The 455300-nt window shown below is 72.2% G+C and carries 406 protein-coding genes, 11 tRNA genes, 1 other RNA gene, 1 pseudogene and 1 riboswitch (1 of these 420 running past the window's edge); of the genes and pseudogenes, 157 read left to right on the top strand and 262 right to left on the bottom strand.

Annotated elements, in window-relative coordinates; translation table 11 throughout:
- Nucleotides 1-27, bottom strand: the 5' end (the start) of a protein-coding gene (gene purU / locus FHG10_RS09165) for a formyltetrahydrofolate deformylase (RefSeq protein ID WP_152353004.1). 903 nt of this gene lie to the left of the window's left edge; 27 of the gene's 930 nt are visible here — the first part of the coding sequence; it begins with the start codon at nucleotides 25-27; its stop codon lies off the left edge, out of view.
- A 152-nt stretch (nucleotides 28-179) separates the two neighbouring features.
- Here purU and FHG10_RS09160 point away from each other — a divergent pair, with 152 nt between their 5' ends.
- A complete protein-coding gene (locus FHG10_RS09160; RefSeq protein ID WP_227488145.1) occupies nucleotides 180-686 on the top strand; it encodes a universal stress protein in 507 nt (168 codons plus the stop codon).
- 9 nt (nucleotides 687-695) lie between these two features.
- Here FHG10_RS09160 and FHG10_RS09155 read toward each other — a convergent pair whose 3' ends face one another.
- Nucleotides 696-1325, bottom strand: coding sequence for a DUF2249 domain-containing protein (locus FHG10_RS09155; RefSeq protein ID WP_152353002.1), 630 nt, complete (start codon nucleotides 1323-1325; stop codon nucleotides 696-698).
- Nucleotides 1326-1427: 102 nt separating this feature from the next.
- Here FHG10_RS09155 and FHG10_RS17930 point away from each other — a divergent pair, with 102 nt between their 5' ends.
- Entirely contained in the window at nucleotides 1428-1586 is a 159-nt protein-coding gene (locus FHG10_RS17930; RefSeq protein WP_193636247.1) for a hypothetical protein, read from the top strand.
- Nucleotides 1587-1668: 82 nt separating this feature from the next.
- Here FHG10_RS17930 and FHG10_RS09150 read toward each other — a convergent pair.
- Nucleotides 1669-1742: transfer RNA gene (locus FHG10_RS09150), tRNA-Pro, on the bottom strand.
- A 166-nt stretch (nucleotides 1743-1908) separates the two neighbouring features.
- Between FHG10_RS09150 and FHG10_RS09145 the strand changes: the two genes are divergently transcribed.
- The 4 genes from FHG10_RS09145 (at nucleotide 1909) to FHG10_RS09130 (ending at nucleotide 4769) form a co-directional block, all read left to right on the top strand.
- The gene (locus FHG10_RS09145) at nucleotides 1909-2682 is read left to right on the top strand and encodes a class I SAM-dependent methyltransferase (RefSeq protein ID WP_152353001.1); all 774 of its coding nucleotides are present in this window, start codon (nucleotides 1909-1911) and stop codon (nucleotides 2680-2682) included.
- Nucleotides 2683-2862: 180 nt separating this feature from the next.
- A complete protein-coding gene (locus tag FHG10_RS09140; RefSeq protein WP_152353000.1) occupies nucleotides 2863-3306 on the top strand; it encodes an FHA domain-containing protein in 444 nt (147 codons plus the stop codon).
- Nucleotides 3307-3310: 4 nt separating this feature from the next.
- Nucleotides 3311-4006, top strand: a complete 696-nt coding sequence (gene ftsR, locus FHG10_RS09135; RefSeq protein ID WP_152352999.1) for a transcriptional regulator FtsR — start codon at nucleotides 3311-3313, stop codon at nucleotides 4004-4006.
- Between the two features lie 178 nt (nucleotides 4007-4184).
- Nucleotides 4185-4769 (top strand): MerR family transcriptional regulator, encoded by a 585-nt coding sequence (locus FHG10_RS09130; protein ID WP_152352998.1) that lies wholly within the window; start codon nucleotides 4185-4187, stop codon nucleotides 4767-4769.
- Nucleotides 4770-4882: 113 nt separating this feature from the next.
- Here the strand turns inward: FHG10_RS09130 and FHG10_RS09125 are convergent, their stop codons facing one another.
- Nucleotides 4883-5674: a ParA family protein gene (locus FHG10_RS09125; protein ID WP_152352997.1), complete on the bottom strand. Its 792-nt coding sequence runs from the start codon at nucleotides 5672-5674 to the stop codon at nucleotides 4883-4885.
- 132 nt (nucleotides 5675-5806) lie between these two features.
- On the opposite strand from FHG10_RS09125, the gene FHG10_RS09120 reads away from it, so the two are divergent.
- On the top strand, nucleotides 5807-6844 hold the full coding sequence (locus FHG10_RS09120) for a methyltransferase (RefSeq protein ID WP_152352996.1): 1038 nt from the start codon (nucleotides 5807-5809) through the stop codon (nucleotides 6842-6844).
- 41 nt (nucleotides 6845-6885) lie between these two features.
- Here FHG10_RS09120 and FHG10_RS09115 read toward each other — a convergent pair whose 3' ends face one another.
- The 7 genes from FHG10_RS09115 to FHG10_RS09085 form a co-directional block, all read right to left on the bottom strand.
- Nucleotides 6886-7530 carry a TIGR03085 family metal-binding protein gene (locus FHG10_RS09115; RefSeq protein WP_152352995.1) on the bottom strand — a complete coding sequence of 215 codons (645 nt, stop codon included), beginning with the start codon at nucleotides 7528-7530 and terminating at the stop codon, nucleotides 6886-6888.
- A 73-nt stretch (nucleotides 7531-7603) separates the two neighbouring features.
- Nucleotides 7604-8605 (bottom strand): sugar phosphate isomerase/epimerase family protein, encoded by a 1002-nt coding sequence (locus FHG10_RS09110; protein ID WP_152352994.1) that lies wholly within the window; start codon nucleotides 8603-8605, stop codon nucleotides 7604-7606.
- Nucleotides 8606-8705: 100 nt separating this feature from the next.
- A complete protein-coding gene (locus FHG10_RS09105; RefSeq protein WP_152352993.1) occupies nucleotides 8706-9872 on the bottom strand; it encodes a Gfo/Idh/MocA family protein in 1167 nt (388 codons plus the stop codon).
- Between the two features lie 87 nt (nucleotides 9873-9959).
- Nucleotides 9960-11081 carry a Gfo/Idh/MocA family protein gene (locus FHG10_RS09100; protein ID WP_152352992.1) on the bottom strand — a complete coding sequence of 374 codons (1122 nt, stop codon included), beginning with the start codon at nucleotides 11079-11081 and terminating at the stop codon, nucleotides 9960-9962.
- A 122-nt stretch (nucleotides 11082-11203) separates the two neighbouring features.
- Nucleotides 11204-11941: a sugar phosphate isomerase/epimerase family protein gene (locus FHG10_RS09095; RefSeq protein WP_152352991.1), complete on the bottom strand. Its 738-nt coding sequence runs from the start codon at nucleotides 11939-11941 to the stop codon at nucleotides 11204-11206.
- Nucleotides 11942-12056: 115 nt separating this feature from the next.
- Nucleotides 12057-13007: a PAC2 family protein gene (locus FHG10_RS09090; RefSeq protein ID WP_152352990.1), complete on the bottom strand. Its 951-nt coding sequence runs from the start codon at nucleotides 13005-13007 to the stop codon at nucleotides 12057-12059.
- Between the two features lie 120 nt (nucleotides 13008-13127).
- Nucleotides 13128-14387 (bottom strand): MFS transporter, encoded by a 1260-nt coding sequence (locus tag FHG10_RS09085; RefSeq protein ID WP_193636246.1) that lies wholly within the window; start codon nucleotides 14385-14387, stop codon nucleotides 13128-13130.
- 206 nt (nucleotides 14388-14593) lie between these two features.
- Here FHG10_RS09085 and FHG10_RS09080 point away from each other — a divergent pair, with 206 nt between their 5' ends.
- From FHG10_RS09080 to FHG10_RS09030, 11 genes are all read left to right on the top strand, one after another.
- Nucleotides 14594-15604 (top strand): LacI family DNA-binding transcriptional regulator, encoded by a 1011-nt coding sequence (locus FHG10_RS09080; RefSeq protein ID WP_152352988.1) that lies wholly within the window; start codon nucleotides 14594-14596, stop codon nucleotides 15602-15604.
- Nucleotides 15605-15809: 205 nt separating this feature from the next.
- Entirely contained in the window at nucleotides 15810-17630 is a 1821-nt protein-coding gene (locus FHG10_RS09075) for an ABC transporter substrate-binding protein (RefSeq protein ID WP_152352987.1), read from the top strand.
- Between the two features lie 9 nt (nucleotides 17631-17639).
- The gene (locus tag FHG10_RS09070; protein ID WP_152352986.1) at nucleotides 17640-18650 is read left to right on the top strand and encodes an ABC transporter permease; all 1011 of its coding nucleotides are present in this window, start codon (nucleotides 17640-17642) and stop codon (nucleotides 18648-18650) included.
- Nucleotide 18651: 1 nt separating this feature from the next.
- Nucleotides 18652-19689, top strand: a complete 1038-nt coding sequence (locus FHG10_RS09065) for an ABC transporter permease (RefSeq protein ID WP_152352985.1) — start codon at nucleotides 18652-18654, stop codon at nucleotides 19687-19689.
- Nucleotides 19686-20618 carry an ABC transporter ATP-binding protein gene (locus FHG10_RS09060; RefSeq protein WP_152352984.1) on the top strand — a complete coding sequence of 311 codons (933 nt, stop codon included), beginning with the start codon at nucleotides 19686-19688 and terminating at the stop codon, nucleotides 20616-20618. The genes FHG10_RS09065 and FHG10_RS09060 overlap by 4 nt, the downstream gene beginning before the upstream one ends.
- A gap of 5 nt (nucleotides 20619-20623) precedes the next feature.
- Nucleotides 20624-21484 (top strand): ABC transporter ATP-binding protein, encoded by an 861-nt coding sequence (locus tag FHG10_RS09055; RefSeq protein ID WP_227488144.1) that lies wholly within the window; start codon nucleotides 20624-20626, stop codon nucleotides 21482-21484.
- Nucleotides 21485-21513: 29 nt separating this feature from the next.
- Nucleotides 21514-22191, top strand: a complete 678-nt coding sequence (locus tag FHG10_RS09050) for an HAD-IA family hydrolase (protein WP_152352983.1) — start codon at nucleotides 21514-21516, stop codon at nucleotides 22189-22191.
- A 52-nt stretch (nucleotides 22192-22243) separates the two neighbouring features.
- The gene (locus FHG10_RS09045; RefSeq protein WP_152352982.1) at nucleotides 22244-22549 is read left to right on the top strand and encodes a hypothetical protein; all 306 of its coding nucleotides are present in this window, start codon (nucleotides 22244-22246) and stop codon (nucleotides 22547-22549) included.
- Nucleotides 22546-23532 (top strand): GNAT family N-acetyltransferase, encoded by a 987-nt coding sequence (locus FHG10_RS09040; RefSeq protein ID WP_152352981.1) that lies wholly within the window; start codon nucleotides 22546-22548, stop codon nucleotides 23530-23532. The genes FHG10_RS09045 and FHG10_RS09040 overlap by 4 nt, the downstream gene beginning before the upstream one ends.
- Nucleotides 23533-24132 carry a maltokinase N-terminal cap-like domain-containing protein gene (locus FHG10_RS09035; protein WP_152352980.1) on the top strand — a complete coding sequence of 200 codons (600 nt, stop codon included), beginning with the start codon at nucleotides 23533-23535 and terminating at the stop codon, nucleotides 24130-24132. It begins immediately after the preceding gene.
- A gap of 146 nt (nucleotides 24133-24278) precedes the next feature.
- A complete protein-coding gene (locus FHG10_RS09030; protein ID WP_152352979.1) occupies nucleotides 24279-25094 on the top strand; it encodes an endonuclease/exonuclease/phosphatase family protein in 816 nt (271 codons plus the stop codon).
- 64 nt (nucleotides 25095-25158) lie between these two features.
- Here FHG10_RS09030 and FHG10_RS09025 read toward each other — a convergent pair whose 3' ends face one another.
- The 6 genes from FHG10_RS09025 to FHG10_RS09000 all read right to left on the bottom strand — a co-directional run bounded on the left by FHG10_RS09025 (nucleotide 25159) and on the right by FHG10_RS09000 (nucleotide 31665).
- Nucleotides 25159-25992 carry a GH25 family lysozyme gene (locus FHG10_RS09025; RefSeq protein WP_152352978.1) on the bottom strand — a complete coding sequence of 278 codons (834 nt, stop codon included), beginning with the start codon at nucleotides 25990-25992 and terminating at the stop codon, nucleotides 25159-25161.
- Nucleotides 25993-26072: 80 nt separating this feature from the next.
- On the bottom strand, nucleotides 26073-27149 hold the full coding sequence (locus FHG10_RS09020; protein ID WP_152352977.1) for a CPBP family intramembrane glutamic endopeptidase: 1077 nt from the start codon (nucleotides 27147-27149) through the stop codon (nucleotides 26073-26075).
- Nucleotides 27150-27276: 127 nt separating this feature from the next.
- Nucleotides 27277-28659 carry a multidrug effflux MFS transporter gene (locus FHG10_RS09015; protein WP_227488143.1) on the bottom strand — a complete coding sequence of 461 codons (1383 nt, stop codon included), beginning with the start codon at nucleotides 28657-28659 and terminating at the stop codon, nucleotides 27277-27279.
- Between the two features lie 83 nt (nucleotides 28660-28742).
- On the bottom strand, nucleotides 28743-30065 hold the full coding sequence (locus FHG10_RS09010; protein WP_152352975.1) for an MFS transporter: 1323 nt from the start codon (nucleotides 30063-30065) through the stop codon (nucleotides 28743-28745).
- Nucleotides 30062-30838, bottom strand: a complete 777-nt coding sequence (locus tag FHG10_RS09005; RefSeq protein WP_152352974.1) for a queuosine precursor transporter — start codon at nucleotides 30836-30838, stop codon at nucleotides 30062-30064. Before FHG10_RS09005 ends, FHG10_RS09010 begins: the two co-directional genes overlap by 4 nt.
- 35 nt (nucleotides 30839-30873) lie before the next feature.
- The gene (locus FHG10_RS09000; protein ID WP_152352973.1) at nucleotides 30874-31665 is read right to left on the bottom strand and encodes a TetR/AcrR family transcriptional regulator; all 792 of its coding nucleotides are present in this window, start codon (nucleotides 31663-31665) and stop codon (nucleotides 30874-30876) included.
- Nucleotides 31666-31833: 168 nt separating this feature from the next.
- Between FHG10_RS09000 and FHG10_RS08995 the strand changes: the two genes are divergently transcribed.
- Together FHG10_RS08995 and FHG10_RS08990 are read left to right on the top strand one after the other, a co-directional pair.
- A complete protein-coding gene (locus FHG10_RS08995; RefSeq protein WP_152352972.1) occupies nucleotides 31834-34677 on the top strand; it encodes an MMPL family transporter in 2844 nt (947 codons plus the stop codon).
- On the top strand, nucleotides 34674-37421 hold the full coding sequence (locus FHG10_RS08990; RefSeq protein WP_152352971.1) for a YhgE/Pip domain-containing protein: 2748 nt from the start codon (nucleotides 34674-34676) through the stop codon (nucleotides 37419-37421). The genes FHG10_RS08995 and FHG10_RS08990 overlap by 4 nt, the downstream gene beginning before the upstream one ends.
- A 27-nt stretch (nucleotides 37422-37448) precedes the next feature.
- Here FHG10_RS08990 and FHG10_RS08985 read toward each other — a convergent pair whose 3' ends face one another.
- Genes FHG10_RS08985 through FHG10_RS08975 form a run of 3 tightly spaced genes read right to left on the bottom strand, consistent with a single transcriptional unit; the run spans nucleotide 37449 to nucleotide 43828 of the window.
- The gene (locus tag FHG10_RS08985) at nucleotides 37449-41006 is read right to left on the bottom strand and encodes an error-prone DNA polymerase (protein ID WP_152352970.1); all 3558 of its coding nucleotides are present in this window, start codon (nucleotides 41004-41006) and stop codon (nucleotides 37449-37451) included.
- 39 nt (nucleotides 41007-41045) lie between these two features.
- Nucleotides 41046-42827, bottom strand: coding sequence for a DNA polymerase Y family protein (locus FHG10_RS08980; RefSeq protein WP_152352969.1), 1782 nt, complete (start codon nucleotides 42825-42827; stop codon nucleotides 41046-41048).
- Entirely contained in the window at nucleotides 42824-43828 is a 1005-nt protein-coding gene (locus FHG10_RS08975) for a hypothetical protein (protein ID WP_152352968.1), read from the bottom strand. Before FHG10_RS08975 ends, FHG10_RS08980 begins: the two co-directional genes overlap by 4 nt.
- Before the next feature lie 270 nt (nucleotides 43829-44098).
- Between FHG10_RS08975 and FHG10_RS08970 the strand changes: the two genes are divergently transcribed.
- The 4 genes from FHG10_RS08970 (at nucleotide 44099) to FHG10_RS08955 (ending at nucleotide 48618) form a co-directional block, all read left to right on the top strand.
- Entirely contained in the window at nucleotides 44099-45874 is a 1776-nt protein-coding gene (locus FHG10_RS08970) for an HNH endonuclease (RefSeq protein ID WP_193636245.1), read from the top strand.
- Between the two features lie 117 nt (nucleotides 45875-45991).
- Complete coding sequence (locus FHG10_RS08965; protein ID WP_152352966.1) at nucleotides 45992-47023, top strand: NAD(P)-dependent alcohol dehydrogenase; 1032 nt, start codon at nucleotides 45992-45994, stop codon at nucleotides 47021-47023.
- A 93-nt stretch (nucleotides 47024-47116) separates the two neighbouring features.
- Nucleotides 47117-47785: a hypothetical protein gene (locus FHG10_RS08960; RefSeq protein WP_152352965.1), complete on the top strand. Its 669-nt coding sequence runs from the start codon at nucleotides 47117-47119 to the stop codon at nucleotides 47783-47785.
- 68 nt (nucleotides 47786-47853) lie between these two features.
- The gene (locus FHG10_RS08955) at nucleotides 47854-48618 is read left to right on the top strand and encodes a class I SAM-dependent methyltransferase (RefSeq protein WP_227488142.1); all 765 of its coding nucleotides are present in this window, start codon (nucleotides 47854-47856) and stop codon (nucleotides 48616-48618) included.
- A gap of 28 nt (nucleotides 48619-48646) precedes the next feature.
- Here the strand turns inward: FHG10_RS08955 and FHG10_RS08950 are convergent, their stop codons facing one another.
- The gene (locus tag FHG10_RS08950; protein WP_152352964.1) at nucleotides 48647-49549 is read right to left on the bottom strand and encodes a TrmH family RNA methyltransferase; all 903 of its coding nucleotides are present in this window, start codon (nucleotides 49547-49549) and stop codon (nucleotides 48647-48649) included.
- A 1-nt stretch (nucleotide 49550) separates the two neighbouring features.
- Nucleotides 49551-50342 carry an ABC transporter ATP-binding protein gene (locus FHG10_RS08945; protein WP_152352963.1) on the bottom strand — a complete coding sequence of 264 codons (792 nt, stop codon included), beginning with the start codon at nucleotides 50340-50342 and terminating at the stop codon, nucleotides 49551-49553.
- 208 nt (nucleotides 50343-50550) lie between these two features.
- On the opposite strand from FHG10_RS08945, the gene FHG10_RS08940 reads away from it, so the two are divergent.
- The 3 genes from FHG10_RS08940 to FHG10_RS08930 are packed head-to-tail and all read left to right on the top strand — an operon-like array spanning nucleotide 50551 to nucleotide 54324.
- Nucleotides 50551-51945: a cation:dicarboxylate symporter family transporter gene (locus tag FHG10_RS08940; RefSeq protein ID WP_227488141.1), complete on the top strand. Its 1395-nt coding sequence runs from the start codon at nucleotides 50551-50553 to the stop codon at nucleotides 51943-51945.
- Between the two features lie 43 nt (nucleotides 51946-51988).
- The gene (locus tag FHG10_RS08935) at nucleotides 51989-53521 is read left to right on the top strand and encodes an RNB domain-containing ribonuclease (RefSeq protein WP_152352962.1); all 1533 of its coding nucleotides are present in this window, start codon (nucleotides 51989-51991) and stop codon (nucleotides 53519-53521) included.
- Complete coding sequence (locus FHG10_RS08930) at nucleotides 53518-54324, top strand: hypothetical protein (RefSeq protein ID WP_152352961.1); 807 nt, start codon at nucleotides 53518-53520, stop codon at nucleotides 54322-54324. Before FHG10_RS08935 ends, FHG10_RS08930 begins: the two co-directional genes overlap by 4 nt.
- 25 nt (nucleotides 54325-54349) lie before the next feature.
- Here FHG10_RS08930 and glgA read toward each other — a convergent pair whose 3' ends face one another.
- Nucleotides 54350-55552: a glycogen synthase gene (glgA, locus tag FHG10_RS08925; RefSeq protein ID WP_152352960.1), complete on the bottom strand. Its 1203-nt coding sequence runs from the start codon at nucleotides 55550-55552 to the stop codon at nucleotides 54350-54352.
- Nucleotides 55553-55683: 131 nt separating this feature from the next.
- On the opposite strand from glgA, the gene glgC reads away from it, so the two are divergent.
- Both glgC and serB read left to right on the top strand, forming a co-directional pair.
- The gene (gene glgC / locus FHG10_RS08920) at nucleotides 55684-56922 is read left to right on the top strand and encodes a glucose-1-phosphate adenylyltransferase (RefSeq protein ID WP_152352959.1); all 1239 of its coding nucleotides are present in this window, start codon (nucleotides 55684-55686) and stop codon (nucleotides 56920-56922) included.
- Nucleotides 56923-57022: 100 nt separating this feature from the next.
- Complete coding sequence (gene serB, locus FHG10_RS08915) at nucleotides 57023-57721, top strand: phosphoserine phosphatase SerB (protein WP_152353208.1); 699 nt, start codon at nucleotides 57023-57025, stop codon at nucleotides 57719-57721.
- A 13-nt stretch (nucleotides 57722-57734) separates the two neighbouring features.
- Here the strand turns inward: serB and FHG10_RS08910 are convergent, their stop codons facing one another.
- Both FHG10_RS08910 and FHG10_RS08905 read right to left on the bottom strand, forming a co-directional pair.
- Entirely contained in the window at nucleotides 57735-58256 is a 522-nt protein-coding gene (locus tag FHG10_RS08910) for a SixA phosphatase family protein (RefSeq protein ID WP_152352958.1), read from the bottom strand.
- Between the two features lie 79 nt (nucleotides 58257-58335).
- Nucleotides 58336-59061, bottom strand: a complete 726-nt coding sequence (locus tag FHG10_RS08905; protein WP_152352957.1) for a beta-ketoacyl-ACP reductase — start codon at nucleotides 59059-59061, stop codon at nucleotides 58336-58338.
- A 174-nt stretch (nucleotides 59062-59235) separates the two neighbouring features.
- Here FHG10_RS08905 and FHG10_RS08900 point away from each other — a divergent pair, with 174 nt between their 5' ends.
- The 5 genes from FHG10_RS08900 (at nucleotide 59236) to FHG10_RS08880 (ending at nucleotide 63490) form a co-directional block, all read left to right on the top strand.
- Nucleotides 59236-60771 carry a hypothetical protein gene (locus tag FHG10_RS08900; protein ID WP_152352956.1) on the top strand — a complete coding sequence of 512 codons (1536 nt, stop codon included), beginning with the start codon at nucleotides 59236-59238 and terminating at the stop codon, nucleotides 60769-60771.
- 119 nt (nucleotides 60772-60890) lie between these two features.
- Complete coding sequence (locus tag FHG10_RS08895; protein ID WP_193636244.1) at nucleotides 60891-61304, top strand: hypothetical protein; 414 nt, start codon at nucleotides 60891-60893, stop codon at nucleotides 61302-61304.
- Complete coding sequence (locus FHG10_RS08890) at nucleotides 61301-62236, top strand: SURF1 family cytochrome oxidase biogenesis protein (protein WP_152352955.1); 936 nt, start codon at nucleotides 61301-61303, stop codon at nucleotides 62234-62236. Before FHG10_RS08895 ends, FHG10_RS08890 begins: the two co-directional genes overlap by 4 nt.
- Nucleotides 62208-63029 carry a glycerophosphodiester phosphodiesterase family protein gene (locus tag FHG10_RS08885; RefSeq protein WP_152352954.1) on the top strand — a complete coding sequence of 274 codons (822 nt, stop codon included), beginning with the start codon at nucleotides 62208-62210 and terminating at the stop codon, nucleotides 63027-63029. Before FHG10_RS08890 ends, FHG10_RS08885 begins: the two co-directional genes overlap by 29 nt.
- Before the next feature lie 110 nt (nucleotides 63030-63139).
- Entirely contained in the window at nucleotides 63140-63490 is a 351-nt protein-coding gene (locus FHG10_RS08880) for an RNA polymerase-binding protein RbpA (protein ID WP_152352953.1), read from the top strand.
- Nucleotides 63491-63597: 107 nt separating this feature from the next.
- On the opposite strand, the gene FHG10_RS08875 is transcribed toward FHG10_RS08880, so the two are convergent.
- The 9 genes from FHG10_RS08875 to FHG10_RS08835 form a co-directional block, all read right to left on the bottom strand.
- A complete protein-coding gene (locus tag FHG10_RS08875; RefSeq protein WP_152352952.1) occupies nucleotides 63598-64242 on the bottom strand; it encodes an FxsA family protein in 645 nt (214 codons plus the stop codon).
- Between the two features lie 4 nt (nucleotides 64243-64246).
- Entirely contained in the window at nucleotides 64247-65032 is a 786-nt protein-coding gene (locus tag FHG10_RS08870) for a polyprenol monophosphomannose synthase (protein ID WP_152352951.1), read from the bottom strand.
- Nucleotides 65029-66693 (bottom strand): apolipoprotein N-acyltransferase, encoded by a 1665-nt coding sequence (gene lnt / locus FHG10_RS08865; RefSeq protein WP_152352950.1) that lies wholly within the window; start codon nucleotides 66691-66693, stop codon nucleotides 65029-65031. The genes FHG10_RS08870 and lnt overlap by 4 nt, the downstream gene beginning before the upstream one ends.
- On the bottom strand, nucleotides 66693-67460 hold the full coding sequence (locus FHG10_RS08860) for an amidohydrolase family protein (protein ID WP_152352949.1): 768 nt from the start codon (nucleotides 67458-67460) through the stop codon (nucleotides 66693-66695). The genes lnt and FHG10_RS08860 overlap by 1 nt, the downstream gene beginning before the upstream one ends.
- A gap of 85 nt (nucleotides 67461-67545) precedes the next feature.
- Nucleotides 67546-70482: a DEAD/DEAH box helicase gene (locus FHG10_RS08855; RefSeq protein WP_152352948.1), complete on the bottom strand. Its 2937-nt coding sequence runs from the start codon at nucleotides 70480-70482 to the stop codon at nucleotides 67546-67548.
- A complete protein-coding gene (locus tag FHG10_RS08850; protein WP_152352947.1) occupies nucleotides 70482-71432 on the bottom strand; it encodes a diacylglycerol/lipid kinase family protein in 951 nt (316 codons plus the stop codon). Before FHG10_RS08850 ends, FHG10_RS08855 begins: the two co-directional genes overlap by 1 nt.
- A complete protein-coding gene (gene tatC / locus FHG10_RS08845) occupies nucleotides 71429-72379 on the bottom strand; it encodes a twin-arginine translocase subunit TatC (protein WP_227488140.1) in 951 nt (316 codons plus the stop codon). The genes FHG10_RS08850 and tatC overlap by 4 nt, the downstream gene beginning before the upstream one ends.
- A gap of 119 nt (nucleotides 72380-72498) precedes the next feature.
- The gene (gene tatA, locus FHG10_RS08840; protein WP_152352946.1) at nucleotides 72499-72855 is read right to left on the bottom strand and encodes a Sec-independent protein translocase subunit TatA; all 357 of its coding nucleotides are present in this window, start codon (nucleotides 72853-72855) and stop codon (nucleotides 72499-72501) included.
- 133 nt (nucleotides 72856-72988) lie between these two features.
- The gene (locus tag FHG10_RS08835; protein WP_227488139.1) at nucleotides 72989-75010 is read right to left on the bottom strand and encodes a WYL domain-containing transcriptional regulator; all 2022 of its coding nucleotides are present in this window, start codon (nucleotides 75008-75010) and stop codon (nucleotides 72989-72991) included.
- A 37-nt stretch (nucleotides 75011-75047) separates the two neighbouring features.
- On the opposite strand from FHG10_RS08835, the gene FHG10_RS08830 reads away from it, so the two are divergent.
- The gene (locus FHG10_RS08830) at nucleotides 75048-76214 is read left to right on the top strand and encodes a DUF3866 family protein (protein ID WP_152352945.1); all 1167 of its coding nucleotides are present in this window, start codon (nucleotides 75048-75050) and stop codon (nucleotides 76212-76214) included.
- Nucleotides 76215-76242: 28 nt separating this feature from the next.
- Here the strand turns inward: FHG10_RS08830 and FHG10_RS08825 are convergent, their stop codons facing one another.
- The 16 genes from FHG10_RS08825 to FHG10_RS08750 all read right to left on the bottom strand — a co-directional run bounded on the left by FHG10_RS08825 (nucleotide 76243) and on the right by FHG10_RS08750 (nucleotide 93231).
- Complete coding sequence (locus tag FHG10_RS08825; RefSeq protein ID WP_152352944.1) at nucleotides 76243-76701, bottom strand: PH domain-containing protein; 459 nt, start codon at nucleotides 76699-76701, stop codon at nucleotides 76243-76245.
- A gap of 4 nt (nucleotides 76702-76705) precedes the next feature.
- The gene (gene hisG / locus FHG10_RS08820) at nucleotides 76706-77563 is read right to left on the bottom strand and encodes an ATP phosphoribosyltransferase (protein WP_152352943.1); all 858 of its coding nucleotides are present in this window, start codon (nucleotides 77561-77563) and stop codon (nucleotides 76706-76708) included.
- A 70-nt stretch (nucleotides 77564-77633) separates the two neighbouring features.
- The gene (locus tag FHG10_RS08815; RefSeq protein ID WP_152352942.1) at nucleotides 77634-77897 is read right to left on the bottom strand and encodes a phosphoribosyl-ATP diphosphatase; all 264 of its coding nucleotides are present in this window, start codon (nucleotides 77895-77897) and stop codon (nucleotides 77634-77636) included.
- Between the two features lie 66 nt (nucleotides 77898-77963).
- On the bottom strand, nucleotides 77964-78671 hold the full coding sequence (gene pnuC / locus FHG10_RS08810; protein ID WP_152352941.1) for a nicotinamide riboside transporter PnuC: 708 nt from the start codon (nucleotides 78669-78671) through the stop codon (nucleotides 77964-77966).
- An 88-nt stretch (nucleotides 78672-78759) separates the two neighbouring features.
- Nucleotides 78760-78888, bottom strand: a riboswitch (FMN riboswitch).
- A gap of 132 nt (nucleotides 78889-79020) precedes the next feature.
- A complete protein-coding gene (gene rpe / locus FHG10_RS08805; protein ID WP_227488138.1) occupies nucleotides 79021-79698 on the bottom strand; it encodes a ribulose-phosphate 3-epimerase in 678 nt (225 codons plus the stop codon).
- Nucleotides 79695-81338 carry an RsmB/NOP family class I SAM-dependent RNA methyltransferase gene (locus FHG10_RS08800; protein WP_152352940.1) on the bottom strand — a complete coding sequence of 548 codons (1644 nt, stop codon included), beginning with the start codon at nucleotides 81336-81338 and terminating at the stop codon, nucleotides 79695-79697. Before FHG10_RS08800 ends, rpe begins: the two co-directional genes overlap by 4 nt.
- Nucleotides 81335-82327 carry a methionyl-tRNA formyltransferase gene (gene fmt / locus FHG10_RS08795; RefSeq protein WP_152352939.1) on the bottom strand — a complete coding sequence of 331 codons (993 nt, stop codon included), beginning with the start codon at nucleotides 82325-82327 and terminating at the stop codon, nucleotides 81335-81337. The genes FHG10_RS08800 and fmt overlap by 4 nt, the downstream gene beginning before the upstream one ends.
- Nucleotides 82328-82352: 25 nt before the next feature.
- Entirely contained in the window at nucleotides 82353-84467 is a 2115-nt protein-coding gene (locus tag FHG10_RS08790) for a primosomal protein N' family DNA-binding protein (protein ID WP_152352938.1), read from the bottom strand.
- 7 nt (nucleotides 84468-84474) lie between these two features.
- Complete coding sequence (locus FHG10_RS08785) at nucleotides 84475-84855, bottom strand: FKBP-type peptidyl-prolyl cis-trans isomerase (RefSeq protein WP_152352937.1); 381 nt, start codon at nucleotides 84853-84855, stop codon at nucleotides 84475-84477.
- 81 nt (nucleotides 84856-84936) lie between these two features.
- Nucleotides 84937-85899, bottom strand: coding sequence for an FKBP-type peptidyl-prolyl cis-trans isomerase (locus tag FHG10_RS08780; RefSeq protein ID WP_152352936.1), 963 nt, complete (start codon nucleotides 85897-85899; stop codon nucleotides 84937-84939).
- A 127-nt stretch (nucleotides 85900-86026) separates the two neighbouring features.
- Complete coding sequence (gene pafA / locus FHG10_RS08775; RefSeq protein ID WP_152352935.1) at nucleotides 86027-87412, bottom strand: Pup--protein ligase; 1386 nt, start codon at nucleotides 87410-87412, stop codon at nucleotides 86027-86029.
- A gap of 4 nt (nucleotides 87413-87416) precedes the next feature.
- Nucleotides 87417-87605, bottom strand: a complete 189-nt coding sequence (locus FHG10_RS08770) for a ubiquitin-like protein Pup (protein ID WP_152352934.1) — start codon at nucleotides 87603-87605, stop codon at nucleotides 87417-87419.
- Nucleotides 87602-89389 carry a depupylase/deamidase Dop gene (gene dop / locus FHG10_RS08765; protein ID WP_152352933.1) on the bottom strand — a complete coding sequence of 596 codons (1788 nt, stop codon included), beginning with the start codon at nucleotides 89387-89389 and terminating at the stop codon, nucleotides 87602-87604. The genes FHG10_RS08770 and dop overlap by 4 nt, the downstream gene beginning before the upstream one ends.
- A complete protein-coding gene (gene arc, locus FHG10_RS08760; RefSeq protein ID WP_152352932.1) occupies nucleotides 89382-90974 on the bottom strand; it encodes a proteasome ATPase in 1593 nt (530 codons plus the stop codon). Before arc ends, dop begins: the two co-directional genes overlap by 8 nt.
- Nucleotides 90975-90976: 2 nt before the next feature.
- Complete coding sequence (locus tag FHG10_RS08755; protein ID WP_152352931.1) at nucleotides 90977-92083, bottom strand: tRNA (adenine-N1)-methyltransferase; 1107 nt, start codon at nucleotides 92081-92083, stop codon at nucleotides 90977-90979.
- A gap of 17 nt (nucleotides 92084-92100) precedes the next feature.
- Nucleotides 92101-93231, bottom strand: a complete 1131-nt coding sequence (locus tag FHG10_RS08750) for a M50 family metallopeptidase (RefSeq protein WP_152352930.1) — start codon at nucleotides 93229-93231, stop codon at nucleotides 92101-92103.
- Nucleotides 93232-93362: 131 nt separating this feature from the next.
- Here FHG10_RS08750 and FHG10_RS08745 point away from each other — a divergent pair, with 131 nt between their 5' ends.
- On the top strand, nucleotides 93363-94169 hold the full coding sequence (locus tag FHG10_RS08745; protein WP_152352929.1) for a PAC2 family protein: 807 nt from the start codon (nucleotides 93363-93365) through the stop codon (nucleotides 94167-94169).
- Nucleotides 94170-94244: 75 nt separating this feature from the next.
- Here the strand turns inward: FHG10_RS08745 and mshC are convergent, their stop codons facing one another.
- The 3 genes from mshC to FHG10_RS08730 form a co-directional block, all read right to left on the bottom strand.
- Entirely contained in the window at nucleotides 94245-95588 is a 1344-nt protein-coding gene (gene mshC / locus FHG10_RS08740; protein ID WP_152352928.1) for a cysteine--1-D-myo-inosityl 2-amino-2-deoxy-alpha-D-glucopyranoside ligase, read from the bottom strand.
- Nucleotides 95589-95690: 102 nt separating this feature from the next.
- On the bottom strand, nucleotides 95691-96569 hold the full coding sequence (locus FHG10_RS08735; protein WP_152352927.1) for an undecaprenyl-diphosphate phosphatase: 879 nt from the start codon (nucleotides 96567-96569) through the stop codon (nucleotides 95691-95693).
- Nucleotides 96570-96717: 148 nt separating this feature from the next.
- On the bottom strand, nucleotides 96718-97062 hold the full coding sequence (locus FHG10_RS08730) for a DNA primase (RefSeq protein WP_152352926.1): 345 nt from the start codon (nucleotides 97060-97062) through the stop codon (nucleotides 96718-96720).
- A gap of 124 nt (nucleotides 97063-97186) precedes the next feature.
- Between FHG10_RS08730 and FHG10_RS08725 the strand changes: the two genes are divergently transcribed.
- Nucleotides 97187-97480 (top strand): DUF5703 family protein, encoded by a 294-nt coding sequence (locus FHG10_RS08725; RefSeq protein WP_152352925.1) that lies wholly within the window; start codon nucleotides 97187-97189, stop codon nucleotides 97478-97480.
- A gap of 102 nt (nucleotides 97481-97582) precedes the next feature.
- Nucleotides 97583-98083, top strand: a complete 501-nt coding sequence (locus FHG10_RS08720; RefSeq protein ID WP_152352924.1) for a prepilin peptidase — start codon at nucleotides 97583-97585, stop codon at nucleotides 98081-98083.
- Between the two features lie 20 nt (nucleotides 98084-98103).
- Here the strand turns inward: FHG10_RS08720 and FHG10_RS08715 are convergent, their stop codons facing one another.
- Nucleotides 98104-98568 (bottom strand): tRNA (cytidine(34)-2'-O)-methyltransferase, encoded by a 465-nt coding sequence (locus FHG10_RS08715; protein ID WP_152352923.1) that lies wholly within the window; start codon nucleotides 98566-98568, stop codon nucleotides 98104-98106.
- Nucleotides 98569-98765: 197 nt separating this feature from the next.
- Here FHG10_RS08715 and FHG10_RS08710 point away from each other — a divergent pair, with 197 nt between their 5' ends.
- Together FHG10_RS08710 and FHG10_RS08705 are read left to right on the top strand one after the other, a co-directional pair.
- Nucleotides 98766-99245, top strand: a complete 480-nt coding sequence (locus tag FHG10_RS08710; protein WP_152352922.1) for a hypothetical protein — start codon at nucleotides 98766-98768, stop codon at nucleotides 99243-99245.
- Between the two features lie 94 nt (nucleotides 99246-99339).
- Nucleotides 99340-99428, top strand: a tRNA-Leu gene (locus FHG10_RS08705).
- Between the two features lie 90 nt (nucleotides 99429-99518).
- Here FHG10_RS08705 and FHG10_RS08700 read toward each other — a convergent pair.
- The 9 genes from FHG10_RS08700 to FHG10_RS08655 all read right to left on the bottom strand — a co-directional run bounded on the left by FHG10_RS08700 (nucleotide 99519) and on the right by FHG10_RS08655 (nucleotide 109663).
- A complete protein-coding gene (locus FHG10_RS08700; RefSeq protein WP_152352921.1) occupies nucleotides 99519-100394 on the bottom strand; it encodes a shikimate dehydrogenase in 876 nt (291 codons plus the stop codon).
- Entirely contained in the window at nucleotides 100391-101977 is a 1587-nt protein-coding gene (gene mltG / locus FHG10_RS08695; RefSeq protein WP_193636243.1) for an endolytic transglycosylase MltG, read from the bottom strand. The genes FHG10_RS08700 and mltG overlap by 4 nt, the downstream gene beginning before the upstream one ends.
- Complete coding sequence (gene ruvX, locus FHG10_RS08685) at nucleotides 101974-102486, bottom strand: Holliday junction resolvase RuvX (protein WP_152352920.1); 513 nt, start codon at nucleotides 102484-102486, stop codon at nucleotides 101974-101976. The genes mltG and ruvX overlap by 4 nt, the downstream gene beginning before the upstream one ends.
- Nucleotides 102486-105185, bottom strand: a complete 2700-nt coding sequence (gene alaS / locus FHG10_RS08680; RefSeq protein WP_152352919.1) for an alanine--tRNA ligase — start codon at nucleotides 105183-105185, stop codon at nucleotides 102486-102488. The genes ruvX and alaS overlap by 1 nt, the downstream gene beginning before the upstream one ends.
- A gap of 188 nt (nucleotides 105186-105373) precedes the next feature.
- Nucleotides 105374-106000 carry a 30S ribosomal protein S4 gene (rpsD, locus tag FHG10_RS08675; protein WP_152352918.1) on the bottom strand — a complete coding sequence of 209 codons (627 nt, stop codon included), beginning with the start codon at nucleotides 105998-106000 and terminating at the stop codon, nucleotides 105374-105376.
- 131 nt (nucleotides 106001-106131) lie between these two features.
- The gene (locus FHG10_RS08670; protein ID WP_152352917.1) at nucleotides 106132-107508 is read right to left on the bottom strand and encodes a replication-associated recombination protein A; all 1377 of its coding nucleotides are present in this window, start codon (nucleotides 107506-107508) and stop codon (nucleotides 106132-106134) included.
- A gap of 87 nt (nucleotides 107509-107595) precedes the next feature.
- Entirely contained in the window at nucleotides 107596-108693 is a 1098-nt protein-coding gene (locus FHG10_RS08665) for a quinone-dependent dihydroorotate dehydrogenase (protein ID WP_152353203.1), read from the bottom strand.
- A gap of 71 nt (nucleotides 108694-108764) precedes the next feature.
- Complete coding sequence (locus FHG10_RS08660) at nucleotides 108765-109304, bottom strand: hypothetical protein (protein WP_227488137.1); 540 nt, start codon at nucleotides 109302-109304, stop codon at nucleotides 108765-108767.
- A complete protein-coding gene (locus tag FHG10_RS08655; protein WP_152352916.1) occupies nucleotides 109301-109663 on the bottom strand; it encodes a hypothetical protein in 363 nt (120 codons plus the stop codon). Before FHG10_RS08655 ends, FHG10_RS08660 begins: the two co-directional genes overlap by 4 nt.
- A gap of 110 nt (nucleotides 109664-109773) precedes the next feature.
- Here FHG10_RS08655 and FHG10_RS08650 point away from each other — a divergent pair, with 110 nt between their 5' ends.
- From FHG10_RS08650 to sucB, 3 genes are all read left to right on the top strand, one after another.
- Nucleotides 109774-111243 carry a leucyl aminopeptidase gene (locus FHG10_RS08650; RefSeq protein WP_152352915.1) on the top strand — a complete coding sequence of 490 codons (1470 nt, stop codon included), beginning with the start codon at nucleotides 109774-109776 and terminating at the stop codon, nucleotides 111241-111243.
- A 178-nt stretch (nucleotides 111244-111421) separates the two neighbouring features.
- The gene (lpdA, locus tag FHG10_RS08645) at nucleotides 111422-112825 is read left to right on the top strand and encodes a dihydrolipoyl dehydrogenase (protein WP_152352914.1); all 1404 of its coding nucleotides are present in this window, start codon (nucleotides 111422-111424) and stop codon (nucleotides 112823-112825) included.
- Between the two features lie 23 nt (nucleotides 112826-112848).
- Entirely contained in the window at nucleotides 112849-114687 is a 1839-nt protein-coding gene (gene sucB / locus FHG10_RS08640; protein ID WP_152352913.1) for a 2-oxoglutarate dehydrogenase, E2 component, dihydrolipoamide succinyltransferase, read from the top strand.
- A 115-nt stretch (nucleotides 114688-114802) separates the two neighbouring features.
- Here the strand turns inward: sucB and FHG10_RS08635 are convergent, their stop codons facing one another.
- Nucleotides 114803-116308: a hypothetical protein gene (locus FHG10_RS08635; protein ID WP_152352912.1), complete on the bottom strand. Its 1506-nt coding sequence runs from the start codon at nucleotides 116306-116308 to the stop codon at nucleotides 114803-114805.
- A 148-nt stretch (nucleotides 116309-116456) separates the two neighbouring features.
- On the opposite strand from FHG10_RS08635, the gene lipB reads away from it, so the two are divergent.
- The 3 genes from lipB (at nucleotide 116457) to FHG10_RS08620 (ending at nucleotide 118994) form a co-directional block, all read left to right on the top strand.
- Nucleotides 116457-117155, top strand: a complete 699-nt coding sequence (gene lipB, locus FHG10_RS08630; RefSeq protein WP_152352911.1) for a lipoyl(octanoyl) transferase LipB — start codon at nucleotides 116457-116459, stop codon at nucleotides 117153-117155.
- Nucleotides 117156-117216: 61 nt separating this feature from the next.
- A complete protein-coding gene (gene lipA, locus FHG10_RS08625; RefSeq protein WP_152352910.1) occupies nucleotides 117217-118239 on the top strand; it encodes a lipoyl synthase in 1023 nt (340 codons plus the stop codon).
- 20 nt (nucleotides 118240-118259) lie between these two features.
- On the top strand, nucleotides 118260-118994 hold the full coding sequence (locus tag FHG10_RS08620; protein WP_152352909.1) for a DUF4191 domain-containing protein: 735 nt from the start codon (nucleotides 118260-118262) through the stop codon (nucleotides 118992-118994).
- Between the two features lie 446 nt (nucleotides 118995-119440).
- Here FHG10_RS08620 and FHG10_RS08615 read toward each other — a convergent pair whose 3' ends face one another.
- The gene (locus FHG10_RS08615; protein ID WP_152352908.1) at nucleotides 119441-119875 is read right to left on the bottom strand and encodes an RDD family protein; all 435 of its coding nucleotides are present in this window, start codon (nucleotides 119873-119875) and stop codon (nucleotides 119441-119443) included.
- Nucleotides 119876-120190: 315 nt separating this feature from the next.
- Here FHG10_RS08615 and glnA point away from each other — a divergent pair, with 315 nt between their 5' ends.
- From glnA to FHG10_RS08600, 3 genes are all read left to right on the top strand, one after another.
- The gene (gene glnA, locus FHG10_RS08610; RefSeq protein ID WP_152352907.1) at nucleotides 120191-121621 is read left to right on the top strand and encodes a type I glutamate--ammonia ligase; all 1431 of its coding nucleotides are present in this window, start codon (nucleotides 120191-120193) and stop codon (nucleotides 121619-121621) included.
- Nucleotides 121622-121737: 116 nt separating this feature from the next.
- On the top strand, nucleotides 121738-123009 hold the full coding sequence (locus FHG10_RS08605) for a sensor histidine kinase (RefSeq protein WP_193636242.1): 1272 nt from the start codon (nucleotides 121738-121740) through the stop codon (nucleotides 123007-123009).
- Complete coding sequence (locus FHG10_RS08600) at nucleotides 123006-123629, top strand: response regulator (RefSeq protein WP_152352905.1); 624 nt, start codon at nucleotides 123006-123008, stop codon at nucleotides 123627-123629. Before FHG10_RS08605 ends, FHG10_RS08600 begins: the two co-directional genes overlap by 4 nt.
- Before the next feature lie 46 nt (nucleotides 123630-123675).
- Here FHG10_RS08600 and FHG10_RS08595 read toward each other — a convergent pair whose 3' ends face one another.
- The 4 genes from FHG10_RS08595 to FHG10_RS08580 form a co-directional block, all read right to left on the bottom strand.
- Nucleotides 123676-124602 carry a PD-(D/E)XK nuclease family protein gene (locus FHG10_RS08595; RefSeq protein WP_152352904.1) on the bottom strand — a complete coding sequence of 309 codons (927 nt, stop codon included), beginning with the start codon at nucleotides 124600-124602 and terminating at the stop codon, nucleotides 123676-123678.
- Between the two features lie 206 nt (nucleotides 124603-124808).
- Nucleotides 124809-127940 (bottom strand): bifunctional [glutamine synthetase] adenylyltransferase/[glutamine synthetase]-adenylyl-L-tyrosine phosphorylase, encoded by a 3132-nt coding sequence (locus FHG10_RS08590; protein WP_152352903.1) that lies wholly within the window; start codon nucleotides 127938-127940, stop codon nucleotides 124809-124811.
- The gene (locus FHG10_RS08585) at nucleotides 127937-129274 is read right to left on the bottom strand and encodes a glutamine synthetase family protein (protein WP_152352902.1); all 1338 of its coding nucleotides are present in this window, start codon (nucleotides 129272-129274) and stop codon (nucleotides 127937-127939) included. The genes FHG10_RS08590 and FHG10_RS08585 overlap by 4 nt, the downstream gene beginning before the upstream one ends.
- 141 nt (nucleotides 129275-129415) lie before the next feature.
- Entirely contained in the window at nucleotides 129416-130099 is a 684-nt protein-coding gene (locus FHG10_RS08580) for a hypothetical protein (protein WP_152352901.1), read from the bottom strand.
- Nucleotides 130100-130400: 301 nt separating this feature from the next.
- Here FHG10_RS08580 and panB point away from each other — a divergent pair, with 301 nt between their 5' ends.
- A complete protein-coding gene (gene panB / locus FHG10_RS08575) occupies nucleotides 130401-131219 on the top strand; it encodes a 3-methyl-2-oxobutanoate hydroxymethyltransferase (protein ID WP_152353201.1) in 819 nt (272 codons plus the stop codon).
- 33 nt (nucleotides 131220-131252) lie between these two features.
- Here the strand turns inward: panB and FHG10_RS08570 are convergent, their stop codons facing one another.
- Complete coding sequence (locus tag FHG10_RS08570; RefSeq protein WP_152352900.1) at nucleotides 131253-131435, bottom strand: SPOR domain-containing protein; 183 nt, start codon at nucleotides 131433-131435, stop codon at nucleotides 131253-131255.
- 37 nt (nucleotides 131436-131472) lie between these two features.
- Here FHG10_RS08570 and map point away from each other — a divergent pair, with 37 nt between their 5' ends.
- Both map and ppgK read left to right on the top strand, forming a co-directional pair.
- A complete protein-coding gene (map, locus tag FHG10_RS08565; RefSeq protein ID WP_152352899.1) occupies nucleotides 131473-132360 on the top strand; it encodes a type I methionyl aminopeptidase in 888 nt (295 codons plus the stop codon).
- A gap of 136 nt (nucleotides 132361-132496) precedes the next feature.
- Nucleotides 132497-133276 carry a polyphosphate--glucose phosphotransferase gene (gene ppgK / locus FHG10_RS08560; RefSeq protein WP_152352898.1) on the top strand — a complete coding sequence of 260 codons (780 nt, stop codon included), beginning with the start codon at nucleotides 132497-132499 and terminating at the stop codon, nucleotides 133274-133276.
- Nucleotides 133277-133331: 55 nt separating this feature from the next.
- Here ppgK and rnpB read toward each other — a convergent pair.
- An RNA gene (gene rnpB / locus FHG10_RS08555) (RNase P RNA component class A) lies at nucleotides 133332-133709 on the bottom strand.
- Between the two features lie 91 nt (nucleotides 133710-133800).
- Between rnpB and yaaA the strand changes: the two genes are divergently transcribed.
- Nucleotides 133801-134634, top strand: coding sequence for a peroxide stress protein YaaA (gene yaaA, locus FHG10_RS08550; protein WP_193636241.1), 834 nt, complete (start codon nucleotides 133801-133803; stop codon nucleotides 134632-134634).
- 4 nt (nucleotides 134635-134638) lie between these two features.
- Here the strand turns inward: yaaA and FHG10_RS08545 are convergent, their stop codons facing one another.
- The 4 genes from FHG10_RS08545 to FHG10_RS08530 are packed head-to-tail and all read right to left on the bottom strand — an operon-like array spanning nucleotide 134639 to nucleotide 137925.
- Entirely contained in the window at nucleotides 134639-135214 is a 576-nt protein-coding gene (locus tag FHG10_RS08545) for an AAA family ATPase (protein WP_193636240.1), read from the bottom strand.
- Between the two features lie 4 nt (nucleotides 135215-135218).
- Nucleotides 135219-136163: a Nif3-like dinuclear metal center hexameric protein gene (locus tag FHG10_RS08540; protein WP_152352896.1), complete on the bottom strand. Its 945-nt coding sequence runs from the start codon at nucleotides 136161-136163 to the stop codon at nucleotides 135219-135221.
- Nucleotides 136160-136627, bottom strand: coding sequence for a Fe-S cluster assembly sulfur transfer protein SufU (sufU, locus tag FHG10_RS08535; protein ID WP_152352895.1), 468 nt, complete (start codon nucleotides 136625-136627; stop codon nucleotides 136160-136162). The genes FHG10_RS08540 and sufU overlap by 4 nt, the downstream gene beginning before the upstream one ends.
- A gap of 11 nt (nucleotides 136628-136638) precedes the next feature.
- Nucleotides 136639-137925 carry a cysteine desulfurase gene (locus tag FHG10_RS08530; RefSeq protein ID WP_152352894.1) on the bottom strand — a complete coding sequence of 429 codons (1287 nt, stop codon included), beginning with the start codon at nucleotides 137923-137925 and terminating at the stop codon, nucleotides 136639-136641.
- 216 nt (nucleotides 137926-138141) lie between these two features.
- On the opposite strand from FHG10_RS08530, the gene FHG10_RS08525 reads away from it, so the two are divergent.
- The 3 genes from FHG10_RS08525 to FHG10_RS08515 all read left to right on the top strand — a co-directional run bounded on the left by FHG10_RS08525 (nucleotide 138142) and on the right by FHG10_RS08515 (nucleotide 139782).
- Nucleotides 138142-138372 (top strand): hypothetical protein, encoded by a 231-nt coding sequence (locus FHG10_RS08525; RefSeq protein ID WP_152352893.1) that lies wholly within the window; start codon nucleotides 138142-138144, stop codon nucleotides 138370-138372.
- A 7-nt stretch (nucleotides 138373-138379) separates the two neighbouring features.
- Complete coding sequence (locus tag FHG10_RS08520) at nucleotides 138380-139249, top strand: class I SAM-dependent methyltransferase (protein WP_152352892.1); 870 nt, start codon at nucleotides 138380-138382, stop codon at nucleotides 139247-139249.
- Between the two features lie 323 nt (nucleotides 139250-139572).
- Nucleotides 139573-139782: a hypothetical protein gene (locus FHG10_RS08515; RefSeq protein WP_227488136.1), complete on the top strand. Its 210-nt coding sequence runs from the start codon at nucleotides 139573-139575 to the stop codon at nucleotides 139780-139782.
- Nucleotides 139783-139845: 63 nt separating this feature from the next.
- On the opposite strand, the gene FHG10_RS08510 is transcribed toward FHG10_RS08515, so the two are convergent.
- Nucleotides 139846-139919 (bottom strand) — tRNA-Val (locus tag FHG10_RS08510).
- Nucleotides 139920-139991: 72 nt separating this feature from the next.
- Nucleotides 139992-140411: a DUF3052 domain-containing protein gene (locus FHG10_RS08505; protein WP_227488135.1), complete on the bottom strand. Its 420-nt coding sequence runs from the start codon at nucleotides 140409-140411 to the stop codon at nucleotides 139992-139994.
- A 352-nt stretch (nucleotides 140412-140763) separates the two neighbouring features.
- On the opposite strand from FHG10_RS08505, the gene aceE reads away from it, so the two are divergent.
- From aceE to FHG10_RS08475, 6 genes are all read left to right on the top strand, one after another.
- Nucleotides 140764-143511 (top strand): pyruvate dehydrogenase (acetyl-transferring), homodimeric type, encoded by a 2748-nt coding sequence (gene aceE / locus FHG10_RS08500; RefSeq protein ID WP_152352890.1) that lies wholly within the window; start codon nucleotides 140764-140766, stop codon nucleotides 143509-143511.
- Nucleotides 143512-143528: 17 nt separating this feature from the next.
- Nucleotides 143529-144008 carry a GntR family transcriptional regulator gene (locus tag FHG10_RS08495; protein WP_227488134.1) on the top strand — a complete coding sequence of 160 codons (480 nt, stop codon included), beginning with the start codon at nucleotides 143529-143531 and terminating at the stop codon, nucleotides 144006-144008.
- 86 nt (nucleotides 144009-144094) lie between these two features.
- A complete protein-coding gene (locus FHG10_RS08490) occupies nucleotides 144095-145117 on the top strand; it encodes an ACP S-malonyltransferase (RefSeq protein ID WP_152352889.1) in 1023 nt (340 codons plus the stop codon).
- Nucleotide 145118: 1 nt separating this feature from the next.
- The gene (locus tag FHG10_RS08485; RefSeq protein WP_227488133.1) at nucleotides 145119-146120 is read left to right on the top strand and encodes a beta-ketoacyl-ACP synthase III; all 1002 of its coding nucleotides are present in this window, start codon (nucleotides 145119-145121) and stop codon (nucleotides 146118-146120) included.
- A 163-nt stretch (nucleotides 146121-146283) separates the two neighbouring features.
- Complete coding sequence (locus FHG10_RS08480) at nucleotides 146284-146532, top strand: acyl carrier protein (RefSeq protein WP_152352887.1); 249 nt, start codon at nucleotides 146284-146286, stop codon at nucleotides 146530-146532.
- 72 nt (nucleotides 146533-146604) lie between these two features.
- The gene (locus FHG10_RS08475; RefSeq protein ID WP_152352886.1) at nucleotides 146605-147846 is read left to right on the top strand and encodes a beta-ketoacyl-[acyl-carrier-protein] synthase family protein; all 1242 of its coding nucleotides are present in this window, start codon (nucleotides 146605-146607) and stop codon (nucleotides 147844-147846) included.
- Nucleotides 147847-148036: 190 nt separating this feature from the next.
- Here FHG10_RS08475 and FHG10_RS08470 read toward each other — a convergent pair whose 3' ends face one another.
- The 4 genes from FHG10_RS08470 to FHG10_RS08455 form a co-directional block, all read right to left on the bottom strand.
- On the bottom strand, nucleotides 148037-148528 hold the full coding sequence (locus FHG10_RS08470; protein WP_152352885.1) for a DUF3145 domain-containing protein: 492 nt from the start codon (nucleotides 148526-148528) through the stop codon (nucleotides 148037-148039).
- An 87-nt stretch (nucleotides 148529-148615) separates the two neighbouring features.
- On the bottom strand, nucleotides 148616-149119 hold the full coding sequence (gene def / locus FHG10_RS08465) for a peptide deformylase (protein WP_152352884.1): 504 nt from the start codon (nucleotides 149117-149119) through the stop codon (nucleotides 148616-148618).
- A complete protein-coding gene (locus FHG10_RS08460; protein WP_152352883.1) occupies nucleotides 149116-149598 on the bottom strand; it encodes an OsmC family protein in 483 nt (160 codons plus the stop codon). The genes def and FHG10_RS08460 overlap by 4 nt, the downstream gene beginning before the upstream one ends.
- Before the next feature lie 111 nt (nucleotides 149599-149709).
- Nucleotides 149710-149785: transfer RNA gene (locus FHG10_RS08455), tRNA-Asn, on the bottom strand.
- 190 nt (nucleotides 149786-149975) lie between these two features.
- Here FHG10_RS08455 and FHG10_RS08450 point away from each other — a divergent pair.
- Complete coding sequence (locus tag FHG10_RS08450; RefSeq protein WP_193636257.1) at nucleotides 149976-151175, top strand: M20 metallopeptidase family protein; 1200 nt, start codon at nucleotides 149976-149978, stop codon at nucleotides 151173-151175.
- Nucleotides 151176-151206: 31 nt separating this feature from the next.
- Here FHG10_RS08450 and FHG10_RS08445 read toward each other — a convergent pair whose 3' ends face one another.
- Entirely contained in the window at nucleotides 151207-152415 is a 1209-nt protein-coding gene (locus FHG10_RS08445) for a NupC/NupG family nucleoside CNT transporter (protein ID WP_152352882.1), read from the bottom strand.
- A 138-nt stretch (nucleotides 152416-152553) separates the two neighbouring features.
- Here FHG10_RS08445 and FHG10_RS08440 point away from each other — a divergent pair.
- Nucleotides 152554-152627: transfer RNA gene (locus FHG10_RS08440), tRNA-Ile, on the top strand.
- Between the two features lie 90 nt (nucleotides 152628-152717).
- Here FHG10_RS08440 and FHG10_RS08435 read toward each other — a convergent pair.
- The gene (locus FHG10_RS08435; protein WP_152352881.1) at nucleotides 152718-153128 is read right to left on the bottom strand and encodes a winged helix-turn-helix transcriptional regulator; all 411 of its coding nucleotides are present in this window, start codon (nucleotides 153126-153128) and stop codon (nucleotides 152718-152720) included.
- A 234-nt stretch (nucleotides 153129-153362) separates the two neighbouring features.
- On the opposite strand from FHG10_RS08435, the gene FHG10_RS08430 reads away from it, so the two are divergent.
- Complete coding sequence (locus FHG10_RS08430; RefSeq protein WP_152352880.1) at nucleotides 153363-154037, top strand: SDR family NAD(P)-dependent oxidoreductase; 675 nt, start codon at nucleotides 153363-153365, stop codon at nucleotides 154035-154037.
- A gap of 31 nt (nucleotides 154038-154068) precedes the next feature.
- On the opposite strand, the gene FHG10_RS08425 is transcribed toward FHG10_RS08430, so the two are convergent.
- Nucleotides 154069-155073, bottom strand: a complete 1005-nt coding sequence (locus FHG10_RS08425) for a sugar-binding transcriptional regulator (protein WP_193636239.1) — start codon at nucleotides 155071-155073, stop codon at nucleotides 154069-154071.
- A 189-nt stretch (nucleotides 155074-155262) separates the two neighbouring features.
- On the opposite strand from FHG10_RS08425, the gene FHG10_RS08420 reads away from it, so the two are divergent.
- Together FHG10_RS08420 and FHG10_RS08415 are read left to right on the top strand one after the other, a co-directional pair.
- The gene (locus FHG10_RS08420; protein ID WP_227488132.1) at nucleotides 155263-156342 is read left to right on the top strand and encodes a zinc-dependent alcohol dehydrogenase family protein; all 1080 of its coding nucleotides are present in this window, start codon (nucleotides 155263-155265) and stop codon (nucleotides 156340-156342) included.
- Nucleotides 156339-157679 (top strand): MFS transporter, encoded by a 1341-nt coding sequence (locus tag FHG10_RS08415; RefSeq protein ID WP_152352878.1) that lies wholly within the window; start codon nucleotides 156339-156341, stop codon nucleotides 157677-157679. The genes FHG10_RS08420 and FHG10_RS08415 overlap by 4 nt, the downstream gene beginning before the upstream one ends.
- Here FHG10_RS08415 and FHG10_RS08410 read toward each other — a convergent pair.
- Entirely contained in the window at nucleotides 157669-158169 is a 501-nt protein-coding gene (locus tag FHG10_RS08410) for a MerR family transcriptional regulator (protein WP_152352877.1), read from the bottom strand. The genes FHG10_RS08415 and FHG10_RS08410 overlap by 11 nt on opposite strands.
- Nucleotides 158170-158305: 136 nt before the next feature.
- Between FHG10_RS08410 and FHG10_RS08405 the strand changes: the two genes are divergently transcribed.
- Nucleotides 158306-160198, top strand: coding sequence for a S9 family peptidase (locus FHG10_RS08405; RefSeq protein WP_152352876.1), 1893 nt, complete (start codon nucleotides 158306-158308; stop codon nucleotides 160196-160198).
- A 127-nt stretch (nucleotides 160199-160325) separates the two neighbouring features.
- Nucleotides 160326-161705, top strand: coding sequence for a M48 family metallopeptidase (locus FHG10_RS08400; RefSeq protein ID WP_152352875.1), 1380 nt, complete (start codon nucleotides 160326-160328; stop codon nucleotides 161703-161705).
- A gap of 22 nt (nucleotides 161706-161727) precedes the next feature.
- Here the strand turns inward: FHG10_RS08400 and dnaG are convergent, their stop codons facing one another.
- The 4 genes from dnaG to FHG10_RS08380 form a co-directional block, all read right to left on the bottom strand.
- A complete protein-coding gene (dnaG, locus tag FHG10_RS08395; protein WP_152352874.1) occupies nucleotides 161728-163746 on the bottom strand; it encodes a DNA primase in 2019 nt (672 codons plus the stop codon).
- 55 nt (nucleotides 163747-163801) lie between these two features.
- Complete coding sequence (locus FHG10_RS08390; protein WP_227488131.1) at nucleotides 163802-165157, bottom strand: deoxyguanosinetriphosphate triphosphohydrolase; 1356 nt, start codon at nucleotides 165155-165157, stop codon at nucleotides 163802-163804.
- Complete coding sequence (gene dusB, locus FHG10_RS08385) at nucleotides 165154-166371, bottom strand: tRNA dihydrouridine synthase DusB (RefSeq protein WP_152352873.1); 1218 nt, start codon at nucleotides 166369-166371, stop codon at nucleotides 165154-165156. Before dusB ends, FHG10_RS08390 begins: the two co-directional genes overlap by 4 nt.
- 354 nt (nucleotides 166372-166725) lie before the next feature.
- The gene (locus tag FHG10_RS08380) at nucleotides 166726-168117 is read right to left on the bottom strand and encodes a glycine--tRNA ligase (RefSeq protein ID WP_152352872.1); all 1392 of its coding nucleotides are present in this window, start codon (nucleotides 168115-168117) and stop codon (nucleotides 166726-166728) included.
- Nucleotides 168118-168426: 309 nt separating this feature from the next.
- Here FHG10_RS08380 and FHG10_RS08375 point away from each other — a divergent pair, with 309 nt between their 5' ends.
- Genes FHG10_RS08375 through FHG10_RS08360 form a run of 4 tightly spaced genes read left to right on the top strand, consistent with a single transcriptional unit; the run spans nucleotide 168427 to nucleotide 171612 of the window.
- Nucleotides 168427-169491, top strand: a complete 1065-nt coding sequence (locus FHG10_RS08375) for a metal ABC transporter substrate-binding protein (RefSeq protein WP_152352871.1) — start codon at nucleotides 168427-168429, stop codon at nucleotides 169489-169491.
- Nucleotides 169488-170264 (top strand): metal ABC transporter ATP-binding protein, encoded by a 777-nt coding sequence (locus tag FHG10_RS08370; protein ID WP_152352870.1) that lies wholly within the window; start codon nucleotides 169488-169490, stop codon nucleotides 170262-170264. The genes FHG10_RS08375 and FHG10_RS08370 overlap by 4 nt, the downstream gene beginning before the upstream one ends.
- On the top strand, nucleotides 170261-171172 hold the full coding sequence (locus FHG10_RS08365; RefSeq protein ID WP_152352869.1) for a metal ABC transporter permease: 912 nt from the start codon (nucleotides 170261-170263) through the stop codon (nucleotides 171170-171172). The genes FHG10_RS08370 and FHG10_RS08365 overlap by 4 nt, the downstream gene beginning before the upstream one ends.
- Nucleotides 171173-171192: 20 nt before the next feature.
- A complete protein-coding gene (locus FHG10_RS08360) occupies nucleotides 171193-171612 on the top strand; it encodes a Fur family transcriptional regulator (RefSeq protein WP_152352868.1) in 420 nt (139 codons plus the stop codon).
- 446 nt (nucleotides 171613-172058) lie between these two features.
- Here the strand turns inward: FHG10_RS08360 and FHG10_RS08350 are convergent, their stop codons facing one another.
- The 4 genes from FHG10_RS08350 to FHG10_RS08335 form a co-directional block, all read right to left on the bottom strand.
- Nucleotides 172059-172886 carry an isoprenyl transferase gene (locus tag FHG10_RS08350; RefSeq protein WP_264674029.1) on the bottom strand — a complete coding sequence of 276 codons (828 nt, stop codon included), beginning with the start codon at nucleotides 172884-172886 and terminating at the stop codon, nucleotides 172059-172061.
- A 144-nt stretch (nucleotides 172887-173030) separates the two neighbouring features.
- A complete protein-coding gene (gene recO / locus FHG10_RS08345) occupies nucleotides 173031-173762 on the bottom strand; it encodes a DNA repair protein RecO (RefSeq protein WP_152352866.1) in 732 nt (243 codons plus the stop codon).
- A 74-nt stretch (nucleotides 173763-173836) separates the two neighbouring features.
- Entirely contained in the window at nucleotides 173837-174622 is a 786-nt protein-coding gene (locus FHG10_RS08340) for a methyltransferase domain-containing protein (protein WP_152352865.1), read from the bottom strand.
- A gap of 108 nt (nucleotides 174623-174730) precedes the next feature.
- Nucleotides 174731-175651 carry a LysR family transcriptional regulator gene (locus FHG10_RS08335; protein ID WP_152352864.1) on the bottom strand — a complete coding sequence of 307 codons (921 nt, stop codon included), beginning with the start codon at nucleotides 175649-175651 and terminating at the stop codon, nucleotides 174731-174733.
- A 112-nt stretch (nucleotides 175652-175763) separates the two neighbouring features.
- On the opposite strand from FHG10_RS08335, the gene FHG10_RS08325 reads away from it, so the two are divergent.
- Nucleotides 175764-176894, top strand: a complete 1131-nt coding sequence (locus tag FHG10_RS08325; RefSeq protein ID WP_319803205.1) for an EamA family transporter — start codon at nucleotides 175764-175766, stop codon at nucleotides 176892-176894.
- 27 nt (nucleotides 176895-176921) lie between these two features.
- Here the strand turns inward: FHG10_RS08325 and FHG10_RS08320 are convergent, their stop codons facing one another.
- The 7 genes from FHG10_RS08320 to FHG10_RS08290 all read right to left on the bottom strand — a co-directional run bounded on the left by FHG10_RS08320 (nucleotide 176922) and on the right by FHG10_RS08290 (nucleotide 183952).
- Nucleotides 176922-177323, bottom strand: a complete 402-nt coding sequence (locus FHG10_RS08320) for a DUF1801 domain-containing protein (RefSeq protein WP_227488130.1) — start codon at nucleotides 177321-177323, stop codon at nucleotides 176922-176924.
- A gap of 266 nt (nucleotides 177324-177589) precedes the next feature.
- Nucleotides 177590-179299 carry a 2-isopropylmalate synthase gene (leuA, locus tag FHG10_RS08315; RefSeq protein WP_227488165.1) on the bottom strand — a complete coding sequence of 570 codons (1710 nt, stop codon included), beginning with the start codon at nucleotides 179297-179299 and terminating at the stop codon, nucleotides 177590-177592.
- 347 nt (nucleotides 179300-179646) lie between these two features.
- Nucleotides 179647-180621, bottom strand: coding sequence for a GTPase Era (gene era, locus FHG10_RS08310; protein WP_152352862.1), 975 nt, complete (start codon nucleotides 180619-180621; stop codon nucleotides 179647-179649).
- Complete coding sequence (locus tag FHG10_RS08305; RefSeq protein ID WP_227488129.1) at nucleotides 180614-181987, bottom strand: hemolysin family protein; 1374 nt, start codon at nucleotides 181985-181987, stop codon at nucleotides 180614-180616. The genes era and FHG10_RS08305 overlap by 8 nt, the downstream gene beginning before the upstream one ends.
- Nucleotides 181984-182451, bottom strand: coding sequence for an rRNA maturation RNase YbeY (gene ybeY / locus FHG10_RS08300; protein WP_152352861.1), 468 nt, complete (start codon nucleotides 182449-182451; stop codon nucleotides 181984-181986). The genes FHG10_RS08305 and ybeY overlap by 4 nt, the downstream gene beginning before the upstream one ends.
- Nucleotides 182448-183563, bottom strand: coding sequence for a PhoH family protein (locus FHG10_RS08295; protein WP_152352860.1), 1116 nt, complete (start codon nucleotides 183561-183563; stop codon nucleotides 182448-182450). The genes ybeY and FHG10_RS08295 overlap by 4 nt, the downstream gene beginning before the upstream one ends.
- Complete coding sequence (locus FHG10_RS08290) at nucleotides 183560-183952, bottom strand: histidine triad nucleotide-binding protein (RefSeq protein ID WP_152353192.1); 393 nt, start codon at nucleotides 183950-183952, stop codon at nucleotides 183560-183562. Before FHG10_RS08290 ends, FHG10_RS08295 begins: the two co-directional genes overlap by 4 nt.
- A gap of 204 nt (nucleotides 183953-184156) precedes the next feature.
- Here FHG10_RS08290 and FHG10_RS08285 point away from each other — a divergent pair, with 204 nt between their 5' ends.
- On the top strand, nucleotides 184157-184699 hold the full coding sequence (locus FHG10_RS08285; protein ID WP_152352859.1) for an NADPH-dependent FMN reductase: 543 nt from the start codon (nucleotides 184157-184159) through the stop codon (nucleotides 184697-184699).
- A 126-nt stretch (nucleotides 184700-184825) separates the two neighbouring features.
- Here the strand turns inward: FHG10_RS08285 and FHG10_RS08280 are convergent, their stop codons facing one another.
- The 3 genes from FHG10_RS08280 to hrcA all read right to left on the bottom strand — a co-directional run bounded on the left by FHG10_RS08280 (nucleotide 184826) and on the right by hrcA (nucleotide 187888).
- Nucleotides 184826-185626, bottom strand: a complete 801-nt coding sequence (locus FHG10_RS08280; RefSeq protein ID WP_152352858.1) for a 16S rRNA (uracil(1498)-N(3))-methyltransferase — start codon at nucleotides 185624-185626, stop codon at nucleotides 184826-184828.
- Between the two features lie 26 nt (nucleotides 185627-185652).
- Complete coding sequence (gene dnaJ, locus FHG10_RS08275) at nucleotides 185653-186783, bottom strand: molecular chaperone DnaJ (protein WP_152352857.1); 1131 nt, start codon at nucleotides 186781-186783, stop codon at nucleotides 185653-185655.
- Nucleotides 186784-186859: 76 nt separating this feature from the next.
- Entirely contained in the window at nucleotides 186860-187888 is a 1029-nt protein-coding gene (gene hrcA / locus FHG10_RS08270; RefSeq protein ID WP_152352856.1) for a heat-inducible transcriptional repressor HrcA, read from the bottom strand.
- A gap of 82 nt (nucleotides 187889-187970) precedes the next feature.
- On the opposite strand from hrcA, the gene FHG10_RS08265 reads away from it, so the two are divergent.
- The gene (locus FHG10_RS08265) at nucleotides 187971-188861 is read left to right on the top strand and encodes a DUF3097 domain-containing protein (protein ID WP_227488128.1); all 891 of its coding nucleotides are present in this window, start codon (nucleotides 187971-187973) and stop codon (nucleotides 188859-188861) included.
- Between the two features lie 180 nt (nucleotides 188862-189041).
- Nucleotides 189042-190040: a DUF4870 domain-containing protein gene (locus tag FHG10_RS08260; protein WP_152352854.1), complete on the top strand. Its 999-nt coding sequence runs from the start codon at nucleotides 189042-189044 to the stop codon at nucleotides 190038-190040.
- A 118-nt stretch (nucleotides 190041-190158) separates the two neighbouring features.
- Here FHG10_RS08260 and FHG10_RS08255 read toward each other — a convergent pair whose 3' ends face one another.
- The 4 genes from FHG10_RS08255 to lepA all read right to left on the bottom strand — a co-directional run bounded on the left by FHG10_RS08255 (nucleotide 190159) and on the right by lepA (nucleotide 195735).
- A complete protein-coding gene (locus tag FHG10_RS08255) occupies nucleotides 190159-190542 on the bottom strand; it encodes an iron chaperone (protein WP_152352853.1) in 384 nt (127 codons plus the stop codon).
- Nucleotides 190543-190628: 86 nt separating this feature from the next.
- Nucleotides 190629-191825, bottom strand: coding sequence for a radical SAM family heme chaperone HemW (gene hemW / locus FHG10_RS08250; RefSeq protein WP_152352852.1), 1197 nt, complete (start codon nucleotides 191823-191825; stop codon nucleotides 190629-190631).
- A complete protein-coding gene (locus FHG10_RS08245; protein WP_152352851.1) occupies nucleotides 191822-193849 on the bottom strand; it encodes a hypothetical protein in 2028 nt (675 codons plus the stop codon). Before FHG10_RS08245 ends, hemW begins: the two co-directional genes overlap by 4 nt.
- On the bottom strand, nucleotides 193849-195735 hold the full coding sequence (gene lepA / locus FHG10_RS08240) for a translation elongation factor 4 (RefSeq protein WP_152352850.1): 1887 nt from the start codon (nucleotides 195733-195735) through the stop codon (nucleotides 193849-193851). The genes FHG10_RS08245 and lepA overlap by 1 nt, the downstream gene beginning before the upstream one ends.
- A gap of 241 nt (nucleotides 195736-195976) precedes the next feature.
- On the opposite strand from lepA, the gene FHG10_RS08235 reads away from it, so the two are divergent.
- Complete coding sequence (locus tag FHG10_RS08235) at nucleotides 195977-196618, top strand: type II toxin-antitoxin system PemK/MazF family toxin (RefSeq protein WP_152352849.1); 642 nt, start codon at nucleotides 195977-195979, stop codon at nucleotides 196616-196618.
- A 282-nt stretch (nucleotides 196619-196900) separates the two neighbouring features.
- Entirely contained in the window at nucleotides 196901-197167 is a 267-nt protein-coding gene (gene rpsT / locus FHG10_RS08230) for a 30S ribosomal protein S20 (RefSeq protein WP_152352848.1), read from the top strand.
- Nucleotides 197168-197236: 69 nt separating this feature from the next.
- Here rpsT and holA read toward each other — a convergent pair whose 3' ends face one another.
- The 8 genes from holA to FHG10_RS08190 form a co-directional block, all read right to left on the bottom strand.
- Nucleotides 197237-198223 (bottom strand): DNA polymerase III subunit delta, encoded by a 987-nt coding sequence (holA, locus tag FHG10_RS08225; protein ID WP_152352847.1) that lies wholly within the window; start codon nucleotides 198221-198223, stop codon nucleotides 197237-197239.
- Nucleotides 198224-198350: 127 nt separating this feature from the next.
- Nucleotides 198351-200723: a ComEC/Rec2 family competence protein gene (locus FHG10_RS08220; protein ID WP_152352846.1), complete on the bottom strand. Its 2373-nt coding sequence runs from the start codon at nucleotides 200721-200723 to the stop codon at nucleotides 198351-198353.
- Between the two features lie 2 nt (nucleotides 200724-200725).
- A complete protein-coding gene (locus FHG10_RS08215; RefSeq protein ID WP_227488127.1) occupies nucleotides 200726-201772 on the bottom strand; it encodes a ComEA family DNA-binding protein in 1047 nt (348 codons plus the stop codon).
- Nucleotides 201773-201887: 115 nt separating this feature from the next.
- Nucleotides 201888-202589, bottom strand: a complete 702-nt coding sequence (locus FHG10_RS08210; protein ID WP_152352845.1) for a vitamin K epoxide reductase family protein — start codon at nucleotides 202587-202589, stop codon at nucleotides 201888-201890.
- A gap of 10 nt (nucleotides 202590-202599) precedes the next feature.
- Nucleotides 202600-203640, bottom strand: coding sequence for an NAD-dependent epimerase/dehydratase family protein (locus tag FHG10_RS08205; RefSeq protein ID WP_152352844.1), 1041 nt, complete (start codon nucleotides 203638-203640; stop codon nucleotides 202600-202602).
- Entirely contained in the window at nucleotides 203595-206285 is a 2691-nt protein-coding gene (locus FHG10_RS08200; protein ID WP_227488125.1) for an alpha/beta fold hydrolase, read from the bottom strand. Before FHG10_RS08200 ends, FHG10_RS08205 begins: the two co-directional genes overlap by 46 nt.
- Entirely contained in the window at nucleotides 206282-207310 is a 1029-nt protein-coding gene (locus FHG10_RS08195; protein ID WP_227488124.1) for a 3-oxoacyl-ACP synthase III, read from the bottom strand. The genes FHG10_RS08200 and FHG10_RS08195 overlap by 4 nt, the downstream gene beginning before the upstream one ends.
- Before the next feature lie 168 nt (nucleotides 207311-207478).
- The gene (locus FHG10_RS08190; protein ID WP_227488123.1) at nucleotides 207479-208582 is read right to left on the bottom strand and encodes a sugar phosphate isomerase/epimerase family protein; all 1104 of its coding nucleotides are present in this window, start codon (nucleotides 208580-208582) and stop codon (nucleotides 207479-207481) included.
- A 197-nt stretch (nucleotides 208583-208779) separates the two neighbouring features.
- Here FHG10_RS08190 and FHG10_RS08185 point away from each other — a divergent pair, with 197 nt between their 5' ends.
- Nucleotides 208780-210027, top strand: a complete 1248-nt coding sequence (locus tag FHG10_RS08185) for a GNAT family N-acetyltransferase (protein WP_152352842.1) — start codon at nucleotides 208780-208782, stop codon at nucleotides 210025-210027.
- A gap of 53 nt (nucleotides 210028-210080) precedes the next feature.
- On the top strand, nucleotides 210081-210692 hold the full coding sequence (locus FHG10_RS08180; protein ID WP_152352841.1) for a thymidine kinase: 612 nt from the start codon (nucleotides 210081-210083) through the stop codon (nucleotides 210690-210692).
- Nucleotides 210693-210872: 180 nt separating this feature from the next.
- Here FHG10_RS08180 and FHG10_RS08175 read toward each other — a convergent pair whose 3' ends face one another.
- Nucleotides 210873-211316, bottom strand: coding sequence for a hypothetical protein (locus FHG10_RS08175; RefSeq protein ID WP_152352840.1), 444 nt, complete (start codon nucleotides 211314-211316; stop codon nucleotides 210873-210875).
- A 297-nt stretch (nucleotides 211317-211613) separates the two neighbouring features.
- Between FHG10_RS08175 and FHG10_RS08170 the strand changes: the two genes are divergently transcribed.
- A complete protein-coding gene (locus FHG10_RS08170) occupies nucleotides 211614-215069 on the top strand; it encodes a bifunctional proline dehydrogenase/L-glutamate gamma-semialdehyde dehydrogenase (protein ID WP_227488122.1) in 3456 nt (1151 codons plus the stop codon).
- Between the two features lie 191 nt (nucleotides 215070-215260).
- Nucleotides 215261-216559, top strand: coding sequence for an acyltransferase family protein (locus FHG10_RS08165; protein WP_227488121.1), 1299 nt, complete (start codon nucleotides 215261-215263; stop codon nucleotides 216557-216559).
- A 482-nt stretch (nucleotides 216560-217041) separates the two neighbouring features.
- Here FHG10_RS08165 and FHG10_RS08160 read toward each other — a convergent pair whose 3' ends face one another.
- The gene (locus tag FHG10_RS08160; RefSeq protein WP_152352837.1) at nucleotides 217042-218421 is read right to left on the bottom strand and encodes a UTP--glucose-1-phosphate uridylyltransferase; all 1380 of its coding nucleotides are present in this window, start codon (nucleotides 218419-218421) and stop codon (nucleotides 217042-217044) included.
- A 73-nt stretch (nucleotides 218422-218494) separates the two neighbouring features.
- Between FHG10_RS08160 and metG the strand changes: the two genes are divergently transcribed.
- On the top strand, nucleotides 218495-220288 hold the full coding sequence (metG, locus tag FHG10_RS08155; protein ID WP_152352836.1) for a methionine--tRNA ligase: 1794 nt from the start codon (nucleotides 218495-218497) through the stop codon (nucleotides 220286-220288).
- Nucleotides 220289-220300: 12 nt separating this feature from the next.
- Here metG and FHG10_RS08150 read toward each other — a convergent pair whose 3' ends face one another.
- The 3 genes from FHG10_RS08150 to FHG10_RS08140 are packed head-to-tail and all read right to left on the bottom strand — an operon-like array spanning nucleotide 220301 to nucleotide 222721.
- A complete protein-coding gene (locus FHG10_RS08150; RefSeq protein WP_152352835.1) occupies nucleotides 220301-221065 on the bottom strand; it encodes a PIG-L deacetylase family protein in 765 nt (254 codons plus the stop codon).
- Between the two features lie 55 nt (nucleotides 221066-221120).
- Nucleotides 221121-222158, bottom strand: coding sequence for a hypothetical protein (locus tag FHG10_RS08145; protein WP_152352834.1), 1038 nt, complete (start codon nucleotides 222156-222158; stop codon nucleotides 221121-221123).
- The gene (locus FHG10_RS08140) at nucleotides 222155-222721 is read right to left on the bottom strand and encodes a hypothetical protein (RefSeq protein ID WP_152352833.1); all 567 of its coding nucleotides are present in this window, start codon (nucleotides 222719-222721) and stop codon (nucleotides 222155-222157) included. The genes FHG10_RS08145 and FHG10_RS08140 overlap by 4 nt, the downstream gene beginning before the upstream one ends.
- Nucleotides 222722-222839: 118 nt before the next feature.
- Here FHG10_RS08140 and FHG10_RS08135 point away from each other — a divergent pair, with 118 nt between their 5' ends.
- Nucleotides 222840-224324: a phytoene desaturase family protein gene (locus FHG10_RS08135; RefSeq protein WP_152352832.1), complete on the top strand. Its 1485-nt coding sequence runs from the start codon at nucleotides 222840-222842 to the stop codon at nucleotides 224322-224324.
- 267 nt (nucleotides 224325-224591) lie between these two features.
- Here FHG10_RS08135 and FHG10_RS08125 read toward each other — a convergent pair whose 3' ends face one another.
- The 6 genes from FHG10_RS08125 to FHG10_RS08100 all read right to left on the bottom strand — a co-directional run bounded on the left by FHG10_RS08125 (nucleotide 224592) and on the right by FHG10_RS08100 (nucleotide 231316).
- On the bottom strand, nucleotides 224592-225962 hold the full coding sequence (locus FHG10_RS08125) for an O-acetylhomoserine aminocarboxypropyltransferase/cysteine synthase family protein (protein ID WP_152352830.1): 1371 nt from the start codon (nucleotides 225960-225962) through the stop codon (nucleotides 224592-224594).
- Between the two features lie 191 nt (nucleotides 225963-226153).
- Nucleotides 226154-226813 carry a DNA-3-methyladenine glycosylase I gene (locus FHG10_RS08120; RefSeq protein WP_152352829.1) on the bottom strand — a complete coding sequence of 220 codons (660 nt, stop codon included), beginning with the start codon at nucleotides 226811-226813 and terminating at the stop codon, nucleotides 226154-226156.
- An 11-nt stretch (nucleotides 226814-226824) separates the two neighbouring features.
- Nucleotides 226825-227685, bottom strand: coding sequence for a siderophore-interacting protein (locus FHG10_RS08115; protein ID WP_152352828.1), 861 nt, complete (start codon nucleotides 227683-227685; stop codon nucleotides 226825-226827).
- 97 nt (nucleotides 227686-227782) lie between these two features.
- A complete protein-coding gene (locus tag FHG10_RS08110; RefSeq protein ID WP_152352827.1) occupies nucleotides 227783-228919 on the bottom strand; it encodes an FAD-dependent oxidoreductase in 1137 nt (378 codons plus the stop codon).
- Entirely contained in the window at nucleotides 228916-229749 is an 834-nt protein-coding gene (locus FHG10_RS08105; protein ID WP_193636238.1) for an HAD family hydrolase, read from the bottom strand. The genes FHG10_RS08110 and FHG10_RS08105 overlap by 4 nt, the downstream gene beginning before the upstream one ends.
- A 34-nt stretch (nucleotides 229750-229783) precedes the next feature.
- Complete coding sequence (locus FHG10_RS08100) at nucleotides 229784-231316, bottom strand: MDR family MFS transporter (RefSeq protein ID WP_152352825.1); 1533 nt, start codon at nucleotides 231314-231316, stop codon at nucleotides 229784-229786.
- A gap of 370 nt (nucleotides 231317-231686) precedes the next feature.
- Between FHG10_RS08100 and FHG10_RS08095 the strand changes: the two genes are divergently transcribed.
- Nucleotides 231687-232211, top strand: a complete 525-nt coding sequence (locus tag FHG10_RS08095; protein ID WP_152352824.1) for a DUF6314 family protein — start codon at nucleotides 231687-231689, stop codon at nucleotides 232209-232211.
- Between the two features lie 17 nt (nucleotides 232212-232228).
- On the opposite strand, the gene FHG10_RS08090 is transcribed toward FHG10_RS08095, so the two are convergent.
- The 4 genes from FHG10_RS08090 to FHG10_RS08075 all read right to left on the bottom strand — a co-directional run bounded on the left by FHG10_RS08090 (nucleotide 232229) and on the right by FHG10_RS08075 (nucleotide 236591).
- Complete coding sequence (locus FHG10_RS08090) at nucleotides 232229-233956, bottom strand: diflavin oxidoreductase (protein WP_193636237.1); 1728 nt, start codon at nucleotides 233954-233956, stop codon at nucleotides 232229-232231.
- Nucleotides 233957-234207: 251 nt separating this feature from the next.
- Nucleotides 234208-234585, bottom strand: coding sequence for an SHOCT domain-containing protein (locus tag FHG10_RS08085; RefSeq protein WP_227488120.1), 378 nt, complete (start codon nucleotides 234583-234585; stop codon nucleotides 234208-234210).
- 156 nt (nucleotides 234586-234741) lie between these two features.
- Entirely contained in the window at nucleotides 234742-235404 is a 663-nt protein-coding gene (locus tag FHG10_RS08080) for a response regulator transcription factor (protein ID WP_152352822.1), read from the bottom strand.
- Complete coding sequence (locus FHG10_RS08075) at nucleotides 235401-236591, bottom strand: sensor histidine kinase (protein ID WP_152352821.1); 1191 nt, start codon at nucleotides 236589-236591, stop codon at nucleotides 235401-235403. Before FHG10_RS08075 ends, FHG10_RS08080 begins: the two co-directional genes overlap by 4 nt.
- A gap of 297 nt (nucleotides 236592-236888) precedes the next feature.
- Here FHG10_RS08075 and FHG10_RS08070 point away from each other — a divergent pair, with 297 nt between their 5' ends.
- Nucleotides 236889-237917 carry a pyridoxal-phosphate dependent enzyme gene (locus FHG10_RS08070; RefSeq protein WP_152352820.1) on the top strand — a complete coding sequence of 343 codons (1029 nt, stop codon included), beginning with the start codon at nucleotides 236889-236891 and terminating at the stop codon, nucleotides 237915-237917.
- 123 nt (nucleotides 237918-238040) lie between these two features.
- On the opposite strand, the gene FHG10_RS08065 is transcribed toward FHG10_RS08070, so the two are convergent.
- The 7 genes from FHG10_RS08065 to FHG10_RS08035 form a co-directional block, all read right to left on the bottom strand.
- Nucleotides 238041-238113: transfer RNA gene (locus tag FHG10_RS08065), tRNA-Ala, on the bottom strand.
- Nucleotides 238114-238186: 73 nt separating this feature from the next.
- Nucleotides 238187-238822 (bottom strand): histidine phosphatase family protein, encoded by a 636-nt coding sequence (locus FHG10_RS08060; protein WP_152352819.1) that lies wholly within the window; start codon nucleotides 238820-238822, stop codon nucleotides 238187-238189.
- Entirely contained in the window at nucleotides 238819-239193 is a 375-nt protein-coding gene (gene rsfS, locus FHG10_RS08055; RefSeq protein WP_152352818.1) for a ribosome silencing factor, read from the bottom strand. The genes FHG10_RS08060 and rsfS overlap by 4 nt, the downstream gene beginning before the upstream one ends.
- Nucleotides 239190-240245, bottom strand: a complete 1056-nt coding sequence (locus tag FHG10_RS08050; RefSeq protein ID WP_152352817.1) for a hypothetical protein — start codon at nucleotides 240243-240245, stop codon at nucleotides 239190-239192. The genes rsfS and FHG10_RS08050 overlap by 4 nt, the downstream gene beginning before the upstream one ends.
- Nucleotides 240238-240846 carry a nicotinate-nucleotide adenylyltransferase gene (gene nadD / locus FHG10_RS08045; RefSeq protein WP_152352816.1) on the bottom strand — a complete coding sequence of 203 codons (609 nt, stop codon included), beginning with the start codon at nucleotides 240844-240846 and terminating at the stop codon, nucleotides 240238-240240. The genes FHG10_RS08050 and nadD overlap by 8 nt, the downstream gene beginning before the upstream one ends.
- Nucleotides 240847-240849: 3 nt before the next feature.
- The gene (locus FHG10_RS08040; protein WP_152352815.1) at nucleotides 240850-241071 is read right to left on the bottom strand and encodes a hypothetical protein; all 222 of its coding nucleotides are present in this window, start codon (nucleotides 241069-241071) and stop codon (nucleotides 240850-240852) included.
- Nucleotides 241072-241172: 101 nt separating this feature from the next.
- Entirely contained in the window at nucleotides 241173-242561 is a 1389-nt protein-coding gene (locus FHG10_RS08035; protein ID WP_152352814.1) for a glutamate-5-semialdehyde dehydrogenase, read from the bottom strand.
- A 178-nt stretch (nucleotides 242562-242739) separates the two neighbouring features.
- On the opposite strand from FHG10_RS08035, the gene FHG10_RS08030 reads away from it, so the two are divergent.
- A complete protein-coding gene (locus FHG10_RS08030) occupies nucleotides 242740-243114 on the top strand; it encodes a DUF488 domain-containing protein (RefSeq protein ID WP_152352813.1) in 375 nt (124 codons plus the stop codon).
- A gap of 90 nt (nucleotides 243115-243204) precedes the next feature.
- Entirely contained in the window at nucleotides 243205-244278 is a 1074-nt protein-coding gene (locus tag FHG10_RS08025) for a ribokinase (protein WP_152352812.1), read from the top strand.
- A gap of 324 nt (nucleotides 244279-244602) precedes the next feature.
- On the opposite strand, the gene proB is transcribed toward FHG10_RS08025, so the two are convergent.
- The 5 genes from proB to FHG10_RS08000 all read right to left on the bottom strand — a co-directional run bounded on the left by proB (nucleotide 244603) and on the right by FHG10_RS08000 (nucleotide 251624).
- The gene (proB, locus tag FHG10_RS08020) at nucleotides 244603-245790 is read right to left on the bottom strand and encodes a glutamate 5-kinase (RefSeq protein ID WP_152352811.1); all 1188 of its coding nucleotides are present in this window, start codon (nucleotides 245788-245790) and stop codon (nucleotides 244603-244605) included.
- 2 nt (nucleotides 245791-245792) lie between these two features.
- On the bottom strand, nucleotides 245793-247325 hold the full coding sequence (obgE, locus tag FHG10_RS08015) for a GTPase ObgE (protein WP_152352810.1): 1533 nt from the start codon (nucleotides 247323-247325) through the stop codon (nucleotides 245793-245795).
- Between the two features lie 126 nt (nucleotides 247326-247451).
- A complete protein-coding gene (rpmA, locus tag FHG10_RS08010; RefSeq protein ID WP_152352809.1) occupies nucleotides 247452-247706 on the bottom strand; it encodes a 50S ribosomal protein L27 in 255 nt (84 codons plus the stop codon).
- A 39-nt stretch (nucleotides 247707-247745) separates the two neighbouring features.
- Complete coding sequence (rplU, locus tag FHG10_RS08005; RefSeq protein WP_152352808.1) at nucleotides 247746-248054, bottom strand: 50S ribosomal protein L21; 309 nt, start codon at nucleotides 248052-248054, stop codon at nucleotides 247746-247748.
- Between the two features lie 258 nt (nucleotides 248055-248312).
- Nucleotides 248313-251624, bottom strand: a complete 3312-nt coding sequence (locus FHG10_RS08000; protein WP_152352807.1) for an Rne/Rng family ribonuclease — start codon at nucleotides 251622-251624, stop codon at nucleotides 248313-248315.
- A gap of 484 nt (nucleotides 251625-252108) precedes the next feature.
- Here FHG10_RS08000 and FHG10_RS07995 point away from each other — a divergent pair, with 484 nt between their 5' ends.
- From FHG10_RS07995 to FHG10_RS07975, 5 genes are read left to right on the top strand one after another with little or no spacing between them, the layout of a single operon-like run.
- Nucleotides 252109-253665, top strand: a complete 1557-nt coding sequence (locus FHG10_RS07995; RefSeq protein WP_152352806.1) for a cytochrome ubiquinol oxidase subunit I — start codon at nucleotides 252109-252111, stop codon at nucleotides 253663-253665.
- Nucleotides 253666-253680: 15 nt separating this feature from the next.
- Entirely contained in the window at nucleotides 253681-254763 is a 1083-nt protein-coding gene (gene cydB / locus FHG10_RS07990) for a cytochrome d ubiquinol oxidase subunit II (protein WP_152352805.1), read from the top strand.
- An 11-nt stretch (nucleotides 254764-254774) separates the two neighbouring features.
- Nucleotides 254775-256580, top strand: a complete 1806-nt coding sequence (gene cydD, locus FHG10_RS07985; RefSeq protein ID WP_152352804.1) for a thiol reductant ABC exporter subunit CydD — start codon at nucleotides 254775-254777, stop codon at nucleotides 256578-256580.
- Nucleotides 256577-258433, top strand: a complete 1857-nt coding sequence (gene cydC / locus FHG10_RS07980; protein ID WP_152352803.1) for a thiol reductant ABC exporter subunit CydC — start codon at nucleotides 256577-256579, stop codon at nucleotides 258431-258433. The genes cydD and cydC overlap by 4 nt, the downstream gene beginning before the upstream one ends.
- A complete protein-coding gene (locus FHG10_RS07975; RefSeq protein ID WP_152352802.1) occupies nucleotides 258430-259557 on the top strand; it encodes a sensor histidine kinase in 1128 nt (375 codons plus the stop codon). Before cydC ends, FHG10_RS07975 begins: the two co-directional genes overlap by 4 nt.
- Before the next feature lie 48 nt (nucleotides 259558-259605).
- On the opposite strand, the gene FHG10_RS07970 is transcribed toward FHG10_RS07975, so the two are convergent.
- Entirely contained in the window at nucleotides 259606-260220 is a 615-nt protein-coding gene (locus FHG10_RS07970; RefSeq protein ID WP_227488119.1) for a response regulator transcription factor, read from the bottom strand.
- A 133-nt stretch (nucleotides 260221-260353) separates the two neighbouring features.
- On the bottom strand, nucleotides 260354-260680 hold the full coding sequence (locus FHG10_RS07965) for a putative quinol monooxygenase (protein WP_152352801.1): 327 nt from the start codon (nucleotides 260678-260680) through the stop codon (nucleotides 260354-260356).
- Nucleotides 260681-260936: 256 nt separating this feature from the next.
- Between FHG10_RS07965 and FHG10_RS07960 the strand changes: the two genes are divergently transcribed.
- Nucleotides 260937-261461 carry a DUF4396 domain-containing protein gene (locus FHG10_RS07960; RefSeq protein WP_227488118.1) on the top strand — a complete coding sequence of 175 codons (525 nt, stop codon included), beginning with the start codon at nucleotides 260937-260939 and terminating at the stop codon, nucleotides 261459-261461.
- Nucleotides 261462-261525: 64 nt separating this feature from the next.
- On the opposite strand, the gene mutM is transcribed toward FHG10_RS07960, so the two are convergent.
- The 6 genes from mutM to FHG10_RS07930 all read right to left on the bottom strand — a co-directional run bounded on the left by mutM (nucleotide 261526) and on the right by FHG10_RS07930 (nucleotide 266054).
- Nucleotides 261526-262503, bottom strand: coding sequence for a bifunctional DNA-formamidopyrimidine glycosylase/DNA-(apurinic or apyrimidinic site) lyase (mutM, locus tag FHG10_RS07955; protein WP_152352800.1), 978 nt, complete (start codon nucleotides 262501-262503; stop codon nucleotides 261526-261528).
- A 14-nt stretch (nucleotides 262504-262517) separates the two neighbouring features.
- On the bottom strand, nucleotides 262518-263270 hold the full coding sequence (gene rnc / locus FHG10_RS07950; RefSeq protein WP_152352799.1) for a ribonuclease III: 753 nt from the start codon (nucleotides 263268-263270) through the stop codon (nucleotides 262518-262520).
- Nucleotides 263270-263932, bottom strand: a complete 663-nt coding sequence (locus tag FHG10_RS07945) for a YceD family protein (protein ID WP_152352798.1) — start codon at nucleotides 263930-263932, stop codon at nucleotides 263270-263272. The genes rnc and FHG10_RS07945 overlap by 1 nt, the downstream gene beginning before the upstream one ends.
- Before the next feature lie 142 nt (nucleotides 263933-264074).
- Nucleotides 264075-264581 (bottom strand): pantetheine-phosphate adenylyltransferase, encoded by a 507-nt coding sequence (gene coaD, locus FHG10_RS07940; RefSeq protein ID WP_152352797.1) that lies wholly within the window; start codon nucleotides 264579-264581, stop codon nucleotides 264075-264077.
- 9 nt (nucleotides 264582-264590) lie between these two features.
- Nucleotides 264591-265229: a GNAT family N-acetyltransferase gene (locus tag FHG10_RS07935; RefSeq protein WP_152352796.1), complete on the bottom strand. Its 639-nt coding sequence runs from the start codon at nucleotides 265227-265229 to the stop codon at nucleotides 264591-264593.
- Nucleotides 265230-265280: 51 nt separating this feature from the next.
- On the bottom strand, nucleotides 265281-266054 hold the full coding sequence (locus tag FHG10_RS07930; RefSeq protein ID WP_152352795.1) for an SDR family oxidoreductase: 774 nt from the start codon (nucleotides 266052-266054) through the stop codon (nucleotides 265281-265283).
- Between the two features lie 206 nt (nucleotides 266055-266260).
- On the opposite strand from FHG10_RS07930, the gene FHG10_RS07925 reads away from it, so the two are divergent.
- Nucleotides 266261-267097 carry a helix-turn-helix transcriptional regulator gene (locus tag FHG10_RS07925; RefSeq protein ID WP_152353185.1) on the top strand — a complete coding sequence of 279 codons (837 nt, stop codon included), beginning with the start codon at nucleotides 266261-266263 and terminating at the stop codon, nucleotides 267095-267097.
- 18 nt (nucleotides 267098-267115) lie between these two features.
- On the opposite strand, the gene FHG10_RS07920 is transcribed toward FHG10_RS07925, so the two are convergent.
- Together FHG10_RS07920 and FHG10_RS07915 are read right to left on the bottom strand one after the other, a co-directional pair.
- The gene (locus FHG10_RS07920) at nucleotides 267116-268306 is read right to left on the bottom strand and encodes an erythromycin esterase family protein (RefSeq protein ID WP_152352794.1); all 1191 of its coding nucleotides are present in this window, start codon (nucleotides 268304-268306) and stop codon (nucleotides 267116-267118) included.
- Nucleotides 268303-268959, bottom strand: coding sequence for a class I SAM-dependent methyltransferase (locus FHG10_RS07915; RefSeq protein WP_227488117.1), 657 nt, complete (start codon nucleotides 268957-268959; stop codon nucleotides 268303-268305). The genes FHG10_RS07920 and FHG10_RS07915 overlap by 4 nt, the downstream gene beginning before the upstream one ends.
- Before the next feature lie 203 nt (nucleotides 268960-269162).
- Between FHG10_RS07915 and FHG10_RS07910 the strand changes: the two genes are divergently transcribed.
- Nucleotides 269163-269588, top strand: a complete 426-nt coding sequence (locus FHG10_RS07910) for a helix-turn-helix domain-containing protein (RefSeq protein WP_152352793.1) — start codon at nucleotides 269163-269165, stop codon at nucleotides 269586-269588.
- Nucleotides 269589-270010: 422 nt separating this feature from the next.
- Here the strand turns inward: FHG10_RS07910 and FHG10_RS07905 are convergent, their stop codons facing one another.
- Nucleotides 270011-270601: a ClpP family protease gene (locus FHG10_RS07905; RefSeq protein WP_152352792.1), complete on the bottom strand. Its 591-nt coding sequence runs from the start codon at nucleotides 270599-270601 to the stop codon at nucleotides 270011-270013.
- Nucleotides 270598-271329 (bottom strand): ClpP family protease, encoded by a 732-nt coding sequence (locus FHG10_RS07900; RefSeq protein ID WP_152352791.1) that lies wholly within the window; start codon nucleotides 271327-271329, stop codon nucleotides 270598-270600. The genes FHG10_RS07905 and FHG10_RS07900 overlap by 4 nt, the downstream gene beginning before the upstream one ends.
- Before the next feature lie 215 nt (nucleotides 271330-271544).
- On the opposite strand from FHG10_RS07900, the gene FHG10_RS07895 reads away from it, so the two are divergent.
- Genes FHG10_RS07895 through moaA form a run of 3 tightly spaced genes read left to right on the top strand, consistent with a single transcriptional unit; the run spans nucleotide 271545 to nucleotide 273585 of the window.
- Nucleotides 271545-272030 (top strand): MogA/MoaB family molybdenum cofactor biosynthesis protein, encoded by a 486-nt coding sequence (locus tag FHG10_RS07895; RefSeq protein ID WP_152352790.1) that lies wholly within the window; start codon nucleotides 271545-271547, stop codon nucleotides 272028-272030.
- Nucleotides 272027-272470 carry a molybdenum cofactor biosynthesis protein MoaE gene (locus FHG10_RS07890; RefSeq protein WP_152352789.1) on the top strand — a complete coding sequence of 148 codons (444 nt, stop codon included), beginning with the start codon at nucleotides 272027-272029 and terminating at the stop codon, nucleotides 272468-272470. The genes FHG10_RS07895 and FHG10_RS07890 overlap by 4 nt, the downstream gene beginning before the upstream one ends.
- Complete coding sequence (gene moaA / locus FHG10_RS07885; RefSeq protein WP_193636236.1) at nucleotides 272467-273585, top strand: GTP 3',8-cyclase MoaA; 1119 nt, start codon at nucleotides 272467-272469, stop codon at nucleotides 273583-273585. Before FHG10_RS07890 ends, moaA begins: the two co-directional genes overlap by 4 nt.
- A gap of 68 nt (nucleotides 273586-273653) precedes the next feature.
- Here moaA and FHG10_RS07880 read toward each other — a convergent pair whose 3' ends face one another.
- The 3 genes from FHG10_RS07880 to FHG10_RS07870 form a co-directional block, all read right to left on the bottom strand.
- Nucleotides 273654-273923: a DUF6457 domain-containing protein gene (locus tag FHG10_RS07880; RefSeq protein ID WP_193636235.1), complete on the bottom strand. Its 270-nt coding sequence runs from the start codon at nucleotides 273921-273923 to the stop codon at nucleotides 273654-273656.
- 109 nt (nucleotides 273924-274032) lie between these two features.
- Nucleotides 274033-274515 (bottom strand): cyclic pyranopterin monophosphate synthase MoaC, encoded by a 483-nt coding sequence (moaC, locus tag FHG10_RS07875; RefSeq protein WP_152352788.1) that lies wholly within the window; start codon nucleotides 274513-274515, stop codon nucleotides 274033-274035.
- Nucleotides 274512-275756 (bottom strand): molybdopterin molybdotransferase MoeA, encoded by a 1245-nt coding sequence (locus tag FHG10_RS07870; protein ID WP_152352787.1) that lies wholly within the window; start codon nucleotides 275754-275756, stop codon nucleotides 274512-274514. The genes moaC and FHG10_RS07870 overlap by 4 nt, the downstream gene beginning before the upstream one ends.
- Before the next feature lie 264 nt (nucleotides 275757-276020).
- Here FHG10_RS07870 and FHG10_RS07865 point away from each other — a divergent pair, with 264 nt between their 5' ends.
- From FHG10_RS07865 to fdhD, 5 genes are all read left to right on the top strand, one after another.
- Nucleotides 276021-276413, top strand: coding sequence for a TOBE domain-containing protein (locus FHG10_RS07865; protein ID WP_152352786.1), 393 nt, complete (start codon nucleotides 276021-276023; stop codon nucleotides 276411-276413).
- 83 nt (nucleotides 276414-276496) lie between these two features.
- Nucleotides 276497-277300 carry a molybdate ABC transporter substrate-binding protein gene (gene modA, locus FHG10_RS07860; RefSeq protein WP_152352785.1) on the top strand — a complete coding sequence of 268 codons (804 nt, stop codon included), beginning with the start codon at nucleotides 276497-276499 and terminating at the stop codon, nucleotides 277298-277300.
- Nucleotides 277297-278085 (top strand): ABC transporter permease, encoded by a 789-nt coding sequence (locus tag FHG10_RS07855; RefSeq protein ID WP_227488116.1) that lies wholly within the window; start codon nucleotides 277297-277299, stop codon nucleotides 278083-278085. Before modA ends, FHG10_RS07855 begins: the two co-directional genes overlap by 4 nt.
- Complete coding sequence (locus tag FHG10_RS07850; RefSeq protein ID WP_152352784.1) at nucleotides 278082-279269, top strand: sulfate/molybdate ABC transporter ATP-binding protein; 1188 nt, start codon at nucleotides 278082-278084, stop codon at nucleotides 279267-279269. The genes FHG10_RS07855 and FHG10_RS07850 overlap by 4 nt, the downstream gene beginning before the upstream one ends.
- A gap of 48 nt (nucleotides 279270-279317) precedes the next feature.
- On the top strand, nucleotides 279318-280238 hold the full coding sequence (fdhD, locus tag FHG10_RS07845) for a formate dehydrogenase accessory sulfurtransferase FdhD (RefSeq protein ID WP_152352783.1): 921 nt from the start codon (nucleotides 279318-279320) through the stop codon (nucleotides 280236-280238).
- Here the strand turns inward: fdhD and FHG10_RS07840 are convergent.
- Nucleotides 280214-281098, bottom strand: coding sequence for a helix-turn-helix domain-containing protein (locus FHG10_RS07840; protein WP_227488115.1), 885 nt, complete (start codon nucleotides 281096-281098; stop codon nucleotides 280214-280216). The two genes, fdhD and FHG10_RS07840, sit on opposite strands and share 25 nt — an antisense overlap.
- A 48-nt stretch (nucleotides 281099-281146) precedes the next feature.
- Between FHG10_RS07840 and FHG10_RS07835 the strand changes: the two genes are divergently transcribed.
- Nucleotides 281147-281491: a VOC family protein gene (locus FHG10_RS07835; protein WP_227488114.1), complete on the top strand. Its 345-nt coding sequence runs from the start codon at nucleotides 281147-281149 to the stop codon at nucleotides 281489-281491.
- An 83-nt stretch (nucleotides 281492-281574) separates the two neighbouring features.
- Entirely contained in the window at nucleotides 281575-282102 is a 528-nt protein-coding gene (locus FHG10_RS07830; protein WP_152352781.1) for a GNAT family N-acetyltransferase, read from the top strand.
- Between the two features lie 14 nt (nucleotides 282103-282116).
- Here the strand turns inward: FHG10_RS07830 and rsmD are convergent, their stop codons facing one another.
- Together rsmD and FHG10_RS07820 are read right to left on the bottom strand one after the other, a co-directional pair.
- A complete protein-coding gene (gene rsmD / locus FHG10_RS07825; protein ID WP_152352780.1) occupies nucleotides 282117-282695 on the bottom strand; it encodes a 16S rRNA (guanine(966)-N(2))-methyltransferase RsmD in 579 nt (192 codons plus the stop codon).
- 1 nt (nucleotide 282696) lies between these two features.
- Nucleotides 282697-284952 (bottom strand): ATP-dependent DNA helicase RecG, encoded by a 2256-nt coding sequence (locus tag FHG10_RS07820; RefSeq protein ID WP_152352779.1) that lies wholly within the window; start codon nucleotides 284950-284952, stop codon nucleotides 282697-282699.
- Between the two features lie 296 nt (nucleotides 284953-285248).
- Between FHG10_RS07820 and rpmB the strand changes: the two genes are divergently transcribed.
- Both rpmB and FHG10_RS07810 read left to right on the top strand, forming a co-directional pair.
- Entirely contained in the window at nucleotides 285249-285443 is a 195-nt protein-coding gene (gene rpmB / locus FHG10_RS07815; RefSeq protein WP_152352778.1) for a 50S ribosomal protein L28, read from the top strand.
- 129 nt (nucleotides 285444-285572) lie between these two features.
- On the top strand, nucleotides 285573-286283 hold the full coding sequence (locus tag FHG10_RS07810; protein WP_152352777.1) for an HAD family hydrolase: 711 nt from the start codon (nucleotides 285573-285575) through the stop codon (nucleotides 286281-286283).
- A gap of 58 nt (nucleotides 286284-286341) precedes the next feature.
- Here FHG10_RS07810 and FHG10_RS07805 read toward each other — a convergent pair whose 3' ends face one another.
- From FHG10_RS07805 to FHG10_RS07785, 5 genes are read right to left on the bottom strand one after another with little or no spacing between them, the layout of a single operon-like run.
- Nucleotides 286342-287700 (bottom strand): LLM class flavin-dependent oxidoreductase, encoded by a 1359-nt coding sequence (locus FHG10_RS07805; RefSeq protein WP_152352776.1) that lies wholly within the window; start codon nucleotides 287698-287700, stop codon nucleotides 286342-286344.
- On the bottom strand, nucleotides 287697-288758 hold the full coding sequence (locus tag FHG10_RS07800) for an LLM class flavin-dependent oxidoreductase (protein ID WP_193636234.1): 1062 nt from the start codon (nucleotides 288756-288758) through the stop codon (nucleotides 287697-287699). Before FHG10_RS07800 ends, FHG10_RS07805 begins: the two co-directional genes overlap by 4 nt.
- On the bottom strand, nucleotides 288755-289870 hold the full coding sequence (locus tag FHG10_RS07795) for a transporter substrate-binding domain-containing protein (protein WP_227488113.1): 1116 nt from the start codon (nucleotides 289868-289870) through the stop codon (nucleotides 288755-288757). Before FHG10_RS07795 ends, FHG10_RS07800 begins: the two co-directional genes overlap by 4 nt.
- On the bottom strand, nucleotides 289867-290724 hold the full coding sequence (locus FHG10_RS07790) for an amino acid ABC transporter ATP-binding protein (protein ID WP_152352774.1): 858 nt from the start codon (nucleotides 290722-290724) through the stop codon (nucleotides 289867-289869). The genes FHG10_RS07795 and FHG10_RS07790 overlap by 4 nt, the downstream gene beginning before the upstream one ends.
- The gene (locus FHG10_RS07785; RefSeq protein ID WP_227488112.1) at nucleotides 290721-291827 is read right to left on the bottom strand and encodes an amino acid ABC transporter permease; all 1107 of its coding nucleotides are present in this window, start codon (nucleotides 291825-291827) and stop codon (nucleotides 290721-290723) included. The genes FHG10_RS07790 and FHG10_RS07785 overlap by 4 nt, the downstream gene beginning before the upstream one ends.
- 175 nt (nucleotides 291828-292002) lie before the next feature.
- Here FHG10_RS07785 and FHG10_RS07780 point away from each other — a divergent pair, with 175 nt between their 5' ends.
- The gene (locus FHG10_RS07780) at nucleotides 292003-294510 is read left to right on the top strand and encodes an FAD/NAD(P)-binding protein (protein WP_193636233.1); all 2508 of its coding nucleotides are present in this window, start codon (nucleotides 292003-292005) and stop codon (nucleotides 294508-294510) included.
- A 39-nt stretch (nucleotides 294511-294549) separates the two neighbouring features.
- Nucleotides 294550-295323, top strand: a complete 774-nt coding sequence (locus tag FHG10_RS07775; RefSeq protein ID WP_152352772.1) for a Type 1 glutamine amidotransferase-like domain-containing protein — start codon at nucleotides 294550-294552, stop codon at nucleotides 295321-295323.
- 138 nt (nucleotides 295324-295461) lie between these two features.
- Here the strand turns inward: FHG10_RS07775 and FHG10_RS07770 are convergent, their stop codons facing one another.
- Complete coding sequence (locus tag FHG10_RS07770) at nucleotides 295462-296526, bottom strand: NAD(P)-dependent alcohol dehydrogenase (protein ID WP_152352771.1); 1065 nt, start codon at nucleotides 296524-296526, stop codon at nucleotides 295462-295464.
- Between the two features lie 562 nt (nucleotides 296527-297088).
- Here FHG10_RS07770 and FHG10_RS07765 point away from each other — a divergent pair.
- Nucleotides 297089-298996 (top strand): potassium transporter Kup, encoded by a 1908-nt coding sequence (locus FHG10_RS07765; protein ID WP_227488111.1) that lies wholly within the window; start codon nucleotides 297089-297091, stop codon nucleotides 298994-298996.
- A gap of 21 nt (nucleotides 298997-299017) precedes the next feature.
- On the opposite strand, the gene FHG10_RS07760 is transcribed toward FHG10_RS07765, so the two are convergent.
- Together FHG10_RS07760 and thiL are read right to left on the bottom strand one after the other, a co-directional pair.
- Entirely contained in the window at nucleotides 299018-299821 is an 804-nt protein-coding gene (locus tag FHG10_RS07760; protein ID WP_152352770.1) for a siderophore-interacting protein, read from the bottom strand.
- 55 nt (nucleotides 299822-299876) lie between these two features.
- On the bottom strand, nucleotides 299877-300911 hold the full coding sequence (gene thiL / locus FHG10_RS07755) for a thiamine-phosphate kinase (protein ID WP_152352769.1): 1035 nt from the start codon (nucleotides 300909-300911) through the stop codon (nucleotides 299877-299879).
- Between the two features lie 41 nt (nucleotides 300912-300952).
- Between thiL and FHG10_RS07750 the strand changes: the two genes are divergently transcribed.
- Nucleotides 300953-301459, top strand: a complete 507-nt coding sequence (locus FHG10_RS07750) for a DUF3515 family protein (protein ID WP_152352768.1) — start codon at nucleotides 300953-300955, stop codon at nucleotides 301457-301459.
- A 72-nt stretch (nucleotides 301460-301531) separates the two neighbouring features.
- Here FHG10_RS07750 and FHG10_RS07745 read toward each other — a convergent pair whose 3' ends face one another.
- From FHG10_RS07745 to leuC, 6 genes are all read right to left on the bottom strand, one after another.
- A complete protein-coding gene (locus FHG10_RS07745) occupies nucleotides 301532-302647 on the bottom strand; it encodes a D-alanine--D-alanine ligase family protein (protein WP_152352767.1) in 1116 nt (371 codons plus the stop codon).
- A 14-nt stretch (nucleotides 302648-302661) separates the two neighbouring features.
- Nucleotides 302662-303663, bottom strand: coding sequence for an NAD(P)H-dependent glycerol-3-phosphate dehydrogenase (locus FHG10_RS07740; protein ID WP_152352766.1), 1002 nt, complete (start codon nucleotides 303661-303663; stop codon nucleotides 302662-302664).
- Nucleotides 303660-304322: a DUF2867 domain-containing protein gene (locus FHG10_RS07735; protein WP_152352765.1), complete on the bottom strand. Its 663-nt coding sequence runs from the start codon at nucleotides 304320-304322 to the stop codon at nucleotides 303660-303662. The genes FHG10_RS07740 and FHG10_RS07735 overlap by 4 nt, the downstream gene beginning before the upstream one ends.
- A gap of 8 nt (nucleotides 304323-304330) precedes the next feature.
- Entirely contained in the window at nucleotides 304331-305647 is a 1317-nt protein-coding gene (gene murA, locus FHG10_RS07730; RefSeq protein ID WP_152352764.1) for a UDP-N-acetylglucosamine 1-carboxyvinyltransferase, read from the bottom strand.
- A 176-nt stretch (nucleotides 305648-305823) separates the two neighbouring features.
- Nucleotides 305824-306429, bottom strand: a complete 606-nt coding sequence (leuD, locus tag FHG10_RS07725) for a 3-isopropylmalate dehydratase small subunit (RefSeq protein ID WP_152352763.1) — start codon at nucleotides 306427-306429, stop codon at nucleotides 305824-305826.
- Nucleotides 306430-306497: 68 nt separating this feature from the next.
- Nucleotides 306498-307970 carry a 3-isopropylmalate dehydratase large subunit gene (gene leuC, locus FHG10_RS07720; protein WP_227488110.1) on the bottom strand — a complete coding sequence of 491 codons (1473 nt, stop codon included), beginning with the start codon at nucleotides 307968-307970 and terminating at the stop codon, nucleotides 306498-306500.
- Nucleotides 307971-308196: 226 nt separating this feature from the next.
- On the opposite strand from leuC, the gene FHG10_RS07715 reads away from it, so the two are divergent.
- Nucleotides 308197-308931, top strand: a complete 735-nt coding sequence (locus tag FHG10_RS07715) for an IclR family transcriptional regulator (protein WP_152352762.1) — start codon at nucleotides 308197-308199, stop codon at nucleotides 308929-308931.
- Between the two features lie 290 nt (nucleotides 308932-309221).
- Here FHG10_RS07715 and FHG10_RS07710 read toward each other — a convergent pair.
- The 6 genes from FHG10_RS07710 to FHG10_RS07685 form a co-directional block, all read right to left on the bottom strand.
- A tRNA-Glu gene (locus FHG10_RS07710) sits at nucleotides 309222-309297 on the bottom strand.
- Nucleotides 309298-309437: 140 nt separating this feature from the next.
- Nucleotides 309438-309513 (bottom strand) — tRNA-Glu (locus FHG10_RS07705).
- 38 nt (nucleotides 309514-309551) lie between these two features.
- Nucleotides 309552-309623, bottom strand: a tRNA-Gln gene (locus FHG10_RS07700).
- 62 nt (nucleotides 309624-309685) lie between these two features.
- The gene (locus tag FHG10_RS07695; protein WP_193636232.1) at nucleotides 309686-310657 is read right to left on the bottom strand and encodes an HAD family hydrolase; all 972 of its coding nucleotides are present in this window, start codon (nucleotides 310655-310657) and stop codon (nucleotides 309686-309688) included.
- 36 nt (nucleotides 310658-310693) lie between these two features.
- On the bottom strand, nucleotides 310694-312223 hold the full coding sequence (gltX, locus tag FHG10_RS07690) for a glutamate--tRNA ligase (RefSeq protein ID WP_152352760.1): 1530 nt from the start codon (nucleotides 312221-312223) through the stop codon (nucleotides 310694-310696).
- A gap of 114 nt (nucleotides 312224-312337) precedes the next feature.
- Nucleotides 312338-313114: a fumarylacetoacetate hydrolase family protein gene (locus FHG10_RS07685; RefSeq protein WP_152352759.1), complete on the bottom strand. Its 777-nt coding sequence runs from the start codon at nucleotides 313112-313114 to the stop codon at nucleotides 312338-312340.
- Between the two features lie 182 nt (nucleotides 313115-313296).
- On the opposite strand from FHG10_RS07685, the gene FHG10_RS07680 reads away from it, so the two are divergent.
- Nucleotides 313297-314268 (top strand): 3-methyladenine DNA glycosylase, encoded by a 972-nt coding sequence (locus tag FHG10_RS07680; protein WP_406565158.1) that lies wholly within the window; start codon nucleotides 313297-313299, stop codon nucleotides 314266-314268.
- Between the two features lie 145 nt (nucleotides 314269-314413).
- Here the strand turns inward: FHG10_RS07680 and FHG10_RS07675 are convergent, their stop codons facing one another.
- Both FHG10_RS07675 and FHG10_RS07670 read right to left on the bottom strand, forming a co-directional pair.
- Nucleotides 314414-315448: a trypsin-like serine peptidase gene (locus FHG10_RS07675; RefSeq protein WP_152352758.1), complete on the bottom strand. Its 1035-nt coding sequence runs from the start codon at nucleotides 315446-315448 to the stop codon at nucleotides 314414-314416.
- 145 nt (nucleotides 315449-315593) lie between these two features.
- On the bottom strand, nucleotides 315594-315830 hold the full coding sequence (locus tag FHG10_RS07670) for a hypothetical protein (protein ID WP_152352757.1): 237 nt from the start codon (nucleotides 315828-315830) through the stop codon (nucleotides 315594-315596).
- A gap of 190 nt (nucleotides 315831-316020) precedes the next feature.
- On the opposite strand from FHG10_RS07670, the gene FHG10_RS07665 reads away from it, so the two are divergent.
- Entirely contained in the window at nucleotides 316021-318576 is a 2556-nt protein-coding gene (locus FHG10_RS07665) for a DEAD/DEAH box helicase (RefSeq protein WP_152352756.1), read from the top strand.
- Between the two features lie 362 nt (nucleotides 318577-318938).
- On the opposite strand, the gene mobA is transcribed toward FHG10_RS07665, so the two are convergent.
- On the bottom strand, nucleotides 318939-319637 hold the full coding sequence (gene mobA / locus FHG10_RS07660) for a molybdenum cofactor guanylyltransferase (protein WP_152352755.1): 699 nt from the start codon (nucleotides 319635-319637) through the stop codon (nucleotides 318939-318941).
- Nucleotides 319634-320878, bottom strand: coding sequence for a ThiF family adenylyltransferase (locus FHG10_RS07655; protein ID WP_152352754.1), 1245 nt, complete (start codon nucleotides 320876-320878; stop codon nucleotides 319634-319636). The genes mobA and FHG10_RS07655 overlap by 4 nt, the downstream gene beginning before the upstream one ends.
- A 97-nt stretch (nucleotides 320879-320975) precedes the next feature.
- Between FHG10_RS07655 and FHG10_RS07650 the strand changes: the two genes are divergently transcribed.
- Nucleotides 320976-321224, top strand: a complete 249-nt coding sequence (locus tag FHG10_RS07650; RefSeq protein WP_152352753.1) for a MoaD/ThiS family protein — start codon at nucleotides 320976-320978, stop codon at nucleotides 321222-321224.
- A 33-nt stretch (nucleotides 321225-321257) separates the two neighbouring features.
- Here the strand turns inward: FHG10_RS07650 and FHG10_RS07645 are convergent, their stop codons facing one another.
- The 3 genes from FHG10_RS07645 to FHG10_RS07635 are packed head-to-tail and all read right to left on the bottom strand — an operon-like array spanning nucleotide 321258 to nucleotide 323089.
- Nucleotides 321258-321872: a glycine cleavage system protein R gene (locus FHG10_RS07645; RefSeq protein WP_152352752.1), complete on the bottom strand. Its 615-nt coding sequence runs from the start codon at nucleotides 321870-321872 to the stop codon at nucleotides 321258-321260.
- Between the two features lie 32 nt (nucleotides 321873-321904).
- Entirely contained in the window at nucleotides 321905-322294 is a 390-nt protein-coding gene (locus FHG10_RS07640) for a YciI family protein (protein ID WP_152352751.1), read from the bottom strand.
- Nucleotides 322295-322330: 36 nt separating this feature from the next.
- Nucleotides 322331-323089, bottom strand: a complete 759-nt coding sequence (locus tag FHG10_RS07635; RefSeq protein WP_152352750.1) for a class I SAM-dependent methyltransferase — start codon at nucleotides 323087-323089, stop codon at nucleotides 322331-322333.
- A gap of 186 nt (nucleotides 323090-323275) precedes the next feature.
- Here FHG10_RS07635 and FHG10_RS07630 point away from each other — a divergent pair, with 186 nt between their 5' ends.
- From FHG10_RS07630 to FHG10_RS07620, 3 genes are all read left to right on the top strand, one after another.
- Nucleotides 323276-324391, top strand: a complete 1116-nt coding sequence (locus tag FHG10_RS07630) for a CPBP family intramembrane glutamic endopeptidase (protein ID WP_152352749.1) — start codon at nucleotides 323276-323278, stop codon at nucleotides 324389-324391.
- Complete coding sequence (locus FHG10_RS07625) at nucleotides 324388-325035, top strand: hypothetical protein (RefSeq protein ID WP_152352748.1); 648 nt, start codon at nucleotides 324388-324390, stop codon at nucleotides 325033-325035. The genes FHG10_RS07630 and FHG10_RS07625 overlap by 4 nt, the downstream gene beginning before the upstream one ends.
- Nucleotides 325036-325285: 250 nt before the next feature.
- Nucleotides 325286-326953, top strand: a complete 1668-nt coding sequence (locus tag FHG10_RS07620) for a cation:proton antiporter family protein (RefSeq protein WP_152352747.1) — start codon at nucleotides 325286-325288, stop codon at nucleotides 326951-326953.
- 94 nt (nucleotides 326954-327047) lie between these two features.
- On the opposite strand, the gene FHG10_RS07615 is transcribed toward FHG10_RS07620, so the two are convergent.
- The 11 genes from FHG10_RS07615 to FHG10_RS07565 form a co-directional block, all read right to left on the bottom strand.
- Complete coding sequence (locus FHG10_RS07615; protein ID WP_152352746.1) at nucleotides 327048-327944, bottom strand: NAD-dependent epimerase/dehydratase family protein; 897 nt, start codon at nucleotides 327942-327944, stop codon at nucleotides 327048-327050.
- Between the two features lie 34 nt (nucleotides 327945-327978).
- On the bottom strand, nucleotides 327979-329070 hold the full coding sequence (locus FHG10_RS07610) for a branched-chain amino acid aminotransferase (protein ID WP_152352745.1): 1092 nt from the start codon (nucleotides 329068-329070) through the stop codon (nucleotides 327979-327981).
- Between the two features lie 124 nt (nucleotides 329071-329194).
- Complete coding sequence (locus FHG10_RS07605; RefSeq protein WP_152352744.1) at nucleotides 329195-330265, bottom strand: 3-isopropylmalate dehydrogenase; 1071 nt, start codon at nucleotides 330263-330265, stop codon at nucleotides 329195-329197.
- A 76-nt stretch (nucleotides 330266-330341) separates the two neighbouring features.
- Nucleotides 330342-331949, bottom strand: coding sequence for a phosphoglycerate dehydrogenase (serA, locus tag FHG10_RS07600; protein ID WP_152352743.1), 1608 nt, complete (start codon nucleotides 331947-331949; stop codon nucleotides 330342-330344).
- A gap of 398 nt (nucleotides 331950-332347) precedes the next feature.
- Complete coding sequence (locus FHG10_RS07595; protein ID WP_152352742.1) at nucleotides 332348-335038, bottom strand: bifunctional glycosyltransferase/CDP-glycerol:glycerophosphate glycerophosphotransferase; 2691 nt, start codon at nucleotides 335036-335038, stop codon at nucleotides 332348-332350.
- A gap of 69 nt (nucleotides 335039-335107) precedes the next feature.
- The gene (locus tag FHG10_RS07590) at nucleotides 335108-336544 is read right to left on the bottom strand and encodes a Stealth CR1 domain-containing protein (RefSeq protein WP_152352741.1); all 1437 of its coding nucleotides are present in this window, start codon (nucleotides 336542-336544) and stop codon (nucleotides 335108-335110) included.
- Between the two features lie 636 nt (nucleotides 336545-337180).
- Nucleotides 337181-338212, bottom strand: a complete 1032-nt coding sequence (gene ilvC / locus FHG10_RS07585; protein ID WP_152352740.1) for a ketol-acid reductoisomerase — start codon at nucleotides 338210-338212, stop codon at nucleotides 337181-337183.
- A 169-nt stretch (nucleotides 338213-338381) separates the two neighbouring features.
- Complete coding sequence (gene ilvN / locus FHG10_RS07580) at nucleotides 338382-338963, bottom strand: acetolactate synthase small subunit (RefSeq protein WP_152352739.1); 582 nt, start codon at nucleotides 338961-338963, stop codon at nucleotides 338382-338384.
- Between the two features lie 3 nt (nucleotides 338964-338966).
- A complete protein-coding gene (locus FHG10_RS07575; protein ID WP_152352738.1) occupies nucleotides 338967-340724 on the bottom strand; it encodes an acetolactate synthase large subunit in 1758 nt (585 codons plus the stop codon).
- Between the two features lie 261 nt (nucleotides 340725-340985).
- On the bottom strand, nucleotides 340986-341720 hold the full coding sequence (locus FHG10_RS07570; protein WP_152352737.1) for a LuxR C-terminal-related transcriptional regulator: 735 nt from the start codon (nucleotides 341718-341720) through the stop codon (nucleotides 340986-340988).
- The gene (locus FHG10_RS07565; RefSeq protein ID WP_152352736.1) at nucleotides 341717-343060 is read right to left on the bottom strand and encodes an ATP-binding protein; all 1344 of its coding nucleotides are present in this window, start codon (nucleotides 343058-343060) and stop codon (nucleotides 341717-341719) included. The genes FHG10_RS07570 and FHG10_RS07565 overlap by 4 nt, the downstream gene beginning before the upstream one ends.
- Before the next feature lie 134 nt (nucleotides 343061-343194).
- Here FHG10_RS07565 and FHG10_RS07560 point away from each other — a divergent pair, with 134 nt between their 5' ends.
- The gene (locus FHG10_RS07560; RefSeq protein ID WP_193636231.1) at nucleotides 343195-344628 is read left to right on the top strand and encodes a PspC domain-containing protein; all 1434 of its coding nucleotides are present in this window, start codon (nucleotides 343195-343197) and stop codon (nucleotides 344626-344628) included.
- Nucleotides 344625-344927 (top strand): hypothetical protein, encoded by a 303-nt coding sequence (locus tag FHG10_RS07555; protein WP_152352734.1) that lies wholly within the window; start codon nucleotides 344625-344627, stop codon nucleotides 344925-344927. Before FHG10_RS07560 ends, FHG10_RS07555 begins: the two co-directional genes overlap by 4 nt.
- A gap of 33 nt (nucleotides 344928-344960) precedes the next feature.
- Here the strand turns inward: FHG10_RS07555 and ilvD are convergent, their stop codons facing one another.
- Nucleotides 344961-346796 (bottom strand): dihydroxy-acid dehydratase, encoded by a 1836-nt coding sequence (gene ilvD, locus FHG10_RS07550; RefSeq protein WP_152352733.1) that lies wholly within the window; start codon nucleotides 346794-346796, stop codon nucleotides 344961-344963.
- A 78-nt stretch (nucleotides 346797-346874) separates the two neighbouring features.
- On the opposite strand from ilvD, the gene FHG10_RS07545 reads away from it, so the two are divergent.
- Nucleotides 346875-347708 (top strand): helix-turn-helix transcriptional regulator, encoded by an 834-nt coding sequence (locus FHG10_RS07545; RefSeq protein WP_227488108.1) that lies wholly within the window; start codon nucleotides 346875-346877, stop codon nucleotides 347706-347708.
- An 81-nt stretch (nucleotides 347709-347789) separates the two neighbouring features.
- Here the strand turns inward: FHG10_RS07545 and FHG10_RS07540 are convergent, their stop codons facing one another.
- The 11 genes from FHG10_RS07540 to FHG10_RS07490 all read right to left on the bottom strand — a co-directional run bounded on the left by FHG10_RS07540 (nucleotide 347790) and on the right by FHG10_RS07490 (nucleotide 359899).
- The gene (locus FHG10_RS07540; protein WP_152352731.1) at nucleotides 347790-348488 is read right to left on the bottom strand and encodes a hypothetical protein; all 699 of its coding nucleotides are present in this window, start codon (nucleotides 348486-348488) and stop codon (nucleotides 347790-347792) included.
- A 177-nt stretch (nucleotides 348489-348665) separates the two neighbouring features.
- Entirely contained in the window at nucleotides 348666-351125 is a 2460-nt protein-coding gene (locus FHG10_RS07535) for a GNAT family N-acetyltransferase (RefSeq protein ID WP_152352730.1), read from the bottom strand.
- Between the two features lie 17 nt (nucleotides 351126-351142).
- Nucleotides 351143-352543 carry a lysine N(6)-hydroxylase/L-ornithine N(5)-oxygenase family protein gene (locus FHG10_RS07530; protein ID WP_152352729.1) on the bottom strand — a complete coding sequence of 467 codons (1401 nt, stop codon included), beginning with the start codon at nucleotides 352541-352543 and terminating at the stop codon, nucleotides 351143-351145.
- Nucleotides 352540-354090, bottom strand: a complete 1551-nt coding sequence (locus tag FHG10_RS07525; protein WP_152352728.1) for a pyridoxal phosphate-dependent decarboxylase family protein — start codon at nucleotides 354088-354090, stop codon at nucleotides 352540-352542. Before FHG10_RS07525 ends, FHG10_RS07530 begins: the two co-directional genes overlap by 4 nt.
- Nucleotides 354091-354320: 230 nt before the next feature.
- Nucleotides 354321-354854: a mycothiol transferase gene (locus FHG10_RS07520; RefSeq protein ID WP_152352727.1), complete on the bottom strand. Its 534-nt coding sequence runs from the start codon at nucleotides 354852-354854 to the stop codon at nucleotides 354321-354323.
- 100 nt (nucleotides 354855-354954) lie between these two features.
- Nucleotides 354955-355245: a type II toxin-antitoxin system RelE/ParE family toxin gene (locus FHG10_RS07515; RefSeq protein ID WP_152352726.1), complete on the bottom strand. Its 291-nt coding sequence runs from the start codon at nucleotides 355243-355245 to the stop codon at nucleotides 354955-354957.
- Nucleotides 355242-355475, bottom strand: coding sequence for a type II toxin-antitoxin system ParD family antitoxin (locus FHG10_RS07510; RefSeq protein ID WP_152352725.1), 234 nt, complete (start codon nucleotides 355473-355475; stop codon nucleotides 355242-355244). The genes FHG10_RS07515 and FHG10_RS07510 overlap by 4 nt, the downstream gene beginning before the upstream one ends.
- A 144-nt stretch (nucleotides 355476-355619) precedes the next feature.
- The gene (gatB, locus tag FHG10_RS07505) at nucleotides 355620-357131 is read right to left on the bottom strand and encodes an Asp-tRNA(Asn)/Glu-tRNA(Gln) amidotransferase subunit GatB (RefSeq protein ID WP_152352724.1); all 1512 of its coding nucleotides are present in this window, start codon (nucleotides 357129-357131) and stop codon (nucleotides 355620-355622) included.
- Entirely contained in the window at nucleotides 357131-358684 is a 1554-nt protein-coding gene (gatA, locus tag FHG10_RS07500; protein WP_152352723.1) for an Asp-tRNA(Asn)/Glu-tRNA(Gln) amidotransferase subunit GatA, read from the bottom strand. The genes gatB and gatA overlap by 1 nt, the downstream gene beginning before the upstream one ends.
- Nucleotides 358685-358686: 2 nt before the next feature.
- Entirely contained in the window at nucleotides 358687-358983 is a 297-nt protein-coding gene (gene gatC, locus FHG10_RS07495; RefSeq protein ID WP_152352722.1) for an Asp-tRNA(Asn)/Glu-tRNA(Gln) amidotransferase subunit GatC, read from the bottom strand.
- Nucleotides 358984-359050: 67 nt separating this feature from the next.
- The gene (locus FHG10_RS07490; protein WP_152352721.1) at nucleotides 359051-359899 is read right to left on the bottom strand and encodes a GNAT family N-acetyltransferase; all 849 of its coding nucleotides are present in this window, start codon (nucleotides 359897-359899) and stop codon (nucleotides 359051-359053) included.
- A gap of 110 nt (nucleotides 359900-360009) precedes the next feature.
- Between FHG10_RS07490 and FHG10_RS07485 the strand changes: the two genes are divergently transcribed.
- From FHG10_RS07485 to FHG10_RS07465, 5 genes are all read left to right on the top strand, one after another.
- On the top strand, nucleotides 360010-360195 hold the full coding sequence (locus FHG10_RS07485; RefSeq protein WP_152352720.1) for a hypothetical protein: 186 nt from the start codon (nucleotides 360010-360012) through the stop codon (nucleotides 360193-360195).
- Between the two features lie 105 nt (nucleotides 360196-360300).
- On the top strand, nucleotides 360301-362562 hold the full coding sequence (locus FHG10_RS07480; protein ID WP_152352719.1) for a RecQ family ATP-dependent DNA helicase: 2262 nt from the start codon (nucleotides 360301-360303) through the stop codon (nucleotides 362560-362562).
- A 36-nt stretch (nucleotides 362563-362598) separates the two neighbouring features.
- The gene (locus FHG10_RS07475) at nucleotides 362599-362931 is read left to right on the top strand and encodes a hypothetical protein (RefSeq protein ID WP_152352718.1); all 333 of its coding nucleotides are present in this window, start codon (nucleotides 362599-362601) and stop codon (nucleotides 362929-362931) included.
- Nucleotides 362909-363160, top strand: coding sequence for a CopG family transcriptional regulator (locus FHG10_RS07470; protein WP_152352717.1), 252 nt, complete (start codon nucleotides 362909-362911; stop codon nucleotides 363158-363160). Before FHG10_RS07475 ends, FHG10_RS07470 begins: the two co-directional genes overlap by 23 nt.
- Nucleotides 363161-363263: 103 nt before the next feature.
- Nucleotides 363264-363602, top strand: coding sequence for a hypothetical protein (locus tag FHG10_RS07465; RefSeq protein WP_227488107.1), 339 nt, complete (start codon nucleotides 363264-363266; stop codon nucleotides 363600-363602).
- Here FHG10_RS07465 and FHG10_RS07460 read toward each other — a convergent pair.
- Nucleotides 363584-364525 (bottom strand): RCC1 domain-containing protein, encoded by a 942-nt coding sequence (locus FHG10_RS07460; protein ID WP_152352716.1) that lies wholly within the window; start codon nucleotides 364523-364525, stop codon nucleotides 363584-363586. The genes FHG10_RS07465 and FHG10_RS07460 overlap by 19 nt on opposite strands.
- A gap of 4 nt (nucleotides 364526-364529) precedes the next feature.
- Nucleotides 364530-367013: an NAD-dependent DNA ligase LigA gene (gene ligA, locus FHG10_RS07455; RefSeq protein ID WP_152352715.1), complete on the bottom strand. Its 2484-nt coding sequence runs from the start codon at nucleotides 367011-367013 to the stop codon at nucleotides 364530-364532.
- Between the two features lie 145 nt (nucleotides 367014-367158).
- Between ligA and FHG10_RS18220 the strand changes: the two genes are divergently transcribed.
- Nucleotides 367159-367410 carry a GNAT family N-acetyltransferase gene (locus tag FHG10_RS18220; protein ID WP_152352714.1) on the top strand — a complete coding sequence of 84 codons (252 nt, stop codon included), beginning with the start codon at nucleotides 367159-367161 and terminating at the stop codon, nucleotides 367408-367410.
- Between the two features lie 6 nt (nucleotides 367411-367416).
- Nucleotides 367417-367812, top strand: coding sequence for a GNAT family N-acetyltransferase (locus FHG10_RS18215; protein WP_152352713.1), 396 nt, complete (start codon nucleotides 367417-367419; stop codon nucleotides 367810-367812).
- On the opposite strand, the gene FHG10_RS07440 is transcribed toward FHG10_RS18215, so the two are convergent.
- From FHG10_RS07440 to FHG10_RS07430, 3 genes are all read right to left on the bottom strand, one after another.
- Nucleotides 367757-368197, bottom strand: a complete 441-nt coding sequence (locus FHG10_RS07440; RefSeq protein ID WP_152352712.1) for a hypothetical protein — start codon at nucleotides 368195-368197, stop codon at nucleotides 367757-367759. The genes FHG10_RS18215 and FHG10_RS07440 overlap by 56 nt on opposite strands.
- An 11-nt stretch (nucleotides 368198-368208) precedes the next feature.
- Nucleotides 368209-368727 (bottom strand): hypothetical protein, encoded by a 519-nt coding sequence (locus FHG10_RS07435; protein ID WP_152352711.1) that lies wholly within the window; start codon nucleotides 368725-368727, stop codon nucleotides 368209-368211.
- Nucleotides 368728-368843: 116 nt separating this feature from the next.
- The gene (locus FHG10_RS07430; protein WP_152352710.1) at nucleotides 368844-369245 is read right to left on the bottom strand and encodes a hypothetical protein; all 402 of its coding nucleotides are present in this window, start codon (nucleotides 369243-369245) and stop codon (nucleotides 368844-368846) included.
- A gap of 196 nt (nucleotides 369246-369441) precedes the next feature.
- Between FHG10_RS07430 and FHG10_RS07425 the strand changes: the two genes are divergently transcribed.
- Nucleotides 369442-371046, top strand: a complete 1605-nt coding sequence (locus tag FHG10_RS07425) for an HNH endonuclease signature motif containing protein (protein ID WP_152352709.1) — start codon at nucleotides 369442-369444, stop codon at nucleotides 371044-371046.
- Between the two features lie 185 nt (nucleotides 371047-371231).
- On the opposite strand, the gene FHG10_RS07420 is transcribed toward FHG10_RS07425, so the two are convergent.
- A complete protein-coding gene (locus FHG10_RS07420; RefSeq protein ID WP_152352708.1) occupies nucleotides 371232-372152 on the bottom strand; it encodes a LysR family transcriptional regulator in 921 nt (306 codons plus the stop codon).
- 71 nt (nucleotides 372153-372223) lie between these two features.
- Between FHG10_RS07420 and FHG10_RS07415 the strand changes: the two genes are divergently transcribed.
- From FHG10_RS07415 to FHG10_RS07400, 4 genes are all read left to right on the top strand, one after another.
- Nucleotides 372224-373333 carry a YeiH family protein gene (locus FHG10_RS07415; RefSeq protein WP_152352707.1) on the top strand — a complete coding sequence of 370 codons (1110 nt, stop codon included), beginning with the start codon at nucleotides 372224-372226 and terminating at the stop codon, nucleotides 373331-373333.
- A 113-nt stretch (nucleotides 373334-373446) separates the two neighbouring features.
- Nucleotides 373447-374382 (top strand): alpha/beta hydrolase, encoded by a 936-nt coding sequence (locus FHG10_RS07410; protein ID WP_152352706.1) that lies wholly within the window; start codon nucleotides 373447-373449, stop codon nucleotides 374380-374382.
- Entirely contained in the window at nucleotides 374379-375878 is a 1500-nt protein-coding gene (locus tag FHG10_RS07405) for an alcohol acetyltransferase (RefSeq protein WP_152352705.1), read from the top strand. Before FHG10_RS07410 ends, FHG10_RS07405 begins: the two co-directional genes overlap by 4 nt.
- Complete coding sequence (locus FHG10_RS07400) at nucleotides 375875-376540, top strand: DUF6320 domain-containing protein (RefSeq protein WP_152352704.1); 666 nt, start codon at nucleotides 375875-375877, stop codon at nucleotides 376538-376540. Before FHG10_RS07405 ends, FHG10_RS07400 begins: the two co-directional genes overlap by 4 nt.
- 74 nt (nucleotides 376541-376614) lie before the next feature.
- Here FHG10_RS07400 and FHG10_RS07395 read toward each other — a convergent pair whose 3' ends face one another.
- The 9 genes from FHG10_RS07395 to FHG10_RS07355 form a co-directional block, all read right to left on the bottom strand.
- Nucleotides 376615-377760, bottom strand: a complete 1146-nt coding sequence (locus FHG10_RS07395; RefSeq protein ID WP_227488106.1) for a hypothetical protein — start codon at nucleotides 377758-377760, stop codon at nucleotides 376615-376617.
- A gap of 32 nt (nucleotides 377761-377792) precedes the next feature.
- On the bottom strand, nucleotides 377793-378872 hold the full coding sequence (gene mnmA, locus FHG10_RS07390; protein ID WP_152352702.1) for a tRNA 2-thiouridine(34) synthase MnmA: 1080 nt from the start codon (nucleotides 378870-378872) through the stop codon (nucleotides 377793-377795).
- Nucleotides 378873-379003: 131 nt separating this feature from the next.
- Nucleotides 379004-380212: a cysteine desulfurase family protein gene (locus FHG10_RS07385; protein WP_152352701.1), complete on the bottom strand. Its 1209-nt coding sequence runs from the start codon at nucleotides 380210-380212 to the stop codon at nucleotides 379004-379006.
- The gene (locus FHG10_RS07380; RefSeq protein WP_193636230.1) at nucleotides 380190-381254 is read right to left on the bottom strand and encodes a hypothetical protein; all 1065 of its coding nucleotides are present in this window, start codon (nucleotides 381252-381254) and stop codon (nucleotides 380190-380192) included. The genes FHG10_RS07385 and FHG10_RS07380 overlap by 23 nt, the downstream gene beginning before the upstream one ends.
- A complete protein-coding gene (locus FHG10_RS07375) occupies nucleotides 381251-382294 on the bottom strand; it encodes a vWA domain-containing protein (protein ID WP_152352700.1) in 1044 nt (347 codons plus the stop codon). Before FHG10_RS07375 ends, FHG10_RS07380 begins: the two co-directional genes overlap by 4 nt.
- 15 nt (nucleotides 382295-382309) lie before the next feature.
- Nucleotides 382310-383332 carry a vWA domain-containing protein gene (locus FHG10_RS07370; protein WP_152352699.1) on the bottom strand — a complete coding sequence of 341 codons (1023 nt, stop codon included), beginning with the start codon at nucleotides 383330-383332 and terminating at the stop codon, nucleotides 382310-382312.
- Nucleotides 383323-383832, bottom strand: coding sequence for a hypothetical protein (locus FHG10_RS07365; RefSeq protein WP_152352698.1), 510 nt, complete (start codon nucleotides 383830-383832; stop codon nucleotides 383323-383325). The genes FHG10_RS07370 and FHG10_RS07365 overlap by 10 nt, the downstream gene beginning before the upstream one ends.
- Nucleotides 383819-384715, bottom strand: a complete 897-nt coding sequence (locus tag FHG10_RS07360) for a DUF58 domain-containing protein (RefSeq protein WP_152352697.1) — start codon at nucleotides 384713-384715, stop codon at nucleotides 383819-383821. Before FHG10_RS07360 ends, FHG10_RS07365 begins: the two co-directional genes overlap by 14 nt.
- Before the next feature lie 13 nt (nucleotides 384716-384728).
- Entirely contained in the window at nucleotides 384729-385790 is a 1062-nt protein-coding gene (locus tag FHG10_RS07355) for an AAA family ATPase (protein ID WP_227488105.1), read from the bottom strand.
- A 238-nt stretch (nucleotides 385791-386028) separates the two neighbouring features.
- Here FHG10_RS07355 and glgX point away from each other — a divergent pair, with 238 nt between their 5' ends.
- The 3 genes from glgX to glgB all read left to right on the top strand — a co-directional run bounded on the left by glgX (nucleotide 386029) and on the right by glgB (nucleotide 392763).
- Nucleotides 386029-388350 carry a glycogen debranching protein GlgX gene (gene glgX / locus FHG10_RS07350; protein ID WP_152352696.1) on the top strand — a complete coding sequence of 774 codons (2322 nt, stop codon included), beginning with the start codon at nucleotides 386029-386031 and terminating at the stop codon, nucleotides 388348-388350.
- Nucleotides 388351-388423: 73 nt separating this feature from the next.
- Nucleotides 388424-390469, top strand: a complete 2046-nt coding sequence (locus FHG10_RS07345) for an alpha-1,4-glucan--maltose-1-phosphate maltosyltransferase (protein WP_152352695.1) — start codon at nucleotides 388424-388426, stop codon at nucleotides 390467-390469.
- 131 nt (nucleotides 390470-390600) lie between these two features.
- Nucleotides 390601-392763, top strand: coding sequence for a 1,4-alpha-glucan branching protein GlgB (glgB, locus tag FHG10_RS07340; protein WP_406565157.1), 2163 nt, complete (start codon nucleotides 390601-390603; stop codon nucleotides 392761-392763).
- 31 nt (nucleotides 392764-392794) lie between these two features.
- Here the strand turns inward: glgB and FHG10_RS07335 are convergent, their stop codons facing one another.
- The 3 genes from FHG10_RS07335 to FHG10_RS07325 form a co-directional block, all read right to left on the bottom strand.
- Nucleotides 392795-393724 (bottom strand): tetratricopeptide repeat protein, encoded by a 930-nt coding sequence (locus tag FHG10_RS07335; protein WP_152352694.1) that lies wholly within the window; start codon nucleotides 393722-393724, stop codon nucleotides 392795-392797.
- A gap of 154 nt (nucleotides 393725-393878) precedes the next feature.
- Nucleotides 393879-394946, bottom strand: coding sequence for a twin-arginine translocation signal domain-containing protein (locus tag FHG10_RS07330; RefSeq protein ID WP_152352693.1), 1068 nt, complete (start codon nucleotides 394944-394946; stop codon nucleotides 393879-393881).
- Nucleotides 394943-396385 carry a hypothetical protein gene (locus FHG10_RS07325; protein ID WP_193636229.1) on the bottom strand — a complete coding sequence of 481 codons (1443 nt, stop codon included), beginning with the start codon at nucleotides 396383-396385 and terminating at the stop codon, nucleotides 394943-394945. Before FHG10_RS07325 ends, FHG10_RS07330 begins: the two co-directional genes overlap by 4 nt.
- A gap of 207 nt (nucleotides 396386-396592) precedes the next feature.
- Here FHG10_RS07325 and nucS point away from each other — a divergent pair, with 207 nt between their 5' ends.
- Complete coding sequence (gene nucS / locus FHG10_RS07320; RefSeq protein WP_152352692.1) at nucleotides 396593-397315, top strand: endonuclease NucS; 723 nt, start codon at nucleotides 396593-396595, stop codon at nucleotides 397313-397315.
- Nucleotides 397316-397341: 26 nt separating this feature from the next.
- A complete protein-coding gene (locus tag FHG10_RS07315; RefSeq protein ID WP_152352691.1) occupies nucleotides 397342-398595 on the top strand; it encodes an N-acetylglucosamine-6-phosphate deacetylase in 1254 nt (417 codons plus the stop codon).
- Nucleotides 398596-398667: 72 nt separating this feature from the next.
- Here FHG10_RS07315 and FHG10_RS07310 read toward each other — a convergent pair whose 3' ends face one another.
- The 17 genes from FHG10_RS07310 to FHG10_RS07230 form a co-directional block, all read right to left on the bottom strand.
- Entirely contained in the window at nucleotides 398668-399216 is a 549-nt protein-coding gene (locus FHG10_RS07310; RefSeq protein WP_152352690.1) for a DUF2550 family protein, read from the bottom strand.
- A 15-nt stretch (nucleotides 399217-399231) separates the two neighbouring features.
- Nucleotides 399232-399504 (bottom strand): F0F1 ATP synthase subunit epsilon, encoded by a 273-nt coding sequence (locus FHG10_RS07305; RefSeq protein WP_152352689.1) that lies wholly within the window; start codon nucleotides 399502-399504, stop codon nucleotides 399232-399234.
- Complete coding sequence (atpD, locus tag FHG10_RS07300; RefSeq protein ID WP_152352688.1) at nucleotides 399501-400976, bottom strand: F0F1 ATP synthase subunit beta; 1476 nt, start codon at nucleotides 400974-400976, stop codon at nucleotides 399501-399503. The genes FHG10_RS07305 and atpD overlap by 4 nt, the downstream gene beginning before the upstream one ends.
- 49 nt (nucleotides 400977-401025) lie before the next feature.
- Nucleotides 401026-401940, bottom strand: coding sequence for a F0F1 ATP synthase subunit gamma (locus FHG10_RS07295; protein WP_152352687.1), 915 nt, complete (start codon nucleotides 401938-401940; stop codon nucleotides 401026-401028).
- An 85-nt stretch (nucleotides 401941-402025) separates the two neighbouring features.
- The gene (gene atpA / locus FHG10_RS07290; protein WP_152352686.1) at nucleotides 402026-403651 is read right to left on the bottom strand and encodes a F0F1 ATP synthase subunit alpha; all 1626 of its coding nucleotides are present in this window, start codon (nucleotides 403649-403651) and stop codon (nucleotides 402026-402028) included.
- A 111-nt stretch (nucleotides 403652-403762) separates the two neighbouring features.
- Entirely contained in the window at nucleotides 403763-404578 is an 816-nt protein-coding gene (locus FHG10_RS07285; RefSeq protein WP_152352685.1) for a F0F1 ATP synthase subunit delta, read from the bottom strand.
- A 9-nt stretch (nucleotides 404579-404587) separates the two neighbouring features.
- Nucleotides 404588-405136, bottom strand: coding sequence for a F0F1 ATP synthase subunit B (locus FHG10_RS07280; RefSeq protein ID WP_152352684.1), 549 nt, complete (start codon nucleotides 405134-405136; stop codon nucleotides 404588-404590).
- An 11-nt stretch (nucleotides 405137-405147) separates the two neighbouring features.
- Nucleotides 405148-405381 carry an ATP synthase F0 subunit C gene (atpE, locus tag FHG10_RS07275; RefSeq protein WP_152352683.1) on the bottom strand — a complete coding sequence of 78 codons (234 nt, stop codon included), beginning with the start codon at nucleotides 405379-405381 and terminating at the stop codon, nucleotides 405148-405150.
- Between the two features lie 65 nt (nucleotides 405382-405446).
- Nucleotides 405447-406283, bottom strand: a complete 837-nt coding sequence (gene atpB / locus FHG10_RS07270; RefSeq protein WP_152352682.1) for a F0F1 ATP synthase subunit A — start codon at nucleotides 406281-406283, stop codon at nucleotides 405447-405449.
- A 281-nt stretch (nucleotides 406284-406564) separates the two neighbouring features.
- On the bottom strand, nucleotides 406565-407044 hold the full coding sequence (locus tag FHG10_RS07265) for a hypothetical protein (protein WP_152352681.1): 480 nt from the start codon (nucleotides 407042-407044) through the stop codon (nucleotides 406565-406567).
- A gap of 56 nt (nucleotides 407045-407100) precedes the next feature.
- Nucleotides 407101-408234 carry an MraY family glycosyltransferase gene (locus FHG10_RS07260; protein ID WP_152352680.1) on the bottom strand — a complete coding sequence of 378 codons (1134 nt, stop codon included), beginning with the start codon at nucleotides 408232-408234 and terminating at the stop codon, nucleotides 407101-407103.
- Nucleotides 408231-409268 carry an L-threonylcarbamoyladenylate synthase gene (locus FHG10_RS07255; protein ID WP_152352679.1) on the bottom strand — a complete coding sequence of 346 codons (1038 nt, stop codon included), beginning with the start codon at nucleotides 409266-409268 and terminating at the stop codon, nucleotides 408231-408233. Before FHG10_RS07255 ends, FHG10_RS07260 begins: the two co-directional genes overlap by 4 nt.
- A gap of 13 nt (nucleotides 409269-409281) precedes the next feature.
- Nucleotides 409282-410193: a N5-glutamine methyltransferase family protein gene (locus FHG10_RS07250; RefSeq protein WP_152352678.1), complete on the bottom strand. Its 912-nt coding sequence runs from the start codon at nucleotides 410191-410193 to the stop codon at nucleotides 409282-409284.
- Nucleotides 410190-411287 (bottom strand): peptide chain release factor 1, encoded by a 1098-nt coding sequence (locus FHG10_RS07245; RefSeq protein ID WP_406565156.1) that lies wholly within the window; start codon nucleotides 411285-411287, stop codon nucleotides 410190-410192. The genes FHG10_RS07250 and FHG10_RS07245 overlap by 4 nt, the downstream gene beginning before the upstream one ends.
- A 198-nt stretch (nucleotides 411288-411485) precedes the next feature.
- Nucleotides 411486-411698: a 50S ribosomal protein L31 gene (gene rpmE, locus FHG10_RS07240; RefSeq protein WP_152352676.1), complete on the bottom strand. Its 213-nt coding sequence runs from the start codon at nucleotides 411696-411698 to the stop codon at nucleotides 411486-411488.
- A gap of 172 nt (nucleotides 411699-411870) precedes the next feature.
- Nucleotides 411871-412881, bottom strand: a complete 1011-nt coding sequence (locus FHG10_RS07235; protein WP_227488103.1) for a LacI family DNA-binding transcriptional regulator — start codon at nucleotides 412879-412881, stop codon at nucleotides 411871-411873.
- The gene (locus tag FHG10_RS07230; protein ID WP_152352675.1) at nucleotides 412878-414971 is read right to left on the bottom strand and encodes an aldo/keto reductase; all 2094 of its coding nucleotides are present in this window, start codon (nucleotides 414969-414971) and stop codon (nucleotides 412878-412880) included. Before FHG10_RS07230 ends, FHG10_RS07235 begins: the two co-directional genes overlap by 4 nt.
- A 368-nt stretch (nucleotides 414972-415339) precedes the next feature.
- On the opposite strand from FHG10_RS07230, the gene FHG10_RS07225 reads away from it, so the two are divergent.
- From FHG10_RS07225 to FHG10_RS07215, 3 genes are read left to right on the top strand one after another with little or no spacing between them, the layout of a single operon-like run.
- The gene (locus FHG10_RS07225) at nucleotides 415340-416632 is read left to right on the top strand and encodes an ABC transporter substrate-binding protein (RefSeq protein WP_152352674.1); all 1293 of its coding nucleotides are present in this window, start codon (nucleotides 415340-415342) and stop codon (nucleotides 416630-416632) included.
- Entirely contained in the window at nucleotides 416629-417615 is a 987-nt protein-coding gene (locus tag FHG10_RS07220) for a carbohydrate ABC transporter permease (RefSeq protein ID WP_227488102.1), read from the top strand. The genes FHG10_RS07225 and FHG10_RS07220 overlap by 4 nt, the downstream gene beginning before the upstream one ends.
- Entirely contained in the window at nucleotides 417612-418553 is a 942-nt protein-coding gene (locus tag FHG10_RS07215) for a carbohydrate ABC transporter permease (protein ID WP_152352673.1), read from the top strand. Before FHG10_RS07220 ends, FHG10_RS07215 begins: the two co-directional genes overlap by 4 nt.
- A gap of 81 nt (nucleotides 418554-418634) precedes the next feature.
- Here FHG10_RS07215 and rho read toward each other — a convergent pair whose 3' ends face one another.
- From rho to lysA, 5 genes are all read right to left on the bottom strand, one after another.
- On the bottom strand, nucleotides 418635-420746 hold the full coding sequence (gene rho, locus FHG10_RS07210; protein ID WP_152352672.1) for a transcription termination factor Rho: 2112 nt from the start codon (nucleotides 420744-420746) through the stop codon (nucleotides 418635-418637).
- Between the two features lie 269 nt (nucleotides 420747-421015).
- Complete coding sequence (gene thrB / locus FHG10_RS07205; protein ID WP_152352671.1) at nucleotides 421016-421993, bottom strand: homoserine kinase; 978 nt, start codon at nucleotides 421991-421993, stop codon at nucleotides 421016-421018.
- A gap of 10 nt (nucleotides 421994-422003) precedes the next feature.
- Nucleotides 422004-423062: a threonine synthase gene (gene thrC, locus FHG10_RS07200; protein WP_152352670.1), complete on the bottom strand. Its 1059-nt coding sequence runs from the start codon at nucleotides 423060-423062 to the stop codon at nucleotides 422004-422006.
- Between the two features lie 4 nt (nucleotides 423063-423066).
- Nucleotides 423067-424392, bottom strand: a complete 1326-nt coding sequence (locus FHG10_RS07195) for a homoserine dehydrogenase (protein ID WP_152352669.1) — start codon at nucleotides 424390-424392, stop codon at nucleotides 423067-423069.
- Between the two features lie 165 nt (nucleotides 424393-424557).
- Nucleotides 424558-425970, bottom strand: coding sequence for a diaminopimelate decarboxylase (lysA, locus tag FHG10_RS07190; RefSeq protein WP_152352668.1), 1413 nt, complete (start codon nucleotides 425968-425970; stop codon nucleotides 424558-424560).
- A 443-nt stretch (nucleotides 425971-426413) separates the two neighbouring features.
- On the opposite strand from lysA, the gene FHG10_RS07185 reads away from it, so the two are divergent.
- On the top strand, nucleotides 426414-428675 hold the full coding sequence (locus FHG10_RS07185) for a bifunctional alpha,alpha-trehalose-phosphate synthase (UDP-forming)/trehalose-phosphatase (protein ID WP_152352667.1): 2262 nt from the start codon (nucleotides 426414-426416) through the stop codon (nucleotides 428673-428675).
- Between the two features lie 405 nt (nucleotides 428676-429080).
- On the opposite strand, the gene FHG10_RS07180 is transcribed toward FHG10_RS07185, so the two are convergent.
- The 5 genes from FHG10_RS07180 to FHG10_RS07160 all read right to left on the bottom strand — a co-directional run bounded on the left by FHG10_RS07180 (nucleotide 429081) and on the right by FHG10_RS07160 (nucleotide 433891).
- A tRNA-Arg gene (locus FHG10_RS07180) sits at nucleotides 429081-429153 on the bottom strand.
- Nucleotides 429154-429231: 78 nt separating this feature from the next.
- Nucleotides 429232-430296 carry a tRNA (adenosine(37)-N6)-threonylcarbamoyltransferase complex transferase subunit TsaD gene (tsaD, locus tag FHG10_RS07175; protein WP_152352666.1) on the bottom strand — a complete coding sequence of 355 codons (1065 nt, stop codon included), beginning with the start codon at nucleotides 430294-430296 and terminating at the stop codon, nucleotides 429232-429234.
- Nucleotides 430297-430396: 100 nt separating this feature from the next.
- Nucleotides 430397-431182 (bottom strand): M23 family metallopeptidase, encoded by a 786-nt coding sequence (locus FHG10_RS07170; RefSeq protein ID WP_152352665.1) that lies wholly within the window; start codon nucleotides 431180-431182, stop codon nucleotides 430397-430399.
- 292 nt (nucleotides 431183-431474) lie between these two features.
- Complete coding sequence (locus tag FHG10_RS07165; protein ID WP_152352664.1) at nucleotides 431475-432527, bottom strand: hemolysin family protein; 1053 nt, start codon at nucleotides 432525-432527, stop codon at nucleotides 431475-431477.
- Nucleotides 432524-433891, bottom strand: a complete 1368-nt coding sequence (locus tag FHG10_RS07160) for a hemolysin family protein (RefSeq protein ID WP_152352663.1) — start codon at nucleotides 433889-433891, stop codon at nucleotides 432524-432526. The genes FHG10_RS07165 and FHG10_RS07160 overlap by 4 nt, the downstream gene beginning before the upstream one ends.
- Before the next feature lie 192 nt (nucleotides 433892-434083).
- On the opposite strand from FHG10_RS07160, the gene FHG10_RS07155 reads away from it, so the two are divergent.
- The 5 genes from FHG10_RS07155 (at nucleotide 434084) to FHG10_RS18490 (ending at nucleotide 440868) form a co-directional block, all read left to right on the top strand.
- Nucleotides 434084-434878, top strand: coding sequence for a response regulator transcription factor (locus tag FHG10_RS07155; RefSeq protein ID WP_152352662.1), 795 nt, complete (start codon nucleotides 434084-434086; stop codon nucleotides 434876-434878).
- Between the two features lie 47 nt (nucleotides 434879-434925).
- Complete coding sequence (locus FHG10_RS07150) at nucleotides 434926-435954, top strand: HAMP domain-containing sensor histidine kinase (RefSeq protein ID WP_152352661.1); 1029 nt, start codon at nucleotides 434926-434928, stop codon at nucleotides 435952-435954.
- 183 nt (nucleotides 435955-436137) lie between these two features.
- Complete coding sequence (locus tag FHG10_RS07145) at nucleotides 436138-440040, top strand: multifunctional oxoglutarate decarboxylase/oxoglutarate dehydrogenase thiamine pyrophosphate-binding subunit/dihydrolipoyllysine-residue succinyltransferase subunit (protein WP_406565155.1); 3903 nt, start codon at nucleotides 436138-436140, stop codon at nucleotides 440038-440040.
- Between the two features lie 12 nt (nucleotides 440041-440052).
- Nucleotides 440053-440730: a GDSL-type esterase/lipase family protein gene (locus tag FHG10_RS07140; protein ID WP_227488101.1), complete on the top strand. Its 678-nt coding sequence runs from the start codon at nucleotides 440053-440055 to the stop codon at nucleotides 440728-440730.
- Between the two features lie 63 nt (nucleotides 440731-440793).
- Nucleotides 440794-440868, top strand: coding sequence for a 50S ribosomal protein bL37 (locus tag FHG10_RS18490; RefSeq protein ID WP_370645926.1), 75 nt, complete (start codon nucleotides 440794-440796; stop codon nucleotides 440866-440868).
- Nucleotides 440869-441002: 134 nt separating this feature from the next.
- Here the strand turns inward: FHG10_RS18490 and rsrA are convergent, their stop codons facing one another.
- Together rsrA and FHG10_RS07130 are read right to left on the bottom strand one after the other, a co-directional pair.
- Nucleotides 441003-441326 (bottom strand): mycothiol system anti-sigma-R factor, encoded by a 324-nt coding sequence (rsrA, locus tag FHG10_RS07135; protein WP_152352659.1) that lies wholly within the window; start codon nucleotides 441324-441326, stop codon nucleotides 441003-441005.
- Complete coding sequence (locus FHG10_RS07130; RefSeq protein ID WP_406565154.1) at nucleotides 441323-442069, bottom strand: sigma-70 family RNA polymerase sigma factor; 747 nt, start codon at nucleotides 442067-442069, stop codon at nucleotides 441323-441325. The genes rsrA and FHG10_RS07130 overlap by 4 nt, the downstream gene beginning before the upstream one ends.
- A 252-nt stretch (nucleotides 442070-442321) precedes the next feature.
- Between FHG10_RS07130 and FHG10_RS07125 the strand changes: the two genes are divergently transcribed.
- The 6 genes from FHG10_RS07125 (at nucleotide 442322) to FHG10_RS07100 (ending at nucleotide 448353) form a co-directional block, all read left to right on the top strand.
- Nucleotides 442322-442975: a hypothetical protein gene (locus FHG10_RS07125; protein WP_227488100.1), complete on the top strand. Its 654-nt coding sequence runs from the start codon at nucleotides 442322-442324 to the stop codon at nucleotides 442973-442975.
- 3 nt (nucleotides 442976-442978) lie between these two features.
- A complete protein-coding gene (gene aroA / locus FHG10_RS07120; RefSeq protein WP_152352657.1) occupies nucleotides 442979-444301 on the top strand; it encodes a 3-phosphoshikimate 1-carboxyvinyltransferase in 1323 nt (440 codons plus the stop codon).
- Nucleotides 444298-445341, top strand: a complete 1044-nt coding sequence (gene rsgA, locus FHG10_RS07115; protein WP_152352656.1) for a ribosome small subunit-dependent GTPase A — start codon at nucleotides 444298-444300, stop codon at nucleotides 445339-445341. Before aroA ends, rsgA begins: the two co-directional genes overlap by 4 nt.
- Nucleotides 445342-445425: 84 nt before the next feature.
- Nucleotides 445426-446217 (top strand): inositol monophosphatase family protein, encoded by a 792-nt coding sequence (locus tag FHG10_RS07110; protein WP_152352655.1) that lies wholly within the window; start codon nucleotides 445426-445428, stop codon nucleotides 446215-446217.
- 140 nt (nucleotides 446218-446357) lie between these two features.
- Complete coding sequence (locus tag FHG10_RS07105; RefSeq protein WP_152352654.1) at nucleotides 446358-447578, top strand: pyrophosphate--fructose-6-phosphate 1-phosphotransferase; 1221 nt, start codon at nucleotides 446358-446360, stop codon at nucleotides 447576-447578.
- Between the two features lie 16 nt (nucleotides 447579-447594).
- A complete protein-coding gene (locus FHG10_RS07100; protein WP_152352653.1) occupies nucleotides 447595-448353 on the top strand; it encodes a C2 family cysteine protease in 759 nt (252 codons plus the stop codon).
- A gap of 33 nt (nucleotides 448354-448386) precedes the next feature.
- Here the strand turns inward: FHG10_RS07100 and FHG10_RS07095 are convergent, their stop codons facing one another.
- Nucleotides 448387-449028: an SGNH/GDSL hydrolase family protein gene (locus tag FHG10_RS07095; protein ID WP_152352652.1), complete on the bottom strand. Its 642-nt coding sequence runs from the start codon at nucleotides 449026-449028 to the stop codon at nucleotides 448387-448389.
- A gap of 105 nt (nucleotides 449029-449133) precedes the next feature.
- Between FHG10_RS07095 and FHG10_RS07090 the strand changes: the two genes are divergently transcribed.
- Nucleotides 449134-450021: an alpha/beta fold hydrolase gene (locus FHG10_RS07090; RefSeq protein WP_152352651.1), complete on the top strand. Its 888-nt coding sequence runs from the start codon at nucleotides 449134-449136 to the stop codon at nucleotides 450019-450021.
- 160 nt (nucleotides 450022-450181) lie between these two features.
- Here the strand turns inward: FHG10_RS07090 and FHG10_RS07085 are convergent.
- Together FHG10_RS07085 and FHG10_RS07080 are read right to left on the bottom strand one after the other, a co-directional pair.
- Nucleotides 450182-450255 (bottom strand) — tRNA-Met (locus tag FHG10_RS07085).
- A gap of 187 nt (nucleotides 450256-450442) precedes the next feature.
- On the bottom strand, nucleotides 450443-453589 hold the full coding sequence (locus FHG10_RS07080) for a UPF0182 family membrane protein (protein ID WP_227488099.1): 3147 nt from the start codon (nucleotides 453587-453589) through the stop codon (nucleotides 450443-450445).
- 146 nt (nucleotides 453590-453735) lie between these two features.
- On the opposite strand from FHG10_RS07080, the gene FHG10_RS07075 reads away from it, so the two are divergent.
- Nucleotides 453736-454281, top strand: coding sequence for a PPA1309 family protein (locus FHG10_RS07075; protein ID WP_152352649.1), 546 nt, complete (start codon nucleotides 453736-453738; stop codon nucleotides 454279-454281).
- A 25-nt stretch (nucleotides 454282-454306) separates the two neighbouring features.
- On the opposite strand, the gene FHG10_RS07070 is transcribed toward FHG10_RS07075, so the two are convergent.
- Nucleotides 454307-454876: a single-stranded DNA-binding protein gene (locus FHG10_RS07070; protein ID WP_193636228.1), complete on the bottom strand. Its 570-nt coding sequence runs from the start codon at nucleotides 454874-454876 to the stop codon at nucleotides 454307-454309.
- A gap of 328 nt (nucleotides 454877-455204) precedes the next feature.
- Nucleotides 455205-455300, bottom strand: a pseudogene (locus FHG10_RS07065) (Fe-Mn family superoxide dismutase); the annotation flags it as partial.

Below are 455300 nucleotides of genomic sequence, written 5' to 3'. Positions count from 1 at the left end.
GGGCTTCTCGGCGGGGGACTCGGGCATGGGAGGAGTCTAGGGAAGAGCGGGGCCGCCCCGGTGGCTCGGACCGCGGGATGGGCTGGTCGAGGGGCTGGACTTCTCCCCGAGGGCGGAGGACGATCACGGTATCCGTGCACCGCGCGATCGCGCGCGGTCGGGGAGGGAGGCCAGTGATGATGGACGCGACCCCCACCGTCGTGGTGGGTGTGATCCCCGGACAGCACTCCCGGGTCGTCGCCGAGGCGGCGACCTTCGCCGAGCGCTTCGGCGCCGAGCTCGTGTGCGCGAGCGTCGACGCCTCGAGCTACACCCTGGAGAGGCGGCCCGACGGCACCGTCACCGCGCTCCCCGTCGACCCGGACGCCTTCGAGGAGATCGTCGAGGTCTTCGACCCCGCCCTGCACCGGGCGATCGCCGAGACGCTCGCCGACCGCGGCGTGCACTGGTCCACGGTGGCCCTCGCGGGCCCGCCGGCGCAGGAGCTCATGCGCCTCGCCGACCAGCTGGACGCGGCGATGATCGTGGTGGGCACCCGTGAGTCGGGCCTCCGCGCCTCCCTGCGGGAGTTCCTCAGCGGCTCCGTCGCCGTGCACCTCGCCCACCACCAGGAGCGGCCCGTGGTCGTGGTGCCGCTCGCCGCCCACGGCGAGGACCTCACGCTGCCCTGGGAGGACGAGAGCTGATCCCGTCCTTCAGCGCGGGGCGTCGGTGATCTGCAGCGTCGGCCGACGACGGTGCACGGTGAGGTGCCGCAGCCCCTCCGGGCCCGCGGTGAAGGCACGGCGCGAGCGGCGGGGCAGCAGCACCAGCTCGCCCGGCGCGAGCGCGAGCTCGCCGCGCTCCGTGGTGATCGTGCCGCTGCCGGCGAGGACCACGACCAGCACGTCGTGATCGGGTCCGACGTGCTCGCCGATGCCGGCTCCCGCGGGGAGGATCACGAGGTTCGAGTCGAGGTCGCGCGGCTGCACGCCGATCGACCAGGCGGCTCCGCCGGCCGACCCCTCGGGGAGCTCGACCGCGGCGGTGTCCACGAGCACGCGGGGGAGCGCGGTGGAGGCGTGCCGCGAGATCCGCACGCGCCGGTCGCCGTCCTCCGTGCCCTCGTGCTCCCAGCCGAAGCTCCCGGGCTGGTCCCGCTCGAAGTCGTCTCGCAGATGCAGAGGATCGTGGTCGGTGACGAGCACGAACGACTCGCCGACCCCGAGCGCCTCGAAGCGCGCGAAGATCCGTCCGTGACGCTGGGACTTCGGCACCGCGCGCACGTCCAGGATCGCGGGCTGCGGGGTGGGCGTGGAGCGCGGATCGGTCGACGGGGAGGGCACGGGGGACTCCTTCTCCGAGTGGGCGGGTGGCGGTATGACCGCACCCTACGCGCGGCGCAGTACCCTCGAGCCGACGAAGGTCCCGGCGACGAGGGAGGCGCGATGAGGGAGGACGAGCCGGTGCGCATCGAGAGCGGGGAGCCCGCCTGCTGGCTGCAGCGCGTGTGCCAGGACTGCGGGGCGCTCACCGAGCAGCCCGGCGCGACCTGCTGGCGCTGCGGGCGCCGCCTCGAGGCCTCCGAGGACGAGTCCGGGGCGTGATCTGCGGCCTCCCTCGCGAGCCCGAGCGACCCCGGACATGACGAAGCCCCGATGAGAACGCGGTTCTCATCGGGGCTATCGGTCGGGCTGACAGGATTTGAACCTGCGACCCCTTGACCCCCAGTCAAGTGCGCTACCAAGCTGCGCCACAGCCCGGAACCTCCACGGCGGGAGGACCGGGATCGATGCTACCCCGGAAGATGCGTCCAGAGCGAATCCGCGAGCGCGTGACCTGCGGCACCCCGGTCGATGCCTCGCTGCTGCGCGTGTCGCGGGCGTGCATGCGATAGTGAGGCCAGCCCCGTCGGCAGGAGGTCCGAGGATGGATCAGCAGCACAGCGAGCACCCGTCGGCGCCGCGCGAGGAGATCCCCGGCGCGCCCGTGCCCGACCTGCTCGAGCAGAGCCCCGGCCTCGACCTGCCCGAGCTGCCCTGGCGCGTCGCGCAGACCGCGAGCGCGCTCGCCCAGCTCTCCCATCACGTGCTCGCGATCGGGCCGCGCGCCGCGCGCCTCCTCGCCCGCCTGCGGGGCACGCTCGCCGAGGAGGGCGTCGCCGCACTGCCCGTCGGTCCCGCCCACTCCCGGACCCGTGAGCACCTGGGCTCACTGGGTCTGGAGGTCCTCGACCACGATCCGTCGGACCTCGGCGCGACGCTGCCGTTCCCGCCCGAGCGCTTCGACCTGGTCATCGTGCTCGACGCTCCCTACGACCCTCGCGAGGTCCATCGCGTCCTCGCGCCCGAGGGGATGCTGCTCGCCCAGCAGCGGGGTCCCGGCGATCTCGCAGAGCTGGGCTCCGGGGACTCCCCGGACACGCTCGCCGAGCACCTGCGCCGCGTCACCGAGGCGGGGCTCGAGACCGAGCACTCGGACACCTTCCACGGCGAAGGGCGGGTCGAGACGCGCGAGGGTCTGCGTGCCCTGCGCGAGGGGGAGGGCCTCGCACTCCCGCCGACCGGCGACCCCGGGGCCCTGCCGCTGCGGATCACGCTCTCCCGGTACCTGGTCCAGGCGCGTCGACCCAGCCGGCCTGCTCCGGCGCGCACGGACTTCGCCGAGATGCTCGAGGACCCCCTCGACGTCCCCCGCGTCTGACGCGCCCCCGGGTCTGACCGCACGTGATGGCGCGCGTGTCCGCGATGCCCGAGTTCGCGGACCGGGCGCACAACCCGTCTCGGTCAAGTGTTCGTCAAATCTCCACAGCATTGTTCTTGCACCTCCCGGGAGCGCTGATCCACATGGGAGGATGGTGCGACCTAGGGAAGGGGAGCTTCAGTGACCGAGAACGCCGACGGCACCTACGACAGCCTCGACAAGACCTCGACGCTGCACGCCATCCCCACGCAGGATGCGCTCGAGGAGCCGGAGCACGGCCTCAACCAGCAGGACCGTGCGGCGATCGAGAACCTCCCCGACGGCAGCGCCCTGCTGATCGTCCGCAAGGGCCCGAACCTCGGCGCGCGCTTCCTCCTCGACTCGGAGAAGACGGTCGCCGGCCGCCATCCCAACAGCGAGATCTTCCTGGACGACGTCACCGTCTCCCGCAAGCACGCCGCCTTCCTGCAGCAGGGCGCGGACTTCGTGATCCGCGATCTCGGCTCGCTCAACGGCACCTATGTCGGCATGGAGCGCGTGGACGAGGCCGTCCTGCGCAACGGCCAGGAGGTCCAGATCGGCAAGTACCGGCTGACCTTCCACCTCAAGCCCGGGAAGGACTGAACTCGTGGCGGCATCGGCCTCGCGCAGGCCGACCCCGTCCGGCAGTGCGCGCCTGAGCATCGGGCAGGTCCTGGACCTCCTGCAGGAGGAGTTCCCCGACCTCAGCCACTCCAAGCTCCACTACCTCGAGGCGGAGGAGCTGATCTCCCCCGAGCGCACCGCGAGCGGCTACCGCAAGTACTCGCGCGCCGACGTGGACCGGCTGCTGTTCGTCCTGCGGGCCCAGCGCGATCGCTTCTGGCCCCTCAAGGTCATCAAGGAGCACCTGCTCGAGCACGGCGTCGACGACGACGTCACGTCGATCGCCTCGCGCCCCGGGCCCACCTCCCAGATCCAGCCCGTCCGTCTGGACCGGCGCGGCCTCCTGCGCGAGACGCAGGTCGACGAGGAGCTGCTCGAGGAGCTCGAGAGCTACGGCATGCTCGAGGAGGGCCTCGTCTTCTACGGGGCCTCGGAGCTCGAGATCGTCCGCGCCGCCCGCGTCCTCGCCGACGAGGGGCTGCACCCGCGGCACCTCGTGATGGTCCGCACGTCGGTCGAGCGGCAGGCGCACATGCTGCGCTCGGTCGCCCAGCCCCATTCGCGGCCGACGGACGCCGCCGCGCGCGGACAGGCCCAGAGCCTCGCCGAGGAGCTCGGCGAGTCCCTGAACTCCCTGCACAACGCCCTGCTCAGGAAGCAGATCCACCGCGGCGGGTGACTCTGCCGGACCTCCCCCCTCCCGATGGCGCGCCCGCGCGGCCGTGTCCGGATCCTCCGCGCGCGCCCGGATTCGTCGGCGACACGCGCGGGACGGGGAGGACGCCCGCGCGAGGAGACGCTAGGCTGTCAGCGTGCTCTCACCCTTCCCCATAGGAGAGCCGCTACCGGAGGCGAATGTGAACAGCGATCAGCGCGCGGACCGCACGACGCAGTCGACAGTGCCCGCCGAGGACGCGCAGGGCGTGCTCTTCGACGAGCTCGTGGATGCGCCCGGCGAGTTCGGCTACCGCGGCCCCGCAGCCTGCAAGGCCGCCGGCATCACCTACCGCCAGCTCGACTACTGGGCCCGCACCGGCCTCGTCGAGCCCGGCGTGCGCGCCGCGAGCGGCTCGGGCAGCCAGCGCCTCTACGGCTTCCGCGACGTGCTCGTCCTCAAGGTCGTCAAGCGGCTCCTCGACACCGGCGTCTCCCTCCAGCAGATCCGCGTGGCGGTCAGCGCGCTGCGCGAGCGCGGCGTCGAGGACCTCGCCCAGATCACCCTGATGAGCGACGGCGCGTCGGTCTACGAGTGCACGTCCGCGCAGGACGTCTTCGACCTGGTCCAGGGCGGCCAGGGCGTCTTCGGCATCGCCGTGGGGCGCGTGTGGCGCGAGGTCGAGAGCGAGCTCTCGGTGCTGCCGAGCGTCGATCCGGCCGATGACGCCGAGATCGCCCTGCACGACGAGCTCGCCGCGCGCCGGCGCACGCGCCACGCGGGCTGAGCGCTCCACGAGCGGCGCCGCCGCAGCAGACTCGCACGCAGAGGGCGGGCACCCGGGAAGGGTGCCCGCCCTCGTGCGATGCGTGGAGCGGATCGCGCGCCGGGAGGCGCTGCTCAGCTGTCCTGGCGGGAATCCATGACGCGCTTCAGCAGGGCGTCGAAATCCTCGGTGAGCCGCGCGCCGCTCGCGCCGTGGTACTCGTGCAGGGGGACCGCGCCGCCCTGTGCCTGCTGCAGGCCCACGCGCTCCTCGATGATGGGGTCGAGCACGAGGTCTCCGAACAGCTCGCGCAGCTCCGCCAGGCGGTACTGGTGCTCGACGGAGCGCGGGCGATAGCGGTTCACGACGAGGCCCAGCGGCTGCAGGCGCGGCGCGAGATCCCCCTCGCGCATCTCCTGGGCGAGCTTGAGCGCACGGTCGGCCGCGGTGACCGCGAAGAAGCCCGGCTCGCAGACCACGAGCGAGCGGTCGGAGGCGGACAGAGCCATCTGCGTGAGCCCGTTGAGGGAGGGCGGGCAGTCCACGATGACGAGGTCGTAGCGGTGGGTGCGGCGGTCCAGGGCGTCGCGCAGGCGCCGCACCTCCCGGCCCTTGGGGGCGGGGGAGTCGACGAGCACCGAGCGGTGGCTGCCGGGGATGATGTCCAGGTGCGAGGAGGAGTCCTTCGACCACGGGGCCGGGATGATCGCGCGGTCCACGGTCTCGGTGCGCGGCGAGGACAGCACCTCGGCGACGTCGGTGGTGGTGCCCGGCTCGCCGAGCAGGCCCAGGGTCGCGTCCGCCTGCGGGTCCAGGTCGATGACGAGCGCGTTCACCCCCTGATGGAGGGCCGCGGACGCGAGGCCCAGGGTCACGGACGTCTTGCCGACGCCACCCTTGAGGGAACAGACGCTCACAGTGAACACACGGCGAGTCTACCGATCCCGGGCCGCTCGGCCCGCACCGGCGCACCGACGATGTGCCTCGGGTTACCGTGAGTGGCCGCCCGTCACCACGCCGCGCCGCCCACACCGTCTCACCCGCACCAGGAGGGGCCCATGACAGCCGATCGCCCGGACCCCGCAGAGCTGGTCCTCGAGGTCCTCGAGGGGTGCGGACAGTTCGCCCGCAGCGAGGCGGAGAAGGTCGGCTCCGTGGTCTCCGAGGAGCCGACGGAGCTCCGGGTCGCGGTCCCGGATCTGACGGCTGCGATCCCCCTCGCACGATCATGGCGCCGGGTCGTCGCCGCCTCCGCGGTGCTCTCCGTGCCCGCACGGCGACCGCGCGAGCTCCTGGAGACCTCCGCACAGCAGCGCATCGGCGAGCTGATCGAGCAGGTGCGCCGCGCGAAGCCGCGCCAGCGCTTCGGTGCGCTGCGTCTGCGCGCGGCCGGCGCCGACAGCCCCGACATGCGGCGCCTGTCCGCAGCGATCGCCGAGCGCGCAGGGCTCCCCGTCGCGGACGACGGCGACCTCGTGATCCGGGTCCGCCGGGCGCCGACGGCGGGGGAGTGGGAGCTGCTCGTGCGCCTCACCCCGCGACCGCTCTCCACCCGGGCCTGGCGCACGGGCGACTATCCCGGCGCCGTGAACGCGACGATCGCCGCGAGCTGCCTCGACCTGCTCGAGGTCGGCCCTCAGGACGAACTGCTGGACATGACCTGCGGCTCCGGCACGTTCCTCATCGAGCAGCTGCACGGGCCCGTGCCCCGCCGGGCCGTGGGCGTCGACCTCTCCGCGCAGGCGCTCGAGCTCGCGCGCGGTCATCAGCGGGCGGCGAGGCGCCGCGGCCGCATCGACTGGGTGCACGGGGACGTCCTCGAGACGCCCCTCGAGGGCGGCTTCACGCGCCTCGTGACGAACCCGCCCTGGGGCACCCTGCACGGGGAGCACGAGAGCAACGAGCAGCTGCTCGGGGACCTCATGTCACGGGCCGCGGAGCTCGCGGCGCCCCGGGCGCGCCTCGGGATCCTCACCCACGAGATCCGGCGCATGCACGCGGCCCTCGAAGGACGCGCGGACTGGCACCTCGTGGACGAGCACCGGTTCTTCCAGAAGGGACACCATCCCCGACTGTTCCTGCTCGCACGGGGCTGAGCCGCGCGGGCGCGCACGGCCCCGAGGGGCCCGAGCCCGGCTCAGAACCCGCGGTCGCCGCGACGGAGCACGAGCAGTGCCTCGGGGTCGCCCTCGAGGCGCACCCGTGAGACGCGATCGCGGCCGAAGGCCCACAGCGTCAGCTCGGTCGGGTTCCCGTGCACGCGCACGGAACCGATGGGATCCTTCGAGGGCACGCGCGCGCCGCCGAGCGGGGAGACCAGGGTGACGTCGACGTCGGTGCGCACGAGCGGGCGCGCCATGCGCTTCAGGTGCGTCCACAGCTCCTGGTCATGGGCCGCGGAGAGCGCCCGCGGCTCCCACCCGGGACGCGCGCGCAGCAGGTCCTCGTGATGGACGAGGTACTCGACCGTGTTGGCGAGCGAATCGACGAGGCGGAACGGGGAGAAGCGCGGCGGACCGCTGCGCAGCATCTCGACGCGATCGGACCAGGTGCGCTCCTGGAGCCGGCGCAGGGCGGCGTACGAGCGGTCCGCGATCGGGCCGACGGGGAGCTTGGGTCCGATCATGAGGTCCTGGCGCTGCTCGCGCAGGATCAGGTGCTCGAGGAGCGCGGACGCGTCCCACTCGTCGATCACGGTGGGGGCGTCGGGCCCGAAGGACACGAGGTCGTCGGCCAGGGCTGCGCGCTCGTGGCGGGCCAGGGGCTCGGAGTGGGGGGACATGGCGCCATGATAGGCGCGGCGGATCGGCGGACGCCGGGTGCTCCCTGTGTGTCCGCCGATCCCGCGCGGGGCCTCACTCCTGGTTGCTGAAGGCGGCGTCGAAGGCGGCGTCGGAGACCGGGTAGTCCAGTGACTTCAGGTGCTCGATGGCCTCGGCGGCGCCGTGCAGGCGGTCCATGCCCGCGTCCTCCCACTCGACCGAGAGCGGCCCGTCGTAGCCGACCGACCGCAGCGCCCGCAGGCACGCGTCGAAGGGCACGTCTCCGCGCCCGAAGGAGACGAAGTCCCAGCCGCGGCGCGGGTCGCCCCAGGGCAGATGGGAGGACAGCCGGGTGTTGCGCCCGGTGATGCGCACGCGCACGTCCTTGCAGTGCGCGTGGTAGATCCGGTCACCGAAATCGGTGATGAAGGAGACCGGATCGATCTCCTGCCACATCATGTGCGAGGGGTCCCAGTTCAGGCCGAAGGACTCCCTGCGGCCGATCGCCTCGAGGGTGCGCTGCGTGGTCCAGTGGTCGTAGGCGATCTCGGAGGGGTGGACCTCGAGGGCGAAGCGCACACCGCACTCCTCGAAGACGTCGAGGATCGGGTTCCAGCGCTCGGCGAAGTCCTCGTAGCCCTTCTCGATGACGTCCGCGCCGACCGGCGGGAACATCGCCACGTACTTCCAGATGCTCGAGCCGGTGAAGCCCGTCACCGTTCTCGCGCCGAGCGCCCGGGCGAGGCGCGCGGCGTCCTTCATGTCCTCGGCGGCGCGCTGGCGCACGCCCTCGGGCTCGCCGTCGCCCCACACGCGCGAGGGCACGATCCCCTGGTGGCGGAAGTCGATCGGGTCGTCGCAGACCGCCTGTCCCACCAGGTGGTGGGAGATCGTCCAGACCTTCAGGCCGTAGCGGTCGAGGATCTCCCTGCGCTCGGCGATGTACTCCTCGTCGTCCCATCGGGAGGCGTCGAGGTGCTCGCCGGAGATCGCGATCTCCAGGCCGTCGTAGCCCCAGCCCGAGGCGAGTCGCGCGACCTCCTCGAGCGTGAGGTCGACCCACTGGCCGGTGAACAGGGTGTGCGGCTGAGGCATGTCTGATGCTCCTTCGGATCGGACGGTGCGTACTTCGGTGGATGGAGAGGTCGTGCCGCGGGCCGATCATGCTCGACCGAGCGGCATCAGCTGACGGGGTTCAGCCGACGGGCGTGCTCGCCCCGTCGGCCGCGTCGGAGGCGATGACGGCGTCGAGCACGCGCTGCAGGGCGAGGCCCTCGGCGAAGTCGGGGGAGAAGGGTTCGCCGCCGGTGATCGCGACCAGCAGGTCGTGCGCCTGGTTGGTGAAGGCGTTCTCCCAGCCCAGCGCGTGTCCCTGCGGCCACCAGCCCTCGAGGTAGGGGTGCTCGGGCTCGGTGACGAGGATGCGCGTGAAGCCCTGCTCGGCGACGGGGACGGTCCGATCCAGGAACCAGAGCTCGTTGAGCACCTCGAGGTCGAAGCGCAGCGCACCCTCGGTCCCGAAGAGCTCCACGACCAGCTCGTTCTTGCGGCCGGTCGCGAGGCGGCTGGCCTCGATCGAGGCGATCGCCCCGCCCTCGAGCTCGAGGGTCGCCCATGCCGCGTCGTCGACCGTCACCGGTTCGAGGGCTCCGCCCTCCCCGGGCCGCTCGGGGACCGCGGTGGTGAGGCGACCCCGCACCGAGGTCGCGCGCAGCCCGGTGAGGAACTGGATCTGGTCGATCGCGTGGGAGCCGATGTCCCCGAGGGCCCCCGACCCGGCCGTGTCGCGGCGCAGCCGCCAGCTCATCGGGGCGCTCTCGTCCACGAGCCAGTCCTGCAGGTAGCTCGCGCGGGCCTGCAGGATCCTGCCCAGGCGCCCGTCCGCGACGAGTCGGCGCGCCTGTGCGAGAGCGGCCACCCGGCGGTAGGTGTGGCCGAGCGCCGCGACCTGGCCGCGCTGCTGGGCGGCGTCGGCCGCGGCGACCATCCGCTCGGCCTCGGCGGTGTCGTTCGCGATGGGCTTCTCGCAGAGCACGTGCTTGCCCGCCTCGAGCGCGGCGATCGCGATCTCGGCGTGCAGGAAACCGGGCGTGCAGATGTCGACGATGTCGATGTCGTCCCGCGCGATCGCGCGCCGCCAGTCGGTCTCGTGCTCCTCCCAGTCCAGGCGGCGCGCCGCCTCGGAGACCTTCTGCTCGTCGCGCCCCACGATCACCCGGCGGGCGACGGGAGGGCCGTCGAAGGCGGCCCCCAGGGTGCGCCAGGCCTGCGAGTGGGCGCGTCCCATGAACTCGTAGCCGATGAGGGCGATGCCCAGCGGGCGCTCCTCGCCCTCTCGAGGTTGCTGGTCAGGGGTGGTCATGCGTGCTCTCCTCCGCTGATGCTCGTCGTTGCGCTGCCGTGCCCAGCCGTGCCCAGGCGTGCTCTGCAGCGACCTTCCCGGGTCCGCTCAGAGCGTGGACGCGCTCGGGTCGAAGTCGGCGGGCAGCGGGTCGGGGACGACGGTGGTGGAGGCGACGGCGACGGGCTGCGCCGTGGCCACGGCCTCGTCGATCGACACCATCACGTCCAGCACGTGCGCGGCGAGCTCGCCGGTGAGGCGGTGGGGGACGCCCGCGCGGATCGCGCGCGCCATCTCGAGGGTGCCGAGGCCCCGCCCGGTGGCCGGGCCGCTCTCGGCGCGCGGCTGCCAGGTGTCGCCGCCCGCGCCCGCCTCCTCGCGCAGCGAGAGCATGCTCGCGCCGTCGAAGACGTTCGGGTCGGGAGCGGCGATGGTCCCGAGCGAGCCCGTGAGGTCGAGCTCGGCCGGGTAGGCGGCGCCCGAGTCGAAGGTGAGCATGACGGTGGCAGTGGTCCCGTTCTCGAAGGAGAGAAGGGCACTGACCTGCGTGGGGACCTCGACGGGGAAGTCCTGGCCGGCCTTCGGGCCCGAGCCGATGGTGCGGGCGGTGACGGCCTGCGTGCCGACGGCCGTCACCGAGGCGACGGGGCCTTGGGCGAGCACGAGGGAGGTGAGGTAGTAGGGGCCGATGTCGAACAGCGGGCCCGCGCCGAGGGCGAAGAGGAAGGCGGGGTTCGGGTGCCAGGACTCGGGGCCGGGCACCCGGAAGAGCGCGAGGCCGAAGCGGGGCTCGCCGATCGCGCCGTCGGCGATCTGCCGCAGGGTCGACTGGATGCCGGCGCCGAGCACCGTGTCCGGCGCGCCGCCCACGCGCAGCCCCTTCTCCTGCGCGCTCGCGAGCAGTGCGGCGGCGCTCTGCCGGTCGGTGGTCAGGGGCTTCTCGCTCCACACGTGCTTGCCGGCGGCGAGGATCTGCTCGGAGACCTCGAAGTGGGCGGCGGGGATCGTCAGGTTCACGACGATCTCGATCTCCGTATCGTCCAGGACGACGTCGGGTCCGCCGAAGGCGGGGACGCCGAACTCCTCGGCGCGCTGCGCGGCGGCCTCGGGGACGATGTCCCCGATCGCCCGCACGTCCAGGTCGGGGAAGGATCCCAGGTGCTCGAGGTACTGGGCGGAGATGGTGCCCGCTCCGATGATCCCGACTCCGACGCGTCCGTTTCCGCTCATGCTCGTTCTCTCCTCGGTTCTGCCGGCCGGTCGGCCGTGCTGATGGGTGGTAAGGCCTGTGGGTGCTGCGGGTGCTGCGGGTGCTGAAGCTGCTGCGGGCCCTGCGAGGGCTGCGGGCAGGCTCAGCGCCCTTCGTCCAGATGCGCGAGCGAGGCGGCGATGCCCTCGAAGATGTCGCCCGCGTAGTCGTCGAACTCGATGACGCCCAGGTGCCCGGCCTCCTGCGAGGCGGCGATGATCGCGTCGACGTCGATCTCGCCGCCGCCCAGCGGCTGCTGGGCGTCCTTGCGCCCGTCGCGCGGGCCGTCCTTGAGGTGGACGGCGCGCACGCGGTCGCCGAGCGCGGCGAGCAGCGCGACGGGATCCGATCCGCCGACGGCCGCCCAGTACGTGTCGACCTCGAGGACGACGTCCGCGCCGAGCGCCTCGTCGAGGACCTCGAGGCCCGTGCGGCCCGCGAAGACGGGTTCGGCCTCGAAGCCGTGGTTGTGATAGCCGACGGCCACGCCCTCGGAGCGCCCGACCTCGGCGGCGGCGTCGAGCAGCTCGGCCGTGCGCCGGATGTCGGCCTCCTGCGTCCACAGCGCGGGATCGCGGTGCGGCTGGATGACGGTGCCGATGCCGAGCTCGGCCGCGGTCGCGAACAGCGCCCGCTGGTCCTCGGCGCCGAGGACATCGGCGTGCGTCGTGGGCGCGCTGAGGCCCAGGGCTCCGAGATGCTCCCGCAGCATGTCCGCGTGCTCGGCGAGGCCGAAGGGCTCGACACGGGTCAGGCCCAGGTCGCGGAGACGGGCGAGCGTGCCGGCCGGATCGGCGGCGAGGGCCTCGCGCACGCTGTAGAGCTGGACGGAGATCTGCACGGGGGCTCCTTCGACGCGGTGCGGTGACGCGGCAGCAACCGGTTTCCTGTGCGCCGCGTCACCAGCCTACGAGGTCGAGGGCGCGCGCCACAACGGGCGCTCGGCCCGCGGTCCCTCAGGACTCGGGCGCGTCGTGCCCGGCGTCGCCGTCCGCGGGCCCCTCGTCGGTGGCGTCGTCGCCCTCGCCGTCGAGCCGCTGCAGGAACTTCTCGACCTCGGCGGCGATCTCCTCGGCGTCGGGGACGTCGGTGTCGTCCAGCGCTCCCGAGATCCCCATGCGGTCCACGTTCTCCTCGAGGGAGGAGACCATCTCCTGGAGCTGCGGGGAGGCCTCGACCTGCTGGGCGATCGACTCGCGCACGCTCTCGGCCATGGGCTCGAGGGCGCCGGCCGGCAGCAGCGGCCCGCCCTCCTCGCCGACGGCGCGCAGCAGGGAGATCGCGGCATCGGGGTACTCGAGCTCGTGCAGGTACTGGGGGACCTGCACGGCGATCCCGACGACCGTGTGCCCCGCCTCGTGCAGGCGCATCGTCAGCAGCGCCGTGAACGGGGCGCGCAGGCGGAAGGTCGCGGGCACGGGATGCGGGCGGGCGATGTCGGCGCGGTCACCGGCGAAGCGGCTGACCTGCAGGGCGCGGGTATGGGGCACGGGTGCGGGGAAGCTCTGGGCGACCAGGGTGCGCTCGACGCCGAGCTGCTCGACGACGATCCGCAGGGAGGAGGCGACCCGCTCCCACTGGAACGACGGCTCGGGCCCGGTGAGCAGGAAGAACGTCTCGCCACTGGGGTCCGTGACCTCGTGCAGCAGGATCTCCGGCCTCTCGTACTCGGCGAACTCGTCGCGCTCGAGCGTGATCGAGGGGCGGCGGCCCGTGTAGTCGTGGACCTGGTCCATGTCGAGGCGGCCGACCACCCTGTTCTCCAGGGTGTTCAGCAGTTGGTCGTCGACCAGCCGCTGGGCGTGGCCGGCGTCGCCGAAGGCGCCGAGGGTGACCACGAGCGTGCGGCCGCGCAGCGCGCGCGAGTCGACATGGCGTTCGTAGCTGAACAGTGCTGTCGGGTCCATGGTGCGCCTCCTGGTCCTGCCGCTCGGTCGATGCCGACGCGGTCGATGCGGATGTCCGGGTCAACGTCACGGGCGGACCCGGTATTCCGGTCCCGGGGCGCGCAGGGTGTGAGACGGGAGTCATCGGGCCGACGGCGCCTCCTCGCGGCCGCCCACGAGCCTGATCGCGAGCGCGGCGAGCGCCGCGAGCAGTGCGAAGGCCCAGAACGTCAGGCCGTACCCGCTCGCGCCGAGCGCGGCCAGGGCGAGCAGGGGACCGGTGAGGATCGCGCCCGCGCGACGCGAGTTGAGGTAGACGCCCGAGGCGAGGCCGGGCCGGTCGATCGCTTCCTGCATCCACGCGAGTCCGACGCCGGTGAGCGCCGCGATCCCCAGCGCATTGGGGATCTGCAGCGCCACGAGGGCCACGGGCGACGCGAGCAGAGGCACGAGAGCGTAGTAGAGGGAGGCGAGCAGGGCGCCGGATGCCAGGAGGGTGGTCGCCCGGACGGTGCGCGTGAGGCGACCGAGCAGCAGGAGGGCCGGGGCCTCGAGGGCCGCGCAGACGCCGAGCGCGACGCCGGCCCAGACCGTCGGCAGGCGCAGGTGCTCCGTCACGAGCAGGGGCATCGCGGTGACGGATCCGGCGTTCCCCGCCTGCAGGGCGGTGATCGCGAGGACCACGACCACGATCTCGAGGCGCCCGGTGGAGGTGCTCGCCGCGCCGTGCCCGGCCCCGGCCCCGGCCCCGGCACCGGCGTCGATCCCGGCGTCGGCCGCGGCGTCACCGCCCGGCCTGCCGGTCCGCGCGTCATCGGACTGCGTGTCGTCGCTCGCCGTCGGGTCCCTGCGTGCGGACCCGCGCATCACGCTCCGTCGGATCGCGACGCTGAGGGCGAGCGATCCCAGCGCGACGGCGGCGATCAGCAGCAGCACCGCCCGATCGCCGAAGCCCGTCATCACACCCGTCGCGAGCGGCGGACCGGCGACCCATGCCACCGAGAACACGGCACGGGTGCGCACCACCTGCTCGGCGCTCGAGCCCTCGGAGCGCTGCAGCGCGAAGAGCATCCCCGACCACACGCCGGCGGGTCCGGCGAGCACCACGAGCACGATGCCCGCCACGGTGAGGCTCGTGGTCGCGGCGAGGCTGAGCACGGTGGCGAGCGTGAGCGCCGCGCACAGGATCATCGGGCCCGCGTAGTCGCGCCGACGATCCGCCCAGGCGGGGATCACGAGCGCGGCGAGGAAGCCGCTCGCGTTCATGATCGCGAGCACGAGGCCCACCTGCCCGGGGTCCGCGTCGAACAGCGCGGCGAGCAGGAGCGCGATCACGGGGTTCAGCAGGGCGAGCTGCAGTCCGCCGACGAGGGCGGAGGCGGGGATCAGAAGGCGGGGCACTCTCCGAACGATACGGAGTGCCCCGCGCGGAGCGAGTCCCGTCCGACGGGGGCACCGGCGGTGCCCCCGTCGGCGGTGCCCCGATGGCCGGGGCCCCGGTCTCCTGAGGGATCCGCACCCCTTCCCGGCGCGCGAGCGCATACGGTAACCCCCGAGCGGTGCCCCCTCGGCGCCGCGGACGAGGGGACGGGGAGGAGGCGATCTCGATGAGCTCGACGCTGAGCGATGTGGCGCGGGAGGCGGGAGTCTCCAAGGGGACGGCCTCCAAGGCGCTCAACGGCCGGTCGGGGGTATCCGCGGCCACCCGGGAGCGCGTGGTCGCCGCCGCGGAGGATCTGGGGTGGAAGCCGTCGTACGCCGCGCGGGCGCTCTCGCGCTCGGCGACCGGAGTGTTCGGCCTCGCGATCGCGCGCTCGAGTGAGACCGTGGGCGCGGAGAACTTCTTCATGGCCTTCGTCGCCGGGATGGAGGAGGAGCTCTCCCACACCGACCGGGCGCTCCTCATGCAGATCGTGCCCGACGTGGTCGCCGAGGCTGCGCTGCTCGAGCGCTGGGCGGCCGAGCGGCGTGTGGACGGGATCGTGCTCATGGACGCGCGCGTGGACGACCCCCGGATCCCGGTCGTCGCGGCCGCGGGAGTGCCGACCGCCGCGATGGCCTGCGAGGACCTGGGCGCGGGCATCGCCATGCTGCTCGTGGACGAGGAGGAGCGGATGCGCACGATGCTCGAGCACCTCGCCTCCCGTGCCGGGGGAGGCCATGAGCACATCGCCTACATCGCGGGCCCGCCGGAGTTCCTGCACGTGGCCCGGCGCCGTCGCGCCTTCGAGGAGATCTGCACGGCCCGGGGGATAGGGGCGAGCGTGCTCACCTCGGACTATCGGCGCGCATCCGTCGCGCGCTGGGGGCGCGAGATCCTCGCCCTGCACGAGGACGAGGGGTGTCGCGCCGTGATCGTGGACAACGAGCTGCTGGCCGCGCAGCTGCTCGCCCAGCTCCGCGGGGCCGAACTCGCCGTGCCGCGCGATCTCGCGGTCACCGCGCTCGAGGACTCGATCCTGTGCACGGTCACCGATCCGCCGCTCACGGCTCTCGGGAGGGACGTGGGCGAGAACGGCAGGCAGCTGGCGCGCCTGCTCGTGGAGCTCGCCGAGCAGGGCCCGGCGGGCGTCGTCGTCGCGGATCCGGGAGCGGTCGTCGAGCGAGGAAGCAGCTGAGCCGATCGACTGAGCGCCCGTGCGCTCGCAAGCGGCCGAACGCGCAGAGTCGCGCAGGTCACGGAAACCGGTTGCGATCGTTATTAGTTCGTGACCCCGGATTCGGTGCGGTGACCGACGGCACGGCCTAGATTCTGGAGCCATCGGATCAAGGCGGATCCGCGGCTCCAACGGCGGGGCCGATCCTTGAGAGGCCACGGTCACCATGTCCCACCTCGATTCATCCCAGCGCACCCTTTCCGGCTCGACCCGTCGCGGCTTCCTCGCCGCCTCCGGGGCCGCGGGCGGCGCCCTCGCCCTGGCCGCGTGCGGCGGCAAGAGCAGCGGCGGCTCCGGCGGCGGCTCCGACGAGCTCGTGGGGGTCGGCAACAACGGCATGGCCGGCAAGGGCCGCAGCGGCGACGCCGCGGACCAGCTGTTCATCGCCGGCTTCCAGTGGAGCCCGCCCACGAACTTCAACACCTTCGCCGCGGCTCCCGCATGGCCCGCCTCGAACAACGTGGCCCAGTACGTCTACGAGACCCTGCTGCGCTACGACATCGTGTCCGGCGACCTGCTGCCGGGTCTCGCCGCGAAGTACGAGGTCGATGGCACGTCCTCGATCACACTCACCCTCCAGGACGGCATCACCTGGCACGATGGCACCGAGTTCACGGCGGACGATGTCCTGTACACCTTCGAGCTCGGCAAGATCGACGAGAGCCTGGGCGTCGCCTCCTTCTGGGTCGAGGTCGACGAGGTGACCGCCGACGGCAGCACGATCAGCATCGCGATCAACAAGGACCGCAAGAACGTGGGAATGGTGCTGGCGACCCTCGCCCAGCAGTTCGTCGTGCCCAAGGCCGTCTTCGAGAAGGCCGCGAAGGAGACCGGCAACAAGCTCGCCTCCTGGGAGACCAAGGAGTGCATGGGCACGGGTCCGTACACCCTCGAGAAGGCCGACCAGACCCAGATCATCCTCGCGCGCAACGAGAAGTACTGGGGCAAGGACTTCTACGGCGGCCTGCCCGCGCCGACGAAGGTCATCCACCCGATCTTCAAGTCCAACGAGGACGGCAACCTGAAGTTCCAGAACGGCGAGCTCGATGTGATGCAGCAGTTCATCCCGCAGATCTCGAAGATGTGGGACTCCGGCAAGCCCGTGGGCACCTACCTCCAGGAGGAGCCCTACTTCGTGCCCGGGTCGATGCCGATGTTCGTCATCAACACCACCAAGGACGGCCTCAAGGATCCCGAGGTGCGCCGCGCCATGGCCCATGCCGTGGACTACGCCTCCATCGCCGAGACCGCCATGTCGGGCTACTCGGCGGACGTGCTGGCCTCGCTCATCGTCCCCGGCGGCGCCGAGGACCAGTGGCTGGACAAGGACAAGGCGAAGGCCGACGGCTGGAGCTACGACCCGAAGAAGGCCGAGCAGATCCTCACCGATGCCGGCTACGCGAAGGGCTCGGACGGCATCTTCGCCAAGGACGGCGTGAAGCTGGGTCCCTGGAAGCTCATCACCCCGCAGGGATGGACCGACTGGAACGCGGCGCTCGAGATCGTGGCCAAGAGCTTCACGGCCGTCGGCATCTCCGCGGCCACGAACTTCCCGCAGCAGGCGCAGGTGACGACCTCCATCCAGAACGGCGACTTCGATCTCGCCTGCTGGTCCGTGGCGGGCTCGAATCCGGCCACGCCCTGGCAGCGGTTCAGCGACGTGATGAGCAACGTCGAGATGGTCGCGCTCGGGAAGACCGCCTACCGCAACTATGGTCGCTGGGAGAACGACGAGGTCAACGACCTGCTCGAGGCCGCCGCCGCAGCCGCGGACGACGACTCCAAGAAGAAGGCTCTGACGGCCCTCGACGACCTCTTCCGCAAGGAGGTCCCGGCGTTCCCGCTCATGTACCGGCCCGACGAGTTCTTCGAGTTCAACGCGAGCAACTGGTCGAACTGGCCCACCGAGAAGAACGACTACGCCCCGCCGATGTTCCGCGGCGCCGGCAACCAGTGGATCTTCAAGATCCAGAAGATCGGCGGCTGAGGCACCGCCGTGAAGCTCGGACGCTACATCGCGCGCAAGACGATGTGGTACCTGGTCGCGCTGGTGGCAGCAGTGTCCCTGAACTTCCTGCTGCCCCGGCTCGTCCCGGGCAACCCCGTCGACGTCATCGTCTCCAACCTCACCCGCGGCGGCTCCATCACGGGTGATCAGCAGAAGCAGATCTACGACAGCTTCGTCGCCGAGTTCGGTCTGGACCAGCCCCTGTGGCAGCAGTTCCTCACCTACCTCGGCAAGGTGTTCACGGGGGACCTGGGCACGTCCTTCGGCTCGTACCCGACCTCGGTGAACACGCTGATCGGCGACGCCCTGCCCTGGTCGATCGCCGTGCAGCTGCCCGCGATCATCATCGGCTGGCTGCTGGGCAACCTGGTCGGCGCCGTCGCGGCCTTCCGCGGCGGCAACTGGGACCGCAGCGTGTTCACCTCCTCGCTGTTCCTCTCGGCCATGCCCTACTACTGCCTGTCGATCCTGCTGCTCTACGGCCTCGCCGTGGTCGCGGGCGTGTTTCCCGTGGGCGGCGCGTACTCGCTCGGCGAGACGCCCTCGCTCAGTCCGTCCTTCCTCATGGACGCCCTCAGCTACTACTGGCTCCCGTTCCTCTCGCTCGTCGTCGTCTTCATCGGCGGGCAGGCGGTGGGCATGCGCTCGATGGCGATCTACGAGCTGGGCGGGGACTACGTGAACTACGCCCGTGCGATGGGCATCGGCGACAACAAGATCACCCAGTACATCTTCCGCAACGCGATGCTCCCGCAGATCACGGGTCTCGCCCTGTCGATCGGCACGCTCGTGGGCGGCGCCCTGATCACCGAGCTGGTCTTCAACTATCCGGGCGTGGGGACGCTGCTGTTCACGGCGATCTCCAACAACGACTACCCGGTGATCCAGGCGATCACCCTGATCATCACGGTCGCCGTGCTGGTGGCGAACTTCTGCGTCGAGATCGTCTACGGCATCGTCGACCCGCGCATCCGCGCGGCGGCCACAGGGGAGAAGTGACATGTCCGCTCCGAACGCTCCCCTCACCGACGAGAAGGCCGCACCGCGGTCCAACCCGTTCCGCAGCATCAACCTCTCCACCCGGTTCTGGATCGCCCTGGTCCTGGTCGCCTTCGTGGTGGTCCTGGGCATGGCCGGCTGGGTCTACCCGACGGGCCCGGGCGAGAAGGTCGGGTCCCTCTACGACCCGCCCGGCAACGGGCTGCTCTTCGGCACCGACAACTTCGGGCACGACGTGGTCTCCGTGCTCATGGCGGGCACCCGCACCTCGCTGATCATCGGGCTCGTGGCCGGCGTGGTCGCCACCACGATCGGCGTGGCCGTCGGGCTGGTCTCCGGCTTCGTGGGCGGCTGGCTCGAGGAGCTGCTGATGGGCGTCACCAACGTGGTGCTCGCGATCCCTTCGATCATCGTGCTGATCCTGATCTCGATCTCGCTGCCCCAGAGCACCATCTGGTCGCTCGCGATCGTCATCGGCATCACCTCGTGGCCCTGGACGGCGCGCGCTGTGCGCGCGCAGGCCAGCAGCGTCGCGACCCGTGAGCACATCGACGTCGCCCGGCTCTCCGGCTCGCGACTGCCCTCGATCCTGCTGCGGGACGTGCTGCCCTACATCCTGTCGTACACGGTGATGGCCTTCGTGCTGCAGGTCTCCGGCGCGATCCTCGCCGAGGCCGCGCTGTCGATGCTGGGGCTCGGACCTTCCGGTGCGAACTCCCTGGGCACTCAGCTGCACTGGGCGCTGGCCTTCCAGGCCGTCGCGAGCGGCGCCTGGTGGGCGTTCCTGCCGCCGACCATCATCCTCACGCTCGTGTCCTTCGGCTTCCTCCTGCTGCAGGCGAGCCTCGACGAGGTCTTCAACCCGCGCCTGCGACGCGGCAAGCGTCGGCAGATGAAGCAGTCCGCCGCCCGCCGTGCCGAGGACGCCCGTGCGCTCGCCGCCTCGCGCAGCGAGCAGGGCGGGGACGACGCACAGGATCCCGCGAGCGCGGCTGTCCCGGCCGCCGGCCGCGGCGTCCAGGAAGGAGGCGTGGCATGAGCCTCGCCGCACCGGCTCCCCAGACCCCCTCCCGCCGCGAGGGGATGCTCGCCCGCGCCGTCGACGTCACCGCCGTCTACGGAGGCGGCGAGAAGGACTTCACCGCCGTGGACGCCGTCTCCCTCGAGCTGGGGGAGGGGCAGATCCTGGGTCTGGCCGGGGAGTCCGGCTGCGGGAAGACGACTCTCGGCAACTCGCTCGCGATGATCGCGACCCCACCGCTGTACGTCCTCGGCGGGAGGCTCGAGATCGACGGTCAGGACATCGACCTCACCACCGTCCACGGCGCGGCCGACGTCAAGCGCCAGCGGCCCTACCGCGGCGGCACCGTCTCGATGCTCCCGCAGGGCGCGATGAACGCCATCAGCCCGACGGTGCGGATCCGCTCGCTCGTGCACGACGTGATGCGCGCGCACGACCGGTCGGTCACCAAGGACCAGGCGCTCGACCTCGCGCGCGACAGGCTGAAGATGCTCGAGCTGCCCGTGCGGGTGCTCGACTCCTACGCCCATCAGCTCTCCGGCGGCATGAAGCAGCGCGTGATCACCGTGATCTCGACGCTGCTGAACCCGCGCCTGCTGATCGCCGACGAGCCGACCTCCGCACTCGACGTCTCCAGCCAGCGCATGCTCGTGGAGATGCTGCTCGCGATGGTCGAGGAGGGCATCATGTCCGGGGTCGTCTTCGTGACGCACGACCTCCCGGTGCTCTCCCAGGTCTCGGACAGGCTCGCGATCATGAACGCGGGACGGATCGTCGAGACCGGGCCGACGGAGCAGCTCGTCCACGACCCGCAGCACCCCTACACCAAGAAGCTGCTCTCCTCGGTGCTCGACCCGACCGAGGAGACCCGGCAGCGCGGCCAGGCCCGGGCGCGCGGGACGACGCCGTCCGCGGTGCCGGCCCCGACCCCTGAGCGAGAGGAGTGAGCGCCATGGAGCAGATCACGACGGCCGAGGCGACCGGCGACCGGACCGATGACATGTTCAGCCACAGCGTGGTGACGGGGGAGGCGGTGCTCGCCTGCGAGAACGTCACCAAGGAGTTCAGCGTGGCGGGCGGGAAGGTCGTCGCGGTCGACGACGTCTCCCTGCAGTTCCCCGCCGGCAGCGTGCTCGCGGTGGTGGGGGAGTCCGGGTCGGGCAAGTCGACGCTCGCCCGCATGCTGCTGCGGCTGATGCCCGTCACCTCGGGCAGCATCACCTTCCGCGATCAGGACGTCACGCGACTGCACGGTCGTCAGCTGCGCGGGTACTGGCGCGAGGTGCAGGCCGTGTTCCAGGACCCCTTCGCCTCCTTCAACCAGTTCTTCACCGTCGGCTCGCTGCTGCGGCGCAGCCTGCACCTGACGGAGGTCCCCAAGGACGAGGCCGACGACCTCATCGAGCAGTGCCTGGGGTACGTCGACCTCACGCCCGACGAGGCGATGGGGAAGTTCCCGCACCAGCTCTCCGGCGGCCAGCGCCAGCGCGTGATGATCGCCCGCGCGCTGATGATGAAGCCGACGGTGCTGCTGGCCGACGAGGCGACGAGCATGCTGGACGCCACCCTGCGCGTCAACGTCCTGAACGTGCTGCACGACCTCAAGCACGATCTGGGCCTGACGGTCCTGTTCATCACCCACGACATCGGTCAGGCCTGCTACCTCGCGGATCGCGTCGCGGTGATGGAGCACGGCCGGGTGGTCGAGCGCGGCACCACGGAGGAGGTCATCTTCGACCCCCATGGCGACTACACCAAGAGACTGCTCTCGGACGTCCCCGACCTCAAGGGGAGCCTCAAGCGCAGCGCCTGAGCCGACCGCGCGCGTGGGAGCATCGGGGCATGCGGGATCGGGAAGGCGACGGCGACGGCGACGGGGCGAGCATCATCTGGGACCTCGGCGGGACGCTCCTGGACACCTACCCGGACGTGGACCGGGCGCTCGCCCGCGCGGTCTTCGGCGACGACCCGTCGGGCCCCGCGCCGGGGCGGATCGCCGAGGTCGCGCGGCTGACGCGGATCTCGAGCGCCCGCGCGATCGACGAGCTGAGCGCACGCCACGGCGTGCCTCGCCGTGAGCTCCAGGAGGCGTACGACCAGGTGAAAGAGCACTGGCGCGAGCATCCCGCGCCCGCGATGCCCGGTGCCCGTGAGGTCATGGATGCCGTGCGGGAGGGCGGGGGAGCGAACCTGGTGGCCACGCATCGCGACGCGGTCAGCGCACGCATGCTCCTGGACGCGGCGAGGCTCGAGGTCGAGGACCTCGTGTGCGCGCCCGACGGCTTCGCCCGCAAGCCCGACCCGCAGATGCTGCAGGCGCTCGTCGCGCGCCACCGCCTGGATCCCGCACGGGTGCTCGCGGTGGGGGACCGGAGCGCGGACGTCGAGGCCGCCCGCGCCGCCGGCGTCCCCGCCGTCCTCCTCGAGACCCCGGGAATCCATCTGCCGGCGGGCTCCGCCCCGCGGATCACCCGCCTCGCACAGCTGCTCGACGTGTCGCCGCTCACCGCGCGCCGATAGGCTGGGTGAGGCGTCCGCAGCGGGCGTCGACCCGGGGGAGAGGAGTCGCACCGTGGGCGCGATCAAGCCATGGCATCTCATCGTCCTCGTCGTCTTCGTGATCCTGCCCCTGCTGGTGATCGCGGCCGTCGTCGCACTCGTGCTCGTCCTCGTGAGACGTTCCCGCTCCGCCCCGTCGACCCCGCCGCAGGAGCCGTGGTCGCCCCCGCAGCACGGGAGCCGGGCTCCCGAGCGCGATCCCGCATCGGAGGACCCCCGGGCGATCCTCGACCGGCGCCTCGCGCTCGGCGAGATCGGCCCCGAGGAGCACGCGCGGCTCCGGCGGATCCTCGACTCCGAGAACGGAAGGAATCCATGACCGCGACCTCCCGGCCCGCACACCTCACCTGGGACACGCTGCGCCCCGACGACGCCGAGCAGCTGTGCTCGCTGATGAATGACATCGGCGAGGCCGACGACACCGGCGAGATCATCTCCCTCGAGTCGACGCGCGAGTTCCTCGGGACTCCGGGCACGGATCTGGCCCGCGAGTCGATCGCCGTGCGCGAAGGCGACCGACTGGTCGGCTACGGCTGCGTCGACGTCGCGGCGCAGCCCGATCGCGAGGGACGTGCGCGGTGCCGTCTGCCGGGAGGGGTGCATCCTTCCCGCCGGCGCCGGGGGATCGGCGGCCGGATCCTCGATGCCCAGCAGGAGATCGCCGAGCGCCTGGCGGCGTCGGAGCACCCGGGCCGAGCCGGTCACATGCACGTGGGCGGAGGGCTCGAGGGCGCGGACGTGCGCTCGCTGCTGACCGCCCGCGGTTTCGCGCCCGTGCGCTCCTTCCTGGAGATGCTCCGCGAGCTGCCGGGGGAGCAGGTGCCGCCGCCCGCGCCGCCGATCGCGGGCATCGATCTGCGCACTCCCGGTGACGCGGACTCCGAGTCCGTGCACGCCGCGCATGTCGCGGCCTTCGCCGACCACTGGGGATCGGCGCCGTCGTCCCCGGAGCGCTGGGCGCACCTGTGGAGCGCCTCGACCCGTCGCCCCGAGTTCTCCTCGGTCGCGGTGGACGGGTCGGGTCGCGTCCTCGCCTATGTGATGACCGATGTGTGGGAGGACCGCCGCCTCTACATCGCGCTGGTCGGCACTCGGCCCGAGGCCCGCGGGCGCGGGATCGGCACCGCCGTGCTCGCCCGCACCCTGCGCCTCGCCGCGGCGTCGGGGGAGTTCGACGAGGTCCAGCTCGAGGTCGACGGCGAGAGCCTCACCGGAGCGACGCGGCTCTACGAGCGACTCGGCTTCGTGAGGGACAAGCAATTCACTCTGTATAGTAAAGATCTGCAGAAAGAGGCTGTATAGATGGCGATCATCCACAAGGCGCAGCTGGCGCCCACGAAGCCCGAGATCCTGCGCGGTCTGCTCGCCTCGCGCGGCTGGCTCGAAGCGGACGACCTCACGGTCATCGGCGCCTATCGTTTCGATGATCCTGCAGGTCAGGTGGGTATCGAGTGCCATCTGGTGCGCACGGGGGAGACGGTCTACCACCTGCCGCTGACGTATCGCAGCGCGCCGATCGAGCCCGGCCGTGACGGCGCCGACGCCGGTCCCGTCGAGCTCGTGACGACCATGGAGCACTCGGTGCTCGGCACGCGCTTCGTCTACGACGCCCTCGACGACGAGGTGGCGCTGGACGCGTTCTGGCGCGCGCTGTGCGACGAGCAGCAGCAGGCGGAGCTCGATGTCTACGAGGGCGACCAACTCGTCGAGCGTCGCAGCCAGTCCGTCGAGCTGCGGCTCGAGATCGACGCGGGCGCGCACGCGCCGCGCCTCGGGCAGCTCGAGGACGACGGCGCGTCGTTCACGATCGCCCAGAGCATCGGCGGACTCGACGGCGTGGTCCGCCTCGTCGCCGACTGGGGAGAGGACAGCGGGGTGATCGCCGCGTACGACGGCGACTGAGCGGCGGCCCGTCCCGGCTCTTCCGCTCTACTTTACATAACGTGCATTATCGGCGTTGCGCAGAGTGCTCGCCACGTAGGCTTTCCCGCACGCCCGTGCACGGGAACCCACTGCAGAACCCGCTGACCTCGACGAGGAGACTCCGCATGCTGTTCGGCCCGGCCGACCCGAAGCACCTGCATCTGATGTCCTTCAACATCCGCATGGCGTCCGACGAGACGCGTCCGGGCGACAGCGACCACTGGCCGGACCGCGCGCCGCTCCTGGACGCACTGCTGCGCACCGAGCAGCCGACGCTCCTGGGCATCCAGGAAGGGACCTTCCCGCAGCTGCCCGTGATCCGGCGCGCGCTGCCCGGCCACCGGATGGTCGGCTCCGGGCGCGAGGGCGGCAGCGCCGGAGAGCACGCGGCGATCTTCTTCGATGCCGAGCGCCTGCACCTCGAGGCCTGGGACCAGCTCTGGCTCTCGGACACGCCGCGCCTCGTCGGCTCGCGCACCTGGGGCAACCAGGTCACCCGGATCCTCACCTGGGCGCGCTTCCGCGACGCCGTCACAGGAACCGTGTTCGCGCACGTCAACACGCATTTCGACCACGAGGTGGAGCATGCGCGCGTGCGCAGTGCGGGGCTGCTGGCGGGTCTCGTGACGAGCCCCGAGCTCGCCGAGCTGCCGATCCTGGTGACGGGGGACTTCAACTCCCCTGCGCTCTCCCCCGCGTGGCAGGCGCTCGTCGCCCGCGGCCCGCTCGTCGACCTCTGGGAGACCGCAGACCGCCGGATCACGCCCGCGTGGGGGTCCTTCCCCGACTACGGTCCTCCGGTCGAGGGCGCGGAGCGGATCGACTGGATGCTCGCCTCCCCGGACGTCCACGCGGAGAAGATCGGCATCGGCGCAGTCCCCGCCGGACGGCCCGCGCCCTCGGACCATGCTCCCCTGCACGCGCTGATCCGCCTGGGCTGAGCCTCGCGGCCGCCTGGGCGGATCAGGATCGGGCACCCCTCGGGCACCCGGAGCGCGGTTCCGGTCAGATGCCGCGCGGCGCGTAGTCCTTGTCGGAGACGAACGAGGTGAACGCGCTCTCCGTGCCCTGGAAGACGCTCGAGTCGCCCGCGAACGGCGCGGAGTCGGAGAACTGCCACATGTCCCAGTCCCACCAGCGGCCGGGCAGGTTCGTCGGCTTCTTCGAGCTGTAGTACGCGATCTGCATGGGCGTGTGCGCGGGAGCGAAGTCCCCGACGTACTTGTCCCACCAGTTGGCGTTGGTGTAGATCATCGGCCGACGGCCCACGGCGCTCCTGTACGCCGAGATGAAGCCGGCGATCCACGTCTGCAGCTCCTTCTGGCTGAGCCCGAAGTCCGCGGGCACGCCGGAGACGGACTCGAGATCGAGCATGCCGGGCAGCGTCCGACCGTCGGCCGACCAGCCGCCGCCGCCGTTCAGGAAGGCGTCGACCTGCTTCTCCGGACCGCCGGAGTCGGGGCGCGCGAAGTGGTAGGCGCCGCGGATGATCCCGGCCTTCGTCGCCGAGCTGTACTGCTGGCTGAAGGTGCTCGAGTGCCAGGTGTTGCCCTCGGTCGCCTTGATGAAGGCGTAGCGCGAGCCCTTGGACATCTGCGCCTTCCAGTCGACGCTGCCCTGGTAGGTGGAGACGTCCTGGCCGGGGATGCCGGCGGGGATCGAGGCGGCGAGCGCCGGTGCTGTCGCGAGTCCGCCGACGGTCAGCGCGGAGACGCCGACCGCTCCCCCGCGCAGCAGGGCGCGGCGGGAGGCGGGGTGCCGGGAGTCGGAGGTCGGGAGGGGACGGGAGGGGCCTGTGGCGCCGGCGGCACGCGCGTGCCGGGGAAGATAGCGGGTCACGGGGATGCTCCTGAGGTGGGGGAAGTCGCGACTGCGGAGCGAGCCGCGCCCGGTCACCGTAGCGGCCTTGGAGTCCCAGGTCACTCCCCCGGCGCCCGTGTCGCCGGATTCGCCGGAACCTCGGGACCTCGATCCCGGGCCGCCGTCACGCGCTGTTCGGCCGCCCGTTCACGCCGTTCACGCCGCGTGCGACGACGACCGAGCATCGCGAGGACCGCGACCACGAGGAGGTCGAGCCCCAGCATCCCGAGCACCCATGGCCCGCCGGCGCCGCCCGCCGCGGAGCGGTCGATGACGATCCCGCCGTCGCCCACCGTGAGCGCTGCGAAGAGCATGAACACCATGTTGTTGCCCACGTGGAAGGCGATGGAGGCCTCGATGCCTCCCGTGGCGATCGCCAGCAGCGCCCCGCACAGCCCGAAGCCCGTGTAGTAGAGCGCGAGCCAGGGATCGGTGGCGCCGTGGACCAGGCCGAACAGCACGGTCGACAGCGCGGTGCCCAGGATGATCGCCCCCAGCGGGCGATGTCGGATCCAGGAGCCCAGCAGCGGGAGCAGCGTCCCCCGGAACATGATCTCCTCGCCGGCCGCCTGCAGCGGCGTGGTCAGCAGGGTGATGAGCACCAGCGGCAGGGTCGAGGCGCCGACCTGCACGGCGCTCTCGGCGCGCAGGTCGGGGCTCGCGAGCAGGGCGGCGCCCAGGGCGAGGGCGATCACGAGCAGCACGATCACGACGCCGCGCAGCGCCCGCCCCCAGGAGAAGGGCCGCGCGACGGCCAGGGCCGCCCGCCACGGCACGCCCGCGATCCAGCGCAGGGCGAGCAGCGAGACGGGGATCAGCAGCGCGAGGCAGAGGTTCGTCAGCAGCATCAGGGACGGGGACAGTCCGCTCCCCGCCGGCGCCGCCCCGTGCAGGGCCATCGTCGCGATCAGCCAGAGGATGCCGGCGGCGATCTGCGAAGAGAACATGATCGCCATGAGCGCGACCAGAACGGCGATCGGCGCCCACCAGCGCGTGCGGACATGCGCCCCGAACGGCCGATCGTGGAGCACCGACGCCCGGGCTTCTGCATGCGGTGCGGGCGGGGTCGGCCCGACGGGCGGGCCGGGCGTCCGGTCCGTCGAGGGAGGAGTCTGCGGGGCATCGGAGGAGGTCATGGCTCCACCCTTGCGGAGCCCTGCCACTGCGGCATCCGCCTCTCGGCCAGGGGACGTCGGCCGATCGCGACCGGTGCCGGGGCACGGCCGCGACTTTCGTCGCACGGCCCCTGGGCCGAGCGGCGACTCAGCTCGTCTGGCCGCGCCCGCTCCCCCGTCCCGCGATCACGAAGCACGTCACGGAGATCAGCGAGCCGATCACCATGACGACTGCCATCGGCAGGGAGGACTCGGTGCCGCCCAGTCCCACGAGGGGCGCGGCGAGGGAGGCGGCGATCGAGAAGCCCAGCCCCAGCATCGCCGAGCCCGTGCCGGCGACCTCGAGGGCGGCGCGGGAGGCGAGCGCGCCGCCGTTGCCGAAGATCATGCCCTGCGGGGCGACGGTGAGGAAGAACGCGGGGAGCACGATCCATGCGGGCGTGTCGAGGAAGAGGCTGCCGATGAGCAGGGCGAACGACGCGCACACGACCACGCCGAGGCCGATCCGGATCAGAGGGCGCGGATGGATGCTGCGGGTCAGGCGCGCCGAGAGGAAGGACATGGCCATCATCCCCATCGAGTTGATCGCGAAGCTCACCGAGTACGCGGACGAGGAGAAGCCCAGCATGTTCTGCACGACGAAGGAGGAGGCGGACACGTAGGCCATGAGCGCGAACGCCGAGAACGCGTTGACCAGCATGTAGGCGACGAACTGACGTCGCCGCAGCAGCATCGCGCAGTTCCGTGCGAAGGTCCGCAGCCCTCCGCTGTGGCGCCGCGAGACCGGGAGCGACTCCGGGATCAGCAGCAGCGTCCCCACGAGCGAGAGCAGCGACATCGCGGCGATCACCCAGAACACCTCGCGCCACTGCCCGAACAGCAGGATGATCCCGCCCAGCAGCGGCGCGACGATCGGGGCGATGCCGCCCACGCCCTGCATGATGTTCATGACCCGGAACAGCTCCGGCCCGTCGGTGAGGTCGATGAGCACCGCGCGCCCGAGCACCATGCCGAAGCCGCCCCCGAAGCCCTGGAGCACGCGGAAGGCCAGCAGCACGCCGACGTTCGGGGCCAGCGCGCAGACGATCGACGCCGCCAGGCACAGGGAGATGCCGAGGAGCAGGGGGATCCGCCGCCCCACGCGGTCCGAGAGCGGCCCGGCGATGATCTGCCCGCTCGCGGTGCCCAGGAAGAACGCGGTGATCGTCAGCTGCATCCGCGAGGCCGTCGTCCCCAGGTCGCCCGTGACCTCGGGGAAGGCGGGGATGTACATGTCGGTCGCGAGGGGGCCGATGGCGCTCAGCGTGGTCAGCACGAGGATCACGAGCGCGGTCACGCGGCCGCGGCTCCCGGCGAGCTCCTGGGAGCTGGGCAGGTGGGCGAGCTCGCGGTCCGCCGCGTCCTCGAGGACGGGGATGCCGGAGGTGATGGTGGGGACCGCGCCGGTGATGGTCGGCACGTCGCCGGTGAGCGTGGGCAGGCCGCCGGTGGCGGTGCACGTGAATTCGGGGTCGCCGGGGCGCGAGGACACGGAGGGCCTTTCGAGGGGCATGCGGAGACGGGGAGGGGAAGGAGTCTGCGACCGCTCATCCCACGTGGGAGTGTCCGAGAAGCCTAGTCGCGCCGTTCCCCGCGCGCATCCTCCGCGCGGCGCCGTCTCATCGCTCGAGCACCGAGCAGCGCGGCGAGGGCTGCGATCGCCGCGTACAGGCTCCCGAGCCCCGCCGCCGCGAGCCATCCGCTGTGCTCGTAGCCGACGGAGCCCAGCGCCGATCCGGCCGTCGCCCCCACGTAGTAGGCGGTGAGGTAGAGGGCCGACGCGGTCGAGCGGGCCGAGGCCGGGGCGAGACGGGCGACCGTCGCCGAGGCGCTCGAGTGGCCGAGGAAGAAGAGTGCCGTCATCAGGCCGAGGCCGACGACGACCCACAGCAGCTGGGAGGGCAGGGCGATCCAGTAGCCGGCGGCCACCGCGACCGCGGAGAGCAGCAGGGCGGGCACCAGCCCGATCCGGCCGACGATCCCGCCGGCCCGGGCCGAGGTGAGCGTCCCGAGCAGATAGAGCAGGAACACGGCGTTCGCCGCGGCGGGGCCCAGTCCGAGCTCGGGCCCCTGGAGCCGGAAGCCGACGACGGTGTACGCGCTGTTGAACGCCGCCATCAGCGCGGCCCCGATCACGCACGCCGCGAGCACCCCGGGGATCGAGAGCGACTCCCGGGCGGCGCGGAGCGTGCGCGCGACGGCCCGCTCCCCCGTCGCCTGCTCCCCTGCTGCCTGCTCCCCCGTCGCCGGCCGCCCCCGCGACCCGGCCGCCGTCGAGCCCGCGCCCGCCGCCGCCCCGCGGGGACGCAGCAGCGCGACGCCCAGCCCGCACGCGAGGCACAGCACGGCCATCACGCCCATCGCCCAGCGCCAGGACGCGAACTCGGCGACGGCGCCGGGGATCAGACGCGAGCAGAGCCCGCCCACGGTGTTGCCGGCGAGGTAGATGCCGGTCGCGGCGGTGATGGCCTCGGGGGCGATCCTCTCGCCGATCAGGGCGAGCGCGCTCGCCGGCACCAGGGACACGGCGACGCCCTGCAGGAGCCGCGCCGCCACCAGCGACCACAGCGAGGGCATGAGCGCGCAGGCCAGGCCGATCACGCCGGAGAGGACGAGGAACACGAGCATGCGGTGGAACAGCCCGCGGCGCAGGCCGACCGTGCTCAGCGGGATCATCCCGAGCGCCATGCCGAGCGTCGTGGCGGCGACGCTCCAGCCGGTCGCCGCCTCCCCCGCGCCGAAGCCCGCGCCGATCTGCGGCAGCAGGCCCTGCGTGTCGTACATGACGAGGAAGACCGCGAAGCCCGCGAGGAACACGGCGCCCACCACGCGGCGGTAGCCGGGAGATCCCTGCGGATACGGGGCGGACGGGACGGGAGCGGTGGCGGCCGAGGTCATGAGGCGGCTGCCAGCGCCGCCTGGTAGGTCGGGTCCACGCGCTTGAGGAAGCGGATGACCGCGGCGGTGATCGGGATGACCGCGTACTGCACGGCCACCTTGTAGACGAAGCCGAGCACCGTGTACTCGGCCCAGTCGCCCACGCCGGTGATGCCGATCGCGGCGGCCGCGATCGTGCAGAAGAGGATGGTGTCCACGAGCTCGCCGGCGCCGCTCGCGGAGAACAGGCGGCCGATGAGGCCCCGCTCCCCCGCTCGTCGCTTCATGCGGCTCATGATCAGGGAGTTCACGCTCTGCCCGGCGGCGAAGCCCACGAGGCCCGCGAGGACCACGATCCACACCGGGCCGAGGGCCGTCTCGATGGCCTCCTGCTTGGCCAGCCCGTAGTCGTCGGGGAACGGCGGCAGGGCGATGATCACCTGGTAGCAGATCGCGGCGAGGATGTTCACGACGAAGCCCATGATGATCGCGCGCCGCGCCGCGCGCACCCCGTAGAGCTCCGTGATGATGTCGCCGACGATGTACGCCAGGGGGAAGAGGAAGAAGCGGCCGTCGGTGATGATGTCGAAGCCGATGCCCGGGATCGTCCCGAAGAAGACGCCCTTCGCGGCGCCGATCCCCGAGAGGATCACCACCGCGCACATGATCATGGCGAGGATGTCGTAGTGCGAGGAGCCCCGGTCGGCGTAGGCCACGCCGGCCGGGCGTCCAGACCGCTCGGGACGCTGCGGGGTCTGCGCGCTCTCGGCGCGCGGGGTCGGGGCGGTGCTCATGCGGTCCCTCCGGGGGTCGGTGCGGAGCCGACGGATCAGTCGGCCGTCCGGCATTCTCCCCCGTCGGCGGCCCCGGCGCGGACAGCGCCCGCCATGCCCTCCTCGCCCGGCTGCAGGAACGCGCGCAGCGTGCCCAGGATCGTCGTCGAGGCGAGGGCGGAGACGTCCTCGCCCTCGAGCTGCTCGCGTGTGATGAGGTCGATGAACACGCCGATCAGCAGCTGGGCGAGGTCCTCGAAGCCCAGCCCCTCGCGCGGGCCGACGCCAGGGGCGGTCGAGGCGAGGACCCCGGCGACCGTCGAGCGCAGCAGGCGGCGCTGGGAGACCAGCTCGTCGCGATCGGCCTGGGAGCGCAGGGAGTGGGTGACGGCCTCGGTGTGCAGCAGGCACCACTGCCGGCCGAAGGGGCGCATCGCCTCGAACAGGTCGAGCATCAGCGCGGCCTCCTCGGTCCGTGCGCCCTCGTCGGCCCCGTCGCCGGAGACGCCGCCCGGGACCACGGATCCGAGCGGGCCGTGCTCGGCGTGCGCCTCGTCCACGCGCTCGCGCATGATCTGGATCACCTGCTGGGTCGCGAGAGCGAAGGCGGCCCGGAACACCTCGTCCTTGCTCGAGAAGTTCGAGTAGAAGGCCCCGCGCGTGAATCCGGCGGCGCGCACGAGGTCGTCGATCGTCGCCCCGTCCAGGCCCTTCTCCGCGAACACCTGCACGGAGGCGTGCACCAGCCGCGACCGGGTGTTCTCCTTGCGGCGGGTCTCGTCCCCGGCAGGCGCGCTCCCCAGAAGGCTCGGCACGGGGTCGACCACTTCCGGATGTCCAGCTTCCATGGGTAGCATCCTACCGATACATTCGTGTATCGAGCGGACTCTCTGCGCACCTCACGGTCGCGGCCGGTCGGCCCTGCCCATCGACACCGCCCGTCGACACTCCCTGCCGGCCGGATCCGTCGGTCCCGCCCATCCTCTCCCCGCCGCCGAACGTCAGGAGATCCCTCCGTGTCCTCCACCCTGTACCGCCTCGGACGCGCGATGGCCCACGCCCGCTGGAAGGCCGTGGGCGTCTGGGCCCTGCTGCTGGTGGTCCTCGGCGGGCTCGCCGTCGGCCTCGGCGGCTCCTTCTCCAGCCAGTTCGAGATCCCCGGCACGCAGGGACAGGAGGGGCTCGACGAGCTCGCCGACCGCTTCCCGCAGATGAGCGGCACGAGCGGCCAGCTCGTCTTCCTCAGCGAGGACGGGTCGAGCATCGACGGCCACGAGAAGCAGATCGACCGGGTGATGGACAAGGCGGCCGACGTCGACGGGGTCGAGGCGGCCCCCTCCCCCTTCGACGAGAACAGCCCCGGCACCCGCAACGACGACGACACCGCGATCATCGGCACCGTGCAGCTCTCGGGCAGTCCGGGAGGCTTCGCCGACGGCGCCCTGGAGGAGCTCCAGGAGATCTCCGACGACGGGAACTCCGGCGGCCTGCGCGTCGAGCTCGGCGGGCAGATCCTGCAGAGCTCGGACATCCCGATGGGCTCCAGCGAGATCATCGGCCTGCTCGCCGCGCTCATCATCCTCGCGGTGACCTTCCACTCCGTGGTGCCCGCCTTCGTGCCCATCGTGAGCGCCGTGGTGGGCGTCGGGGTCTCGATGCTCGCGGTGATGGCGCTCTCGGCCGGGATGGAGATCCCCTCGGTCACCATCTCGCTCGGCGCGATGCTGGGCCTGGCGGTGGGCATCGACTACGCCCTGTTCATCCTCTCCCGTCACCGCGGGCAGCTGAAACGCGGCATGGACGTCGTCGAATCGATCGGCGAGGCGATCGCGACCTCCGGCAGCGCCGTGATCTTCGCGGGCCTCACCGTGGTCATCGCGCTGGTGGGGCTCTTCGTCACCCGCATCCCCTTCCTCACCATCATGGGCATCGCCGCGGCGGCGACCGTCGCGCTCTCCGTGGTCGTGGCACTCACCCTGCTGCCGGCGATCATGGGCCTGCTGGGCGAGAACCTGCGCCCCCGCCGCGTGCGCCGCCTGATGGCGGAGAACGGCGGCGCGCTGCCGGAGCCCGAGGAGGGTGGGGAGGGTGAGGGCGCGGGCGCGCGCTCCTCCGCGAAGCGCGCCGGCGGCAGCCGTTGGGTCCGCATCGTCACCAAGGTCCCGGCGCTCACGATCATCCTGGTGATCCTCGTGGTCGGCTCCCTCGCGATCCCGATCAAGGATCTGCGCCTGGGCCTGCCGGACCTGGGTACGGAGAAGCCCGATACCCAGGCCCGGCAGACCTACGACCTGGTCGCGGACGAGTTCGGCGCCGGCTACAACGGCCCGCTGCTGGTCACCGCCGACATCATCAACTCCGACGACCCCCTCGGCGTCGTCGACGACCTCGAGAAGCGCATCGGCGACCTGCCGGATGTCGAGGAGATCCAGCTCGCGACCCCGAACGAGGGCGCGGACATGGCCGTGGTCGTCGTGATCCCCGAGGGCTCCCAGACCGACGAGTCGACCTCCGACCTCGTGCGGACCCTGCGCTCCGACTCCTCGACCTGGGAGAAGGACCTGGACATCTCCGACGTCCGCGTCACCGGGCAGACGGCCGTCGCGATCGACATCACCGACCGCCTCTCCGAGGCGCTGCTGCCCTTCGCCGTGTTCGTCGTGGGGCTCTCCCTGATCCTTCTGATGGTCGTCTTCCGCTCGATCTGGGTGCCGATCAAGGCTTCGCTCGGCTACCTGCTGAGCGTCGGCGCGGCCTTCGGCGTGGTCTCGATGGTCTTCGAGTACGGATGGGGCAACGAGGCGCTCGACATCCACGTGGTGGGCCCGGTGATCGCGTTCATGCCGATCATGTGCATGGGCGTCCTGTTCGGTCTCGCCATGGACTACGAGGTCTTCCTCGTCTCCCGCATGCGCGAGGAGTACGTGCGCACGGGCGACGCCCACGGGGCGATCGAGCGGGGCTTCTCCGCGAGCGCACCCGTGGTGATCGCCGCGGCCCTCATCATGTTCTCCGTCTTCGCGTCCTTCGTCCCCGGCGGCGCGTACATGCTGCAGCCGATCGCGGTCGCGCTCGCCGTCGGCGTGCTCGTGGACGCCTTCGTGGTGCGGATGACGCTCGTGCCCGCCGTGCTCGCCCTGCTGGGCCGCTACGCCTGGTGGCTGCCGAAATGGCTGGAGCGCCTGCTGCCCGTGGTCGACACCGAGGGCGAGGGCCTGGGCGCGGTGCTCGAGCACAGGCGATGGACCGAGGAGCACGGCGACATGGCGCTGCGCATGGAGGACACGATCGTCCCGCTCGTCGGCGAGCCCGGTGTGCTCGGCCCGCTCACCGGAGCGGTCGACCCGGGTGCGCTGCTGGTGGCGCGCAGCGCGGACGACGCCGCCCGCGAGACCTTCCTCGACCTCGTCTCCGGGCGCATCGCGCCGACCTCGGGCGTCTTCGCCGTGCACGATCGCCTCTCCCCCGCGGACACCGGCGCGATCCAGGCGCGCGTGCACCGCATCGGCCCCGGCGAGGACGTCGCCGGGCGGATCGCGCAGATCAGCCCGCGCCGCGCCGCGCGGGAGATCGTGGTCATCGATCTCGTCACCGACCTCGCCCACGCGAGCGTGATCACCCAGGGGCGTGCGGTGCGCACGCTCGAGGAGCTCATGCGCCAGGGCATCGCCGTGGTCACGGGATCCCGTGTGGATCTGGGCCTCGAGACCTCCCAGCCCGAGCAGACCGTCGTCGACGCCCTCGAGGATCCCTCCCGGCACGTCGCCCTGCGCGTGCACCGCAGCGCCCCCCGCACCTCCGTCGCCGCCACGCCCTCGCATTCCGATTCCACCTCCGTCGTGGAAGGAGCCCACGCATGAGAACGCTCTCCCGCCACATCCCCTCCCTGATCATCGTCCTGCTGCTGCCCCTGCTGGTCGCCGGCATCGGCATGTGGGCCCTGACCGGCCGCGTGGACAACATCGACCGGGTGCCGGCCGCCGTGGTGAACCTCGACGAGGGCGCCACCATGAAGGTCGACGGCAAGGACCAGGAGGTGCCGCTCGGCCGCACTCTCGCGGGTGCCCTCACCCAGCCCTCGACCGCGAAGGACTCGGATCAGCAGACCGGCTTCGACTGGCAGCTGACCTCGCAGGACGACGCGAAGGACGGGCTGAAGGACGGCTCCTACTCGGCGATCATCGTGATCCCGAAGGACTTCTCGAAGAACCTCGCCTCGATCGGCTCGACGGACGCGGCGAAGGCGCAGGTCCAGGTGCTCACCGACGACTCCTCCGGGATGCTCGACGGTCTCATCGGCAACGCGGTCGCCACGGCCGCCTCGCAGTCGATGGGCAGCCAGTTCACCGAGCAGTACCTCGATCAGCTGTACGTCGGCTTCAACGACATGCACGACAACTTCAAGGACGTGGCCGACAGTTCGGCGGACCTCGCCGACGGCGCCGACCAGCTGGACACCGGCGTGAAGAAGTCCGCCGACGGCACCCACGACCTCGCCGACGGCGCGGGCGACCTCTCGGACGGATCCCAGGAGCTCGCCGACTCCACGCCCGAGCTCGCCCAAGGCGCGCACGGCGTCGCCGACGGCAACAAGAGCCTCGCGACGGGGCTCGGCACCCTGGCCGATGGCACGGACTCCCTGGCGAGCGGCACGAGCGATCTGGCCGACGGCCTCGACGACCTCTCCGACGGTGCCGACGGGCTCGCGGACGGCACCCAGAAGCTCTCCGGCGGCCTTGACGACCTCTCCGACGGCTCGCAGGGCGTGGCCGACGGCGTGGGCGCCCTGAAGACCGGGCTGCGCGGCGACGGCACGACGAAGAATCCCGGCCTGGTGCCCGCCGCCGACGCGATCACCCAGGGCATCGCCGGCGACGGCACGAAGGAGAACCCCGGTCTCGCCGAGGGCGCGAAGCAGCTCGCGGACGGCGCCGAGCAGGTCGGCGACGGCGCGGACACGGCCTGGAACGGGGACGGCACGGAGCAGAACCCCGGGCTGAAGAACGCGGGCGACGGACTGGGCAAGGGATCCCAGGACGTGGCCGACGGCCTCTCGCAGCTCCAGACGGGGCTGAAGGGGGACTCGTCCCAGGGCGCACCGAGCATGGACGATGCGGCGTCGAGCAATCGCGACGCTGTCTGCAAGATGGCAGAGGCTCAGCCGGACGACGAAGATCTCGCGGGCCTCTGCAAGCAGGCGAAGCTGCTCGTCAAGTACTCGGATTCGGTCGACGACGCCCTCGCGGGCGACGGATCGGACGAGAATCCGGGCCTCGTCGCCGGCTCCCAGGGCGTCGCCGACGGCATCGACCAGTACACCTCGGGCGTCTCCCAGGTCTTCGAGGGCGATGGCACCGCGAAGAACCCGGGCCTGGCGGCGGGCGCGAAGCAGGTCGCCGACGGTGCGGACACCTTCAGCACCCAGGTGCCCGATCTCGTCGACGGCCTGCAGGAGTTCGACAAGGGCCTGCACGGCTTCGCCGGCGGCGTCGACGACCTCTCCGACGGCGCGACCAAGGTCGCCGACGGCACGGCGTCGAGCGCCGAGGGCGCGTCGGACCTCTCCGACGGAGCGACGGAGCTCGCCGACGGCACCAGCAAGAGCGCGAAGGGCGCGCATTCCCTCGCGGACGGGGCCTCGGACCTCTCGGACGGCGCGCGCTCGAGCGCGGACGGCGCGGACACCCTCGCGGACGGCTCCTCGAAGCTGGCCGACGGCACCGACCAGCTGGTCACGGGCACCCAGGGCCTCGCTGACGGCGCCTCCGGGCTGGCCGACGGCACCGAGAAGCTCGCCGACGGCAACGACGAGCTCGCCGACGGCGCGGACCAGCTCTCCGACGGCACCGGGAAGCTCTCGGACGGCCTCGCGAAGGGCGCCGACCAGATCCCGAGCTACACCAAGGGCGAGCGCGAGAAGATGTCGACGATGGGCGCCCAGCCGATCTCGACGTTCTCCTCGCGGGCGAACGAGGCCTCGGGCGCGGCCACAGCGACGTTCCCGTTCGTGGCGGCGCTGGCCCTGTGGCTGGGCGCCTTCGGCGCCTTCCTGCTGATGCCCGCGCTCTCCAAGCGCCTGCTGGACGGCGCGGTGCCCATGTGGAAGGTCGTGCTGCGCTCGCTCGTGCCCGGTCTGCTGCTGGCGGTCGTGCAGACCGTCGCGGTGCTCGCGGTGATCACGGCGATCGGCATCTCGCCGGTCTCGCCGCTCGCCGTGGGACTCGTGTGCCTGGCGGGGGCGGTGATGTTCGCGGCCTTCCACCAGGCGCTGCTGGCCCTGCTCGGGGACCGGATCGGCAGGATCCTCTCGATCGTGCTGATGGTGCTGCAGGTGGTGGTGCTCGTGGGCATCTTGCCGCTGCAGACGGCCCCGGAGCTGCTGCAATCGGTCAGCGGGCTGATGCCGATCACGATCGTCAGCCGCGGCCTCGTGCACGCCTCGCTCGGCGGGTCCCTCACCTCGACGACGGCGACGCTGCTCTCGATCGTCGCCTGGTTCGCGGTCTCGGTGCTCGTCACCCTGGTGGCCTCCCGGAACGCGCGCACGGTGAAGCCCGCGAAACCGCCGAAGCACGCGCGCGGCGGCGCCCACGCGGCGGCCTGAGCCCGCCGGTCCCGGGACCTCCCGCCCTCAGTGGAAGTCCCGGGACCTCCCAGCGCCGGCGAGCTCGAGCACCTCGACCCCGTCGGCCACGAGGTTCACCGCCCCGGTGAGGTTCTCGACGATCCCGCGGACCACCACCGAGCGCGAGGTGCGCAGCACCGCCCGGTGCCGTGACCAGAACCCCTTCGAGCAGACCACGTTGAGGATCCCGGTCTCGTCCTCGAGGCTGAGGAAGGTGATGCCGCTGGCCGTCGCGGGCCGCTGGCGGTGCGTGATCACCCCGCCCACGCGGATGCGCGTGGAGTCCTCGGCCTCGCGCGCCCCGCGGATGGACAGCACGCCCGCCTCCTCCATCTCCTCGCGCACGAGCACCATCGGGTGGTCGGCGAGCGTGATGCCCGTGGACCAGGAGTCGGCGGCGGCGAGCTCGGCGTCGCTGAGCCCGGGCAGCATCGGCGCGTCGGCCCCGATGGCCAGGTGCGGCAGCACGTCCGGCGACTCCTGCGCGGCCGCGCCCGCGGCCCACAGGGCCTGCCGGCGCGAGGGCGCGAGGGCGTCGAGCGCCCCGGCGGTCGCGAGCGCCTCGAGCTGACGGGCGCTGAGGCGCACCCGCCGCGCGAGGTCGCTAATGGAGGCGAACGGTCCTTCCTTCTCGCGGGCGGCCACGATCTCCTCGGCCTTCTCCTCCCCGATCCCGCGCACCTGCTCGAGCCCCAGGCGGATCACCGGTCCCTGCTGCGCCGCCTCCCCCGTGACCTGCGGGCGGGCGGCGCGCAGGGCGTCCTTCTCCGGATCCGTCCAGCCCTCCGGGCCCCGGTGCCGCGCGGCCGAGCCGAGCACGTCCTCGTTGCCGGGCAGCGTGTACGCCCGGTGCTCGGGATCGGTCTCGAGCCCGGTCTGCACCTCGGAGACGGTGACGTCGACCCCGCGGGTGAGGACGCCGTGGCGGCGGGCGTCGGCCACGAGCGACTGCGGGGAGTAGAAGCCCATCGGCTGGGAGCGCAGCAGCGCCGCGGTGAACGCGGCCGGGTAGTGGCACTTGAGGTAGGCGCTCGCGTACACGATGTAGGCGAAGGAGTAGGCATGGGACTCGGGGAAGCCGTAGTTGGCGAAGGCGAGCAGCTTGCGCTGGATCGCCTCGGCGTCCTCACCGGTGATCCCGTGGCGGGCCATGCCCTCGAACAGCTGGTCCGAGAGCGCGAGCATCTTCTCCGTGGACCGCTTGGAGCCCATGGCGCGGCGCAGCTGGTCCGCGAGCGCCGGGGTGAAGTCGGCGACGTCGACCGCCATCTGCATGAGCTGCTCCTGGAACAGCGGCACCCCGTAGGTGCGGCCCAGGGACTTCTCGAGCAGCGGATGCAGGTAGGTGGTCTCCTCCTCCCCCGTCCGACGGCGGATGTAGGGGTGCACGGAGCCGCCCTGGATGGGGCCGGGGCGGATCAGGGCGACCTCGACCACGAGGTCGTAGAAGCACTCGGGCCGCAGCCGCGGCAGGGTCGCGATCTGCGCGCGCGACTCGACCTGGAAGACGCCCACGCTGTCCCCGGTGCACAGCATGTCGTAGACCGCCGGGTCCTCCTGCGGGAGGGTGCGCAGGCCGTGGTGCTCCCCGTGGTGCTCGGCCACGAGACGCAGACAGTGGTCGATCGCGGTGAGCATCCCGAGGCCCAGCAGGTCGAACTTCACCAGGCCCGCGTCGGCGCAGTCGTCCTTGTCCCACTGCAGCACGCTGCGGTCCTCCATCGCCGCCCACTGCACGGGGCAGATCTCGATCACGGGGCGGTCGGCGAGCACCATGCCGCCGGAGTGGATGCCCAGGTGGCGCGGGGCGTCGCGCAGGCGGTGGGCGAGCTCGACGACGTCGGCGGGGATGTCGGCGTCCTCGAGGGAGCGGAAGGAGCGCTCGATCCGCTTGGACCAGGCGTCCTGCGTGCCGACGTCGTAGCCGAGCGCCCGCGCCGCATCGCGCACCGCGAGCTTCGCCCGATAGCTGATGACGTTGGCGACCTGGGCGGCGCACTCGCGGCCGTAGCGCTCGTAGACGTGCTGGATGACCTCCTCGCGGCGGTCGGAGGCGATGTCGAGGTCGATGTCCGGCGGTCCGTCCCGCTCGGGCGCGAGGAAGCGCTCGAAGAGCAGGTGATGGCCGACGGGCTCGACGGCCGTGATCCCGAGCGCGTAGCAGACGGCGCTGTTCGCGGCCGACCCCCGGCCCTGGCACAGGATCTCCTCCTTCTCGCAGAAGGCGACGATCTCGCGGACGATGAGGAAGTACCCCGGGAAGTGCAGGTCGGAGATGACCTGCAGCTCCCGGTCGATCTGCGCCCACGCCCCGGGGACCCGCTCCTCGTCGTCCCCGCCGGTGCCGGGGCGCGGACCGTAGCGCTCGCGCCCGCCCTGCTCGACGAGCTCGCGCAGCCAGCTGTCCTCGGTGTGCCCCGCGGGCACGGGGAAGGGCGGCAGGTCGGGGGCGAGCAGCTGCAGGTCCAGCGCGCACTCCTCGGCCATCCGCGCCGCTGCCGCGATCGCGCCGGGATGGCGCGGGAGCAGCTGCGCCATCTCCTCGCCGCTGCGCAGGTGCCCGGGCCGCGAGGGCAGGTGCGGATCGGCCTCGGCGAGGGACGCGCCCGCGCGCAGGGCGGCGTGGACGTCCACGAGGCGCGTGTCCGCGGGGCGGGCGCAGTGCGCGTTCGTGGTCGCCACGAGCGGCAGGGTGAGCTCGTCCAGACCGGTCTCCTCGCGCACGAGGCGCGCGCCCTGGGCGAGGGCGTCGTGGATCTCGTCGTCGAGCTCGTCGCCCCCGACCATGAGCTCGACGGCGACGTTCCCCTGCCCGTACAGCTCGAGCAGCCGGGCGATCTCGCGCTGCGCCGCGCGGGCCGCTCCCTCGCGGTCGCCGTCGGCCACGAGCGGGCGCACCGCCCGCAGCACCGCCCCCTTGCGGCAGCCGGTGAGCACGAGCCAGTGCCCCTCGCGGGCGATCCGGGAGAGCTCGGCGAGGCGGTAGCGGGGCGTGGCCTTCTGCCTGCTGTCCAGGTGGGCGCGCGCGATCGCGGCCGACAGCGCGCGGTAGCCCTGCTCGTCGCGCACCAGGACCAGCAGGTGCTCGCCCTCCGGGTCGGGGATGCCGGTGCGCTCGGGCGAGAGCACGGGGGTGCTGCTCGCATGCTCGCTGCCGGGCTCGCTGCCCAGGGTGAGCTCGGCGCCGAGCACGGTCGCGAGGCCCGCCTCGCGCGCGGCGCGCGAGAAGCGGACCGCGCCGGGCAGGCCGTCGTGGTCGACGAGGGCGAGCGCGCGCAGCCCCAGCCGCGCGGCCTCGGAGACCATGTCCTCGGGGCTCGAGGCGCCGTCGAGGAAGCTGAAGTGCGAGTGCGCGTGCAGCTCGGCATAGGCGATGTCGGTGCCGGGGCGCCCGTCGGACGACGGGGCCGACGGGCCGGATCTCGTCCGGTCGGGCTCCCCCTCCCGCGGCTCCCCCGCCGGCGCATGCTGCGGCGGCAGCGCGCGCTCGGACGGCACGGGGCGGTCCGAGAGCAGAGCCTCGAGATCGTTCCAGGAGGGCGGGCCCAGGAACCAGCGGCTCATCGGGGCTCGTTCCTCATAGATCCCCTCGTCATGGATCCCCTAGTCATGGATCCCCTCCACGCTCCAGGCACCCTCGCGGCTGAGCAGCACGAGGGCGCGGCCGGGCTCGATGACGACGGCGAGGCGGCCGGCGCGCCGACCGTCGGGCCGCCACCAGCGCTCGTCGAGGACCGTCGGCGCCCCGTGGGCGAGCACGCGGTGGGACCTGCCCGCGGCGACGCCGTGGCGCACGAGCGCCTCGATCCCGTCGGCTCCCGCCCGCGGCACCTCGAGGACCGCGGGCGGGGCGCTCAGCAGGGCACGGGCGGTGACCACGACCGCCGCCCCCTGCGCGTCCCGCAGCACCACGGGCGCCGGGCTGCGCAGCACGACCGAGGGCAGCGGGCGCGGCATCGACCCCGGCCACGGCCCGGGCCGCGCCGTCGGCCGCTCGCTGCGCCAGGGCACCAGCGCCACCTGCTCGGCGAGCAGACGGCCCCCGACCTCGACGGGCACGAGCACCGCCTCCTCCCCCGCGAGGCCCTGGGCGCGGGCGAAGGCGCGGCCGGCCCGCTGCGCGGCCTCCCCCGCGCTCCCCCACAGCGCCGGCGCGCCCTCGCCCGCGGGGAGCAGCTGCACGGGCTGGAGGGCGAGCCGCGTGATCTGCCCGGTCTGCTCGCCGCGCAGTCGCGCCCGGGTGATCCAGCCGTCGCACTGCCAGCGGATGCGGTCCACGACGTCGGCCGGGGACAGGGCGCCGTCGTGGCGCCAGGTGCGCTCCATCTCCTCGCCCGAGGCGGTGAGCGCGAGGATCCGCAGGCGCGTGCAGATCAGCCCGCGCGCGACGAGCATGCCGTGCAGCTCCTCGGCCATCGGCCGCGCCGCGAAGGCCGCCTGGTCCACGCGCACGAGCGGCGGGTCCAGGGTGCGCGCGACCTCGAGGGGCTGCGTGGGGTGGTGCGCCTGGGGCGGGGTGGGCTCGCCCCCGCGCGCGAGCAGGTGCAGCTGGGCCACGTCGGGCCCGAAACGTGCGGCGACGGAGGTCGCGGGCAGGTCCGCGAAGTCCCCGAGGGTGCGGATTCCCAGGCGCTCGAGCAGGTCGATGACCTCGGCGAGGTCCACGCGGCGGGTGCGGTCGGCATCGGCCGCGGGCTGGTCGCGGTGCCCCCATCCGGGGCCGACGGGCGCGTCGCGCAGGGCGGCGATCGCATGCGGGCCCAGGTAGTCCCGACTGCGGCCGGGGCGCACGATCCTGCCCGAGCGCGCGGCCAGGAGCGCGGCGAAGGGGCCGTCGGCGATGCCGACGACGGCGTCCCAGCCGGTGAGCTCGGCGACCGCGTCGACGATCGCCTCGGCGAGGGCATCCTCCCCGCCGCGGTGGCGGGCGGGTCCGCGTGCGGACATCAGCAGCACCCCCGGGCGCAGCACGTCCACGCCTGCGGCGACGGTGTCCACGGCGGCCGCGACCAGCTCGAACAGGGCGCTCTCGTGCTCGATGTCGGCCTCGACCACGACGGCCTCGGGACACGCGGCCTGCGCGGCGCGGCGGCGCATCCCGATTCCGACGCCCACCTCGAGGGCGGCGGCATCGGCATGGGAGACCCGGTGGCGTTCCATGACCACGAGGGGAGCCGGCGCCCCCTCCTCCGCGGCCCCGCTCCCCGCCCGGGCGAGCTTCTCGCGTGCGGCGAGGAGCGGCCAGGCGGGGACGACGACGGCCGCGATGCGCGTCGCGGGCGGGGTGCCGCCGTGCTCCGCCTCGTCGCCGTGATCCGTCTCGTCGACCTGATCCTCCTCGCCCGCGGGCAGGACCCCGGGCAGCAGGAGCTCGCTCCCGCTCATCCCGCCCTCCGGATCACGCGCAGCGGGGCGGGAGCGGCCTGGTCGGGCACGACCCGGCCGGGCACGGCCTGATCGGGCACGGCGACCTCGGCGAGGAGCCCGTGGACCTCGGGCAGCACCACGTCCACGGCGCGGCCCTCGGGGATCCCGCGCCCGGCGGCGCTCACCCGCAGGGTGCGCCGGCGCAGACGACCGGTGCCCCGCCCCAGCCCCTCCCAGGACTCGGCCTCGGCGCGCAGGTGCAGGTCCGCGCGGGCGACGGGGGTGGCGGCGAGGACCAGGGTGTCGTGCGCCCGCGCGCGGTCGGTGAGGCTGCGCCACAGGGATGCCGTCAGGCGCAGCCGCGGGCCGAGCGCGAGCACGCCGACCCCGTCCACGAGCGCGGACAGCACCTGCGGCAGCTGCGGCATCTCCTCGACGCCGGTGGCCGGGGCGATCGCGAGGCGCTCGAGATCGAGTCCGGCGTCGCGCGCGGCGCGCAGGCCGAGGTCAGGCATGCCCGCGAGCGCGCACCAGCCGTCCTCCCCCGCCGCCGCGGCGGCCATCGCGAGCATCAGGGAGACCGAGCAGGAGCCGTCGACCGCGACCGTGCTTCCCGCGCGCAGGGATCCGTAGGGAGCGAGCGGGGCGAGCGGCGGGGGCAGGGGCACACGGGCGTGCTCGGCGGTCGTGCGCGCCGGGGAGGCTCCCGCGTCTGCATCGGCCGTCGAGGTCCGACGGGACGCTCCCCCGGGGCCGACGGAGCCGACGATCCCCGTCGGCCCGTCCAGCCGCGACGACGCGCCGGGACCCGACGTCTCCCCGACGGAGAACGCGGTGCGGTCGATCCTCCCTCCGAGGCGCGCGGTGGTGCGCTCGGCGGCGCCGAGCGCGGCGCGGGCGCGGGCGAGCCGCTCCTCCTGAGTGCCTCTTCCCGCCGTCCTCGGCGGCGTCCTCTCCTCGTGCGGCGCCGATGCCTTCCCCTGCGTCGGCGCCTCGTGCATCTGCAGATGCGTGCTCATGCTCCACCTCCTCCTGTCCGGCCGTCATCCAAGATCGAACACGCGTTCGAATTCTACGCCCGCCCCGACGCGCCGGGGCGGGCGCGGTGGTCGCGCGAGCCTCGCGCTGCAGGGTCGTCGAGGAGTCTTGATCACCGGACCGACATCTGAACTGGAGTGATCCCTCTGTCCAGTGACCCATATCACACTAGAACATGCGTTCGAGCACTGGCGCTCGGACGGGTGATGGTGTTGCATAGAGGTATGGACATTTCGGGCACGATGCGGTGCATGCCGATGAGGGACGGCGGGGACGACCCCCGCCGCACCCCTGGTCGTGCCCGTCAGCTCGTGCTGCGCGATGCGCCCACGGAGGCCGAGCACGTGTGCGAGATGGTCGCGGCGGATGCGGCGCCCGGGAACGGGCTGGAGCTCCTCGACATCGCCCACGCGCTGGGAGAGCTCGCGAAGGGTCCGGACGGCCCCTTCGGCGCCGCGGACGCCGACCTCACGGCCTTCGAGCTCTCCGACACCCTCGCCGCCTTCGAGCAGCTGCGCTCAGCCCTCGGCGCGCTCGAGATCCGGGTGACCACGGCCCTGGACGAGCGTCTGCGCGAGGAGGAATCAGCACAGGGCGTCGCCGAGCGCGATCACGGGCGCCGCACCGCCGGGGAGATCCGGATGGCCTCCCGGGTCTCCCCCGCCATCGCCTCCGCGCGCCTGAACTCCGGCAAGCGTCTCGTGCGGGACATGCCGCGCATGTTCGAGGCCCTGGCCGATGGGCGCATCGGGCTCGACGCCGCCCACGCGATCGGGCGCAGCAGCGGCCCGCTCCAGCCGGAGCAGCGGCGTGAGGTAGATCGGATCATCGCCTCGCGTGAGCCTGATCTCGACGGCGCCTCGCCGACTCAGTGGAGCCGGGAGGTCTCGGCCCTCGCCCAGCAGCTCGACCCCCGGGGCGAGGACGGGCGCCACGTGCGGGCGCGCATGCAGCGCGGCGTGACGGTCACGCCGGGGCCGCACGGCATGGGGCACGTCCACGCACACCTCCCGGCGCTCGACTGCGCCGCGATCCAGCGCAAGCTGACCATCGAGGCGCAATCGCTCAAGGCCCAAGGGGACACGCGCGCCCACGGGCAGATCATGGCGGATCTCTTCTCCGACACCCTGCTGGGGCGCGATGAGCACATGGACCCCGTGCATCTGGAGGTCGGCGTCGTCATCACGGAGCGCACTCTGATCGCGCCGGATCACGGCGACCCGGCGATGATCGAGGGCTACGGAGTGGTGCCGCCGCGCGCCGTGCGCGACGAGATCGTCCAGCGGATCCCGCGCGCCGCGCGCGACGCCCCGCAGAGCGCACCCGCAGAGAGCGCACCCACAAAGAGCACACCCGCACAGGACATGCCCGTCACGGCCGACGCGACGCCGGAGGACCGCCGAACGCTCACCGGCGACGACCTGCTGCCGCCGCAGGAGCCCGCGAAGCCCACCGCGCCGGGCCTCTTCGACGAGGAGTCCCGGCTGACGCTCCGGCGTCTGTTCACCCATCCCGCTTCCGGCGAGCTGATCGTCATGGAATCGCGCGCACGCGCGTTCCCCGCCAGGCTCGGGTACCTCGTCCGGCTCCGGGACTTCCGCTGCGCGGGGCCCTACTGCGCGTCCTCGATCCGCCAGATCGACCACATCCAGCCCCACGCGCAGGGCGGTGCGACCAGCGTCGACGACGGGCAGGGTCTGTGCGCCTACTGCAACAGCACCAAGGAGCTCCTCGGGACGGCCGAGAGGGTCGGTGAGGAGACGGATCCGCACCGCGTGCACTGGAGATCGAAGCTCGGACGCACCGCCACGGTGTCCCCGAGCCCGCTGGCAGGGGCGCCACCGGGCGGTCCTGCCGTCGAGGCCGCACCACCCGGCATGACCACACCCGAGGACGACGCGTCCGACGGGGAACCGGCCCTGCTCCCGCCGATCCACCGGATCGAGGACCTGCGCTGGGAGCGCGACCGTCGACGCGCCGCGGGGATCCGCGACGAGGAGCGGCGGCCCGGCGCACGCAGTGCGTGAGCAGCCCGCGCACGGACGCGCGCTCCCGAAGCGCCCGGATCCGCCGCGTGAACGGCCCTGTCGCCATGCCCACCCGCCCCGTAGCCTGGCCGAAACCATTCCGAGGAGGAGCGAGACATGCGCGCACTGGTGCTGCAGGAGAAGGGCCGGATGGGGATCGAGGACGTCCCCTCCCCCGGCGCCCCGGGACCCGGGGAGGTCCGGATCGCGATGCACACGGTCGGGATCTGCGCCTCCGACGTCCACTACTGGACCGAAGGCCGCATCGGTCCCTTCGTCGTCGAGGCGCCGATGATCCTCGGGCATGAGGGCGCGGGCACCGTGACCGAGGTCGGCGCGGGCGTCACCGGCCTGTCCGTCGGCGATCGTGTCGCGATGGAGCCGGGCGTCCCCGACCCCGCCTCGCGGGCGACGCTCGAGGGCCGCTACAACGTCGACCCGGCCGTGCGGTTCTGGGCGACCCCGCCGGTCGACGGCTGCCTCGCCGAGGAGGTCGTCCACCCCGCCGCCTTCACCTACCGCCTGCCCGATGCCCTGAGCTTCGCCGAGGGCGCGCTCATCGAGCCCTTCGCCGTCGGCATGTTCGCCGCGACGAAGGCGCAGATCAGCCCCGGGGACGTCGTCGCCATCATCGGCAGCGGGACGATCGGCATCATGACCGCGCTGGCCGCGCGCGCCGGCGGGGCGAGCCGGGTGTACATCAGCGACGTGCAGAGCGCGAAGCTCGGACTGCTCGACGGCCTCACGGGCATCATCCCGGTCGATGCCACGAAGGAGGACCTCGGCGAGCGGGTGCGCGCGGAGACCTCGGGATGGGGCCCGCAGGTCGTGTTAGAGGCCTCGGGCGCCGCCCCCGCGTACAAGGGACTGTGGACGGTCCCCGCACCGGGCGGGCGCGTGGTGCTCGTAGGCATGCCCGTCGAGCCCGTGGCCTTCGACGTCTCCACGGCGCAGAGCCGCGGGATCTCGATCGAGACGATCTTCCGCTACGCCAACGTCCACCAGAAGGCCATCGATCTCGCCGTGAGCGACGCCGTGGATCTGGGCCGCTTCGTCACCGAGACGTTCGCGTTCGAGGACTCGGAGAAGGCCTTCGAGCGCTTCCTCGAGGGGAGGCCGACGGACGTGAAGCTGCAGATCGCGTTCTGACCGGAATCGCTCCGACCAGCGCCGATCCTTGTGGAGGAACGGTGGTGTGGATGACCGGGAGGGGCGCGGGGAGCGCGAGGCCATGCTTGCCGCATGCTCTATCGACTCGGATTCTGGCTCGGCCCCGCCCCTTCTGATCCCATCGACGCCTGCGCCGCCCTCAACCAGCACATCTTCGCCGCCGATCACGCCTGGGGCGAGACCGGCACGGCGGTGCCGCCGGTGCCTCGGATCGCCGCCTTCGTGCGGGAGGCGCTGCGGCGATATCCCCTCGACGAGGGCGACGAGGGCGACGAGTGCGGTGATGCCGCGGGCGGCGGGCAGGGCATCCCCATCTGGAAGTACACCGACGTCGAGGCGTGCGCCGCGGGCCAGGCATTCCATGCGAACCTCACCGGACTGGGCGCCGAGATCGCACGGGACGACCTCGCGGAGCTCGCCGCATCGCTCGACATCAACGCCTTCGACCTCGTGCAGCACAGGATCCTCCCCGACCGCCGTTCGGGCGCCGCGCCCGGCGAGCAGCACCCGCACCCGGACGTGCTGCCCCCGTTCCTCGCCCGGGAGGAGCGCGACGACGTGGGGACGGGCGGACCCCTCAGAAGCGGGACCGGAGGAGAGGCGCGGGACTTCCTCGCCCTCGAGCGCGCCGCCTACTCCCCTGGTGCTCGTGTGTGCGACGGGCCCGAGCGCGCGCAGGAGGCGCTCGGGCTGCACGGCGTCGAGATCCCCCAGCGCACCGGGGCGAGGCCGTTGTTCTGAATCGACAGGACGCGCGGCACCTGCCGAATCGCCTGGACAGCGCGCTCGACGAGTGCTTGCCTCCTTCGATGGACACCCGCGAAGCCATGGACACCTACGACGAGACCCGGCGCGCATGGGACGCCGCCTCCTACAAGCATGTGCGCGAGTACGAGAGCCTGCTCGTCGAGGCGCGCACGGCACGTCTGCTGCCGTGCGAGGAGCGTCTCCTCAGCGGGGTCGTCGAGCATGCCGAGGTGATCCACCCGCAGAGCGGGCACGGCATCGACGACCACGCGCTGCTGCGCCTCGGCGCCGCCTCGGTGCTGGGCGTCGACTACTCGCCGACAGCGGTGACGGCGGCGCAGCGCCGGGCCGATGAGCTGGGCGTCGCCGCGCGCTACACCGTCGCGGAGCTCCCGGACACGGGCCTCGATCCCGCGTCCGCCGACCTCGTCTACACGGGCAAGGGCGCGCTGATCTGGAACGAGGACCTCGAGGCGTGGGCGACGGAGATGCACCGGCTGCTGCGGCCCGGCGGCCACCTCTTCGTCCACGAGGCGCACCCGCTCGTGCCGCTGTGGACGTGGGACGCCGATGCGCCGCGCGTGAGGGAGGACCGCGGCTATTTCGCGTCCCGCCACGTCAACGACACCTTCCCCGCTCGCGGGGCCACCGAGCATCAGCGCACGCTCGCCGGGACCGTGATGGCGATCGTGCGTGCGGGCTTCGTCCTCGAGCAGCTCGAGGAGCATCCGGAGCCGTTCTGGCGACCCGACGACGCGGAGCCCGCGGCGGCCTGGGACGGTCGCCTCCCCAACAGCTTCAGCCTGCTCGCGCGCCGCGGGAGCTGAACAGCGGGAAGCGGGTCGAACGAGGGCCTCAGCCCGCCCTGACGGCCGCCCGTCGCTGCCAGAACACCACGGCGCTCGCGGCGGCGACGTTGAGGGAGTCGACCGCGCCGCTCATGGGGATGACCACGTGCTCGTCGACCGCCTGCAGGGTGGACGGCTCGAGACCGTGGCCCTCGGCGCCGAGGACGAGCGCGACCTTGCGGCCCGCCCCCAGGTCCACCTCGTCGAGCGCCGTGGCCTGCTCGGTGAGAGCGAGGGCGAGCACGTCGAAGCCGGCGTCGTGCAGCAGGTCCACGCCGTCGTGCGCCGTGTCCTCGCCCGGAGGATGCGGCGCGTGCGGCCAGGCGCCGAGCCGCGTCCACGGCACCTGGAAGACGGTGCCCATCGAGACGCGGAGGGAGCGGCGGTACAGGGGATCCGCGCACCGCGGGGTGACGAGCACGGCGTCGACGTCGAGCGCGGCGGCCGAGCGGAACATGGCGCCCACGTTCGTGTGGTCCACGATGTTCTCGAGCACCGCGACCGTGTGCGCCGTGCGCAGCAGCTCCGCGGCGGTCGGCAGCACGGGCCGCTGCATGGCCGCGAGCGCTCCGCGATGCAGGTGGAACCCCGTGAGGGACTCGAGGAGGGACTCCTCGCCCACGAACACGGGCACCTCGGGGAAGCGCGTGAACAGGGGCGCGAACTGGTCCACCCAGCGGGAGGACATGAGGAAGGAGCGCGGGACGCAGCCGGCGTCCATCGCGCGCTCGATCACGTGGAAGCTCTCCGCCATGAACAGTCCGCGCTCGACCTCCATGCTCGTGCGCAGCCGCACGTCGGTCATGCGCAGGTAGTCGTCGAGCCGCGGGTCCGTGAGCGTCGTGATCGGGACGATCTGCGGGCCGGGGGCCTCAGTGGTCCCGGGGCCCTCCGGTGCCGGTGCTCCCATCTCAGTCCAGCTGCACGGAGCGGGCGCTGAAGCGCTCGCCGTGGCGCTCGACCACCAGCGGCAGCCCGAAGGTGCGCGTGAGGTTCTGCGAGGTGAGGGTCTCGTCGATCGGGCCGGCGGCGACCGCCTTCCCGTCGCGCAGCAGCAGGGCGTGCGTGTACCCGGGCGGGATCTCCTCGACATGATGGGTGACCAGCACGGTCACGGGGGTCGCCGGATCCTTCGCGAGGCGCGCGAGGTTCCGCACGAGCTCCTCGCGGCCGCCCAGGTCCAGACCCGAGGCGGGCTCGTCCAGGAGCAGCAGCTCGGGGTCGGTCATGAGAGCGCGCGCCGAGAGCACGCGCTTGCGCTCCCCCGTGGAGAGGGTGCCGAAGGCGCGGCCCTGGAGGTCGAGGACGCCGAAGGCGTGGAGCAGCATGCGTGCGCGGTCGAGGTCGAGGTCCTCGTACTCCTCGCGCCAGCGGCCGACGACCCCGTAGCCGGCGGTGACCACCACGTCGAGCACCTTCTCGTGCCCGGGGACGGTGTCGGCGAGCTCCTGGCTCGCGAGGCCGATGAGGGGGCGCAGTTCGAAGACGTCGATCCTGCCCAGGCGCTCGGCGAGCAGTTCGACCGTGCCGGAGGTGGGGTGCATGCGGGAGGCGAGCAGGCGGATCATCGTCGACTTGCCGGCCCCGTTGGGGCCCAGCACCACCCAGCGCTCGCCCTCCCCGATGCTGACGGTGAGCCCGTCCAGCAGGTTCCTTCCGCCACGGCGGACGACGACATCGGTGAGTGCAGCTGCCTCGGACATGGCTGAAAGCCTATCGGCTCCGGAGTCGACTCCCGTGCAGCGACCCGACCCGGCCCGCACGCGAGCCCGACCGCCTGCCCGATCTCCGGAGAACCCGCTCGCCCCGGTGAGGGGGACGGTAGGGTGCCCGGGGTCGCGGACGCCGCGTGCGACGCCGATCCCCTCGATCTTCTCCCCTCCCACCCCCTCGACGCGAAGGAGCGCCACCATGGCACATCCCGACCCGGCCGCCGACCCGTCGGCCCCGATGCCGCGCCAGGAGTCGTCGGCTCCGAAGCGCCGACGGATCAGCCCGCACTTCCTCTACATCGCCGTGATCGTCGCGGTGCTCGCGGGCATCGGGTTCGGTCTCGTCGCGCCGGAGACGGCCGCCTCGTTCAAGATCCTCGGCGACCTCTTCGTCTCCCTGATCAAGATGATGATCGCGCCGATCATCTTCTGCACGATCGTGCTGGGGATCGGCTCGGTGCGCAGTGCGGCGACGGTCGGCCGCATCGGCGTCCTCGCCCTCGTCTACTTTCTCGTCATGTCGACGTTCGCCCTCGCGATCGGACTGGTCGTCGGCAACATCCTGCAGCCCGGGCAGGGGCTCACGATCCCCACGGACGGCGACGTCAGCAAGTACGTGAAGGACGCGGAGGAGGCCGGCGGGCTCGCCGATTTCGTCGCCTCGATCATCCCCGAGACCCTCGCGAGCTCCCTCACCGAGGGCTCCGTGCTGCAGGCGCTGCTCGTGGCGCTGCTCGTGGGCTTCGGCGTCCAGGGCGTGGGCGGGCGCACCGCCGAGGTGGCCCTCGAGGCCGTCGAGATCGCGCGACGCGTCATCTTCCGCGTGCTGATGATGATCCTCTGGCTCGCCCCGATCGGTGCGTTCGGGGCGATGTCCGCCGTGGTGGGCTCCTCGGGCGTCGGCGCCGTCTGGGAGCTCGTGAAGCTCATGATCGGCTTCTACATCACGTGCATCATCTTCGTGGTCGGCATCCTCGGCCTGGTGCTGTTCGCCGTGGCGCGCGTGAACGTGTTCTCGCTGCTGAAGTACCTGGTCCAGGAGTTCATCCTCATCGTCGCCACGAGCTCCTCGGAGTCCGCGCTGCCCACGCTGATGGCGAAGATGGAGCACCTGGGCGTGAAGAAGTCGACCGTCGGCATCGTGGTGCCCACCGGCTACTCCTTCAACCTCGACGGCACCGCGATCTACCTGACCATGGCGTCGATCTTCGTGGCCGACGCCATGAAGATGCCGATGACGATCCCCCAGCAGATCGGTCTGCTGGTGTTCATGATCATCGCCTCGAAGGGTGCCGCGGGCGTCTCCGGGGCGGGCCTCGCGACGCTCGCAGGCGGGCTCGCGGCGCACCGGGCGGACCTCGTGCCGGGCGTCGCGGTGATCGTGGGCATCGACCGCTTCATGTCCGAGGCGCGTGCGATCACGAACTTCGCGGGCAACGCGATCGCGACCGTCGTGATCGGCACGCTCACCAGGACGATCGACCGCGAGCGCGTCACCGAGGTGCTCTCGGGCCGGGCCCCCTTCGTCTCGGCCGACGAGATCGAGCTGGAGGACGCCCAGCACGTCGTCGCCGAGGAGGGCGGTCGCTCGTAGACTGGCCGGGCCCGATCCCGGCCCTGCGAAACAGGAGGCCGCCGTGCCCCACCGTCCCGTGTCCCTGCGCGCCCCGAAGGGCTCCGTCGCCGCCTCGGAGATCGCCGCCGCGATCGACGCGCTGCTCGCCGACGCCGCGGCCGACGGCGCGCCGAGCGCCGAGTTCCCCGCCGAGGTGCTCGCGGCCGTCGAGGCGGCGGCCGGCGCCTGGCGCGAGGGCGCCGACGCCCACGAGGACGCGACCGACGTCCCCTTCGTGACGCTCGACCCGGTGACCTCGACCGATCTCGACCAGGCCATGCACCTCGAGCGCACGGAGGACGGCTATCGGGTGCGCTACGCGATCGCCGACGTGCCCCTGTTCGTCCCCCTGGGCTCCGTGCTCGACGCCGAGGCCCGCCGTCGCGGCGAGACCGTCTACCTCCCCGACCGCAGGATCCCCCTGCATCCCACGGCGATCTCCGAGGGCGCGGCCTCGCTGCTGCCGGGCCAGCCGGCCCCCGCGTTCGTGTGGGACCTGCGCCTGGATGGGCGCGGCACGGTCACGGCGACGTCGCTGGGCCGGGCGGTCGTCCGCTCGCGCGAGAAGCTCGCCTACGACGCCGTGCAGGACGGGATCGACGCCGGGGACGGCCACCCGATGATGCTCCTGCTCCAGGAGATCGGCGCCCTGCGCACCCGGAAGGAGGCCGAGCGCGGCGGCGCGAGCCTCAACATCCCCGAGCAGGACGTCGAGGCCGACGGGGACCGCGTGCGCCTGACCTGGCGCAGCATTCTCCCCATCGAGGACGCGAACGCGCAGATCTCGCTCATGACCGGCATGGCCGCGGCCGATCTCATGATCCGCGGGGGCGCAGGCATCCTGCGCACGATGCCGCCCGCCGCCGAGGAGAACGTCGAGCGCTTCCGCCGGCAGGCCACGGCCCTCGGTGTCCCCTGGTCCGAGGACCTCGACTACGGCGCCTTCCTGCGCACCCTGGACTGGCACGATCCCCGCCATCTCGCCCTGCTCAACCAGGCCGCGTCGCTGTTCCGGGGCGCCGCCTACGCGGCCTTCACCCACGCCGATGAGCTCCCGGAGGACGTCGAGCAGGCGGCGCTCGGCGCGCCCTACGCCCACGCGACCGCGCCCCTGCGTCGGCTCGTCGACCGCTTCGTGCTGCTGACCTGCCTGCATCACGCGCGCGGCGAGGACGTGCCGCCCGCGCTCGCGGAGGCGCTCCCCCTGATCCCCGAGATCATGCAGAACACGGGGTCGGTCGCAGGCAGCCTCGAGCGCCGTGCCCTGGACCTCGTCGAGCGCACCGCGCTCGCCGGGCTCGTCGGCGAGACCTTCGAGGGGACGATCATCGACCGTCGCGGGGGCGAGAAGAAGGACGACGCGAAGAGGGACGACGGGGCGTCCCCGGTCCGCGTCGAGGTGCAGCTGCTGGATCCGCCCGTCACGGCCTGGGTCGAGGCCGACGGCGAGCTCGGCGGCGCGCTGCGCGTCCGGCTCGAGGCGGTCGACGTGGCAGGAGCGGGCGCGCGGTTCGTGCCCGTCGGGGCCGGGCCCGACGAGGAGTCCGCGTCATGAGCTCCCTGCCCGAGCACGACGAGACCGGCGCACGCCCCGATCCCGACGCCCTCGCCCTGCCCCGCGCCGCGGCGCTCGTGCTGTGGACCGCCGCCTATCTGCGCGGGGACATCGGCCCCGACGACGCGGCGGTGCTGTCCCAGGGCAGCGGGCACCGGCAGACGACCGGGGGCGGCGAGGACCTCTTCGACTGGATGACGTCTCTGCGCCGCCTGCCGCTCGCGCAGGTCCACCTCGTGCTCCCGGTCGCGGGACGCATCGCGGGGCTCGTCGGCCCGCCCGAGGCCGTCGCCTCCGCTCTCGAGGCCGAGCAGGCGATCGTCGTGAGCGCGGCCGGGATGGCCGACCACACGCTCGTCCCGCTCACCGATGCGCTCGGACCGGACGGCACCAGCGGGACCCTCGTCTCCTGGCGGCGGATTCCCGCGCGCGGCGGCGCCCCCGCACCGGTGCCCAGCAGCGGAGGGGCCCGGGACCAGTTCCTGCGGTCACTGCAGCGCGCGGCCTCGGGCACCGTCGAGCTCGACCTCGTCCCCGAGGAGGCGATCGGGCTGCAGGCGCTGCCGGCGACCTGGACCTCCGTGCCCCTGCCGCGGCACGTCGGCCCCGCGGCGGAGCATCTGCTGACGCTCGCCGCGCGCACCCTGCTGCTGGCCGACCAGGAGCTCGACACCGGATCCGCGCTCACCCGCGGCCTCGGCGAGGAGACCGAGCGCCGCGAGGTGCTGCGCGATCTGCGCGACGGGGCGCGCGAGGCGCTCACCGAGACCGTCGGCCTCGTGATCGCCGACGAGCTCGGCTGACGCGCAGGCCGGTGGGCGCGGCGGGTCAGCTCCGTGCCGCGTGCTCCTGCCGCACCGTCTCGTAGACCTCGAGCGTGCGCTCGGCGATCGCCGTCCAGGAGAAGTGCTCGGCGGCGCGGCGACGCGAGGCCGCACCCATCTGCCGGGCGCGCTCGGGGTCGCCGACCATGCGGGTGAGGGCGCCCGCCAGATCCGCGACGAAGCGCTCGGGGTCGAGCGGGGTCCCGGTGCCGTCCTGCGCCTGCTCGAGGGGCACCAGGTACCCGGTCTCCCCGTCGAGAACGACCTCGGGGATGCCGCCCGTCGCGCTCGCGACCACCGGGATACCGCACGCCATCGCCTCGAGGTTCACGATGCCCAGCGGCTCGTAGATGCTCGGGCACACGAAGGTGGTCGCGTGGCTGAGGATCTGGGTGAGCTCGCCGCGCGGGAGCATCTCCGAGATCAGGTGCACGCCCTCGCGCGTGGACTGCAGCTCGGAGACCAGGGAGTCGACCTCGGCGGCGATCTCCGGGGTGTCGGGAGCGCCCGCGCACAGCACGACCTGGGCCTCCGGCGGCAGCTCCCGCACCGCGCGCAGGAAATAGGGCAGTCCCTTCTGACGGGTGATCCGGCCCACGAACACGATCATCGGGGCGTCGGGGTCGATCCCCCGGGAGGTCAGGGCGTCGGTCGAGGGGTTCGGCTGCCAGGTGTCGATGTCGATCCCGTTGTGCACGACGTGCACCTTCGCGGGATCGACGCTCGGGTAGGAGCGCAGGATGTCGGCGCGCATGCCGGCGGAGACTGCGATGACGCCGGCGGCGCCCTCGTAGGCGGTGCGCTCGACGAAGGAGCTCAGCGCGTAGCCGCCGCCCAGCTGCTCGGCCTTCCACGGGCGCAGCGGCTCCAACGAGTGGGCGCTCAGCACGTGCGGCACGCCGTGGAGCAGGGAGGCGAGGTGCCCCGCGAAGTTCGCGTACCAGGTGTGGGAGTGCACGAGGTCGGTGCCCGCGCAGTCAGCGGCCATGGGCAGGTCCGTGCCCATGGTGCGCAGCGCCGAGTTCGCGCCCTCGAGGCCCGCGGGAGCCTCGTAGGCCGTGGTGTCCGCCTCCTCGCGGGGCGCGCCGAAGCAGCGCACCTGGACCTCGACGTGCTCGCGCAGCACCCGGGTCAGCTCGGCGGCGTGCACGCCCGCTCCCCCGTAGATCTCCGGCGGGTACTCCTTGGTCAACAGGTCGACGCGCATGGGCTCCTCCTGGTCTGCGGGGCGGGGTGGGCTGCGGGGCGTGGTGGTCCGTGGGGCGTGTCGCCCGGGGACGACGGGACGATCTGCGGTCCGGTGTGTGAGTGCCCCCACATGGGCATTATGCTCGGTTCATGTCTACCGTGCTCGCCATCGTTCTTGCCGGGGGCGAGGGCAAGCGGCTGATGCCGCTGACCCTCGATCGTGCGAAGCCGGCCGTCCCGTTCGGGGGCATCTACCGGCTCATCGATTTCGCCCTGTCCAACATCGTCAACTCCGGGTACCTGCGCATCGTCGTGCTCACCCAGTACAAGTCGCATTCGCTCGACAAGCACATCGCCTCGACCTGGCGGATGAGCTCCCTGCTGGGGAACTACGTGGCGCCGGTGCCCGCCCAGCAGCGCATGGGCAAGCACTGGTACCGCGGCAGCGCCGACGCGATCTACCAGTCCCTGAACCTCATCGAGGAGGAGAAGCCGGACTATGTGGTGGTCGTCGGCGCGGACCACGTGTACCGCATGGACTTCTCGCAGATGGTCGATGCCCACATCGCCTCCGGGAAGGCCTGCACCGTTGCCGCGATCCGCCAGCCCCTCGAGGAGTCGGACCAGTTCGGGGTGATCGAGACCGATCCCGCCTCGCCCGAGGTGATCTCCCGCTTCGTCGAGAAGCCGAAGGAGACCGCGGGGCTCGCCGACGACCCCAGCCAGGTCCTGGCCTCCATGGGCAACTACGTCTTCTCGGCCGACGCCCTCGTCGAGGCCGTGACCGAGGACGCGGAGAACCCCGATTCGGCCCATGACATGGGCGGGGACATCGTCCCCTACTTCGTCGACCAGGGCGAGGCGGGGGTCTACGACTTCATCCGCAACGACGTGCCCGGCTCGACCGACCGCGATCGCGACTACTGGCGCGATGTCGGCACGCTCGACGCCTTCTACGAGGCCCACATGGACCTCATCTCGATCCACCCCGTCTTCAACCTCTACAACGAGAAGTGGGCGACCTTCGCGGGCACGCGCAACGTGCCGCCGGCCAAGTTCGTGCACGCCGGGCCGGGCCGCGTGGGCTCGGCCGTCGACTCGATCGTCTCGCCCGGGGTGGTGGTCTCCGGTGCGCAGGTCTCGAACTCGGTGCTCTCCCCCGGGGTGCGCCTGCACTCGTGGTCGAGCGTTTCGGACTCCGTGCTCATGGACGGCGTCTCGGTGGGCAGGCACTGCCAGGTGCACCGGGCGATCATCGACAAGAATGTGGTGATCCCGCCCCGCACGCAGATCGGGCTGGACGCCGAGAAGGACCGCGCCCGCGGCTTCCACGTCACCGAGTCCGGTCTCACCGTGATCGGCAAGGGAGTCGTCATCACCCCGTCGTGATCCCCGGCCGGTCGCGCTGAGCAGCTGTCGGGGAGGCATCGGGCGGCCGACGGGACCGAGTCCGACGAGACCGAGGAGAGCGTTGCACCAGTCCCCCGAGATCCCCGCGACCCCGTCGGCCCCCGCTGACCACGGTCCTGTTCACCACGCCCCCGCGCGGGGGCTGCTGGTCAGCGACGTCGACTCGACCTTCCTCACCCAGGAGGTCATCGAGCTGGTGGCAGAGCATGCGGGCACCCGCGAGCAGGTCGAGGAGGTCACCACGCGCGCGATGCGCGGCGAGATGGACTTCACGCAGTCCCTGCACGCGCGGGTCGCGACGCTCGCGGGGCTCCCCGTGAGCGTGCTCGCCGAGGTGCGCGCCGCGCTCGTGCCCACCCCCGGCGCGCTCGAGCTGGTGGAGCGTGCGCGTGCGGCCGGCGTGGTGACGGCGCTGGTCTCCGGCGGATTCCACGAGGCGATCGACGAGCTCGCCGCGTCGGCCGGGATCGACCACGTGCTCGCGAACCGCTTCGAGATCCGGGACGGCCGCCTCACCGGGCGGGTGAGCGGGCCGATCGTCGACGCGCAGACCAAGCGCCGCACCCTCGAGGAGCTCGCGGCCCGCCACGGCGTCCCGATCGAGCGGACGGTCGCCGTCGGCGACGGCGCGAACGACGCGCCCATGGTGCGCGCCGCCGGCATCGGCATCGCCTTCCGCGGCAAGCCCGCGCTCGTCGAGGTCTCCGACGTGCACCTGGAGGGTGAGAGCCTGCTCGACGTGTGGCCGCACCTCGAGAGGATCCTCGAGCGCGACTGAGGGATCCGGCCCTTCAGCTGCGGACGACGGTGTGCAGCGTGAGGGACTCCTCCCCCAGATCGGACCAGTGCTGGACGCTGCCCGAGAGCACGCAGAGCGCGCCGGTCGGCAGACCGATCCGGGTCTGGGCGACGGAACCGGGGTCGGAGTCCTCCGCGGCCAGGCCGTGCGTGAGCGAGGCCATGGTCGGCTCATGGCCGATGACCATCACCACGTGCTCGGCGTCGTCGGTGGCGCGGACGAGGTCCAGCACCTCCGCGGGTCCCCCCTCGTAGATCTCCGGGAGGAATTCCACGGTGCCGTCGAACCCGGGCATCGAGGCGAGCACGCTCTCCCAGGTCTCCCGCGTGCGGACCGCGTCGGAGACGAGGACGCGCGTGGGCCGCACGCCCTGCGACTCGAGGTACTCGCCGGTCATCCGGGCCTGCGTGCGGCCGCGGTCTGTCAGCTCCCGCTCATGATCCGGATCCTGCGCGCTGTCCGCCTTGCCATGGCGCATGAGCAGGAGCAGGCGACTGTCGGGGTCGGAGGGCATCGGGTCGAGTCACGCCTTCTGTCTGGAGTGTCCGGTGGCAGGGGTCGCAGGTGCGCCGGACGCGCGGTCGCTGCGGGACTCAGTGTCCCATGCCCAGGCCGCCGTCGACAGGCACGACGGCGCCGGAGATGTAGGACGCGTCGTCGCTCGCGAGGAAGGCCGTCACGCGGGCGACCTCGGCGGGCTCGGCGAAGCGACCGGCGGGGATCTGCGAGAGGTAGTTCTTCTGCAGGTCCTCCGGCAGCGAGTCGGTCATGTCGGTCGCGATGTATCCGGGGGCGACGACGTTCGCCGTGATCCCGCGCGAACCGAGCTCGCGCGTGATGGAGCGCGCGATGCCCAGGAGGCCGGCCTTGGACGCCGCGTAGTTCACCTGCCCCGGCGAGCCCAGCTGGGCGACCACGGAGCTGATGAGGACGATGCGGCCCTTCTTCTTGCGCATCATCGACTTGATCACCCGCTTCACGGTGCGGAAGGAGCCCGTGAGGTTCGTGTCGACGACCTTCTCGAAGGACTCGTCGCTCATGCGCAGCAGGAGCTGGTCGTCGGTCATGCCGGCGTTGGCGACGAGCACCTCGATGGGGCCGTGCTCGGCCTCGGCCTGCTTCACCGCGGCGTCGAGCGAGTCGCCGTCGGTGATGTCCGCGGTCACGGTGAGGGTGCCCGCGGGGCCCTCGTGGCCCGAGCGCGAGGTGATCGCCACGCGGTCTCCGCGGCGCACGAACTCCTCGGCGATCGCGCGGCCGATGCCGCGGTTCCCGCCGGTGATGAGGACGCTGCGGGGTTCCGTGCTCTCGAGGGACATGCGTGGTGCTCCTTGCTGTGCGGGATGATGCGGATGCTGTGGGTGACGCGGGGCGCGCGCGAGGGCGGCCGGGGACGGCCGGTGCTCTAGCATACGTAGGGACCAGTGCACGGGGATCCGCCACACGCGGTCCCGGCAGGACGTACAGCATCCCTTCCGGAAGGTTCCTCCCTGATGGCTTACCGCTTCAACCCCCCGCCGAACTGGCCGATCGACGAGGAGGGCTGGACGCCGCCGCCGGGATGGCAGCCCGACCCCGCCTGGGGGCCGGCCCCCGAGGGATGGAACTTCTGGGTCGCCGACGAGGCGCCGCAGGCCCCGACCGAGCAGGCGGGCGAGGATGCGCACGTGCAGCCCGGCCCCGATGACGAGGCGACGCGGGTCGCCGGCGCCGCGTCCGCACAGGACATGTCCTCGGAGCAGGGCGCCGCTGCGGAGCAGGGGGCCGACAGCGGAGCGGGCACCGATCCCGAGGCGACGTCGTCTCCCGAGACCGCCGTGTACACGGGCCCGAGCGACGAGGAGACCTCCGCGGCGCTCGCCGGCTCGGCGCCGTACGAGAGCGCCGAGCCCGAGAACGACGAGGCCGGTCGGGCCGCGGCCGAGGCCGCGCAGGACGAGCGGTCGGACGGCGCGCCCGCCGCGAGCCAGCAGGCTCCTGCTGGTGCTGCTGGTGCTGCTGGTGCTGCTGATCCCGCTGCCGAGGAGCCGGTGTCCGCGTACGGCCAGCAGCCCCCGGCCGCCCCCGCGTACGGGGCTGCCGCCGAGGACGGCGCGGCCTCCCAGCCGGCGCAGGGCTACGGCTCCCAGGACCAGGCGGAACAGGGGTACGGCCAGGGATCGCCCGCGCAGGGATACGGCGCCGGCGACCAGCAGGGTCAGGGATACGGCGCGCAGGTTTACGGCGCCCAGGGCGCACCGGCGTACGACCAGGGCGGGGCGGCCCCGGGCCAGGGGGCCCCGGCCTATGGGCCCTCGTCGGCCGAGGCCTACGGATCGCCCGATCCCGGCCCCGCGAGCGATCCGCAGGCCCAGTGGTCGACGGTGCCGAACGCGGCGGAGCCCGCGAAGAAGGGCGTCATCGCGCGGTTCTGGTGGATCGGCTGCATCGTGCTGCTCGTTCTCGCGATCGTCCTCGTCGTCCTCGGCATCTTCGCGGTCCGCGCGCTCGGAGGCTCGGACGACCCGAGCCCCTCTGCCGGGGCGACCACCAGTCAGGACGCAGCCTCCGAGGATCCCTCGCAGTCCGAGTCCGCGAGCGAGGATGCCGAGCCCACCGTCACCCCGTCCGTGCTTCCCACCGTCGACCCGTCGGCGAAGGAGATCGACGTCGTCGGTCCCGAGGGCAAGGGGAAGGTCCAGGTGTCCATGGAATGGAAGAACGCCGAGGATCTGGACACGCAGTATGAGATCGATGACGCGAAGTACGGCCCCTACCTCGTGGTGACCACGCACCTCGAGGTCACCGAGGGCACGATGGACTGGGCGAACTGGGACTACTCCGTGGAGACCCCGTACGGCGGCACGGTCCAGTCCGACACGAACACCTACGCGCTGAAGAACTCCGGGATCGAGGGCAACAGCCCCTATGAGTTCTCCGAGGGCGACGAGTACTCCATGACGATGCTCTTCGCGGTGAAGCGCGCGGGCGGCAACAAGCTCGTCATGGACTCCGGAAGCGACACCTACAGCTGGGACATCGAGAAGTGACCTCGTCCTTCAATCCGCCACCCCACTGGCCGGAGCCGCCCGAGGACGGCTGGCTCCCGCCGGAGGGGTGGCGCCCCGACCCCGGATGGGGTCGGGTGCCCGCCGGATGGCGGGTCTGGATGGACCGCACGCGGGCAGGAGGCGCCGAGGACGGCCCTCTGCTCCTCTCCGAGGACGTCCCCGCGAGCGGTGCCCGCGTGCGCCGCCGCGTCCCCAGCTATCCCGTGACGGTCATGAACCCCGGGATCTGGTCGGAGAACCAGCTCGAGCACGAGGACTACGGCTTCCCGGAGCCGGCCGAGCGCCGCGCGCGGCCCCGACTGCGCCTGGGCATGACGATCGTGGCGACCGCGGTCGGACTGCTGATCGCCGCCGGCACCGCGGTGCTCTTCGTGCAGCTCATGCACTACGCCAGCGATTCCCTGCCCGCGACGTCGCTGCCCGCGTCGTCCCTGTCCACAGCTTCCCAGCCCGCCGCGCCGGCCGCCCCCACGGCCCCGACGTCCCTCGCCGAGGTCACGACCGCCGCATGAGAACGGCCCTGAAGATCCTGCGTCGCCTCTGCACCCGCGACGCCCTGGGCGCCGTCCTCGGCGTCTTCCTCGCCGCCGCCGTCTGCATCGGCCTCGGCTTCTGGCAGTGGCACCGTTTCGAGGGCAAGCGCGAGAACGCTGACGTCATCGAGACCAACTACAGCGCCGCGCCCGTCGGCCTGGACCAGGTGCTCCCCTCCCCCGGCACGCCGCTGGCGTCCTCCGACCGCTGGAAGCAGGTCGAGCTGACCGGCGAGTACTGCACCGAGCCCGACTGCCTGCTGTGGGTGCGCAACCGTCCGCTCTCGGACTCGGTGGGCTTCTGGCAGCTCGTCCCCTTCACGACCGACCAGGGCACGCTCCTCGTCGTGCGCGGGTGGGTGGACGGCGCCGAGACCTCGTCCACGCCGGCGAGCGAACCGCCCGTGCCCGAGGGCCGCACCACCATCGTGGTGCGCATGCGCGTGGTCGAGCCGACCCTGGAGAACCGGCGGAACCCCCCGGGCCAGGTCCAGACCGTCACCCCCAGTGCGATCGCCCCCGAGCTCCCCGATCTCGGCGGCAGCGTCTACACGGGGGCCTTCGGGGAGCTGGTCTCGGAGGACCCGTCGGTCAGCCCCATGCCCCACGTCCTCGAGGAGCCCGACACGAGCCTCGGCCCCCACCTCTCCTACGCCGTGCAGTGGTGGCTGTTCGCGGCCTTCTTCCCCATCGCCCTGGTGGTGCGCACGCGCCGCCAGATCCTCGACGAGGAGGGTGAGGACGCCGACGACGGCGGCGGCGAGGACGGGACCCGGAGCGGACCGGCGGAGACGACACGGGAGGCCGCGCCCACCGCGCCGCGGGCGGCCTCCGCCGAGCTGCGCAGGGCGCGCCCGCGCACGCAGGACGAGGAGGAAGAGGATGAGCTCCTGGACCACGGACGACGCTGAGCACGGACGGTTCCTGCCCGGGCCGCGGCCCCGCCGCATCGCCCATCGCGGACTCGCGCTCGACGGCGCCGAGAACACGATGCGCGCGTTCTCCGACGCGCTCGGCGCCGGCGCCGACATGCTCGAGACCGACACTCGGGCCACGGCAGACGGGGTCGCCCTCGCCGTGCACGACCCCGACCTCACCCGCATCGCGGGGGACCCCCGGAGCATCGGAGCGCTGCACGAGAGTGACCTCGAGGGCATCCGGGTCGCCGGGCGCGAGCCCCTCGCCCGCCTCGAGGACGTGCTCGGGAGCTTTCCGGACATCCCCGTGAACATCGACGTCAAGGACGAGGCGGCCGTCGGCCCGGCGGTCGCGGCGATCGCCCGCACCGGTGCCGCGGGGCGCGTGTGCGTGACGAGCTTCCGCGGCGCCGTCGCCTCGCGAGCCGTGCGGGCGGTGCGGGAGGCGACCGGCGTGGCACCCGTGCGCAGCCCGTCGCGGGAGGTGATCGCGGGCTTCGTCCTCGCGCGGGCGCTCGAGCTGCCCGACCCCGCGCTGCGCGCGCTGCTGCACCCCTACGGCGCCCTGCAGGTGCCCGTCTCCCAGTCGGTGCTGCGCATCGTCACGCCCGCGAACGTCGCCGCCGCCCATCGCGCCGGCTGCGAGGTGCAGGTGTGGACGATCGACGAGACCGCGCGGATGAGGGACCTCCTGGCGATCGGCGTCGACGGCATCATCACCAATCGCGTCGATCGCCTGAGCGCCCTGCTCGACGGGACGGAGCCGCCCACCGGCGACGTGATGTGACCCACGCCGCGGCCCGGGAATGTTCCGTGCGCACGGAACGTTCTGGTCACTGTCGCGCCGCAGTGCGCGTGCGACCGCCGCCCCCGGAACCGTCAGGAAGGCACCATCGGATGAACAGCCGCAGCCTGCGAGGAACCCGCCTCGGATCCTTCAGCATGGAGACCGACGAGAACGTCCTCGCCGCCCCGCGCCAGGAGGCCGTCTACGACTGCCCCAACGGCCACACGATCATCCTCCCCTTCTCCGTCGAGGCCGATGTCCCGGCGATCTGGGAGTGCCGCTGCGGCAACACCGCCGTCCTGCGCGACCACGAGAAGCCCGAGGCGAAGCCGGGCAAGCCCCAGCGCACCCACTGGGACATGCTCCTCGAGCGCCGCAGCGAGGAGGATCTGCAGGTGCTCCTCGATCAGCGCCTCGACCTCCTGCACGCCGGCAAGCTGCATCAGCGCCGGAACCTCTGAACCACGGGCCGTGCGCCCGGCGGCTGTGCGCCGCATCCATGAGAAGGGCCCCGCGACCGCCATCGACGGCTGCGGGGCTCTTCTCATGGATGCGGCGGTGCGACGCCTCAGTCCTGGGTGATCAGCGGCGGGCCGTCCGGTGACTGTCCGGACGAGGCGCCGCCGGAGGGCTTCTGCGGCGTCACCACGATCTCGCCGTCGATCACGCCTCCCGAGCTGCGCCGGAAGAGGACGCGGTGCGCGGCGTCGCCGCCGCCGGACAGGCCGAGCCCCTCGACCGTGCGGCGCTGGACGGGCGTGAGCAGCAGGATGATCCCGACGATGTCGGTGAGGACGCCCGGGAAGAAGAAGCACGCGGCGGCCAGCACCGTGAACGCGGGGCGGCTGAGGTGCTTCTGCACGTCCCCCGTGCCGCGCAGGGCCCGCCAGAGGGAGCGCGCGCGGGAGAGGGACTGCTGGCCCGCGGCGATCAGCAGGGCGACGCCCACGATCCAGCCCACGACGATGATGAGCAGCGACCACCACAGCGAGGTCTTCACGCCGATGAGGATCAGCAGCGCGATCTCGACGATGCCCAGCACGAGCGCCGCGTAGGGCAGCAGGGCGGCGAGCCGGGAGGGTCGGCCCGACGGCGCGCGGCCGTGCGACGCGCCGACCGACGCGCCTGCGGGCGAGGAGCCGCTGGTCGAGCGGCCGCCGGACGAGGAACTGCCGGACGAGGAACTGCTGGGAGACGAGAAGGTGGAGCTCATGGGATCACCTGCCGGATGGGAACGAACTCTCACGTGATGCGTGGCGACCAGCGTATCGGAGCAGGGTGAGGAGCTGCTGGGAGCGGCGCTGCGCCCCCCACCAGGTGACCTTCACGAGGGCTTCGCGCACGATCGCCGAGCTCATCTTGCTGGCGCCCTCGGTGCGCTCGTCGAAGTCGATGGGGACCTCGCGGACGACGGCGCCGTGCGCCGCGGAGCGCCGCGTCATGTCGACCTGGAAGCAGTAGCCCTGGGACGCGGGTCCGGACTCGACCAGGATCCGCGCGAGCGGGGCGCGGTAGGCGCGGAAGCCCGCGGTGGCGTCGTGCACCCGCAGCCCCAGGGCGAGGCGCGCGTAGACGTTCGCGGCGCGGGAGAGCAGCAGGCGGCGCAGCGGCCAGTCGTGGACGCGTCCGCCCGGAACCCATCGCGAGCCGATGGCGAGGTCCGCGCCGCCCTCGACCGCGTCGAGGAGGCGCGGGAGCTGCTCGGGCCGGTGGGAGGCGTCGGCGTCCATCTCCACGAGCACCTCGGTGCCGCGCTCGAGCCCCCAGCGGAAGCCCGCGAGGTAGGCGGGGCCGAGGCCCTCCTTGCCCGTGCGGTGGAGGACGTCGACCTGCGGGTCGTCCTGCGCGAGGGCCTCGGCGAGCTCGCCGGTGCCGTCCGGGGAGGCGTCGTCGACCACGAGCACGCGGGCGTCCGGCACGGCCGCCCGCAGGCGCGCCAGGGTCGAGGACAGGGTCTCGCGCTCGTCGTAGGTGGGGATGACGACGAGGACCCGGGCGCTCACCGGGCGCTCCCGCCGCGCGCGGCGGCGCGCTCGCGCCGGCGCATCGCGGGGGCGACCGCCCGGCGTCCGCCGGCGCCCGCGAACAGGACGCCCGCGATCGCGAGGGCGGAGAGCACGATCTCCGGCCAGCGGCCGGCCGCGACGGCGGGCGTGGTCCCGGTGCGCAGGGGCACCTCGCCGATCACGGATCCCTGCGTCCAGTGGTCCTGGTAGTCGAGGGTGCGGCCCTCGGGGGTGAAGATCGCGCTCTGGCCGACGGTCGAGACGTGCACGACGCTGCGGCCGCTGACGACCGCGAACACCTTCGACTCCGCGACCTGCTGGATCGCCTCGTTGGAGTCGCCGAACAGGGCGTTGTTGGACTGCACCACGATCACCTGGGCGCCGTCGTCCACGACGTCGTCCACGAGGTCCTGGTAGGCGATCTCGAAGCAGATGAGCACGCCCACGCCGTGGCCGTCGACGTCGAAGACGCCCGGCTGCGTGCCCGCCTTCATGTCGGAGGAGACGAGGTCGACCTTGTCGCTCAGCGTGCGGAAGAACGAGCGGTAGGGGATGTACTCGCCGAAGGGCACCGGGTGGCGCTTGGCGTAGACGCCGGCGACGGTGCCGTCCGTCGTCCACAGCAGCGAGTTGTTGTACCTGCCGCCGTCGTCCGTGGGGGTCTGGGTGCCGACCATGATCGGCGCCTGCGCGTCCTGCGCGGCGGCGGTGATCGCCTGGCCCCGGGAGGCGTCCGCGCGCGGGTCCCAGCCGGTGGAGTCCTCGGGCCAGACCACCAGATCCAGCTGCCCGCCGTCCTCGCGCACCTGCGTGACGGCGTCGGCCGTGGCCGTGAGCTGGTTCGGGAAGATCTCGGAGGGCATGGCGAGGCTCTCCGGGTCGATGGGCGGCACGTTGCCCTGGACGCCCGCGATGGTCATCGAGCCGTCGTCCGACGGGGCGGGGTTCTTGGGCAGCGGGACCACCATGGTGCCGATGACGACGCCGACGACCGTCGCCATCGGCCACACCCCGCTGAGCCCCCTGACGCCGCGATGGCGCCGGCCCAGCAGGGCGAGCGCTCCCCCGCACAGGAACTGCGCCAGCAGGGCGACCACGAAGGACAGACCGGCGGTGCCGATCCACGGGCCCAGGTTCAGCAGCGGCGAATCGCTGAGGGCGAAGGCCACCGAGCCCCAGGACAGCCCGCCCCAGGGGAAGGTCGAGCGCAGGGTCTCGACGGCCACCCAGAGCGCGGCCAGCACGATCCCGGAGCCCAGCCCGATGCCGCGGCGCACCAGCACGGCGCGCGCGGCGAGCCCGTAGAGGACGATGTAGAGGGCCTCGAAGGCGCCGAGGGCGAGCCACGGGGCGGGGCCCGCGTAGGTCTTCGCCCAGATGGTCAGGGGGACGAAGAAGGCCAGCCCCCAGAGCAGGGAGGCCAGGGCCGCGACGTGCCAGCGCCGCGTGAGCACGCACGCGTTGAGGGCGGCGATCGCGAAGGGCAGCAGCATCCACAGGTCGTAGGGCGGGAAGGCGGCGAGGGCCCCGAGGCCGCCGAGCACCCCGAGCACGAGCGCCGCGAGCGCGGGCGTGGGCGCCACCTGGTCGCGCGGGGTGCGCACGCCGCGCCGCACCGCCGGGTGGGCGCCGCGGGCCCCGCTCGTGGTCCGTGTCATCAGCCGAGGGCCCCCGGCACGTCGTGGACGATCTCCCCGCGCACGAGCGTGCGCAGCGCCCGCGGCGCGCCCTCGGTGAGGTCGGGGAGCATAGGGGTGCGCGAACGGGGGTCGACGGACCAGGCGTTGGTGCGGATGTCCGAGGAGTGGACGGTGAAGTCCCAGGGCTCCCACACCACGAGCGTCGCCTCGACGCCGAGGTTCAGGGCCCCGGGATGGGGCACGTCCAGCAGCCGCAGACCCGCGCGCGTGGAGGCGAGGAACGCCGCGCGGTCGCTGATGCGCTGGGCGGGATCCCCGCCGTGGGCGGCGGCGCGCACCCAGCTCCACGGGTCCAGGGCGTCCTCGGCCCCGAGCGAGCCGAAGGCCAGCGGGACGCCCTGCGCACTGAGGTCCTTGAGCGGCAGCGGCTCGGCGAGGGGGCTCAGCACGCGCATGCCCTCGCGCGTCCCCGCGCTCCCGGGGACGGCTCCGGTGATGCCGCGGGAGGCCGCGGCGGCGCGCCAGTCGTCGTCCACGGCGGCGCCGTCGGGCGTGGGCAGGCAGTCGACGAATCCCGGGGTGAGCAGGCAGCCGGTCGCGTCGACGCGGCGCGCGCGGGGGTGGAGGCCCTCGGCGGTCTCCGTCGGCCCGATCCATGCCACCACTCCCCCGGAGACGAGGACGGCGGAGGCCTCCGGATCCTGTGTGGAGTAGACGACGACGCCGGTGAAGAGCACCTCGTCCTGCGCGGAGGTCGACGGGGCATCGGTGCCGTGCGCGGTCATGACCGGGGTACTCCTTGCGGACGTGGTGGGAGCGGGCGGGCTCGTGGCGGAGGCGGCGGGCTGGCGGGGCGGACGCGGCGCGGGGTCATCGCTCCATCTCCTGGGCGACGAGTCCGCGGCGCACGCCGACTATGGCATCCCTGGCTGAGAGGGAGACGTGCGGTGAGTCGGTGAGCTGCTCGAGCAGGTCGACCACCTGCCGGCAGTGGCGGACGAAGTCCCCCGGGGTGAGATCCGCGTCCTGGAGGGCGGCGGCGAGATGCTCGCCGCTCGCCCAGCGGTGCATGATCGCGCTGATCGCAGGATCGGGCGCCGCTGTCGGGTCGACGCCGTGGCGCTCCTCGGCCGAGCGCAGATCCTTCGCGACGCGCTCTGTCGCGAGCAGGGCGGTGTCGAAGCGGGCGCCGGGCGGCAGCTCGGGCGCCTGCGGGGAGTCGCGCCGGGCCTCGTAGGTGCAGGCGGAGACCATCGCGGCGAGCTCCGCCGGGCGCAGTTCGTCCCAGGCGCCGCGCTCGAGGCACTCGGCGACCAGCAGGTCGCGATCCGAGAACAGTCGGCGCAGGCGGAGGCCGCGCTCCGTCGGCCGCAGGCCGCCGCCCGGAGCCTCGGCGAGGTGCCCGAGCTCGGTGAGCAGGGCGATCACGCGATCGAACTGGCGGGCCAGCGACGAGGTGCGGCCCTCGATGCGCCGCTGCACGGAGGCGAGGTCCTTCTCGGCGCGCCCGAGGCGCTGCAGCCACCGTTCATGGGCCTCGAGCTCGGGGCACGTGTGGCAGGGGTGGGCGCGCATCCGCTCGCGGAGCTCGATGAGCTCGGGATCCTCGGCGGCGGTCGACGGGGTGCGCCCGGCGAGGCGGCGCACCTCGGCGCGCGCGTCGTGGTCGTGTCCGGCCAGGCGCTCGCGCAGGGCGGCCGCGGTGTCCTTGCGGACCTTCGCCGACCCCATGCGGTCGGGCCGCGGCAGACGCAGGGTGTCGATGACCGCGGGAGGGCTGGGCACGTCCCCGGGGCGGAGGCTGCGCGCGCGGCCCTCCGTCGTGAGCACGTCGACCTGCGGGCCGCCCAGGACCTCGCGGTCCACGTCGAGCACGACCGCGTACCCCTGGCGCCGACCGCCCGGGAGGGCGATCACCTCTCCGCGGCGCAGGGCGCGCAGCGCCTTCAGGGTGCGATCGCGGTCGCCCGCGGAGCGGCGCCGGGAGAGGGTCTTCTCGCGCTCGGTGATGCGGCGCCGGATCTCCGCGTACTCGCCCAGGTCGCCGCGCTCGCAGACCGCCGCCTCGCGGTAGGAGGCGGCGGTGTCCTCGAGCTCGCGGGCGCGACGGGCCAGACCCACGACGCTGCGGTCGCTCTGGAACTGGGCGAAGCTCATCTCGAGGGTCTCGCGGGCCTGCTCGAGATCGAAGCGGCTCAGCAGGTTGACGGCCATGTTCGCCGTCGGGTGGAAGGCGGAGCGCAGCGGGAAGGTCCGCCGGGAGGCGAGGGAGGCCACCGCCGAGGCGTCGAACCCGGGGGCGGCGACGACGATCGCGTGGCCCTCGACGTCGATGCCGCGGCGGCCCGCCCTCCCGGTGAGCTGCGTGAACTCCCCCGGCGTGAGGTCGGCGTGCTCGACGCCGTTGAACTTCGTGAGCTTGTCCAGGACGACCGAGCGCGCGGGCATGTTGATGCCGAGCGCGAGGGTCTCGGTAGCGAAGACGACCTTGATCAGGGCTTCCTCGAAGAGGTCCTCGACGCACGCCTTGAGCAGCGGGAGCATGCCGGCGTGGTGGGCGGCGAAGCCGTTCTCGGCGGCGCGGCGGAACTGGGCCAGGTGCAGGACCTGCTCGTCCTCGACGCCGATCACGGAGAGGCGCTCGTCGAGGACCGCGCGGATCCGGGCGCGCTCGGAGTCCGTGGTCAATCGCACGCGCGACTGATCGAGACGACGCACGGAGGCGTCGCAGCCGGCGCGCGAGAAGATGAAAAAGATCGCGGGCAGCAGGCCCTCGTCGTCCAGGATCGCGACGATCTCCGACTGCCGGGGCGGTCGGGGCCGGTGCGGCGCGCGGCCGGTCTCGCCGCGGCTGCTGCCGCGGTGCCTGTCCCCGCCATGACGACCGTCGCCGCCGTGTCGGTCGTGGCCGCGCGGGCGGTGGCGTCCGCCGGTGCCCCGGCGGTCGCTGCGCCCGCGGCCTCCGTGGCCCCTGCCGGGGCGGCCTCCGTGACCGCCCGAGCCGTCGCGCGCTCCCCCGCGGCGACCGTCGACCGGGGCCGAGACGGAGGAGACCTGCTCGAGGTCCGGGTTGATCCCGCTGCGACCGCGGGCTCCCGGCCCGTGGGAGACGGCCCTCTCGCCGTCCTCGTCGACGAAGAGGTCCATGAGCTCGGTCCCCACGAGCACGTGCTGCCACAGCGGCACCGGGCGGGTCTCGGAGACGATGATCGCGGTGCTCCCGCGCACCTCCTGCAGCCAGGTCCCGAACTCCTCGGCGTTCGAGACCGTGGCCGAGAGGGCGACGAGCTGCACGGAGCGGTCGAGGTGGATGATGACCTCCTCCCAGACCGGTCCGCGCAGACGGTCGGCGAGGTAATGGACCTCGTCCATGACCACGAAGCCGAGCCCCTCGAGCAGCGGCGAGCCGGCATAGAGCATGTTGCGCAGCACCTCGGTGGTCATCACGACCACGTCGGCCTCGGGGTGCAGGCTCACGTCGCCGGTGAGCAGGCCGACCCTCTCGTGGCCGAGCCACGCGCGCAGCTCGTCGTGCTTCTGGTTCGACAGCGCCTTGATGGGCGTCGTGTAGAAGACCTTGCGTCCCTGCGAGAGGGCGAGATGGACGGCGAACTCGCCGACGATGGTCTTCCCGGCGCCGGTGGGAGCGGCCACGAGCACGGACTCCCCGTGCTCGAGGGCCTCGCAGCCGTCGACCTGGAAGGGGTCGAGGGCGAAGCCGAAGCGCTCGCGGAAGACGGCCAGCTGCGTCCTCTCCCGGCGCTGCTCGGCGCGGAAGCGGGCGTAGGCCTCCGAGGGCGAGGACATCAGGACCTCCCTTCCGCGCGGGGGAGGTCGGCGAGGATGCGCACCGCCCCCGGGAGGACCCGGGCCCGCACGGGGAGCTGGCTGCGCGGCTCGCCGTCGGCGAAGGCGCGCAGCAGCGTCGGCTCCCGCAGTCCCAGCCGGATCTCGCGGACCTGCCGCACGGAGAAGACGGAGAGGTCCGTGTGGGTGCCGCGGAAAACCCTGGGGAAGAAGCGCACGAGCCCGGCGCGACCGAGGCCGGAGACGATCGCGAGGTCGAGCAGGCCGTCGTCGACGCGGGCGTCGGGCACCAGGCGCATCCCGCCGCCGAAAGTCCCCGTGCTGCACAGCGTCATCAGGCTCGCATCGATCTCCTCGCGAGGGCCTCCGTCGACCTCGATCCAGTACGGGAAGGGGCGGAAGGAGGCCAGTTCGCGCATCACCCCGCCCGTGTAGCGCAGGCGCGGCGACAGCCGCGAGGAGTTCGCGCGCGCATTGACGAGGGCGTCGAAGCCGAGCGACACGTTGCCCACGGCGATCGTCGGGGCGCCGGCCGGATGCCCGTCCTCGACGTCTGCCCGCAGCTCGATGGCGTCGATCGCCACCACGGGGCGCGAGAGGGCGTGCAGGAGGTCGCGCACGGACGTCTCGACGTCGGTCCCGTCCAGGCCCAGGGCGCGCGCGAAGTCGTTGCCGCTCCCCGCGGGGACGACGCCGAGGCGCACCGCGGTGTTCGCGACGATCTCGGCGCCGAGCGCCACGGTGCCGTCTCCTCCCACGACGACGAGCGCCGTGAGGGTCTCGCGGATCTCCATGGCGCGGGCGCGGGCGACGGCCGCGCTGGAGGCGGTGAGCTCGACGACGGAGATGCCGGCGATCCGCAGGAGGTGGGCGACCTGGCGCCCCGTGCGCTGGGCGGCGCCGTGGGCGGCGGACGGATTCGTCAGCAATCCGATCCGCAGGCGGCTCACCGTTCGTCGTCCTCGTCGAGGGAGGACGGTCCGTCGATCGCCTCGGGGGCGTCGTCGATGGTGCTCGCCTGCTCGTCGTCGAGCTCGGCGCCCTCGGCCCTGCGGCGGCGTCTGTCGTTCCAGAAGCTGACGAGCACGGCGGCGAAGTAGAGGGCCACCATCGGCAGGGTCATACCGATCATCGTGAACGGATCCGGCGTGGGCACCATGACCGCCGTGAAGGCGAAGCAGAGGAAGACCACCCAGCGCCAGGCCTTGAGCATGCTGCGACCCGAGAGGATCCCCAGGAAGTTCAGCAGCACGAGGACGACCGGCAGGTCGAAGGCGACGCCGAAGGCCAGCATCGTCTTGATGAACAGCTTGAGGTAGTCGCCAAAGTTCAGGTTGGCGGTGACGGCCTCGCTGTTCGGGGCGAAGCTCAGCAGGATCGGGATCGCCTTGTCCATGATCCAGAAGCCGGCCACGCAGCCGATGAAGAACAGCGGGATCGCGGAGCCGAAGAAGCCGATGGCGTAGCGGCGCTCGGTCTTGTGCAGACCCGGGACGAGGAACATCCAGATCTCGTAGATCACCACGGGCGCGGAGAGGATCAGGCCGATGTACGCCGAGATCTGGAGCTTCGTGCTCAGGAAGTCCCCGGCCTTCGTGTAGCTGATCCGGGCGTCGAGGTTCGGGTTCAGCACCTTCGCCGCGCTGAACGGCCGCTGCAGGAAGGAGTACACGAAATCGAAGGCGAACCAGCCGACGACGGAGAGGAGGAGGATCGCGACCGCGCAGATGACCAGGCGGTTGCGCAGCTCGATGAGGTGCTCGTTGAGGGCCATGCGGCCCTCGGGATCGCGGCGGCGCCTCTTCTTGGTCGACTTCGCCGACGACTTCGACGAGCCCCGGCCCCGGCGAGCCTTCGCGGGCTCGGCGGCCTCGTCGGAGGTCTGGTTCTGCGCCACGGGCGATTCGTCCTTCCGGCATCGAGGGTCCGGGCGCCTGGGACGCCCGGACCCGTCAGATCATGCGGTCGCGCGCGCTGGGCGCGGGAGCCGCGGGAGAAAGCGAGGAGAGCAGGGGCTCAGTCGCGACGGTAGTCGTCCTCGGGCCGGTCCTGTGCGCGCACCGTGTCGCGGTCGCGCTCGTCGCGCGGATCGTAGGCGCGGTCATCGCGCCCGGAGCGCTCGTCCCGAGCGTCGGCGGAGCCGCGCGCGTCCCGCTCGTCCCGGCGCTCGCGGCTCGAGCGGTCGCGACGGTCGCGGGGCTCCTCGTCGTCCTCGTCCTCGGCCTCGTCCCCGCGCAGCTCGTCGACCTCGCTCTTGAAGATGCGCATCGACTTGCCCACGTTGCGGGCCAGGCTCGGGAGCTTGCCCGCACCGAAGAGAAGCAGCACCACCAGGACGAGGATGATGATGTGCCAGGGCTTGATCGCACCCATGGTCTGTCCTTTCGTCGGGGCCGCGGCGGGAGGCGGCCTCAGTATCGTCCCACAGCGGGACTGTATGGAGTCCGTGGAGCGGGGACGCGCAGTCCGCGGCGACGCCGCCGGGGCGCTGCGCACGCTCGAGGGCTCAGCCTACCGACTGCCCGACGGCGTGACGCTCAGCACCGCCCCAGGAAATGGTCACGATCTCATCTCTCACCTCGCGCGGCGCGAGCACCTCGGCCGCTCCGGCCGCCTCGATGACCGCGTCCACGAGAGCCGCCCGCACGGGGCGCCCGAGCCGGGCGTAGACGCTGCCCCCTTCGAGGTCGCGGATCTCGTCGGCCTCGAAGGCCTCCGCGATCCACAGGCCGCCGGCCTCCACGCGCAGCCAGACCTCTCCGTCGACCCGGCCGGCACCGGTGGCGGGATGGGAGGGAGAGGCCGACGAGGCCGGGTCCTGGCCCGTGCTCGCGGCCCGGGGGCGGGAGAGCGGCGCATCCTCGTCGAGGATCTCCACGATGCGATCGAGGCGGAAGCGGCGCTCCTCCCCCGCGAGCTCGCAGTGAGCGCGCACGTAGGTGCGGGAGCCCACGGTGAGCAGCTCGAGGGGATGGATGCGGCGCACGGTCGTGCCGGGTGCCGTGGGGGGCGAGTAGCGGATGACCAGGGGTTCCTGCGCGCCGATCGCGTTCTGCGCGGCGTCGAGCACCGCTGTGCGGCGGTCGACCCCTGGGCCGGAGGGATCCTGCGGACCGGCGGGGGCGGCGGGCCCGACGGAGGCGTCGTCCGCGGTCCCGTCGCCCTCCCCCAGGTGGGCCGAGAGCTTGCGGCGCGCGGACTCGACGAGCGCCGCCTCCGAACCGGCGGCCGGATCGAGCGTCGCCAGGCCCGCGAGCAGGGCGGTGGTCTCGGGCGCACTGAGCTGCAGAGGCCGCCGCAGGGCGTCGGCATTGCGCACCCGCACGAGGCCCGAGTCCCATTCGGCCTCGATGAGGTCCTCCCAGCCGGTGCCGAGGTCCCCGCACACGAACAGCACCTGGAGATCCTCGATGACCTGCTCGGTGGAGACGGCGAACTCCTCGGCGACCCGATCGAGCTCGACCTCGCCGCGGCTGAGCACGAACGAGGCCTCCCCGACCAGGCGCGAGAGATGGTCCGTGCCGCTGGGGCTCACCCGGATGCGCGGACCGGGGCGCACCGCCGCGCGCTCCAGGGCGTCCAGATCGGGCTCTCCCTCGTGGCCGCGGGCGATCTGCTCGAAGATGCCTGCGATCTCGCGGCGCCAGGGCGCGGGCTCGCGCAGCGCGATCCAGCGGGACTCGGCGAGGACGAGGCGCCGCACCTGGGTGCGGGCTGCCTCGGTCAGCACGAGCTCAGGCGCGTCGAGCGGGGCGCCGAGGCGGTCGCGCAGCGCGAGAGCCTTGAAGGGCTCGACCGCGAGGCGGGCCGCGGACTGCTCGCTCGCGGAGTCGGAGCGGTGCAGGGCCTCCTCGATCGAGGTGTGCGCGGGCCGCTCGGCGCTCGCCCTGCCCTTCACCCGCGGATAGGTCTCGATGCGGGAGGCGCGGAACAGCCGAGGGGCATCGCGGTCCGTGTCGTGCCCCCACAGGTACCAGCGACCCTCGTGGACGGCGACGACCCAGGGCTCGACCGTGCGCTCGGCCGGGCGCCCGTCGGCCGTGCGGTAGGAGAAGACGACCCGTCGGCGCTGGGTGACGGCCTCGAGCAGCGGCGTGAGCACGGGCAGCGACTCGAGCGCGCCGCGCGGGGTGCGGCGCAGCAGATCGGGATCGGCCTCGATGCCCAGGCTCAGCAGCTTCGCGCGCACCCGGCGCGCCGCACCACCGGCGGCGGCGTCGTCCCAGGCGCGGCTCGCGGCGAGGAGGACCGTGTACTCCTCGGGCGTCACGTCCAGGGCGCCGCCCTCGCCGCCCGCGATCCGGTAGAGCACGCGCGACTCGTCCCACGGGTCCCGCTCCGAGACCAGGGGCAGTCCGAGCTCGAGGATCGCGGCCTTGTCGCGCTCGAACATCTTCTCCGCCGCGTCCGCGCTCTCGGCGTTCGCGTAGTCGGGGATGACGTCGAACAGCTGGGCACGGTCGATCCGGGACCGTGACCCGATGGTCATGATGACGTTGAGCAGTCGTTCCACACCTCGAGCAGCCACCGCACCACCGTATCCGCCCACTCGCTACGCTTGCCGCATGCTGCAGTGGGAGCGAGGGCGTGTCCTCGAGGTGAGCGCGCCCTGGCGGGGCGTCCAGATGCTCCGGGTCGCCCGGACCGATGGGCCGGAGGAACCGGAGGGAGAGGCGTCGACGGACCGCCCGAGCACCGTGCCGGCGCTCTCCTATCCCGAGCTCGTGGGGGAGATCGCCGAGGGCGAGGACGTGCTGCTGAACGCCAACGCGCTGCGGCGCGGACTCGGCACCGGCGGGCAGGCGCTCGTCGTCGCCCGCGCCGGGGAGCTCCCGGAGACGCAGCAGCCGACGGGCCACATGGTCAAGGCGCGCTACACCCCGATGCAGACCCTCGTCGACGCGCTCGACGATCCCGGATCCCCGCACCGCGCGGCTCTCGAGGCGACGCAGGACCTGGACGGCATGCCCGTGGTGCTCGCCGACCTCCACTCCGCCCTGCCCGCGGTCGTCGCCGGTGTGCGCGCCCAGGCGCCGGAAGCACGGATCGCCTACGTGATGAGCGACGGCGCGGCGCTCCCCGCCGCCTATTCGCGCACGGTCGCGCGCCTGCGGGAGACTGGGGACCTCGTCGCCTGCATCAGCGCCGGCCAGGCGTTCGGCGGGGACCTCGAGGCCGTGACCGTGCACACGGCGCTGCTCGGCGCGAAGGCCGTCTGCGGGGCCGACGTGGTGGTGCTCGCGCAGGGACCGGGGAACCTCGGCACCGGCACCGACTGGGGCTTCTCGGGGATCCAGGCCGCCGAGGGGCTCCATGCCACGGCGGTGCTGGGCGGGCGGCCCGTCGCCGCGCTCCGGGTCTCGGGGGCGGACGCCCGCTCCCGTCACCGCGGCGCGTCCCACCACAGCCTCACCCTCCTGGGGCGGGCCGCGCTGGCCGCGGCCGACGTGCCCGTGCTCGCCGCGGAACCCGATCCCGACTCCGAGGACAGTGCTTTCACGCAGTACGTCACGCAACAGCTTGAAAGCGCTGTTATTGAACCTGCCCTCACGCGAGGGGTCGAGCACCGGATCATCGACGTGCCGCGGGCGGGGCTGCGCGAAGCGCTCGACGGCTCCCCCGTCGGCCTGCGCACGATGGGTCGCGCCATGGAGGACGACCCGTGGCCGTTCCTCTTCGCGGCCGCGGCCGGCCGCCACGCGGCCGGGCTCGCGGACCCCGCTGAACGCTGAGACGGCGCCGCTGCGCCCCTCAGGAGGATCAGGCGTTGGCGGAGCCCTCGGCCCCCGAGCGCTCGGCGACCATGCCGGCGAGGCGGCGCGCCGCCGTCATGCCCCTCTCGCCGTCGGTGCGCTGCACGGCCATCACCGAGAGCGTGTCGCCGTCGGCCAGATCGAGCTTCGCCCACGGGTCCCCGGGCGGGAAGACCACGCCGATGATCTCCGCCCACTCGAGCTCGCGGGTCGCCATGAGGTTCCGCACCACGAGCCGGTCGGCGTGCGCGGTCGCGCGCACGGAGCCCTCCCGGTGGCAGAACCAGAGCACCGCCAGGCCGAAGGCGAGGAAGCCGACGGTGTCCGCGAACCCGAAGTGGGTGAGGAGCGACAGGACGATCGCGGCGAGCAGCACCACGGAGCCGATCACGTAGGCGACGACGCGCGTCACCCGCGGCCGCAGGACGACCGTGCCGTCGGGCCCGTCGGGCGCGCTGATGCTCATGCGCTCACATCCGGCAGGCCTGGATCGCGGTGACGAGGATCGCGCGTGCGCCCGCCTCGTACAGCGCGTCCATGACCTGGTTGGTCTCGGAGACCGCGACCATCGAGCGCACGGCGGACCATCCGCTGCGGTGCAGCTCGGAGACGGTGGGCGCCTCGAAGCCCGGAGTGACCGCGACCGCGCCCTCGAGCTTCTCGGTGGGGATGTCGTAGTCGATCAGCACGTACTCCCGCGCGACGAGGACGCCGCGGACCCGGCGCACGAGCACCTCGAGGGTGTGCGCGGCGTCGTCGTCCAGCGTGAGCTCGGGCCGGGAGAAGAGCACGGCCTGGCTGGTCATGATGGGGTCACCGAAGACGGAGAGCCCGGCCTGGCGCAGGGTGGTCCCGGTCTCCACCACGTCCGCGATGACGTCGGCGACGCCCAGGCGGATCGAGCTCTCCACGGCGCCGTCGAGGTGGACGACCGTCGCCTCCACACCGTGCTCGGCGAGGTGGTCCTCGACGAGGTTCTCGTACGAGGTCGCGATGCGCGCGCCCGCGAGTGCGCCGAGGTCGCGCTCCTCGCCCGCCTCGGCGGCGAAGCGGAAGGTGGAGTGCGCGAAGCCCAGGGGCAGGATCACCTCGGCGGCGGTGCGGGAGTCGGCGAGCATGTCCTGCCCGGTGATGCCGACGTCCACGGTCCCCGATCCCACGTAGACCGCGATGTCACGGGGGCGCAGGAAGAACAGCTCGACGTTGTTGGGCTCGTCGACCAGGACGAGCTCCTTGGCGGTGCCGCGGCGGCGGTAGCCCGCCTCGGAGAGCAGGGCGGCGGCGGGTTCGGACAGAGCGCCCTTGTTGGGCACGGCGATGCGGAGCACGGGATTCCCTTCGGCGGAGGGGCGGCGGGAGGACGGGGCGGTCTGCGGGACGGAGATGCGGGGCGGCCCGTCACAGATGTCGGTAGACGTCCTCGAGCGTGATGTCCTTGGCGATCATCATCACCTGGAGGTGGTAGAGGAGCTGGGAGATCTCCTCGGCGGCGGCCTCGTGCGACTCGTGCTCGCAGGCCATCCAGACCTCGGCGGCCTCCTCGACGATCTTCTTGCCGATGGCATGCACGCCGGCGTCCAGCTCGGCGACCGTGCCGGACCCCTCGGGGCGGTCGGCGGCCTTCTGGGTCAGCTCGGCGTGCAGCGACTCGAAATCCTTCACGGCACCAGGGTATCGGTCGTCGGCGGTGTCGGGGTCCGCCATCTCAGCCCCGGCCGCGGCGCTCGGTCACGGACGCCGGCGCCGGCCGACGGTGGGATCCAGATGAGCGGTCTCGACGGTGACCGCGCGGTCCTCCCGGGTCCGCACGCGCCACCAGACGAAGAACCCGGTGAGGGTGAACAGCCCGTAGAAGACATACATGAGACCGCTCGCGTAGTAGCCGGCGGAGAACAGGAGGGGCACGCCCACCACGTCGACCGCGACCCAGATGAGCCAGAACTCGACCCAGCCCTTGGCCATGCCGAAGGTCGCCAGGAGGCTGCCCATGAAGATCCAGGCGTCGGCCCAGACCGGTTCGTAGGAGCCGAGCGCGCGGAACAGCGGGGTGAGCGCGGCGGTGCCGCCGACGAGGACCACGACGAGCAGGGCCCGCGTGCCCCCTCCGGCCCATCGGGGCTCGACGGCGGTGCCCCCGCCGGTGCGCGCGGAGTGCCAGCGCCACCAGCCGTAGATGCTGGTGACGATGAACATCACCTGACGGCCGGCCTGGCCCAGGAGGTCGACGGGATTCGGGGTGCCGAACACGCTGCCGAGGAACACGGTGAGCAGAAGCAGGTTGCCGATGATGCCGATGGGCCACGCCCAGACCTTCCGGCGCATGCCGCCGAGGGCGCTGAGGAGCCCGAACACGTTGCCCACGACCTCGCGCCAGAGCAGGAACTGCCCTCCGGCGAATTCGATCTTCGCGTTGAAGAGCCACTCGATGACTCCCATGACCACTGCCTTCCGCTCGGGGCGACGGACGCCGGGAGCGGGATCCTGCGCACGAGCGCGCCCGGACGTGCCGGGCCGCAGCATGCAGGACGTGCGCCTCTCATCCAGGCTGTGACTGTCGGTGCCGGAGTTCCACCGGCTCCACCGGCCTGCGCGGGCAGGACGGGTCGCGGACTATGACCGCCGGCTCGGATTTCCACCGACCCCGGAGCACGTCACCGTGGTGACGAGGAGACTCTAGCCCGTTCCCAGGTCACGGCGGGTTCCGGTGTGTCCCGGAGGACATCCGCGTTCACGCTGCGGGGTCCGATCCCCGGGTGTCCCCCGGGGGCGGGGCGGGCTTGCGCGCTCAGTGGCCGTGGCTGCTCGCGAGGGTGCGCAGGGCGTCGATCTCGGAGGCCGCGTCCTGCGCGCGGTAGATGGCGGAGCCGGCGACGAACACGTTGGCGCCCGCCTCGGCGCAGCGCTCGATGGTCTCGCGGTTCACTCCCCCGTCGACCTGGATCGAGACCTCCAGGTGCGCGTCGCTGATCGCCTGCCGCGCGCGGCGGATCTTCGGGAGCATGGTCTGCAGGAAGCTCTGGCCGCCGAAGCCGGGCTCGACGGTCATCAGCAGGAGCATGTCGAATTCGCCGATGATGTCCAGCAGCGGCTCGACGGGCGTCGCCGGGCGCAGGGCGACCCCGGCGCGGGCGCTCTTCGCACGCAGCTCGCGGGCCAGGCGGACGGGGGCGCTCGCGGCCTCGAGGTGGAAGGTCACCGAATCGGCGCCGGCCTCGGCGTAGGCGGGGGCCTCGCGGTCGGCGTCCTCGATCATGAGGTGGGCGTCCACCGGGATCGGGCCGTGGCGGACGATCTGGGAGACCATGTCCACGCCGAAGGTGATGTTCGGGACGAAGCGGCCGTCCATGATGTCGACGTGGACGCTGTCGGCGCCGGCGATGCGATCGAGCTCCTCGCCGATGCGCATGAAGTCGGCGTTGAGGATGCTGGGATGGATGAAGGCGGAATCGGTCGAGTAGGTCACGGGTGCGTCCTCTCCTCGGAGGTGTCTGCGGGCTCGGGGGTCTCGGGCAGGCGGCGCAGGAGGGCCAGGAACATCGCGTCGGTGCCGTGCACGTGCGGCCACAGCTGCACGCTCGGGCCCTCGCCGAGTTCCGTCCCCTCGAGCGCCTCGGGGAGCAGCCCCGCGCGGACGGCGGGGCGGGCGTCGAGCTGCTCGACGTCGTCGCGGCGACGCAGCACGTCCTTGACCACGAGCAGGGTCTCGGCGACGTGCGGGGAGCAGGTCACGTAGGCGATCAGTCCCCCGGGGCCGGCTGCGTCCAGGGCGCTGGCCAGCAGGTCCCGCTGCACGCGGCCCATAGAGCCGACGTCCCCGGGGCTGCGGCGCCAGCGCGACTCCGGCCGGCGCCGCAGCGCTCCCATGCCGGTGCACGGCACGTCGGCCAGCACGCGCGAGAAGCGGCCCGGCATCTCGTCGCCGATCTTCGTGCCGTCGCCCTCGCGGACCTCGGTCTCGGCGCCGGCCTCGACGAGCGTCGCGACGGCGCGGCGCACGAGGTCGACGCGGTGGGGCTGCAGCTCGATCGCGAGCAGATCGGCATCGCGCTCGAGGGCGAGGCCGGTCAGAAGCGCGGTCTTGCCGCCCGGGCCCGAGCAGAGGTCGAGCCAGTGATGGTCCGGACCCTCCACGAGGTCGTCGGCGCCGAGGCCCAGGGCGAGGGCCATCAGCTGGGAGCCCTCGTCCTGCACGGCGGCGCGCCCCTCGGCGACGGGGGCGGCCCCGCCCGGATCGCCGCCGGGCCAGGAGGCGGCGAAGACGCTGAGGCGACCGGGCTCGGCGCCGGCGGCGGCGAGCTCCTCGGGGTCGCTGAGGCCGGGGCGCATGACCAGGGAGACCGAGGGCGCGGCGTTCTGCGCTGCCAGCAGGTCGTCGATCTCGGAGCGGTCGCGGCCGTGGGCGGCCAGGGCGTCGGAGAGGGCGCGCACCATCCACGCGGGATGCGAGTGGGCGACGGCCAGGTGCCCGATCTCGTCCTGCGCGCGGTCCGGGGCGGCCTCGGCGACCCAGCTCGGCAGGTCCTTCTCACCGACCCGGCGCAGCACGGCGTTGACGAAGCTCGCTGCGCCCGCACCCACCCGGGAGCGGGCGAGGGCCACGGTCTCGGAGGTCGCGGCGTGCGGGGCGACGCTCATGTCCAGCAGCTGGTACGCGCCGAGCCGCAGCACGTCGCGCACCGCCTCCTCGACGTCGTCGAGGGGACGGTCGATGCACAGCGAGAGGATCGCGTCCAGGCGACCCTGGGCGCGCAGCGTGCCGTAGAACAGCTCGGTCGTGAACGCGGCGTCGCGGCCGTGCAGGCGGGCGCGGCGCAGCTGGTGCGGAAGGGTGAGGTTCGCGTAGGCGTCGTCCTCATGGACCGCGCGCAGGGCGTCATAGGCGACCGTGCGGGAGCCCGTCGTGCTGCGGCGGCGCTCGGACGGTCGCTCCTGGGACCAGCCGCGGCGGGGGCCTCCCCGCCCGCGGGACCCGGAGCGCTCGCGGCCCTTGGCGTCGCGGCCGGCACCGTGGTGGCCGTCGCGCCGATCCTCCCGGCGACCGCCGTGGTCACGCCGGTCCCGGTGGTCGGGCCGGTCCCGTCCCTGGTCATGGTGCGCGTTCATCGGGTGCTCTCCTGCTCGTCGGCGGGACGGTCGGCGGGGTCGTCAGCGGAGTGGTCCGCGGCCCCGAACGCGGCGCCCTCGGCGAGGCCCGCGCCGCGGGCCCAGTCCGCCGCGCGCATGGCGCGACGCCCGGCAGGGGCGAGCTGGGCGAGGGCGAGGGGCTCGCTGCCGGTGCCGATCAGCAGCTGCCTGCGCGTGGCGTGCAGGCGGCCGGGCGCCAGCTGCGGGGCCTCGCTGCGCACGGGCTCGATGCCCAGCACCTTCATCCGCTCGCCCTCCCAGGTGGTCCACGCGCCGGGGTGCGGGCTCATGCCGCGGATGCGGGCGGAGACCTCGTGGGAGGGAAGGCTGAGGTCGAGCTCGGCCTCGGCGGGCGTGAGCTTGGCTGCCCGGGTCACGCCCTCCTCGCTCTGCGGCACCGCGCGCGCGGTGCCGTCCGCGAGGGCGTCGAGCGTCTCGACCAGGAGCGGAGCGCCGTCGACCGCCATCCGGTCCAGGAGGGAGCCGGCGGTCTCGAAGGGGTCGATGGCGACCGTGCGGGTCGCGAGCACGGGGCCGGTGTCCATGCCCTTCTCGAGCAGGAAGGTGGTCATGCCGGTGCTCTCCTGCCCGGCGAGCACCGCGCGCTGGGCGGGGGCGGCGCCGCGCCAGGCGGGCAGCAGCGAGAAGTGCAGGTTCACCCAGCCGCGCGGGGGGATCGCGAGCGCAGCCGGAGGGACCAGGTTCCCGTAGGCCACGACGGCCGCCGCCTCGACGTCCAGGTCGCGCAGCTGCGAGAGCACGTCCTCCCCGCGCAGCGAGCCCGGGGTGAGCACGGGGACACCCGCCTCCTCGGCGAGGACGCGGACGGGACTCGGCCGCAGGGTCCGGCCGCGGCCCGAGGGGGCATCGGGGCGGGTGAGCACCGCGACGACCTCGTGGGGCGAGTCGAGCAGCGCGCGGAGCGAGGGGACGGCGACCTCAGGGGTGCCGGCGAAGAGGATGCGCATGATCAGCCATTCTACGGGCGGGGGCTCAGAACACGTCGGGCGGATCGAGGCGCACGCGCAGGGAGCCGGGGTCCTTGTGCGCGCTGCGGGCCGCGATGCCGGCGCGGAGGGCGTCGGCGAGCTCGCGCGAGCGCTCGACGGGCAGGCGCAGCACGGCGCGCGAGCGGATGCGGTCGTCCTCCTCGGGGACGTCGACGGGCCCGAAGTCGTCCGTGCCGTCGGGCAGGGCGGTCTGGGCCAGGAAGGAGCGCACGGCGGGCCGGTCGCCGACGACCTCGGCGACCTTCGAGATCGGGGGGAGATCCAGGGCGCGGCGGTCCTCCATGACCCGGTCGAGGAAGACGCGCGAGCGGTGGGCGACGAGATCACGGATCGCGGGGAGCGTCGAGGTGCCGACGATCAGCACGCGCCCTCCCTCGGCCTGGGGCCGCACGAGGGCGATCGCGTTGGACCAGCGGCGCACGGCCTCGACGTCGGCGTCAAAGGCGGCGCGGGCGAGCATCGCGTCGGCGTCGAGAAGAAGGGCGGCCGCGAACCCTGCGGGCGGCGCGGGCTCGGCGCCCGGGGTCGCGACGACGATCGCCCCGTCGGGCACGTCGTCGTCGGGGACCGGGCCCTGGGCTCCGCCGGCGACGCGGAAGGGGGCGTCGGGGAAGGCCCGCCGCAGCTCCTCGGCGGTGCGGGCGGAGCCGATGACGAGGGCCCTCACCTGCGTGCGCGAGCACTCCGGGCAGCGGTAGGCGTCCTCGCGGCGCCCGCACACGGTGCACTGGAGACCGCCGCCGCGCCCGCGCAGCACGAGCGGCGCGGCGCACTGGGGACAGCGGCAGCGGGTGCCGCAGAAGGTGCAGGCGACCGCGGGGACGTAGCCGGAGCGCGGCACCTGCACGAGCACAGGACCGTGGGCCATCCCCTCGCGCAGCACGCGCATGGCCTGCTGGGGCATGCGGGAGCGGCCGCTGGGCCCCTCCCTCTCGCGCAGGTACTCGTCCATGGCCTCGATGTGCGGGCGCACCGCCGTGAGCGGCGCGGGCACGGGCGGCAGCAGGTGCAGGTAGCCGTTCTCGGCGAGGAACAGGGTCTGCGGGTCCAGGGACCGGCTGACCAGCAGCAGGGCGCAGCGCTCCTGGGCGGAGCGGGACTGCAGGATCGTGCGCAGGTGCGGGTACGGCGCACGGGGTTCGACGAGGAGGTCGTCGGCCGGATCGAGGCAGATCGCCAGGGCGAGGTCCGCGACGGGGGCGAAGGCGGCCGAGCGGTTCCCGATCACCACCCGCGAGGCGCCGCGCAGGATCCGGCGGAAGGCCCGATAGCGCTTCTCGGGGCCGTCGGCGCTCGCGAGCACCTCGTGGGCGATCCCGTGGGCATCGAGGCAGCGGTGCAGACGCTGCACATCACGCTGATCGGGCGCGATGACGAGGGCCCCGGCTCCTTCCGGAAGCGCCTGGATCGCGCGGGCGGTCAGCTCGTCCCAGGAATGGGCGGGTTCCAGGACGACGGCGGCGCGGGGCACCGGACCCTGCGGGTCGCCGGCGCGGGAGACCAGCGCGGGAAGTCCCGCGTAGGCGGTGAGGAGGTCGTCGGCGGGAGCGGCCGACGACTCCTCCCCCAGGCCGGTCTCATCGGCGGGGGCGGGATCCTCCGGGGGCGCGGGCGTCCCCGTGCTCTCCTTCTCCTCCGCCGCGCGATCGGACTTCTCGGCGCGGGCGTGCCGCGGCGGGATCGCGAGCCGCAGCACGTCCCCGACGCTCCCCGCGCTCCTCTCGGCGACCTCCTCGCACACGCGCAGCATGTCCGGGGAGATCACCACGTCCTCGGAGACGAGGCGGGCCAGGGGCGCGAGCGGCCGGTCCGTGCTCGCCCGCGCACCGCGTGCGAGCACGATGCCGTCGTGCTCCCGCCCCGAGAAGCGGACCTTCACACGCATGCCGGGGCCCGCCGCGTCCAGGGTCGCCGGCACCGCGTAGTCGAAGGGACGGTCCAGGTGGGGCAGCACGCCGATCAGCCGCACGGAGGCGACGGGATCGTGCGCGGCGACCGCGAACCCGGCCGTGGTGCGCGGTCGGGAGGTCTGCGCGGGGGCGGGATCGGCGGCGGGGGCAGGCGCCTCGAACAGACCCTCCTGCGCGTCACGGGTCACGAGGGCGTCAGCGCGAGTGGACGGCCACCAGGTCGCACACGAAGATCAGCGCCTCGCCGGGCGCGATCACGGGCGGGGCGCCGCGGTCGCCGTAGGCGAGGGAGGCGGGGATCTCGAGGCGGCGGCGACCGCCCGTGCGCATGCCCTGCACGCCCTGGTCCCAGCCGCTGATGACCTGGCCCACGCCCAGCTGGAAGCGCAGCGGCTCGCCGCGGTTCCAGGAGGCGTCGAACTCGTCGCCGGTCCCGTGGGAGACGCCCACGTAGTGCACGTCCACGACGTCGCCGGCCTTCGCCTCCGGGCCCTCGCCCTCGATCTCGTCGACGATCGTCAGCTCGGTGGGCGCCTCGGTGCCGGGGAACTCGATCTCGGGCTTGCTGCGGTCCATGGTGTCCTCCTGGTCGGTGGGAACGGCGCGATGGGGATGCGCTCGGGGTGTCGGAAGAGCGGCGCGAGGTGAGGCGCGGGCTCAGGAGTTCTTCTGCGTGGGCGCCGCGTCGAGGACGTCGATGACGAACACGAGGGTCTTGCCGGCGAGCTCGCCGCCCGACTGCTCGTCGGTGCCGTAGGCGTCCTTCGGCGGGATCACGAGCATCACCTGGCTGCCGATGGGCAGCCCGGTGAGGTGCTCGTCCCAGCCGGCGATGACGTCGCCCTGGCCCTGGGTGAAGCCGAAGGGAACCTTCCGCTCCCACGAGGAGTCGAACTGCTTGCCGTCGTCCCAGGTCCACCCGGTGTACTGCATCACCAGGTGGTCGCCCTTCCGGGTCTTGTCGCCCTCGCCCTCGATGAGCACCTCGCGGGTGGTCTTCGACGGCGGATCCCCCTCGGGCTTGCCCTCGAGGGACGGGGCGCCGTCCTTGCCGAGCTTGACGGCGGGCAGGTCGCCCGAGGGCTTCTTCTCCGTGCCCTTCGCGCGCAGCGGGGAGACGACGCGGTCGATGTCGGCCACCTGGATGAGCGAGATCATCGAGCCGCTCGCGTCCTGCTGCCAGCCGGCGAGGGCGACGCGCGAGCCCACGGTCGCTGTGACCAGGAAGTCCGCGGCCTTCTGGCCGATCTGGTCGGTGGAGACGGTGACGCTGCCGGCGGGGCCGTCCTTCCACCAGGACTGCTTGGTCTTGCCGCTGCTCGCGTCCACGTAGAGGGGGCGCCAGATGATCGTGTCGCCCTCGGCGATCTGCGCGCCCTTGCCGGCGACGATCGTGCGGGCGTCCGGCTGGTCGATGCTCAGCGGGGTCGTGAACTCGACCTTCGGCGCCTTCTTCAGGTCCTTGCTGATCGTGACGCCGTCGAGCGCGGGCGTCGCGCTGTCGGACGCGCCGCCGCCGTCCGAGGAGCCCGTGCCGTCCTGGTCGTCGGAGCAGGCGGCGAGACCGATCGCGGCGGACGCCGCGAGGGCGGAGCTGAACAGGGAGCGGCGAGAGATCACCAGGGGGGCCTTTCGTGTCGGGGAGGCCGCGGCGGCGGCCCATGCCCTCAGGGTACGGGGTCGAGGTGGGGCCGGGCTGGAAGGGGAACGGGCCGACGGGCCCGGAAGGAGGCGGCCGCGGAGGGGCTCAGGCGGGCGGTGCCGCGTCCGCGGAGCCGAGCGCCCTCACCTGGGCGATGAGCGAGTCCACCTGCTCCGACTCCGTCTGGAACGGGTCCATGACGCTCACGGGCATCGCGCCCTGGCGCACGAGCCGCATCGTGGTCCAGTCGGCGACGTGGTCCACGTGCGCCTCCTCGGCGGCCGTGACGAAGCGTCCTCGCAGATGAGCCCGGGTGCTCGCGGGTGCGGTGTCCCGTGCGGCCGCGACCGCCGCATCGGACAGCACGGCGGGCGCCTGCCCGCGGCGGCGCAGCGAGGCCGCCAGGCCCTGCTCCGGGTCGATGTCGTGATACGCGAGGTCGAGGCGCTCGATGCGCGGGTCGCCCAGGTCCAGCCCGTGGCGGGCGGCGACCTGGGTGAACAGCCTCTCCTTGACCGCCCAGTCCAGGGTCTGCGCGGCCCAGGAGCGGTCGCCGGTGAGGACGGCGTCCAGGGCGCGCTGCCAGGCCTCCAGGACGTCGAGCTCGTCCTCGCGGGCGAGAGGCGCGACGAGGTCGAGGTAGCGCTGCTGGATCTGCAGGGCGCTCGCGGTGCTGCCGCTCGCGAGCGGCAGCGGCTCGGTGCCGGGGAGGTCGCGGGCGACGACGCGGATCGCGGAGATCGTGTCCTCGAGCTCGGGGACGTCGACCGCGCGGCCGGACTCGATGAGGCGCAGGACGAGGTCGGTGGTCGCGAAGCGCAGCCACGTGGAGACCTCGGACATGGTCGAATCGCCCACGATCACGTGCAGACGGCGGAAGCGCGTGGGGTCGCCGTGCGGCTCGTCGCGGGTGTTGATCAGCGGCCGGGTGCGGGTGGTCGCCGAGGACACGGCCTCCCACATGTGGTCGCTGCGCCGGGAGAAGACGAAGCGGGAGGCGCCGTCCTCCTCGCTGACCACCCCGCCCGCACCGGTGACGATCTGGCGCGTGGCGAGGAAGGGCAGCAGGATCCGCGGCAGGCGGGTGAACTCGCCGCGACGGTCCACGAGGTAGTTCTCGTGGCTTCCGAAGGAGTTGCCCTCGTGGTCCACGTTGTTCTTGAACAGGTGGATGCGGGCGTCCTCCCCGCGCTCGGCGAGGGCCGCGTTCGCGCGGGCCATGAGGTCGGCGAGGATCCGCTCCCCCGCCTTGTCCTGCGCCACGAGCTCCCACCAGTCGTCGCACTCGGCCGTCGCGTACTCGGGATGCGAGCCGACGTCGAGGTACAGGCGGGCGGCGTTGCGCAGGAACACGTTCGAGGAGCGGCCCTGGGCGACCACGGGACGGAACAGCTCGCGCGCGGCCGCCTCCGGCTCGAGGGCGCGCGTGCCGTCGGCCCGGACGCACACGAGCCCGAACTCGGTCTCCAGTCCCCCGATGCGGCGCTCCATCAGCTCACTGACCGCCCTTCTGGACGAAGGAGCGCACGAACTCCTCGGAGTTCGACTCGAGAACGGAGTCGATCTCGTCCAGGAGGTCGTCGGCTCCCTGCGCGGAGGCGAAGACCTGGCCGCCGGCCAGGGTCTCGTCGCCGCTCTGCTCGTCGTCCGACGGGCCGGATCCGCTGAGGCTCTGCTGTGTCATCTCGTCTCCTCCGATGGGGTGTCCGCTGGGCTCGGTGCTGAGGTGGGTGGTGGGGCGGTGCGTGCTGGGCTCGCGTCCGACGGGGCGTCGGCGGCGCGCGCGAGGGCCGCGAGCACCTCGGGCAGCGGGGCAGCGGGGTCGAGCCGGCGGGCCTCGCACCAGGCGCGGGATCCGGCGCGCGGATCGGCGAGCCGCACGCGCGAGGTCGTCGCCGCGTCGCCGCCGGACACCTCGCCCGCGAGGGTGATGACGTCCCATCCCGCCGACGGCACCTGCGCCTGGTGGTGGCGCACCAGGGCGCCGCGCAGATGGGCGCGGGTGGTGGCGGGCGGGGCGAGCACGGCGTCCAGCACCTCCTGCTCGCCGACGAGAGTGCGCACGCGGCCGGCCGCCCGCAGCTTCGCGAAGAGTCCGCGCTCGGGGCGCAGGTCCGTGAACTGGAGGTCGATCGCGCGCAGGCGCGCGTCGTCCCATCCGAGTCCCCCACGGGCGCGGTAGCTCTCGAGGAGCTGGTGCTTGGCGACCCATTCGATGCGGTCCGCCGCCCGGGCGGGATCGGTCTCCAGGGCGTCCAGGAGATCGCGCCACAGGTCGAGGATCTCGGCGGTCTCGCGGTCCGCGCGGTCGGAGTGCGCCGAGATCGCCTCGAGATACGCGCGCTGGATCTGCAGCGCCGTGACCTCGTCCCCGTCCGCCGTCAGCACCGTGGTGCGCAGGGTGGGGTCGTGGCTGATGGAGCGCAGGGCCTGCACCGGATCCGCGAGCGCGATCCGGGGCAGGAACCGCTCGCCGCCCGCATGCTCGGCCTCGAGCGCCGCGAGCACGAGGCTCGTCATGCCCATCTTCAGGAAGGTGGAGACCTCGAGCAGGTTCGCGTCGCCGATGATGACGTGCAGCCGCCGATGGCGCGATGCGTCCGCATGGGGCTCGTCGCGCGTGTTGACGATCGGACGGTCCAGCGTGGTCTCGAGGCCGACCTCCTCCTCGAAGAAGTCGGCGCGCGAGGAGATCTGGAAACCCGGCTCGCTGCCGCGCGTGCCCAGGCCCACGCGTCCGGCGCCGACGAGGATCTGGCGGGTCGCGAAGAACGGCAGCAGGGCCTCGACCACGCGGTCGAAGGGCACGGACCTCTCCAGGAGGTAGTTCTCGTGGGTGCCGTAGGACGCGCCCTTGCCGTCGGTGTTGTTCTTGTACAGGGCGACGTCCGGGACGTCGTCGGCGGCGCGCAGCACGTCCATGGCGCGCTGGGCGACGACCTCCCCGGCCCGGTCCCAGACCACGGCCTCGCGCGCCGTGGTCACCTCGGGAGAGGAGTACTCGGGGTGGGCGTGATCGACGTAGAGGCGGGCGGCGTTGACGAGCACGCTGTTGCCGATCGAGCGCCGCCCCGCCCACGCGAGGACGTCGGCGTCCGATCCCTCGGGCGCGATCTCCGGGGCCGGCAGCGGCATGTCGAGGTCGATGCTGGGCAGGTGGGCGTCGTGGACCTGGTCGGTGAGCTGGCTGGGGTGCGCGGCGGCGCGGCGGATCTCGAAGCCGCGGGCGTCCTGGAGCGGTGATTCGTCGCCGTAGTCCCAGCGCACTCGCCTGCCCCGCGTTCCCTGGTCGGGGTGCAGGAGGGCGTAGGCGCCGACCACGAGGTGGCTGAGCGCGATGGAGCTCGAGGCCTCGCCGCTGCGTGCACCGAGGTCCGCATGCAGGATGCCGAACTCGGTCTCGATGCCCATCACGCGCTCGGTGACGATCGGGCGGGAGGCTCCTGTGGGATCCGTGCGCTCATGCATCGTGCGTGTCCTCCCCCGTCGGCCCGTCGGCCTCGTCCTGCGCGGCGGGCACCCCGCCCGCGCGCAGCGGCACCACGTGCTCGACGCGGCGGCCGCGGCGGCCGGAGATGCGGGCCCAGTCGTCGGGGTGGGCGCCGGAGGGGAGGTCCTCGTTCTCCGCGAACTCCTGCGCGACGGCGGCGCTCAGGTGCGCGCCGGCGATCCCGGGCACGCCCGTCTCCAGGTAGTCCTTGACGGCGTACTTCTTCGCGCGGTCCACGATGTTGCGCAGGGTCGCGCCCGAGACGAAGTCGCGGAAGTGGAGGGTCTCGGAGGTGGCGTCGGAGTACTCCAGGCGCACGAAGGCGGTGTGCTCGCCCTCGGCGTAGATCTCGGAGACCGCGAGGTCCAGCAGCTGGTCGCGGTCCTCGCGGAGCGGGACGCCGGCGTCGAGGTAGAGGCCGAGGATCTCGCGGGCGGCCGCCGCGTCCGGGCGGCGGATGCGGATCTTCACGTCCAGGCGGCCGGGGCGCAGGATGGCCGGGTCGATCATGTCCTCGCGGTTGGAGGCGCCGATGACGATGACGTTCTCGAGGGACTCGACGCCGTCGATCTCGGCGAGCAGCTGGGGCACGATCGTGGTCTCGACATCGCTCGAGAGCCCCGTGCCGCGGGTGCGGAAGAGGGACTCCATCTCGTCGAAGAAGACCACCACGGGGTGCCCGGACTCGGCGTGCTCGCGAGCCCGCTCGAAGACCAGCCGGATCGAGCGCTCGGTCTCGCCGACGTACTTGTTCAGCAGCTCCGGGCCCTTGACGTTGAGGAAGAAGGAGCGCTGCAGAGCCTCCTGGACGCTCACCCCGCGGGCCTCGGCCGAGCGCACGGCGAGCTCATGGGCGACGGCCTTGGCGATCATGGTCTTGCCGCAGCCGGGAGGGCCGTACAGGAGCACGCCCTTGGGCGGGCGCAGCCCGTACTCGCGGTAGAGGTCCTGCTGCAGGAAGGGCAGCTCGACGGCGTCGCGGATCGCCTCGATCTGCTCGCCGAGCCCGCCGATGCGGGAGAAGGACGTGTCGGGGACCTGCTCGAGGACGAGGTCGGTGATCTCGGCGCGGTCGATGCGCTCGAGCACGAGCTGGGCGCGCAGGTCCGCCAGGACATGGTCGCCCGCGTCCAGGGAGACCTCGGCGACCGCGCCGGAGCGGCGGAAGGCGCGCAGGTCGTCGGGACCCACCTGCACGAGCACGCGGCCGTCGGCGAGGGCCTCCTCGACGACGATCACGCTGCCGGTCTCCTGGGCGGGCACGACGTCGACGACGGCGAGGCCCTCGTTCAGCCGCAGCTCGGCGCCGGGCCGCAGCGCCTCGAGGTCGATCTCGGCGCTCGTGGCCACGCGCAGCCGGCGGCCGTTGTGCAGGACGTCGACGGTGGTGCCCTCGGCACGGCGCAGGAAGGTCGCGTACGAGTTCGGCGGATCGCCCACGCGCTCGAGATCGGCCTTGAGATCGATGATCTGGGCGCGCGCGGAGCGCAGGCTCGTCACCAGACGGTCGTTCTGTGCCGCGAAGCGCTCGAGCTCCTCGGTCATCTCCTGGTAGGTCTTCATCCTCACCGGTCCCTGCCCTGGCGGATGTCCCGCAGGGCTCGCTTGATCTTGCGGGGTGCGACGCCGCGCTCCCCCAGGTCCTCGCCGCCCCACTCGGTGGTGGAGCCGCCGAAGCCCTCATTGTCCGGATGGTTCACCTCGGCCTCGTCCTGCGAGCCCGGTGCAGGCCGGCGCGCGCGCCGCAGCGCCTGCGTGCCGTGCGCCGTGCGGCGCGCGGTGAGCAGGAAGCCCGTGTGGGCGTTCATGCGGTGCTCGGGACGCACGGCGAGGCCCTCGAGGTGCCAGGGCCTCACGAAGCTCTCCCAGGCGGAGGGCTCGGTGAACTCGCCGTGGTCCCGCAGCGCCTCCGCGGTGCGCGAGAGCTGGGTGACGGTCGCGACGTAGGCGAGGTACACGCCGCCGGAGACGAGGACGTCGGCCGCGGCGCCCACGCACTCCCAGGGCGCGAGCATGTCCAGGACCACGCGGTCCGCGCTCTCGCCCTCGCGGGCCATCTGCGCGGCGACGTCCTGGAAGTCCCCGATCTGCAGGTCCCAGGTCTCGGGGGTGCCGCCGAAGAAGGTCTCGACGTTCTCGCGGGCGACCTGCGCGAACTCCTCGCGGCGCTCGATCGAGCGCAGGCTCCCGTGCTCGCCGATGGCGCGCAGCAGCGCGGTGGTGAGACCGCCCGAGCCCACGCCCGCCTCGAGCACGCGCGCACCGGGGAAGATGTCCCCCCACATGAGGATCTGGGCGGAGTCCTTGGGGTAGATGATCGCGGCGCCGCGCGGCATCGAGAGCATGTAGTCCGCGTAGAGGGGTCGCAGGGCCTGGAACGGATTGCCCTGGGAGTCCTCGACGATCACGCCGTCCTCGGCGCCGATCAGATCGGCGTGGCGCAGCACGCCGCGGTGGCTGTGGAACTCGCCGCCCTCGCGCAGGGTGATCGTGTGCAGACGGTTCTTGGAGTCGGCCAGCTGGACCTTGTCGCCGAGGACGAAGGGCCCCGTGCGGTCCAGTCCCGGCCGCTCCGCCCGCGGGGCGGGCTGGGGCGACTGCGGCCTCGGGGTGCTCTGCGGAGTCTCCTGCGGAGCCCCGTGCAGGGGGGTCTCATCGGCGGCTGAGGTCATGCACACCAGTCTAGGCGTCAGCCCTGCTGGAGGGCGCGATCGATCATCGCCGTGGTGACGACGCCGACGATCTCCCGGCTGTCCTCGATCACGAGGTGCACGGCCCGGCGCTGGGCCTGCACCGCGTCCACGAGGTCCTCCCCCGAGAGATCCTCCGACAGGCGGCCGGGGGCGCCGAGCCATGTGGTCACGGCGCCCATGGGGACGGCCGCGCGCTGCGTCTCGGGCACGGAGGCCAGAGCCTCCTCGTCGAGGACGCCGACGCCGTGGGACGGGTCCAGCACGAGAAGGCGCGGGACCCTGCGGTCGGGGGCGTCCGCGGGCGCGGCTCCGCGCGGGTCCGCGGCTCCCGAGGGCAGCGAGGTCAGCGGTGCGTGTGCCTGCACGAGGGGGATGCGGACCATGAGGTCCCCCGCCCGCAGGGCGAGCACGCGCTCGCGCAGACCGGCCTCGCGCAGGGCGTCGCCGGCGCCGCGCCAGAGCATCATCCCGATCATCACGCCCCACAGCACGAGGATCAGGCTCGTGCTGCCGGGGAACCGGAGCGCTGCGAGCAGCGGACCGGCGACGACCACGACCGCGATGATCCGCCCGATCCACGCGGTGATGCGGGTCGCCGTGCGGGGGCTGCGCAGGAGCGCGCCGAGCAGGGCCTCGAGTGCCCGGCCGCCGTCCATCGGCAGCCCGGGCAGCACGTTGAACACCGCGAGCGCCCAGTTCAGGCTCGAGATCATCGTGAGCAGGTGGGAACTGCCGGCACCGGGCGCCGCGCGCTCGGCCAGAGCCGCCGCGACGGCGATGACGAGGTTCACGGCGGGACCGGCGAGGGAGATCAGGACCGAGGGCAGGGATCCCACCCGTCGGGCCCGGTAGGTGGTGTGGCCTCCCCACAGGGTGAGCGCGATGTAGTCCACGTGCGCGCCGGAGGCCCGCGCGACGAGGGCGTGGCCGATCTCGTGCAGGGCCACGGAGACGACGAGCGAGACGCCGACGGCGAGGGAGAGCAGCAGCACCGCGGCCGAGGTCATGCCGGGGAAGATGCGGAAGCCCGGGGCGACGAGCAGGGTGATCACGGCGACCATCACCAGGGTCGCGCCGGAGATCCGGATCGGCGGCAGTCCGGGCAGGCGCAGGCTGGGCGCGGGCATCGATCCTCCGGCGTGGTCGCAGGCGGGCGGCGGACGGACCGCGCGGGCGGTCGGCATCCGGGTGGCGTCGCAGGTGACGGCCACGTCACCGCACCCTACGCGGGCGACCTGGAGGGTCCTAGACTGCGGGGATGACCCGCATCGCGATCTGTGCCTTCAGCGGCTGGAACGACGCCGGCGAAGCGGCGACCGGGGCCATCGAGCACCTGCTGTCGGCCTGGCCCTCCCGCACCATCGCCCGGATCCCGGCCGAGGAGTACGTGGACTTCCAGGTGCACCGCCCCGAGCTGCGTCTGGACGCCGACGGCCGCAAGGTCCTCGACTGGCCGGACACCCGGATCGAGCTGGTGACCCCTCCCCGCGGACCCGAGCTGCTGCTCGTCCACGGCGCCGAGCCGTCCCTGCGCTGGGGCGCGTTCTGCCGTCAGGTGCTGGACCGTCTGCTGGGGGCCGACGCCACCCGGCTGATCTCCCTGGGCGCGCTCCTGGCCGACGCCCCGCACACGCGGCCGCTCCCGGTGAGCGACCAGATCGAGCCGGGGACCGCCGAGCAGGCCGACGCCGAGTCCTATGAGGGGCCGATCGGCATCCCCACGGTGCTCGCGCGCGCCGCCGTCAGCCTGGGCGTGCGGACCTCGAGCATCTGGGTGCAGGTCCCCCACTACGTCTCGCAGAACGCCTCGCCCAAGGCCGTGCTCGCCCTGGTGCGAGCGCTCCAGGACCATGTCAGCGCGCCGCTGCCGATGCAGGAGCTCGAGGAGGACGCCGAGGCCTGGGAGCGCGGGGTCGAGGAGCTCTCGCGCAACGACCCGGACATCTCCGAGTACGTCGCGCGGCTCGAGGAGGCGCAGGACGCCGAGGACCTCCCGGAGGCCTCGGGCGATGCGATCGCGAAGGAGTTCGAGCGCTTCCTGCGCCGCCGCGAGGGCGAGGACTGAGGGCCCCGGGAGCACCCGGAGGCGCGCAACCCCGCAGGATCGACCGGGATGCTCCCTCCGAGCCCTCGGCGGCAGTCAGTCCAGGACGATCCCGAAGAGCGCGTCGAGCGCCGCGGGGACGTCGGACGGCTGCTCGGAAGCCCGATCGCCCTGGTCCGCCGAGCGCGGCGGGGCGGCCTCGGCGTCGTCGGCCGGCGCGGCCAGGCGGGCATCGAGCGGGCGGCCGGCGGCCCAGTCGTCGAGCACTGCGAGCGCGGTCGGGGTGTCGAGGTCCTCGCGCAGGGCGTGGCGCAGCGCGGCGACGATCTCCGTGCGGGTCGACCCGGCCGCCCCGTCCGCCGCGGATCCGCTGCCCTCGGCGTCGCGGGCGGCGGCGGCGCGATAGGCGGCCAGGCGCTCCTCGGCCGCGGCCAGCTCGGCGTCGGTCCACTCCCAGTCGGAGCGGTAGTGGTGGGCCATGAGGACCAGGCGGATCGCCATCGGGTCCGTTCCCGCCTCGACGAGCTTGGAGACGAAGACGAGGTTTCCCAGCGACTTGCTCATCTTCTCGCCCTCGTAGGCCACCATCCCGGTGTGCGGATAGACGCCCGCGAAGGGCCGGCCGAGTGCCGTGGCGTGCGCGGCGCACATGTCGTGATGGGGGAAGACGAGATCGCGCCCTCCGGTCTGCACATCGACGGGCAGCCCCAGGGCGTCGCGGGAGATGCACACGCACTCCACGTGCCAGCCCGGGCGGCCGCGTCCCAGCTCGCCGGCGTCCCAGGCGGGCTCGCCCTCGCGCTCCGCGCGCCACAGCAGAGGGTCGAAGATGCCCCGCTTGCCGGGCCGCTCGGGGTCTCCCCCGCGGTCGGCGAAGACCTCGAGCATCTGCTCCTCGCTCCAGCCGCAGACCGCCCCGAGGGAGCCGTCCATCGCGAGGTCGAGGTACCAGTCCTCGCCCTCGGCGTCGGGGGTGGGCACCTGGTATGCGCGACCGGCACGGCGGATCTCGTCGACGAGGCCGATGATCCCGTCCATCGACTCGCTCACCGCGCGGTAGGTCTGCGGGGCGAGGATGCGCAGGTGCGCCATGTCCTCGCGGAAGAGGTCGGTCTCCCGCTGGGCGAGGTCGCGCCAGTCGATGCCGTCGCGGTCGGCGCGCTCGAGCAGCGGGTCGTCGACGTCGGTGACGTTCTGGGCGAGCTCGACCTCGAGTCCCTGATCGAGGAAGGCACGGCGCATGAGGTCGGCCGCGTGGTAGGTCGCGGCATGGCCCAGGTGGGTCGCGTCGTACGGGGTGATGCCGCAGACGTACAGGCGCGCACGCCCCGGCGTCAGCACGGGCACGGGCTCGATGCGGCCGGTGCGGGAGTCGTGCAGCCGCGGCGGGAGCCCGGAAGCGGGAAGCGGGCTGATCAGGGGCGAGTTCCAGGAGCGCACCCGATGATCATACGGACCCCGGCGGGCCGCCGGTGGGGCGGGAGGGATGGCCCACACGGCGCGTCCGAGGCCCGGGCCGCCGACGGCGGGAGCCGCCGTGCGTCAGGCGGTCGAGCCCGCGAGCGGGTCGAGCACGCCCGTGGTCAGCAGCACCAGCAGCAGCGCGCCGGCGGCGATGCGGTAGGCCACGAAGGGCAGGTAGGAGCGGTTCTCGATGAGTTTCATGAACCAGACGATGACCGCGTAGCCGATGCCGAAGGCGACCACGGTCGCGATGATGATCGCGAGCAGCGAGGGCTGCCCCGCGGCCGCCGCCGCGGCGCGGCCGTCGGCGCTCAGCAGCGGCGGCACCTCCTTGGCCGCCTTGTAGAGGCCCGAGGCGAAGACCGCGGGCACCGCGAGCAGGAAGGCGTAGCGCGCGGAGGCCTTGCGTGTGTACCCCATGGCGAGGCCCGCGGTGATGGTGCCGCCCGAGCGGGAGACGCCGGGGATCAGCGCGAGGGCCTGGGCGAGGCCGAACAGGATGCCGTCCCTCCAGCTGAGCTCGGTGAGCTGCTTGCGCTGGGGACCGAGGCGGTCCGCGGCGGCGAGGAGCACGCCGAACAGGATGAGCATCGCGGCGGTGATGTACAGGTTCCGCAGGCCGCTGTCGATCTGCTCCTCGAAGGCCAGGCCGAGCACGCCGATCGGGATCGAGCCGATGATCACCAGCCACCCCATGCGCACGTCGGGGTCGGACTGCGGGACCCTGCCGACCAGAGCCCGGAACCAGCGACCGATGATCCGCGTGATGTCCTTCCAGAAGTACAGCAGTACCGCGGTCTCGGTGCCCAGCTGCACGATCGCCGTGAAGGCCGCACCGGGGTCCTGGCCGGGCATGAGCAGCTCGCCGACCACGCGCAGATGCGCGCTCGAGGAGACGGGCAGGAACTCGGTGAGCCCCTGGACGATGCCGAGGATGATCGCATCGAGGATGGACACGCGTTCTCCTGCAGTGCTCTGGGACGGGGACCGGGCGCTCAGCGCCCCGCACACAGTACGCGGCGCCCGCCCGTGGGGCGGGCGCCGCGCGCCGTGCAGGCCGGAGGAGTAGGGAAGGTCTCCCCGTCAGCCGGTCGGGAAGGTGCTCTCAGCGCTCGAGATCCTGGGCGCCGTCGAACTCGCCCTCACCGTCGGGACCCTCCTCGTCGTCCTCGAAGCCGTCGTCGTCCAGGTCGTCGTCATCGAGGTCGTCGTAGTCGTCGTCGTCCTCGTAGTCGTCGTCCTCGTCATCGCCGTCGAAGACGATGAGCGGCGTCGCCACGTCGTAGGCGTCGAACAGGGCATCGTCGTACGCGTCGAAGGCCGTGGTCAGGCCCTCCGTCGCCGCCTCGAGGGCGGGGTCGTCGTCGCCGCGCGAGGAGGCGGCGGCCTCGTAGTGTCGTTCCAGAGCGGCGATGAGTGCGGCGAGGGCCGAACGCGGGTCCGTGTTCATGGTTGGACCGTACCCCGTCGCCGGGCAGAATGGACAGTCCCCGTCGACACCGGACGGCGTCCGGACGCGCCTCGCGCCCTGCCGCTCGGCGCCGCGCCGATCCGCTCCTGTGAGGAGAGTGCTCGTGCCCCGTCCGCAGGGTCCCCCGCCGTTCCGCCGCCTGCCCGTTGCCTCCCCGCTCGGGGGCCGCGATCTTCCCGTCGAGAAGGGCCGCTCCGCCGAGGACTACGAGTTCCAGGTCCTCGCCGTCCCGAGGGGGACCTCGATCCGCAGCGTGCGCGCGGCGCTCGCGGCCGAGTCCGAGTACGGGCGCTGGGACCACGTGCGCACTCGCCACTACTACGGCGGCGAGAAGCGGGTGTGGATGCGTCGCCGCATCATCCGCGTCTCCTCGACACTCCCTGACCCCGTGCGGTGACAGGGTCCGCGGAAGGGCCGATGGACCCTCCCCATCGGGGCGTCGTCCACAGCGCGAGGGGTCGCCGGTGCCCAGAGGCCTCGCATCTGCTGGAATGAGCGCGTGAGCCCCGTCCCCGAGATCCTCCTGGTGCCGCTGCTCGCGGTGTACCTCCCCCACGCCATCGTGCTCAGCGCGATCGACGGTGCCCAGCATCGCCTTCCCAACCGCTGGGTCGCCTCGCTCACGCTCCTGCTCGCTCTCGTCCTGGGCGTGCTCGCGCTCCTCGAACCGGCGCTGCGTCCCCTGCTCGGCACTGCCGGGGTCCTCGCGCTCGTGGTGGCCGCGGCGGGGATCGGGACCGCGCTGCTCGCCCCGCAGCTGATCGGCATGGGGGATGCGAAGACGGCACCGGCCGTCGTGCTCATGAGCACGGCGCTGGGACCCGAGGTGCTCATCGCGGGCGCTCTCGGCACCGCCCTGCTGGGCGGGGTCATCGGTGTCGGCGTGATGATCGCGACCGGCTCGGGCGGATCGCGCTTCGCCTTCGGCCCGGTGCTGCTCGCGGGTCCCTTCCTGGGGCTCCTGGGCGCGCCGCTCGTGCGGTCCGCGCTCGGGATGTGAGCCGCCGGCGAGGGTCAGGGTCAGGCGCCGCCGGGATACCCCTGCTGTCGCCACGCCTCGTAGACCGCGATCGACGCGGCGGCCGCGAGGTTGAGCGAGCGCCGGGCGGGGAGCATGGGGATGCGCACCTGGGCGGTGATGCGCGGATGGGCCAGGACCTCGTCGGGCAGGCCCGTCGGCTCAGCACCGAACAGCAGCACGTCCTCGTCGCGGTACTCGACGTCCGCGAAGGAGCGGTCGGTGTGGGAGGTGAAGGCGAAGACGCGCGACTCCGGGAGCGCCGCGAGGGCCTCCTCGATGTCCGGGTGCACGGTCGTCGTGGCGAGATCGTGGTAGTCGAGTCCCGCGCGACGCAGCTTGGAGTCCTCGAGGTCGAAGCCGAGGGGCTCGATGAGGTGCAGAGGGGCGCCGGTGACCGCGGAGAGCCGGATCGCACTGCCCGTGTTGCCCGCGATGCGCGGCTCGTGGAAGAAGACGTGGACCATGGGAAGGATCCTTCCACCCCTGCGCACCCGTCACCGACACGCGCCCGTGCAGCGAGCCGCGAGGCCTCCCACTCATGGACTTCCCAGTAAAGGATGAGTAAAGTTCTGTCCTGGTGGCGATGCCCGACGTCCACCGCAGCGCCCCGGAGAGGGGCCGGCGGACAGCAGGCACACCGAGGACCCACATGGAGGTGGACATGTCCGCGATCGCGACGACCCACGAGGGCTCGTTCCGACCCGTCGCCCCTGCCCCCGCTGAGCACGATGTGCTCGACGACGGTGCTCTGCTGCCCGGGGAGTCGACCATCGAGGCCCCTGAGCTCGCCGCGGTCCGCGAGACCCCCTCCCCGATCGTCGCCCGGCCGCGCCCCGCGCGGGCGGACGAGCTGCTGCGCCGCTGCGCGTCCCTCGCGGCTCGTGCGCGCGTCGACGCGATCACGGATCTCGAGGCGACGAGCCTGCACGAGCTGCGCGAGGTGCTGGCCGAGATCCATGTCGCCCGCGAGTCCGGGGAGGCACCTCCACGCGCTCCGCTCCCCTGCCTTGCCGCGGCGGCGCTCGAGGACCTCCGGCACCAGCTCGACCAGCAGCGCGAGGACCTGTCGGCGGCTCGGGCGCTCGGCGAGATCGACCGTGCGCTCGGCCTTCTCCAGGGCATCGGCACGACTGCCGAGTGACTCTGTTCACGAACCGGCCGAATGACCGTATGCGGAGGTGGCACGGCCCTTTCCCCGTGCTAGAGTCTCTATGTCGCCGACACGGTGACCGCCTGTCCGGGTGGCGGAATTGGTAGACGCGCTAGCTTGAGGTGCTAGTGGCCGTATTAGGTCGTGGGGGTTCAAGTCCCCCCTCGGACACCAGCTCGAAGGCCCCCGATCTGCACTGCAGATCGGGGGCCTTCGCCGTGCGAGGAGCCGTACAGACGAGCGCCCGCACCGCCGTGCGTCGGATCAGGACTGCGCAGGATCGGCCCCCTGCGCGAGCGCGCTCCGTGCGGCCTCGCGCATCGGCTCCAGCGGTGCCCTGGATATCCCCAGCATCGAGCGCAGCTGCATGTCCGCTTGGTGCACGAGCATCTCGAGGCCGCTGGCGACCTCTCCCCCGTGCCCTGCGACGACCGCCGCGAGCGGAGCCGGCCAGGGATCGTAGAGAGCGTCGAGGAACACCGGCGGGACGGCGCCGATGCCCTGCCTCTGCCAGTCCTCGGCGACGCGCCGGGCGCCGTCGATCGCGAGGGCGCTGATCACCGCGTCGGCGCCGAGCAGCTCTCGGCTGCGGGGGAAGGGCACCTCGCGGCTGCCCATGCCGAGGTCGCGGGCGAGGGTGCGCAGGGGCACGAGCTTCTCGGGGCTGCGGGCCGTCAGCAGCACCTCGGAGGCACCGAGGCGTGAGGCCGCCGCGAGCGCCGAGACCGCCGTCGCCCCCGAGCCCAGGACGCCCACCGTGCGGCAGGTGCTCAGGGAGTGGTCGCCGAGGGCCGCGACGATGCCGTGCACGTCGTGGTTCTCCGCCCGCCAGTCGCCGGACGGCGTGCGCACCAGGGTGTTCGCGATCCCCAGCATCCGCGCTGTCGTGTCGCGGGAGGACGCGAGATCATGCGCCTCGACCTTGCCGGGCATCGTCACGCTCAGCCCCTGCAGATGCGCGCCCTCCCCCGTGGTGAGGAAATCGCGCAGCTGTCCGGAGGGGACGTCGAAGCGACCGTACTGCGCGTCCGCGATGCCCAGCGCGCGGTAGGCGGCCGTGTGGAGCACCGGCGAGAGAGAGTGAGCGATCGGCGAGCCGACCACGGCGAAGAGCCGCGGTCCGTGCCCGGACCCGCTCATCCGTCCGCGTCCTTCGACGCCGCCCGCTGCTTCCACTCGGCCACGTTCTTCTCGTGCTCGGCGTAGGTGTCGGCGAACTTCGTCTCGCCCGTGCTGGTGTCCACGGTCACCCAGTACAGCCACTTGCCCCGGGGCGGATCGGCCGCTGCCTCGAGGGTCGCCTTCCCGGGGTTCGAGATCGGGCCGACCGGCAGGCCCTCGTGCAGATAGGTGTTGTACGGGCTGTCGGTCTCGCGCTGCTTCGGCGTGGTGGAGATCGAGTCGCTGCCCGAGAAGTAGGCGACCGTGGAGTCGAGCTGCAGCTTCATGGGCTTGCCGTGGGCATCGCCCGCCCCCTCGAGGCGGTTCTCCAGAGTGCGCACCACACGGCCGTAGTCGTCGGGGTCGCGCGCCTCCTTCTCCGCGATCGACGCGAGGGTGAGCACCTTCACGCGGTCCTCGGGGGCGACGCCGAGGTCGTCGAGCTCGGTCTCCATCCGCTCCCACATCATGGTGAGGACGTCGCCCGCGGAGGCATCCTCGGGGATGTCGTAGCGCCCCGGCCACAGGTACCCCTCGGGGCTGTCCGCCTTGTTCTTCGGGATGCCGTAGTCGGTGTAGTCCTTCGCGGCCTTCTCGAAGTCCTTCTCCGGGATCCCGGTGGTCTTGGAGACGCGCTCGAAGATGTCCTTCATGCGCATGCCCTCGGGGATGGTGACGCGCAGACCCGTCTGGCTGGAGGGATCCAGGAGCGCCTCGAGCGCCGAGGCAGAGGACATCTTCGTGTTCACCCGGTACGAGCCGGGCTGGATCTTGCTGGCCTCCTGGCTGGTGCCGAACAGGCGCACGAAGGGGGGCGCGGACTTGATGACGCCCTTGTCCGTGAGGGTCCTGGCGATGTCGGACCCGGTGTCGCCCTCGGAGATCTCGATGACGACCTCCTCGTCGCTGCCGGTGCCCGTGTAGTCGTCGTCCTGCGCCTGGCCCACGCTCACGTTCCCGCGCAGCCAGGAGTAGCCGTACACCGCACCGGCCCCCACGGCCAGGACGACCACGAGCACCAGCAGGACGGGCAGGATGTGCAGGGGCGAGCGGCGCTTCTGCTCGTGAGCGAAGCCGTCGAAGGGGTGGGCATCGCCCTCGTGGTCCTCGACCTCCTCATCGGACTCGTCGTCCTCGTGGTGGGGGTCGACGGTCTCGTGGTCGTCGTGGTCGTCGTGGACGTCGTGGACGTCGTGGACGTCGTGGTCGTCGTGCTGCTCGACGTCCTCGCGACGGGCGTCGGCGGCGAGTGCGGACGCGGGTGCCGCTTCGTCGTCGTCCGGCCCTGCCTCGTGGTCGGCGGGCTCGTGGTCGGGCGCCGGGGCGCCGTCCTCGCCCCGGCGCACGCGCAGCGCGTGACGGGCCTCCTCGAGCGCGCGCCGCTGCTCGTCCGAGCGGCCCGGGGCGGCGCCGGCGGTCGGCGCGCCGGGCTCGGCGGCGGGATCCGCACCCGGCTCGGCGGCGGGATCGATCCGGCGGGCGCGTCGGCCATGGGGACGCGGCCGACGCACATGGCGCGAGCCCGCGGGATGCTCCGGCGACTCGCGGTCGTCCTCGCTCATCGGCCCTCTCCCTCGGTGTCCGGCGCGGCCTCGAGCAGCTCGCCGGGGGCGCGCCCCGTGCTGCGCTCGACCTCCAGCGCCTGCTGCAGGATCATCACCGCCGCCACCTGGTCCACGACGGACCTGTGCCGGCGGCCCTTCCGCCCGGAGCGATGGAGGGCCTGGTGCGCCGTGACCGTGGTCAGACGCTCGTCGACGAAGCGGATCTCGGCCACGATGCCCTGCGCGCGCAGGGCGTCGGCGAGCTCGTCCGCGAAAGCACGCGCCTTCGCGGCGGCCGGCCCCTCCTGCCCGCTCAGCGAGCGCGGAAGCCCGACCATGATGGCACGGGCCTCGAGCTCGCGGGCCTGCGACACGACGCCCGCGACCGCCCCGTCCCGCGGCAGGGTCTCGACAGGCGTGGCGAGCAGGGCGTCCAGATCGCTCCGGGCGAGGCCCACCCGCACGTCCCCGACGTCGACCCCGAGCCGCACGAAGCGACGGGGGGCCTCCTGCGGATCCTCGGGCATCAGGCGTCGGCGCCCAGCGCGGCGGCGATCGCGTCCAGGGCCTGCGAGGTGCGCTGCGGATCGCCGCCGCCGCCCTGGGCCATGTCGTCCTTGCCGCCGCCGCGGCCGCCCATCGCCTCCGCACCGGCCCTCAGCAGGGCACCGGCGCGACGGCCGGCCTCGCGGGCGGCCGCGTTCGTCGCGACCACGAGAGCCGCCTTCGACCCGTCGGCCCCGACGACGGCGACCACGGCCGGGGAGTCCTCGCCGAGCCGGTTGCGCAGATCCTGGACCAGGGTGCGCAGGTCGCCCGCGGCGATGCCCTCGCCCGCATCGTGCAGGAGCAGGCGGGTGCCGCTGATCGTGCGGGCGCTCTCCACGAGTCGCCCGGCCTCGGCCTGCAGCTGGGCGCCGCGCATGGCGGCGAGCTGCTTCTCGGTGTCCCGCAGGCGCTGGGTCAGCGAGCGGACCCGCTCGGGCAGAGCGTCGGCGCCGACGTTCATGATCTCCGAGAGCTGGGAGACCAGCGCCTTCTCCTTGGCCTGGTGGCGGTAGGCGTTCAGACCCACGAGGGCGTCGACGCGGCGCACGCCCGACCCGATCGAGGACTCCCCGACCAGGTTGACGGAGCCCAGAGCACCGGTGGTGGGCACGTGCGTGCCGCCGCAGAGCTCTCGCGACCAGTCCCCGCCGATCGAGACCACGCGCACGATATCGCCGTACTTCTCGCCGAACAGTGCCTGGGCGCCCAGCGCCTTCGCCTCGTCGATGGGCATCTGGGCGTCGGTGACCTCGAGCTCCTGCTGCAGCAGGGTGTTCACGCGGCCCTCGACCTCCTCGAGGCTGGACTTCGGGACGGCCTGGCCGAAGCGGAAGTCGAAGCGCATGCGCCCCGGCGAGTTCTCGGAGCCGGCCTGGGTCGCGCCCTCGCCGAGCTCCTCGCGCAGCGCCTGGTGGACCATGTGCGTCGCGGTGTGCGCGCGGGCGATCGCCCCGCGGCGCTCGAGATCGATCGTCGCGATCGCGCTCTCCCCGGGGTGAGCCTCCCCCTCGACGAGGCGGCCGCGATGCACGGGCAGTCCCTTGACGGGCGCCTGGACGTCGTCGACCTCGATGATCCCGCCGCCGGTCAGGGCGATGCGGCCCTGGTCGGCGAGCTGGCCGCCCATCTCCGCGTAGAACGGGGTGGAGGCGAGCACGACCTCGAGGTCGGCCGGGGCCCGGACGGTGTCGACGAGCGCCCCGTCGACCAGGACGGACTCGAGCGTCGTGGCGACCGAGGACTCGGTGTAGCCGAGGAAGGGCACGGCCTCCCCGCGCTGGCCGAGCAGCCGGTTGTAGAGCGCGGTGTCGGTGTGGCCGGTCTTCTTCGCCGCGGCGTCGGCGCGGGCGCGCTCGCGCTGCTCGGACATGGCCGCGCGGAAGCCGTCCTCGTCGACGCTGAGGCCCACCTCCTGCGCCATCTCCAGGGTCAGGTCGATCGGGAAGCCGAAGGTGTCATGCAGGCGGAAGGCGTCCTCGCCCGCGATGCTGCGGCCGCCCTGCTCGCGGACCCCGCCCACGAGCTGGTCGAAGATCGTGGTGCCCGAGGCCAGGGTGCGCCGGAACGCCTCCTCCTCCGCGTAGACGACGTCGCTGATGCGCGAGAAGTCGCTCTCCAGCTGCGGGTAGGACTCCTTCATGACGTCCTTGGAGACCGGCAGCAGCGCGGGCATGGAGGGATCGTCGTAGCCGAGCAGGCGCATCGAGCGCACCGCGCGGCGGATGAGGCGGCGCAGCACGTAGCCGCGGCCCTCGTTGCCGGGCTTCACGCCGTCGGCCACGAGCATCAGGGCGCTGCGCACGTGATCGGCGACCACGCGCAGGCGCACGTCGTCCTCGCCGTCGGCGCCGTAGACGCGTCCGGAGAGCTCCTGCGCCTTCTCGATGACCGGGAACACCTGGTCGATCTCGTACATGTTGTTCCTGCCCTGCAGGATGTACGCGAGACGCTCGACGCCGAGGCCGGTGTCGATCGACTTCTGGTCGAGCTCGCCCAGCAGCGGGTAGTCCTTGCCCTTGCCCTCGCCGCGCAGGAACTGGTCGAACACCAGGTTCCAGATCTCGATGTAGCGGTCCTCGGCCTCCGGGGACCCGGGCCACTCGGGAAGGACGCCGCGCGGCGCATCGGGCCCGAACTCCGGGCCGCGGTCGTAGTGCCACTCCCCCGTCGACCCCGCCGGGCCGGGCTGGCCGGTGTCCCAGCAGCTCTCCTCCCAGGGCAGGCGCACGATGCGCTCGGCGGGGAAGCCGACGACCTCCACCAGGTGATCGAAGGACTCCTGGTCCTGCTCCCACAGGGTGATCCACAGGCGCTCGGGATCCAGCCCGTACCCGCCCTCGTCCTGCGAGCCGGTCAGCAGCTCCCAGGAGAAGTCGATGGCGCCCTTCTTGAAGTAGTCGCCGAAGGAGAAGTTCCCGGCCATCTGGAAGAAGGTGCCGTGGCGGGTGGTGCGCCCGACGTTCTCGATGTCATTGGTGCGGATGCACTTCTGCACGCTCACGGCCCGCGTGTACGGGGCCTTCTCGGTCCCGACGATGTACGGGATGAACGGGACCATGCCGGCGATCGTGAAGAGGATCGACGGGTCGGAGGAGACCAGCGATGCGCTGGGCACGACCTCGTGCTGCTTCTTCGCGAAGAAGTCGAGCCAGCGGCGATGGATCTCGGAGGTGCGCATGGAGGTCGGGGTCCTTCCTGGGCCGCCGCGGGGGCGGAGTGGGCGTGGGGCGCGGGATGTCGTGCGGGCCGGATCGACGGGAGCCTGCCCGAGGACGACGAAGCCCCGGTCAGGGTACGTGAAGCACACCTGCCGGGGCACGTTCCGGACGGGTCAGGGCCCGCCCGGGACGACGTCGTCGCGAAGGGTCAGCGAGCGTAGTACTCGACGACCATCTGGACCTCGCAGGTCACGGGGACCTCGGAGCGCTTGGGGCGCGCCACGAGCTTCGACTTGAGCTGGTCCAGCTCCACCGACAGGTAGGAGGGCGTGGCGGCGAGGACGTCGCTGTTGCCCCCCTCTGCGGCGATCTGGAAGCCCTCGACGGCCTGCGAGCGCGGCTTGACCTGGATGGTCTGCCCGACCTTCACGCGGTAGGAGGGGCGGTCCACGATCTTGCCGTCCACGAGGATGTGGCGGTGGGAGACGGCCTGGCGGGCCTGCAGGGTGGTGCGGGCGAAGCCGGAGCGCAGGACGAGCGCGTCCAGGCGCATCTCGAGCAGCTCGACCATGCTCTCACCGGTCAGGCCGGCCTCCTTGCGCGCATCGAGGTAGATGCGGTGCAGCTGCTTCTCGCGCAGCGCGTACTGAGCGCGCAGACGCTGCTTCTCCTTCAGACGCACCGCGTAGTCGGACTCGGTGCGGCGGCGGGCACGGCCGTGCTCGCCCGGGGGGTAGGGGCGCTTCTCGAAGTACTTGACGGACTTCGGGGTGAGCGGGAGCCCGAGGGCTCGGGACAGGCGCGCCTGGCGACGCGCGCGGGTGACGTTGGTCACGAGGTATACCTCTGTTCGCGTGGTGTGAATCCAGTAAGGCAGCCGCGGATTCAGCAGCCGAGTCTATCCGGGCCCCGACCCGCCCTCAACTCACCTGCGCCGATGTCACGCCCTGAGGGCTGTGGAGTCGGTCACGAGGAGGGGTCCTCCCCGCGGACGATGCGCCGCAGCTCGGGGAGGCTGCGGGCGATCGGGCCCTCCGCCCCGCGCGCGGTCGGCTCGTAGTAGTGGGAGTCTGCGAGGTCGTCGGGAAGGTACTGCTGTCGCGCCACGCCGTGCGGGGCGTCGTGCGCGTACCGGTAGCCCTCGCCGTGGCCCAGGGATTCCGCTCCCCCGTAGTGGGCATCGCGCAGGTGCGCGGGGACCGAGGCACCCTTGCCCGCCCGCACGTCGGCGATCGCGGCGTCGAGCGCCTGGTAGGAGCGGTTGGACTTCGGGGCGGTCGCGATGTGGACGACGGCCTGGGCGAGGGGGATGCGGCCCTCGGGCATGCCGAGCATCTGCACCGCCTGCATCGCCGCGACGGCGACCTGCAGGGCCTGGGGGTCGGCCATGCCGACCTCCTCGCTCGCGGCGATCACCACGCGCCGGGCGATGAAGCGCGGGTCCTCCCCGGCCTCGATCATCCGTGCCAGGTAGTGCAGGGCGGCGTCGGGATCCGAGCCGCGCATGGACTTGATGAAGGCGCTGGTGACGTCGTAGTGCTGGTCGCCGTCGCGGTCGTAGCGCAGGGCCGCGCGATCGACGGCCTGGGCGAGGGTGTCGGCGTCGACCTCGTGGGCGCCCTTCATGAGGGCCGCGCCGGCCGCCGCCTCCAGGGAGGTCAGGATCTTGCGGGCGTCTCCCCCGCCGAGGCGCAGCAGGGAGGAGCGGGCGTCGTCGGTCAGCGTGATCTCGCCGCCGAGCCCGCGCTCGTCGGTGAGGGCCCGCTCGACGAGCTCCTCGAGGTCCTCGGTCGCCAGCGACTCGAGCGTCAGCACGATCGAGCGGGACAGCAGCGGAGAGATCACCGAGAAGAAGGGGTTCTCCGTGGTCGCGGCGATCAGGGTGACCCAGCGGTTCTCGACGCTCGGCAGCAGCGCGTCCTGCTGGGACTTCGAGAAGCGGTGCACCTCGTCGACGAACAGGACGGTCTCGCGTCCCGTGGTGCGCAGGCGCGAGCGCGCCCGGTCGATCACCTCGCGCAGATCCTTGACGCCCGCGAGCACGGCGCTCACCTCCACGAACTCGCGGTCACCGGAGGTCGCGACGACATAGGCGAGGGTGGTCTTGCCGGTGCCTGGCGGACCCCAGAGGATCACCGAGGCGGGGGCGGTGCGGGCGTCGTCGGCCGCGACGAGCCGCCGCAGCGGACTCCCGGGATCGAGCACCTTGTGCTGGCCGACGACCTCCTCGAGGCTGCGCGGCCGCATGCGCACGGCCAGCGGCGCGCGATGGTCCCGGTTGCCCTCGGAGAGCGTGCGCGGCGCGGGCGCATCGCCCGCGAGCGTGAAGAGATCCTCCTCCATCGCTGCGCTCCCTCCTCTCCAGGATGCTGGTCTGCTCCGCGCCGTCGCGCCCGCGCCGTCGCGCCCGGGCCGTCGGCGCCCGCGGGCTCAGTCGCGGCGGCCCCGCCGCCCCCGCCCGAGGGCGCGGCCGATCCGTCCGGGCCAGGCCGGGCCCTCGTAGATGAGGGACGTGTAGCCCTGGACGAGGTCGGCGCCGGCGACGAGGCGCTCCTGCACGTCCTCGGCGGTGACGACGCCTCCGCAGCTGATGATCGTCATCTCCGCGGGCAGCTGCTCGCGGAGGATCGCGAGGACCTCCCGCGAGCGGTGGGCGAGGACGGGCCCCGAGAGCCCGCCGGCGCCGATGCGCTCGATCCGGTGACGTGCCGTGCGCAGGTCCCGAGGCCGGTCGATGGTCGTGTTGGTCGCGATCACGCCCGCGAGTCCCAGGTCCCGCGCGAGGGCGGCGACCGCGCGCACGTCCTCGTCGTGCAGGTCGGGCGCGATCTTCACGAGCACCGGCACCTCGCGGCCCAGCCGCGAGCCCACGGCTCCGGCCTCCTCGAGGACCGCGGCGAGGATCGGGCGCAGCGCGTCGGTCGACTGCAGGTCGCGCAGCCCCGGCGTGTTGGGGCTGGACACGTTGATCGCGAGGTACGAGGCGTAGGGCGCGAGCGTGCGTGCGCTGAAGCGGTAGTCCTCGGCCGCGTCGGCGAGCAGCGTCGCCTTGGTCTTGCCGATGTTCACGCCGATCACGGCGCGCTGCCCGCGCTCGGTGCGGCGCACCAGGGCGAGCCGCTCGGCCGCCGCCGCCGCTCCGTGGTTGTTGAAGCCCATGCGGTTGACCAGTGCACGGTCGGCGAGCAGGCGGAAGGAGCGCGGGCGCGGATTGCCCGGCTGCGGCTTCGCCGTGACGGTCCCGACCTCGACGTGCCCGAAGCCGAGGTCCAGCAGGCCGAGCGGGACCTCGGCGTCCTTGTCGAAGCCGGCGGCGAGGCCGAAGGGCGTCGGGTGCTCGTGCCCGAGCGCGTGCACGGGTGCATGCCCGCGACCCAGGGGGCGCGGGGTGCCGAACAGGGTGCGCAGCGCGAGATGCCCGCCGGGGACCGCCTGGGCGAGGCGCAGCGCCTGCACCGTGAGGCGGTGCGCGCGCTCGGGGTCCAGGCGGGTCAGCACGTGGTCGAAGAGCACCGCGTAGGGCCGCAGGGCGCGGGGCGGGGCGCCGGCCGGGACCGGGCGGGCCGACGTGCGGGAGCGGGGGTCCGGGGTCGAGGAGGTCACGCGCTCACCGTACGTCCTGCGTCGGACGTCCCGCGCGCGGCTGCACGGCGGTGCACGAGCAGGTAGACGATCGCGACGATCGGCAGCAGCAGCGGCACGAAGCCGTAGCCCGAGCCGAAGTGCGACCAGACCGTCGAGACCTCGAAGAGGCCCGGCGCGAAGGTCGTCAGCGAGCCGACCACGAGGATGCCGACCAGCTCGATCCCGCACACCCAGAGCGCTGCACGCGAGCGTGCGCCCCGTCGGACCAGCAGGACCGTCACCACGACATATGTGAGGGCCGAGACCAGCGAGAGGGTGTATGGCAGCGGGGCCTCGGTGAACTTCGCGGCGAGCTCGTAGGTCGCGCGGCCCGTCGCCGCGAGGGCGAGGATGCCGTAGACGACGATGAGCAGCGTCGCGAATCCCCGCTCCCGCCGGCGCACCGACCCCGTGGGGTCGACGGCGCCCCGGCGGGACGGGTCGCGGCGGTCCGGGCCGTCGGCGGGCGCAGGTCCGGCGGATGCGGGACCTGTGGACGTGGGATCGGTACTCATGCGGGGCCTCCGGGCCAGATCTGGGGCAGACGCATCTGCAGGACGAGCTGGGTGATCGCGGCCAGGGCGATCCCGGCACTGCCCCAGCGGGTGCGCTCGGTCGCTCCCAGCCAGGCGGCCCCCAGCGGCATCACGAGACCGGTCAGCAGGTAGCCGTACAGGGTGATCCGATCCGGCGCGGGACCTGCCGTCATGTCCCGATAGGCCCACACCAGTCCCTCGAGCAGCCAGACGAGCATGATCGCGGCCGGGCCGGCGAGCAGCAGGAAGTCCGCGGCGAGCGACTTGGCGACGTACAGGAGGGCCAGCGCGGCGGTGAGGCCGGACAGCGCGTACACCGCGACGGCGAGCACGCCCACGCCCACTCCTGTTCCGCGATCGCATGGTGCGCGATCGCCTGCCGCCGACGGATCCGAGGTCCGGGCGCCGACCGGTCGAAGGGCCGCGGACCTCCGCATACGATAGAGGAATGGTCTCCATCACCACATCCCCCAGCACAGTTCAGTCCGTCACGGCCGACGTCCTGGTCCTCCCGGTCCTCACGGGCGAGGAGGGCGCGGGCCCCGCCGTCGTCGGCCTTCCCGAGCTCTCCCCCGTCCTCGTCGCCGTCGGCGGATCCGGCGCGCAGGACGAACTCACGCGCCTGCCCTCGCCCGAGGGCGTCGCCGCGTCCACGGTGCTGCTCGTGGGCCTGGGCGCGCGCAGCCTCGCCGACGCCGACGCGGTCGTCCTGCGCCGCGCCTTCGGCGGTGCGACCCGCTCGCTGGGCGGCGTGGGCAGCGCGGCCGTGGCCGTGCCGGGCGGGACGGGCGAGCAGCTCGCCGCCGCGGCCGAGGGCTCGGCGCTCGGCGCCTACTCCTTCACCGCGCACAAGTCGGATGCGTCCTCGTCGTCCGCGCCCCTGCAGCAGATCGTGCTCGTCGCGGACGAGGGGACGGCGGACGACGGCGCGGCAGCGGCCGCCGAGCGCGCCGGCATCCTCGCCGAGGTCGTCAACGTGACCCGCGACCTCGTCAACACTCCGCCGAACCTGCTCTACCCGGAGTCCTTCGCGCAGCGCACCGCCGAGATCGCGGCCGACCTCCCGCTCGAGGTCAGCGTGCTGGACGAGGAGCAGCTCGCTGCGGGCGGCTACGGCGGCATCGTCGGCGTCGGCCAGGGATCGGCGCGCCCGCCGCGCCTCGTGCGCGTGCGGTACGCGCCCGAGGGCGCGGGCGAGCACGTCGCGCTCGTGGGCAAGGGCATCACCTTCGACACCGGCGGCATCTCGCTGAAGCCCGGCCCCGGCATGGACGACATGACGTCCGACATGACCGGCGCCGCGACCGTCCTCGCCGCGACCGTCGGCGCCGCCCGCCTCGGACTCCCCGTGAAGGTCACGGCCTTCCTCGCCATCGCCGAGAACATGCCCGGCGGCGGCGCCCAGCGTCCGGGCGACGTGGTCACCATGCGCAACGGCCGCACCGTCGAGGTGCTGAACACCGACGCCGAGGGCCGCATGGTGATGGCCGACGCCCTCGTCGACGCCGTCGCCGAGGAGCCCGACCTGGTGATGGACGTCGCGACCCTCACGGGCGCGGCCGTGGTCGCGCTCGGAGACCGCACGGCCGCCGTGATGGGCACGGACGAGGCGCGCACGGAGGTGCTCGCCGCCGCCGACGTCGCCGGCGAACCCTTCTGGCCGCTGCCCTTCCCCGAGGAGCTGCGGGCGGGCATCGACGGCCGGGTCGCGGACCTGCGGAACATCGGCGCGGGCCGCTCCGGCGGCGCGCTCACCGCAGGCATCTTCCTGCGCGAGTTCGTGGGCGGCACGCCGTGGGCCCATCTGGACATCGCCGGCCCCGGCTTCGCCGACTCCCCGCAGGGGTACATGGGCAAGGGCGCGACCGGCATGAGCGTGCGGACCGTGCTCGCGGTGCTCGAGTCGCGCGCCCGCTGATCCCCGCCCCGGCGCATCCGGCGCCGGGCGGCCCCGCCGCCGGTGAGACGTGCCCGACCCCACCGTGCTCGGCCCCCGAATCCTGCCCACCCCGGGCAGGGAGGTGGCCTAGCATGGTGGGGTATGGGCACGGCCGCCACGGCCCGTGCCGGTTCGGACGACCCGAGGGAGCTCACCGGTGACGGAATCACCCACTGACCAGTTCGACATCGTCATCCTCGGAGGCGGCAGCGGCGGCTACGCGGCCGCGCTGCGCGGCGCGGAGCTCGGCAAGAGCGTCGCGCTCGTCGAGAAGGACAAGCTCGGCGGCACCTGCCTGCACCGCGGCTGCGTGCCCACCAAGGCCCTCCTGCACGTCGGCGAGGTCGCCGACAACGCGAAGGAGGGCGGCACCTTCGGTCTCGCCATCGACGTCAAGGGCGTGGACGTCCCGCAGATGCTCGGTTTCAAGGACAAGGTCATCGGACGCCTGTACAAGGGCCTCCAGGGCCTCGTGAAGAGCCGCAAGGTCGAGTACGTCGAGGGCTTCGGCCGCCTCACCGGCCCCAAGACCGTCACGGTCGAGACCGAGAACGGCACCCGCACCCTGACCGGCGAGAACGTCGTGCTCGCCTCGGGCTCCTACTCGAAGTCGCTGCCCGGCCTCGAGCTCGGCGGCCGCGTGCTCGACTCGGAGGCGGCGCTGCAGCTGACCGAGATCCCGAAGAACCCGATCATCCTGGGCGGCGGCGTGATCGGCGTCGAGTTCGCCTCGGTGTGGAAGTCCCTCGGGGCCGAGTCCGTGACGATCGTGGAGGGCCTCCCCCACCTCGCGGCGAACGAGGACGAGTCGCTCTCCAAGGCCCTCGAGCGCGCCTTCAAGAAGCGCGGGATCGCCTTCTCGCTCGGCATCTTCTTCGAGAAGTGCGAGCAGACCGACACCGGTGTGAAGGTCAGCCTGGCGGACGGCACCGTCTACGAGGGCGACTACCTCCTGGTGGCCGTCGGCCGCGGGCCCAGCACCAAGGACCTCGGCTACGAGGATCAGGGCATCGAGATGGACCGCGGATTCGTGCTCGCGAACAAGGAGACCCTCGAGACGAACGTCCCCGGCGTCTACGCCGTCGGCGACATCGTGCCCGGCCTCCAGCTCGCCCACCGCGGCTTCCAGCAGGGCATCTTCGTGGCCGAGCGCATCGCCGGCCTGAACCCCGCCCCGATCATCGAGTCCGGCATCCCCCGCGTGACCTACTGCGAGCCGCAGCTGGGGTCCGTCGGCCTCTCCGAGAAGCAGGCCAAGGAGGAGTTCGGCGACGAGGGCGTCGAGACCTACGAATACGGCCTCGGCGGCAACGGCAAGTCCCAGATCCTGGGAACGACGGGCTTCGTCAAGCTCGTCCGGGAGAAGGACGGCCCGGTCGTGGGCGTCCACATGATCGGCACCAACATGTCCGAGCAGATCGGTGAGGCGCAGCTCATCGTCAACTGGGAGGCCTACCCCGAGGACGTCGCCTCCCTCATCCACGCCCATCCCACGCAGAACGAGGCCCTGGGCGAGGCGCATCTGGCGCTCGCCGGCAAGCCTCTGCACGCCCACGCCTGAGCCGCCCCCAGGAGGAGAAGAACATGTCCGAAACCGTGAAGATGCCGGCACTCGGCGAGTCCGTCACCGAGGGCACCGTCACCCGGTGGCTCAAGTCCGTCGGTGACACCGTCGAGGTCGACGAGCCGCTGCTCGAGGTCTCGACCGACAAGGTGGACACCGAGATCCCCTCCCCCGTCGCCGGGACGATCGAGAAGATCCTGGTCGAGGAGGACGAGGACGCCGAGGTCGGCGCCGATCTCGTCCTGATCGGCGACGGCTCGGGCTCCGGGGACTCCGACTCCGGCGACTCGGGTGCGAGCGAGGAGGCGTCGGAGAACGGCGGCGAGGACCTCGCCTCCGACGAGACCGCAGCCCCCTCGACCGAGCAGTCCGCCTCCGAGCAGCCCGCCACCTCCGGCGACTCCGAGACCCCGCAGGACGAGGGCTCGGCGGATCAGGCCCCGGCCGGCGGCTCCGCGAGCGGCACCGAGGTGTCCATGCCCGCGCTCGGCGAGTCCGTCACCGAGGGCACCGTCACCCGGTGGCTCAAGTCGGTCGGCGACAGCGTCGACGAGGACGAGCCGCTGCTCGAGGTCTCGACCGACAAGGTCGACACCGAGATCCCCTCGCCCGTCGGCGGCACGCTCCTCGAGATCCGGGTCCAGGAGGACGAGGACGCCGAGGTCGGCTCCGTGATCGCCGTCATCGGCGACGCCTCAGGCGCCTCCTCCGCCCCGGCCGCCCCGGCGGCCGCTCCCCAGGAGGAGCCCGCGCAGAAGGCGGAGGAGGAGCCCGCGGAGAAGGCCGAGCCGAAGCCCGAGGAGAAGGCGGAGTCGAAGCCCGCTGAGAAGGCTCCCGAGCCCGCCCCGGCACCCGCTGCCGCGCCCGCCGCGCCGTCGAGCCCGGCTCCGAAGGCCGCCGATGCCGTCTCCGGCGCCGAGGCCTCCGGGTACGTGACGCCCCTCGTGCGGAAGATGGCGGCCGATGCGGGCGTCGACCTGTCCACGGTGACCGGCTCCGGTCTCGGCGGCCGGATCCGCAAGCAGGACGTCCAGAAGGCGATCGACGAGCAGAAGGCGGCGTCCGCCCCGGCCGCGGCGCCCGCCGCCGCTCCGGCATCGGCGGCCCCGTCGGGCCAGGCGCCCAAGGTCGAGGTCTCCCCGCTGCGCGGCACCGAGGAGAAGATGTCGCGTCTGCGCAAGATCGTCGCCTCGAGGATGGTCGAGTCCCTGCAGACGCAGGCGCAGCTGACCACGGCGGTCGAGGTCGACATGACCCGCATCGCGAAGCTGCGCACGCAGGCCAAGGACTCCTTCGCCCAGCGCGAGGGCGCCAAGCTGACCTTCCTGCCGTTCATCATGCAGGCGGCCGTCGAGGCGCTGAAAACGTACCCGAAGCTGAACGCGGAGATCGACGGCGACGTCATCAGGTACCACGGATCCGAGAACATCGGTATGGCCGCGGACACCGATCGCGGGCTCGTGGTCCCGGTCATCAAGAACGCCGGCGACCTGAACCTGGCGGGCCTCGCGCGCCAGATCGGCGAGCTGGGGTCGAAGGCCAAGGGCAACAAGCTCGGTCCGGACGACCTCCAGGGCGCGACCTTCACGATCACGAACACGGGCTCCGGCGGCGCCCTGTTCGACACTCCGATCGTGCCGAACCCGCAGGTCGGCATCCTGGGCTGCGGCACCATCGTCAAGCGTCCCGCGGTGATCACCACCGAGGAGGGCGACGAGGTGATCGCCGTCCGCTCGATGATGTACCTGTTCCTCTCCTACGACCACCGCCTGGTCGACGGCGGGGACGCAGCGCGCTTCCTGTCCTTCATGAAGCAGCGCCTCGAGGGCGGGGCCTTCGGGTCCGAGCTCGGCCTGTGACGGTCTGATCCGCTGCGGCTGATCCGCCGCGGCGGACCGCACCGCGAGAGCCCGGCACCGTGATCGGTGCCGGGCTCTCGCGCGTCTCGGGGCGTTCCTGCCGGGCGCTCGCGGACTAGGCCTCGACGGGGCCTGCGGCGCGCACACGCCAGCTGCCGTCCTCGCGGACGAGGTCGAGGACGACCTCCTGCTCGCCGGCTGCGGGCCGCACCACGACCGCGCCGTCGCTCGTGGTGAGCCGCAGCTCGCCCTGGTCGAGCGTGGCCCGGACACGCGCAGTCCCTTCCTGCTCGTCGAGCTGCTCGATCTGCGCGCTCGTCACCGTCGGCCCCTCCCCCTCCACCTCGACGTCGTGGTAGGCGTCGCGCAGCGCCTCGTCCTGCGCGGCGGCGGGACCGCCCTGGGCGCACACGGTCGTCTCCGCCCGTCCCGTCACGTAGCGGTGGCGGCCGAGTGCGAGCTCCTGCACGAGCGCACGGGGGTCCTCGATCCCGGTCGCCCCTGCCACGGGCGCGTCGGCGGAGGAGGCGGCACCGGAGGACGCCGTGGTCTCAGTCGCCATCGGAGTCCCGGATGGGACCGGGGACGCGATGGGTGCCGGAGCGTCGCGGTGGACCAGTGCGGCGCCGACTGCTGTCGCGCCGCCCCCGAGCACGAGCACGGCGGCAGCGGCCACGAGCACCATGCCGCGCCGCGGAACCCACCGGCGCGGGCGCCGACGGCGGAGGAGATCGCCCCGTCCGCGCGCCGGGCGCCGCCCGTGTGCGGATCCCGGCGAGAGGCTCCGTGGTGCGGCATCGGGGGCCTCGGGGCCGAGGATCCCCTCGTCGGACACGAAGGCCTGCGTCGGGTCCGTGCCGCGTGCGAGACGCGCGCGCCACCCCTCGGACCACGCCGGGGGCGGGGCGGGGACGGGAAGGGGCGGAGCGGCCGGTGACTCAGGAGAGGAAGCAGCGGACACGACGGGAGGAGACGATGCGGTGTGCGCCGGCGCAGGAGAGGCGGTCTCCTCCGCGGCGAGGGCCGTCGAGTCTCCTGGGAGCGTGTCGAGCCGCCTGCGCAGCGTGCGACCCTGATCCTCGAGCACGGAATCGAGCCAGTGCTGGTCCTGCATGCGCGCGCCCACCGATCCCTCGCGCCGCAGCGCGCGCAGGTCCGAGATCACCACCGTGCCGTCGGGCCTCGCCCCCAGCCCCGCGCCGGGCGCCAGCCCGACCACCCACCCGCGCGCATGCAGTGCGCTCACGAGTGCTTCGAGGTCCTCGCGGGCATCGTGCAGCGCATGCCGTTCGAGCGTGGGCGGTGTCGCCTCCTCCGGCTGGGCCCGGCGCCTGCCGCCGCCCAGGCGCAGCGGAGCATGCGGCTCCAGGAGCAGCCCGGCCGAGTCCCCGCCCCGCAGCCGCGGCGCCGCCCTCACCCCGTCATCGCCGAGGGCGTCCAGAAGGCGTGCGACGTCCCGCAGATGCACCCTCTCCTCGCGAGTCGTGGCGCGCACCCGGCACATGCGCCGCCCGTCCCGCTCGACCAGCAGCACCTCCTGGTCGCCGTGCGAGGAGACGACGGCGAGCACGGACTCGGCCGGCTCGTCTCCTCCGGTCGCGGGCTCCTCATGCGCAGTCATGCGCACAGTGAACACCTGCGCGCGGCCTGCCCCACCCCGTCATCCACAATCCGCAGGCAGCGGGGCGAGGGCGCGATCCGTCGGAGCCGCGCAGGGCGGGTGCTGGACGCGTCCGTCGGCCGGGCACCTCGGCGGTACGCTGGAGGGCGTGCTCGACGTCATCCGCCTCGGTTTCAGCGAAGATCTCCCCGGAGGGGACCAGCACGAGGAGTTCGGGCTCCCGCCGGGCCCCGTCGAGTACCACGCCGCCTGGGACGTGCAGAGGCAGGTGCACGCCGATGTCGTCGCCGGCCGTCGGCCCAACTCGCTGATCCTGCTCGAGCACCAGAGCGTCTTCACCGCCGGCAAGCTCACGTCCGAGAACGAGCGCCCCCGGGACGGCGCCCCCGTGGTCGACATCGACCGCGGCGGCAAGATCACCTGGCACGGTCCCCAGCAGCTCGTCGGATACCCGATCGTCACCCTCCCCGCGCCGATCGACGTCGTCGGGTTCGTGAGGGCGCTCGAGCAGGCGCTCATCGGCGTGGCCGCCGCGTTCTCGCTCGAGACGGTGCCGGTCGAGGGCCGCAGCGGCGTCTGGGTGGTGCGCGAGGGCGAGGAGGACCGCAAGCTGGCCGCGATCGGCATGCGCGTCTCCAAGCGGACGACGATGCACGGCTTCGCCCTGAACTGCGCGAACGATCTCGCCTGGGCCGAGAACGTCATCCCCTGCGGGATCGAGGACGCCGGGGTGACGAGCCTGAGCGCGGAGCTCGGCCGGAGGGTCCCGGTGGCCGAGGTCATCGACGTCGCCGAGGCCGCCATGGGCGAGCTCGTGGCGGAGCGCACGTCGCCGCGCTCACGCTGACGCGGCCGCCCGGCGTGTGCGCCACTAGACTGGAACGACACCGCGAACGGAGGAGGAACGCGTGACGATCGCTCCCGAGGGACGCCGTCTGCTCCGCGTCGAGGCGCGCAACGCCGAGACCCCCATCGAGCGCAAGCCCGAGTGGATCAAGACCCGCGCCGTGATGGGCCCGGAGTACACCGCCATGAAGAAGCGGGTGCACGGCCGCGGCCTGCACACCGTGTGCGAGGAGGCGGGCTGCCCCAACATCTTCGAGTGCTGGGAGGACCGCGAGGCCTCGTTCCTCATCGGGGGTGATCGCTGCACGAGGCGCTGCGACTTCTGCGACATCGCGACGGGCAAGCCCGATCCGCTGGATCCGATGGAGCCGTTCAAGGTCGCCGAGTCGGTCAAGGAGATGGGCCTGCGCTATTCGACCATCACGGGCGTGGCACGCGATGACCTTGCCGACGGCGCCGCCGGGCTGTTCGCCGAGACCTGCACGCAGGTGCACGCGCTGAACCCCGGCTGCGGGGTCGAGTTGCTGATCGACGACATCAAGGGCTCGGACACGGCCCTGCAGAAGGTCTTCGACGCGCGCCCCGAGGTCTTCGCGCACAACCTCGAGACCGTGCCGCGGATCTTCAAGCAGATCCGCCCCGCCTTCCGCTACGAGCGCAGCCTCTCGGTGCTCTCGATGGCGAAGTCGGCCGGCATGATCACGAAGTCGAACCTGATCCTCGGCATGGGCGAGACGCCCGACGAGGTCGTCGACTCGCTGCAGAGCCTGCACGACGCCGGCTGCGACATCATCACGATCACGCAGTACCTGCGCCCCTCGAAGCTGCACCACCCCATCGACCGCTGGCTCAAGCCCCAGGAGTTCGTCGAGCTCTCCGAGTTGGCCGAGGACATGGGCTTCCTCGGTGTCATGGCGGGCCCGATGGTGCGCTCCTCGTACCGCTCGGGCCGTCTGTGGGCGCAGGCGATGAAGAAGCTCGGCCGCGAGATCCCCGAGAACCTCCGGCACCTCGACCAGGACACCCCCGCCCGGCAGGAGGCGGCGAGCGTGGTCGCTCGCATGTCCGCCGCGCAGGCGGGCTGACATCTCGATTAGGAAGAACCATGGCACGCACCAAGGACACGGACGCCACCGCGACGAAGCCCAAGAAGCAGGGCCGCATCAAGCAGATGGTGGAGGTCTTCAAGGTCACCCAGGAGGCCGACCGCACGACCCTGCCCTGGATGATCGGCGCGCTGGTCGCCTCGATCCTCGTACTGACGATCCTCAGCAAGCTCATTCTGGGCATGATCTGGTACGGGATCTTCCTGGGCATCGCCGTGGGCCTGCTCGCCGCGATGTTCATCCTCGCGCGCAAGGCGGAGTCCGCCGCGTTCAACCGGATCAAGGGCCAGTCCGGCGCCCCGCTCGCGGCCATGCAGTCCATCCGCCGCGGCTGGAACGTCGAGGAGGAGCCCGTGCAGATGGACCCGCGCTCGCAGAAGATGATCTTCCGCGCCTCCGGCCGCGCGGGCGTCGCGATCGTCGCCGAGGACGGCTCGGGCCCCTCGATGAGGATGCTCGACAAGGAGACCCGACGGGTCAAGCGCGTGCTGAACAACGAGCCGATCCCGATCCACCGGATCGTCGTGGGCGACGGCGAGGACCAGACCCCGCTGCACAAGCTCCCCTCGTACATGACGCGCATGAAGAAGACGCTCACCAAGGATGAGTCGGCGGCCGTGGGCAAGCGTCTCGCGGCTCTCACGCCCTCGCTGCGCACCGCGGTCCCCAAGGGCATCGATCCCACGCGCACCCGCGGCGTGAGCAAGAAGGCCATGATGCGCGGAGGGCGCTGAGGCCTCCCTCCCCAGCGCTCACGTCCGAGCGCGTCCCGCGACCACCCGGCGCCCCCGCCGCCCTGCCGTCCACGACGGCACGGACGGCGGGGGCGTTCGCGTGCCATGAGGGAGCGCGGGGCCGCGCACGCCGTGCCGCGTCGTCCGCGGAGCCGGTCGTGATCGGTTCGGGCCCAGGCCGTTACCGTTCCGTGATATTCGTTATCCAAACGTGATGTGAATGGAAATGCAGGTCAGAACGTTGATTCCAACGGCTGGTGGGCAGCGAGGGGGCCGGGTCGCGAGTGTCGGGAGGACCGCGCCGAGCGCGTGAGGGCAGGCCGTGCGGAGGAAGGTTGCGCCCTCCCCCGTCCCCGCCGGTGCCGTGACGGACACGCGGGCATCCACGCCGGTTCCGCGGCATCGCGGTCGCGCCCCCGGGGCGGCACCCGGGGCCGAAGGGTCTCTCAGGCGCGGACGACGGCCGTCGCTGCGGCCACGTCGTGCAGGGGCTGGCGATCGCGGTTCCAGATGATCCCCGGGACCACCAGGAGCAGCAGCGCGGTCCGCAGGAGGGAGCGCACGAGGATCGGCATCCGGCCCGCGACGGGTGTGACGCGCACGCGCATGACGAGCTGTCCGACGGTGAGGCCGAACAGGCTGATGAGCAGGATGTTCTCCGCAGCGAAGAGGGTGAGCGTGGCCATCGGCGCGCCCTTCGCGGTGAACTGCGAGACCAGCAGGCACAGCCCCCAGTCGATCAGCAGGGAGAGCACGCGGCGACCGAACGGCGCGACCGATCCCGAGCCCTCGGCCGGAAGCCCCAGACGGGAGCCGGGGACGTACTCGGCATCCACCGGCGGGCCCTCGAGCCAGGCGCCCAGATCCTTGCGTTCGATCACCGCCCCAGCCTACTGAACCCCTCTCCGTCGGCGGCGCTCGCATGCGCTCGCGAGGCCGTGAGAGCGGCCACGGGGACCGCTGCGAGAGCGGGTCGACCCGTCTGCAGGGCCCGCCGGCCGCCGTGCCGACGCCGTTCCGCGGCGCCGCCGGGGCCTCCGGCGGGCGCGGGGACCTCTCGGGCGCGCGTCCTAGACTTCGGGGAGCAGGGTCGCGGTCCGCCGCGATCCAGGACGGCGGTCAGCACCGCGCGCGTCGTCCGGTGACCGCCCCCAGGGGTTCAGCAGCGCATGCGGGAGCATGCGGATGGAGGAGACGTGTTCAGCAATCCCAGTGAGGCCATCAAGTTCATCGAGGAGGAGGGCGTCGAGTTCGTCGACATCCGCTTCTGCGACCTCCCCGGTGTGATGCAGCACTTCAACGTGCCGGCGAGCACCTTCGACGAGGACGCCATCGCGACCGGCCAGCTCTTCGACGGCTCGTCGATCCGCGGCTTCCAGGCGATCCACGAGTCGGACATGAAGCTCGTGCCGGATCTCGACACCGCGTACGTGGATCCCTTCCGCGAGCGCAAGACGCTCGTCATCAACTTCTCGATCGTCGACCCGTTCACCGATGAGCCGTACTCGCGCGACCCGCGCACCGTCGCCACCAAGGCCGAGGAGTACATGCGCTCCACGGGCATCGCCGACACCGCGTTCTTCGCGGCCGAGGCGGAGTTCTACATCTTCGACGACATCCGCTTCAAGACGGAGATGCAGGGCGCGAGCTACCACATCGACTCCGACGAGGCGTCCTGGAACTCCGACCGCGACGAGTCGGACTTCGGCGGCAACCAGGGCTACAAGACCCGTGTCAAGGGCGGGTACTTCCCGGTCTCCCCCAACGACCAGATGGCGGACCTGCGCGACGAGATGGTCGTGCGCCTGCACGAGGTCGGCCTGAACGTCGAGCGCGCGCACCACGAGGTGGGCACCGCCGGCCAGCAGGAGGTCAACTACACCTTCGACACGCTGCGCAAGGCCGCCGACGACGTCATGAAGTTCAAGTACGTCATCAAGAACTCGGCCTGGGAGAACGGCAAGACCGCCACCTTCATGCCCAAGCCCCTGTTCGGCGACAACGGCTCGGGCATGCACACCCACCAGTCGCTCTGGAAGGACGGCGAGCCGCTGTTCTACGACGAGCGCGGCTACGGCGGCCTCTCGGACCTCGCCCGCTGGTACATCGGCGGCCTCATCGAGCACGCCCCCTCGCTGGTGGCCTTCACCAACCCCACGGTGAACTCCTTCAAGCGCCTGGTGCCCGGCTTCGAGGCGCCCGTGAACATGGTCTACTCGGCGCGCAACCGCTCCGCCGCGATCCGCATCCCGGTGACCGGCACCTCCCCGAAGGCCAAGCGCCTGGAGTTCCGCGCCCCCGACCCGTCGGCGAACCCGTACCTGTCCTTCGCCGCGCAGCTGATGGCGGGCCTGGACGGCATCCGCAACCGCATCGAGCCGCCGGAGCCGATCGACAAGGACCTCTACGAGCTGCCCCCGGAGGAGCACGCGCAGATCAAGCAGCTGCCCGAGTCCCTCGGCGCCGCCCTGGACGCCCTCGAGGCGGATCACGAGTACCTCACCGAGGGCGACGTGTTCCCCCAGGACCTCATCGAGACCTGGATCAGCTACAAGCGCGAGAACGAGATCGACCCGTTCCGCTTCCGCCCCCACCCCTTCGAGTTCGAGCTCTACTACGACATCTGAGCCGATCCCTGCGGTGATCTGACGAACCGGCCCTCGACCTGCGGCGACGCGCGTCGAGGGCCGGTTCGTCGCAGTCGGGCACGATGGGCGGGGCGTGCACTCGATACGATCGCTCTATGCCCGAGCGCGTCCTCCCCTCTCGCACCCCGTACGCGCTCGCCCTGCGCTGGCTCGTGCACGGGCTGCTCTACCTGCTCGTGGTGGTCGTCGCCCTGCGCACCCTGGGCGATCTGCCCTCCGCGAGCGCTCTGGCCCGCCTCGTGCTGCTGATCGTGCTCGTGAGCGTCTACTCGATCGGGGCCCGCCGGATGGCCGGCCGCGGCGCCGACCACCGCGGATCGTGGCGCGCGCTCGGCCATCTCCTGCCCGCGATCCTCGCCTGGGCCGCGTGCCTCGCCCTCACCCCCGATGCGACGTGGATCGCCTTCGGGCTCGACTTCGCCGTCCTCTACGCGCTGCCGCTCGCCGGCGGCATCGTGGGTCTCGTCCTGGTCACGGGCATCGCCATCGCGGGCTTCGCCGCCTGGCAGGGCGCACTTCCGGTCGCCGGCGTCGTGGGCCCGGCGATCGGCGCCCTCGTGGCACTCGCGGTGGTGCTCGCGGTGCGCGCCCTCCAGGAGGAGATCGACGAGCGGACCCGCCTCGCGCGCGACCTCCTCGCCGCGCAGGAGGATCTCGCGCGCAGCCAGCGCGAGGCGGCCCGCGCCGAGGAGCGCACGCGCATCGCCCGCGAGCTGCACGACACCGTGGCGCAGTCGGCACTGTCCATCCAGATGCTGCTGGACGCCTCACGCACGGCCCTCGAGGCAGGGGACTCCCCCACTGCGCTCGGACACCTGGGCGAGGCCCGGAGGACGGCCGCGCTCACGAGCCGGCAGACCCGCTCCTTCGTCGACCAGGACGCGGCCGACGAACGCGAGGGAATGGGCCTCGAGGAGCGCCTGCGCGCCGTGGTCGAGGAGATGGCGCCCGCGGCAGATGTCGCACCCGTCGTCTCCCTCCGCAGCGAGCTCGACCCCGGAGCGGCGGCGCTCGTGCCGACGCGGACCGCGAGCGGCCTCGAGCGGATCCTGGGCTCGCTGCTGGGCAACGTCCTCCAGCACGCGGACGCCGCCCGCGCCGTCGCGACGCTCTCCGTGCAGGACGGCGACCTGATCCTCGACGTGGTCGACGACGGCGTGGGGATGGCACCGGAGAGCCCCGAGGGCGCCGCCGAGGGCTTCGGGCTGCGCACGGTGAGGGCGCGCGCCCGGGCGCTCGGAGGCGGCATGGCGATCGAGAGCTCCCCGGGTCAGGCGACGGCGGTGCAGGTCCGCGTGCCGCTCGGCGCACCTCCGCCCGCCGGGGAGGAGACGAGGACGACGGACGAGGAGGGAGAGCAGCGATGATCCGGATCCTGGTGGTCGACGACCATGCGATCGTGCGCCGCGGTCTGGTCTGGGTGCTCGACGCCCAGGAGGACCTGCAGGTGGTCGCCGAGGCCGACTCCCCCGAGGCCGCCCGCGACCGTGCCCGGCGCGGAGACGTCGACGTGGTGCTCCTGGACCTCCAGTTCACGACGAGCAGCCTGCGGGGCAGCGCCGTGATCCCCGACCTGCGCGCAGCGGAGGACCCACCGGCCGTCGTCGTGCTCACCACCTACGACAACGACCAGGACGTGCTCGAGGCGATGGAGGCGGGCGCCTCGGGCTACCTGCTCAAGGACTCCGCTCCCGAGGAGCTGGTGGCCGCCGTGCGGCGCGCCGCGCTCGGATCCCGGGTCGTCGACGCCCGGGTGCGCTCGCGCCTGGACCCCACGGGTCCCGAGGCGCTCAGCGAGAGGGAGCGGGAGGTGCTGCTGATGGTGGCCGCCGGTCGCACGAACGCGCAGATCGCCGCCGAGCTCTTCCTCTCCCAGGCCACGGTCAAGACGCACCTCGTGCACGTCTTCGACAAACTCGGCGCCGGCAGCCGCACCGACGCGGTCGCCCGGGCGCGGGCACGCGGGATCCTCAGGCCCGACGCCTGAGCCCGGTGCAGGAGTGCAGGGCCCCGTCGGCCGGAGACCGGGCGGATCAGCCGAGCGCGTCGATCCCGCCGAGCCCGCCCTTGGACTTCAGCAGCGAGACCAGTAGCTGCTGGGGCTGGCTGCAGGTCTCGAGCACGCAGTCGTCGGCCTCGAAGGCCCAGATGCGGCGCAGCGCGGTGAATGCCTCGAACTCCTCGGGGCCCGTCTTCAGCGGGACCACGGAGTACCCGCCGGCCTCGGGGAGATGGATGATGAAGGCGCCCGTGAGCTCGGGCATCTCGCGGACGGTGCCGTCCTCGTCGAGCAGCGCCTCGGCGTTGACCACCGCGACGCCCTGCAGCGCGTAGTCGCCGCGCACCTTCTTCGAGGTCTTGATGTCGCCGCTCAGCAGCGCGCCGCCGATCCGGACGATGCAGTCCGTGGTACCCGCATAGCCCACGGTGTGGTTCACGACGGTCTGCTCGACCTCGACGAACTCGGGCTGGAACTCCTCGAGGAACCTCCCGTACCCGTCCAGGCGCACCGCGGCGCGTGCGAGGAGATCCTCGGCGCTCGGCTCCCGCGCGAAGGCGCCGCCCTCACGGCGCATGTCCTCGGCGATCGCGGAGACCTGGTCGGGCGTCGGCCGCTCACCGCTGCGCCCCCAGTCCTCGCAGGCGGCGTGCACGAGGGTGCCGAACTCGGAGGCGATCCGGGTGTGCTCCTCGGCCGCCGCGGCGATGCGCTTCTGCGTCCCCCAGCGATCGCGCGAGACGCGGGTGATCTCCGAGGCGGCGCGATCGGGATTGCGGTCCAGCCAGGCGTACATGTCCAGTGCCCGCTTGGAGGCCATCGTCGCGTACCAGCCCTGCAGGTGGTCCTTCGCGCGCATCCCGGCGACCGTGGTGATCGAGGGATAGACCGGCTTGCCGTCCGGCTCGATGCGGTACATGCGCCCGCGCGCGGTCTGCTCGCTCAGCTTGGGTGTGGTCATGGCTCCTCGGAGGGACGACGGACGGGACGGCCCTGCTCAGGGTACGGCGATCGGCCGCCCCCGGGCGGGACGCTGTGGACGGGCGGGCGACGGATGTGTGCTCGCTCTCCCGTCGGCGTCCTCATCCCTCGGGGTTCCGTCCGTCCACGTCCTCATCCGACCACAGCCCCGCCGGCCGCTCGCGATGCCCGACGAACCGGGGCCGATCAGTCGCCGTCGCCGAAGATGATCTCCTCGGCGACGGTGCGCGCGTGGCGGGTGGCGCGCAGATAGTTCTCCTCGAGCTCGGAGGCGCTGCCCTCATCGCCGTCCACGAGCACCGCGACCGCGTAGAGATCGATGCGGTCGGCGGGGAGCACGTCGCCCTCGCGGCCGCGCCACAGGAAGATCGCGCGGCGCATCTGCCAGGCGAGGGTCCAGGCCCCCGTGAGGTCCTCCTGCTGCCGCGGCGTGAGCAGTTCCGCGCGTCGGGCCTCCTCGAGGATCCGCAGGGTCGTGGGGCTGCGCAGCTCGGGGACCTCGTGCCCGTGCTCGAGCACGAGCAGCTGGGCCACCCACTCGACGTCGGTCATGCTGCCGCGGCCGAGCTTGAGATGACGGGCCGGATCCGTGCCGCGGGGCAGGCGCTCGGACTCCACGCGCGCCTTCATGGTCGCGATCTCCCGTCGGGCCGACGCCCCGAGGCCGCCGCGGGGATAGCGGTGGAGGTCCATGGCGGCCTCGATCTGCTCCTGCAGATCTCGCGAGGCGACCACGACGCGTGCGCGCACGAGGGCCTGCTTCTCCCAGGTCAGGGCGTCGCGCCGGTAGTAGTCGCGCCAGGCGTCGAGGCTGCGGGCGAGCAGCCCGTTGCGCCCCTCGGGCCGCAGATCGGCGTTGACCTTCATGTCCGCACCGGCCGAGGGCGCGTTGAGGATCCGCTGCACCTGGGTCGCGATCGCGACGGCGATCGTGCCGGCCTGCTCCCCCGCGCCGCGGTCGGCGAAGACGAACTGGACGTCGGCGTCGGAGGCGTAGCCCATCTCGCGGGCCCCGAAGCTGCCCATCGCCACGAGGGCCATCTCCACGCCGAGCGCCCGCGAGGGGTCCGAGCGCCTCTCGCGCAGGTCGCGGGCGCTGAGCTCGAGGTCGTCGCGCACCGGGGCGACGTCCTCGCCGATCGCCCCGCGCTCGCGCGCGACCGCGTGGTAGGCGACCAGGAGGCCCGCCTCGAGGACGGCCTCGGCGAGGTCGGTGAGGCCGCGGGCGGCGGCGCGCGCGTCGAGCAGCCCCAGCAGGTGGGCCATGGAGATCCGCAGCAGCTCGCGCAGGCGGGCGCGTCGCAGCAGGTCCTGTGCGGATTCGATGGAATCGACGCGGCGGATGACGGCGAGGAACTCCTCGTGCAGCTTCTCCCGGCTGAGCGGGCGCAGGGTGTCGTCGCGGCCCAGCCAGCGCACGGCTTCGGGGATCTTCTCGAGCTGCTCACCGACGAACCGGGAGCTCGAGAGCACGCGGGTCAGGCGCCGGGCGGCGACGCCGCTGTCGCGCAGCAGGGCAAGGTACCAGTGCGCCGAGCCGATGGTGTCCGAGAGCCGGCGGAACGCGAGCAGACCCAGGTCGGGATCGATCCCGTCGGCGAACCATTCGAGCAGCGCCGGCAGCAGCTGGCGCTGGATCGCGGCGCGCCGGGAGATGCCTTCGGTGAGCGCCCGGATGTGGTCCACGGCCCGGCGCGGGTCCCGGTAGCCGATCGCCGCGAGCCGGGCCCGCGCGGACTCGGCCGAGAGCCGCACCTCGTCGTCGCTGAGCTGCGAGGCGGTCAGCAGCAGCGGTCGGTAGAAGATCTCCTCGTGCAGCTGGCGCACGCGGCGCCGGGTGCGCTCGTAGACCCCCCGGAAGTCCTGCGGCGCGATGTGGACGCTGCGTGCGAGGCGTCGCAGGTCTGCCTCCGCCGTGGGCAGCACCTGGGTGCGTCGCATGCGATGCAGCTGCAGCCGGTGCTCGACGGTGCGCAGGAAGCGGTACGCGCCGTCGAGCTCGACGACGTGGCGACGGGAGATGTAGCCGCCCGCACCCAGGCGCTCGAGGGCCGGCAGGGTGCCTCGCACATGCAGGGACTCGTCGGTGCGCCCGTGGACCATCTGCAGCAGCTGCACGGTGAACTCGACGTCGCGCAGTCCGCCCGGGCCGAGCTTGATGTTGCGGTCGGCCTCCGCGTGCGGGATGTGGGCGATGACGCGTCGGCGCATGGCGCGGCTGTCCTCGACGAAGCCGTCGCGGGTCGAGGCCTGCCAGATCCAGGGCTCGACCATCTCCTCGAAGGCGCGGCCGAGCTCCGCGTCGCCCGCGACGAAGCGGGCCTTCAGCAGGGCCTGGAACTCCCAGGACTCCGCCCAGCGCTGGTAGTAGCGGCGGTAGGAGTCCAGGGAGCGCACCAGCTCGCCGTCCTTGCCCTCCGGCCGCAGGTTCGCATCGACCTGCCACAGGGACCCCTCGCCGGTGCGGTCCGCGCACACCCGGGCGAGCTCGCGGCAGAGGGCGGAGCCGACAGCGGTCATGGTGCGCTCGTCGACGTCCTCGGCGGCGGGAGCCGCGACGTAGACGACGTCCACGTCGGAGATGAAGTTCAGCTCGCGGGCCCCGGTCTTGCCCATCGCGAGGACGGCGAGGCGCACGGTCTCCTGGTCGTCGACGGCCGTGCGGGCGATCGCGAGCGCGGCCTCGAGGGACGCGCCCGCGAGGTCGGCGAGGGACGCGGAGACATAGGGCTGGATGGCGACGGGATCGGGAGCGGTGACATCGGCCGCGGCGATCTGCAGGAGCCGCTCGTGGTAGGCGATGCGCAGGGCGTCGCGGCCCTCGCGGCCGCTGAGCGAGGCGAGCGGGATCTCGGCGCCCGCGACGGCGCCGACCGCGCCGAGCATGCGCGCGCGGACGTCCGCCGCGTCGAGTGTCAGCGTGTCCTCGTCGCTGTGCAGGGCGACGGCCCGATCCGGGTGGCGGGTCAGGAAGTCGCCGAGGGCCACCGAGGTGCCCAGCACCCGGATCAGCCGCTCCCCCGGGCCGCCTCGCTCCCCGACGCTGCCGAGCAGCTCGCCGAGCTCGCGCTCGTGGCCCGCCTCGAGGGAGGCCTCTGCGAAGCGGAGCAGGCCGAGGACGGCCTCGTCGGGGTCCGGTACGCGGCCGATGGCCTCCGCCGCCCGCGGGCCGAGGCCCGCGAGGGCGGGCTCGGCCAGGAAGCGCTGGACACGGTCGGTGCGGGTGAAGCCGAGGCGCGCCAGGGCGCCGGTCGTGCTCGGCGGCTCGGCCGACGAGGACGCGGTCGAGGGCGAGGGGGACGGGGGCCGCGGGGTCATCCTGCGAAGAAGGACGTCTCGAGCTCGCGCGAGGTGACCTGCTCGCGGTAGCGCCGCCACTCGTCGTGCTTGTTGCGCAGGAAGAACTCGAAGACCTGCTCACCGAGGGTCTCGGCCATCAGCTCGCTGCTCTCGAAGACCTCGAGCGCGCGGTAGAGGTCGGTGGGCAGCGGCTCGATGCCCATGGTGCGGCGCTCGCGGTCGGTGAGCTCCCAGACGGTGTCCTCCGCGCCCTCGGGCAGCTCGTACTCCTCCTCGACGCCCTTCAGGCCGGCGGCGAAGAGCACGGCGAAGGCCAGGTAGGGATTGCACGAGGAGTCGGTGCCGCGGAACTCGACGCGCGAGCTTGTGCCCTTGGTGGGCTTGTGGAAGGGCACGCGGACCAGCGCCGACCGGTTGTTGTGCCCCCAGGTGATGAAGCTCGGCGCCTCCTGCGCGCCCCACAGGCGCTTGTAGGAGTTCACGAACTGGTTGGTGACGGCGCAGTACTCGGAGGCGTGGCGCAGCAGGCCGGCGATGAACTGGCGGCCCGTGCGCGAGAGTCCGTATTCGGCACCGGGCTCGTGGAAGGCGTTGCGGCCGCCCTGGAACATCGAGAGATGGGTGTGCATGCCCGAGCCGGGATGCTCGATCATCGGCTTGGGCATGAAGGTCGCGACCTGATCCATGCCCAGGGCGACCTCCTTGACCACGGTGCGGAAGCTCAGGATGTTGTCGGCCGTGGTGAGCGCATCGGCGTAGCGCAGATCGATCTCGTTCTGCCCGGGCCCGTTCTCGTGGTGCGAGAACTCGACCTGGATGTTCATCTGCTCGAGGTACTTGATGACCGTGCGGCGGAAGTCCTGGCCCTGCCCCTTGTGGACATGGTCGAAGTAGCCGGCGTTGTCGACGGGCTGCAGCGGGCGCCCCGGCGCCCACGGCTCCTTGAACAGGTAGAACTCGATCTCGGGGTGCGCGTAGAGGTCGAGGCCCTGGTCGGCGGCGCGGTCGGCGACCTGGCGCAGCACGCGGCGAGGGTCGGAGGCGGCGGGCTCGCCGTCGGGCGTGAGGACGTCGCACATCATCCTGCCGGTGCCCTCGACCTCGCCGCGCCACGGCAGCATCTGGAAGGTCGCGGGGTCCGGACGCAGCAGCATGTCTGACTCATAGGCCCGGGTGAAGCCCTCGATCGTGGAGCCGTCGATGCCGATGCCCTCGTCGAACGCTGTCTCGAGGTCCTCCGGCGAGATCGCGATGGACTTCAGCGTCCCCACCACGTCGCAGAACCAGAGGCGGATGAACCGCACGTCCTTCTCGGCGACCGTGCGCAGGACAGCATCGTGGTGGCGTTCCATGGGTCCAGTGTGCCGCATGGGTGCGCTCCGGCGGACCGTCGCACGTGGCAGTGGAGCCGTGCGGGCGCGCAGACGGCGAGAGGGGCGGGCACCGCGCGGTGCCCGCCCCTCTCGCCGTGGTGAGGTGCTCGAGGCTCAGCCTCAGGAATCCATCCCCGTCTGCAGGAGATCGATGCGGAACTCGCCGTCGTCGTCACGGGCCATGTAGAGCTTCTGGTCCCCCGCGCCGCTGACGGTCACGACGATCGTGTCGCTTCCCTTGGGCTTGGTCTTGAAGTCGACCTGGTCGATGTACTTGGCGATGTCGTCCGGGTAGCTGCCCGACGCCTGCTCGAGGGTGCTCGCGCAGGTCTCGTCGGTGAGCCCCATCGAGTCTTCCTTCTTGACGTACTTGCACGCCTTCTCGTAGTCGTCGTCGTCCATGGCGACGTAGAAGCTCTTGAGGTTCTTGACGGCGGCCTTCTCGTCGTTCTTCGTGATCTCCTTGCCGGAGGAGTCGTCGGAGGAGGAGTCATCCGAGGAGGAGTCGTCCGAGGCGCTCGAATCATCGCTCGAGGAGTCGTCCGAGCTGTCGCCGGAGGCCGACGCGTCGTCGGAGGACGAAGAGTCGTCGCTGGCCTCGTCCGAGCTCGTGTCGTCGGCGGCCGAGGCGTCGTCGCCGCTGGCGTCGGAGTCGGAGGAATCCCCTGCGTTGATCTTGCCGCCGTCATCGCCCGACGCGTCATCGGAGCTGCTGCCGCCGCACGCGGCGAGCGAGAGCGCCAGCGCGAGCGAGCCGGTCCCCACGGCGAGGCCCTTCGCGATTCCTCGGATCCTGGTCTTCATCGTTCTACCCCTCGTGATTCGGTGAGTGCCGGCCACGGTTGTGACCGCCGAGTGACTGAATACTTGCATGGACCCTGGGAGCCCGCCATGGGGAGAACTGCCCATGGGACCGATCCGGGCAGCGACCCCGGTGGTCGGACTGCTGGGAGCGAGGGCCGCGATCCCTCCGCCGAGCCGACTGCCCGCTCCGGGCGGCCGACGGCGCCCTGCGGCGGCTAGGCTGGGACGGCCCTGGCCGGGTCGGCCGGGCTCCGCATCCGTTGCCCCGTGGAGGATCCCCGTGAACACGTCCGCCGTCCCGATGCCCTCCGAGCGGTCCCACCGCCCCGCGAAGGTGCGCCTGCGCCACCTCCAGGAGGCGAAGGACGCCGGACGCACCTTCTCGATGCTCACCTCGTACGACGCGCTCAGCGCGCAGGTCTTCGAGGAGGCCGGGATCGACGTGCTGCTGGTGGGCGACTCCGCCGGAACCACCGTGCTCGGCTATGACTCGACCGTGCACACCACCCACCAGGACATGCTGACGTTCACCGGCGCCGTCTCCCGCGCCGTGCGCCGTCCCCTGGTGGTCGCGGACCTCGCCTTCGGCACCTACCAGGTCGACGCCGCCGAGGCCGTGCGCCACGGCGTCGAGCTCCTGCGCGCGGGCGCCGAGGCCGTGAAGCTCGAGGGCGGCGCCGCGCGCGCCGACACCGTCCGCGCTCTGGTCGACGCCGGGATCCCGGTCATGGGCCACCTGGGCTTCACGCCCCAGTCGGTCAACGCGCTCTCCGGGCACCGCGTGCAGGGTCGCGATCACGCTGCCGCGGACAGTCTCGCCGAGGATGCCCAGGCGCTGCAGGAGGCGGGCGCCTTCGCCGTCGTCCTCGAGCTCGTGCCCAGCGAGGTCGCCGGACGCATCACCGAGTTCCTCGAGATCCCCACGATCGGGATCGGCGCCGGCCCCGACTGCGACGGGCAGGTGCTCGTGTGGCAGGACATGGCGGGTCTCTCCGGCTTCGAGGGCCGCTTCGTGCGGCGCTTCGCCGATCTGCGCGGCGAGCTGCTGCGCGCCGCGGGCGAGTACCGCACCGCCGTCGAGAGCCGGGAGTACCCCACGGCCGAGCACTCCTTCGAGTGAGCTCCTCGCTCGGGTGACGGCCGCGGGGACGCCTCACTCCTCGTCCCAGTCCTGGTCCTCGCCCTCCCAGGCCTCGTTGCGCTGGGCGGCGGTCCTCAGCGCGGACGCCGCCTTCTCGCGGGTCGGGTAGGGACCCATGAGCTCGCTGCCCGAGGACTGCTTGCCCTCCTCGACCTCGCCGGTGTCCATGTTGTAGTAGAACTCGCTCGGGCTCATCGACTGCTCCTGACGTCTGCGGTGAGAGACTGCCCCCATGACTGTAGAGCAGCGATGGATCCGCCCGGAGGGCCGTGAGGTCCTGGTTCCCGGGACGGTCGGCCCCTCACGGGTGGTGCCGGCCTCGATCGAGCGTCCGGAGTACGTGGGCAAGGACGAGGCGGTCTCCGACTCCGGTCCCCACGTGCAGACCCCGGAGATCATCGAGCGCATGCGCGAGCCGTCCCGCATCGCCGCTCTCGCGCTGCAGGCGGCGGGCGAGGCCGCCGTCCCGGGCGCCACGACCGACGACATCGACGCCGTCGTCCATGACGTGATCGTCTCCCACGGCGCGTACCCCTCGCCGCTCGGCTACCTGGGATTCCCGAAGTCCGTGTGCACCAGCCTCAACGAGGTCATCTGCCACGGCATCCCGGACTCCACGGTGATGCAGGAGGGCGACATCCTCAACGTCGACGTCACCGCCTTCACGAACGGCGTGCACGGCGACACCAACGCGACCTTCCTGATCGGAGAGGTCGATCCGCGCGTCGCCGAGCTCGTCGAGCGCAGCGAGGAGGCCATGATGCGCGGCATCCGCGCCGGCCGCCCCGGCCGGCAGGTCAACGTGATCGGCCGGGTCATCGAGAAGTACGTGGGCCGCTTCGGCTACGAGTCCGTGCACGACTACACCGGCCACGGCGTCGCCGAGGGCTTCCACAACGGCCTGGTGATCCCCCACTATGATTCCGCGCCGATGTTCGACGACGTGATCGAGCAGCGCATGACCTTCACCGTCGAGCCGATGGTCACCCTCGGCTCCCAGGACTGGGAGCAGTGGGACGACGGCTGGACGGTGGTCACGAGGGACCGCTCCTTCACCGCCCAGTTCGAGCACACCCTCGTGATCACCGAGGACGGCTACGAGCTGCTGACCGTCGTCTGACGATCCCGCGCGCGGGCGATGTCCGGATGATCCCCTCCGCTCTGTCACACTGTCCTCAGCTCACGGGCACTGGCCCGGACGGAGCGCATTCGGAAGGCCCGCGACGCCCGGCTCGCGGCCCGTGCGAGGAGAGACGATGAGCAAGGAAGCATTCGGCATCGATATCGGCGGCAGCGGCATCAAGGGCGCCCCGGTGAACCTGAAGAAGGGCAGGCTCGCCGACGACCGACTGCGCATCCCGACCCCGCAGCCCTCGGTGCCCGATGCTGTCGCCGACACCGTCGCGCAGCTCATCGGCTCCTTCGACATCGACGAGGACATGCCGGTGGGCGTGACCTTCCCCGCAGTCATCCAGCACGGCGTCGCGAAGACCGCGGCGAACGTCGACGCCTCCTGGATCGGCACGGACGTGGACGCGCTGCTGACCGAGCGCACCGGCCACGACGTGTTCGTCGTCAACGATGCGGACGCCGCGGGCATCGCCGAGATGGAGTTCGGGGCGGGGGCCGGGCAGAAGGGCGTCGTCCTCATGACGACGCTCGGCACGGGCGTGGGCAGTGCGCTGTTCAACGACGGCGAGCTCGTGCCGAACACCGAGCTCGGCCACATCCTGTACAAGGGCGAGAGCTACGAGAAGCACATGGCCGACTCGGCGCGCGAGCGCGGCCACCTGAGCTGGGCGGAGTGGGCCGAGCGGCTGCAGGGCTACTACGAGCTGCTCGAGTTCCTGTTCACGCCGGATCTGATCATCGTCGGCGGCGGGGTCTCGAAGAAGCACGAGAAGTTCCTGCCGCTGCTGGACCTGAAGGCCCCCATCGTCCCCGCGGGGCTGCGCAACGAGGCCGGGATCATCGGCGCGGCCGTGCTCGCCCGCAAGGAGCGCAAGAAGGCCAAGAAGGAGAAGAAGAAGGACTGACCGCATGAGGAAGGGCAGCAGCCGGACGGGGCTTCCGTGCCCCGGGGCGCCGGGGCGGACCAGCCGGCCTGTAAGCCGGGTTCTGTGATCGGCAGTCATCCCTCTCGGATCGCCGTTGCCGACGACCTCCAGCGGCCTACCCGGGGACTCGGTCCGGCGACCTGCGTGCGTCCCCTGTCTGGCCTTGCTCCCGGTGGGGTTTGCCGTGCCGGCCCTGTCACCAGGACCGCGGTGGTCTCTTGCACCACCCTTTCACCCTTACCGGCCCGCAGCACGAGGCTGCGGGCAGGCGGTCTGCTCTCTGTGGCACTGTCCCGCGGATCGCTCCGGGTGGGTGTTGCCCACCACCGTGCCGGAAGGAGCCCGGACTTTCCTCGGCTCCGCGGCGCATCCCGCAGGATGCGCACGGAGACGCGACTGCCCGGCCGACTGGTCCGCCCACGATCCTAGTCCCCCGAGGGCCCTGTCCCGCACCACGGGCCGCGCCTCACACCCCCGCACCCGCCCACTCGGAAGGAACCCCGTTGCTCATCCTGCTGCCGCCGTCGGAGACCAAGACCCGACCGGAAGCATCCGCCCCTCCCCTGGTCCTCGAGGAGCTGGGCCACGCCTCCCTCCGCACCCCGCGCGAGCGCATGCTGCGTGCTGCGCGCGCGACGGCGCAGGGCCGCACGGCCGCCGAGGACCTCGGCGTCCCCGCGAGCGCCCCGGAGCTCGTCGCGCGGATGGCAGCGATCGACGAGGAGCCCGCGGCCGCCCCGCTCAGCGTCTACTCCGGAGTCCTCTTCGACCAGCTCGGCGACGCCCGTCCCGGCCCCGACCGCCGCGTGCTCGTGCAGAGCGCCCTGCTGGGACTCGTCGACGCGGGAGCCGATCGGATCCCGGCCTACCGGCTCTCCGCCGGTTCGCGCGTGCACCGGCTCGGGAAGGCGGCCTCGTGGTGGCGTGCGCATCTCTCGCCCCTCGTTCCCGGGATCCTCGAGGAGGTCGCGGCCTCGCCCTCGCCCTTTGTGCTGGACTGCCGGTCCGGCTCCTATCGCACGATGATGCCGGTGAAGGCCCGTGCAGGGGTGCACGTCCTCGAGGTCGCGCCCGTGAAGGAGGCGGGCGGGAAGCGCACGGTGATCTCGCACGACGCCAAGCGCTTCCGCGGCCTGCTGACCCGCGCCCTGCTCGAGGATCCGCGGCCCCTGCCCGACGAGGATGCGCTCATGGCGCTCCTCGAAGAGACCTTCGCCGGACGGCTCGGGGTCGAGATCGAGGGCGGTCGTCTGGTGCTCGTGGACCGCGGGCAGGAGCAGCGGAGGCCGCAGCGGCTCGGTCCCGGCGAGCGATCCGGGCGGCTCGATCGGGGCTGATCGCTCAGCGCCGCTCGGTGTCCCCTCCGAGGAGTGCGCGCACGGCATCGGCGGTCTCTTCGAGGTCGCCGCGCGCGTCGACGCTCCGCATCTGCGGTCGGGCGCTGCGCATCGCGTCGAGGGATGCGAGCAGGCGCTCGGCGTCCTCCGGGCCGACGAGGCGGGCGTTGACCGCCTGCTCCGGCCTCTCGGGGTCCGCGGCGCGGGCTGCGAGGCGCGCGGCGAGCGTGCGAGCGTCCACCTCCAGGAGGAACTCCCGGAACTCGGCGCCCGCGCGGGCGGCCGCGGCCTCGAGCTGCTCGGCGAAGGCGGTACGGGCGAGGTACTGGCCGAGGACCACGTCCTGCCCCGCGGCGAGCTGGACGTCGATGAGGGCGAGCGCGAGCTCCCGGGCACGGAGACCGGAGACCGCAGTGTTCTGCTCCCATCCGCCGAGCGCGTGCTTGAGCTGGTCGACGTCCAGGGCGAGGGTCAGCGGACGGTCCTCGGCGAGGAGCCTCGCGAGCGTCGACTTGCCGACCCCGGGCGCTCCGTTGAGCAGGACGAGGCGGGGCGTGCGGCCGGGCGCGGCGGGAGGCATGGGCTCAGTGTGCGCGGCCGGTGGAGGCGCCGCGGCCGCCGGGCGCACCGGGGAAGGCGGGGGCGGCGCGGCCGGCCCACGGGTCGGTGGACAGCTCGGAGATGCTCACGGCGATCCCCGGCATCGCGGCGGTGAGCAGCTCGCGGGCGAGCGGAAGCCACAGCGCCTCGCTCGCCGCATGGGCGACGTCGATGAGGGCGGGCACCGCCCGTTCGTCGGCCGCGGACTCGAGGTGCTCGAGCGCCGGGTGATGGCGCAGGTCGGACGTGATGAAGACGTCGGCGTCGCTCGCGGCCACCGTCTCCAGCAGGGAGTCGCCGGCGCCCGGGCAGACGGCCGCCCGGCGCACGGGCCGCTCGGGATCGCCGGTGAAGCGCACGCCCTGAGCGGTCGCCGGGACCAGGGCGGCGATGCGATCGGCCAGGGAGCCGACGGTGGTCGCACCCTCCGTCCCCGCCTCCCCCAGCGAGCCGACGACGCCGAGGCCGATGAGCTCCGAGCCGTGCGCGGCCTGCGCGGCCTCGCCGTCCGTCGGCCCTGCGGCGAGGGGCCGTACGTCCTCGAGACCGAGCGCGCGGATCCAGGCGCCGACGGTGCCGAGGCTGGAGCGGTCCACGTTCGTGTGCCCGCACCACAGGGACATCCCGGCGCGGACGAGCTCGGTGACGGCCGCGCCCTTGCCGGTGTCGGCCGGCAGGAAGGACGCACCGCGCAGCAGCAGCGGGTGATGGGTCACCAGCAGCTGCGCTCCCGCCGTGCGCGCCTCGCGCACGACGGCGAGGGTCGGGTCGACGGCCAGGTGCACGCGATCCACGGCGGGGGCCGGGTCCCGGCGGTCGCCGACGACGAGCCCGGGACGGTCCCAGTCCTCCGCCCAGCGCAGCGGATAGGCGCCCTCGAGGACCTCGAGCACCTCGGCGAGGCGGCGGGCGGAGGCACCGCCGTTCATGCGGTGGCCCCGTCGACGGGTCCGCCGGCCTCGATGACCGCGGCGTGCAGCGCCTTCCAGGACATGAGGACGCACTTCACGCGATTGGGGAACTTAGAGGCACCGACCAGGGCGACCGCATCGCCCAGCAGGTCCTCGTCCCCCTCCTCGCGTCCGCGGGCGTGCATGACGGCGTCCATGTGCGCGGAGACGGGCTCGATCTCCCGCAGGGTTCGGCCGATCACGAGATCGCTCATCGTCGAGGCCGAGGCGCGGCTCATCGCGCAGCCGGTCGCGTCGTACGAGACGTCCTCGATGCGCGGGTCCTCGGGATCGCCCGCGAGGTGCACGCGCAGGGTGATCTCGTCCCCGCAGGTGGGGTTCACGTGATGCACCTCCGCCTCGTAGGGCTCGCGCAGGCCCGCGTGGAGGGGCCGCTTGTCGTGCTCGAAGACGATGTCGGTGTACAGGGAGGTGAGGTCCATGGGAGCTCCTCTCACTCGAAGCGGGCGAAGAAGTCGATGACGGCGCCCATGCCCTCGACCAGGGCGTCGACCTCCGCGGGCGTCGTGTACACGGAGAAGGTCGCGCGGGTGGTCCCGGCGAGGCCGTACCTGCGGTGCAGGGGCCAGGCGCAGTGGTGTCCCACGCGCACCTCGACGCCGCGGGCGTCGAGCACCTGGCCGACGTCGTGCGGGTGGCGACCCGCGAGGTCGAAGGAGACGGCTCCGGCGCGCTCGACGTCGAGCGAGGGCCCGATGATGCGCACGCCGGGCAGCTGCTCGAGGCCCTCGATCGCGCGGCGGGTCAGATCGCGCTCATGGGCCGCGACGGCCTCCATGCCCAGGGCGTCGAGGTAGTCGCAGGCGGCGGCGAGGCCGACGGCCTGGCTGATCGGCGGCGTGCCGGCCTCGAAGCGCGCAGGCGGCTCGGCGAAGGTGGTGCGCTCCATCGTGACGGTCTCGATCATCGAGCCGCCCGTGAGCACCGGGGGCAGCTGCTCGAGCAGCTCGCCCGCGCCCCAGAGCACGCCGATCCCCGTCGGCCCCAGCATCTTGTGCCCGGAGAAGGCCGCCGCGTCCACACCCAGCGCGGGCAGGTCGGTCGGCATGTGGGGCACTGACTGGCAGGCGTCCAGCACCACGAGCGCTCCGACGGCGTGCGCCCTCGCCGCGAGTTCGGCGACGGGGTTCACCGTGCCCAGCACGTTCGACTGGTGGGCGAGCGCCAGCACCTTCGTGCGCTCGGTGAGCAGGGACTCGAGGCCGGAGAGGTCCAGGCGGAAGTCCTCGCCCAGCGGGATCCAGCGCAGGGTGGCGCCGGTGCGGCGGGCGAGCTCCTGCCAGGGGACGAGGTTCGCGTGGTGCTCCATCTCGGTCACGAGGATCTCGTCGCCCTCGCGCACTCGCAGGTGCTCGGGGGCTGTGGGGTCGCCGAGCGCGAGGGCGAGCACGTTCAGCGCCTCGGTGGCGTTCTTCGTGAAGGCGATCTGCTCGGGACGGGGGACGCCGACGAACGCGGCGATCCGGTCGCGGGCGCCCTCGTAGGCGTCGGTCGCGGCCTCGGCGAGGCGGTGCGCGCCGCGCTTGACGGCGGCATTGTCACGGGTGAGGAAGTCGACCTCGGCGTCGATGACCTGCCGGGGGCGCTGGGAGGTCGCTCCCGAGTCGAGGTAGACCAGCGGGGTCGTCCCGTCGAGCATCCGGTCGAGGATCGGGAAGTCCCCGCGGATCGCGGCGACGTCGAGCGGTGCAACAGCGGTGGGCGCCTGGGGCGCGGGCATACGGAGCCTTCCGACGCGAGAGGAGCAGCAGAGGACGATGCCGGTGCTCTCGACCTCGGGGCGTCGCAATGCCCCGGAGTCGGAGGACCTCGCAGGACGAGCATCCGAGACAGGACGAGCATCCGAGAGGAGCATGGGCGCGACCCGCTGCCTGGCCCTTCAGTATAGGAACGCGGGGTGCGCCGCGGCAGGGTCGACCCGTGAGAGGGTGTGGCCGTGCCCACGTTCATGTTCCTGGTCTTCGGCGTCGTCGTCCTCGGCGCGCTCGTCGCCGCGATCATCCGCATGGTCCAGCGACTGCGGTCCGACGCCGCCGCTCCGCACCGGCCTCGCACTCCGGCCGAGAAGCAGCACGACGCCCGCACGGCCGTCATCTGGGTCGTGGTGCTCGTGGTGCTGGTCGCCGTGCTCCTCGCGGCCTACGCGCTCACGCGCCTGCCCAGCTGAGCCGTCGATGGACGAGCTGGCCGAGGTCGACGAGCTCGTCGTGCGGCTGCGCGCGGCCGGGAGCGTCTTCGCCGAGGAGGAGGCCGCTCTCCTGCGCGCGCACGCGCAGGATTCCGACCATCTCGAGGAGACGGCAGCCCGGCGCATCGCCGGCGAGATGCTCGAGCACGTGCTCGGAGAGGTCGACTTCTGCGGGCTCCGGCTGCAGGTGCGCCCAGGGGCCTTCGTGCCGCGTCGGCGCAGCCGCCTGCTCGCGCGCCTCGCCGTGGCCGCAGCCTGCGCGGCCGCACGGCGGTCGGGGCACGATCCGCTGCTGGTCGAGCTGTGCGCGGGAGTCGCGCCGATCGCGAGCGTGAGCGCCGCGCGCGTGCCCGGGATCCGCCTGCATGTCGCGGACGTCGACCCGCTCCCGCTCGAGTGCGCGCGGGCGAACCTCCCTTCGAGCGCGCAGCTGCACGTCGGGGATCTCTTCGCGGCGATGCCCCTCGCCATGCGCGGCACGATCGACGTGATCGCGGCCGTCCCTCCCTACGTCCCGGACCGCGCGCTCGCGCTGCTGCCCCGCGAGGCGCGCGAGCACGAGCCGCCACGTGCCCTGCGCGGCGGGGCCGACGGACTGGATGTGGCCCGCAGGATCCTCGTGCAGGGTCCGGCGTGGCTCGCGCAGGGAGGGCGGATCCTGCTGGAGATGCACGTGGACCAGGCGCGGACGCTGGCACGGGAGCGCGCGACGACCGGGACGGCGGGGGCGGCGGGCACGGCGGAGACCGGCAGAGAGGCCACGTCGGTCCTGCGGGTGCATCTCGGGGCCGACGACCGCACCGCGGTGTGCGAGGTCACCCCGCCACCTGCGTGGACACGCCCTGAGAGGGAATAGGCGTGCACTTCGGGGCGTTGTGAGGGATCGTGGTGGCGCAGCGCCGCCCGATGGACCGTTCCCACGGGGCCGTCACGCAGCGAGCCGTCCGCGGCGAGCGGGCGGGACCGGCATGAGGCGCTGCGGCGACGGGCAGATGTGCGAGCTCCGCCTCTCGTGGAGGAGACCACGGAGAACACGCACCGCCCACACGTGCAGCTGACGCGCAGATCGCGTCGCGCACCCGCCACCCGCCGCCGGGCACCCCCGGCGGCGCACCGAACCTCGCGTCGGCCCTGCCGACGCCGTCATGCGTCGGCCCTGCCGACGCCGAAGGAGAACAGATGCACACCACGACCACCATGCGCCGCATGCCCCGCGGCGCCCAGCGCCCCGTCGTCCTGCGCGACCAGAGCGCCGGCCTGCGCTACCTGAGCCTCTCGGACCGTTCCACCGACCTCTCCACCACGTGGAAGGACGGCAAGGTCTACCCCGTCATCGAGGTGGACCTCTCCTCCGAGCATCGCCCGGAGCCCCAGCCCGAGCTGGTCTGAGCGATCGACCGAGAAGGCCCCCGACCCGCGCATCCGCGCCGGCCGGGGGCTTTCTTCTGCATGTGGGTCAAGAGGGACTCGAACCCCCGACATCCACGGTGTAAACGTGGCGCTCTGACCAGCTGAGCTATTGACCCGAGGACGGGCCCGCAGGCCCGTCGGTGCGGACGCGGGAGCCGCCGGTACGGCCCCGGAGACCCGTCACCCGTTCAGGCCTGGCGGCTCGCGAGCCGCGTGCCCGACCACTCGGGGGCGAGGTTCTGGTTGCCCATGGTGCGCAGGCCCGAGGTGCTCGCCGCCTCGTCGATCTCCGCGGGCAGCACGTGTCCGTCGCGGCCGGCCTTCGGGGTGATCACCCAGATCGGGCCGCCGGGGGACAGCATCCCGAGGCAGTCCACGAGGGCATCGGTGAGATCGCCGTCGCCCTCGCGCCACCACAGCACGACCGCGTCGACCATCTCCTGGCTGTCCTCGTCCTCGAGGTCCGCGTCGATGAGGTCCTCGATCGCATCACGCAGCTCGAGGTCGACGTCGTCGTCGTAGCCGAACTCCTGGACCACCTGGCCCTTGCTCAGCCCGAGGCCCTCTGCGGTGGGACCGGACGCGGTGGCGTCTGCCGACGGTGACAACGAAATGCTCCTTCTCAGCTGGGGACAACGATGGGAGGAGGACGTGGGCCCCCTCCTGCTCGCGCCGAGTCTATGCCAGGACATCGCGCCGGTCACATCGTCGGCGCAGAGAACGCCCGATCAGGGGCGATCCGCGGTCACATCGGACGATCCGGACCGCGCCGCGACCACGACGCTGCCTCTCCCGTGACGTGAGCGAGTCATCAACCACACCGGTCCCGACGGGGCCTTCCGGCCCGCACCCCGCGGGTACGCTGTCGGAAGACGAGGTCCGGGGTCTGTTCCCCGATTCGCGATTCGCATCGGCGCGACCCCCGGATCCACGCCCTGCTTCGGAAGAGAGAAGGACAGCGTGACCACGAACGACACCCCGCGTCCCATCGGCATCAACCTCCCCGCGCACGCGGAGGATCCGGATCCCGAGGAGACCAGGGAGTGGCTCGACTCGGTCGACGAGCTCATCGAGCATCGCGGCGACGACCGGGCGACCGACGTCCTCCAGCACGTAATCCAGCACGCGCGCCAGGCCGATCTCCATCTTCCCGACTCGCTGATGACGGACTACGTCAACACGATCGAGGTCGAGGACCAGCCGGAGTACCCCGGTGACCTCGCGCTCGAGAAGGAGATCCGCAACATCATCCGCTGGAACGCGGCGATGATCGTGCACCGCGCGCAGCGTCCGGGCGTGGGCGTCGGCGGGCACCTCTCCTCCTACGCGTCGATCGCCTCGATGTACGAGGTCGGCTTCAACCACTTCTTCCGCGGCCGCCAGCACGAGGGCGGCGGCGACCACGTCTTCTTCCAGGGCCACGCCTCCCCCGGCATCTACGCCCGCGCGTTCCTCGAGGGCCGCCTGTCCGAGGAGCAGCTCGACGGCTTCCGCCAGGAGAAGTCCAGCGCGCACGGCATGCCCTCCTACCCGCACCCGCGCGCGATGCCGGACTTCTGGGAGTTCCCGACGGTGTCCATGGGCATCGGTCCGGTCAACGCGATCGAGCAGGCGTCCTTCGACAGGTACCTCCAGAACCGCGGACTCAAGGACACCTCCCAGCAGCACACCTGGGCGTTCCTCGGCGACGGCGAGATGGACGAGGTCGAGTCCCGCGGCGCGCTGCACATCGCGGCCAAGGAGCACCTGGACAACCTCACCTTCGTGGTCAACTGCAATCTGCAGCGCCTGGACGGGCCGGTGCGCGGCAACGGCAAGATCATCCAGGAGCTCGAGGCGCAGTTCCGCGGCGCCGGCTGGAACGTCATCAAGGTCGTGTGGGGCTCCGGCTGGGACCCGCTGTTCTCGGCCGACGACGACGGCGCGCTCGTGGACCTCATGAACGCCACTCCCGACGGCGACTTCCAGACCTACCGCGCCGAGAACGGCGGCTTCATCCGGGACAACTTCTTCGGCCGCGACCCGCGCACGAAGGCGCTCGTGGAGTCGATGAGCGACGACGACATCTGGTGGAAGCTCAACCGCGGCGGCCACGACCCGGAGAAGATCTTCGCCGCCTTCCAGGAGGCGCTGGCGCACAAGGGCCAGCCCACCGTGATCCTCGCCCAGACCATCAAGGGCTACCGCCTGGGCAAGAGCTTCGCGGGCCGCAACGCGACCCACCAGATGAAGAAGTTCACCCTCGAGGACCTCAAGGCGCTGCGCGACACCCTGCAGATCCCGATCGACGACGAGCAGCTCGAGTCGGGCAGCGTCTACGACGCCCCCTTCTACATGCCGCCGGCGGACTCCCCCGCCATGCGCTACCTGGAGAAGCGCCGCGACGTCATGGGCGGCGGGGTCCCCGAGCGCAACAACGTCCACAAGGCCATGGACCTCCCGGGCGACAAGGCCTACGAGGTCGTCAAGCGGGGCTCCGGAAAGCAGGAGATCGCCACCACGATGGCGCTCGTGCGGCTGCTGAAGGACCTCATGCGGGACAAGGAGACCGGCAAGCGCTGGGTCCCGATCATCCCCGACGAGGCCCGCACCTTCGGTATGGACTCGCTGTTCCCGACGGCGAAGATCTACAACCCCGACGGCCAGAACTACATCTCCGTGGACCGCGACCTGCTGCTCGCGTACAAGGAGTCGGCCCAGGGGCAGATCAAGCACATGGGCATCAACGAGATCAGCTCGACCTCGGCCTTCACCGCCGCGGGCACCTCGTACTCCACGCACGACCTGCCGATGATCCCGTTCTACATCTTCTATTCGATGTTCGGGTTCCAGCGCACGGGCGACTTCTTCTGGGCCGCGGGCGACCAGATGGCCAAGGGCTTCGTGATCGGCGCGACCGCCGGCAAGACGACGCTGGCCGGTGAGGGCCTGCAGCACATGGACGGCCACTCGCCGATCCTCGCGTACACGAACCCCGGCACCGTCATCTACGACCCGGCCTACGGGTACGAGATCGGGCACATCATCCGCGACGGCCTCAAGCGCATGTACGGCGAGGACGACCGCCTCCAGGAGGTCTTCTACTACATCACCGTCTACAACGAGCCGATCGTGCAGCCGGCCGAGCCCGAGGGGCTCGACGTCGAGGGCCTGCTGAAGGGCATGTACGAGCTCGAGCCGGTCTCCGACGGCGACGGGCCCACGGTCCAGCTGCTCGCCTCCGGCGTCGGCGTGCCGTGGGCCCGCCATGCCCGCGAGATCCTGGCCGAGGACTGGGGCGTGCGCGCCGCGGTCTGGTCGGTGACCTCGTGGACGGAGATGCGCAAGGACGCCATCGAGGCGGACGACCACAACTTCCTCCACCCCGATCAGGAGCCGCGTGTCCCGTGGATCTCGCAGCGCCTGGAGGGGACCGAGGGCCCGTTCGTCGCCACGAGCGACTACGACTACCTCGTGCCCGACATGATCCGGGAGTGGATCCCGGGCCGCTACGGCGTGCTCGGTGCCGACGGCTTCGGCTTCTCGGACACCCGCCCGGCCGCCCGCCGCTTCCTGAAGATCGACGCGCACTCGATGGTCGTCAAGGCCCTCCAGCTGCTCGCCAAGGACGGCAAGATCGACCCGGCCGTCGTGTCCGAGGCCATCGCCAAGTACGACCTGCTGAACACCAACGCCGGCGAGTCCGGCTCGTTCGGGGGCGAGTCCTGATCTCCGCCGCAGACACCGTGTCCGACACCCTGTCCGACGCCGCCGCAACGCCCCCGGCGGGAGCCACCGGCCCGGCCGGCGGCGGCGTCGGGGGCGCGTCGACGCGGACGGTCCTGACCGGGATCGTCCGCGTCGACCGGACCTCGCTCGACTCCCCCGCCCAGCAGATCTACCAGTGCATCGCGCGCGCCATCCAGGACGGGCGGCTCGTCCCCGGCACGCGCCTGCCCACCGTGCGCGCCCTCGCGGCCGACGTCGAGGTCGCGGTCAACACGGTCGCCAAGGCCTTCCGCCGGCTCGGCGAGGCGGGGCTCGTGATCACCCGTGGCCGTGCCGGCACCGTCGTCGCGCCGCTGGACACCGCGGGCTCCCGGGCCGAGCGGGCCGCCCGCGAGTACGCCGCAGCGGTCTCCGAGCTCGGATACGACGCCGAGGCCGCCGTGAAGCTGCTCGCCGCCGTGTTCGCCGAGACCGCCTCGGCCGTCGGCCGCGACTAGTCGCCCCCGGGCGCCGCCCGCACGCATCGCCCGCCCGCATCCCGCGCATCCACCGCCCCCCTCATCCGCACCCTGGAGGTCCTTCCGTGCTCGCCATCGTCTGCCCCGGCCAGGGCGCCCAGAAACCCGGATTCCTCAGCCCGTGGCTCGAGCTGCCCGGCGCCCGCGAGGCGCTCGGCGCTCTCAGCGAGGCCGGCGAGGTCGACCTCGGGACCCACGGCACCGTCTCCGACGCCGAGACCATCCGCGACACCGCGGTCGCCCAGCCGCTGCTGGTCGGCGCCGGCATCCTCGCGGCCGACGCCCTCGCGGCGCAGGCCGCCGACGGGGCCGCCGCGGGAAGCGTCGTCCCGGGTGCCTTCGCCGCGGCGTCGCCCGCAGATCTGCTGGCCGGGCACAGCGTCGGCGAGGTCACCGCGAGCGCCCTTGCGGGCGTGCTCTCCGCGGCCGACGCCATGCGCCTGGTCGCCGTGCGCTCGCGCGCGATGGCGACGGCGGCCGCCGCGGAGGAGACCTCGATGGCAGCGGTCGTCGGCGGCATGCGCGAGGAGGTGCTGGCGGCGATCGACGCCGCGGGCCTCACCCCGGCGAACATCAACTCGGCCGCCCAGGTCGTCGCGGCGGGCAGCGCCGCAGGCGTGGCCGCGCTCGGCGAGAATCCGCCCGCCCGCGCCCGGGTGATCCCGCTGCAGGTCGCCGGCGCCTTCCACACCCCGTACATGGCGGGCGCGCGCGAGGAGCTCGCAGCCTTCGCCCCGCAGCTCTCCCCCGCGGCCCCGTCCGTGCCGCTGGTGAGCAACGCCGGCGGCGAGAGCACCACCGACGGTGCCCGCTACCTCGAGCTCATCGTCCAGCAGGTCGCCTCCCCCGTGGACTGGCAGGCGTGCATGGCGTCCTTCGCCGAGCGCGGCGTCACCGGCATCCTCGAGGTCAATCCCGCCGGCACCCTCACGGGTCTCGCCAAGCGCGAGCTGAAGGGCGTGGGTCTGCAGAACCTCAACTCCCCCGAGGACCTCGAGGCCGCGCAGGCGTTCGTCGAGGAGCATGCGGGCGTCGCGTCCGGCGCCGCCGCATCCGACGACAGTGCGTCCGACGGCACGGAGCGCTGACGTGACGATCTCCCTGCGCCCGCACCCCACCGTCGCAGGCTCGAAGGTGCTCGCGTACGGCGCCGCGCGCGGCGACCGCACGGTGCCCAACGACGAGCTCGTCGGCCCGATCGACTCCTCCGACGAGTGGATCCGCCAGCGCACGGGCATCGTCACCCGTCGCCGCGCGAGCGCCGAGGTCGGCGTCGCCGATCTCGCCGAGCAGGCCGGCCGCGAGGCGATCGGGGCCAGCGGGGTCGAGGCCTCCGAGATCGACGCGATCATCGTCTCGACGATCAGCTTCCCCTACGCGACGCCCTCGCTGGCGACGCTCCTCGGCGCGAAGCTCGGCGCCCCGGCCGCGATCGCCTACGACATCTCCGCCGCCTGCGCCGGCTTCTGCTACGGCATCGGCCAGGCCGACGCCCTCATCCGCTCCGGCAGCGCCCGTCACGTCCTGGTGATCGGCGCGGAGAAGCTCTCCGACTTCGTCGACCCCGCCGACCGCTCGATCTCGTTCCTGCTCGGGGACGGCGCCGGGGCTGCGGTGCTCGGCGCCTCGGACGTGCCCCTCGTCGGCCCCACCGTGTGGGGCAGCGACGGCGAGAACTGGAGCACGATCCGCATGACCGGATCGCTCACGGACTTCCGCGACGGGAAGACCCCATGGCCGACGATGGAGCAGGACGGCCGGACCGTCTTCCGCTGGGCCGTGTGGCACACGGCCGAGAGGATCCGGCAGATGCTCGCCGACGCGGGGCTCACGATCGACGACGTCGACGTGTTCGTCCCCCACCAGGCGAACATGCGCATCATCGACGAGCTCGCCAAGCAGCTCAAGCTGCCCGATCGCGTGGTCATCGGACGCGACATCGCCGAGACCGGCAACACCTCGGCCGCCTCGATCCCGCTGGCGACCCATCGCCTGATCCAGGAGGGCGCGGCCCGCAGCGGGGACGTCCTCGTGCAGTTCGGCTTCGGCGCGGGCCTCGCCTTCGCCGGGCAGGTGCTCGTCCTGCCCTGACCGCGTCGCCAGGGGCGGCCACCGCCCTGCGCCGCGCCCTCTCGGGCATGCGCCGTGTGCCGGTGGTCATGCCCTGCGCGTCGCGTCACGCAGGTGCGCGTGCACGGACGCCGTCCCGGGTAGTCTTTCCCTGCCAGCAGTACCCAGACCGAAGGAGAACCCCATGGCTCACACCGAAGACGAGATCCTCGCGGGCCTCGCTGAGATCGTCAACGAGGAGACCGGTGTCGAGACCTCGGACGTCCAGCCCGAGAAGTCGTTCACGGACGACCTCGACATCGACTCGATCTCGATGATGACCATCGTGGTGAACGCCGAGGAGAAGTTCGAGGTGCGCATCCCCGACGAGGAGGTCAAGAACCTCGTCACCGTCGGCGACGCCGTGAAGTACATCGCCGGCGCCCAGGCCTGACCCACCTCGGACGCCCGGAGCAGCTGCTCCGGGCGTCCCTCGTCATCCCCACCTTCCCGGAGGACATCCCGCATGTCAGCTGATCGCACCCGCGTCGCCATCACCGGTCTGGGCACCGTCAACCCGCTGGGCGGGGACGTCGCCTCGACCTGGGAGGCCGCACTCGCGGGCACCTCGACGGCGCACACCCTCGACAACGACTGGAAAGAGCGCTACGGCCTCTCCGTCGACTTCGCCTGCCAGGTCGCGATCGACCCCCTCACGGTCCTCTCGCGCCCCGAGGCCAAGAAGCTCGACCCCTCCGGGCAGTACGCCATGATCGCGGCCCGCGAGGCGTGGGCCGACGCGGGCACGCCCGACGTCGACCCCTACCGCCTCGGCGTGGTCGTCGGCACCGGCATCGGCGGCGTCTGGACGATCCTGGACCAGTGGGACGTCGTCAAGGAGCGCGGCGCGCGCCGCGTGAACCCCTTCACCGTCCCGATGCTGATGGCGAACTCGTCGAGCGCGCACATCGAGATGGACCTGGGCGCCCGTGCCGGCGCCCACACGCCGGTCTCCGCGTGCGCCTCGGGCTCCGAGGCCGTGGCCCAGGCCTTCGACATGATCCGCTCCGGCCGGGCCGACGTGGTCGTCTGCGGCGGCACCGAGGCCTGCGTGCACCCGCTGCCCCTCGCCGGCTTCGCGAACATCCGCGCGCTGTCCACCCGCACCGACGATCCCGAGCACGCCTCGCGTCCCTACGACGTGGACCGCGACGGCTTCGTCCTCGGCGAGGGCGCCGCGATACTGGTCCTCGAGTCCGAGGAGCACGCCAAGGCGCGCGGCGCGAAGGTCCACGCCTACGTGGCCGGCCGCGGCATGGCCTCGGACGCGCACCACATCTCCGCTCCCCTGCAGGACGGACAGGCGCACGCGATCAGCGAGGCCGTGGAGGACGCGGGGGTCGCCGCCGCAGACATCCGCCACGTGAACTCCCACGGCACCTCGACCCCGCTCGGCGATATCGGCGAGCTGCAGGCCGTGCGCCAGGCGCTGAAGGACGAGACCGACCAGATCGTCGTGAGCTCGACGAAGTCGATGACCGGTCATCTGCTGGGCGGCGCCGGCGCGCTCGAGTCGCTGTTCAGCGTGCTCGCGCTGCGCGAGCGCCTCGCCCCGCCGACGATCAACATCGAGAATCTCGACCCCGAGACCCCGATGGAGATCGCCCAGAACACCCCGGTCGCCCTCCCCGAGGGGGACATCGCCGTGCTGAACAACGCCTTCGGCTTCGGCGGCCACGACGCCGCGCTGGTGTTCACGAACTCCTGAGCCGACGAGCCCGCGGGTTCGCGCCCCGGAGCGCGAGCGCGCGGGTGCTGGCTCCGCGGAACGCACGAGGAAGGGCCCCGCACCACCCGAGGTGGTGCGGGGCCCTTCCTGCATCGGAGAGCGGCGCCGTGTCCGGATGCCGCCCCGGTGCACGTCGGTGCGGGCGGACGGGGCGACGGCCGTGGCGGGGTCAGCTCACGCGGTGGAGCCAGCGCATGGGCACTCCCTCGCCGCCGTACCGGTAGATCTCGAGATCCTCGTCCCAGGGCTCGCCGAGAGCGACGCCGATCTCGTGGCGCATGCGCTGCGGGTCCATGCCCGCGCGCTCCATGCACCCGCGCAGATGGTCCTCGGTGAGCACGGTGTTGCCGGCGCGGTCGGTGACGGCGTGGTGGGCGCCGAGGTCCGGGGTGAAGCTCCAGCGGGCGCCGTCCGCCTGGGTGGTCGCCTCCTGGGTGACCTCGAAGCGCACGTCGCCCATGCTGCGCAGAGCGCTCACGAGGCGCGCGCCGGTGTCCTCCCGGCCGCGCCAGCCGAGCTCGGCGCGCACGAGGCCGCGATGCGCGGGCTGATCCTCCCAATGCAGGCGTGCGGGCACGCCGAGTACCCCCTGCGCGGCCCATTCGATATGCGGTGCGAGGGCTCGCGGAGCGGAGTGGATGAAGAGCACACCCTGGGTCATGACGCCCCTTCCGATGTCCGATGCGTCTTCCCCAACGAATCGGCGCTCAGCAGAAGGTGTGCTCTCCCTGGTCGTGCAGGGTAGAGCCTAGAGCCTCTCGCGGATGTCGCGCAATGCCCGCTTCTTCACAGGACGCTCGAGGCCGTCGATGAAGAGGTGCCCGTCGAGGTGCCCGACCTCGTGCTGGATGAGGCGCGCGACGAGGTCCTCGCCCTCGAGGACGACGGTGCGTCCCTCGAGATCCGTGCCCTCGCACCGCGCGAAGGCCGCGCGGGTGCGGGGGTACCACAGGCCGGGCACCGAGAGGCAGCCCTCGTCGCCGTCCTCCTGGAGCTCCTCGGAGAGCTCGGTGATCTCAGGGTTCAGGACGTAGCCGAGGGCGCTGGTGCCGTCCTCGTCCTCGAGGCGCCAGGAGAAGGCGCGCAGGGCGACGCCGATCTGGTTGGCGGCGACGCCGGCGCGGCCCTCGTCGTCCACGGTGTCCAGGAGATCGGCGACAAGGGTGCGCACCCCCTGGGTGATCTCGCGGACGGGATCGCAGACCGTGCGCAGCACGGGGTCCCCGATCACGCGGATGGGACGGATCGTCATCGCTGCTGCTCCTCGTTCTCGAGCGCGGAGCCCAGGCCGAGGATCTCGTGGTCGACCGCGGCCCCCGGGACCACGGTGCGCTGCACCGTGCAGGAGGCCTCGATGGAGCGGTCGATGACCGCGCGGAGCCGGCGGAGCTCGTCGGCGGAGAGTCCGTCGAGATGCAGCTGGATCTGCTCGTGGATCGCCTCGTAGCGGTTGGACGTCTCGTCGGAGGTGCCATGGGCCCACAGCCGCACAGCGAAGTCCTCCCCCAGGCGACGCGAGGTGGGGATGTCCATGCTCATCCCTGCGCAGCCGATCAATGCGATCTTGAGCAGCTCCCCAGGGTCGACCTGCCCCTCGCCCTTGCCGATGGGGATCTCGACCCCGCGGCGGTTGCGCCCGACGAGCGAGCGCTCGCCCACGCGGTCCACCCACACGCTGCCCTCGCCGAACTCGTCGGGGAGCGGGAACGTCGCCTCGGGAACGCTGGTCATGATCGCCTCCGGTCTGCCGGCGGTGGGTGACCGCCTCTGCGCCGAGGTCCGTCCCCGCCGCGCGCAGGAACAGGTCAGCCCCGGTCGTGACCGGGGCTGACCTGTTCCTTCTGGCTCCCGCGACTGGACTTGAACCAGTAACCGTTCGATTAACAGTCGAATGCTCTGCCGATTGAGCTACGCGGGATCGCGACCTGCACGACTCTAGCAAAGCGCGCTCGGGCGCGCACCCCGGAAACGGCCTCCAGGCGGGGATTATGACGCAGTCCACGTTCGCTCCGCGGCGGTCGGGGCGACCATGCCGAGGCGGTGTGCACGGCGAGAGATCGCGGGCGTAGCGTGCGGCGGTGACCACTTCGGAGAACACCCCCGCACCGATCCCCTCCTACGCGCAGGAGGGGATCGAGCACCTCGACGACCTCGTCGCCCTGCGGCGCGCCCTCCATCAGGACCCCGAGCTGGGCCTGGACCTCCCCCGCACCCAGGAGCGCGTGCTCGCGGCCCTGCAGGACCTGGGCCTGCGCATCACCACCGGCGAGTCCCTCAGCAGCATCGTGGCCGTCCTCGAGGGAGGCCGCCCGGGCCCCGTCGTGCTGCTGCGCGCGGACATGGACGCGCTCCCCCTGCGGGAGCGGACCGGGCTCCCCTATGCGTCCCGCACGGACCGCATGCACGCCTGCGGGCACGACCTGCACACCTCGGCGCTCGTCGGCGCCGCCCGCCTCCTCGCGGCCCATCGCGAGGAGCTCCCCGGCCGCATCGTGTTCATGTTCCAGCCCGGCGAGGAAGGGCCCGGCGGGGCCGAGCCGATGATCCGCGAGGGCGTGCTCGACGCCGCGGGCGAGCGACCGATCGCCGCCTACGGGATCCACGTGGGTCCCGGGCCCCGGGGCACCTTCATCACGCGCGCGGGCACCGTCATGGCGGGCGCCGCGAACCTGCGCGTGCGCGTGCACGGCGCCGGAGGCCACGGGTCCCGGCCCATGCGGGCGATCGACCCGGTCGCGCCGCTGGTCGAGATCGCGGGCTCCCTGCAGACGATGATCTCGCGACGCTTCTCCTCCGCGGATCCCGTGGTGGCGTCGGTGACCATGCTCGAGGCGTCCAGCGCCATCAACGTCATCCCGGACTCCGCCGCCCTCGGCGCGACGGTGCGCACGATGACGGCGGAGTCCGCCGACCGCTTCGGTGAGCTGGTGCGGCGGTTCGCGGAGAACATCGCCCGCGCCCACGGAGCGCGCGCCGAGGTCGACTGGGAGATCCTCTACCCGGCGACCGTCAACGACGACGCCGAGGAGGCCTTCGCGGTCTCCGAGCTCCGCGAGGCCTTCGGTCAGGAGCGCGTGCACGAGTCGCCCCAGCCGCTGATGGGCTCCGAGGACTTCTCCTACGTGCTGCAGGAGGTGCCCGGCTGCTTCGTGTTCCTGCTGTGCTCCCCCGACGACCTGCCCGAGGGGGAGCGCGCGGTCAACCACTCGGCCGAGGTGCTCTTCGACGACTCGGTGCTGGCAGATCAGGCGGCGGCGCTCGCCTCGCTCGCCCACGGTCGGCTGCGGAAGGCGGCCGCCGGCTCCTGAGCCCGAGACGCGGGCGCCGCGGCGGTCGTGATCAGACGATGATCCCGACCACCGTGGCGCTCACGAAGGACACCAGGGTCGCGCCGTACAGGAGACGCAGACCGAAGCGGGCGATGGTCTCGCCCTGCTCGGGGGCGAGGGACTTCGCAGCGCCGGCGATGATCCCGATCGAGCTGAAGTTCGCGAAGGAGACGAGGAAGGTCTGGGCGATGGCCGTGGCCCGGGCGGACAGCTCGAGCTTCCCGCCGGGGTTCGCATCGGTGAAGGAGAGCATGGCCACGAACTCGTTGGAGATGAGCTTGGTGGCCATCAGCCGGCCGACGTCGACCGATTCCGAGACGGGCACGCCCGTGAGCACGGCCAGGGGCGCGAACACGTAGCCGAGCAGCTGCTGGAAGCTGATGCCCAGGACGGAGTCGAAGATCCCGTTGAGGATCGCCATGAGCGCCACGAAGCCCACGAGCATCGCGACGACCGACAGCACGACCTTGCCGCCGTCGGTGATGTACTCGCCCAGCACCTGGAAGAAGGACTGCTTCGAGTGCTCGGGCTCGACGATGACGTCCTCCTCCTCGGTGAGCGTGTAGGGGTTCAGGAGCGAGACGATGATGAAGGCCCCGAAGAGGTTCAGCACGATCGCGGCGACCACGTACCGGGGCTCGATCATCGTCATATACGCGCCGACGATCGACATGGACACCGTGGACATCGCCGAGGCCGCGATCGTGTAGAGCCGGTGCTCGGGCAGCGTGGGCAGGATGCGCTTGATCGCGATCAGGTTCTCCGACTGCCCGATCATCGCCGAGGAGACCGCGTTGAACGACTCGAGCTTCCCCAGGCCCGTCACCTTCGACAGGACCAGGCCGACGCCCCGGATCACCAGGGGCAGGATCCGCAGGTACTGCAGGATGCCGATGAGCGCGGAGATCACGATGATGGGCATGAGCGAGGTGAAGATGAAGGGGCCGCTGCCGTCGGCCTCGACGTCGACGAGCCCGCCGAACACGAAGCTCACGCCCTCGCGCGCGTATCCCAGCAGCGTCTCGAACACGGAGGCGATGACGGAGATGACGGCCTGGCCCACCCCGGTGCGGAGCATGAGCAGACCGAGCACGAACTGCAGCGCGAGCATGATCCCGATGTAGGGGGCCTTCTTCTTCAGCATCCCCACGTCGCGGGAGGGCAGGAAGGCGAGCGCGAGGAAGACGACGAGTCCGGCGATGCCGACGAGGACGTGCATGAGGGTCCGATCCCTGGGAGGCGGTGGCCGCCAGGCACCCTACTCGCACCGCGCGCGGAGCGGCATTCCAGGAATCGGGGCGATGGGACGCTGGACGGGCGCGCGGCGCGGAGACGATATGCTCGCTCCCGTTGTCAGGGGCCAGTAGCTCAGCCGGTCAGAGCAGCGGACTCATAATCCGTCGGTCGCGGGTTCAAGCCCCGCCTGGCCTACTTCACCAGCGGACTCATCTCCCCTGGATCCCTCGGGGCCGAGCAAGCGTGTGCGGCGTGCGGAATGTTCATCCACGCCGGTCGGCCGCGTCAGCTCCCGTCGAAGGCATCCCTCGCCGCCGTGATCGCGGGCTGGTTCTTCACGGCCCACAGCGCGAGTCCGAGTGCGGGCTCGATCAGCGTCCGACCCATCGCGGTGAGCTCGTAGTCGACCCGGGGCGGCACCTCGGCGTGGACCGTGCGAGTGATCAGCCCGTCGCGCTCGAGGCTGCGCAGCTTCAGGGTCAGCATCCGCTGCGAGATGCCGGGGATCCGACGCTGCAACTCGCTGAATCGGAGTCGCCCTGTACGGAGCACCCCGATGAGGAGCAGGGACCACTTGTCCCCCACCCGGTCCATGAGGTCCCGGACGGCCCGGCCGATCCCGGTCTCCAGGCATGCAGCCTCGTCGCCTTCGAGGGACTCGAGCACGACGGCGCTGATCCCACTGCTCTCGGTCATCGTTCCTCCCGTGTCACGAAGGCACACGGATGTGCCTTTTGTACGGCCGCCGAAAGTATTCCATGATGCAGCTTGTTACAAACAGTAACCGTGGGCCGATGCGTCGCCGAGCGACGGTGCGGTCCTCGACCTCGCTTCATCACCACCCGCGTCATGAATCTCTTCCGTCCCGAGAACACCCTCGCGTCCCGGACGGCCCTCCAGAACACGCACATCGCTCCTCAGGAGAGTCTTATGCCCACCATCGCCATCATCGGAGCAGGTCCCGGCCTCGGTCTCGCCATCGCTCGCAGGTTCAGCCAGAACGGGTACAGCGCAGCGCTGATCTCCCGCAACCGAGAGAAGCTCGACGCGCTCGTCAGCGAGCTCGCCGGGGAAGGCCTCGAGGCTGCGGGCTTCGTGGCCGACGCCGCGAACCCGGCGTCGATCATGACGGCGCTAGAAGCGGCCCGGGAGCGCTTCGGCTCGATCGACGCCCTCGAGTTCTCGCCTCACGCCGGCAACGCCGAGTCCATGGTCGACCCGCTCGACGTGTCCCCCGAGAATCTCCGCCCCGCCGTCGACACCATGCTCTTCGGAGCGGTCGCCGCCGTGCAGGCCGTCTTGCCCGCTATGCGCGAGAAGGGAACCGGCACCGTGCTGCTGACGGCGGGCACCGGATCCATCGACCCCGTGCCGATCTTCGGAACGCTCAACGCCGCCCAGGCCGCGACCCGCAACTGGACGCTCAACCTTCACCACACGCTCGCGGACAGCGGCGTCTACGTCGCACACGTCGCGATCGGCGTCGGCATCGGGGAGACCGCGCCGGCCCCGGGCTACCCCTTCAGGACCCCGGCGCAGATCGCGGACGACTATTGGAACCTGCACGTCACCCGTGAGGAGCCCGAGCTGGTCATCACCGACTGACACGCCGGCGAAGGTCTCGCCTTCCGAGGATTCACCTCTCGGAAAGCAGCGACCGCGCAACGCCCTCGATCGCGACGAGAGTGTCGATGAGGTCGGTGCGCATCGCGGCCCGCACCGCCGCGGATCGTTCGGGGCGGGCCGCCACCGCCACCACCTCCCGTGCCCCGAGGAGGCGCTCCAGCGGCACCGTGAGGCAGCGCGCCGTGATGTCCTCGGCCACCACGCGCCCTTCGGCGTCGATGAGGTGTCCGCAGAACTCGGCGACCGCGCCCGCGTGGGTCGCCCGCTGACGCGCCGCGTCCTCCAGCGCCTCGGCGTCGTAGACGTTCGACTCGCCCGGCATCCAGGCGCCGACGGTCAACAGAGCCGTGGTGATCCTCTCCCAGCGGGCGAAGGCCCGCACGAGACTGGGGTGCCGGCCTCGCTCGCGGGCAAGTGCTTGCGAGGCCTGCACCATCGGCTCGAACACCGGCCGCACGTGGGTGCCGGTCAATCGGGCTGCTCGCCGAATGGTCTCGACAGAACTGTCTGCGTACTGCCCTGGATGGGTCAGGCCCGTGAGCTGGACGACCTCGCATTCAGGGAGTCGGCGGATCGCCGCGACGACGCGATTGACGGTCATCCCGCACGCGAACCCCACCACGTCGCCCTTCTCCGTCGCGCCTTGGACGGCGTCCGCCGCAGCCCTCTCGAGTGCGGGGCGACCTCCCTTCTCCGGCGTCACGAGGGCCCGTCGAATCCCCCGCTCGCTGCAGAGCTGTCCGAACTCACGCGTGAGTCCGACGTCCACCCCCGGCGGCGAGACGACGCTGACCTGCACCCAGCCGGCATCGCGGGCCGCGGAGACCAGTCGTGCCACTCGGAATCTGCTCGCGCCGAGCATCTCCCCGATCTGCGTGTACGAGAGGCCGTCCTCGAGGTGGAGCCGCGCTGCCTCCGCAGCCTGATATGCATCCCAGCTGTCCATCCACTCCACCTCCATGTGCGAGCTTTCCACCCGCGGCCGCTCGCGACTGCCTCGCGGGTCAGGCGACACCGCTATCAGGCCACGCGCCACGGCGCAAGATGTTCCGCCCGTCCGGGGAGCAGACCATATGCCGCGCGCTCGCATGAGCACCGCCGTCGACGGATCCGTCCGCTCGCATTGACCTCTCCCGATCACACCGCTGAATCTCGAACGAGTCCCAGCGCCGCGAGCGCGCCACCATGTCGAAGGAGACACGCGATGACCGATACCGTCCCCACCCGCTCCAGGACGGACGAGGCCCGAGCCACCATGCAGGCCGCCTACCTCCCCGGTGGGTCGAAGACCGAGCTGCACGAGGTTCCCATCCCCACTCCCGGCCGCCGACAGGTGCTGCTCGAGATGCGTGCGAGCACGATCTGCGGCAGCGACCTGCGCGCCATCTACCGCGAGCATCTGGGCTCCGGCCCCGAGGCGTACCAAGGGGTCGTCGGAGGCCACGAGCCCTGCGGCCGGGTCGTCGCCGTCGGTGAGGGCTGCACTGCAACGGAGGTGGGCGACCGCCGGGTCGTCTACCACATCTCCGGCTGCGGCCTGTGCGACGAGTGCCGCCGCGGGTACCCGATCGGATGCCTCTCTCCCCATCGCGCCGCCTACGGATGGCAGCGCGACGGCGGCCACGCCGAGTATCTCCTCGCCGAGGAGAAGGATCTCCTGCCCCTCCCCGACTCCCTCACCTACCTCGACGGCGCGTGCGTCGCCTGCGGATTCGGCACCGCCTACGAGGCGCTCCGCCGCGCGGACGTCTCAGGAGCGGACACCGTGCTCGTCACCGGCCTGGGTCCCGTCGGACTCGCAGCCGGACTCCTCGCCAAGGCGCTCGGCTCCCCGCTCGTCGTCGGCACCGACCCCTCCGGCTCTCGACGCGAGCAGGCCCTCGCCCTCGGAGCCGTCGACCGTGCCGTCGACGCTGACGCACTTCCAGGGATCCTGGGAGACGGAGCGCACGTGGCGGTCGACTGCTCGGGCAGCGGGGCAGGGCAGTCCACCGCCCTGCGCAGCACGCGGCGCTGGGGCCGCACGGTCCTCGTCGGGGAAGGCGGCACCCTCACCACGGACGTGTCCGAGGAGCTCATCCACCGGCAGATCACCCTCTTCGGCTCCTGGGTGACGAGCGTGCACCACATGCGCGAGCTGCTCGAGAACCTCGACCGGTGGGGTCTGCACCCCGGCAGCGTCGTCACCCACACCTTCCCGCTCACAGCGGTCGACGACGCGTACCGCACCGCAGATTCCGGAATCGGCGGCAAGGTCGCGATCGTCCGCGGGGACGACCAGTGACCGCGCCGGCAGCCAGCTCCCTCTGGGACAGGATCGGACTTCCCCGTCCCCTGCTCTTCGGGTACATCGCGGTGCTGCTGTTCATGATCGGGGACGGCGTCGAGTCGAACTTCATCACCCCGTTCCTCGTCGATACCGGCCTCACCGAGCACACCGCGGCCGCCGTCATCACCGTGTACGGCGTCTTCACCTCCGTCGGGGCCTGGTTCTCCGGAACGCTGTCGAACATCTGGTCGCCGGTCACCGTCATGCGCATCGGCGCGATCGCCTGGATCATCCTCGAAGCCGCCTTCCTGCTCCTCGCCGTCCCCGCCGGCAACGAACCACTGATCTTCGCCCTCTACGGCCTTCGCGGTGTCGCATACCCACTGTTCGCCTACGCATTCCTGCTGTGGATCCAGGTCGCAGTCCGCCCGGAGCACGCAGGAGGCGCGAGCGGCTGGTTCTGGTTCGCCTACACAGCGGGCCTGCCCACGCTCGGCTCGGCACTGGCCGCCGTCACCATCCCCCAGATCGGGTCGTACGCCACGCTCTGGGTCGCCTTTGTGATCGTGGCCGCGGGCGGCGTGATCGGCGCCTGGGGTGTCCGCGAAGTCCACGGCTGGAGGCCGTTGGCCGATCGCACGGCCACGGACTTCTCCGTGGCACACGAGCTCGGCCGCGGTGTCACCGTGATGCGCCGGTACCCCCGTCTCGCGGTGGCCGCGGTCGTCCGTGTCATCAACATGGCCCCCTACTTCGGCTTCTTCGTCTTCTTCCCGTTCTACTTCACGGAGCGCATCGGCCTCACCACGTCGCAGTACCTGCTCGTCGTCACGGCCATGGGACTGTTCGGTCTGCTGGCAGACCCGTTCCTCGGGCGCCTCGGAGACGTCTTCGGGTGGAGACGCACGGTGACCTGGATCGGGTCCGTCGGCAGTGCGGTCGCCGTCATCGCGCTCTACTGGATCCCCCAGCTCACACCGGGGGTGCTGTGGGTGCCCCTCGTCCTCGCCGGCGTCTACGGCATCACCCTGGCCGGATTCATTCCGCTCACCGCGATGATGACCTCGATGGTCCCGCTTCCGGAGAAGGGCAATGCCATGGCGACCTACAGCCTCGCCGCCGGATTGTGCGTGTTCATCGGCCCCGTCACGTACTCACTGCTGGGGACCGCTCTCGGCTACGCGGGAGTCGTCCTTGTCTACGCCGGTCTCTACGTGCTCGCCGCGGTGCTCACGCATCGTTGCCTCCGCACTCCCGCGGACCCTGGAGAGAATCGCCGACAGGTATCGGGGAAGAGCTTCACCCCAGGCGATGCCGGTCTCCGGGCCGAGGAAGCCAGTCCTAGAGTCTGACCGCACGGGTTGACGCCCACCCCACCTCGCTGGCCTGCCGAGCAGCCGTACGACCTCCAACCTGAACAGCGATGACTGCTTTCCGGTCGATCTCCGCACTCGGTGTCGGAAGCTCGCCGAGGCGGGCGGGTGGGCGGGAGAAGCGTCTCCTTCGCGCATGGCGCCGAGGATGACGGATCGACGGGATCGAGGCGATGGCCGTGCGCGTCGATGGCGCCGCCACGGCGCTCACGGTGTCGTCGTCCGCATCGGGCGCGAGCGCGTTGAAGTCCTCGTCGGCCTCCCCGGCCTCCGCGATGTCGGCGAGGGACATCCCCAGGTTCCGCAGCAGAGTGATCTGCAGCAGGCGCACGAGGTGGGGCGTGCCGTAGTGCTTGTACCCGTTCGCCGCCCTGCCGGGCTCCTCGAGCAGACCCACGGAATGGTAGTGGCGCACGCTCTTCACCGTGGTGCCGGCCAGTTCCGCGAGCCCGCGCGTGCTCCAGGTCATCGGGAGTTCCTCGTCGACGCGACCATTCCCCATCCTGACGGACCGGGCAGCGATGGGGAAGACACGGCTTGACCGTGCCCTGAGGGCACGGTTTCTGATGGTCCGTCCGAGCCCGCCACCCGGAGGAGAAGCCCGTATGACCAGCATTCCGCACCGACCGCGCCCGCTCGAGGCCGAGGAGCTCTTCGCCGATCCGGAGTTCTCGAGCCCGATGATCTCTCCGGACGGCGCCCTGCTCGCCTATCTCGCCCCCGCGCACGGACGGCGCAACATCTGGGTGCGCGGGATCGACGAGGGCCATGAGGACGCCCGCTGCGTGACCCATGATGAACGGCGCGGCATCTCCGCGTTCTTCTTCTGCGAGGACCCGCGCTGGCTGCTGTACCTCCAGGACACCGACGGGAACGAGGACTGGCACCTGTTCCGGGTCGATCTGCGCTCCCCCAGCACCCCGGCCGTCGACCTCACCCCGCTGCCCGCGGGATCGCGAGTCTTCGCCGCGGAGCCGCTGCGGTCCCGTTCCGCCACGGTGCTCGCCACGATGAACCGCCGTCCCGCCGCGCTGGACACGTTCCTGATCGATGTGGCGTCCGGCGAGACCACCCTCCGCAACGAGCAGCCCGGCCCCGGGCAGGACCTGCTCCTGGACGGCGAGGGCACCCCGGCGTTCCTCGCCCGCGTCACCGACGAGGGCGACACGCAGTTCTCCGCGATCGATCCGGTCTCCGGGGAGCACCGTGCTCTGCTGCGGGTCGGGGGCGCGGACCATCCGATGGGGGTCGAGATCCAGCAGTCGACGCCCGACGGCACCGGGCTCGTGCTCGGCAGCTACCTCGAGGGCGACGACCTCCAGCTGGTGCGCGTGGACCGCGCAACCGGGGAGATCCGCGTGCTCGCCGCCGTGGAGGGCTGGAGCCTCGACATCCTCAGCGTGCTGGCTCCCGGGGTGCTGCCGCCGACGCTGTACACCGACCGCCGCAGCGGCGAGATCCTCGCGGCCCGCTTCACGGGTCCCAGGCCCCGGATCGTGGTGATCGATCCCGGCTTCGCCGAGGTGCATGCGGCGCTGTCCGCGCTGTCCGACGGGGTCCTGGGCGCGCTGTCCTCGGATCTCTCGGGCCAGCGCTGGGTGGCGACCTTCCTCCACGACCGGGAGCCGGACGTGGCCTGGTTCCACGACCGCACGACCGGCGAGAGCCGCCGACTCTCCCCTTCCTCCCCGCACCTGGATCCGCAGGATCTCGCCCCCATGGAGCCCGTTTCGCTCACCGCCCGCGACGGTCTGCCTCTGCACGGCTTCCTCACCCTGCCGCCCGGACGGCCGCCGCGGGACCTGCCCCTCGTGCTCGAGGTGCACGGCGGACCGTGGGTGCACGACAGCTGGGGCTTCAACCCGCAGTCGCAGTTCCTGGCGAGCCGCGGGTATGCGGTGCTGCAGGTGAACTTCCGCGGCTCCTCCGGGTATGGCAGGCGCCACACCCTCGCCGCGGTCGGCGAGTTCGCCGGGGCGATGCACGACGACCTCCTCGACGCGGTGGACTGGGCGGTCGCCCAGGGGATCGCGGATCCCGACCGCCTGGGCATCCTCGGTGGCTCCTACGGCGGCTATGCAGCACTGGTCGGTGCCGCCTTCACCCCGGAGCGCTTCGCCGCGGCCGTGGACATCGTCGGCATCGCCGACCTCGCGAGCTTCCTGCGGAGCCTGCCGCCGGTGAGCCGCCCCTACCTGCGCAGCAACTGGCTCACCTACGTCGGCGACCCCGAGGACGCGGCGCAGGAGGCGGAGATGCGCGCCCGCTCGCCGCTCACCCACGTCGACCGGATCAGCACGCCCCTGCTGATCGCCCACGGCGCGAACGACGCCCGGGTCCAGCGCACCGAGTCCGACACGATCGTCGCCTCGCTGCGCGAACGCGGCGTCGCGGTGCGCTATCTGCTGGCCGACGACGAGGGGCACGGGTTCGGCAACCCGGAGAACCGGATCCGCCTTCAGCACGCGATCGCGGAGCACTTCGCGACCCACCTGTGACGGCGACCCCCTCCAGGGCCGCTCGACTTCCGACGAGGGCAGACCAGTCATCGACCGAGGTCGATGTCGCATGGAACGCTCCGAGCGCTACCGTGTGATCGCACCGTCGACCTCCGAGGAGCCCTCCATGACGTATCCCCCGTCCTCTCCGCTGGGGCAGCCGTCCGCCGGCGACCCCGCCTCCGCCGGTGAGCAGTCCTTCGCAGGCGGTTCCGGCTCCCCGGACGCGCCCGGGTACCCCGGCGGTCCCGGGTACCCTGACGGCCACGGGTACCCCGGCGGCCCCGGTGCGCCGGGCGGCCCGGGAACGCCCGGTGGTCCTGGCGCGCCCAGTGGCCCCCCGCCGGGCGGAGGGTTCGGTCCCGGTGGCGGCGCATCGCCCGGCGGACCGTCCGCGCCGAACCTCGTCAACGGCGCGACGACGCACGGGATCCTCGGCCAGCGGGGCATCCGCCACCCGTGGGAGATCCCGCTGCTGATCGTGGGCATCGTCGTGACCCTCAGCGCCTACCTGGTGTGGACGATCCTCGTGGTGATGAGCATCGTCAACGCGATCCGCGGGGAGGGCCCGACGCTCCTGGACCTGCAGACCGGCCCCTTCGGCTCCCTCGTGATCCAGCTGTTCGCGATCGTGATGCTGCTTCCGCTCATCCTCTGGATCTCCCGTGCGCTCCTGTACGCGCAGCAGCGAGCCTCGGGCATCCGGATGTCGCCCACCCAGTTCCCCGAGGGCTACCGCATGGTGGCAGAGGCGGCCGCCCACCACGGGATGCGGCGCGTACCCGATGCCTACGTGGTCCTGGGCAACGGTCTGATCAACGCCTTCGCCTCCGGCCACGGATTCCGCCGCTTCGTGGTCGTCTACTCGGACATGTTCGAGGTCGGCGGCGCCGTGCGCGACCCGGAGGCCCTGCGGTTCGTGATCGGGCACGAGGTGGGCCACCTGGCCGCGGGCCACGTGTCCTACTTCCGTCTGCTGTTCAGCAATCTCCTGGCGCAGATCCCGCTCCTGGGCACCGCCTACTCGCGGACTCAGGAGTACACGGCGGACAACTTCGGCTACGCCTTCTGCCCGCAGGGCGCCCCGGGCGTGATGGCCGTGCTGGGCGCCGGCAAGTATCTCAATGCCGACGTCAACGTCAACGAGCTCGCCGACCGCGCCGCGACCGAGAAGGGACTCTGGCTGCACATCGCCAACTGGCAGGCGAGCCACCCCATCAACACCTGGCGCGCGCACGCGCTGCGCGACCGCACCCGACCGGGCCATCTGTGGTTCCGGCCCGGGCTGTTCGGTGCCGGCGCGGGCGCCTGGTTCCCGCCGGTCCTGCCCGCGGGGAGCTCGTTCAGCGACCGCTACCCGACGCCCGACCAGGCTCTCTCCCTGCTGGAGCGGGCCGAGGCGCAGCACGCCTCCGGCCGCACCGACCAGTTCGGGCGCTTCCCCGGCGTCGACTACGCCCGGCAGCCGAGCGTGCGGGAGGTGCAGACGGCCTCGCCCGTCATCTGATCGGCTCCCGCCCCTCGGGCTCTCACTCGTCGCGCGAGTGCAGGGCCCGTCGGCGCTCCTGGGCGGCGGTGAGCTGGCCGAGGATGCGCTGGTACTCCTCGGGATCCGCACCGGCATCGGTGCGCTGCAGACGCTGGCGCAGCACGGAGAACTCGCGCGTGATCGAGAGCTCGGTGAGCCTGTCCAGCAGCGAGGTGGCGAGGCGCTGGAGATCCTGCTCGTCGCGCGCGGGGAGCTCGACGTTGGCGATCTCGATGATGAGCGGGCGCACCGTCTCCCCCGCGATCTCGAGCACCTGATCGATGAAGCGGGCCGCCTCGAGGGTGCCCTCGACCGCGTCGAGCAGCGTGCCGGTCGCCAGGATCACGTCCCAGACCCCCTGCAGGGCCGGGACGTGGAACGAGTCGTCGGGCAGGGAGCCGACGCGCTCGACGTCGAGCATCCGCGGCACCTGCAGCATCACGGCGAGGGACTGCAGCTCGACCTGGCCCACGGGATCGCGGCGGTTGACGACGTCCGCGAGGCGCATGATCGGGATGCCGGCCGCGGCATCGTCGGCGCCCGTGCGGGCCCCGACGGCCGAGGAGCCCTGACCCCCGGTGCCCTGTCCGGTCCCGCCATGCGGGGCCGATTCCCCGGGGCGCTCGGCGTGCCGGCCCTGCTGGGGGGCGGTGCGGGCGGCGTCGTGGACGGCGCGCAGCACCGTGCGCTCGTCCATCCCGAGCCAGCCGGCCAGGCGCCGCGCGTACTCGGGCCGCATGGCGCGGTCGCGGATGCGGGCGATCACCGGAGCGGCCATCCGCAGCCCGGAGACCTGGCCCTCGACGGTGTCCAGGTCGACCTGGGCGAGGACGGAGCGGATGGCGAACTCGAAGAGCGGCTTGCGGGAGTCCACCAGATCGCGCACCGCCGCATCGCCCTGGGCGATCCGCAGCTCGCAGGGGTCCATGCCACCGGGCTCGACCGCCACGAAGGTCTGGGCGACGAAGCGCTGGTCCTCCTCGAAGGCGCGCAGCGCCGCCTTCTGACCCGCGGCGTCGCCGTCGAAGGTGAAGATGACCTCGCCGCCGAGCCCGCGGCCGTCGGCGTTCAAGCGCAGTCCCGCCGAGGGGTTCGTGTCCCCCATGATGCGGCGCACCACCTTCACGTGGTCGGCGCCGAAGGCGGTGCCGCAGCTCGCGACGGCCGTGGTCACGCCCGCGAGGTGCGCGGCCATCACGTCGGTGTACCCCTCGACGACGACCACGCGGTGCTGGGAGGAGATCTCCTTGCGGGCGAGGTCGAGCCCGTAGAGCACCTGGGACTTGTGGTAGATCGGGGACTCGGGCGTGTTGAGGTACTTGGGGCCCTGGTCGTTCTCGAACAGCCGGCGGGCACCGAAGCCGATGGTCTTGCCGGTGACGTCGCGGATCGGCCAGACGAGCCGGCCGCGGAAGCGGTCGTAGACCCCGCGCTGGCCCTGGGAGACGAGGCCGCTCGCGGTGAGCTCGGGCTCGGTGAAGCCGCGACCGCGCAGGTGTCCCAGCAGGCTGTCCCAGCCCTCGGGGGCGAAGCCCACGCCGAAGCGCTCGGCGGCCTCGCGGTCGAAGCCGCGCTCGGCGAGGAAGCGCCTGCCCACCTGCGCGCTCGCGGTCGCGAGCTGCTCGCGGAAGTACTCCTCGGCGATCGCATGGGCATCCAGCAGGCGCTGCCGGGTGCCGAAGTCGGGACGGTCGCCGCCGCCGCGGCCGACGTCCTCGTAGTGCAGCTCGACGCCGTAGCGGCCGGCGAGCATCTCGACGGCCTCGACGAAGCTGAGGTTGTCGATCTTCTGCACGAAGGAGATGACGTCGCCGCCCTCCCCGCAGCCGAAGCAGTGCCAGTGGCCCAGCTGCGGACGCACATTGAAGCTGGGCGTCTTCTCGTCGTGGAAGGGGCACAGGCCCTTCATCGATCCGATGCCGCCGCTGCGCAGGGTGACGTGCTCGCCGATGACCTCGTCCAGGCGCGCGGTGCCCCGGACCTTCTCGACGTCCTCGCGGCGGATCCTGCCCTGGCTCATCGGCTCCTCGTCCCCTCCTCCGGTCCTTCTCGTGGTGCTGCGGGCGGTCCCGCCGCTACAGGTCCGAGCCGAGGCCCGGGAGCGGCGTGTCCGCGGCGGTCACGTGCGTGGTGCCGCCGCGGTAGAGCGTCTCGTGCAGGCGACGCGCGGTGACGTCGGTGAACGAGGCGATCTGGTCGATGACCACGCGCGCTCTCCCGGCGTCGTCCTGGGCATCCTCCCAGAGCTCGGAGAAGATCGGGCTGAGATGCACGCTGCCGGTGTTCCAGAGGTGGGCGTAGAGGTCGCGCAGGATCTGCTCCTGCTGCGCGTAGACCGGGCGCTGGGCCGCGGAGCTCATGACGTAGGCGGCGGCGAGCCCCTTGAGCACCGAGATCTCCAGCCGCGTCTCCTCGGGGACGACGACCTCCCCGGCGAAGCGCGCGATCGGGCCCTCGCCGTGGCGCTCGCGCGTCGCCTCGACGACGGCGTGGGTGAAGCGGCCGATGAGCTGGCTGGCCATGTCCTTGAGCGCGGCGGCGTCCCGCATCGAGCCGGTGTAGCGCAGCACCCACCAGGGCTGGTCCTCGAGCCGGGCGAGGGCCGCGTCGAGCACGTCGATCGGGTCGGTCGGCGTGTACCAGTCCTGGACGACGTACAGCGCGGCGGCCCGCTCCATCGGGTCGGCCAGGAGCGCGAGGTCGAGAGCGCCGCCGGTGACCGAGTCCTCGATGTCGTGCACCGAGTAGGCGATGTCGTCGCTGATGTCCATGACCTGCGCCTCGGAGCACTTGCGGATGCCCGGAGCGCCGTCGCGCGCCCAATCGAAGACGCCCTGGTCATCGGGGTAGACGCCGAACTTCGAGGAGGCGGGGTCCGGCCCTTCGCCGCGGCGCCACGGGTACTTGATCGCGGCGTCGACCGTGGCGCGGGTGAGGTTCAGTCCGAAGGGGCGGTCGGCCCCGATGAGCTTGGGCTCGAGCCGCGTGAGCAGACGCAGGGTCTGCGCGTTGCCCTCGAAGCCTCCGATGCCCGCCGCGAGCTGGTCGAGCACCTTCTCGCCGTTGTGGCCGAACGGCGGATGGCCGAGGTCGTGCGAGAGGCAGGCGGCGTCGACCACATCGGGATCGCAGCCCAGGGCCGCGCCGATGTCGCGGCCCACCTGGGCGACCTCGAGGGAGTGCGTGAGGCGGGTGCGCACGAAGTCGTTGGCGCCGGCGCCCAGCACCTGGGTCTTCGCGCCGAGGCGACGCAGCGCCGAGGAGTGCAGGACGCGCGCGCGGTCCCTCTGGAAGGGCGTGCGGGTGTGCGACTTCGGGGGCTCCTCGCCCCACCGCTCCTGGTCGGAGGCCGTGTACCCCGGCGGGAGGGCGGCCGGCGGGGAGTCCGCGGACCTCCCGCGCGGCGTGAGGTGCTCCATGCGGGCGCTCATCCTCCCGAAGTGTCCAGCTCGGCCTCGTGGAGGCGGGCCCGGTGCGCGTCGCTCAGCTCCCGGGAATCCATCCACCCCTCGGGGCAGACCGCTCGCTTGGGTGTGCCGGCGCGGCCGCGCGGCCCCTCGGCGTCGGCCCCGGGGTAGGGCGAGTCGAGGTCAAGCTCGGCGAGCTTCGCGTCGAGATCGGCGAGCGACTCCATGGTCGCCAGCCGGTGCCGCATCTCGCCGCCGACGGGGTAGCCCTTGAAGTACCAGGCGACGTGCTTGCGCAGGTCGCGCATGCCGCGGCCCTCGTCCTCGAAGAACTCCGCGAGGAGCTCGCCGTGGCGGCGCATGGTGCGGGCGACGTCACCGAGGGTCGGACGTATGCGCTCGGGGCGGCCCGCGAAGCCGGCGGCGAGGTCGGCGAACAGCCACGGGCGGCCCTGGCAGCCGCGCCCGACGACGACGCCGTCCGCGCCGGTCTCCTCGACCATGCGCAGGGCGTCCTCGGCCGACCAGATGTCGCCGTTGCCGAGGACGGGGATGTCGGTGACCAGCTGCTTGAGGTCCGCGATCGCCTCCCAGTGCGCCTGCCCGCTGTAGTGCTGGACGACGGTGCGGCCGTGCAGCGCGATCGCGGACGCGCCGACCTCCTGGGCGATCAGGCCGGCGTCGCGGTACGTCAGATGGTCCTCGTCGATGCCCATGCGGGTCTTCACGGTGACCGGGACGTCCCCGGCGGCCTCGACGGCCCCGCGGACGATGCGCGTGAACAGCTCGGTCTTCCAGGGCAGGATGCCGCCACCGCCGCGGCGCGTGACCTTGGGGACGGGGCAGCCGAAGTTCAGGTCGATGTGGTCGGCGCGGTCGCGCTCGACGAGCATCTCGACCGCGCGGCGCACGGTGGTCGGATCCACGCCGTAGAGCTGGACCGAGCGCGGTGTCTCGCGCTCCCCCATCGTCACCAGGCGCCATGACTCCGCGTGGTCCTCCACGAGCGCGCGGGAGGTCACCATCTCGGAGACGAACAGCCCGCCGTCGTCCTCCGAGTGCAGCGCGCCGAACTCGCGGCACAGCAGCCGGAAGGCCATGTTGGTGATGCCGGCCATCGGCGCGAGCACGACGGGCGTGTCGACGGTGTGCGGGCCGATGGTGAGGGTGCGCCGCTGCGGCTCCGCGGCCGGAGACGCCGGGGAGCTCGGTGCGGTGGGGGCGTCGAGGGTGGTCATCACCGCCGATTGTCCCATCCCCTGTGCCGCACCGGGAGGTCTGCGCAGGGTGATGTGCATCGAGCGGGTATGGGGAGGGACGGCGCGGGGCCCCGTCCGCCCTGGACGGTGCCGGTCGGACCGCAGGCCGAGCGGGGCGGGCCCGTCGGTCGCGGAGCCTCGGCTTCCTGGCCTTCGTCGCCCACACGGGCATCGCGGGCGACCGGGAGCGGCAGCGCGCCGTGCGCGAGGGCACCGCCCTGTTCGGCGGACGGCCCGCGGCGTTCGGACGGGCCGTCGCCGCCCCGCCCGAGGAGGCTGCCCGTTCCCTCGGCGGGGGCGTCACTGCGCAGGCGGACGACGACGGGGCCGCCCTCAGGCGCCGATGAGCCGCTGCGCCAGGTAGCCCTTCACCTCGGTGAGGGCCACGCGCGTCTGCTCCATCGAGTCGCGCTCGCGGATGGTCACGGCCTGGTCCTCGGCGGTGTCGAAGTCGACCGTGATGCAGAAGGGCGTGCCGATCTCGTCCTGGCGGCGGTAGCGGCGGCCGATCGCCTGGGAGACGTCCATCTCGACGTTCCACAGCGGGCGCAGCTCGTCGGCCAGGGCGCGGGCGCGCGGCACCAGGTCCTCGCTCTTGGACAGCGGCAGCACGGCGACCTTGACGGGCGCGAGGCGCGGGTCGAGGCCCAGCACGGTGCGGGTGTCGACGCCGCCCTTGGTGTTGGGGGCCTCGTCCTCGCGATAGGCGTCGACGAGGAAGGCCATCATCGAGCGCGTGAGACCGAAGCTGGGCTCGATGACGTACGGGGTGTACCGCTCGCCCGAGGCCTGGTCGAAGTACTGCATCTTCGTGCCGGAGACCTCCGTGTGGCGTCCCAGGTCGAAGTCCGTGCGGTTGGCGATGCCCATGAGCTCGCCCCATTGCCCGCCCTGGAAGCCGAAGCTGTACTCGATGTCGATGGTGCCGTCCGAGTAGTGGGCGCGGTCCTCCTCGGGGACGTCGAAGCGGCGCATGTGGTCGGGGTCGATGCCCAGATCCACGAACCAGTTCCAGCAGTCCTCGACCCACCGGTCGAACCACTCCTGGGCCTGCTCGGGCGGGGTGAAGAATTCGATCTCCATCTGCTCGAACTCGCGAGTGCGGAAGATGAAGTTGCCGGGGGTGATCTCGTTGCGGAACGCCTTGCCGACCTGGCCGATGCCGAAGGGCGGCTTCTGGCGCGCGGCGGTCACCACGTTCAGGAAGTTCACGAAGATGCCCTGCGCGGTCTCGGGCCGCAGGTAGTGCAGCCCGGACTCGTTGTCGACGGCACCCAGGTAGGTCTTCATGAGCCCCGAGAACTGCTGCGGCTCGGTGTACTCGCCGCGCGTGCCGCAGTTCGGGCAGGGCACCTCGGCCAGCCCGCCCTCGGGGGCACGGCCCTTCTTCTCCTCGAAGGCCTCGAGGAGGTGGTCCTCGCGGAACCGGCTGTGGCAGCTGCGGCACTCCACGAGCGGATCGGTGAAGGTCTTGACGTGCTCGGAGGCCTCCCACACGCGCGTGGGCAGGATGATGGCCGAGTCCAGTCCGACCATGTCCTCACGGCCCTGCACGAAGGTGCGCCACCACTGCTTGCGGATGTTCTCCTTCAGCTCGACGCCGAGGGGACCGTAGTCCCAGGCGGAGCGGGTGCCGCCGTAGATGTCGCCCGAGGGGAACACGAACCCGCGCTTCTTGGCGAGGGCGATGACGTTGTCCAGGGTGCTGGCGGGGGCCTTGGCCACGGTGTGACTCCTGCGATGCGGCGGTGGGGCGCTCCGCGGTGGCCGCTGGCGCCGGCCCCTCGCGAGGACGCGGAGGGGTGCGACGGATCCAGGTGCGGCGTGGGCCGCGACGGCGGGCGGAGCGCCAGGACGAGCGTCCAGCATATCGACGAACGGGTCCGGCGTCGCCGCGCGAGCGGAGCACTCGGGCGCGCCGCCGTGAGGTCCGCTCCTCGGACGGCCGACGGGGCGCGATGCGCGCCACATCCCGCGGCTCCTCGCGCACCGCGAGCTTGCACCCGGGCCACCTCAACTCTGATAATCACTCTCATGTTCGCCACGCCTCGCTCCCCCCGCCGCTCCTCGTCCGCCCACCCGTCGGGCACCGCCGCGGCGCCCGTCCTCGCGCGGTCGACGACCACGCGGCGATCGCTGCTGGGCCTCGCGGGCATCGGCGCGGCCGGCCTCGCGCTGAGCGCATGCGGAGGGACGTCCGGCTCCTCGGGGAAGCCCGTCATCATCACGGGCTGCTACGGCCTCACCTTCGCCGCGCAGCAGGTCGCCGGCGACCTCGCCGAGGTCGTGAGCCTCGCCCAGCCGGGCGTCGACCCGCACGACCTCGAGCTCTCCGTCGCCCAGGTCGCGCAGGTCCAGGAGGCGACGCTGATCCTGCAGATCCCCGACTTCCAGGCCTCCCTCGACGACGCGATCTCCTCGAAGGACCTCTCTGACTCGACGCTGGACGTGTCCACCGTCGTCACCATGCTCTCGGGCAGCGGCGAGGAGGACGAGCACGACCACGGCGGCGCGGAGGACGAGGGCGGGGCATCCGACGAGGGCGGGGCATCCGACGAGGGCGGGCACGAGGGCCACGACCACGGCGCCCTCGATCCGCATTTCTGGAACGACCCCGTGCGCCTCGGGAAGGTCGCCGAGGCCATCGGCGAGCACCTGGCGACGGCCGATCCGGACAACGCCTCGACGTTCCGGGAGAACGGTGCGAGCGCCCGCAGGGCCCTCGAGGATCTCGACGCCGAGCTGAAGAAGGAGTTCGACGCCGTGAAGGGCGACAAGCCCTTCGTCACCAGCCACACCGCCTTCGCCTACCTCGCCGACCGCTACGGCCTCGAGCAGATCGGCATCACCGGGATCGATCCTGAGGTCGAGCCCTCCCCCAAGCGCCTGCTGCAGCTGCAGAAGGTGATCGAGGACCAGCACGTGACGACGGTCTTCTTCGAGACCACCGCGTCACCGAAGGTCGCCGAGACCCTCGCGGACAACGTGGGGGCGAAGGCCGAGGAGCTCGACAACCTCGAGACCCAGCTCTCCGAGGACACGGACTACCCTGCCGTCATGCGCGAGAACTGCAAGAAGCTCGTGGCGAGCTGGTCATGACGCCGGCCCCCTCGGCGTCCTCCTCCCCGCCCGCGACGCCCGCGGTCTCCGTCGAGCACCTCGACGTGGACCTCGGCGGCGCCCCCGTGCTGCACGACGTCTCCCTCGAGGTCGCGCCCGGCGAGCTCGTGGGCCTGCTCGGGGCGAACGGCTCCGGCAAGTCGACGCTCCTGCGCGCGATGGTGGGCGTCCAGGCCGCGAGCGCCGGCACGATCAGCCTCTTCGGCCGTCCCGTGAAGGACCGCAGGATCCATGGGAAGGTCGGCTACGTCCCGCAGTTCGCCGCCGGGGGCGGATCGATCCCGGCGACCGCCCGGGAGACCGTCGCCACCGGGCTGCTCGGGCCGGGCCGCTGGTTCTCCCGGCTCCACGATCCCCGTGTGGACTCGCTGCTCTCCGACGTCGGCCTCTCGGCGATGGCCGACCGTCCGATCACCCAGATGTCCGGCGGCCAGCGCCAGCGCGTGATGATCGCGCGCGCCCTGGTGCGCTCCCCGCAGCTGCTCGTGCTCGACGAGCCCTTCTCCGGCGTCGACGTCGCGACGCAGGACGCGATCGCCGCGATCTTCCGCCGTCTCTCCCAGCGCGGCACCACGGTCGTCGTGGTGCTGCACGAGCTCGGTCCGCTCAGCGAGGACGTGCGCCGCGCCGTGGTCCTGGACCGCGGCCGCGTCGTCCACGACGGAGCGCCCGAGGATCGCCCGCTGTTCGATCCCGGGCACGACCACCAGGCGCTGCACGAGGAGTGCCTGGGACAGGAGATCCACCCATGACCATCGCTCCCTGGGACCTGCTGACCAGCGACATCATGCGCTATCCGCTGATCATCGCCGTGCTCATCGGCCTCACCGCGCCGATCGTGGGCACCTACCTGGTCCAGAAGAACCTCTCGCTGCTCGGCGACGGCCTCGGGCACGTCGCGCTCACGGGGGTGGCCGTCGGCTGGCTCGTCGGCGCCTGGATCAGCGCCTCCCCGCAGGACCTGCTCGCGATCCCCGGAGCGCTCGTCGCCTCCGTGATCGGAGCGGTCGTCATCGAGATCGTGCGCGAGGTCGGGCACACCAGCCGGGACGTCGCCCTCGCGATCCTGTTCTACGGCGGCATCGCGGGCGGCGTGGTCATCATCCAGCTCGCGGGCGGCGGCTCGCAGAGCCTCGTCGGCTACCTCTTCGGGTCGCTCGCGACGGTCACCGCGACCGACCTCGTCATCGCGGTGGTCCTCGCCGTGATCGTGATGGTCATCGGGATCGGGCTCAGTCGCGTGCTCTACACGGTCACGGGCGACGAGGAGTTCGCGCGCGCCTCGGGCCTGCCCGTGCGGGCGATGAACATCCTCATCGCCGTGATCGCGGCGCTCACCGTGACGCTCGCGATGCGGATCGTCGGCGCGCTCATGGTCTCCGCTCTCATGATCGTCCCGGTCGCCGCCGCCCAGAGCGTGGTCGTGGGCTTCACCCGCACCATGCGCACCGCGATGGGCATCGCGGTGGTCTGCGCGCTGGGCGGCCTCGTGCTCACCGCCTACGTGGACCTGCCGCCCGGAGGCGTGATCGTGCTGCTGACCATCGCCTGCTACGCGGTGGGCCTGATCCTGCGGCCGATCGTGCAGCGCGTGCGCGGCCGACGGGCCGCGGTCGAGAGCCGTTCCGGCGTGAGCGAACCGATGCCCGCGGACGGCTGAGTCCTGGGATGATGGTGGGCATGCAGCGAAACACGAGGCAGCGCACCGCGATCCTCGACGCGCTCGGCCGTCAGGACGACTTCCGCAGCGCGCAGCAGATCCACGAGCAGATGCGGGCCGACGGCGAGACCGTGGGCCTGGCCACCGTGTACCGGAACCTGCAGACCATGGCCCACGGCGGTCAGGTCGACGTGCTCGTGACCGACGACGGCGAGTCCATCTACCGCCAATGCGCCGAGAGCGGCCATCATCACCATCTGGTGTGCCGCGAGTGCGGTCGCACCGTCGAGTTCCAGGCGCCGCAGGTCGAGGACTGGGCGCGCCGCGTGGCCCGCGAGCACGGCTTCACCGACGTCGACCACACCATGGAGATCTTCGGGCTGTGCCCCGAGCACTCGTCGGGCACCGCATCCGTCGCCTCCCCCGCCTCCGGGGCGTGACGGGGTGCTCGACTGGATCGGCTCGCTCCCGCTGCTGCCGGCCGTCGGCCTGCTCTGGGTGATCGTGCTGTGCCGCGCGGGCGGCACCTACCTCGTGGGCCGCGGTGCGCATCGGCTCGCGCACCGGGGCCGGCTCGCACGGATGATCGAGAGCCCGTCGGTCGATCGGGCGATCACGATCGTGAACCGCTGGGGCGCGCCCGTCGTGGCGCTGAGCTTCCTCACCGTCGGCTTCCAGACCGCCGCGAACCTCTCGGCCGGGCTCACCCGCATGCCGGCCGTGCGCTACGTCCCTGCACTGCTCATCGGCGGCCTCGCCTGGGCCGTCATCTACGCGACGATAGGACTGGCCGTCGTGATCACCTGGATCGAGCTGTTCCTGCTGAGCCCCTGGGTCGCGTTCCTGGTGCTCGCCCTGGCCATCGCGCTGGTGGCCGTGCTCGTGCTCAGACGCCGCCGGTCGCGCGAGCGTCGGGCGCGGGAGACTCCGGTGCCGGGGCGTCGGGAGATGCTTCCGCCGGAGCCTCGGGAGTCCCTGCCACCGGAGCCTCAGGGGTCGGAGCATCCACCGCTCCCCCGTACCGACGGTCCCTCCGCGCGTACTCGGTGATCGCCCGCCACAGCACCCGGCGGTCCACGTCCGGCCACAGCTCGGGCACGAACACGAGCTCGGCGTAGGCGGCCTCCCAGAGCAGGAAGTTCGAGGTGCGCTGCTCCCCGCTCGTGCGCAGGAAGAGATCGACGTCGGGCATCTCGGGGTCGTCGAGGTACCGGCGGAACGAGGACTCGGTGATCGCGCGCGGGCTCAGTCGGCCTTCCCTGGCCAGCGCCGCGACCTCGCGGATGCCGTCGACGATCTCGGCGCGGCCGCCGTGGTTCACGCACATGTACAGGGTCATCCGGGTGTTGCCGGCGGTGAGGCGCTCGGCCTCCTTGAGCTCCTTGATGACGGAGCTCCACAGTCGCTGCTCACGGCCGATCCAGCGGATGCGCACCCCCCAGGAGTGCAGGGTGTCGCGCTGACGGCGCAGCACGTCGCGGGAGAACCCCATGAGGAAGCGGACCTCCTCCGGGGAGCGCTTCCAGTTCTCGGTGGAGAAGGCGTAGGCCGAGAGGTGGGTGACGCCGATCTGCAGAGCGCCCGCGACCACGTCGAGCAGGGCCGCCTCCCCCGCTTCGTGCCCCGCCGTGCGGGGCAGGCCGCGCTGGTTCGCCCAGCGGCCGTTGCCGTCCATGACGACCGCGACGTGCCCGGGGATCGTCTGCGGCGGCAGCTGCGGGGGCCGGGCTCCGCTGGGATGCGCGAAGGGCTCGACGGGACGGTGCGGGGCATCGACGCTGCGGCGTCCGTCGTCACCGGCGCCCGCCGCGCCGCGCCGTTCCCTCCGCTGCGTGCTCCTGCGTGCCACGACTGCTCCTCAGCGCTCGACGTACCCCAGGGAGCGGACCGATCGCTCCAGGTGCCAGGTGATCGTATCGGCGATCAGGCGGCTGGCCTCCTCGCGGGTGGTCTGCGCGGAGTCCAGGACGTTCTCCCAGTCGCCCGCCATGAGGAAGATCATGTGCTCGATCGCCGCCTGACGGACGGCGACGGCCCCGGGGCGGCGGCATGCGCTGCAGACCAGGCCGCCCGCGGAGACGTCGAAGGCGTGGTGGGGGCCGTCGGCCCCGCAGGTCGCGCACGCGCGCAACTCGGGCGACCAGCCGGCGAGGGCCAGGGTGCGCAGCAGGAACGAGTCGAGCACGAGCGAGGCGGGGATCTCTCCCGCGGCGACGGTGCGCATGGCCCCCACGAGCAGCAGGAATCCGCGCTGCGAGGGATCCACGACGTCGTCGGTGAGGCGGTCGGTGGTCTCGAGCATCGCGGTGGCCGCGGTGAAGCGCGAGTAGTCCGCGGCGATGGCGCCCGCGAACCCCTCGATGGTCACGGCCTGGGTGACGGTGTGCAGGTTCCTGCCGGCGTGCAGCTGCAGGTCCACCAGGGTGAACGGCTCCAGGCGCGCCCCGAAGCGGCTGCCCGTGCGCCGCACGCCCTTGGCGACGGCGCGCACCTTTCCGTGGCGGCGCGTGAGCAGCGTGATGATGCGGTCGGCCTCGCCGAGCGGGTGGGTGCGCAGGACGATCGCGTCGTCCCGGTAGAGCTTCTGCATGATGGGTCGAATCTACCGCCGGGGGCCGACGGCCGGCGGGCTGCGCGCGCCGGTTCGCAGGGGCGGCGCCGGGATCACACCCGATGGGCGACGGCGAAGATCCGGCGGAACGGGAGGACGATGCCGTGGCCGTCATCCGGATAGGCCTCGCGCAGGCGCTCCTTGAACTCCGCGGTGAAGCGTTCCCGCAGCCACGTCGGCAGGGCCTGCAGCGTGGGTCGGGCACCCGTGCCGCTCACCCATTCGAAGACGGGGTCCTCGCCGTGCAGGACGTGCAGGTAGGTGGTCTCCCAGGCGTCGACCTCGCAGCCGGCGTCCTGCAGCGTGCGCAGATAGGTCGCGGCGTCGTGGGACGCGGGGCTCGCGATGCCCTCGACGTGCTCGGCGAAGGGATCCTGCGACGCGAGCTCGCGACGGATCGTGTGGCTGGGCTCGCCGAAGTTGCCGGGCACCTGCATCGCGAACCAGCCCCCGGACGCGACCTGGTCGATCAGCTGCGGCAGCAGTTCGAGGTGGCCCGGGACCCACTGCAGGGCGGCGTTGGTCACCAGGACATCGACCGGGCGCGGCGCGCGCCAGGTGCTGAGGTCCGCGAGCTCGGCGCGCACTGCGTCGACCGTCGCGGCGCGCTCGATCATCGCGGGGCTCGAGTCCACGGCGATCACCTCCGCCTCGGGCCAGCGCCGGGCGAGCAGGGTGGTGAGCGTCGCGGGCCCGGCGCCGAGGTCGACGACGAGGCCCGGTGCCTGCGCGCCGATGCGCGAGGTGAGGTCGAGGAACGGCCGGCCGCGCTCATCGCCGAAGGCGAGGTACTGCGAGGGGTTCCAGGTGTGCGGCGGGACGGGCGCAGGGGGCGTCATCGGCGGACTCCATCTGTGGGTTCGGTGGGGCGCCGGACCGTGCGGTGCCGGGCTGGTGCGGCCGGTACGGCGAGGCGCGGCACGGCGCGGGCTCACTATATCTTGATATCAAGAGAGTTTCGGCGGAACCGCCGAATCCAGAGTGGCGGCGGCCTCGGCGAGGGCCGTGCGCAGCGCGCGCGTGGCCGGATGATCGCGGCGGCCGCTGTGCACCGCCGTGTGGAGCCGACGGTGGGGCGCGCCGGCGAGCTCGAGGAGCCGTGCGGGTCCCAGGTGCTCGCGCGCCACGAGCCCGGGGAGGATCGCGACCGCATGCCCTGAGCGCACCAGGTGGGCCTGCAGGAGCAGGTCGATGGTCTCGAAGCGGACACGCGGCTCGAGGCCCCGTCGGCGCAGATGGCTGCGCACCCAGACGCCGGGCATGACGGTCTCCGGGTCCGCCGTCCAGCTGGCGTCGGCGAGATCCTCGATCCGCGCCGGGTCGCACCAGGGCCCCGACGACGGGACGGCCAGCAGGAGCGGATCCTCCAGCAGGGGCTCGCGCTGGACGCCCGGCCGGTGCGGCTCGTCGAGCCCGGGGTACTCCTCGCCGAGCACGAGGTCGAACTCGTGGGCGAGCAGACCCTCGTAGGCGGGCTCGACCTCGCGCTGGTGGACCTCGATCTGCAGGTCGGGATGCGCGGCCGAGAGCACCGTGAGCGCGGGAGGGATGAGCGAGAGCATGACCGACTGGAACGAGGCCACCCGCAGCACTCCCGAGAGTGCGGGCCGGGTCGCCGCGAGGTCCGACTCGGCGCGCTCGACGCCCTCCAGCAGCACGGCTGCGTGCTCGGCGAGCAGACGTCCCGCGTCGGTGAGGACCAGGCGTCTGCCCACGTGCTCGGTGAGGTGCGCACCGGTCTCCTTCTCGAGCTGGGCGAGCTGCTGGGAGACGGCGGACGGCGAGTACGCGAGGCTGCGTGCGACCGCGCCGACGGTCCCGAGGCGCGCGAGCTCGTGCAGAGTGCGCAGCCGGGAGAGGTGGAGCATCGGACCTCCTGGGGGCCTTCGAGCGACCATTCAGCAATGCTTCACGGTATCGCGCACGAATCCTCGCGCTGCTGATCTTCCACGTGCCGGTGATCGCGTGGAGAATCGATGCGTGACCTCCTCGTCCGCGCCCTCCACCGCAGCCGCGCAGCCCGTCGCCGGCTCGACCGCATTCGCGCAGCCCTCCCCCGCGTCCCCCGTCGCCCCCGCGGTGCTCATGATCCTGGGCTCGTGCACCTCGCTGCAGTTCGGGGCGGCGCTCGCCGCCCAGCTGTTCCCCGCGCTCGGCTCGTGGGGCGTGACGTGCCTGCGCCTGGGGATCGCGGCGATCGTCCTGCTGGCCCTCGTGCGCCCGGCGGTGCGCGGCTGGAACGGCGGGCAGTGGCGTGCAGTGCTCGCCTTCGGCCTCGCACTGGGCGCCATGAACGGCAGCTTCTACGCGGCGATCGAGCGGATCCCGCTGGGCACGGCGGTCGCGATCGAGTTCCTGGGCCCGCTCGTGCTCTCGGCGATCCTCTCGCGCCGCGTCGCCGATCTGGCCTGCGTGGTGCTCGCCCTGGCGGGGATCGGGATGTTCGGGCTCGAGAGCCTCGCGGGTGCCGGGGCGCTCGATCCCGTGGGCGTCCTGTTCGCGCTGATCGCCGCGGTGTTCTGGGGGTTCTACGTGCTCGCGAGCGCGCACGTGGGTCGGCACGTCCCCGGTCAGGGCGGTCTCGCGGTCGCACTCGCGATCGGGGCCCTCGCCCTGCTCCCGCTCGGTGCGGGCGGTGCCCTCACCGCTGTCACGCGCCCGGGGCTGCTGCTGCTCGCCGTGGCCACCGCCCTGCTCGCCTCGGTCATCCCGTACACCCTCGAGCTCGCGGCGCTGCGGCGCCTGCCCCGGCACGTGTTCGGGATCCTGCTCAGCCTCGAGCCGGCGATCGCCACGATCGCCGGACTCCTCCTGCTCGCCCAGGTGCCCACCGTCTACGGACTGTTCGCCGTGGTGCTCGTCGTCGCCGCGAGCGCCGGGACCACGATCACCGCCCGGCGCGCCCGGGCCCGCGGCGCGGACGCTGCGGACCGGGCGGCACGCCCCGCACCCGGCGACGGCGAGCTCGAGCCGCTCCCGGCCGACGAGTACCCCGCCGCGCTGTCCGTGCAGGCGATCGCCGAGCCGGAGGCCGTCACCGGCCAGTTCCCGGTCCTGGACCCGCAGGAGCACGAGGCCGGCGAGGATCGCGGGCCGTCCGACCGTCCCTGACGGCCGCCGGGTCCGGTCCGCGCCGAGTCAGCAGCCCGCGGTGGCGCTGCTCCAGCCCAGTGCGATGAGCTCCCGCAGCACGTCCTCGTCGACGTCCTTCAGGCCGTTGACGTACACGCAGCCCGCGCCGCGTCGGTGCCTGCCGAGCGTCTCGAGCAGCGGCGCCGACTGTGCATGGTCCTGCAGGCCGTACAGGGAGATCGCGGCCTTCCGGGGACTGAAGCCGACCCGGAACCAGGTGCCGTGCGAGGTGCGGCCGTGATACTCGCTCTCGCCGTAGCCGATCATGCTCGGTCCCCACATGACGGGCGGCGCCCCGGTCACCTCGCCGAACAGGTCGAGCAGACGGGCGCCCTCGTCGCGCCGCCGAGAAGTCGGCAGAGCGGCGCAATAGGCGAGGGGGTCCTCCTGCGTAGGCTTCGTCTTCACCTAGTGGGCCATGGCGCGAGCTTACTCAGGCTCCAGGAGCTGGAGGGCACGCGGAGAGCGGCGGCCTGCCAGAGGTCGCCCCCCGTGCGCCGGCTGCGAGGTGTCGTGGAAGGGCCGTTGGTGGGGAGCCATGGCGTATATGGCACGGCTTCCACCAGCGGCCCGCGGAGGCCGCGTGGGGCCGGGAAGGCCCTCTCGAGAGGGCATGAAGGGGCCGACGGGGATGCTGCCCGTCGGCCCCTACCAAGGCACCATGCCGCGCCGGATCAGCCCTTCGCGCGCTCGGCCCGGTTCAGCGCCGAGACGATCGCCTGCAGCGAGGCGCGGGTGATCGAGCCGTCGATGCCGACGCCCCAGAAGATCCGGTCCCCGATCTCGCACTCGATGTAGGAGGCGGCCAGGGAGTCGTCGCCCTCGGTCAGCGCGTGCTCGGCGTAGTCGAGGATGCGCAGCTGCACGCCCTGGCCGGCCAGGGCCTTGACGAAGCCGTCGAGCGGGCCGTTGCCGTACCCCTCGACGGTCTCCTCGTGGTCGTCCACGCGCAGCTCGACGGTGATGCGGTCCGAGCCCTCGCCCGCGGACTCCTGGTGGACACCGTGGAAGCCGAAGCGACCCCAGGTACGGGCGGGGTCCTGCGAGGGCAGGTACTCGTCGGTGAAGCAGTCCCACAAGGAGGCCGCGGAGACCTCCCCGCCCTCGGAGTCGGTGATGTTCTGGACGATGCCGGAGAACTCGATCTGCAGGCGGCGCGGGAGATCCAGTCCGTGCTCGGTGCGCAGCAGATAGGCCATGCCGCCCTTGCCGGACTGCGAGTTCACGCGGATCACGGCCTCATAGGAGCGGCCGATGTCCTTGGGGTCGATCGGCAGGTAGGGCACCCGCCACACGATGTCGTCGATGCCCTTGCCCGCAGCCTCGGCATCCGCGCCCATCCGATCCAGGCCCTTCTTGATGGCGTCCTGGTGGGAGCCGGAGAAGGCCGTGAACACGAGGTCTCCGCCGTAGGGAACGCGCTCGGGCACGCGCATCTGGTTGCAGTGCTCGACGGTGCGGCGCACCTCGTCGAGGTCGCTGAAGTCGATCTGCGGGTCGACGCCCTGGCTGAACAGGTTCAGGCCCAGCGTCACCAGGTCCACGTTGCCGGTGCGCTCGCCGTTGCCGAACAGGCAGCCCTCGATGCGGTCGGCGCCGGCCATGTACCCCAGCTCGGCGGCGGCCACGCCCGTCCCGCGGTCGTTGTGGGGGTGCAGGGACAGCACGATGGCCTCGCGGGGCTCCAGGTGGCGGCTCATCCACTCGATCGAGTCGGCGTAGACGTTCGGAGTCGCCATCTCGACCGTCGCGGGCAGGTTCACGATCATCTTGCGCTCAGGGGTGGGCTTGATGATCTCCGCGACCGCGTTGCACACGCGCACGGCGTACTCGAGCTCGGTGCCCGTGAAGGACTCCGGCGAGTACTGGTAGGTGACCTGCGTGTCCGGGACGGTCTCCTCGTACTTCTTGCACAGCAGCGCGCCCTGCACGGCGATGTCGAGCACACCGTCCTCGTCGGAGCGGAAGACGACGTCCCGCTGCACGATCGAGGTCGAGTTGTAGAGGTGGACGACGGCCCTGCTGGCGCCGGAGATCGCCTCGTAGGTGCGCTCGATGAGGTGCTCGCGGGACTGGGTGAGGACCTGGATGGAGACGTCCTCCGGGATCCGGTCCTCCTCGATCAGCTGGCGCACGAAGTCGAAGTCGGTCTGGCTCGCGGCCGGGAAGCCGACCTCGATCTCCTTGTACCCCATGCGCACCAGGAGCTCGAACATCCGCAGCTTGCGCTCGGCGTTCATGGGGTCGATGAGGGCCTGGTTGCCGTCGCGCAGGTCGACCGCGCACCAGCGCGGGGCGCGGGTGATGCGCACGTCGGGCCAGGTGCGATCGGGCAGCTCCGCGCGGATCTGCTCGTGGAAGGGCAGGTACTTGTGGATCGGCATGCCCGAGGGCTGCTGGGGCGCCTCGCCGTCGGAGCCGACGACGGGCAGCGACGGGTCCGCGATCGCGGCGCGGGCCGGTACCGGGGGAACCTCGCCGGTGTGCGCGTCGGTGCGGGGATCAGCGGGGGCCGACGGGGCGCTCGCGCCGGAGGCGGAGGGCTGAGAGGTGCTGGTCGCAGTGGTGTTCACGGAAGATCCTTCGTCTGCTGATGCGGGTCGCCGGGTGGGCAGAGGAGCAGCCGCGGCGAGGTCCCGGCGTATCAGGCCTCGACGCGGCGGCTAAGCAGGAGGATCGTTCCCAGCACGTGAGACACCGTACACCCGGCGCGGCGCACCCGATCCCCGTCTCAGAATCCGAGCCGCCCGAGCTGGCGGGGGTCGCGCTGCCAGTCCTTGGCGACCTTGACGCGCAGGTCGAGGTGGACCCGCCGGCCCAGCAGCGCATTGATGCCTTCGCGGGCATGCGCGCCGACCTCCTTCAGCCGGGAGCCGCCGCGGCCGATGATGATGCCCTTCTGGCTGTCGCGCTCGACGAAGAGGCTCGCCCGCACCACGAGGCGCCCCTCCCCGGGGGCGACCTCGGCGAAGGGGTCGCCGTCGGGATCGGTCTCGGCGATCTCCTCGACCACCACGGCGATCGAGTGCGGGAGCTCGTCGCGCACGCCCTCGAGGGCGGCCTCGCGGATGAGCTCGGCGATGCGGTCCTCGTCGCTCTCCTCGGTGAGCTGCCCGTCGGGGTACAGCTGCGGGCTCTCGGGCAGAAGGCCCGCGATCACGCCCACGAGGTCGTCGATCTGGCGTCCGGTGACGGCGCTGATCGGGACGATCGCGTCGACGTCGAGCAGCTGGTCGACGTCCATGAGGTGCTCGGCGATCCGCTCGGGCCGCACGAGGTCGCACTTGGTGACGATCGCGACCACCTTCGGCCCGCGTCGGCCCTGACGCATCTCGGCGAGGTCCTCGGCGATGAAGCGGTCCCCCGGCCCGATCTTCTGATCGGCGGGCAGGCAGAATCCCACCACGTCGACCTCGGTCAGCGTCTCGCGCACGAGGTCGTTCAGGCGCTCCCCCAGCAGCGTGCGCGGGCGGTGCACACCGGGGGTGTCCACGAGGATGATCTGGGCGTCCTCGCGGGTGAGGATGCCGCGGATCGCGCGCCGCGTGGTCTGCGGCTTGGAGGAGGTGATCGCGACCTTCTCCCCCACCAAGGCGTTCGTCAGGGTCGACTTGCCGACGTTGGGCCGGCCGACGAGCGCGACGAAGCCCGCGCGGTGCTCGAGAGGACCGCCGGCCTCGCCGCTCCCGATGCTGCTCTCAGGCATGGTGCTCCTCCTCGGAGACGGCGTCGCCGTTCTCGTCCTCGTGAGCAGCGATCACGGGCACCGCGCCGGTGCGGGTGTCCTCGCGCTCGTCCTTGGGTGTGCGGCTGACGAGCACGGTCGCGAGCTGCTTGCGGCGCCCGCCGGTGCGGTCGGCCTCCACGTGGAGGCCCAGCGCGTCGGCCTCCGCTCCGAGGATCGGGATCCGCCCGAGCGCCTTGGTCAGCAGACCGCCGACGGTGTCGACGTCCTCGTCCTCGATGTCCAGGCCGAAGAGCTCGCCGGCCGTTCCGATGCTCTCGCGGGCGGGCACCCGGAACACGCCGTCGCCGAGGTCCTCGATGCGCAGCTCGGCGCGGTCGTGCTCGTCCGCGATCTCTCCGACGATCTCCTCGAGGACGTCCTCGATCGTGACCATGCCGGAGACCCCGCCGTACTCGTCGACGAGGATCGCGATGTGCACGCGGCGGGTCTGCATGGCGTGCAGCACCTCGTCGGCCCCGAGGAACTCGGGCAGCACCATGGGCGCGCGCATGATCTCGGCGACGGGCCGCTCGGGGCGGGGATCCCACGGGGAGTGGATCGTGCGCATGACGTCCTTGACGTAGAGGACGCCCTGGAGGTCGTCGACCGTCTCCCCGACCACGGGGATCCGGGAGTAGCCGGAGCGCACGAACAGGCGCATGGCCTTCTCCGCGGTCGTGTCCGCGGTGACCGTGACGATGTCGGTGCGCGGGACCATGATCTCGCGCACCAGTGTGTCGCCGAGGTCGAAGACGCCCTGGATCATGTCGCGCTCGGAGTCCTCGAGCTCCTCGTTCTCCATCGCGCGGTCGACGTACTGGCGCAGCTCGGCCTCGGTCGCGTACGGGCCGCCGGAGATCTTGCCGCCGGGCGTGAAGGCGGAGCCCACGTGGATCATGAGGCGCGCGAGCGGTCCGAGGAGGCTGCGCACCACGCCGATCAGCCCGGACAGCAGCGTCGAGAACCGCTCGGGCCGGCGACGCCCCACGGTGCGCGGGGACACGGAGACCACGAGGAACGAGCCGACGACCGCGATCGCCACGGAGATCAGGGTGGGCAGCACCCAGCCTTCCATGGTCTCGAACACGATCGCGGTGATCGCGACGGCCATGATGGATTCCGAGATCACGCGGCCCAGGCCGATCGCGGCGAGGGTGTGCGGGGCGTCCTCGTGCTGGTGGAGCACGCGGCGGCGCACGCGCTCGGGGGCCTCGGCCTCCTCGAGGTGGCGCTCGAGCGCCGCGCGGGAGGTGCCCAGCAGCGCGGCGTCGGCCGCGGAGAGCAGACCGCCGCAGACCATGCCGAGCACGGCCAGCGGGATGAGGACGAGGAGCAGCGCCGTCACTCGGAGTCCTGGCCGCGCGTGGAGAGGAAGGTCAGCAGCAGACGGCGCTGGAGGTCGAACATGACCTTCTTCTCGTCCTCCTCGGCGTGGTCGTAGCCCATGAGGTGGAGCATGCCGTGGGTGGCCAGGAGCAGCATCTCCTCGACCGCGCTGTGCCCGGACGAGGCGGCCTGCGTGGCGGCGACGCTCGGGCAGATCGCGATGTCGCCGAGGAGGCCCTCGGGGGCGGCCTGGTCCTCGGTGCCCGGCGTGAGCTCGTCCATGGGGAAGCTGAGCACGTCCGTGGGCCCCGGCTCGTCCATCCACTGGATGTGCAGCTGCTCCATGGCCGACTCGTCCACGAAGAGGATCGAGAGCTCGGTGAGCGGATGCATACGCATCTTCTCGAGCACGAAGCGCGCGAGGTCGACGAACTCGCGCTCATCGATGCGGGTGGTGGTCTCGTTGCGGACCTCGATGCTCATCGGCCGGTGCTCCTGCTCTCGTGCCGGCGCTGGCCGGATCCTCCGCGATCCTCGGAGGAGCCCCTGTTCGTGCGTCCGCCCGCGCCGCCGGGGCCGCCGCGGGCATCGCGGCCGCCGATCTCCCAGCGGCCGTAGGCCTCGACGATCTCGGAGACCAGCCGGTGGCGCACGACGTCCTGCGGCGTGAGCCGGCAGAAGGAGATGTCGTCGATCCCCTGCAGGACCTGCTCGACGACCTTGAGCCCGCTGGGCTGGCCGCCGGGCAGATCGACCTGGGTGACATCGCCGGTGACGACCATCGTCGAGTTGAAGCCGAGGCGCGTGAGGAACATCTTCATCTGCTCGGGGCTCGTGTTCTGGGCCTCGTCGAGGATGATGAAGGCGTCGTTCAGGGTGCGCCCGCGCATGTACGCCAGCGGCGCCACCTCGATGGTGCCGGCGCCCATCAGCCGCGGGATCGACTCGGGGTCGAGCATGTCGTGGAGCGCGTCGTAGAGCGGGCGCAGGTAGGGGTCGATCTTCTCGTTGAGCCCGCCCGGGAGGAATCCGAGCCGCTCCCCCGCCTCGACCGCGGGTCGGGTGAGGATGATCCGCTCGACCTGCTTGCTCAGCAGCATGCGCACCGCGACGGCGACGGCGAGGTAGGTCTTGCCGGTGCCGGCGGGGCCGATGCCGAAGGTGACCGTCGAGTTCTCGATCGCATCGATGTACTGCTTCTGGCCCAGGGTCTTGGGGCGGATCGTGCGCCCGCGCGAGGACAGCACGGCCTGCGAGAGCACGGTGTCGATGCGCTCGCCGGCGGCGCGCTCGTCGCCGTAGAGGGCGGCCGCGCGGCCGACGGCCTCGGGGGTGACGGTCTGGCCCTGCTGCGCGATCTGGATGAGCGAGCGCACGATGTGCTCGCCGCGGCGCACCGCGTCGGCGGTGCCGCGCAGCGTGACCCGGTGACCGCGCACCACGATGTCCGCCTCGGGGACTGCCCCTTCGAGGGCGTCCAGGGCGCTGTCGGACTCGCCGAGCACCTGCAGGGGGCTGAGATGATCGGGGATCGAGAGGTGCCTCTCGGTGAGGGCGGGCTCGGGGCCCGGTGCGGGAGTGGCGGGGTCGCTCACATCTCTCCTTCTGCGAGCTCTCCGCCCGCGAGCACGTGCGCATGCACGTGGAAGACGGTCTGGCCGGCCTGTGCGCCGGTGTTGAAGACGAGGCGGAAGTCGCCGTCCGCGAGATCGGCGGCGAGGTCGCCGGCCACGGAGGCCACGTGGGCCAGCAGGGACGGCTCGGTCGCGAGCTCGCGGACGTCGCGCAGGTGGGTGCGCGGCACGACGAGGACGTGGACGGGGGCCTTCGGCGAGAGGTCCTGGAAGGCGATCACCGACTCGTCCTCGTGGACGCGCTCGGAGGGGATCTCCCCCGCCACGATCCTGCAGAAGACGCACTCGGGGTCGACGCGGATCGAGGCCGAGGGCCCGGGCGACGGGGCGCTGCTGGGCTCGGTGCTCATCATGCGTCCGATTCTACGGGCCGCGGGCCGGCGGGGCCGAGCGGAATCGCGCTCCCCCGCCGGAGGGGGCGAGCACTCGTCTGCGGGAGCCGGACGCGCGTGGGGTCGGCCACAGCTGGTTCATGTTCCTGGCTTTCGAGGGTCCCAAGGAGTTGACTGTCCACGACTGGTTCAGTTGTCAACTACTTTCAAGAGGTCCTCGGAATGCCCAAGCTCGGAATCATCCTCTCCAGCGCCCGCCCGAACCGCGTCGCCGATCACGTGGCGCGCTGGGTCTCCGAGGCGGTCGACGACCGCTTCGAGGTGGATCTGATCGATCTGCGCGAGATCGCGCTGCCCGCCTTCGACGAGCCGCAGTCCCCGAAGTCCGGGGCGGACAAGACCACCGACCACGGGCGCAGCTGGGGCGAGCGCATCGCCTCCCTCGACGCCGCCGTGATCCTCACCCCCCAGTACAACGGCTCCTACCCCGGCGCCCTCAAGAACGCCGTCGACTTCCTCTACGGCGAGTGGAGCGGTCTGCCGCTGCTGCTGATCGGCTACGGCTGGAACGCCGCCAACGAGGTGCTGCCCCTCCTGGAGACCCTCATGACCCGCGTCGGGGCCGAGGTCATCGACTCGATCGGTCTGGGCTTCCGCGAGGACCTCTCGCTCGAGGGCGAGCTGTTCGTCGCCCAGGAGAAGGTCGAGCGCCTCGCCGCGGACCTCGTCTCCCTCGAGGAGAAGGCGCTGCAGCCGGCCGCCTGAACCGCAGGGCGCGCGCAGGAATGCGCGCAGCCGCGAGCAGCGGCATCGACCACCGGGCGGGCCCGGGATCCCCGAGGGGTCCCGGGCCCGCCTGCGTCCGGGGCCGGTCCGCTCAGAGGACCGCTCTCAGCCCCAGCGGCCGATGAGTGCGCTGATCACGGCGAGGGCCGCGGGGCCGGCGGTCGAGGAGCGCAGAACCTCGGGGCCCAGCAGCACGGATCGCGCACCGGCCTCCTTCAACTGCGCGAGCTCCTCCGGGGATATCCCGCCCTCGGGGCCGACGACCACCACGATCTCGGGCACAGCGGCAGGCACCTCGTCGTCCCGCAGGCCGCGCAGCTGCTCGGCGAGCCCCATGAGCCCCACCGACTCCTGCTCGTGCAGCACGAGGACCATGGCCCCCGCCGCGGAGCGCGCACGCAGATCCTCGACGAGCCGGGCGCTGGTCCGCGCCTCGTCGACCGCGGGGATGCCGCGCCGACGGCACTGCTTGACGGCGGCGCGCACCGTGTTCTCCCACCGCGCGCGGCCCTTGCGCAGCTTCTCGCCCTTCCACACGGAGACCGAGCGCTGCGCGATCCAGGGCGTCACCCGGTCCACGCCCAGCTCGGTCGCCGACTCGATCGCCTGCTCGTCCCGGCCGCCGGTGGCGAGCGCCTGGACGAGGGAGAGACGCGGGATGCGGAGCACCGGATCCGAGGGATCCTCGAGAAGGCGCAGGGAGAGCTCCTCCTTGCGCGCCTCGGTGACCTCGGCCCCGACCTGGCGCCCGTCCGCATCGCTGAGCAGGACCCGCTCCCCCGCACGGATGCGGGCGACCTTGGCCGCGTGCCGCCCCTCCTCGCCCGTCAGCTCATAGGGCGAGCCCCCGCCGAGAGCGGCGAGGGCGTCGTCCAGGACCAGGAAGGCGGCGGGGGTGTCGGGCACGGCGGGGCTCCTCGGCGGATCGGTTCTCAGCGCTCGCGGAGGCGATCGCGCAGCTTGCCGAACACGCCGTGGGATCCGCGCCGCCCGGAGGTGGCGGCGGGCTTCTCCTCGTCGCGGACGCTGGCGAGCCTCTCGAGCAGGTCGCGCTGCTCGTCGTCGAGCCGGGTGGGGATCTGCACGTCGAGCTCGACGCGGATGTCGCCGCGGGTGCTGCGGCGCAGCGGGGTGACGCCGAGGCCCTTGAGGACGATCTCCTCGTCGGGCTGGCTGCCCGCCTGGATCTCCACGGTGCGCTCCCCGTCGAAGGTCTCCAGGGGGATGCTCGCGCCGAGGGCGGCGGCTGTCATCGGGATCCGCAGACGGGTGACCAGATCCGAGCCCTCGCGCACGAAGACGTCGTGCTCGGCGACGGAGAGCTCGACGAAGAGGTCGCCCGCGGGTCCGCCGGCCTCGCCGACCTCACCCTCTCCGCGCAGCTGGATGCGGGTGCCGTCCTCCACTCCCGCGGGGATGCGCACGGTCACGGTGCGCTCGCTGGGGGTGCGGCCGTGGCCGGAGCACTGGGTGCAGGGGGACTCGATGACGTCGCCGTGGCCGCCGCAGACGGGGCAGGGCGCCATGGTCACCATCTGGCCGAGCAGCGACTGGGCGACGCGCTGGACGTGGCCGCTGCCGCTGCAGTTGGTGCAGCGGGTGGGGCTCGTGCCGGGCTCGCAGCAGGAGCCCTGGCAGCGATCGCAGGCGACGGCGGTGCGGAAGGCGACCTCCTGCTCGGTGCCGAAGACGACGTCCCGCAGGCTCACCTCCGTGCGGCGCAGCACGTCGCCACCGCGGCGCTGGCGCGGGGTGGGGCCCTGTCCGCGGCCGCGCATGCCCGATGCGCCGGCGAACATGTCGAAGATGTCCGAGAAGTCGAAGGACGCCCCACCGGGGAACCCGCCCATGCCGGGGCCGCCGCCCATGTCGTACTGGCGACGGCGGTCGGGGTTCGAGAGGGTCTCGTAGGCCTGGGAGACCCGCTTGAACGTCTCCTGCGCCTCGGGGTCGGGGTTGACGTCCGGGTGCAGGGTGCGGGCGAGCTTGCGGTAGGCCTTCTTGATCTCGTCGGTCGAGGCCTCGCGGCTGACGCCGAGCAGCTCGTAGTAGTCGTCGTTCACGAAGGGGTCCTTGCTGTGGCGGTGGTTCGGTGGGGCGCGGGCGGAAGCGTCGGGTGCCTCGTCTCGGGGTCGAGCATCAGCCCAGGAAGCGGGAGACGTAGCGCGCGAGGGCCTGGACGGTCGAGATGCCGGTCACGTAGTCCATCCTGGTGGGGCCTAGGATCGCCAGGTGAGAGCCGTCACGGTACCCGGCGCCCACGAGGGACGCCTGGGTGAGCGCGTGCTCGGGGATCTCCTGGCCGATGCGGACCTCGACGGCTCCGGGCTCGGCGCGCATCGAGCCCAGCAGGCGCAGCAGCACGAGCTGCTCCTCGAGCACGTCCAGGAGCGGCTCGACCTGCGTGGTGAAGTCCCCGGCCGAGCGCGCGAGGTTCGCCGCACCGGCCATGATGATGCGGTCCTCGGTGCGGCTGTCGGCGAGCCCCAGCAGGGCGTCGACGACCTCGCGGCATGCCTCCTGCACCGCGGCGGGGCTGCGGGTGACGAGGTCGGCGAGCGGCCCGTGGAGGTCGGTGACCTCGCGGCCGACGACCGCCTGGTTCATGCGCACGCGCAGGTCCGCGTAGAAGTCCGTGTCGAACTCGGCGGAGCGTCCCGCGAGCAGCGGGATGGTGCGCTGGTCGACCTGACCGGACTCGGTGATGAGCACGACGAGCAGGAGCGCGTCGGCCACCTTCACGAGCTCGACGTGGCGCACACGGGCCTGCCGCACCGCCGGGTACTGCACGAGGGCGACCTGGTGGGTGAGCTGGGCGAGCAGGCGGACCGTGCGGGTCAGCAGCTCGTCGAGATCGCCGGCATCGTCGAGGAACGAGCGGATCGCCCGCTTCTCCGGCGAGGACAGCGGCTTGATCGCGGCGACGTGGTCGACGAAGGCGCGGTAGCCCTTGTCGGTGGGCACGCGGCCGGCCGAGGTGTGGGGCTGGGTGATCAGCCCCTCCTCCTCGAGCAGCGACATGTCGTTGCGGACCGTCGCCGCCGAGACCCCCAGATCGTGGCGGTCCAGCAGGGACTTGGAGCCCACGGGCTCGCGGGTGGCGACATAGTCCTCGACGATCGCGCCCAGGATCTGCAGCCTGCGCTCCTCCACGTGCTCACCTCCCATGCGCTGGCACTGTTCGCTTCCGAGTGCCAATGCTACGCGTCGCCGACGCCGCTCCACGAGAGGCGTTCGCCACCGGTGTACGGTGTCGGCCGTGTCACCGCGATCCTTCCCCGACCGCTACGGCCAGGACGTCCTCTCCTCGCCCGCGCCCTCCCACCACCGCCGCGCCCCGCAGGCCGCCGATGTTCCCGCGCAGCGGGACCTCGTCGTCGAGGAGGCGTCCACGGGATTCACCGGCGCGATCGTGCGCCTCGAGAAGATCGCCGGCGACCTCGTCGTCGAGCTCGAGGACGGACGCGGTCGACGCCGCGGCTTCCCCATGGGCCCCGGCTTCATGATCGACGGCAGGCCGGTGCGCCTGGTCCCGCCGCAGCGCGCCGCGGCCGCCGCCCCCGCCCGCCAGCGCTCGGCCTCCGGCTCCGTCTACGTGCGGGGTGCGAAGGCCCGCACGGCCCGCGCCTCGCGGATCTGGGTCGAGGGCAAGCACGACGCCGAGCTGGTGCAGAAGGTGTGGGGCCACGACCTGCGCATCGAGGGCGTGGTCGTCGAGATGCTCGACGGGGCCGACAACCTCGCCGAACGCGTGCGCGATTTCGCCCCCGGCCCGGGCCGGCGCCTGGGCGTGCTCGTCGACCACCTCGTCAAGGGCTCGAAGGAGACGCGCCTCGCGGAGGAGACCATGCGGCTTCCCGGGGCGCGCGGGAACGTGCTGATCCTGGGCCACCCGTACGTCGACGTCTGGCAGGCCGTGCGCCCCGCGCGCGTCGGACTCCAGGCATGGCCCCACGTGCCCCGCGGCACCGACATCAAGGTGGGGACGCTGCGGGCGCTCGGCTGGCCGCACGCCGAGCAGGCCGACATCGCCCAGGGCTGGCAGCGGATCCTCTCCACGGTCCGCTCCTACGCCGACGTCGAGCCGACCCTCTCCGGGCGCATCGAGGAGCTCATCGACTGGGTGACCACCGAGTCGTAGGTCCGGTCCCGAGCAGTTCGCCGCCCTCTCCGGTCGAGCGCGGGGGTTATCCCCCTGCTGCCCCCTCGGCCCACCCCCGCGCGCTCGCGCAGCCTTGCCGATAGGCTCGTGCCGTACGACCAGCCGCAGGCGCCGCGGAACTCCGCGGGCGAGCGGACGATGCTGACGAGGAGCGACCTGATGAGCGAGAACACCGGCCCCGTCGACCCCTACGGCCCCCGGCCCGACGACCGGAACCCCTGGTCTGTCGGCGAGGGCGGCTCGAGCGCGGTCCCGCAGGACCCCGAGGCCACCCAGGACGGGAGCGTTCCCCAGCCCGACGGGACCCAGACTGCCGCCGAGCAGGCGTCCGTCGACCAGGCGCCCGCGGATGCCGCGGGGTCCTCCGCCGCGGATACGGGCTCGGCTCCGATCGAGAACGAGTTCTCCGCGCCGCGTCCCGCCGACGACGCGCACGCGTCGCCCTACGGCCAGGCCTCCCCCTACGAGAACCCGGCCCCGTACGGACAGGGCTCGCCCGCGACGCAGGCCGGCGGCCAGCAGTTCGGCCCCGGCCAGGCGGACACCTCCGCGCAGGCGGGTGCGCAGGCTCAGAGCTCCCCATACGGCGCCACGCAGCAGGGTGGGGATCAGCAGCAGGGCGCGGGCTACCAGCAGCAGGGCGCGTACCAGCAGCAGGCCGGCGGGTATCAGCAGCAGGGCGGGTACCAGCAGGCACCAGGCGCGGCACCGGCGGGCGACTGGTCCAACACTCCCCCGCCGCACATCAAGGGCGTCTCGACGGCGCCGATGACGGGCCAGCCGACCTCGGAGTCCGACACGAAGCTGTGGGCGATCTTCGCCCAACTCGCCTCGATCCTCGGGAACTTCGTCGGCGCGGGGTTCCTGGGCTGGCTGGGGCCGCTGATCATCTTCCTGGTCTACAAGGATCGCAACCGCTTCATCCGCTACAACGCCGCGGAGGCGCTCAACGCAGCGATCGCCGTCGTCATCGCGGAGATCGTCCTGTGGATCGTGGTGGGGATCTTCACGGTCATCACCCTCGGGATCGGCGGGATCATCGTCCCGATCGTCTTCATCCCGGCCCTCCTCCACATCATCTTCGCGATCATCGGTGCGGTGAAGGCGAACGATCGGACGTGGTGGAACTACCCGCTGAACATCCGGTTCGTGAAGTGACGCCGACGCGGCGAACGCGCTGAGGCGATCGGGACGAGAAGCGGTCGAAGCCCCATCCCGCGAGCAGGCCCCGGGATCCGAGGATCCCGGGGCCCCGTCTATGCGCAGCGGCCGCGCCTCACCTCCACGTGACGCCGCGCTCCTCGTACTCCTCGAGGCGGAAGCGCATCATCTCGCCCAGCAGCTTCTCCGGGGCCGGCCGCCCGTACGGGAGCTTCACGGTGCCCTTGCCGGTCTCGAAGTCCTCCAGCTGCGCATCGAAGGCATCGCGGGTGCTGGGCGTGAAGGCCGCGTTCGCGTGCTTCGCGTGGGTGCTGACCACGAACAGGATCATGCCCTGCGGATGCACCCAGGCGATGTTGCCCCACTTCAGCTGCTCGCTCGCCTCGGGGACGACCTCGCGCGCGAGCTCGCGCAGCTGCTGGACGAGCTCGAGGGCGGGGCCGTCCAGCCCGGCGAAGTACTCGTCGACGGTCTTCGGCTTCCCGGTGCGCGCGGTCATGCCAGCAGTCTGGCACCGGCCCTGCGCCCGTGCACGGGATCCCGTGCATCCGCACTCGGAGGACGCAGCGCTGGAGGCCCCTGGCGTCAGGGTACGAGATCGCGGATGACGGCGTCGGCCAGGAGGCGGCCCTCGCGCGTGAGCACCGCCCTGCCCTCGGTGAGGGCGTCCGGATCGAGGTGGCCGCGATCGCGGTGGACGGCGAGCATCCCGCGGGTCTGCGCGGGAACCTCCTGGACCGGGAGCCCGTCGGCGATGCGCAGCTCGAGCATGATCCGCTCCAGGAGGCGATCCTGCTCGCTCAGCTGTTCCGCCTCCTGGACGGGAAGGACTCCCTGGGCCAGGAGCCCCGCGTAGCGGCTGGGGTGCTTGACGTTCCAGGCCCGCATGCCGCGGCGATGCCGGTGCGCGCCGGGCCCGATCCCCCACCAGTCCGCACCGCGCCAGTAGGCGAGGTTGTGCCGGCAGCGCTCGGCGATGGTGCGCGCGAAGTTCGAGACCTCGTACCACTGCAGACCGTGTGCCCTGGTGAGGTCGTCGATGAGCTCGTACTTGTCGGCCATGTCGTCCGGATCGGGCTCGGCGATCTCGCCGTGGCGCAGCCGACGGGCCATCGCCGTGTTCCCCTCGATGATCAGCGAGTAGGCGGAGAGATGGTCGACGTCGCAGGCCAGGGCCGCACGCACCGACGTCTCGACGTCGGCGACGGTCTCCCCCGGCGTCCCGTAGATCAGATCGAGGCTCACCGAGAGCCCCGCCTCCTTCGCCCAGGCGACGGCCTGCGGGACCCGCTCGGGATCATGCGTGCGGTCCAGCGTCGCGAGCACGCTGCGCACCGCGGACTGCATGCCGAAGGAGACGCGGGTGATGCCGCCCTCGACGAGGGTGCGCAGCGATTCGGGGGTGACGGAGTCCGGGTTCGCCTCGGTCGTGACCTCGACGTCCGGCGCGAAGGGCACGAGGGAGCGCAGATGGGAGAGCATCGCGACGAGATCGTCGGCAGGCAGCAGGGTGGGCGTGCCGCCGCCGAAGAACACCGTGGACACCCGGTCGTAGTCGATGCCGTGGGCCGCGTCGTCCGCGAGGGTCAGATCCATCTCGCGCATGGCGTTGGCGGGGTATTCTCGCTGGGACCCGCCGCCGCCCAGCTCTGTCGCGGTGTAGGTGTTGAAGTCGCAGTATCCGCAGCGCACCGCGCAGAACGGCACGTGGATGTAGACCGAGAGGTCGCGTGATCCCCCGGCCTGGTCCGCCTCGGGCGCGGGGGCTGTCGTGGTGCTCATCCGGGGTTCTCCTCGCTGCGGCCGGGGATCTCGATGCCGGGCAGGGGCTCGAGACCCGTCAGGGCGTCGTGCAGTGTGATCGGGAGCGGCGGGATCCGGCGGGCGAACTCCTCCGCGCTCATGGCCTGCAGCTCCCTGCCGAGCTCGATGGCCGTGTCCTCGAGGATGGCTGCGCGGACGGCGCGCTCCCAGCCCTCGGCCGCTTCGCCCAGGAACAGCACCCATCGCACCTCGCCCGTGCGCAGGTCCAGCACCTGCAGCGAACCGACGGCGGCGGCCGCCCCCTCGGCGGGGTCCAGGGCCATCTCGGCGAGGGCCGGCACCACCTCGAACTCGAGGACGAAGTCGGCGAACTCCCCCGGGCGTGGCCACCCGCGGGGCACGTGGCGTCCGAACCCGCGACGCCCGGGCCGGGCAACGCCGCGGCCGTCCCGCAGCCGATGGACGAGACCCGTGCGCGTGCCCACGCGGGCCTCGCCGTTCCTGCGCCCGAGGGAGATCGTCTGGATGTTCGCGACGCCCTGCTTCTCCGGGGACGTGAACCGGGCTCCGAGCTCCACATGCGTCTGCAGCGTGTGCTCGGCGTCCACGCGCAGCGCCTCGCGCTGCTGGTCGCGGATGATCGCGGCGCGATCGGCGGGGAGGGCCAGCCGGACGGCGTTCCACAACGAGGGCGCCGCAGGCGCGTCTGCCCCGTCGGACAGCTCCTGCTCGTACGTGGCGTGCAGGTCCCGAAGACGGCTCACGTCCGTCGGCGCGGTGAGCGCGGTGGCGAGCTCGAGCATGACGTCCGGGTGGGCGCGGGAGACGGTCTCATCGAGCAGCACGGCGGGCAGCGCCGGGACGCGTTGGCGCAGCCGCTCCTCGTCCACGTCGCGCAGCTCTCGGGCGACGTCGAGGCAGCGACGATACGGGAAGCCGTCCCGGATCGCCTCGTTCCACAGCGCCGCCGCCCTGCCCATGAAGAGCACCCAGCGGACCTCCTGGCGCGCCGGATCGGCGACCAGGAGCGATCCGATCTCTGCGCGCGGCCGACCGGGACGGGGCAGGCATCCGGCCAGCAGCGGGGCGAGTCGATCCCTGAGCACCGGCAGCATGCTCCGATCCGGAGCGGGCCTGAGGTCGTCCGTGCCGTCGGCCGACGGGGCAGGGCTGCGCAGAACCTTCCCGTCGCTCATGCGCACCGAGCCGCCGCCGATCTGCCCCACCGACTGCGGCGCGAGGGCGTCCAGGAAGAGCAGGCGCAGGTCCACGATCCCGTCGCCCGGCGACCATGCCGCGGCTCCGGAGGCCCCCTGGGCCCACGCGTCGGTGTTCTCCTGGTCCAGCCGCGAGGCCCGCGCGTGGTCCGCGAGGATCGCGGCGGCCAGAGCGGTCGGGACCTCGAGCCGCAGGCCGTCCTCGAGACCGGGGACGTCGCGCTGCTCCCTCGGCGCGGGCGCCGGTTCGTGCTCGCGGCCCGCTGCTGCGGCCGTGGTCACCGGGTGCGGTCCGCCCGTCGCCCGTTCGTATCTGAACCACGAGCGCCCCAGCACGTCCCCCGCATCCTGCGACACGGAGACCATGCGCAGGAGGGTGCCGTCGTCGCGGAGGACGAGGCGGTCGGAGACCATGGACGTGTCGGCGCCGTGGTGGACTCCGTCGACCTCGTAGGAGACCCGGCCGATCCCGCTCCGGGGCACCAGGTGCAGCGAGGCGCCCTCGGCGAGGACGCGGCCCTCGCTCGGTGCCGGCGTGTCGAGCAGGGTGCCGTCGAGCTCCCACCATGCGGTCGGCGTCGTGCCGTCGACGGTCTCGGTGAAGGCGCCGTCCGGGGAGATCTCGAGCCGCACGCCCGAGGCCGTGGCGAACGCCGTCGGGGGCGCCGAGGGGTCCTCGTACACCCAGCCACGCGCGAGAGCGGGGCCGTGGCCCTCCTGGCCGACGCCGAGCAGGGCGGCGTCCGTCGCGCCCGTGAGCGTCCAGTACCCCGCGACCGGGCACGCTGGCGTGGACCGGCCCGGGGACTGCGGGGCCGCGGCCATCACTTCTTCTTCGCGTCCTTGCTGCCGCTGTCGCCGCCGCCGTCGGAGGAGAGCGCGGCGATGAAGGCCTCCTGCGGCACTTCGACGGAGCCGATGTTCTTCATGCGCTTCTTGCCCTCCTTCTGCTTCTCCAGCAGCTTGCGCTTGCGCGAGATGTCGCCGCCGTAGCACTTGGACAGCACGTCCTTGCGCATGGCGCGGATGTTCTCGCGGGCGATGATGCGGGAGCCGATGGCGGCCTGGATGGGCACCTCGAACTGCTGGCGCGGGATGAGGTTCTTGAGCTTGCCGGCCATCTCGACGCCGTAGTGGTAGGCCTGCTCGCGGTGCACGACGGCGCTGAAGGCGTCGACCGGCTCGCCCTGCAGCAGCATGTCGACCTTGACGAGGTCGGCCGCCTGCTCCCCCTCGACGTCGTAGTCGAGGGAGGCGTAGCCCTTGGTGCGGGACTTCAGCTGGTCGAAGAAGTCGAAGACGATCTCCGCGAGCGGCAGCGTGTAGCGCAGCTCGACGCGGTCCTCCGAGAGGTAGTCCATGCCCAGCAGGCTGCCGCGCTTGGACTGGCACAGGTCCATGATCGCGCCGATGAACTCGCTCGGAGCCAGCAGCGTGGCCCGGGTGATCGGCTCGCGGATCTCGCGCACCTTGCCCTCGGGGAAGTCCGAGGGGTTGAGGACGTCGACCTCGGTGCCGTCCTCCATGGTCACGTGGTAGATCACCGAGGGCGCGGTGGCGATCAGATCGAGGTCGAACTCGCGCTCGAGGCGCTCGCGGATGATCTCGAGATGCAGCAGCCCCAGGAAGCCCACGCGGAAACCGAAGCCCAGGGCCGTGGACGTCTCCGGCTCGTAGTTCAGGGCCGCGTCGTTGAGCTTGAGCTTGTCCAGCGCGTCGCGCAGGTTGGGGTAGTCCGAGCCGTCGATCGGGAACAGGCCCGAGAACACCATCGGCTTGGGATCCGAATAACCCGCGAGGGGCTCGGTGGCGCCGCGGCGCGCGGAGGTGACGGTGTCGCCGACCTTCGACTGGCGCACGTCCTTCACGCCGGTGATGAGGTAGCCGACCTCGCCCGGGCCCAGGCCCTTGGTGGGGATCGGCTCCGGGGAGATCACGCCGAGCTCGAGCAGGTCGTGCTCGGCGCGCGTGGAGAGCATCTCGATGCGCTCGCGCGCCGAGAGCCGGCCGTCGAAGACGCGCACGTAGGTGACGACGCCCCGGTAGGTGTCGTACACGGAGTCGAAGATCATCGCGCGGCAGGGGCCGTCGGCGTCGCCCGTCGGGGCGGGCAGGGTGCGGACCACGTGGTCGAGCAGCTCGGGCACGCCCACCCCGGTCTTCCCCGAGACGCGCAGCACCTCGTCGGGATCGACGCCGACGAGCTGGCCGATCTCGGCCGCGTACTTCTCGGGCTCGGCGCCGGGGAGATCGATCTTGTTGAGCACCGGGATGATGGTGAGGTCGTTCTCCATCGCCAGGTAGAGGTTCGCGAGAGTCTGCGCCTCGATGCCCTGGGCGGCGTCGACCAGCAGGATCGCGCCCTCGCAGGCGGCGAGCGAGCGGGAGACCTCGTAGGTGAAGTCGACGTGCCCGGGGGTGTCGATCATGTTCAGCGCGAAGTTCGTCCCGTCGACCTGCCAGGGCATGCGCACGGCCTGGCTCTTCACGGTGATGCCGCGCTCGCGCTCGATGTCCATCCGGTCGAGGTACTGGGCGCGCATCGCCCGTTCGTCGACCACGCCGGTGAGCTGGAGCATGCGGTCGGCCAGCGTCGACTTGCCATGGTCGATGTGGGCGATGATGCAGAAGTTCCGGATGCGCTCCGAGGGCGTCGAGGCGGGCTGGATGTCGCTCGCGGCATCGGCGGGGATCCTCGGGGTCACCGGCATCTGTCCTCTCATCGTGGCGCCGACGGGCACATCCCGGGGCGCGCGCTGGCAGCACCCACCATGGTCTCATGGCGCGCGCTGATCGCGAGGCCGAGGGGCCGCTTGGGGGCGCACATCACCCGGGTCCCCGTCGTGCGCGAGGCGGCGACGACGACCGCGCTCCCCGCCGTCCGCCACCGGGAGCCTGTCTACGATGGGCGCGATCCGCACGCGCTCGCACCGACCGCACAGGAGGACCCGCATGTCCCTCGGCTCCCGACTCGGCTCGATCCTCACCCGCGCCGCCCGCTCCCGCACCGTGCGCCGGGCCGCGCGCGATCTCGGACGCAGCGCCGCGGACGCGCTGCGCAACGGCGAGGGGAACGGGTCCCGCGAGGGCGGGCACAGCCCACGCGGGCGCACCCGCGATCGGGCGGACGGCTCCACCGGCGAGCACGCGGTGCTGCGCGACCGCTCCTCCTCCCCCGCCCCGGCCATCACCTATGCGCCGAGCGCCGACGGGGACGCCGATCCCGGCGAGATCGTCTGGGCGTGGGTCCATTTCGAGGAGGACGTCCATCAGGGCAAGGACCGCCCCGTGCTCGTCCTCGCCCTCGAGGACGCGTCGGCGGGCGGCGCCGACGGCTCGGGGCAGGCGGTCGTCGCCCTCATGCTCACCTCGCGCGATCGCGGGCAGGGCACCCACACCGACACCCGCGGCGCGACCTGGGTCGACATCGGCACCGGGCCGTGGGACTCCCAGCACCGACCCTCCGAGGTGCGGGTGGACCGTCTCCTGAGGATCCCCGCCTCCGCGGTGCGCCGGGAGGGCGCACGCGTGGACCGCGACCGGTTCGACGCGGTCGTCGCCGAGGCGCGCCGGGTGCACGGCTGGTCGGACTGACCGAGGCCCCTGCGCGACCCGGGCGCGACACGTCACATGGTCGCGGGATTCCGGGGCCGTTGCTGGTAACCTCGTGTGCTGTATGTGTGACATACCGCCCGGTGTGCGCACACCCGGTCGCCCGCCGTGTCAGGGCCGATCGGAGTGAGCGTCTCGGGTGCGTGACCGCGGCAGCGACCCGGCACCGACGTCTCCAGGCGATCCCCACCGCCCGTCCCCGTCGTGGCCGTTCCTCTGCAGCTGCGGACGTTCCACCACATCCCAGAGCAAGAGAAGAGTCCCGTGGCAAACATCAAGTCGCAGATCAAGCGCAACAAGACCAACGAGAAGGCCCGTCTGCGCAACCGTGCGTACAAGAGCGAGCTGAAGACCTACGTGCGCAAGGTGCGCACCGCCGTCGCCGCGGGCGACGCGGACGCCGCGCAGTCGGCCCTGCAGGTCGCCGGGCGCAAGCTCGACAAGGCCGCCTCGAAGGGTGTCATCCACAAGAACCAGGCCGCGAACCGCAAGTCCGGTCTCGCGAAGCTCGTCGCCGGCGTCGCCGCCTGAGACGGCTCCACGCCTTCCACGAGGGCCCCGCACCGTTCGGTGCGGGGCCCTCGTGCATGCGGGGCGGGGTCAGCGGGTGCGCCGGGCGCGCGAGATCTCGATGATCATGCGCTGCACGGACCACTGCGGGTCCCGGCCCGCGCCCTTGACCTCGTGATCCGCCTGGGCGACGGCGTTCAGTGCGCGGGCGAGCGAGCGGTCGCTCCACCCGCGCGCATCGCGGGAGAGGTTCTTGACCATCCACTCGGGCATGCCGAGGCTGCGTGCGGAGGCGCCGGGCGTGGAGACCTTCGCGAGGCCCCGCATCTTCGAGGCCATCGCGGCCACGAGGGGCACCGGGTCGGCGCCGGCCAGGCGGGCCTGCTGCAGCAGCACGAGGGCCTCGGCCTCACGTCCGGCGATGGTGGCATCGGCGACGGCGAAGGCTGTGGTCTCCACGCGCCCGGCCGTCACCCCGCGCACGTGCTCGAGGGTGACGGGCGCCGCCTGCTCGCCGCCCTCCGGGGTGGTGTCCTCGATGAGCTGACGGCTGATGGCGGCGAGCTCCGAGAGGTCGGTGCCGAAGGCGTCGACGAGCGCGGCTGCCGCGTCGGGCTGGATGCGGCGTCCGGCCCGGGTAAACTCGGCGGTGACGAAGGTCTGCTTGTCGCCGGCGCGCTTGATCGGATCGGCAGCGACGCGCTGGACCCCGGCCTTCTTCAGGGCGTCCAGGAGCTTCTTGCCGCGGTTCCCGCCGCGGTGGACGAGCACCAGGGTGACGTCGTCCTCCGGGGCCTGGATGTAGCTGCTGACCTCACCCACGAGCGACTCGGGTGCGGACTGCAGGTCGGGCACGAGCACGAAGCGGCCCTCGCCGAACAGGGACGGGCTCGTGACCTGGGCGAGTGCGCCCGCGACGGCACTCTCGCCGCCGATCTCGTGGATCGCGACCTCCGGATCCCTCTCGCGCGCGAGGGCCTTCAGCCGCTCGAGGGCGCGCGCAGCGATCAGCGGCTCCGTCCCGTGGACGAGCACCACGGGCGCGAGGTCGACGCTGTGCCAGGCGACGTCGGCCATCGGCAGCTCCTTCGGGATCGGCGGGTCGGATGGTGGGTGGCTTCGGGCGGTGGCTGGAGGCGGCGGACACGCCGCGACGGACGCGCGACGATCCCCTCGGGGCGCGCGCCGGGAGGCCCGCTCGATCCTATCGGGCCAGTCCGACGGCCCGGGGACTCAGCGGGTCCTCGGCGGGGAGCAGGACGGTGCCGTCGACGTCCGTGCGCGCGGAGCGCGCCCCGAGCCCGTCGGCGATCGAGAGGGTCTGCGGCGAGGGATGGCCGAATGTGTTGTCCTTGCCCACGGTGAACAGCATGAGCTGCGGCGACAGCGCATCGTAGAGGCCGGAGGTCTGTCGCTTGGAGCCGTGATGGGCGGTCTTCACGATGGTCGCCGGGGCGGGCCGTGCGGCGAGCAGGCGCGCTTGGCCGACGGGCTCGAGATCCCCGAGTCCCACGTAGCTCACGCCGTCCGGCCACGTGGCACGCACGACGACCGAGCAGTCGTTGAAGTCGTCCCCCTCGCCCCCGGTCTCGAGATGGGATGCCTGGCGGGCGCCGTCGGCCGACGGCGGCCACAGGACGTCCAGGCCCAGGGTGCCCTCTGCCTGGGCTGTGCCGGTGGTGACGGCGGTGATCGGTACGGCGGGGACCGTCTTCGCCGTCGCCTCGGGCAGAGGGCACACCCACTGCGCCCTCGGCGTCCGCTCTCCCGTGAGGGCGTCGATCCCGCCCACGTGGTCGGCGTGGGGATGCGTGAGGACGAGCAGATCGATGCGGGTGACGTGCAATCGGTCGAGGCATGAGCGCAGGGCATCGGGGTCGGGACCGGTGTCCACGAGCACGGTCGCGGGCTCGGCGCTGCCCGGGCTGTCCTCGGAGGAGCCCGCGTCCTCGCGCCGTTCGCGCAGCAGGACCGCGTCGCCCTGGCCGACGGCGCAGGCGGCGACGCGCCAGTCGTCGGCCCCGGCACCGGGGACCGGAAGGCGCTGGGCGAGCGGCGGGGCGAGCACGGCGACGAGCACCGCCGCGAGGACGAACCGGACGATCCGCGAACGGTGGCCCAGCACCCCGGCGACGACGAGAGCGATCGCGAGCAGGGCGAGCACCGCTCCCGATGCCCCCTCGGGCACGGCGATGCGGGAGCCCGGCAGGGCGTCGGCCGTGCGCGCCACGAGGACGACCAGGTGCGCGCCGCCGGCGGTGAGGTGCCACAGCGGGGTCGCCAGAGCAGGGGCGACGGGGCCGATGAGCGTCGCGATCATCCCGATCACCGTGGCGGGGCCGACGATCGGGGCGACCGCCATGTTGACCGGCACTGCCCACACCGACACCTCGGGGGTGAGCAGCACGAGCACGGGCGTGCACGCGAGCTGCGCGGCGAGGGGAACGGTGATCAGGAGCGCCCACGGGCGGCGGATCCTCCCCCCGCTCATGCTCACGGCCGCGCTCGCCATGGCGGGGGCGAGCACGAGGATCGCGGCGGTCGCGAGGGCGGAGAGCAGGAAGCCGGCGGAGGCCGCGGTCGCCGGGTCGAGGCAGGACCACAGGGCGATCGCCGCTCCGAGCGAGGCGACCGGGGAGGCGCGCACGCCCATGAAGCGGGCCGCGAGCAGCGGTGCGGCCATGGTCGCCGCCCGCAGCACCGACGGCTCGTCCCCGACGAGGGCGACGTACGCGGCGCCGGCGACCGCCGCGGCCGCCACGCGTGGACGCCGCGGGACGCCGAGCAGGAGGGCCGGGATGAGCACGGCGCCGAGGACGAGCGCGATGTTCGCTCCGGAGACCGCGACGAGGTGCGAGATGCCGGCCCGGCGCATGATCTCCTCGGTGTCGGTCGACATGCCGCTGGTGTCGCCGGTGGTCATCCCGCGTGAGAGCGCCGCCTCGTCGTCCGGCAGCGTCGCGGTGAGGTCGCGGGCGACCTCGCGGACGTGCTGTCCGGGACCGTGCGCCCCCTCGAGGACCTCCACGCGTGCGGCGGCGAGGATGACGATGCCGTCGGTCTGGGCGACGCGGGCCCGCACCCGGATCACGTCGTGGTCGTGCACGGGGTCGAGGAGGTCCTTCCCGCCGGTGACGAGCATGCGCGTGGAGGCGGGCAGCGCCGACTCGTCGGAGCCGATCCGCGCGGGTCCGGGACGCAGGCGGACCATCACCTGGCGGCGGTCCTCGGCGCCGGGGAACGTGCTCGAGGGCTCCTCGCTGTCTCCGGTCGCGACCGCCTCGAGCTCGACCATGCGACCGGTGGCGGACGCGTCCTCGAGGGCGAGGACCGTGGTCTCGTGGCGGTCGATCCCGGGGACCAGCAGCGCGGCCCCGAGTCCGATGAGCACGAGGTGCGCGCCGACGGCGGCGATCGCGCCGGGTCGGCGCAGGCAGGCGGCGATGCACAGGGAGAGCACGGCGAGGGCGACCAGCAGCAGGAGTGCGGCCCTGATGCCGCAGGCGATGCCGAGCACAGCGAGGGTCCAGAGCACGGCCGCGGCGGGCACGGTGCGCAGATCGGCGCGGGTGAGCACGCTCAGACCGTCGCCTGCGGACGGATCTTCTCGAGGGTCGTCGGGCCGATGCCCGAGACCTCGGCGAGGTCGTCGACGCTCGCGAAGGGGCCGTTCTGCTCCCTGTGGTCGATGATGCGCTGGGCGATGGCAGGGCCGACTCCGGGGAGCTCGTCGAGCTGGTCGGCGTCGGCCGTGTTGATGTCGATGGCAGCCGACCCGGAGCCGTCAGCGGATGTCGCGCCGCCGCTGCCCTGTCCCGTGTCGGCCGAACTCCCGGACGTGCCCGCTCCCCCGGTGCTCCCGGGCGCCGCCACGTCGGCGGGCTCCTCCCCTTCCTCGGGGACCTGGATCTGCTCGGCGTCGACCAGGACGCGCGCGAGGTTCACGGAGGTCAGATCCGCCGCCTTCGTCTGCCCGCCCGCCTCCTCGAGGGCGTCGGCGACGCGGGAGCCCGCCGGGAGCTCCACCACCCCGGGGTCCTCGACGGCTCCCGAGACGTACACGACCACCGTGCCCTCCCCCGCGCCCCCGGGGGCGCCGCCGGCTTCTCCGGGCGCATCCGTGGACGGCGTGGCGGAGCCGGATGCCGAGGGGGATGCGACCTCGCCGTCGGACCCCTCGCCCCCGGTGCCGTCATCCTCGGCGGCCGACGGGTCCGAGGGCACGGGGGCCGCGGAGGACGACGCGGCCGGCGTCGTCGGCACGGACCCGGCCACCGCGCTGCCGCGGCCCGTGAGGTGGATCGACGCGCCGGCGATGAGGACGAGCACGGCGATGCCTGCGAGAGCGGCCGGAGAGGGCCGCGGGATCCTCCGCCACCAGGGCGCGCGCTCGGTGCCGCGATGCTCGCGGACCTCGACGAGGTCGTCCTCGGACTCCCACCCGAAGCCCTCCAGGGTGGTCGGGTCCTGCGTGCCGTCGTCCTCGCGCCGCCGGCCCTGATCCCTGCGCCGATGCCGCCCCGCCCGCGGGCGCGCGGGGGCCGAGTGCTCTCCGCGCCGCCGGGAGCGGGATGCCTGGGAGCGTGCCCGGCCGATGGTCCGGGCGGAGCGGGATGCGTGCGACATGCCGGTGAGGCTAGGTGCACGGCGGGGCGCGGGTCAGCGTCGGATGCCCCGATGGGGACAACCGGGCACTGGGGAGGAACGGCGGACTGCTTACCAGGTCCCAGGCCCCGGGCACTCAGTTCAGGCCGAAGGTCGCCATCCACTGGGACCAGAACGCGATCACGATGACCACGGCGACCAGGGCGTACCAGAGCAGCGTCAGCACGACCCAGCGGCGCAGCAGCGGGGCCAGGGCCCCGCGCACCGTCAGCGTGCCGGTCTCGACCGTGTGGGCGAGCACGGCGAAGAACATCGGCGCCGTGACGACCCAGACCACCAGGCACCACGGGCACAGGGCGTGGATGACGAAGATCGCGGAGATCGCGAGGAAGTGCACCATCGCGAACGCGAAGATCATCCCGCCGAGCGTCGCCCAGCGGAACCAGCGGGGCACCGGGGCCCGGGAGACCAGCAGGGAGCCGATCGCGCCCATGATCGCGAAGCCGCCCAGGCCGATCGCCATGTTGGGGATGCCCAGGGCGCTCGCCTGCCAGGTCATCATCACGGTGCCGCACGAGATGAAGGGGTTGATGTCGCAGCCGAGCTGCGCGTCGGGATTCGCGCTGAGGAAGATCTTGTCCATGAACAGCGCGAGCGCGGCGATCCAGCCGAGCGCTCCGCCGATCAGCAGCACGATCCCCACCACCAGGTCCGGGGCGCGGCGGCGGGAGGCGCGCTCGGCGGCGAGCTCGGCCTCGACCTCGGCGCGCAGCGCGGCCTCGTCGTCGTGCGGTTCCGCACCGCGGTGCGTGTGTTCGGAGCGAGATCGTGCGTTCATCGGGCCCTCCTCAGGCGCTGCCGACCACGGGGTGGGCGGCGAACCATCGCGAGAGGCGCTCGAGGCCCTCGTCGAAGCTCACCGCGGGGGTCCAGCGCAGGCGCTCGCGGGTGCGGCGCTGGTCGAACCAGTGGGCGGTGGACATCTGCTCGGCCAGGAACTCCGTCATCGGCGGCTCGTCCTCGCCGGGCCTGATCTCCCAGACCTTCTCGACGGCGCGCCCGGCGAGCCGCGCGAGCGAGCCGGGGATCCGACGGCTGGGCCGGGGCACCCCCGCGGCCCCGCAGAAGCCGCCGAGGACGTCGCGCACGGTCCGGGGCTCGCCGTTGGTGATCACGAAGCTCTCGCCGTGCACGTCCTCGATGGCGTCGAGGCCGGCGACGATCGCCGAGGCGGCGTTGTCCACGTACGTGGTGTCGATGAGGGCCATGCCGTCGTCGAGGATCGGCAGGGTGCCGCGGCGTCCGCGGTCCACGATCCGGCCCACGAGCTGCGTGTCCCCCGGGCCCCAGACGATGTGCGGGCGCAGCGAGGTGACCAGGAGGTCGTCCTTGCCGTCTGCCGCCATGGCCTCGAGCTCGGCGGCGGCCTTGGTGCGCGCATAGCTGCCGCGCGCGCGCTCGGGATCCGCCGGTGTCGCGTCGAGGCCGACGATCGAGGTGCCGAGGTGCGCGACCGAGGGCGAGGAGATGTTCACGAGGCGCCCGCCGCCGTGCGCGCGCAGCGCATCCAGCACGTGACGGGTGCCGCCGATGTTCACGGCGCGGAACTCCTCCTCGGGGCCCGCGAAGGAGACCTTCGCGGCGAGGTGGACGATCGCGTCGACCCCGTCGGCCGCGCGGCGCACGTCGTCGGCGTCGGTGAGGGATCCCTGGACGTCCCGCACGCCGGGCAGCCCGGCGGGCCGGCGCTGGAAGGCGCGGACGTCGTCGCCGCGGTCGCGCAGGGCGGTCGCGACGGCGCCGCCGAGCATGCCGGAGGCGCCGGTGACCAGGACGCGGCGGCTCACAGCGCGGGCGCCTTCCGCCCCTGGAGCGTCGCCTCGGACCATGCCGAGAGCGCTGCCCGGTCGATCTTCGAGTTGTGGCGGATGTCGGTGGGCAGCGACGCGGTCGTGAACACGGTCGCGACCTCGACGCCCGTCGCCTGCGCCACGGCCTGGCGCACGGCCTCCTGCAGGGCGGTCTCCGCCGGGTGCGGGGTCCGTGCCCTCCCCGGCCGGTAGCCGTCCTCGGTCTCGAGGATCACCACGACCTGCTGGGTGCCGCGGGGTCCGACGGCCGCGGCGCCGGCGCGGCGCACGGTCGGCACGGACTCGGCGGCGGACTCGACGCGCACGGGCGTGACCAGGCCCTGGGCCGTGGCGAGCACGTGGGCGGAGCGGCCCTCGACCCACAGTCGGCCTGCCTGGTCGAGATGGCCGACGTCGCCGGTGGCATGCCAGCCCTCGAAGCGGCTCGCGCGCGCGGTGGTCCCCCAGAGCATGAGGTAGCGGTCGCGCACGTGCGGGGCGCGCACGAGGATCTCGCCCGTGCGGTCCGGCTCCGTGCTGATCTCACCGGTGGTCCCGCCCTCCCCGTCCATGACGGCGATCGCGATCTCGGTGCGCGGCACGGCGGTACCCACGCACACGCCGGGACCGTCGCCGGCCTCCTCGATGCCCTCGAGGTCGATGGCGGCCACGGCCAGGCACTCGGTCATCCCGTACGGCGTGAGCGCCCGTGCGCTCGGCATCACGCCGCGCAGCTCGCGCAGCAGCGGGGCGGGGATCGGCGCGCCGGCCGAGAAGAAGCTGGGCACGCGCGCGAGGGCGGCCCGCCCGGTCTCGTCGAGCTGGTCGGCGGTGTCGATGATGTTGCGCAGCGCGGCGGGCGCGGTGAACACGGCGGGCGCCCCGAGCGCCTCGACGGCTGCCGCGAGGGCGGGCGCCGTGAGATCGCCCGGACGGGTGATGTCCATGTCCGGGACGACCGATGGCGCGCCGAGCGCAGGGCCCAGCAGCGCGAAGGGCGCGAAGCCCGCGACCAGCCCGCGATCGGCCTCGAGGGCGAGGGTGTCGCCGACGGCCGCGAACATGGCGCCCATCTGCCGGTGGGTGAGCACGGCACCCTTGGCGGGGCCCGTGGAGCCGGAGGTGAACAGCACGGCGGCGTCGGCGTCCTGGTCCGGCCAGGGGGCGTCGATGCCGGCGCCGAGGGCGCGCATCTGGCGGCCCTCCTCGGCGAGCTCGGCCACGGAGGTCTCGACGTCGAGGGCGGCGCGGTCGACCGTGGGCAGCTGCGGGACGCTGATGCGGCGGCCGGGCCAGCCGAGCGCACGGGCGCCGACGAGTGCCTTCTCGATGCCGATGATCCAGTCCGGGTGCGATCCGATCACGGCACGGGTGAGTCCGTCGGTGCCCAGGCCGGCGTCGGCGATCACGGCGACCGCGCCCAGGCGCAGGCAGGCGTACAGCACGGCGGTGAGGTCCGCCCCGGGCGTGACCAGCACGCTCACGCGGTCCCCGGGCATGATCCCGTGGGCGCGCATGCCGGCGGCCAGGTCCTCGGTGCGCTCGGAGAGCAGGGACCAGTTGATGCGGCGGCTCTCGCCGGCTCGCGCGCCGAGTTCGACGACGGCGGGGAGGTCGGCGGTCGCGGGGTCCTGGGCACGGCGCGTGATCGCCTCGCCGAGGTGGATCTCGGGAGCCTGCTCGGCGAATGACGAGACGGGGCGCAGCGCCTCGCCCGCGCCGACCGCATCGCGCGGGTGCTCGGCGTCGCCGAAGGTGTCCCGGAGCCAGGTGGCGACGAGGCCGGCGACGTCGGCGTCCTCCCACACGAGGTGGGAGGCGCCCTCGAAGCGGTGGACGTCGGCATGGGGGACGCGCTCGACCAGGTCGCGCAGGTAGCGGTCCGAGAAGGTCACGTCGCGCGGACCCCAGGCCATCAGCGTGGGCACGTCCATGCCGGTGATGCCGCCGGCGAGGCGCTCGAGGGTCGCACGGCTGGGGTGGTTCGCGCTCGCGGGGATGTCGGCGACGAACTGCTCGATGCCCAGGCGCCGCGAGCGGCCGCGGTAGGGGGCGAGATAGGCCTCCTGCACCTCCCGGGGCAGGGCCGGCTTGGAGAGGGCGACCGTGGTGCGCAGGAACGCATCGGTGACCGAGGTGCTCAGCGGCAGCATCGCCGGGGCGGTCGCGAGCTGCAGCGCCTTCGGCAGGGACTCGCCGAGCTCCTGGTGGATCCCCGTGTTGGTGAGGATCATTCCGGCGACGTCGTGGCGGTTGTCCAGCGCCCACCCCACCGAGACGATGCCGCCCCAGTCGTGGCCGACGGTCACCACGGGGCCGCGCACGCCGAGTGCGTCGGTGAGCAGGGAGAGATCGGTGATGCGGTCCTGCAGGCCCCTCGTCTCCCCGGTGCGCTCGGAGTACCCCATCTCGAGCTGGTCCACCGCGATCACGCGCCAGGGGATGTCCTCGCGGATCAGCGAGCGGTACAGGAACGAGTACGTCGGGTTCCCGTGGACGGCGAGCAGCGTGCCGCGCGGGGCGACGCCGCGCTCCGCCAGCAGCGGGGCGGAGTCCAGGAGATGCCAGGAGCGCAGCTCGCCGGTGTGGTCGCGGGCCTCGACGAGCCGGTGGGCGCGGGGATCCACGCCGGGCAGCTCGGGGGCGGCCACGGCCCGGGAACCGCGGGGACGCTCGATGCTCACCACGTGACCTCCATCATCGCGGTGTTCAGTCCGGAGCCGACGCCCATCAGCAGCACGCGCTCGCCGCGAGCGATGTTCTCCTGGTGGTGGGCGAGGGTCATCGGGACCGCCTCGGCGGCGACGTTGCCCCATTCGGGGAAGGTGATGGGGATGCGCTCCATGCCGACCCCGGTGATCTTCGAGAAGTTCCGGGTGTAGACCATGGAGACCTGGTGCGGGATCACGTGCTCGATGCTCCCGAAGTCCAGGCCCTGCGCGTTGGCGTCCTTCCAGGTGTCCAGGATCAGCTCGATCCCGTTCTCCAGCAGACCCTCGCTGTCGGTGCGCATGTCGTCCATGTCGCCGATGCACAGCTCATGGTGCTCGGTGCCGGCGCGGGCCTGCGTGACCGTCACCCGGTGCCCCTCGGGGTGCTCGTCGGCCCGGCCCAGCACGGCGGCGGCGGCGCCCGAGCCGAGGGTCAGCGCGGCGAACTGGTTGTTGAAGTCGGCGCGCACTGCGCCCTTGGAGTTCAACCGGGCGATGGTGTCGCGCTGGACCTGCTCGACGTCCTCGGCGCCGACGATCAGCGCGTACTGGATCTGGCCGGAGTCGATCATGCCGGCCGCGACCGTCATCGCGTTGACGAAGCCCAGGCACGCATTGGTGATGTCGAAGTTCAGGCAGCTGCGGGGCATGCCGAGGGCGTCGTGCACGGACGCGGAGACCGCCGGCTCGAGATGCTGACGGCACACGGAGGCGTTGATCAGCACGCCCACCTGGTCGCGCGTGATGCCGGCCTTGGACATCGCCCGCTCGGCGGCGAGCACGATGCCCTGCTTCCACCCGGACTCGGTGTCGCGCCACCAGCGGCGCTCCTGGACGCCGGCGACGCGCTGGAGGACGCCGCGCGGAAGGCGCAGGCGGCGGCGCGCGGGCGCGAGCATCTCGTCGATCTCGTCGGAGGACACGGGGACCTGGGCTTCGGTGGCCTCGACGGCCAGCAGCGCCGTGTTCCTATGCACGAATCCCGAGTTGTCGCTCACACCGGTCACCTTCGCAGTCGTCGTCTCGTCGCAGTCTCTGCGCCGCCCTCTGCGCCGCCTGCGCGCCCGGGGGCGTGCAGAGAGCGCTCGCGGCATTCTTCCACCCTGATCCTGGGGCCGCTCGGGAGCCGTGTCCGACGCCACCCGGTCGCCGCCCCGGGGCCCGGATCAGGGGCGTCGGGAGCCCGACCCGTCGGCGCCCGAGCCCTCACCCGGTCCGTCGGCCCCCGGCCCAGCGGCGCCCGTGTCGTGGTCCTGCAGCCGGTTCGGGGCGTCCGGCTCGACGCCCAGGTGCCCGCGGCCGCTGCGCAGCAGCCTCTCGTCGAGGTGGTGGCCCAGGTGGTAGCGGGCGAACAGCAGGCTCTGGCGCAGCAGGTCCTCGCGGTGGGTGGGGCGTCCGTGGCCGCCGCGGGTGGAGATCTCCAGCAGCACGGAGCCCTCCCAGCCGCGGTTGGCAAGGCGCCGCAGCACCTCGGCGCAGGGCTGGTTGCCCTCTCCGGGCGGCAGGTGCTCGTCCTTGGTGGTGCGGCCGGTGCCGTCGGCCAGGTGCAGATGGGCGAGGCGGTCCCCGAGCCTGTCCACCATCGCCAGGGCGTCGTCCCCGGCGGTCGCCGCATGGGAGAGGTCCACGGTGACGTGGTCGTACTCCTCGTCGGTCGGGTCGTGATCGGGCAGGTAGACCATGGCCTCCCGCACGCCCAGGCGCCACGGGTACATGTTCTCCACGGCGATCGCGATCCCGTACTCGGCCTCGAGGTTCTTCACGCCCTCGACGAACTCGCGGGCGTAGGAGCCCTGCCAGCGGAACGGCGGGTGCGCGACGACCGTCGGGCAGTCCACGTCCACCGCCATCTGCACGGTGCGCTCGAGCTTGACCCACGGGTCCCTCCCCCAGACGAACTGCAGGAAGAACAGCGTGGGGGCGTGCAGGGAGAGGATCGGCTGGTCGTACTCGCGGGCGAAGTCGCGCAGCAGCGCGGCGTCACGGCTGGCCCTGTCGACCGAGACCATGACCTCGACCCCGTCGTAGCCGATGTGGGAGGCGAGGCGGAAGCAGTCCTCCACGCCGAGGGGGAAGACGGAGGAGGTCGAGAGGCCGACGGGGATCCTGCGCTGGGGCTCCTGCTCGCTGAGCGGGGCGCCCGCGCTGAGCCGCCGGGTGAGGTCGTCCCTCGCCCCGTCGCGCGCCCGGTTGGAGCGCGTGATCGGCTTGCGCGGGGCGCGCTGGTGCAGGGTCGAGTGCCGTGTCGAAGGCCGGGAGCGCTGGGGCACGATGTCTCCTTCTGTGCTGCGGCGTCGTGGGGCCGGCCGACGGGCGGGATTCGACGGGCCGGCGCAGCGGGTCCATGGCTGAAGGGACGCCGCGTCCGGGTCCGTGCGGGCCCTCGCTCCTCGATGCCGGGAACCGCCTCACTGTAAGCCCCCCGCGCCGTGCGTCGGCTGGGTCCGCCGCCTCTAGACTGCTGTGCATGCCCGTGCGAGAGCTGACCAGCGATGACCGGCCCGCCTACCGGCGGCTGACCGCCCAGGCCTTCGGCGGCGGGGCTGTCGAGGAGGTCCCCGGCCCCTTCCCGGAGGGCCAGATCCCGCTGGGCATCGACTCGATCGCTCGGCCCGGCGGGGAGGAGGGCGTGCTCGCCGCAGGCGCCAGGATCCGTCGCGACACGATCGCGCTGGGCGGCGGGATCACGACGTGCGGAGGCATCGGCGGACTGGCCGTGCACCCGGCGCACCGCGGCGGCGGTCTGTTCGGCGAGCTGCTCGAGGGAGTCCTCGCCCGCTGCGGCGCCGAGGAGATGGCCTTCTCGATGCTCTACCCCTCGAACCCCGCGATCTACCGCCGCCATGGCTGCCAGGTGGTCGCGCGGACCGAGCGCATCGTCGTCCCGCTCGGAGAGCTGCAGCGCCTGCGCAGCGTGCCCGGTCGGCGCCTGGCGCCCGTGACCGCGGCGACCATGCCGCGGCTGCGACGCCTGTACACCGATCTCACCTCCGAGGACAACGCGATGCTGCGGCGTGAGCCGCCGCTGTTCTCCGCCGGGCTCCCCTCTCCGCCGTGGGGCGCCGTGCTGCTGGAGGACGAGGAGGGAGAGGATCGCGGCTATCTCTCCTTCTCCCGGATGGAGCCGGGATCCGACGGCGCCGGGCTCGAGGTCCACGAGATCCTCGGCCGGGACCGTGACGACCTGCTCGCGCTCCTGCAGCACCTGGGCACGTGGTCGACCGTGACCACGGCGGCGCGGATCCGCCTGCGCACCGAGGACCCGATCCTGGACGTGCTGCCCGGCGGAGGACTGCGCACCACCCCCGACATCGTGCCGCTGGTGATGATGCGCCTCGTGGACACCGCCCGCGCCCTCGCGGACCGCCCCGCACCGGCAGGGCTCACAGGGAGCGTGCGCCTGGAGGTCCGGGATGGGACGCCGTCGGCGGCGGCCTGTCGCGCGGACGGGCGCTGGGACGTGCGTGCGCAGGACGGCCTCGTGCACGTCGAGGGGATCACCGCGGGCGAGCCGGCCCTGCAACCGGGCGGGCACGGGGCTCCGACGGCCTGGGCCCGCCTCGACGTGCACGCCGCCGCGCTCCTGCTCACAGGCGGCCGCAGCCTCGCCGATGCCCGGCGGGCGGGCCTGGGGGCAGAGGCCGACGCCGCTGGGGAGGCATTCCTCGATACCCTGCTCCGCGGTCCGCGCCCGAGCGTCCTCGACGCGTTCTGACGCACCCGCCCCGCCGTCCCGCCTCTCCCCGACCGTCCCGGAGCCACCACCTCATGTCCAAGCTGCACTTCAAGTACGGAGCGATGAACTCCGGGAAGTCCGACACCCTCATCAAGACCGCCTTCAACTACGCCGAGCGCGGTCTCGCGACGCTCACCGTGAAGCCCGCGATCGACACCAAGGGCGAGGACTGGGTGGTCGCCCGCGGCGGCGCCAGGCGCCGGGTCGACGTGCTGTGCTCCCCCGCGGACGACCTGCGCGCGCGGATCGCCGAGACCGCGGACGCCGAGGGCCTGCGCCCCCTGCACTGCGTGCTCGTGGACGAGTGCCAGTTCCTCACGCCCGCGCAGATCGACCAGCTGTTCCTGGTCGCGAAGGCCGACGGCATCTCCGTCATCTGCTACGGGCTGCGCACGGACTTCACGGCCCGCGAGTTCCCCGGCAGCCGCCGCCTCTTCGAGCTCGCCGACAACTTCGAGAAGCTGCCCACGATGTGCCGCTGCGGCTCACAGGCGGAGTTCAACTGCCGCACCGTCGACGGCCGTCCGGTCTTCGCGGGCGACCAGGTCGAGATCGAGGACCGCGCCGAGGTGCGCTACGAGTCCCTGTGCGGCGCCTGCTTCATGGAGGAGCAGGAGCGCGCGGGCGTCCGCGTCATCGGCTGACCGCGCGCCCGGCGACGTCGGCCCGCGTGCCTGCGCCACGGGCAACGGGACACCGGCCGCCGAACAGAGAGATGAGCGTGGCGAGCCACGATCCGCGGATCGTGGCTCGCCACGCTCATCTCGTCGTGCAGCCGGCAGATGCGCCGGCGACGGGGCCGACGGCCTCGCCGGCGCCGGGACTCAGGCGCTGAGGGGCTTGTCGCCGACCTCGCCGTCGCCGCCCGAGGTGGTGTCGGGCGTGCTGCCCGCGGGGCCGTCCGGAGTCGCGGACGTCGATCCGGCGCCGCCGGCCGAGGACGAGGCGCCGGAGCCGGCCTTCGCGCTCTCGCCGCCCTCGTCGTCCCCCGAGGCATCATCGGCGCGATGGGTGGCGCGGTCCTTGACCGCGGTGGCGGCGCCCGCGGCGGCGCCCTTCACCGAGTCGGCGACCTCGGGCGCGCGGTCCTTCGCGCGCTGGGCCAGGCCTTCCGCGGATTCCTTCGCATCGGACGCCTTCTTCTGGACCGTCGGGTCGTCGGCGATCTGGCGGGCGGTGGACTCGAGGGACTCGTAGGGGCCGCGGCCCATGCGGGAGCCCGCGAAGAAGCCGAGCACGAGGCCGAGCAGGAAGATGACCTTCTTCATGGTGTTCTGCCTTCCGTCGGGGCAGCTTCGGACACTGCCGCATGTGCCCCATCGTGGCACAGGCACCCGATCCCCGGACGTACGATGGGAGTCCCTCGGGCGCGCGCACGGACCCGAGGACGGCAGGAGGACATCGTCGCCCTCCATCCACCGCGGCGCACCCGTCGCGGGCCCCGCGCCGCCGTCCTCCCCGCCGCTCCTCGGGACGGCGCGGGCCGCACCCCGCAGACAAGCACTGCCGGCCGCGGCCGGCGACCGCGAGACTTCTCGTCCCGTCGACAGATCAGGAGAACAGCGTTGCCCACGACCACGGGGACCCGCACCACGTCCATCGCGCCCGAGCAGGTCGCATCGCAGGTCAGGGACTGGGTCCACGAAGCCGCAGCGCGGCCCGTCCCCCGCTCCGCCCAGCTGCTGGCCGATCTCCTCAAGGACCCCAAGGGCCTCGACTTCACCGTCGCCTTCGTGGACCGCGTGATCCGCACCGAGGATCCCCGCGCGGCCGCCTCCGAGCTGAAGCGGCTCGCGGCCGACCCGCCGTCGTTCCTGCCGGCTCCGCTGCGCCGCGTGATCTCCTTCGGCGGCGCCACCGCGCCCACCCTGCCCCACGCCGTCATCCCGACCGCGCAGGCCGTCATGCGGCGCATGGTCTCCCACCTCATCCTCGACTCGCGCGACCCGCACCTCGCGCGCTCCGTGCGCAGGCTGCGCGCCGAGGGCACCGACCTGAACATCAACGTGCTCGGCGAGGCCGTCCTGGGCGCCCGCGAGGCCGGCCGGCGCCTGGCCTCCGTGCGCGGGATGGCCGGCCGCGACGACGTCGACTACGTGTCGATCAAGATCTCCTCGATCATCGACCACCTCTCGCTGTGGGGCGCGGAGGAGACGGTCGACCACGTCGTGGAGACCCTGCTGCCCCTCTACCTCGACGCCTCCCGCCAGGACTCCCCCACCTTCCTCAACATGGACATGGAGGAGTACCGGGATCTCGAGCTGACCCTCGACGTGTTCGAGAAGCTCCTGGACCGCCCCGAGCTCATGCACCTGCGGGCGGGGATCGTGCTGCAGGCCTACCTGCCCGACTCCTTCGCCGCGATGCAGCGTCTGCGGGCCTTCGCGGAGGATCGCGTGGCACGCGGCGGTGCCCCCATCAAGGTGCGCGTGGTCAAGGGAGCGAACCTCGCCCTGGAGACGGTCGACGCTTCGCTGCACGGCCTGGACCAGGCGCCCTTCCACACCAAGGAGGAGTCCGACGCCCAGTACAAGCGGATCCTCCTGGACTCCCTCGAGCCCTCCCACCTGGAGGCCGTGCACCTGGGCATCGCCGGGCACAACCTCTTCGACGTCGCCTTCGCGCACCTGCTGATGGGCGAACGCGGCATCGACGGGGCCGACGGCGCGGTCGAGTTCGAGATGCTCGCCGGCATGGCCCCGGGCCAGCAGCAGGTGGTGCGCGAGACCGTCGGCTCGATGCGGCTGTACGTGCCGGTGGTCTCGCCTCGCGAGTTCGACGTGGCCGTCTCCTACCTGGTGCGGCGCCTCGAGGAGAACGCCTCGAGCGAGAACTTCATGTCGGCCGTCTTCGAGCTCGAGGACAGCGAGGAGCTCTTCGCGCGCGAGCAGGCGCGCTTCGAGGCGTCGCTCGCGCGCGCCGTCGAGGGACCGGCGGTGGCCACCCACCGCGACCAGGACCGCGCGGCGGAGGAGCACGGGGAGAGGCCGACGCTCGGGTCGGCCGTGATCCCGGCGCGCCCCGGCGCCTTCCGCAACACGCCCGACACCGACATGTCCACGGCCGCGAACCAGGAGTGGGCGGCCGGGATCATCCACCGCGTGCGCGGCTCCCGCCTCGGCATCGAGGAGATCGAGGCGGCACGGGTGACCACCCGCGAGGGCGTCGACGACGTCTACCGCCGCGCCCTCGCGGCCCAGGAGGCCTGGGCGAAGAAGGGCGCGAGCGAGAGGGCGCAGGCGGTCCGCGAGGTCGCCCGCGTCTTCGCGGCGCACCGCGCCGACCTCCTCGAGGTGATGGCCGCGGAGACCGGCAAGGTCCTCGAGCAGGGCGACCCCGAGGTCAGCGAGGCCATGGACTTCGCCCTCTACTACGCCGAGCAGGCCGAGCTGCTCGAGGAGCTCGACGACGCCGTCCTCACGCCCCGTCGACTGACCCTGGTCACCCCGCCCTGGAACTTCCCGGTCGCGATCCCCACCGGTGGCCTGCTCTCCGCGCTCGTCACCGGCAGCGCGGTCGTCATGAAGCCCGCCCCTCAGGCCCGTCGCTGCGGTGCGATCATCGGCGCCCTCGTCCACGAGGCCGGGATCGACCAGGACCTCGTCCAGATCGTCGACGTCCCCGAGGACGAGGTCGGGCGCGCCCTGATCACCGATCCGCGCGTGGATCAGCTCGTCCTCACGGGCGCCTACGACACGGCGTCGCTCTTCGCCTCCTGGAGGCCCGAGCTGCCGATCAAGGCGGAGACGAGCGGCAAGAACGCCGTCATCGTCACTCCCCACGCGGACCTCGACCTCGCGGCGAAGGACGTCGCCGCGAGCGCCTTCGGCCATGCCGGCCAGAAGTGCTCGGCCGCGAGCCTGGTGATCACGGTGGGCTCCGTCGCCCGCTCCCGCCGCTTCTCCTCCCAGCTCGCCGACGCGGTGATGAGCCTGCACGTCGGCTACCCGACGGATCCGATCTCCCAGATGGGACCGATCATCGAGGAGCCCGCCGGCAAGCTCGCCGACGGACTGGGCGGCCTCGGCGCCGGGGAGCGCTGGCTCGCCGAGCCGCAGCAGCTCGACGAGTCCGGCCGCCTGTGGAGCCCGGGCGTGCGCGAGGGCGTGCAGCCGGGCTCCGAGTACCACCTCACCGAGTACTTCGGACCGATCCTGGGCATCATCCACGCCGACACCCTCGAGGAGGCGACCGAGATCCAGAACGGCACCTCGTACGGGCTCACCGCCGGCCTGCACTCCCTGGACCTCGGCGAGATCGCCTGGTGGACCCAGCACGTGGAGGCCGGGAACCTGTACGTCAACCGCGGGATCACGGGCGCGATCGTGGAGCGCCAGGCCTTCGGCGGCTGGAAGCGCTCCGCGATCGGGGAGACCTCGAAGGCCGGCGGCCCGAACTACCTCATCCACCTCATGGATGCGGCCGACGTCGAGGGCCGGCGCACGGCCTCGGGAGCCATCCGCGACGAGGCCACGTGGCTGACCACGGCGAAGCACTCGGACGCCGCCCACTGGACGAGCACCTTCGCCGCCCGGGACCCGCAGGACCTGCACGGGGAGATCAACGTGCTGCGCTACGTGCCGATCCCCACGGTGGTGCGCGCCGCCGAGGGCGCGCGAGAGGTCGAGCTGCGTCGTGTGCTGCACGCCGCGGCGACCGTGGGCGCCGACATCGAGGTCTCCGTGGCGACCGGCGCCCTGCGCGCCGCGGCCGCCCAGGAGCTGCCGGCGGGAACCACCGTGCGGATGGAGGACGCCGACACGTTCGCCGCGGCGATCGCCGGCCAGTCCCGCCTGCGGATCCGGCTGGTCGGAGAGGCCGACGACACCCTGCTGGGCGCGATCTCGCGCCGCGTCGAAGTGGCCCTGTTCCGCGGTCCGGTGACCGCGAGCGGGCGGATCGAGCTGCTGAGCTTCCTGCACGAGCAGGCCATCAGCGCGACCGACCACCGCTACGGGAACATCATCCCCGAGACCCTCGACGTCACCGGGGGCACGGGGTACATCCGCGGTCGCGACTGACGGGGAGGACGGGGCGCGCGCCGGCCGGTCGGACTCGTCCGATGCGCCGGCGCTCCGGCCCGTCGACCCGATCATGTGCGCCCTCGGACCGGAGCGCGATGCATCCCATTCGCGGCGCGGCCGCTTGAGCGCGCCACCTTCCGGTCCTAGCCTCGTCACGTTCCGTTCACCCCGACGAGAGGCGCATGCGCATGGCCGGCCAGCAGGATCCGAGCGCGGAGCCAGCCCCCGCAGGCACAGCCGGCACGGGACCGGCCGGTGGTGGCGCGCCGTCCCGGCCGACGCACACGCCGCGGCGTCCGCCCACGCACCGCGCCCACGGCGACGGCCGCGGGACATCCGCTCCCGGCGCGCTCGACACCACCGCAGCGTCATCCGATCCGGCGCCGGCCGATCCCGCGCGACCCGCGGCCCCCTCGCGACCCGCGGCCCCCGCGACACCCGCGAGCTCCGCGAAACCCGCGAAGAAGCCCCGTGATCCGCTGCTCGACAATGCGCGCGCGATCCTCATCGCGCTGGTGGTCGTGGGCCACACGATCGAGAGCAACGACAACGCGAATCTCGACATCCTCTACACGTGGATCTACTCGTTCCACATGCCGGCCTTCGTCGCGATCTCCGGGTTCCTCTGCCGCTCCTACCGCAACGAGCCGCGCCAGATCTCCCGCCTGCTCACCGGGATGCTCCTGCCGTACCTGATCTTCCAGGTCATCCATTCGGTCGAGAGCGACCTGCTCGACGGCGATCCGATCACCGTGACCCTCTGGCACCCGGCGTGGACGCTGTGGTTCCTGCTCGCACTGACCTTCTGGCGAGTGTTCTCGCCGGTCCTGCGCTCCCTGCGCTACCCGCTCGTGTTCGCGGTCGCGATCTCGGTGCTCGCGCCCCTCGAGGCGGACCTGGACACGGTCCTCACCTGGGGGCGCGTGCTGAGCTTCCTGCCGTTCTTCGTGATGGGGCTGATGTGCACGCCGGAGATGCTCGCCAGGATCCGCGATGTGCGCTGGGGACGGGCGATCGGAGCGGCGGCCTTCGCCTGCGCCTTCGTGGTCGCGGTGCTCACCCACGACAAGTTCTCCAACGACATCTTCACCATGTCCCGCAGCTTCTCCGAGAACGACATGGGCAACATCTACGGCATCGTCACGCGCGTGCTCGTGCTGATCTGCGGCACGATCCTCACCATCGCGCTGGTCATGGTCGCCCCGCGCCGCCACCACTGGTTCACGGCGCTGGGCGTGGAGTCCCTGACGATCTACCTGATCCACCCGCTGCTGCTCCAGGTGCCCCGGAACCTGGGCTGGTTCGACACGATGACCTCCAACCTCGACGCGGTGATGCTCGTGGTCGGGGCGCTGCTCCTGGTGCTGATCCTCTCGCGGCCCCCGATCGTCAAGGTGCTGTCGTGGATCACCTCGCCGCCCGTCGGCCGCTGGCTGGTGAAGGAGGAGCCGCAGCCCCGGGCCGCTGCGGGCTCAGGAGCGCGCTGACACGGTTCGCGTCGGCGGCGCCGCGCGCGCCAGGTGTCGTCCCACCGGCAGCCGGCACGTCCACCTGCTGACGCCCGGCTGGTCGCCGGTGCCCGCCTGGCCATGCCCTGGCGGTCGTCCGCGTCTGCCCGGCATCGCCCCGTCGGTCGCCCGTACCCGTTTGACGTCGCCCCGTCGGTCGCCCGTACCCGTCGAGTGTCTTCGAACGGCGCATGTCGGACATCCGTGCGAAATACGGCACGGATGTCCGACATAGGCCGTTGCAGGACAGCTCCCTCGCCGCAGCAGGCCCGACGGGAGAACGCACCCCCATTCAGCCGGCATCACCGGGGCGACACACGGGGTCGATGAGCCCGCACAGTCCCCGACGGGGCGCCGCGCGAGAATCGACGGGCCCAGACAGGCCCCGACGACGCGCGGCGCGAGGACCCGCCGGCGCCGCGCCCCGCTTCGGCTGACCTCGACGGGGCGCTGCGCCAAGATCAGCCCCCGAGCACGGTCCCGTCGGGGATCTGCGCGGGATCCTCGGGGCCGACGACCGCGTCGCCGCGAGCGACGACGTCACGCCCGAAGGTGTGGTCGCCCTCGACGCGCAGCGAGGCGGCCTCGCGCAGGGACGGCACGCCGTGCGGGAAGCGGGCGTCGAAGTCGCCGATCAGCTTGAAGTGGTCGCCGTCGAGGGAGACGGTCGGCGCCGACGGCACCTGCCGGACGAGCGCACGCTTGGGGTCGAGCTCATAGACGTCCGAGCGCACCAGCAGCAGGTCGCTCGTGGCCTTCACGGGCAGGAAGCGGTCGCGGCCGACGACGATCGCGCTCGCTCCCTCGAACACCTCGATCGCGGCGCCCATCGCGGACTCGATCTGGTAAACGGGCGTGCTGGTCTTGTCCGAGGGGTCGACGGTCTTGGCGTTGCGGATCATCGGCAGCGGCATCACGCCGTCGTTCTCGCGCAGCACCGCGTCGAGCTTCTCGAGGTCCATCCACAGGTTGTTCGTGTGGAAGAAGGGGTGGCGGTGCTCGTCGGTGAAGAAGTCCATCTCGTCCTCCGGCGTCTGCGCGGTGTCGCGCAGGATGAGCCGGCCGTCGGACTTCCTCACCGCGAGGTGCCCGCCCTTGCGGTCCGCGGGCGTGCGCGGGCACAGCTCCGCCGCGTAGGGCGCGCCGGACGCGGCGAACCAGCCGGCCAGCACGGGGTTCGGCAGCGTGCCGAGGTTGTCGGAGTTCGACACGGACGCGTACTTGAAGCCGGCGTCCAGGAGCTTCTGGAGGACACCGGAGGTCTGCAGCGCCGTGTAGAGATCGCCGTGGCCGGGCGGGCACCACTCGAGGTCCGGATCCGCCTCCCAGGTGACGGGCTCGAGGTCGTCGGCCCGCAGCTTGGGCTCCTTGTTCTGCAGGAAGTCCAGCGGGAGGTCGCCGACGGGCAGGTCCGGGTACTGCTCGAGCACCGCGAGGGTGTCCTCGCGCGTGCGGAAAGAGTCCATGAACAGCAGGGGCAGCGGGGAGCCCGTCGCCTTCCGGGCGGCGAGGACCTGCTCGACGATGATCTGCAGGAAGGACCTGCCGTCGCGCACGGGCAGCAGCGACTTCGCGCGGTCCATGCCCATCGAGGTGCCCAGGCCCCCGTTGAGGTTGATGATCGCGAGGCGGTCGAAGGCCTCCTTGGCCTGGAACGGGTCGATCGTGACGTCCTCGAGCCGGGGCGGGTCGAGGTACGGGGAGATGGTGTCCTCCGGGATCGACCCGGTGACGCCCTCCTCGAGCTGCTGGTAGTAGCGGGAGAACACGTCGATCGCCGTCTGGGCGACGCCGGCGTCTCGCATCTTCTGCTGGGCTGCGGAAAGACCATGGGTGCTCATGTGGCCAGGGTATCGGTCACGGCGGCGCGTTCGCGGTCCGCGTTCGGGCGCGGTGTCCGTAGACTTGCGTCCCATGAGCACTGTCCTGTCCGCGGTCGCCTGGCCGTACGCCAACGGTCCCCGCCACATCGGTCATGTCGCCGGCTTCGGCGTCCCCTCCGACGTCTTCTCGCGCTTCATGCGCATGGCGGGCCACGACGTGCTCATGGTCTCCGGCACCGACGAGCACGGCACCCCGATCCTGGTCGAGGCCGACAAGGAGGGCGTGACCGCCCGCGAGCTCGCCGACCGCAACAACCGGATCATCGTCGACGACCTCGTCGCGCTGGGCCTCAGCTACGACCTGTTCACGCGCACCACGACGCGCAACCACTACGCGGTGGTGCAGGAGATGTTCGAGGTGGTGCGCGACAACGGCTACATGCTCGAGCAGAACACCTCGGGGGCGATCTCGCCGTCGACCGGCCGGACCCTGCCCGACCGCTACATCGAGGGCACCTGTCCGATCTGCGGCGCGCCGGGCGCGCGCGGCGACCAGTGCGACACCTGCGGCAACCAGCTGGATCCGACGGACCTCATCGACCCGGTCTCCCGCATCAACGGCGAGACCCCGGAGTTCATCGAGACCACCCACTACTTCCTGGACCTGCCGGCGCTCGCGGCGGAGCTCGGGCGCTGGCTCGACGAGCGCGAGGCCACGGGCCTGTGGCGTCCCAACGTGATCCGCTTCAGCCAGAACATCCTCCAGGACATCAAGCCGCGCGCGATGACCCGCGACATCGACTGGGGCATCCCCGTGCCGGGCTGGGAGGACCAGCCCACCAAGCGCCTCTACGTCTGGTTCGACGCCGTGATCGGCTACCTCTCCGCCTCCATCGAGTGGGCGCGCCGCCAGGGCGATCCGGAGGCGTGGCGCCGCTGGTGGAACGATCCCGAGGCCCTCACCTACTACTTCATGGGCAAGGACAACATCGTCTTCCACTCGCAGATCTGGCCGGCGGAGCTCATCGCCCAGAACGGCGAGGGTGACAAGGGCGGCGAGCCCGGCCGCTTCGGCGAGCTGAACCTGCCCACCGAGGTGGTCTCGAGCGAGTTCCTCACCATGGAGGGCAGGAAGTTCTCCTCCTCCAAGCGCATCGTCATCTACGTGCGCGACATGCTCGAGCGCTACCAGCCCGACGCGGTGCGCTACTTCATCTCCGCTGCGGGCCCGGAGAACCAGGACGCGGACTTCACCTGGTCCGAGTTCGTCTCCCGCACGAACAACGAGCTCGTCGCCGGGTGGGGCAACCTCGTGAACCGCACGGCCGCGATGATCGCGAAGAACCTCGGAGAGATCCCCGCAGCCGGTGAGCTCCAGGACGTCGACCGGGCACTGCTGTCCCAGATCGAGGCGGGCTTCGAGGCCGTCGGCTCCCTCATCGAGGCCCACCGGCAGCGCGCCGCGATCGCCGAGGCCATGCGCCTGGTGGGCGAGGCGAACCGCTACGTCTCGGAGACCGAGCCCTTCAAGCTCAAGGCGCCCGAGCAGCAGGAGCGCCTGCACACGGTGCTCCACGTGCTCGCGCAGGCCGTCACCGACCTCAACACCATCCTCGCGCCGTTCCTCCCGTTCTCCGCGAACGCGGTCGAGCGGGCGCTCGGCGGGCACCGGCAGATCGCCCCGCTGCCCGAGGCCCGCGAGGTCGATGACCTGGACGGCGGCCCCTCCTACGCGATCATCACGGGCGACTACACGGACGTGCCCGCATGGGGCCACCGCGAGGTCGAGACCGGGCGCCCGGTCTCCAAGCCCTCGCCGATCTTCACCAAGCTCGACCCGAAGGTCGTCGATGAGGAGCTCGAGCGGCTCGACCCCGAGGCCTGATCCGCAGGCGGGTCACTCCCCCGTCGTGCCGCCGAGCCCGCCGAGGTCGAAGACGCGCGCGGTGACGGCGAGCCCGCCGCCCTCGGCCTGCGCGCCGCCCTCCCGCAGGGCGCGCGGGATGAGCTCCTCGGGCGCGGGATGCCCGGTGACGTGCGCGAGGTACGCCTCGTGGCTGCGCAGGGAGGCGATCGACGCCTCGGCGTCGTCGGGGCCGACGGGGATCGCGTGCGTCGGACGCGAGTGGCCGACGACGAGCAGTGCCCGGGCCTGCCACGGCCGGTACCCGTCGTGCCCGAGCTCGCGGAACACCCAGGGGTTCGCGGCGTCGCGGGTGCCGTCGGCGGCCGCCATCCCGGCCGCGCGGTGGTCCGCCTGGTTCAGGGAGCCGTAGGCCTCGACCTCGTAGGTCGGGGTGAGCACGAGATCCGGGCGCACGTCGCGGACGGTGCGGGCCACGTCGCGGCGCAGGTCGAGCGCGGGCTCGAGCATGCCGTCGGGATGGGCGAGGATCCGCAGGTCCTCGACGCCCACCGTCGTGCAGGCGGCCCGCTGCTCGCGGGCCCGCAGCGGCCCGACCACCTCGGGGGGCTCCGCCATGCCCGCCTCCCCTGCGGTGAGCAGGAGGTAGGTCACCTCGACGCCGCGCGCGGTCCAGCGGTGCACCGCGGCGGACGCCCCGTACTCCATGTCATCGGGGTGCGCGACCACGCACAGGACGCGGCGCACGTCCTGGTCCGGGAGCGTCGGCAGGGCGCGGGCGGCCTGGTGGCTGGGCATGAGGACTCCCCTCGGTCGGAGGGCGGCCCCTCCTCGGGCCGCCCGGTCTCCGAGGCTACTCGGCGCCGGCCTCCGCGCGGGAGGGGTGCGCGGCGCCCGTGCGCGCAGCACGCCGGTGCCGGACGCGCCCGCGCCATCGCGCGGCGATCCTCTCGAGCGGCAGGAACGCCGCCCAGCACACCACCGTGGGCAGGAAGTGGATCCCGAGCGCCACGAAGGTCGCGAGGTGGAAGGCGAGGAAGACGCCGATCAGCGCGTAGAGCTTCCGGCCGCGCAGGAACAGGGCGAGCGGCGAGATGGTCTCGAGGACGATGAGCGCCCATTGGGCCGGCCGGAACAGCCAGGGCGCGTCCAGCATCCACTGCACCCACGGGGCGCCGCGGCGGATGAAGGCGAAGGCGAACACGGCGCTGTTCGCCCAGGTCGCCGGGGATCCGGAGATCACCGACTTCTCGAGCACGGAGTAGAAGTAGGTGAGCACCACGGCGATCTGGATGCAGCGCAGCGCCCAGCCCGCCTGGCGGGAGAGCACGCCCGCGCCGGCCGCGTCGGCCCGGTCGGCGCGGCCGGCCCCGTCGGCCCCGTCCAGCCCGTCGGTCGCGTCCAGCCCGTCGGTCGCGTCCAGCCCGTCGGCCCGGGTCCTCGCGATGCCGGCGGTGGGCAGCACGGCCACGGCGACCATGAGCGCCACGTGGTCGTGGCTGATGTAGCCGTAGCCCTGGGAGTAGAGCATCCAGGTCCAGAAGCTCACGGCGAGGACCCCGCCGCTCGCACGCGGCGCGCGCCCCAGGGCTCCCAGCGCCCCGGAGGCCAGGACGACCACCAGCAGCCCCCAGCCCAGCACCGGCGTCACCGCGGGCAGGTGCAGGAGCCGCATGAGCGCCGTCGGCCGGAAGTACTCGGGGTTCGCGGCGTGGCCGATCACGTCGTTCGAGACCAGCAGCACGTCGAAGACCACGAACGCGCTGATCAGCCGGCGCATCACCGCGAGACGCGCGAGAGGGAGCGCCGGGGCGAGGACATCGAGCAGCCGTCCCCTCGCTCGCCTCGCCGGGGGCGCGGTGCTCGTGTCCGTGGAGATCGCGGGGCTCATCGCGCCTCCCAGGTGACCAGGGCGACGTGCTCGGGCGGACCGTCGGGCGCGCCCGAGCGCAGGTGATAGCGGTCGCTGCAGACGGTGAGGCTCGTCAGCCGCGGCGCGTCGGGATGGTGGGCGTCGACGGCGCGAGCGAGCGGCGCGAGCTGCTGGGGGTCCTTGCGGATGTTGCGGAGGTTCCCCTCGACGTCGGAGCGCGCGATCTCGGCGTCGGGGAAGCCGAGCGGGACGATCTCGTCGCTGCCCTCGCGGGTGCCCTCGAGGCAGGTGTCGTCGATGATGCCGTCCGGGTCGCGGGGCTGGGCGAACATGGCCATGGCGCTGAACGGGAAGAAGTCGTCGGTGTGGCCGATCTGCGCGGCCGTCAGCACGGCCAGTCCCGCGACCATGGCGAGGACCCGCCAGGCGAGGCCGACGGGACCCATCCGTCGCACGCCCGGCACCGCGGCGCCGGGGCCTCCCGCGGTCTCTCCCGTCGAGGGGCCGCCCCCGTGATCATGGGCCTGCTCGGGGCCGTGCACGCTGGGTCGATCGCGAGGGGGCGCGGGATCTTCGGTCATTGCGCCCACGATAGGGAACGCGGAGCCGCCCGGGCCGAAGCCCACGCCGACCATGCCCCGCGGCCTGGAGCTCCGGGTTCCGTGCGCGATGGCCCGGCCCGACCACTAGGCTTCGAGAATGGCTTCCCCCTCCCTGGACGCAGTGATCGTGGGCTCCGGGCCCAACGGGCTCGCGGCGGCGGTCACCCTCGCCCGTGCAGGCCTGAGCGTCCAGGTCCTCGAGGCCGAGGAGACCCTGGGCGGCGGCGCCCGCACGCTCGACCTGGGCCTCGGCCCCGGGATCGTCCACGACATCTGCTCGGCCGTGCACCCGATGGCGCTCGCGAGCCCGTTCCTGCGCGAGTTCGACCTCGCCGCGCGCGGCGTGCGCACCGTCGTGCCCGAGGTCTCCTATGCCCAGCCGCTGCCGGGCGGCGACGCGGGCATCGCCTGGCACGACCTCGACCGCACGGTCGAGGGGCTCGGTCCCGACGGCCCCACCTGGCGTCGCATGCTCGAGCCCCTCGCCCGCCATGCCGACGCGGTCACAGCGCTCGCGCTGGGCGACAAGCGCTCGATCCCTTCGGAGGTGCTCTCCCCCGCCGGTCTCACGGCCGGCGCCCGGTTCGGGCTGCGGGTGCTGCAGCAGGGCACCCGGGCCTGGGACTCGCCCCTGCGCACGGAGAGGGCACGCGCCCTGCTCACCGGGGTCGCCGCGCACGGCATCAGCCCCCTGCCCTCGCTCGCCGGCGCCGGGGTCTCGCTGCTCCTGGCCTCGCTCGCGCACGCGGGCGGCTGGCCGATCCCCGTCGGCGGCAGCCAGGCCATCGCCGATGCCCTCCTCGAGGACCTGCGCGCCCACGGCGGCAGCGTGATCGTGGACCGTCCCGTCCGATCGCTCGCGGATCTTCCGCCGGCGCGCGCCGTGCTCCTGGACACGAGCGCCGACGACGCCGCCCGGATCCTCGGCCGCTCGATCCCCCGCCGCACCGCCCGCGGACTGCGGGGCCTCGGGCACGCGGGCGCCGCGGCGAAGGTCGATCTGGTCACCAGCGGGCCGATCCCCTGGGCGCACCCGGACGTGGGCCGCGCGGGGACCGTGCATCTGGGCGGCACCCGCGAGCAGGTCGCCGCGGCCGAGAACCAGGTGCTCGCGGGCCGCTTCCCGGAGCATCCCGTGGTGCTCGTGAGCGATCCGGCGGTCGCCGATCCCTCCCGCGAGGTCGGCGGGCTGCGGCCGATCTGGGCGTACGCGCACGTGCCCGTGGGTGGCATGGAGGATCCCACCGAGGCCGTGATCGCGCAGATCGAGGCGAGCGCGCCTGGATTCCGCGACACCATCGTCGCCGCGCGCGGCATCCCCGCCGCGCGCATGGGCGAGCACGACCGGGCCATCGTGGGCGGCGACATCGCGATGGGGACGGTCACCATGTTCCGCATGATCGCGCGGCCCCGCGCGGTCTGGGATCCCTACCGGCTCTCGGACGACGGCCATTTCCTGTGCTCGTCCGCGACGCCCCCGGGGCCGGGGGTCCACGGGCTCGGCGGCCATTTCGCTGCGCGGCGCGTCCTGCGCGAGCGCTTCGGGATCCGCCGGGCCCCCGACCTCGGTCCCGGCGCGTGAGAGCGCGAGGAGTCTGCGCACACCCAGGGAGCCGACCGGTCGGGGCGTGCGGCCCGTTCGACGGATCTGCCCCGCTGGGGCAGACTCGAGGCATGGCTCAGCGATGCGAACAGTGCAGGAGAGTGATCCGGGGCCGCGCCCGGAGGTCGTTCACGGGGCGCGTGCTCTGCGAGCGCTGCAACGACCGGATCCTCGGCGCCTCCGCAGGGCACGCCGTGGGCGGCGGGGTCGGGCATGCCGTGAGCGGCGGCGGCTGGTTCGGCCGGGTCAAGCAGTTCGCGAGCGGGAAGCGCCCGCGCCGCTGAACACCGAGGCGCGGCTCGACGCGGCGCTCTGCACCGCGAGCCCCTGTGCCGCGTCGCGCGCCGTCCGCGCGGCGGCGAGACCCCGCCGCAGGTCGGCGAGCAGGTCGTCCAGGTTCTCGAGGCCGATGCTGAGCCGCACCGTGCCCTCGCCCACGCCGCAGGCGGCCCGCTGCTCGGGACTGAGGTGCGAGTGGGTCGTCGTCGCCGGATGGCAGACCAGCGAGCGGACGTCGCCGATGTTCACCGCGAGGGTGAAGACGCTCAGGGCGTCGCAGAACGCGGCCGCAGCCGCCTCCCCACCCTCGAGGTCGATCGAGAACACTCCCGAGGTGCCGCGGGGGAAGTCCCGCGCGGCGAGATGCGCGTCGCTGCGCCCGGGGGCCGACGGGTGGTTCACACGGGCGAGGCCGTCCGCGCCCTGCAGGCTGCGAGCGATCTGCTCGGCGTGCGCGCTGATGCGCTCCAGGCGCAGGTCGAGGGTCTCGATGCCCACGAGCACGTCGCGCGCGCTCTGGGCGGGAAGGGTGGCGCCGAAATCCGTGACGTACTTGGCGCGGGCGAGGCCCAGCAGCCCGGAGCCGCCGTCCTCGTACTCGTCGGCGAACGTCACGTGGAAGCGCTCGTTGGGGGTGGTCAGGCGCGGCCAGCGCTCGGGACATCGGCGCGGGTCGAAGGAGCCGATGTCGACGATGAGCCCGGCGATGGTGGTGCCGTGCCCGGCGAGGTACTTGGTGGCCGAGTGCACGACCACGTCGGCTCCGTGCTCCCCGGGCCGGTAGAGGGCGGGGCTCGCGAGGGTCGAGTCGACGACGACCACCGCGCCGTGCTCGTGGGCGATGGTGCTGATGGCATCGAGGTCGGCCAGCTCCGCGCCCGGATTCGCGATCGACTCGAGGAGGACGACGCGGGTCTCCGGGCGGATCGCGGCGCGCCACCCGTCGAGGTCCCAGGGGTCGACGGCGCTCCAGCTCACCTGCAGGTCGGCGAGGGTGTCGTCGAGGAACTCGGTGGTCCCGCCGTAGAGCCGGGAGGAGGCCACGACGTGGGTGCCCGGCTCGAGCAGGGAGCACAGGGCGATGGTGGTCGCGGCCTGCCCGCTCGCCACGGCGATCGCTCCGATCCCGCCCTCGAGCGCGGCGATGCGCTCTTCGAGGACGGCCGTGGTGGGGTTCCCGGAGCGGGAGTAGGCGAACCCTTCGCTCTCGCGGGCGAAGAGCGCCTTGAGGGAGGCATGGCTGCTGTGGGCGTAGGCGCTGGTCGCGTAGATCGGGGGGACGAGCGAGCCATGGGCGTCGCGCGCGTCCCAGCCGGCGTGCACCGACGTCGTGGACATGACCTCTCCTCCCGAGCGGCCGACGGGGTCCAGGGCGCCGCTCCCGGCCACTCTCGCGCGCACGCGGGCCCAGGGCCCAGGAGTGTGACCACGTATGACCGCGCGTGCGACGCGTGCCATCGGAGGTGCGGGACGGGCTCGGAGCGTGCTGCTCAGGCCGGGGCGCGCGGGTCGGGCGCGGAGCGCACTGTTCAGGCGAGGGGCGTGCCGGTCTCGTCCCAGAGGCCGGAGCTGCCGCGGCGGTGGGAGCCCAGCAGGTGGGTGTCGACCACGCCGAGCGCCTCCATGAGCGCGAACATCGTCGTCGGCCCCACGAAGCGGAATCCGCGGGACTTCAGCTCCTTGGCAAGAGCCCGGGACTCGGCGGAGGCCGTCGGCACCTCGGCGGCCGTGCGCGGCACGGGACTCGCGGCGGGGCGATAGCTCCAGACCAGGTCGGCCAGGGTCGAGCCGCGCGGCAGGTCACTGCGGGCGCCGATCCCCTCGGCCTCGCGCAGGGCGAGGGTCGCGCGGGCGTTGGCGATGGTCGCCTCGATCTTCCCGCGGTGGCGGATGATGCCCTCGTCGGCGAGCAGGCGCTCGACGTCGGCCTCCCCGAAGCGGGCCACCGCCTCCGGGTCGAAGCCCGCGAACGCGCGGCGGAAGCCGGGGCGGCGCCGCAGGATCGTGGCCCAGGAGAGACCGGACTGGAAGCCCTCGAGCGCGAGGCGCTCGAACACCTCGGCCTCGGTGCACCGCGGCATCCCCCACTCGGTGTCGTAGTACTCGCGCAGGTCCTCGTGACGGCTCGCCCAGAGGGGGCGGGCCAGGCCGTCCACGCCGACGACGAGGTCCTCGCTCGGTTCGCTCATGGCGCGGGGTCTCAGTCCTCGTCGATGCGGCCGACGGGCTCGCGCTTCTCGGCCTGGAACTGGTCCTCGACGCGTCCGGCCGCCCAGTAGGCGGAGATCGAGATCCGGGAGCGGTCGATGCCGCGCTCCTTCACCAGATCGCGGCGGATCTGCTTGATGATGCCGCGCTCGCCATGGGCGAAGACCTGCAGGCCGTCTGCGGGGAGCTCGAGCCCCTGGGTCTCGGCGACGAGCTGCTCGCGCTCGCCGATCAGCCAGCGCAGCTCGACGCCCTCGGGGTGCTCGAGGTCCTGCTGGTCCTCGGCGTGGTCGAGCTGGATGAGGGCGAGGCCCCGGGCGTCGGGCCCCATGGCCTCGAGGGCCGAGGCGATCGCGGGCAGCGCCGAGTGGTCGCCGATCAGCACGTGGAAGCCGGTCTCCGGGTCGGGGGCGTAGCCGCCGCCGGCGCCGTTCGCGGCGACCACGTCGCCGGGCAGGACGGCGTCCGCCCAGGCGGCGGCGATCCCGTCCACCGTGCCCTCGCCGTGGAGCACGAAGTCCAGCGCCAGCAGCTGCTTCTCACGGTCCCAGGAGCGCACCGTGTAGGTGCGGCGGGAGGGCATGGACTCGGGCGCGGTCTCGCGCAGCCCCTCCATGTCGTAGGGCGGCTGCAGTCCGCTCCCCGGCTGCGGGAGCAGGAGCTTGAGGTACTTGTCCGTCGAGTCGTTGTCGTTGAGGACGCCGACCTGGTCCCCGCCGACGATCACACGCAGCAGGTTCGGGGTGATCCGCTGCTTGCCGATGACCTCGAGGACCGCCTGGGGCCGCGGGGGCCGCTTCGCGCGGTCCTTGGGCGTCGGTGCTGCGGTCCCGGATCCTGTGGCGTCGCTCATGCCTCCGACAGTACGGGAGACCGACGCCCCCCTGCAGGGCCGAGGGATTATCGCCACACGACCCTTGCGTTAAATCGGGGCCGGTCCCGGCCGGCCGTCAACGGCGCAGGAGGCGCCGGGCGGCGGCGCGGCCGGCGCGGTTGGCGCCGATGGTCGAGGAGCTGGGTCCGTAGCCGACGAGGTGGATGCGGGGATCGCCGGCGACCTGGGTGCCGTCCATGCGGATGCCGCCGCCCGGGGCGCGCAGGTGCAGAGGGGCGAGGTGGTGCAGGGCCGCGCGGAAGCCGGTCGCCCACAGCAGCACGTCCAGCGGCGTCGTGGTGCCGTCTGCCTCGATCACGCCGTCGGGCACGATCCGCGGAAACATCGGTCGCCGCTCGAGAGCACCCCGGGCGTCGGCGGCGGCGAGGGCCGGACTCCAGGGCAGGCCGGTCACGGAGACCACGCTGAGAGGGGCGAGTCCCTGCGCCACGCGCTCCTCGACCATCGCGACGGCCGCGCGGCCCTCGATCTCGGGGGTGAACGCGCCCTCGCGGAAGACCGGCTCCCGGCGCGTGTACCAGAAGGTCGTCGCGACCTCGCTGAGCTCGGCGAGGAATCCGGTGGCACTGATCCCGCCGCCGACGATCCCGATCCTCTGCCCGGAGAGGGCCTCGGAGCCCGGGTAGTCGACGGTGCGCAGCATGCGGCCGAGGAACGTGCCGATCCCCGGCACGAAGGGGACGAACGGATTGCCCCAGGTGCCGGTCGCGTTCACGATCGCACGCGTGCGGATCGGCGGGAGCGCTCTCCCCTCCGCGTCGACGCTCTCGACGCGCAGCGGCGAGGCGACTCCCGCGCCGGGGTCCTCGGAGCGCACGGCCGTCACCTGGACGGGCCGTTCGATGGGAAGGGCACGGCGGCGCTCGAACTCGGCGAAGTAGTCGGGGACCGCCGCATTCGCGCTCTCCGTCTCGGGGACGTCGTCCTGCGGCATGCCGGGGAGGTCGGCGATGTGGTTGACCGTCGCCATGGTCAGCGAGTCCCAGCGATGTCGCCAGGCGCCGCCCGGACCGTCCTCGGCGTCGAGCATGATGACGTCGGACCCGCGGCGCAGCAGGTGGTGGCCGGCGCTGAGGCCCGCCTGTCCCCCACCGATGACCACCACGTCCGCCTCGCGCAGGGAGGGCCCGTCGGAGGGACCGGGCCGGTCGGACGGGACGGACCGGTCGGGCGGGAGAGGCGGCTGGTTCATGGGCACGCGAGCGCTCGGAGCGCGCCGGGGAGATCCGTGATCGTGGAGATCACCGCATCGGGGCGTGCGAGCGGATCGTCGGGGTCGACGCGCGCCTGCTGGCGCCCGGCGAGATCACGGAGGAAGTCCGAGAAGGGCTCGTCGCCGGCGGACGGCGTGCCTGTCGAGGTCGCAGGAGCGGGCTCGGCCGGGCCCTGCAGCTCGGCAGGGGCCGAGGGGCAGTAGAGGATCGCGGCGCCGCCCGCTCCGTGGGCGCCGAGCACGTCGTCGTCGAGCCGGTCACCCAGGTGCACGAGGGGACCCTCGCCGCTCCGGGCGCTCGCGAACATCACCGCGTCGGGCTTCGGCACGCCGGCGGAGTCGGCGGTGACGAGGTCATCGACGAGGTCGAGCAGACCGACCGCTCGCAGGGCCGGCACCTGATAGCGGCGCCAGCCGTTGGTGATCACCACGAGCCGCCAGCCCTCGGCCCTCACCGCGCGCAGCACGTCCGGGGCGTCGTCCTCGAGGAGGCGGGTGCGCGCCGGGGCGACCTCCTCGAGGCGCTCGACGATGTCGAAGGGCAGTCGCGCACCGCGCTCGCGGGCCACCCGGGCGAGGGTCGCCTGCCAGTCGTAGGCCGCGGCCGGGTCCTCCGCGAAGAGGACCTGCGCCTCGGCCATCACCTGGTCGTGGAGGCCGACGATGCCCTGCTCGCGCGCGACCTGCGCATCGAGGTCCGCGATCACGGTCCCCAGCGGCCCGTGGATGAGCGTCGCGTCCAGATCGAGGCCGAGGGTCCCGACGCCGGGCGCGGATCGCTCGGGCGGTGCGGCGGCAGCGCTGGTCATACCGTCCATTCTGCGGTCTGCGACGTCATGCCGCTCAGGCGGCCGACTCGACCGGGATCTGCTGGGGCTCCTCCTCGGCCTCCTCGGGCGCGCGGATGAACCAGGCGAGCACCACGGGCACCAGGGCGATCAGACCGGCGACAAGGAACGCCGCCCGGGCACCCGGGGCGCCGGCCGCCGCGGTCGAGAGGCCGTCGGCCTCCCCCTGATGCAGGATCGAGGAGTACAGGCCGATGAGGACGGCGACGCCGACCGCGCCGCCCACCTGCTGGAGCGTGTTCAGCGCAGCCGACCCGTGGGAGTACAGACGGCGCTGGAGCGAGCCGAGCGAGGCGGAGAACAGCGGCGTGAAGGTCATCGCGAGGCCCACGGACATGAGGGTCTGGACGATCATCAGCACAGGCCAGGCGGTGTCCTCGCCCACCGTCGAGTAGAACAGCAGGGCGGCGGCGACCACGATCGTGCCGGGCACGAGGAGGACCCGCGGCCCCTTGGCGTCGTAGACGCGGCCCATCACGGGTCCCAGCAGTCCCATGAGGATCGAGCCGGGCATGAGGATCAGCCCGGACATGAGCGCGTCCAGGCCCGCGACGTTCTGCAGGTACAGCGGAAGCAGGGTGAGCGTGCCGAACATGGCCATCGCGACGACGCCCATGATGATCACGGCCAGGGTGAACGTGCGCGAGCGGAAGACCCGCAGGTCCAGCAGGGCGTCGTCGGCGCGCTGCAGGGAGATCTGGCGCAGGCAGAACAGGGCCAGGATCACGAGGGCGACGACGATCAGGAGGGCCGCCGTGCCCTGGGTGCCCAGGCCCGGGACGGTCGCGCTCGCTCCGCCGCCGCCCGCGGATTCGTGCGCCGAGCCCAGCAGGCTCAGCCCGTAGACGAGGCCGCCGAAGGCGAGGGCGGAGAGGATCACGGAGAGCACGTCGAGCGGGGCGCGGAGCGTCTCTCCGAGGTTCGTCATCCAGCGTGCGCCGAGCAGCAGGGCGACGAGGGCGATCGGCAGCACGATCCCGAACAGCCAGCGCCAGCCCAGGGTGTCCAGGACAGCGCCCGAGAGGGTCGGGCCGATGGCGGGGGCGAGCGAGATCACGAGGCCCACGCGGCCCATCATGCGGCCGCGCGAGTGCGCGGGCACGACGTTCATGATCGTGGTCATCAGCAGCGGCATCATGATGCCGGTGCCGATCGCCTGCACGACGCGTCCCAGCAGCAGCATCGGGAAGCCGAGCGCGAGCAGGCACACCAGGGTGCCCAGGGAGAACGCGCTGATGGCGAAGAGGTACACCTGGCGCGTCGTGAAGCGCTGCAGGAGGAAGCCGGTGGTGGGGATGACCACGGCCATCACGAGCATGAAGCCGCTGGTGAGCCACTGCCCGTTCTCCGGGGCGATGCCCAGGTCGTTGTTCAGGTGAGGGATCGCGATCGCCATCGTGGTCTCGTTGAGGATCGCCACGAAGGCGGCGACCAGCAGCAGCCAGATGACGCGCATGCCCTGGGGATCGATGCCCGTGGCCGGCGGGGCGGCGGGCTGCGGGGAGGGCGCGGTCTCGTGCGAGGACATGGGACTCCTGGGTCAGGGCGGCGGCGCGCTCGCGGGAGAGAGGCGCCGGTGGGTCGTCGAGGGCCCGCGGCCGGAGCGGCGGAGCCGGCGGCCCTGCGGGAAGGGCGGGAGCGCCGAGACCGACGGCGGACGCCGTGGACGGGCGCCTGGCGTCGACGCGAGCGGCACTGAGGGGAACGTCGGCGGATCGGGAGGTATTCCCGTGGTCCGCACCGCGGGAGCCGACGGTCACGCCCTCGAGTATCGCCGTCCGGGGCCGCTCGCGTCACGGGGGTTTTCCGAGGGATCGTCCGACGGAGGCCGCGCACGCCGCTGCGAGGGTGCCGGAGGGCTGTTGTCGCCTCCATGGCGCCCTCGATAGCCTCGACGGGTGAGAGACGCCTCCTCCCCCGACCAGCCTTCCCCCGACCGACCCGGCCCTCGGGTGTCGCCGGGTGCGAGCCCGCGGGAGCTCGTCGGCAGCTGGCTGCTGAGCCGCCGCATCGAGGACCGTCGGGCCCGCGAGACCCTGCACGTCACCGGGACGACCGAGGTCTCGATGCGCGAGGACGGACGCATCGCCTGGCGCGAGAGCGGCGAGCTCACCCGCGGCGCCGCGGCGGATGCGCCGCCGATCCCCGTGCGCCGCGAACTCCTCATCGAGCGCCGCGAGTGCTTCCAGGACGGGGAGCAGCGCACGGAATCCCCCGGCGGGGAATGGATGGTCCTGTTCGCCGACGGCCGGGACTTCCATCCCTGGACGCCCGGACGCGCCGTGGTGCATCCCTGCGGCGAGGATCGCTACGACGGCCTCGTGGAGATCACGGACACGGGTCGGTGGCACGTGACCTGGGAGGTCGTGGGCCCGGCCAAGGACATGACGATCTGCAGCGTCCTCACCGCTCCGCGGCCCTGAGGCCCCGCACACCGGGCTCAATACACGTCCTCCCGGTACCTGTGCTCGACCTGGAGCCGCGCCACCCAGGCCGTGCCCCGCTCCGGGGAGCCGAGCTGCCGGGAGGCGACGGCGCGCAGGGCGAGTCGCACGGCGGGCGCCATCTCGCGGGCATCGCCGCACACGTGCAGGTGCGCTCCCCCATCGATCCACGCGAAGAGCTCGGGACCGAGGCGATCGATCGTGTGTTGGACGTACTCGGCACCGTCCGCCGCACGCGACTCGGCGACGTCCAGACGCGTGAGCACCCCGTCCTCACGCCATGCCTCGAGCTCCCGTGCGTACAGCAGGTCCGTCGTGCGCTCGCGGATGCCGCACAGCAGCCAGCTGCGGCCCGTGTCGCCGCGGGTGCTCCGCTCCTGGAGGTAGCCGCGGAACGGCGCGACCCCCACGCCGGGTCCGATCATCACCAGATCGGCCGACGGGTCGTCGGGAAGGCGGAATCCCGGTGCAGGTCGGTGCCGCACGAGGACCTCCCGGGACGGGTGCCCGTCGGGCGCCTCGCCCGCGCTCCGGGCGAGGCGGGACAGGGCGCCGCTCGCGGTGCCCTCCAGGGTCCTGCCGGCCCGCTCGTACCGGAGGGTCCGCACGGTGAGGTCCACGCGGCCCGCGTCCGTCCGCGGGCTCGAAGCGATCGAGTAGGCGCGCGTCTGCAGGGGGCGCAGCCACCGTGCCAGGTCCTCGGCGCCGGCCTGCAGCTTCGGGACCTCCTCGAGGACGGAGAGGAGGTCGCGTCCCCATCGCCAGCGCTCGAAGTCCGCGGCGCGCGAGGCGAGCAGCCGCCCGAGCTCGACATCACCGGTGCGCTCCTGGATCGCCTCCACCAGCGATCGCGGCAGCTGGCGCAGCTCGAGCCGCTCGGCGAGCAGACGCGCGGCGGAGATGCTCGTCATCGCGTCCTCCACGATCTGGTCCGGGTCGATCCGCAGCCGGTCGAGCACGGCGGCGACGAGGCGCGGGTCGTTGGGCTCGAGCAGATCGACCGAGTCGCCGACCTGCCAGGGCGGTCCATCGGGCCCAGCCGAGGTGAGCGCGGGCGGCAGCGCGAGCGTGCAGTGCAGGATCTCGCGATCGGGATCCGTGTCGGTGAGCACCTGCACGTCCTCGACGATCGCGGTCCCGTCGCTCCGGGCGGCGGGGTCGGGGATGCGCAGCGGTTCGGGCTCCATGTCCTGGGGCCCGCCCGGCGCGGACCCGGGACCGCTCGGGCCCGGTTCCGCGCTCACCGGCTGCCGGGCGTCCGCTCCCCCGGTGGCCTCGGCCATGTCGCGGGCGACCGTGTCGATCCCCTCGCGCAGCCAGCGCGAGGCGGGGGTCTCGTAGTCGTAGTCGCAGGTGCCGAGATCGACGAGACGCTGCGCGCCGAGCTCGGCGAGGCGGTCGTCGAACTCGATGCCCGCCTGGCAGAAGTCCGCGTAGACCCGGTCGCCGAGGGCGAGCACCCCGAAGCGCAGCTCGTCGAGATCCGGCGCGTCCGAGGCGATCAGCGCATCCCACAGCTCCTCGACGTCGTAGGGGACATCGCCCTGCCCGGTGGTGGAGACGATGAACAGCGTCCAGCGCATCTGCGCGAGCTCCTCGAGGGGCACGGCGTCGATCTCGCGCACGCGCACGGCGATGCCGGCGGCGCGGGCTGCGGGCGGCGCGACGCGTTCGGCGAGCTCCTCGCCGTTCCCGGTCTCGGACGCGTACAGCACGTGGAGCACGGGCTGCGCGCGCGAGCCGATGGTGTCGTGGTGTCCGACGGTGGTGGTCCAGCTGGTCGTGGCGATCGCCTCCAGGGCAGACGGAGTTCCGTTCCTCGTGGGGCGTGCCTCCAGCGTACGGATCCCCGCGGCCTGCTGCGGATGCCGTGGGTCACACACCGTGGCCGACGTGGGGACGCCGAGGTCACGGACTCCGCAGGCCCCGGCGCCTCACTCCCCACTCGCCACTCGCCGAGTACACGGGTCCTCGCTCAGCTCCGATCCGTCAGGGCGGCGCTCGCGCGCAGCACCTCGAGCCGCTGGCGGTACTCGACCTCCTCGAGGTCGCCCCGGGCGAAGCGCTCGGCGAGGGTCAGCTCGGCGCGGCGCAGCGGCGCGAGGGCCTCGTCGGCCCGACGTGCTCGCTCCTCGACCCGGTGCTGCTCGCGCTCCTCGCGGCGCTCGGCGGACCAGCGCCGGCGTCCTCGGGTCAGCAGCACGATCGCGACCACGAGGACCACGAGCCAGAACAGGGGCGCGAGCAGGAAGAACGGGCCGACGGGGTGGGGGCCCCATGGGCCTGCTCCGCCGTCGGCGAGCAGAGGAGCAGAGTGCGTCGAGGTGAGAGCGGTGGTGATCGCGGTGTGCATGGCGTGTCCTTCCGACAGGGGCCGCACGTGCGGCGACCCGATGCCTCCAGCGAACCGGGCACGGGCTCCTCGCACATCCCGCGTCGGGAGTCACTCCGCGTGCTCCCCCGGGAGCAGACGAGAGATGCGGGCCCCGTCGGCCCCAGCCGGGCCCCGTCAGCTCCAGCCGGGTCGCACGACCCCTGTCTCATAGGCCAGGACCACCAGCCTCGCGCGATCACGGGCACCGACCTTCTGCATGATCCGCGAGACGTGCGTCTTCGCGGTGAGCGGGGAGAGCACGAGCCTGGCGGCGATCTCCTCATTGCTCAGTCCCTCGCCGACCAGGCGCAGCACCTCCCGTTCGCGCTCGGTGAGCTCGCCGAGCGCGCTTGGCTCCGGGCGCTCGCGCAGACCTCCGGCGGCGCGGTCCAGGAGCAGTCGGGTGATGCCGGGGGAGAGCAGTGCGCCGCCGTCGTGCACGACTCGCACGGCGCGGATCAGATCGGCGGGTTCGGTGTCCTTGACCAGGAAGCCCGCGGCGCCTGCCCGGATGGCCCGCACCACGTACTCGTCGAGTTCGAAGGTCGTCACGATCACGACCCGCAGCGCGCGGAGCGCGGGATCGGCGGCGATCTGCTCGGTGGCCCAGAGCCCGTCGCCCTCGGGCATCCGGATGTCCACGAGGGCGACGTCCACCGGGGTACTGCGCAGCGCCGCGAGCAGCTCCCGGCCGCCGGCGGCCTCGAGGACCACCTCGATGTCCTCCTCGGCATCGAGCAGGGCACGGAACCCGCCGCGCACGAGCTGGTGGTCGTCGGCGATCGCGACGCGGATCATGTCTGCCTCCAGGGAAGGCGTGCGGTGACGATCGTCCCGCGCCCCCGCGGACCGGGACCGAGGGAGAGGGTCCCACCGAGGAGTTCGGCGCGATCCCGCATGCTGCGGATCCCCGCGCCCGGGCGGGTGAGCATGGTCCCCACGCCGTCGTCGGCGACGTCGATCCGCAGCGCATCGCCCTCCCGGTGCAGTCCGACGGAGGCGGTCTCCGCCCCGGAATGGCGCACCACGTTCGTGAGCGCCTCGCGGACGATGCGGACGGCGGTGGCCTGGGTGCGGCCCGCAGGGGCGTCCGCATCGAGAGGGCCCGCGGCGCGGCGCCCAGTGCCCTCGAGGTCGCAGTCCAGCGTGATCGCGAGCCCGAGGCCCCGATGCTGGTCGAGGAGCGCGGTGAGGTCCGCGAGCTGGGGCTCCGGGGTCAGCGGCGCCTCCTCGCCGCGCAGGGTCGCGAGCACCCCGCGGGCCTCCTCGAGGCCGCCGCCCGCGAGGCGGCGGACGTTCCCGAGGGATTCGCGGGCCTTCGCAGGATCCCTGTCGAACAGGTGGAGTCCCATCCCCGCCTGCACGGAGATCTGGGAGAGGGAGTGGGAGAGGACGTCGTGCAGCTCGCGGGCGATCTGGTCGCGCTCGGCCTGCTCGGCCTCCCGGCGCCGCTGCTCGAGCAGGGCCTCCCGCCTCCGCATCCGCTCGGAGCGCGAGCGGATGCCCATGCCGAGGCCGAGGCAGACGGCCAGCATCACGGTGCCGGCGATGATCCGCTGGGGGGCGCCCGTGGGCCACAGCAGCTCGGCGAGCACGACTCCCAGCACCCACGTGCTGCACGCGGTCGCGAGCGCCCACACGGGGGCGGCGCGCACCAGCGCGATCACCAGCGCGATGCCGAGAGCGACCGGCGGAGGGCCGAAGGGCGGCGGCAGGAACAGCAGCACGAGCGCGAGCGGCGCGATCACGATCACCGTCGGCCCGGGGCGCTTCCAGACCGCGAGCAGGGCGAGCGCCGAGAGCACCGCCGCCGAGGTCCGCACCGCGATCAGTGCGGGAGCCGTCTGCGTCCACACGCCGACGGCGAGCGTCGGCGGGACCTGGACGAGGAGCGCGACGAGGGCGGGCACCAGGGCGACCATGCGCCCCGGGCCCCGTCGGTCCCGGGGGCGGGGCCCGGGAGCCTCCCCGTCTCTCGCGCGCATGCTCGAAGGCTACGCCGGACCACGCGCCGGGTCGTCCTCCCCCGGGAGCATGCCCCGGTGCTCCGCAGGGAGCAGGGCGGGGCGTGGCGGTGAGGGTTGAGCGCTGCGATTGCCCCTCGCACCCGCAGCGGGCTACCGTGACGCCGTGCTGACCTGTCGTTGTCGTCCCTGAGCGCCTGCGCTCGGCCCGAGCGCGCCCGCGCTCCCCGCTGAGTGCGGCTGAGCGCGCCCGACGATCCATCGACCACCGTGCGACGTCGACACCGTCCGCCGCACCCCGTCCAGAGGACACCACTCGTGCACTATGCCCAGTCCGCAGCCGATCTGATCGGCTCCACTCCCCTCCTCCGCCTGCAGCGCGTCACCGAAGGGATCGACGCGACCGTCCTGGTCAAGGTCGAGTACGTCAACCCCGGCGGCTCCTCGAAGGACCGCATCGCCCGCACCATCATCGACGCCGCCGAACGGGAGGGCCGTCTGCGCCCGGGCGGTGTGATCGTCGAGCCCACGAGCGGCAACACCGGTGTGGGCCTCGCCCTGGTCGCACAGCAGCGCGGTTACCGGACGGTCTTCGTGGTGCCGGACAAGGTGGGCCCCGACCGGCGCGCCGTGCTCACGGCCTACGGCGCCGAGGTCGTGGTGACGCCGGCCGCTGTGGCGAAGGAGGATCCGCGCTCCTACTACAGCGTCGCCGATCGGCTGACGCGCGAGATCCCCGGCGCCTTCCAGCCCAACCAGTTCGTGAACCGGAACGGCCCGCTCGCGCATTTCCAGACCACGGGGCCGGAGGTCTGGCGCGACACCGACGGCGCAGTCACGCATTTCGTCGCCGGCATCGGCACGGGCGGGACGATCAGCGGCGCGGGACGCTTCCTCAAGGAGGCCTCCGGCGACAGGGTGCAGGTGATCGGCGCGGATCCGGAGGGGTCGATCTACTCGGCGGACCCCGACGATCCCGAGCAGATCCACGCGAACCTCATCGAGGGCGTGGGCGTCACCTTCGTCCCCGAGACCTTCGATCCCGAGGTCGTCGACCGCCTCCAGCGGATCTCCGACGCGGAGTCCTTCTCCATGGCACGTCGCCTCGCGCGGGAGGAGGGTCTGCTGGTGGGCGGCTCGAGCGGCATGGCCGTGGTCGCCGCCCTGCGCGAGGCTCAGGAGCTTCCGGCCGACGCGGTCGTGGTCGCCCTGCTCCCCGATCACGGACGCGGGTACCTCGGGAAGATCTTCGACGACGCGTGGATGCGCGAGCACGGCTTCGAGGCCGACGAGCCGGAGTCCCTGGTGCCGGCCGACGTGCTGCGGGAGCTCGATCTCGAGCAGTGACAGGGCCGCAGGCCGACGCTCGTCGTCCGGTCCGACGGCTCCACGAGCGTCCCGGACACGACGAAGGCCCCCACCATCCGGTGGGGGCCTTCGTGACGAGTCACTGTCTCACGGTTTCTCGAGTGGAGCTAAGGGGATTCGAACCCCTGACCTCTTCCATGCCATGGAAGCGCGCTACCAACTGCGCCATAGCCCCGTACTGGGTGCCGTTCCGGCTCTGACCTCTCGATCCGGCCTTGCGACGCGACGAGTCTACAACCTCGGCCAGCTCATGCGAAATCGGCCGGGACGTTGTGTGACAGCAACCTCATCGCCCTCCCCGTGGGGTCGGAGTGCAGCGGTTCGAGCAGGCTGCGGTGGCAATTGCCCATGCCGCCGATGCCGTGGAAAGCGCCCGCGTCCAGGCCGATCAGGGTGGTGATCCCGGCGCGGATCGCGGCGCCGTGGGAGACCACGAGGATCGTCGCCCCGGGGTTCTCCGCCATCAGCGCGCGGGCGGCGACGGCGAACCGCTCCCCCACGTTCTCGCGGTCCTCGATGCCGACGCCCGGGACGGTCGTGCCGGCGCGCCACTGGGCGTGCAGCTCGGGCCAGCCCTCGCGGATCTCCTCCCCTGTGAGGCCCTCCCACCTCCCGAAGCTCTGCTCGATGAAGGCGGCCTCGGTCTCCACCTGCGCCGCGCCGACCGCGTCTGCGATCGCGCGGGCGGTGTCGCGGGCGCGGCTCAGCGGCGAGCTGATCACGAGATCGAAGCTGTGGCGGGACAGCGCATGCGCGACCGCTCGGGCCTGCTCGCGCCCGGTCTCGTTCAGCGGGATGTCGACCTGTCCCTGCAGGCGCCCCTGGACGTTGTGGTCGGTCTGCCCGTGCCGCACCAGCAGCAGGCGGCTGCGGGGATCGCTCATGCGCCGGCGCCCTCGACCTGCAGGTCGACGACGGGCGCGTCCCGCCACAGGCGCTCGAGCGCGTAGAAGGCACGGTCCTCGGCGTGCTGGACGTGCACGACGACGTCGCCGTAGTCGAGCAGGACCCAGCGGGCGTCCCGCTCGCCCTCGCGGCGCAGGGGCTTGCGGCGGTGCTCCTTGATGAGGTCACCCTCGATGCCGCCCACGATGGCGCTGACCTGGCGCTCCGAGGAGCCGCTGCAGACCACGAACACGTCGGTGATCACGACCTGCTCGGACACGTCCAGGCCGATGATCTCCTCTGCGAGCTTGTCGGCGGCCGCGTGCGCGGCGGCACGGGCGAGGTCGAGGGATTCGGGCGAAGCGCTCACGCGGAGGTGACCTCCAGGTCGGTGGGAACAGCAGTCATCACAGGGGCAACGGAGTGCAGGGCATCGCGCAGCGGAGCGGCCAGGGCCTGGTCGGACCCGGGGCCGAGGACGCCCGTGGCCAGCAGGACCACGAGCGCGATGATCGCGAGGGCGATGAGCACCCACACGACCCACAGCAGCGGCTTCCCGCGCCCCTGCTCGGGACGGTTCAGCACGCGGCCGTCGAAGCGCGGCGCTGGCTTGGGGCCCGGCGCCTCGCCGACGCCCATCTCACCGAGCTCGACGCCGTCGGCGTCCCGCTCGATCGCGGCTGTCGAGGTGCCGGCGGTCTGCGCACCCGCGGAGGCGGAGCCGATCACAGCACCGGACCCCGTCGGCTGGGCCGAGCCGTCCGAGGACGACTCGTGCGCAGCGTCCGCGTCGGCGTCGCCGGCGTCCCCGCCGACCGGGCTCTCCCCGGCAGCGCTCGAGGGCTCCGACGTCAAGGTCTTCGTCGAGGGGTCGACGGGCTCGGACTCGGCCGTGTGCTCGGAGTCCCGGTCGCGGCTCGGCGCCTCTGCGGTCGTCGCGGAGTCGGCCGACGGGGTCGGCTCCTCCGGCTCGACCTCGATGATCCGGGCGCGCTTGCCGAACTTGCGGAGCTTCGGGACGGGGGCGTCGGCCGTCGGGGAGGCGACCGCGCCGCGAGAGGAGGGCCGACCCGACGGCAGGGCCTCCGACGATGCGAAGGCACCGGACGTCCCCGCGCCGCCGCTGGAAGCCGCGTGATGGGCGGCTCCGGGCGTGCGCCCGCGCGCCTCGGTGCTCGGGGCCGAGGCATCACCGGATGCCGCGCCTGACGAGCCGCCGGAGGCGGGCCCGTCGGTCTCCGGGCCCGAGGCCGCCGCGGCGTCGTCGTCACCAGGAGCGGGACTCGGGCCGTCGCCGGTGGCCGGGAGCTCGCCGGTGTGCTGGGCGGCGAGGGCCCGCTGCTCGGCGGTCTCCTCGGGGGTCAGCTGGCGGGCACGTCGACCGTGGCGCCTCGGCGCCTGCGGGGCGTCGTTCTCACTCACCGCCCTCACCTCCTGTGTACAGGGCGTACTTGTTGATGTACTGGACCACGCCGTCCGGGACCAGGTACCACACGGGCTGGTCGGCGGCGACGCGGATGCGGCAGTCGGTCGAGCTGATCGCCATCGCGGGGACCTCGATCAGCGTCACCCGGTCCGCGGGCAGGCCCTCGGTCTCGAGCTCGTGGCCGGGCCTCGTGACACCCACGAAATGGGCGAGCTCGAAGATCTCCCGGGTGTCCTTCCAGGTGAGGATGGACTGCAGGGCGTCCGCACCGGTGATGAAGAACAGGTCCGCATCGGGATGCATGCGCTGCAGATCCCGCAGGGTGTCGATCGTGTAGGTCGCGCCCGGACGGTCGATGTCCACGCGGGACACGGTGAACACCGGGTTCGCGGCCGTCGCGACGACCGTCATCAGGTACCGGTGCTCAGGGTCGGAGATGACCTTGTCCGACTTCTGCCAGGGCCGGCCGGTGGGCACGAAGATCACCTCGTCGAGCCCGAAGACGCTCTGCACCTCGCTCGCGGCGACCAGGTGGCCGTGATGGATCGGGTCGAACGTCCCACCCATCACGCCGATCCGGCGAGGCTGCCCCTCCATGTGTCAGTGCCGACGCGCGTCCGTCGAGGCGCTCTCCTGCGCCGTGTGCGCGCGAGCACCGGTGCGGGTCTTCGCGGGGCGCTGGTTCTGGCCGCTGAACAGGTAGGTGATGCCCAGAAGGATGAGCAGGCCGAGGAACATGGCGCCGCCGACGAGGATCGGGGGGACGCCGCCCTCCGAGGCGTGCGAGCCGCCCTCGGCGAGGATCAGGACGTGGTCGAGCATGTGTGCACCTTTCGATGACGTGAACCCTCACATCATCCCATAGCCGAGCGCTCCCCGGACCCGGGCGCGGCCGGGTCGTGCGCGGTTTCTCAAGCAGGTCCTCAGGGCTTCACGTGCCCGTCGCCGATGACGATCCACTTGGTGGAGGTGATCTCCTGCAGACCCATCGGCCCGCGGGCGTGGAGCTTCTGCGTGGAGATGCCGATCTCCGCGCCGAAGCCGAACTCGGCGCCGTCGGAGAAGCGGGTCGAGGAGTTCACCATCACCACGGCGGAGTCGACGGCCGTCGTGAACAGCCGCTGCGAGGCGAGGTCCGACGTGATGATCGACTCCGTGTGCCCGGAGGACCAGCGGCGGATATGGGCGATCGCCTCCTCGACGTCGTCGACGACGCGGACGGCGAGGTCGAGCGAGAGGTACTCGGCGGCCCAGTCCTCCTCGGTCGCGGGGACCACGGGCAGCACCGCCGGGGCGTCGCCGGCGTCGTCGCGGGTGAGGATCGCGCGGGCGTCGTCGTCCGCATGGAGCGTGACGCCATGCGGGGCGAGGACCTCCGTGATCGCGGCGAGAGCCTCCTCGGCGACGTCGCGGTGGACGAGCAGCGTCTCCAGGGCGTTGCACACGCCGATGCGCTGGGTCTTCGCATTCTCGACGATCGCAGCGGCCTTGGCGAGGTCGGCGCTCGCGTCGATGAACACGTGCGTGGTGCCGGTGCCGGTCTCGATCACCGGGACCTTCGCGTTCTCCACGACGCGCCGGATGAGGCCGGCGCCGCCGCGCGGGATGAGCACGTCGACCAGGCCGCGTGCGCGCATGAGGACGTCGGCCCCGGCGCGCCCGTGCTCGTCGATGCCGACGACGAGATCCCGCGGGAGCCCCTGCTCCTCCAGCACGTCGCGCAGCACGGCGATCAGGGCGGTGTTCGAGTGCAGCGCGGCGGACCCTCCGCGCAGCACGACGGCGCTGCCGGCCTTGAGCGAGAGCCCGGCGGCGTCGACGGTCACGTTCGGGCGGGCCTCGTAGATCATGCCGATCACGCCGAGGGGCACGCGGGTCTCGCGCAGCTCGAGCCCGTTGGCGAGCAGTCCGCCGCGGACCACCTCCCCGATCGGGTCGGGCAGGGCGGCCGCGTCGCGCAGCTGCTGGGCGATGGTCGCGACGCGGTCCTCGTCCAGGAGGAGGCGGTCCCGCAGGCCCGCCTCGATGCCGGCGGCGTCGGCCTCGGAAATGTCCTGGGCGTTGGCCTGCACGATCTCGGCGGCGCGCGCGACGAGGGCGTCCGCCATCGCGCGCAGCACCTGGTCCTTGCGCTCACGGGTGAGGGTGGCGAGCGCGGGCTGGGCATCCTTGGCGCGCCGGGCGGCGACGAGCACCGCCTCCTCGACGTCGGCGATCGCGCCGGGGGCGGGCGTGCCCGCGGGTGTGCTGGCGGCGGGTGTGCCGTGAGCGGGAGCGGAGGTGGGCGTGGGCGTCGAAGTCGTCTCGTCCATCCCTCCACAGTAGGCGCGAGCCCCCTCCCGCAGGCAGGCCCGTCCCCCTTCTGGACGCGGGGAGGCGTGCGCGGAGTCACGTTCTGCGGTGCTACGGTCACGAGCACCGGCGCAGATCCGTCGGCACAGCGCCGTCGACCGAGCACCGTCGGCACGGCCCGTTCGGAAGGAGTCCGCGATGAGCACGATCCGCGTCCGACGCGTCTACGAGGACCCCGAGCGGTCCGACGGCGCGCGGGTGCTGGTGGACCGGATCTGGCCGCGCGGCGTGAGCAAGGAGCGGGCGGACCTCACGAGCTGGTGCAAGGGCGTCGCTCCGTCGACCGAGCTGCGGAAGTGGTACCAGCACGACCCGGAGAAGTGGGAGGAGTTCGCCGACCGCTACCGCGCGGAGCTCGACGAGTCCGAGCGCACGGAGGCCCTCGACGAGCTGCGCGGCCTCGCGGCGGAGGGGGACCTCACGCTCCTCACCGCGTCGAAGCGCGACGACATCAGTGAGGCGACCGTGCTGAAGGACGTGCTCGAGGAGGAGCGCACGGGCCAGGGGTCCTGAGGCCGGGCCTGCGGGGCACCCACCAGGGGGCCCGGGCTCGGGCTGCCGAGCGCTGCGGAGCGGGCAGCGCGGATGAGACAGAATCGGAGCATGCACTCCCACTCGCCCTCCCCTGCGCGCCCGTCGACTGCGCCCGCACCCGCGTCGTCCGGACCCCGCCCGTCCGTGCACTCCGCGTCCCGGCTCTCCTCCTCTGCATCCGCGGACAGCGTGCCGGAGCCTTCGGGAGCGCGGATCGTGGTGGTCGGCTCGATCAACGCCGACCTCTCCACGCGCGTCGCCCGCCATCCGCAGCCCGGCGAGACGCTGCACGGCACGGGCGGTGAGGTGCGCCCGGGCGGCAAGGGCGCCAACCAGGCGGCAGCCGCCGCGCTCCAGGGCGGAGCGGTCGCGATGGTGGGTGCGGTCGGCGATGACGCCATGGCGTCCGATGCCCTCTCCGTGCTCTCCTCGAGCGGCGCGGACCTCTCCGCGGTGCGCACCGAGGAGGGGCCGACGGGCCTCGCCGTCGTCACCGTCTCCGACGACGGCGAGAACACGATCGTCGTGGTGCCCGGCGCGAACGCGAGCATGAACGCCGCGCGGGTGCGCCAGAGCGGCGACCTCATCGCGGGCGCCGGGGTCGTCGTCCTCCAGGGCGAGATCCCGCGCGACGGGATCGAGGAGGCCGCCCGACGCACGCGGGGACGCCTGATCCTGAACCCAGCCCCCGTGCTCGAGCTCGACCGCGAGGTGCTGCTGCGTGCGGACCCGCTCGTGGTCAACGAGCACGAGGCGTCCCTCGTCCTCGATCTGCTGGAAGAGCACGCAGGCTCCTCCCCCGCTCCGGAGGATCTCGCCCACGCCCTGCACACCGCCGGCATCAACAGCCTCGTGATCACGCTCGGAGCCGAGGGCGCCCTGGTCGGAGCCTCAGGAGCCGACGGCGAGCCGCGGTCCGACGGTGCCCGGTCGCTCGTGCGGGTGCCCGCCGTGTCGGTGCGCGCGGTGGACACCACCGGCGCCGGGGACGCCTTCGTCGGCTCCCTCGCGGTGCGCCTGGCAGAGGGCGCGTCCCTCGTCGACGCCGCCCGCTTCGCCACACGGGTCTCAGCCGCATCGGTGACGCGGGAGGGGGCGCAGACCAGCTACCCGCGCGAGGGCGAGGAGCTGCCCGGCGGCTGAGAGCGCTGCGCACCCCCGGCGGCTGAGGGTGCTCTGCGCTTCCCGCCGACCGGGAGTGGTGCGCACTTCCCGGAACCCGATCCTCCCCGGCACCCGATCCTCCCTGGCACCCGATCCTCCCCGGCGCCCGAGGGTGCTGCGCAACGGTCGTTATGAGCGCTCAAAACGACCATTGCGCAGCAGTGACCGCATGGACGGGCTTATCCGAGGGGCGGGGACATCTGCGCCGGTACGGCAGAAATCCGCACGGCAGGGCGGACGCCATGGCGGATGGCGCCGACTCCTCGCCCGCGAACCGCAGGGGCCGACGTCCGTCGGCCCCGCTCACTCGGCGGAGCCGGTGGCCTCTGCGACGGGAGAGGTGATCAGGACCATGTCGTCGCGGTGCACCACGGAGCGGCCGTAGCGGTCGCCCATGCGAGCGCGCAGCTCCTTGGTGGTCAGCCCCGCCATCGCGCGCAGGTCCTCGCTCGAGTAGGCGACCAGTCCGCGGGCGATCACCTCGCCGTCGGGCGCTGCGATGTCCACCGGCACGCCCGCAGGGAACGCGCCGTCGACCTCGGCGATGCCCACGGCGAGCAGGGAGCGGCGGCGGGAGCGCAGCGCATCGGCCGCACCCTTGTCGACGACGAGGGTCCCCGCACCGCGGGTCGCGTACCGCAGCCACACCAGGCGGGAGCGGCGACGGCCCTGCTGGGCGGGGAAGAACGTGCCCACGTCCTCGCCCGAGACGCCGCGCCCGAAGTTCTCGGCGGCGGTCAGCAGGGTCGCGGTGCCGGTGCTCGCGGCATGGTGGGCGGCGTCGAGCTTGGTGACCATGCCTCCGGTCCCGACGGAGGAGCCCACCGAGCCGACCTTCACGTCGGTCAGCGCCGCGAAGTCCTCGACCACGCTGAGGCGCTCGGCATCCGGCTCGGCCGGGTTCTTCGTGTAGAGCCCGTCGACGTCGGTGAGAAGCACCAGCAGGTCAGCGCCCAGCAGCTGGGAGACGAGCGCGGCGAGGCGGTCATTGTCCCCGAAGCGGATCTCGTGGGTGGCGGTGGTGTCGTTCTCGTTGATGATCGGGATGATGCCGAGACCCAGCATCGCCTCGAGGGCGGTGCGGACGCTGCCGTAGGTCTCGCGCCGGATGACGTCGGCCTCGGTGAGCAGCACCTGCCCGGTGATCCGGCCGTGTGCGCCGAAGGCCGCGGACCAGGCCGTGGCCAGCAGCGCCTGGCCGACGCTCGCGGCGGCCTGCTGGGAGGGCACGTCGGTCGGCCGCGCGCCGAGGTTCAGGGGGCGCAGCGACGCGGCGATCGCGCCCGAGGAGATGATGACGACGTCCCAGCCGTCCTCGAGCAGTCCGGCGATCCGGTCGGCGATGATCCGCAGCCCGGTCTCGTCGAGGTGCCCGTCGTCGCGGGTGAGGCTCGAGGAGCCGATCTTCACCACCGCCCGACGGGGTCCGGGGATGTCGGTGCGCGCCTGCAGTCGCGCCGGCTGATGCGGTTCGTCGGTCACGGTGGCCATGGTCAGTCCTCCTGGTCGTCGATCGCGGGATCGGCCCAGTGCCCGGCGCGGCGCTCCTCCTCCATCGCTGCCAAGCGATCCATGCGGGCGGCGACGCGGGCCTTCTGGTCCTCGCGCTTCTCGTCGCGAGTCGGTCGGTGGTTGTCCTCGACACGTCGGTCCGTGCCGCGGCGGCCGAGCATCTCGGCCCCGCCCACCATTGTGGGCTCCCAGTCGAAGACCACGGCATCCTGTCCAGGGCCGATGACCACGGTGCTGCCGGCGACGGCGCCGACCTTGTAGAGCTGGTCCTCGACGCCGAGGGTGGCGAGGCGGTCCGCGAGGTAGCCGACGGCCTCGTCGTTGGAGAAGTCGGTCTGACGCACCCAGCGCTCGGGCTTGTCGCCGACGACCCGGTACGCCTTGTCGCCGTCGTACTGCTCGGTGACGACCTCGAACTCCTTGGCGCCGACGGCGCGCGGGGTGAGGACGATGGGTGCGGCCTCCGGCTCGGGAAGCCGGGCGCGGGCCTGCTCGACGAGCTCGGCGAGGGCGAAGCCGAGCTCTCGCAGTCCGCTGCGGGAGACGGCGCTGACCTCGAACACGGGCACGCCGCGCTCGGCGAGGCGGTCGCGCACGAGGTCGGCCATGTCGGCGCCGTCGGGCACGTCGGTCTTGTTCAGGACGACCACGGTGGGGCGCTCCATGAGCGGAGTGCGGTCCTCGGCCTCCTCGTCGAGGCGGCCCGCGTAGGCGGCGAGCTCGCCCTCGATGGTCTCGAGGTCCTTGACGGGGTCGCGGTCGGACTCGAGCGCCGCGGCGTCGAGCACGTGGACGATCACGTGGCAGCGCTCGATGTGGCGCAGGAAGTCCAGCCCGAGGCCCTTGCCGCTGCTCGCGCCCGGGATCAGCCCGGGCACGTCGGCGACGGTGAAGCGGTGCTCCCCCGCCTCGACGACGCCCAGGTTCGGCACCAGGGTCGTGAAGGGGTAGTCGGCGATCTTGGGCCGTGCGGCGCTCATCGCGGCGATCAGGGAGCTCTTGCCGGCGCTGGGGTAGCCCACGAGGGCGACGTCCGCGACGCTCTTGAGCTCGAGGACCAGGCTCCGCTCCTGACCGGGCTCGCCGAGGAGGGCGAAGCCGGGCGCCTTGCGCTTCGGCGAGGCGAGCGCCGCGTTGCCCAGGCCGCCCTGCCCTCCGCGGGCGGCGACGAAGCGGGTGCCGGTGCCGACCATGTCGACGAGCACGTTCCCGTCCTTGTCGGCGACGACGGTGCCGTCGGGCACGGGGAGGATCAGGTCCTCGCCGCGGGAGCCGTGGCGCATGTCGCCCTTGCCGAAGTCGCCCGAGCTCGCGCGCTGGTGGGGCTTGTGGTGGTAGCTCAGCAGCGTCGTCGTCGACGGGTCGACCTCGAGGACCACGTCGCCGCCGCGGCCGCCGTTGGCCCCGTCGGGCCCGGCGAGCGGCTTGAACTTCTCGCGGCGGATGGAGGCGGAGCCGTGCCCGCCGTCACCGCCGGTGACGTGCAGGACGACGCGATCGACGAAGGTGGCCATGGGTCTCTCCTGCGGACGGCGGGATGGTGCTGCGGGGAAAAGCGTGAAGGGGCGGAGCAGGTGCTCCGCCCCTTCACGAGGGTATGTGCTGCGTCGCGCTGAGCGCGCCGCGCCGGGACCGAGGTCTCAGGCGCCGGCGATCACGTTGACGACGTTGCGGTCGCGCTTGCGGCCGAACTCCACGGTGCCCGCGCTGAGCGCGAACAGCGTGTCGTCGTTGCCGCGGCCCACGCCCGCACCGGGGTGGATGTGGGTGCCGCGCTGGCGCAGGATGATCTCGCCCGCGCCGACCTGCTGGCCGCCGAAGCGCTTGACGCCGAGGCGCTGCGCGTTCGAGTCGCGGCCGTTCTTCGAGGAGCTCGCGCCCTTCTTGTGTGCCATGGGAAGAACCTTCTCTCGTTCAGCCTGGAAGGGCGACGCTCAGGCGATGCCCGTGATCTTCAGACGGGTCAGCTCCTGGCGGTGGCCCTGGCGCTTCTTGTAGCCCGTCTTGTTCTTGTACTTGAGGATGCGGATCTTCGGACCGCGGAGGTCCTCGACCTTCTCCGCCGAGACGGTGACCTTGTCGAGGTCGCCCTTGGCCGAGGTCACCGAGTCGCCGTCGACGAGCAGCACGGGCGTGAAGTCGACGCTCTGGCCCGGCTCGCCGGCGACGCGGTTGATCACGATGGTGTCGCCGACCGACACCTTCTCCTGACGACCGCCTGCGCGGACGATTGCGTACACCACGTCACTGCTCCATCTTGGTTCGTACTGGGTCGTCGTCTCCCGCCGCACCGCCTCCGGCGCTCCGGGGCGGAGAGCTGGGCGGGTGACGTCCGGGCCGGGTGCGCGACCCGCGAGGGTCGCAGCTCCGCCGACCGAGCGGCCGGGAACGACGATCGACGCGTTCTGCGCCGAGGGACAGCCTACGAGGCCCGGCCGGACCGGTCAAGGCTCATGACCGGTCCGACCTGCGATTTCATCGCTGAGGGCCTGTGGAACTCATCACGCGTCGGCGGCGCTGTCGTCGCGCGCCTCGGCGCTCGCGGGCCCGTCCGCGGCATCGGGGGTGACCTCGGTCGCCTGCTGCGGCGTGTCACTGTCGGCCTGCGGGGCCTCGGCCTCCACCGTCACGGCCTCGCCGTCGACGACGACCTCGGGGTGCTCCTCCTTGGCGCCCGTGGCCGCCGCGATCGAGGCGATGGTCGCGCGGGCGAGGGCGCGCGAGGCGCTGTCCGACTCGAGGCGGTGCACGTCGGTGGAGGCGGTGAGCTCCTCGACGGCCTCCTGGGCGCTCCGGGATCCGCGGCCCGGGCCGCCGTTCCCGCCGTCGGAGCCGTTGCCGCTGCTCCCGTTCCCGCTGTTCCCGCCGCCGTTGCTGCCGTTCCCGTTCCCGCTGCTCCCGCTGCCGCCCTTGGACTTGCCCTTGCGGCGGCGGCCGCCCTTCGAGGAGTCGTCGTCCTGGGAACCCTGGCTGCCGTGGTGCTGATGGCCGGTGTCCACGCCGTCGAGGTCGACGATCATGCCGCGGCCCGCGCAGGCCTCGCAGGTCGTCGAGAAGGTCTCGACGAGGCCCGCGCCCACGCGCTTGCGGGTCATCTGCACGAGGCCCAGCGAGGTGACCTCGGCGACCTGGTGCTTGGTGCGGTCCCGGCCCAGGCACTCCACGAGGCGGCGCAGCACGAGGTCGCGGTTGGCCTCGAGGACCATGTCGATGAAGTCGATGACGATGATCCCGCCGATGTCGCGCAGGCGCAGCTGGCGGACGATCTCCTCGGCGGCCTCGATGTTGTTCTTGGTGACGGTCTCCTCGAGGGAGCCGCCGGCGCCGGTGAACTTGCCGGTGTTCACGTCGATCACGGTCATCGCCTCGGTGCGGTCGATGACCAGGGAGCCGCCCGAGGGCAGGTAGACCTTGCGGTCCATGGCCTTCAGCAGCTGCTCGTCGATGCGGTGCTTGGCGAAGACGTCCTTCTCGCCCACGTGCTTGGTCACGCGCTCGAGCAGGTCGGGGGCGACGTCGGAGACGTACTCGTGCACGTCCGAGTGGACGCCCTCGCCCTCGACGATCAGCGAGGTGAAGTCCTCGTTGAAGACGTCGCGGACGACCTTGATGGCGAGGTCGGGCTCCTGCGAGAGGGAGGCGGGAGCGGACTTCGACTTCTGCGCCTTCTGGATCCGGTCCCACTGCTTGCGCAGGCGCTCGACGTCGCGGGTGAGCTCCTCCTCGCTCGCGCCCTCGGAGGCCGTGCGCACGATGACGCCCGCGTCCTCGGGGATGACCTGTTTCATGATCTTCTTCAGCCGCGAGCGCTCGGCGTCGGGCAGCTTGCGGGAGATCCCGGTCATCGAGCCGCCCGGCACGAAGACCACGTAGCGGCCGGGAAGGGAGATCTGGCTGGTCAGCCGCGCACCCTTGTGGCCGATCGGGTCCTTGGTGACCTGCACCAGCACCGGGTCCCCGCTGGAGAGCGCGAGCTCGATGCGGCGGGGCTGGCCCTCGAGGCCGGCCGCGTCCCAGTTCACCTCGCCCGCATACAGCACGGCGTTGCGGCCCTTGCCGATGTCGACGAAGGCGGCCTCCATGGAGGGCAGCACGTTCTGGACCTTGCCCAGGTACACGTTGCCGACCATCGAGGTGTGCGACTTCTGGGCCACGTAGTGCTCGACGAGGATGTCGTCCTCGAGCACCGCGATCTGGGTGCTGCCCTTGCGCTCGCGCACCACCATGGACCGCTTGACGGACTCACGGCGCGCGAGGAACTCGGCCTCGGTGATCACGTTGCGGCGGCGGCCTTGGTCGCGCCCCTCGCGGCGGCGCTGCTTCTTGGCCTCCAGGCGGGTCGAGCCCTTGACGGCCTTGACCTCGTCACGGGCCTCGCGGACCTTGACGACGGTGTTCGGCGGATCATCGGCCGACGGGCCGTTCTCCGAGTTCGAGGACGAGCCGGAGCGGCGGCGCCGACGACGGCGGCGCGAGCTCGAGCCGCCCGAGGAGCCGTCCTCGTCCTTGCCCTGGTCCTCGCCGTCCTGGGAGTCGCGGTCCTCGGAGCCGTCCGCCGAGGACTTCTTGCCGTCCTTCTTCGCGCGCTCGGAGGCGTCGTCGGAGGAGTCCTCCGAACGCTCCTCGTCCTCGCGCGAGTCCTCGTCCTCGCGATCGGCGGAGTCCTCGCCGCGACCGCGACCGCGGCGACCGCGACCGCCCCGGCGACGACGTCGACGGGAGGAGCCGGAGGACTGGCCGTCCTCCTCCTCGCCGGTGCCCTCGTTCTCCTCGTCCGCGCCGCTCGCATCCGCGTCGGCATCGTCCTGGGCGCCGTCGCGCCGGCGGCGGTCCTCGCCTGCGTCCTGACCGTTCTCCTCGCCCGACTCGTCCTCGGAGGACTCGCCCCGGGAGGAGCCGCGGCGGCGACGGCTCGAGGAGCGGCGCCCGCGGGAGCCGCGGCCGCGGCCGCCCTGCTCCTCCTGCGCCTGCTCGTCCGCGCTGACCTCGGTCTCCTCGACCTCCGGAGCGTCCTCGCCGTCGGCGGGCGTCTGCTCCTGCTCGGGGAGCACGGCCTCGCTCTGGGGCCGGGTGGCGCGGCGGCGGCGCGAACCGCGGGAGGCGGTGCCGAAGGAGAGCTCCGCACTGCCGGACTGGTGGTCCTCGTCGTCGTGGCCGGCGCGCTGCTCGGGCACCGTGGTGCGCTTCTCGGGCGTGGGCGCCTGGAAGATGAGCGAGGCGAAATCGATCTGGGTCTGCTCGCGCACTGCCCGCTTCGGCTCGTGCGGGCGGTTCTCGGCGAGAGCCTGCAGGTCCGCGGCGACACCGCTGGGCTGCTCGGATTCCGCCTCGGCCGAGGCGTCGGCCGCGGTCTCGGCGTCGTCCTCGGAATCCACGGGGGCGGTCTCCGCGCTCTGGGCGGCGACAGTCTCCTCCGCGGCATCCGCCGCAGGATCCGTCTCGGGCGCCGGCTCGGCGACGGTCTCGGTCGCGGCGGGCTCGGGCGCGGAGGGCTCGGCGGCGGCCTCGACGGGCTCTGCGGGGGCGACCGGTGCGACGGGCGGGCCGGCGGGAGCACCAGCGGCACGGCGCCGACGCCTGGTCGCGGGTTTCTCGGCCGCTGCGGGGGCCGGCTCGCTCGGGGGCGTCTGCTGGGCGGCGACAGTGGTGTGCCGCTGGGGAGCGTCGACCTCGGGCGCCGTCTCCTGATGCTGCGGGGCGCCGACCGGGGATCCGGCGCGGCGGCGCGGACGCTTCGCCCTCCCCGTTCCGCTCGTGGTGCTGGGCGTCTCCTGCGACGCCGACGTCTCGGGGGTGCTGATGTCCTCAGCCATGGGGCTGCTCCTCATAGAGGGACCGACGCACCCCGGGCCCTTCGGTCATCGTCCATGCGGACGGAAGTCGTTCGCCCTCTCCGGCGCGCGGCTCCAGGTCAGGAGCGCTGCGATGTCGGCCGCTCGAAGCATCTCGATCGCGCTGCGCGCGGTATCGGTGCATGGCTGGTCGACCCCGAGGAGGTTCCCCCTCCGGGTACGCGGAGGAAGAGCGCTCCCGGCAGTATGGCACAGGCGAGCGCTCCTCCCGGGGACGTGCGCACCCGTGAGACGCGTGCGACGGGGCCCGCGAGGGAGACGGGGCCCGCGCGAGGGGACTCGAGGCGCTCGGGCAGGCTCGGGACGGCGCATGACGGTGCGGAGGATTCCCGCTGGCGGCAGGACCATCGTCCCTCTGCGGCCGCTCCCCCGGGTCCTACGCTGAGCGTGAACGCGGCGCACTCGCGTGCCGCGCCGTCCCCTCGCCCCACGGAGGACAGGTCCCATGGAAGCCCTCGACATCGCTCGGTGGCAGTTCGGTTCGATGACCGTCTACCACTTCCTCTTCGTCCCGCTCACGATCGGCCTGTCCTTCCTGGTCGCCGTCATGCAGACGATCTCCATGCGCGCGCGCAGCCCGATCGCCAAGGACGCCTGGACTCGCCTGACGAAGTTCTTCGGCTCGATGCTCATCGTGAACTTCGGCATCGGCATCGCCACCGGCATCCTCCAGGAGTTCCAGTTCGGCATGAACTGGTCGGAGTACTCGCGTTTCGTGGGCGACGTGTTCGGTGCGCCGCTGGCCCTCGAGGGCCTCGTCGCCTTCTTCATGGAGTCGGTGTTCCTGGGACTGTGGATCTTCGGCTGGGGCCGCCTGCCCGAGAAGGTGCACCTGCTGACCATCTGGTGCGTCTCCTTCGGCACCATGGCCTCCGCCTACTTCATCGTGGCCGCGAACTCCTTCATGCAGCACCCGGTGGGAGCCTCGATCAACCCCGAGACGGGCCGCGCGGAGCTCGATCCCGACAAGGGCGGGCTGTGGGCGATCCTCACGAACATCACCACCCTCGTGGCCTTCCCGCACATCATCTTCGGCGCCCTGCTGGTCGCCGCCGCCTTCGTCACCGGCGTCGCCTCGTGGCACATGGTCACCCACCACAACCGCGCCCGCACCGCGGGTCTGACCAGCGACGAGGGACGTGCGCACGACCAGCAGGCGCGCACGATCTTCCGCCCCGCCGTCCGCTTCGGCGTGATCGCCCTGTTCATCGCGGGCCTGGGCCTGTTCGTCACGGGCGACCAGCAGGGCCAGATCATGTTCAAGCAGCAGCCGATGAAGATGGCCTCCGCGGAGGCGCTCTGCGAGACGGAGACCGGGGCGTCGTTCTCGATCCTCACCGTCGGCGGGCCCCAGGCGTTCCATCAGGACTGCGGTGACGTCACCCACGTCATCCAGGTCCCCTACGTGACCTCGTTCCTGGCCACGCACACCTTCGACGCGACCCTCCAGGGCGTCGACGAGCTGCAGGCGAAGGACCTCGAGACCTACGGGACCACCGTCACCGACGTGCACGGCGAGCAGCACGCGGCCGACTACCGACCCAACCTGTTCGTCACCTTCTGGTCGTTCCGCCTGATGATCGGCCTGGCCGTGTTCAGCGCGGTCCTCGCGTTCTGGGCGCTGTGGATCACCCGCGGGCGGGGCGAGAAGGCACGCACCTCGGGCTCGCAGGTCTTCAAGTGGTTCGCGGTGCTGTCGATCCCGATGCCGTTCTTCGCGAACGCCGCCGGCTGGGTCTTCACCGAGATGGGCCGACAGCCCTGGGTGGTCGTCCCCAATCCGGACGACCCCACGGTGTTCCTGATGACGATGCAGGGGGTGTCGGGCAACCCCGCGTGGATGGTGATCACCTCGCTGACCTCCTTCGCCCTGCTCTACACGGTGCTCGCCGTGATCTGGTTCCACCTCATGCGCAAGGCCGCGCTCAAGGGCATACCCCTGCCCCGGCGCGACCCCGAGACGCAGCAGCTGGACACCCCCACCCTGTCCTTCGAGTACTGAGGGAGACACGGAGCCATGGATCCCGTCCTCACCGACCCCACCGCCGTGCAGACCGCGTGGTTCTGCCTCATCGCCTTCATGTTCGCCGTCTACTTCGTGCTCGAGGGCTTCGACTTCGGCGTCGAGATGAACCTGGGCGTCCTGGGTCGCGGCGACAGCGAGCGCCGCGGCACGATGCTCTCGACCATCGGCCCTATCTGGGACGGCAACCAGGTCTGGCTGATCACCGCCGGCGCCTCCCTGTTCGCGGCCTTCCCCGAGTGGTACGCGACGCTGTTCTCCGGGTTCTACATCCCGCTGCTGGTCATCCTGCTCTCGCTGATCCTGCGCGTGTGCGCCTTCAAGTGGCGGGACAAGCTCGAGGGCCGTCGCTGGCGCACCGGCTGGGACGTCGTCCACACGATCACCGCGCTGCTCCCCTCGTTCCTGTGGGGCGTCGCCTTCTCGAACATCGTCGCGGGCGTCGCGATCGACGAGAACAAGTGGGTGACGACCTCCGTGCTGGGCCTGCTCACCCCGTTCGCCGTGCTGGGCGGGCTCGTGTTCGTGATGCTGTTCTGGACCCACGGCTCCCTGTACCTGGTGCTGCGCACCGGCGACCCGCTGCGCGCGGACGCCCGCACCCTCGCGGGGCGCACGATCTGGCCCACGACCGTGCTGGGCGCCGTCTACCTGATCTGGGCGCAGATGAGCGTCTCTCACACCCGGCTCACCTGGATCCCGCTCGTGATCACCGCGCTCGCCCTGGTGGGCGTGATCGCGGCGAACCGTGCACGCCGGGACCGGCTCGCCTTCATCGCGAGCGCGATCGCGATCGCCGCCGCCGGCGTCCAGCTGTTCTCGGGCCTCTTCCCCTTCGTCATGCCCGCCGCGAACGAGGCGGCCCATTCGCTGACGGTCGCGAACGCCTCCTCCTCGCCGCACACGCTGACGGTGATGCTGATCGCCGCGTGCGTGCTGCTGCCGTGCGTGATCGCCTACACGATCTGGGCGTACTGGGTGTTCCGCCATCCGGTGACCGGCGACGGCTCGGACGCCCCCGAGTCCCTGCTGGCGCGCGCCCGCCGCGGCTATCGGCAGGCCTTCGAGCAGGAGTGAGCCCCGCAGCCATGGACCAGGCAGCCCAGAGCGCGGACGCACCGACCGCGGCCGCATCGACAGGGACCACGGCTCCCGGGGTCGCGGATGCCGCGTCGCCGGGGACCGGACGGCGCTCGCGCGAGCGCCGTCCGCCGCTGGATCCCCGGCTGCTGCGCGAAGTCGCGGCCGCCCGCCGGCACGTCGTGCGGACCACGGCGCTCGGCCTCGTGCAGGCGGGGGCCGTGATCGCGTCGGCCCTGCTCCTGGCACGAATCGGCGCCGACCTGCTCGTGGACCACCGCTCCCCCCTGGAGACCCCCGGTCTGCTCGCGGGGCTCGTGGTCGCGCTCGGGGTCCGCGCCCTCGCGGTCCTCGTCGAGCAGCGCACGGCCCATCGGGCGGCCACGGCCGCCATCGCCGACCTCCGCTCCCGGCTCATCGGCCACGCGGCGCGCCTGGGCCCGCGGGCGGGTGCGGGCCGCGGGGCGGACCTGACGACCCTGGCGACGACGGGTCTGGAGAAGCTGCGCCCCTACCTCGTCGGCTATGTGCCCCAGCTCGTGCTCTCGGCCACCGTCACCCCGCTCACGCTGCTGACGATCCTGCTGCTGGATCCCACGAGCGCCGGCATCGCCGTCATCACGCTGCCGCTCGTCCCGCTGTTCATGATCCTCATCGGCAGGCTCACCGTGGGGCGCTCAGAGGCCCTCCTCGCCGACACCCGCACGCTCTGGTCGCAGATGCTCGACCTCGTCGACGGACTGCCCACGCTGCGCGCGCTCGGTCGCGAGCGGGGGCCCGAGAAGATGGTGCGCGACCTGGGCGATCGGCATCGCCGCTCGACGGTGGGCTCCCTGCGCTTCGCGTTCCTCTCCTCGATGGTGCTCGAGCTGCTGGGCACCCTCTGCGTCGCGCTCGTCGCGGTCGCGATCGGCCTGCGCCTGGTCTACGGCGACATGGAGCTCGCCCCCGCCCTCGCGGTGCTCGTGCTGATCCCCGAGGTGTACCTGCCGCTGCGCCAGGTGGGAGCCCAGTTCCACGCCTCGGCCGACGGCGTCGCCGCAGTCTCCGCCGCCTTCGACGTGCTCGGCGAGAGCGCCCCGGCCGACGGCACCGCCGCGTGCCCCGACCTGCGCACCGCGATGCTGCGCCTGGACGGCGTCGGCGTGCGCTCGCGCGACGGCCTCGCCCCGCACGGCGCGAGCCTCGTCGTCCGGCCCGGCACGGTCCATGCGATCGCGGGCCCGAGCGGCAGCGGCAAGACCACCGCCGTGCAGGTCATGCTCGGGCTGCTCGCGCCAGACGAGGGCTCGGCCCGGGTGGTCGCCGCCGACGGCACCGCCACCGCGATCCAGGACCTGCGCCGGGAGTCGCTCTGGACCCAGACGATGCTGCTCCCCCAGCGGCCCGTCCTCCCCACCGGCAGCCTGCGCGAGGTCCTCGCGGAGGCCGCGCCGCACGGGAGCGCCGACCAGGACCGGCTGGACCGCGCCGCGCGCGCCGCGGGACTGGAGGGCGTGATCGCCGCGCGCGGGTGGGCCGCCCCCGTCGGGCGCGGCGGCAGCGGACTCTCGCTGGGCGAACGCCAGCGACTCGCGCTCGCCCGCGCACTGCTCGCCCCGGCGCCGCTCGTGGTCCTCGACGAGCCCACGGCGCACCTCGACGGCGCCACCGAGGATCTGGTCCTCGACCTCGTGCGCACGCTGCGGGCCGAGGGGCGCACCGTCGTGCTCGTCGCGCACCGCTCCCGACTGCTCGACGTGGCCGACGAGGTCACGCGGCTGCGCGCCGCGCACGTCGGCCCGGATGCGGCAGAGGAAGGAGCAGGGCGATGAGCGCGGTCCGGAGCACCAGCCGCAGCAGCACCGACGACACCGACTCGGGGCAGTCCGCCCTGCGCCGGCTGGTGGGGCTCCTGGAGATCCCCCGCTCCCGCATGCTCGCGGCCGTCCTCGCGGCGATCGCGACCCTCGCCTCCTCGTTCGCCCTCGCGGCGCTCGCCGCCTGGTTGGTGACGACAGCATGGACGATGCCGAACGTCCTGGACCTCACGGTCGCCGTGGTCGGGGTGCGCGCGCTCGGGATCTCCCGCGGCGTCTTCCGCTGGCTGGACCGCGTGCTCACCCATGACGTGGCCCTGCGGGGCGTGGTCTCCCTGCGCACCAACCTGTACTCGGCCCTCGCCCGCCGTCGCGGGGACGCCCTCAGTCGGGTCCGCCGGGGCGACCTGCTCGCCCGCCTGGGCGATGACGCGCAGGAGCTCGGTGATCTCGTGATCCGGGCGATCGTGCCCGGGCTGGTGGCTGTCGTGATGACGGTCGTGGTCGTGCTGACGATCGCTCCGCTCAGCCTGCCTGCGGCCGCGTGCATGCTGCTCGCGCTCGTGCTCGCCGGGGTGTTCGCGCCCCTGGCGGCCCACCGGGAGGCGCGGTTCACCGAGGCGGCCGTCGTCGAGACCCGCTCCGAGCTGACGGCGAGCGGCCTGGGGGTCCTGGACGATGCGACCGCACTGCGGGTGCAGGGACGGTTGAACGAGCGCATGGAGGAGCTCGCGCGGGCGCAGACCGCCCACGACGCCGCGATCGACCGCGCGGCGCTCCCCTCGGCCCTGGCGGCGGCGTCGGTCCCGGCGGTGATGATCCTCGCCGTCCTCGGCTCCGTGCTCGCCGCGGGCGGCGCCTGGCGTGACGGCGGTGCGGGGGCGGGCGCTATCGGCATGCTCGTCCTGCTCCCACTGAGCAGCTTCGAGGCCGTCACGGCGCTGCCCGCGGCGGCCTCCCAGCTGGCCCGCACCCGCGCCGCCGCCGCTCGCCTCGAAGACGCCGTCGGTCCCGGCGCTCCGGCACCCGAGCGGCCCGCCGACGATGGCGGACGAGGACACGGGATCACGTCCGACGCGGGGGCTCGTCCGGGGACCGGCGGAACCGTCGGCTCCGGTGCGGGCGCCGGGAGCGCCGGCCGCCCCACGGCGCTGCATCTGTCCGCCCACGCACTGGCCGCGGGCTACGGACAGGACGCCGTACGGGTCCACGATCTCGACCTCGACGTCGCCCCCGGGGAGCGGATCGCCGTGACCGGCGGGTCCGGCACCGGCAAGACCACGCTCGTGCAGACCCTGGCGGGCCTCCTGGAGCCCGTCGCCGGCACCGTGCGCCTGGGCGGCGCCGCGCTCGGCGACCTGTCCGAGGACGCGGTCCGCGCCCAGGCGATCGCCCTGCTCGAGGACGCGCACGTCTTCGCCACCACGGTGCACGAGAACCTGCGGGTGGCCCGCGGCGACGTGAGCGCGCCGGAGTGCGCCGACGCGCTGCGCGCCGTCGGACTCGAGGACTGGGTGGACTCGCTGCCTCGCGGTCTGGACACGATGCTCGGGCCCGACGGCACCACGGTCTCCGGAGGCGAGCGGAGGCGGCTGCTGCTGGCCCGCGCCGTGGTGCGCGCCGCGCCGATCACGCTCCTCGACGAGCCCACGGAGCATCTCGATGCGGCGCGCGGCGACGACCTGCTGCGCCGGCTCCTGGATCCCGCCGACGGCTCCCTGCTGCCCGTCGGCGCGAGCGCCCTCGTCGTGACCCACAGGGTGGAGGCGATCCCCGCGGGCACCACGGTCCTGCATATCCTGCCCGGTGGCGGGCACGAGCTGAAGCGCGCCGAGCCCCGCACCGACGAGCACGGGAACACGCCATGACCAGCCAGACCCCCACCTCCCCACGACCGGCCGAGGCGAGCCTGCACGAGCTCGCGGCCGCCGTCGGGGCGGGCGGGGACGTCGAGGACCTCCTGGACCTGCTGGTCCGCGCGGTGCCTCCCCGCACCGGTGCCGCCGGCGCGGCGCTGGTGCTTCCGCAGCGCCGGGGCGAGTGGAGCGTCGAGGTCGCCGAGGGCCGCGAGGCCGCGCTCCTGCTGGGCGCCGCCCCCGACCCGGGATCCGCGCTGCACGCCGCTCTGGTCAGCGGCGATCCGGAAGCGGTGGGCGCTGTCGCCGAGCTCGCGCTCGAGGGCAGGACGTGGAGCGCGAGCGCGGAGATCGTCGAGGCGGGCGATCAGGGCCCGGGCGCTCTGCTCGCCGTCGGCGCGGAGACGTCGCGAGAGGCCGCGCAGCGCGCCCTCGAACCCCTCGCGCTGCTGGTGTCCCTCGCGCTCGACGACCGTCGCGGCACCGCCGAGCAGGACCTGGACGACGAGCGCCGCCGCATCGCCCGGGACCTGCACGACCTCGCGATCCAGGAGCTGTTCGCCGTGGGGATGGAGCTCGAGGGCCTCACCTCCGCGCTCGACGAGGCGGCGGGCGCCGTCTCCAACGCCACGATCCGCCGCAGCGTCGAGACCTCCCTGCTGGGCGTCGAGAACGCGGTCGCCCAGATCCGGCAGATCGTCCAGTCGCTGCGCCGTGAGCGCAGCGAGGCGACGCTCAGCGAGCGCCTGCGCCACGAGACGGGGCTCGCGACCGCCGGGCTCGGCTTCGCCCCCGCCCTGCGCCTGCCCAGGAACGCCGCGGCGATGGACGCGGAGGTGCCCGAGGAGATCGCCGAGGACGTCGTCGCGGTGGTCCGCGAGGCGCTCGCCAACGCCGCCCGGCACGCGCACGCGAGCGCCGTGGCCGTCTCGGTCACGCTGTTCAGCGAGGGCGTGGACCGTGTCGTGCAGGTGGCGGTCTCCGACAACGGTCGCGGCATCGACCCCAGCGTGAGCCGCCGCAGCGGCCTGGCCAACATGTCGAGCCGGGCGCGCCGCCATCAGGGCTGGGTCGATGCGATCTCGCTCGAGCCGGGCACGATGATCAACTGGCGGGTGACGCTCCCGCCCGCCTGAGGCGGAGTCCCGGCGCGGCCCGGGCACCCCGGGCCGCGGACTCGCTGCTCAGGGCTTCCAGCCGGCTCGACGACGCGCCGCCACCATCGCCGCGACCTGGGTGCGCCGCTGCAGCCCCAGGGCCTGCAGGATCACGGTGACCCGGTTCTTCACCGTCTTCTCCGCGATCCCCACCTCCTCGGCGATCTCCCGGTTCGAGTGCCCGTCGCCGATGAGCTCGACGATGCGCTGATCGGAGGCGGACAGCTCCGGCCCGTCCGCGACGCGGTCCTCGGGCCAGATCGACTCGCCGCGGTGCACCGCGAGGATCGCGCCGACGATGTCCGCGGCCCGCGCCGACTTCAGCACCAGCCCCGCGGCGCCCGCGGCCCGCGACTCGTGGACGGCCGGGTCGTCGTCGAAGCTGGTGAGCACCAGCATCCGCATGTCGGGGTCGACCGCCCGTGCCGCGCGCATGACGTCGATGCCCGTGCCGTCGGGCAACTGGAGGTCCACCACGAGCACGTCCGGCCGGATCGCGGGCAGACGGCGCGCGGTCTCCGCGACGCTCGAGGACTCCCCCACGACGCGCAGGCGCGCATCGGCGGCGACCACCGTCGCGATCCCCCGTCGGACCACCTCGAAGTCGTCGACGAGCATCACGCCGATCGGGGCGTCGTCCATGGCAGAGTCCTCCGCGGGTGGTCGGTGCTGGTGGTGGGATCCGACGCTCGACACGCTACCCCAGCAGGTCACCGCGTTCCTGGGGGCGGCGGGAGAGGTGCGGACCGACGGGCGCCCGCAGCATCCGCGGGACTCAGGCCTTGTCGCCGGGAAGCTCCGGGATCGCGGCGTACGGGTGCACCTCGACGCGACGCAGCGGAGGGCCGTCCAGGGTCTCGAGGATCTCGTCGCGCAGCTCGTCCGCGAGCGGGCTGTCCTCGTAGCGGGCCTTGTCCTCCTCCGAGCGGAAGATCTCGATGTTCCACAGCACGTCGGGGTCGGCGTCCTCGCGCAGCATGATGAAGCGGTCAGAGGCGCCGGACGTGAACATCCCCTCGGTCGCGAGCTCGAACAGCCGGTCCCCCATGCCGGGCTTCGCGCGCATCTGGATGACGTAGCCGGGCTGGTCCTGAAGTGCCATGGGAGTCTCCTTCTGCCGTCGGGAGCGCCCGTCCGGACGCATGGCCGACGCTAGACCGGCGCCGGCCCTCCCGCAACGCGGGTCCTCCCAGGTCGTACGATCGTCGGGTCCCGTCGGCCCGGCCCCGAGCCCCGGCCGGCGCGGAGCGACGACGAGGAGGACCGCGGTGGACCACATGCCCGATGAGCACGCGCACCAAGAGCACACCACGGGCGCGACGGACCCGCATGACGGAGCCCACGCTCATCCTCATGACATGTCCGGGATGGCCGTCGGCGCGACCCTGCACTGCCTCACGGGGTGCTCCATCGGCGAGATCATCGGGATGCTGGTCGGCACCGCCGCGGGGTGGACGAACCTTCCCACCACGATCCTCTCGATCCTCCTGGCCTTCGTCTTCGGGTACTCGCTGTCGGCGCTGCCGCTGGTCCGCGGCGGGATCGCCCTGGGCGATGCGCTGCGTCTGGTGCTCGTGGCGGACACCCTGTCGATCGCGACCATGGAGGTCGTGGACAATCTCGTCATGCTGGTGATCCCCGGGGCCATGGGGGCGACGCTGCTCGACCCGCTCTTCTGGGTCTCGATGGCCATCTCCCTGACGATCGCGTTCTTCGCCGCCTGGCCCGTCAATCGCGCGCTGCTGCGCCGCGGCAGGGGGCACGCCGTCACGCACCATGCGCTGGGCGAGGATGCGGCGATGAACAACCGGCCGCTGCTGATCGGCATCAGCGCCTTCCTGCTCGGCGGCTTCATCGCCTCGATCGGCTCGCTGCTGGGTTGATGCGGGTCGGGATCGCCGACCGCGCCGTGGGCCTCGTCAGGCGTCAGTCGTCAGGCGTCAGGCGTCACGCCCTGCGCTGGCAGTTCGGGCAGAAGAAGCACGAGCGCTGCTGCAGCACGGAGCGGCGGATGATCGCGCCGCAGCGCGGGCACGGCTCGCCTGCCCTGCCGTAGGCGGCGAGGGAGCGTGCGAAGTAGCCCGACCGGCCGTCGACGTTCACGTAGAGGTCGTCGAAGCTGGTGCCGCCCACGTCGAGCGCCCGGCGCATGACGGCCTCGGCGCCGTCCAGGACCCGCCGGGCACGGCCTCGGGTGAGCGACTCGCCGGGGGCGTCGAAGCGGGTACGGGCCGCCCACAGCCCCTCGTCGGCGTAGATGTTCCCGATCCCGCTGACCAGGGACTGGTCCAGCAGCAGGGCCTTGATGGGGGCGCGCCGCGCGCGCATCACCGCGATCACGGCCTCGCGGTCCTGGGCGGGGTCGAGCAGGTCGCGGCCGATGCCGACCACGTCGGCCGGCAGCAGGTCGTCGATCGAGTCCGGGGTGGCGGGGAGACCGTCGGCGTCGTGCTCGAGCGCACTCGTCCACAGGCCGCCGAAGATGCGCTGGTCCACGAAGTCGACCTGCGCGCCGTCATCCAGATGCAGGACGATGCGGCGATGCCTGTGGGGATCGCTCGCGGGGCCCTCGCCGCGCGGGGCGGGGGCCGACGGCGCGACGGTCCCCGCGTCACCCTCCGCGCCGACCTCCGCGTCGGCCGCTCCGCCGCGCACGCGCATCTGGCCGCTCATGCCCAGGTGCGTCATGAGCGCCTCGCCGAGCTCGTCGCCGCGCTCGTCCTTCAGGCGCCACCACAGGAACTTCCCGCGCCGCTCGAGCCGGGCGACGCGGGCACCGGTGACGGCCTGCACGAACGCCTCGGGCCCGCCGATCTGGCGGCGCAGGGACCGCGGCTCGTGGACGTCGACGCGCGTGATGACGCGGCCGTCCACATGCGGCGCGAGGCCGCGGCGGACCACCTCGACCTCGGGCAGCTCGGGCATGGGCGGGCTCCGGTTCAGCCGCGCGGGAGCACGGACTCGCCGCGGGCCTCCAGGAGGCTGCGCACGGCGTGCTGGGCGGCGGCGAGCTCGGCGTCCTTCTTCGAGGCGCCCTCGCCGCTCGCGGTGACGATGCCGGCGATGGTCGCGGTCGCGGTGTAGGTCTTCGCGTGCTCGGGGCCGGTGCCGGTGATCTCGTAGACGGGCACCGTGCCGGTCTCGGCGGCGATCTCCTGCAGACGGGTCTTGAAGTCGTAGCCGGCCTCGAGGATCTCGTCGCTCTCCAGGAGCGGGCGCAGCAGCTCGAGCACGTACCGGCGGGAGACGTCCTGTCCGCACGAGAGGTGCACGGCGCCGATCAGCGCTTCCATGGTGTCGGCGAGGATCGAGGCCTTGTCGCGGCCGCCCGAGAGGTCCTCGCCGCGGCCCAGCTTCACGTACTGGCCCAGCTCGATGCGGCGGCCGATGAGGGCGAGGGCGCGCGTGTTCACCGTGGCCGCGCGGCGCTTGGCGAGGTCCCCCTCGGGGAGCGTCGGATGGACGGTGTACAGCTCCTCCGTGGTCGCGAGCTGCAGCACGGCGTCGCCCAGGAACTCGAGGCGCTCGTTGTGCGGGATCTGCTCGTGCTCGTAGGAGTACGAGCGGTGCGTGAGCGCGAGGTCGAGCAGCCCGGACTCCGTGACCCGGCGCGCCTGGTCGGGGAACAGGGGCAGCGTCGCGAGCAGCTCCTGGGGGTCCTTCGCCTCGGTGGACCGCCGCGAGCGGGCCATCAGCGCTCCTCGTCGACGGGCGCGCCGCTGTCCTGACGGCCGCCGTCGGACTCATCGGCCCCGTCGGCTTCATCGCCCGCGTCGGCCCCGTCGGTCTCGGGGGACGCGCCCTCGCCGCCGAGCAGCCCGCTCAGGGCCGCCCAGCGCGGGTCGATGACGTCGTGGTGATGGTCGGGGTCGTCCTCGAGACGCGCTCCGCACTGGGCGCACAGGCCCATGCAGGACGGCTTGCACAGGGGCCGCTCCTCGGCCTCGAGCGAGATGACGTCGTGCACGAGGGGGCCGAGGTCCACGTCGTCGCCGCTGAGCGCGGGGACGTCATCCTCCTCGTCGGCCTTGATCTTCTCGGGGTAGCTGAAGAGCTCGTCGATGCGGGCGTCGACCTCGCGCTCGAGCGGGTCCAGGCAGCGTGAGCACTCGCCGGCGACGCGGGCCTCGACGGTGCCGCTGACGAAGATGCCCTCGACCACGGACTCGAGCTCCGCGTCGACGCTGATCGACTCGCCCGCGGGGACGGTCAGGGCGAGGTTGCCGACCTTCTGGTCGGCGACCACCACGGTGCGGTCCACGTGCCGGTGGGCTCCCGGGCGGCCGATGAGGTCGACGACGTCGAAGCGCAGGTCGAGATCGTCGGGCGCGGGGATGCTGGCTCGAATGTTCACGGCTCCAGGATACGAGCGGGAGCGTTCTGCGGAACCCGACCCGGACCACGATGGTGACCAGGATCTATGACGCTCCGGGCGGGAGGAGGTCGGAGAACTTGGTCAGGATCGTTCACGAACGAGGATCCATCACGGATGAGGATCATTCGGGTGCAGGTCCGCGCTCGGCGAGCGCCGCCTCGAGGGCGCGGCGGGAGGCCTCGGGGAGCATGTCGTCGATCGGGCCGCCGAGCTGGGAGACCTCGCGCACGAGGCTCGAGGAGATGTGGGAGTACCGGACGTCGGTGAGCAGGAAGACGGTGTCGACATGCGCGAGGTGCTGGTTCATGCGCGCCATCGGCTCCTCGTAGGCGAGGTCGATCTGGCCGCGCATGCCGCGCACCACGGCCCGGGCGCCGTGCTCGCGGCAGAAGTCGACCAGCAGCCCGCGCGGCAGCACGGCGCTCGTGACCTTGGGGTCCAGGCCCTCGGCCCGGATGGTCTCGTCGATCGCCTGCTGGCGCGCTTCGAGGCTCAGCATCCCCTTCTTGTTGGGATTGTGGGAGATCGCGATGATCAGCCGGCTGCACAGCATCGCGGCCCGGCGGGCGAGGTCCAGGTGGCCGAGGGTGAACGGGTCGAAGGACCCCGGCAGGACGATCGTGCTCATGGAGGAAGCCTAATCGGCCCCGGCGGCCGACGGGTCGCGGTCGACGGAGGCTCGGGCCTCGGTCGCGGGGCACTCGTCCGGGTGCTGCGCATGCCATTCCTCGTCGAGGATCGCCCACGTCATCCCGTCCAGCCAGCCATGGCTGGCGTGGAGGGATTCGCCGCGGAAGATGCCCTCGCAGCGCATCCCGATCTTCTCCATGATCCGGGCCGACGGCGCGTTCGCGGCGAAGCAGCTCGCCTCCACCCGGTGCAGGCCCAGGCCCAGGATCGCGATGCGCAGCAGCGCGGTCGCGTACTCGGTACCCAGCCCCCGGCCGTGCACGTCGGGGTCGAGCACCCAGGACAGCTCGCCCTGGCGATGGTGGGCGGCGGCGATCGCCTGGCGCTGGGACCAGGCGTCCTGGACCATCACACCGCCCACGGCCACGATCCGCCCGTCGAGCTCGCCGACGATCCGGGCCGCGAGCGACTGCCCCCAGGTCTCGACGTGCGCCGCGCGGGAGGCCGGCACGCCATAGGTCCATTCGTGGACGTCCGGCCGGCCGTACCAGGGCCAGATCGCCTCTGCGTCCTCGGCGCGGGCGCGGCGCAGGACGAGGCGCTCCGTGCTGATCGGCCAGTCGAGATCGGCGAGCGTGGTGGTCATCGCGCCAGGGTACGCAGGTGCGGCCGGGCCGACGAGCGGATTCGCGGCGGCTCAGCCCCTCCCGTGCGGCTCGCGCGCGTTGAGCATCTCGACCACCTGCGGATAGTCCCCGCGCACCTCGGCATAGCGCAGCACCTTCACGGCCTCCACCTGGATCTCCCGCAGGGCGGAGGCGTCCCCCGCCTCGAGGATCTCCATGACCTCGTCGGCGAAGGCGTCGAGCGGCATCGCCATCGCGTTCTCGGCGTGCCCGGGCATGAGGTCCGTGCGCACGGCCGGCGGCTCGAGCTCGAGCACGCGCACGCCGGTCCCCGCGAGCTGCAGGCGGATCGACTCGCTGAGCATGTGGATCGCGGCCTTGGTCGCGTTGTAGGTCGGGGTCGCGGCGAGCGGGGTGAAGGCGAGTCCGGAGGAGACCGTCATGATCGTCGCGTCCCCCCGGGAGACGAAGTGGTCCAGGAAGGCGGAGATGAGACGGATGGGCCCCAGCACGTTGGTGGTGACGGTGGCCTCGGCGGTCTCGAGCAGACCCTCGGATGTCGTCCAGTCCTCGGCGCGCATGATCCCTGCCATCGCGATGAGGGTGTCGAGATCCGGGTGCTCGGCGAGCACGGTGCGGGCGGCCGCCTCGATGCTGCGCGGGTCGGTCACGTCCAGAGTGACGGTGCCGAGTCCGGGGTGATGGGCAGCGAGCTCGGCGAGCCGCTCGGTGCGTCGGCCGCCGATGATGACGGTGCTGCCGCGCTCCTGGAGGCGCAGGGCGAGGGCGAGACCGATGCCGCTGGTCGCGCCGGGGACGAAGATCGTGTGTCCGGTGAGTTCCATGGCAGGCAGTCTTCGCCGCGTCCGGGCAGCGCACCAGGGCCGGTGTATCGGGGGATCCGCGATCCCTGGATGCGCGAGCGCGCTGACGGGATACTCGGGGCATGGATCCAGCGAGCACAGGGGCCGACGAGGCACCCGCCGCACACGAGGCGCGCACGCGCGTGGAGCGCACGGGCGAGGCGCGGACCGGCGAGGCGCGGACGGGCATGGACCGGGAAGCGCTCGCGGGCTTCCTCGTCGCCCGCCGTGAGGCCATCTCGCCGACCGACGTGGGCCTGCCCGCCGGCACGCGTCGGCGCACACCGGGGCTCCGACGGGAGGAGGTCGCACAGCTGGCGACGATGTCCGTCGACTACGTGACCCGGCTCGAGCAGAAACGCGGACCCCAGCCGTCGACCGCGATGCTGGCCTCGCTCGCCCGCGCCCTGCGGCTCACGGCCGACGAGCGGGACTACCTGTTCCGGGTCGCCGGGCACAGCGCCCCGGACCGGTCGATCGCGCACGCCCATGTCGCGCCGGGGCTGCTGCGGGTGCTCGACCGGATCCAAGACGTGCCGGCGATGATCATCTCGAACCTCGCCGAGCCTCTCGTGCAGAACGAGCCCGCGCGCGCTCTGTTCGGGGACGCCTCGCTCCTGGAGGGATGGGAGCGCAGCGCGATCTTCCAGTGGTTCGCACACCCCGAGAACTGTCGAGGCATGTACCCGCCGTCCGATCACGCCCGGCAGAGCCGCGCGCAGGTCGCGACCCTCCGCGCCGCCTACGGCGCGATGGGTCCGCGCTCTCGGGCCGGTGAGCTGGCGCGGCTCCTGCAGGCCCGCAGCGAGGAGTTCGCCCAGCTCTGGGACGCTCAGATCGTGGCGCGGCGCTTCGAGGACCACAAGGTCGTGGTCCACCCGGAGGTCGGCGAGATCGAGGTGGACTGCCAGGCGCTGTTCACGGAGGACGAGACCCAGGTCCTGCTGGTGCTCACCGCTCCCCCGCACACGGAGGACGCGAGCAAGCTCGAGCTGCTGGCGGTGCTGGGGACGCAGCGCACCTGAGGCGCAGCACATGCACGCTCATGTCGCCGCGATGCTCGGTCCCAAGAGTTCCAAAGCGTCGAAATCACTCGTCGGGCGCTGGATCTCGAACGCTCCGGGGTCTGACGAGGCGAGGTTACTATCGAGCTGCCAACCAACGAAGCGCCGAGGTCCGGGATGGCTCGGCAGATCCCGCGTCCGGTGGAATCCTCGCGGCAATTCCGCGAAGGCGTGCTCAGTGGTCCCGGGACGGATCGGTGGAAGGCTGACGGACCTGAAGCCCGCTTCACCTGTCGCAGGGTCCACAGCGCGGCACTCCCCTGTCGTGCACAGGACGCCGACGGGCGCGTAACGCGGACCCAGGTGCTCGGCCAGGAACCAGCCCATCGACGGAGTCGCTGTCGAAAATGATGATCCTGCGCTCGCGGCCTCACCGAACGCGTCCTCGGCACGGCCCACGTGCTCGTTGTGGGCCCAGAGCACGGTGCCGCCTACGGCGGGCAGATTCTCAAGGAGGGTGTCGGCCATGCACCTCTCGCGCAGATGCAGACCAGCGAAATCCGGCTGCAGAAGATAGGTCTCGACGTAACGGGTAATCTGCCGGGCGAGGAGAAGGCCCGTTGCCCCCTCGTCGTCCGGGAAGCGGGCAGATGAAGAAGACTTTGCCTGCGAACTGATGCGCCCTGCCGCGGCGAGCATCTGCTCTGGCGCGTCCTCCCCGAGGCACCTTCGCTCGGCCACGTTGACGAGCACTGCATCGTCGTATCCACGTGACAGCAGTTGCCGCGCCGCCTCATGAGGCTTGCGGACGTCAATCCCCAGGAAGCGGATCCTCCGTTCAGGCGGGAGGCTCCGATTCAGGGTTTGCAGGGCGTGCAGTCCGGCGCGCACGTCGCGGGTGTCCCAGATCGATGACGCCCGATCCCAGGCGTCGTCCAGGGCCGATCTCGATGCGGACTCCGCCGCAAGTACACCGGCATCGGGCTCTTGACGCAGCGAGGCGTCGACGGCGAGCCCGACTGCGAAGGATTCCTCGAAAGCCAGGGTCGAGATCAGCCCGCGCTTCGCCAGATCGAGGATGACCTGCCACTTCCAAGCAAACGCGTTGCCGCTGCCATGCGTCGGCTCGCCGAGCGCGAGCACGCCGCGCTCGGGAAGCAGATCGGCCGGATCCGCACAACTCCGTTCGGCATCGAGGATGTCCGCATCTCGCGCGTGCAACGTCGTCATGCCTGGAGTCCCCACCGCGCCTCGATCGACCCGTGCGGCCTCGCGCCGGGATCGGTGCGCTGCTCGACCGCGGACACCGCGAATCCGACGTCCCTCAGAACCCTCCCGAGCTCGGCCACGGGCCAGAAATGCGCAGTCGTGATCGCGTGGTCGAAGGGTTCGACCCGAAGCCCGTCGAAGAAGCCGAGCAGCAGGGCACCGCCGGGGCGCAGCACCCGGCCGATGGACGCAAGGGCCTCCTGCATCCGCTCGGGCGGGAGATGGATCAGGCAGTACCAGGCGAGAACTCCCGCGCACGAGTCGTCCTCGACACCCGGGGCGAGCACGTCGCCCAGCAGGTACTCGACGCCGGGGTGCATGGTGCGCGCGCGATCGACGAAGTCCGGCACCGGGTCGATGCCGAGCACGTGATGTCCCTGCGCGGCGAGGTGCGCGGTCCAATGGCCGGGTCCGCAGCCCAGGTCGAGGATCAGTCCGTCCCCGTCATCATCGACGACACCTGCCTCGTCGGCCGTGCCGTCCGCGCGCGTCCGCCGCGCCCAGGCCTCGATGTGCCGACGGTCCGCGCCCGCCATCTGCTCGACCGACCCGAGCACCTGTGCGTACTCCTCGGCGCGCGCGGCATACGCCTCCCGTGTCCCCTGCTCGCTCACCCCTGCAGGGTAGGTGCGGCGGGCACGACGGGCCTGCTGAATCGCCGGCACACGTAGACGCGTGCGAAGCGGGCGCGAGCCTCCGCCTCGTCGACCAGGTCCGCGTGGCAGAACGCCATCACCGGGTGTCGCAGCGGCTCCGATCTCTTCCGCTCACAGCAGAGGCATGCGCGCCCAGACGCTCCGCGCCGTAGGCTCCGAGCATGGATGGCACCGAACCTCTGCTGCGTGAGCTCGTCGGTGCGGCGCTGCGCGAGGAGCGGCGCCGACAGGGACTGACCCTCGCGCGCCTCGCCGAGGCGAGCGGCGTGAGCATGCAGCACGTCTCGGACGTCGAACGCGGCCGCAAGGATCCCTCGAGCGAAGTGCTCGCGGCGATCACCGGCGCGCTCGGGATCAGCGTCTTCGACATCGGCCGACGGGTCCACCTGTCAGCCGTCCCGCGCAACGATGCGGATCAGCGCGACACGCGTCTGCCGGCCGCGCATCCGGGGGCCGCGCGCCAGGGAGTCGTTCTGGACCTGACCGCCCGCGGGCGGGATGAGGTTCTCCCGGAGAGCCCTGGGCTCCCGGTCAGCCACGGTCTCTCGTCTTCCGCAGCACGCGAGGCGATGCTCAGCGCTGCCTGACGGAGCCCGTCCGGCCGCAGGCACCTCTCATCGCCGGCGTCCTCACTGAGCGCGGAGGCCTCTGCGACTGCCTGTACTTCGACCTCCAAGCTCGGTGTCGAGGTACTCCCGGCCCGTGTTCCCAGCTCCGTGCCGAGCACCCAGTCTTGGGCCCAGCGTTCGTCGCAAACGTTCCCGCGGGAACGTCACATCGGCTCCATGAGTCCGATCCCGGTGAGGTCTCCGGGTTCAGCAGCGGCCTCAGTGATCGCAGCGCAGGGCGGGCCGGCCCGGTGCACCCGCCGAGACGACGCCGACCGCACGGGGAAATCGTCGTCACGACGCCGGCAGTGCTGCGCAATGGTCGTGATGAGGTCTCATCACGACCATTGCGCAGCAGTCACAGATCGTCGGCGCACCGGAACGGGCGGAGCAGCCGGCCCTCACCGCCGTCGTAGCACCCGGTCCGCGAGCCCGTAGTCCACGGCGGCCTGCGCATCCAGCACCCGTTCGCGCTCGAGATCGGCGCGGACGGTCGAGAGGTCGTTGGCGCTGTGCTCGGCGATCACGGACTCGAGCTCGCGGCGCACCCGCTCGATCTCCTGCGTCGCCAGGATCAGGTCGGGCACGGCGCCGCGGCCGCTCGCCTCGAGCGGGTGCAGCACCACCCGGGCGTGCGGGAGCACCGCGCGCATGCCGGGAGTCCCGGCGGCGAGCAGCACCACAGGCGCGGCGACGACCTGTCCCACGCAGGTGACGGCGACGTCGCTGCGCACGTACTCGAGGGCGTCATGGATCGCCAGGACCGCCTGTGCGTCCCCGCCCTCGGAGTTCAGGTAGAGCTGGATCGGGCGGTCCGGGGCGTCGTTCTCCAGGTGCAGGATCTGCGCGATCACCGTGTTGGCGACGCCGTCGTCCACGGGCGTGCCCAGGTACACGATGCGGTCGCTGAGCAGGCGGGAGAAGACATCCGCACTGCGCTCGGCGCCGTGGGAGGTGTGCTCGATGACCGAGGGGATCGTGTAGCTGCTCATGCCGCGCCTCCCGCCCGGATCCCCGCACGGGCGCCGGCCACGCGTCGCTCGCCGAACGGCAGGATCTGGTCGAGGGAGTCGACCACGTGATCGCAGAAGCCGTAGGCGACGGCGTCGGGCGCCTCCCAGATGCGGTCGCGCTCCGAATCGCGGGCGATCTGCTCGCGGGAGCGGCCGGTGCGCTCCGCCGTGATGTCGATGAGCAGGTCGCGTCCGCGGCGCAGGTCCTCGGCCTGGAGCTCGATGTCCGCTGCGCTGCCGCCGAAGCCGGCGGAGCCCTGGTGCATGAGCACGCGGCCGTGCGGGAGGATGAAGCGCTTGCCGGGGGTGCCGTGGGTGAGCAGGTACTGCCCGGCGCTGTAGGCCATGCCGAGGGCCACTGTGCGCACATCGCACGGGATCACGTCCATGAGGTCGCCGATCGCGAGCATCGCAGGCACCAGGCCGCCGGGCGAGTTGATGAGCAGGGTGATGTCGCGGCTCGGATCCTCGGCGGCGAGGAGCACCAGCTGCGCGCACAGCTGGGCGCCGTTGTCCTGCTCCAGCTCACGGTCCAGCAGCAGGATGCGCTGGTGCAGGAGCCCGGTCGCAGTGCGGTCGGAGAGTGCTGGGGGCGGGGTCGAGGCGTTCTGGTCGGGATCGTCTGCAGCGGCCCGCGCGTCGATCGACCGGTGGATGCCGATGCGGGGGCCGACGGGGTCCGTACGCGGGGCTGTTCTCTGTGTCATGCCCTCGAGCCTCGCGTCTCGAAGGGGCCGACGGGCGCTTCTCCGTCGTCGGCTGATCCACCGTCGGCTGATCCGCCGCGCGCTGATCCGCCTCGGGCTGACCCGCCTGACCCGCCCCGGGGCGACCGGCCCCGACACCGCTCCACTCGGCGCCGCACCGCACCTCAACCCCTCTCGTCCTGCCCCGGCGCACGGTGCGCGACTACAGTGGACGCATGGAGAATCCGGACAGGTCAGCCACGATGATCACCGTGTCCGACCGCTCGGCGGAGGGCACCAGGGAGGACGTCTCCGGCCCTCTCGGCGTCCGCCTGCTCGAAGCGGCCGGATGGGAGGTCACGGGCGTCGTCGTCCCCGATGACCGGGATGCGATCGCCGGGGCTATCCTCACGGCGGTCGATGGCGGCGCGGCGCTCGTGGTGACCACGGGCGGCACCGGGCTCGGCCCGCGCGACGTCACCCCCGAGGCGACCGGACCGCTCCTGGACCGCCCGATCCCCGGCATCGCCGAGCGCCTGCGCGCGATCGTCGCCGACCGTCTGCCGGCCTCGATGCTCTCGCGCGGACTCGCCGGACTGCGCGGACGCACGCTCGTGGTGAACCTCGCCGGGTCCCCCGGCGCCGTGGAGGACGGCATGCCCGTGATCCTCTCGGTCGCCTCCCACGTGGCCGACCAGGTGCGCGGGAGTGACCACGCATGATCGTGATGACCGCCGTGACCTCCGCGCCCCTCGACGTCGCCGCGCACCTGGATGCCGTGGCGCACCCGGAGGTCGGAGCGACCGCCGCCTTCATCGGCACCGTCCGCGACAACGACCCGGAAGCCGCCGGGACAGTGGTGCGCCTGGACTACTCCGCGCACCCGGAGGCCGAGCGCCTGCTCGCCGAGATCGCGGCCCGCTGCGACGACGAGGACGTGCGCATCGCCGTCTCCCACCGCACCGGGTCCCTCCAGGTGGGCGGGATCGCGATCGTCGCCGCCGTCTCGAGCGTGCACCGCGCCGACGCCTTCGACGTGGCCCGTGAGGTCGTCGAGCGCGTGAAGGCCGAGCTGCCGGTGTGGAAGCGCCAGGTCGAGGCCGACGGCACCGCCGAATGGGTGGGGCTGGGCCGCCTCGCCGAGACCGGGATGAGCGCATGAGCACCGCGTACCACCCCGCGCCGACGCCCACCGCCGTCGCCCTGCCGACGCCGACCGTCCGCGTGCGCTCCGCCGAGGCTCCTGCGTCGACCCCGGAGGCGTCCCCCGGGGACGTCTGGGACGGACCGCTCGTCGACAGCTTCGGACGCGTCCACCGCGACCTGCGCATCTCGCTCACGGACAAGTGCAATCTGCGCTGCACCTACTGCATGCCCGCCGAGGGCCTGCCGTGGCTCGCGAAGGAGAACGTGCTGACCACGGACGAGATTGAGCGCGTCGCGCACGTCCTCGCCCGCCTCGGCATCGTCGTGGTGCGGCTGACCGGGGGCGAGCCGCTGCTGCGTCCGGACATCGTCGACGTGGTGCGGCGCCTGCACGCGATCGAGGGGCCCGAGGGACCGCTCGACATCTCCATGACCACCAACGCGATCCGCCTGGACCGCGTCATGGGCGATCTGGAGACCGCCGGACTCTCGCGTCTGAACATCAGCTTGGACACCGTGGACCCCGAGCGTTTCAAGGAGCTGACCCGTCGCGAGCGCTTCTCCGCCGTGCAGGCCGGCATCGCCGCCGCCCGCGAGTCGGGTCTGCGGCCGCTGAAGATCAACGCGGTCGCCATGCGAGGCGTGAACGACGACGAGTTCTGCGACCTGCTGCGCTTCGCGATCGACCACCAGGCCCAGCTGCGCTTCATCGAGCAGATGCCGCTGGACGCGGGCCACGTCTGGTCGCGCCACACGATGGTCGACGGCGCCGAGATCCTCGAGAAGCTCTCCGCCGAGTTCGACCTCGAGCCCGTCGGCGATCGCGGCTCGAGCCCCGCCGAGGTGTTCCGCGTGCGCGGCACCGACGCGACCGTGGGCGTCATCGCCTCGGTCACCGCGCCGTTCTGCGGGGCGTGCGACCGAGTGCGGCTGACGGCCGACGGGCAGCTGCGCAACTGCCTGTTCGCACGGGAGGAGTCGGATCTGCTCTCCCTGCTGCGCTCGGGCGGGTCCGACGAGGACGTGGCCCGGATGATCCGCGCGAGCATCGGCGCCAAGCGCCCCGGTCACGGGATCGACGATCCCGGCTTCCTGCAGCCCGACCGCCCGATGTCCGCCATCGGCGGCTGACCGGGCCGGACGGTTCCCGGTGCGGATCGCTCCCGGGCGGGATCAGGATGGACGATCCGGCGGATCGCTCAGGCCTCGTCCTCCTGCGGATGCTCGGCCTCCCAGTCGGCGAGCTGCGCCTTGACCACGCGTGTCGCCTCCTGCGGGCTGCTGCCGGCGGCGACCGCGAGGCCCATGAGGTAGGTGGTCACGGGCGCGGCCGGACGGGTGACCCCGTGGGCGACCTGACCGGTGAGGCCCAGGAGCAGGTGCGTGGGGACGTCCTCCGCGGCGAGGCCGAGGGCGGGGGCGAGCTGCTCGATCCAGGGCTCGAGCTCGGGCGGGACGCTGCGCGGCATGTGTTCTCCTCGGTGCGGTCGGTGCGGTGGGTGCGGTCAGTGCGGTCGGTGCGGTCGGCGCGGTGGGTGCGGTGGGTCGGTGGCGGGGCCCGACGGTCTTCCGCTGGGATCAGGGACGATGCCAGGCGCCGCTCTTGCCGCCGGTCTTCTCGATCAGCTCGATGCGCTCGATCGCCACGGACTTGTCCATGCCCTTGACCATGTCCACCACTGCGAGGGCGGCGACGGAGACAGCCGTGAGGGCCTCCATCTCCACGCCCGTGCGGTCGGCGGTGCGCACGGTCGCGCGCAGCTCCACGCCGTCGTCCTCGATCTCGGCGTCGAGCACGGCGCCGTGCACCCCGATCACGTGTGCGAGGGGCAGCAGCTCGGGCGTGCGCTTGGCGCCCTGGATGCCGGCGATGCGCGCCACGGCGAGCACATCGCCCTTGGGGACCGTGCGATCGCGCAGCGCGGCGACGATCTCCGGGGTGCACAGCACCCTGCCGCGGGCCGTCGCGCTGCGCACCGTGGGCGTCTTCTCGGTGACGTCGACCATGCGTGCCCGGCCGTCGGCATCGAGGTGGGTGAAGGGCTGGGAGCTCTCGCTCATGACAGCACCATCACCTCGATCTCGTCGCCCTCCTGGACCCGGTCCGCGTCCGCGGGGACGATCGCGAGGTCGTGCGCCTGGGCGAGGGAGACCACGAGGTGGGAGCCGCTGCCGCCCGCGCTCGCGGGCGCGACGGTCCGCTCGTCCATGACCGCCGGCAGCGCCTGGGCGCGGCCCGGGGGGCAGTTCCATGCCACGCGCGCCCGACGCTGGACGGTGGGGCGGAAGAGGGCGCTGTGTCCCGCGATCGTGCGCAGCGCAGGCCGGACGAACAGCTCGTAGCAGACGGCGACCGCGACCGGGTTGCCGGGCAGGCAGAACACGGGGAGGCGGTCGTCCACGAGGCCGAAGCCCTGGGGCTTGCCGGGCTGGATCGCGACCTTCTCGAAACGCACACCGAGCGGTGCGAGCGCGTGCTTGGCGACGTCGAAGGCGCCGACGCTCGCGCCGCCGCTGACCACCACGGCGTCGGCGAGGCCCTCGGCCACGAGTGCGCGGACGTGGCGGGCGAGGTCCTCGCCGGCCTCGTCGCGGAACCAGGAGACGTCCACGACCTCGAACGCGTCGGCGTCGAGCGCCGCGGCGAGCAGCACGGAGTTGGACTCGGGGATCTGACCGCGGCGCAGCTCCTGCCCCGCGGGGACGAGCTCGGACCCGGTGGAGACGACCGCGACCCGCGGTCGCCCGACCACGCGCACACGGCCGTGACCGGCCGATGCCGCGGCGGCCAGGCGCCAGGGGGTGAGCTCGACGCCGGCCGGGACGGCGATCTCTCCGCCGGGAGTGTCCTCGCCGAGCCGTCGGATGTGCGCGCCGGGCTTCGGCTCCTCGAGGATCTCGATCCAGGCGGGGAGCTCGTCGGCCCCCGTCGGCCCGCTCTCCGGCGCTCCCTTCTCCGCCGGGGAGATCCGGACCTTCTCGATCGGGACGATCGCGTCGGCGGCCGACGGCACCGGCGCACCGGTCATGATCCTCAGCGTCTCGCCCGGGCCGAAGGGCGGGTCGTCGGCGGCGCCGGCCGGGACGTCTCCCACCACGCGCAGCTGTGCGCCGGGACCCGCGTCGGAGCGTCGGACGGCGAATCCGTCCATGGCGGAGTTGTCGAACAGCGGCACCGGATGCATCGTGCGGACGTCCTCCGCGAGGACGGCACCGCCGGCCCGGGCGAGCGGCAGCTCCACCGGATCGAGTGCGCGGACCGACTCCATGAGGCGGGCGCGATGGTCCTGCCAGGGGATCATGACCTCTCCCCTGCGCGTCGCATGCGGAGCGTCGTCAGCGAGGTCAGCATGCTCACCATGCTAGTCGTGCGGCCTGCTCGCCCGGTGCTCCTCGACGGCGGCGGCGAGGAGCGCGGACCCGGTCGGTCCCGGCCCGTCCTCACCGCCCGACCCCACCATCCGGCGGCGACGCCCGCGGCACCCCCTCGGCTCCGCTGCATCCGCACCCACGGACACAATGCCATGATTCCTCCGCAATTGCGGGTTCGTGGTCTACTTGAGGTCATGACCACCTTCCGCGTGAGCGAGGCCGCCGCGCTGCTCGGCGTCAGCGATGACACCGTGCGCCGCTGGATCGACAACGGGGCCCTCACCTCCTCGTCGGATGCCTCGGGGAGGACCGTGCTGGAGGGCCGGGAGCTCGCCGCACGCCTCGAGGCCGCCGCCGGCGGACCCGACGACCCGGTGCGGCGAGGGTCCAGCGCCCGCAACCGCTTCGTGGGCCTGGTGACGGGCATCGTCAGCGATCAGGTGATGTCCCAGGTGCAGATGCAGTGCGGTCCCCACCGGGTGGTCTCGCTGATGTCCACGGAGGCCGTCCGCGAGCTCGAGCTCGAGGTCGGTTCCCTGGCCACTGCCGTCGTCAAGGCGACCACGGTCATCATCGAGACGCCCTGAACCGGAGACCGCGCTCGCCCGCTCCCGCTCCTCGTCGTGCGCTCCCCAGACCGTCGCTCCCCTCCGATACGAAGGATCACCCCATGTCCCTGTCGACCACCGCCCGCCTGCGCGCCGCCGGTGCGCTCCTCGCCGTCACCGCCTTCGCTCTCGCCGGGTGCTCGGGCTCGGGCTCGAGCAACTCTGCGGCCTCGGACTCCGGCGACGGCTCCACGAAGACGATCACGATCTTCGCGGCCGCCTCGCTCCAGGGGCCCTTGGACACCGTCGCCGAGGACTTCACGAAGGCGCACCCCGAGTACGAGGTGAAGCCGATCGTGTACGACGGCTCGCAGGCTCTCGCCACGCAGGCGATCGACGGGGCGGACGTCGACGTGCTCGCCTTCGCCTCCGAGAAGAGCCTCGAGCCCGTCACCGAGGCCGGCATCACCGACGACTCGAAGATCTTCGCGACCAACACGCTGGAGATCGCCGTGGCACCCGGGAACCCCAAGGGCATCAAGACCTTCAAGGACCTCACGACGTCCGGCGTCTCCGTCGTCACCTGCGCCTCCGAGGTCCCCTGCGGCCAGGCCACCGACAAGGTCGAGGAGGCCACCGGCGTGACGCTGAAGCCGGTGAGCGAGGAGACCAACGTGACCAGCGTCGTCAACCGCGTCTCCGAGGGCGAGGCGGACGCGGGCCTGGTCTACACCACCGATGTCACCGCCGCGGCCGACACGCTCGAGGGCGTCGACTTCCCCGAGTCCGACGAGGCCGTGAACAAGTACCCGGTGGCGGTGAGCACCAAGGCCAAGGATCCCGAGGGCGCCCAGGCCTTCGAGGACTACCTGCTCTCCGACGACGGCCAGAAGGTGCTCGACGAGGCGGGCTTCGGCGCGCCGTGAGACCTCCCGTCTGGCTGCGGACCATCGCCCTGGTGGGCCTCGCCGTGCTGGTGCTGCCGCTCGCCGGGATGCTCACCCGGGTGCACTGGTCCACTCTCGGCGAGGACCTGGTCGCCCCCTCGACGATGACGGCGCTCTGGCTCTCGCTGCTCACCGCCCTCTGCTCGACGATCGCGTGCCTGGTCCTGGGCTTCCCGCTCGCGTTCCTCATCGCCCGCGCGTCCTCGCGCACGGCCGCGGTGCTGCGCGCCGCCGTGATGGTCCCGCTCGTCCTGCCGCCGATGGTGGGTGGCCTCGCCCTGCTGTCCCTTCTCGGCCGTTCGGGCGTGATCGGGAGGCCGATCTTCGAGGCCACCGGCTTCTCCCTGCCGTACATGACGGCGGGCGTGGTCGTCGCCCAGACCTTCGTCGCCATGCCGTTCCTCGTCATCACCCTCGAGGGCGTGCTGCGCACCTCCGGGCAGGGCCATGAGCGCGTCGCCGCCTCGCTCGGCGCGAGCCGCTGGCGCGTGCTCACCCGCGTCACCCTGCCGCTGGTGACGCCCGGCCTGGTCGCGGGGACGGTGCTCGCCTTCGCGCGTGCCATGGGCGAGTTCGGGGCGACCGCCCTGTTCGCGGGCAACTCCGAGGGCGTCACCCGCACGATGCCCCTCGCGATCTACACGGCGTACAACGGGGTCGGCGTGAGCCAGGACTCCGCCCTCGCACTGTCGCTGCTGCTTCTGGTGAGCGCCGTGGTCATCGTCGCCGGCCTGCGCTCCTGGCGCGAGGAGGCCGTGCGGTGAGCGCGGGATCGGAGCGTCCGACGGGCGCGGGCCTCGCCGCCGATCTCGTGGTCCGCCGCGAGAGCTTCGACGTGCGCGCCCGCCTCGAGGTGCCCCCGGGCGGCCGCCTGGCTCTCCTCGGTCCGAACGGGGCCGGGAAGTCCACGATCCTCGGCGCCCTCGCCGGCGCCGTCCCGCTCGCCGACGGACGCGTCGCCGTCACCGAGAGCAGTGGCGAGCAGGTGCGGGAGCGCGTGCTCGACGCCCCCGGTCGCCGCAGCGTCCCCACGCATCTGCGCGGCATCACCCTGCTCGAGCAGCGTCCGCTGCTGTTCCCCCACCTGGACCTGGTCGCGAACGTTGCCTTCGGTCCGCGGGCGCGCGGCACGGGCCGGCGCCCGGCCCGCGCGCTCGCCCTGGACTGGCTCGACCGGGTGGGGCTCGCCGACCGCGCCGCCCAGCGCCCGCACCGACTCTCGGGGGGTCAGCAGCAGCGCGTGGCCCTCGCCCGGGCTTTCGCCGCCGGCCCCTCGGTGATCCTGCTCGACGAGCCTTTCGCGGCCCTCGACGCGGAGTCCACCCCGCGCGTGCGCGGGCTCCTCACGCGCGAGCTCGCCCGCACCGGCACCACGGCGCTGCTGGTCACCCACCAGCTCAGCGACGCCTGGGACCTGGCCGACCGCTGCGTGGTGCTCGAGTCCGGCACGATCCGCGAGCGCACCGCCCCCGAGCAGATCGCGACGTCCCCGCGCAGCCGCTTCGGCGCCCGCCTCGCAGGCTTCGGCGTCATCGAGGGCACGTGCGCGGCCGGGGAGGGCGGTGCGGCGGGCGCGGCCCTCCGTGTGGGCGGCGCGCTGCTGGCCGGCGCGCCCGATCCCGACGCCCCTCCGCGTCGGGGCGAGAGCGCCCTGGGCATCGCCGCCCCGGAGGACGTCGATCTGCTGCCGCTCGACGTCGGGGCCGCGGCGGGCGTCGGCGACGACCGCCGGGGCCCGTCGGGTGTGGTCGGCCAGGTCATCGGGGTGCAGGCGAGCGCTGGGCGCGTCCGCGTCGAGGCCGACAACGGCCTGGTCGCGCAGGTGTCCCCCGACGCCGCCGCACAGGCCACCGGCAGCGGCCGGCCGGTCGTCGGCTGCCGGCTCCGCTTCGCCCCGCGCGCCCTGCGCCTCGTGCAGGACTGCCGCCAGGACGAGCCCGCCCGCTGAGCTCGGCCGCTCCTGCCTCGACGAAGGGCCCGGCGTACCCTGAGCGGCATGGGTCGCATCACCGCCAGCCGTCCGATCACCCGCATCCGCCTCGGGTACGGCAGCACTCGCAGGCCCGACACGCTCGCGGTCGAGGAGCCCCTCGAGATCCGCGCGAACGGACGCCCGGTCGCGGTCACGATGCGCACACCCGGCCACGATGTCGAGCTCGCCACCGGCTTCTTCCTCTCCGAGGGGATCATCCGCGGTGCGCGTGACGTCGTGCAGGCGATCCACTGCGGCGGCCCGGGCACGGGCGGCGAGGTCAACACGTACAACGTGCTGGGCGTGACGCTCGCCCCGCACGTGCCGCCGGCCTCGGAGGCGACCGAGCGGAACTTCTATACGACCAGCTCGTGCGGGGTGTGCGGGAAGGCGAGCATCGACGCCGTCCGCACCGTCTCCGCCTTCGGCGTCACCGACGACGACCTCCGCATCGCCCCCGAGCTCATCGCCTCCCTGCCCGACACGCTGCGCGAGCACCAGGACGTCTTCGACAAGACCGGCGGGCTGCACGCGGCGGGGCTGTTCGACGCCGCGAGCGGTGAGCTGCTCGTGCTGCGCGAGGACGTCGGGCGGCACAACGCCGTCGACAAGGTCGTGGGCTGGGCCGCGCAGAACGGCCGCCTGCCCGCGCGCGGCACGATCCTGCAGGTCTCGGGCCGGGCGAGCTTCGAACTGGTCCAGAAGGCCGTGATGGCCGGGATCCCCGTGCTCTCCGCGGTCTCCGCTCCCTCGTCCCTCGCGGTCGAGCTCGCCGTCGAGTCCGGACTGACCCTCGCGGGATTCGTGCGCGGTCCGCGGCTGAACGTCTACTCGCGGCCGGAGAGGGTGCTCGAGCCGGTCGCGGAGGAGCAGAGCGCAGGCACGGGCCGGGCGCTCCCCGGCGGGCGCGGCGCGCCGGATCAGCCGGAGGCCCTCCGGGCGTAGCGGGCCGGGGTCTCGCCGGTGACGGCCCGGAAGTCGCGGATGAAGTGCGACTGGTCGAACCAGCCCAGCGCGGAGGCGATGTCGCTCAGCGAGCGCGGGTCCCCGCGATCGAGCGCGGCCGTCGCGTCGATCACCCGGGCCCTCACGAGCATCCTCTTCACCCCGACTCCGAGCCCTCGGTCGAAGAGCCGCTGGAGCGTGCGCGCCGAGACACCGCTGCGACGTTCCAGATCAGCGAGCGAGTGCGTCGGCGACTCCTCGATGATCTGCAGGAGGCGACGCAGCGCCGGAGCCTCGGACGGCTCCGTCGGCCCGCGCTCGAGGAGCCAGTCGTCCAGCCGCGGCGCCGCGGACACCGCGTCCTCTGGCAGGGCGCCCGCCCGCTCATCGGCGACCAGGTGCAGCGTGGCTCCGCCGAACCACTGCACGGCGGGGACGGTGCGATCGCGCAGTGGACGGAGATCCTGCGTCGTGAACGCGCGCGTCCCGCCAAGCGCGAACTTCACGCCCACCACGCTGCCGCTGCCGGTCAGGCGGACGTCGAAGCGTCCGCGGGTCACGGGGCCGGTGATCCAGACGCCCGCTCCCCTCGTGGCGTCCGCGGCATCCGTGCCGTCCCGCTGCACGCCGCCGCGTTCGACGGTGAGGTTGATCGACGGATCGTCGAGGGTCGCGACCGGGAAGGTCTCCCCGTCCTCCAGGTCCCAGCGTACCGACCAGTACCGTTCCACCCAGGGCCGCAGCGCGGCGCACGGCCGGGCGAAGTCGTAGCGCGCACGGTCCAGGAGCTCCTCGGGGCGCAGCACATGGCCGTACATGTGCGAAGGTGTCGCCTTCGTCCTATCGGCGTCCGTGCCCATGACGGCAGTCTTCCACCCATGGACGCTACCGCCGTTGCACGCCTTGCCATGACGACACTCGACGCCTCCGACACCGAACCGGAGGCACGCTTCTGGTCCGAGGTGCTCGGGTGGCCGATCGCCGCACTGACCGAGGACTACGCGATGCTGACCGGCCCCTCGGGGGCGCTCGGCATCGGCCGCATCCCCGACCACGTGCGCTCGAGCTGGCCGGATGACGGCCGCAAGCAGTTCCACTTCGACCTCGCCGCCTCCGACCCGCAGGCCGCCGCGGACCGATGCGTCGAGCTCGGCGCCACCCGCGTCGACCCCCAGCCCGGGGAGACCTGGATCGTGCTGCAGGACCCGGCCGGGCACTTCTTCTGCCTGACCGATGAGAAGAACTGGGGCTGAGCTCGAACCGGGGCCGGGAGCCGACCGAGGGCCCAGAGCGATCGGGGCCGACGACGGGAGAGGGGCGCGCCATACTGGCGCACATGCCCGATTCCCCGAATCCGCCCGCACGGTCCGCGTTCACGATCGACGTGCCGGTCCTCGCCGATGCCGACGCCCTCGCGGCGCTGCACACGCGCGTGTGGCGCGAGGCGTACACGGGGATCGTGCCCTCCTTCGCCTACGACGACGCCGCGCTCGGCAGGCGCCGCATCATGTGGCGCCGGATGCTCGATCCCGAGCGCGAGCGGACCACGCGCGAGCACCTGCGGATCGGCCGTGACGCCGACGGCGCGCCCGTCGGATTCCTGAGGATCGGCACCGCCCGCGACGAGGATGCTCCGCTCCCGCTCGAGCTGCAGGCGCTGAACGTGGGCCGGGAGTTCCACGGCACCGGCCTGGCGCAGGCGCTGGTCGCGGAGCTGCTGGGCGATCGGTCCGCCTACCTGTGGGTGGTCGAGGACAATCCGCGCGCCCGCCGCTTCTACGAGAAGGTGGGCTTCCGGGCCGACGGCGGCACGAAGGTCGATCCCGCTCTGGACGACCTCCGGGAGATCCGCATGTCCCGCTGAGCGGGCGCTTCCCGTCAGTCGGTCGCGGGCCCGCCGTACTGCAGGACGGTCTCACCGTAGGTCTTGGTGCCGTCGTCGGCCCAGCCCTCGGGCCAGGCGAGCGGTCGGGAGCGGCTCGAGCGCTCGATCACCACGAGCGCATCGTCCGTGAGCGCGGGGCGCAGCGTGATGAGCAGCTCCTCGAGCGCCTCGGTGGGCAGGTCGTAGGGCGGGTCGAGCATCACGAGCGAGAATCGCCCGTCGGCCGGTGCGCCGGTCTCCGCGAGATGCGCCGCGACCTGTTCGGCCTTCCCGGTGCGCACCGTGCAGCGCGCGGAGAGGCCGAGCCGACCGGCGGTCGTGCCGAGCTGTCGCGCCGTCGGCCCGTGCATCTCGACCAGCAGCGCCGACTCCGCGCCGCGGGAGAGCGCTTCGAAGGCGAGCGTCCCGGTGCCGGCGAACAGGTCGAGCACGCGCGCGCCGCGCAGGGCGTCCCACCCCTCGAGCCGGGAGAAGAGAGCCTCGCGGACCCTGTCGGAGGTGGGGCGCGTGCCCTTCCCCGGGGGCCCCGGGATAGTGCGCCCGCCCAGCTCGCCGGCGATGATGCGCGGCATCTCAGCTCCTCTCCACGTTCGGGTCCGCGTCGCGCAGGCGGCGCTCGACGGCCGCCGCGAGCTGCGGATGGTCCTCGAGGTCGACGTCGCCGGCGACCAGGTCGAAGGCGATGCCGCGGGCCCGCGCGATGATCTTCTCGTCGCGCAGCACGTCCAGGTGCTCCAGGGTGCGGTGCAGACCGGACTGCTCCTCCCCCACCAGATCGCCCGTCCCGCGCCGGCGCATGTCGATCTCCGCGAGCTCGAAGCCGTCGGTCGTCGCGGCGATCTTCGCGAGCAGCTCGGAGGTCTCCGAGCCGTGCGGCGCGCGGGTGTCGAAGAAGGCGATGCCGGGATGCTCGCCGCGGCCGATGCGCCCGCGCAGCTGGTGCAGCTGGGAGATGCCGAAGCGCTCGGCGTCCATCACGACCATCACGGACGCATTGGGCAGGTCCACCCCCACCTCGATGACGGTGGTCGCGACCAGGAGGTCCAGCTCACCCGCGACCATGGCGTCCATGACCTCCTGCTTCTCCTGCGCGGAGAGCCGGCCGTGCATGACGCCGATGCGCGCGCCGCGCAGCTGGGGCCGACGGGCCAGGCGCTCGGCCGTCTGGGTGACGCCGCGCGGCTCGAGGCCCGGGTCGGTCCCGCTGGGGAGGTCCTCGAAGACCTCGCCCATGATCTCCACGTCGGCCGTCTCCTCGCGCTCGTCGATCCGAGCGCAGACCACGAACGCCTGGCGGCCGGCGCCGATCTCCTCGGCGGTCCGCGCCCACATGCGGGACTCCCACGCCGGGTCCTCCTCGTGAACGACATGGGTGGTGATGCCGGGGCGCCCGCCGGGGCTCTGGGTGAGGCTGAGGACGTCGAGGTCCCCGGCGGTCGCGAGCGCGGCGGTGCGCGGGATGGGGGTCGCGGTCATGACGATGACGTGGGGGTTCTTGCCGTCGGCCCCCTTCGTGCGCAGCCGCCTGCGGTGGTCCACGCCGAAGCGGTGCTGCTCGTCGATCACGACGAGGCCGAGCGCCGCGTACTCGACGGACTCCGTGAGCAGCGCATGGGTGCCGACGATGATGCCGGCCTCGCCGCTGGTGATGTCGAGGAGGGTGCGCCGGCGGTCGGCGACGGACTGCGAGCCCGTCAGCAGGCGCACGCGCGTGGCATCGGGATGGGCGTGCATGTGGTCGGCGCGCCCGAGGTCGCCGAGGAGGTTGAGGATGGTGCGGTGGTGCTGCTCGGCGAGGACCTCGGTGGGGGCGAGCAGTACCGCCTGGTGGCCGGAGTCCACGGCCTGGAGCATCGCGCGCAGCGCGACCACGGTCTTCCCGGAGCCGACGTCGCCCTGGAGCAGCACGTTGGTGGGCCGCGAGCGCGCGAGCTCGTGGTGGATCGCCTCCCCGACCTCGGCCTGGCTCGCGGTGAGCGTGAAGGGCAGGCGCTCGTCGAGCAGCGGCTGCAGCGGGCCGCTCGCGCGGAGGGCCGGCGCGGGCGTGCGTGCGTCGAAGGCGCGGCGCTGCGCGAAGATCGTCTGCAGGATGAAGGCCTCCTCGAAGACGAGGTGCCTCCTGCCGCGCTCGGTCCCGACCATGTCCTGCGGGGTGTGGATCAGGCGCATCGCCTCGGGGAGGCTGGGCAGGTGCTCGGCGGCGCGCACGGTGGGCGGGAGGATCGTGGTGAGCTGGTCGGCGAACTCCACGGCCTTGCCGTAGGCCGAACGCAGCGTGGCCTGCTTGGCCTTCTTGCGCAGCCGGTAGACGGGGAGCGGCCTCATCAGCCGCGCCCGCGCCTCCGCGCTGCCGTCGTACGGCTCATAGCGGGGGTTCGTGATCTGCGGGAGGCCCTGGTGGAAGCGGGCGTCGAAGTGGACCGTGCCGAAGACGACGATGCGGGTGCCGGGAGCGAGGTGCTCCTGGTGCCAGCGCACGATGTGGTCCTTGGGCAGGAAGAACGTAAGGGTGAGCTGCGCGTTCTCGTCTGCCACGCGGACCTCGAGGATCGAGCCGGGCCTGCGCTTCATGCGGCGGGCCTGCGAGCCGACGACGCGAACGATCACCGTGGCGTCGTCCCCCTCGCGCAGAGCGCCCAGGTCGCGCAGCTCGCCGGGGACGATGTAGCGCAGCGGGGTCAGGCGCAGCATGTCGTCGAGGTCCTCCGCGCCCTGCGCGCGGACGGCCCTCAGCTCGCCGGCCGTGAGGAGCTCGGAGAGCTCGGGCACGCCGGAGGAGCGCCGCGGTGCGCGCGCCGCGCGGCCCGTGCCGCTCGCGTCAGTGTCCATGGTGCGCCGTCCTCCTCCCCGTTCCCTGCCCTGGGTCCCGTTACCGGCCTTCGCCTGCAGGGATGCGTGCGGGACAATGGTGCCACCTGCGCGTGGCCCTGTGTCTGAATCCACAGCGCGCACCGGCCTCCGCGCTTCCGGCGCCCGACGGGCGTGGGCTATGCTGTCGGAGTTGCCTTGCGCGGCCGCTGTCCTGTGGTCGACCACGGTATGCGAACCCTCCGACGATCGAGCGTCGGCCGGGGCGCGTCCGGCGGGCGAGGCACCCGCAACGATTCGATCTTCAGGAGACGACAGTGGCTTCCACGTGTGACATCTGCGCCAAGGGCCCGAGCTTCGGCAAGAGCGTGTCCCACTCGCACCGCCGCACCTCGCGCCGCTGGAACCCGAACATCCAGACCGTGCGCACCGTGATCAACGGCACCCCCACGCGCCTCAGCGTCTGCACCTCCTGCCTCAAGGCCGGCAAGGTGCAGAAGGTCGGCGCCTGAGCAGGACGCGCTCGGCCCTCGCGGCCAGGCCATCCCCGGGTTTCCCCGTCGAAGCCCCCACCATCCGGTGGGGGCTTCCGTGCGTCCGGGGCCCGTCGCCCGTCGCCCTTCGCCACGTACTCTGATCCGATGGCCGACGCACTCGCAGGGTTCCGCGCCCTCCTCGCCGAGGGCGGTGTCCGCGTCGCCGTGAGCGATCTCGACGGCGTCCTGCGACTGTTCGACACCATGTCCTGGGAGGCGCTGGACGATCAGCTCGGCCTGCCCCACGGCTCGGCCTTCCGCGCGGTGCTACGCGATCCCCTGCTCGAGGCGGTCGCACGGGGCCGCGCCACGCATGCGGCATGGCGGGCGTCCATCCGCTCCACGCTCCGTGCGCAGGGCGTCCCGGCGGACCGGGCCCGTGCCGCCGTCGCCGCCTGGGCCGACGACCGGGGGCACCTCGACACGGACGTGCTCGATCTGCTGCTGGACGCGCAGCGCAGCGGGATCGAGGTCTTCGTCTTCACCAACGGCACCGACCGGGTCCGCGAGGAGCTGGAGGACCTGTCCGCGCACGATGCTGCCGCCCGGAGCGATCGCCCCTCTCGTGCCGTCGGTGCCGCGGCGAGCCGATTCCGCGACCTCGTGGACCCGCGGGGCGAGAGGGTCCTGAACACGGCGGAGCTCGGCGAGGCGAAGCCCGACGGCGCTGCCTTCGCCGCAGCCCACGGGCGCATCGAGAGCGTGCTCGGCCGGGACGTGCCGCGAGAGGCCGTCGCCTTCCTCGACGACAGCCCGCACCACACGGACGCCGCCCTCCGGTTCGGCTGGCGCGCCGTGACGCTGTGTCGATCCTGACCCGACGCCCCGGGATCCGGGCTCTGGGCCCGGATCCCGCCGGCCGTCCCGCGCCGCCTCACGCGAGCCCGGGCAGCCCCAGGTTCTCGCGGAGGGTCGTCCCCGAGTACTCGGTCGGGTAGACGCCGCGCTCCTGGAGGCGGGGCACGAGCTCGTCGACGATGTCGTCGATGCCGCCGGGGATCACCCACGGGGTGATGTTCAGTCCGTCGATCGCGCCCCAGCGGGCGTACTCGGCGAGCTGCTCGGCGACGGTGTCGTAGGAGCCGGTGAAGCTGCTGCCGCGAGAGCCCTGGCGGGAGCGCGCGAACTCGAGGATGGACAGGCCCTTGTCGGCCGCTTCCTCGCGCCAGGCGCGCGTGAGCTCCTGGGCCTTCTCGAACTGGAAGCCGGCACCGCGGGTGACCCCGGACTCGACGACCAGGGGGTCCGCGTCGGGCAGCGGCCCGTCGGGGTCGTAGGCGGTGAGGTCGCGGCCCCAGTACTGCTCGAGCAGCGCGATCGCCTGCTGCGGGCCCACCTGCTGCTCGCGCACCCAGCGCAGCTTGTCCTCGGCCTCGGCGTCGGTCGCGGCGAGGATGAACTCGGCGCCGGGGAAGATCTGAACCGACTCGGCCGAGCGGCCCGCGGCGAGCGTGCGCTCGACGATGTCGCGGCGGAAGACGATCGCCCGTTCCAGATCGCCGAACGGAGAGAAGATGACGTCGGCCGTGCGGGCGGCGAAGTCGCGTCCCTGCGGGGAGACGCCGGCCTGGAAGAGCACCGGCTCCCCCTGGCGGGATCGCGGCAGCTTCCCGCTCGCACGCACGTGGTAGTGGTTGCCGTCGTGGTCCACGTCCTCGCCGCGCCAGATCCGGCGGGCCACGTCGACGAAGGCCTCGGCGTGCTCGTAGCGCTCGGCGTGGTCGATGTACCCGCCGCGGCGGAAGTTCTCGCCGGTCCAGGCGTTGTCGGTGGTGACGATGTTCCAGGCGGCGCGGCCGTCGCTGAGCAGGTCGAGGCTCTGCAGGCGCCGGGCGAGATCCACCGGGTCGTTGTACGTGGTGTTCTGGGTGGCGACCAGGCCGATGTGCGTCGTGATCGAGGCGAGCGCGGCGAGCAGGGTCTGCGCGTCGGGTCGACCGGCGACGTCGAACTCGAGGGGCACGCCCTGGTGCTCGCGCAGGCGCAGCCCCTCCCCCAGGAAGAAGGCGGAGAACACGCCGCGCTCGGCGGTCGTCACGAGGCGCTCGAAGGACTCCCAGGCGACCTGGTCGCCGGCGCCCGGAGCGCGCCAGGCGGTCGAGGAGTTCACGCCCTGGAAGAAGACGCCCAGGCGGATGGTCCCGCTCGGGGTGTGCGCGGCGTGGATGGGGTGGACGGAGTCGGCGGGAGAGGCTGCGGCTCCGGCGGTGGTCTGCTCGGCGGTGGTGCTCATCGAGCGGTCTCCTTCTGGGCAGTGCGCGCGCGGTCCGAACGGCGCGCGGGGTCGATGGTGACGTCGGGGCGCGGGAGTGCGAACTGCTCGCGCAGGGTGGCGCCGGCGCTCGGGGCCGGGGCGACGAGCCCGTCGGCGCGCAGCTGAGCGGCGGCGTCGGCCACGCGCGAGGCGAGCTCGGCGGGTCGGAACGCGTCCTCGTCCGCCTCGGTCTGGTACGACTCCGCGACGTCGTCCGCGGGATCCTCCTGGCCGAGTAGACCGACGAGCCGCACGAGGCGCGGCGCAGTCGGGGCGGCGCCCTCTGCGGCCGCGTCCGCGGACGTCGGGTCGAGACCGGCGCCGACGATCCCGGCCGCGCCGAGCGCCTCGCGGACCGCGCCCGCGATCTCCTGCGCGGTCGCGTCCGCGTCGAGCACGACGTCGACGGCGCGGCCGTCGGCCAGCTGCTCGGCGACCACGTCGCCGACCGCGGCGCGGTCGGCGTCCGCCACGAGCACCGGCAGCAGGCCCTGCGGGGAGCGCGGGGTGATGGAGGGCCCGCGCACGGAGAAGGTCTCCCCCTCGAAGTCGACGTACTGCAGCTTCGCGGCATCGACGTAGACGCCGGTCTCGGCGTCGCGCACCACGGCGTCGTCGCTCCAGGAGTCCCAGACCAGCCGGGCGACGGTGACGACGTCCGTGGTCTCGCGGCGCGCCGCCTCGGGGTCCAGGGCCTCGCGTCCGACGACGTGGGCGGCCTCGTCGTCGGTGCGGGTCTCGACGAGCCAGCCGGCGCGGCCGCCGCTGATGTGGTCGAGGCTCATCAGCTGGGTGGCCAGGTGGAAGGGCTCGACGTCCACGGCGTCGGTGCGGACCACGAGGGACAGCGCGCGCGTCAGCGGGGCGAGGTGGGAGGCGACGTGGATCGGGTGGAGGTCGCCGCGCTCGGCGTCGCCGCTGATGCTCAGGGCGCCGAGTCCGGCAGCGTCGAGCGCCCGGGCGAGGTCGCGCACGACCGCCAGGCGAGCGGGGGTGCTCGGCAGGTCGACGGTCAGGACAGGGGGTGTGGTCGTCACGGATTCTCCTTGGTGTGTGCGCGGCTGGTCTTCACGGCTTCTTCGCTCAGTCCCCAGCGGTCCAGGACCTTCGCGTAGCTGCCCTCCTCGATCGTGGCCTGCAGGGCCTTCGCGTAGACCTCGGCGATGCCGGTGCCGCGCGTGAAAGTCGCCGCGACCAGGGTCTTCCCGGGCGAGAGCTCGTCGATCTTGCCCTGCGTCTCGACGTCGTCGCGGGTGGAGGCCACATAGCTCATGGTCTCGTAGGGGGCGAAATAGGCGTCGACCCGCCCCGCGCCGAGGGCGAGCAGGACGTCGGCGTCGCCGGAGAAGTTCTTGAGCTCGGCCGGGTCCTTGCCGTCCTTCTGGAGCTCCTCGTTCCACCGCATGAGCAGGGCCTCCTGATTGGTCCCGTTGCCCACGGCGATCACGCGGCCGCTCACGGAGTCGGGCTCGCCGAGGCCCAGGCCCGCGCCCTTCTTCACGAGGAAGGTCATGAACGCGCGCCGGTAGGACGCGAAGTCGAAGGTCTGCAGGCGCTCGTCGTTGATGCCGACATTGGAGTGGACGACCTCGAACTCGCCGGCCTTGAGCTTGAGCGGCCAGTTGTCCCAGCTCGTGATGACGAGGTCGAGGTCGAGCCCGAGCTTGTCGGCGGCGAGCTGGGCGATGTCCGGCTCCGAGCCGATGGGGGTCGTGTTGTCGTCGGCCATGAAGCACAGCGGCGGCCCGCCCACCACGGTGGTCGCGACGGTGAGCGTGCCGTCCTCGCGGAAGGACTCGGGCACGGCCTTCGCGAGGTCCTCGTCGACGCCGGTGCGGATCCGCTTCTGCGTCCCGGAGGTGTCGATCGGCGAGGAGCCGCCCGACCCGCCGTCGGAAGCGCCTCCGTCGGACCCGCCCGAGCCCGCGGCGCTGCTCACCGTGGTCGGATCGGCGCAGGCAGCGAGCGCTGCGAGCACGGGCAGGGAGGCAGCGCCGGCGAGGACGCGGCGGCGCGGGAGCCGGGGCCGACGGGGGCCGGCGGGATGCTGGGTCATGGATTCTCCGCTGGGGGCGAGGGCGGTGTGGAAGGCGTGGGCGGCGTGGGGGCTCGCAGAGCCGACCGGGCGCGGCTCGTGCGGGGCGTTCATGCGGCGTGGATGCGCTGCAGGAAGCCGCGCGTGCGCTCGTGCCGGGGCGCGCCGATGACCTGCTCGGGCGGCCCCTGCTCGACGATGCGCCCGCCGTCCATGAAGACGACGTGATCGGCGACGTCGCGCGCGAACGCGATCTCGTGGGTGACGATCAGCAGCGTGGTGCCGGCGCTCGCCAGGTCCCGGATGACGGCGAGCACCTCCTCGACGAGCTCGGGGTCGAGCGCCGAGGTGGGCTCGTCGAAGAGCAGCACCTTGGGGCGCAGGGCGAGGGCGCGGGCGATCGCGACGCGCTGCTGCTGGCCGCCGGAGAGCTGACGCGGGTAGACGCCCGCCTTCGCGCCCAGACCCACGGTCTCCAGGAGCTCGCGGCCGCGCTCGAGGGCCTCGCGCTTGGGGACGCCGAGCGCCCGTCGCGGCGCCTCGGCGACGTTCTGGAGCGCGGTCATGTGGCCGAAGAGGTGGAACTGCTGGAACACCATGCCCACCTCGGTGCGCTGGCGCAGAACCTCCTTCTCGGAGAGCTCGAGCAGCAGGTCGCCGCGGCGGCGGTAGCCCATGATCTCGCCGTCGATCGCGACGACGCCGCGGTCCAGGGCCTCGAGGTGGTCGAGGGTGCGCAGCAGGGTCGACTTGCCCGAGCCGCTGGGTCCGAGGATCGCGGTGACCGTGCCGGGCGCGACGGTGAGGTCGACCCCTCGCAACACCTCGAGGTCGCCGTAGGCCTTGTGGGCTGCGCGGACCTCGACGCGTCCTCCGCGCGGTGCGGCGATCCCGGTGTTCGAGGGTGTCCTGTCGGGAGCAGTGGTCGCCGCGGCGTCGGCGCCGGCGGTGGTCTCGAGCGCGGTCATGCGCGCACCTCCGTGGTCTTTCGGCGCAGGCCCGTGAGGTGCGCGCGCAGGCGCTGCAGCGGGGTGGGCGGCAGCGTGCGCACGGCTCCCTTCGAGAAGTGGCGCTCGATGTAGTACTGGGCGATGGACAGCAGGGAGGTGATGACGATGTACCAGAGTGTCGCGACCATGAGCATCGGCAGCACCTGCTGGGTGCGGCCGTAGATCAGCTGCACGGTGAAGAACAGCTCGGCGTGGGCGATCACGTAGACGATCGCCGTGCCCTTGACCAGGCCGATCACCTCGTTGAACGCCGAGGGCAGGATCGCCCGCATGGCCTGCGGGAGCACGATCCTCAGGTTGCGGTCGCGGGCGGGGATTCCGAGCGCGCTCGCGGCCTCGACCTGCCCGGCGTCGACCGAGAGGATGCCTCCGCGGATGAGCTCGGAGGCGTAGGCCGCCTGGTGCAGGCCCAGGCCCAGCACAGCGGCGACGAGAGGCGTCATGAGGTCGCTCGTGCGCGCGTCGACCAGGCTGATGCCCGTGAACGGGACGCCCACGGTGATGCGGTCGTAGAGGTAGCCGAGGTTGAACCAGATGAGCATCTGCACCAGCAGCGGCGTGGAGCGGAAGATCCAGGAGAACGTCCAGGACAGGCCGGAGGCGAGGCGCGATCTCGAGAGGCGCATGAGCGCGAGCACGAGGCCCAGTCCGAAGCCGAGCACGCCGGAGAGCACGGTGAGCTTCAGGGTCTCGCCGAGTCCGCGGATGATGGAGATGGCGAAGAACCAGCTGCCCACCACGCCCCACTCCCACCGCGGGTTCAGGGCGATGGCGAGGAGCGCGGCGAGAACGAGGACGCCCACGATCGTCACGACGGCGCGGCGCACGGGTCGCCGGTCGGGCGCGACTCGCAGCTGTTCGATCTGCTCCGCGCCCAGCTCGTCGAGCGTGCGGACTGCGGGCGCGGTGCCGCGAGCGGCCGCAGCGCCGACGGTGCCGCGACCCGAGGAGCCGCCCTCGGCACCGTCGTCCTCGCGCGGGCCGGGCATGTCCGAGGCACAGGACTCCTCGCCGCTCGTGCGGAGCGTGCGGGATGCGGCGTCGCGTGCAGTGACGGTCACGGCTGTGCCTTCCGGTCGAGGGGCGGGGCCGACGGTCGTCGGCCGTGGGATGGCGTGGATCTGTGTGAACGCACGTAACACCCCTGTTGCAGTTATGGACCGTATAAGCGAGTCTTTAGTTGTGGCAAGCGGAGACGTCTCGACCGGACACATCACGACACAGAAGGGAGCGCCGATGAGCACGAGCAGCGCACGGATCGTCGTCGTGGGCGCCGGTCCGCGGCCCTCTGGCCTCCTGGAACGCCTCGGCGCGAACGCCGCGGAGTTCGTCGGCGCCCACGTGCGGATCGACCTCGTCGACCCCAGCACGCCGGGTGCGGGACGCATCTGGGACGCGCACGAGAGCCCGCTCCTGCTCATGAACTCCCGCGCGATGGACGTGACGATGTTCACGGACGAGGCATCCAGCATCGACGGCCCCGTCCGCCCCGGCCCCTCCCTCGCGCAGTGGGCCGAGGGCATCCGCGAGGGCGGCATCGCGGCCCCGACGGCCGGCACCGAGCGCCTCGCGGAGATCGAGGCCCTCACTCCCGCGTCCTTCCCGAGCCGCCGCGTGCAGGCGCTCTACCTCGAGTGGGTCTTCGGCCGCGTCCTCGCCGACCTGCCGGAGAGCATCGAGGTGCGTATCCACCGTCGGCTCGCGACCGGCATCGAGCAGCGCGGCGGACCGGCGGGCGCCGCGCCGTCCGGTCCCTCTTGGCGCGTCACGCTCGACGACGGCACCTCGCTCGCGGCGGATCTCGTGCTCGTGACCGTCGGCCACACCGATGCCCGCCCCACCCCGGCGCAGCGGGACCTCCATGACTTCGCCGCCCGCCACGGCTGCGTCTACGCCTCCCCCTCGCACGCCGACGGCGTCGACCTCGCCTCGCTGGCCGCGGGCCAGGACGTGATCCTGCGAGGGATGGGCCTCGGCGCAGTGGACCTCATCGCCCTGCTCGCCGAGGGCCGCGGCGGCAGCTTCTCCGCCGCGCCGCTCGCGGGCGACCCGGACCGGCTCTCGTACGAGCCCTCCGGCAAGGAGCCCGTGCTCTGGCTCGGCTCACGCCGCGGCACGCCCTTCCACTCGAAGGTGCGCGGGGAGGACGTCCCCGCCGGCCCCTCCCAGCTCGCCCACCTGACGCCGGAGGCGCTCGACGCCGCCGAGGACGCCGAGGGGCACGTCGACTTCGAGCGCTCCGTGCTGCCCCTGGTCGCCGCCGAGATCCGCCATGCCGTCCCCGGCGTCGCGCTCGGCCGCACGGACAGCGAGGGCTGGGACCTGCTCACCGCGCTCGACGACCCGCTGGTCGGGCTCTTCGCGAGCGATGGCGCGGCCCCCGACGACGCCGCCGAGGCGCTGCGCCGCACGCGCGACGTGCTCGTCGGCCACATCGAGAGCGACCTGCGCGAGCGCACCGGGGAGGATCCGACGCAGGCCCGCGCGCTCTTCCAGGTGCTGCTGCGCATCACGGGGGCCCTCGCCCGGCTGCTTCCCGCCGAGCGACTCTCCCCCGCCTCGCGCGGCAGCTACCCGGGGCTGTGGCACTCCCTGTTCAGCTTCGTCTGCTCGGGCCCGCCGCCGCGTCGACTGCAGCAGATCCTCGCCCTCGAGCGCGCCGGCCTCCTCCATTTCCTCGGGCCGCGGCTGCAGGTCACGTCCGACGAGGAGACGGGCGAGTTCGTCGCCGAGGGCGCGGGCGGCGCGCGGGTGCGGACCCGCGCGCTCGTGGACGCGTTCCTCCCGGCGCCCACGCTCGAGGGCTCCTCGAACTCCTTCCTGCGCCGCCTCGGCACGGACATCGGGGCGAACGATCCCCATGCGCCGGGCCGACTGCGCACCGACGGCGCGGGCCGGGTGCTCGACGCCGAGGGCGAGGCGGTCCCGGGTCTGTGGGCCGTCGGCCCCGCGACCTCCGAGTTCCCGCTCGGCGCCTTCGCCCGTCCCCGCACCGATGCCCCCGTCTTCCGTCGCAACGACGCCCTCGCCCGCACCCTGCTCGCCGAGGCGGAGGCCGTCGCCGCCGGTGGCCCGAGCACCGATGCCGGCCACCCCGCGCACGACATCGGCATCGTGGGCGCCGGCAAGATCGGCACCGCGATCGCGCGCCAGGCAGTGCGCAGCGGGCTGCACGTGCACGTCGAGACCTCCCGCGACGCCCGCTCGCTGAGCGCGCGCATCCCCGGCGCCGTAGCGGGCCTGCGCACGCCGTCGGCCGGGGAGGTCGTCGTGCTGACCATGCCGTTCCACGCCGTCTTCGACCTCGATCCCGAGCGCCTGCGAGGGGCGGTCGTCGTCGACGCGACCAACCCCTGGGGACCCGAGGACCTCGCGGCGATCGAGCAGGCGCGAGGGCGCTTCGGCGCCGACCTCTCGAGCAGCGAGCTGGTGGCGGCGCACCTGTCCGCGAGCCGCGTCGCCAAGGCCCTGAACCACATCGGCTACCACGACGTCGAGGACCATCCTCGGCCGGCCGGGGCGAGCGATCGCCGCGCCCTCGCGATCGCCTCCGACGACGAGTTCGCGGCCGCCCGGGTCGCGTCGCTCCTGGACCGTCTGGGATACGACGCGGTGCTCGTGGACGGACTGGGCCAGGCCCGCCACCTCGAGCCCGATGGCGCCGTCTTCGGCTCCCACGCCTCCCGCGATGTGCTCACCGCGGCCCTCGAGGCGGCCGACGCCGCCGTGCTCACTGCGGCCTGACCCGGCCCGCGCGTCGCACGGGTCGTGCATGCTGGGCCCATGACCGCCTCGGCACCGACCATCCTCGCGACCAGCGCCGGCTGCGTCCCCCATCCGCGCCTGCGCTTCGCCTTCGGGCCGATGATGCGCCTGGCGACGGAGCTCGCCGCCGAGGACGGATGGCACGACCCGTCCGGCCCGCCGCGCATCTGCAACGTCTCGACGGCCTCCGGCGATGACGCGCGCTTCCAGAGGGACATGGAGGAGGCCGCCCGCGAGGCCGGGTACGCGCTGCACCACCTCTCGCTGTTCTCCACGCCGAACGTCGCGGACATCCCCGCATACCTGCGGTCCTTCGACGTGATCTGGGTGAACGGGGGATCCGTGGTGAACCTGCTCGCAGTGTGGCGGGCCCACGGCCTGGACCGCGTGATGCGGGAGCTGTGGGAGGAGGGCGTCGTGCTCGCGGGCGTCTCCGCGGGCTCGATCTGCTGGCACACGGGCGGGGTCACCGATTCGTTCGGCCCCGAGCTCGCCCCGGTGACCGACGGGCTCGGCCTGCTCCCCTTCGCCAACGGCGTGCACTGCGACACCGAGGAGGCGCGGATGCCGCTGCTGCGCCGGCTCGTGGCCGAGGGCACGCTTGGCGAGACGCTCTGCACCGACGACAGCACAGGATTGCTGTACCGGTTCGAACAGTTGGCAGAGACTGTGAGTGAGAAGGAGGGTGCACGGGTCCGCAGGCTGCGTCGCGACGATGCCGCGGGCGGGCTCATCGAGGAGGACCTGCCCGTGCGCCTGCTCGAGGGGGCCCTCCCTTCCGGATCCGCCTGACGACGGACGCGCGAGGACGGACGAACAGCGGACGGCACCACGGACGACGGACGGGCCCGGCGGCATCCACGTGGATGCCGCCGGGCCCGTCGCTCAGCGTGCATGGGCGGCCGCTCGGCGACCGCCCATCGCGGGATCTCAGACGCCGACCGGGGCGTCCTCGAAGGTCGCGGTGTCGATCACGGCGCGGAAGTAGACCTCGCCGTTGACCACGCGGTCGTACGCGGCGTCGACCTCGTCGACGCCGACCACCTCGATCTGGGCGCCGATGCCGTGCTCGGCGCAGAAGTCGAGCATCTCCTGGGTCTCGGCGATGCCGCCGATGTTGGAGCCCGCGAGCACCTTGCCGCCGCCGATGAGCGCGCCGAAGTGCAGCGGCTGGGCGGCCGGCGGCAGTCCGACGACGGCCATCACGCCGTGCGGCTTGAGCAGGCGCAGGTAGCTGTCGACCGGGATGTCGGCGCTGATCGTGTTGAGGATCAGGTCGAACTCGCCGCGGTGGGCCTCGTAGAAGCCGTCCTCGGTGGTCGCGAGCATCTGGGTCGCTCCCAGGTCGATCGCGAGCTGCTCCTTCTTGCGCGAGCGCGAGAGCACGGTGACCTCGGCGCCCATGGCGGCCGCGATCTGGACGCCCATGTGGCCGAGGCCGCCGAGGCCCAGCACGGCGACCTTCTTGCCCTCGCCGGCGCCCCAGCGGGCGAGCGGGGCGTAGGTCGTGATGCCGGCGCACAGCAGCGGGGCGGCGACGTCGAAGTCGAGGCCGTCGGGGATGCGGCACACGAAGCGCTCGTCGACGACGACCTTCTGCGAGTAGCCGCCCTGGGTGATGGTGCCGTCGACGTCCTTGACGTTGTAGGTGCCGACGCTGCCGTTCAGGCAGTCCTGCTCCTGGCCGTTGAGGCACTGCTCGCACTCGCCGCAGGAGTCGACCATGCAGCCCACGCCGACGCGGTCGCCCACGGAGTACTTCGTGACCTGGTCGCCGACAGCGGAGACGACGCCCGCGATCTCGTGGCCGACGGTGAGCGGGAAGTGCGCCTCGCCCCACTCGTTGCGGATGGTGTGGATGTCGCTGTGGCAGATGCCCGCGGCCTTGATGTCGATGACGACATCGGTGGGTCGGGGGTCGCGACGCTGGATCTCGGCGACCTTGTACGGCTGATCGGGCCCGGTCTTCTGCAGGGCCTTGACGGTGAAGGGCACGGTCGTCTCCTCGGAGCTCGGGTGCGGATGGATGCCCGCCGGGCCGTCCGGAGCGATGCTCCGGCGACGGGTGCGATCTCGAGGACGCACCCTGCGGCGGGCGACCTCTCAAGCGTAGTCCCGCAGGTCCCCGCCCTATCGGCCGACGAGATTCTCCAGACACTCGGGAATCCTCGGCGACTCCGAGCGTCGGCCGCGGCGGGGTGCGGGTGCCGCGCCGCCCGCGCGGCGCGCGCCCGGTGCTCGGATCCCCCATGTGACGCACGGATCGCGCGCGCCGCGGGCGGGCTCTGTGCATCGGACCCCGGCAGTGGCAGGATGTCCGCTCGTGGTCACTGAACCAGGCCGTGCCCCGCATTCTCGCGGGAGCATCACCCCCGCAGCCGCTCCGTCGGCCGAGTCCCCTTCCACGGCAGACGCCCCGAGCACCGAGGCGCCCGGCGCAGACGCCCCGCGCGCGGCCTCATCGGACGCGGATCCCTCCTTGGGCCCTGCTCCGCACATGTCCCCCGGGACCCCCTCGACTCCCCCGCCGGGCGGTCCGCGACGCTCGCGTCGGGCCGTGCTCGATCCCGACGGCCGGCCCCGCCGCCGCCAGGGCGTCGCGACGCTCATGCTCGGCGCCGCGGGCGTCGTGTTCGGCGACATCGGCACGAGCCCCCTGTACTCCCTGCAGACCGTCTTCAGCACGCACCACAACTCCGTGGCCCCCACCGAGCAGGACGTGCTCGGTGTGATCTCGATGATCGTGTGGTGCCTGATCCTCATCGTCACGGTCACCTATGTGGGCGTGATCCTGCGGGCCGACAACCAGGGCGAGGGCGGCATCCTGTCCCTCGCGAATCTCATCCAGCGCAAGCTCGGCAGGCGCTCCGCGCAGGCGTCGATCGCCCTGATCCTCGCGATCGTCGGGGCGACCCTCTTCTACGGCGACTCCGTGATCACCCCGGCGATCTCCGTGCTCAGCGCCTTCGAGGGCCTGGAGGTGGCGAACCCGGCGCTGGGCGCCTGGGTGGTGCCCGCGGCGGTCGTGGTCCTCACCGGGCTCTTCCTCGTGCAGCGGTGGGGCACGGGCGCGATCGGGAAGGCCTTCGGGCCGATCATGGTGTGCTGGTTCCTCGCGATCGCCGCGCTGGGCCTGCCGCACCTGCTCTCGGACCTCTCGATCCTCCGCGCCATCTCCCCCAGCTATGCGATCGTCTTCGCGCTGGACCGGCCCGTCGTCGCGTTCATCGCGATGGGGGCCGTGGTCCTCGCGATCACGGGCGCGGAGGCGCTCTACGCCGACATGGGCCACTTCGGCCGGCGCCCCATCGCGCTCGCGTGGCTGTGCCTGATCCTGCCCTCCCTGCTCATCTGCTACTTCGGGCAGGGCGCGCTGATCCTCTCCGACCCCACGGCGATCGCCAGCCCCTTCTTCCGTCTCGCCCCGTCGTGGGCGCGGATCCCGCTGGTGGTGCTCGCGGCGATGGCGACGGTGATCGCCTCCCAGGCGGTCATCTCCGGTGCGTTCTCCGTCTCCCGGCAGGCGACCCGGCTGGGCCTGCTGCCGCGGCTGAAGGTCCTGCAGACCTCGAAGGTCCACGGCGGACAGATCTACCTGCCGGTGGTGAACCTCTTCCTCTTCCTGGGCGTGCTCACGCTCGTGCTCGCCTTCCGCTCCTCGGAGTCCCTGGCCTCCGCGTACGGGCTCTCGGTGACGGGCACGCTGCTGCTCGAGCTGTCCCTGTTCCTCCTGCTCGCCCTGCGCGTGTGGGGGTGGCCGCTGTGGCGCGTGGTGCTCATGGCCGTGATCGTCGGCGGGCTCGAGCTCGCCCTGTTCGCGGGCAACGTCATCAAGGTCGCCTCGGGCGGCTGGCTGCCCCTGGTCATCGCGGCCGTGCTGCTCGTGGTCATGCTGACGTGGCGGCGCGGGGCGCGCGAGTACTTCGGGCGCCGTCACGCCCTCGAGGGGCCGATCGACGAGTTCGTCCGGGAGATCCGGGAGAAGCATGTCCGACGGGTCCCGGGCCTCGCGGTCTACCCGCACGGCGATCCGTCGACCGTCCCGCTCGCGCTGCGCTCGAACCTCCGTTTCAACCGGATGGTGCATCGCCACGTCGTCATCATCACGATCCGCAACGTGGGGGTCCCGCACGTGCTGCACGATGCCCGCGTGGAGGTCAGCGACCTGGGCGACCCGCACGACGGCATCGTGCACGTCACCTACAAGGTCGGCTTCAACGACTCCCAGGATCTGCCCGCGGCGCTCACGGAGGCCGTGGGCCGCTCCCCCGAGCTGCGGGTGGATCCGAGGAAGGCGATCTACTTCCTGTCCGTGTTCCGCATCGAGCCCGGCGAGGACCGCTGCATGCCTCGCTGGCAGAAGGGCCTGTTCCGTCTGCTCGAGAAGTTCTCCGCGAACAAGACCCATGCCCTGCACCTGCCGCCGGAGCGCACCGTGGTGATGGGCGCCGAAGCCCAGGTGTGAGAGGCTCGGGCCGCCGACGGGTCAGAGGGCGGCCTTGCCGAACCGCCAGTAGCCGGTGAACTCGATGCGCTTCTTGGGCACGTCGTGCGCGACCAGGTGGCGGCGTCCCTCGGCCACGAGCGCCTGCTCTCCGGCGAGGTATGCCTGCAGCTCGGCGCCGCGCGCCGGTCGCAGCTCGCGCAGCGCCTCGAGGGCGAGCACGCCGGGACGGTCGTGCGGGTGGGGGCGCGGGATCCAGCGCACCTCCATGTTCTCCGGGGCCTCGTGGGGCTGCTCGTCGGCCGCCTCGGGGGTCTCGAGGATCGCGGTGCCGCTCGTGCTGCGCGGAAGGTCGCGCAGGATGCCGAGGATCGCGGGCAGCGCGGACTCCTCGCCGACGAGCAGCACGGAGGCGGCGTCGGCCAGGATGTCGAATCCGCGTCCCTGGTCGATCATCATCACCTGTTCGCCCTCGCGCGCTCGGCGCGCCCAGGGACCGGCGATCCCCTCGTCGCCGTGGGAGACGAAGTCGATGTCGAGCTCTCCGTCCTCGGCGCGCAGCTCCCGGATCGTGTAGCTGCGCACGGGCGGACGCTTCCCCGAGCTCGTGGTGAGGTACTTCAGCGCCCCGGCGAGGCCGAAGCCCTCGGGCACGCGCGAATAGTCGGTCCCGCGCTCGGGGTGCGGCAGGAAGAGCCGCACCCACTGGTCGAAGCCGTGGGCGGGGATCGTGGTGATGTCCTCGCCCTCGAGGGTCACGCGGATCATGTGCGGGCTGACCTGCGCGGTGCGTGCCACGCGCGCGAGATGGTGCCCGCGGAAGCGGCGGGCGTCGGTGAACGCCATGGGCGGTGGCCTCCTCGGTTCTTCGGGCCGACGATCGGTCCGTGGTGAGGTGAGCCTATCCGAAGTGATCGAAGCCGAGATCCGCGAGCACTGTGCCGTCGAGCACCACTCCGCTCTCCTCCCCCGGCGCGAGGGCGCGCACGCGGCCGATCCGCCGGAACCCCGGGGGGACCTCGCCCTGCTCGAAGGTCGCGAGGAGGGCATGCTCCTCCCCGCCGCCCAGCACCCACTGCCACGGGTCGGCGCGATCGGTGAGGAGACCCGCGGCCGGTGCGAGAGCGTCGGCATCGGTCGCCAGCACGGAGCCGTCCAGGTCGAGGACGACGCCGCTCGCCCGTGCGATGCGGCCGCCGTCGCGGGCGAGTCCGTCGGACACGTCGAGCATGGCCCGAGCGCGCCCGGGGCATGCCGTCCAGCCCAGGGAGATCTCGGGGTCGGGTGCGTCGTGCCAGGCCACGAGGGCGGCAGGGGTCACGTCGGGGCTCCGGGCGCCGTCGGCGCCGTCGTCCCCGTCGGCCCCACGATCTCCGGCCAGCGCCTCCCCCATGCCCGCGAGGACCAGTGCGAGGCCGGCGGCGGAGCGGCCGATCAGAGGGCTGCCGAGCGCGAGCACCTGGTCGGGCCGGGCTCCGTCCCGACGGACCGGCGCCTGCCCCTCCGGGAGCGCCCCGACCGCGGTGACGGTGATCGAGAGCGCGTCGGCCGCGCCGAGGTCACCGCCCACGACGCTCACGCCCTCGCGTGCGCACCGCTCGGCGAGACCGCGGCTGATGCCCTCGAGCAGCTCCGCGGGCGTCTCGCGCGGAGCGGAGACCGAGACGACGACGGCCTGCGGGCGCGCGCCCATCGCGGCCACGTCGGCGAGGTTCTGCACCGCGGCCTTGTGACCGATCCATTCCGGCCGGGTCGCGGGCAGCAGGAAGTCGTGCCCCTCGGTGAGGGTGTCGGTCGTGATGACCAGCCGCGGGGAGGCCAGACGCACCACGGCCGCGTCGTCCCCGGGACCCAGCTCGACGTCGGAGCCCTGGGCGAGTCCAGGCGTGATCCGCTCCAGCAGGCCGGACTCGGTGAGGTGCTCGATGTGCGTCATGCCCCCAGTCTGCCCGAGGTCAGGCCCGATATCCTCGGGGGATGCGTCGCGCTCTGCCCCGCCTCCCCGCGCTCCCCGCCCTGCTCGCCGGTGCGCTGGTGCTCGGCTGCTCGGCGTGCGCCACGGTGCGCGTGCCCGCGGGCGAGGACGCCGCGGATCCGGCGTGCGCGCAGATCGTGCAGGACGCGCCGGAGCAGCTCGAAGGGCAGTCGCGCCACGCGACCAGCAGCCAGGGCACTCTCGCCTGGGGCAGCGGCGACGAGGCGATCGTGCTGCGCTGCGGCGTCACTCCCCCGGGACCGACCACGCAGATGTGCACGACCCTCACCGACGCCGACGGCACCGACGTCGACTGGATCATCGACGAGGACGGCTCGTCGGACGGGATCGTGCGGTTCACGACCTACGGACGCACCCCGGCGATCGACCTCACGGTGCCGCGCGAGGTCGTCGGCGACCAGGCCTCGGCCGCGGCATTGGACCTCACCGACCTGGTGACGTCGATTCCCGCCGAGCGCCACTGCCTCGGCGCCGACGACGTCCAGTAGTCCCCTCGGTCTTCTCCGCCCCACGGTCCCCGGGCTCCCTCCGGCCCTCGGTCCCTTCGGCTTCGCGGCACCTCAGCGCAGACCGATGCGGCGGGTCCGCGCCTGCTCGAGCAGGTCGCTGATGAGGCTCGTGTAGTCCATGCCCATGTTCTCCCAGAGCACGGGGAACATCGAGGACGGCGTGAAGCCGGGCATCGTGTTGACCTCGTTGACCACGACCTCGCCGGTCCCGGTCACGAAGACGTCCACGCGGCCCAGGCCCTCGAGGCGCAGTGCGGTGAAGGCGCGCGCGGCGACCTCGCGCACGCGGTCTGCGGCGCCCTCCGGAAGGGCCGCGGGCACCTGGATGCTCACGGTCCCCTTGCCGAAGTACTTCGACTCGTAGTCGTAGAAGTCCAGGTCGTCGCCCACGATGACCTCGCCGGGCGCGGTGGTGCGCGGAGCGTCGCCGCCGCGGCCCTGGAGCACTCCGCACTCGACCTCCCGGCCGGTCACGCCCTCCTCGATGAGGATCAGCGGGTCTTCGGCGAAGGCGGTCTTCACGGCGTGCTCGAGCTGCGCGGGGTCGCTCACCTTGGAGACGCCGAGGCTCGAGCCGGCGCGGGCGGGCTTGACGAACCACGGGGCGGCGAGGCGCTCGCGCACGCTCTCGGTGACCTCCCCGGCCCGCTGCGCCCACTCGTCCTCGTGGACGCTGATGGACGGGGCCGACGCGATGCCCGCGGCGTCGAGGGCGGCCTTCGTGGCCGTCTTGTCCATGCAGGTGGCAGAGGCGAGGACGCCGCTGCCCACGTAGGGGATGTCGAGCAGGTCGAGGGCGCCCTGGACCGTGCCGTCCTCGCCGTAGGGGCCGTGCAGCAGGGGGAGCACCGCGTCGACCTCCGCGAGAGGCTCCACGCGGCCGTCGCGGACCACGCGCAGCGGCAGCGGTGCGCCGGGGGTCTTCGTGACAGCGGGCAGGAGCACCTCGTCCCCGTCGGCCGGGACCTCGGGCGGGGTCGCCCCGTGCAGCTGCCAGTCGGCGGGGTCGTCGCTGACGTGCAGCCAGCGCCCCTGGCGGGTGATGCCGATCGCGACGACGTCGTACCGCTCGCGGTCGATCGCGCCGAGGATGCCGCCCGCGGTCACGCAGGAGATGCCGTGCTCGCCGGAGCGGCCGCCGAACAGGAGCGCGATGGTGGAGGTCATGGGGTCGAGAGTAGTCACTCGGGTCGCACGGAGCGTGCGAGCAACGCCGTGGTGACCTGCTCGATCGGGACCCCGTGATCGACGACGTCGACGACGCCGCGGGTGATCGGCATGTCGATCCCGAGCCTGCGGGCGGTCTCGTCCACGGCGCGCGCGGTGGCCACGCCCTCGGCGGTCTGGCCCACCTCGAGCGCCGCCGCGTCGACGTCCAGCCCACGGCCCAGCGCATGGCCCAGGCGGTGGTTCCGCGAGAGCGGGGACGCGCAGGTGGCGACGAGATCGCCCATCCCCGCGAGCCCCGCGAAGGTGCCCGCCTGCCCGCCCACGGCGACGCCGAGGCGGGTGATCTCGGCGAGCCCGCGCGTGATGAGGCTCGCCCGGGCGTTGTCGCCGTAGCCGAGCCCCGCGGCGGCGCCGACGGCGATCGCGATGACGTTCTTGACCGCTCCGGCGACCTCGACGCCGATGACGTCCTGCGAGGTGTACGGGCGGAAGGAGGGTGCGGCGCACCAGGTCGCGACCGTGCGCGCGAGCTGCTCGTCGTGCGCGGCGATGACGCTCGCGCACGGCTGGCGCCGGGCGATCTCCACGGCGAGGTTCGGACCGGAGAGCACAGCGATGCGCTGCGGATCGACGCCTCCGGCCTCGGCGATCACCTGGCTCATGCGCAGGTCGGTGCCGCGCTCGATGCCCTTGGCGAGGGAGAGCACGGGCACTGCGGGCAGCGCGCCGCCTCCCGCGCGCCAGGCGGAGAGGTTCTCGCGGAGGCTCTGAGCGGGCAGGGCCAGGACCACCCCGTCGACCCCGTCGAGCGACTCGCCGATCGCGGAGGTGGCGGTGACGGCGCCGGGCAGGCGGACGTCGCCGAGATACGCGGGGTTGGTCCCGTGATCGCGGATCCCGCGGGCGGTCTCCTCGCGCCGCGCCCAGAGGACGACTTCGCAGCCGGCGTCGGCCAGGACCAGCGAGAAGGTGCTGCCCCAGCTGCCGGCGCCGAGCACGGCGATGCGGGTCATCGGCCCAGGAACCTGCCGCGGCCCAGGGCCCGACGGGGCGCACGGTCGGTGACGGTGCGGGGGCCGGTGGTGCGCGGGCCGAGCGCACGGCGGCGCACGGTCGCCGGTGCACGGCGCGCCAGCGCGTTCACGGCGGCCGCGTGCATCATGCGCCGCGGTGCGAAGGCGATGCGGCCTCGGACCGAGCGGTACTTCACGGCTGTGGTGACCTGCAGCAGCTCACCGCCGGGCAGGAGCGCCACCCCGATCCGCACCGAGAGGTTCTGGTCGTCGTCCTTGATGAGCGCCTCGCTGCCGCGGACCTCGTCGGTCACGTACTGCTTCTCGGGCGGCGGAACCATGTCGAACAGGCGCACGGCCTCGTCGCGCAGGGCGCGCAGGCCGCGCGTGCCCAGCGGAGTGTTCTCGTGGGAGAAGATCGCCTCCGCCCACACGCGCGGGTCCTCGACATCGACCCCGCGGGTGGGGACGATCACCACATCGCAGTAGTCGGGCACGGGGATGTCACGCAGCGCGAGCGAGCTCGCCGCCGCGCTCGTCACCCCGTCGCCGCGATCCTCGGACGCGCGGTCCGCGGTCGAGCGATCCGCTGTCGCCCGATCCGCGGACGCGCGGTCCACGGTCGTGCCCTCGAGGATGTCGTCGTGCTGCTCGCTCATGCGTCCTCTCAGTCCTCCCAGTACTCGGCGCCCAGCGCCGTGAGCTTGTCGCGGAAGGCCTCGTAGCCGCGGTCGATGAGGTCGATGCCGTGGATCGAGCTGACTCCCTCGGCGCCGAGCGCGGCGATGAGGTACGAGAACCCGCCGCGCAGGTCGGGCACGGTGATGTCGGCCCCGTGCAGCTTCTTGGGCCCGGAGATCACGGCCGAGTGGTTGAAGTTGCGCCAGCCGAAGCGGCAGCTCGAGCCGCCCAGGCACTCGCGATAGACCTGGATGCGCGCACCCATGTCGTTCAGCGCCCGGGTGAACCCGAGGCGGTTCTCATAGACCGTCTCGTGGACGATCGAGATGCCCTCGGCCTGGGTGAGCGCGACGACGAGCGGCTGCTGCCAGTCCGTCATGAACCCGGGGTGGACGTCCGTCTCCATGGCGATCGAGCGCAGCGGCTCGTCGGGCCGGAAGAAGCGGATGCCCTCCTCGGTGATGTCGAGCCCGCCGCCGATCCGGCGGAACACGTTGAGGAACGTGGACATCGGCTTCTGCTGGGCGTTGCGCACGAAGACGTCGCCCTTGGTCACGAGCGCCGCGCACGCCCAGCTGGCCGCCTCGATGCGGTCCGGGATCGCCACGTGCTCGTAGCCGCCGAGGCGCTCGACGCCCTCGATGGTGATCGTGCGGTCGGTCTGCAGCGTGATGAGCGCGCCCATCTTCTGCAGGACGGCGATGAGGTCCTCGATCTCCGGCTCCACGGCGGCGTTGGTGAGCTCGGTGAGGCCCTCGGCTCGCACGGCCGTGAGAAGCACCTGCTCGGTCGCGCCGACGCTCGGGTACTCGAGGTGGATCTTCGTGCCCTTGAGCCCGTTCGGCGCGGTGATGTGGATGCCCAGCTCGCGCTTGTCGACGTGCGCGCCGAACTCGCGCAGCACGTCGAGGTGGTAGTTGATGGGCCGGTCGCCGATGCGGCAGCCGCCCAGGTCGGGGATGATCGCCTCGCCCAGGCGGTGCAGCAGCGGACCGCAGAACAGGATCGGGATCCGCGAGCTGCCCGCGTGCGCGTCGATCTCGGTGGCGTGCGCGCGCTCGACGTTCGAGGGGTCCATGCGGATCAGGCCCGCCTCGACGTCCCGCTCGAGCTTCACGCCGTGGACCTTGAGCAGCTCCGCGACGATCTGCACGTCGCGGATGTCGGGCACGGAGCGCAGCAGGCTGGGCTCCTCGCCCAGCAGCGCCGCCACCATCGCCTTGGAGACGAGGTTCTTGGCGCCGCGCACGGTGATGTCACCGGTCAGCGGGCGCCCTCCGCGCACGTGGAATGTCGAGGTCATATCGTCCTTGAAGCGTTCCGGGGACCCCCGGGCGGGGTCCGTCCTCCGATTCCCACAGAGTACCGGAGGGCGATGTGGCGGGGCTGGACGTCGGCCCGGGGGCGCGGGATGCCGCACCCGCCGTCCGAGCGGCCGGAATGGTCCTCTTCACCCCCGGAGGGCGAGGGCTCCGGAGGTCAGTCGACGCTGCGCGCGGGCAGCGTCTTGGGCATCCAGCGCGGGCGCTCCGCCTCGAACGCGGAGATGTCCGCCTCGTGGCGCAGGGTCAGGCCCACGTCGTCCAGGCCCTCCATGAGGCGCCAGCGGGTGTAGTCGTCGACCTCGAAGCGGAACGTCGCGTCGGCCGCATGGACCTGCTGGTTCTCGAGGTCGACGGTGATCTGCGTGCCGGGCGCCTCCTCGAGGATCTTCCAGATCTGCTCGATGTCGTCCTGCGAGAGCTTGGCCGCGACCAGGCCCTGCTTGCCCGCGTTGCCGCGGAAGATCTCGGCGAACCGGCTCGAGAGCACGGCCTTGAAGCCGTAGTCCCGCAGCGCCCAGACGGCGTGCTCGCGGGAGGACCCGGTGCCGAAGTCGGAGCCGGCCACGAGCACCGAGCCGTGGGCATAGGGCTCCTGGTTCAGGATGAAGTCGGGGTCCTTGCGCCAGTTGACGAAGAGGCCGTCGTCGAAGCCGGTCTTGGTGACCCGCTTGAGGTAGACGGCGGGGATGATCTGGTCGGTGTCGACGTTGCTGCGGCGCAGCGGGACGCCGACGCCCGTGTGGGTGGTGAACTTCTCCATGGTTGTTCTCCCTGAAAGATGTGCGTGATCGCTCGTGCGCCGTCGGCCGAGGGGGCTCCTGCTCGCGCTCAGGCGATGCGGAGCCCGCCCGGGAGCGGGATCCGCTCGGCGCGGGGCGGCTCGGCCGCGGGGTCGACGGGATCGAGATCCGACGGGGAGCTCAGGGTCCCGCGCACGGCGGTCGCGGCGGCGACCACCGGGGAGACCAGGTGGGTGCGTCCGCCCTTGCCCTGCCTGCCCTCGAAGTTGCGGTTGGAGGTCGAGGCGCAGCGCTCCCCCGGCGCGAGCTGGTCGGGGTTCATGCCCAGGCACATGGAGCAGCCGGCCTGGCGCCACTCGGCGCCGAAGGCCAGGATCTCCCGGTCCAGACCCTCCTGCTCGGCCTGCAGCTTCACGCGGGCCGAGCCGGGAACCACCATCACGCGCACGTCCGGGTCCTTGCTGCGACCGCGGATGACGTCGACGAAGGCCCGCAGGTCCTCGATGCGCGAGTTCGTGCACGAGCCCATGAACACGGTGTCCACGCGGATGTCCTTGAGCGGCGTGCCGGGGACCAGATCCATGTACTGCAGGGCGCTCTCGGCGCTCGCGCGCGAGGTGTCGTCGGTGAAGTCCTCGGGCGCGGGCACCGCCGCGGACAGCGGCAGACCCTGCCCGGGGTTGGTGCCCCAGGTGACGAACGGCTCGAGCTCGTCGGCGTCGATGACGACCTCCGCGTCGAAGGCCGCGCCCTCGTCGGTGCGCAGCGACCTCCAGTACTCGACGGCCTCGTCCCACAGCTCGCCCTCCGGGGCATGGGGACGGCCCTTGACGTACTCGAAAGTGGTCTCGTCCGGGGCCACCATGCCCGCGCGGGCGCCGGCCTCGATCGACATGTTGCAGATCGTCATCCGGCCCTCCATCGAGAGCGAGCGGATGGCCTCGCCACGATACTCGAGCACATAGCCGGCGCCGCCGCCGGTGCCGATCTTCGCGATGACCGCCAGGATGATGTCCTTGGCGCTCACGCCGGGCTTGAGCGTGCCCTCGACGGTGATCGCCATGGTCTTGAACGGGGCCAGAGGCAGCGTCTGGGTCGCCATCACGTGCTCGACCTCGCTGGTGCCGATGCCGAAGGCCAGGGCCCCGAAGGCGCCGTGCGTGGAGGTGTGCGAGTCGCCGCAGACGACGGTGATGCCCGGCATCGTCAGGCCCAGCTGCGGGCCGACGACGTGCACGATCCCCTGCTCCTTGTCGCCCAGGGAGTGGATGCGCACGCCGAACTCCTCGGCGTTGCGGCGCAGGGTGTCGATCTGGGTGCGGGAGGTGATGTCCGCGATCGGCTTGTCGATATCGACCGTGGGGGTGTTGTGGTCCTCGGTCGCGATCGTCTGGTCCACGCGGCGCAGCTCGCGGCCCTCCTGGCGCAGTCCGTCGAAGGCCTGGGGGCTAGTCACCTCATGGAGGAGCTGGAGGTCGATGTAGAGCAGGTCGGGCTCGCCGTTCTCTCCCCGGCGCACCACATGGTCCTTCCACACCTTCTCCGCGAGCGTGCTCGCCATGGCTCCTCTTCCTTCCCTCGTGATCATCCGGCGTCCGCGCCGGATGAGGTCCGGCGCGATGCCGGGTCGGCCTCTGGTGCGGGCTCGGTGCGGGGCCGACGGGCCCGACGGCCAGGGCCGACGGGGGCGTCGCGCGCACCGGTGCTCGGCCGGAACACAGCAATCGTCGCGAGGGAATTGGTGCTGCGCACTTGCGTCTCAACAAATAAGACGGCAATATCGGAGCATGGACACCACCACGGAGGAGGGCGGGAGCGGCGTCGGCGTGCTCGACAAGGCCGCGACCGTCCTCGGCGCCCTCGAAGCAGGCCCTGCGACCCTCGCCCAGCTCGTCCAGTCCACGGGACTGGCCCGCCCCACGGCCCATCGCCTCGCGGTGGCACTGGAGCATCATCGCCTGGTGGCGCGCGACATGCAGGGTCGTTTCATCCTGGGGCCCCGCCTCGGGGAGCTCTCCGCCGCCGCGGGCGAGGACCGTCTGCTCGCCGCCGCGGGCCCCGTGCTCACCGCGCTGCGCGACCACACGGGCGAGTCCGCCCAGCTCTACCGCCGCCAGGGCGACCACCGCATCTGCGTGGCGAGCGCCGAGCCGCCCATCGGCCTGCGCGACTCCGTACCGCTCGGGTCCACCCTGACGATGAAGGCCGGGTCGGCCGCCCAGATCCTGCTGGCCTGGGAGGAGCCGGACCGCCTGCACAGGGGCCTGCACGGCGCCCGCTTCACCGCGACCATGCTCTCCGCGGTCAGGCGCCGGGGCTGGGCGCAGTCCATCGGTGAGCGCGAAGCGGGCGTCGGCTCCGTCTCGGCGCCGGTGCGCGGACCGGGCGGTCGCGTGATCGCGGCCCTGAGCGTCTCGGGCCCGCTCGAGCGCATCACCCGGCAGCCCGGCCGCCTGCACGCCGCCGCGGTGATCAGCTCCGCCAACCACCTCAGTGAGGTCCTGCGCCGCGCGGGCGGCTGACGCCGGCGGCGGGCCCGGGCCCGGGCCGGGGCCGCCTCCGGAGGTCCGTTCCGGAGCGCCCGCGTCACGGAGCGGCCTATGCGCGACATCCGCGCAATATATGACGTACGTGTCCGCTGGGGGCCGTCGCGTGACGCGGGGGCGCGAGCAGCAGCGGAAGCGCAAGCAGCAGCGGAAGCGCGAGCAGCAGCTGGGGCGCGAGCAGGAGCTGGAAGACCGGCCCGCCGGGCGCACCCACCCCACGCAGAAGGAGCCGACATCCGCGTGGATGCCGGCTCCTTCTGTCCTGCTGGTACCCCGTACCGGATTTGAACCGGTGTTACCGCCGTGAGAGGGCGACGTCCTGGGCCGCTAGACGAACGGGGCCTGCGCCGATCCGGAGACCGGCTGCCGATCCGAGGATCGACGGTCCGGAGCGATGGCCCGACGTGCAGACCATGATTCCGAGGTGCGATCCCGAGGACCGCGAGGCAGGTGCTGGACCTGCCGCAGATCAGAGGATCTGCTGGTACCCCGTACCGGATTTGAACCGGTGTTACCGCCGTGAGAGGGCGACGTCCTGGGCCGCTAGACGAACGGGGCGCGGACTTCGAACTCCTCGCCTGAACGAGGGTGAAGCGCTGGGGTACCAGGACTCGAACCTAGAATAACGGTACCAGAAACCGTCGTGTTGCCGATTACACCATACCCCAAGGTCAGAGCACCTTTCCGAGGACCGGGGTCCGCGGTGCGGGTGCCGCAACGAGATAGAACATTACCCGGTCCGCGTGCCCGTCGGCAAAGCGATCGCGGCCGCGACCCCTGTGAGGTCTCCCACCTCGCAGTATCTGCGCTGGTCAACGCCTGGTTCTCGGTGCCCGAGGCACCGTTCGTCGCCGGGGCGCCTGAGAAGCACGCCACGAAGGCCTGCGAGTGCTGCGGCCTGCGCGTCCACGTCGGGCTCGTCGCCCACGTACGCGGCGCGTGCGGGATCGACGTCGAGCAGGCGGGCGCCCTCGCGGAATACGCGCGGATCGGGCTTGCCGACGCCGAAGGTCTCTACGGTCACGAGCAGCGGGACGACGTCCGCGAGCCCCGCGGACTCGAGCTTGCGCTCCTGCAGGGAGCGGGACGCGTTCGACACCGCTCCCACCGCCACCCCGGCCTCGCGCAGTGCGAGCACGGCGGGTCGGGCATCCTCGAAGGCCGTGCACGCGGGGATCAAGTCCGCGTCGAAGGCGCGGGCGAACGCCTCGTACTCGGTGTCCGAGAAGGAGGCGAGGCCCAGCCAGTGCGCGATCTCGTCGATCCGGGCGTGGCGCTGGACGGCGTAGGGGACCTCGCCCCGCGTGTAGGAGCGGTAGTGGTCCCCCGGATCGGCCGACCAGCGCGCGATGATGGCCCGGTCGTCGATGCACGCCGCCCGGTCGTCGACGCCCGTCGCGTGATCGTCGGAGCCCGTCGCGTGATCGTCGGAGCCCGTCGCGTGATCGTCGGAGCCCGAGGCGAGCTCCGAGCCCCGAGCCCGCGTGGACGCGCCGTGCCGCGCCCTCAGCATCGGGATCAGAGACCGGCCGAGGGCGCGGGCGAAGGCGGAGGCCGTGTCGACGAGCGTGTGGTCGATGTCCAGGAGCACGGCCTCGACCCCTGCCAGGTGCTCGGAGAGATGCGTCGGAGCGGGAGCCGGCCCGTCGGCCGACGCACTCCGCTCCTCCGCGCCCGCCGAGCTCTCACCCTCACCACTCACTCCGCATCTGCCCCCGACGCCCACGGAACCTGACGCTCAGGCGAGCCCGGCGAAGACCTCGCGGCCCGCGCGCAGCCGGGCGAGGGAGGAGTCGCGACCCAGCAGCTCCATGGACTCGAACAGCGGCGGCGAGATGCGTCGGCCGGAGATCGCGGAGCGCAGCGGCCCGAAGGCGAGACGCGGCTTGATGCCCATGTCCTCCACGATCGCGGCGCGCAGCGCCTCCTCGAGGCGGGCGGCGGTGAAGTCCTCCTCGGAGATCGCCTCGACCTCCGTGATCGCACGGTCCACGACCGCGGCGGGATCCTCGCCCATCTTCTTCAGGGCGTCCTCGGCGATGGTGAGGTCCGCGTCGTCGAGGAAGAGGAAGCGGAGCATGTCCGGGGCCTCGCCGAGCAGGTTCATGCGCGGCTGGACCAGCGGGGTCGCCGCGGCGAGCAGCTCGTGCTCGTGCTCGGTGATCGGGTCCGAGACGACGCCGGCCTTCTGCAGGTACGGGACCATGCGCTCGGTGAACTCGACCGGATCCAGCAGGCGCATGTGGTCCGCGTTGATGGCAGTGGCCTTCTTGAAGTCCACGTGCGCGGGGTTCGGGTTCACGTCGCTCGCGTCGAAGCGCTCGACCATCTGCTCGCGCGTGAAGACGTCCTGGTCGGCGCTGAAGCCCCAGCCGAGGAGCGCCAGGTAGTTCACCATGCCCTCGGGCAGGAATCCCTGGTCGCGGTAGTTGAAGAGGTTGGACTCGGGGTCGCGCTTGGAGAGCTTCTTGTTGCCCTCGCCGAGCACGTACGGGAGGTGTCCGAAGCGCGGGATCGCGGTCGCGACGCCCACCTCGATGAGCGCGCGGTACAGGGCGATCTGGCGGGGCGTCGAGGACAGCAGGTCCTCGCCCCGCAGCACGTGGGTGACGCCCATGAGGGCGTCGTCCACGGGATTGACCAGCGTGTACAGCGGCTGGCCGTTCCCGCGCACCACCACGAAGTCCGGGGTCGACCCTGCCTTGAAGGTGATCTCGCCGCGCACCATGTCCTCGAAGGTGATGTCCTCGTCGGGCATGCGCAGGCGCCACACCGGCTGGCGGCCCTCGGCGCGGTAGGCGGCCTTCTGCTCCTCGGTGAGGTCGCGGTCGAAGCCGTCGTAGCCCAGCTGCGGGTCGCGCCCGGCGGCGAGGTGGCGCGCCTTGGTCTCCTCGGCGCTCGAGTAGGACTCGTAGATGACGCCGGCGTCCTTGAGCTTGGCGATCACACCCTCGTAGATCTCGCCGCGCTGGGACTGGCGGTAGGGGCCGTCGGGCCCGCCCACCTCGACGCCCTCGTCCCAGTCGATGCCGAGCCAGCGCATCGCGTCGAGCAGCTGGTGGTAGGACTCCTCGCTGTCGCGCGCGGCGTCCGTGTCCTCGATGCGGAAGATGAGCGAGCCGCCGTGGCGGCGCGCGTGCGCCCAGTTGTACAGGGCGGTGCGGACCATGCCCACGTGCGGCGTGCCGGTGGGGCTCGGGCAGAAGCGCACGCGGATGTCGGCGCCGGTGGCCTCTGTGGTCGGTGCGGTGGCGGGGGCGTGGGTCACGCGGATGGTCTCCTTCGGGATGCCGCGGGGCGGCGGACGGGTGGGGTCGGGCGGGTGCGGGTGCGAGGGCGTAAGCGGGCCGACGGGGCGGGACGGGCGCTGCCCGCCGCCCGATCAGCGGCGGACGACGGGGTTGGTGAGCGTGCCGACTCCCTCGATGGTCACGTCGATGACGCTCCCCGCGCCCACCGAGCGCACGCCCGCGGGCGTGCCGGTGAGGATGACGTCGCCGGGCAGCAGGGTGGTCACGCGGGAGATCTCCGCGACCAGCTCGGGCACGCTGCGGAGCATGTCGGCGGTGGTGCCGTCCTGCGCGAGGTCCCCGTCGACCGTCGAGCCGATCGCGAGGGCCGCGGGGTCGACGTCGGTCTCGATCCAGGGTCCGAGCGGGCAGGAGGTGTCGAAGGCCTTGGCGCGGAACCACTGGTTCTCGGCGCGCTGGGCGTCGCGGGCGGTGAGGTCGTTCGCGCAGGTGTATCCCAGGATCACGTCGGAGGCCTGCTCGGCGTCGATGTCCTTGGCCATGCGCTGGATGACGACGGCTAGCTCGGCCTCGAGGCTGACCTCGGTGCTGTAGGCGGGCAGGACGATGGGCTCGTCTGGGCCGATGACGGCGGTGTTGGGCTTGAGGAAGTAGAGCGCCTGCTCGGGGACCTCGGTGCCCATCTCCGCGGCGTGCGCGGCGTAGTTCTTGCCGACGCACACCACCTTCGAGCGCGGGATCACCGGTGCCAGCAGGCGCACGTCGGCGAGCGGATGCCGCTTCCCGCTGGGCCGGATCTCGGTGTACAGGGGGTCTCCGGTGATGCCGTAGACGTACTCCGTGCCGTCCTTCTCCTGGACGATGCCGAAGCTGGGGTCGTCACCGGTGGTGTATCGGGCGATGCGCATGGCTCCCAGTCTAGGGCCGACGGAACGGGCGGGTCCGCCGCGCTCCCGGGCGCACGGCGGATCCCGCGCCCCGGGGCGCCTGCCACACTGGGAGCGTGCCCCCTCCGTCGTCCGACTCCCCCGCCGCGCGCCACGGCTCCGCCGACGATCGCGCGCACGAGATCGCCGATGCAGCCGGGGCGGTGAGGGTCCCCGCACCGCGCGAGGTGCTGACGGCCGACCAGGCATGTGCGCAGCGACGGGCGCACCAGGAGCGGGCCGACGCCCTGACCGCCGGGCACAGGGCGCGCCGCCGACGCGGGGAGAAGCACCCGGTCGAGGACTTCCTGTTCACCTATTACCCCTTCTCCCCCGCTCGTCTGCGGCGCTGGCATCCGGGATGGGAGGTCGCCTACGACGCCCGGGCCGATCCGGGGGCCGACGAGGGGACGGTCGGCGACGTCCACGACGGGGCACGATCCTGGTACGCGGACCAGCGCGCCGACCGGTACGGCGATCACGACCTCGGCGCGCCGGTCCTGCGCCGGGCGGATGTGGGCCGGTATCTGGATGAGCGCGCGGACGCCCTCGGGTTCATGACGCGCCTGCTCCGCTCCTCCTCGCTGCGCGAGCGCCGTCCGAACTTCGCATGCTTCGGGCTGCACGAGTGGGCCATGGTCTACCGACTTCCCGAGGGAGCGCAGCGCCACGAGGACCTGCCGCTGCGGCTGGGACGGGAGGAGACGGACGAGGTCGTGGAGCGCGAGCGCCTGGTGTGCTCGCACGTGGACGCGTTCCGCTTCTTCACGAAGGACGCCGTGCCGCGCAACTCGATGACGCCCACGCGCGGCACGCAGGTGCGGCGCGACAATCCCGCCTGCCTGCACGTGGGCATGGACCTGTACAAGTGGGCGATGAAGCTCGTGCCGCTCGTGCCCTCCGACCTGGTGCTCGACTGCTTCGAGCACGCCCGGGCGACGCGAGTGCTGGACATGGAGGCGAGTCCGTACGACGTGCGTCCCCTCGGGTACGGGGTCGTCCCGATCGAGACAGCCGACGGGAAGGCCGAGTACCAGCGGCGTCAGCGGGAGCTCGCGGCGCGGGCCGACGGGCTGCGCGAGCGGATCCTCGCCCACGTCGAGCCGCTCGCCGCACTGCTGCCCGCCGGCGATTGACCGCACCCGCGAGGAAGCGGCGCGCGAGGGCCGCGCACCGAGGACGTCGAGCGCCTGCATCGCTGCACTCCCGGCCGCCGTGCACAGGACGGGCCGGCACCCGCAGGTGCCGACCCGTCCGTGCGGAAGTGCGCGAAGACCTGGATCAGGAGTTCGCGGCCTCCTGGTAGGTGGACTGGATGACGTCGCCGAAGTACGGCCCGTACATCACATTCGCCTGATTGGTGTAGCCGAAGCTGTTCACCGAGTTCTGGGCGCCCGAGGCGTCGCCGCCCAGGAACCAGGGGCCGCCGGACGACCCGCCGGTCATGTCGCAGTCGATGCCCTGGTCGTCGGTGTCGCCGAGGGTGTCGTCGAACGCGGTGCCCTGGCAGTTCTCGAGGCTCTCGCCGTCGAACGGGGCGGCGGCCGGGTAGCCGTAGGAGGTGTACTGCTGGCCGCGCTCCGCGTTGAACGCGACGGCCGACCCGCCGACGGTGTCGGTGAGCGACGCCGAGCCGCTCTCGGGCGAGACGACCGCGAAGGCGGCGTCGTAGTTCATGTCCTCGCTGCTGATCCACTGCTGCGTGGAGTAGAGGTCGGAGGCCGTCCACTTGCCGTAGGGGGCGTCGCCGTGGTCGTAGCCGGGCACGAAGGTCCAGTTCGTGGCCCAGGTGCCGTCCTCGTTGGTGCAGTGGCCGGCGGTCGCGACGGTGGACTTGTTTCCCGAGGAGACCGCATTGCCGGAGCACACGTAGTCCGTGCCGCCCTGGGTGAAGAACACCTTGCCGATGTGGTCGGTGCCGCCCGCGGCGGCGGTCTCGGTCGCGTCGGTCGCGGCCTGCTTCTTGACGGACTTCTGGACGGCCGGGTCCGCCGTCTGCGAGGGGACAGTGCTGGGCTCGGAGGAGGCGACGTCGCCGCTGGGTGCGTCCTTGTCGGAGACCAGGGAATCGGCGGACTTCGCATTCTCCATGCGCTCCGGGGTCCAGTAGTCCGCGGCGGCCTTCTGCTCGGTGACCGACGGTGCGTGGCTCTCGCCGCCCCAGTCGTTGTCGCCCGGGTCGGCTCCGGCGAAGGAGGCGCTGCCCATCACGAGCCCGGCGGCGAAGAGTCCGCCGCCGGCGAGGTGGACGCAGCGGCGCAGACGTGAGGTGCTGCGCGGCGAGGAGGATTCGGGAGCGGTGCGAGAAGTGGTCACCGGAGGTCCTTTCGGTGGGATCGGGATGGGCCCGGGAAGGCCGCGGCGGCCACGGTAGACCATGTGATGCGTCACACAGAAATCACGCCAACCGGTCCGATCCGGACAAGGCGGGACGCTTCGCCGGGTGCCGAAACCCGTTTCCTCAATGCGATTCCCCGGCACCGGTATCGGCATTCTCGCTGGGTGCGACGGGAGATTCCTCACCGCCGTCGCAGTCGGTCCCAGAATCTTCGGAAATCGTCGGCCGACGGGGCGGATCGAGCCGGATCTCGGCGGGGATCGCGCCGGCTCTGCGCTCCTCGTCCCAGTACTCGGAGGGCGGCGGCGCGCCCTCCTCGCGCTCGCGGGCGCCGGGGTCGTCGGATCGCTTCGGTGCCATGGGAGTCCTCTCGTCGGTCGCCTGGCCGGCCGGTGCGCTCGCCCGTGGGCAGATGGCCGGCGGGCCGGTATGCCGGTGGGTTGGGGACGATACGCCTCCGTGCACAGCGCAGCGGAGGAAGGGAGCGCATTCCTCTCGTCGGGCCTCACCCAGGCACCGGTGCGTCCTCCTCCCCTGGCAGACTGTCCCCATGCCCTCGCTGACCCCCTTCCTCCCCCCTGTGCCCGCCGATCAGGATCAGGTCGTCGACGGCTTCATCGCCTCCCAGGAGGCCTCGGGCCGCTCTCTGTACCCGCACCAGGAGGAGGCGCTGCTGGCGATCGCCGCCGGAGATCACGTGATCGCGGCGACGCCCACGGGATCGGGCAAGACGACCATCGCGTATGCGGCGATCTTCGCGGCGATGGCCCGCGGCGAGAAGGCGTATTACACGGCGCCCATCAAAGCGCTCGTCTCGGAGAAGTTCTTCGATCTCGTCGCGATGTTCGGCGCCGAGAACGTGGGCATGATGACCGGCGATTCCTCGGTCAACCACGATGCCCCGATCATCGTGTGCACCGCCGAGATCCTCGCGAACCATGCGCTGCGCGATGGGCCGACGTCCGATGTGCGCGTGGCCGTCATGGACGAGTTCCACTACTACGGGGACTCCCAGCGCGGCTGGGCCTGGCAGGTGCCGCTCATCGAGCTGCCCGCGTGCCAGTTCGTGCTGATGAGCGCGACCCTCGGGGACGTCGCCCTCTTCGTCGAGGACCTCGAGGCGCGCACTGCCCGCGAGGTCACCGTCGTCGACGACGCCCCGCGGCCCGTGCCGCTGGACTTCCGCTGGTCGCTCGATCCGCTGCCGGAGACGATCCAGACCGTCCTCGATGACCGCGACGCCCCGGTGTACATCGTGAACTTCACCCAGAAGGACGCCCTGGACCAAGCGACCGCGCTCATGGGCACCAAGATCCTCACCACCGAGGAGAAGGACCGGATCCGCGAGCTCATCGGCGACTTCCGCTTCTCCAAGGGATTCGGGCAGACCCTCTCGAAGCTCGTGCGCCAGGGCATCGGCGTCCACCACGCCGGCATGCTCCCGAAGTACCGGCGGCTCGTCGAGCGCCTCGCCCAGTCCGGCCTGCTGAAGATCATCTGCGGCACCGACACCCTGGGCGTGGGCATCAACGTGCCGATCCGCACCGTGCTGCTCACGGGCCTCGCGAAGTTCGACGGCAAGCGCATGCGCCTGCTCAACGCCCGCGAGTTCCACCAGATTGCCGGGCGCGCCGGCCGCGCCGGGTACGACACCGTCGGCCATGTCGTGGTGCAGGCACCCGAATGGGCCGTCGAGTTCGCCAAGGAGCAGGCACGGGTGAAGGCACGGGAGGAGGCCGGCAAGGCGCCCAACAGCGCGAAGAAGCGCAAGAAGGAGCCCAAGCCCCGCATCCCCGACGGCGCCGTGAACTGGACCGAGCAGAACATGACCAAGCTGATCGAGTCCCCGCCGGAGACGCTGCGCCCGCACCTGCAGATCACCCCGTCGATGGAGCTCGCGCTCATCGCCCGGCCCGGCAGCGCCGTCGCCTCGGCACGGCACCTGATCATGGAGTCCCACCAGACGCGCAACCAGAAGCTGCGCCTGGTCAAGCAGGCGGCCGACATCTTCCGCGGCCTGCGCGAGGCGGAGATCATCGAGACGCTCGAGAAGGACGACCACCTGGGACGGCGCATCGCGCTGGTCGAGGACCTGCAGCTGGACTTCACGATGACCCAGCCGCTCGCGCCCTTCGCGATCGCCGTCATCGACTCGCTCGACGAGGACTCCGAGTCCCTCACGATGGACACCGTCTCGATCATCGAGGCGATCCTGGAGGAACCGATGCAGATCCTGCTGGCCCAGCAGAACGCGGCCCGCGGGGAGCTGCTGGCCGAGCTCAAGGCCGACGGCGTGGAGTACACCGAGCGCATGGCCCTGCTGGACGAGGTCACCTGGCCCAAGCCCCTCGAGGAGGATCTCGAGGCGGCCCTCGAGATCTACCGGAAGAGCCGCCCGTGGGTGCGCGAGGGCGATCTCTCGCCGAAGTCGATCGTGCGCGAGATGTACGAGACCGGCCAGACCTTCAGCGAGTTCGTGCAGCGATATGGCCTGCAGCGATCCGAGGGCATCGTGCTGCGCTACCTCTCCGACGCCTTCCGGGCGCTCAGCCGCACAATCCCCCAGGATCTGCGCACCGACGAGCTCGAGGACGTCATCGAGTGGCTGGGGGTGCTGGTGCGCGGCATCGACTCCTCTCTGCTCGACGAGTGGGAGGCCCTCACGCATCCCGAGGACGAGGCCGACGCCGCGAGCGAGGTGCGACCGACGTCCCCGCGGGGGCTCTCCGCCCAGACCAAGGTGCTGCGCCAGATGGTCTGCGCGGCCATGTGGCAGCGCGTGGAGCACTTCGCCTTCGAGCGCGAGGAGCGCCTGGGCGAGCTCGACGGCGCCTCCGGCTGGGACCGGAAGGCCTGGGCCGCAGCGATGGACGAGTACTACGACGCCTACGACCACGTGGGCATCGACGGCGCGGCGCGCTCCCCGCAGCTCCTGCAGATCCGCGAGGAGTCCAAGCGCTGGATCATCCGCCAGGTCATCGACGACCCCGACGGCAACCACGACTGGGGCATCGAGGCCCAGCTCGACCTCGAGGCGACCGACGAGGCCGGCGAGCCCGTCCTCGAGATCACCCACGTCGGCGCGTTCGGGGCATTCGGGGACTGAGCCGAGCGGCGCGCTCGCCCATCCGGCCGCACCCACGAACAGGGCCGGCCGCCCCCGCGCACAGGGCCGGCCGCCCGCGTACAGGGCCGGCCGCGCCCGCGCACAGGGCCGGCCAGCCGGGTCGTTCTTACGTTTGCGTTGGAATTCGTGCCCGATTCCAACGCAAACGTAAGATCCACCGGTCCGAGCCCGTGCGTGAGACCGCGCGAGACCGCATCAGCCCACGTGTCCGTGCGCGTGGTCGCTTGAGCCCACGGGTCCGTGCGCGTGGTCGCTTGAGCCCACGTCACCGTGCGCGTGGCCGTGGCCGTGGCTGCTTGAGCCCAGGTGACCGTGGGCGTGCCCGCGTGGGGCGGGTCGGATCACGAGGAGGTGCGGCGCTCCCAGGCTGCGTGCTGGTCCCAGGTGTCGACATCCTCCATGGACACCTCGGGGACCGTCACCGGCTCGAGGACCAGAGGTGCGAGCAGGGAGCGCACGGAGCGGTCGCGCGCGCCGCCGTCCTTGATCGAGGCCTCGAGGGCGCCGCGCCCCGCGAGGACCGCGAGCAGTTCGCGGCGGCCGTCGGAATGGGCGGCGATGACACCGTCGGGGACACTGCCCGAGCCCGCTTCGAGCCGGGATGCGGCCGAGGGAGTCCTTCCGCGCTGTCCGTCACGGGCGGCCCGGAGCGCGCTGATGAAGCCCTCGGCCCCAGGCAGATCGCAGGCGAGGATGAGGACGTCGGTCCCTGCACCTCGCGTGGTCCGTCGTCCTTCGCCGATGCCGCCGCCCACGCGGCCCGCTGCGCACCCGTCCTCGAGCTCGCGGAGACGGGCGAGGCCCGCGGCGATCCCGGCGACGGGGCCGCCCGCGGGCGGGTCCTCGAGGGTGCGCAGCACTCCGTCCGGCACCGCGACGCTCTCCGGGGCGACCACGACGCGCGGTGCGCAGCCCGCTCCCGCGTCGAGCACGCGGTCGACCAGGCGCCGTCCGCCCACCACCAGGTCGGGCTTGGAGACTCCGCCCAGGCGTCGGCCTTCTCCGCCGCCCAGCACGATCAGTGCGGTGGTCGCGGTCATCCGCGTTCCTCCGCGGCGGGTGCGCGGTCTCCCTCGAGCAGATCCGGCGCGAGGCGATGCAGCTCCTGGATGCCGCCGCGGAGGTAGCGGACCTCGTCGGCTCCGCGCGCGGCGAGGAGCCGCGCCGCGCGTACGGAGCGCGGGTCTCGCTCGCAGTGCACGATCAGCGGACGGGGTGCGTCCGCTGGTTGCGAGGATATGGCCGCCTCCACCAGATCGTCGCGCGTCGGATCCTCGGCGAGGGCCTCGAGCTCGGGGAGCGGCAGCAGTCGGGCGCCGGGGATTCGCAGACGCGCCGCCTCCTCGGGGTCGCGGACGTCGAGGATCCGCGGGCCCTCCCCGTCGGCCCCCTGCTCACGAGAAGCGCGCAGCAGGTCGGCGAGCTCGTCGGCCCCGATCGACGGCGGCGCGTCGGGCCCGGCGCAGAACAGCTCGTAGTCGACGAGACCGGTGACCGGCTGCGCCTGCGGATCGCGCGCGAAGGGGATCTCGCGGGTCCGGGCGCTGAGCGCGTCGTAGACGAGGACACGCCCGAGCAGCGGGCGGCCGATACCGCAGATCAGTTTCAGCGCCTCGGTCGCCATGAGCGATCCGATGGTGCCGCACAGGCCGGGCAGCACGCCGCCCGTGCTGCAGCTGACGACCTCCTCGGGAGCGGGCGGCGCGGGGAAGAGGTCGCGGTACCCGGGGCCGTGCTCGTGCCAGGCGACGGACACCTGCCCGTGGTGCTGCAGGATCGCGCCCCAGACGAGCGGTATGCCGACCAGCTGTGCGGCGTCGTTCACGAGGTAGCGCGTGGGGTAGTTGTCGCTGCCGTCGAGGACGAGGTCGTAGCCGGAGAGCACGTCGAGCGCATTGGCCGATGTCAGGCGCAGCCGGTGCTCGTGGATCGTCACGGACGGGTCGAGAGCCCGCGCAGCGTCTGCGAGGGACGAGGTCTTGGGGCGGCCGATGTCGGCCGTGCGGTGGGCGACCTGCCGGTGCAGGTTCACGAGGTCCACGGTGTCGTCGTCGACGATGCCGATCGTGCCGACTCCCGCCCCCACGAGGTAGGGGACGCTCGCGGTCCCCAGTCCCCCGGCCCCGATCACGAGCACCCTCGCGCCGGCGAGGCGTCTCTGTGCGATCTCGTCGAAGCCGGGCAGGGAGAGCTGCCGGCGTGCGCGCTCCCTCTGCTCGTCAGTGAGCGCGGGACCGGGCGCGACCAGGGGTTCCGGGCGCGGGTCGGCGGCGGTGTCCATTGCTCCATCGTAGGTGCGCGGACCCCGGCGGCGCCGTGCGGATCCGCCCGCCGAGCTGCCCTCCGCTCCGCCCGTCGACGGCTCCTAGACTGGGCGCATGTCCACGCTGAGCGTCCGCTACTTCGCCGCCGCGGCCGACGCCGCCGGCACCGAGCAGGAGGCCTGGGACCTGGGCGGGGAACCGACCCTCGGCGCACTGCGCTCCCAATTGGTCGAGCGCTACGGGGACCCCATGCGCCGGGTCCTCACCACCGGCTCGTTCCTCGTGGACGGAGTGGTCCGACGGGACGACGGCCCCGTCGGGGGCGATCGCGTGGACGTGCTGCCGCCCTTCGCGGGCGGCTGAGAGTTCGCTGGGGTCGGGCGCGAGCCGTTTCGGTCAGGCGCCGGCGACCGCGGCGTCGTCGAGGTCCAGATCGACCATGAGATCGTTCGCGATCGGCTCGAGGACGCTGCGCACCACGTCGCCGGCGGCCACCCCCGCCTCCGAACGGGGCAGACGCACAAGCGCCTCGGCCTCGAACAGCACTCCCCCTCCCTCCGGCGCGTCCAGGGTCCAGGAGCGGAAGGACTCGATGCTCACGCCCTGCTCGGCGAGCGCGCGAGAGACCTGGTGGACCATCCCGGGTCGGTCCTGCCCCAGCAGGTGCACGCGGAGCGGAGCCGCCGCACGGTGCCCCGCGGCCCCGCCCGTGCCCGTCGCGGCACTGTCTCCGGTCGGCCCCTCGTCGCCGGCCGCAGCGGCCGGACTCTCGGGGGCCCTGGTCACCTCGATGCTCCAGCCCACCTCGGCGAGCAGGTCCGCGACTGCCGCTTCGAGGGCGGTGGCGCGGGACTCGTCGATCTCGACGAGGACGATGCCGGCGAAGGTGCCGGCGAGACGGGCGAACTGGCTGTCCAGCCAGTTGCCTCCCTGCGTCTCGACCACGCGGGCCAGGGCGGAGACCAGTCCTTCGCGATCCTCACCGATCGCGGTCAGCACGAGTTGCGTCATGGGGCCGAGCCTAGACGACGTCCTCCCCTCCCTCACTCCTCGCCGAGGAAGGGACGCACCTCGAGCCATTCGTGGATCGGGTCGCCGCCCTTGCCCGGCTCGGCCGAGAGCTCGGCGGCGAGCTCGACGGCCCGCTCACGGCTCTCGACGTCGATCACCATGCCGCCGGCGACCAGGTCCTTGGTCTCGCTGAAGGTGTCAGTGACCGGGGCCTGGCCCTCTCCGCCGCAGCGCACCCAGAGGCCCTCGTCGGCGAGGGCGAAGCTGGTGACGAACTCACCGGAGTCGCGCAGGCGGTCGGCGAAGTCGTCCATGTACGCCACGTGCGCCCGGACCTCCTCGGCGGTCCACGTGTCCATGGGGTGGTCGTTGACGCCCTTCGGGGCGCCGCGGTAGTGCTTGAGCAGCAGGTACTCGGTCATGGCGGGTCTCCTCGTACGATGTGATCGGTTCGTGCCTCACTCGGGCCGACGGGCCTCGATGAGCTGGCGACTGGAGTGGGCGATGAACGGGCCCTCGGACAGGATCTGCTCGTGCAGATCGCGGAGGCGCTCGCGATGCGCCTCGATGGTGAAACCGGGGACCCACCAGATCACCTTGCGCAGCAGATAGACCACGGCGGCGACGTCGAAGATCTCGATGCGCAGCCGTGCGGTGCGCAGGTCGACGATCTCGAGCCCGGCCGCCCGCGCCTGCTCCGCCTCCCGCTCGGGATCGCGGCCGAGCCTCTGCTCGGGCAGCGGGCCGAGGAAGAACTCGATGAGCTCGAAGGCGCTCGCGGGGCCGACGTGCTGGGCGAAGTAGGTGCCGCCCGGTCGCAGCACGCGGGCGATCTCGTCCCAGTGGATCGTGGCCGGGTGACGGCTGGTCACGAGGTCGAAGGCCGAGTCGGCGAAGGGCAGGGGCGGCTCGTCGGGGTCGGCGACCACGGCGACCCCGCGCGGGTGCAGCAGCTCGGTGGCGCGCGCGATGTTCGGCGGCCAGGACTCGGTGGCGACGGCGAGGGCGGGGAAGGTCGGCGCCTCGGCGAGGACCTCTCCCCCGCCGGTCTGGATGTCGAGCGAGGCCGAGGCCCCCGCCAGGCGCTCGCCGAGCAGACGCGCATACCCCCAGGGCGGGCGCTCCTCGGTGGCGCGACCGTCGAGCCACGAGAAGTCCCAGCCGGAGACGTCGGCCTCCGCGCCGATGCGCAGCAGCTCGCCGAACGATGCGGTCATGGGGCAACGCTAGGACCGACGGGGCGCGGGCGCCATGGGTTTCCGCTCGACCGCTGATCACCTGCGCACCCCGCCCACGACCTCTGTCGACTCTCCCTCCGCCTTTGGTCGCGACCTCGCCAACCATCCGCCAGAGGTGTCCACGAAACGTTGACACTCTGTCGGCCGGAGCGGAGTCTCGGAGGCATGAGCACCGCAGCCCAGCACCCAGCCCCCGATCCCGCACCCGCAGCGCCGTCGGCGTCGGCCCCGGCCCCTCCTCCTGCCCGCTCGGCGCCCCCGGTCGTCCCGCCCGTCGTCTTCGACCGCGTGCCGTGGAAGCGGGTGGGCCTGTTCGTGGTCCTCGCCTATGCGATCTTCGCCGTGTTCGCCGCGCCCTTCTGGTTCCTGCAGGGCGGCATCACGCATCCGCTGTTCACCCCGGTGATCGCGGTGGGCATGTGGGCGCCCGCGCTCGCCTCGATCGTCATGGCAAAGGGTGTGGAGCGGACGAACTGGCGCACCCGGGTGGGGCTGCGCTTCCGCGGCCGCTGGCGCGGGATCCTGGTGTGGTCCGTGGTGGGCGTCGTCGCGATCGCCGCCGTGGCGGTCCTGGCCGCGGTGATCATGGTGCTGCGCGGCGTCCCCGGTGATCTCACCGGGCGCACCTGGCTGGCCATCGGCTCCCAGCAGATCTCCGATCTCACCGGAACCGACATCCCGCCGATCGCCTTCGTCCTGATCACGGCGTTCAACCTGGCCTTCGGCCTGGTGGTCACGCTCTTCGCGACGCTCGGCGAGGAGATCGGCTGGCGGGGCTGGCTGTGGCCCGCCCTGCGGCCGCTCGGCCGCGTGCGCGGGGCCCTGGTGATGGGCGCGATCTGGGCGCTCTGGCACACCCCGGTGATGGCGATCGGATACAACTATCCGGGCGTCGCGCGCTGGATCGCGATCCCGTTCTTCATCCTCCCGTGCATCGCCATGTCGCTGCTGTTCTGCGGACTCGCGGACCGCGCGGGCGGCAGCCCGATCCCTTCGGCGTGGGCGCACTCGGCGGTGAACTCGCTGGGCAGCACGATCCTGGGCGTCTTCGCGACCACGGCGACGGGCGCGGCCCTGAACCCGCTCATCGACACCCACGCCGGCATCGTCGGAGTCGTCCTGCTGATCGTGGCCGCCGCGATCATCGTCCCGTGGCGCGCTCGGCGCCCGATCCTGCGGGGTTGGCCCTCGTCCCCCGCAGCTCAGGGAGTCGACTCGGTGGCCGAGTCCCCGACCGGCAGTACCCCGTCAGCTCCGGGATCGGGCAGGATCGACGTGTGAGCACCGAGAGTCCGGGCCGACGGGCCGACGCGGAAGCGCAGCTCCTCGAGGAGCTGCGCTTCTCCGCGTCCCTGTGCACGAGCGCCCTGGAGAGCCCGGACACGGCGGGCGAGGAGCCGCTCGCCGCGGCCGCGCATCTGGTCGCCGCGGCCGACCGCACCCTGCACCGCTTCGTCGCCGCGGCCCGGGACCAGGGCACCTCGTGGGCGCAGATCGGGAGCGTCCTGGGGATCTCCCGGCAGGCCGCGCAGAAGCGCTTCTCCTCCCCGCCGCAGCGGGTGCTCGCCGAGACGGCGGTCCCGGACCCGGCGTTGGTCTCGCGCGCCGTGGAGGTGATGGAGCACGCGGCCGCGGGGGACGCGGAGCTCCTCGATGCCATCGCGAGCCCCCGCATGCGACGCGCGCTGGGCGAGGACGGCGCCGCCCCCGTGCTGGCCGGCGTGGAGCCGATCTTCGGCGCCTGCCTCGCGCGCGAGGCCCCCGAGGCGCGCGTGATCGCGCAGGTCACTCTGGTCAGTGCCCGGGAGCACCGGGAGCGGGCCGACGCCATGGTCCGCGTCAGCCTCACCGCCGAGGGGCGGCTGCTCGGACTGCACTACGACGTCGCCGAGCCGAAGACGCTCGGCAGCGTCCAGGAGCCCTGAGCTCGAGCCCCAGTCGGTGCACCCAGCGTCGGCCGCGCCCCACGTCGGAGCCGCCGCCGATCCGGAGGAGCATCCGGTGGCACCCGAGCTCTCTCCGCCCGACCGCCCGTCAGCGGACGGGGCTTCAGCACGCCGGGTGGGGGCCTCCGCCGCATCCCCAGCACTTCGCGACCGTGCGACCGGGCGGGCGCCCAGAGATCCGGGTGGGGCTCCTCCCCTGCCGAGCGCTCGCGTAAGGGAGGATGGGGGCATGGGCGAGCTGCTGGTGACCTACCTGGTCGTGGTCTTCGGACTCGGCCTGCTGGCGCGCCTGCTGCGGCTCCCGCCGCTCATCGGCTACCTCGGCGCGGGCTTCCTGCTCCACGCGATGGGCGTCGCCGAGCTCTCCGCCCTGCCGATGCTCGCGGACCTGGGCGTGGCCCTCATGCTGTTCGCGATCGGGCTCCATCTGGACCTGCGCGTGCTGCTGCGCGTCGAGGTGTGGCTGACGGCGGGCGCCCACATGCTCGCCATGACCGTGATCGGCGCCGTGTTCCTCGCCGTCCTGGGGCTCGTCGGCCTCGCCAGCCCGGAGCCCCTGCACAAGCTGCTCGAGCTCGCACTGGTGCTCTCCTTCTCCTCCACGATCATGGTGCTGAAGGTCCTCGCCGACCGCGACGACGAGCAGTCGCTGTACGGGCGCATCTGCATCGGCGTGCTGATCATGCAGGACGTGTTCGCCGTGGTGCTGATCGCCGTCTCCACCGGCAGCGCGCCGAGCCCGTGGTCGCTCGGACTGCTCGTCATCGTGCCGGTGCTGGTGGTTCTCACCAGGCGCTGGCACCGTCTGGGCGACGGCGATCTGGGGGCGCTGTTCGGGCTCGCCATGGCGCTCGTGCCCGGGTATGCGCTCTTCGAGTACCTGGGCCTCTCCGGCGGGCTGGGATCGCTGCTGATGGGCGTGATCCTCTCCAAGCACACGGGTGCCGACAAGCTCGCCCGCACCATGTTCACTCTCAAGGAGCTGCTGCTGGTCTGCTTCTTCGTGGAGGTCGGCTTCGAGGGCGTGCCGACGCTGCGGGACGTGATCGACGGGCTCTCCCTGCTGCTCCTGCTGCCCGTGCAGGCGGCCATGTACTGGCTGCTGCTGTGGCTGCTGGGGCTGCGCAATCGCACGAGCGTCCTCGCATCGCTGCTGCTGGCGAACTACTCCGAGTTCGCGCTGATCCTCGCCGCGGTCGGCGTGCAGGCCGGGTGGCTCTCCACGCAGTGGCTCAACGCTCTGGTGGTCGCGGTCACCGGCGGCTTCATCCTCTCCTCGCTGAGCAACCCGCTGGCCACCACGTTCGGCACGCGCCTGGCGATGCGACTGCCCAAGCATGCCCCCGAGCGGCTCCACCGGGACGACCGTCCCATCGATCTGGCCAACGCGGAGGCCGTGGTGCTCGGCATGGGCCGCGTGGGCAGGATGGCCTACCTGCAGCTGCGCGACGTGCACGGGTATCGGGTGCTCGGCGTCGAGCACGACGCGGCGCTCGTGAGCACCCTGCGCTCCCAGGGCTTCCGCGTCGTCGAGGGCGATGCCACCGACCGTGACTTCTGGCTGCGGGTGCGGGAGGACGCCGGTGTGGTCGTGGTGGTCCTCGCGATGCCCACACAGACCGCGAACCTCGGGGCGCTCGGCGAGCTGCGCCTGGTGGGCGGCGAGCGTCCGGGCCGCGTGATCGCGGCGATCGCGAAGTACACGGAGGACGTCGACGAGTTCGAACGCGCGGGCCTGTCGACCGTCGTCCACCTCTACGCGGGCGCCGGCGAGGCCCTCGCCGATCGCGCGGCCGAGGTCCGCGCCGAGTGGACCCGGCCGCTCCCTCCGCCCGACATCCCGCCGGACACCTCGCCCGAGCCGCCGCCCGGCGCATCGCCCGAGCAGAAGATGTGACCGTGACGATCCACAAGCGCCCGGCCTTGGCTCCCCTTGGTGATTTCTTCGTGGCCTCTGTCGGCACCGGCTGCTTCGCCCGCGCCCTGGCTCGTCAGTCCTCGAAGTACTCCGCCCGCTGCAGGTCCTCGAGCACGCCCGGTCCCGCCGGCTCCCAGGCCAGCTGCTCCCGGGTGATTGCGCTGGAGGCGGGACGATCAGACGTCGCGTACGGCGTGTACGTGCCGAAGGCGCGCAGCGTCGCGAGGCCGCGTGTGCTCACGGTCGGCACGCCGAGCCCGGCGCCGATGGCCTCGGCGATCGCCCGGTAGGGCACGCCCTCCTCGGCGACCGCGTCGTAGCGCGCGCCGGGGACGGCCCGCTCGACGGCGCCGACGAAGACGCGCGCGGCATCGGCGTGGTGCACGGCGGGGATCCGGTTCGCCCCGTCCCCCGCGAAGGCCGAGCGCCCACTGCGGCGGGCGAGGGCGATGAGGCGGGGCAGCGTGAACCGGTCACCCGCGCCGTGCACGCACGGCAGACGCACCACGGAGGCGTTCGTCCCCGCCGCGGCGAGGCGCATGAGCGTCCGTTCGACGTTGCGTCCCAGCAGGCCCGCGCGGTCGGAGGCGCGGTCGCGCTCGGTGAGGAGAGGGCCGTCGGCCCGCACGGGAGCGAAGCCGCCCGCCGCGACCAGGGGACGCTGGCTCCCGGAGAACGCGTCCGCGATCGCTTCGAGCGCCGCCCGCTCGATGCGGGCCGCACGGCGCATGCGCAGCACGCTCGCGTTGTCGAAGGCCGTGTGGATCGCGGCGTCGGCCCGCGCGACGGCCGAGCGCAGCGCGTCCGCGTCCTCGAGGCTGCCTCGCACGGGCTCCGCACCGGCCGACTCGAGGGCGTCGGCCGAGCGCTGGGAACGGGCGAGGGCGAGCACGTGATGCCCGGCCTCGTGCAGCTCGCGCACCACTTCGGCGCCGACGAATCCCGTCCCGCCGGTGACCATGATCTTCATGCCGCCATCCTCTCCCGTGCGCTGCGCACTCCTCTCAGGCGAGGCGGTACAGCCACTCGTGGCGGTCCTCGACGGTGCCCGTCTGGATGCCGGTGAGCTCCTCGCGCAGGGACAGCGTGATCTCGCCGGAACCGCCGTCGCCGATGGTCCAGGACCCCTTCGGGGAGCGGAACTCGCCGATCGGGTTGATGACGGCCGCGGTGCCGCAGGCGAACATCTCGACGATCTCGCCGCTGGTGATGCTCTCGGTCACCCAGTCCATGCTCATCTTCTGCTCGGCGGGCTCGAGGCCGCGGTCGCGCGCGAGCTGCAGGATCGAGTCGCGGGTGACGCCCTCGAGGATCGAGCCGGTGAGCTCGGGAGTGAGGATGCGCCCGTCCCGGGTGATCGCCATGACGTTCATGCCGGAGAGCTCGTCGATGCTCGTGTGGGTCTCGGAGTCCAGGAACAGGACCTCGTCGGCCCCGTGCTCGGCGGCCTCGTTCTTCCCCAGCAGCGAGGAGGCGTAGTTGCCGCCGCACTTGGCGTCGCCGGTCCCGCCGGCGCCTGCGCGCGCATAGGTGTCGGAGATCCAGACCACGAGCGGCTGCACGCCGCGCGGGAAGTAGGCGCCGGCCGGCGAGGTGATCACGAAGTAGTCGACCTGCTGGGCGGCGCGCACGCCCAGGAACGTCTCGGAGGCGAACATGAACGGGCGGATGTACAGCGAGTCCTCGCCGCCGGCGGCGGGGACCCACGGCTCGTCGGCCGAGACCTGGGCCTTCAGAGAGGCCAGGAAGTCCTCGGTGGGCAGCTCGGGCAGGGCCAGGCGCCGGGCGGAGCGCTGGAAGCGCTCGGCGTTCTTCTCGGGCCGGAAGGTCCACACGCTGCCGTCGGCGTGGCGGAAGGCCTTGAGGCCCTCGAAGATCTCCTGGGCGTAGTGGAAGACGGCCGCGGCGGGGCTCAGCGAGAGCGGCGCGAACGGGACGACCTCACTGCCCGTCCAGCCGCTCCCGGCGCTCCAGCGGGCGCGGGTCATGAAGTCGGTGAAGTGCTCGCCGAATCCGGGCTTCTCCAGCACCGCGGCGCGCTCGGCGTCGGACTGCTGGCGGGTGGTCTCGGTGAGCGGGAAATCGAGTGAGGACATGGGAGGGCTCCTTCGGGGCGACGTGTGCAGGATACGGCGATGCGAGGGCCGGTCGGCGCGAAGCGGGCCGACGGGCCGGAGGCGCGGGTGCGGCCGACGGGGCGGGCGGGGGCGGGTGCCCTCGTCAGCCCTCGCGTACGGCCGCGGCGCCGGAGACGCCTGCGGCCAGGGCGTCGCCGATCTGCGTGGTCGTGCGCGCGCCGAGCTCGGCGCGGCGGGAGAGGTCCTCGTCGACGGCGGTGCGCACGCGGGCGGCGGCGTCGGCGTATCCCTGCTGCTCGAGCAGGAGGGCGACGGAGAGCACCGTCGCGGTGGGGTCGGCCTTCTGCTGGCCGGCGATGTCCGGGGCGGAGCCGTGCACGGGCTCGAACATCGAGGGGAAGGCGCCGGTGGGGTTGATGTTGCCGCTCGCGGCGAGGCCGATGCCGCCGCTGATGGCGCCGGCGAGGTCGGTGAGGATGTCGCCGAAGAGGTTGTCGGTGACGATCACGTCGAAGCGCGCGGGGTCGGTGACCATGAAGATGGTCGCGGCGTCCACGTGCAGGTAGTCGACGGCGACGTCCGGGTGCTCGGCGCCGACCTTCTCGACGATCCGGCGCCACAGGTGCCCGGCGTTCACGAGCACGTTGTGCTTGTGGACCAGGGTGAGCTTCTGCCGGCGCGCCTCGGCCTGGTCGAAGGCGAAGCGGACCACGCGCTCGACGCCCACGGCGGTGTTCAGCGACACCTCGGTGGCGACCTCGAGGTCGGTGCCCTCGCGCATGGTGCCGCCGTTGCCGACGTACGGGCCCTCGGTGCCCTCGCGCACGACGACGAAATCGACGTCGCCGGGGTCGGCGAGCGGCGAGGTGACGCCGGGGGCGAGGCGCGTGGGGCGCAGGTTCACGAAGTGGTCGAAGCCGAAGCGGAGCTTGAGGAGCATGCCGCGTTCGAGGATGCCCGAGGGGATGTCGGGATCGCCGACCGCGCCCAGCAGGATCGCGTCGTGCTGGGCGAGCTGCTCCATGTCCTCGTCGGTGAGGGCCTCCCCGGTGCGATGCCAGCGGCCCGCGCCGAGGTCGAAGTCGGTGGTCTCGACCTCGACGCCCTCGGGCGCGAGGGCGGCGCGCAGCACCTTGAGCCCCTCGGGGACGACCTCATGGCCGATCCCGTCGCCCTCGATGACGGCGAGTCGGATGCTCTTCGTGCTGCTCATGGCTGGTGCGTTCTCCTTCGTCGGATCTGCGGTGGTGCCGGTGGGGCGTCGGCGCTCGACGCCCCACCGGGTGGGTTCAGTAGGTGATGTCGACCGCGAGCGAGGTGCTCGCGCCGACGGCCTCTCCGATGCGGTCGGCGAGGGGCTGGTCGACGCCCTGGTCGAGGTTGAGGACCACGAGGACCTCTCCCCCGCGCTCCTCGCCGCGGCGGGAGACCTGCATGCCGGCGATGTTCACGTCGGCGTCGCCGAGGAGGGCGCCGTAGGCGCCCACGAGGCCCGGGCGGTCCTGGTAGGTGATGAGCAGGAGGTGGTCGCTGAGCTGGACGTCGAGCTCGAGCCCGTCGACCTCGGTGAGCTTCTGCGCCTGCTCGGTGCCCGAGAGGGTGCCGGAGACGGAGACGACGCGGCCGTCGCGCAGGGTGCCGCGGATCTGGACGACGTTGCGGAAGCGCTCGGAGTCCTCGCTGGTCACGAGGTCGACGCGGATGCCGCGCTCCTCCGCGAGGACGGGGGCGTTGACGTAGCTCACCTGCTCGGTGACGACCTGGCGGAACACGCCGCGCAGGGCGGAGAGCTTGAGAGCGGTGACGTCGCGGGTGGCGATCTCCCCGCGCACCACGACCTCGAGCAGCTCGGGGCCCTCGGCGGCGATCGCGGTGAACAGCTGGCCGAGGCGGTCGGCGAGGGCGATGCCGGGCCGCACGAGGTCGTCGATCGCGCCGCCGGCGACGTTCACGGCATCGGGGACGAGCTCGCCCGCGAGCGCGAGGCGCACGGAGCGGGCGACGGCGACGCCGGCCTTCTCCTGGGCCTCGGCGGTCGAGGCGCCCAGGTGCGGGGTGAGCGTGATGTTCGGGAGCTCGAGCAGCTGCGCGGCGGTCTCGGACTTGGCCGGGGGCTCGCTCGAGTAGACGTCGAGGCCGGCGCCGGCGATCTTCCCGGTGCTGAGGGCATCGAAGAGGGCCTCCTCGTCGATGAGGCCGCCGCGGGCGGCGTTGACGACGTGGAGGTTGGGCTTGGCGATCGCGAACTGCTCGGCGCCGATGAGGCCGACGGTCTCCGGGGTGCGCGGCATGTGCACGGTGAGGACGTCCGCGGTGCGCATGAGCTCGTCGAGCTCGACGACGCGGGCGCCGAGGTCTGCGGCGCGCGCGTGGTTGATGTAGGGGTCGTAGGCGAGCAGGTTCACGCCAAAGGGGCGCAGGCGCTCGGCGACGAGTTGGCCGATGCGGCCGAAGCCGACGATGCCCACGGTCTTCTCGAGGAGCTCGACGCCGGTGAGCTGCTTGCGCTCCCACCTACCGGCCTTCACGGACGCGTCGGCGCGGCCGAGGTTGCGCAGCGAGGCGAGGATCAAAGTGATCGCGAGCTCGGCGGCGGAGACGATGTTCGAGGTGGGGGCGTTGATGACCATGACGCCGGCGGCGGTCGCGGCGGGCACGTCCACGTTGTCCAGGCCCACACCCGCACGGGCGACGACCTTCAGGTGGTCGGCGGCGGCGAACACCTCGGCATCGACCTGGGTGGCGGAGCGCACCAGGATCGCGTCGGCGTCCTTGACGGCCGACAGCAGCGAGGGACGGTCGGTGCCGTCCACGGTCTGGATCTCGACGTCGGACCCCAGGACCTCGAGGGTCGCGGGCGACAGCTCCTCTGCGATGAGCACGACGGGACGCGTCACGGAATCTCCTCCGGTGCGGATGGCGGTCGTCGCACGCCTCCTCGAGAGCGACGGGTACGGGGACAGCCTAGACCGCTGTCCGCCATGCGGGCGGGAGGGTCATGGGGTGAGACGCAATGCTGCCCGGTCGCCCGTCCTGGACACTGGCCCACCGGGCAGTCGGCACACTCCTACTCAAGGACAAGTGGAAGCAACCACCAGAACAAGGACTGAAAAAGACTCGGAATGCACCTCGCGCCAACCCTGGCTTGCGCAATCAGATTCAATTCCACCACGACGGCTCTCGCCTACTCTTCATCAAGTCGAACGGCAAGATTATTCGTTACCGAGAGATCTAATTGGCCTAGCAAAATACAGCGATTCAAGGCAAACGTCAGACACACGCAACCCTTCGACGACTACGCGACAAGCCCGGAGATTGCGCGCCTAACCTTCTCTGTGCAAACCCCAACGGTCACATCCCCAAAAAAACGAGTCGCCCGTTCTTGATACTCACTCTCGTTTCGGAAGTCCGATGCTGCGACCGCCTTGAGTTGCGTCACCAGTTCCTCAACGCCCGCAACTACTGGGCCGAACCCGTCTCTATCGATGTCAAAGAACGCACCGGAACGCTCGGGCGATAGCGGTTCGAGTGGGTCGTTGTAGTAGATCACTGGGGTCCCCATGAGTGCCGCGTCGAACATCGTAGAAGAATAATCAGTGACGAAAATATCCGCCACCCTCAGCCACTCCTGGAAAGACCTCTCCGAGAGGTCCGCCATTCTAACACTCTCGGAAAAATCGATCGCTTTGGATAGAAACTCGGCTGCCTCGTAGTGCGGAAGGAACCTCAGTTCCGCGCCCATCCCCTTCAGCGTTTCCCCAAGCTCAGGCGACTCAAGGATCTCACGCAGCATCGCAAAATAGCGCGACGACTCAAAGGAGTCATTAATTTCGGCAGCACCTTCCGAACGATAGGATGGCGTCACGAGGCCCGCTCGCCACGTAGGCGCAAACAGCACAATCTTGCGATCTTGCGAATGGATCCGATGCAGAGCATCAAACCTCGGTAGCCCAGAACACACCGCTCGTCTCCCGTAGCCGAGCTCCCTAGAGAAGAAGCTCCGTTCGGACTCCGACGATGTCACAACCAAGTCGTACCCCATAGCGAGACGATGCAAGCTTCGCATCGTATTCGTCCTATAGGCGACGCCATGCTGGAGGAATACTCTTCGTATACCCAGCGGATTCACGATTTTCTCGAGAAACGCGCTCTTATCCCACGACCGCGGTTTGAGGTAGGAATCCACGTCGTAGGGAGAGATCAAGACACCGGCACGGCAGAGCTCAAACTTGTGCCGCCAGCTTCCATGCGCAGCCACCTTACCGAATCTCTTCAAACGACGGTAAGCCGGAGCAGAACGATCAACTACGTAGACGGGCCGTATGCCAGGTTCCGGTTGGGCGGCCAATGATTCAAACAGATGAGCGCCATTATCTTGAGCGCCGTCCCACCGCTCGCCGATCAGCCACGTTGTACGCTTCGTCATACGCCGCATGACTCGGCCAATGAGTCTCCAACCCCCAAAGTCTCTAAATAGTGCCACCTCACGCCGCAGGCGCCTTGCACTCTCAAACACTGTACGCTCAGCGAGCTGCTTCGTAATGCTTGCTTGGTTCTTGTGATTTGCAGCAATTGTAAACCTTCCACTCCCGATCGTGAATGCCCTACTATTGCGAAAGAGAGCGGCGGTCTTAAAGACTCTGGGGCAAACCTCGCCAAGCGGCCCGCGGAACTGGAGTCGGGGAAAGTACTCGCCCATGGGCCACTTATCTGCAGGCACGACCGCACGGAAGGCCGACCATTCACCCTCCGTCGCCGGTCGATCAAAGCGCCTCACCCATTCAGCGTGAAAGCGACGCCGACCGAGCATCAACGAAAGATTGATACGCGGCTTCTCAGTGATGGCAATTCCACGAGCGGTGACGCGTCCCTCTATAACGATCTTGCCCCGTCTGGGGAGGACACTTTCCACGGACGCTGTGAAGCCTGCCGACGTCAACAATTCGTCCAAAGGTCCCGAAACTACCGTTCCGAGATGAGGACGGTGACCAACGATCTCCAGTCGGTTCGAAGCGGCCAGATCTTCAGCAACAATCAATCTGCCGATCGCGGTCTTCATCGAAACGTTGGCTGAATGCTTTTGAATGATGCGGGGGCTCACGTCACGCAAAACCGCGCGAGCCCTACTTCGGAACTCCAAAAGGCGCTCTTCCTCGATAACCTCTGCAGACCGCGATACAAATCCTTGAAACCCGCGAATGATGAACGCATGAATGAGCATCCGCTCGCCCGGCATGCAATTTCGCGCGTGATCCGCAAGGTGCTCCACTAGCCGCAAGTAATCCCAATAGTTTTGCTCGCGCGTGAACAGTGAATCCATGATAGACCCCTGCACTTCGCGCTTCCGGTACAGATAGACCGTTCCTTGGACGATGGCGATGGAACGAGCTTCCAGCATGAGAGGAACAACCACCCAGGCGTCCTCGAAGTGGACTCCCTCCGGGAAGCCGCCGACCAACTCCTTGAACATCGCCGTCCGGAACATTTTATTGCAGGCCGAAGCAGAGTGAACAAGTTCGGGGACCTCTAAGAGGGAGTCAACAATCCGAGCCTTCTGCCGGAGAGGCCTTGCCCAGTAGAACTCCGTCCGTTTTGGAAAGGTCTCCATATTGCCGACTGCAATGTCGATCGAAGTCTCAGCCTCAAGTGCACGAGCGAGCTTTTCGTATGCATCATGGGGGACTGCGTCATCCGAATCGAGAAAAGTGACCAATGGCGCTGTCACATGGCGAAGGCCATTATTGCGCGCCGCGCCGAGGCCGCCGTGAGCCGGCCGAATAAGGTGCATGTTCTCGAATGTTGCAGCGTACCTCGATGCAATTTCGACGCTTCGGTCCGAGCTTCCGTCGTCGACCAGTATAACTTCCAGGTCACCAAAGATGGTCTGCGCAATTACGCTATCCAGACATTCGTTCAAATACGCTTCCACGTTGAATATTGGCACTATCACGGATGCCCGCGGCACAGATGTCGCCACTTCATTCATTTGTAATATCCTGTAGGTCTTGAGCCTTCGCGAACAGCAAAGGCGAGGGTATTAGGATTTTAAGTCGCTCTACTTTTCGAACGCTGACGATGCCGGGAAGAAGTTTCCAAGAAACGCTGCCACGAACACCTCGTTGATGGGAACCGCGCCTGGTACGGGCGCGTCGTTAACACACATCGCATCTCGGTCACGCTTCTTCGCGAAGCCGTTGAACACCGGAACGAAACGGTCGTCGAGTACGTTCAGGTACGTGTAGCCGAGACTTCCCGGCACCGCGCGTCCCGTGGCCTGCGCATAGTAGTGGTGTAGCTGGTCCGCGACGATGTCCTCGTGGTGGCGGAACCGTGACCGCGTGGTCGCGTCGTACGCCTCTGCGAAGGTCTCCTCGAGCTCGTAGAGGACGCTGCGAAGCATCGGGTGGGGCGTGTGCTTGATGGCGCGGGAGAGGTTCCGTCCCGTGGCATCGAGCATCAGACGCCGCATGTTCGCGGTGAGGTTGAGGTGCGGCTCGTGCTCGACGGAGGGCGAGATGAACGGTCGGCGATTGTTCGACGGTGAGACCAGGGCAATGCCTGACGCGGTGAAGAACTGTTCCGGCTTCACGGGCCGCGTGAGCATCACGTCGTCGTTCATGTAGAGGAAGTGTTCGCTCAGCCCGTCGATGTGATGCAGGCGGCTGATGATCGCATTCGAGTTGAACACAGGCAGTCGACCGTCGTCAGGGAAGATGTCGCGGTGATCGACGATCGTGATCCGCTCATTGCTCGCGTCCAGCCACAGAGGAACCTGCTGATCGGTCACGATATACACGTGGCGCACCCACGGAGCGAAGTCGTCCAGGGAGCGCAACGAATACATGAGCTCGTCCCGTGACCTGAAGCGGGCGGGATCTGTCGCCTCGGCATGCAGCGCCGGTGCCAACGTCTCCCCTATTACAGCAGCCTTGCGCGCGATCCAGGCGGGGTCCGCTCCGTCAACCCACGTGTACACGACATCGATCGGGAAGGTTACGTCCTCGAGCATGGTCTGCTCGAAGACCTCGGGCACCCGCACGTGCCTGCCGTCGCGCTCGCCCTCGATCAGTCGTGCGGAGTCTCGATCCAGGATCTTGGCTGCACGGTTCTCGCGTGGTGCGATGACGAGCCCCGTCTCGACGTCGTTCTGCCAGAACTCGATGTCGCACCCGTAGGACAGCCCGAGGTCCCTCTCGTGGCCCTCGAACGTCTTCACTTCCGCGACGCGCCAGGCCCCGGACTCCGACAGACCTTCATCCCAGCTCACGTGACCGGGAAGAGCGTAGTGCGGTCGCCGCGCGAGAGCGTCTGTGATGCGCCAGGCGGCCCCGTGCGGGTCCGCCATCGCTGCAGAGATAAGCGCGCGTCGCACGGACTCACGCTGGGTGTCGTCGACGGCGACGACTCGTCGGCCCCTGTGCCCGACGGAGTCGACCCACCACCAGGGAATCCCATCTGCCTCGAGCACGCCCGTGACCAGCTCGAGATTCATCGCGTAGACGTTCCGGTCCAGCGTTGCAGGGACACGATGCCAGTGCACGCTGCCACGCGTCTCGATGTCCGGGCCGATCGTTGCGTGAGGCACCGAGTGCGTGGAACGGGTGATGGCCGCGAAGTCCCTCGTGCTCCTGCTCGAGTGCCGGAACGAGTTCCGTGCAGCGCGAGCCGCGTTCCACGCGGGGGTGCCCCTTAGGGGGTCGACCGCATGGCTGGAGCGGACTCGCTCGAACAGACCCTTCGCCACGACCCGTAATTCCTCTGCTCTCTATGCCTCCGGACGTCGCATCGACATCCGGCGGGCCCGGTGCATGGGCGCCGACCGCATTCTACCGTTCAGTCAGCGTTCATCTTGGCCCGACGCACCTCAGTTGTTCGAGTCGACTCCAGCATCCCGATGCCCGGGAAATCGATCATGAACACCACCGACGTTCAGATCCCTCCGACCCCGGTGGCACGACGTCCCTGATCGAGCTCTGCGGCAACGAGGAGACTCCCTCACTACACGAAACGGCGGGCCCTCCCCACAGGGAGGGCCCGCCGTCGTCCGGATGCTTGAGAGTCCTCGAGCACGACGATCCGCTCACGATCACCGGGGCACCGCGCGGGCGGCCCGGGTGATCACCGGGGATCAGCGCGCCGCGCTGCCCTCGACGTAGTCGGAGTCCAGCTGGTCGTTGTTCCAGGAGAACATGCCGCGCAGCTCCTTGCCGACCTTCTCGATCGGGTGCGCGGCCTCCTTCTCGCGCAGCTCCTTGAACTCGGGAGCGCCCTTGTCCTGGTCGTCGATGAAGCGCTTGGCGAAGGCGCCGTCCTGGATGTCGGAGAGGACGTCCTTCATGGCCTGCTTAGTCTCGGAGGTGACCACGCGGGGGCCGGAGACGTAGTCGCCGTACTCGGCGGTGTCCGAGCAGGACCAGCGCTGCTTGGTGATGCCGCCCTCGTTCATGAGGTCGACGATCAGCTTGAGCTCGTGGAGCACCTCGAAGTAGGCGATCTCCGGCTGGTAGCCGGCCTCGGTGAGGGTCTCGAAGCCTGCCTGGACGAGGTGGCTCACGCCGCCGCAGAGCACGGACTGCTCGCCGAAGAGGTCGGTCTCGGTCTCCTCGGTGAAGGAGGTCTTGATGACGCCCGCGCGGGTGCCGCCGATGCCCTTGGCGTAGCTGAGCGCGAGGTCCCAGGCGGTGCCGGTCGCGTCCTGCTCGACGCCGACGATGTCCGGGATGCCGCGGCCGCCCTCGAACTCGCGGCGCACGGTGTGGCCGGGAGCCTTGGGGGCGATGAGGATGACGTCCACGTCGGCCGGGGGCTTGATGAGGTCGTAGCGGATGTTGAAGCCGTGCGCGAAGGCCAGGGCCTTGCCCGCCGACAGGTTCGGCTCGATCGACTCGGAGTAGATGGAGCGCTGGTTCTGGTCGGGCGCGAGGACCATGATGACGTCGGCCCACGCGGTCGCGTCGGCGACGTTCTTGACCTCGAAGCCGAGCTCCTGGGCCTTCTGGGCCGAGTTCGAGCCGTCGCGCAGGGCGATGACGACCTCGACGCCGCTGTCGCGGAGGTTCAGGGCGTGCGCGTGCCCCTGGGAGCCGAAGCCGACGATCGCGACCTTCTTGCCCTGGATGATGGACAGGTCGGCGTCGTCGTCGTAGAAGATCTCGGCCACAATGTGCTCCTTCGTTGGTGTGTCGGCTGTTCGGGCGACGCTCTCATCGTAGTCCGGGGGCAGCCTGGCGTGTCTTACGTGTTGAGAAGTGGACTTCGGTATCTGAGATCGATCGGGCGGGCCCGTCGGCCCGCCCGTCCGGGGTGGCCATGTCGGCCCCGTCGGACGATCAGTCGGGCAGGAACTCCTCGACGAGCGACTCCGGGCCGCGGCTGATCGCGACGGCGCCGGACTTCACGATCTCCCGGATCCCGAAGGGCTCGAGCATGTCCAGCAGCGCGACGAGCTTGTCCTCGGTGCCGGTGGCCTCGATGGTCACGGCCTCCGCGCCGGCGTTGACGACCTTCGCGCGGAACATCTGCACGATCTCGAGGACCGAGGTGCGGGTCGCGTTGTCGGCCCCGACCTTCACCAGCACCAGCTCGCGCTGCACGGTGCGGCGCGGCTCGAGGTGCACGATGTGCAGCACGTTCACGAGCTTGTCGAGCTGGCGCACGATCTGCTCGAGCGGCTGCTCGGCGACGTCGACGACCACGGTGATCCGGGAGATCTCCGGGTGCTCCGTCGGGCCGACGGCCAGGGAGGAGATGTTGAAGCCGCGGCGCGCGAACAGCGCCGAGACGCGGGTGAGCACGCCCGGCTTGTTCTCCACGAGCACCGAGAGGGTCTGGGTGTCGTGCAGCGCCGCGGCGTCCGCGCGGGAGCTGTTCTGCGTGCTGTCGGGACGGGTGTCGTTCGTGGTGGTGTCCATGTCTCAGATGTCCCTCTCCCACTCGGGGCTCATGCCCTGGGCGATCTGGATCTCGTCGTTGGAGACGCCGGAGGGCACCATCGGCCACACCATGGCGTCCGCGCTGACCGTGAAGTCGATGACGACGGGGCGGTCGTTGATCTCCATGGCCTGCTGGATGGTCGCGTCGATGTCCTCGTCCCTCTCGCAGCGCAGGCCCACGGCCCCGTACGCCTCGGCGAGCTTCACGAAATCCGGGACGCGGCGCGTGCCGTGCCCCGTGTTCAGGTCCGTGTGGGAGTAGCGGCGGTCGTAGAACAGGTTCTGCCACTGGCGCACCATGCCCAGCGAGCTGTTGTTGATGATCGCGACCTTGATCGGGATGTCGTTGATGACACAGGTCGCGAGCTCCTGGTTGGTCATCTGGAAGCAGCCGTCGCCGTCGATCGCCCACACCGTGCGGTCGGGCGCACCGACCTTCGCGCCCATCGCCGCGGGCACCGAGTAGCCCATGGTCCCCAGGCCCCCGGAGTTGATCCAGGAGTTCGGGCGCTCGTAGTGGATGAACTGGCTGGACCACATCTGGTGCTGGCCCACGCCGGAGACGAAGATCGACTCCGGCCCGGAGATCTCGCCGATCCGGGAGATCACCTTCTGCGGCGCGGTGAAGCCGTCGTCGGTCGCGGTCCAGCCCAGCGGGTAGGTCTCGCGCAGGTTGTCCAGCACCTGCCACCAGGCGCTCAGGTCGCGGGCGCCCTCGCGCTCGATGCGCTCGCGCAGCTCCGCGGTGAGCGCCGAGGCGGCAGCCCCCGCATCGCCGATCAGCGCGACGTCCGCGTGGCGGTTCTTGTCGATCTCCGCGGGGTCGATGTCGATGTGGATCACCTTCGCGCGGGGGGCGAAGGAGTCGAGCCGGCCGGTGACGCGGTCGTCGAAGCGAGCGCCGATCGCGATCATGAGGTCGGCGCGCTGCAGGGCGGAGACCGCCGCGACGCTGCCGTGCATCCCGGGCATCCCCAGGTGGTGGGGGTGGGAATCGGGAAGGGCGCCGCGGCCCATCAGCGTCGTCGTGATCGGACCGTCGGTGAGGTCGACGAGCTCGCGCACCTGCTCGCTCGCCCCGCCGCGGATCACACCCCCGCCGATGAGGAAGGCGGGGCGCTCGCTGGCCATGATCAGCTCGGCGGCCTCGCGCACGTCCTTGACGGGCGGCTGCGTGACGGGCTGGTAGCCGGGGAGGCTGACGTCATCGGGCCACACGAACTCGGTGATGCCCTGCTGGGCGTCCTTGGTGACGTCCACGAGCACCGCGCCGGGCCGGCCGGTCGCGGCGATCTCGAAGGCCTGCTTGATGACGGTGGGGATCTCCGCCGGATCCTTGACCAGGAAGTTGTGCTTGGTGACGGGCATCGTCATGCCCACGATGTCCGCCTCCTGGAAGGCGTCGGTGCCGATGAACATCGAACCGACCTGCCCGGTGATCGCGACCATCGGGATGGAGTCCATCTGCGCGTCGGCGATCGCCGTGATGAGGTTCGTGGCGCCCGGCCCTGAGGTCGCCATGCACACGCCGACCTTCCCGGTCGCGTGGGCGTATCCGCTGGCCGCGTGCCCCGCGCCCTGCTCGTGGCGCACCAGGATGTGCCGCAGGGTCTCCGCGTCCATGAGCGGGTCGTAGGTGGGCAGGATCGCCCCGCCGGGAAGGCCGAAGACGACGTCGGCCCCCGCGTGCTCGAGCGACATGATCAATGATGCGGCGCCGGTGACTCTCTTGCCTGTCATCGGAACTCCTTCGGTCTTCGCGGATGGGGCTGTGCAGATCCTCGGCCGATGTCCCCCGCTCCACCCGTGGCGGGGACTGGGCCCCGCGTGGGCATCAAAAAGCCCCTCGGCCTGGGGCTCTCGAGGGGCGCGCGGGACGTCTCGTTCTGGAACGGTGGCGTCAGCCGCGCTCTGGAAGTACGAGAATGATCGTCTGCATGCTGGCGACTGTAGTGCGCCCCACACCCGCGCGGCAAACCGTCCACCCTGTGGGACGGCCGCTCAGAGCAGTCGCCGCGAGAGCGCCCAGGCCGTGAGCTCGTGCCGCGAGGACAGCTGCAGCTTGCGCAGCACGCTCGACACGTGCGTCTCCACGGTCTTGATGGAGATGAACAGCTCGGAGGCGACCTCCTTGTAGGCGTATCCCTGGGCGATGAGCCGCATCACCTCCTGCTCTCGACGGGTGAGACGGTCGAGCTCGGCGTCGTTCGCGGCCTCCTCTCCCCCGGCGGCCCCGAAGGCGTCGAGCACGAAGCCCGCGAGCAGCGGGGAGAACACCGCGTCGCCGGCCACGACGCGGTGCAGGGCCGCGGAGACGTCGGCGCCCGAGGTGCTCTTGGTGAGGTACCCGCGCGCCCCGGCGCGGATCACGCGCACCACGTCGTCGGCGGCGTCGGAGACGCTGAGGGCGAGGAACACGGGCTGGCGACCCGCGTGCGTCGGGTCCGACCCGGGCGCCGCAGACGCCCCGGGCGCGGGCTGCTCGACGCCCGTGGTGCGCGCGATGACCTCGGCGCCTCCGCCTCCCCGTCCGCCGGGCAGGTGGACGTCCAGCAGCACGGTCACCGGCCGGAGCGCCCGGATCGCCTCGACCGCCTCCTCGACCGTTCCTGCCTCGCCCAGCACATCGATGTCGGCGGACAGCTCCGCGCGGAGCCCGGAGCGGAAGATCGAATGGTCATCGACGATGAGAGTGGTCAGCCGCTCGGCCGCGGGGGTGCTGGACGTGGTGCTCATCGGTGCTCCTGTGGTGACGGGACGGTGGTCGTCGGCGCGGAGGCGGCGGTCGGCCGCTCGGTCTCCCCTGCACCCTGGGCGCGCGGGAGCCTCAGCTCGACGCGCGTTCCGGTGCCGCCGGGTCCGGGCTGGATCCGCGCGCTGCCGCCCAGACGCCGCATGCGGCCGATGATCGATTCGCGCACGCCCAGCCGCTCCGGCCCGATGGATGCGAGGTCGAAGCCGGGACCGCGATCGGAGACGGTCACCTCGAGCATCCCCTCCGAAGCCTCGGAGTACACGCTGATCGTGCCTCCGGCGTGCCGGGCGGCGTTCAGCATCGCCTCCCGGGCCGCGGCGAGCAGCCCCTCCGGCGCCTCCGGCACGGCCCGGCCGGTGGTGACCACGTCGATCCTCACCGCGTGCTCCTGCTCGCACTGCATCGCCGCCCGCCGGAGCTCGGCCGCGAGGTCGAGCGGCCCGGCGGTCCCGCTGCCGGCGGTCTCTGCGAACAGCCAGCTGCGCAGCTCGCGCTCCTGTCCGCGTGCCAGGCGCGAGGCCTCGGATCCGGGCTCGGCCTTCTGCTGGATCAGGGCCAGCGTCTGCAGCACCGAGTCATGGAGGTGGGCGGCGAACTCCGCCCTCTCGACCTCGCGGGCGCGCGCGGCGCGCTCCTCGGCGAGATCCCGCACCAGGCGCACGGCCCAGGGCGCGAGGACCACGCCGACGCCCAGCAGCACGGAGGTCGCCGCCACGAACACGGTCCACACATTGGGCTCCGCGTCGGAGACGAAGAACAGCAGGATCCCGAGCACCACGAGGGCGAGCGCCCCGGCGACCCGTGCGACCTGCGCCGACGGGCCGCTCGCGCGTCCGATCCGCAGCTCGTGCAGCTGCCGCCAGGCGAGCCCGGCGCCGATGAGCACGAACACGGCGGGCACGAAGAACGCCAGGGGGATCTGTGCTCCCAGTCGCGAGGCCACCATCGCACCGCCCGCGAGCAGGAGGGCGAGTCCGAGGAGGATCTCGGTGACGGGCGCTCGTCCCAGCGCGGACCTGCTCGACGGGCCGCTCCGGACTTGGCCATGCGCCTGATCGTCCTCGGCGCCTGCTGCGCCCGCCGCCGTCGCGGGTGAGGCTGCCCGGGTGAGGGAAGCGCGCAGTGCCGGTGAGTCGGCCCCGGCGAGGGGCGTCGTCGCCCACAGCCACACGTACAGCAGGGCTCCGGCGCCGCCCGTCGCGGTGAGCACGCAGGCTCCTGCCCTCACGGTGGCCAGGGGCAGACCCGTGTGCTCGGCGAGACCCGCGCACACTCCTGCCACGGCATGCTGCCGGGGCCGGATGATCCTGGTCGTCCTCACGCCCTCATCCAAGCAGGCGCCGGTGCCGTCCGGCACTCCCCCGGGCCGATCCCAGGGTTCTGCCTCCACATCCCAGGGGACTCTCGGGGTGCTCCCCGATGGTGCGGAGCCCTCCGCCCGGGAATGCTGGAGCCATGACGACCCCTCCCCACGGCCCCGACTCCTCCGGTGCCTCCCCGGACGCACCGCCCGGCGAGAGCGCACCGCACACCGAGAACGACGAGGCAGGACGCCCCCGCTTCGGCTTCTTCGCCTGGATGCGCGGCATCGGACTGGTGCGCAGCGACGAGCGCTGGATCGCCGGCGTGTGCGGCGCCATCTCCGAGCGCACGGGCCTGGACCCCCTGCTGGTCCGCGGCATCGCGATCGTGGTCGCCCTCCTCGGCGGGCCTGTTCTCATCGCCTACGCGATCGGCTGGGCACTGCTCCCCGACATCCGGGACGAGATCGTGCTCGAAGACCTCTTCGCGGGGATCTTCGCTCCGGCCCAGATCGCCATCGGCGTGCTGATCCTCCTGGGCCTGACCCCCTACGGGCAGGGACTGTGGTGGCGGGGCGCGCCGGACTGGTGGAGCATGCCGGGCTGGCTCGAGACCACCATGCGCACCGCCTGGGCCCTCGTGCTGGTCGGAATCCTGGCCTGGCTCGTCGTGCTCATCGCACGCCGCACCGGTGACCACGCCGGCCACGGCCGTGACCGCCCACACGGGACGCGCGGCGGGTCGGCCGCCTCGGCGAACACAGAAGGGCCCTCCCAGGGTCAGCACTGGTCGGCCCTCGGCGCCGCGCCGCGCGCCCCGAGGGCCGCCGGGCACCACGGCGCCTCCTTCCAGCAGCGGTCGGCCGACCGGCGCGCCCACGAGGAGGATCTGCGACACCGCCGCGAGGAGAGGCTCGCCGAGCGCGCGGCGAGATGGCGCAGGCGCCAGCCCTCCGCAGGGTTCGTCGCGATCGGACTCGGCATGGCTCTGGTCGTCGGTGCGCTCGTCGCCCTCTCGGCCCAGGCTCTGGGGTGGTCCGACGCGCCGCTCATCGTGGGTCTCGCCGGCGCCCTCGCCGTCCTCGCGATCGCCACCGTGGTGGCGGGCATCCGCGGCCGAGAGAGCGGAGGTCTGGGACTGTTCTCCTTCATCGCCGTGATCGCCCTGGTCGTCTTCGGGGTCGTCCCCGCCGGCACGCAGATCAGTCCCTTCGGGGACACCCAGTGGACGGTCGACGCCCAGAGCATCGGCACGACCGAGCGCTTCGCGATGATCGCCGGGAGCCCCGGCCTGGACCTGCGTGACCTCTCGCCGGCTGATCGCGGAGGCGATGTGGAGATGTGGCTGGGCGCGGGGACCACCCAGGTGCTCCTTCCGGACGATGCTCCCGTGCGCGTGGAGGTTGACGGCCTGGTCGCGGGAGTGCGCACCCCTGACACCCGCGACTCCCAACCCGACGGGACCCTGCTCGCCTCGACCGAGCTCGAGAACCCGGCGGCCCGCACCGCCGACGACGAGGACATCACGACCGTGCACGTGCGCGTGCTGTTCGGCACCGCCGACATCGACATCCAGGAGACCCCGTGAGCGAGCACCAGCCTCTCGACACCGCACACGCGCCCGACGCGAGCACCGACCACGGCCCGGAGGGGACAGGGGAAGATCGCGACGCCGAGAGTCCGGACGCTCGGGAACGGCGGGGGCCCGTGTTCGGGACCATCTTCTGGGGAGCGCTGCTGCTGGTCGTCGCGCTCCTCGTCGGGATCCATTCCGTCCCCGCCGTCGCGATCGATCCGACGGTGCTGCTGATCGGAGCGGTGGTGGCGCTGGGGTGCCTGCTGGTGGTCGCCGGCGTCGCGGCCGCCCTGCGTCGGCCCCGCCGCTGACCGTTCACCGGCATCCGCGCACAGGCCGCGCGCTCAGTCCAGCGGCCTCCGGGTCGCGCCGTAGGTCGCCGAGCGCACCAGGTGCGCGTAGACCTTGAGCGCCTGGGTGACCTCGCGCTCGCGGCTCTCGGGGCGCCACGGCAGGTCGCCCTTGGCCGCGCGGCGACGGGTGAGCTCGTCCTCGGGCACGTCGAGCTGGAGCAGCCGCTTGTCGACGTCGATGATGACCTTGTCGCCGTCCTCGACCAGGCCGATGAGCCCGCCCTCGGCGGCCTCCGGGGAGATGTGGCCGATGGAGACGCCGCTGGTGCCGCCGGAGAAGCGCCCGTCGGTGATCAGGGCGCAGGCCTTGCCGAGCCCGCGGCCCTTGAGGAACGAGGTCGGGTAGAGCATCTCCTGCATGCCCGGACCGCCCTGCGGGCCCTCGTAGCGGATGACAACGATGTCGCCCTCCTTGACCGTCTTGTCGAGGATCTTCTGGACGGCCTCCTCCTGCGAGTCGCACACCACGGCGCTGCCCTCGAAGTGGAAGAGGTCCTCGGTGATGCCGGCCGTCTTGATGACGGCGCCCTCGGTCGCGAGATTGCCCTTGAGCACGCAGAGTCCGCCGTCCTTGGTGTAGGCGTGCGGGACCGCGCGGATGGCGCCGCCCTCGGCGTCGAGGTCCAGGTCGTCCCACAGGTTCGCCTGGGAGAACGCCTGCGTGGTGCGCACCCCGCCGGGTGCTGCGCGGAAGAAGGTCTTGGCCTCCTCGCTGGTCTCCCCGCTGCGCACGTCCCACTCGGCGAGCCACGAGTCCAGGTCCGGCGAGTGCACGGAATGGACCGAGTGGTCCAGCAGGCCGGCACGGCTGAGCTCGCCCAGGATGGCGGGGATGCCGCCGGCCCGATGGACGTCCTCGATGTGGTACTTCTGGCTGTTCGGGGCGACCTTGGAGACGCACGGCACGGATCGCGAGAGGCGGTCGATGTCCTCGAGGCCGAAGTCGATCCCGCCCTCGATCGCGGCCGCGAGGATGTGCAGCACGGTGTTCGTCGAGCCGCCCATCGCGACGTCCAGGCTCATCGCGTTCGTGAACGCGGCCTTGGTGGCGATGCTGCGCGGCAGCACCGACTCGTCGTCGTCGCCGTAGTAGCGGCGGCACAGGTCCACGACGGTGCGGCCGGCGCGCAGGAACAGCTCCTTGCGCAGCGCGTGGGTGGCGAGCGTGGTGCCGTTGCCCGGCAGCGAGAGGCCGAGCGCCTCGGTGAGGCAGTTCATCGAGTTCGCGGTGAACATTCCCGAGCAGGACCCGCACGTGGGGCAGGCGTTCTCCTCGATCTCCGCGAGCTGGACGTCGGTGACGCTCTCGTCGGCCGAGATCGAGATCGCGTCCACGAGGTCCAGGCGGTGGTCGACCACGCCCTCGACGGGCTTGCCGGACTCCATCGGCCCGCCGGAGACGAACACGACCGGGATGTTCAGGCGCATGGCCGCCATGAGCATGCCGGGGGTGATCTTGTCGCAGTTCGAGATGCACACGATGGCGTCCGCGCAGTGGGCGTTGACCATGTACTCGACGCTGTCGGCGATCACGTCGCGGCTGGGCAGCGAGTAGAGCATGCCGCCGTGCCCCATGGCGATGCCGTCGTCCACGGCGATCGTGTTGAACTCCTTGGCGACGCCGCCGGCCTCCTTGATGGCGCCGGCGACGAGGTCGCCCATGTTCTTCAGGTGCACGTGGCCGGGCACGAACTGGGTGTACGAGTTCGCGATCGCGATGATCGGTTTGCCGAAGTCGGACTTCTCCATGCCGGTCGCGCGCCACAGGGCGCGGGCACCGGCCATGTTGCGGCCGTGGGTCGAGGTTCGAGAGCGCAGTTGGGGCATATGACCATTAGGCCACGGTGGTGCGGAACCCACCAAGACGCCGGCACTACTAGTGGTGGAACTGATAGTTTTCGGCGCGTGGACGAACCAGCACGCAAGGAGCTCGGGGCCCTGCTGCGCCGACGGCGCAACGAGGTCGAGCGCTCGGACTACGACCTGGGGCCCGTGGGCCGCGGGCGCACCACGGGCCTGCGCCGCGAGGAGATCGCCTTCCTCTCGGGCGTCTCCGTCACCTGGTACACGTGGCTCGAGCAGGGGCGCGACATCAACCCCTCGCGCCAGGTGATCGACGCGGTCGCCGTGAACCTGCACCTCAGCGAGGCCGAGCACGACTACGTGCTGGGCCTCGCGGGCTTCACCCCGCGCCCGCGCCCCGACCTGGCCGAGCCCGAGCCGGTCCCGCCGCACGTCCAGCACCTGCTGGACGCCCTGGATCCGGCTCCCTCCTTCGCGCTCACCGCGCACTGGGACGTGGCCGCCTGGAACCGCGCCTACGAGGGACTGTTCCCCGGCGTGCTCGACGCCGATCCCGCGCAGAGGAACCTCCTGCAGTTCATCTTCACCGACCAGCGGGTGCGGGCGATGCTGCCCGAATGGGAGCTCACCAGCAGACAGTTCCTCGCCGAGTACCGCGCCGAGGCCGGCGGGCGCTCCGGCGGACCGCAGCACGTGCGCCTGGTCAAGCATCTGCGCGCGCTCTCCCCCGACTTCTCCCGCGCCTGGGACGCCCACGAGGTCGACCGCTTCAGCTCGCGCGTGCGCACCTTCGAGCACCCGGTGGGCGGACACCTGGTCTTCGAACAGGTCAACATCGTCCCGCAGGACGCACCCGACCTGCACATCGTCTCCTACCTGCCGCTCGAGGAGGGGAGCACGGCCGAGGGCATGCGGCGCCTGGTGGCCGGCGGGTGAACGTGCCCGCGCGTGAGCGGGCCGACGGGTGAGCGGGCCCACGGGCGACGAGGCCGATGGGCCGTCCCTGCGGATCGGGCCTCAGCGATCGCCCGTCCGCGTCTCCGGGCCCGGGGTCGCATCCGGATCCTCGAGTGTGATCGCGACGACCAAGGGGCTGGTGGGCAGGTAGCGCACGGCGATCCGGCGGCCGACGGCGAATCGGTCGAGGCTGCTGGGGTGCAGGTAGGCGCGGGTGTCCGCGTCCCACGGGGTGCGGACCCCGCCGGGCTGGACGCGCACGCTCACGGTGACCTCGATCTGGTCGTCCAGGCTCCTGCCCGTCGGGTGCGAGCGGAGCACGCGGGCGGGGACGAGCTCGCCGTGCAGGCGCGCGGCCGCGACCTCCGGCGGGACCAGGCCCAGGGCGATGCGTCGTCGCAGCAGGAGCTCGCGGACCAGCGGGTCCGCAGCGTCCACGAGCTCGGGGAAGTCCCCTCCGCCCGGGGCGAACCGCACGGGGAACGGGATGCCGGGCGCGAGGGCGGAGATCTCCGTGGGCGTCAGCCGCACCCGCAGGGCGAGCAGAGACGCCGCCCGGCCGTCGCCCTCGATGCGCAGGCGCACCAGATGCTCGCGGGAGGCGTCGGAACGTCGGGCGCTGTCGGCCGATTCCTCGGTGCACCGGAGGTCGAGCACGCTCGCGACGCCGATCGTGGACGGCCGCGACGCCGCGGGCTCGGGCGCCGACCTCGCGCGCCTCGCCCCGAGCAGTGCAGCACCGAGGCTGAACCGTCCCATGCCCATCCGTCCCTTCTGCCGCTGAACCGTGGGCCGCTCGCCCGTCGGTCATCCGACGGCCGCCCGCCGGGAGAACTCTCGCCCGTCGGCCGTCGGCCGTCGGTGTGGCGGCCGCGCGGAGATGCACCGATCACGCGCCGCACCGCCTGCGGCGCGTGATCGCATGCTAGCGGCGGATCAGGCGACGGGCAGAGCCGGTTCGACCTCCGGGACGTCGGCGGTGCGCGCCACGGGATTGGGCATCGTCCCGGCGTAGAGCAGGGATTCGGCCTGGTTGCCGATGTCGACCATCTGCAGGGTGTTGCGCAGCTGCAGACGGTTCAGGCACGAGTGCGCGAACTCCTCCGTGCGCAGGTCCACGTCGCCGGAGAGTCCGCGCGCGAGCTCGGGGTGGCGCGCCTCATAGGCGTCCAGGGCAGCGGCGACCCGCTGCCAGAAGGTCTCCGCGCGCAGCACTCCGTCGGCCTCGAGGATCCCGGAGAGGTGGCGCAGCACGCCGTCGAAGACGTCCGTGAAGACCGAGAGCGCCTTCTCGTCGCCCGGGACCACCGCGCGGATCCGCGCGATCCGCTCCGGCAGCGCGCGGGGGCCCAGCACGGCGGTCTCCTCGCCGATGTCCTTCATGAACGCGCCCACCACACGCTGCTCGCGCACGCGCAGGATGAGATTCTCGCCGTGCGGCATGAACACGAGGGCGTGGCCGAGCAGCGCGTGGACCAGCGGCTGCAGATAGGCGGCGAGGTAGTCGTCGAGCCAGACCTCGGGGGCGAGTCCGGAGGCGCGGATCATCGTGGTCGCGAGCGCCGTGCCCTCGTGGTCGCGGTGCAGCAGCGCCGCCATGGTCATGGCCCGTTCGCCCTCGCCGAGCAGCGGCAGGGGGTTCTCACGCCACAGGGCCGCGAGCATCTTGCGGTGCGGGTTGGTCGCGGGCGTGCGGTGGTAGACGTCGCCCGTGTACCCGAGCGCCGCGCGCTCGCGCAGGACGGAGAAGCCGCGGTCCGCGAACTCGGGGTCGCCCGTGACGACGCCGTGCACCCAGTCGTTGATCGCGGGGGTGTCGCGCATGTACTGCGGGGACAGACCGCGCAGGAAGCCCATGTTCTGGATCGCGAGCGCCGTCTTCACGTACGGGGCGGCGGGCCGGCTGCGGTCGAAGAAGGTGCGCAGGGACTGCTGCGCCTGGAACTCGTCGCCGCCCGGGCCCAGCGGCACGAGGTCCTGCCGGGCCACGTCCGCGGCGAAGGTGAGCGGCAGCCGGTGGTCGGCCTGCCAGGGGTGCAGCGGCATGAGGTGAAAGTCCGACGGGTCGAGCCCCCGCGCGAGGAGCCGGTCGGCGAAGGCGGCGCGCTCCTCGGCGCTGAGCGCGCCGGCCAGATGGTCCTCGAGGTCGTAGCCCTCGCCGAGGCTGAGATGGCTGAGCTCCCGGCGCACCGCGATCCACTGCAGTCGCGTGCGCCGGCCCTGCTCGGGCGCATAGGCGCGGTAGTCGCTGAGCGCATAGCCGATGCGGCCGCTGCCCGCGAGGAACCCCGGGTGCCCCTCGGTCATCGCGGCCTCGATCTGCTGCAGATCGGCGTCCAGCAGCTGCCGGGCCGTGGGACGACGGCCCTCGCGGGCGTCCTGCAGCTTCGCGCACGCCGCCGCGAAGGTCGAGGCGAGCTCCTCGAGGTAGGTCGAGAGCAGGTCGTCGGGAATGCCGAGAACGCTCTGGAAGGCGGCGACGAACTCGAGCACGTCGAGGCGGCCGTGGGCCGGGCGCTCGCCGCCGTCGGCCGGCGTGCCGTCCGACGACGCGCCGTCGGGCGCGGCGCGGTGCTGCGAGGGCTCGATCCGGACGATCGAGTCCTCGTCGACCAGCCAGTGCTCGAGCGGGAGCACGCGGGCGCGGAAGCGGTAGCTCGCCCCCGCGTCCGCGGGCACGGTCAGCTCCCACCAGCCGTCCTCGAGATCGACCGGCGCCAGGATCCGCTCGTGCGAGAACTCGGAGATCGCCTTGGCGAGAAGATGCCGGTGGACGGCGTCGGCGACGTCGGGACGCAGGTGGGCGTGGGGGTCCTCTGCGCCCTCGCCGCCGCTGTCGCCGAGCGGGGAGCCCGCGAAGTCCTCCCGGGTGCAGACGCTGAGCGCGGCGCGCTTGGGGTGGCCGTCGACCGTGAGGTCGAGCTCGCGCAGCACGCGGAAGCCCGCGGCGGCGTTCTTGGCAAGGATGCGGTCGTTGCGCGCGTCGGGCTCGACGACGACGCGCTCGGCCCCGCGCTGCGCGAAGCAGAAGCGCATGACGGCGGCCATGACGTCCGCCGTGAAGCCGTGGCGCCGCTCCCCAGCCGGCGGGCCGACGAGCACGTGCATGCCCAGGTCGCCCGCGCGGATGCGCAGCGCGTGCCGCGGGATGAGGATCGCGGGGTCGTAGGTCTCGACGTAGACGACGTCGGCGCCGGTCCCGGGTGCGTCCTCGCTGTCGATGGCGCCGATCCAGCCGTCCTGGGCGGGGTCGTCGGCGATCGTTCGGAGGTAGGCGAGGGTCTGCTCGCCGGAGTTCTCGGTCATCTCCCAGTAGCGGGCGCGGGGATCGGTGAGCCAGGTGTGGACGACGGCCGCGTCGCGCGCGGGGTCGACGGGTCGGAAGGTGATCTGCACGGGGGTCTCCTGGTGGGTCAGGCGTCGTCGGCGGGGAGGCCGAAGGTCTGGAAGGCGATGCGGCGCTCGATCGGGTAGGGCTCGCGGCCGGTGATCGCATCGAGCACCACGGAGGCGCGCCAGGCGCCGAAGCCGAGGTCGGGGGCGGTGACGCCGTGGGTGTGCTCCTCGGCGTTGAGCACGTGGATCCGCTGCTGGTCGTCGATCGTGTAGTCGCGGGAGACGTCGAGCCGGCCGCGGGAGTCGCGGCGGATCCTCTCTCCCAGGGGCGCGAGGAGCGCGGGCGCGCTCGAGCGGTACCCGGTGGCGGCGACCACGGCGCGGGTGCGGTGCTCGCGCCGGGTGCCTAGCTCGCCGTGCTCGAGGGTGAGCACGTGCTCGCCGGTCTCCGCGTCGTGGCGCGCGGCGGTCACGGCGGTGTCGGTGAGCAGCATGGTGGGGACCTCGGCGCCGCCCTGGCTGAGCCGGTAGAGCAGGTCGTGGATGTCGTCGACCAGGTCGCCGCTGATGCCCTTGTACAGGGTCCGCTGCTCGCGCCCCAGGCTCTCGCGCCGCTCCTCGGGCAGGGAGCGGAACAGGTCCGTGTACTCCGGCGAGGTCATCTCGAGGGTGAGCTTCGTGTACTCCATCGGGAAGAACCGGGGCGAGCGGGTCACCCAGTCCACGCGCGTGCCGCGCGCGGCGGCATCCTCGAGGAGGTCGCGGTAGATCTCCGCGGCGCTCTGGCCGCTGCCCACGATCGTCACGGATCCGGCGTCCAGCAGCTGCTCGCGCGCAGGCAGGTACTGCGAGCTGTGGATCACCGGGGTGGCCGACGACTCGGACGCCGCATCGTCCGTCGCCGGCCCGTGCTCCCCCGCCTCGGCGAGGCCGGCGAGGGCGGGCGGCAGCACGGGCCGGGTGCCGACGGCGAGGACGACGTGCCGCCCGCGGTGCTGCTCGGTGCCCACGACCGCGCCGTCGGCGTCGAGCACGTCGGCCGTCACGAGCAGGTGCTCGCCCTCCTCCTCGACCGAGCGGACGCGTCGGCGCCAGCGCAGCGTGTCGAGCTGCTCGGCGACCCAGCGGCAGTAGCGGTCGTACTCGGAGCGCAGCGGGTAGAAGGACTCGCGGATGTAGAAGGGGTAGAGCCTGCCGGTCTCCTTGAGGAACTGCAGGAAGGAGAAGCGGGAGGTGGGGTCGGCCATCGTCACGAGGTCCGCGAGGAAGGGCACCTGGATGGTGGCGCCCTCGAGCATCATCCCGGGGTGCCAGGAGAAGCCCTGCGCCTGGTCCAGGAAGATCGCGTCGACGTCCTCGAGCGGCTCGCTGAGCGCGGCCATGCCGAGGCCGAACGGACCGATACCGATCCCCACGAGGTCGTGGACGGGGGCGCCGACGGGGGCGCCGACGGGCGCTGTGGTCTGCTGGGAGCTCATCGCGCGCTCCCCTCGGCCGCGAGGCGGCTGCCGGCGAGAAGGCCGCGGCCGGTCGCGCGCACCAGGTCGAGCACGGCGGCGACGTCCGTCAGCGTGGCCTCGGGGTTCAGCAGGGTGAGCTTGAGCCACGGGGAGCCGTCGATCGTGGTGCGGGCGACCATCGCGCGGCCGGACTGGAAGAGGATGCGTCGGATCAGGGCGACATGCCCGTCGGCCGTGCGGTCGTCCACGCCCGCGGGCTGGAAGCGGAACAGCACGGTGCTGAGGTCGCTCGTGCCCAGCACGGTGAAGTCGCGGTCGGCCCGCAGCAGATCGCGGACCTCGAGGGCGAGGTCGCAGACGGCGTCGACCATCTCGCCGAGTCGCGCGGCACCGAGAGAGCGCAGGGTGGTCCAGAGCTTGAGGGCGTCGAAGCGGCGGGTGGTCTGCAGGGACTTGTCGACCTGGTTGGGCTCTGCCTCGGCCGACGCCGCCTCCGCCGCGGGGTTCAGGTAATCCGCGTGCCAGGCCGCGGCGCGCAGATCAGCGGGGTCGCGCACGAGGATCGCGCTCGAGGACACGGGCTGGAAGAAGGTCTTGTGGAAGTCGATCGTCACGGAGTCCGCGCGCTCGATGCCCGTGAGCAGGTGCCGGCGGCGCGCCGAGACGAGCAGCCCGCCTCCGTAGGCGGCGTCCACGTGCAGCCAGACCCCGGCGTCCTCGCAGGCCTCGGCGATCGCGGGCAGCGGGTCGATGATCCCGCGGTCGGTGGTGCCGGCCGTGACGGCGACGGCCATCGGCCGCTCCCCCGCCGCCTCGAGCGCTGCCAGACGATCGTGCAGGTCAGCGGGGTTCATGCGGCCATCGGCGTCGGAATCGACCGTCACGACGGAGTCCGCGGAGAGCCCCAGCAGGTGCGCGGAGCGGGCGACGGAGAAGTGGCTGGCGGCGGTGGTGAGCACGCGCAGTCGCGGCAGCGCGTCGGTCCGATCATGCGGGTCCTCGCGCAGCGCCCGCTCGCGGGCGAGGAAGAGCGCCTGCAGGTTGGACTGGGTGCCGCCCGAGGTGAACACGCCGTCCCCGCTCGCGAATCCGGCGAGGCCCGCGGCCCAGCGCACGAGGCGCCGCTCCATGTGGGTCGCGACGAGGGACTGGTCGAAGGTGTCCACGGACGTGTTGACGGCGGCGAGCATCGCCTCGGCCGCGACCGCCGGGAGCGCCACCGGGCAGTTCAGGTGCGCGAGGTACGAGGGGTGGTGGAACCAGACGGCGTTCTTCGCGTACAGCGCGTCGGCCTCCGCCAGGGCCGCGCGATCGCCGATGCCCGAGCCGTCGAGGTCGACGACCTCGACCAGGCGCTCGAGGGAGGATCGATCAGGGCCGACGGAGGGCGCGTCGACGGAGCGGAAGCGTCCGGCGATCGTGTCGACCACCTCGTGGAGGAGCTCGGCGTAGGCATCGGCGGAGGAGCCGTTGAGCAGCGCGGTCGTCGACGCTGCGGAGTGCGCGGTGGTGCCGGCGGGCGCCGGGAGCTCGGGCGCAGAGGTCTGCGGGAGCAGCTGGGACATGGGGTCGGAACCTTCCTGCCGGTGGGGCGGAAGGGCGCCCCACGGTCGTTGAGGGTTGCCTACCCTAAGCGCGCTCGAGCGAGACTGCGCAAGCAGGATCTCGAGCCGGATGAGATAGCCGACAGTTGCCCGGCGTCGCTCGCCAGGCGAGACGAAACCGCAGGCAGAGCGGATATTCATGGTGTCTGGTCGAGAGCTGGGCGGACTTTCTCGACAGGTCGGGCGGGCGCTCACGGCGGGTCGTTGCCGACGAGCCCGTCGATCGCTTCGCGGATGATGGAGGTCTGCCCGGTGTGCAGGAGGTTCTCCTCGAGGATGTCCACGAGCCGCCGGCGCCGGCTCACCCGGTACTCCGGCTCGTCCTGGACGAGCTCGTCGAGCCCACCGTCCCGGACCAGCTCGCTCCATTCCTGGCGGCAGCGGGCGATCGTGCCGTACCAGACGTCGTAGAGCTCCTCGGGTCTCGCCTCGGGGGCTCGGGTCCATTCCGCGTCGTATGCCGTCCATGCCCCGGGCCCGGTGGTGGGCGGTCCGGGGTCGCGGCCGGCAGCCGAGGCGGTCCACATCTCCTCGACCTTCGCGAGGTGGATCATCGTGCCGGCGACCGTCACCCCCGAGGGCGGGTGGCGCATGCCCAGCTGCTCCTGCGTGAGCCCGCCGGACTTCCAGGCGAACTGGCGATGCACGCGGTCCAGGGCGAACAGGAGCATCTCCCCCTCGCCGCCGCGCAGGCATTCCTCCATGGGTACGTCGTTGTAGTCCATGTCGCGACGCTACTCCCCCGGGCCGACATCAGTGCCTCGAGGCAGCGGTACTCCGGCCGACATCGGACTCGCGCGTTCTCCGACGGCCGCAGTCCCGCCCTCACAGGTGCCGCGACGGATCCATCCGCTGGTGCAGGATGCGGATCACGTCGATGCGATCTCCTCGCCGAACGAAGAAGACGAGATGGCCTCCGGTCGCGTATCGGCGGTACCCCTGACGGATCTCGTCGACGGGACGGCCCCGATCTGGGTCTGCAGCAGCACGCTCGATGGCGTTCAGGATGTCGCGGAGGTAGGACTCCACCTGCGAGGCGTCCCAGCGGCTCTCCGTGAAGTCCCAGATCTCGGAGAGATCCCTCTGCGCCGCCGGGGTGAGGCGGAAGCGGCTCATGCCTGCTTCGACGCGATGAAGGCGTCGAAGTCGAAAGGCTGGGCCTCGCCGCTCTCCTCGCCGGCGATGAGAGCTTCGCGCAAAGCCGTCAACTGCGTCTCCCGGTCCTCGAGGAGGCGCAGTCCGGCACGGATCACCTCGCTGGAGGACCGGTAGCGGCCCGAGGCGACCTGCGCAGCGAGGAACCCGGTGAAGTGGTCATCAAGGCTGATCGACGTGTTCTGAGCCATGAACCAAAGATACCAAGAATGGGTAACTCCGACGCCCTATGACCCCACCGGCCGCCAGGGGTGCCGTCCACCTGCCCCGAGCACAGGAGCGCCGCACCCGACGAGGGGTGCGGCGCTCCTGCGATGAGCTGCGTGCGGGGCCGGTCAGCCCTGGACGCCCAGCTTCTCCATGATGATCTCGCGCACGCGGCCGGCGTCCGCCTGACCGCGGGTGGCCTTCATGATGGGGCCGATCAGGGCGCCGATCGCCTGGACCTTGCCGCCCTGGATCTTGGCGACCACGTCCGGGTTGTCGGCGATCGCCTGCTCGACGGCGCCGGTGAGCACCGAGTCGTCGGAGACGACCGCGAGGCCCTCCTTCTCGACGATCGCGGAGGGATCGCCCTCGCCGGCGAGCACCTTGCCGAGCACCTGGCGGGCGATCTTGTCGTTGATCTTCTTGTCGTCGATGAGCTTCTGGAGCTCGGCGACCTGCGTCGGGGTGGCCGTGAGCTCCTCGAGCTCGACGCCCTGCTCGCCGGCGGTGCGAGCGAGCTCGCCCATCCACCACTTGCGGGCGGACTGGGCGCTCGTGCCCGCAACCACGGTCGCCTCGATGACGTCGAGGGCGCCGGCGTTGATGACGTCGCGCATCTCGAGATCGCTGAAGCCCCACTCCTCGCGCAGACGACGGCGGCGCGCCGCCGGCAGCTCGGGGAGGTTCGCCCGCAGCTCCTCGACCCACTCGCGACTCGGCGCGACGGGCACCAGGTCGGGCTCGGGGAAGTAGCGGTAGTCCTCGGCGTCGGACTTCACGCGCCCGGCGCTCGTGTGCCCGTCCTCCTCGTGGAAGTGACGGGTCTCCTGGATCACCGACCCGCCGGCGTCGAGGATCCCCGCCTGTCGGGAGATCTCGTAGCGCACGGTGCGGTCGATCGAGCGGAACGAGTTCACGTTCTTCGTCTCGGTGCGCGTGCCCAGCGGCGCATCGGCCGACGCTCGCAGCGAGACGTTCACGTCGGCCCGCACGTTGCCGCGCTCCATGCGCGCCTCGGAGACGTCGAGGGCGCGGAAGATGTCCCGCAGGGTCCGCACGTAGGCGGCGGCCACCTCGGGTGCCCGCTTGCCGACGTTCGGGATCGGACGGGTCACGATCTCCACGAGCGGCACGCCGGCGCGGTTGTAGTCCACGAGCGAGTGGGTCGCGCCCTGGATGCGGCCGGTGCCGCCCACGTGCGTGGACTTGCCGGCGTCCTCCTCCATGTGGGCGCGCTCGATCTCGACGCGCACGATCTCGCCGTCCTCGAGCTCCACGTCCACCCAGCCGTCGTGCGCGATCGGCTCGTCGTACTGGGAGGTCTGGAAGTTCTTCGTGAGGTCCGGGTAGAAGTACTGCTTGCGGGCGAAGCGGCAGGACTCGGCGATCTCGCAGTTCAGCGCGAGCCCGATCCTGATCGCGTACTCGACGGCCTTCTCGTTGACCACGGGCAGCGTGCCGGGCAGGCCCAGGCTCACCGGGGTGATCGCAGTGTTCGGCTCGGCCGCGAAGATGTTCGGCGCACCGTCGAACATCTTGGTCGCGGTGCCCAGTTCCACGTGCACCTCGATGCCCAGCACCGGGTCGTAGCGGTCGGTCGCGTCCTCGAAGTCGACGAGGTCGGTATCGATGGTCGTCATCACTTCACCTCTCCGGTCTGAGCGCCGGACTGCGCGCCGGTCAGCGCGGGGGCGCGGTCCAGCAGGGGGCCGCCCCAGGAGTCCTCGAGCAGCGCCTCGAGGGTGCCGCCCACCCGGTACAGGCGCTCGTCGGCCCGCGCGGGGGCGAGGAACTGGATGCCCGCGGGCAGCCCGTCCTCCGCGAGCCCGCTGGGCAGGGACAGCCCGGGCACGCCCGCGAGGTTCGCGGGGATCGTGGCGATGTCGTTCATGTACATCGCCAGCGGGTCGTCGGTCTTCTCGCCGAGGCGGAAGGCGACGGTGGGCGAGGTCGGCGAGGCGAGCACGTCGACCTGCTCGAAGGCGCCGGCGAAGTCGCGCTGCACGAGCGTGCGGACCTTCTGGGCGCTGCCGTAGTAGGCGTCGTAGTAGCCCGCCGAGAGCGCGTAGGTGCCCAGCAGGATGCGGCGCTTGACCTCGTCGCCGAAGCCGGCGCCGCGGCTGGCCTTCATGACCGACTCGGCCGTCGGATGGTCCTCGGGGACCACGCGCAGCCCGTAGCGCATGCCGTCGAACTTCGCGAGGTTCGAGGACGCCTCCGACGGCATGATCAGGTAGTACGCGCCGAGCGCGTACTCGAAGTTCGGGCAGGAGACGCGGACGATCTCCGCGCCGGCCTGCTCGAGGGCCGCGAGGGACTCCTCGAAGCGGGCCCGGACCTCGGGGGCGAAGCCGTCGCCCTCGAGCTGCTCGATGACGCCCACGCGCAGGCCCTTCACGTCCTTGCGGCGCGCGGCCTCGCCGAAGGCGGGGACGGCCTCGGGGAGCGAGGTCGAGTCGCGCGCGTCGTGCCCGGCGATGAGCTCGTGCAGCAGCGCGGCGTCCTCGACGGTGCGGGTCACGGGCCCGGCCTGGTCGAGCGAGCTCGCCATCGCGATCAGCCCGTACCGGGAGACGGAGCCGTAGGTCGGCTTCACGCCGACGGTCCCGGTGACCGACGCGGGCTGGCGGATCGAGCCGCCGGTGTCGGTGCCGATCGCGAGCGGCGCCTCGTAGGCGCCGACGGCCGCGGCGCTGCCGCCGCCCGAGCCGCCCGGGATGCGCTCGCGGTCCCAGGGGTTGCGCGTCGGCCCGAAGGCGCTGTTCTCGGTCGAGGACCCCATGGCGAACTCGTCCATGTTGGTCTTGCCCAGGATCGGCAGTCGCGCCGCGCGCAGCTTCTCCACGAGCGTCGCGTCGTACGGGGGCACCCAGCCCTCGAGGATCTTCGAGGCGGCCGTGGTGGGCGTGCCCTTGGTGACCACGACGTCCTTGACGGCGATCGGCACGCCGGCGAGCGCGTGCAGCTGCTCGCCCGCCGCGCGACGCTCATCCACGTCGCGCGCGACCTCGAGGGCCGCGTCCTCGCTCACGTGCAGGAAGGCGTTGAGGTCGCCGTCCACGGCCGCGATGCGGTCGAGGTGGGCGCGGGTGAGCTCCTCGGAGGAGAAGTCGCCGGCGGCGAGGCCCTGGGCCTGCGCCGCGGCGGAGAGGCGCGTGGGATCCGCGCTCGGGTGGTTCTCGGTGCTGCTCATGCTCACTCCTCCCCCAGGATCTGCGGGACCTCGAAACGACCGTCCTCCGCCTCGGGGGCGCCGGAGAGCGCCTCCTCCTGGGTGAGGGTCGCGGTGACGACGTCCTCGCGGAACACGTTCGTCATGGGGATGGGGTGGCTGGTCGCGGGCACGTCCTCCGTGGCGACCTCGGAGACGGATGCGACAGCGTCCATGATGGCGTCGAACTCGCCCGCGTAGCGGGTGATCTCGTCATCAGTGAGCTGGATCCGTGCGAGGTCGGCGAGGCGTGCGACGTCTTCTCGTCCGATCGCTGGCATGCCATCCATCCTAGAGGCGATCGCGGGGTGGGTGGACCGGCGCGCACACGGCGAGCGCCGCATTGGCTCAGTCCCCGACGCGGTAGTGGTAGGTGCCGATGCGCCGGAAGCCGAGCTTTCTATACAGGGCGAGCGCCGCAGGATTGTCCGTCTCGACCTCGAGCAGTGCGCGCTCGGCGCCCTGCACCTGCGAGGCGGCGAGCAGGGTGCGCACCACAGCGGTGCCGAGACCCTCACGTCGGTGCTCGGGATCGGTGGCGATCTGGTTGAGCACGGCGGAGCGGGTGCGGCCGTGGTCGACGAGGGCCGCACGGCCCACGGCCGCCGGAGTCTTCCCGTCGGCCGGCGCTCCCGCCCCCTCGCCCGCAATGGCGACGTGCACAGCGGGGGTCCCGGCGAGGATGTCGTGCAGGGTCTCGCAGGCCCCCTCGCCCTCACGCGGTGACAGGCCCCAGGATGCGGCGAACCAGTCCTCGGGCAGCGGCCCGGTGCTGATCGTCGCCCGGGGGTCGGGCGCCGGAGTCCTCGGACCGAGCGGCAGTTCGAGGATCTCGCAGGACGCCTCGACCGCGAGACCGCGCCGCGCGAGCGACTCGTCGACCGCGGCGTGGCCGTTCTTGGGATAGACGCGGAACAGGAGGGGCTCCTCGGACGCGCCGGCCAAGCCGGTGACGCGGTCGAGTGCCGCGTCGAGCGCCTCCGGGTCCGTCGGCGGATCGACGGGGACGATGCTGTTCGCGCGCCGGGTGACGCCCCGAGATCGCAGGAGGGCGAAGCCGTCGACGTCGAGCCGCGAGAGCGGGCGCCACCCGCCCATCAGGGTCTCGACGAGCGCCGTCGGACCAAGCGGCTTCGGACGCGCGCCCGCCGTCGAGGAGTTCTTGGAGGATCTGTTCTTCGCACTCTTCCTGGCCACCGCTCGATCGTAGTGGGGAGGCGACGACGGGCGCGGCGGCGGCCGTGTGCGTAGGATCGTGCATCTCGCCCCCGAGAGCCCGATACCTCTTCAGCGCTGAAGGTGATCGCATGTCCGTCGACCCCCACATCGACTACCACGCCCATGACCCGGAGGATGGCGAGGAGCTGTCCGACAACCCCGCGATCCGCGAGGCCCAGATCCTTGAGGCGCGGATGCGCAAGGCCCTGGCCACGAAGGAGGACCCGCTGCGCGAGGGCGAGAGCACCTCGGACCGCATGCACCGCGAGGAGTGAGGTGCCGCTCGACCCGCCCTGCACCGATCCTCCCCATGCTCGTTCCCTCCACATCGGCCCGCCCCTCCCATCGGGATGTCATGGCCCGATGACACACTGGCGCCCATGACCGCGAGCGCCGCAGAGACCCATCCGCAGCTGCATGCCGAGGCCGTCGAGGCCCTGCGCGACCTCACCGGCAGGGGCGACGCCGCCTTCCATCCCGGCCAGTTCGAGGCGATCGCCGCCCTCGTGGACGAGCATCGCCGAGCGCTCGTCGTCCAGCGCACCGGGTGGGGGAAGTCGGCGGTCTACTTCCTCGCGGCCCTGCTGCAGCGTCGTCGCGGCGCCGGACCCGCCCTCATCGTCTCCCCCCTCATCGCCCTCATGCGCGACCAGGTCGCCGCGGCCGCCCGCGCGGGCGTGCGCGCCGAGGCGATCAGCTCGGCGAACCCGACGGCCTGGACGCAGATCGAGCAGTCCCTCGCGGCCGACGAGATCGACGTGCTCCTGGTCTCTCCCGAGCGCCTGGTCAACCCCCGCTTCCGCGATGAGCAGCTCCCCCGCCTGATCGAGCGCTGCGGCCTCCTGGTGATCGACGAGGCGCACTGCATCTCGGACTGGGGCCACGACTTCCGTCCCGACTACCGGCGTCTGCGCGACCTCGTCGCCCAGCTGGGCCCCCAGGTGCCCGTGCTCGCCACCACCGCGACCGCCAACTCCCGCGTGGTCGCCGACGTCGAGGAGCAGCTGGATGTCACGGCGCAGGGCAGCTCCGGAGAGCCGGGGGTGCCGGGGCCGACCGATGGGACGACGAGCGTGCTCACGCTGCGCGGTCCGCTGACCCGCGACTCGCTGCGACTGGGCTCCCTCTCCCTGCCCGACGACCGGGCACGCCTGGACTACCTGGTGCGCCACCTCGACTCCTTCGAGGGCTCGGGCATCATCTACACGCTCACGGTCCCCGCGGCCGAGGATCTCGCCGCCCTGCTGAACACCTCCGAACGGCCGGTACGCGCGTACACCGGCCGCACCGACGCGGAGGACCGCGCGCAGCTCGAGGCGGACCTCAAGGACAACCGGATCAAGGCGCTCGCCGCGACCAGCGCGCTCGGCATGGGCTTCGACAAGCCGGACCTCGGCTTCGTCATCCACCTCGGCGCCCCGAGCTCCCCCGTCGCCTACTACCAGCAGGTGGGCCGTGCCGGCCGCGCCACCGACAGCGCCGACGTCCTGCTGCTGCCCGGCCGCGAGGACCGGGCCATCTGGGAGTACTTCGCGACTGCCTCGATGCCCTCGCAGGACTCCGCCTCCCAGGTCCTCACCGCCCTGGCCGAGGCCGGTTCCCCGCTCAGCACCGCGGCGATCGAGGCGCGCGTGGACGTGCGCCGGGCGGCCCTCGAGCTGCTGCTGAAGGTCCTCGCGGTCGACGGCGCCGTGGAGGCGGTCAAGGGCGGCTGGGTCTCGACTGGCCGGCCCTGGGAGTACGACGCCGACCGCTACGAGAACGTGGCCCGCACCCGCCGCGAGGAGCAGCAGGCGATGCTCGCCTACGAGCGCCTGGGTGCAGACGGCGCGGGACCGGACGTCGTCGCCTCAGACCCCGCGCAGTGCCGCATGGTGTTCCTCGCCCGTCAGCTCGACGACACGACCGCGGAGCCCTGCGGGCGCTGCGATGTCTGCGCGGGTGTGTGGTTCCCGTCGGCCGATGCCCCGGCGGACGCCGCCGATGCGCAGGTCTCCGCCCTCCTGGACCGCGTGGGCGTGCCCGTCGAGCCGCGCAAGCAGTGGCCCCAGGGGCTCGACCAGCTGCACATGCGGGGCCTGCAGGGCGCCGCCCCCAAGGGCAAGATCCCCGAGGGCGAGCGCTGCGAGGAGGGGCGCGTGATCGCCCGCATGTCCGACCTGGGCTGGGCGGTCCCCCTGCGCAGCCTGCTGCGCAGCGACGAGGACGGCCGCCCCGTCGATGCCGCCGTCCCCCAGAACATCGGCTCGCGGATCATCGAGGTGCTCAAGGACTGGGACTGGCAGCAGCGCCCCGTGGGCGTCATCGCGATCCCCTCGACCACCCGACCCCAGCTCGTGTCCTCGCTCGCCGCGGGGATCGCGTCCATCGGCCGCCTGCAGGACCTCGGTGCGCTCGGACTGTCCTCCGATGCCGCTCCCCTCAGCGGCGCCCGCAACAGCGCCTTCCGCGTCGCCGCCCTCTGGGACCGCTTCGTCATCACACCCGAACTCCAGCAGGGGCTCGACGCGCTGGACGGAGCGCCGATCCTGCTCGTCGACGACATCGTGGACACCCGCTGGACGATGACGATCGCCGCCCGTCTGCTGCGCCGCGCCGGCTCCGGGCCGGTGCTGCCGCTGGCCCTCGCGCAGGAGGCGTGAGGTGGGGATGTACTACAACGTACGACCGGCGCTACGATGGCACACGACGGAATCCTGACCTGGAGCGACGAGTCCGCGGACTACATCCGCTCACGATCCTCCCGCTATGCGGGTGCGATGGACGTCGAGCCGCGCTGGTGCGAGGAGGCGCTCCAGGATCCGCGGTGTGCGGTCCTGATCCGCGATCCGAAGTCGCGGATCGGCGCGAGCCGATTCATCGGCTGGTCGCGCAGTGCCCATCGCACGCTGGTCGTGATCGCATACCTGGATGACGAAGGTCGCGTCCACGGGATCAATGCGTGGCCCGCGACGGGGCACGATCTAGATCTGTATGAGGCGGTTGACGATGACGAAGAACCTTCCCCCTGACCTCGAGCGAGCGCTGCGCGAAGAGTCAGAGACCACCCGCGACGATCCCTATCCGGATGCCACGACACCCCAGGTCGAGCGCGGGCTCCGATCGAAGGTGTACTCGGTGAGGCTGAGCGCCGAGGAGCAGGAAGAGGTCCAGCGCATCGCTGCCGCACGCCACCTTCCGCCCTCCACGCTTGTGCGCTCGTGGATCCTCGAACGCCTCGAGGTCGAGCAGAAGGCGTGACCATCGGAGCCCATTCGTAGGTCCCGCAGCGCTCAAGTCTGTGCCAGCAGGCATCAATGAACTGCTGGTCTCCGAGCAGTCGTGACACCAGGAAGGGATCGGGATGAACGAGCATCAGCATGCGGATCACAGCAGAGCCGGCGGCGAGGAGCTCGAGGAACGGTCCGTCGAGGTCAGCGCACTCGCGATCAACATCGCCGTGCCCGAGAGCCTGCAGTGGACCGACATCCGGCGGGACCAGGAGTTCCGCCTCACGAGCATCACCGTGCGCCTGCTCCCGGACTCGACGCTCGCGGCGAAGGCCTACGGTCGGCCGGTCGAGGGAGGTCGCGGCGGCTACGTGTCCTTCGCTGTGCCCGAGACGCCGGAGATCGGCGCCCTGATCGAGGCCGGCGCCCGCGAAGCGGCGGCGCGCTGGTCGGGTCAGCGAGGGCTGGGCTGAGCGGAGTCGCCCCCGCGCGCTGCGGGCATCGGGTCTGGCGAGCCCGTCGTCGCACCAGGACCGATGCGTCGCGAGAGCTGCCAGCAGCCGATGTCCGTCTGTCCCCATGCATCATCCCCCGCGGCGAGCACCCGCCCGTCGGAGCGCAGCGCCAGGGAGTGCTGCGGCCCGGCGACGAGCGCGACGACATCCATCCACGCACCGATCTCGCGGCGCCCCGGAGTGCTGTCGCCGGCGACGAGGACGCGCCCATCGGCCCGCAGGCCCAGCACGTGGTGGCTGCCCGAGGAGATCGCGGTGATGCCGCTCCAGGTGGTGACGGCATCCCTGCCGTCGCCCCTGTCCCCGGCGATCAGCACGCGCCCGTGCGAGGTCAGGCCCACGGTGTGCAGGTGCCCGGCGGCGACGGCGACCAGGTCGGTCCATCCGTCGACCGCGCACTGCCCCCGCGCGTTGTTGCCGGTCGCTCGCGCGGTGCCGTCGGCCGCGAGGCCCACCGTGTGCCAGTCGCCGCAGGCCGCATCGCGCATCCCGCGCCAGTCGCCGACGTCGCAGGCACCCTCGTCCCGTCGACCGACGGCGAGCACGGTGCCGTCCTCGCGCACGCCGATGGTGCGGCGCCAGCCCGCGGCGATCGCCACGACCCCGGCCCATCCGGCGACCTCGCACTGGCCGTGCGCGTTCCATCCGCGGGCCGTGACCGTGCCGTCCGCGCGGAGCCCCACCGAGTGGGAGCGACCGGTGTTCGCGGCAACGTGCACGGACCCTGCGGCGACCGAGACGATATGCGTCCAGCCCTCCACCCGGTGCGCGCCCGAGGGATCGCGTCCCGCCGCGACCACGGCGGCGTCCTCCCGGATCCCGAGGGAGTGCCGGGGACCCGCGGTGAGCACACGGCGCGGCGCCCGCGGGGGAACGGTCACGGGGTCACTCGACCCGGCCAGCCGTTGCCTCGGGAGCGTCGTCGTCCGCTCCGTCGGAGTCTCCACCGTCGGCCGGACCGTTCTCCAGCAGGTCCTTGAACCCCGCCTCGTCGAGGATGGTGAGCCCGAGGTCGCGGGCCTTGTCCTCCTTGGACCCGGCGTTCTCCCCCACCACCACGAAGTCCGTCTTCTTCGAGACGGATCCGGAGGTCTTGCCGCCGCGGGAGATGATCGCCTCCTTCGCGCCGTCCCGCGTGAAGTCCTCGAGACCGCCGGTGACCACGACCGTCAGCCCCTCGAGGGTCTTCACGAAGCCCTCCTCGACGTCGTCGGCCATGCGCACCCCGGAGGCCGCCCATGCCTCGACGAGCTCCCGGTGCCAGTCCACGTCGAACCACTCGTGGACGCTCTCGGCGATGATGCCGCCCACGCCGTCGGTCTCGGTGAGCTGCGCCAGATCGGCCTCGCGGATCGCGTCCATGGACCCGTAGGCGGTCGCGAGCGAGCGCGCGGCCGTCGGCCCCACGTGGCGGATCGAGAGGGCGACCAGCACCCGCCACAGCGGCTGGGACTTCGCCTTCTCGAGCTCGTCGGCCAGCAGCTCCGTGTTCTTCAGGACGCTCGAGGGCTTCTGCTGCTTCCACGCGTTCTCGCGCTTGTAGTGGCGGAACGTGGGCCGCGACCAGAACGTCGGCTGCACGCGCCAGTCCCCGGTCACCTCGCCGTCGCGCCGCTCGGGCTGCCACACGAACACCTCGCGCAGGTCCTCGGCGGTGAGGTCGAAGAGGTTCGCGCCGGTCGTCACCACGGGCGACTGCAGCGCGGGCAGCAGCGGATCGTCCTCGCCGGTGATGCGCAGCAGCGGAACGCCGTCGGCCCCCTGGACCTCCTGGCCGTTCTTGAGGACCACGAAGTTCTCGAGCTCGGCGTCCTCGGCCGAGCGGATCGGCAGGTAGACCACGTGCCCTCCGCGCAGGGCGGCGAGCGCCTCGGCCCGCCGCTTGTCCGGGTCCGTGAGCGCGATCGCGCTCTCCTCGCCGAGCGACTCGATGTCGAAGGCTCCGCGCGAGGCGGCGTGCTCGATGCGGCCGGTCACCTGGCTGGGGCACGACTTCGCGTTCGGGCAGCGCCAGTCCTTGTCACCCTCCTTCATCGGACCGATCGGTGTGCCGCAGGCGGGACACTCCTTGGGCATGACGAATGCGCGCTCGCTGCCGTCGCGCAGGGCCTCGACCGGTCCCAGGATCTCGGGGATCACGTCCCCCGCCTTGCGCAGCACCACGGTGTCGCCGATGAGCACGCCCTTGCGCTCGACCTCGAACTGGTTGTGCAGCGTCGCCATCTGCACGGTCGACCCGGCGACCTTCACGGGCTCCATGACGCCGAAGGGCGTGACGCGCCCGGTCCGTCCCACGTTGACCTGAATGTCCAGGAGCTTCGTGGTGACCTCCTCGGGCGGGTACTTGAAGGCGATCGCCCAGCGGGGCGCGCGCGAGGTGGAGCCCAGGCGGCGCTGCTGCGCGAAGGAGTCGATCTTCAGCACGATCCCGTCGATCTCGTGCTCGACGTCGTGGCGGTGCTCGCCGTGGTGCTCGATGAACTCGTGGACGTCGGCGAGCGCGTCCAGCACCCGCCAATGCGGCGAGGTCGGCAGTCCCCAGGCCTTCAGCTGCTCGTAGACCTCGGACTGCGAGGCGAGGGTGACGCCCTCGTGCACACCGATCCCGTGGACGTAGACGGCGAGATCGCGCGAGGCCGTGACGCTCGGATCCTTCTGGCGCAGGGAGCCCGCCGCGGTGTTCCTCGGGTTCGCGAACTCCGGCAGCCCGGCCTCGCGCCGCTGCTCGTTGAGCTCCTCGAACGCGGCCGTCGGGTAGAAGACCTCGCCGCGCACCTCGAGCACCGCGGGCGGGTTCTCGGTGTCCAGGCGCTCGGGCACGTTGTCGATCGTGCGCACGTTCGCCGTGACGTCCTCGCCCACGCGGCCGTCGCCGCGGGTGACGCCGCGGGTGAGCACGCCGTCCTCGTAGACCAGGTCGATCGCGAGCCCGTCGATCTTCAGCTCGCACAGGTACTGGACGTCCGCCCCCGCCCCCAGGCCCTCGCCGGCGCGGACCGCCCAGGCATCGACCTCCTCGAGGCTGAACGCGTTGTCCAGGCTCAGCATCCGCTCCAGGTGCTCGACGGGGGCGAAGCCCGCCGCGACGTCGCCGTGCACGGTCTGGGTGGGCGAGTCCGCCTTCGCGAGCTGCGGGTTCTGCGCCTCCAGCTCCTTGAGCTCGCGCTCGAGCACGTCGTACTGCGCGTCGGCCATCGTCGGCGCGTCGTGGATGTAGTAGTCCTCGATCGCCTGCTCGATCTGCGCGGTCAGCTCCGCGATGCGCTCCTGCGCGGTGCGGGGGTCCTCGACGCGCTCGGTCGAACCCTCCGGCGTCGAGGTCGGATCTGCGGGGGTGTCGTATCCACTCACCCGTCCATTCTCCCCCATGGGTCCGACGGCCCGACGGCCGGTCTCCGTGCGACCCGTGCAGGGCACGGGCACGGCCTCCGCCCATGGCCCCGCTCGGCGTCGACTCATCGACATCGCAGGAAAGGGCGTGACGGGCCGAGGCACCGGCCCCTATCGTGCGGCCATGGACGAGCTGGTGCGGATCCGCGAAGCCACGGCCGAGGACCTCGGCTCGCTCGAGGCGATCGAGGCGGAGGGGGATGCGCTCTTCTCCGACCTCTTCGGGCCCGACCCCTTCGGCCCGGACTCCGCACGCAGCGGCGCCTCGCGGGCGGCGGAGCCGGGGTTCGTCCTGGTCGCGGTCGTCGACGACGGGCCGACGCGGGCCGACGGGACGCGACGCGGCACGGCGGGGGCCGACGGGACATCGGCCTAGCGCGTCATCGGCTTCGCGCACGTGCTCGAGGTCGGGACGCCCGCTGCGGGCGAGGACCCGCGGGAGGCGCATCTCGAGCAGCTGGCCGTGCTCCCCGCGCATGGCCGGCGAGGCATCGGCCGCTCCCTCGTCGAGGCCGCGTGCACGTGGGCCGCCGCGCGCGGCCATGCCCGGATCTCGCTGCGCACCTATGCGGAGGTGCCCTGGAACGCGCCCTTCTACGCGCGCTGCGGATTCAGGGCGAGCGACGACGACGCGCCGGGCGGTGCGCTCGACACCGCGTTCCAGCGGGGCCTCGTCGCGGCCGAGCGCGAGGCGGGGCTCGCGCGGCACGGCCGACGGGTGCTCATGCTCCGGGAGCTGCGCGCCGTCCGGCGCGATCCTCCCTCGACTTATTCCTGATCCCGTACCCGGCGACGCCGATGACGCCCGCGGCCATCGCCAGCACGCCCCAGGGCAGCCATCGCCCCGAGGCCGAGTCCTTCTCGGTGCTCCGGTAGAAGCCCGATCCGGAGCGATAGACCGTGATCTCATCACCGACCCGGGCCCTCTTCCCCGGCCCTTTCGCCACGATGGTCTGCTCCTGGCCGTCCGGATCGAGGAACGAGACCCGCGGGTCGTGTCCGAACCGTCCTCCGGTCCCGGGATCGACCGCGGTGACCTCCACGCGCAGCGTGGCCGTCGGCGTCGCGCGGTCGGTGGACTGCTGCTGCATCGCGAGCACGGCGACGAGCACGAGGAACACCCCGCCGATGCTCACGGCGAGGATCGACAGGGCGGTGCGCACGATCTCGAAGCCTAGCGGAGCATGCGATGCCGGCCGCGACGGGAGTCGCGCCGCCGGGGTCTCGCGCTGTCGTCCCCGGCTGCCGCGGACACGAGATGCGGCGCGCTGCGGCGCTGCCGGCGCGCCCGGGAGGCCCTGATGCTCCCGCTCACCTGGGTCGCGCCCGCCACCGCCGTCACCGCTGCCAGCGCGAACATCGGAACGGAGATCCAGCGGACGAACCACGACTGCGTCGGCCGCCACTCGTAGTTGCCGGAGCCGTAGCGGTAGACGGTGATCCGATCCCCGACGGTCGTGGTCTTCCCCTCGACGGTACCGCTCTCGCCGTCCTCCGTGCGGAAGAGCGCGATGGGGATCGCACCGCCGCCGCGTCCGGGGGCAGGGCGCGAGGTCGTGCGCGTGACGGTTCCGTGGACCTCGACGACGGGGGCGGCGTCGTCCTCGGCCTGCTCGGACAGGGCCATGAGGCCGATCAGGCTGAACATCGCCACGCACACCGTGAAGGTGACGATGAGGAAGGCGGTGCGCACGGATCGGAGCGTAGCGGATGCGGGGGCCGACGCTCGTGGCCCGCTCGGCGGTGGGGGGACATCGGGGCCGACGGCAGGGGCCGACGGCGGAGGGGCAGCCGTGGGAGCCGACGACGTCAGCGGCTCCGGTGCTGCCTCGACCTCCGCATGCTCCTGCGTACCTGGTCGACGCCGATGACGACCATGGACAGGGACAGCACGGCCGCGCCGCCCGCGAACCAGAGTGGCTCCGCGTCGGGTCGGGGCTTCCACCCGTACTCCCCGGACCCGTACCGGTAGACGGTGATGCGCTCGCCGACGTCCCGAGAGCCGACGATGCTGCCCTCAACTCCCTCGTCCGTGCGGAACTCGGCGGCTGGCGCAACCCTGCCGCCGCCGTGCGACGCTGTCACCGTGGCATGGACCTCGACGGGATCGGCCCTGCCGTTCTCGCCGTACGTCGCGAAGGCGATGACGGCCCCGAGCCCGAACGCCAGGGCGGCGACTGCGAAGAGGACGGCGAGAAAGGCTGTGCGCACGGCCCCGAAGCCTAGCCGGACGCCGCCTGTGGCACCTCGCCCCGCCACCGCCACGTCGCCGAAGAGTTCTCCACAGGGTCCGATTCGTACTGGTTTTCGAGGCGGTGCGCGACTAGACTCGAGTCATCGAACGATTGTTCGAGCGCGGTGCCCGAGGCGGGGCGGCCGCAGCACCCATGACCACGAGGAGGTGAGCATGATGACGGTGACAGATCCTGGCACTCACCAGGGGATTCTGGGCGGCAGCGGCTTCTTCGGCCCCGAGTCCCAGGGCGACGTCGCCGTGCTCGAGCCACTCCTCTCGGCACGGACCAAGACCCCGGTGAACCGGGAGAGCGCCCCTCGCCACGTCCAGGTCAGCCCCACCCTCGAGGTCGACGAGCTCGTGCGCACCATGTGGGACCAGGGCGTCCACGAGGCGCGCGAGCTGGCCCGTTCCCTGCTCCTGCTCGCACCGAAGTGGGAGGGGCGCCATCTTCCCGACGCGGACCGCAGCAGGATCCGCCTGGCGGACCTCGCGGTCGCGACCGCCCTGCGGTGCACGATCGACACCGCCAAGCGCCGCATCCGCGATGCGCACCGCGCCGTCGACCTCCTCCCCCATGTGCTCAGCCTGCTCGAGACCGGATCGTTCCCGGCGGATTGGTTCACCGAGCTGCTGACCCGGACCAGCGGCCTCACCGATGACGAGATGGCGGTCGTCGACCTCACCGTCCGCTTCTGGGACGTGGGCATCTCACCGGAGCAGTTCACCCGGAGCCTGAGCTCGGTGATCGCGCGCCTCCTCTCCCGCCGGGAGATGCCGCCGCACCTCACTCCCGAGAACCGTCGGCGCGTCGAACTCCTTCCGGACGACACTCCGGGGATCGCCCGCATCGAGGTCCAGGGGCCCGCGCACGAGATCGTCTCCTTCGCTCGCCGGCTCGACGCGAGCGCACGCGCGGTCCAGAAGGCCCAGCGCCGCGCCCTCGAGGACGGGTCCCCGATCCCCTGGGATCCCGAGGGCGAGGTCCTCGCCACCGGGATGCCGCTCTCGCTCTCCCACATCCGCTACCTGCTCACCACCTGCACCACCCCCGATACGCAGGGCGTCCACGTACCGGCCGAACGCTTCCGGCTCGGCGTGACCGTGCCGATGATGACGCTGCTCGGCCACGACGACGCCCCCGGCATGCTGGACGGCCGCATCCCGATCCCGGCCGACATGGCCCGCGACATCGCCTCCGGCCAGCCCGAGTGGGAGCGCATCCTCACCGATCCGGCCAGCGGTGAGTTCCTTCCGCTGCCCGTGGACCGCTACCGCCCCACCCGCTCGATGCTGGAGCACCTGTGCGACCGCATGGCGACCTGCGCGGTCCCCGGCTGCACGCGCCCCGCGACCACCGCCACCGAGGCCGATCACATCGTCGAGTACGACCACGACGACCCCGCCTCCGGCGGCGCCACCTCCGTGGACAACCTGCACATGCTCTGCTGGCAGCACCACGCGATGAAGACCGAGGGCCTCATCGATCCCGTGCGGGTCGCGCCCGAGGACTCCCCCAGCGGACGACGAGGCACTCTCTGGGACCTGTCCGATCGGATCCGCGTCTTCCTCGAGGACGACTCGGACCTTGCCACCGCGGAGACCGTCGCCGACCTCGAAGAGGCCTGGGACCACCTGTGCACAATCCGCTCCAAGCACCGGCGGGCTCGCGACGGGCTCCCGCCGCTCACCGATCCACCGCCGCCATCGGGTTCTCCCCCATCGAGCTCGCCGCCCACGGCCGGCACTGATCCCGCTCCGCCGCCACCGTTCTGACACGACACCGTGTCCGGCGCGACGGTTCCCCAGGGGCCATCTCCCCCTCCGACCACGTACAGCAACGATCCCCCGACTGGCCGACCGCACCCGGTCGCGCTGCACCCGCCGATCCGTCGACGGGGGCATGCGCGCCGGGTACGAGTCGTGCCCGGGGTCTCGTGCGCCCAGCGATCCCGGCTCGGCTAGCCGGAGCGCTCCGCACCCGCGCTGATGAGCGCGTCCAGCGCCCCTTCGAGACGGGCCGGTCGCACGCCCGACCACACGGCCCGCAGCGAACGCTCCAGCTGAACGCCCCTTACTGGGACCTCCACGAGCCGCCCCTCGCGCAGATCCCCCTCGACCACCAGCCGGCTCAGCAGCGCGCACCCCGCACCACCGGCGACGGCCGTGCGCACTGCGGCGTTCGAGTGCAGCTCGAGGGCCGGCTCCACGACATCCCGCGGTGCGAGCGCGCGCGTGAGCACGTCACGCGTCCCCGAGCCCTCCTCGCGCACCACGAGCGGAGTGCGCGCGAGCAGGTCCGCATCGATCCCCCGATCCAGGACCTCCGCATCCCGTGCCCACGGATGCCGCGGGGCGACCACGGCGACCAGCCGATCCCGCGCGACCTCGAGCGTCGTGAGCTCCTGCGGCACCTCGAGGCCCTCGACGAATCCGAGGTCCCCGCGCCCGCGGCGCAGGGCGGCGATCACCCCGGCCGTGTTCTCGACCTCGAAGGAGACGGGCACGCCCGGCTGATCCGCGGCGAGCGCCGCGAGGAAGGTCGGCATTAGGTGCTCGGCGATCGTCTGCGAGGCGAGGATCCGGATCCGCCCGGCGCCCGCGGCCGAGCGGACCTGCTCGACGAGCCCGTCGGCCGCATCGAGCACCCGGCGCGCGTGCTCGACCGCGACCCGACCTGCCGCGGTCGGCTCCGACCCGCGCGCACCCCGGTCCACCAGACGCGCACCGAGCCGACGCTCGAGGCGGGAGAGCTGCCGTGAGGCGTTGGGCTGGGCGAGCCCGAGCGCGGAGGCGGCCGCGGAGACGCTGCCCAGGTCGATGACGGCGACCAGCAGCTCGAGGGAGGCCATGTCGGGACGGGACGCATCATGCAGAGGCATATCGGTGATGATATGCGCCCGATCAGATCGGCCACTACCGGGCTCGGCGCGCGGCCGGGAGGGTGGACCCCATGCCCGACACCCAGCTCGTCACCCATCCCGCCGCGTCCCCGAGCACGGCGCCGGCTCCTGGCCCGTCCTCTCCGATCCTGCGCGTCCTGCCCGGACTGCTGCTGTCCTTCGCCGTCGCAGGCCTCGCCTACGGCCTGGGGCAGCTCGTGCCGGTCGCCTCCCCTGCGCTCGCAGCGATCATCGTCGGCGCTCTCGCCGCGAACCTGGGCCTGCTGCCGCCGGTGCTGAAGCCCGGGCTGGACCTCGCCGCGAAACCGGTGCTGCGCATCGGGATCGTGCTGCTCGGCCTGCAGCTCGCGATCGGCGACGTGATCGCGCTGGGGCCGCTGACCATCGTGGTGATCGTGGCGATCGTGGGCATCGGCATGGTGAGCGGTCTGCTGATCGGCCGGGCCCTGCACCTGCCGGCCACGCAGGCAGTGCTGATCGCCTGCGGCTTCTCCATCTGCGGCGCCGCCGCCGTCGCGGCGGCGGGCGGTGCGATCACTCCGCGTCGCCGCGAGGGCGAGAGCGCCGAGGAGGCGACCGAGCGCCTGGAGACCCAGATCGCGACCGCCGTCGCCCTCGTGGTCGTGTTCGGGACGCTGATGATCCCGCTGCTGCCGCTCGCCGCGCGGGCGCTGGGCCTGGGCACGGAGGCGTCCGGGACCTGGGCCGGGGCATCGATCCACGAGGTCGCGCAGGTCGTCGCTGCAGGCAGCATCATCGGAGGCGGCGCCCTCGGCATCGCCGTGCTCGTGAAGCTCGGCCGCGTGCTGATGCTGGCGCCCGTGATCGCGATCCTCACCGCCGTGGAGCGTCGGCGCGCGCAGGGAGAGGAGACGACCGATGCCGCCGCGTCCGCGAAGCGTCCGCCGCTGGTGCCCTTCTTCGTGCTCGCGTTCATCGTCGCCGTCTGCATCCGTTCGACCGGCCTGCTGCCCGAGGCGGTCGTCGACGTCTCGAAGCCCGTGCAGGCGCTGTGCCTGGCTGCCGCCATGTTCGCGCTCGGCACCGGGGTGCGCGTGCGTCTGCTGAAGCAGGTCGGCGGGCGCCCGGTGGTGCAGGCCGCGCTGATCACGCTCGTGGTCGCGGCCGTCGGCCTGGGCGGAGCGCTCCTGGCGGCCTGATCCTCCTTCCGCCTCCCGCCTCCCGCGTCCCGCGCGGCATGGTGCGGACCGCCCGGGCATCCCGCATACGCTGGCACCATGGAGCACGTCATCGTCACCTCGGGGCAGCGCGCATGAACCCGCTGCTGCGGGCGGTGCTGCGCCTGTTCGCCGCACCCCGGATCGACATGCGCCAGGACTATGCGAAGGTGCGGCGGCTGCAGCGCCAGCTGGCCGCGCGGCCGATCCCCCGCTTCCGGTCCTTGGACCGGCAGATCATGTCCGCCGACGGCGAGCACCAGATCCCCGTGCGCGTGTTCTCCCCCAGGGAGAGGCGGCGCGAGGACGTGCTGCTGTTCTTCCACGGCGGCGGCTGGGTCACGGGCGACATCGAGAGCTACACCCCGGCGTGCGCGACGATGGCCGATCTCACCGGCTGCGTCGTCGCCTCGGTCGACTACCGCCTCGCCCCGGAGCATCCCTTCCCGGCGGGGCTCGAGGACTGTGCGCGCGTCGCACGGCTGCTGCTCGAGGATCCGCAGCGCGCGGGCGTCAGCGACCCGCGGCGCATCGTGCTGGTGGGAGATTCGGCGGGCGGGAACCTCGCCGCCGTGCTCTCGCTGATGCTGCGGGACGAGGGCGGTCCGGCCCCCGTGCGCCAGATCCTGCTGTACCCGGTGACGCACTGGGACCACGATCCGGAGACCTCGCCCTTCGCCTCGGTGAGCCGCCATGGCAGCGACTACCGCCTCACCGACACCGAGGTCCAGGACTACATGGAGCTCTACGTCCCCGACCGCGAGCGCAGGAAGGACCCGTTGGTCGCGCCGCTGATGGCGAAAGATCTGCGCGACCAGCCGGAGTCCCTCGTGATCACGGCCGAGCTCGACCTGCTGTGCGACGAGGGCGAGGCCTACGGGGCCGCGCTCGCGGAGGCCGGGAACGACGTCGAGGTGCACCGGGTCGACGGCGCCCTGCACGGCTTCATCACCCTGCCGCGCTTCGCGCGCCCCCTGCGCGAGGCGTACCAGCTGATCGACGCGTTCCTCGAGCGGACCACGCCCGCATGACCCGCAGGACCTGGGTGCGGCTGGACAACGCCTCGAACATCTTCCTCGCCGCGCGCACCGAGTCGGACACCAAGGTGTTCCGTCTGAGCGCCGAGATGGATGCCGAGGTGGATCCGGAGCTGCTCCAGGAGGCGCTCGACGCGGTGTTCGAGCGCTACCCCCTCTACCGCGCGGTGCTGCGCCGGGGAGTGTTCTGGTACTACCTGCAGGACAGCGACCTGCGCCCCGTCGTCGAGCCCGAGCGCCGTCCCACCTGCGCGGCGATCTACCAGGACGGCCGTCGCACCCTGCTGTTCCGGGTGATCCACCATCGCCGACGGGTCTCCCTGGAGGTCTTCCACGCGCTCTCGGACGGGACCGGGGCCATGTGGTTCCTCTCCGACCTGCTCGTCGAGTACGCACGGCGGCGGCACCCCGCGGGTGCGACGGACGAGTCGGGCCGGCCGGGGGAACAGGGCGAGCCGAACGCGCCGGGCGCTGCGGACGACGCGGCCTCGCCGGACACGCGGGATGCGGCCGCTGCGGGCGCCGCGCCGCCCTCCCACGCGCTGGAGGCCGACAGCTTCGCCCACTACTTCCGACGCCGCCGGCCCACCCCCTTCGAGGAGGCGTTCGCCGAGGCCGCCTCGCCGGCCGCCCTCACCCTCGCCGAGAAGGCCGTGCGCGCCGAGGCCTCCGCCGACGGTGACGCGGCGGGCGCCCCCCGCACACCGTCCGATGCCATCCCTGACCGGCCGTCGCGCCGTGCCCGCATCCACCGCGTCCGCGGCACCCGCACGCCGGACGGCCGGACCCGCGCCGTCGAACTCACGATGCCGGCGTCCCAGCTGCTGGCGGCCTCGAAGGCCTCCGGGGCGAGCCCGACCATGTACCTCACCGCGCTGTTCATGGATGCGGTGCGCGAGTCCTCGGGAGGCCTGGGCGGGGCCCGCACGATGAGCGCTTCGGTGCCGGTGAATCTGCGACAGTTCTTCCCCTCCACGAGCGCCCGCAACTTCTTCGCGACCATCCGCGTCGAGCACTCCTTCTCCCCAGACGGCGCCGAGGCCCCCGAGGCGATCGCCCGCGCGCTCGAGGCGGAGTTCCGCCCGCAGGCATCGGCCGCTGCCCTCGCGCCGAAGGTCGCACGGTTCATCCGCGTCGAGCGCTCCCCGCTGCTGCGGATCGTGCCGCGTCCGCTCAAGGACCTCATCCTGGGCTGGCTGAACGCCGCCTCGAACCGGAAGCTGAGCCTCGCGGTCTCGAACCTGGGACGCCTGCGCCTGCCGGAGCCGGCCGCCTCGCACGTGCGCCGGGTGCTCTTCCAGGTCTCGGCCGCGCGCCCGCAGTTCTGCGCGATCTCCCACGGCGACCAGATGACCGTCACCTTCACCTCGCCGTTCACGCAGACCGGTCACGTGCGCGCCTTCGCGCGTTCGCTCAGCGCCCGCGGGATCAACGTGTCCGTGACCGCCGCGCGTGTGACCGAGGACGAGCTCGAGGAGGTCGCGCCATGAGGCGGTGCACCGAGTGCGCGGTGCGGATCGAGGGGAACTGGTCGCGCTGCCCGCTGTGCGGATCGCATCTGGTGGGCCATCCGTCTCCCGATCCGCTGCCCAGCGTACCGCTGCGCTTCTCGCGTCGGCGTCTGCTCCGGATCCTCGCGGTGATCTCGCTCGTGCTCGTCGCGCTCTCGTTCGGCGTCCAGCTGTGGCTGGGCCATCGACCGGCCGAGTTCGGGGCGGTCCGCTCGGTGTGGCTGGGCATGTGCACCATGTGGCTGGTGGCGCTGATGGCCGTGCGCGGCCGGCGCGATCTCGCCCGATCCACGCTGGCGCTGCTGATCATCGCGTCGCTCGTGTGCACGTACTGGGACTATCTGACCGGCTGGCATCGCTGGTCGCTGACCTTCGCGGTGCCGATCATGTGCGGCTGCGCGATCATCGCGCTGGTGATCCTCGAGCACGTCATGCGCCTCGAGGTCGGCGAGCACGCCCTCTACAGCGCGCTCACGGTGCTGCTGGGGATCGTGCCCATCCTGTTCCTGCTGCTGGGCTGGGTGACCACGCCCGTGCCCTCGGCGATCTGCGTGGTGCTCGCGCTGCTCTCGCTCGCGCTGCTGCAGCTCGAGCGCACGGCGGACGTCCGCGACGAGCTCGCCAAGAAGCTCCACCTCTGACCGGGACGCGCTCGCTTCCCGGGGGCTCGGTTCCCGGTCGCCTCAGCCTGTGATGCGCTCGGTTCCCGTCCTGCTCAGCGCGCGATGCGCTCGGCCCAGGCGGGTGCCGCACGCAGCAGGGTCTGCACGTCGGCCTCGTCCAGCAGGGACTCGCGGGAGGGCTCGGCCGACGGGTCGGCGCCGCCTCCGGGCAGGGCCGGGCCGACGGTCCGATCCGGCCGATGGGCGAGCCATGTGAAGCCGGCGAGGTCGCGCGGGCCGTAGCCGAGCTCGCGCCAGCTGCGGGCGACCGACTCGAGCTGCGCCTCGAGGTGCTGCGGGCCGGCGGGGTCCATGACGAGCTCGATGCCGGTTCCGGCCTCGCGCAGCTCGGCGAGCAGCTCCCAGGCGGCGAAGCCCGCCGGGGAGAGGGCGAGGCGCGAGGCGCCGGCGGTGCGGGCGGCGCGCAGCAGCGCCGTGTCGCTGCTCGGCGCGAGGGTGATGTCCTGCGCGGTGAGGCCGGCGTGCGTGGGCAGGTCCTCGAGGAGGCTGCGCCAGATCTCCCCGATATCCGGGACGGGCAGCGCCGGGTAGCGCCGGTACTCCGAGGGCGTGGGGATCGCGCCGCGGGCCAGGGCGAGGGCGGCGCCGTCGCGGATCAGCAGACGGGGTCGTGCACCGGGCACATGACTGCGCACCGCGTCGAGGTGCTCGGCGATGCCCTCGGCGAGCAGGTGCGGGAGGTCGCGCAGGGCGCCGCGGTCGGCGAGGGTGCGCTCGCCCGAGGCCAGGAACGTCGCGGCCGCGAGGGTGAGCGGGCCGAGCGTGGTGACGACGAGGTCGCCCTCGTAGCCGTGCAGGGCGATGCGGGCGGCCTCGAGGAGTCGCTCGCGCAGCTCCTGGGCGCGGCGCCAGGTGCGCGAGCTGCCGGGCCCGATCCGCCAGCCGAAGCTCGCGAGGTCGCCGGTGGTGCCGGCGAGCAGGGTGAGCGACTGCGGGAGCAGCTGATCGGCGCCCTCGGTGCCCAGCGCCGCGGGCAGGAACAGGCGCGTGGCGATCTGGTCCTCGAGGTCGTCGCCGAGCAGGCCACGCAGGCGGGTGAGGGCGAGCAGACGGTCCGCGTCGGCGTCCGCGAGGTCGGAGGCGCCTCCGGAGGCGCCGGGGCCGAGCGAGAGCCGGGCGCCCTGGTCACCGCTCCCTGCGGACGGCACCTGCCACGTGCCGTCGCCCGTGATCGTCACGAGCGGATCGGTGCCTTCTCTCCGGTGATCCGTCATGCGGCGCGGCGCTCGAGGGTCGCCGAGGCGATCACGCGGTCCCCGTCGTAGAGCACGAGGGTCTGGCCGGGGGCGACGCCGCGCACCGGGGAGCTGAGCCGCACCCGCAGCACGTCGTCGGCCTGCTCGATGATGCCGGGCAGCGCCTCGCCGTGGGCGCGGATCTGGGCGCTCACCTCGCGTCCGGGCGCGAGCGGCTCGAAGGGGATCGGCGCGGAGGCCTCGAGCAGGGTGGTCGAGAGCAGCTCGGCGGCGCCGACGACGACCTGCCGGGTCTCGGGCTTGACGTCGAGGACGTAGCGGGGCGCGCCGTCGGGCGCCGGACGGTCCAGGCCCAGGCCCTTGCGCTGGCCCACGGTGAAGCCGAAGGTGCCGCGGTGGGTGCCCAGCACGGTGCCGTCGGCGTCGACGACCTCTCCCGGGGCCTCGCCGAGGCTGCGCTCGAGGAAGCCGCGGGTGTCGCCGTCCGCGATGAAGCAGATGTCGTAGCTGTCGGGCTTCGTGGAGACGCCCAGGCGGCGCGCGCGGGCCTCGGTGCGCACGGCCTCCTTGTCCTCGAAGACGCCGAGCGGGAACACGGCGCGGGAGACGGCCTCGGGGCCCATCACCGCGAGCACGTAGGACTGGTCCTTGGGGAGGTTGCGGGCGCGGTGCAGCGACGGGGCGCCGCCCGGGCCGTCCGCGCGCACGTCCGCGTAGTGGCCGGTGCACACGGCGTCGAAGCCCAGCGCGCGGGCGCGCTCCATGAGGGTCGCGAACTTGATGTGCTCGTTGCAGCGCACGCACGGGTTCGGGGTGCGTCCGGCCGCGTACTCGGCCAGGAAGTCCGAGACGACGAGGTCGTGGAAGTCGTCGGAGAGGTCCCAGACGTAGAAGGGGATGCCGATGCGCTCGGCGGCGCGGCGGGCATCGGCCGCGTCCTCGACGGTGCAGCATCCGCGCGATCCGGTCCGGGTCTCGGCCCGGTTCTTCGACAGCGCCATGTGCACGCCGACCACGTCGTGGCCGGCCTCGTGTGCACGCGCGGCCGCGACGGCGGAATCGACGCCGCCGCTCATCGCTGCCAGCACCTTCATGGGGACCTCGCCTCCTGCTCGGGTGCCGCGCGGATGCGGGACGCGCGGCCCCTTCAGTCTACGAAGCGCCGGAGGCGGGCAGGGGCCCGCGCGACGAGCGCTTGCTCACCGGCTTCCTCGTCTCGACCCGCTCACCGCACGAGCGCGCCGACGGCCCGCGCCCGCTCGATGGCCTCGGGCAGGGCGGCGAGCACGCGGTCCACGTCGTCCTCGCGGCTCGACCAGCCCAGCGACAGCCGCAGGGCGCCGCGGGCGAGCTCGGGCTCGACGCCCATCGCGGTGAGCACGTGGCTGGCCTGGGTGACGCCCGCCGAGCACGCGGAGCCCGCCGAGGCGTCGATCCCCTGCTGGTCGAGCATGAGGAGCAGGGCATCCTGGTCGCAGCCGGGCAGCAGCACGTGCACCACGTGCGGGCTGCGCGGAGCGTCCGCGGCGGTGAGCACGGCGTCCGGGGCGGTCTCCCGGATGCCCGCGCGCAGGCGCTGCGCCATCTCCCCCAGGCGCGCCGACTCCGCCTCCCGGTCCGCGAGGGTGGCCTCGAGGGCGGCGGCGAGCGATGCCGTGTGCGGGGCGTCGAGGGTGCCCGGGCGCACGCCGCGCTGCTGCCCGCCGCCGGTGAGGCCCGCGACGAAGGGGATGTCGGGCCGGACCACGAGCAGGCCCACACCCACGGGGGCGCCGATCTTGTGGCCGGTCAGGCTCAGCATGTCGACGGTGCGCACGGGCAGCTCGACATGGCTCGTGGCCTGCACGGCGTCGGTGTGGACGAGGGCGCCGGCGGCGTGGGCGATCTCGGTGATCGCCGCGAGGTCCTGGATCACGCCGGTCTCGTTGTTCACGAGCGCGACGCTGACCACGCTGACGTCGCCCGGGGCGAGCGCCTCGCGCAGGGCGTCGAGGTCGAGCAGGCCGTCACGGTCCACGGGGATCTCGCGGGCCTCGATGCCCGGGGCAAGGGAGCGTGCGGTCTCGAGCACGGCCGGGTGGTCGGTCGCGCAGACGGCCACGGCCCGGCGGGCGGGGTCGGCCGCCTGGGCGGCGAGCGCCGCGCCGCGCACGGCGAGGTTGTCGGCCTCGGTGCCGCCGGAGGTCAGGGTCAGCCAGGAGACCGGGACGTCGAGCGAGGCCGCGAGGGAGTCGAGGGCGTCGTCGAGGACGCCGCGGGCGCGGCGGCCGGAGCCGTGGCGCGACGTCGGGTTCCCCGGCAGGGCCGAGGCGTCGAGGAAGGCGTCGCGGGCCTCGGTCCGCAGGGGCGCCGTCGCCGCGTGGTCGATGTAGACGCGGCGCTGAGCGGGGTGGGGCGCCGAGGCGGTGTCCTCACCAGGGCTGGCTGGGGTCACTGCTCGCTCCGTCGTCCGAGTCCTCGCCGTCGCCCGAGTTCGCGTCGCCGTTGCGCTTCTCGAGGTCCTCGGCCTTCTTCTGGTCCTCCGCGTTGCCCTGGGTGGGCGCCTCCTCGTCGGGCCCGTCGCCCTTCGGGTCCTCCTTCTTGGGATCGCCCGGGTCCTTGGGCGCACTGCCGTTCCCGTCCTGGTCGCCCTGGTCCTCGCCCTGGCCCTGGTCGTCGCCGTCCTGGCCCTCGTCGCGGGCGTCCGGGTCGTTGCCGGCCTCCTCGTCGGACGAGCGGCGCTCGTCCTCGATGCGCTTGCCGTTGTCGCCGGTGGTGCCCTCGTCCTCGTTGCCCGAGCCCTCGCCCTGCTGGTCCTCGCCCTGGCCTCCGCCGCCCTGGCCCTCGCCGTCGCCGCCTCCCCCGCCGCCGGCGCAGGGGGCGAGCAGCTGCTCGGCCTCGTACAGGCGGTCGGCGCGGTCACCGGCGTCGTCGATCTCGTTCGCCTGGCGCTCGATGGAGATCGCGAGGTTGTTGAGGATCTTGCACTGGGCGTGCGGCGGCTGGTTGAGGTCCTTGCCCTCCTGCCAGTCCTTCAGAGCCAGGCGCAGCTCCGTCTCGGCCTCGGCGTTCTGGTCCTGCTGGAGCAGGTCGGTGCCCCGGGTGAGGTGCGGGAGATAGGGCTCGAACCAGTTGGCCTTCTGCACGGGCCACAGCCGTTCGCTCGCCTGGGCGTACTTCCCGTCGCCGTAGGCGCCACCGTGCCAGGCCTGGGTCAGCGGCATGGAGACGAAGCGGACGGCGAGCAGCGCGAGGATCAGCAGCGGGATCGCGAGGATCGCGAAGGCGACGAGCCGGATCCTGCGCAGCAGCCTCACGTCGAGCCCGAAATCCCGGGGCCGACGGGGCTCGTCCGCGGCGAGCGGCCGCGCGGCGTCGTCGGCCGCTCCGTCCTGCGGGGACGGGCTCGCGGCCGAGGGTCCGGAGGGGTCGGAGGGGCCCGACGGACCGGAGGCGCCGGGCGGCGCGGGCGGAGGAGGGGTGAGGGTCGAGCTCATGACCTGCCTCCTTCGTCCGCGGAGCCGCCCGGACCGGCGGATCCCGCACCGGTCGCGGAGAGCAGCTCGCCGCGATCGCGCCGACGCGGCAGACGATACGTCATCTCCCCCAGCTCCCAGATGAACAGGGCGGCCAGCGGGATCGCCGCCACCCAGTACCAGTCGCGGAAGCTCGCCACGTCACGACGGGACTCGATCGGGACGGGCTTCAGGGTGATGCCCTCCATCGTGCCCTCGATCGGCGCCTCGGGATCGGTGCGGTGGAGGTACGGGACGCCCATCTGCTGCGCGATGGTCTTCAGCTGGTCCTCGTCGATGCGGGAGATGCCCTTCGCGCCCGAGGAGTCGGTGATGTACTCGCCGTGGGTGCCGGCGCCCGAGGCCTTCATCGGCCCGCCCTCGCTGGTGCCGTAGCCGAGCACCCCGCCGCCGTCGATCAGCGGCTTCAGCTGGTCGAAGGGCTCCGCGTCTCGATCGTCCGTGTTCTCGCCGTCGCTGAGGAAGTAGACGAGGGAGTACGAGTCGGGGTCGTCGGTGTGCGCGTCGGAGAGGGCCTTCGTGAGGGTCGCGAGCGGACGGTCCACGTTCGACCCCTTGGACTGGGCGGTCGACTCGGTGGCGAGGGTGTTGATCCAGGCCTTCGCGGCGCCCGCATCGGTGGTCAGCGGCAGCTGGGAGGCGGCCGTCGAGTCGAAGGAGATGATCGAGTACCGGGACCCCTGGGTCTCGGACATGATCTGCTCCATGTCGTGCTTGACGCCGTCGAGGCGGGGCTGGCCCTCCGCATAGTCCTCGGCGTTCATGGAGCCGGTGCGGTCCACGACGAAGAACACGTTCGCATTCATGCGCTGGGTCTGCTCGGCCTCCGTGTACGTCGCGGGGCGCAGGGCGACCACAGCGAGCAGCGCGACCATCAGCGCGCGCCGCAGCCATGCCCAGCGCTGGCGCGGCCGGCGCACCATCATCACGACGGCGAGCGCGAGCAGCGGGACGAAGACGAGGATCGTCGCCCACAGCGGGATCAGATGCTCCAGATGCATGCTCTCCTCCGTCTCTCAGCGGTTGCGCCAGCCCACGATCAGCACCCCGGCGAGGGCGATGAGCGTGAGCACGAAGGCGAACAGCGGATGATCGGTGCGGATGAGGGTGGGCTCGGCTCCCATCTTCTGGGCCTGGGTCTGCTGGATCTCCCGGATGATCGAGGGGATCGCGTTCGGGTCCGAGGACTGGTAGAGCGTGCCGCCGTGGTCCTCGGTGACCTTCTGGAGCTCGTCGAAGCACTCCTCGGAGCACTCGTAGGCGCCCGGGTAGAAGGTGTACAGGTCGATGTCGCGGTCCTCGATGGTCTTGGCGGCCTCGTCGAGGGAGTAGATCGGGTCGCCGTTGACCTCGTTGTCGGTCGCGAAGATGATCGAGCGGCTGCGGTCGGTCTCGGCGTGGTCGAACAGCTGACCGCACGAGGCGAGGCCGTCGGGCACGATCGAGGCCTGGTCGTCCAGGCCGCGCGTGCCCTCGACGAAGTCCGCGTACTTCTCGACCTTGTCCTGCGGGTAGTCGCGGCTGCCCAGCCGGTAGCCGAACTCGTCGAAGTCGATCGCCTCGGCCCCCTCGCTGAGCTCGCGTTCGACGAGGTCGTAGTCGTCGGTGAGCGGGAAGACGGTGCGGGACGTCGAGTTGAAGATCGACAGGGCGATCCGCTCGCCGTGGAAGTCGTCGACCATGGAGGCGAAGGTCTGCAGGATCTCCGTGTCGTACTCGTACATCGAGCCGGAGACGTCCAGGCACAGCACGATGTCGCGATCGGCGAACTCGGGGGTCTGCACCCGCTCGGTCGCGATCCTGCCGGAGAGCAGGGCGGCGGCGAGCAGGCCCAGCACGGCGATGCCCACCTGCACCACGCGCAGCACCCGCGCCAGGCGCTGGCTGCGCACGAAGCTCGGGATCCGCTCGAGGAACGAGGAGTTCGCGACGAGCACGGGCGCGCGGTGCATCGAGCGGCGGTTCCAGAAGGTGATCGCCCAGACCACGATCCCGGCGACCAGGAGCAGGCCGGCCACCCACCACAGCGTCATGACCATCGGCGGATCACCTCCCTCGCGCGGTGCACGGACCCCTCGAGGTCGACGTCGCTCGAGGGTGCGAAATCCGGCTCGTAGAGGCGGGCGATGAGCTCGCCGACGTCGCGCGTCCGGGGGTCGGCGATGAGCGTGCCGACGTCCTGGCTGGTGACGTCGTGCCCGGTGGTGCGGCGCACGAAGCGGCGCATCACGGCGGTGAGCTCGAGGTGGCCGGTGCGCTCGTCGATCGCGCCGTCCTCGTGGCGCGCCGCGATGTCGTTGACGGAGCGCAGGAACTCGGCCTTGAGCGACTCGGGCTCGTCGGGCCGCTCGCGGTAGGCGCGGCGGGAGACGACGGCGCGGGAGATGCGCAGCACGCCCACGATGATCGCGACGATGACGATCACGCACAGGACGGCGAGGATCAGCCAGGCGATCGAGTACTGGGGCGGGTCGATGATCGTCGCGGGCGACGGGCTCGGCGTGGGATCGGCGAGCACGATCGGATCATGCACGGGCATGGCGGTACTCCCTCTCCCGCAGCATCGCGATCATGTCGCCGACCACGGTGCTGTCGCCGGCCGTGAGCAGGTGGGTGAGGTGCAGGCTGTCGAGCATCTCCGTGGTCGCCTCGCGGCGGGCGCGGCGGTAGTTCTCGACATCGCGCGCGACCTTCGTGGAGACGCGGGCGAGCTCGGAGATCTCCCGGGGCGACTCGACGTCGACGACCTCGTGGTCGAGGTCGCCCGCCTGCAGCGGGTCGGCGTCGCCGATGCGGATCACCATGACGTCGTGCCGGGTCGCCAGGCGGCGCAGCAGGGTGTGGTCCTCGGGGCCGGGGTGCGCCTCGTCGGTGATGATCGTCATCAGGGTCGAGCGGCGGGTGACGCGGAAGGCCCGTTCGAGCAGCCAGGAGACGTCCGACGGGCGGGAGGCGGCGGTCGTGGACTGCTGGATGGTGCGCAGGAGCAGCTCGAGATGCCCGTCGGACGAGCGGGAGGGCAGCTGCACGGGACGGGACTCGGAGCCGCCCACCAGCCCCACGAGGTCGCCGTTGTTCTGGGCGAGGAAGCACACGAGGCCGGCGGCGGTGACCATGGCGTCGCGCTTGGAGGTGCCGTCGGCCGCGAGGGTCGACATCGCCGAGGAGGTGTCGGCGACGATCGAGAGGTGCCGCACCCGCTCCTCGTTGAACTGGCGGATCAGCGGCTCGCCGGAGCGGGCCGTGGCCTTCCAGTCGATGTCGGAGATGCGGTCGCCCGGCTGGTAGTACTTCAGGTCGTCGAAGTCCTCGCCGCTGCCCTTGAACACCGAGCGTCCGCGCCCCTGGACGATGCCGCGGGCGCGGTTCGAGGTGTGCAGGTCCACGCGCGCCTTGACGCGCGTGAGCAGGGAGGTCGCCATCAGCGCTTCCCGCTCAGGGCATCGGCACGGCGTGGAAGACCGCGTCGATGATCTGCTCGGGGGTGACGCCGCCGGCGAGGGCGTCGAACGTGAGCACGAGCCGGTGGCGCAGCACCGCGTAGCGCATGGCGCGCACGTCGTCCGGCGTGACGTAGTCGCGGCCGTGGAGGAGGGCGTTCGCCTGGGCGACGCGCATCAGCGCGAGGGAGCCGCGGGGGCTCGCGCCCACGCGCACGCTCTGGGTGAGGTTCGCGACCGGGCGCGGGCCGGAGCCGCGGGTCGTGAACACGAGGTCGATGATGTAGCGCTTCACGCTCTGGTCGACGTACACCTGATCGACCATCTCCTGGAGGAACCGGATGTCCTCGAGGGCGACGGTCTGCGCGGCCTGGCGGGGTGCGGTGAGGGTGCCGCTCGTGGAGCGGTCGAGGATCTCGTGCTCCTCGGCGGGGCGCGGGTAGGTGAGGACCTCCTTCATGAGGAAGCGGTCCATCTGCGCCTCGGGGAGGACGTACGTGCCCTCCTCCTCGATCGGGTTCTGGGTCGCGAGCACCATGAACGGCTCGGGCAGGGTGTGGACCTCGCCGCCGATGGAGGTCTGGCGCTCCTGCATCGCCTCGAGCATCGCGGACTGGGTCTTCGCGCTCGAGCGGTTGATCTCGTCCAGCAGCACCACGTTCGCGTGGACCGGGCCCAGCTGGGTGGTGAAGGTGCCCGATCCGTAGTTGAAGATCTGGGTGCCGATGATGTCGTTGGGCATCAGGTCCGGCGTGCACTGGATGCGGGAGAAGGAGCCGGAGATGCCGGAGGCGAGCGCGGAGGCCGCCGTCGTCTTCGCGAGGCCCGGCACGGACTCGAGCAGCACGTGGCCGCCCGCGGCGAGCGCCGCCAGCAGGGTGCGGCGCAGGTTCTCCTGTCCCACCACGCGGGACTGGAAGACCTGGGTGATGCTGCGGACGATGCTCCCCGCACGCTCCATGCTCGCCGGAGGGATCGCGGGCTGCGCAGGGGCGAAGGCGGCGCCTGAGCGGCCGGGGGCGGGACGCCCGGGGGATTCCTGAGGCTGCTGGGTCATCTGCGGGGGTGCTCCCGTCGCGTGGTGCTGCGTGCGGATCGTGCGGCGGTCGGGACGCCCGGTGGGGCCGACGCACCGCTGGTGCTGCATGGGGGACGACGAGCCGTGCCCGGCGCCCCGACGATCCTAACCTCTCCGGGTCCCGCGGCCCGGTCCTGTTCGCGGGGCGTCCCGGGCGGGTGCGCTGGCCGCTCGTGTCATTCTCAGGGCGGCGTGCCGGCGGTGGAACAATGCGACGATGCCCCATCCCCCCATCACCGGTCCCGGCGGTGGCGGCGCCGTCCCCGCACCGCAGCACGCGCCGTCCCCGCCCACGCGACCCGGTCTGCAGGTCGACCCGTCCGGTCGCGGGATCTTCGCCGTGGTGGCGCCGCGCGCCGAGAGGATCGAGCTGTGCGTGCGCCGCGACCTCGGCGGCGGACGCTTCCGCGAGGAGCGCACGACGCTGCGCCACGTCGACGGCGGCCTGCACTGGGACGAGGTCGAGGCCATGGTGCCCGGCACCCTGTACGGGCTGCGCGCGCACGGCCCGTGGGATCCCGAGCGCGGCGCCTGGTTCAACGCCGCGAAGCTGCTGCTGGATCCGCGCGCCCGCGCCGTCTCGCACGCCTCCCCGCTCGCCTCCGGGATGTTCCCCCACGAGGTCGACGCGATGCTCGACCCGATCTCGCCCCTGCGCCCCAGCGCAGCCGACGACGCCGAGGTGGCCGTGTGGTCCGTCGTCGCGGGCGCCCCGGAGGCGATGGCCGCCGGTGGCCCCTGCTCGTCGGCCGCCCCGCCCCGCACCCCCTGGCCGGACACGGTCGTCTGCGAGCTGCACGTCAGAGGGTTCACCCGGCTGCATCCCGACGTCCCGCCCGAGCTGCGCGGCACCTTTGCGGGCCTCGCGCATCCCGCCGTCACCTCCTACCTGCGCGACCTCGGGGTCACGGCCGTCGAGCTGCTGCCGATCCACGCGGCCATGGACGAACCGCACCTCACGCGGCGCGGGCTGACGAACTACTGGGGCTACTCGACGCTCTCCTATCTGGCGCCGAACCCCGCCTACGCGAGCGCCGCCGCCCGCCACGAGGGGCCGCTCGCCGTGCTCGAGGAGGTGCGCGCGATGATCCGCGCCCTCCACGCCGCGGGCCTCGAGGTCATCCTCGACGTCGTCTTCAACCACACCGCCGAGGGCGGCTCCGGCGGGCCCTCGCTGAGCCTGCGCGGGCTCGATGCGAGCGAGCACTACTGGATGGACGGCGGCGCCTTCGTGGACGTCACCGGCACCGGCGCGACACTCGACCCGCGCTCCCCCGCCGTCGTGGACCTGGTGCTCGAGTCCCTGCGGCACTGGGTCCTCGACATGGGGGTCGACGGCTTCCGCTTCGACCTCGCGGCGACCCTGGGGCGCGACTCCGGGGGGTTCCGGCCCGACCACGCCCTCCTGCGGACGATCACCCTGGACCCCGTGCTGCGCCGGACCAAGCTCATCGCCGAGCCCTGGGACGTGGGAGGCGGCGGCTGGCAGACCGGAGCCTTCCCCGCCCCCTTCGCCGAATGGAACGACGCCTTCCGCGACGATCTGCGCTCCTTCTGGCTCACGGACAGGGCGGCGCGCGAGCGCGAGGGGAGGTCGGCCGGCAGCGGCGTGCGCGACCTCGCGAGCCGACTGGCCGGCTCCCGCGACGTGATGGCCGCACGGGACCCCGGAGACCTGCCCTCGGGCCGCAGCCTGCGCGCCCCCTGGGCCTCGGTCAACTACGTCACCGCGCACGACGGCTTCACCCTCCAGGACCTCGTGAGCTTCGACGAGAGGCACAACGAGGCCAACGGCGAGGACGGCCGCGACGGCACCGCCGACAACCGTTCCTGGAACCACGGCCACGAGGGCCCGCTCCCCGCCGACGACCCCGGCGCCGCGGCCCTCGAGGGCCGCCGCGAGCGCAGCGCGAGAGCGCTGCTGTCGAGCCTGCTGCTGGCCGCGGGAACGCCCATGCTCACCGCCGGCGACGAGTTCGGCCGCACCCAGCGCGGCAACAACAACGCCTACTGCCAGGACAACGAGATCTCCTGGGTCGACTGGTCGCTGTCCGCCCAGCGCCCGGGTCGGATCGAGACGGTGCGCGCGCTGCTCGCGATCCGCGCCCGCTTCCCGCAGCTGCGCTCGGCCCGCTACCTGCGCCCGCTGGACCCGAGCCGTCCGGGACCCGGGCAGGCCGGCTGGTACGACGAGCACGGCGAGGGCATGGACCACGAGCCCTGGCAGGACCCGGGCCGGCACGTGCTGCAGATGCTTCTCCCCGGCGGGACGGACGGGATCGACGGTGCCGACGGTGCCGATCATCTGCTGGTGATCCTCTCGGCCGACGAGGACGATCTCGAGGTCGTCCTCCCCCGCGAGCCGTGGCTGGACGGCGACGTCCGCGTGCTGTTCGACAGTGCGAGCGAGGACCCCTCGACGGCGCTGGCCGAGGGCGAGGAGGGCCGGGTGCGCGAGGGCCGCACGCACGTGCGCCCGGCCTCCGTCCTCGTCCTCGCGATCGCGGGACGCGAGCAGTCCGACGAGCGGCTATCGTGAGTCCACCGGCGGCCCTGTGAGACCGTCGTCACCTCGCGAGACACTCTGCACGACCGAGCGATCAGGAGCGCCCATGGCTTCCACCTCCCCGTCCTCCGCCGCCTCGCAGCCGACGGGCCTTGACGCGGGCATCGGCCGGATCCCGGTGATGGCCGTCGGCCCCGTGGTCGACGCGGGCAGGTTCCCCGCCTCGTGCGCCGAGGGCGAGAGCGTCCGCATCACCGCGAACGCCTTCCGCGAGGGGCACGACGCGATGGGCGTGCAGGTCCTGCTGCGCGACCCCGAGGGCACGGAGACGCGGAAGTCCCTGGCCAGCACGAACCCCGGGCTCGACCTCTGGGAGACGCGGATCCGCCCCCGCACCGTCGGCCACTGGCAGTTCACGGTCGAGGCCTTCGGGGATCCGTACGCGACCTGGGCGCACGTCGCCGAGGTGAAGATCCCCGCCGAGATCGACATCGACCTCGTGATCGCCGAGGGCGTCGAGGTCCTCGGCCGGGTGCTCGAGGAGATCGGGGCCGGCGAGCGCCCCGCCTCCGACGGACCCGTCGTCCGCGCCGCGATCGATGCCCTGCGCAACCATGCGCTCTCCCCGTCGGCCCGCGTCGCGCCGGCCCTCGCGGCCGACCTGCGGGGGCTCCTCGCCGCGCGTCCCCTGCGCGAGGGCGTCACCGTCGACGGCCCGCACGAGCTCATCGTGCACCGGCGCCTCGCGCTGTACGGCTCCTGGTACGAGTTCTTCCCGCGCTCGATCGGCGCCCGCTTCAGCGCCGAGCACGGCGGCTGGATCAGCGGCACCCTGCGCAGCGCCGCCGGCGAGCTGGACCGGGTGGCCGCGATGGGCTTCGACGTCGCCTACCTGACCCCGATCCACCCGATCGGAGAGACCTTCCGCAAGGGCCGCAACAACACGCTGGAGACCCGGCCGGGGGATCCCGGCTCGCCCTACGCGATCGGCGGGGCCGACGGCGGGCACGACGCGATCCACCCGGACCTGGGCACGATGGAGGACTTCGAGGCCTTCGTGGGCCGCGCCCACGAGCTCGGCCTGGAGGTCGCGCTCGACGTCGCCCTGCAGTGCTCCCCCGACCACCCATGGGTGCGCGAGCATCCGGAGTGGTTCGTGGTGCGGCCCGACGGCACGATCGCCTACGCCGAGAACCCGCCGAAGAAGTACCAGGACATCTACCCGCTGAGCTTCGACACCGACTACGAAGGCCTGTACGCGGCGATCCGCGACGTCCTCGAGGGGTGGGTGGAGCGCGGGGTCACGCTGTTCCGCATCGACAATCCGCACACCAAGCCCGTGCGCTTCTGGCAGGAGCTGCTGGCCGAGTTCGACGCGAAGCATCCGGAGGTCATCTTCCTCGCCGAGGCCTTCACCCGGCCCACGATGATGCACACGCTGGGCAAGGTCGGCTTCCACCAGTCCTACACGTACTTCACGTGGCGCCACACCCCCGAGGAGCTCGAGGAGTACCATCTCGAGCTCGTGGACTCGGCGCATTACATGACGCCGAGCTTCTGGCCGACGACCCACGACATCCTCACGCCCTTCATGTCCCAGGGCGGGCGGGCCGCGTTCCGCCTGCGCGCGATCCTTGCCGCGACGCTCGTGCCGACCTGGGGCGTCTACTCCGGGTACGAGCTCGTCGAGGACGTGCCGCGCCCCGGCGCCGAGGAGCAGATCGACAACGAGAAGTACGAGTACCGGCCCCGGGACTTCGCGGGGGCGCTGCAGCGCGGCCAGAGCCTCGAGCCGCTGCTCACGCAGCTGAACCTGATCCGGCGCGAGCACCCCGCGCTGCAGACCCTCACCGAGATCGTCTTCCACGAGGCCGAGGACCCCCAGGTCGTCGTCTTCTCCAAGCATCTGCCGGGCTCGCAGACGGACTCCGGCAGCGCAGACACCGTCATCGTGGTGTCCCTGACCCGCTACGACGAGGGCACGGGCTCCACCATCCACCTGGACACCGGGGCCCTCGACGTCGAGGGGAGCTTCGAGGTCGAGGACCTGCTGACCGGCGAGCGCTTCACATGGGACGAGAGCCCCTTCGTGATCCTCTCGCCCACCGACCGCCCCGCGCACGTGCTGCGCGTGGTCCGCAGCGAGGAGTGAGCACCATGGACGAGAACATGTCGAACACCGGATCCGGCGCGGCCACGGGCGGCCCGTCGTCCGTCCCTCCGTCGTCCCGGCCCCCGTCGCTCCCCACCCCGTCCACCGGCGGCACCCCCACGCCGCGGGTGATGCCCGTGGGCACCCATGAGCTGGGGGCGGCGGCGACCGGCAGCTACCACGATCCGCACTCGGTGCTGGGCGTGCACTCCTACGACGGCGGCGTCACCGTGCGCACTCTCAAGCCCCTCGCGCACGAGGTCTCTCTCGTCCTGCCCGACGGCACCGTGCACCCCATGCGCCACGAGTACGACGGCATCTGGGTGGTCGCGGTCCCCCGCGCGCACCTGGACTCCTACCGGATCCGCGTGCAGTGGGCGCCCGAGGGCGGGAGCGTCGAGCTCGAGGAGCCCTATCGCTTCCTGCCCACGCTCGGCGAGCTCGACCTGCACCTCATACGCGAGGGGCGCCACGAGGAGCTGTGGCGGGTGCTCGGAGCGCACGTGCGCGAGGTCGACGGCGTGCCCGGCACCTCCTTCGCCGTCTGGGCGCCGAACGCCCGCGCCGTCCAGGTCGTCGGCGACTTCAACGGCTGGGACGGCCGCGGGCACGCCCTGCGCTCCCTGGGCTCCGCAGGGGTGTGGGAGATCTTCGTGCCCGGCGTCGGCGACGGTGCGGTGTTCAAGTTCCGCATCCTCGACGCGACCTCGCAGTGGCGCGACAAGGCCGACCCGATGGCGCGGCGCACCGAGGTCCCGCCGGCGACCGGCTCCATCGTCACCACGAGCGACTACGAGTGGACCGACGACGCGTGGCTCGCCGCGCGCGCCCAGCACGATGCGCTGGCCGCCCCGATGTCGGTCTACGAGGTCCACCTGGGCAGCTGGAAGCCGGGGCTCGGCTACCGGGAGCTCGCCACCGAGCTCGTCGAGTACGTGCGGGCGATGGGCTTCACGCACGTCGAGTTCATGCCCGTGGCCGAGCATCCCTTCGGCGGCTCCTGGGGCTACCAGGTCACCGGCTACTACGCGCCGACGTCGCGCTGGGGCTCGCCCGACGATCTGCGAGCGCTGATCGACGCCCTCCACGCGGCCGGCATCGGCGTGATCATGGACTGGGTGCCCGCCCACTTCCCGAAGGACGAGTGGGCGCTCGCGCGCTTCGACGGCACCCCGCTGTACGAGCACGCGGACCCGCGCCGGGGCGAGCATCCCGACTGGGGCACGCTGATCTTCGACACCGGCCGCAGCGAGGTGCGCAACTTCCTGGTCGCCAACGCCTGCTACTGGCTCGAGGAGTTCCACGTCGATGGGCTGCGCGTGGATGCCGTCGCCTCGATGCTCTACCTGGACTACTCGCGGGACGACGGCGAATGGGTGCCCAACCGCGAGGGCGGACACGAGGACCTCGAGTCCATCGCCTTCCTCCAGGAGGCGAACGCCACCGCCTACAAGCGCGCGCCCGGGATCGTGATGATCGCCGAGGAGTCCACGTCGTTCCCCGGCGTCACCCGGCCCACGGACGCCGGCGGCCTGGGCTTCGGCTTCAAATGGAACATGGGGTGGATGCACGACACCCTGGAGTACATCGGCGAGGACCCGATCAACCGCCAGCACCACCACGGCGAGCTGACGTTCTCGATGGTCTACCAGTACTCCGAGAACTTCGTGCTGCCGATCTCCCACGACGAGGTCGTCCACGCCAAGAAGCCCCTTCTGCGCAAGGCTCCCGGCGACGACTGGCAGCAGGCGGCGACGCTGCGCGCCTACCTCGCCCTGCAGTGGACCCATCCGGGCAAGCAGCTGCTGTTCATGGGCAGCGAGTTCGGGCAGTCCTCGGAGTGGAACGAGTCGACGGGCCTGGACTGGTGGCTGCTCGAGTTCGACATGCACCGGGGCATCCAGCGCTTCGTCACGGATCTCAACGCCCTGCTGCGCGAGCACCCTGCGCTCTCCGAGCTGGACCAGGACCCCGACGGCTTCGAATGGCTGCTGACCGACGACGCCTCGCACGACACCATCGCGTTCCTGCGCCGCGACCGCGCCGGCCACGAGCTCGTGGTGGTCCTGAACTTCTCGCCCGAGCCCTGGCACGAGCACCGCATCCCCATGCCCTCGGGCGGCTCCTGGAGCGAGGTCCTGAACTCCGACGCGCCGGTGTACGGCGGCGGCGGGGTCGGGAACCTGGGCCGCGTGGACGTGGAGCAGGTCCCCGCCGGCGGGCGCTCCCACTCCGTGCGGCTCTCGGTGCCGCCGCTCGGGGCCCTGGTGCTCCGCCCCGACGGCCGCGGCTGAGGGGCCTCGGGGCCCGCCCGCCGCGGGCGGGTCAGAAGAGCAGGTTGGCCAGGCGCTTGCGGGCGGGTCCGACGCGCGGGTCCTCGGGTCCGGCGACCTCGAAGAGGTCGAGCAGGCGCGCGCGCACACGGTCCTTGGTGTCCTGGTCGGCGCCGCGCAGCAGGTCGAGCAGACGGCCGAAGGCATCGTCGACGTGACCGCCGAGCATGTCGAGGTCGGCGACGAGCAGCTGCGCGTCGAGGTCCTGCGGCGCGTCGGCCGCGGCCTGGCGGGCGGCGTCGAGCTGGGCGTCCCGGGTGCGGTCCATGAGGTGCACGGTCGCCAGGCCCGCCTTGGCCTCGGCGTCGGCCGGGTTCTGGTTCAGGTGCTCCTCGAAGGCGGTCTGCGCGCCGGAGAGATCGCCCGCCTCGATCGCGTCGTAGGCGGTCTGCAGCAGGGGCGGCAGCTCGGGCTGCGCAGGGGCCCCGCCGTCCGCGCCGTCCGCATCGTCCGCGCCGGAGCCGTCGGCCCCCTGCCCGTCGCCCGCACCGCTCACGTCCAGACCGGTCTGCTGCGCGACCTGCACGATCTGGTCGAGCAGTCCAGGGATCTGGTCGGCGGGGACCATGGACTCGGCGATCGGCTGCAGCTGCCCCTGGAGGAGCAGCATGAGGGTGGGAAGCTGCTGCACGCGCAGGGCGCCCGCCACGCGCGGCTGGGTGTCCGCGTCGACGACGGCGAGCCGCAGCGCGCCGCCCTTCGCGTCGACGCCCGAGCGCAGCGCGCCCAGCAGCTCGTCGATGCCCGGGACGCGCGAGCTCGTGACCAGCAGGAGCGTCGCGACGCGCGCGGAGTCCTGGATCATCTGCTCGAGGTTCGCCTCGTCGACGGTCACCTCGTGCTCGCCGGCGGTCCCCGCCCCCTCGGAGCCCTCGGGCTTCTTGAGCGATGCGAGGTCGATGACGCCGTAGGGATCGGTCATGGGATGCTCCTTCGCGTTGTGGGACTGCTGGGGTTCTCGAACTGGGTCGCCGACCGGCCACCGGCCGAGCGAGTCGGGCGGGTCAGCCTGCTCGGACGGGTCAGCCTGGCCGGGCGGGTGGGTCCGGCCCGGCCGGGCGGACCCGCGCGGCCGATCACTCGCCGCTGGCGCCGATCACGGCGCGCGTGGCCCCGATGGGCTGGACCTTCGCGTCGGACCCCTTCGGCGGGATGTAGAGGGCGACGGTCGTGCCGTACTCGCGCACGTACTCCTCGGTGAAGGTCCGGCTGCCGATGATCGTGGTGAAGATGTTGTCCTCGCCGTAGCTGACCTTCGAGCCGTCGGTGACCTTCAGGGTGCGCTTCGAGGTCATGGTGCCCAGCACGATCGCGCCGCCGTCCTCCGTGCGCAGGCCGGCGATCTCGTCCTTCACGGGCGTGTAGATCTCGCGGATCGTCCCCACCTCGTCCTTCTCGACGCCCTCGTTGAGCTGCTTGCGCTCCTCCTGGATGTCCTTGTGGGTCCGGGTGGTGAAGGGATCGCTCGCGAGCTGCTTCTTCGAGTCCTTGCCGCCGCCCCACGCGAGCACCTCGGAGTAGAGGGTCATGGCGTCCGCAGGGGTCATCAGCAGGTCGCCGGCCTTGCCGTCGACCGCCTCGCTGCCCACCTTCGCCGAAGGCACCGTCGGCATGTCCACGCCCACGGCCTGCTGCGCCCAGCCCCAGGTCGCGTACGGGGAGTGCGCGTCCTTCTGCTGCAGGATCATGAAGTACGGGGCGGCGTCGTCATCACCGTCGGCCTCGACGAGAGCGATCGCGGTGCGCGGGAAGTCCGAGGTGGTCGAGGTGATCGGGACGACGGCCTTCTCACCGGGCCGGTCGAGGGCGCTGGCGCGGAAGTCCTCGGCGTTCTTCGCGATCCAGTCCTTGTTCTTGGTCAGGATCGAGTAGGTGTCCTTGCGGAAGGAGGCGGCCGAGCCGATCACGCGGGGCGCGAGGGCCTTCGCGTCGAGGTCGTCGTCCGCCTTCTCCACCGCGGAGTGCACCGCCTTGAGATAAGCGGCCATCTGATCGCTGGTCACCGCGGGGGTCGGCCCCTCGGCCTCGGGTCCCGTGGGCACCGCGGGCGGGGTCGAGTCGTCGGATCCGCAGGCCGCCAGCAGGCCGCCGACGGCGAGCACGCCGACGCCGCCCAGGAACCCGCGCCTGTTCCACGCGCTCATCGCTGCTCCTCCTCGGTGTCGGACCCGTGCTCGGGGCCCGTGTGCTGTGCGCCGTCATGGGGGGTCTCGCCGTGCTCCGGCTCCGGCGTCGCGGCGCGGTGGCGGTGCGAGCGACGCGGCAGGGCGGCCGACGCATCCTCGCCGGGTCCCGCGATCGGCTCCTCGATGCGGTCGATGACCTCCGTGGGATCCTCGGAGCCCTCGGCGTCGTCATGGCCGGCGGCCGCTCCCTCCGCGCCGCCGACGGGGATCGGCGCGGTCACCGGACGCTGCTCGCCCGGGTCCGCATCGGCGGCACCGGGCTCCTCGTCGATCCGGTCGAGGACGTCCGTCGAGGGCTCGGCCGACGGGTCGTTCGCCGCACCGTCTTCGGTCGCAGACTGCTCCGGCCCTTCGTGCGCGAGCGACGCCGTGCCCGCCGCCGCGGCGTCGGCCGTGGGTGCGGCCTGCGCCTGCACGTCGCCGAGCTGCCACGCGTCGATGCTCTCGTGCTCGCGCGTCGGGGCCTCGTCGGTCTCCTGAGTCCCCTCGGCTTCATGGGTCTCGTCGGCTTCGTGGCCCTCGTCGACCCTGTCCGTCTCGTCGGCCCCGTGGGGCTCGTCGGACTCGTCGGCCGCGGAGCCACCGGCGAGATGCGCCGCGCCCGCGCCCGCGGCCCCGAGCCCGGCGGCCCCTCCGAGGACCGCGCCGGTGGGCGTACCCGCGGAAGCGTCCGCGGAGCTCGCGCCCGCGGAGGGCGACGCGGGTGCGGATGCCGACGCGGGCTCGAGCTCCGGCTCGCCGGCGTCGTCCGCCCCGAGCTCCTCGGAGTCCTCACCGGCGCCGGCCCGCTCGCGCTCGCGCCGCGAGGAGCCGAAGGAGACCACGAGCATCACGAGGCCCACGATGATCAACGTCGCGCCCGTGGCGTACGCGAAGGGGACCCACTCGTTCTTCTCGTCGACCGGCCAGGTGATCGAGATGCTGTCGGCGCCGGGCTCGCTGCCGTCGGTCACGAGCAGGATCGCCCGGTAGGGCTGCGGATCCGTCGAGGTCTCCTCGGCGTAGAAGTCGCCGACGTCGATCGTCGTCGGGCTCTTCGAGGTCTTGACGCTGCGCCACAGGTCGGAGGAGGTGGGATCGGAGATCGAGTCGTCGCCGTCGCCGTCGACCGTCTCGGTCTTCAGCGTGCTCCAGTCGCTCAGCCCCGTGACCTGCGTGTGCTTCACGCCGTCGAGGTAGGCGTCGATGTCGTCGTTGGAGGCGGTGATCACGGAGACGTCGGAGTCAGCGGTGATCTTCACATCCCCCTGGGTCCCGCCCACGTACAGCACGCCCGGGTCGATGACGACGGCCGGGCCGGGGTCGGACAGGTCCACGGTCGCGGTGCGCTCGGTCTCGGGAGCCCACGTGGTCTCCCCCAGGCGCCCGATGAGGAGCCCCACCAGTCCCAGCACCACCAGGACGGCTGCAATGATCTTGTAGATGATGACGATCTCCTCGTTCGCACCGAATCCCTGCCACGATACGAGAATCGAACGACGAGCACACCCCCTTCGCGCGCGAGCGTGAGAGGCCGCACGCGCGGCGCGGGCCTCTCGTAGACCGTGCGCGGGCACGGGCGGCGCACGGCGCAGGGCCCGTCCGTCCTGCCGTACCCTGGCCGGGTGCGTCTCGTCGTTGCTCAGTGCTCGGTCGACTACACCGGTCGGCTCACCGCCCATCTGCCCCTGGCCACCCGCCTGCTCATCGTCAAGGCCGACGGCAGCGTGCTCGTCCATTCCGACGGCGGCAGCTACAAGCCGCTGAACTGGATGAGTCCGCCGTGCCAGCTGAAGGTCGTCGACCGGGCCGATGTCGAGGACGCGGCGGATGACCCCGCTCCCCTGCCCGGGGAGGACTGGGTGCAGCAGTGGGACGTGGTCCATGCGAAGACCGGTGACCGCCTCCGCGTGCGTCTGCACGAGATCCTCGAGGACACCAGCGTCGAGCTCGGCGTCGATCCGGGCCTGCAGAAGGACGGCGTCGAAGCGCATCTGCAGGCGCTGCTCGCCCAGAACATCGAGACCCTCGGGACCGACTGGTCGCTCGTGCGCCGGGAGTACCCGACCGCCATCGGACCGGTCGACATCCTGGCCCGCGACGCCGACGGCGCGACCGTCGCCATCGAGATCAAGCGGCGCGGCGAGATCGACGGCGTCGAGCAGCTCACCCGCTACCTCGACCTGCTCAACCGCGATCCGCTGCTCGCGCCGGTGCGCGGCATGTTCGCCGCCCAGGCCATCAAGCCCCAAGCAAAGGTCCTCGCCCACGACCGCGGCATCGACTGCGTGACCCTGGACTACGACGCCCTGCGCGGCATCGACGACGCCGAGAGCCGCCTCTTCTGAACCCGCACCACGCACCAGGAGCACCGATGCCCCCCACCGACGCCCCCGTCGACCCGCAGCACGCTGCGCCCCTGCATGCCGATCTCGCCCTCCGCGGCACGGCAGTGCTCGAGCGGGGCGTGCTCCCGGGGTCGCTGGTCCTCCTCGAAGGGGACCGCATCCTGTGGGCGGGCCTCGAGGAGCAGGCGCCTGCCCACCGCGCCGAGCGCACCCTCGAGCATCCCGGACTGATCCTTCCGGGCCTGATCGACCTGCACTGCCACGGCGGCGGCGGGGCCTCGTTCCCGGACTGCGCCGACGCCCAGGAGGCCATGGTCGCCGTGCGCGAGCACCGTCGCCACGGCACCACCTCGCTCGTCGCCTCGCTCGTGACCGCCTCGGCCGAGGAGCTCGGCCGGCGCGTGCGCATGCTCGCCGGGCTCGTCGAGGACGGGGAGGTCGAGGCGATCCACCTCGAGGGCCCCTTCATCTCCGAGGCGCGCAAGGGCGCCCAGAACCCCGCGCACATCACCGGCGGCGACGCGGCGCTCGTCGGCGAGCTGTGCGCGGAGGGCCGGGGCGCCGTCGCGACCATGACGATGGCGCCGGAGACGGCAGACGCCCCCGCCGTCATCGACGCCCTCGCCGCGGGCGGCGCCCTCCCCTCGCTCGGGCACACCGACTGCGACAGCGCGCAGATGGACGCGGCGATCACCGCCTCCCGCGACGCCCTGCGACGTCACCACGGCCGCTCCGCGCTGCCCACCGCGACGCACCTGTTCAACGGCATGCGGCCGATCCACCACCGCGATCCGGGGCCGGCCCTCGCGGCGCTCGATGCGGCCGGCCGCGGCGAGATCGTCGCCGAGGTCATCGCCGACGGTGTCCACCTCGCCGCCGAGACCGTCGCCCACGTGTTCTCCCTCGCGGCCGACGACTGCGTCGTGCTCATCACCGATGCCATGGCCGCCGCCGGCATGGCCGACGGCAGCTACCGCCTCGGCGCACTGGACGTGGACGTGCAGGACGGCGTCGCGACCCTCGCCGACGGCGGCTCGATCGCCGGCGGCACCGCCCATCTGATCGACGTCGTGCGCTTCGCCGTGCGCGAGGCCGGCGTGGATCTGGCCGCCGCCGTGCGCGCGGCCACCGTGGTCCCGGCGCGCGTCCTCGGGCGCGAGGACGCGATCGGGGCGCTGCGGGCGGGGCTCGCGGCCGACGTGCTGCTGGTCGACGCGGAGCTGCGTCCCGTGCAGGTCATCCGTCGCGGCGAGCTCGTCGGCACCGCGCAGCCGGACTGAGCTCGCCGCACCTGGCCGACACCGCGCCGTCGGACCGACCTCACGGCACCTGGCCGACACCGCGCGCACTGCTCAGTCGGCGTCCCCGCGCACCGCGCCCGTCGGCGCCGCCTCGTACCAGGCGATGACGGCCGAGGACGTCGTGAAGGGCAGCATGAGCCACAGCGGCTCGCCCTCCCCGCGGACGAACTCGATCTCGGTGTCCAGCACGATGCGCGTCCCTCCGGCGTCGTCCGCTCCGTCCGCGCTGCCTGCACGGTCGCCGCCGCTCGCCCTGTCGACGCCGCCCGCGCCCACAGCGCCTCCCTCGCCACCCGCGTCACCCGCGCCGGCGCCGACGTTCCGCCGCTGGACGTCCAGGATCTCGCTGCGCCGCAGCACCACCTCACCGCCCGCGAGGAGCGCATCCGTGCGATGCCAGAGCAGCCCCTGCGAGGTGAAGCGCAGGCGCCCTCCCCGCCAGGCGCCGCGACCGCCGCGCGCACGAGGACGCCACACGAAGCAGTCGAGCGCACCGCCGCGGCGCGCGACCACGACGGCGCGCACGATCACCGCGAGCGCCAGCACAACGACCAACGTCCCGACCACCACGAGGGTGATCGGGACGTTGACGTGCGTCATGGGTGCCTGTTCGCCTCAGCGGGCGGCCGTGGCGCGATCGGCATGGTCGACGGCGATCGTCACCACGTCGCGGTCCATGGAGACGAAGCCCCCGTCGACCGCTCGTTCGGTGACCGCGCCGTCCTCGCCGATGATCCGCACCGCGCCGCGCTCGAGGATCGCGAGCGTGGGCTGCATGCGCGGCAGGATGCCCATCGAGCCGTCGGCGGCGGGGACCACGACCTGGGCGGCATGGCCGCTCCAGACCGTCCGGTCCGCGGAGACGAAGGTGACCTCGAGGGTGCTCACTCTCCGAGCTCCTTCTGGATCCGGTGCCAGTTCTCCATGACCATGTCGATCCCGCCGACGTTGAAGAACGCCTGCTCGGGGATGTGGTCGAACTCGCCGTCGCAGATGCCCTTGAAGGACTCGATGGTGTCCTTGAGCGGCACGTCCGAGCCGTCCACGCCGGTGAACTGCTTGGCCAGGTGCGTGTTCTGCGAGAGGAACTGCTGGATGCGGCGGGCGCGGCCGACGATGACCTTGTCCTCCTCGGACAGCTCGTCGACGCCGAGCATCGCGATGATGTCCTGCAGCTCCTTGTTGCGCTGGAGGATCTGCTTCACGCGGTTGGCGACGTCGTAGTGCTCCTGGCCCACGTAGCGCGGGTCGAGGATGCGCGAGGTCGAGGTCAGCGGGTCGATCGCCGGGTACAGACCTCGCGAGGCGATCTCGCGGGAGAGCTCGGTGGTCGCGTCCAGGTGGGCGAAGGTCGTCGCCGGGGCCGGGTCGGTGTAGTCGTCGGCCGGGACGTAGATCGCCTGCATCGAGGTGATCGAGTGGCCGCGGGTCGAGGTGATGCGCTCCTGGAGCTGCCCCATCTCGTCGGCCAGGTTCGGCTGGTAGCCCACGGCCGAGGGCATGCGGCCCAGCAGCGTGGAGACCTCGGAGCCCGCCTGCGTGAAGCGGAAGATGTTGTCGATGAACAGCAGCACGTCCTGGCTCTGCACGTCGCGGAAGTACTCCGCCATGGTCAGGGCCGAGAGTGCCACGCGCAGACGCGTGCCCGGCGGCTCGTCCATCTGGCCGAAGACCAGGGCGGTCTTCTCGATGACGCCGGACTCGGTCATCTCCTCGATGAGGTCCCAGCCCTCACGGGTGCGCTCGCCGACGCCGGCGAACACGGAGACGCCGTCGTGGTTGTTCGCCACGCGGTAGATCATCTCCTGGATGAGGACCGTCTTGCCGACGCCCGCGCCGCCGAACAGGCCGATCTTGCCGCCCTGCACGTACGGGGTGAGGAGGTCGATCGACTTGATGCCGGTCTCGAACATCTCGGTCTTGGACTCGAGCTGGTCGAAGCTGGGGGCGGTGCGGTGGATGGGCCAGCGCTCGGAGACCTCGAAGGTCTGGCCCTCCTCGACGTTCAGCGGGTTGCCGACGACGTCGAAGACGGTGCCGAGGGTGACGTCGCCGACCGGCACGGAGATCGGGGCGCCGGTGTCGGTCACGGACTGCCCGCGCACGAGGCCGTCGGTGGGCTTGAGCGCGATCGCGCGGACCATGCCGTCGCCGAGGTGCTGAGCCGTCTCGAGCGTGAGGACCGAGGGCAGGAGGCCCGCGCCCTCGGCGCTGATCTCGGTGGTCAGAGCGTTGTAGAGATCGGGGATGTTGCCCGGGGGGAACTCGATGTCGACGACCGCGCCCGTGACGCGGGCGATGCGGCCGGTGCCCTGCTGCGCGGAGGCAGCGGGGGCGTCGGTGGTGACTGGGGTGCTCATTCGTTTCTCTCCAATGGGTCAGGCCGGCGCGCGGAGCGCTCGCGGCGGCTCAGCGTTCGGTGCGACCGGATCCCGAGAGGGCGTCGGCGCCGCCGACGATCTCCGAGATCTCCTGGGTGATCTCCGCCTGGCGCGCCGAGTTGGCCAGCCGGGTGAACTTGCGGATCTGCTGTTCGGCGTTGTCCGTGGCCGTCTTCATCGCGCGCTGCGTCGCCGCGTGCTCGGAGGCCATCGACTGCATGAGCAGGTTGACGATGCGCGACTCGAGGTAGCGCGGGATCAGCTCGTCCATGACCGTCTCGGCGTCGGGTGCGAACTCGTACAGCGGGTACGAGGGCGCCTCCGCGCCCGCCTCGGCGTCGACGACCTCGAGCGGGACCAGGCGGGTCGCCCGGGCCACCTGCCGGAACCGGCTGAGGAAGCGGGTGCCCACGAGGTACGCCTCGTCGAGATGCACCTCCGGGTCCTCGCTGAGCAGGTCGCCGGTGAGCCGCTGCGCGATCTCGTGGCCGAGCGCAGGGATCTCGCTCTCCTGGAACGGGGTCCAGGCCGTGACCGGCGGACGGTTGCGGAACGTGTAGTAGGTCTCGCCCTTGCGCCCGACGACGTACAGCACGGGCGTCTTGCCCTCGTCGATCAGGTGGTTGGCGAGCTCCTCCGCGGCGCGGATCGCGTTGTGCGAGTACGAGCCCGTCATCCCGCGGTCGGCCGTGATGAGCAGGATGCCGGCGCGGCCGGTCTCGCTGCGCTCCTGGTCGAGGAACGGATGCTCGACGTCGGTCGAATGGGTCGCGACGGCGCCGATCGCCCGAGTGATCGCCTCGGCGTACGGCGTGGTCGCGAGCACCCGGGCGTGGGCCTTGGCGATGCGCGAGGCCGCGACCATCTCCTTGGCCTTGAAGATCTTCTTCATGCCCTGAGCGGAGGTGATCCGCTTCTTGTACTCCCTCTGCTGTGCTCCCATGTCTCTCCTTCGCGGGATGCTCCGGCTGGTCCCGGCGCCGCCCTCCCCCGCAGGGTCTCCCCTGCCCGGCGGGCGGCGCACCGGATCATCCGCGGACGATGCGCTCCTGGTCGATGTCCTCGTCCTCCGCGCTCTCCTGCACGTCGGTGCGGGCCTCGCCCTGCCCCTTGCCGGCCAGGAAGTCGCGCTTGACCTGCTCGAGCAGCTCGGTGGCCTGCTGCTCGGTCTCCTCGGAGAACTTCTTGGAGGTGCGGATGTCCTCGAGCACGGTGCCGTTGTGGCGCAGGTGCTCCAGCAGCAGCGACTCGAACTCGCGGACGTCCTCGACCTCGACGTCGTCGAACTTGCCGGTGGTGCCGCCCCAGATCGAGATGACCTCCTCCTCGACCGGGTAGGGCGAGGACTGCGGCTGCTTGAGCAGCTCCATGAGGCGCGCGCCGCGGTTCAGCTGCTGCTTCGAGGCCGCGTCGAGGTCCGAGGCGAACATCGCGAAGGACTCGAGGTCGCGGTACTGGGCGAGCGAGATCTTCAGCGTGCCGGAGACGCCCTTCATCGCCTTGATCTGCGCGGAGCCGCCGACGCGGGAGACCGAGATGCCGACGTCGACCGCGGGGCGCTGATCGGCGTTGAACAGGTCGGACTGCAGGAAGACCTGGCCGTCGGTGATCGAGATGACGTTGGTCGGGATGTACGCCGAGACGTCGTTGGCCTTGGTCTCGATGATCGGCAGGCCGGTCATCGAGCCGCCGCCCATCTCGTCACTGAGCTTCGCGCAGCGCTCGAGGAGGCGGGAGTGCAGGTAGAACACGTCGCCGGGGTAGGCCTCGCGGCCCGGCGGGCGGCGCAGCAGCAGCGACACGGCGCGGTAGGCCTCGGCCTGCTTGGTGAGGTCGTCGAAGACGATGAGGACGTGCTTGCCCTCGTACATCCAGTGCTGGCCGATGGCCGAGCCCGCGTAGGGGGCGATGTACTTGAAGCCCGCGGGATCGGAGGCCGGGGCCGCCACGATCGTCGTGTAGTCGAGGGCGCCGGCCTCCTCGAGGGTGGCGCGGACCGACGCGATGGTCGAGCCCTTCTGGCCGACGGCGACGTAGATGCAGCGCACCTGCTGGCTCGGGTCGCCCGACTCCCAGTTCGCCTTCTGGTTCAGGATCGTGTCCAGGGCGATGGTCGTCTTGCCGGTCTGGCGGTCGCCGATGATGAGCTGGCGCTGGCCGCGGCCGATCGGGGTCATCGAGTCGATGGCCTTGATGCCGGTCTGCATCGGCTCCTTGACGCTCTTGCGCTGCATGACCGTGGGGGCCTGCAGCTCGAGGGCGCGGCGCTCGGTGCTGGCGATCTCGCCGAGGCCGTCGATGGGGGCGCCGGTGGGGTCGACCACGCGGCCGAGGAAGTCGTCGCCGACGGGCACGGAGAGCACCTCGCCGGTGCGGCGCACCTCCTGGCCCTCCTCGATGCCGGAGAACTCGCCGAGGACGACGACGCCGACCTCGCGCAGCTCGAGGTTCAGGGCCAGGCCGAGAGTGCCGTCCTCGAAGCGGACGAGCTCGTTGGCCATGACGCCGGGGAGACCCTCGACGCGGGCGATGCCGTCGGCCGACTCGGTGACGCGGCCGATCTCCTCGCGCTCGGGCGTGCCGGCCTGGTAGGTGGACACTGCGGTGTCCAGGGCGTTCCGGATGTCCTCCGGGCGGATCGTGAGCTCAGCCATCGCGGTGCTTCGCTTCCTTCTCTGCCCCGCGGGCGGGGCGGTGGTCGTACCAGCTGTGGTCGTCAGATGGGAGGTCCCGGGGGATCTCCGGTGGATCTCGCCGCGCGGCCGTCAGGCCACCAGGCGGGAGCGCGCCTGGGCCAGGCGCGCGAGGACTGTCGCGTCGTAGAGGTCGTCCCCGACCTGGACGCGCAGGCCGCCGACGACGTCCTCGTCCAGCTCGAAGTTGGTCTGGACCTCGCGGCCGTAGATCCGGGTGAGGATCGAGGACAGGCGAGACTGCTGCTCGGGGGTGAGCTGTCGCGCGCTGCGCACGATCGCCAGCAGACGTCGGCGCCGCGCCGAGGCGAACTCGGCGAAGCCCAGGAGGCGGCGTGCGGGCTTGACGTCCGTGCGCCGACCCACCGCACGGCGGGCGAGCGCGAGGGTCAGCTGGTGCACGCGGCCCTCGAGCAGTCGCGAGATGATCCCCGCCCGCTGCTCGGGATGCTCGCGGGCGTCGTCCAGGGCGCCGGTGAGCTCGCCGCTCTCGTCGATCACGCGGGAGATCTGGAAGAGCTCCTCCTCGACCTGCTCGAGCACGCCCTCGCGGGCCGACTGCTCGAGGAGGGCCTCGACGCCGAGCTGCTCGAGGGCGTCCAGGACGTCCTCCTGCTCGGACCAGCGGCGACCGACGATCTCGAGGATCACGGAGAGCGCCCCGGGGCTGACGCGCCCCTCGAAGAGCGAGCGCGCCGCGGACTGCTTGACCTCGGCGGGTCGACCGCCGTCGCTCAGCATCCGCACCAGCTGGTTGCTGGAGTCGATCGCGTCGGCGGCCCCGAAGAGGTCCTCGGCGACCTGCGCCAGCGACACGTCGTCGCCGCGCAGGAGGTCCTGGGACCGCTGGGTCACCTCGCGCAGGGAGGTGGAGGAGGTTCCTCGCATCTGGTGTCCTTATCGGGTCGCGGTCTGGGACGACTCGAGGTCGTCCAGGAACCGGTCGATCACGCGGCGGGAGCGCTCGTCGTCGGAGAGGGACTCCCCGACGATCTTGGAGGCGAGGTCGCTCGCGAGCGTGCCGACCTCTCCCTTGAGCTGGGCCGCGGCGGTGGTGCGCTCGGCCGAGAGCTGCTGACGGCCGGCGCTGAGGATGCGGTCGTTCTCGGCCTCGGCGCGCGCCTTGGCCTCCTCGACGATCGCGGCACCGTCCGCACGGGCCTTCTCGCGGATGGAGGCCGCCTCCTGGCGGGCCGCCGCGAGCTCCTGCTCCTGCTCGTCCTTCAGCTGGTCCGCCTGCTGCTGGACCTCCTCGGCCTTCTTCAGACCGCCTTCGATCTTCTCGCTGCGCTCATCGAGCACGGCGTTCAGCCGCGGCAGGATGAACTTGATGAAGACGACGGCGAAGATGACCAGGAAGATCAGCGACCAGACGATCTCCTGGGGCTCGGGCACCAGGATCTTCCAGCCCTCGACCTCTTCCGAGGTGCCTTCGGCAAGAATCATGGTGGGGGTCCTCAGCTGTTGAAGAGGAAGCCGGTGACGATCGCCAGCAGCGTCAGGATCTCGGTGAAGGCGATACCGATGAACATGGTCGACTGCAGGGCGCCGCGCAGCTCGGGCTGACGGGCGGTCGCCTCGGCGGTCTTGCCCACGATGATGCCGATGCCGATGCCGGGGCCGATCGCCGCGAGGCCGTAGCCGATCGATGCGACGTTGCCGGAGAGCTCTGCGAGAGTGGTGGCGTCCACAGGGTTTCCTTTCGTTGTGCCGACCGGGTGGACGGCGCGTTCTGGGGAGGTGACGACGGAGCGGGTCAGTGCTCGTCCGACGTCGCCATGTTGATGTACACGGCGGTCAGGATGGTGAAGATGAAGGCCTGCAGGGCGGCCACGAAGATCTCGAAGCCGTAGATGCCGATCGCGAGGGCACCGGAGAAGGGCGCGACGGCGATGAGCGCGGAGCCCGAGAACAGCAGACCCTGGGTGAGTCCGATGAAGACCACGAGCATGATGTGCCCGGCGACCATGTTGGCGAGCAGTCGGATCGTGAGCGAGGCCCAGCGGATCACGGCGAGCTGGAGGAACTCGATCGGGATCAGGAGGATGTAGATCGGCTTCGGCACGCCGGGGGGCATCGTCTCGTGCTTGAGGTAGCCGCCCAGGCCGTGCTTCTTGATGCCGAAGGAGATGTAGACGATGAACGTCCACAGGGCCGCGAGCAGGGGCAGGCCGATCACGGAGGTGCCCGCGAGGTTCAGCCCGGGGATCACGCCCGCGAGGTTCATCGTGAGGATGAAGAAGAACATCGTCACGAGCATGGGGGCGTACTTCTTGCCCTCGCGCATGCCCAGGGTGTTCTCGATGATCGAGTGATCGACGAACTCGATGATCATCTCGACGATGCTCTGCGCGCGACCGGGCACGAGCTTGGCGCGGGAGGCGATGACCGCCATCACCGTCAGCACGACGACGAGGATGATGAGGCGGACGAGCTGGACGCGGTTGAACTCGAACCACGTGCCGCCGAAGAGGATGGCGTCCGGGAAGAACTCGGAGATGCTCGGCGTGTGGAACTCGAAGCCCTCGGCGAGGAGGTTCGGAGTGGCGTCGGCGGTGTTCAGCGCGATCTCCCGTGGTCGTCGTGTCGGCATCCGCCCCGCCGGTTCCGGCGGACGGGTGACGAGGCCCTGGGGCCTCGGCCGTCGCTGGCGTCAGCAGTCTGGATGGTCGTGCATGTCCTCTGATCCCCCACCGGGGTCGGGGATGTCGCGGGACGGTGCCGCCGGGCCGCGGATGAACCGAGGTCGGGGAGGCGGCGTCGGGAACGATCCGGGACCCACCGGAGCCACGGCTCACCCCGGAGGGGCGGTGTGGTGGAGTGCCACGGGGGCCGTTCCAGGCCACGCGAAGACACCCCGAGCATATCAGAGCGTCACTGCTCCCGAGGGGGTTCGGCGACCTCCAGACGGGCACGTGAGCGCACCATCCCGACCGCCTCGGTGACGGCCGCCACGACCGCTCCCGCGAGCAGGGCGGCACCGAGCCACGGCCGCGAGAGCCAGGTTGCCTCGCCGAGCAGCAGGAGCGCGATGACCAGCACGAACATCTTCACGAGCCAGCTGCCCATGAGCACCATCGCGTAGGAGGTGCCGGGCAGCGGACGGGCGATCCGGGCGCTCGCCAGTGTGGGCAGGGTCACCACGAGAGCGAGGCCACTCCCGACCAGCGCGCCGGGCAGCGCGCCGGCACCGCCGAGCACTGCGGCGAGGACGATGACGACCGCGTCGACGACGATCCCCGCGAGGATCGCGAGCAGCAGTGCCCGCATCAGCAGGCGGTCGTTGTGGCGGCGGGCGCGCGCGATCCCCTCGTCGCTCGGGGCGGCAGGATCGGGTCGGTCGGCGGCGGGCATCGGCGTCTCGGATTCCTCGGTGTTCTCAGGTCGGGTCGGGGGCGGGGCCGACGGTGTCAGCCGGCCTCTCGCTCGTGGGCGGGATGGCGCCTCCCGGAGCGGCGGCGCAGCCGGGCGATCGGATCGATCGTCACCACGAAGGCGACGAGCAGCCCGATCCCCCAGAAGATCACGACGGTGCGCATGTCCACGAGGGCCGGCAGCAGCATCCCCACCGAGATCACGATCGCCCACATGTACATGATGAGGACGGCCCCGAGCTGCGAGTGGCCGATCGCGAGCAGGCGGTGGTGGAGGTGGAGCTTGTCGGCGTGGAAGGGCGAGTGGCCCGAGCCGATGCGGCGGACGACGGCGAGCACGAAGTCGAGGAACGGGATGAACATGACGCCGATGGGCAGCAGGATCGGCAGGAACTGACCGATGACCTTCGCGTCGGAGAGCTGCGCGGTGTCGATCTGGCCGGTCACCGTGATGGTGCTCGCGGCGAGCAGCAGGCCCAGCAGCATGGAGCCCGAATCCCCCATGAAGATCTTCGCGCGCGGCAGGTTGTGCGGGAGGAACCCCAGACAGGCGCCCACCATCGCGGCCGTGATCAGGGCGGCGAGCGAGGAGTAGTCCGTGGTCGAGGCGCTGCGGGTGAGCATGTAGGCGTAGGCGAAGAACGCCGTGCCGCCGATCGCCATGACCCCCGCGGCCAGACCGTCCAGGCCGTCCACGAAGTTCACGGCGTTCATCGAGACCACCACGACGAGCACCGTGAGGATGATGGCGCTGCGCGAGGAGAGCAGGGTGACGCCGCCGATCGGGAGCGACACCAGGCGCACGCCCTCGGCGGCCAGCAGCACGGCGGCGAGCACCTGGCCCGCGAGCTTGGTGACCCAGTCGAGGTCCCATTTGTCGTCGGCGGCGCCCAGGAGGGCGACGATGCCGGCGGCGGCGAGGATCGCCCAGGGCTGGCTGCTCTCGTGGAACAGTCCGTGGAGGAAGGGGATGCGGCTGGCGATGAGCATCGCCGCGGCGACCCCCACCAGGATCCCCAGGCCGCCGAGGCGCGGGGTCACGACCGTGTGCACGTCGCGCGAGCGGACCGCCGTCATCGCCCCGATCCTGCGCGCCATGAGGCGCACCGCGGGTGTGACCAGGAAGGTCACCGCCGCCGCGAGGAGCAGGACGAACAGGTAGATCCTCACGCGGGGCGGCTCCCGCTCCCGGTCTCCCCGGGTCCGTCGGCGGAGGAGTCGGGGTCGTCGGCATCGGCGGGAGCGTCGGCCGGGACGGGCTCGGCGGCGTCGGCGGTCACGTCCACGGCGTCGGCGTCCCCGGCCGCCTCGGTCTCGTCGGGCGCGGGCAGCGGCGTGGAGCCGGCGGCGGCGAAGGCGTCGGCGCCGATGTCCTCGACGTTCTCCTCGCCCTCCGCCTCGCCGGGCTCGTCGGCCCCGCTCGCCGTGCCCGTCGTCGCGTCCTCCGACGCGCCCTCCGTCGCCGCCTCGGCGGCGTCGGCGTCGGCGGCGGCGTCGACGGCGGCCCCTGTCTCGGCCTCGGTGTCGGTCCCGGCGTCGGCGTCAGCGGGCTCCTCCGACTCGGGGGCGGTGAAGATGTCGCCGACGGCCTCGACGATCTGCTCGCGGGTGAGCGCGCCCTCGCGGACGATCTCGGCGGGCTGAACCGTGGTGTCGATGATCGTGGAGGCGGTGCCCAGGCGCGCAGGGCCCCCGTCGAGGTAGACCTCGACGCGGTCGCCGAGCTGGGTCGCGGCGTCCATGACGCTGAGCGCCGCGGGCCTGCCGTGGCGGTTCGCGCTCGAGACGGCGAGCGGCCCGGTGCGGCGCAGCAGCTCGAGGGTGACCTCGTCGTCGGGCATGCGCAGGGCGACGGTGCCCCGGGTCTCCCCGAGGTCCCAGTTCAGCGAGGGCTGCGCGGTGAGGATCAGGGTGAGCGCGCCGGGCCAGAAGGCCTCCGTGAGGCGCTCGGCGTACTCGGGGACGTCGACCGCGAGTCCCAGCAGCACGGCGGGATCCCCGACGAGCACCGGCGGAGGGGCGTCGCGCCCGCGGTCCTTGGCGTCCAGCAGCGCCTGCACGGCGTCCGGGGTGAAGGCGTCCGCGCCGATGCCGTAGACGGTGTCGGTGGGGAGCACGATCAGGCCGCCGTCGGACAGGGCGTCCTGTGCAGCCTGGAGGCCCTCGTCGCGGGTGGCTTCGTTCGTGGTGTCGTACACGCTCACGGCGCTCAGTCTCTCATCTCGTGCTGGGGGTGGACGGGTGGGCGCGGAGGGCGACCAGGAAGCGGTCGCGGCCGGTGAGGTCGCGGACCGTGCGGATGTCGATGAAGGACCCCGTGTCCTCGGCGAGGGCGCGCGTCGACGAGCCCTGCACGTCGGCGTGCTCCATCACGAGCAGACCGCCGGGCCGCAGCAGGCGCCCGGCGAGGGCGACCACGGAGCGGGGCACGTCGAGTCCGTCCGCTCCCCCGCCGAACAGTGAGCGCGCGGGGTCGTGCTCGCGCACCTCCTGCTCGCGGGGGATCGCATCGGCGGGGATGTAGGGCGGGTTCGCGAGCACCGCGTCAACGCCGCCGGCGCGGACGCCGAGCACAGCCTCCGGGTCCGCGAGCAGCTGCGCGTCCCCGACGTCGCCGACCCGGACCTCGCCGCGCGCCGGGTCGACGGCCGCGAGGTTCCGCGCCGCCAGGTCCCGGGCGGCGGGATCGATCTCGAGGGCGAGCACGCGTGAGGAGGGCATCTCGTCGAGGACCGCGGCGCCGAGGGCGCCGCTCCCCGTGCAGAGGTCCACGACAGTGCGCACCTCGTCCGACCGTGCGTGCTCGAGCAGCACGTCGATCGCGAGCTCGGTCTCCGGACGCGGGATGAACACGCCGGGAGCGGTCGCGAGCAGCAGACGGCGGAACGGGGCGCGCCCCAGGATCAGCTGCAGGGGCTCCCTGCGCTCGCGGCGGGCCACGAGCTCCTCGAGGCGCGCGGCGAAGTCCTCCGGGAGCGCGTCGAGCATGACCAGGGGCCCGTCGGCCCGCGCGGCGGCCTCGATGAGGATGCGGGACTCGGCGCTCGAGGACACGATGCCCGCCTCGCCCAGCCGGGCGGTCGTGCGCGACAGCGCAGTGCGCAGGTGCCTGCGCACGTCGTCGCTCACAGCTCTCCCTCGGCGGCCTCGCGCAGGCGCTGCTCGGCCTCGGCGCGGCGGGAGGAGTCGATCAGGGCGTCGAGGTCGCCGGCGAGGACCGCCTCGAGGTTGCCCGCCTTGAAGCCTGTGCGGTGGTCGGTCACCCGCGACTCGGGGAAGTTGTACGTGCGGATCCGCTCGGAGCGGTCGACGGTGCGCACCTGGGAGCGGCGGCTCGCGGAGGCCTCGGCGTCCTGCTCGGCGCGGCGCGCCTCGAGCAGGCGCGAGCGCAGGATCCGCATCGCCTGCTCGCGGTTCTGCAGCTGGCTCTTCTCGTTCTGGCAGGAGACGACGATGCCTGTGGGCAGGTGGGTGATGCGCACGGCGGAGTCCGTCGTGTTCACGCTCTGCCCGCCGGGACCTGAGGACCGGAAGACGTCGATGCGCAGGTTCGCGGGGACCATCTGCTCGGCGAGCAGCTCGGCCTCGTCGGTCTCGTCGGCCTCGGGCATGACCAGGACGCCGACGGCGGAGGTGTGGATCCGCCCGGCGGACTCGGTGACCGGCACGCGCTGGACCCGGTGGACGCCGCCCTCGTGCTTCAGATGCGCCCAGACGCCGTCGGCCGCTCCTCCGCCGACCCCGCCTGTCGTGCCGCCGCCTGCCCCGGACCCGCCGCCGACGGCGGACGAGCCCGCGCGGATCGAGAGGGTCGCGTCCTTGATGCCGCCCAGGTCCGAGTCGGTGGAATCGATGACCTCGAGCGTCCACCCCCGGGAGAGCGCGTACTGCCGGTACATGCGCAGCATCTCCGCGGCGAACAGGGCGGATTCCTCGCCGCCGGCTCCGGCCTTGATCTCCATGAGCACGTCCCGGGAGTCGTCCTCGTCGCGGGGGGCGAGCAGCTCGCGCAGGTGCGCGCGCAGGGTCTCGACGCGCTCGGCGTCCCGCTCGGCCTCGGTCGCGAACTCGGGGTCCTCCGCCGCGAGCTCGCGCGCGGCGTCGCGGTCCTCGGCCGCACCGCGCAGGTCGCGCAGCGCGGTGACGATCTGGTCGACCTCGGCGTAGCGGCGTCCCACGCGTCGCGCGCGGGAGGCGTCGGCGTGCAGGGAGGGCTCTGCCATGCGCCGCTGCAGCTCGGCGTGCTCCGCCTCGAGGGCGCTCAGCCGCTCGAGCGGGAGGCCTTCGAGGTCATCGGCGGGATGCGCCACGGCCTCTCCTCGGGTCAGGACACCGGCAGGATCATGTCATCGGCCGACCAGGAGGCCGAAGACACGACACCGGCGGCTCCCCAGGGGGAACCGCCGGTGTCGGAAGCGCTGTTACTTGGACTTCTTGCCGTAGCGGGCCTCGAAGCGGGCCACGCGACCGCCGGTGTCCAGGATCTTCTGCTTGCCCGTGTAGAACGGGTGGCAGGCGGAGCAGACCTCGGCGCGGATCTCGCCGTCGCCCTTGGTGCTGCGGGTGGTGAACGTGTTGCCGCAGGTGCAGGTCACCTGGGTCACGTGATACTCCGGGTGGATGTTCGCCTTCATGATCTCTCCTTCGTGAGGTCGCTGGGTCGGTGCCCGACGGGCACCGTGAACCAGAACCGACGCCCGATTGTGCCACGTGCGCGCGAGCGGGCACACCCCTCGCCGCTCCGGGGTGACGAACTCCCCACGGAGGCGGGTTCCGCGCCGGGGAGGCGGCCCGGCCCGCCCGCTCTCAGGCGGACTCGCGGACCATGAGCCGGTAGGGCACGGTGCGCACTGCCCCGCCGTCGGCCGCGCTCACGCGTCCGGTGAACAGCCCGTCCACGAGATCGACCGCTTCACTGGCCACTGCCTCGAGGTCGACGCCGATGGTCGTGAGCTCCGGGGAGACGAGCTCCCCCAGCGCGAGCCCGTCGACGCCCGTCACGCGCACGTCGTCGGGGACGCTCAGGCCGCGGGTGCGCAGCACCTTGAGCACCTGCAGCGCGTGCACGTCGTTCCAGGCCATCAGGGTGTCCGCGCCGACGTCGAGCGCCGCCTCGACCTGCGCCGGGATGCCGTCCGCCGACGCCGGGACGAGGTCCACCGCGGCGATCTGCCGGCCGACTGCCTCCCGCATCTCGTGCGCGCGGCGGCTCTCCCCGTCCTGGGTGCTGTCGAGCACGGCGACGCGTGCGGCGCCGGAGCTCTTCAGGTGCGCGGCGAGCTCGTTCATCGCGGCCTCCTCCGCGAAGCGCACGCCCGCACCGTCGGCCTCCTGGAGGTCGAGGCGCACGAGCGGCATGCGCGCGGGGACGATCTCGTCGGCGTCGGCCGGGAGGCTGTAGCCCAGCAGGGCGTCGGCCCGGCGCACGAGCTCGGTCGCGATCGCCTCGGCCTCCGCTCCGTTCTCGGTCTCGGCGACCACCACGTTCCAGCCGCGCCGTGCGCTCTCGCGGATCACGGCGGCGGCGATCTCCGGGAAGAACGTGTTGGTGAGCTCGTTGACCAGCAGGCCGAGGGTGGGCGGCCCCTGGGAGACGAGGCCGCGCCCGAACCGCGAGGGCCGGTAGTTCAGCTCCTCGGCCGCCGCGAGGACGCGGTCGCGGGTGTCGGGGCTGATGCCGGGCATGTCGTTCATGGCCCGGGTGACCGTCTGCCGCGAGACGCCGGCGCGCGTGGCCACGTCGACGATGGTGGCGCGCCGGGCGCCCGTCGTCCGGGCGTCCGTCCGCGCACCGGCGCTCTCACGGCTCCTGCTCACGCAATATCCTCCCGAAGATCCAGCCAGGCGACCTGCTCGGGGGTCAGCTGCACCGAGAGGCCCTCCATAGAGGATCGCATCTCCGCGATCGAGCGGGGACCGAACAGCGGGAACGTCGGGAACGGCTGGGCGAGCACGTACGCGAGCGCGATAGCGGTGGGCGGGACCCCGAACTCGCGAGCGAGGGTGCGGGCGCGCTCGAGGCGCTCGAAGTTGTCATCGGAGTAGTAGCAGCGCACGAGCTCGGCGTCCGAGCGGTCCTCGGGCGCGGCGCGGCCGGTGAAGAAGCCCCGGGCCTGGGAGGACCAGGGGAAGAGCGGGATCTTCCGCTCCTCGAGCCAGGCCTTCGAGGCCGGGTCGGTCGCGTGCACGCAGCCGGCCCAGGGGACGTCGAGCGCCTCGGCGAGGCCGAAGTGGTTGCTCAGCAGGCTGAAGCCCCGCTTGCCGTGGGAGGCGGCGTAGGCGTTGGCCTCGTCGACGCGTGCGGGCGCCCAGTTCGAGCCGCCGAACGCCCGGATCCGGCCGGCCTCGAGGTGCTCGTTGAGCACGTCGACGAACTCGCCGACGGGGACCTCGAGGTTGTCCCTGTGCATCATGTAGAGGTCCGCGTAGTCGGTCTGCTGGCGCTCGAGGGACTCCAGCAGCTGACGGCTCAGGGACTCGGGATCGCAGTGCGGGGTGTGCGCTCCCTTGGTGATCACGACGACGTCCTCGCGGATGCCGCGGTTCGCGATCCACTGCCCCAGCTGGACCTCGTGGTGACCGCCTCCATAGATGTACGCGGAGTCGAAGGTGGTGCCGCCGGCCTCGACGAAGGCGTCGAACAGGGCGGAGGCATGGGCGAGGTTCGGCTGGTTGTCGCACCCCATGACCAGACGGGAGATCTTCTTGTCGACGCCCGGGATCTCGCCGTAGGGCATGGCGGTGCCGTCGGGGAGGGCCGCACCGCCCATCCGCAGCGGGGCGCCCGAGACGGTGGGGATCGCGGAGTCCTCGCGCTCGAACGGATAGCGCAGGCCGATCTGCTCGCGCCAGTCGTCGAGCGCGCGGGCCTGGCCGAGGCTCACCTCGAGATCGAGCTCGGGCACCTCGGCGATCCCCTGCGCCGCGGCGCGCGCGAGGGCGTCCGCCTCCAGGGCGTAGGGGTGGGCGCGCTGGACGCGGATCTCGCGGGGCTCCTCCCCCACCACGTCGAGGTGGATGACCGTGTCCTCGCCGAGCGTCCACGGATCCTCGAGCCGGATGACGCCGCGACTGCCGGTGATCGTGGCGGACTGCGGATCCGCCAGACGCACACCGGTGCGCAGGCTCGCGGTGGCACCGCCGGGGAACGTCAGCTCGGCGCTCGCCCACTCGTCGACGCCGGTCGGGCCGACGGTGCCCGCGGCGGAGAGCGAGGCGGGCTCGACGACGGTGCGCCCGGCGGCGGCCCCGGCGATCAGGCGCGCGAAGGACAGCGGGTAGCAGCCGACGTCGAGGATCCCGCCGCCGGCGATCTGCGGATCGAACAGGCGGCCCTCGCGCGCCCCGGTGTCGAAGGAGAAGGAGGCGTCGACGTGCGCGAGCTCGCCGATCGCGCCCTCGCGCACGAGGTCGAGCACCTGGAGGGTCTGCGGATGGAAGCGGTACATGAAGGCCTCGAGCAGCACGCGCCCGCTGCGGCGGGCGACGTCCGCGACGGCCATCGCGGTGCCGTGGTTGACGGCCAGCGGCTTCTCGCACAGCACGTGCTTGCCCGCCTCGAGGGCGGCGACGCTCAGGTGCGCGTGCTCGGTGTGCACCGTGGAGACGTAGACGGCGTCGACCGCATCGGAGGCCAGGATCTCCTCGTAGGTGCCGATGACGGCGTCCGGGGCCTCGTCGATGCCGAACTCGCGCGCGAACTCGCGGGCCCGCTCCGGGTCACGGCTGCCCGCACCCACGAGCACGCCGTGCTCGCTGTGGGGCAGCTGGCCGGCGAAGCGACGGGCGATCGAGCCGGGCCCGAGGACCGCCCAGCGCAGGCGCGCGGCCGAGGCGCCGGGCGCGGCCGAGGCCGCACGCTCCGTGCTGCTGTCGTCGTGCGTGGGGACGCTGCTGTCGATGTTCATGAATGCGACCTCGCTGTCGATGGATGAGGGCTGGGGCGGCGCACGGATGCTGCGGCGGACGCCGGACGAGGACCGCAACGGGACCACCGCGGCCCACCAGCCGTGCGTGAACGTTCACGACAGGTATCACGCTACACGCCCGTCGACTGTGGCGCCATGCCTCGCAGAACTCCGCCGAGACGCGCCGATCCGCCGCCGCCAGGGGCGACGGCGCGGAGATGCGCAGCAAGACGATTCGGCATCCGTCGGGAGGAACCGCACCCGCCGGAGAGTTGTGACCCTTGACACCCCCATGAGCGGATGCCATAGTCCTGGCCAGCTGTGAACGTTCACGGCCCTGATCGCCTGCTCGATGACGAGGAGAGCTCATGCACCCACCCACGCGACGACACGTCCTGCGAGGCCTCGGCCTGGCCGGACTGGCAGCGGGAGGACTGGCCGCCTGCGGCTCCTCCCCCACGATCTCCCACGATCCCGATGAACTGGTCATGTGGTACTGGAACCGCTCCGCCAGCCCGAAGCTCCTCGAGCAGGCCGCGAAGAACGTCCCCGGCACGGATCGGCACGTGCGCGCCGACGTCATCGGCACCACCTTCGACACCAAGCTGCGCACGAGCCTCGCGGGCGGCGCCTACATCCCGGACATCACGTACATCAACTCGAACAACGCCCTCTACTTCCGCAACGAGCACCAGTTCCTGGACATGAACGACCTGGGGGCCGCCCAGCACGCGGACGACTACTACGAGTGGAAGTGGAAGCTCGGGATCACGCCCGAGGAGCGCTTCTGCTTCTTCCCTCTCGACATCGGCCCGACCGGCTTCTACTACCGCCAGGACGTGTTCGAGAAGGCGGGCCTGCCGACGGAACCGGACGAGGTCTCCTCCGCGGTCTCGACGTGGGAGGACTGGATCGCACTCGGCGCCGAGCTCCGGAAGGCGACCGGCTCAGCGCTCGTCAACACCGCGCAGTCCATCTACGAGCAGTTCCTCAACGCGAGCCCCGAGCGCTACCTCGACGCCGAGGACACGCCCCTGTACGCGGCCGAGGGCTCGGCGGTGCGCGAGGCCTGGGACACGGCCGTCGCCGCGATCGACGCGCACATCACCGCGGGGATCCCGGATGCCCGCGGCACGGACCAGAACGCCGCGTGGTCCAGCGGCAAGACCGCCGGCCACGTGAACGCCTCGTGGTGGTCCCAGATCATCCAGGAGTCCGCGCCGGACTCCGCGGGCCTCTGGCGACTGGCCGACCAGCCCGTGCGCCCGGGGAACTCGGGAGGCTCCTTCGCCGCGATCCCCCATACCTGCAAGGACCCGGAGGCCGCCTTCGCCTTCATCCGCTGGATCAACACCCCGGACCACCAGGCCGAGGCCTACAACGACGTCCAGCTCTTCCCGTCCGCACCCGCCTCCTACGAGAGCGGCACCATGAAGTACGCAGGCGACTTCTTCGGGGACCAGGATCCGCTCGCCTTCTTCTCGCACGCCGCCGAGCAGGTGCCGGAATCGTTCATCAGCACGTGGGAGAGCGTCGTCTCCGGCAGCTTCACCCTCGAGATCACCAACGTAGAGACCGCCGGCAAGGACCCGGACCGCGCATGGGCCGATGCGATCGCCGCCGCCGAGAAGGCACTGCGCAAACGAGGAGTCCAGCGATGAGCGTCATGACCACTCCCCCGCCCGTCGACGCCGCCCGGGCCCCCGCCGCGGCCGTCCCCCGCACCCGGGCCCGCGGCTGGCGAGGAGTCCTCTCCCACTGGCCCCAGTACGTCGCGATCGCCCCGTTCTACGTGCTCTTCCTCGTGTTCGGGCTGTTCCCCATCGTGTTCTCGATCGTGCTCTCCTTCACCGACTGGGACGGCATGGGCGAGATCCGCTTCGCCGGGCTCTCCCAGTACATCTACCTCGTCCAGGACTCCCGGTTCTGGAACGCGGTCGCGAACACGTTCATCATCTGGTTCCTCTCCACGGTCCCGATGCTGTTCCTGGCGCTCGTCATCGCGTTCCTGCTGCATCAGAACATCCGCTTCCGCGGGTTCTACCGGGTGGCCTTCTTCCTGCCGAACGTCACCAGCATGGTCGCGATGGCGATCGTCTTCGGGTCGGTGTTCTCCGACTCCTTCGGACTCGTGAACTCGGCGCTGACCGCCCTGCACGTCGACTCCGTGCCCTGGCTCTCGAGCAGCCTGGGCATCAAGGTCACCATCGCCGTCATGGTGATCTGGCGGTTCACCGGCTACAACGCGATCATCTACCTCGCCGGGCTCCAGTCGATCCCGACGGACCTGTACGACGCCGCGAAGACCGACGGCGCCTCGACCTGGCAGATCTTCACCCGCGTGACGATCCCGATGCTGCGGCCGATCATCCTGTTCACCGTCATCACCTCGACCGTCGGCGGGCTGAGCCTGTTCACCGAGCCGCAGGTGCTCCTCGGCGACGCCGGCGGCAACGGCGAGGCCGGCATGACGATCGTCCTCTACCAGTACAACCAGGCATTCACGCAGTTCGACTTCGGATACGGCTCGGCCATCGCCTGGGCCCTCTTCGTCCTCGCCTCCGTGTTCGCGATCATCAACTGGCGCCTGCTCAGCGAGCGCAGGGACGCGCCCCGTCGGACCGGCAGGAAGGCACGCTCATGACCACCGCTGAACACCCCGTCCGCACCTCCGGACCCTCGGAGCCGGGAGGACGGACGGACCCGCGCGGGAACGACCGGCCGGTCCTGCACACCCCGGGCGACCGCGCCGCGATCGCGCACGCCCGCCTTGAAAAGGTGATCACGCATCTGCTGATCCTCGTCGGAGTCGTGCTGTCGGTGTTCCCGTTCTACTGGCTCGCGGTGATGTCGACGTCGACGACCGCGCAGATCTTCGGGTACCCGCCGCGCCTCACCTTCGGCACGAGCTTCACGGAGAACCTGAGGAACCTCTTCTCGAGCGTGGACATCCTCTCGGCCCTCGTGAACACGATCATCGTGTCGGCGTTGTGCGCCGTGCTGGTGATGTTCTTCGACTCCCTCGCCGCCTTCGCCTTCGCGAAGTACGACTTCCCGGGCAAGAACGCCCTGTTCGTGCTGATGATCGCCACCTTCCTGATCCCCGGGAGCCTCTCGCTGGTGCCGAGCTTCATCCTCATGTCGAAGATCGGCTGGGTGGGGACGCTGCAGGCGCTCATCGTCCCGGGCGCCGCGAACGCCTTCGGCATCTTCCTGCTGCGGCAGATGGCGAGCTCGTCCATCCCCGACGAGCTCGTGGAGTCCGCACGGATCGACGGCGCCGGCTTCTTCACCATCTACCGCCGGATCGGCGTGCCGATGATGCGCGGCGGCCTCGCGTTCCTGGGCATCTTCACGTTCATCACCGCATGGAACGACTACGTGTGGCCGCTGATCGTGCTGGTGAACCCGAAGCGCCAGACCCTGCAGACCGCCCTGCAGAACCTCAACTCGCTGTACCTCACGGACTACGGGATGGTCATGGCAGGTGCACTGGTCAGCGTGCTGCCGCTCATCGGCGTCTTCATCATCGGCTCGCGCCAGTTCATCGCGAACATCGCGGCGGGCGCGATCAAGGGATGACGAAGCGGGGCGGGCACCGAAGTGCCCACCCCGCCGTCGTCGGCCCGGAGGTCCGGGCCGAGGGCTCGCTCCCGCGAGGGATCAGTCGCCGGAGCGGCCGCCCACGCTGGGGGTGTTCTTGGAGACCGTCATCAGGAACTCGGTGTTCGACTGGGTCTTCTTCACGCGCTCCAGGAGCAGCTCGAGCGCCTGCTGCTGGTCGAGGGCGCCGAGCACGCGGCGGAGCTTCCACATGATGGCCAGCTCCTCCTTGCCCATGAGCTCCTCCTCGCGGCGGGTGCTCGAGGCGTTGACGTCCACCGCCGGGAAGATGCGCTTGTCCGCGAGGTTCCGCGAGAGGCGCAGCTCCATGTTGCCGGTGCCCTTGAACTCCTCGAAGATGACCTCGTCCATCTTGGAGCCGGTCTCCACCAGGGCCGAGGCGAGGATGGTCAGCGAGCCGCCGTTCTCGATGTTGCGGGCCGCGCCGAAGAACCGCTTGGGCGGGTACAGCGCCGAGGCGTCGACACCGCCGGAGAGGATGCGGCCCGAGGCCGGGGCGGCCAGGTTGTAGGCGCGCGAGAGGCGGGTGAGCGAGTCCAGCAGCACCACCACGTCCTTGCCCATCTCCACGAGGCGCTTGGCGCGCTCGATCGCGAGCTCGGCGACGATCGTGTGGTCCGACGCGGGCCGGTCGAAGGTCGAGGCGATGACCTCGCCCTTCACCGTGCGCTGCATGTCGGTGACCTCCTCGGGGCGCTCGTCGACGAGCACGACCATGAGGTGGGCCTCGGGGTTGTTCGTGGTGATCGCGTTCGCGATCTGCTGCATGATGATCGTCTTGCCGGCCTTCGGGGGCGCGACGATGAGGCCGCGCTGGCCCTTGCCGATCGGCGAGACCAGATCGATGATGCGCGGGGCGATCGCGTTCGGCGCGGTCTCCAGGCGCAGGCGCTCGTCCGGGTACAGCGGGGTGAGCTTGCCGAAGTCCACCCGCTGCTTCGCCCGATCGGGCGTGAGGCCGTTGATCGTGTCCACCTGGAGCAGCGGAGCGTACTTGCCCTGCTGGTTGCCGCCGCGGTTGCGGCGGTTGCGCCCGCCGCCGCCCTGCTGGGGCTGCTCCTGGCGCTGCTCCTCGCCGTCCTTGGGCGCGCGCACCAGGCCGGTGATCGCGTCACCCTTGCGCAGGCCGTTCTTCCGCACCATGTTCATGGAGACGTAGACGTCGCTCGCTCCGGGCAGGTAGCCGGTGGTGCGCACGTAGGCGTTGTTGTCGCGCACATCGAGGATGCCGGCGACGCTCACCAGCTCCTCGCCCTCGCGCACCTGCTCGTCGTCGCCGCCGTTGCCGCCGCCGTCCTGCTGCGGGTTCTCGCCGCCGTTGCGACCCTTGCGCTTGCGGTCGCGCGAGCGGTTGCGGGAGCGGCGGTTGCGGCCGTCCTCGGAGTCTCCGCGGCCGCCCCGGCCGCCCTGGTCGTTGCGGCTCATGTCGGAGTCCTCACCCGTGCGATCGGGCAGCTCGATGTCCTCGAGACGGGGGCGCGAGCCGCGCCCGCCCTGATCGCCGTGGTCGTTGCGGTCGTTGCTGTCCTTGCGGTTGTCGCGGTCCCTGCGGCCCGAACGGTCGTTGCGGTCCTGGCGGTCGCCGCGATCCTGACGATCCTGGCGGTCGCCGCGGTCCTGGCGGTCGCCGCGCTGGCGGCCCTCGCCCTGGTCGCCGCGCTCGTGGCGCTCGGCGCGATCGTTGTGCTCCGCGCGCTCCGGGCGCTCGCTGCGCTCTTCGCGACCCCCGCGGTCGGCGCGGGCCCCGCGGTCGTCGCGGCCCCGGCGCTCCTGGCGCCCGCCCGCGCCGCGCTCGTTCTGCGCGGGAAGATCCAGGCCCAGCTCCAGGACGTCGGCCGACGAGGCCGAGCCCTCGGAGGCTCCGCTCGCCGGCGCCGTGCTCTGCTCCGCGGCGGCGCCTGCCGCCGCGGTCTTCGACGCGTCGGCCCTCGGAGCTGTGCTCGCCGTGGCGGTGCTCGTCGTGGCGGTGCTCGTCGAGGAGGTGTTCTTCGCGGCGGTGGAGCCGCCCCCGCTGATCGCGTCGATGAGCTCGCCCTTGCGGAGGCGACGCGCCCCCTTGATGCCGAGCCCGGCAGCGATCTGCTGCAGCTCGGGAAGCTTCTTCGCCGCGAGCGACGTGCTGTCGCCCTGCGGTGCGGTGGTGTCGTTCACCCAGGTTCCTTCCTGTGGATCGCGCGGCGCGCGTCCGTGATGAGTGCATGAGCTGCGCGGCGACCGGGCCGGTGGACGGCGGGGTTCGCGGCAGTCCTCTCCCCGAGGGCGGCCGTGGCGCACAGCGCACGGAAGCACGCGAACGCGGCGTCGCCGGGGATTCTCTGGGGTACGTCCTGGCCCAGGACCTCTCTGCACCCACTGTGCGGAAGTCCCCGAGCCGTGGTCGCCGACGCTGGGCCGGGCCGATCACGTCGTCGGACGCGGCTTCAAGGTACCACAGGCTCCGCACCGCTCGATGAGAGTCCGACACGGGCGATGCGCCATGCCCGGGGATCGTCGACCACGCGCCGCACGAGCGGCGCGAGCTCGGGCCCCGCGCCGTCGATGACCAGCACGGACGGGCCCGCGCCGGAGATCACGGCCGGGTACCCCTCGCTGCGCAGCACGCGCACGAGCTCGACGCTCTGCGGCATGCCCGGGGCGCGGTACTCCTGGTGCAGGCGGTCCTCGGTCGCGGGGAGCAGCAGCGACGGGTCGCTCGTGAGCGCGTGCACGAGCAGAGCGGCCCGGGCCGCATTGAAGGCGGCGTCGGCGTGGGGCACCGTCTCGGGCAGCAGCGAGCGCGCCGCGCTCGTGGCGAGCCGGGCCGTCGGCAGGAGCACGACGGGGCGGATCGCGGGCTCCTGCGCGGCGCCGCTCCCGCTCTGCGCGGCCCGGCTTCCGCGCGGCGCCCGGCCGCCGGGCACCGCGAGGTCGAGGCGCTCCGCGCGGGCTCCGACGCGGTCCGTCCAGGAGAGGACCACGCCACCCAGCAGCGCCGGGGCGGCGTTGTCCGGGTGGCCCTCCATCTCGGTCGCCAGGTCCAGCAGCACCTGGTCGTCGAGGGCCTCCGGCTCGGAGACCAGGAGTCGCGCAAGCATGAGGCCGGCGACGGTCGCCGCCGCGCTCGAGCCCAGGCCGCGTCCGTGCGGGATCCGGTTGCGGCAGTGCAGGCGCACCCCGGCCTGCGGGGCGCCCGCGTGGTCGAGACCGCGGCGCAGGGCGCGCACCACGAGGTGGTCCTCCCCCGCGGGGACGTCTCCCGCACCCTCCCCCTCGACGGTGACCTCGACCGGGCCGGTGGTGGCCTCGAGCTCGAGGTCGTCCACGAGGTGCAGGGCGAGGCCCAGCGCGTCGAAGCCCGGCCCCAGGTTCGCGCTGGTCGCGGGCACGCGCACGCCGACGCGCTCGGTGGTGATCCTCATGCCGGGCGGCTCACAGCCCCATCGCGTCGGCCGCGGCCTCGACGTCGACCGGGATGACGGTCGGGGTCAGGTCCTGGCGGGTCAGCGCGGTGTCGATGTCCTTGAGCCCGTTGCCGGTGACGGTGATCGCGATGGTCGCGCCGCGCGGCACGAGCCCCTTCTCCGCCTGCTGGAGGAGACCGGCGACCCCCGCGGCCGAGGCGGGCTCGACGAAGATGCCGACCTCGCCCGCGAGCAGCGCCTGCGCATCGAGTATCTGGTCGTCGGAGACGGCGTCGATCAGGCCGCCCGAGTCGTCGCGCGCCGCGACCGCGAGGCTCCAGGAGGCGGGCGCGCCGATGCGGATCGCGGTGGCGACCGTCTCGGGATCGGTGATCGGGCGGCCGGCCTTGAAGGGCGCGGCGCCCTCCGCCTGGAAGCCCCACATGGCGGGGGCGGAGCCGGTGATGCCCTTGTCGCGGTACTCGGTGTACCCCATCCAGTAGGCGGAGATGTTCCCCGCGTTGCCCACGGGCAGGATGTGGATGTCCGGCGCCCCGCCGAGCGCGTCGCAGACCTCGAAGGCTCCCGTCTTCTGGCCCTGGAGCCGGAAGGGGTTCACCGAGTTCACGAGCTCCACGGGATGGGCGGCGTCGAGCTTGCGGGCGATCTCGAGGCAGTCGTCGAAGTTGCCCTCGACCTGGATGAGCTTCGCACCGTGGACGACGGCCTGGGCGAGCTTGCCGGCGGCGATCTTGCCCTGCGGCAGCAGCACGGCGCACGTGATCCCGGCGCGCGTCGCGTAGGCGGCGGCCGAGGCGCTGGTGTTGCCCGTCGAGGCGCACACCACGGACTTCGCGCCGTCGGACACGGCCCGGGACATCGCGGAGACCATGCCGCGGTCCTTGAAGGAGCCGGTGGGGTTCATGCCCTCGACCTTGACGTGGACGTCGGCCCCGACCGTGCGCGAGAGGGTCGGCGAGTGGACGAGGGGCGTGCCGCCCTCGCCCAGCGTCAGCAGGGTGTCCTCGTCGGAGAACGGGAGGTGCTCGCGGTACTCGGCGAGCACGCCGCGCCACTGGTGTGCCATCGGGTCATTCTCCTTCGAGGCGGATCACGGAATCGATCGTGAGGACGGCCCCGGAGCTGTCCAGGTCGTCCAGGGCGGAGTCCATCGCGGACTCGAGCGCCCGGTAGGTGGCGATGCCGATGCGCGCGCGCTCGGGCTCGCCCTCCTCGGCCGGCTCCGTCTCCTGATGGATCGTCGAGATCGAGATGCCGTGGGAGGACAGGGTGCCGGCGACCTCGGCGAGCACGCCGGGCTTGTCCTGCACGGTGAGGGAGACGTAGAAGGCGTTGCGCAGCGCGTCGACCGGGATGATCCCGAGGTCCGCGTAGCGCGACTCGCGCGGGCCCACGCCGCCGTGCACGCGCTGTCGGGCGACGGTCACGAGGTCGCCCAGGACCGCGGACGCCGTCGGCGCGCCGCCCGCGCCCTGCCCGTAGAACATGAGGGAGCCGGCGGCCTCGGCCTCGACGAACACCGCGTTGTACGCCTCGGACACCGAGGCGAGCGGGTGGCTGTCGGGCAGCATCGCCGGGTAGACGCGCGCGGAGACGCGCTCCTCGCCCTCCTCCTCGACCCGCTCGACGATCGAGAGCAGCTTGATCGTGCGCCCCATGCGGGAGGCGGCGGCGATGTCCGCGGCGGTGACCGTCGTGATGCCCTCGCAGTGCACGTCCTGCATGCCCACGCGGGTGTGGAAGGCGAGGGACGCGAGGATGGAGGCCTTCGCGGCGGCGTCGTGGCCCTCGACGTCTGCCGTCGGGTCCGCCTCGGCGTACCCGAGCTCCTGGGCGCTCGCGAGCGCGTCGTCGAAGGAGGCGCCGGTGCGGGCCATCGCGTCGAGCACGTAGTTCGTGGTGCCGTTGACGATGCCGAGCACCTTGCCGATGCGGTCGCCCGCGAGCGACTCGCGGATCGGTCGCACCAGCGGGATCGCACCGGCGACGGCCGCCTCGAAGTGCAGGTCCACGCCGTTCGCGTCGGCCGCCTCGTAGAGGGCGACGCCGTCCTGCGCGAGCAGGGCCTTGTTCGCGGTCACGACGCTCGCGCCGTTGCTCATGGCCTCGAGCAGCAGGGTGCGCGCGGGCTCGATGCCGCCCATCAGCTCGACGACGATGTCCGCGCCCGCGATCGCGGAGGCCGGATCATCGGTGAGCAGGGACGTGTCCACGTGCTCCCCGCGGTCCTTCTCGAGGTCCGTCACGGCGATGCCCGTGACCTCGAGCGGCGCGCCGATGCGGTGCGCGAGCTCGTCTCCGCTGGTGCCGATGACGCGCAGCACGTCGGCTCCGACGGTGCCGGCGCCGAGCACGGCGACCCGCAGCGGGGCGTGGTCGGGCAGGGGATCAGTCATCAGTGGTCCTTCCGCAGAATCCGGGCGACGACGGGCGATTCCAGCGTGGCCAGCGGGGTTGAGGGCCCCGCGGGCTCAGGAAACTGTATCCAACTCCGGGACGCGAACGCGTCGCCATGTGTCCGTATGCGTCGTGCGCGGGGCGCCCGTGGCGGGGCGCTCCCCTCAGCCGACGTCGAGGGCGAGCAGGTCCTCCTCGCTCTCGCGACGCACGAGCGTGCGCCAGCGGCCGTCCTTCACCGCGACCACCGGGGGCCGCGGCACGTGGTTGTAGTTCGAGGCCAGCGAGTAGCAGTAGGCGCCGGTCACGGGCACCGAGACGAGGTCCCCGCGCTGCACGTCGGCGGGCAGATACTCGTCCTTGACCACGATGTCGCCGCTCTCGCAGTGCTTGCCGACCACGCGCACCACCTCGGGCGGGGCGTCGGAGACGCGGCCGGCGAGCAGGCATGAGTAGTCGGCGTCGTAGAGGGCCGTGCGCACGTTGTCGCTCATGCCGCCGTCGACCGAGACGTACACCCGGTGGTGCGGACCGCCCAATCGCACGTCCTTCACGGTGCCCACCGTGTAGAGGGTCTGGGTCGAGGGTCCGGCGATCGCGCGTCCGGGCTCGAACGCCACATGCGGGACCTCGAGCTCGAGCTCGTGGCACTCCTTCGCGATGATCGCGGCGATGCCGCTCGCGAGGCCCTCTGGCGTCGAGGGCGTGTGCTGCGTGTTGTACATGACGCCGAATCCGCCGCCGAGGTCGAGGTGCGCGATCGTGTGCCCGAGCTCCTCGCGGACCTGGGCGACGAGGTCGAGGACGCGGCGGGCGGCGACCTCGAAGCCGCCGACGTCGAAGATCTGGGAGCCGATGTGCGAGTGCAGCCCGACGAGGTCCAGCTCGGGGGTCTCGAGGACCTCGCGCACGGCCGTCAGGGCGTCGCCGGAGGTGATCGAGAGGCCGAACTTCTGGTCCTCGTGCGCAGTCGCGATGAACTCGTGGGTGTGCGCCTCGACGCCCGTGGTCACCCGGAGCATCACGTGCGCGCTCACGCCCAGCTCCGACGCCACTCGGGCCGCCTGCCGGATCTCTGCCAGGGAGTCGATGACGATGCGGCCGACGCCTGCCTCGAGCGCCCGGGCGATCTCGCGGTCCGACTTGTTGTTGCCGTGCAGGGCCATCCGGTCGGTCGGGAAGCCCGCGCGCAGGGCGACGGCGAGCTCGCCGCCGGTGCACACGTCCAGGCCCAGGCCGTCCTCCTCGACCCAGCGGGCGACGGCGCCGCAGAGGAACGCCTTGCCCGCGTAGTAGACGTCAGCCCCGGCATGCGGAGCGAAGGCCGTGGTGAAGGCGTCGCGGAAGGCGCGGGCGCGCTCGCGGAAGTCGTCCTCGTCCAGCACGAAGGCGGGTGTGCCGACCTCCTCGGCGAGCGTCCGGACGCTCACGCCGCCGACCTCCAGGGCGCCGTCCGCATCGCGCACGCACGTGCTCGACCAGAGTCCCGGGATCAGGGCGTTGACATCGGCGGGAAAGGGCAGCCAGGTGGGCGCGGCGTCGTTGCCGTGCAGTGCTCCTGCTTCGTGGGCTCGCATCGCGCGTGGCCTCCTGGGTCGGACGTCGGGTCGGGGTCGGGCGTCGGGGTCGGGGTGCGGGGCGGTCGGCCGCTCCGGCCGACCCCCGGGGCCCGCGCCCCCGCGCGAACGCGGGCACGGTCCCGAGGAGGAACACTATGCGGCGCGGTCGCCCGCTCGCTGGCCGTGTCCACGCAGTGAGGAGCCGCGCACCCGTGCCGCGGTGCGCGCCTGCCGCCAGGGCCCCTCCCGCCCTCTGCACGCCGGGTGCGCACCGGGCGGCGAGGAGAGGTCCGCGCATCCCTTCATGCACTCATAGATGCTGGTGGCGAGGCATATGGCGAGGCCCAGGCGCGGTCACGGAGGGCGCCCCGGCGGGAGATCACGACGCGCATCGCGAGGTCTTCGTGACCCCTCTCACTTGATAGCCTGACGGTGTCGTCCCCCCATGTCAGGAGGCCCCTGTGGCATCGCAAGAACTGCACGATCTGGTGGTCGTCGCCAACCGTCTCCCGGTCGACGCGAAGACCCTTCCCGACGGCGCCACCGAGTGGGTGACGAGTCCCGGCGGTCTGGTCACCGCCATGGAGAGCGTGATGCGGAACGTCGACTCGGCCGCCTGGGTGGGCTGGGCCGGCTCCCCGGGCGAGGCGCCCGAGCCGTTCCGCGCCGACGGCATGGACCTGTACCCGGTCTCCCTCGACGCGACCGACATCGAGAAGTACTACGAGGGGTTCTCCAACGCGACCCTCTGGCCGCTCTACCACGACGTGATCGTCGACCCCGCCTACCACCGCACCTGGTGGGACACCTACGTGAGCGCGAACCGCCGCTTCGCCAAGGCCGCCGCGGCCGTGACCGCGCCCGGCGGCACGATCTGGGTGCACGACTACCAGCTCCAGCTCGTGCCCGAGATGATCCGCTCCGAGCGGCCCGACGTCCGCATCGGCTTCTTCAACCACATCCCCTTCCCGCCCGTCGAGCTGTTCAGCCAGCTGCCCAAGCGCAACCAGGTGCTCCGCGGGCTGCTGGGCGCGGACCTCGTGGGCTTCCAGCGCGAGAGCGACACCCTGAACTTCCTCGCATCGGTGCGCCACCTGCTCGGCTACCAGGTCGACCAGCGCACCGTCACCGTGCCCGGGATCGGCGCGGTCGAACCGCGCGACGTGATCGCCGGGACCTTCCCGATCTCGCTCGACACCCAGGCCGTCACCGAGCTGACCGAGGATCCCGAGATCAAGGAGCGCGCCCGCCAGCTGCGCCACGACCTGGGGGACCCCGAGAACGTCGTGCTGGGCGTGGATCGGCTCGACTACACCAAGGGCATCCGCCACCGGCTCAAGGCCTGGGGCGAGCTGCTGAACGACGGCTCCATCGACCCTCGCGAGACCGTCCTCGTGCAGGTCGCCACGCCCTCGCGAGAGAGGGTCGACGCCTATCGGCAGCTGCGCGACGAGGTCGAGCTGACCGTCGGCCGCATCAACGGCGACCACGCCCCCATCGGCCGCCCGGCCATCTCCTACCTGCACCGTTCCTTCAACCGACGGGACATGACCGCTCTCTACATGGCGGCCGACGTGGTGCTGGTGACCGCCCTGCGCGACGGCATGAACCTCGTCGCCAAGGAGTACGTGGCCTCGCGACCCGACCTGCGCGGTGTGCTGGTGCTCTCCGAGTTCGCGGGCGCGGCCGACGAGCTGCGCGCCGCGCTGCTGGTGAACCCGCACGACATCGACGAGCTGAAGTCCGCGGCGCTGCGTGCGCTGAGCATGCCCGAGGAGGAGCAGGAGGAGATGATGACCTCCCTGCGCCGGCAGGTCCTCGACCACGACGTGCAGTCCTGGGCCAAGCACTTCCTCGACCGGCTCGAGGCCGTCGGCGAGCCCGCTCCCCCGTCGGCCCCGATCATCCGTCTGTCCGGAGGCGAGGCCCCGGATGCCGCCCGGCTCGACGCGGCGCTCGAGGCCTTCGCGGACACCCCGCGCATCCTCGTCGCCTCGGATTTCGACGGCGTGCTCGCGCCGATCGTCGCCGACCGCGACGCGGTGCAGGCGAATCCCCGCTCGATCGGCGCGCTCCGGGAGCTCACCGAGCTGTCCGGGGTGAACGTCGCGCTCGTCTCCGGGCGGGCGCTCGAGGATCTGCAGCACCACGCGGGCATGCCCAGCTCCGTCGCCCTCGTCGGCTCGCACGGCGCCGAGGTCGGCGCCCTGCCCTCGGACCTGCACGCCGACGTCATGGACGCGGGCACGATGACCATGGACGAGACCCGGCAGAACCTGCGCGACTCCATCGCGCGCCGCCTCCAGCACATCGCCGACCAGCATCCGGGGGCGGAGGTCGAGGTCAAGCCCGCCTCCGCCGTGCTGCACACGCGCAACGCGAAGGGACGCGGCGCGGGCAACGCCACCGAGGCCGCGCTCGAGTTCGCGCGCTCCCTGCCGGACGTCACCGTCACCCCGGGCAAGGAGGTCGTCGAGTTCTCCGTGGTCGACTCCCACAAGGGCACCGCCGTGCGGGCGCTCGGCCGGGCCGCCGCGGCCGACGCGGTCCTCTACCTCGGGGACGACGTCACCGACGAGAACGTCTTCGCCATCCTCGAGGACGACGACCTGGGCGTGAAGGTGGGCGACGGCGACACCGCGGCCGCCTTCCGGATCGAGGGCACCGACGCGGTCGCCGAGCTCCTCGAGCGGCTGCTCGAGCTGCGCACCGGCGAGGAGTGAGTTCGACCAGCATCGCTGCCGGGGTGCCGAGTGGCCGGGTGCCGGGTGGCCGGGGTGCCGAGTGGCCGGGTGGCCGGGGCGCCAGGGCGGTTGGGGGCGGGCGATATTGCCAGCTCCGTCCTGCCGCCAGCCAGCTGCTCCGTCCTGGAAGGGCCGATGCGCGACATCCGTGCAGCATTTCGCACGGATGTCGCACATAGGCCGTCCCGCGACATGGGCCCCGACCGCCACACGCGCACGACCCACGCAAGCCCGCCCGCCACACGCGCACGAGCCACGCAAGCCCGCCAGCCGCACGCGTACGAGTCATCGCGGGCCGGCCCAGCAGTCCTGATCGCGCGCACCCCGCACGCACGAATCCCCGGCCAGCGACCTCATGGGGTCTCTGACCGGGGATTCCGTCGGTGCCCGCGACAGGATTCGAACCTACGACCTTCTGCTCCGGAGGCAGACGCTCTATCCACTGAGCTACGCGGGCGGACCGTGACAGTCTAGCGCGAGGAGTCCGACGTCCGCGCCCCGAGTCCGGTCCCGCGCGGCGAGTGAGGCACAGGTCTCACACGGCGAAGCCGGCGGGCAGCGGCAGCTGCGCGCCGTGGAGCACGGCCGAGGGGTCCGCGGCGATCCGCAGTCCGCTCGGCGCGGCGCCACCCCGCACCAGCAGGTCGCCGACCGCGGCGATCATCGCGCCGTTGTCGGTGCACAGCCGGATCGGCGGGATGCGCAGCTCGACGCCCGCGGCGTCGCAGCGCTCCTGGGCGACGGTCCGCAGGCGCTGGTTCGCGGCCACTCCCCCGACGATCACCAGGGTGTCCAGGCCCTTCTCCTGCACGGCGCGCAGGGCCTTGGTGACCAGCACGTCCACGACTGCCTGCTCGAAGGAGGCGGCGATGTCGGGGACCGGGACCTCCTCGCCCGCGCGCTCGAGAGACTCGACGGTGCGGGCCACGGCAGTCTTCAGACCGGAGAAGGAGAAGACGTACGGGGCGTCGCCCGGGCGCAGCATGGCACGGGGGAAGGAGTAGGCCTCGGGATCGCCGCCGACGGCGGCCTTCGAGATCGCGGGGCCGCCCGGGTAGCCGAGGCCGAGCAGTCGCGAGACCTTGTCGAAGGCCTCTCCGGCGGCGTCGTCGAGGGTGTCGCCGAGGTGCTCGATGGGGTCGGCGACCAGGTCCTTCACGTGGAGGATCGAGGTGTGCCCGCCGGAGACGATGAGGATGATCGACTGCGCGGGCAGCGGGCCGTGCTCGAGGGTGTCGGCCGCGGCGTGCCCGGCGAGGTGGTGGACGCCGTACAGCGGCACCCCCAGCGACCAGGCGACGGACTTCGCGGCCGCGAGCCCCACGTGCACGGCGGTCGCGAGGCCGGGGCCGGAGGTCGCGGCGACGTGCGTGATGTCGCGCAGCTCGACGCCCGCGTCGTGCAGGGCGATGCGGAGGGTCGGGACGGCCGCCTCGAGATGCGCGCGGGCGGCGATCTCGGGGACCACTCCCCCGAACTCGGCGTGCTGGGAGGCGCTCGAGGCCAGGCCCTGGCCCAGCAGGACGCCGTCGCTGACGATCCCGAAGCCGGTCTCGTCGCAGGAGGATTCGACGCCCAGGACGACGGGGGCGGCGCTCACAGGACGCCGCCTGCGTGCATCGCGGCGACGGCGGCGCTCATCGGCGTCTCGGCGCTCATCGACGTCTCGGCGCTCGTCGAGGTCTCGGCGCTCATCGCGGTCACTGGAACAGCGACATCGGGTTCGAGTAGGTCCCGGACTCGTCCATCTTCGCGAAGTGCAGGTGGCATCCGGTGGAGCGGCCGGTCGAGCCGACCTCGCCGATGACGTCGCCCTGCTCGACCTTCGCGCCCACGCTCGTCTTGAACGCGGAGAGGTGGTAGTAGCCGGTGATGACGCCGTCGCCGTGGTCGATCTTCACGCGGTTGCCCGAGGCCGAGTTGTGCTCGACGGCGACCACGGTGCCGGCGGCGGCGGCGCGCACATCGGTACCGCAGGCCGCGCCGAAGTCGACGCCGTCGTGCATGATGCGCGTGTGCAACACCGGATGGACGCGCTCACCGTACGGGGAGGTGATCCGGGCATCGACCGGGTGGATGAAGCCCTCGTCGGACTCACCGCCCAGGGCCTCGATGGCCTCCGCGTTGGGCGAGGTCTCCACGGAGAGGTCGCCGTCCACCTCCTGCGCTGCCGACGTCGTGGTCGCGGAATCGGTGCTCGCCGCCCCGGTGGCGGCGGTGGCGAGGGAGACGGGGGCCAGCTGGGCGCTCGCGGCCTTCGCCCCGTTCGCCTGTGCGGCGGACTGGCCGCCGTTGATGCTGGGCAGGGGGGCGGACTGGCCGCCGGCGCTCGCGGAGGCGAGCGGGAAGGCGATGGTGGCGGTCGCGAGCGCGCCGAGCACGCCGACCTTCAGCACACCGGCCTGCACTGCCGAGTCACGATGGGAGGCGCTGCCTGTGCGCAGCGTCCGGACGTGTGCCCGGCCGAGGGCGCGATGATTCGCCACGATAGTGCTCCTGGAGGGGGTCGGAGACGCAGAGTCCTGGTGGGTGCCCGGGGTGCGACGCCGGACGGGGAAGGACGCGTCGCCGAACAACGCGGACCAAACTACCCAGGTCAGAGAGGTCCGACGTCACGGGAAGCGACCTCATTACCGAACCTTTGCCCCGCATCGCGGGCGGGTAAAGACCCTTGACCCGGCAGATCGGCCGCATGTCGTGTCCGTCACGCCCGGACCGCGGGCCGCGACCGCGCCGGTCCCGGACCGGGCCGCGGCGTCCCGGCGCGGGGACCGGGCGTCAGGCCCGGCTGCGCTGCATGACGTCCTTGACCTCGCCCACGAGCTCCTCCAGGACGTCCTCGAGGAACACGGCGCCCACGCTGCGCGAGGCCGGGGCGTCGACGCGGGCCAGGTGCGCGCCGTTGTACTGCATGGCGCGCAGGGCCTCCTCGATCTCGTCGTCGTCGGCCACGGAGACCACGGCGCGCACGATCCCGGGATGGATCGGCCGGTCGTAGTCCTCCTCGGGGGCGTCGGCCGGGAGCAGCACGTCCTTGAGATGGACGTACCCCACGAGATCACCGGCGTCGTTGCGCACGCCGATGCGGCTGAAGCCGGTGCGGGCGACGATCTGCTCGATCTGGCCGGGCGTGACGTCGTAGGTGACGGTGACGACGTCGTCCATGGGCACCATGACGTCCCCCGCGGTGCGGTCGGAGAACTGGATGGCGCCCTGCAGGAGCCCCTGCTCGTCCTCGAGGAGGCCCTCGCGGCGGGATTCGTCGACGATCGCGGAGATCTCCTCCGCGGTGAAGCGGGACTCGACCTCGTCCTTGGGCTGGACTCCCAGCAGCCGCAGGATCATGTTCGCCGTGTGGTTGAGCAGCCAGATCACCGGGGTGAACACGCGCGCCACGAGCACGAGCGGCGTGGCGAGCACCAGCACCGCGCCCACGGGCACGGCGATCGAGATGTTCTTGGGGACCATCTCGCCGAACACCACGTGCAGATAGGAGGCGATGAGGAGGGCCACCACGAAGGCGATCGGGTGGGTGAGCACGGCGGGCACCGAGAGGTGCTCCAGCACGGGCTCGAGGAAGTGCGCGATCGCGGGCTCGGCGACGGCGCCCAGGGTGACCGAGCAGACGGTCACGCCGAACTGGGCGGCGGCGAGCATCACGGAGACGTGCTCGACGGCCCACAGCGCGGTCTTCGCGCCGGGGCGCCCGGCTTCGACGAGCGGTTCGAGCTGGCTGCGCCGGGCGCTCATGACGGCGAACTCGGCGCCCACGAAGAAGGCGTTGCCCAGCAGCATGGCCAGGCCCAGGACCAGGGCGGCGGTGTCGCTCATCGGTGGTCCGCCTTCCGCTCGTCGGCGCTGTCGCCCTCGTCGTCCTCCTCGCGGTGCACGAGCGCCGCGGGATCGGTGGCCCTCAGCCGCACCTGGTCCACGCGCCGTCCGTCCATCTCGACGACCTCGAGGCGCAGGCCGGAGACGTCCACGACGTCCCCTGCCGCGGGAACCCGGTGGAGGCTGTCCATGACGAGCCCGCCCAGCGTGTCGTAGTCGGCGGACTCGGGCACGCGGACGCCGAGCTCCCGGCGGATCTCGTCGGGCCGCATGAGCCCGCTGACGCTCCAGCCGTCCTCGCCGTCGGGCAGGAAGCGCTCGGGCTCGTCGTCGTCGTGCTCGTCGCTCACCTCACCGACGATCTCCTCGATGACGTCCTCGAGGGTGACGATGCCGGAGGTGCCGCCGTACTCGTCGACGACGACGGCGAGCTGCGCGCCGACGTCCCTGAGGTCGATCAGCAGGTCGTCCAGCGGCACCGTCTCCGGCACGCGCGGGATCTCGGCCATCAGTTCGCTGGCGGGAGTGCGCGCGCGCTCGGGGCGCGGGACCGCGACGGCCTGGCGCACCTGGACGACGCCCACGATGTCGTCCTCGCCGCCGTCGGTGACGGGGAAGCGGGAGTGGCCCGTGGTGCGGGAGAGCTCGAGGACCTCCTGGGCACTCGTGTCCGCAGCGACGCTCACCATGGCGCCGCGATGGGTGAGCACGTCCCCCGCCTCCCGGTCGCCGAGCTGAAGGGTGCGCGAGAGCAGCACGGCGGTGCCCTCGTCGAGGGTGCCGGCGCGCGCCGAGTGCCGTACGAGGGACTCGAGCTCCGCGGGCGAGCGGGCGGCGGAGAGCTCCTCCTGGGGCTCGATGTTCACCAGGCGCAGCACGGCGTTCGCGGTCGCGTTGAACACGGCGATCAGCGGCTTGAAGAGCATCGTGAAGCCGTGCTGGATCGGGGCGACGATGCGGGCGGTGCCCATCGGGGTGGCGATCGCGAGGTTCTTGGGCACGAGCTCCCCGAAGATCATCGAGAACGCGTAGGCGATGATCATCGCCACGACCACGGAGACGGGGACCGCGACGTCCTCGCCGAGGCCCGCGGCCCGGGCGAGAGGACCGATCAGCCCGGCCAGCGGGTCCTGGACGGCGAAGCCGAACAGCAGGGTGGTGATGGTGATGCCCAGCTGGGCGCCGGAGAGGTTCGTGGAGAGATGGGTGAGGGCGTGGAGCACGCCGCCGGCGCGCTTGTCCCCGCCGTCGCGGGCCTTCTCGACCGTATGGCGGTCCAGGGCCACGAGCGAGAACTCGGAGGCGACGAACACCGCCGTGCCCAGCGTGAGGACGATCCCTGCTGCGAGCAGGATCCAGGTCATCGGGTGATCTCCCCACGGGCGGGGAGGGCGCGCATCCGCGACACAGAGTCCGTCCGGGTGCGCGCGCCGGTACTCGGCACGGGCGAATCGCTCATAGTGGCACCGAGTGTATAGGAGCGCGTGCGCACGGGCGCAGGGAGCGTCCAGGGTCCGACGGGGCCGTGTGCAGGACCGCGCGGATACAGTGACGCCATGTCGAAGCCTGCCGAGACCGAGAGCGCGAGCCGCCCGACCCGCGTGGTCGTCGTCGAGGACGAGCCCACCATCACCCGCGCGATCGCCGACCGCCTGACCGCCGAGGGCTGGGAGGTCTCGACCGCGCTCGACGGCCCCTCCGGCGTCGCCGCCGTGCGCGAGGCCGCGCCCGACGTGGTGGTCCTGGACGTGATGCTCCCGGGGTTCGACGGCCTCGAGGTGTGCCGTCGGATCCAGGCGGAGGACCCGGTCCCCGTGCTCATGCTCACCGCGCGCGACGACGAGACCGACATGCTCGTAGGCCTCGGCGTCGGGGCCGACGACTACATGACCAAGCCCTTCTCGATGCGCGAGCTCGTGGCGCGGCTGAAGGCGCTGCTGCGCCGGGTGCGCCGCGCCTCGTCGGCCCCGGAGGTCGGGACCGGCGGCGTCGGCGAGGCGCCCGCCGTGCTGCAGCTGGGCGACCTGGTCATCGACCGCGCAGCGCACCGCGTCACCCGTGCCGGCGCGCCCGCGCACCTCACCCCCACGGAGTTCGACCTGCTGCTGTGCCTGGCGAACGCGCCCGGCACCGTGCTCACCCGCGAGCAGCTGCTCGCGGACGTCTGGGACTGGGTGGATGCGACGGGCACCCGCACGGTCGATTCGCATGTGAAGGCGCTGCGCCGCAAGCTCGGCGCGGACCTCGTGCGCACCGTCCACGGCGTCGGCTACGCGCTCGAGCTGCCCGATGACGAGGACGAGCCAGGGCCCGACGGGTCCGGTGCCGACGCGGCGGGGCGGTCCTCCTGAGACGCCCGAGCCGCGCGGCGGTCCAGGAGTCGCTGGAGAACCTCGAGGTGCGGCCGCTGGACCAGCTGCGCTCGTTCAAGGTCAAGCTCGGGGTGCTCGTCGCCGTGAGCGTCATCGTGGCCGTGGTGCTCACCTGGCTGAGCCTCGCCGCGAACCTGCATCCCCTGCTCACCCTGCCGCTCGTGGTGCTCGCGGCGCTCGCGGTCACCCAGGTCCTCGCACGCGGCATGACCTCCCCGCTGCGCCAGATGACCCGCGCCGCGCGAGCCATGGCCCGCGGGGACTACTCCCAGCGCATCGAGGCCTCGAGCCGCGACGAGGTGGGCCAGCTCGCCGAGGCGTTCACCCGCATGGCCACCGAGCTGCAGGTCACCGACAAGGTGCGGCGCGACCTCGTGGCGAACGTCTCGCACGAGCTGCGCACTCCCGTGGCGGGGCTGCGCGCCCAGCTCGAGAACATCGTGGACGGGGTCACCGACCCCGATCCGGCCGCGCTCGAGGTCGCGCTCGGCGAGACCGAGCGGCTCTCCGACCTCGTCGACGACCTCCTGGACCTCTCGCGGATCGATGCCGGCGTGATCGACATCGACGTCGAGGAGGTCGCCCTCACCCCGTTCCTCCACGAGGCGGTCGACGCCGCGGATCTGGGCGCGCGGGCCCGCGGTCGCGAGCTGCGCTGGGTCGTGGAGGTCGACCCCGCCGACCTCACCGCCGCGGCCGACGCCGCCCGCATCCGCCAGGTCATCGCGAACCTCCTGGACAATGCCTCCCGCCACTCCCCGCCCGACGGCCGGGTGCGCGTGCGCGCCGAGCGCACGGCGGCCGACGACGGCGTGCTCATCGAGGTGCGGGACGAGGGCCCGGGCATCGCCCGTGCCGACCGCGAGCGCGTCTTCGAGCGCTTCCAGCACGGCGGGGGCACCGACGACGGGTCGGGCGGCACCGGTCTGGGCCTCGCGATCGCCCGCTGGGCGGTCGAGCTGCACGGCGGGAGGATCCAGGTGATCGACGACCCGCGCCCGCACACGGACCCGGACCGCTCCTCGGCGATCCGCCTGACTCTCCCCGATCGCTGAGCCCCGCGACCGCGGTCGCCGCGCCCTGCGGGCGCCCGCGGCTCCGGCCCCTCGCGCCAGAGGTGATCTACCCCTCCGTCCTCGAGGCGCGGATGCCCGCTCCATGGGCGCGGGGCCCCCTCCCCTCGGTTAGGGTGGACGAGTCCGCTCCATTCGATTTTCATGAAGGTTGGCGATCGCAGAGTGTCACAGAAGACACCCCTCTCCGATTCCGTTGACGAGGAGCCCGAGTTCGGGCCCAACCAGTGGCTGGTGGACGAGCTCCACGAGCAGTGGAAGGCCGACCCCTCGAGCGTCGATCCGAGCTGGGCAGAGTTCTTCCGCTCACGCACGCAGCAGACCGCGAGCGCACCCGCATCGTCGTCCGCTTCCCCGTCGTCCTCCGGCGAGGCCTCCCCCGCTCCCGCCGAGCAGTCCGTTCCCGCTGAGCAGGCAGCCCCCTCGGAGCAGTCCCCCGCGGCCGCGCAGGCGACGAAGCCCGCGCCGGCCGCCGCTGAGGAGCCCGGCCCCGCGGCGGAGGCTCCGAAGACCGCGTCGGACCCGGCGCCCGAGGCGGCCCCGAAGCCTGCGTCCGACGGCGCCTCCCGCTCCGCATCCGCCGATGCCTCCCCGTCCGCACCCTCTTCTGCGAAGGACTCCCCTGCCGTGAACGACGCTCCCGCCGCGAAGGTCTCCGACACCTCCGACCGGCCGATGCGGTCCACCACCCCGAGCTCGACCATCCCCGAGCGCGAGTTCACCGAGCCCGTCCCGACCAAGCTGCGCGGCCCGGCGGCCGCGGTGGTGCGGAACATGGACGAGTCGCTCACGGTGCCGACGGCGACGTCCGTGCGCGATGTGCCGGTCAAGCTGCTGTTCGACAACCGCATCGTCATCAACAACCACCTCAAGCGGAACCGCCGAGGCAAGGTCTCCTTCACCCACCTCATCGGCTGGGCCATGGTCGAGGCCATCACCGAGATGCCCGACATGAACAACGGCTTCGACGTCGACGAGAAGGGCAAGCCGCTCCTGCTCCAGCGCGAGGACGTGAACTTCGGCCTCGCGATCGACATGCCCCGGCCCGACGGCTCGCGCTCCCTCGTGGTGCCCTCGATCAAGGCCGCGCAGCAGCTGGACTTCTTCAGCTTCTGGGCGAGCTACGAGGAGATCGTCAAGCGCGCCCGCGCCGGCAAGCTCACGATGGATGACTTCTCCGGCACCACGGTGACCCTGACGAACCCCGGCGGCATCGGCACCGTCCATTCGATCCCGCGCCTGATGTCCGGCCAGGGCACGATCGTCGGCGTCGGCGCGATGGACTACCCCGCGCAGTTCCAGGGCGCCAGCCAGGCCACCCTCGCCGAGCTCGCGGTCTCGAAGGTCATGACGCTGACCTCGACCTACGACCACCGCATCATCCAGGGCGCGGCCTCCGGCGAGTTCCTCAAGAAGATGGCTGACAAGCTCCTGGGCAAGGACGGCTTCTACGACCGCGTCTTCGCCTCGCTGCGGATCCCCTACGAGCCCGTGCGCTGGGTCGCCGACAACCCGCTGCACGACACCGAGGCCGAGAAGCTCGCGCACGTCATGGATCTCATCCATGCCTTCCGCGTGCGCGGCCACCTGATGGCCGACACCGACCCGCTGCAGTACCGCGTGCGCACCCACCCCGACCTCGACGTGCAGACCTACGGCCTCACCCTGTGGGACCTCGACCGCACCTTCCCGACCCGGGGGCTCGGAGGACGCAAGGAGGCGACCCTCCGCGACATCCTCGGGATCCTGCGGGACGCCTACTGCCGCACCGTGGGCGTGGAGTACATGCACATCGCCGATCCGGAGGAGCGCCTCTGGATCCAGGAGCAGTTCGAGTCGCCCAAGAAGCAGTACGACAAGGACCAGGTCACCCACATCATGGACCGCCTCAACGCCGCCGAGGCGTTCGAGACGTTCCTGCAGACCAAGTTCGTGGGCCAGAAGCGCTTCAGCCTCGAGGGCGGCGAGTCCGTGATCCCGCTGCTGGACTCGATCCTCTCCGACGCCGCCCACCGCGACATCGCCGAGGTCTGCATCGGCATGGCCCACCGCGGCCGCCTCAACGTGCTCTCGAACCTGGCCGGCAAGAGCTTCGGCCAGATCTTCCAGGAGTTCGACGGCTCCTCGGGCGGACTGGGCTCGGGAGACGTCAAGTACCACCTGGGCACCGAGGGAACCTTCACCGCCGACGACGGGACCACCACCAAGGTGTACCTCGCGGCGAACCCCTCGCACCTCGAGGCCGCGAACCCCGTGCTCGAGGGCATCGTGCGCGCCAAGCAGGACCAGCTCGAGCGGGTCACCGACTTCCCGGTGCTGCCCATCCTCATCCACGGGGACGCGGCCTTCGCCGGCCAGGGCGTGGTCACCGAGACCCTGAACCTCTCGGAGCTGCGCGGCTACCGCACCGGCGGCACCGTCCACGTGATCATCAACAACCAGATCGGCTTCACCACGCTGCCGGACTCCTCGCGCTCCTCGTTCTACTCGAGCGACGCCGCGAAGACCACGCAGCTGCCGGTCTTCCACGTCAACGGCGACGACCCCGAGGCCTGCGTGCGGGTCGCCGAGATCGCCTTCGCCTACCGCGAGAAGTTCCACCGCGACGTGGTCATCGACATGATCTGCTACCGCCGACGGGGCCACAACGAGGGCGACGACCCGGCCATGACGCAGCCGCTGATGTACAACCTGATCAAGGACCGCCCCTCCGTCCGCAAGCTCTACACCGACTCCCTCATCGAGCGCGGCGACCTCACCGAGGACGAGACCGGCGCCCTGGTGAAGAACTTCCAGCAGCACCTGGACCAGGCCTTCGCCGACGCCCGCAACGCCAGCAGCGAGGCCGACCCGAAGAACTCGGTGCAGGGCCTGGATCTGCCCAGCTCGCAGCACACCGGCGAGATCGTGGTGCCCTCGGCGACCGCCGTCTCCGCCTCGGTGCTCGAGCGCATCGGCGACGCGCACATGGCCGCACCCGAGGGCTTCACCGTCTACCCGAAGCTCACGAGCCTGCTCGAGAAGCGCCAGGAGATGTCCCGCAGCGGCAGCATCGACTGGGCCTACGGCGAGCTGCTGGCCTTCGGCTCCCTGCTCATGGAGGGCACGCGCGTGCGCCTGGCGGGCCAGGACTCGCGCCGCGGCACCTTCGTGCAGCGCCACAGCGTGCTCATCGACTCCCAGAACCAGGACACGTTCACCCCGCTGCTGCACCTGAGCGAGGACCAGGCGCGCTTCAACGTCTACGACTCCTCGCTCTCCGAGTTCGCGGCGCTCGGCTTCGAGTACGGCTACTCCGTGGAGAGCCCGAACGCACTGGTGCTGTGGGAGGCGCAGTTCGGCGACTTCGTCGACGGCGCGCAGACCATCATCGACGAGTTCGTCTCCTCCTCCGAGCAGAAGTGGGGACAGCAGTCCTCCGTGGTGATGCTCCTCCCCCACGGCTACGACGGCCAGGGCCCGGACCACTCCTCCGCCCGCATCGAGCGCTTCCTCGTGATGTGCGCCGAGGAGAACATGCGTGTGGCGATGCCCTCGACGCCTGCGAGCTACTTCCACCTGCTGCGCCGTCAGGCCCGCACCGAGCCGCGCAAGCCGCTCATCGTCTTCACCCCGAAGTCGATGCTGCGCAACAAGGCCGCCGTGAGCTCCGTCGAGGACTTCACCTCGGGCACCTTCGAGCCCGTCCTCCCGGATTCGACCGTGGAGCCCTCGAAGGCCAAGAAGGTACTGCTGACCAGCGGGAAGTTCTACTGGGAGCTCGTGGCTGCGCGGGAGAAGCAGGGCATCGACGACGTGGCGATCGTGCGCCTCGAGCAGTACTACCCGCTGCCCGAGGAGGAGCTGCGCGAGACGCTCGGCGCCTATCCGGACGCCGACCTCGTCTGGGTGCAGGAGGAGCCTCTGAACCAGGGTGCCTGGGGCTTCATGGCCCTGAACTTCCCCGCCGCCGTGGGGCGTACCCTGCAGGTCGTGGCGCGACCGGCCTCCGCCTCGCCGGCCACCGGGTCCGCCAAGACCCACAAGGTCGAGCAGGAGACCCTGGTCGCGCAGGCACTGCAGAACTGACGAGGAGACGACGTGGAACAGCCCGCCCCCCGCTCGGTCCCGGTCCAGCGGACAGTCCCGGCCAGCCCCGCCCCCGTGAGCGACAGGCCGATCCGCCTGGTGGCCCTCGGCGAGGAGCTCCTCGCCGGCGTGGGCGACGCCCGGGCGCTCGGCTGGCTCGGCCGAGCCGTCGCCAAGGAGCAGGGACCGCGGCCGCGGGTCGAGCTGTACACGAGCGCGGTGCCGTCCGAGAACTCGGCCGACCTCTCCGCGCGATGGGACGAGGAGGTGCGTCTGCGCACCGACGCCGAGGGCCTCGCCCAGGGCACCGTGGAGCATCGCGTGGTGCTGGGCCTGGGCGGAGGGGACGTCGACGCCGGCATCTCTCTGGCCCGCTCGCGTCTGAACCTCGCCAAGGTCCTCGACGGTCTCGAGCGGCTGCGGATCCCGGCGTTCGTCGTCGGACCGCCGCCGAGCGCCGACCGTGCGCGCACCGACGCCCTCGTCGAGCTCTCCGGGGCCTTCGACGACGTGTGCGCGCGGCGCCGCGTGCCCTACGTGGACACCGTGCGGTCCCTCGAAGGGCACGAGCAGTGGTCCTCGGACCTGGCCCGCAGCGGCGGCGACCACCCCGGGCAGACCGGCTACGGCCTCATGGCCTGGCTGGTCCTGCATGGTGGCTTCGGTCGCTTCCTGGGCACCTCCGACTGAACCAGCCGATCCCCTGTGACAGAATGCTGAGGTTGTCTGTCCGGGCGAAGGAAGGAGAGCGTGATGAGCAAGCGCGGTCGCAAGCGCCGGTCCCGTCGCAAGAACGGCGCCAATCACGGCAAGCGCCCCAACACCTGAGGCGCGCTCGCGCGGCGTGAGGGAGCGACGATCCGTCCGTCCCGACGCGCAGCATCCCGAGCATCGACGAGGCCCCCTCCATCCGGAGGGGGCCTCGTCGCATCTGGGGCCGGACCTGCCGGGTCAGGCCCTGGTCAGCCCAGGGTGTCGCGGCGCACCGTGGTGGAGCGGAAGGTCGCGCCGTCGGGACCGTGCTCGACCTCGAGGCGCTGGTACTGCACGCTGCGGTACTGCACGCTGATGCGCTCGCGCAGGGTCTGCGGGGCGGTGTCGTTCGCGCAGCAGCGCCGCACCAGGTTTTTCATGGCGCGCAGGCGCTCGAGCTCGTCGGCGCACTCCGGGCAGTCCTCGGCGTGGCGGGTCATGCGCTCGACCACGTCGCGCGGGAGCTCTCCGTCCAGCGCCTCCTCGAGCCCGAACCGCAGATCGCGGCGGGTCTCGTCGTGCTCCTCGTTCATCGTCCCTCCTCCGCGTCGTCCGCGTCGTCCCGCAGGAACCCGCTGCTGCGGGCGTAGTCGCTGAGCGCTTCGCGCAGCTGGCGGCGTCCGCGGTGCAGCCGCGACATGACGGTGCCGATCGGCGTGTCCATGATCTCGGCGATCTCCTTGTAGGCGAAGCCCTCGACGTCGGCGAGGTAGACCGCCATGCGGTAGTCCTCGCGCAGGTCCTGCAGGGCCGTCTTCACCGCGGTGTCGGGCAGGCGGTCCAGCGCCTCGGCCTCGGCCGAGCGCAGACCGCGGCTCGAATGGGACTCGACCTCCGCGAGCTGCCAGTCCTCGACCTCGTCGGTCCACGACTCGCGCGGCCGGCGCTGCTTCTGCCGGTACGTCGAGATGTACGAGTTGGTCATGATGCGGTACAGCCAGGCGCGCAGGTTCGTGCCCGGGGTGAAGCGGTCCCGCGCCCGCAGCGCCTTGAGGTAGGTCTCCTGGACCAGGTCCTCGGCGTCCTGGGGGTTGCGGGTCATCCGCAGCGCGCCGCCGTAGAGCGAGTCGAGGTGCGCGAGCGCCTCCGCCTCGAAGTCGAAGTCCTCGGGAGCGGTGTCCGCGTGGGCGGCGCCGGGGGCTCGGTCGCCGTCGTGATCAGTGGTGGTCATCAGGCTCCACGGTACGGCACCGGTCGGTGCGAGGACTGTCGTGCGGGAGGACCCGCGCAGGGAGGCGGGCGCCGACGGCGGCCGCGTCCGCAGGCACGTGGTCATCGGTTCTCTCCTCTCCCGGCGCCGCGAGGCGCGCTGGTGCGAGCGTGGGCAGCGTTCCGCGCAGCGGCCGCCACTCGTCGGCGACAGGACCCGACCGCTCCTGTGCTCCCGTCATGTTCCGCTCGTTGCAACGCGCACGACCGCTCGGCTGTTCCCCGGCGGCCGGACGCACGGGGCGGGGTGCGCGATAGGCTGGTCACAACGCCGGGTCCCGCCCGGCAGAGTCCATCGAACCCGAGACGTGAGGACACCATGTCGCTCATCCGCCGCATCGCCCGCCCTGCTCTCGCCGCCCCCTTCATCTTCGAGGGCGTGCGCACCGCGATCTCCCCCGAGCGTGAGATCGAGGTCGCGCCCTCCGCCTTCGCCCAGGTCGACAAGGCCCTCGAGAGCACGTCGGCCCCCTCCTTCGTCGACTCCCGCACCGTGCTGCGCGCCACCGGTGCCGTCGCCGCCGTCGCGGGCCTCGCCTACGCGACCGGCCGCGCGCCCCGCACCGCCGCCGGTGTGCTGCTCGTGACCACGAGCGTGGGCCTGGCCGGGCGCAAGAAGGTCTGGCAGCTGCGCGGCGACGAGCGCATGGACGAGATCAAGTCGATCCTCGCCGACGTCGGCCTGCTGGGCGGCGTGATGATCGCGGTGCTGGACCGCGAGGGCCGCCCGTCGCTGGGCTACCAGTGGGGCCAGTTCGTCGAGCGCAGCCAGAAGAAGGCCGCCGCCACCCAGCGCGACCTCGAGAAGAAGGCCGATGCGCTGTCGAAGAAGGCCGGCAGCTCCTCGGGGTCGCTCTCGAAGAAGGCGAGCAAGAAGGCCGACGAGCTCAGCAAGAAGGCCTCGAAGAAGGCCGACGAGGTCGCCAAGCAGGCCAGGAAGTCCAGCGAGAAGCTCGCGGATCAGCTCGGCTGATCGATGTCGGAGGTCACCTGGACCGCTCCCGTCGCGGGCGGCCCCGTGGACGCGCTCGTGCGCGTCCCCGGTTCGAAATCGCTCACGGCCCGCTGGATGATGCTCGCGGCGATCGCCGACGCCCCGACCGCGCTCACGGGGGTGCTGGTCTCCCGTGACACGCGCCTGATGCGCGATGCCCTCGAGCGCCTGGGGGCGACCCTGAGCGTCGAGGGCGAGGCGCTGCGGGTCACCCCGATCCCACCGCCCGCGGAGCATGCCGAGGGGCCGGTCGAGATCCACACGGGTCTCGCGGGCACCGTCATGCGCTTCGTGCCGCTGCTCGCGGCGCTGCACCACGGCGACGTCTCCTTCACCGGGGACGAGTCGGCGCTGCTGCGGCCCATGGCACCGGCGATCCAGGCGCTGCGATCCCTCGGCGTCGAGGTCACCGAGACGGGCGAGCCCGGGCATCTGCCGTTCGTCGTGCACGGACGCGGGTGCCTGGCCGGAGGGAGCATCGACGTGGACGCGTCGGCCTCGAGCCAGTTCATCTCGAACCTGCTGCTGGTCGGCGCGCGCTGCGAGAAGGATCTGCGGGTGCGGCACGTCGGCGACTCCCTGCCCTCGCTCCCCCACATCGAGATGACGATGACGGAGATGCGGCGCGCGGGCATCGACGTCTCCCACAGCCAGGAGGCCGACGGCACGCACGTCTGGACCGTCCGCTCCGGTCCGATCGCCTTCGGCGACGTGCGCATCGAGCCCGACCTCTCCAACGCGGGCCCGTTCCTGGCCGCCGCACTGGTCGCCGGCGGGGAGATCGAGATCGCCGACTGGCCCCGTCGCACCGACCAGCCGGGCGACGCCTTCCGCACGCTGCTCTCCCGCATGGGCGGGGAGTTCTGGCGCGAGGACGAGGACGTGTGCGTGCGCGGCACCGGCGTCATCCACGGGGTCGATGCGGACCTCTCCGCGACCGGCGAGCTGACGCCCACGATCGCCGCCCTCGCCGCTCTCGCGGACTCCCCCAGCCATCTGCGCGGCATCAAGCATCTGCGCGGCCACGAGACCGACCGCATCCATGCCCTCGCCACGGAGCTCTCGAAGCTGGGCTGCCGCACCGTCGAGCACGAAGGATCCCTCGAGATCCATCCCGGGCCGCTCACCGGCTGCGAGTTCGAGACCTACCAGGACCATCGCATGGCGACCGCGGGCGCGATCATCGGCCTCCGCGTGCCGGACGTGCGCGTGGTCGACGTCGCCACCACCCAGAAGACCCTCCCGGACTTCGTGGGCATGTGGCTGGCCATGCTGCACACGGACGAGGCGGGCGAGGCGCGGTGAGTCGCCGGATCCGCGACCTGGACGAGTCCGACGTCCGGATCCGGCCCAACCGCCGCGGCTCGCGGCCGCGCACGAAGATCCGCCCGAGCCACGACGACGCGATCCCTGCGTTCGTCACCGCCGTGGATCGCGGGCGCTGGCGCACCGTCGTCGGCTCCGGGACGGCCGACGAGCACGCGGTCACCGCGATGCGCGCCCGCGAACTGGGCCGCACCCCGATCGTGCCCGGCGACGTGGTGGGTCTGGTCGGCGACACCAGCGGGACGGAGGGATCGCTCGCCCGCATCGTGAAGGTCCACGAGCGCACCTCCTTCCTGCGCCGGAGCGCGGACGACGACGATCCGACGGAGCGCCCCCTGGTCGCCAACGCCGATCTCATGGTCATCGTGACCGCCCTCGCGGATCCCGAGCCGCGCGGCGGCATGATCGACCGCTGTCTGGTGGCGGCCTGGGTCGCCGGGATCGACGCCCTGCTGTGCCTGACGAAGTCCGACCTGCGCGAGCCCGCCGGCTTCCTCGCCCAGTACGCGCCGCTGGGCGTCGAGCATGTGGTCACGCACCTGGACGAGGACGGTCGGATAGTCGGCATCGACGAGCTCGCCGCGCACCTCCACGACCGCACGAGCGTGCTGATCGGCCATTCGGGCGTGGGCAAGTCGACGCTGCTGAACGCCCTGGTCCCGGGCGCGGATCGGGCGACCGGCCACGTCAACGACGTCACCGGGCGCGGCCGCCACACTTCGTCCTCGGCGCTCGCGCTGCGCCTGCCGGACCAGTCGGGATGGGTGATCGACACCCCGGGCGTCCGGTCCTTCGGGCTCGGGCACGTCTCCCCCGAGGAGCTGCTCGAGGCCTTCGCGGATCTCGCGCCGCTGGCCGAGGAGTGCCCGCGCGGCTGCACCCACGCCGCCGATGCCCCCGACTGCGCCCTGGACGCCGCGGTCGAGGAGGGGCGCGCGGGATCGGCGGGGCCGGAGCGCCTGGCCTCCTACCGCCGGCTCGACGAGGCGCTGCGCCGCAACGACCCGTGGGAGGCGTGAACGCGGCGGGAGTGAGCACGACGGACCTGAACGGGGCGCGGGCGGTGCCGGGAATCGGAGCGCCCAGGCCGTAGGGTTGGGCGCATGTCCTCTCGATTCGCCGACGATCTGCGGCTCGCCCATGTCCTCGCCGATGCGGTCGACCAGCTCACCATGTCCCGCTTCAAGGCCCAGGACCTCACGGTCGAGACCAAGCCGGACCTGACGGAGGTCACCGACGCGGACACCGCGGCGGAGGAGCTGGTGCGCGCCCAGCTCGCCCGCTCCCGCTCGCGCGACCAGGTGATCGGCGAGGAGTTCGGCTCCACCGGCCATTCCCCGCGCCAGTGGGTCATCGACCCGATCGACGGCACCTCGAACTTCGTGCGCGGAGTCCCCGTGTGGGCCACGCTCATCGGACTCGTCGAGGACGGCGAGACGGTGGTCGGCCTGGTCTCCGCGCCCGGGCTCTCGCGCCGCTGGTGGGCGGGCTCCGGGACCGGCGCGTGGACGGGCACGCGCCTGAACGCGGCGACGAAGATGCAGGTCTCGGACGTGCGGAGCATCGAGGACGCCTCGCTGTCCTACTCGTCGCTGCACGGCTGGGCGGACCTGGACAGGCTCCCCCAGATGCTCAACTTCATGCAGCGCTTCTGGCGCACCCGCGCCTACGGCGACTTCTGGTCGTACATGCTGCTGGCCGAGGGCGCGGTCGACGTCGCGACCGAGCCCGAGCTCAAGCTGCACGACATGGCCGCGCTCGTCCCGATCGTCACCGAGGCGGGCGGCCGCTTCACGTCTCTCGACGGCGAGGACGGCCCCTTCGGGGGCAACGCCGTGGCCACCAACGGGCACCTGCACGAGGAGACTCTCGAGGCGCTCGCCCCGCGCGGCTGACGCGTCGCGCCGAGGGGTCCGACGCGCGGGCAGCCGGCGCGTGTCCGCGCGCCCGGCCGATACGATGGCGGTGTTGTCCACGCGCTGCGCGGTCCGCAACCGTGCGCGCACGCCACGTACCACCGCGAAGGACCTGACCCATGACGATCAAGCGCGTCGCACTGCTCACCGCCGGCGGCTACGCCCCCTGCCTCTCCTCCGCCGTGGGAGGACTGATCGAGCGCTACACCGAGCTCGTGCCCGACGTCGAGATCATCGCCTACAAGCACGGCTACTGGGGCCTGCTCTCCGGCGAGAAGATCCTCGTGGACGACGAGGTGCGCAAGCACGCCGGGATCCTGCACGACTTCGGCGGCTCCCCCATCGGCAACTCCCGCGTGAAGCTCACGAACACCGCTGACCTCGTCAAGCGCGGCCTGATCCAGGAGGGGGAGGACGCGCTCGAGGTCGCCGCGAACAAGCTCAAGGCCGACGGCGTGGACGTGCTCCACACGATCGGCGGCGACGACACCAACACCACCGCCGCGGACCTCGCCGCGCACCTCCACGACAACGGCTTCGACCTGCAGGTCGTGGGCCTGCCCAAGACGATCGACAACGACATCGTGCCGATCCGCCAGTCCCTGGGAGCGAAGACCGCCGCCGAGCAGACCAGCGTCTTCGCCCAGAACGTGCTCGCCGAGCACGGCTCGAACCCGCGCATGCTGATCATCCACGAGATCATGGGCCGCTCCTGCGGGTACCTCACGGCGCAGGCCGCCGAGTACTACCAGCAGTGGCACGCGCGGCAGCAGTGGCTGCCCGGCATCGGCCATACCCCCGAGCGCTGGGACGTGCACGCCGTGTTCCTGCCCGAGATGAAGCTCGACATCGACGGCGAGGCCGAGCGCCTGAAGGCCGTCATGGACGAGGCCGGCTGCGTGAACATCTTCCTGTCCGAGGGCGCCGGCATCCCCGAGATCGTCGCCGAGATGCAGGCGCGCGGCGAGGAGCCGGAGAAGGACCCCTTCGGCCACGTCAAGCTCGACACCATCAACCCCGGCCAGTGGTTCGCGAAGCAGTTCGCCGAGAAGCTGGGTGCGGAGAAGGTCATGGTGCAGAAGTCCGGCTACTTCTCGCGCTCGGCCAAGGCCAACGCGGAGGACCTGCGCCTCATCAAGTCCATGACGGACCTCGCCGTGCAGGTCGCCCTCGAGGGCGGCACCGGCGTGATCGGGCACGACGAGGAGCGGGGCGATCTGCTGCGCGCGATCGAGTTCGAGCGCATCGCCGGCCACAAGGCCTTCGACATCTCCCAGCCCTGGTTCGGTGAGGTCATGGGCCGCATCGGCCAGGCCGTCCAGCCCGCCGAGGCCCACTGACCCGGGACTCCCGTCCATGAGCTGGCGCCGCCGGCTGCGCGCGCTCGTCGTCCCGCCGCGACGGGCGCGCGTGCTGTCCGCAGGCCCCTCGGGGACTGGGTTCCGCGCCGATGCGGCGCCGCTCGACCTCACGGCGCGCCCGCGCCAGGGCGCGTACGGGGACTGCTGGGTGATCGCCGCGCTCCTGGCGGTCCACGAGGCGGCGCCCGCGCGCGTCGTGGAGATGGTCCGGGCCCCGCGCGACTCCCGTGCACCTGTGGTGGGGGTCCTGCTGCGGGGCGGCCGGGTGCGCGTCGCCGTGGATCGCTCGATGCCGGTCGATGCGGGCGGACGCTGGGTCGGCGCGCTCCAGGCCGGCTCCGGGAGCGCCGCCGGGGCACCGGGCTGGCCGGGGCTGGTCGAGAAGGCCGCCGCGATCCACGTCGCGGGCTCCTATCGAGTGCTCTCGCGCGGGCTCGGACGGTGCGGCCTCGAACTGCTGACCGGAATCCCGGCACGCACGCATCTGCTCCTGCCGCACGCGCGACGGGTGCAGCAGTGGCTCGACGAGGGCCGCGCCGTGCTCGCCTCCACGCATCCCCTCTCGCCGCGCGTGCGCACCGCGCGCGGGCCGCTCCCGGCGAACCACGTGATGGCCGTCGCGGGCGCCGACCCGTCGACGGACGAGGTCTCGCTGCGCAATCCCTGGAGGCCCGACGAGCTGCTGGTCGTGGACCGGCGGACCTTCCGCCGCGGGTTCCTCTCCCTCGACGTCACCGCGCGCCCGCTGCGCTGACGCGGTCGCCCGACGAGCGGAGGACCGGAGCTCTCAGCGGCGCGGGTCGATGGTCGCGAAGGCCTCGAGCCACGCGTCGGCCAGCAGACGATGCCCGGCGATCGTCGGGTGCACGCCGTCCTCGGCGATGGTCGCCGGGGTATGCCCCGCGGCGTAGGCGCGCTCGAGGATCCGCTCCGTGTCCACGACGGGGTGGCCGAACTCGCGGGCGAGTGCACGGATCCGCGCGACCTTGGGATCGAGGTCCTCGTGGTAGCGGGTCTTCTCCTCGTCGATGTCGGCGACGAACGGGAGGATCACCAGCACCGGAACGCCTGGCCGCGCGCCGGAGAGCTGGTCGAGCAGATACCGGTATCCGACCTCGAAGTCCTCCGCGGACGTCGGGTCGTCGCTGTCGTAGCGCCGCCAGGTGTCGTTCACGCCCACGTACAGCGTCACGACATCGGGCGCGAGGTCCAGGCAGTCCGGACCGAACCGTCCGACCAGGTCGGGCACGCGATTTCCGCCGATCCCCGTGTTGAGCACCGTCGCGGCGGGCTCGTGGGCGGCGAAGTGCTCGGCGATCAGCCGCACGTAGCCGAATCCCAGGTGCTCCGGATCCTCCCTCCGGCCGGCATCGGTGATCGAGTCGCCGATGAAGACGAGAGTGCGGGAGGGGGCGGCGGAGTCGTGCATGGGGCGATCTTCTCAGACCCCGCGGCTGCGCGCCCGCGCTCTCGGTAGGCTCGTGCCATCGGCGCTGGGCAGCACCCGGCGCGTTCTCCGCCCCGAGAGGCCACCATGGCGAGGTCAGCGCAGATCCCCCGGAGTCTCGACGTCCCGATCGGTCCGCATCGGGTGCTGCACGTGGAGGACTCCGGGCGTGCGCCCGGGGCCGGGCCGACGGTGCTGCTGGAGGCCGGCGCCGCCTCCACCCGCTCGATCTGGGCGCTCGTCCAGGAGGGACTTGCGGGCAGGGTGCGCACGATCGCCTACGACCGCGCGGGGCTGGGCCGCAGCCCCGCCGCGCCGGGGCCCCGGCGCCTCATGGACCTGGCGCGGGACCTGGACGACCTGCTCGACGGCCTCGAGCGGACGGACTCGTCGATCCTCGATGCCGGCGTCGTGCTCGTCGGCCACAGCTGGGGCGGTCCCATCGTGCGGGCGGCGGCGCTCGACCGACCCGAGTGCGTCCGCGCGCTGGTGCTCGTGGACCCGGCCGATGAGCTCTGCCCCTACTACTCCTCCCCCGCGTTCGCGCGTCTGAACGCTCTGCAGGGGGTGCTGTTCCGGCCGCTCGCGCGTCTGGGCGTGCTCGGCCCGGTGTACGCCCGCTCGGTGCCGATGCTCCCCGAGCGCGCTCGAGCCGATTCCCGCGCGGAGATGTACACACCGCGGGCCGTGCGGACGCAGCTCGCGGAGAGCGCCGACATGGCGGGAGATCTCCGGGGGCTCCGCCAGGCCGACGAGGCCGCGGTAGGCCCGAGGGCCCCTGTCACCGTCATCTCCGGTGCGAGCGCGTCCGGTGTCGGGCATTCCGTGCGTGCTCAGATGAACGCGTCGCACCGACAGCGGGCCGAACACGCTGCCGGCGGACGGTTCGTGATGGCCGAGGATTCCGGGCACCTGGTCATGCTCAGCGAACCGGGCGTGGTGTGCGCGGAGATCCTCCGGGCGATCGAACGCTGAGTCAGTCCGATGACGACGCGCCCGCACGGCGGACGTCCTCGGGTGCCGAGGACCGGGGCCGGCGGTACGCGGCTCGGGAGCGTCGGCGGGAGCTGCGCCGACGTGCGCCGGATAAGCCGAAGGCCCCCGATCCGTTTCCGGATCGAGGGCCTTCTCTTCGTAGCGGGGGCAGGATTTGAACCTACGACCTCCGGGTTATGAGCCCGGCGAGCTACCGAACTGCTCCACCCCGCGGCGACATGCTCAACTCTAGGACACCCCCGATTCGGAGTCCAGCCGGGAGGGCGGGAACGTGCGCCATGACACGTCACCGCCTTCCGACGGCCCTGGTCAGACGGGACTCCGAGCCGGCATGACCACTGGAGCTCGCGTCGGCCGGACCCACGGGTGCGGGTCCGGCCGACAGGTCACGGTCGCACGATCAGTCCCCGCCGTCGCTCGCTCCCCCGCCGTCGCTCGCAGCGGCGCCGGAGCCGGAGCCCTCGATCTCGCTGTTCGCGTCGACCGCTCGCTCCAGCGCGTCGGCGAGCTCGTCCTGCGCCGTGCCGTAGGCGCTCCAGTCGCCCTTCTTCATGGCGGCGTCGGAGTCCTTGGTGGCCTGGTCCATGTCCTTCAGCGCCTGATCCAGGCGCTGCTGGGCGGTGCCGCCGGCGGTGTCGGACCCCGAGTCGCCGGAGTCGCCGGAGTCGCCCGAGTCCTGGGAGGAATCGGCCGCGCCGCTCTTGTCCGCCTCCCCGCTCTCGGTGTCCACGGACCCGGAGACCGCGCCGCTCTGGTCGCTCTCGACCTTCGCGTCGCCCGCGTTCGCGCCCGAGTCACCCTCGAAGACCTTGTCGAGGGCCTCGTCGAGCGTCGGTGCGAAGCCGATCTTGTCGCCGAAGGACACCAGCACCATCTGCAGCAGCGGGTACTGGGTGCCGCCTCCGGCCGAGGAGGACTGGATGTAGACGGGCTGGACGTACAGCAGGCCGCCGCCCACGGGGACCGTGAGCAGATTGCCGTTGATGACCTCCGAATTGCCCGACTTCAGCAGGTTCAGCGCCTGTGAGACGTTGGGCTCGGCGTTGAACGTCGCCTGGACCTGCCCGGGGCCGTTGACGGGGTTCGTCGTCGGCAGCACCAGCAGGTTCATCTTGCCGAAGGTCTTGGCCGGGTTCCCGGCCTCGTCCCCCGTCTCCGAGTCCACGGCGAGCAGGCCCGTCATCACGTTCTGCCCGCTCTGCCCCTGATAGGGGATGTAGTTCGAGGACAGCGTGAAGCGCGGGGACTCCTCCCCCGGCATCTGCATGGTGAGGTAGTACGGCGGCTGCGGGGCCTGGGTGCCCTTCGAGCCGTCGGCGTTGGTGGACGCCTTCGCCGTCGGATCCGGCGAGACCTGCCAGAAGTCCTGCTGGCCGAAGAACTCGTCGGCCTCCGTCACGTGGTACTTCGCGAGGATCTCGCGCTGGGCCTTGAAGTAGTCGGCCGGGTAGCGCAGGTGGCTCATGAGGTCGCCGGAGATCTCCGAGGCGGGCTTCAGCGAGTCGGGGAACACCTGCTGCCAGGACTTGAGGATCGGGTCCTCGGTGTCCCAGGTGTACAGGTTCACGCTGCCGTCGAAGGCGTTGACGGTCGCCTTCACGGAATTGCGCATGTAGTTGGCGTGCGCGTCCCTGTAGTTGTCGCTCGCGTCCTCCTCGGCGGTCTTGGAATCGACCGTGGCCGAGTCGAGGTTCTGGCTCGTCGAGTACGGGTAGGCATCGGTGGCTGTGTATCCGTCGATGACCCACACCATCTGCCCGTCCACGACCGCCGGGTACATCTCGGAGTCCAGCTGCAGGAACGGCGCGACCTCCTTCACGCGCTCCTGCGGCTGGCGGTCGTAGAGGATCTGGGAGTCGGAGTTCACGTAGCTGGAGATGACGATGTTGGGGTCGCGGAACTTGATCGCGTACAGCAGGCGGTTGAAGAAGCCGCCGACCTTCGGGCCGCCGTCACCGGTGAAGGTGTTGTTGTGCTGGGCGCCCTCGTTCTTCTCGTCGGTCCCGGTCTGGTAGTCGAACTCCTCGGGCTCCGACCCCTCGGGGGCGCCGACGATCGAGTAGTCCGGCGAGTGGCGACCGAAGTAGACGCGCTCCTCGAAATCGCCCAGCTCGCCCTTGCCGGGGACGCCCGACTGCAGGAAGTCGGGCTCGCCGTCCGAGTTGCGCTGGTTGCCGAAGGCAGCGGCGAGGCCGTAGCCGTGCGTGTAGACGATGTGCCGGTTGACCCAGCCGCGGCTGTCGAGGTTGAACTTGTCCGGCCGCAGCTCGCGCACACCGATCACGGTGTCCTGGAGGCGGTCGTCGATCGTGTAGCGGTCCACGCTGAGCACCTGGTCGAAGCCCCAGTACTGGCGGTTCGCCTCGCGCTGCTCGAACGTCGGGGAGACGATCGAGGGGTCCAGCAGGCGGATCTGCGCCGTGGTGTCGGCGTCCTCCCGCAGTGCGCCCGCTTCGGCCGTGGTGGACGCGGAGTACGAGGTCTCGGTGACGTCGTCGACGTTCCACGCGGTGCGCGTCGCCTCGATGTTGCGCTGGATGTACGGCTGTTCGAGAGCACGCTCGTTCGGGGTCACCTTGAACTGCTGGATGGCCCACGGGTAGGCGGTGCCCACCACGAGGGTGGAGAGCACCATGAGACCGGCGCCGACGGCCGGGATCCGCCAGTCGGCCCGCCAGATCCAGAGCACGAACAGGGCCGCCACGATGACCGCGGCGATCGCGAGGATCGTCTGGGCCGGCAGGATCGCATGGACGTCCGTGTAGGAGGCGCCGTCGAAGCGGTCGTGCTCGCCGGTGAGCATGCGGTAGCGGTGGAACCAGTGGCCCACACCCAGCAGCAGCACGTAGACGGCGGCGACGATCCCGAGGTGGCGCCGCGCGGTCGTGGTGACCTCGAGGCCGCTCTCCTGCGTCCAGCTGATCCCGCCGTACACGAAGTGCCCGGCGACCGCCGCGACCGCGGCGACCAGGACCATGAACTGCAGGAAGGAGATGATCATCGTGATCACCGGCAGCGTGAACACGTAGAAGCCGACGTCCAGGCCGAACACGTCGTCCGTGGTGCCGTAGGACTGCGGGTGCAGGAACAGCTGCACGTCCTGCCAGCGGCGGGTGGCGGCGAGTCCGGCGAAGGCCCCGATGACGATGGGCGCGGCGATCGTGATGCCGCGCCGCAGCGGATCGACGGCGGCGCGGAACTGCTCCATCGCCTCCTGCTCGCGCGTCACCGGCGGGTAGACCGGCCGATGTGTGTAGGTCAGGCGCAGGGAGAAGAACAGCGGAACGGCGAACACCAGGAAGCCGATCACGAACAGGAGCCCCTGCGTCAGCCAGCGCGTGGTGAGCACGTCGGTGAAGCCGATCTGGTCGAACCAGAGGAATCTGGTCCACACCGCGGAGGCGATCAGCAGGAGGATCACGATGAGCGCGAGCACGCCGATCGTGATCGAGAGCGGGGAGATGCGGCGACGCCTCCCCGACGAACCGGCACCGGCCGGTTGTGGTCGGGGTCGGGGCTGGTCACCGAGGGGTGCGGAGAAGCTCACGGGTTCCTCTGGGAGAGTCGTGGGATGAACACCGCACCGGGGCTTCATCGCCGGGTGGAGGAGACGCCGCTCCGGATACAGTGTGGGGCCGACCGCGTGCAACGGTGGCCCTCCCATCTTGCCAGGTCTCCCCTGGAAGGATTGTGATGAGTGAGACTCCCCGCGGGGCCGGCGCCCCGCACGACGATCTCGACCCCGCGCAGGCGGCCCTGGCCGGCGTGCTCCTGGAGGTGCTGCGCCACCTCGAGGACCCTGCGCTCGAGCGCGTCCGCTGGTTCGCCCTCCTGCGCAGCGCTCAGCTGCTCGCCGAGCAGCCGGGACTCGCGGCGCTGCTGGGCGATGATGTCGCGCTCAGCCTCGCTCAGGACTCCAGGCACCTCACCCCCGTCGAGCTCGACGACGTGCCCTCGGACTCCGACCCCCTCTCCTCCCTCTCCGCTCTGGCGTGGCCCGAGGGCATCACCGGCCTGGCAGCGTGCTTCGACCTGAGCGCCGCGCAGCGCGAGGAGCACGCACCCGAGGACTCGCTCCCCGCGGGAGCAGGCAGCATGCGGGCCGCGGTCGCCGCCCTCGACGACGGCACCGTGTTCTGCGCGGTGCGCCGCGAGGGCCACAAGGAGGTCACGCTCGGCGCACAGCTCCTCCCCGATGTCGTCGCGGCGATCCGCGAGGCCGTCACCGGGGAGGAGTGAGCCCCGCCCGGAGCGGGGATCCGGTTCAGAACGGCGCGTCGGAGCCGCCGGCGCCCTGGCCCGCGAGCTCCCTGGTCTCCTCGGTATCCGTCGCCGATGACTCTGCGGCGGATTCGTCGACGCCGCTCGCGTCGTCGTCCGCTGCATCGTGCAGAGGCCGCACGATCGAGTCCCCCGCGCTGCGGAGCATCTCGCCGGTCCTGACGTCGACCGGCGGTTCGTCGTGGCGCTGGGAGCGGGCCATGCTGGTGGTGCCGAAGACGAGATCGTGGCCCACCGCGTCCGCGCGCACCTGCATGCTCCGGCCTTCCGAGCCGTCGTCCCAGGTCCACTCGGAGTAGCTCAGACGGCCGGTCGCGATGATCGGGTCGCCCTTCTTCACCGAGCGCAGCATGTTCCTGCCCAGTGCCTTCGTGCCGTAGATGTTGTAGAAGTCGGGGGTGGCGGCGTCCTTGTAGTCGTCGATCCCTTTGTCGTAGTAGCGGCGGTTCACGGCGATGCGCACCATGGTCGTGGGCTCGCTCTGGTTGTTCGTCGTGTGGGCGTCGCTCGTCGCGTTGCCGCGGACGGTGACGTAGACATCCCTCATGCTCATGGCGGGTTCCTTCCTCAGAGGCGGGGCTCGGCCCGCCGTCGGCCCTCTGCCGACTCCCCCAGAGTTCCCAGCGGCGACGCCGTCCGCCATGATCGCTGCAGGAATGGGGATAACCCGGCATTGGGGAGGACCCGCGAGGCATGCATCGAGCCGGCGGACCGACCGAGCCCAGCCCGCCTCTCCGAGGCCACCACGCCCCACAAGGAGACCGGCGGCCGACTCCTCATCAGGAGTCGACCGCCGGTCGAGCTGATCGCGCACCCGCCGATGCCGGGCCGGCCCTCAGGGGCCGGCCCCGAGATCAGCGGGTCTGCTGCGTCGCGGTGTCTCAGGCGCCGGGGTTGACCAGGCCCTTCGTGCTTCGCGCGTTCTCGAACCGCGCCTGGACGTCCGCCCAGTTCACGATGTTCCAGATCGCCTTCAC

It is taken from the genome of Brachybacterium subflavum (assembly GCF_009299795.1).
GTDB classification, from domain to species: Bacteria; Actinomycetota; Actinomycetes; order Actinomycetales; family Dermabacteraceae; genus Brachybacterium; species Brachybacterium subflavum.
Note: the sequence above shows the minus strand (reverse complement) of the source record. Positions and strands in the feature narration are given on the sequence as shown.

Coding starts and splice junctions, on each gene's coding strand:
- FHG10_RS07870 (WP_152352787.1), bottom strand. CDS start 275,756: ATGATCCCCTGGCAGGACCATCGCGCCCGCCTCATGGAGTCGGTCCGC.
- FHG10_RS08480 (WP_152352887.1), top strand. CDS start 146,284: ATGGCTCACACCGAAGACGAGATCCTCGCGGGCCTCGCTGAGATCGTC.
- FHG10_RS08475 (WP_152352886.1), top strand. CDS start 146,605: ATGTCAGCTGATCGCACCCGCGTCGCCATCACCGGTCTGGGCACCGTC.
- metG (WP_152352836.1), top strand. CDS start 218,495: ATGAGCACTGTCCTGTCCGCGGTCGCCTGGCCGTACGCCAACGGTCCC.
- cydD (WP_152352804.1), top strand. CDS start 254,775: ATGGACCAGGCAGCCCAGAGCGCGGACGCACCGACCGCGGCCGCATCG.
- modA (WP_152352785.1), top strand. CDS start 276,497: ATGTCCCTGTCGACCACCGCCCGCCTGCGCGCCGCCGGTGCGCTCCTC.
- FHG10_RS07335 (WP_152352694.1), bottom strand. CDS start 393,724: ATGACCGATCCCTACGGCGTCATCGACCTCGCATCGCTCAAGAAGCCC.
- FHG10_RS07520 (WP_152352727.1), bottom strand. CDS start 354,854: ATGGACTACAACGACGTACCCATGGAGGAATGCCTGCGCGGCGGCGAG.
- FHG10_RS08400 (WP_152352875.1), top strand. CDS start 160,326: ATGACGTATCCCCCGTCCTCTCCGCTGGGGCAGCCGTCCGCCGGCGAC.
- FHG10_RS08110 (WP_152352827.1), bottom strand. CDS start 228,919: ATGAACCAGCCGCCTCTCCCGCCCGACCGGTCCGTCCCGTCCGACCGG.
- FHG10_RS08660 (WP_227488137.1), bottom strand. CDS start 109,304: ATGAGTACCGATCCCACGTCCACAGGTCCCGCATCCGCCGGACCTGCG.
- pnuC (WP_152352941.1), bottom strand. CDS start 78,671: ATGGGAGTCATCGAGTGGCTCTTCAACGCGAAGATCGAATTCGCCGGA.
- FHG10_RS08125 (WP_152352830.1), bottom strand. CDS start 225,962: ATGTCCACGACGTCGGTGCACGCCGGCTGGGACGCGCGCGACGCCCAT.
- FHG10_RS07665 (WP_152352756.1), top strand. CDS start 316,021: ATGCCCTCGCTGACCCCCTTCCTCCCCCCTGTGCCCGCCGATCAGGAT.
- FHG10_RS09080 (WP_152352988.1), top strand. CDS start 14,594: ATGAGCTCGACGCTGAGCGATGTGGCGCGGGAGGCGGGAGTCTCCAAG.
- FHG10_RS07650 (WP_152352753.1), top strand. CDS start 320,976: ATGTCCACGCTGAGCGTCCGCTACTTCGCCGCCGCGGCCGACGCCGCC.
- FHG10_RS08255 (WP_152352853.1), bottom strand. CDS start 190,542: ATGACCGCGCGCACCGGGAAGCCGAAGACCGTCGACGAGTACTTCGCC.
- FHG10_RS08940 (WP_227488141.1), top strand. CDS start 50,551: ATGGCACATCCCGACCCGGCCGCCGACCCGTCGGCCCCGATGCCGCGC.
- coaD (WP_152352797.1), bottom strand. CDS start 264,581: ATGAGCACGATCGTCCTGCCGGGGTCCTTCGACCCGTTCACCCTCGGC.
- FHG10_RS08405 (WP_152352876.1), top strand. CDS start 158,306: ATGACCAGCATTCCGCACCGACCGCGCCCGCTCGAGGCCGAGGAGCTC.
- FHG10_RS08710 (WP_152352922.1), top strand. CDS start 98,766: ATGTCCGCGATCGCGACGACCCACGAGGGCTCGTTCCGACCCGTCGCC.
- FHG10_RS08930 (WP_152352961.1), top strand. CDS start 53,518: ATGAGCTCCCTGCCCGAGCACGACGAGACCGGCGCACGCCCCGATCCC.
- FHG10_RS08115 (WP_152352828.1), bottom strand. CDS start 227,685: ATGAGCGACGCCACAGGATCCGGGACCGCAGCACCGACGCCCAAGGAC.
- FHG10_RS08165 (WP_227488121.1), top strand. CDS start 215,261: ATGGCCGGCCAGCAGGATCCGAGCGCGGAGCCAGCCCCCGCAGGCACA.
- FHG10_RS08290 (WP_152353192.1), bottom strand. CDS start 183,952: ATGAGCACCGAGCCCAGCAGCGCCCCGTCGCCCGGGCCCTCGGCCTCG.
- FHG10_RS08885 (WP_152352954.1), top strand. CDS start 62,208: ATGAGCTCCTGGACCACGGACGACGCTGAGCACGGACGGTTCCTGCCC.
- FHG10_RS08785 (WP_152352937.1), bottom strand. CDS start 84,855: ATGGACCGCAGCAAGCCCGAGATCGAGTTCCCCGGCACCGAGGCGCCC.
- FHG10_RS08880 (WP_152352953.1), top strand. CDS start 63,140: ATGAACAGCCGCAGCCTGCGAGGAACCCGCCTCGGATCCTTCAGCATG.
- FHG10_RS08595 (WP_152352904.1), bottom strand. CDS start 124,602: ATGACCACACCCAAGCTGAGCGAGCAGACCGCGCGCGGGCGCATGTAC.
- FHG10_RS08900 (WP_152352956.1), top strand. CDS start 59,236: ATGGCTTACCGCTTCAACCCCCCGCCGAACTGGCCGATCGACGAGGAG.
- FHG10_RS17930 (WP_193636247.1), top strand. CDS start 1,428: ATGAGGGAGGACGAGCCGGTGCGCATCGAGAGCGGGGAGCCCGCCTGC.
- FHG10_RS07475 (WP_152352718.1), top strand. CDS start 362,599: ATGGCACACGACGGAATCCTGACCTGGAGCGACGAGTCCGCGGACTAC.
- FHG10_RS08545 (WP_193636240.1), bottom strand. CDS start 135,214: ATGCCTCCCGCCGCGCCCGGCCGCACGCCCCGCCTCGTCCTGCTCAAC.
- FHG10_RS07570 (WP_152352737.1), bottom strand. CDS start 341,720: ATGAGCACCACGTCCAGCACCCCCGCGGCCGAGCGGCTGACCACTCTC.
- FHG10_RS08100 (WP_152352825.1), bottom strand. CDS start 231,316: ATGTCCTCGCACGAGACCGCGCCCTCCCCGCAGCCCGCCGCCCCGCCG.
- glgX (WP_152352696.1), top strand. CDS start 386,029: ATGCCCCATCCCCCCATCACCGGTCCCGGCGGTGGCGGCGCCGTCCCC.
- FHG10_RS07905 (WP_152352792.1), bottom strand. CDS start 270,601: ATGAGCAGCTACACGATCCCCTCGGTCATCGAGCACACCTCCCACGGC.
- FHG10_RS08945 (WP_152352963.1), bottom strand. CDS start 50,342: ATGTCCGAGGCAGCTGCACTCACCGATGTCGTCGTCCGCCGTGGCGGA.
- FHG10_RS08180 (WP_152352841.1), top strand. CDS start 210,081: ATGTCCAAGCTGCACTTCAAGTACGGAGCGATGAACTCCGGGAAGTCC.
- FHG10_RS07415 (WP_152352707.1), top strand. CDS start 372,224: ATGCCCGACACCCAGCTCGTCACCCATCCCGCCGCGTCCCCGAGCACG.
- panB (WP_152353201.1), top strand. CDS start 130,401: ATGCCCTCCGAGCGGTCCCACCGCCCCGCGAAGGTGCGCCTGCGCCAC.
- mutM (WP_152352800.1), bottom strand. CDS start 262,503: ATGCCCGAGCTGCCCGAGGTCGAGGTGGTCCGCCGCGGCCTCGCGCCG.
- FHG10_RS07105 (WP_152352654.1), top strand. CDS start 446,358: ATGACGATCAAGCGCGTCGCACTGCTCACCGCCGGCGGCTACGCCCCC.
- FHG10_RS09075 (WP_152352987.1), top strand. CDS start 15,810: ATGTCCCACCTCGATTCATCCCAGCGCACCCTTTCCGGCTCGACCCGT.
- FHG10_RS08445 (WP_152352882.1), bottom strand. CDS start 152,415: ATGCACGTCCTCGTCGGCATCGCCGGACTCGTCGTCTTCCTCGCGCTC.
- FHG10_RS07405 (WP_152352705.1), top strand. CDS start 374,379: ATGACCCGCAGGACCTGGGTGCGGCTGGACAACGCCTCGAACATCTTC.
- mltG (WP_193636243.1), bottom strand. CDS start 101,977: ATGAGCGAGGACGACCGCGAGTCGCCGGAGCATCCCGCGGGCTCGCGC.
- FHG10_RS08635 (WP_152352912.1), bottom strand. CDS start 116,308: ATGACTGCGCATGAGGAGCCCGCGACCGGAGGAGACGAGCCGGCCGAG.
- arc (WP_152352932.1), bottom strand. CDS start 90,974: ATGAAGACCTACCAGGAGATGACCGAGGAGCTCGAGCGCTTCGCGGCA.
- obgE (WP_152352810.1), bottom strand. CDS start 247,325: ATGGCCACCTTCGTCGATCGCGTCGTCCTGCACGTCACCGGCGGTGAC.
- gatC (WP_152352722.1), bottom strand. CDS start 358,983: ATGCCAGCGATCGGACGAGAAGACGTCGCACGCCTCGCCGACCTCGCA.
- atpB (WP_152352682.1), bottom strand. CDS start 406,283: ATGCCGACACGACGACCACGGGAGATCGCGCTGAACACCGCCGACGCC.
- FHG10_RS08435 (WP_152352881.1), bottom strand. CDS start 153,128: ATGACCGAGAGCAGTGGGATCAGCGCCGTCGTGCTCGAGTCCCTCGAA.
- FHG10_RS07090 (WP_152352651.1), top strand. CDS start 449,134: ATGGCGAGGTCAGCGCAGATCCCCCGGAGTCTCGACGTCCCGATCGGT.
- FHG10_RS08875 (WP_152352952.1), bottom strand. CDS start 64,242: ATGAGCTCCACCTTCTCGTCTCCCAGCAGTTCCTCGTCCGGCAGTTCC.
- FHG10_RS08825 (WP_152352944.1), bottom strand. CDS start 76,701: ATGAGCATCAGCGCGCCCGACGGGCCCGACGGCACGGTCGTCCTGCGG.
- FHG10_RS09020 (WP_152352977.1), bottom strand. CDS start 27,149: ATGACCTCCTCCGATGCCCCGCAGACTCCTCCCTCGACGGACCGGACG.
- FHG10_RS08060 (WP_152352819.1), bottom strand. CDS start 238,822: ATGAGCGATCCCCGCAGCCGCCTGCTGCTGGTGCGGCACGGGCAGACC.
- FHG10_RS09065 (WP_152352985.1), top strand. CDS start 18,652: ATGTCCGCTCCGAACGCTCCCCTCACCGACGAGAAGGCCGCACCGCGG.
- FHG10_RS08890 (WP_152352955.1), top strand. CDS start 61,301: ATGAGAACGGCCCTGAAGATCCTGCGTCGCCTCTGCACCCGCGACGCC.
- fdhD (WP_152352783.1), top strand. CDS start 279,318: ATGGGTCGCATCACCGCCAGCCGTCCGATCACCCGCATCCGCCTCGGG.
- FHG10_RS08160 (WP_152352837.1), bottom strand. CDS start 218,421: ATGAGCACCCATGGTCTTTCCGCAGCCCAGCAGAAGATGCGAGACGCC.
- FHG10_RS08755 (WP_152352931.1), bottom strand. CDS start 92,083: ATGACCTCAGCCGCCGATGAGACCCCCCTGCACGGGGCTCCGCAGGAG.
- FHG10_RS07975 (WP_152352802.1), top strand. CDS start 258,430: ATGACCAGCCAGACCCCCACCTCCCCACGACCGGCCGAGGCGAGCCTG.
- FHG10_RS08030 (WP_152352813.1), top strand. CDS start 242,740: ATGAGCACGATCCGCGTCCGACGCGTCTACGAGGACCCCGAGCGGTCC.
- FHG10_RS07925 (WP_152353185.1), top strand. CDS start 266,261: ATGGACCGGGAAGCGCTCGCGGGCTTCCTCGTCGCCCGCCGTGAGGCC.
- FHG10_RS07410 (WP_152352706.1), top strand. CDS start 373,447: ATGAACCCGCTGCTGCGGGCGGTGCTGCGCCTGTTCGCCGCACCCCGG.
- FHG10_RS07895 (WP_152352790.1), top strand. CDS start 271,545: ATGGAGAATCCGGACAGGTCAGCCACGATGATCACCGTGTCCGACCGC.
- FHG10_RS07420 (WP_152352708.1), bottom strand. CDS start 372,152: ATGCCTCTGCATGATGCGTCCCGTCCCGACATGGCCTCCCTCGAGCTG.
- FHG10_RS08080 (WP_152352822.1), bottom strand. CDS start 235,404: ATGATCCGCGTCGCGATCGCCGACGACCACCAGCTCGTGCGCGGCGGG.
- FHG10_RS07165 (WP_152352664.1), bottom strand. CDS start 432,527: ATGAGCGACACCGCCGCCCTGGTCCTGGGCCTGGCCATGCTGCTGGGC.
- FHG10_RS08860 (WP_152352949.1), bottom strand. CDS start 67,460: ATGACCGCGCACGGCACCGATGCCCCGTCGACCTCCGCGCAGGACGAG.
- FHG10_RS08910 (WP_152352958.1), bottom strand. CDS start 58,256: ATGCCCTCCGACCCCGACAGTCGCCTGCTCCTGCTCATGCGCCATGGC.
- FHG10_RS08245 (WP_152352851.1), bottom strand. CDS start 193,849: ATGGCCGCGGCCCCGCAGTCCCCGGGCCGGTCCACGCCAGCGTGCCCG.
- FHG10_RS07480 (WP_152352719.1), top strand. CDS start 360,301: ATGACCGCGAGCGCCGCAGAGACCCATCCGCAGCTGCATGCCGAGGCC.
- FHG10_RS08430 (WP_152352880.1), top strand. CDS start 153,363: ATGCCCACCATCGCCATCATCGGAGCAGGTCCCGGCCTCGGTCTCGCC.
- FHG10_RS07750 (WP_152352768.1), top strand. CDS start 300,953: ATGCGTCGCGCTCTGCCCCGCCTCCCCGCGCTCCCCGCCCTGCTCGCC.
- FHG10_RS07355 (WP_227488105.1), bottom strand. CDS start 385,790: ATGACCCAGCAGCCTCAGGAATCCCCCGGGCGTCCCGCCCCCGGCCGC.
- FHG10_RS07910 (WP_152352793.1), top strand. CDS start 269,163: ATGGATGGCACCGAACCTCTGCTGCGTGAGCTCGTCGGTGCGGCGCTG.
- FHG10_RS07900 (WP_152352791.1), bottom strand. CDS start 271,329: ATGACACAGAGAACAGCCCCGCGTACGGACCCCGTCGGCCCCCGCATC.
- FHG10_RS07540 (WP_152352731.1), bottom strand. CDS start 348,488: ATGGGACGGTTCAGCCTCGGTGCTGCACTGCTCGGGGCGAGGCGCGCG.
- FHG10_RS07655 (WP_152352754.1), bottom strand. CDS start 320,878: ATGGACACCGCCGCCGACCCGCGCCCGGAACCCCTGGTCGCGCCCGGT.
- FHG10_RS18220 (WP_152352714.1), top strand. CDS start 367,159: ATGGACGAGCTGGTGCGGATCCGCGAAGCCACGGCCGAGGACCTCGGC.
- FHG10_RS07820 (WP_152352779.1), bottom strand. CDS start 284,952: ATGGACACTGACGCGAGCGGCACGGGCCGCGCGGCGCGCGCACCGCGG.
- FHG10_RS07230 (WP_152352675.1), bottom strand. CDS start 414,971: ATGAACATCGACAGCAGCGTCCCCACGCACGACGACAGCAGCACGGAG.
- FHG10_RS08855 (WP_152352948.1), bottom strand. CDS start 70,482: ATGTCCTCGCCCTCGGAGGCCTACGCCCGCTTCCGCGCCGAGCAGCGC.
- FHG10_RS08590 (WP_152352903.1), bottom strand. CDS start 127,940: ATGACCCCGCGGCCCCCGTCCCCCTCGCCCTCGACCGCGTCCTCGTCG.
- atpA (WP_152352686.1), bottom strand. CDS start 403,651: ATGGCTGAGCTCACGATCCGCCCGGAGGACATCCGGAACGCCCTGGAC.
- FHG10_RS08410 (WP_152352877.1), bottom strand. CDS start 158,169: ATGACCTGGAGCACGCGCGGGCTCGCGGAACTGGCCGGCACCACGGTG.
- FHG10_RS07795 (WP_227488113.1), bottom strand. CDS start 289,870: ATGAACGCCCCGCACGAGCCGCGCCCGGTCGGCTCTGCGAGCCCCCAC.
- FHG10_RS08800 (WP_152352940.1), bottom strand. CDS start 81,338: ATGAACGCGCACCATGACCAGGGACGGGACCGGCCCGACCACCGGGAC.
- FHG10_RS07775 (WP_152352772.1), top strand. CDS start 294,550: ATGACCGCCTCGGCACCGACCATCCTCGCGACCAGCGCCGGCTGCGTC.
- FHG10_RS07620 (WP_152352747.1), top strand. CDS start 325,286: ATGGGCGAGCTGCTGGTGACCTACCTGGTCGTGGTCTTCGGACTCGGC.
- FHG10_RS08210 (WP_152352845.1), bottom strand. CDS start 202,589: ATGAACGCACGATCTCGCTCCGAACACACGCACCGCGGTGCGGAACCG.
- FHG10_RS07560 (WP_193636231.1), top strand. CDS start 343,195: ATGACGACCCCTCCCCACGGCCCCGACTCCTCCGGTGCCTCCCCGGAC.
- FHG10_RS07365 (WP_152352698.1), bottom strand. CDS start 383,832: ATGCCCGTGCATGATCCGATCGTGCTCGCCGATCCCACGCCGAGCCCG.
- FHG10_RS08470 (WP_152352885.1), bottom strand. CDS start 148,528: ATGACCCAGGGTGTGCTCTTCATCCACTCCGCTCCGCGAGCCCTCGCA.
- FHG10_RS07995 (WP_152352806.1), top strand. CDS start 252,109: ATGGAAGCCCTCGACATCGCTCGGTGGCAGTTCGGTTCGATGACCGTC.
- FHG10_RS07370 (WP_152352699.1), bottom strand. CDS start 383,332: ATGGTCATGACGCTGTGGTGGGTGGCCGGCCTGCTCCTGGTCGCCGGG.
- lysA (WP_152352668.1), bottom strand. CDS start 425,970: ATGCGAGCCCACGAAGCAGGAGCACTGCACGGCAACGACGCCGCGCCC.
- FHG10_RS08745 (WP_152352929.1), top strand. CDS start 93,363: ATGACCCGCATCGCGATCTGTGCCTTCAGCGGCTGGAACGACGCCGGC.
- ppgK (WP_152352898.1), top strand. CDS start 132,497: ATGAGCAAGGAAGCATTCGGCATCGATATCGGCGGCAGCGGCATCAAG.
- FHG10_RS08715 (WP_152352923.1), bottom strand. CDS start 98,568: ATGGTCCACGTCTTCTTCCACGAGCCGCGCATCGCGGGCAACACGGGC.
- lepA (WP_152352850.1), bottom strand. CDS start 195,735: ATGCCGGTGACCCCGAGGATCCCCGCCGATGCCGCGAGCGACATCCAG.
- FHG10_RS09035 (WP_152352980.1), top strand. CDS start 23,533: ATGGCGATCATCCACAAGGCGCAGCTGGCGCCCACGAAGCCCGAGATC.
- FHG10_RS08040 (WP_152352815.1), bottom strand. CDS start 241,071: ATGCTCGACCACGTCCTGATCCTCGCCGAGGGCGGCTCGCACGCCTCG.
- FHG10_RS07155 (WP_152352662.1), top strand. CDS start 434,084: ATGTCGAAGCCTGCCGAGACCGAGAGCGCGAGCCGCCCGACCCGCGTG.
- dusB (WP_152352873.1), bottom strand. CDS start 166,371: ATGACCACCCTCGACGCCCCCACCGCACCGAGCTCCCCGGCGTCTCCG.
- FHG10_RS07330 (WP_152352693.1), bottom strand. CDS start 394,946: ATGAGCGCGTGGAACAGGCGCGGGTTCCTGGGCGGCGTCGGCGTGCTC.
- dnaG (WP_152352874.1), bottom strand. CDS start 163,746: ATGAGCCAGGGCAGGATCCGCCGCGAGGACGTCGAGAAGGTCCGGGGC.
- FHG10_RS09000 (WP_152352973.1), bottom strand. CDS start 31,665: ATGGAAGCTGGACATCCGGAAGTGGTCGACCCCGTGCCGAGCCTTCTG.
- FHG10_RS07110 (WP_152352655.1), top strand. CDS start 445,426: ATGTCCTCTCGATTCGCCGACGATCTGCGGCTCGCCCATGTCCTCGCC.
- mnmA (WP_152352702.1), bottom strand. CDS start 378,872: ATGAAGGTGCTGGCAGCGATGAGCGGCGGCGTCGATTCCGCCGTCGCG.
- FHG10_RS07215 (WP_152352673.1), top strand. CDS start 417,612: ATGACCACCGCTGAACACCCCGTCCGCACCTCCGGACCCTCGGAGCCG.
- ligA (WP_152352715.1), bottom strand. CDS start 367,013: ATGGGGGAGAATGGACGGGTGAGTGGATACGACACCCCCGCAGATCCG.
- FHG10_RS09115 (WP_152352995.1), bottom strand. CDS start 7,530: ATGTCCCCCCACTCCGAGCCCCTGGCCCGCCACGAGCGCGCAGCCCTG.
- FHG10_RS08390 (WP_227488131.1), bottom strand. CDS start 165,157: ATGAGCGCCCGCATGGAGCACCTCACGCCGCGCGGGAGGTCCGCGGAC.
- FHG10_RS07575 (WP_152352738.1), bottom strand. CDS start 340,724: ATGACAGGCAAGAGAGTCACCGGCGCCGCATCATTGATCATGTCGCTC.
- mobA (WP_152352755.1), bottom strand. CDS start 319,637: ATGACCGCGACCACCGCACTGATCGTGCTGGGCGGCGGAGAAGGCCGA.
- FHG10_RS07970 (WP_227488119.1), bottom strand. CDS start 260,220: ATGGACGACGCCCCGATCGGCGTGATGCTCGTCGACGACTTCGAGGTG.
- FHG10_RS08895 (WP_193636244.1), top strand. CDS start 60,891: ATGGACCGCACGCGGGCAGGAGGCGCCGAGGACGGCCCTCTGCTCCTC.
- FHG10_RS07745 (WP_152352767.1), bottom strand. CDS start 302,647: ATGACCTCCACCATCGCGCTCCTGTTCGGCGGCCGCTCCGGCGAGCAC.
- FHG10_RS08460 (WP_152352883.1), bottom strand. CDS start 149,598: ATGACCAGCGTTCCCGAGGCGACGTTCCCGCTCCCCGACGAGTTCGGC.
- FHG10_RS07810 (WP_152352777.1), top strand. CDS start 285,573: ATGGCCGACGCACTCGCAGGGTTCCGCGCCCTCCTCGCCGAGGGCGGT.
- FHG10_RS07595 (WP_152352742.1), bottom strand. CDS start 335,038: ATGAATGAAGTGGCGACATCTGTGCCGCGGGCATCCGTGATAGTGCCA.
- FHG10_RS07310 (WP_152352690.1), bottom strand. CDS start 399,216: ATGACGCACGTCAACGTCCCGATCACCCTCGTGGTGGTCGGGACGTTG.
- FHG10_RS07935 (WP_152352796.1), bottom strand. CDS start 265,229: ATGACCACCACGCTCGCCGATCTCGACTGGCCGATCAGCACGGAGCGC.
- FHG10_RS08235 (WP_152352849.1), top strand. CDS start 195,977: ATGTCCCTCGGCTCCCGACTCGGCTCGATCCTCACCCGCGCCGCCCGC.
- FHG10_RS08540 (WP_152352896.1), bottom strand. CDS start 136,163: ATGAACGGCGGTGCCTCCGCCCGCCGCCTCGCCGAGGTGCTCGAGGTC.
- FHG10_RS08520 (WP_152352892.1), top strand. CDS start 138,380: ATGGACGAGCTGGCCGAGGTCGACGAGCTCGTCGTGCGGCTGCGCGCG.
- FHG10_RS08515 (WP_227488136.1), top strand. CDS start 139,573: ATGCACACCACGACCACCATGCGCCGCATGCCCCGCGGCGCCCAGCGC.
- FHG10_RS07780 (WP_193636233.1), top strand. CDS start 292,003: ATGAGCACGAGCAGCGCACGGATCGTCGTCGTGGGCGCCGGTCCGCGG.
- FHG10_RS08650 (WP_152352915.1), top strand. CDS start 109,774: ATGGTCTCCATCACCACATCCCCCAGCACAGTTCAGTCCGTCACGGCC.
- FHG10_RS08335 (WP_152352864.1), bottom strand. CDS start 175,651: ATGCTCCACCTCTCCCGGCTGCGCACTCTGCACGAGCTCGCGCGCCTC.
- FHG10_RS07075 (WP_152352649.1), top strand. CDS start 453,736: ATGAGTGAGACTCCCCGCGGGGCCGGCGCCCCGCACGACGATCTCGAC.
- FHG10_RS08620 (WP_152352909.1), top strand. CDS start 118,260: ATGGCACGCACCAAGGACACGGACGCCACCGCGACGAAGCCCAAGAAG.
- FHG10_RS07295 (WP_152352687.1), bottom strand. CDS start 401,940: ATGGGAGCACAGCAGAGGGAGTACAAGAAGCGGATCACCTCCGCTCAG.
- FHG10_RS07830 (WP_152352781.1), top strand. CDS start 281,575: ATGCCCGATTCCCCGAATCCGCCCGCACGGTCCGCGTTCACGATCGAC.
- map (WP_152352899.1), top strand. CDS start 131,473: ATGACTGTAGAGCAGCGATGGATCCGCCCGGAGGGCCGTGAGGTCCTG.
- recO (WP_152352866.1), bottom strand. CDS start 173,762: ATGCAGAAGCTCTACCGGGACGACGCGATCGTCCTGCGCACCCACCCG.
- ybeY (WP_152352861.1), bottom strand. CDS start 182,451: ATGAGCATCGAGGTCCGCAACGAGACCACCACCCGCATCGATGAGCGC.
- FHG10_RS08135 (WP_152352832.1), top strand. CDS start 222,840: ATGGCTTCCCCCTCCCTGGACGCAGTGATCGTGGGCTCCGGGCCCAAC.
- FHG10_RS07345 (WP_152352695.1), top strand. CDS start 388,424: ATGGCTTCCACCTCCCCGTCCTCCGCCGCCTCGCAGCCGACGGGCCTT.
- FHG10_RS08150 (WP_152352835.1), bottom strand. CDS start 221,065: ATGCCCAGCCACCAGGCCGCCCGCGCCCTGCCGACGCTCCCGGACCAG.
- FHG10_RS08830 (WP_152352945.1), top strand. CDS start 75,048: ATGCTGCAGTGGGAGCGAGGGCGTGTCCTCGAGGTGAGCGCGCCCTGG.
- FHG10_RS07760 (WP_152352770.1), bottom strand. CDS start 299,821: ATGGCGTTCACCGACGCCCGCCGCTTCCGCGGGCACCATCTCGCGCGC.
- gatB (WP_152352724.1), bottom strand. CDS start 357,131: ATGACGACCATCGATACCGACCTCGTCGACTTCGAGGACGCGACCGAC.
- FHG10_RS07670 (WP_152352757.1), bottom strand. CDS start 315,830: ATGGCACCGAAGCGATCCGACGACCCCGGCGCCCGCGAGCGCGAGGAG.
- FHG10_RS07070 (WP_193636228.1), bottom strand. CDS start 454,876: ATGAGCATGAGGGATGTCTACGTCACCGTCCGCGGCAACGCGACGAGC.
- FHG10_RS08770 (WP_152352934.1), bottom strand. CDS start 87,605: ATGACACAGCAGAGCCTCAGCGGATCCGGCCCGTCGGACGACGAGCAG.
- FHG10_RS07960 (WP_227488118.1), top strand. CDS start 260,937: ATGTCCGGGATGGCCGTCGGCGCGACCCTGCACTGCCTCACGGGGTGC.
- FHG10_RS07645 (WP_152352752.1), bottom strand. CDS start 321,872: ATGACGCAACTCGTGCTGACCGCGATCGGTGAGGATCGCGAAGGACTG.
- FHG10_RS07470 (WP_152352717.1), top strand. CDS start 362,909: ATGACGAAGAACCTTCCCCCTGACCTCGAGCGAGCGCTGCGCGAAGAG.
- lnt (WP_152352950.1), bottom strand. CDS start 66,693: ATGACACGGACCACGAGCGGGGCCCGCGGCGCCCACCCGGCGGTGCGG.
- FHG10_RS07805 (WP_152352776.1), bottom strand. CDS start 287,700: ATGAGCACCACCGCCGAGCAGACCACCGCCGGAGCCGCAGCCTCTCCC.
- fmt (WP_152352939.1), bottom strand. CDS start 82,327: ATGCGCATCCTCTTCGCCGGCACCCCTGAGGTCGCCGTCCCCTCGCTC.
- FHG10_RS09050 (WP_152352983.1), top strand. CDS start 21,514: ATGCGGGATCGGGAAGGCGACGGCGACGGCGACGGGGCGAGCATCATC.
- FHG10_RS08105 (WP_193636238.1), bottom strand. CDS start 229,749: ATGACCAGCGCTGCCGCCGCACCGCCCGAGCGATCCGCGCCCGGCGTC.
- pafA (WP_152352935.1), bottom strand. CDS start 87,412: ATGGAGCGCCGCATCGGGGGACTGGAGACCGAGTTCGGGCTCGTGTGC.
- FHG10_RS07880 (WP_193636235.1), bottom strand. CDS start 273,923: ATGCCGCGCAGCGTCCCGCCCGAGCTCGAGCCCTGGATCGAGCAGCTC.
- murA (WP_152352764.1), bottom strand. CDS start 305,647: ATGACCTCGACATTCCACGTGCGCGGAGGGCGCCCGCTGACCGGTGAC.
- FHG10_RS07515 (WP_152352726.1), bottom strand. CDS start 355,245: ATGAGCCGCTTCCGCCTCACCCCGGCGGCGCAGAGGGATCTCTCCGAG.
- sucB (WP_152352913.1), top strand. CDS start 112,849: ATGTCCGAAACCGTGAAGATGCCGGCACTCGGCGAGTCCGTCACCGAG.
- FHG10_RS07590 (WP_152352741.1), bottom strand. CDS start 336,544: ATGAATCTCGAGCTGGTCACGGGCGTGCTCGAGGCAGATGGGATTCCC.
- FHG10_RS08285 (WP_152352859.1), top strand. CDS start 184,157: ATGCCCAAGCTCGGAATCATCCTCTCCAGCGCCCGCCCGAACCGCGTC.
- FHG10_RS07715 (WP_152352762.1), top strand. CDS start 308,197: ATGGACACCACCACGGAGGAGGGCGGGAGCGGCGTCGGCGTGCTCGAC.
- FHG10_RS08570 (WP_152352900.1), bottom strand. CDS start 131,435: ATGAGCCCGAGCGAGTTCTACTACAACATGGACACCGGCGAGGTCGAG.
- FHG10_RS09100 (WP_152352992.1), bottom strand. CDS start 11,081: ATGAGCGGAAACGGACGCGTCGGAGTCGGGATCATCGGAGCGGGCACC.
- FHG10_RS07225 (WP_152352674.1), top strand. CDS start 415,340: ATGCACCCACCCACGCGACGACACGTCCTGCGAGGCCTCGGCCTGGCC.
- FHG10_RS08975 (WP_152352968.1), bottom strand. CDS start 43,828: ATGAGCACGCATCTGCAGATGCACGAGGCGCCGACGCAGGGGAAGGCA.
- FHG10_RS08965 (WP_152352966.1), top strand. CDS start 45,992: ATGCGCGCACTGGTGCTGCAGGAGAAGGGCCGGATGGGGATCGAGGAC.
- FHG10_RS08905 (WP_152352957.1), bottom strand. CDS start 59,061: ATGTCCCTCGAGAGCACGGAACCCCGCAGCGTCCTCATCACCGGCGGG.
- thiL (WP_152352769.1), bottom strand. CDS start 300,911: ATGACGCACATCGAGCACCTCACCGAGTCCGGCCTGCTGGAGCGGATC.
- FHG10_RS08730 (WP_152352926.1), bottom strand. CDS start 97,062: ATGAACACGGACCCGCGTTCGGCCCTCGCCGCACTCATCGCCGCTCTG.
- dop (WP_152352933.1), bottom strand. CDS start 89,389: ATGCATGAGCGCACGGATCCCACAGGAGCCTCCCGCCCGATCGTCACC.
- FHG10_RS08585 (WP_152352902.1), bottom strand. CDS start 129,274: ATGGAACGCCACCACGATGCTGTCCTGCGCACGGTCGCCGAGAAGGAC.
- FHG10_RS07130 (WP_406565154.1), bottom strand. CDS start 442,069: ATGACCACGTGCCTGCGGACGCGGCCGCCGTCGGCGCCCGCCTCCCTG.
- cydB (WP_152352805.1), top strand. CDS start 253,681: ATGGATCCCGTCCTCACCGACCCCACCGCCGTGCAGACCGCGTGGTTC.
- FHG10_RS08980 (WP_152352969.1), bottom strand. CDS start 42,827: ATGAGCGGGAGCGAGCTCCTGCTGCCCGGGGTCCTGCCCGCGGGCGAG.
- FHG10_RS07615 (WP_152352746.1), bottom strand. CDS start 327,944: ATGAAGATCATGGTCACCGGCGGGACGGGATTCGTCGGCGCCGAAGTG.
- glgA (WP_152352960.1), bottom strand. CDS start 55,552: ATGCGCGTCGACCTGTTGACCAAGGAGTACCCGCCGGAGATCTACGGG.
- FHG10_RS07510 (WP_152352725.1), bottom strand. CDS start 355,475: ATGGCTCAGAACACGTCGATCAGCCTTGATGACCACTTCACCGGGTTC.
- FHG10_RS07125 (WP_227488100.1), top strand. CDS start 442,322: ATGTCGCTCATCCGCCGCATCGCCCGCCCTGCTCTCGCCGCCCCCTTC.
- FHG10_RS07920 (WP_152352794.1), bottom strand. CDS start 268,306: ATGACGACGTTGCACGCGCGAGATGCGGACATCCTCGATGCCGAACGG.
- FHG10_RS08175 (WP_152352840.1), bottom strand. CDS start 211,316: ATGAAGAAGGTCATCTTCCTGCTCGGCCTCGTGCTCGGCTTCTTCGCG.
- FHG10_RS08185 (WP_152352842.1), top strand. CDS start 208,780: ATGCCCGTGCGAGAGCTGACCAGCGATGACCGGCCCGCCTACCGGCGG.
- FHG10_RS07640 (WP_152352751.1), bottom strand. CDS start 322,294: ATGACCGAGTACCTGCTGCTCAAGCACTACCGCGGCGCCCCGAAGGGC.
- sufU (WP_152352895.1), bottom strand. CDS start 136,627: ATGGACCTCACCTCCCTGTACACCGACATCGTCTTCGAGCACGACAAG.
- FHG10_RS08955 (WP_227488142.1), top strand. CDS start 47,854: ATGGACACCCGCGAAGCCATGGACACCTACGACGAGACCCGGCGCGCA.
- FHG10_RS08205 (WP_152352844.1), bottom strand. CDS start 203,640: ATGGTCCGAGGCGACGCTCCAGGGGCGGAAGGCGCCCGCGCTGTGAGC.
- FHG10_RS07195 (WP_152352669.1), bottom strand. CDS start 424,392: ATGACTGATCCCCTGCCCGACCACGCCCCGCTGCGGGTCGCCGTGCTC.
- FHG10_RS07890 (WP_152352789.1), top strand. CDS start 272,027: ATGATCGTGATGACCGCCGTGACCTCCGCGCCCCTCGACGTCGCCGCG.
- FHG10_RS09040 (WP_152352981.1), top strand. CDS start 22,546: ATGACCGCGACCTCCCGGCCCGCACACCTCACCTGGGACACGCTGCGC.
- FHG10_RS07610 (WP_152352745.1), bottom strand. CDS start 329,070: ATGTCCTCACTCGATTTCCCGCTCACCGAGACCACCCGCCAGCAGTCC.
- FHG10_RS07605 (WP_152352744.1), bottom strand. CDS start 330,265: ATGAGCAGCACGAAGAGCATCCGACTCGCCGTCATCGAGGGCGACGGG.
- FHG10_RS07865 (WP_152352786.1), top strand. CDS start 276,021: ATGACCACCTTCCGCGTGAGCGAGGCCGCCGCGCTGCTCGGCGTCAGC.
- FHG10_RS08420 (WP_227488132.1), top strand. CDS start 155,263: ATGACCGATACCGTCCCCACCCGCTCCAGGACGGACGAGGCCCGAGCC.
- FHG10_RS07360 (WP_152352697.1), bottom strand. CDS start 384,715: ATGGCGACCTCCCTGCTCACGCGCGTCAAGGCGCGCGTGGACCTGCAC.
- FHG10_RS07400 (WP_152352704.1), top strand. CDS start 375,875: ATGAGGCGGTGCACCGAGTGCGCGGTGCGGATCGAGGGGAACTGGTCG.
- hemW (WP_152352852.1), bottom strand. CDS start 191,825: ATGAGCACCACGACAGCCCCCGCGCCCGAGGCGGACCAGGCCGGGGGA.
- nadD (WP_152352816.1), bottom strand. CDS start 240,846: ATGGAGGGGCAGCCTCGCCGGATCGGCGTGATGGGTGGGACGTTCGAC.
- FHG10_RS07530 (WP_152352729.1), bottom strand. CDS start 352,543: ATGAGCTCCCAGCAGACCACAGCGCCCGTCGGCGCCCCCGTCGGCGCC.
- FHG10_RS09145 (WP_152353001.1), top strand. CDS start 1,909: ATGGATCAGCAGCACAGCGAGCACCCGTCGGCGCCGCGCGAGGAGATC.
- moaA (WP_193636236.1), top strand. CDS start 272,467: ATGAGCACCGCGTACCACCCCGCGCCGACGCCCACCGCCGTCGCCCTG.
- FHG10_RS08970 (WP_193636245.1), top strand. CDS start 44,099: ATGCCGATGAGGGACGGCGGGGACGACCCCCGCCGCACCCCTGGTCGT.
- FHG10_RS07220 (WP_227488102.1), top strand. CDS start 416,629: ATGAGCGTCATGACCACTCCCCCGCCCGTCGACGCCGCCCGGGCCCCC.
- rsrA (WP_152352659.1), bottom strand. CDS start 441,326: ATGAACGAGGAGCACGACGAGACCCGCCGCGATCTGCGGTTCGGGCTC.
- FHG10_RS08580 (WP_152352901.1), bottom strand. CDS start 130,099: ATGAAGACCAGGATCCGAGGAATCGCGAAGGGCCTCGCCGTGGGGACC.
- FHG10_RS08260 (WP_152352854.1), top strand. CDS start 189,042: ATGAGCGAGAACACCGGCCCCGTCGACCCCTACGGCCCCCGGCCCGAC.
- FHG10_RS07485 (WP_152352720.1), top strand. CDS start 360,010: ATGTCCGTCGACCCCCACATCGACTACCACGCCCATGACCCGGAGGAT.
- leuD (WP_152352763.1), bottom strand. CDS start 306,429: ATGGAGAAGTTCACCACCCACACGGGCGTCGGCGTCCCGCTGCGCCGC.
- FHG10_RS07380 (WP_193636230.1), bottom strand. CDS start 381,254: ATGAGCTCGACCCTCACCCCTCCTCCGCCCGCGCCGCCCGGCGCCTCC.
- FHG10_RS09120 (WP_152352996.1), top strand. CDS start 5,807: ATGACAGCCGATCGCCCGGACCCCGCAGAGCTGGTCCTCGAGGTCCTC.
- FHG10_RS08600 (WP_152352905.1), top strand. CDS start 123,006: ATGATCCGGATCCTGGTGGTCGACGACCATGCGATCGTGCGCCGCGGT.
- leuC (WP_227488110.1), bottom strand. CDS start 307,970: ATGGCGAGCACGCTCGCGGAGAAGGTGTGGAAGGACCATGTGGTGCGC.
- FHG10_RS07740 (WP_152352766.1), bottom strand. CDS start 303,663: ATGACCCGCATCGCCGTGCTCGGCGCCGGCAGCTGGGGCAGCACCTTC.
- def (WP_152352884.1), bottom strand. CDS start 149,119: ATGACGATCCGTCCCATCCGCGTGATCGGGGACCCCGTGCTGCGCACG.
- era (WP_152352862.1), bottom strand. CDS start 180,621: ATGCCTGAGAGCAGCATCGGGAGCGGCGAGGCCGGCGGTCCTCTCGAG.
- FHG10_RS09060 (WP_152352984.1), top strand. CDS start 19,686: ATGAGCCTCGCCGCACCGGCTCCCCAGACCCCCTCCCGCCGCGAGGGG.
- FHG10_RS07735 (WP_152352765.1), bottom strand. CDS start 304,322: ATGAGCGAGCAGCACGACGACATCCTCGAGGGCACGACCGTGGACCGC.
- FHG10_RS07840 (WP_227488115.1), bottom strand. CDS start 281,098: ATGGGCACGGACGCCGATAGGACGAAGGCGACACCTTCGCACATGTAC.
- thrB (WP_152352671.1), bottom strand. CDS start 421,993: ATGAGGATCACCACCGAGCGCGTCGGCGTGCGCGTGCCCGCGACCAGC.
- FHG10_RS07630 (WP_152352749.1), top strand. CDS start 323,276: ATGAGCACCGCAGCCCAGCACCCAGCCCCCGATCCCGCACCCGCAGCG.
- FHG10_RS08530 (WP_152352894.1), bottom strand. CDS start 137,925: ATGCCCGCGCCCCAGGCGCCCACCGCTGTTGCACCGCTCGACGTCGCC.
- FHG10_RS08985 (WP_152352970.1), bottom strand. CDS start 41,006: ATGAGCCGCTGGTTCCTGGGCCCGCCCTCCTGGAACGATCTCGAGGCT.
- FHG10_RS08950 (WP_152352964.1), bottom strand. CDS start 49,549: ATGGGAGCACCGGCACCGGAGGGCCCCGGGACCACTGAGGCCCCCGGC.
- FHG10_RS09055 (WP_227488144.1), top strand. CDS start 20,624: ATGGAGCAGATCACGACGGCCGAGGCGACCGGCGACCGGACCGATGAC.
- FHG10_RS07095 (WP_152352652.1), bottom strand. CDS start 449,028: ATGCACGACTCCGCCGCCCCCTCCCGCACTCTCGTCTTCATCGGCGAC.
- FHG10_RS07245 (WP_406565156.1), bottom strand. CDS start 411,287: ATGGCAGAGCCCTCCCTGCACGCCGACGCCTCCCGCGCGCGACGCGTG.
- FHG10_RS07930 (WP_152352795.1), bottom strand. CDS start 266,054: ATGGAACTCACCGGACACACGATCTTCGTCCCCGGCGCGACCAGCGGC.
- ruvX (WP_152352920.1), bottom strand. CDS start 102,486: ATGCCCGAGGATCCGCAGGAGGCCCCCCGTCGCTTCGTGCGGCTCGGG.
- aroA (WP_152352657.1), top strand. CDS start 442,979: ATGTCGGAGGTCACCTGGACCGCTCCCGTCGCGGGCGGCCCCGTGGAC.
- rsmD (WP_152352780.1), bottom strand. CDS start 282,695: ATGCCGCGCATCATCGCCGGCGAGCTGGGCGGGCGCACTATCCCGGGG.
- gatA (WP_152352723.1), bottom strand. CDS start 358,684: ATGAGCAGCACCGAGAACCACCCGAGCGCGGATCCCACGCGCCTCTCC.
- FHG10_RS07525 (WP_152352728.1), bottom strand. CDS start 354,090: ATGTCCCAGCTGCTCCCGCAGACCTCTGCGCCCGAGCTCCCGGCGCCC.
- FHG10_RS09160 (WP_227488145.1), top strand. CDS start 180: ATGGACGCGACCCCCACCGTCGTGGTGGGTGTGATCCCCGGACAGCAC.
- FHG10_RS07160 (WP_152352663.1), bottom strand. CDS start 433,891: ATGACCTGGATCCTGCTCGCAGCAGGGATCGTCCTCACGCTGGGCACG.
- FHG10_RS08000 (WP_152352807.1), bottom strand. CDS start 251,624: ATGGCTGAGGACATCAGCACCCCCGAGACGTCGGCGTCGCAGGAGACG.
- FHG10_RS07265 (WP_152352681.1), bottom strand. CDS start 407,044: ATGCCCGCCGCCGACCGACCCGATCCTGCCGCCCCGAGCGACGAGGGG.
- holA (WP_152352847.1), bottom strand. CDS start 198,223: ATGGCCGACGTCGCCTGGCACAGCGTCGACCTCGCGCCCGTGGTGCTC.
- FHG10_RS08365 (WP_152352869.1), top strand. CDS start 170,261: ATGACCATCGCTCCCTGGGACCTGCTGACCAGCGACATCATGCGCTAT.
- atpD (WP_152352688.1), bottom strand. CDS start 400,976: ATGAGCACCCCAGTCACCACCGACGCCCCCGCTGCCTCCGCGCAGCAG.
- ilvD (WP_152352733.1), bottom strand. CDS start 346,796: ATGCCCCAACTGCGCTCTCGAACCTCGACCCACGGCCGCAACATGGCC.
- FHG10_RS08145 (WP_152352834.1), bottom strand. CDS start 222,158: ATGAGCCCCGCGATCTCCACGGACACGAGCACCGCGCCCCCGGCGAGG.
- moaC (WP_152352788.1), bottom strand. CDS start 274,515: ATGAGCGAGAGCTCCCAGCCCTTCACCCACCTCGATGCCGACGGCCGG.
- FHG10_RS09105 (WP_152352993.1), bottom strand. CDS start 9,872: ATGACCACCCCTGACCAGCAACCTCGAGAGGGCGAGGAGCGCCCGCTG.
- FHG10_RS09005 (WP_152352974.1), bottom strand. CDS start 30,838: ATGAGCACCGCCCCGACCCCGCGCGCCGAGAGCGCGCAGACCCCGCAG.
- FHG10_RS07685 (WP_152352759.1), bottom strand. CDS start 313,114: ATGCGCATCGCCCGATACACCACCGGTGACGACCCCAGCTTCGGCATC.
- FHG10_RS08960 (WP_152352965.1), top strand. CDS start 47,117: ATGCTCTATCGACTCGGATTCTGGCTCGGCCCCGCCCCTTCTGATCCC.
- FHG10_RS08340 (WP_152352865.1), bottom strand. CDS start 174,622: ATGACGCCCCCTGCGCCCGTCCCGCCGCACACCTGGAACCCCTCGCAG.
- thrC (WP_152352670.1), bottom strand. CDS start 423,062: ATGGCACACCAGTGGCGCGGCGTGCTCGCCGAGTACCGCGAGCACCTC.
- FHG10_RS09090 (WP_152352990.1), bottom strand. CDS start 13,007: ATGGACCCGACAGCACTGTTCAGCTACGAACGCCATGTCGACTCGCGC.
- FHG10_RS08370 (WP_152352870.1), top strand. CDS start 169,488: ATGACGCCGGCCCCCTCGGCGTCCTCCTCCCCGCCCGCGACGCCCGCG.
- FHG10_RS08120 (WP_152352829.1), bottom strand. CDS start 226,813: ATGAGCGAACCGAGCGAGGACCTCGTCGTCGGCGTGGACGGCCTGGCC.
- rpmE (WP_152352676.1), bottom strand. CDS start 411,698: ATGAAGGCGAACATCCACCCGGAGTATCACGTGACCCAGGTGACCTGC.
- FHG10_RS07375 (WP_152352700.1), bottom strand. CDS start 382,294: ATGCATCTGGAGCATCTGATCCCGCTGTGGGCGACGATCCTCGTCTTC.
- FHG10_RS08140 (WP_152352833.1), bottom strand. CDS start 222,721: ATGACCGAAGATCCCGCGCCCCCTCGCGATCGACCCAGCGTGCACGGC.
- FHG10_RS07425 (WP_152352709.1), top strand. CDS start 369,442: ATGATGACGGTGACAGATCCTGGCACTCACCAGGGGATTCTGGGCGGC.
- tatA (WP_152352946.1), bottom strand. CDS start 72,855: ATGGGTGCGATCAAGCCCTGGCACATCATCATCCTCGTCCTGGTGGTG.
- FHG10_RS09110 (WP_152352994.1), bottom strand. CDS start 8,605: ATGCCTCAGCCGCACACCCTGTTCACCGGCCAGTGGGTCGACCTCACG.
- FHG10_RS08075 (WP_152352821.1), bottom strand. CDS start 236,591: ATGCGCGCGAGAGACGGGGAGGCTCCCGGGCCCCGCCCCCGGGACCGA.
- FHG10_RS08990 (WP_152352971.1), top strand. CDS start 34,674: ATGAGAACGCTCTCCCGCCACATCCCCTCCCTGATCATCGTCCTGCTG.
- hrcA (WP_152352856.1), bottom strand. CDS start 187,888: ATGGGAGGTGAGCACGTGGAGGAGCGCAGGCTGCAGATCCTGGGCGCG.
- FHG10_RS08360 (WP_152352868.1), top strand. CDS start 171,193: ATGCAGCGAAACACGAGGCAGCGCACCGCGATCCTCGACGCGCTCGGC.
- glgB (WP_406565157.1), top strand. CDS start 390,601: ATGCCCGTGGGCACCCATGAGCTGGGGGCGGCGGCGACCGGCAGCTAC.
- FHG10_RS09010 (WP_152352975.1), bottom strand. CDS start 30,065: ATGACCTCGGCCGCCACCGCTCCCGTCCCGTCCGCCCCGTATCCGCAG.
- FHG10_RS07835 (WP_227488114.1), top strand. CDS start 281,147: ATGACGACACTCGACGCCTCCGACACCGAACCGGAGGCACGCTTCTGG.
- glgC (WP_152352959.1), top strand. CDS start 55,684: ATGTCTACCGTGCTCGCCATCGTTCTTGCCGGGGGCGAGGGCAAGCGG.
- FHG10_RS07315 (WP_152352691.1), top strand. CDS start 397,342: ATGCCCCCCACCGACGCCCCCGTCGACCCGCAGCACGCTGCGCCCCTG.
- FHG10_RS07280 (WP_152352684.1), bottom strand. CDS start 405,136: ATGATTCTTGCCGAAGGCACCTCGGAAGAGGTCGAGGGCTGGAAGATC.
- FHG10_RS08670 (WP_152352917.1), bottom strand. CDS start 107,508: ATGGAGGAGGATCTCTTCACGCTCGCGGGCGATGCGCCCGCGCCGCGC.
- rpmA (WP_152352809.1), bottom strand. CDS start 247,706: ATGGCACACAAGAAGGGCGCGAGCTCCTCGAAGAACGGCCGCGACTCG.
- FHG10_RS07635 (WP_152352750.1), bottom strand. CDS start 323,089: ATGACCGCATCGTTCGGCGAGCTGCTGCGCATCGGCGCGGAGGCCGAC.
- FHG10_RS07965 (WP_152352801.1), bottom strand. CDS start 260,680: ATGGCACTTCAGGACCAGCCCGGCTACGTCATCCAGATGCGCGCGAAG.
- FHG10_RS08035 (WP_152352814.1), bottom strand. CDS start 242,561: ATGGACGAGACGACTTCGACGCCCACGCCCACCTCCGCTCCCGCTCAC.
- rnc (WP_152352799.1), bottom strand. CDS start 263,270: ATGGCCCGCTCGCGGCGGTCCACCGAGGCGAAGGACCCCCAGGAGCTG.
- FHG10_RS07465 (WP_227488107.1), top strand. CDS start 363,264: ATGAACGAGCATCAGCATGCGGATCACAGCAGAGCCGGCGGCGAGGAG.
- ilvN (WP_152352739.1), bottom strand. CDS start 338,963: ATGGACACCACCACGAACGACACCCGTCCCGACAGCACGCAGAACAGC.
- FHG10_RS08750 (WP_152352930.1), bottom strand. CDS start 93,231: ATGCCCGCGCCCAGCCTGCGCCTGCCCGGACTGCCGCCGATCCGGATC.
- FHG10_RS08700 (WP_152352921.1), bottom strand. CDS start 100,394: ATGAGCGGGTCCGGGCACGGACCGCGGCTCTTCGCCGTGGTCGGCTCG.
- leuA (WP_227488165.1), bottom strand. CDS start 179,299: ATGCCGATCCACAAGTACCTGCCCTTCCACGAGCAGATCCGCGCGGAG.
- proB (WP_152352811.1), bottom strand. CDS start 245,790: ATGGCCACCGTGACCGACGAACCGCATCAGCCGGCGCGACTGCAGGCG.
- FHG10_RS08215 (WP_227488127.1), bottom strand. CDS start 201,772: ATGTCGCACGCATCCCGCTCCGCCCGGACCATCGGCCGGGCACGCTCC.
- FHG10_RS07100 (WP_152352653.1), top strand. CDS start 447,595: ATGAGCTGGCGCCGCCGGCTGCGCGCGCTCGTCGTCCCGCCGCGACGG.
- FHG10_RS07790 (WP_152352774.1), bottom strand. CDS start 290,724: ATGACCGCGCTCGAGACCACCGCCGGCGCCGACGCCGCGGCGACCACT.
- FHG10_RS08605 (WP_193636242.1), top strand. CDS start 121,738: ATGCCCGAGCGCGTCCTCCCCTCTCGCACCCCGTACGCGCTCGCCCTG.
- FHG10_RS09030 (WP_152352979.1), top strand. CDS start 24,279: ATGCTGTTCGGCCCGGCCGACCCGAAGCACCTGCATCTGATGTCCTTC.
- alaS (WP_152352919.1), bottom strand. CDS start 105,185: ATGCGCACCTCCGAGATCCATCGCCGCTGGCTCGACTTCTTCGCGAAG.
- FHG10_RS08375 (WP_152352871.1), top strand. CDS start 168,427: ATGTTCGCCACGCCTCGCTCCCCCCGCCGCTCCTCGTCCGCCCACCCG.
- FHG10_RS07285 (WP_152352685.1), bottom strand. CDS start 404,578: ATGCGAGGAACCTCCTCCACCTCCCTGCGCGAGGTGACCCAGCGGTCC.
- cydC (WP_152352803.1), top strand. CDS start 256,577: ATGAGCGCGGTCCGGAGCACCAGCCGCAGCAGCACCGACGACACCGAC.
- FHG10_RS08025 (WP_152352812.1), top strand. CDS start 243,205: ATGCACTCCCACTCGCCCTCCCCTGCGCGCCCGTCGACTGCGCCCGCA.
- FHG10_RS08085 (WP_227488120.1), bottom strand. CDS start 234,585: ATGCACACCGCGATCACCACCGCTCTCACCTCGACGCACTCTGCTCCT.